At 67.1% G+C, this 442,045-nt stretch carries 436 protein-coding genes, 4 tRNA genes and 1 riboswitch (1 of these 441 cut by a window edge); of the genes, 217 read left to right on the top strand and 223 right to left on the bottom strand.

Translation table 11 applies throughout. The features are described from left to right. The first annotated feature begins 12 nt into the window (after positions 1-12). From pal to folD, 8 genes are all read left to right on the top strand, one after another. Complete coding sequence (pal, locus tag GTH22_RS10505) at positions 13-531, top strand: peptidoglycan-associated lipoprotein Pal (RefSeq protein WP_252945143.1); 519 nt, start codon at positions 13-15, stop codon at positions 529-531. 4 nt (positions 532-535) lie between these two features. Beyond that, positions 536-1,417 carry a tol-pal system protein YbgF gene (ybgF, locus tag GTH22_RS10500; RefSeq protein WP_252945142.1) on the top strand — a complete coding sequence of 294 codons (882 nt, stop codon included), beginning with the start codon at positions 536-538 and terminating at the stop codon, positions 1,415-1,417. Then, a complete protein-coding gene (tilS, locus tag GTH22_RS10495) occupies positions 1,414-2,658 on the top strand; it encodes a tRNA lysidine(34) synthetase TilS (protein ID WP_252945141.1) in 1,245 nt (414 codons plus the stop codon). The genes ybgF and tilS overlap by 4 nt, the downstream gene beginning before the upstream one ends. Positions 2,659-2,736: 78 nt before the next feature. Then, on the top strand, positions 2,737-4,662 hold the full coding sequence (gene ftsH / locus GTH22_RS10490; protein ID WP_252945140.1) for an ATP-dependent zinc metalloprotease FtsH: 1,926 nt from the start codon (positions 2,737-2,739) through the stop codon (positions 4,660-4,662). Between the two features lie 148 nt (positions 4,663-4,810). After that, positions 4,811-5,590 (top strand): methyltransferase domain-containing protein, encoded by a 780-nt coding sequence (locus GTH22_RS10485; protein WP_252945139.1) that lies wholly within the window; start codon positions 4,811-4,813, stop codon positions 5,588-5,590. Positions 5,591-5,601: 11 nt separating this feature from the next. Next, positions 5,602-6,186 (top strand): MOSC domain-containing protein, encoded by a 585-nt coding sequence (locus tag GTH22_RS10480; protein WP_252945138.1) that lies wholly within the window; start codon positions 5,602-5,604, stop codon positions 6,184-6,186. Between the two features lie 189 nt (positions 6,187-6,375). After that, positions 6,376-8,052 carry a formate--tetrahydrofolate ligase gene (locus GTH22_RS10475; protein WP_252945137.1) on the top strand — a complete coding sequence of 559 codons (1,677 nt, stop codon included), beginning with the start codon at positions 6,376-6,378 and terminating at the stop codon, positions 8,050-8,052. Between the two features lie 93 nt (positions 8,053-8,145). Continuing rightward, positions 8,146-9,045 (top strand): bifunctional methylenetetrahydrofolate dehydrogenase/methenyltetrahydrofolate cyclohydrolase FolD, encoded by a 900-nt coding sequence (folD, locus tag GTH22_RS10470; protein ID WP_252945136.1) that lies wholly within the window; start codon positions 8,146-8,148, stop codon positions 9,043-9,045. Here the strand turns inward: folD and GTH22_RS10465 are convergent. Genes GTH22_RS10465 through GTH22_RS10450 form a run of 4 tightly spaced genes read right to left on the bottom strand, consistent with a single transcriptional unit; the run spans position 9,034 to position 13,028 of the window. Then, the gene (locus GTH22_RS10465) at positions 9,034-9,258 is read right to left on the bottom strand and encodes a hypothetical protein (protein WP_252945135.1); all 225 of its coding nucleotides are present in this window, start codon (positions 9,256-9,258) and stop codon (positions 9,034-9,036) included. The two genes, folD and GTH22_RS10465, sit on opposite strands and share 12 nt — an antisense overlap. 53 nt (positions 9,259-9,311) lie before the next feature. Continuing rightward, entirely contained in the window at positions 9,312-9,968 is a 657-nt protein-coding gene (gene pdeM / locus GTH22_RS10460) for a ligase-associated DNA damage response endonuclease PdeM (protein WP_252945134.1), read from the bottom strand. A 39-nt stretch (positions 9,969-10,007) separates the two neighbouring features. Next, positions 10,008-12,407, bottom strand: a complete 2,400-nt coding sequence (locus tag GTH22_RS10455; RefSeq protein WP_252945133.1) for a ligase-associated DNA damage response DEXH box helicase — start codon at positions 12,405-12,407, stop codon at positions 10,008-10,010. A 6-nt stretch (positions 12,408-12,413) separates the two neighbouring features. Next, positions 12,414-13,028: a MarR family winged helix-turn-helix transcriptional regulator gene (locus GTH22_RS10450; protein WP_252945132.1), complete on the bottom strand. Its 615-nt coding sequence runs from the start codon at positions 13,026-13,028 to the stop codon at positions 12,414-12,416. A gap of 102 nt (positions 13,029-13,130) precedes the next feature. Between GTH22_RS10450 and GTH22_RS10445 the strand changes: the two genes are divergently transcribed. Continuing rightward, positions 13,131-14,642 (top strand): MDR family MFS transporter, encoded by a 1,512-nt coding sequence (locus GTH22_RS10445; protein WP_252945131.1) that lies wholly within the window; start codon positions 13,131-13,133, stop codon positions 14,640-14,642. A 42-nt stretch (positions 14,643-14,684) separates the two neighbouring features. Here the strand turns inward: GTH22_RS10445 and GTH22_RS10440 are convergent, their stop codons facing one another. After that, the gene (locus GTH22_RS10440; protein WP_252945130.1) at positions 14,685-15,995 is read right to left on the bottom strand and encodes an ATPase; all 1,311 of its coding nucleotides are present in this window, start codon (positions 15,993-15,995) and stop codon (positions 14,685-14,687) included. Between the two features lie 139 nt (positions 15,996-16,134). On the opposite strand from GTH22_RS10440, the gene GTH22_RS10435 reads away from it, so the two are divergent. Then, positions 16,135-17,754: a hypothetical protein gene (locus tag GTH22_RS10435; RefSeq protein WP_252945129.1), complete on the top strand. Its 1,620-nt coding sequence runs from the start codon at positions 16,135-16,137 to the stop codon at positions 17,752-17,754. Between the two features lie 7 nt (positions 17,755-17,761). Here the strand turns inward: GTH22_RS10435 and GTH22_RS10430 are convergent, their stop codons facing one another. From GTH22_RS10430 to GTH22_RS10355, 16 genes are all read right to left on the bottom strand, one after another. Beyond that, positions 17,762-18,259: a prepilin peptidase gene (locus tag GTH22_RS10430; protein ID WP_252945128.1), complete on the bottom strand. Its 498-nt coding sequence runs from the start codon at positions 18,257-18,259 to the stop codon at positions 17,762-17,764. A gap of 16 nt (positions 18,260-18,275) precedes the next feature. Continuing rightward, positions 18,276-19,133, bottom strand: coding sequence for a lipopolysaccharide assembly protein LapB (locus GTH22_RS10425; RefSeq protein WP_252945127.1), 858 nt, complete (start codon positions 19,131-19,133; stop codon positions 18,276-18,278). A 31-nt stretch (positions 19,134-19,164) separates the two neighbouring features. Next, positions 19,165-19,731 (bottom strand): tetratricopeptide repeat protein, encoded by a 567-nt coding sequence (locus GTH22_RS10420; protein WP_252945126.1) that lies wholly within the window; start codon positions 19,729-19,731, stop codon positions 19,165-19,167. A 360-nt stretch (positions 19,732-20,091) separates the two neighbouring features. Continuing rightward, the gene (locus GTH22_RS10415) at positions 20,092-21,090 is read right to left on the bottom strand and encodes a type II secretion system F family protein (protein WP_252945125.1); all 999 of its coding nucleotides are present in this window, start codon (positions 21,088-21,090) and stop codon (positions 20,092-20,094) included. Positions 21,091-21,100: 10 nt separating this feature from the next. Then, the gene (locus tag GTH22_RS10410; RefSeq protein WP_252945124.1) at positions 21,101-22,069 is read right to left on the bottom strand and encodes a type II secretion system F family protein; all 969 of its coding nucleotides are present in this window, start codon (positions 22,067-22,069) and stop codon (positions 21,101-21,103) included. Positions 22,070-22,084: 15 nt separating this feature from the next. After that, positions 22,085-23,542: a CpaF family protein gene (locus GTH22_RS10405; RefSeq protein ID WP_252945123.1), complete on the bottom strand. Its 1,458-nt coding sequence runs from the start codon at positions 23,540-23,542 to the stop codon at positions 22,085-22,087. A gap of 26 nt (positions 23,543-23,568) precedes the next feature. After that, positions 23,569-24,816 (bottom strand): AAA family ATPase, encoded by a 1,248-nt coding sequence (locus GTH22_RS10400; RefSeq protein ID WP_252945122.1) that lies wholly within the window; start codon positions 24,814-24,816, stop codon positions 23,569-23,571. Between the two features lie 388 nt (positions 24,817-25,204). Beyond that, positions 25,205-25,852, bottom strand: a complete 648-nt coding sequence (locus GTH22_RS10395; RefSeq protein ID WP_252945121.1) for an OmpA family protein — start codon at positions 25,850-25,852, stop codon at positions 25,205-25,207. Positions 25,853-25,857: 5 nt separating this feature from the next. Further along, positions 25,858-27,309 (bottom strand): type II and III secretion system protein family protein, encoded by a 1,452-nt coding sequence (locus GTH22_RS10390; protein ID WP_252945120.1) that lies wholly within the window; start codon positions 27,307-27,309, stop codon positions 25,858-25,860. Between the two features lie 197 nt (positions 27,310-27,506). Beyond that, the gene (locus GTH22_RS10385; RefSeq protein ID WP_252945119.1) at positions 27,507-28,451 is read right to left on the bottom strand and encodes a spore coat U domain-containing protein; all 945 of its coding nucleotides are present in this window, start codon (positions 28,449-28,451) and stop codon (positions 27,507-27,509) included. Further along, the gene (locus tag GTH22_RS10380; RefSeq protein ID WP_252945118.1) at positions 28,442-31,027 is read right to left on the bottom strand and encodes a fimbria/pilus outer membrane usher protein; all 2,586 of its coding nucleotides are present in this window, start codon (positions 31,025-31,027) and stop codon (positions 28,442-28,444) included. Before GTH22_RS10380 ends, GTH22_RS10385 begins: the two co-directional genes overlap by 10 nt. 96 nt (positions 31,028-31,123) lie before the next feature. Next, positions 31,124-31,519: a molecular chaperone gene (locus tag GTH22_RS10375; protein ID WP_252945117.1), complete on the bottom strand. Its 396-nt coding sequence runs from the start codon at positions 31,517-31,519 to the stop codon at positions 31,124-31,126. Between the two features lie 126 nt (positions 31,520-31,645). Further along, positions 31,646-32,134: a spore coat protein U domain-containing protein gene (locus GTH22_RS10370; RefSeq protein WP_252945116.1), complete on the bottom strand. Its 489-nt coding sequence runs from the start codon at positions 32,132-32,134 to the stop codon at positions 31,646-31,648. 340 nt (positions 32,135-32,474) lie between these two features. Next, positions 32,475-33,308, bottom strand: a complete 834-nt coding sequence (gene cpaB / locus GTH22_RS10365; RefSeq protein ID WP_252945115.1) for a Flp pilus assembly protein CpaB — start codon at positions 33,306-33,308, stop codon at positions 32,475-32,477. A gap of 293 nt (positions 33,309-33,601) precedes the next feature. After that, a complete protein-coding gene (locus GTH22_RS10360) occupies positions 33,602-33,787 on the bottom strand; it encodes a Flp family type IVb pilin (protein ID WP_252945114.1) in 186 nt (61 codons plus the stop codon). Between the two features lie 204 nt (positions 33,788-33,991). Beyond that, positions 33,992-34,183, bottom strand: a complete 192-nt coding sequence (locus GTH22_RS10355) for a Flp family type IVb pilin (RefSeq protein WP_252945113.1) — start codon at positions 34,181-34,183, stop codon at positions 33,992-33,994. Positions 34,184-34,556: 373 nt separating this feature from the next. Here GTH22_RS10355 and GTH22_RS10350 point away from each other — a divergent pair, with 373 nt between their 5' ends. Both GTH22_RS10350 and GTH22_RS10345 read left to right on the top strand, forming a co-directional pair. After that, on the top strand, positions 34,557-35,435 hold the full coding sequence (locus GTH22_RS10350) for a lytic transglycosylase domain-containing protein (RefSeq protein WP_252945112.1): 879 nt from the start codon (positions 34,557-34,559) through the stop codon (positions 35,433-35,435). Positions 35,436-35,440: 5 nt separating this feature from the next. After that, positions 35,441-36,877 carry a UbiA family prenyltransferase gene (locus GTH22_RS10345; RefSeq protein ID WP_252945111.1) on the top strand — a complete coding sequence of 479 codons (1,437 nt, stop codon included), beginning with the start codon at positions 35,441-35,443 and terminating at the stop codon, positions 36,875-36,877. A gap of 21 nt (positions 36,878-36,898) precedes the next feature. On the opposite strand, the gene GTH22_RS10340 is transcribed toward GTH22_RS10345, so the two are convergent. The 11 genes from GTH22_RS10340 to tldD all read right to left on the bottom strand — a co-directional run bounded on the left by GTH22_RS10340 (position 36,899) and on the right by tldD (position 48,767). Beyond that, complete coding sequence (locus GTH22_RS10340; RefSeq protein WP_252945110.1) at positions 36,899-37,300, bottom strand: VOC family protein; 402 nt, start codon at positions 37,298-37,300, stop codon at positions 36,899-36,901. Further along, positions 37,300-38,148, bottom strand: a complete 849-nt coding sequence (locus tag GTH22_RS10335) for an SHOCT domain-containing protein (RefSeq protein WP_252945109.1) — start codon at positions 38,146-38,148, stop codon at positions 37,300-37,302. The genes GTH22_RS10340 and GTH22_RS10335 overlap by 1 nt, the downstream gene beginning before the upstream one ends. Positions 38,149-38,228: 80 nt before the next feature. Next, the gene (locus GTH22_RS10330; RefSeq protein ID WP_252945108.1) at positions 38,229-38,972 is read right to left on the bottom strand and encodes an SDR family NAD(P)-dependent oxidoreductase; all 744 of its coding nucleotides are present in this window, start codon (positions 38,970-38,972) and stop codon (positions 38,229-38,231) included. Then, positions 38,969-40,261 carry an FAD-binding oxidoreductase gene (locus tag GTH22_RS10325; protein WP_252945107.1) on the bottom strand — a complete coding sequence of 431 codons (1,293 nt, stop codon included), beginning with the start codon at positions 40,259-40,261 and terminating at the stop codon, positions 38,969-38,971. The genes GTH22_RS10330 and GTH22_RS10325 overlap by 4 nt, the downstream gene beginning before the upstream one ends. Continuing rightward, positions 40,258-41,193 carry a flippase-like domain-containing protein gene (locus GTH22_RS10320; protein ID WP_252945106.1) on the bottom strand — a complete coding sequence of 312 codons (936 nt, stop codon included), beginning with the start codon at positions 41,191-41,193 and terminating at the stop codon, positions 40,258-40,260. The genes GTH22_RS10325 and GTH22_RS10320 overlap by 4 nt, the downstream gene beginning before the upstream one ends. A gap of 224 nt (positions 41,194-41,417) precedes the next feature. Further along, the gene (locus tag GTH22_RS10315; RefSeq protein WP_252945105.1) at positions 41,418-42,041 is read right to left on the bottom strand and encodes a 3-oxoacid CoA-transferase subunit B; all 624 of its coding nucleotides are present in this window, start codon (positions 42,039-42,041) and stop codon (positions 41,418-41,420) included. Beyond that, the gene (locus tag GTH22_RS10310) at positions 42,041-42,745 is read right to left on the bottom strand and encodes a CoA transferase subunit A (RefSeq protein ID WP_252945104.1); all 705 of its coding nucleotides are present in this window, start codon (positions 42,743-42,745) and stop codon (positions 42,041-42,043) included. Before GTH22_RS10310 ends, GTH22_RS10315 begins: the two co-directional genes overlap by 1 nt. Positions 42,746-42,837: 92 nt before the next feature. Continuing rightward, a complete protein-coding gene (locus GTH22_RS10305) occupies positions 42,838-43,107 on the bottom strand; it encodes a hypothetical protein (protein ID WP_252945103.1) in 270 nt (89 codons plus the stop codon). Between the two features lie 86 nt (positions 43,108-43,193). Beyond that, positions 43,194-45,803: a type I DNA topoisomerase gene (gene topA, locus GTH22_RS10300; protein WP_252945102.1), complete on the bottom strand. Its 2,610-nt coding sequence runs from the start codon at positions 45,801-45,803 to the stop codon at positions 43,194-43,196. Between the two features lie 151 nt (positions 45,804-45,954). Then, a complete protein-coding gene (dprA, locus tag GTH22_RS10295) occupies positions 45,955-47,037 on the bottom strand; it encodes a DNA-processing protein DprA (RefSeq protein WP_371928384.1) in 1,083 nt (360 codons plus the stop codon). Positions 47,038-47,348: 311 nt separating this feature from the next. Next, positions 47,349-48,767 (bottom strand): metalloprotease TldD, encoded by a 1,419-nt coding sequence (gene tldD, locus GTH22_RS10290; RefSeq protein ID WP_252945100.1) that lies wholly within the window; start codon positions 48,765-48,767, stop codon positions 47,349-47,351. A gap of 162 nt (positions 48,768-48,929) precedes the next feature. On the opposite strand from tldD, the gene coxB reads away from it, so the two are divergent. The 12 genes from coxB to GTH22_RS10230 all read left to right on the top strand — a co-directional run bounded on the left by coxB (position 48,930) and on the right by GTH22_RS10230 (position 60,201). After that, positions 48,930-49,793 carry a cytochrome c oxidase subunit II gene (gene coxB, locus GTH22_RS10285; protein ID WP_371928339.1) on the top strand — a complete coding sequence of 288 codons (864 nt, stop codon included), beginning with the start codon at positions 48,930-48,932 and terminating at the stop codon, positions 49,791-49,793. An 86-nt stretch (positions 49,794-49,879) separates the two neighbouring features. Continuing rightward, positions 49,880-50,818: a heme o synthase gene (cyoE, locus tag GTH22_RS10280; RefSeq protein WP_252945099.1), complete on the top strand. Its 939-nt coding sequence runs from the start codon at positions 49,880-49,882 to the stop codon at positions 50,816-50,818. Continuing rightward, complete coding sequence (locus GTH22_RS10275; RefSeq protein WP_252945098.1) at positions 50,815-51,009, top strand: hypothetical protein; 195 nt, start codon at positions 50,815-50,817, stop codon at positions 51,007-51,009. The genes cyoE and GTH22_RS10275 overlap by 4 nt, the downstream gene beginning before the upstream one ends. After that, positions 51,009-51,611, top strand: a complete 603-nt coding sequence (locus GTH22_RS10270) for a cytochrome c oxidase assembly protein (RefSeq protein ID WP_252945097.1) — start codon at positions 51,009-51,011, stop codon at positions 51,609-51,611. The genes GTH22_RS10275 and GTH22_RS10270 overlap by 1 nt, the downstream gene beginning before the upstream one ends. Positions 51,612-51,643: 32 nt before the next feature. Then, on the top strand, positions 51,644-52,456 hold the full coding sequence (locus GTH22_RS10265) for a cytochrome c oxidase subunit 3 (protein WP_252945096.1): 813 nt from the start codon (positions 51,644-51,646) through the stop codon (positions 52,454-52,456). Positions 52,457-52,539: 83 nt separating this feature from the next. Next, positions 52,540-53,202, top strand: a complete 663-nt coding sequence (locus GTH22_RS10260; RefSeq protein WP_252945095.1) for an SURF1 family protein — start codon at positions 52,540-52,542, stop codon at positions 53,200-53,202. 10 nt (positions 53,203-53,212) lie between these two features. Next, the gene (thrC, locus tag GTH22_RS10255) at positions 53,213-54,601 is read left to right on the top strand and encodes a threonine synthase (protein WP_252945094.1); all 1,389 of its coding nucleotides are present in this window, start codon (positions 53,213-53,215) and stop codon (positions 54,599-54,601) included. Between the two features lie 29 nt (positions 54,602-54,630). Next, positions 54,631-55,860: a pitrilysin family protein gene (locus GTH22_RS10250; protein ID WP_256471715.1), complete on the top strand. Its 1,230-nt coding sequence runs from the start codon at positions 54,631-54,633 to the stop codon at positions 55,858-55,860. After that, on the top strand, positions 55,860-56,447 hold the full coding sequence (locus tag GTH22_RS10245) for a GNAT family N-acetyltransferase (RefSeq protein ID WP_252945092.1): 588 nt from the start codon (positions 55,860-55,862) through the stop codon (positions 56,445-56,447). The genes GTH22_RS10250 and GTH22_RS10245 overlap by 1 nt, the downstream gene beginning before the upstream one ends. Before the next feature lie 65 nt (positions 56,448-56,512). After that, positions 56,513-57,340: an MBL fold metallo-hydrolase gene (locus GTH22_RS10240; RefSeq protein WP_252945091.1), complete on the top strand. Its 828-nt coding sequence runs from the start codon at positions 56,513-56,515 to the stop codon at positions 57,338-57,340. Positions 57,341-57,370: 30 nt separating this feature from the next. Then, a complete protein-coding gene (locus GTH22_RS10235; protein ID WP_252945090.1) occupies positions 57,371-58,795 on the top strand; it encodes an FAD-binding oxidoreductase in 1,425 nt (474 codons plus the stop codon). Positions 58,796-58,974: 179 nt separating this feature from the next. Then, a complete protein-coding gene (locus GTH22_RS10230) occupies positions 58,975-60,201 on the top strand; it encodes an Hsp70 family protein (protein ID WP_252945089.1) in 1,227 nt (408 codons plus the stop codon). Between the two features lie 445 nt (positions 60,202-60,646). Here the strand turns inward: GTH22_RS10230 and GTH22_RS10225 are convergent, their stop codons facing one another. The 5 genes from GTH22_RS10225 to GTH22_RS10205 form a co-directional block, all read right to left on the bottom strand. Next, on the bottom strand, positions 60,647-61,177 hold the full coding sequence (locus tag GTH22_RS10225) for an adenine phosphoribosyltransferase (RefSeq protein WP_252945088.1): 531 nt from the start codon (positions 61,175-61,177) through the stop codon (positions 60,647-60,649). Between the two features lie 16 nt (positions 61,178-61,193). Next, positions 61,194-61,565, bottom strand: a complete 372-nt coding sequence (locus tag GTH22_RS10220; RefSeq protein WP_252945087.1) for an HdeA/HdeB family chaperone — start codon at positions 61,563-61,565, stop codon at positions 61,194-61,196. Positions 61,566-61,642: 77 nt separating this feature from the next. Further along, positions 61,643-62,116 carry a DUF2269 domain-containing protein gene (locus GTH22_RS10215; RefSeq protein ID WP_252945086.1) on the bottom strand — a complete coding sequence of 158 codons (474 nt, stop codon included), beginning with the start codon at positions 62,114-62,116 and terminating at the stop codon, positions 61,643-61,645. Positions 62,117-62,232: 116 nt separating this feature from the next. Beyond that, entirely contained in the window at positions 62,233-63,507 is a 1,275-nt protein-coding gene (locus GTH22_RS10210) for a DoxX-like family protein (RefSeq protein WP_252945085.1), read from the bottom strand. After that, positions 63,504-64,124 (bottom strand): LysE family translocator, encoded by a 621-nt coding sequence (locus GTH22_RS10205; RefSeq protein ID WP_252945084.1) that lies wholly within the window; start codon positions 64,122-64,124, stop codon positions 63,504-63,506. The genes GTH22_RS10210 and GTH22_RS10205 overlap by 4 nt, the downstream gene beginning before the upstream one ends. Positions 64,125-64,776: 652 nt before the next feature. On the opposite strand from GTH22_RS10205, the gene GTH22_RS10200 reads away from it, so the two are divergent. Next, positions 64,777-65,439, top strand: a complete 663-nt coding sequence (locus GTH22_RS10200) for a trimeric intracellular cation channel family protein (RefSeq protein WP_252945083.1) — start codon at positions 64,777-64,779, stop codon at positions 65,437-65,439. 290 nt (positions 65,440-65,729) lie between these two features. Here GTH22_RS10200 and GTH22_RS10195 read toward each other — a convergent pair whose 3' ends face one another. Continuing rightward, on the bottom strand, positions 65,730-66,824 hold the full coding sequence (locus GTH22_RS10195; RefSeq protein ID WP_252945082.1) for a PAS domain S-box protein: 1,095 nt from the start codon (positions 66,822-66,824) through the stop codon (positions 65,730-65,732). Positions 66,825-66,993: 169 nt separating this feature from the next. Then, a complete protein-coding gene (metG, locus tag GTH22_RS10190) occupies positions 66,994-68,712 on the bottom strand; it encodes a methionine--tRNA ligase (RefSeq protein ID WP_252945081.1) in 1,719 nt (572 codons plus the stop codon). A 174-nt stretch (positions 68,713-68,886) separates the two neighbouring features. Here metG and GTH22_RS10185 point away from each other — a divergent pair, with 174 nt between their 5' ends. After that, positions 68,887-70,242, top strand: a complete 1,356-nt coding sequence (locus GTH22_RS10185) for an MATE family efflux transporter (RefSeq protein WP_252945080.1) — start codon at positions 68,887-68,889, stop codon at positions 70,240-70,242. A gap of 23 nt (positions 70,243-70,265) precedes the next feature. Here GTH22_RS10185 and GTH22_RS10180 read toward each other — a convergent pair whose 3' ends face one another. The 5 genes from GTH22_RS10180 to GTH22_RS10160 form a co-directional block, all read right to left on the bottom strand. Continuing rightward, a complete protein-coding gene (locus tag GTH22_RS10180) occupies positions 70,266-71,483 on the bottom strand; it encodes an MFS transporter (RefSeq protein ID WP_252945079.1) in 1,218 nt (405 codons plus the stop codon). Positions 71,484-71,590: 107 nt separating this feature from the next. Then, positions 71,591-73,627 carry an NADH:flavin oxidoreductase gene (locus GTH22_RS10175; protein ID WP_252945078.1) on the bottom strand — a complete coding sequence of 679 codons (2,037 nt, stop codon included), beginning with the start codon at positions 73,625-73,627 and terminating at the stop codon, positions 71,591-71,593. Between the two features lie 498 nt (positions 73,628-74,125). Next, positions 74,126-74,308, bottom strand: a complete 183-nt coding sequence (locus tag GTH22_RS10170; RefSeq protein WP_252945077.1) for a hypothetical protein — start codon at positions 74,306-74,308, stop codon at positions 74,126-74,128. A gap of 8 nt (positions 74,309-74,316) precedes the next feature. Next, positions 74,317-74,496: a hypothetical protein gene (locus tag GTH22_RS10165; protein ID WP_252945076.1), complete on the bottom strand. Its 180-nt coding sequence runs from the start codon at positions 74,494-74,496 to the stop codon at positions 74,317-74,319. Between the two features lie 8 nt (positions 74,497-74,504). After that, positions 74,505-75,383, bottom strand: coding sequence for a MurR/RpiR family transcriptional regulator (locus tag GTH22_RS10160; RefSeq protein WP_371928338.1), 879 nt, complete (start codon positions 75,381-75,383; stop codon positions 74,505-74,507). 75 nt (positions 75,384-75,458) lie between these two features. Between GTH22_RS10160 and GTH22_RS10155 the strand changes: the two genes are divergently transcribed. From GTH22_RS10155 to GTH22_RS10120, 8 genes are all read left to right on the top strand, one after another. Continuing rightward, the gene (locus GTH22_RS10155) at positions 75,459-76,235 is read left to right on the top strand and encodes an N-formylglutamate amidohydrolase (RefSeq protein WP_252945074.1); all 777 of its coding nucleotides are present in this window, start codon (positions 75,459-75,461) and stop codon (positions 76,233-76,235) included. Next, a complete protein-coding gene (locus tag GTH22_RS10150) occupies positions 76,232-76,783 on the top strand; it encodes a TRAP transporter small permease subunit (protein WP_252945073.1) in 552 nt (183 codons plus the stop codon). Before GTH22_RS10155 ends, GTH22_RS10150 begins: the two co-directional genes overlap by 4 nt. Next, positions 76,773-78,101, top strand: coding sequence for a TRAP transporter large permease subunit (locus GTH22_RS10145; RefSeq protein WP_252945072.1), 1,329 nt, complete (start codon positions 76,773-76,775; stop codon positions 78,099-78,101). Before GTH22_RS10150 ends, GTH22_RS10145 begins: the two co-directional genes overlap by 11 nt. Before the next feature lie 44 nt (positions 78,102-78,145). Next, positions 78,146-79,183, top strand: coding sequence for a TRAP transporter substrate-binding protein (locus GTH22_RS10140; protein ID WP_252945071.1), 1,038 nt, complete (start codon positions 78,146-78,148; stop codon positions 79,181-79,183). A gap of 68 nt (positions 79,184-79,251) precedes the next feature. Then, on the top strand, positions 79,252-80,616 hold the full coding sequence (locus GTH22_RS10135) for a glutamine synthetase family protein (RefSeq protein ID WP_252947621.1): 1,365 nt from the start codon (positions 79,252-79,254) through the stop codon (positions 80,614-80,616). A gap of 3 nt (positions 80,617-80,619) precedes the next feature. Then, on the top strand, positions 80,620-80,988 hold the full coding sequence (locus tag GTH22_RS10130; RefSeq protein WP_252945070.1) for a VOC family protein: 369 nt from the start codon (positions 80,620-80,622) through the stop codon (positions 80,986-80,988). Then, positions 80,981-82,363, top strand: a complete 1,383-nt coding sequence (locus GTH22_RS10125; RefSeq protein WP_252945069.1) for an aldehyde dehydrogenase family protein — start codon at positions 80,981-80,983, stop codon at positions 82,361-82,363. Before GTH22_RS10130 ends, GTH22_RS10125 begins: the two co-directional genes overlap by 8 nt. Beyond that, positions 82,360-83,505: an iron-containing alcohol dehydrogenase gene (locus GTH22_RS10120; protein ID WP_252945068.1), complete on the top strand. Its 1,146-nt coding sequence runs from the start codon at positions 82,360-82,362 to the stop codon at positions 83,503-83,505. The genes GTH22_RS10125 and GTH22_RS10120 overlap by 4 nt, the downstream gene beginning before the upstream one ends. A 76-nt stretch (positions 83,506-83,581) precedes the next feature. On the opposite strand, the gene GTH22_RS10115 is transcribed toward GTH22_RS10120, so the two are convergent. Then, a complete protein-coding gene (locus GTH22_RS10115) occupies positions 83,582-84,415 on the bottom strand; it encodes a DUF3883 domain-containing protein (RefSeq protein ID WP_252945067.1) in 834 nt (277 codons plus the stop codon). Between the two features lie 87 nt (positions 84,416-84,502). On the opposite strand from GTH22_RS10115, the gene GTH22_RS22215 reads away from it, so the two are divergent. Then, entirely contained in the window at positions 84,503-85,312 is an 810-nt protein-coding gene (locus tag GTH22_RS22215) for a DUF6635 family protein (protein WP_305884661.1), read from the top strand. 1 nt (position 85,313) lies between these two features. On the opposite strand, the gene GTH22_RS10105 is transcribed toward GTH22_RS22215, so the two are convergent. From GTH22_RS10105 to GTH22_RS10095, 3 genes are all read right to left on the bottom strand, one after another. Then, a complete protein-coding gene (locus tag GTH22_RS10105; RefSeq protein ID WP_252945066.1) occupies positions 85,314-85,652 on the bottom strand; it encodes a hypothetical protein in 339 nt (112 codons plus the stop codon). A 1-nt stretch (position 85,653) separates the two neighbouring features. Then, on the bottom strand, positions 85,654-86,103 hold the full coding sequence (locus GTH22_RS10100; protein WP_252945065.1) for a hypothetical protein: 450 nt from the start codon (positions 86,101-86,103) through the stop codon (positions 85,654-85,656). A gap of 91 nt (positions 86,104-86,194) precedes the next feature. Further along, positions 86,195-86,851 carry a response regulator transcription factor gene (locus GTH22_RS10095; protein WP_252945064.1) on the bottom strand — a complete coding sequence of 219 codons (657 nt, stop codon included), beginning with the start codon at positions 86,849-86,851 and terminating at the stop codon, positions 86,195-86,197. A 43-nt stretch (positions 86,852-86,894) separates the two neighbouring features. On the opposite strand from GTH22_RS10095, the gene GTH22_RS10090 reads away from it, so the two are divergent. Beyond that, positions 86,895-88,841 (top strand): sensor histidine kinase, encoded by a 1,947-nt coding sequence (locus GTH22_RS10090; RefSeq protein ID WP_252945063.1) that lies wholly within the window; start codon positions 86,895-86,897, stop codon positions 88,839-88,841. Here GTH22_RS10090 and GTH22_RS10085 read toward each other — a convergent pair. Further along, positions 88,838-89,719: a hypothetical protein gene (locus tag GTH22_RS10085; RefSeq protein WP_252945062.1), complete on the bottom strand. Its 882-nt coding sequence runs from the start codon at positions 89,717-89,719 to the stop codon at positions 88,838-88,840. The genes GTH22_RS10090 and GTH22_RS10085 overlap by 4 nt on opposite strands. Positions 89,720-89,781: 62 nt before the next feature. Next, complete coding sequence (locus GTH22_RS10080; RefSeq protein WP_252945061.1) at positions 89,782-90,696, bottom strand: hypothetical protein; 915 nt, start codon at positions 90,694-90,696, stop codon at positions 89,782-89,784. 257 nt (positions 90,697-90,953) lie between these two features. Between GTH22_RS10080 and GTH22_RS10075 the strand changes: the two genes are divergently transcribed. From GTH22_RS10075 to GTH22_RS10060, 4 genes are read left to right on the top strand one after another with little or no spacing between them, the layout of a single operon-like run. Further along, positions 90,954-93,068 (top strand): type VI secretion system Vgr family protein, encoded by a 2,115-nt coding sequence (locus GTH22_RS10075; RefSeq protein ID WP_252945060.1) that lies wholly within the window; start codon positions 90,954-90,956, stop codon positions 93,066-93,068. Positions 93,069-93,094: 26 nt separating this feature from the next. Further along, entirely contained in the window at positions 93,095-94,003 is a 909-nt protein-coding gene (locus tag GTH22_RS10070; RefSeq protein WP_252945059.1) for a hypothetical protein, read from the top strand. 9 nt (positions 94,004-94,012) lie between these two features. Next, positions 94,013-94,681 carry a hypothetical protein gene (locus GTH22_RS10065; protein ID WP_252945058.1) on the top strand — a complete coding sequence of 223 codons (669 nt, stop codon included), beginning with the start codon at positions 94,013-94,015 and terminating at the stop codon, positions 94,679-94,681. Between the two features lie 32 nt (positions 94,682-94,713). Beyond that, positions 94,714-94,929, top strand: a complete 216-nt coding sequence (locus GTH22_RS10060) for a hypothetical protein (protein WP_252945057.1) — start codon at positions 94,714-94,716, stop codon at positions 94,927-94,929. Between the two features lie 9 nt (positions 94,930-94,938). Here GTH22_RS10060 and GTH22_RS10055 read toward each other — a convergent pair whose 3' ends face one another. The 5 genes from GTH22_RS10055 to GTH22_RS10035 all read right to left on the bottom strand — a co-directional run bounded on the left by GTH22_RS10055 (position 94,939) and on the right by GTH22_RS10035 (position 102,116). Continuing rightward, the gene (locus tag GTH22_RS10055) at positions 94,939-96,324 is read right to left on the bottom strand and encodes an MmgE/PrpD family protein (protein WP_252945056.1); all 1,386 of its coding nucleotides are present in this window, start codon (positions 96,322-96,324) and stop codon (positions 94,939-94,941) included. Between the two features lie 228 nt (positions 96,325-96,552). Then, positions 96,553-97,758 carry a CaiB/BaiF CoA-transferase family protein gene (locus tag GTH22_RS10050; RefSeq protein ID WP_252945055.1) on the bottom strand — a complete coding sequence of 402 codons (1,206 nt, stop codon included), beginning with the start codon at positions 97,756-97,758 and terminating at the stop codon, positions 96,553-96,555. 31 nt (positions 97,759-97,789) lie between these two features. Beyond that, positions 97,790-98,836: an AbrB family transcriptional regulator gene (locus GTH22_RS10045; protein ID WP_252945054.1), complete on the bottom strand. Its 1,047-nt coding sequence runs from the start codon at positions 98,834-98,836 to the stop codon at positions 97,790-97,792. Then, positions 98,833-100,953, bottom strand: coding sequence for an acetate--CoA ligase family protein (locus GTH22_RS10040; protein WP_252945053.1), 2,121 nt, complete (start codon positions 100,951-100,953; stop codon positions 98,833-98,835). Before GTH22_RS10040 ends, GTH22_RS10045 begins: the two co-directional genes overlap by 4 nt. Beyond that, positions 100,950-102,116 (bottom strand): acyl-CoA dehydrogenase family protein, encoded by a 1,167-nt coding sequence (locus GTH22_RS10035; RefSeq protein ID WP_252945052.1) that lies wholly within the window; start codon positions 102,114-102,116, stop codon positions 100,950-100,952. Before GTH22_RS10035 ends, GTH22_RS10040 begins: the two co-directional genes overlap by 4 nt. A gap of 97 nt (positions 102,117-102,213) precedes the next feature. Here GTH22_RS10035 and GTH22_RS10030 point away from each other — a divergent pair, with 97 nt between their 5' ends. The 9 genes from GTH22_RS10030 to GTH22_RS09990 all read left to right on the top strand — a co-directional run bounded on the left by GTH22_RS10030 (position 102,214) and on the right by GTH22_RS09990 (position 111,760). Then, complete coding sequence (locus GTH22_RS10030; protein WP_252945051.1) at positions 102,214-103,155, top strand: LysR substrate-binding domain-containing protein; 942 nt, start codon at positions 102,214-102,216, stop codon at positions 103,153-103,155. Between the two features lie 88 nt (positions 103,156-103,243). Continuing rightward, positions 103,244-104,029 carry an alpha/beta fold hydrolase gene (locus tag GTH22_RS10025; protein WP_252945050.1) on the top strand — a complete coding sequence of 262 codons (786 nt, stop codon included), beginning with the start codon at positions 103,244-103,246 and terminating at the stop codon, positions 104,027-104,029. Positions 104,030-104,145: 116 nt separating this feature from the next. After that, positions 104,146-104,529 carry a Zn-ribbon domain-containing OB-fold protein gene (locus GTH22_RS10020; protein ID WP_252945049.1) on the top strand — a complete coding sequence of 128 codons (384 nt, stop codon included), beginning with the start codon at positions 104,146-104,148 and terminating at the stop codon, positions 104,527-104,529. Further along, positions 104,526-105,680 carry an acetyl-CoA acetyltransferase gene (locus tag GTH22_RS10015; RefSeq protein ID WP_252945048.1) on the top strand — a complete coding sequence of 385 codons (1,155 nt, stop codon included), beginning with the start codon at positions 104,526-104,528 and terminating at the stop codon, positions 105,678-105,680. Before GTH22_RS10020 ends, GTH22_RS10015 begins: the two co-directional genes overlap by 4 nt. Positions 105,681-105,693: 13 nt before the next feature. After that, positions 105,694-106,602 (top strand): SDR family oxidoreductase, encoded by a 909-nt coding sequence (locus GTH22_RS10010; protein WP_252945047.1) that lies wholly within the window; start codon positions 105,694-105,696, stop codon positions 106,600-106,602. A gap of 4 nt (positions 106,603-106,606) precedes the next feature. Beyond that, the gene (locus tag GTH22_RS10005; protein ID WP_252945046.1) at positions 106,607-107,494 is read left to right on the top strand and encodes a MaoC family dehydratase; all 888 of its coding nucleotides are present in this window, start codon (positions 106,607-106,609) and stop codon (positions 107,492-107,494) included. Next, a complete protein-coding gene (locus GTH22_RS10000) occupies positions 107,491-108,648 on the top strand; it encodes an acyl-CoA dehydrogenase family protein (protein ID WP_252945045.1) in 1,158 nt (385 codons plus the stop codon). Before GTH22_RS10005 ends, GTH22_RS10000 begins: the two co-directional genes overlap by 4 nt. Beyond that, the gene (locus GTH22_RS09995) at positions 108,645-109,655 is read left to right on the top strand and encodes an acyl-CoA dehydrogenase family protein (protein WP_252945044.1); all 1,011 of its coding nucleotides are present in this window, start codon (positions 108,645-108,647) and stop codon (positions 109,653-109,655) included. The genes GTH22_RS10000 and GTH22_RS09995 overlap by 4 nt, the downstream gene beginning before the upstream one ends. Next, a complete protein-coding gene (locus GTH22_RS09990; RefSeq protein ID WP_252945043.1) occupies positions 109,652-111,760 on the top strand; it encodes an acetate--CoA ligase family protein in 2,109 nt (702 codons plus the stop codon). Before GTH22_RS09995 ends, GTH22_RS09990 begins: the two co-directional genes overlap by 4 nt. 36 nt (positions 111,761-111,796) lie before the next feature. On the opposite strand, the gene GTH22_RS22095 is transcribed toward GTH22_RS09990, so the two are convergent. The 3 genes from GTH22_RS22095 to GTH22_RS09980 form a co-directional block, all read right to left on the bottom strand. Next, positions 111,797-111,922 (bottom strand): hypothetical protein, encoded by a 126-nt coding sequence (locus tag GTH22_RS22095; RefSeq protein WP_256471574.1) that lies wholly within the window; start codon positions 111,920-111,922, stop codon positions 111,797-111,799. A gap of 87 nt (positions 111,923-112,009) precedes the next feature. Next, positions 112,010-112,786, bottom strand: coding sequence for an enoyl-CoA hydratase/isomerase family protein (locus tag GTH22_RS09985; protein ID WP_252945042.1), 777 nt, complete (start codon positions 112,784-112,786; stop codon positions 112,010-112,012). Positions 112,787-112,802: 16 nt separating this feature from the next. Then, on the bottom strand, positions 112,803-113,801 hold the full coding sequence (locus tag GTH22_RS09980) for a nitronate monooxygenase family protein (protein ID WP_252945041.1): 999 nt from the start codon (positions 113,799-113,801) through the stop codon (positions 112,803-112,805). Positions 113,802-114,306: 505 nt separating this feature from the next. Here GTH22_RS09980 and GTH22_RS09975 point away from each other — a divergent pair. From GTH22_RS09975 to GTH22_RS09930, 10 genes are all read left to right on the top strand, one after another. Then, on the top strand, positions 114,307-114,756 hold the full coding sequence (locus GTH22_RS09975) for a tripartite tricarboxylate transporter TctB family protein (RefSeq protein WP_252945040.1): 450 nt from the start codon (positions 114,307-114,309) through the stop codon (positions 114,754-114,756). Continuing rightward, positions 114,756-116,327, top strand: coding sequence for a tripartite tricarboxylate transporter permease (locus GTH22_RS09970; protein ID WP_252945039.1), 1,572 nt, complete (start codon positions 114,756-114,758; stop codon positions 116,325-116,327). The genes GTH22_RS09975 and GTH22_RS09970 overlap by 1 nt, the downstream gene beginning before the upstream one ends. A 107-nt stretch (positions 116,328-116,434) precedes the next feature. Next, positions 116,435-117,385, top strand: coding sequence for a tripartite tricarboxylate transporter substrate binding protein (locus GTH22_RS09965; RefSeq protein WP_252945038.1), 951 nt, complete (start codon positions 116,435-116,437; stop codon positions 117,383-117,385). 71 nt (positions 117,386-117,456) lie between these two features. Further along, positions 117,457-118,419: a D-2-hydroxyacid dehydrogenase family protein gene (locus tag GTH22_RS09960; protein ID WP_252945037.1), complete on the top strand. Its 963-nt coding sequence runs from the start codon at positions 117,457-117,459 to the stop codon at positions 118,417-118,419. Next, positions 118,416-119,165 (top strand): GntR family transcriptional regulator, encoded by a 750-nt coding sequence (locus GTH22_RS09955; protein ID WP_252945036.1) that lies wholly within the window; start codon positions 118,416-118,418, stop codon positions 119,163-119,165. Before GTH22_RS09960 ends, GTH22_RS09955 begins: the two co-directional genes overlap by 4 nt. A 13-nt stretch (positions 119,166-119,178) precedes the next feature. After that, positions 119,179-119,988 (top strand): alpha/beta fold hydrolase, encoded by an 810-nt coding sequence (locus GTH22_RS09950; RefSeq protein ID WP_252945035.1) that lies wholly within the window; start codon positions 119,179-119,181, stop codon positions 119,986-119,988. Positions 119,989-120,079: 91 nt separating this feature from the next. Beyond that, a complete protein-coding gene (locus GTH22_RS09945; RefSeq protein WP_252945034.1) occupies positions 120,080-122,161 on the top strand; it encodes a 3-hydroxyacyl-CoA dehydrogenase NAD-binding domain-containing protein in 2,082 nt (693 codons plus the stop codon). Positions 122,162-122,164: 3 nt separating this feature from the next. After that, entirely contained in the window at positions 122,165-123,367 is a 1,203-nt protein-coding gene (gene pcaF / locus GTH22_RS09940) for a 3-oxoadipyl-CoA thiolase (protein ID WP_252945033.1), read from the top strand. Between the two features lie 11 nt (positions 123,368-123,378). Further along, positions 123,379-124,041, top strand: a complete 663-nt coding sequence (locus GTH22_RS09935) for a glutathione S-transferase (protein ID WP_252945032.1) — start codon at positions 123,379-123,381, stop codon at positions 124,039-124,041. 80 nt (positions 124,042-124,121) lie between these two features. Continuing rightward, complete coding sequence (locus tag GTH22_RS09930) at positions 124,122-124,874, top strand: GntR family transcriptional regulator (RefSeq protein WP_252945031.1); 753 nt, start codon at positions 124,122-124,124, stop codon at positions 124,872-124,874. A 116-nt stretch (positions 124,875-124,990) separates the two neighbouring features. On the opposite strand, the gene GTH22_RS09925 is transcribed toward GTH22_RS09930, so the two are convergent. The 10 genes from GTH22_RS09925 to GTH22_RS09880 form a co-directional block, all read right to left on the bottom strand. After that, positions 124,991-125,758: an enoyl-CoA hydratase/isomerase family protein gene (locus tag GTH22_RS09925; RefSeq protein WP_252945030.1), complete on the bottom strand. Its 768-nt coding sequence runs from the start codon at positions 125,756-125,758 to the stop codon at positions 124,991-124,993. Between the two features lie 19 nt (positions 125,759-125,777). Beyond that, entirely contained in the window at positions 125,778-126,383 is a 606-nt protein-coding gene (locus GTH22_RS09920; protein WP_252945029.1) for a flavin reductase family protein, read from the bottom strand. Continuing rightward, positions 126,383-127,012 carry a carboxymuconolactone decarboxylase family protein gene (locus tag GTH22_RS09915; protein WP_252945028.1) on the bottom strand — a complete coding sequence of 210 codons (630 nt, stop codon included), beginning with the start codon at positions 127,010-127,012 and terminating at the stop codon, positions 126,383-126,385. The genes GTH22_RS09920 and GTH22_RS09915 overlap by 1 nt, the downstream gene beginning before the upstream one ends. Beyond that, positions 127,009-128,202, bottom strand: a complete 1,194-nt coding sequence (locus tag GTH22_RS09910) for a CaiB/BaiF CoA-transferase family protein (protein ID WP_252945027.1) — start codon at positions 128,200-128,202, stop codon at positions 127,009-127,011. The genes GTH22_RS09915 and GTH22_RS09910 overlap by 4 nt, the downstream gene beginning before the upstream one ends. After that, on the bottom strand, positions 128,202-129,023 hold the full coding sequence (locus GTH22_RS09905) for an alpha/beta fold hydrolase (RefSeq protein WP_252945026.1): 822 nt from the start codon (positions 129,021-129,023) through the stop codon (positions 128,202-128,204). Before GTH22_RS09905 ends, GTH22_RS09910 begins: the two co-directional genes overlap by 1 nt. After that, positions 129,020-130,984: a TRAP transporter fused permease subunit gene (locus tag GTH22_RS09900; protein WP_252945025.1), complete on the bottom strand. Its 1,965-nt coding sequence runs from the start codon at positions 130,982-130,984 to the stop codon at positions 129,020-129,022. The genes GTH22_RS09905 and GTH22_RS09900 overlap by 4 nt, the downstream gene beginning before the upstream one ends. Positions 130,985-131,108: 124 nt before the next feature. Next, complete coding sequence (locus GTH22_RS09895) at positions 131,109-132,221, bottom strand: TAXI family TRAP transporter solute-binding subunit (protein ID WP_256471573.1); 1,113 nt, start codon at positions 132,219-132,221, stop codon at positions 131,109-131,111. Positions 132,222-132,388: 167 nt separating this feature from the next. After that, positions 132,389-133,543 carry an acyl-CoA dehydrogenase family protein gene (locus GTH22_RS09890; RefSeq protein WP_252945023.1) on the bottom strand — a complete coding sequence of 385 codons (1,155 nt, stop codon included), beginning with the start codon at positions 133,541-133,543 and terminating at the stop codon, positions 132,389-132,391. Then, positions 133,540-134,583, bottom strand: coding sequence for an acyl-CoA dehydrogenase family protein (locus GTH22_RS09885; RefSeq protein ID WP_252945022.1), 1,044 nt, complete (start codon positions 134,581-134,583; stop codon positions 133,540-133,542). The genes GTH22_RS09890 and GTH22_RS09885 overlap by 4 nt, the downstream gene beginning before the upstream one ends. Positions 134,584-134,605: 22 nt before the next feature. Then, positions 134,606-135,829 (bottom strand): CaiB/BaiF CoA-transferase family protein, encoded by a 1,224-nt coding sequence (locus GTH22_RS09880; RefSeq protein WP_252945021.1) that lies wholly within the window; start codon positions 135,827-135,829, stop codon positions 134,606-134,608. Positions 135,830-135,961: 132 nt separating this feature from the next. Between GTH22_RS09880 and GTH22_RS09875 the strand changes: the two genes are divergently transcribed. Next, the gene (locus GTH22_RS09875) at positions 135,962-136,426 is read left to right on the top strand and encodes a MaoC family dehydratase (RefSeq protein WP_252945020.1); all 465 of its coding nucleotides are present in this window, start codon (positions 135,962-135,964) and stop codon (positions 136,424-136,426) included. Positions 136,427-136,531: 105 nt separating this feature from the next. On the opposite strand, the gene GTH22_RS09870 is transcribed toward GTH22_RS09875, so the two are convergent. Genes GTH22_RS09870 through GTH22_RS09855 form a run of 4 tightly spaced genes read right to left on the bottom strand, consistent with a single transcriptional unit; the run spans position 136,532 to position 140,685 of the window. Further along, positions 136,532-137,524: a glycosyltransferase gene (locus GTH22_RS09870; RefSeq protein ID WP_252945019.1), complete on the bottom strand. Its 993-nt coding sequence runs from the start codon at positions 137,522-137,524 to the stop codon at positions 136,532-136,534. Beyond that, positions 137,521-138,498: a glycosyltransferase family A protein gene (locus GTH22_RS09865; RefSeq protein ID WP_252945018.1), complete on the bottom strand. Its 978-nt coding sequence runs from the start codon at positions 138,496-138,498 to the stop codon at positions 137,521-137,523. The genes GTH22_RS09870 and GTH22_RS09865 overlap by 4 nt, the downstream gene beginning before the upstream one ends. A gap of 24 nt (positions 138,499-138,522) precedes the next feature. Beyond that, complete coding sequence (locus GTH22_RS09860; protein ID WP_252945017.1) at positions 138,523-139,443, bottom strand: glycosyltransferase family 2 protein; 921 nt, start codon at positions 139,441-139,443, stop codon at positions 138,523-138,525. A gap of 3 nt (positions 139,444-139,446) precedes the next feature. After that, positions 139,447-140,685, bottom strand: a complete 1,239-nt coding sequence (locus GTH22_RS09855) for an oligosaccharide flippase family protein (protein WP_252945016.1) — start codon at positions 140,683-140,685, stop codon at positions 139,447-139,449. A 201-nt stretch (positions 140,686-140,886) separates the two neighbouring features. Here GTH22_RS09855 and GTH22_RS09850 point away from each other — a divergent pair, with 201 nt between their 5' ends. After that, on the top strand, positions 140,887-142,086 hold the full coding sequence (locus GTH22_RS09850) for a polysaccharide biosynthesis/export family protein (RefSeq protein ID WP_252945015.1): 1,200 nt from the start codon (positions 140,887-140,889) through the stop codon (positions 142,084-142,086). A 7-nt stretch (positions 142,087-142,093) separates the two neighbouring features. Here the strand turns inward: GTH22_RS09850 and GTH22_RS09845 are convergent, their stop codons facing one another. The 4 genes from GTH22_RS09845 to GTH22_RS09830 form a co-directional block, all read right to left on the bottom strand. After that, a complete protein-coding gene (locus tag GTH22_RS09845) occupies positions 142,094-144,640 on the bottom strand; it encodes a PAS domain-containing hybrid sensor histidine kinase/response regulator (RefSeq protein ID WP_252945014.1) in 2,547 nt (848 codons plus the stop codon). Between the two features lie 51 nt (positions 144,641-144,691). After that, positions 144,692-145,198, bottom strand: coding sequence for a molybdopterin-dependent oxidoreductase (locus tag GTH22_RS09840; protein ID WP_252945013.1), 507 nt, complete (start codon positions 145,196-145,198; stop codon positions 144,692-144,694). A 101-nt stretch (positions 145,199-145,299) separates the two neighbouring features. Further along, complete coding sequence (locus GTH22_RS09835; RefSeq protein WP_252945012.1) at positions 145,300-146,187, bottom strand: UTP--glucose-1-phosphate uridylyltransferase; 888 nt, start codon at positions 146,185-146,187, stop codon at positions 145,300-145,302. A gap of 45 nt (positions 146,188-146,232) precedes the next feature. Continuing rightward, positions 146,233-147,612, bottom strand: a complete 1,380-nt coding sequence (locus tag GTH22_RS09830; protein ID WP_252945011.1) for a WecB/TagA/CpsF family glycosyltransferase — start codon at positions 147,610-147,612, stop codon at positions 146,233-146,235. Between the two features lie 234 nt (positions 147,613-147,846). Between GTH22_RS09830 and GTH22_RS09825 the strand changes: the two genes are divergently transcribed. The 4 genes from GTH22_RS09825 (at position 147,847) to GTH22_RS09810 (ending at position 151,819) form a co-directional block, all read left to right on the top strand. Continuing rightward, on the top strand, positions 147,847-148,464 hold the full coding sequence (locus tag GTH22_RS09825; protein WP_252945010.1) for a response regulator transcription factor: 618 nt from the start codon (positions 147,847-147,849) through the stop codon (positions 148,462-148,464). Positions 148,465-148,590: 126 nt separating this feature from the next. Beyond that, positions 148,591-148,959 (top strand): GFA family protein, encoded by a 369-nt coding sequence (locus tag GTH22_RS09820; protein ID WP_252945009.1) that lies wholly within the window; start codon positions 148,591-148,593, stop codon positions 148,957-148,959. 158 nt (positions 148,960-149,117) lie between these two features. Next, positions 149,118-150,557 (top strand): hypothetical protein, encoded by a 1,440-nt coding sequence (locus GTH22_RS09815; protein ID WP_252945008.1) that lies wholly within the window; start codon positions 149,118-149,120, stop codon positions 150,555-150,557. After that, the gene (locus GTH22_RS09810; protein ID WP_252945007.1) at positions 150,554-151,819 is read left to right on the top strand and encodes an O-antigen ligase; all 1,266 of its coding nucleotides are present in this window, start codon (positions 150,554-150,556) and stop codon (positions 151,817-151,819) included. Before GTH22_RS09815 ends, GTH22_RS09810 begins: the two co-directional genes overlap by 4 nt. Before the next feature lie 89 nt (positions 151,820-151,908). On the opposite strand, the gene GTH22_RS09805 is transcribed toward GTH22_RS09810, so the two are convergent. Further along, a tRNA-Cys gene (locus GTH22_RS09805) sits at positions 151,909-151,982 on the bottom strand. A gap of 282 nt (positions 151,983-152,264) precedes the next feature. Between GTH22_RS09805 and GTH22_RS09800 the strand changes: the two genes are divergently transcribed. The 3 genes from GTH22_RS09800 to GTH22_RS09790 all read left to right on the top strand — a co-directional run bounded on the left by GTH22_RS09800 (position 152,265) and on the right by GTH22_RS09790 (position 155,809). Next, positions 152,265-152,918, top strand: a complete 654-nt coding sequence (locus tag GTH22_RS09800; RefSeq protein ID WP_252945006.1) for a protein-L-isoaspartate O-methyltransferase — start codon at positions 152,265-152,267, stop codon at positions 152,916-152,918. Positions 152,919-153,008: 90 nt separating this feature from the next. Further along, positions 153,009-154,379, top strand: coding sequence for a TolC family outer membrane protein (locus GTH22_RS09795; protein ID WP_252945005.1), 1,371 nt, complete (start codon positions 153,009-153,011; stop codon positions 154,377-154,379). 347 nt (positions 154,380-154,726) lie between these two features. Next, positions 154,727-155,809 carry a hypothetical protein gene (locus GTH22_RS09790; protein ID WP_252945004.1) on the top strand — a complete coding sequence of 361 codons (1,083 nt, stop codon included), beginning with the start codon at positions 154,727-154,729 and terminating at the stop codon, positions 155,807-155,809. 78 nt (positions 155,810-155,887) lie between these two features. Here GTH22_RS09790 and GTH22_RS09785 read toward each other — a convergent pair whose 3' ends face one another. After that, positions 155,888-156,208 carry a DUF6280 family protein gene (locus tag GTH22_RS09785; protein ID WP_140015094.1) on the bottom strand — a complete coding sequence of 107 codons (321 nt, stop codon included), beginning with the start codon at positions 156,206-156,208 and terminating at the stop codon, positions 155,888-155,890. Between the two features lie 218 nt (positions 156,209-156,426). On the opposite strand from GTH22_RS09785, the gene efp reads away from it, so the two are divergent. Continuing rightward, on the top strand, positions 156,427-156,990 hold the full coding sequence (gene efp, locus GTH22_RS09780; protein ID WP_252945003.1) for an elongation factor P: 564 nt from the start codon (positions 156,427-156,429) through the stop codon (positions 156,988-156,990). Between the two features lie 74 nt (positions 156,991-157,064). On the opposite strand, the gene GTH22_RS09775 is transcribed toward efp, so the two are convergent. From GTH22_RS09775 to GTH22_RS09765, 3 genes are read right to left on the bottom strand one after another with little or no spacing between them, the layout of a single operon-like run. Continuing rightward, the gene (locus GTH22_RS09775) at positions 157,065-157,805 is read right to left on the bottom strand and encodes a folate-binding protein YgfZ (RefSeq protein ID WP_252945002.1); all 741 of its coding nucleotides are present in this window, start codon (positions 157,803-157,805) and stop codon (positions 157,065-157,067) included. A gap of 18 nt (positions 157,806-157,823) precedes the next feature. Next, a complete protein-coding gene (locus GTH22_RS09770; protein ID WP_252945001.1) occupies positions 157,824-159,560 on the bottom strand; it encodes an ATP-binding cassette domain-containing protein in 1,737 nt (578 codons plus the stop codon). Then, entirely contained in the window at positions 159,557-160,252 is a 696-nt protein-coding gene (locus GTH22_RS09765; protein ID WP_252945000.1) for a tyrosine-protein phosphatase, read from the bottom strand. Before GTH22_RS09765 ends, GTH22_RS09770 begins: the two co-directional genes overlap by 4 nt. A gap of 127 nt (positions 160,253-160,379) precedes the next feature. Between GTH22_RS09765 and GTH22_RS09760 the strand changes: the two genes are divergently transcribed. Then, positions 160,380-161,570: an alanine--glyoxylate aminotransferase family protein gene (locus GTH22_RS09760; RefSeq protein WP_252944999.1), complete on the top strand. Its 1,191-nt coding sequence runs from the start codon at positions 160,380-160,382 to the stop codon at positions 161,568-161,570. 22 nt (positions 161,571-161,592) lie between these two features. Here the strand turns inward: GTH22_RS09760 and GTH22_RS09755 are convergent, their stop codons facing one another. Together GTH22_RS09755 and GTH22_RS09750 are read right to left on the bottom strand one after the other, a co-directional pair. Then, entirely contained in the window at positions 161,593-161,763 is a 171-nt protein-coding gene (locus tag GTH22_RS09755; protein WP_252944998.1) for a hypothetical protein, read from the bottom strand. Between the two features lie 56 nt (positions 161,764-161,819). After that, the gene (locus GTH22_RS09750) at positions 161,820-162,941 is read right to left on the bottom strand and encodes a pyridoxal phosphate-dependent aminotransferase (protein WP_252944997.1); all 1,122 of its coding nucleotides are present in this window, start codon (positions 162,939-162,941) and stop codon (positions 161,820-161,822) included. Positions 162,942-163,041: 100 nt separating this feature from the next. On the opposite strand from GTH22_RS09750, the gene GTH22_RS09745 reads away from it, so the two are divergent. The 5 genes from GTH22_RS09745 (at position 163,042) to GTH22_RS09725 (ending at position 166,815) form a co-directional block, all read left to right on the top strand. Next, positions 163,042-163,803: a carboxylesterase gene (locus GTH22_RS09745; protein WP_252944996.1), complete on the top strand. Its 762-nt coding sequence runs from the start codon at positions 163,042-163,044 to the stop codon at positions 163,801-163,803. 1 nt (position 163,804) lies between these two features. After that, a complete protein-coding gene (locus GTH22_RS09740; protein ID WP_252944995.1) occupies positions 163,805-164,776 on the top strand; it encodes a carboxylesterase in 972 nt (323 codons plus the stop codon). A gap of 113 nt (positions 164,777-164,889) precedes the next feature. Beyond that, positions 164,890-165,456 (top strand): hypothetical protein, encoded by a 567-nt coding sequence (locus GTH22_RS09735; RefSeq protein ID WP_252944994.1) that lies wholly within the window; start codon positions 164,890-164,892, stop codon positions 165,454-165,456. A gap of 69 nt (positions 165,457-165,525) precedes the next feature. After that, on the top strand, positions 165,526-165,954 hold the full coding sequence (locus GTH22_RS09730) for a VOC family protein (RefSeq protein ID WP_252944993.1): 429 nt from the start codon (positions 165,526-165,528) through the stop codon (positions 165,952-165,954). A 150-nt stretch (positions 165,955-166,104) separates the two neighbouring features. Beyond that, a complete protein-coding gene (locus GTH22_RS09725; RefSeq protein ID WP_252944992.1) occupies positions 166,105-166,815 on the top strand; it encodes an alpha/beta fold hydrolase in 711 nt (236 codons plus the stop codon). Between the two features lie 81 nt (positions 166,816-166,896). Here the strand turns inward: GTH22_RS09725 and phaZ are convergent, their stop codons facing one another. Further along, positions 166,897-168,168, bottom strand: coding sequence for a polyhydroxyalkanoate depolymerase (phaZ, locus tag GTH22_RS09720; protein WP_252944991.1), 1,272 nt, complete (start codon positions 168,166-168,168; stop codon positions 166,897-166,899). Positions 168,169-168,284: 116 nt separating this feature from the next. On the opposite strand from phaZ, the gene phaC reads away from it, so the two are divergent. The 3 genes from phaC (at position 168,285) to phaR (ending at position 171,406) form a co-directional block, all read left to right on the top strand. After that, positions 168,285-170,072: a class I poly(R)-hydroxyalkanoic acid synthase gene (phaC, locus tag GTH22_RS09715; RefSeq protein WP_252944990.1), complete on the top strand. Its 1,788-nt coding sequence runs from the start codon at positions 168,285-168,287 to the stop codon at positions 170,070-170,072. Positions 170,073-170,206: 134 nt separating this feature from the next. Next, positions 170,207-170,656: a phasin family protein gene (locus GTH22_RS09710; protein WP_252944989.1), complete on the top strand. Its 450-nt coding sequence runs from the start codon at positions 170,207-170,209 to the stop codon at positions 170,654-170,656. Between the two features lie 168 nt (positions 170,657-170,824). Then, entirely contained in the window at positions 170,825-171,406 is a 582-nt protein-coding gene (gene phaR / locus GTH22_RS09705; protein WP_252944988.1) for a polyhydroxyalkanoate synthesis repressor PhaR, read from the top strand. A gap of 345 nt (positions 171,407-171,751) precedes the next feature. On the opposite strand, the gene GTH22_RS09700 is transcribed toward phaR, so the two are convergent. Beyond that, the gene (locus GTH22_RS09700; protein ID WP_252944987.1) at positions 171,752-173,113 is read right to left on the bottom strand and encodes an aminotransferase; all 1,362 of its coding nucleotides are present in this window, start codon (positions 173,111-173,113) and stop codon (positions 171,752-171,754) included. Positions 173,114-173,383: 270 nt separating this feature from the next. On the opposite strand from GTH22_RS09700, the gene GTH22_RS09695 reads away from it, so the two are divergent. After that, positions 173,384-174,349, top strand: a complete 966-nt coding sequence (locus GTH22_RS09695; RefSeq protein WP_252944986.1) for a LysR family transcriptional regulator — start codon at positions 173,384-173,386, stop codon at positions 174,347-174,349. A 103-nt stretch (positions 174,350-174,452) separates the two neighbouring features. Here GTH22_RS09695 and GTH22_RS09690 read toward each other — a convergent pair whose 3' ends face one another. From GTH22_RS09690 to secG, 15 genes are all read right to left on the bottom strand, one after another. After that, positions 174,453-175,637, bottom strand: a complete 1,185-nt coding sequence (locus tag GTH22_RS09690; RefSeq protein WP_252944985.1) for a DegT/DnrJ/EryC1/StrS aminotransferase family protein — start codon at positions 175,635-175,637, stop codon at positions 174,453-174,455. Positions 175,638-175,801: 164 nt separating this feature from the next. Continuing rightward, the gene (locus GTH22_RS09685; RefSeq protein ID WP_252944984.1) at positions 175,802-177,109 is read right to left on the bottom strand and encodes an FAD-binding oxidoreductase; all 1,308 of its coding nucleotides are present in this window, start codon (positions 177,107-177,109) and stop codon (positions 175,802-175,804) included. Beyond that, positions 177,106-178,461, bottom strand: a complete 1,356-nt coding sequence (locus tag GTH22_RS09680) for a glutamine synthetase family protein (protein ID WP_252944983.1) — start codon at positions 178,459-178,461, stop codon at positions 177,106-177,108. Before GTH22_RS09680 ends, GTH22_RS09685 begins: the two co-directional genes overlap by 4 nt. After that, entirely contained in the window at positions 178,458-179,153 is a 696-nt protein-coding gene (locus GTH22_RS09675; protein ID WP_252944982.1) for a type 1 glutamine amidotransferase, read from the bottom strand. Before GTH22_RS09675 ends, GTH22_RS09680 begins: the two co-directional genes overlap by 4 nt. A 261-nt stretch (positions 179,154-179,414) precedes the next feature. Then, entirely contained in the window at positions 179,415-180,719 is a 1,305-nt protein-coding gene (locus tag GTH22_RS09670; protein WP_252944981.1) for a glutamine synthetase family protein, read from the bottom strand. Beyond that, positions 180,716-181,522 (bottom strand): ABC transporter permease, encoded by an 807-nt coding sequence (locus GTH22_RS09665; protein WP_252944980.1) that lies wholly within the window; start codon positions 181,520-181,522, stop codon positions 180,716-180,718. The genes GTH22_RS09670 and GTH22_RS09665 overlap by 4 nt, the downstream gene beginning before the upstream one ends. An 88-nt stretch (positions 181,523-181,610) precedes the next feature. Further along, entirely contained in the window at positions 181,611-182,495 is an 885-nt protein-coding gene (locus tag GTH22_RS09660; protein ID WP_252944979.1) for an ABC transporter permease, read from the bottom strand. 51 nt (positions 182,496-182,546) lie between these two features. Then, a complete protein-coding gene (locus GTH22_RS09655; RefSeq protein WP_252947620.1) occupies positions 182,547-183,281 on the bottom strand; it encodes a transporter substrate-binding domain-containing protein in 735 nt (244 codons plus the stop codon). 36 nt (positions 183,282-183,317) lie between these two features. Further along, positions 183,318-184,064, bottom strand: coding sequence for a transporter substrate-binding domain-containing protein (locus tag GTH22_RS09650; protein ID WP_252944978.1), 747 nt, complete (start codon positions 184,062-184,064; stop codon positions 183,318-183,320). Then, the gene (locus tag GTH22_RS09645) at positions 184,064-184,843 is read right to left on the bottom strand and encodes an ATP-binding cassette domain-containing protein (protein ID WP_252944977.1); all 780 of its coding nucleotides are present in this window, start codon (positions 184,841-184,843) and stop codon (positions 184,064-184,066) included. Before GTH22_RS09645 ends, GTH22_RS09650 begins: the two co-directional genes overlap by 1 nt. A gap of 116 nt (positions 184,844-184,959) precedes the next feature. After that, positions 184,960-185,706 (bottom strand): phosphate/phosphite/phosphonate ABC transporter substrate-binding protein, encoded by a 747-nt coding sequence (locus tag GTH22_RS09640; RefSeq protein ID WP_252944976.1) that lies wholly within the window; start codon positions 185,704-185,706, stop codon positions 184,960-184,962. 3 nt (positions 185,707-185,709) lie between these two features. After that, the gene (locus GTH22_RS09635) at positions 185,710-186,150 is read right to left on the bottom strand and encodes a TerB family tellurite resistance protein (RefSeq protein ID WP_252944975.1); all 441 of its coding nucleotides are present in this window, start codon (positions 186,148-186,150) and stop codon (positions 185,710-185,712) included. 73 nt (positions 186,151-186,223) lie between these two features. Then, on the bottom strand, positions 186,224-186,667 hold the full coding sequence (locus GTH22_RS09630; protein ID WP_252944974.1) for a TerB family tellurite resistance protein: 444 nt from the start codon (positions 186,665-186,667) through the stop codon (positions 186,224-186,226). Between the two features lie 14 nt (positions 186,668-186,681). Continuing rightward, the gene (locus tag GTH22_RS09625; RefSeq protein ID WP_252944973.1) at positions 186,682-188,325 is read right to left on the bottom strand and encodes a CTP synthase; all 1,644 of its coding nucleotides are present in this window, start codon (positions 188,323-188,325) and stop codon (positions 186,682-186,684) included. Positions 188,326-188,595: 270 nt separating this feature from the next. Then, positions 188,596-188,970: a preprotein translocase subunit SecG gene (secG, locus tag GTH22_RS09620; protein ID WP_252944972.1), complete on the bottom strand. Its 375-nt coding sequence runs from the start codon at positions 188,968-188,970 to the stop codon at positions 188,596-188,598. A gap of 87 nt (positions 188,971-189,057) precedes the next feature. Between secG and GTH22_RS09615 the strand changes: the two genes are divergently transcribed. The 3 genes from GTH22_RS09615 to GTH22_RS09605 all read left to right on the top strand — a co-directional run bounded on the left by GTH22_RS09615 (position 189,058) and on the right by GTH22_RS09605 (position 191,189). Then, a complete protein-coding gene (locus GTH22_RS09615) occupies positions 189,058-189,600 on the top strand; it encodes a GNAT family N-acetyltransferase (RefSeq protein WP_252944971.1) in 543 nt (180 codons plus the stop codon). A 67-nt stretch (positions 189,601-189,667) separates the two neighbouring features. Next, a complete protein-coding gene (locus tag GTH22_RS09610; protein ID WP_252944970.1) occupies positions 189,668-190,960 on the top strand; it encodes an adenylosuccinate synthase in 1,293 nt (430 codons plus the stop codon). 13 nt (positions 190,961-190,973) lie between these two features. Continuing rightward, the gene (locus GTH22_RS09605) at positions 190,974-191,189 is read left to right on the top strand and encodes a DUF2842 domain-containing protein (protein ID WP_252944969.1); all 216 of its coding nucleotides are present in this window, start codon (positions 190,974-190,976) and stop codon (positions 191,187-191,189) included. Positions 191,190-191,455: 266 nt separating this feature from the next. Here GTH22_RS09605 and GTH22_RS09600 read toward each other — a convergent pair whose 3' ends face one another. Next, a complete protein-coding gene (locus GTH22_RS09600; RefSeq protein WP_252944968.1) occupies positions 191,456-194,917 on the bottom strand; it encodes a hypothetical protein in 3,462 nt (1,153 codons plus the stop codon). A 141-nt stretch (positions 194,918-195,058) separates the two neighbouring features. Between GTH22_RS09600 and GTH22_RS09595 the strand changes: the two genes are divergently transcribed. Further along, the gene (locus GTH22_RS09595) at positions 195,059-195,739 is read left to right on the top strand and encodes a thiamine diphosphokinase (RefSeq protein ID WP_252944967.1); all 681 of its coding nucleotides are present in this window, start codon (positions 195,059-195,061) and stop codon (positions 195,737-195,739) included. On the opposite strand, the gene GTH22_RS09590 is transcribed toward GTH22_RS09595, so the two are convergent. From GTH22_RS09590 to GTH22_RS09570, 5 genes are all read right to left on the bottom strand, one after another. Further along, positions 195,669-196,601, bottom strand: a complete 933-nt coding sequence (locus GTH22_RS09590; RefSeq protein ID WP_252944966.1) for a DMT family transporter — start codon at positions 196,599-196,601, stop codon at positions 195,669-195,671. The two genes, GTH22_RS09595 and GTH22_RS09590, sit on opposite strands and share 71 nt — an antisense overlap. Before the next feature lie 54 nt (positions 196,602-196,655). Further along, positions 196,656-197,606, bottom strand: a complete 951-nt coding sequence (locus GTH22_RS09585; RefSeq protein ID WP_252944965.1) for a murein L,D-transpeptidase catalytic domain-containing protein — start codon at positions 197,604-197,606, stop codon at positions 196,656-196,658. A 74-nt stretch (positions 197,607-197,680) separates the two neighbouring features. Continuing rightward, positions 197,681-198,265 (bottom strand): poly-gamma-glutamate hydrolase family protein, encoded by a 585-nt coding sequence (locus GTH22_RS09580; protein ID WP_252944964.1) that lies wholly within the window; start codon positions 198,263-198,265, stop codon positions 197,681-197,683. A 41-nt stretch (positions 198,266-198,306) separates the two neighbouring features. Beyond that, positions 198,307-199,257: a class II glutamine amidotransferase gene (locus GTH22_RS09575; RefSeq protein WP_252944963.1), complete on the bottom strand. Its 951-nt coding sequence runs from the start codon at positions 199,255-199,257 to the stop codon at positions 198,307-198,309. A 325-nt stretch (positions 199,258-199,582) separates the two neighbouring features. Continuing rightward, positions 199,583-200,800: a M24 family metallopeptidase gene (locus tag GTH22_RS09570; RefSeq protein WP_252947619.1), complete on the bottom strand. Its 1,218-nt coding sequence runs from the start codon at positions 200,798-200,800 to the stop codon at positions 199,583-199,585. A gap of 414 nt (positions 200,801-201,214) precedes the next feature. Here GTH22_RS09570 and GTH22_RS09565 point away from each other — a divergent pair, with 414 nt between their 5' ends. Next, positions 201,215-202,015 carry a hypothetical protein gene (locus GTH22_RS09565; RefSeq protein WP_252944962.1) on the top strand — a complete coding sequence of 267 codons (801 nt, stop codon included), beginning with the start codon at positions 201,215-201,217 and terminating at the stop codon, positions 202,013-202,015. Positions 202,016-202,038: 23 nt separating this feature from the next. On the opposite strand, the gene GTH22_RS09560 is transcribed toward GTH22_RS09565, so the two are convergent. After that, complete coding sequence (locus tag GTH22_RS09560) at positions 202,039-203,412, bottom strand: L-serine ammonia-lyase (RefSeq protein WP_252944961.1); 1,374 nt, start codon at positions 203,410-203,412, stop codon at positions 202,039-202,041. A gap of 106 nt (positions 203,413-203,518) precedes the next feature. Here GTH22_RS09560 and GTH22_RS09555 point away from each other — a divergent pair, with 106 nt between their 5' ends. The 9 genes from GTH22_RS09555 (at position 203,519) to GTH22_RS09515 (ending at position 212,333) form a co-directional block, all read left to right on the top strand. Continuing rightward, positions 203,519-203,899, top strand: coding sequence for a hypothetical protein (locus GTH22_RS09555; protein ID WP_252944960.1), 381 nt, complete (start codon positions 203,519-203,521; stop codon positions 203,897-203,899). A 7-nt stretch (positions 203,900-203,906) separates the two neighbouring features. Next, complete coding sequence (locus tag GTH22_RS09550) at positions 203,907-204,434, top strand: GNAT family N-acetyltransferase (RefSeq protein ID WP_252944959.1); 528 nt, start codon at positions 203,907-203,909, stop codon at positions 204,432-204,434. A 154-nt stretch (positions 204,435-204,588) separates the two neighbouring features. Then, on the top strand, positions 204,589-205,506 hold the full coding sequence (locus GTH22_RS09545; protein ID WP_252944958.1) for a cation diffusion facilitator family transporter: 918 nt from the start codon (positions 204,589-204,591) through the stop codon (positions 205,504-205,506). A gap of 175 nt (positions 205,507-205,681) precedes the next feature. Continuing rightward, on the top strand, positions 205,682-206,461 hold the full coding sequence (gene rpiA / locus GTH22_RS09540) for a ribose-5-phosphate isomerase RpiA (RefSeq protein WP_252944957.1): 780 nt from the start codon (positions 205,682-205,684) through the stop codon (positions 206,459-206,461). Between the two features lie 35 nt (positions 206,462-206,496). Continuing rightward, the gene (gene gorA, locus GTH22_RS09535; RefSeq protein WP_252944956.1) at positions 206,497-207,867 is read left to right on the top strand and encodes a glutathione-disulfide reductase; all 1,371 of its coding nucleotides are present in this window, start codon (positions 206,497-206,499) and stop codon (positions 207,865-207,867) included. A 114-nt stretch (positions 207,868-207,981) separates the two neighbouring features. After that, a complete protein-coding gene (gene hflK / locus GTH22_RS09530) occupies positions 207,982-209,226 on the top strand; it encodes an FtsH protease activity modulator HflK (protein ID WP_252944955.1) in 1,245 nt (414 codons plus the stop codon). Continuing rightward, positions 209,226-210,413: a protease modulator HflC gene (locus GTH22_RS22210; protein ID WP_305884660.1), complete on the top strand. Its 1,188-nt coding sequence runs from the start codon at positions 209,226-209,228 to the stop codon at positions 210,411-210,413. The genes hflK and GTH22_RS22210 overlap by 1 nt, the downstream gene beginning before the upstream one ends. Before the next feature lie 3 nt (positions 210,414-210,416). Next, complete coding sequence (locus GTH22_RS09520) at positions 210,417-210,611, top strand: DUF2065 domain-containing protein (RefSeq protein WP_252944954.1); 195 nt, start codon at positions 210,417-210,419, stop codon at positions 210,609-210,611. Between the two features lie 234 nt (positions 210,612-210,845). Then, on the top strand, positions 210,846-212,333 hold the full coding sequence (locus tag GTH22_RS09515) for a Do family serine endopeptidase (protein ID WP_371928337.1): 1,488 nt from the start codon (positions 210,846-210,848) through the stop codon (positions 212,331-212,333). A gap of 210 nt (positions 212,334-212,543) precedes the next feature. Here GTH22_RS09515 and GTH22_RS09510 read toward each other — a convergent pair whose 3' ends face one another. Both GTH22_RS09510 and GTH22_RS09505 read right to left on the bottom strand, forming a co-directional pair. Continuing rightward, a complete protein-coding gene (locus tag GTH22_RS09510) occupies positions 212,544-213,503 on the bottom strand; it encodes an alpha/beta fold hydrolase (protein WP_252944953.1) in 960 nt (319 codons plus the stop codon). Positions 213,504-213,506: 3 nt separating this feature from the next. After that, on the bottom strand, positions 213,507-213,794 hold the full coding sequence (locus tag GTH22_RS09505; RefSeq protein WP_252944952.1) for an SCP2 sterol-binding domain-containing protein: 288 nt from the start codon (positions 213,792-213,794) through the stop codon (positions 213,507-213,509). Between the two features lie 72 nt (positions 213,795-213,866). On the opposite strand from GTH22_RS09505, the gene GTH22_RS09500 reads away from it, so the two are divergent. The 5 genes from GTH22_RS09500 (at position 213,867) to GTH22_RS09480 (ending at position 218,998) form a co-directional block, all read left to right on the top strand. After that, complete coding sequence (locus GTH22_RS09500; RefSeq protein ID WP_252944951.1) at positions 213,867-214,508, top strand: tetratricopeptide repeat protein; 642 nt, start codon at positions 213,867-213,869, stop codon at positions 214,506-214,508. Between the two features lie 32 nt (positions 214,509-214,540). After that, positions 214,541-217,471, top strand: a complete 2,931-nt coding sequence (locus GTH22_RS09495; protein ID WP_252944950.1) for a helicase-related protein — start codon at positions 214,541-214,543, stop codon at positions 217,469-217,471. Further along, positions 217,468-217,854: a S4 domain-containing protein gene (locus GTH22_RS09490; RefSeq protein WP_252944949.1), complete on the top strand. Its 387-nt coding sequence runs from the start codon at positions 217,468-217,470 to the stop codon at positions 217,852-217,854. Before GTH22_RS09495 ends, GTH22_RS09490 begins: the two co-directional genes overlap by 4 nt. A gap of 46 nt (positions 217,855-217,900) precedes the next feature. Beyond that, a complete protein-coding gene (fdxA, locus tag GTH22_RS09485; protein WP_252944948.1) occupies positions 217,901-218,236 on the top strand; it encodes a ferredoxin FdxA in 336 nt (111 codons plus the stop codon). Between the two features lie 249 nt (positions 218,237-218,485). After that, positions 218,486-218,998, top strand: a complete 513-nt coding sequence (locus tag GTH22_RS09480; protein ID WP_252944947.1) for a CarD family transcriptional regulator — start codon at positions 218,486-218,488, stop codon at positions 218,996-218,998. A gap of 75 nt (positions 218,999-219,073) precedes the next feature. Here GTH22_RS09480 and GTH22_RS09475 read toward each other — a convergent pair whose 3' ends face one another. The 3 genes from GTH22_RS09475 to GTH22_RS09465 all read right to left on the bottom strand — a co-directional run bounded on the left by GTH22_RS09475 (position 219,074) and on the right by GTH22_RS09465 (position 222,449). Continuing rightward, positions 219,074-219,838, bottom strand: a complete 765-nt coding sequence (locus tag GTH22_RS09475; protein WP_252944946.1) for an SDR family NAD(P)-dependent oxidoreductase — start codon at positions 219,836-219,838, stop codon at positions 219,074-219,076. A 143-nt stretch (positions 219,839-219,981) separates the two neighbouring features. Continuing rightward, entirely contained in the window at positions 219,982-221,859 is a 1,878-nt protein-coding gene (locus GTH22_RS09470; protein WP_252944945.1) for a cation:proton antiporter, read from the bottom strand. A gap of 131 nt (positions 221,860-221,990) precedes the next feature. Beyond that, a complete protein-coding gene (locus GTH22_RS09465) occupies positions 221,991-222,449 on the bottom strand; it encodes an Lrp/AsnC family transcriptional regulator (protein ID WP_252944944.1) in 459 nt (152 codons plus the stop codon). 129 nt (positions 222,450-222,578) lie between these two features. Here GTH22_RS09465 and hppD point away from each other — a divergent pair, with 129 nt between their 5' ends. Next, a complete protein-coding gene (gene hppD, locus GTH22_RS09460; RefSeq protein WP_252944943.1) occupies positions 222,579-223,682 on the top strand; it encodes a 4-hydroxyphenylpyruvate dioxygenase in 1,104 nt (367 codons plus the stop codon). 59 nt (positions 223,683-223,741) lie between these two features. On the opposite strand, the gene kdsA is transcribed toward hppD, so the two are convergent. The 3 genes from kdsA to GTH22_RS09445 all read right to left on the bottom strand — a co-directional run bounded on the left by kdsA (position 223,742) and on the right by GTH22_RS09445 (position 229,448). Further along, complete coding sequence (gene kdsA / locus GTH22_RS09455; RefSeq protein WP_252944942.1) at positions 223,742-224,560, bottom strand: 3-deoxy-8-phosphooctulonate synthase; 819 nt, start codon at positions 224,558-224,560, stop codon at positions 223,742-223,744. Between the two features lie 85 nt (positions 224,561-224,645). Further along, on the bottom strand, positions 224,646-227,927 hold the full coding sequence (locus tag GTH22_RS09450) for a hypothetical protein (protein ID WP_252944941.1): 3,282 nt from the start codon (positions 227,925-227,927) through the stop codon (positions 224,646-224,648). Between the two features lie 240 nt (positions 227,928-228,167). Further along, positions 228,168-229,448 (bottom strand): O-acetylhomoserine aminocarboxypropyltransferase/cysteine synthase family protein, encoded by a 1,281-nt coding sequence (locus GTH22_RS09445; protein ID WP_252944940.1) that lies wholly within the window; start codon positions 229,446-229,448, stop codon positions 228,168-228,170. Positions 229,449-229,678: 230 nt separating this feature from the next. Here GTH22_RS09445 and GTH22_RS09440 point away from each other — a divergent pair, with 230 nt between their 5' ends. Beyond that, positions 229,679-229,996, top strand: a complete 318-nt coding sequence (locus GTH22_RS09440) for a hypothetical protein (RefSeq protein ID WP_252944939.1) — start codon at positions 229,679-229,681, stop codon at positions 229,994-229,996. Here the strand turns inward: GTH22_RS09440 and GTH22_RS09435 are convergent. Further along, positions 229,987-230,508, bottom strand: a complete 522-nt coding sequence (locus GTH22_RS09435; protein WP_252944938.1) for a DUF2239 family protein — start codon at positions 230,506-230,508, stop codon at positions 229,987-229,989. The genes GTH22_RS09440 and GTH22_RS09435 overlap by 10 nt on opposite strands. 67 nt (positions 230,509-230,575) lie before the next feature. Between GTH22_RS09435 and GTH22_RS09430 the strand changes: the two genes are divergently transcribed. Beyond that, complete coding sequence (locus GTH22_RS09430) at positions 230,576-230,902, top strand: hypothetical protein (protein ID WP_252944937.1); 327 nt, start codon at positions 230,576-230,578, stop codon at positions 230,900-230,902. Positions 230,903-230,935: 33 nt separating this feature from the next. Here GTH22_RS09430 and GTH22_RS09425 read toward each other — a convergent pair whose 3' ends face one another. Beyond that, complete coding sequence (locus GTH22_RS09425; RefSeq protein ID WP_252944936.1) at positions 230,936-231,943, bottom strand: hypothetical protein; 1,008 nt, start codon at positions 231,941-231,943, stop codon at positions 230,936-230,938. 86 nt (positions 231,944-232,029) lie between these two features. On the opposite strand from GTH22_RS09425, the gene GTH22_RS09420 reads away from it, so the two are divergent. From GTH22_RS09420 to GTH22_RS09405, 4 genes are read left to right on the top strand one after another with little or no spacing between them, the layout of a single operon-like run. Beyond that, positions 232,030-232,461 carry a hypothetical protein gene (locus GTH22_RS09420; protein WP_252944935.1) on the top strand — a complete coding sequence of 144 codons (432 nt, stop codon included), beginning with the start codon at positions 232,030-232,032 and terminating at the stop codon, positions 232,459-232,461. A 54-nt stretch (positions 232,462-232,515) separates the two neighbouring features. Beyond that, the gene (locus GTH22_RS09415) at positions 232,516-232,959 is read left to right on the top strand and encodes a VOC family protein (RefSeq protein ID WP_252944934.1); all 444 of its coding nucleotides are present in this window, start codon (positions 232,516-232,518) and stop codon (positions 232,957-232,959) included. Further along, the gene (locus GTH22_RS09410) at positions 232,956-234,500 is read left to right on the top strand and encodes a cryptochrome/photolyase family protein (protein WP_252944933.1); all 1,545 of its coding nucleotides are present in this window, start codon (positions 232,956-232,958) and stop codon (positions 234,498-234,500) included. The genes GTH22_RS09415 and GTH22_RS09410 overlap by 4 nt, the downstream gene beginning before the upstream one ends. Beyond that, complete coding sequence (locus GTH22_RS09405) at positions 234,497-235,870, top strand: aldehyde dehydrogenase family protein (protein WP_252944932.1); 1,374 nt, start codon at positions 234,497-234,499, stop codon at positions 235,868-235,870. The genes GTH22_RS09410 and GTH22_RS09405 overlap by 4 nt, the downstream gene beginning before the upstream one ends. A gap of 93 nt (positions 235,871-235,963) precedes the next feature. On the opposite strand, the gene GTH22_RS09400 is transcribed toward GTH22_RS09405, so the two are convergent. The 4 genes from GTH22_RS09400 to GTH22_RS09385 all read right to left on the bottom strand — a co-directional run bounded on the left by GTH22_RS09400 (position 235,964) and on the right by GTH22_RS09385 (position 239,468). Continuing rightward, entirely contained in the window at positions 235,964-236,854 is an 891-nt protein-coding gene (locus tag GTH22_RS09400) for an amidohydrolase family protein (RefSeq protein ID WP_252944931.1), read from the bottom strand. After that, on the bottom strand, positions 236,851-237,891 hold the full coding sequence (locus tag GTH22_RS09395; protein WP_252944930.1) for a 4-oxalomesaconate tautomerase: 1,041 nt from the start codon (positions 237,889-237,891) through the stop codon (positions 236,851-236,853). The genes GTH22_RS09400 and GTH22_RS09395 overlap by 4 nt, the downstream gene beginning before the upstream one ends. 150 nt (positions 237,892-238,041) lie before the next feature. Then, a complete protein-coding gene (gene ligK, locus GTH22_RS09390) occupies positions 238,042-238,734 on the bottom strand; it encodes a 4-carboxy-4-hydroxy-2-oxoadipate aldolase/oxaloacetate decarboxylase (RefSeq protein ID WP_252944929.1) in 693 nt (230 codons plus the stop codon). Continuing rightward, positions 238,731-239,468 carry a PIG-L deacetylase family protein gene (locus tag GTH22_RS09385; protein WP_252944928.1) on the bottom strand — a complete coding sequence of 246 codons (738 nt, stop codon included), beginning with the start codon at positions 239,466-239,468 and terminating at the stop codon, positions 238,731-238,733. Before GTH22_RS09385 ends, ligK begins: the two co-directional genes overlap by 4 nt. Positions 239,469-239,623: 155 nt before the next feature. Between GTH22_RS09385 and GTH22_RS09380 the strand changes: the two genes are divergently transcribed. The 5 genes from GTH22_RS09380 (at position 239,624) to GTH22_RS09360 (ending at position 244,103) form a co-directional block, all read left to right on the top strand. Continuing rightward, the gene (locus GTH22_RS09380; RefSeq protein WP_252944927.1) at positions 239,624-240,874 is read left to right on the top strand and encodes a LysR family transcriptional regulator; all 1,251 of its coding nucleotides are present in this window, start codon (positions 239,624-239,626) and stop codon (positions 240,872-240,874) included. A gap of 77 nt (positions 240,875-240,951) precedes the next feature. Further along, the gene (locus GTH22_RS09375) at positions 240,952-241,893 is read left to right on the top strand and encodes an NAD(P)-dependent oxidoreductase (protein WP_252944926.1); all 942 of its coding nucleotides are present in this window, start codon (positions 240,952-240,954) and stop codon (positions 241,891-241,893) included. Then, a complete protein-coding gene (ligA, locus tag GTH22_RS09370) occupies positions 241,890-242,285 on the top strand; it encodes a protocatechuate 4,5-dioxygenase subunit alpha (RefSeq protein WP_252944925.1) in 396 nt (131 codons plus the stop codon). The genes GTH22_RS09375 and ligA overlap by 4 nt, the downstream gene beginning before the upstream one ends. After that, the gene (locus tag GTH22_RS09365) at positions 242,285-243,136 is read left to right on the top strand and encodes a class III extradiol dioxygenase subunit beta (RefSeq protein WP_252944924.1); all 852 of its coding nucleotides are present in this window, start codon (positions 242,285-242,287) and stop codon (positions 243,134-243,136) included. Before ligA ends, GTH22_RS09365 begins: the two co-directional genes overlap by 1 nt. A 19-nt stretch (positions 243,137-243,155) precedes the next feature. After that, a complete protein-coding gene (locus GTH22_RS09360; protein WP_252944923.1) occupies positions 243,156-244,103 on the top strand; it encodes a Gfo/Idh/MocA family oxidoreductase in 948 nt (315 codons plus the stop codon). Between the two features lie 73 nt (positions 244,104-244,176). Here GTH22_RS09360 and GTH22_RS09355 read toward each other — a convergent pair whose 3' ends face one another. After that, positions 244,177-246,291: a polysaccharide biosynthesis tyrosine autokinase gene (locus GTH22_RS09355; RefSeq protein ID WP_252944922.1), complete on the bottom strand. Its 2,115-nt coding sequence runs from the start codon at positions 246,289-246,291 to the stop codon at positions 244,177-244,179. Between the two features lie 292 nt (positions 246,292-246,583). Here GTH22_RS09355 and GTH22_RS09350 point away from each other — a divergent pair, with 292 nt between their 5' ends. From GTH22_RS09350 to GTH22_RS09320, 7 genes are all read left to right on the top strand, one after another. Continuing rightward, positions 246,584-246,871 (top strand): hypothetical protein, encoded by a 288-nt coding sequence (locus tag GTH22_RS09350; protein ID WP_252944921.1) that lies wholly within the window; start codon positions 246,584-246,586, stop codon positions 246,869-246,871. A gap of 200 nt (positions 246,872-247,071) precedes the next feature. Further along, complete coding sequence (locus GTH22_RS09345) at positions 247,072-247,590, top strand: hypothetical protein (RefSeq protein ID WP_252944920.1); 519 nt, start codon at positions 247,072-247,074, stop codon at positions 247,588-247,590. Between the two features lie 379 nt (positions 247,591-247,969). After that, on the top strand, positions 247,970-248,650 hold the full coding sequence (locus tag GTH22_RS09340; protein ID WP_252944919.1) for a sugar transferase: 681 nt from the start codon (positions 247,970-247,972) through the stop codon (positions 248,648-248,650). Positions 248,651-248,699: 49 nt separating this feature from the next. Next, positions 248,700-250,121: a mannose-1-phosphate guanylyltransferase/mannose-6-phosphate isomerase gene (locus GTH22_RS09335; RefSeq protein WP_252944918.1), complete on the top strand. Its 1,422-nt coding sequence runs from the start codon at positions 248,700-248,702 to the stop codon at positions 250,119-250,121. Positions 250,122-250,364: 243 nt separating this feature from the next. Continuing rightward, entirely contained in the window at positions 250,365-252,422 is a 2,058-nt protein-coding gene (locus GTH22_RS09330) for a YjbH domain-containing protein (protein WP_252944917.1), read from the top strand. A gap of 10 nt (positions 252,423-252,432) precedes the next feature. Then, positions 252,433-253,122: a YjbF family lipoprotein gene (locus GTH22_RS09325; RefSeq protein ID WP_252944916.1), complete on the top strand. Its 690-nt coding sequence runs from the start codon at positions 252,433-252,435 to the stop codon at positions 253,120-253,122. 29 nt (positions 253,123-253,151) lie between these two features. Further along, positions 253,152-254,513, top strand: coding sequence for a polysaccharide biosynthesis/export family protein (locus GTH22_RS09320; RefSeq protein WP_252944915.1), 1,362 nt, complete (start codon positions 253,152-253,154; stop codon positions 254,511-254,513). Positions 254,514-254,573: 60 nt separating this feature from the next. Here GTH22_RS09320 and GTH22_RS09315 read toward each other — a convergent pair. Beyond that, a tRNA-Tyr gene (locus tag GTH22_RS09315) sits at positions 254,574-254,657 on the bottom strand. A gap of 106 nt (positions 254,658-254,763) precedes the next feature. Between GTH22_RS09315 and rlmB the strand changes: the two genes are divergently transcribed. From rlmB to GTH22_RS09285, 6 genes are all read left to right on the top strand, one after another. Continuing rightward, positions 254,764-255,558: a 23S rRNA (guanosine(2251)-2'-O)-methyltransferase RlmB gene (gene rlmB / locus GTH22_RS09310; RefSeq protein WP_252947617.1), complete on the top strand. Its 795-nt coding sequence runs from the start codon at positions 254,764-254,766 to the stop codon at positions 255,556-255,558. A gap of 76 nt (positions 255,559-255,634) precedes the next feature. Continuing rightward, positions 255,635-256,078 (top strand): YHS domain-containing (seleno)protein, encoded by a 444-nt coding sequence (locus GTH22_RS09305; RefSeq protein WP_252944914.1) that lies wholly within the window; start codon positions 255,635-255,637, stop codon positions 256,076-256,078. Between the two features lie 228 nt (positions 256,079-256,306). Continuing rightward, positions 256,307-256,774, top strand: a complete 468-nt coding sequence (locus GTH22_RS09300) for a CoA-binding protein (protein ID WP_252944913.1) — start codon at positions 256,307-256,309, stop codon at positions 256,772-256,774. 52 nt (positions 256,775-256,826) lie between these two features. Continuing rightward, positions 256,827-257,210 (top strand): NADH:ubiquinone oxidoreductase subunit NDUFA12, encoded by a 384-nt coding sequence (locus GTH22_RS09295; protein WP_252944912.1) that lies wholly within the window; start codon positions 256,827-256,829, stop codon positions 257,208-257,210. A 19-nt stretch (positions 257,211-257,229) separates the two neighbouring features. Beyond that, positions 257,230-257,679 carry an outer membrane lipid asymmetry maintenance protein MlaD gene (gene mlaD, locus GTH22_RS09290; RefSeq protein ID WP_252944911.1) on the top strand — a complete coding sequence of 150 codons (450 nt, stop codon included), beginning with the start codon at positions 257,230-257,232 and terminating at the stop codon, positions 257,677-257,679. 62 nt (positions 257,680-257,741) lie between these two features. Further along, positions 257,742-258,035, top strand: a complete 294-nt coding sequence (locus GTH22_RS09285; protein ID WP_252944910.1) for a DUF2155 domain-containing protein — start codon at positions 257,742-257,744, stop codon at positions 258,033-258,035. On the opposite strand, the gene aat is transcribed toward GTH22_RS09285, so the two are convergent. From aat to accB, 3 genes are read right to left on the bottom strand one after another with little or no spacing between them, the layout of a single operon-like run. Beyond that, a complete protein-coding gene (gene aat / locus GTH22_RS09280) occupies positions 257,999-258,637 on the bottom strand; it encodes a leucyl/phenylalanyl-tRNA--protein transferase (protein ID WP_371928336.1) in 639 nt (212 codons plus the stop codon). The genes GTH22_RS09285 and aat overlap by 37 nt on opposite strands. A gap of 10 nt (positions 258,638-258,647) precedes the next feature. After that, positions 258,648-259,997, bottom strand: a complete 1,350-nt coding sequence (gene accC / locus GTH22_RS09275; protein ID WP_252944908.1) for an acetyl-CoA carboxylase biotin carboxylase subunit — start codon at positions 259,995-259,997, stop codon at positions 258,648-258,650. A 10-nt stretch (positions 259,998-260,007) separates the two neighbouring features. After that, on the bottom strand, positions 260,008-260,496 hold the full coding sequence (gene accB, locus GTH22_RS09270; protein WP_252944907.1) for an acetyl-CoA carboxylase biotin carboxyl carrier protein: 489 nt from the start codon (positions 260,494-260,496) through the stop codon (positions 260,008-260,010). Between the two features lie 194 nt (positions 260,497-260,690). Between accB and GTH22_RS09265 the strand changes: the two genes are divergently transcribed. From GTH22_RS09265 to GTH22_RS09255, 3 genes are all read left to right on the top strand, one after another. Continuing rightward, positions 260,691-262,028 (top strand): NAD(P)-dependent oxidoreductase, encoded by a 1,338-nt coding sequence (locus tag GTH22_RS09265; RefSeq protein ID WP_252944906.1) that lies wholly within the window; start codon positions 260,691-260,693, stop codon positions 262,026-262,028. 3 nt (positions 262,029-262,031) lie between these two features. After that, complete coding sequence (gene preA, locus GTH22_RS09260) at positions 262,032-263,336, top strand: NAD-dependent dihydropyrimidine dehydrogenase subunit PreA (RefSeq protein WP_252944905.1); 1,305 nt, start codon at positions 262,032-262,034, stop codon at positions 263,334-263,336. Positions 263,337-263,481: 145 nt separating this feature from the next. After that, entirely contained in the window at positions 263,482-264,036 is a 555-nt protein-coding gene (locus GTH22_RS09255) for a hypothetical protein (RefSeq protein WP_252944904.1), read from the top strand. Here GTH22_RS09255 and GTH22_RS09250 read toward each other — a convergent pair whose 3' ends face one another. Further along, positions 264,037-264,666 (bottom strand): TetR family transcriptional regulator C-terminal domain-containing protein, encoded by a 630-nt coding sequence (locus tag GTH22_RS09250; RefSeq protein ID WP_252944903.1) that lies wholly within the window; start codon positions 264,664-264,666, stop codon positions 264,037-264,039. Positions 264,667-264,898: 232 nt separating this feature from the next. Between GTH22_RS09250 and GTH22_RS09245 the strand changes: the two genes are divergently transcribed. From GTH22_RS09245 to GTH22_RS09210, 8 genes are all read left to right on the top strand, one after another. Continuing rightward, positions 264,899-266,149, top strand: coding sequence for a Zn-dependent hydrolase (locus GTH22_RS09245; RefSeq protein WP_252944902.1), 1,251 nt, complete (start codon positions 264,899-264,901; stop codon positions 266,147-266,149). Continuing rightward, entirely contained in the window at positions 266,146-266,403 is a 258-nt protein-coding gene (locus GTH22_RS09240; protein WP_252944901.1) for a hypothetical protein, read from the top strand. Before GTH22_RS09245 ends, GTH22_RS09240 begins: the two co-directional genes overlap by 4 nt. Positions 266,404-266,412: 9 nt before the next feature. Further along, a complete protein-coding gene (locus GTH22_RS09235; RefSeq protein WP_252944900.1) occupies positions 266,413-267,159 on the top strand; it encodes an endo alpha-1,4 polygalactosaminidase in 747 nt (248 codons plus the stop codon). Positions 267,160-267,175: 16 nt separating this feature from the next. After that, positions 267,176-268,630: a dihydropyrimidinase gene (gene hydA / locus GTH22_RS09230; RefSeq protein WP_252944899.1), complete on the top strand. Its 1,455-nt coding sequence runs from the start codon at positions 267,176-267,178 to the stop codon at positions 268,628-268,630. After that, a complete protein-coding gene (locus GTH22_RS09225; protein ID WP_252944898.1) occupies positions 268,630-269,451 on the top strand; it encodes an ABC transporter ATP-binding protein in 822 nt (273 codons plus the stop codon). The genes hydA and GTH22_RS09225 overlap by 1 nt, the downstream gene beginning before the upstream one ends. Positions 269,452-269,535: 84 nt before the next feature. Then, positions 269,536-270,414, top strand: a complete 879-nt coding sequence (locus GTH22_RS09220; protein WP_252944897.1) for an ABC transporter permease — start codon at positions 269,536-269,538, stop codon at positions 270,412-270,414. After that, the gene (locus GTH22_RS09215; RefSeq protein WP_252944896.1) at positions 270,411-271,259 is read left to right on the top strand and encodes an ABC transporter permease; all 849 of its coding nucleotides are present in this window, start codon (positions 270,411-270,413) and stop codon (positions 271,257-271,259) included. Before GTH22_RS09220 ends, GTH22_RS09215 begins: the two co-directional genes overlap by 4 nt. A gap of 56 nt (positions 271,260-271,315) precedes the next feature. Next, positions 271,316-272,305, top strand: coding sequence for an ABC transporter substrate-binding protein (locus GTH22_RS09210; protein WP_252944895.1), 990 nt, complete (start codon positions 271,316-271,318; stop codon positions 272,303-272,305). 74 nt (positions 272,306-272,379) lie between these two features. On the opposite strand, the gene GTH22_RS09205 is transcribed toward GTH22_RS09210, so the two are convergent. The 4 genes from GTH22_RS09205 to GTH22_RS09190 form a co-directional block, all read right to left on the bottom strand. Beyond that, a complete protein-coding gene (locus GTH22_RS09205; protein WP_252944894.1) occupies positions 272,380-272,820 on the bottom strand; it encodes a hypothetical protein in 441 nt (146 codons plus the stop codon). Between the two features lie 228 nt (positions 272,821-273,048). Then, a complete protein-coding gene (locus GTH22_RS09200; protein ID WP_252944893.1) occupies positions 273,049-273,615 on the bottom strand; it encodes a hypothetical protein in 567 nt (188 codons plus the stop codon). 110 nt (positions 273,616-273,725) lie between these two features. Beyond that, complete coding sequence (locus tag GTH22_RS09195; protein ID WP_252944892.1) at positions 273,726-274,514, bottom strand: carbohydrate ABC transporter permease; 789 nt, start codon at positions 274,512-274,514, stop codon at positions 273,726-273,728. Next, positions 274,511-275,365, bottom strand: coding sequence for a carbohydrate ABC transporter permease (locus tag GTH22_RS09190; RefSeq protein WP_252944891.1), 855 nt, complete (start codon positions 275,363-275,365; stop codon positions 274,511-274,513). Before GTH22_RS09190 ends, GTH22_RS09195 begins: the two co-directional genes overlap by 4 nt. 189 nt (positions 275,366-275,554) lie before the next feature. Between GTH22_RS09190 and GTH22_RS09185 the strand changes: the two genes are divergently transcribed. From GTH22_RS09185 to GTH22_RS09175, 3 genes are all read left to right on the top strand, one after another. Next, on the top strand, positions 275,555-275,971 hold the full coding sequence (locus GTH22_RS09185) for an NUDIX hydrolase (protein ID WP_252944890.1): 417 nt from the start codon (positions 275,555-275,557) through the stop codon (positions 275,969-275,971). Positions 275,972-276,079: 108 nt separating this feature from the next. Next, positions 276,080-277,534 (top strand): inorganic phosphate transporter, encoded by a 1,455-nt coding sequence (locus tag GTH22_RS09180; protein WP_256471705.1) that lies wholly within the window; start codon positions 276,080-276,082, stop codon positions 277,532-277,534. A 12-nt stretch (positions 277,535-277,546) separates the two neighbouring features. Further along, a complete protein-coding gene (locus GTH22_RS09175; RefSeq protein ID WP_252944888.1) occupies positions 277,547-277,996 on the top strand; it encodes a YtoQ family protein in 450 nt (149 codons plus the stop codon). Positions 277,997-278,059: 63 nt separating this feature from the next. Here the strand turns inward: GTH22_RS09175 and GTH22_RS09170 are convergent, their stop codons facing one another. Beyond that, positions 278,060-279,574 (bottom strand): catalase, encoded by a 1,515-nt coding sequence (locus GTH22_RS09170; RefSeq protein WP_252944887.1) that lies wholly within the window; start codon positions 279,572-279,574, stop codon positions 278,060-278,062. A 146-nt stretch (positions 279,575-279,720) separates the two neighbouring features. Between GTH22_RS09170 and GTH22_RS09165 the strand changes: the two genes are divergently transcribed. Next, complete coding sequence (locus GTH22_RS09165; protein ID WP_252944886.1) at positions 279,721-280,719, top strand: SRPBCC family protein; 999 nt, start codon at positions 279,721-279,723, stop codon at positions 280,717-280,719. Between the two features lie 111 nt (positions 280,720-280,830). Here the strand turns inward: GTH22_RS09165 and acs are convergent, their stop codons facing one another. The 6 genes from acs to GTH22_RS09135 all read right to left on the bottom strand — a co-directional run bounded on the left by acs (position 280,831) and on the right by GTH22_RS09135 (position 288,265). Then, a complete protein-coding gene (gene acs, locus GTH22_RS09160) occupies positions 280,831-282,777 on the bottom strand; it encodes an acetate--CoA ligase (RefSeq protein WP_252944885.1) in 1,947 nt (648 codons plus the stop codon). A 109-nt stretch (positions 282,778-282,886) separates the two neighbouring features. Continuing rightward, a complete protein-coding gene (locus GTH22_RS09155) occupies positions 282,887-283,642 on the bottom strand; it encodes an ABC transporter ATP-binding protein (RefSeq protein ID WP_252944884.1) in 756 nt (251 codons plus the stop codon). 19 nt (positions 283,643-283,661) lie between these two features. Then, entirely contained in the window at positions 283,662-284,417 is a 756-nt protein-coding gene (locus tag GTH22_RS09150) for an ABC transporter ATP-binding protein (RefSeq protein ID WP_252944883.1), read from the bottom strand. Positions 284,418-284,429: 12 nt separating this feature from the next. Then, positions 284,430-285,641 (bottom strand): branched-chain amino acid ABC transporter permease, encoded by a 1,212-nt coding sequence (locus GTH22_RS09145; RefSeq protein ID WP_252944882.1) that lies wholly within the window; start codon positions 285,639-285,641, stop codon positions 284,430-284,432. 4 nt (positions 285,642-285,645) lie between these two features. Next, the gene (locus GTH22_RS09140; RefSeq protein ID WP_252944881.1) at positions 285,646-286,656 is read right to left on the bottom strand and encodes a branched-chain amino acid ABC transporter permease; all 1,011 of its coding nucleotides are present in this window, start codon (positions 286,654-286,656) and stop codon (positions 285,646-285,648) included. Positions 286,657-286,876: 220 nt separating this feature from the next. Beyond that, positions 286,877-288,265, bottom strand: a complete 1,389-nt coding sequence (locus GTH22_RS09135) for a substrate-binding protein (protein ID WP_252944880.1) — start codon at positions 288,263-288,265, stop codon at positions 286,877-286,879. A gap of 223 nt (positions 288,266-288,488) precedes the next feature. Here GTH22_RS09135 and GTH22_RS09130 point away from each other — a divergent pair, with 223 nt between their 5' ends. After that, positions 288,489-289,856 carry a short-chain fatty acyl-CoA regulator family protein gene (locus GTH22_RS09130; RefSeq protein ID WP_252944879.1) on the top strand — a complete coding sequence of 456 codons (1,368 nt, stop codon included), beginning with the start codon at positions 288,489-288,491 and terminating at the stop codon, positions 289,854-289,856. 118 nt (positions 289,857-289,974) lie between these two features. Here the strand turns inward: GTH22_RS09130 and GTH22_RS09125 are convergent, their stop codons facing one another. After that, complete coding sequence (locus GTH22_RS09125) at positions 289,975-291,864, bottom strand: PhoX family phosphatase (RefSeq protein ID WP_252944878.1); 1,890 nt, start codon at positions 291,862-291,864, stop codon at positions 289,975-289,977. A 478-nt stretch (positions 291,865-292,342) separates the two neighbouring features. On the opposite strand from GTH22_RS09125, the gene GTH22_RS09120 reads away from it, so the two are divergent. Continuing rightward, positions 292,343-293,833 (top strand): autotransporter outer membrane beta-barrel domain-containing protein, encoded by a 1,491-nt coding sequence (locus GTH22_RS09120; RefSeq protein ID WP_252944877.1) that lies wholly within the window; start codon positions 292,343-292,345, stop codon positions 293,831-293,833. 62 nt (positions 293,834-293,895) lie between these two features. Here the strand turns inward: GTH22_RS09120 and lipB are convergent, their stop codons facing one another. Beyond that, positions 293,896-294,588: a lipoyl(octanoyl) transferase LipB gene (lipB, locus tag GTH22_RS09115; RefSeq protein WP_256471569.1), complete on the bottom strand. Its 693-nt coding sequence runs from the start codon at positions 294,586-294,588 to the stop codon at positions 293,896-293,898. Between the two features lie 77 nt (positions 294,589-294,665). On the opposite strand from lipB, the gene GTH22_RS09110 reads away from it, so the two are divergent. Further along, positions 294,666-294,752, top strand: a tRNA-Leu gene (locus GTH22_RS09110). Between the two features lie 158 nt (positions 294,753-294,910). On the opposite strand, the gene GTH22_RS09105 is transcribed toward GTH22_RS09110, so the two are convergent. The 16 genes from GTH22_RS09105 to GTH22_RS09030 form a co-directional block, all read right to left on the bottom strand. Beyond that, a complete protein-coding gene (locus GTH22_RS09105) occupies positions 294,911-295,165 on the bottom strand; it encodes a PAAR domain-containing protein (RefSeq protein WP_252944875.1) in 255 nt (84 codons plus the stop codon). Further along, the gene (locus GTH22_RS09100; protein WP_252944874.1) at positions 295,162-295,911 is read right to left on the bottom strand and encodes a hypothetical protein; all 750 of its coding nucleotides are present in this window, start codon (positions 295,909-295,911) and stop codon (positions 295,162-295,164) included. The genes GTH22_RS09105 and GTH22_RS09100 overlap by 4 nt, the downstream gene beginning before the upstream one ends. Beyond that, positions 295,908-296,858 (bottom strand): hypothetical protein, encoded by a 951-nt coding sequence (locus tag GTH22_RS09095; protein ID WP_252944873.1) that lies wholly within the window; start codon positions 296,856-296,858, stop codon positions 295,908-295,910. Before GTH22_RS09095 ends, GTH22_RS09100 begins: the two co-directional genes overlap by 4 nt. Further along, entirely contained in the window at positions 296,852-297,607 is a 756-nt protein-coding gene (locus tag GTH22_RS09090; protein ID WP_252944872.1) for a hypothetical protein, read from the bottom strand. The genes GTH22_RS09095 and GTH22_RS09090 overlap by 7 nt, the downstream gene beginning before the upstream one ends. Before the next feature lies 1 nt (position 297,608). Next, positions 297,609-298,583, bottom strand: coding sequence for a hypothetical protein (locus GTH22_RS09085; RefSeq protein WP_252944871.1), 975 nt, complete (start codon positions 298,581-298,583; stop codon positions 297,609-297,611). Positions 298,584-298,585: 2 nt separating this feature from the next. Next, the gene (locus GTH22_RS09080; RefSeq protein WP_252944870.1) at positions 298,586-299,314 is read right to left on the bottom strand and encodes a hypothetical protein; all 729 of its coding nucleotides are present in this window, start codon (positions 299,312-299,314) and stop codon (positions 298,586-298,588) included. Further along, a complete protein-coding gene (locus GTH22_RS09075; protein WP_252944869.1) occupies positions 299,314-299,868 on the bottom strand; it encodes a DUF4123 domain-containing protein in 555 nt (184 codons plus the stop codon). Before GTH22_RS09075 ends, GTH22_RS09080 begins: the two co-directional genes overlap by 1 nt. A gap of 54 nt (positions 299,869-299,922) precedes the next feature. Beyond that, positions 299,923-301,989 (bottom strand): type VI secretion system Vgr family protein, encoded by a 2,067-nt coding sequence (locus GTH22_RS09070; RefSeq protein WP_252944868.1) that lies wholly within the window; start codon positions 301,987-301,989, stop codon positions 299,923-299,925. A gap of 344 nt (positions 301,990-302,333) precedes the next feature. Next, positions 302,334-302,882: a fasciclin domain-containing protein gene (locus GTH22_RS09065; RefSeq protein WP_252944867.1), complete on the bottom strand. Its 549-nt coding sequence runs from the start codon at positions 302,880-302,882 to the stop codon at positions 302,334-302,336. Positions 302,883-302,989: 107 nt separating this feature from the next. After that, positions 302,990-304,213, bottom strand: a complete 1,224-nt coding sequence (locus tag GTH22_RS09060; RefSeq protein ID WP_252944866.1) for an FAD-binding oxidoreductase — start codon at positions 304,211-304,213, stop codon at positions 302,990-302,992. Between the two features lie 75 nt (positions 304,214-304,288). After that, positions 304,289-304,471 (bottom strand): hypothetical protein, encoded by a 183-nt coding sequence (locus GTH22_RS09055; protein WP_252944865.1) that lies wholly within the window; start codon positions 304,469-304,471, stop codon positions 304,289-304,291. Between the two features lie 142 nt (positions 304,472-304,613). Continuing rightward, the gene (gene xylA, locus GTH22_RS09050) at positions 304,614-305,918 is read right to left on the bottom strand and encodes a xylose isomerase (RefSeq protein ID WP_252944864.1); all 1,305 of its coding nucleotides are present in this window, start codon (positions 305,916-305,918) and stop codon (positions 304,614-304,616) included. Continuing rightward, positions 305,915-307,354, bottom strand: coding sequence for a xylulokinase (gene xylB, locus GTH22_RS09045; RefSeq protein ID WP_252944863.1), 1,440 nt, complete (start codon positions 307,352-307,354; stop codon positions 305,915-305,917). The genes xylA and xylB overlap by 4 nt, the downstream gene beginning before the upstream one ends. Beyond that, entirely contained in the window at positions 307,354-308,130 is a 777-nt protein-coding gene (locus tag GTH22_RS09040; protein WP_252944862.1) for an ATP-binding cassette domain-containing protein, read from the bottom strand. Before GTH22_RS09040 ends, xylB begins: the two co-directional genes overlap by 1 nt. After that, complete coding sequence (locus GTH22_RS09035) at positions 308,127-309,467, bottom strand: sugar ABC transporter permease (protein ID WP_371928335.1); 1,341 nt, start codon at positions 309,465-309,467, stop codon at positions 308,127-308,129. The genes GTH22_RS09040 and GTH22_RS09035 overlap by 4 nt, the downstream gene beginning before the upstream one ends. Before the next feature lie 89 nt (positions 309,468-309,556). Next, positions 309,557-310,588: a substrate-binding domain-containing protein gene (locus tag GTH22_RS09030; protein ID WP_252944861.1), complete on the bottom strand. Its 1,032-nt coding sequence runs from the start codon at positions 310,586-310,588 to the stop codon at positions 309,557-309,559. Between the two features lie 237 nt (positions 310,589-310,825). Between GTH22_RS09030 and GTH22_RS09025 the strand changes: the two genes are divergently transcribed. Together GTH22_RS09025 and GTH22_RS09020 are read left to right on the top strand one after the other, a co-directional pair. Then, positions 310,826-312,097, top strand: a complete 1,272-nt coding sequence (locus GTH22_RS09025; RefSeq protein ID WP_252944860.1) for an ROK family protein — start codon at positions 310,826-310,828, stop codon at positions 312,095-312,097. Beyond that, entirely contained in the window at positions 312,094-313,608 is a 1,515-nt protein-coding gene (locus GTH22_RS09020; protein WP_371928334.1) for a CRTAC1 family protein, read from the top strand. The genes GTH22_RS09025 and GTH22_RS09020 overlap by 4 nt, the downstream gene beginning before the upstream one ends. Here GTH22_RS09020 and GTH22_RS09015 read toward each other — a convergent pair. The 4 genes from GTH22_RS09015 to paaG are packed head-to-tail and all read right to left on the bottom strand — an operon-like array spanning position 313,601 to position 316,721. After that, entirely contained in the window at positions 313,601-314,200 is a 600-nt protein-coding gene (locus GTH22_RS09015; protein WP_252944859.1) for a TetR/AcrR family transcriptional regulator, read from the bottom strand. The two genes, GTH22_RS09020 and GTH22_RS09015, sit on opposite strands and share 8 nt — an antisense overlap. Positions 314,201-314,203: 3 nt before the next feature. Further along, complete coding sequence (gene paaK, locus GTH22_RS09010; protein ID WP_252944858.1) at positions 314,204-315,508, bottom strand: phenylacetate--CoA ligase PaaK; 1,305 nt, start codon at positions 315,506-315,508, stop codon at positions 314,204-314,206. Further along, complete coding sequence (gene paaI / locus GTH22_RS09005; RefSeq protein WP_252944857.1) at positions 315,505-315,942, bottom strand: hydroxyphenylacetyl-CoA thioesterase PaaI; 438 nt, start codon at positions 315,940-315,942, stop codon at positions 315,505-315,507. The genes paaK and paaI overlap by 4 nt, the downstream gene beginning before the upstream one ends. Then, positions 315,939-316,721: a 2-(1,2-epoxy-1,2-dihydrophenyl)acetyl-CoA isomerase PaaG gene (gene paaG / locus GTH22_RS09000; protein ID WP_252944856.1), complete on the bottom strand. Its 783-nt coding sequence runs from the start codon at positions 316,719-316,721 to the stop codon at positions 315,939-315,941. Before paaG ends, paaI begins: the two co-directional genes overlap by 4 nt. A gap of 79 nt (positions 316,722-316,800) precedes the next feature. Between paaG and paaZ the strand changes: the two genes are divergently transcribed. After that, the gene (gene paaZ, locus GTH22_RS08995; RefSeq protein WP_252944855.1) at positions 316,801-318,822 is read left to right on the top strand and encodes a phenylacetic acid degradation bifunctional protein PaaZ; all 2,022 of its coding nucleotides are present in this window, start codon (positions 316,801-316,803) and stop codon (positions 318,820-318,822) included. 24 nt (positions 318,823-318,846) lie between these two features. Next, positions 318,847-319,599 (top strand): PaaX family transcriptional regulator C-terminal domain-containing protein, encoded by a 753-nt coding sequence (locus tag GTH22_RS08990; protein ID WP_252944854.1) that lies wholly within the window; start codon positions 318,847-318,849, stop codon positions 319,597-319,599. 23 nt (positions 319,600-319,622) lie between these two features. On the opposite strand, the gene GTH22_RS08985 is transcribed toward GTH22_RS08990, so the two are convergent. From GTH22_RS08985 to GTH22_RS08965, 5 genes are all read right to left on the bottom strand, one after another. Then, positions 319,623-320,474, bottom strand: coding sequence for a fumarylacetoacetate hydrolase family protein (locus GTH22_RS08985; RefSeq protein ID WP_252944853.1), 852 nt, complete (start codon positions 320,472-320,474; stop codon positions 319,623-319,625). Between the two features lie 54 nt (positions 320,475-320,528). After that, positions 320,529-321,983, bottom strand: coding sequence for an NAD-dependent succinate-semialdehyde dehydrogenase (locus GTH22_RS08980; RefSeq protein ID WP_305884659.1), 1,455 nt, complete (start codon positions 321,981-321,983; stop codon positions 320,529-320,531). A 70-nt stretch (positions 321,984-322,053) separates the two neighbouring features. After that, positions 322,054-323,034 (bottom strand): 3,4-dihydroxyphenylacetate 2,3-dioxygenase, encoded by a 981-nt coding sequence (hpaD, locus tag GTH22_RS08975; protein ID WP_252944852.1) that lies wholly within the window; start codon positions 323,032-323,034, stop codon positions 322,054-322,056. 78 nt (positions 323,035-323,112) lie between these two features. Beyond that, complete coding sequence (gene hpaE / locus GTH22_RS08970; RefSeq protein WP_252944851.1) at positions 323,113-324,618, bottom strand: 5-carboxymethyl-2-hydroxymuconate semialdehyde dehydrogenase; 1,506 nt, start codon at positions 324,616-324,618, stop codon at positions 323,113-323,115. Then, positions 324,615-325,010, bottom strand: coding sequence for a 5-carboxymethyl-2-hydroxymuconate Delta-isomerase (locus GTH22_RS08965; protein WP_252944850.1), 396 nt, complete (start codon positions 325,008-325,010; stop codon positions 324,615-324,617). Before GTH22_RS08965 ends, hpaE begins: the two co-directional genes overlap by 4 nt. Before the next feature lie 94 nt (positions 325,011-325,104). On the opposite strand from GTH22_RS08965, the gene hpaR reads away from it, so the two are divergent. The 4 genes from hpaR (at position 325,105) to GTH22_RS08945 (ending at position 328,243) form a co-directional block, all read left to right on the top strand. Continuing rightward, positions 325,105-325,581: a homoprotocatechuate degradation operon regulator HpaR gene (gene hpaR, locus GTH22_RS08960; protein WP_256471567.1), complete on the top strand. Its 477-nt coding sequence runs from the start codon at positions 325,105-325,107 to the stop codon at positions 325,579-325,581. A gap of 158 nt (positions 325,582-325,739) precedes the next feature. Continuing rightward, entirely contained in the window at positions 325,740-326,375 is a 636-nt protein-coding gene (locus GTH22_RS08955) for an ATP-dependent Clp protease proteolytic subunit (protein WP_252944848.1), read from the top strand. Between the two features lie 155 nt (positions 326,376-326,530). Further along, positions 326,531-327,796 (top strand): ATP-dependent Clp protease ATP-binding subunit ClpX, encoded by a 1,266-nt coding sequence (gene clpX, locus GTH22_RS08950; protein ID WP_252944847.1) that lies wholly within the window; start codon positions 326,531-326,533, stop codon positions 327,794-327,796. Between the two features lie 66 nt (positions 327,797-327,862). Next, positions 327,863-328,243, top strand: a complete 381-nt coding sequence (locus GTH22_RS08945; protein ID WP_252944846.1) for a RidA family protein — start codon at positions 327,863-327,865, stop codon at positions 328,241-328,243. A 90-nt stretch (positions 328,244-328,333) separates the two neighbouring features. Here the strand turns inward: GTH22_RS08945 and GTH22_RS08940 are convergent, their stop codons facing one another. Both GTH22_RS08940 and hisF read right to left on the bottom strand, forming a co-directional pair. Then, on the bottom strand, positions 328,334-328,639 hold the full coding sequence (locus tag GTH22_RS08940; RefSeq protein WP_252944845.1) for a phosphoribosyl-ATP diphosphatase: 306 nt from the start codon (positions 328,637-328,639) through the stop codon (positions 328,334-328,336). Continuing rightward, a complete protein-coding gene (hisF, locus tag GTH22_RS08935) occupies positions 328,636-329,397 on the bottom strand; it encodes an imidazole glycerol phosphate synthase subunit HisF (RefSeq protein ID WP_252944844.1) in 762 nt (253 codons plus the stop codon). Before hisF ends, GTH22_RS08940 begins: the two co-directional genes overlap by 4 nt. A gap of 58 nt (positions 329,398-329,455) precedes the next feature. On the opposite strand from hisF, the gene GTH22_RS08930 reads away from it, so the two are divergent. Both GTH22_RS08930 and GTH22_RS08925 read left to right on the top strand, forming a co-directional pair. Next, positions 329,456-330,544 carry a class I SAM-dependent RNA methyltransferase gene (locus GTH22_RS08930; protein ID WP_252944843.1) on the top strand — a complete coding sequence of 363 codons (1,089 nt, stop codon included), beginning with the start codon at positions 329,456-329,458 and terminating at the stop codon, positions 330,542-330,544. A gap of 78 nt (positions 330,545-330,622) precedes the next feature. Beyond that, positions 330,623-331,072 carry a DUF302 domain-containing protein gene (locus GTH22_RS08925; RefSeq protein WP_252944842.1) on the top strand — a complete coding sequence of 150 codons (450 nt, stop codon included), beginning with the start codon at positions 330,623-330,625 and terminating at the stop codon, positions 331,070-331,072. 45 nt (positions 331,073-331,117) lie between these two features. Here the strand turns inward: GTH22_RS08925 and GTH22_RS08920 are convergent, their stop codons facing one another. Together GTH22_RS08920 and hisA are read right to left on the bottom strand one after the other, a co-directional pair. After that, positions 331,118-332,848, bottom strand: coding sequence for a GMC family oxidoreductase (locus GTH22_RS08920; RefSeq protein WP_252944841.1), 1,731 nt, complete (start codon positions 332,846-332,848; stop codon positions 331,118-331,120). Positions 332,849-333,017: 169 nt separating this feature from the next. After that, positions 333,018-333,737, bottom strand: a complete 720-nt coding sequence (gene hisA, locus GTH22_RS08915) for a 1-(5-phosphoribosyl)-5-[(5-phosphoribosylamino)methylideneamino]imidazole-4-carboxamide isomerase (RefSeq protein ID WP_252944840.1) — start codon at positions 333,735-333,737, stop codon at positions 333,018-333,020. Positions 333,738-333,930: 193 nt separating this feature from the next. Between hisA and GTH22_RS08910 the strand changes: the two genes are divergently transcribed. Then, positions 333,931-334,320, top strand: coding sequence for a DUF2147 domain-containing protein (locus GTH22_RS08910; RefSeq protein ID WP_252944839.1), 390 nt, complete (start codon positions 333,931-333,933; stop codon positions 334,318-334,320). Positions 334,321-334,466: 146 nt separating this feature from the next. Beyond that, positions 334,467-334,862, top strand: coding sequence for a DUF2147 domain-containing protein (locus GTH22_RS08905; RefSeq protein ID WP_252944838.1), 396 nt, complete (start codon positions 334,467-334,469; stop codon positions 334,860-334,862). A 24-nt stretch (positions 334,863-334,886) separates the two neighbouring features. Here the strand turns inward: GTH22_RS08905 and GTH22_RS08900 are convergent, their stop codons facing one another. The 8 genes from GTH22_RS08900 to GTH22_RS08865 form a co-directional block, all read right to left on the bottom strand. Further along, on the bottom strand, positions 334,887-335,537 hold the full coding sequence (locus GTH22_RS08900) for an adenine nucleotide alpha hydrolase (protein ID WP_252944837.1): 651 nt from the start codon (positions 335,535-335,537) through the stop codon (positions 334,887-334,889). Further along, a complete protein-coding gene (gene hisH / locus GTH22_RS08895) occupies positions 335,534-336,172 on the bottom strand; it encodes an imidazole glycerol phosphate synthase subunit HisH (protein WP_252944836.1) in 639 nt (212 codons plus the stop codon). Before hisH ends, GTH22_RS08900 begins: the two co-directional genes overlap by 4 nt. Positions 336,173-336,279: 107 nt before the next feature. Continuing rightward, entirely contained in the window at positions 336,280-338,271 is a 1,992-nt protein-coding gene (gene rpoD, locus GTH22_RS08890) for an RNA polymerase sigma factor RpoD (RefSeq protein ID WP_252944835.1), read from the bottom strand. Between the two features lie 154 nt (positions 338,272-338,425). Then, on the bottom strand, positions 338,426-340,426 hold the full coding sequence (gene dnaG, locus GTH22_RS08885; protein WP_252944834.1) for a DNA primase: 2,001 nt from the start codon (positions 340,424-340,426) through the stop codon (positions 338,426-338,428). Positions 340,427-340,496: 70 nt separating this feature from the next. Then, positions 340,497-341,024 (bottom strand): periplasmic heavy metal sensor, encoded by a 528-nt coding sequence (locus tag GTH22_RS08880; protein WP_252944833.1) that lies wholly within the window; start codon positions 341,022-341,024, stop codon positions 340,497-340,499. 8 nt (positions 341,025-341,032) lie between these two features. Then, positions 341,033-341,473: a hypothetical protein gene (locus tag GTH22_RS08875; protein WP_252944832.1), complete on the bottom strand. Its 441-nt coding sequence runs from the start codon at positions 341,471-341,473 to the stop codon at positions 341,033-341,035. Then, complete coding sequence (locus GTH22_RS08870; RefSeq protein WP_252944831.1) at positions 341,466-342,050, bottom strand: RNA polymerase sigma factor; 585 nt, start codon at positions 342,048-342,050, stop codon at positions 341,466-341,468. The genes GTH22_RS08875 and GTH22_RS08870 overlap by 8 nt, the downstream gene beginning before the upstream one ends. A 132-nt stretch (positions 342,051-342,182) precedes the next feature. Continuing rightward, entirely contained in the window at positions 342,183-342,794 is a 612-nt protein-coding gene (locus GTH22_RS08865) for an EF-hand domain-containing protein (RefSeq protein ID WP_252944830.1), read from the bottom strand. A 281-nt stretch (positions 342,795-343,075) separates the two neighbouring features. On the opposite strand from GTH22_RS08865, the gene GTH22_RS08860 reads away from it, so the two are divergent. Together GTH22_RS08860 and GTH22_RS08855 are read left to right on the top strand one after the other, a co-directional pair. Then, complete coding sequence (locus GTH22_RS08860) at positions 343,076-343,480, top strand: DUF983 domain-containing protein (RefSeq protein ID WP_252947613.1); 405 nt, start codon at positions 343,076-343,078, stop codon at positions 343,478-343,480. Positions 343,481-343,515: 35 nt separating this feature from the next. Beyond that, positions 343,516-344,217 carry an NUDIX hydrolase gene (locus GTH22_RS08855; RefSeq protein WP_252944829.1) on the top strand — a complete coding sequence of 234 codons (702 nt, stop codon included), beginning with the start codon at positions 343,516-343,518 and terminating at the stop codon, positions 344,215-344,217. Positions 344,218-344,328: 111 nt separating this feature from the next. On the opposite strand, the gene GTH22_RS08850 is transcribed toward GTH22_RS08855, so the two are convergent. Together GTH22_RS08850 and GTH22_RS08845 are read right to left on the bottom strand one after the other, a co-directional pair. After that, positions 344,329-345,222, bottom strand: a complete 894-nt coding sequence (locus GTH22_RS08850; RefSeq protein ID WP_252944828.1) for a DMT family transporter — start codon at positions 345,220-345,222, stop codon at positions 344,329-344,331. Between the two features lie 64 nt (positions 345,223-345,286). Next, a complete protein-coding gene (locus tag GTH22_RS08845; protein WP_252944827.1) occupies positions 345,287-346,195 on the bottom strand; it encodes a fatty acid desaturase in 909 nt (302 codons plus the stop codon). Between the two features lie 126 nt (positions 346,196-346,321). Here GTH22_RS08845 and GTH22_RS08840 point away from each other — a divergent pair, with 126 nt between their 5' ends. Next, positions 346,322-347,182 (top strand): helix-turn-helix domain-containing protein, encoded by an 861-nt coding sequence (locus tag GTH22_RS08840; protein WP_252944826.1) that lies wholly within the window; start codon positions 346,322-346,324, stop codon positions 347,180-347,182. A 61-nt stretch (positions 347,183-347,243) separates the two neighbouring features. Here GTH22_RS08840 and GTH22_RS08835 read toward each other — a convergent pair whose 3' ends face one another. The 6 genes from GTH22_RS08835 to GTH22_RS08810 all read right to left on the bottom strand — a co-directional run bounded on the left by GTH22_RS08835 (position 347,244) and on the right by GTH22_RS08810 (position 353,194). Beyond that, on the bottom strand, positions 347,244-347,585 hold the full coding sequence (locus tag GTH22_RS08835; protein ID WP_252944825.1) for a hypothetical protein: 342 nt from the start codon (positions 347,583-347,585) through the stop codon (positions 347,244-347,246). 87 nt (positions 347,586-347,672) lie between these two features. Beyond that, on the bottom strand, positions 347,673-348,542 hold the full coding sequence (locus tag GTH22_RS08830; RefSeq protein ID WP_252944824.1) for a 50S ribosomal protein L11 methyltransferase: 870 nt from the start codon (positions 348,540-348,542) through the stop codon (positions 347,673-347,675). 53 nt (positions 348,543-348,595) lie between these two features. Continuing rightward, positions 348,596-349,171: a sugar O-acetyltransferase gene (locus GTH22_RS08825; protein WP_252944823.1), complete on the bottom strand. Its 576-nt coding sequence runs from the start codon at positions 349,169-349,171 to the stop codon at positions 348,596-348,598. Continuing rightward, the gene (gene msrA, locus GTH22_RS08820; RefSeq protein WP_252944822.1) at positions 349,168-349,821 is read right to left on the bottom strand and encodes a peptide-methionine (S)-S-oxide reductase MsrA; all 654 of its coding nucleotides are present in this window, start codon (positions 349,819-349,821) and stop codon (positions 349,168-349,170) included. The genes GTH22_RS08825 and msrA overlap by 4 nt, the downstream gene beginning before the upstream one ends. 76 nt (positions 349,822-349,897) lie before the next feature. Next, positions 349,898-351,127, bottom strand: coding sequence for an MFS transporter (locus GTH22_RS08815; protein WP_252944821.1), 1,230 nt, complete (start codon positions 351,125-351,127; stop codon positions 349,898-349,900). A gap of 276 nt (positions 351,128-351,403) precedes the next feature. Next, positions 351,404-353,194, bottom strand: coding sequence for an SLC13 family permease (locus GTH22_RS08810; protein ID WP_252944820.1), 1,791 nt, complete (start codon positions 353,192-353,194; stop codon positions 351,404-351,406). Positions 353,195-353,335: 141 nt separating this feature from the next. Here GTH22_RS08810 and GTH22_RS08805 point away from each other — a divergent pair, with 141 nt between their 5' ends. From GTH22_RS08805 to GTH22_RS08795, 3 genes are all read left to right on the top strand, one after another. Next, a complete protein-coding gene (locus GTH22_RS08805; protein ID WP_252944819.1) occupies positions 353,336-353,827 on the top strand; it encodes a hypothetical protein in 492 nt (163 codons plus the stop codon). A gap of 61 nt (positions 353,828-353,888) precedes the next feature. Beyond that, positions 353,889-354,281, top strand: a complete 393-nt coding sequence (locus GTH22_RS08800) for a hypothetical protein (protein ID WP_252944818.1) — start codon at positions 353,889-353,891, stop codon at positions 354,279-354,281. A 60-nt stretch (positions 354,282-354,341) separates the two neighbouring features. After that, a complete protein-coding gene (locus tag GTH22_RS08795) occupies positions 354,342-354,653 on the top strand; it encodes a hypothetical protein (RefSeq protein WP_252944817.1) in 312 nt (103 codons plus the stop codon). Between the two features lie 22 nt (positions 354,654-354,675). On the opposite strand, the gene GTH22_RS08790 is transcribed toward GTH22_RS08795, so the two are convergent. Next, positions 354,676-355,338, bottom strand: coding sequence for an intradiol ring-cleavage dioxygenase (locus GTH22_RS08790; RefSeq protein ID WP_252944816.1), 663 nt, complete (start codon positions 355,336-355,338; stop codon positions 354,676-354,678). 97 nt (positions 355,339-355,435) lie between these two features. Here GTH22_RS08790 and GTH22_RS08785 point away from each other — a divergent pair, with 97 nt between their 5' ends. The 3 genes from GTH22_RS08785 to ribD all read left to right on the top strand — a co-directional run bounded on the left by GTH22_RS08785 (position 355,436) and on the right by ribD (position 357,648). Then, positions 355,436-355,858 carry a secondary thiamine-phosphate synthase enzyme YjbQ gene (locus GTH22_RS08785; RefSeq protein WP_252944815.1) on the top strand — a complete coding sequence of 141 codons (423 nt, stop codon included), beginning with the start codon at positions 355,436-355,438 and terminating at the stop codon, positions 355,856-355,858. A gap of 207 nt (positions 355,859-356,065) precedes the next feature. Further along, the gene (gene nrdR, locus GTH22_RS08780; RefSeq protein WP_252944814.1) at positions 356,066-356,542 is read left to right on the top strand and encodes a transcriptional regulator NrdR; all 477 of its coding nucleotides are present in this window, start codon (positions 356,066-356,068) and stop codon (positions 356,540-356,542) included. After that, a complete protein-coding gene (ribD, locus tag GTH22_RS08775; protein WP_371928333.1) occupies positions 356,539-357,648 on the top strand; it encodes a bifunctional diaminohydroxyphosphoribosylaminopyrimidine deaminase/5-amino-6-(5-phosphoribosylamino)uracil reductase RibD in 1,110 nt (369 codons plus the stop codon). Before nrdR ends, ribD begins: the two co-directional genes overlap by 4 nt. Here the strand turns inward: ribD and GTH22_RS08770 are convergent. The 3 genes from GTH22_RS08770 to GTH22_RS08760 all read right to left on the bottom strand — a co-directional run bounded on the left by GTH22_RS08770 (position 357,645) and on the right by GTH22_RS08760 (position 362,362). Next, a complete protein-coding gene (locus tag GTH22_RS08770) occupies positions 357,645-359,702 on the bottom strand; it encodes a capsular polysaccharide biosynthesis protein (RefSeq protein WP_371928332.1) in 2,058 nt (685 codons plus the stop codon). The genes ribD and GTH22_RS08770 overlap by 4 nt on opposite strands. Before the next feature lie 10 nt (positions 359,703-359,712). Then, positions 359,713-360,798, bottom strand: a complete 1,086-nt coding sequence (locus tag GTH22_RS08765; protein WP_252947611.1) for a polysaccharide biosynthesis/export family protein — start codon at positions 360,796-360,798, stop codon at positions 359,713-359,715. Between the two features lie 271 nt (positions 360,799-361,069). Then, on the bottom strand, positions 361,070-362,362 hold the full coding sequence (locus tag GTH22_RS08760) for a capsule biosynthesis protein (protein WP_252944812.1): 1,293 nt from the start codon (positions 362,360-362,362) through the stop codon (positions 361,070-361,072). Positions 362,363-362,476: 114 nt separating this feature from the next. Here GTH22_RS08760 and GTH22_RS08755 point away from each other — a divergent pair, with 114 nt between their 5' ends. From GTH22_RS08755 to GTH22_RS08730, 6 genes are all read left to right on the top strand, one after another. After that, complete coding sequence (locus GTH22_RS08755) at positions 362,477-363,070, top strand: riboflavin synthase (RefSeq protein WP_252944811.1); 594 nt, start codon at positions 362,477-362,479, stop codon at positions 363,068-363,070. Then, on the top strand, positions 363,070-363,660 hold the full coding sequence (locus GTH22_RS08750) for a hypothetical protein (RefSeq protein WP_252944810.1): 591 nt from the start codon (positions 363,070-363,072) through the stop codon (positions 363,658-363,660). The genes GTH22_RS08755 and GTH22_RS08750 overlap by 1 nt, the downstream gene beginning before the upstream one ends. A gap of 95 nt (positions 363,661-363,755) precedes the next feature. Next, the gene (ribB, locus tag GTH22_RS08745; protein ID WP_252944809.1) at positions 363,756-364,865 is read left to right on the top strand and encodes a 3,4-dihydroxy-2-butanone-4-phosphate synthase; all 1,110 of its coding nucleotides are present in this window, start codon (positions 363,756-363,758) and stop codon (positions 364,863-364,865) included. Beyond that, the gene (locus GTH22_RS08740) at positions 364,865-365,419 is read left to right on the top strand and encodes a 6,7-dimethyl-8-ribityllumazine synthase (protein ID WP_252944808.1); all 555 of its coding nucleotides are present in this window, start codon (positions 364,865-364,867) and stop codon (positions 365,417-365,419) included. Before ribB ends, GTH22_RS08740 begins: the two co-directional genes overlap by 1 nt. Beyond that, a complete protein-coding gene (nusB, locus tag GTH22_RS08735) occupies positions 365,416-365,874 on the top strand; it encodes a transcription antitermination factor NusB (RefSeq protein WP_252944807.1) in 459 nt (152 codons plus the stop codon). The genes GTH22_RS08740 and nusB overlap by 4 nt, the downstream gene beginning before the upstream one ends. A 105-nt stretch (positions 365,875-365,979) precedes the next feature. Next, positions 365,980-366,309, top strand: a complete 330-nt coding sequence (locus tag GTH22_RS08730; RefSeq protein WP_252944806.1) for a hypothetical protein — start codon at positions 365,980-365,982, stop codon at positions 366,307-366,309. Positions 366,310-366,312: 3 nt separating this feature from the next. Here GTH22_RS08730 and GTH22_RS08725 read toward each other — a convergent pair whose 3' ends face one another. From GTH22_RS08725 to GTH22_RS08715, 3 genes are all read right to left on the bottom strand, one after another. Then, the gene (locus GTH22_RS08725) at positions 366,313-367,065 is read right to left on the bottom strand and encodes a hypothetical protein (protein ID WP_252944805.1); all 753 of its coding nucleotides are present in this window, start codon (positions 367,063-367,065) and stop codon (positions 366,313-366,315) included. 10 nt (positions 367,066-367,075) lie between these two features. Continuing rightward, positions 367,076-368,413, bottom strand: coding sequence for a hypothetical protein (locus tag GTH22_RS08720; RefSeq protein ID WP_252944804.1), 1,338 nt, complete (start codon positions 368,411-368,413; stop codon positions 367,076-367,078). 329 nt (positions 368,414-368,742) lie between these two features. Further along, a complete protein-coding gene (locus GTH22_RS08715) occupies positions 368,743-369,153 on the bottom strand; it encodes a hypothetical protein (RefSeq protein WP_252944803.1) in 411 nt (136 codons plus the stop codon). Positions 369,154-369,357: 204 nt separating this feature from the next. Here GTH22_RS08715 and GTH22_RS08710 point away from each other — a divergent pair, with 204 nt between their 5' ends. Further along, positions 369,358-369,822: an MmcB family DNA repair protein gene (locus GTH22_RS08710; RefSeq protein ID WP_252944802.1), complete on the top strand. Its 465-nt coding sequence runs from the start codon at positions 369,358-369,360 to the stop codon at positions 369,820-369,822. On the opposite strand, the gene GTH22_RS08705 is transcribed toward GTH22_RS08710, so the two are convergent. Then, entirely contained in the window at positions 369,819-370,025 is a 207-nt protein-coding gene (locus GTH22_RS08705; RefSeq protein WP_252944801.1) for a DUF6324 family protein, read from the bottom strand. The genes GTH22_RS08710 and GTH22_RS08705 overlap by 4 nt on opposite strands. A 126-nt stretch (positions 370,026-370,151) precedes the next feature. On the opposite strand from GTH22_RS08705, the gene GTH22_RS22245 reads away from it, so the two are divergent. The 3 genes from GTH22_RS22245 (at position 370,152) to GTH22_RS08685 (ending at position 371,632) form a co-directional block, all read left to right on the top strand. Beyond that, on the top strand, positions 370,152-371,051 hold the full coding sequence (locus GTH22_RS22245) for a GNAT family N-acetyltransferase (RefSeq protein WP_371928331.1): 900 nt from the start codon (positions 370,152-370,154) through the stop codon (positions 371,049-371,051). Between the two features lie 44 nt (positions 371,052-371,095). Further along, positions 371,096-371,172 (top strand) — tRNA-His (locus tag GTH22_RS08690). Positions 371,173-371,332: 160 nt separating this feature from the next. Continuing rightward, positions 371,333-371,632 (top strand): SH3 domain-containing protein, encoded by a 300-nt coding sequence (locus GTH22_RS08685; protein WP_252944800.1) that lies wholly within the window; start codon positions 371,333-371,335, stop codon positions 371,630-371,632. Between the two features lie 19 nt (positions 371,633-371,651). Here the strand turns inward: GTH22_RS08685 and GTH22_RS08680 are convergent, their stop codons facing one another. Beyond that, positions 371,652-371,948: a DUF6476 family protein gene (locus tag GTH22_RS08680; RefSeq protein WP_252944799.1), complete on the bottom strand. Its 297-nt coding sequence runs from the start codon at positions 371,946-371,948 to the stop codon at positions 371,652-371,654. Here GTH22_RS08680 and GTH22_RS08675 point away from each other — a divergent pair. From GTH22_RS08675 to GTH22_RS08645, 7 genes are all read left to right on the top strand, one after another. Next, a complete protein-coding gene (locus tag GTH22_RS08675) occupies positions 371,947-372,975 on the top strand; it encodes an RluA family pseudouridine synthase (protein ID WP_252944798.1) in 1,029 nt (342 codons plus the stop codon). The genes GTH22_RS08680 and GTH22_RS08675 overlap by 2 nt on opposite strands. Positions 372,976-373,154: 179 nt before the next feature. Then, complete coding sequence (gene rpoH / locus GTH22_RS08670; protein WP_252944797.1) at positions 373,155-374,051, top strand: RNA polymerase sigma factor RpoH; 897 nt, start codon at positions 373,155-373,157, stop codon at positions 374,049-374,051. Positions 374,052-374,100: 49 nt separating this feature from the next. Next, entirely contained in the window at positions 374,101-374,790 is a 690-nt protein-coding gene (locus GTH22_RS08665) for a phosphatidylserine decarboxylase (protein ID WP_252944796.1), read from the top strand. A gap of 43 nt (positions 374,791-374,833) precedes the next feature. Beyond that, on the top strand, positions 374,834-375,559 hold the full coding sequence (gene pssA, locus GTH22_RS08660; protein ID WP_252944795.1) for a CDP-diacylglycerol--serine O-phosphatidyltransferase: 726 nt from the start codon (positions 374,834-374,836) through the stop codon (positions 375,557-375,559). Beyond that, positions 375,549-376,166, top strand: a complete 618-nt coding sequence (locus tag GTH22_RS08655; RefSeq protein ID WP_252944794.1) for a class I SAM-dependent methyltransferase — start codon at positions 375,549-375,551, stop codon at positions 376,164-376,166. Before pssA ends, GTH22_RS08655 begins: the two co-directional genes overlap by 11 nt. Before the next feature lie 61 nt (positions 376,167-376,227). Continuing rightward, complete coding sequence (locus GTH22_RS08650; protein ID WP_252944793.1) at positions 376,228-377,205, top strand: Gfo/Idh/MocA family protein; 978 nt, start codon at positions 376,228-376,230, stop codon at positions 377,203-377,205. Between the two features lie 4 nt (positions 377,206-377,209). Beyond that, positions 377,210-378,784, top strand: coding sequence for a sulfatase-like hydrolase/transferase (locus GTH22_RS08645; RefSeq protein ID WP_252944792.1), 1,575 nt, complete (start codon positions 377,210-377,212; stop codon positions 378,782-378,784). On the opposite strand, the gene GTH22_RS08640 is transcribed toward GTH22_RS08645, so the two are convergent. Beyond that, positions 378,781-379,176: a cupin domain-containing protein gene (locus GTH22_RS08640; protein ID WP_252944791.1), complete on the bottom strand. Its 396-nt coding sequence runs from the start codon at positions 379,174-379,176 to the stop codon at positions 378,781-378,783. The two genes, GTH22_RS08645 and GTH22_RS08640, sit on opposite strands and share 4 nt — an antisense overlap. Positions 379,177-379,279: 103 nt before the next feature. On the opposite strand from GTH22_RS08640, the gene GTH22_RS08635 reads away from it, so the two are divergent. Beyond that, positions 379,280-379,810 carry a hypothetical protein gene (locus GTH22_RS08635; protein WP_252944789.1) on the top strand — a complete coding sequence of 177 codons (531 nt, stop codon included), beginning with the start codon at positions 379,280-379,282 and terminating at the stop codon, positions 379,808-379,810. 60 nt (positions 379,811-379,870) lie between these two features. Here GTH22_RS08635 and GTH22_RS08630 read toward each other — a convergent pair whose 3' ends face one another. Genes GTH22_RS08630 through GTH22_RS08615 form a run of 4 tightly spaced genes read right to left on the bottom strand, consistent with a single transcriptional unit; the run spans position 379,871 to position 383,214 of the window. Beyond that, positions 379,871-380,290: a VOC family protein gene (locus GTH22_RS08630; RefSeq protein ID WP_252944788.1), complete on the bottom strand. Its 420-nt coding sequence runs from the start codon at positions 380,288-380,290 to the stop codon at positions 379,871-379,873. Further along, positions 380,290-382,107 (bottom strand): M3 family oligoendopeptidase, encoded by a 1,818-nt coding sequence (locus GTH22_RS08625; protein ID WP_252944786.1) that lies wholly within the window; start codon positions 382,105-382,107, stop codon positions 380,290-380,292. Before GTH22_RS08625 ends, GTH22_RS08630 begins: the two co-directional genes overlap by 1 nt. 53 nt (positions 382,108-382,160) lie before the next feature. Next, positions 382,161-382,739, bottom strand: coding sequence for a peptidoglycan-binding protein (locus GTH22_RS08620; protein ID WP_252944784.1), 579 nt, complete (start codon positions 382,737-382,739; stop codon positions 382,161-382,163). A gap of 58 nt (positions 382,740-382,797) precedes the next feature. Further along, the gene (locus GTH22_RS08615) at positions 382,798-383,214 is read right to left on the bottom strand and encodes an OB-fold nucleic acid binding domain-containing protein (protein WP_252944782.1); all 417 of its coding nucleotides are present in this window, start codon (positions 383,212-383,214) and stop codon (positions 382,798-382,800) included. 96 nt (positions 383,215-383,310) lie between these two features. On the opposite strand from GTH22_RS08615, the gene GTH22_RS08610 reads away from it, so the two are divergent. Both GTH22_RS08610 and GTH22_RS08605 read left to right on the top strand, forming a co-directional pair. Continuing rightward, positions 383,311-383,634 (top strand): 2Fe-2S iron-sulfur cluster-binding protein, encoded by a 324-nt coding sequence (locus GTH22_RS08610; RefSeq protein WP_252944780.1) that lies wholly within the window; start codon positions 383,311-383,313, stop codon positions 383,632-383,634. Between the two features lie 121 nt (positions 383,635-383,755). Beyond that, positions 383,756-384,433 carry an FG-GAP-like repeat-containing protein gene (locus tag GTH22_RS08605; RefSeq protein ID WP_252944778.1) on the top strand — a complete coding sequence of 226 codons (678 nt, stop codon included), beginning with the start codon at positions 383,756-383,758 and terminating at the stop codon, positions 384,431-384,433. A gap of 159 nt (positions 384,434-384,592) precedes the next feature. On the opposite strand, the gene purD is transcribed toward GTH22_RS08605, so the two are convergent. Next, positions 384,593-385,855, bottom strand: a complete 1,263-nt coding sequence (gene purD / locus GTH22_RS08600; protein ID WP_252944776.1) for a phosphoribosylamine--glycine ligase — start codon at positions 385,853-385,855, stop codon at positions 384,593-384,595. Between the two features lie 82 nt (positions 385,856-385,937). Between purD and xseA the strand changes: the two genes are divergently transcribed. The 3 genes from xseA (at position 385,938) to GTH22_RS08585 (ending at position 388,337) form a co-directional block, all read left to right on the top strand. Further along, positions 385,938-387,488: an exodeoxyribonuclease VII large subunit gene (xseA, locus tag GTH22_RS08595; RefSeq protein ID WP_252944775.1), complete on the top strand. Its 1,551-nt coding sequence runs from the start codon at positions 385,938-385,940 to the stop codon at positions 387,486-387,488. 62 nt (positions 387,489-387,550) lie between these two features. Continuing rightward, entirely contained in the window at positions 387,551-387,907 is a 357-nt protein-coding gene (locus tag GTH22_RS08590; RefSeq protein WP_252944773.1) for a helix-turn-helix transcriptional regulator, read from the top strand. Continuing rightward, entirely contained in the window at positions 387,900-388,337 is a 438-nt protein-coding gene (locus tag GTH22_RS08585; protein WP_252944771.1) for an SRPBCC domain-containing protein, read from the top strand. Before GTH22_RS08590 ends, GTH22_RS08585 begins: the two co-directional genes overlap by 8 nt. Before the next feature lie 109 nt (positions 388,338-388,446). Here the strand turns inward: GTH22_RS08585 and GTH22_RS08580 are convergent, their stop codons facing one another. Together GTH22_RS08580 and GTH22_RS08575 are read right to left on the bottom strand one after the other, a co-directional pair. Next, positions 388,447-388,845, bottom strand: coding sequence for a hypothetical protein (locus tag GTH22_RS08580; protein WP_252944769.1), 399 nt, complete (start codon positions 388,843-388,845; stop codon positions 388,447-388,449). Between the two features lie 71 nt (positions 388,846-388,916). Continuing rightward, positions 388,917-390,002 carry an alkane 1-monooxygenase gene (locus GTH22_RS08575; RefSeq protein WP_252944768.1) on the bottom strand — a complete coding sequence of 362 codons (1,086 nt, stop codon included), beginning with the start codon at positions 390,000-390,002 and terminating at the stop codon, positions 388,917-388,919. A 525-nt stretch (positions 390,003-390,527) separates the two neighbouring features. On the opposite strand from GTH22_RS08575, the gene ftsY reads away from it, so the two are divergent. Both ftsY and GTH22_RS08565 read left to right on the top strand, forming a co-directional pair. After that, positions 390,528-391,910 (top strand): signal recognition particle-docking protein FtsY, encoded by a 1,383-nt coding sequence (gene ftsY, locus GTH22_RS08570; RefSeq protein WP_252944766.1) that lies wholly within the window; start codon positions 390,528-390,530, stop codon positions 391,908-391,910. Then, complete coding sequence (locus GTH22_RS08565; protein WP_252944764.1) at positions 391,907-392,851, top strand: hypothetical protein; 945 nt, start codon at positions 391,907-391,909, stop codon at positions 392,849-392,851. The genes ftsY and GTH22_RS08565 overlap by 4 nt, the downstream gene beginning before the upstream one ends. A 15-nt stretch (positions 392,852-392,866) precedes the next feature. Here GTH22_RS08565 and GTH22_RS08560 read toward each other — a convergent pair whose 3' ends face one another. Beyond that, the gene (locus GTH22_RS08560; protein ID WP_371928330.1) at positions 392,867-393,478 is read right to left on the bottom strand and encodes an MgtC/SapB family protein; all 612 of its coding nucleotides are present in this window, start codon (positions 393,476-393,478) and stop codon (positions 392,867-392,869) included. Between GTH22_RS08560 and GTH22_RS08555 the strand changes: the two genes are divergently transcribed. The 6 genes from GTH22_RS08555 to GTH22_RS08530 all read left to right on the top strand — a co-directional run bounded on the left by GTH22_RS08555 (position 393,477) and on the right by GTH22_RS08530 (position 398,428). After that, positions 393,477-394,256: a transporter substrate-binding domain-containing protein gene (locus GTH22_RS08555; RefSeq protein ID WP_252944762.1), complete on the top strand. Its 780-nt coding sequence runs from the start codon at positions 393,477-393,479 to the stop codon at positions 394,254-394,256. The genes GTH22_RS08560 and GTH22_RS08555 overlap by 2 nt on opposite strands. Next, positions 394,253-395,041: an ABC transporter permease subunit gene (locus tag GTH22_RS08550; protein ID WP_252944760.1), complete on the top strand. Its 789-nt coding sequence runs from the start codon at positions 394,253-394,255 to the stop codon at positions 395,039-395,041. The genes GTH22_RS08555 and GTH22_RS08550 overlap by 4 nt, the downstream gene beginning before the upstream one ends. A 234-nt stretch (positions 395,042-395,275) precedes the next feature. Continuing rightward, positions 395,276-396,181 (top strand): DMT family transporter, encoded by a 906-nt coding sequence (locus GTH22_RS08545; RefSeq protein ID WP_252944758.1) that lies wholly within the window; start codon positions 395,276-395,278, stop codon positions 396,179-396,181. 13 nt (positions 396,182-396,194) lie between these two features. Then, on the top strand, positions 396,195-396,794 hold the full coding sequence (locus tag GTH22_RS08540; RefSeq protein ID WP_252944757.1) for an inner membrane-spanning protein YciB: 600 nt from the start codon (positions 396,195-396,197) through the stop codon (positions 396,792-396,794). Positions 396,795-397,129: 335 nt separating this feature from the next. Next, entirely contained in the window at positions 397,130-397,870 is a 741-nt protein-coding gene (locus GTH22_RS08535; RefSeq protein ID WP_252944755.1) for a sulfite exporter TauE/SafE family protein, read from the top strand. Positions 397,871-398,002: 132 nt separating this feature from the next. Then, the gene (locus GTH22_RS08530) at positions 398,003-398,428 is read left to right on the top strand and encodes a nuclear transport factor 2 family protein (protein WP_252944752.1); all 426 of its coding nucleotides are present in this window, start codon (positions 398,003-398,005) and stop codon (positions 398,426-398,428) included. A gap of 49 nt (positions 398,429-398,477) precedes the next feature. Here the strand turns inward: GTH22_RS08530 and GTH22_RS08525 are convergent, their stop codons facing one another. Beyond that, positions 398,478-399,182 (bottom strand): glutathione S-transferase N-terminal domain-containing protein, encoded by a 705-nt coding sequence (locus GTH22_RS08525; RefSeq protein WP_252944751.1) that lies wholly within the window; start codon positions 399,180-399,182, stop codon positions 398,478-398,480. Between the two features lie 26 nt (positions 399,183-399,208). Further along, entirely contained in the window at positions 399,209-400,135 is a 927-nt protein-coding gene (locus GTH22_RS08520; protein WP_252944749.1) for an alpha/beta hydrolase, read from the bottom strand. Positions 400,136-400,330: 195 nt separating this feature from the next. On the opposite strand from GTH22_RS08520, the gene GTH22_RS08515 reads away from it, so the two are divergent. Then, the gene (locus tag GTH22_RS08515) at positions 400,331-401,098 is read left to right on the top strand and encodes a phosphatase PAP2 family protein (protein WP_252944747.1); all 768 of its coding nucleotides are present in this window, start codon (positions 400,331-400,333) and stop codon (positions 401,096-401,098) included. On the opposite strand, the gene GTH22_RS08510 is transcribed toward GTH22_RS08515, so the two are convergent. Then, on the bottom strand, positions 401,095-401,502 hold the full coding sequence (locus tag GTH22_RS08510; protein WP_252944745.1) for an RcnB family protein: 408 nt from the start codon (positions 401,500-401,502) through the stop codon (positions 401,095-401,097). The two genes, GTH22_RS08515 and GTH22_RS08510, sit on opposite strands and share 4 nt — an antisense overlap. Positions 401,503-401,642: 140 nt before the next feature. Beyond that, positions 401,643-401,722, top strand: a riboswitch (SAM riboswitch). A 52-nt stretch (positions 401,723-401,774) separates the two neighbouring features. On the opposite strand from GTH22_RS08510, the gene metZ reads away from it, so the two are divergent. Further along, entirely contained in the window at positions 401,775-402,953 is a 1,179-nt protein-coding gene (metZ, locus tag GTH22_RS08505; protein ID WP_252944743.1) for an O-succinylhomoserine sulfhydrylase, read from the top strand. Between the two features lie 41 nt (positions 402,954-402,994). Continuing rightward, positions 402,995-403,174: a hypothetical protein gene (locus tag GTH22_RS08500; protein WP_252944741.1), complete on the top strand. Its 180-nt coding sequence runs from the start codon at positions 402,995-402,997 to the stop codon at positions 403,172-403,174. A gap of 4 nt (positions 403,175-403,178) precedes the next feature. Here the strand turns inward: GTH22_RS08500 and GTH22_RS08495 are convergent, their stop codons facing one another. Next, positions 403,179-404,063, bottom strand: a complete 885-nt coding sequence (locus tag GTH22_RS08495) for a sulfotransferase domain-containing protein (protein ID WP_252944739.1) — start codon at positions 404,061-404,063, stop codon at positions 403,179-403,181. A 171-nt stretch (positions 404,064-404,234) separates the two neighbouring features. Between GTH22_RS08495 and folE2 the strand changes: the two genes are divergently transcribed. Beyond that, on the top strand, positions 404,235-405,332 hold the full coding sequence (gene folE2 / locus GTH22_RS08490) for a GTP cyclohydrolase FolE2 (RefSeq protein WP_252944737.1): 1,098 nt from the start codon (positions 404,235-404,237) through the stop codon (positions 405,330-405,332). Positions 405,333-405,525: 193 nt separating this feature from the next. Here the strand turns inward: folE2 and GTH22_RS08485 are convergent, their stop codons facing one another. Both GTH22_RS08485 and GTH22_RS08480 read right to left on the bottom strand, forming a co-directional pair. Further along, positions 405,526-406,029, bottom strand: coding sequence for a GNAT family N-acetyltransferase (locus GTH22_RS08485; protein ID WP_252944735.1), 504 nt, complete (start codon positions 406,027-406,029; stop codon positions 405,526-405,528). Then, positions 406,026-406,940 carry a fatty acid desaturase gene (locus GTH22_RS08480; RefSeq protein WP_252944733.1) on the bottom strand — a complete coding sequence of 305 codons (915 nt, stop codon included), beginning with the start codon at positions 406,938-406,940 and terminating at the stop codon, positions 406,026-406,028. The genes GTH22_RS08485 and GTH22_RS08480 overlap by 4 nt, the downstream gene beginning before the upstream one ends. A gap of 158 nt (positions 406,941-407,098) precedes the next feature. On the opposite strand from GTH22_RS08480, the gene purU reads away from it, so the two are divergent. Continuing rightward, positions 407,099-407,983 carry a formyltetrahydrofolate deformylase gene (gene purU / locus GTH22_RS08475; protein ID WP_252944731.1) on the top strand — a complete coding sequence of 295 codons (885 nt, stop codon included), beginning with the start codon at positions 407,099-407,101 and terminating at the stop codon, positions 407,981-407,983. A 760-nt stretch (positions 407,984-408,743) separates the two neighbouring features. Further along, positions 408,744-410,192 carry a TrkH family potassium uptake protein gene (locus tag GTH22_RS08470; protein ID WP_252944729.1) on the top strand — a complete coding sequence of 483 codons (1,449 nt, stop codon included), beginning with the start codon at positions 408,744-408,746 and terminating at the stop codon, positions 410,190-410,192. Between the two features lie 86 nt (positions 410,193-410,278). Here the strand turns inward: GTH22_RS08470 and GTH22_RS08465 are convergent, their stop codons facing one another. Further along, a complete protein-coding gene (locus GTH22_RS08465) occupies positions 410,279-412,081 on the bottom strand; it encodes a trypsin-like peptidase domain-containing protein (RefSeq protein WP_371928329.1) in 1,803 nt (600 codons plus the stop codon). A gap of 254 nt (positions 412,082-412,335) precedes the next feature. Between GTH22_RS08465 and GTH22_RS08460 the strand changes: the two genes are divergently transcribed. From GTH22_RS08460 to GTH22_RS08415, 10 genes are all read left to right on the top strand, one after another. After that, positions 412,336-413,283, top strand: coding sequence for a glycine--tRNA ligase subunit alpha (locus GTH22_RS08460; RefSeq protein WP_252944725.1), 948 nt, complete (start codon positions 412,336-412,338; stop codon positions 413,281-413,283). Continuing rightward, positions 413,280-413,843: a DUF6446 family protein gene (locus GTH22_RS08455; protein ID WP_252944723.1), complete on the top strand. Its 564-nt coding sequence runs from the start codon at positions 413,280-413,282 to the stop codon at positions 413,841-413,843. The genes GTH22_RS08460 and GTH22_RS08455 overlap by 4 nt, the downstream gene beginning before the upstream one ends. Next, entirely contained in the window at positions 413,836-416,055 is a 2,220-nt protein-coding gene (gene glyS / locus GTH22_RS08450; RefSeq protein ID WP_252944721.1) for a glycine--tRNA ligase subunit beta, read from the top strand. Before GTH22_RS08455 ends, glyS begins: the two co-directional genes overlap by 8 nt. A 153-nt stretch (positions 416,056-416,208) precedes the next feature. Then, entirely contained in the window at positions 416,209-418,722 is a 2,514-nt protein-coding gene (locus GTH22_RS08445; RefSeq protein ID WP_252947608.1) for a putative PEP-binding protein, read from the top strand. Positions 418,723-418,894: 172 nt separating this feature from the next. Continuing rightward, positions 418,895-419,617: a cell wall hydrolase gene (locus tag GTH22_RS08440; RefSeq protein WP_252944719.1), complete on the top strand. Its 723-nt coding sequence runs from the start codon at positions 418,895-418,897 to the stop codon at positions 419,615-419,617. Between the two features lie 145 nt (positions 419,618-419,762). Further along, entirely contained in the window at positions 419,763-420,332 is a 570-nt protein-coding gene (locus tag GTH22_RS08435) for a L,D-transpeptidase (RefSeq protein ID WP_252944717.1), read from the top strand. A gap of 52 nt (positions 420,333-420,384) precedes the next feature. Beyond that, entirely contained in the window at positions 420,385-421,128 is a 744-nt protein-coding gene (locus tag GTH22_RS08430) for a dihydroneopterin aldolase (RefSeq protein ID WP_252944715.1), read from the top strand. Next, positions 421,125-422,126, top strand: coding sequence for a dihydropteroate synthase (folP, locus tag GTH22_RS08425; RefSeq protein WP_252944712.1), 1,002 nt, complete (start codon positions 421,125-421,127; stop codon positions 422,124-422,126). The genes GTH22_RS08430 and folP overlap by 4 nt, the downstream gene beginning before the upstream one ends. Positions 422,127-422,136: 10 nt before the next feature. Next, complete coding sequence (glmM, locus tag GTH22_RS08420; RefSeq protein WP_252944710.1) at positions 422,137-423,486, top strand: phosphoglucosamine mutase; 1,350 nt, start codon at positions 422,137-422,139, stop codon at positions 423,484-423,486. A gap of 160 nt (positions 423,487-423,646) precedes the next feature. Next, positions 423,647-423,835 carry a hypothetical protein gene (locus GTH22_RS08415; RefSeq protein ID WP_252944709.1) on the top strand — a complete coding sequence of 63 codons (189 nt, stop codon included), beginning with the start codon at positions 423,647-423,649 and terminating at the stop codon, positions 423,833-423,835. Here GTH22_RS08415 and GTH22_RS08410 read toward each other — a convergent pair. The 4 genes from GTH22_RS08410 to ilvC form a co-directional block, all read right to left on the bottom strand. Then, positions 423,832-424,419: a hypothetical protein gene (locus GTH22_RS08410; RefSeq protein ID WP_252944707.1), complete on the bottom strand. Its 588-nt coding sequence runs from the start codon at positions 424,417-424,419 to the stop codon at positions 423,832-423,834. The two genes, GTH22_RS08415 and GTH22_RS08410, sit on opposite strands and share 4 nt — an antisense overlap. A gap of 101 nt (positions 424,420-424,520) precedes the next feature. Further along, on the bottom strand, positions 424,521-425,087 hold the full coding sequence (locus GTH22_RS08405) for a hemerythrin domain-containing protein (RefSeq protein ID WP_252944706.1): 567 nt from the start codon (positions 425,085-425,087) through the stop codon (positions 424,521-424,523). A gap of 70 nt (positions 425,088-425,157) precedes the next feature. Continuing rightward, entirely contained in the window at positions 425,158-426,075 is a 918-nt protein-coding gene (locus GTH22_RS08400) for a DMT family transporter (protein WP_252944705.1), read from the bottom strand. 77 nt (positions 426,076-426,152) lie between these two features. Beyond that, positions 426,153-427,175: a ketol-acid reductoisomerase gene (ilvC, locus tag GTH22_RS08395; RefSeq protein WP_252944704.1), complete on the bottom strand. Its 1,023-nt coding sequence runs from the start codon at positions 427,173-427,175 to the stop codon at positions 426,153-426,155. A 135-nt stretch (positions 427,176-427,310) separates the two neighbouring features. Between ilvC and GTH22_RS08390 the strand changes: the two genes are divergently transcribed. From GTH22_RS08390 to GTH22_RS08380, 3 genes are all read left to right on the top strand, one after another. Continuing rightward, positions 427,311-427,766: an Lrp/AsnC family transcriptional regulator gene (locus GTH22_RS08390; protein WP_252944703.1), complete on the top strand. Its 456-nt coding sequence runs from the start codon at positions 427,311-427,313 to the stop codon at positions 427,764-427,766. 72 nt (positions 427,767-427,838) lie between these two features. Further along, a complete protein-coding gene (locus GTH22_RS08385) occupies positions 427,839-428,303 on the top strand; it encodes an Lrp/AsnC family transcriptional regulator (protein WP_252944702.1) in 465 nt (154 codons plus the stop codon). Positions 428,304-428,366: 63 nt separating this feature from the next. Continuing rightward, complete coding sequence (locus GTH22_RS08380) at positions 428,367-429,497, top strand: aminotransferase class V-fold PLP-dependent enzyme (RefSeq protein WP_252944701.1); 1,131 nt, start codon at positions 428,367-428,369, stop codon at positions 429,495-429,497. A gap of 14 nt (positions 429,498-429,511) precedes the next feature. On the opposite strand, the gene GTH22_RS08375 is transcribed toward GTH22_RS08380, so the two are convergent. Both GTH22_RS08375 and GTH22_RS08370 read right to left on the bottom strand, forming a co-directional pair. After that, positions 429,512-430,696, bottom strand: a complete 1,185-nt coding sequence (locus tag GTH22_RS08375; protein WP_252944700.1) for an FAD-dependent monooxygenase — start codon at positions 430,694-430,696, stop codon at positions 429,512-429,514. A 215-nt stretch (positions 430,697-430,911) separates the two neighbouring features. After that, on the bottom strand, positions 430,912-431,556 hold the full coding sequence (locus tag GTH22_RS08370; RefSeq protein ID WP_252944699.1) for a pyrimidine 5'-nucleotidase: 645 nt from the start codon (positions 431,554-431,556) through the stop codon (positions 430,912-430,914). Positions 431,557-431,656: 100 nt separating this feature from the next. Here GTH22_RS08370 and GTH22_RS08365 point away from each other — a divergent pair, with 100 nt between their 5' ends. Beyond that, entirely contained in the window at positions 431,657-432,298 is a 642-nt protein-coding gene (locus GTH22_RS08365) for a GntR family transcriptional regulator (protein ID WP_252944698.1), read from the top strand. Here the strand turns inward: GTH22_RS08365 and GTH22_RS08360 are convergent. Further along, on the bottom strand, positions 432,273-434,363 hold the full coding sequence (locus GTH22_RS08360) for a glycosyltransferase family 2 protein (protein ID WP_252944697.1): 2,091 nt from the start codon (positions 434,361-434,363) through the stop codon (positions 432,273-432,275). The two genes, GTH22_RS08365 and GTH22_RS08360, sit on opposite strands and share 26 nt — an antisense overlap. Positions 434,364-434,508: 145 nt before the next feature. Then, positions 434,509-435,672: a glutamine-hydrolyzing carbamoyl-phosphate synthase small subunit gene (gene carA, locus GTH22_RS08355; RefSeq protein ID WP_252944695.1), complete on the bottom strand. Its 1,164-nt coding sequence runs from the start codon at positions 435,670-435,672 to the stop codon at positions 434,509-434,511. A 243-nt stretch (positions 435,673-435,915) separates the two neighbouring features. On the opposite strand from carA, the gene GTH22_RS08350 reads away from it, so the two are divergent. After that, complete coding sequence (locus GTH22_RS08350; RefSeq protein ID WP_252944693.1) at positions 435,916-436,380, top strand: GatB/YqeY domain-containing protein; 465 nt, start codon at positions 435,916-435,918, stop codon at positions 436,378-436,380. Positions 436,381-436,511: 131 nt separating this feature from the next. Here the strand turns inward: GTH22_RS08350 and GTH22_RS08345 are convergent, their stop codons facing one another. The 5 genes from GTH22_RS08345 to GTH22_RS08325 all read right to left on the bottom strand — a co-directional run bounded on the left by GTH22_RS08345 (position 436,512) and on the right by GTH22_RS08325 (position 441,008). Further along, complete coding sequence (locus GTH22_RS08345) at positions 436,512-437,423, bottom strand: hypothetical protein (protein WP_252944691.1); 912 nt, start codon at positions 437,421-437,423, stop codon at positions 436,512-436,514. Positions 437,424-437,431: 8 nt separating this feature from the next. After that, complete coding sequence (locus GTH22_RS08340; RefSeq protein ID WP_252944689.1) at positions 437,432-437,923, bottom strand: DUF2244 domain-containing protein; 492 nt, start codon at positions 437,921-437,923, stop codon at positions 437,432-437,434. Positions 437,924-438,022: 99 nt separating this feature from the next. Next, a complete protein-coding gene (locus GTH22_RS08335; RefSeq protein WP_252944687.1) occupies positions 438,023-438,550 on the bottom strand; it encodes a cbb3-type cytochrome c oxidase subunit I in 528 nt (175 codons plus the stop codon). Positions 438,551-438,638: 88 nt separating this feature from the next. Then, positions 438,639-440,306 (bottom strand): cytochrome c oxidase subunit I, encoded by a 1,668-nt coding sequence (ctaD, locus tag GTH22_RS08330; RefSeq protein ID WP_252944684.1) that lies wholly within the window; start codon positions 440,304-440,306, stop codon positions 438,639-438,641. 309 nt (positions 440,307-440,615) lie between these two features. After that, positions 440,616-441,008, bottom strand: coding sequence for a DUF5071 domain-containing protein (locus tag GTH22_RS08325; protein ID WP_252944682.1), 393 nt, complete (start codon positions 441,006-441,008; stop codon positions 440,616-440,618). 151 nt (positions 441,009-441,159) lie between these two features. Between GTH22_RS08325 and GTH22_RS08320 the strand changes: the two genes are divergently transcribed. The 3 genes in view from GTH22_RS08320 to GTH22_RS08310 are tightly spaced (each overlapping or abutting the next) and all read left to right on the top strand, a layout consistent with a single transcriptional unit that may run on beyond the window. Further along, complete coding sequence (locus tag GTH22_RS08320) at positions 441,160-441,528, top strand: response regulator transcription factor (RefSeq protein WP_252944680.1); 369 nt, start codon at positions 441,160-441,162, stop codon at positions 441,526-441,528. Continuing rightward, positions 441,525-441,896 (top strand): hypothetical protein, encoded by a 372-nt coding sequence (locus GTH22_RS22090; RefSeq protein ID WP_256471565.1) that lies wholly within the window; start codon positions 441,525-441,527, stop codon positions 441,894-441,896. Before GTH22_RS08320 ends, GTH22_RS22090 begins: the two co-directional genes overlap by 4 nt. Continuing rightward, positions 441,886-442,045, top strand: partial view of an ATP-binding protein gene (locus GTH22_RS08310; RefSeq protein WP_252944678.1) — the beginning only. The gene runs 2,546 nt beyond the window's last position; the window shows 160 of its 2,706 coding nt (coding positions 1-160); the start codon lies at positions 441,886-441,888; the stop codon falls past the right edge of the window. Before GTH22_RS22090 ends, GTH22_RS08310 begins: the two co-directional genes overlap by 11 nt.

Genomic DNA, 442,045 nt, shown 5'->3' with positions numbered 1-442,045 from the left:
GAGGCAGTCGAGATGAAGAAGATCCTCGTGAAATCCGGGCTGATCGCCCTGGCCGTGGCCGTCTCGGCCTGTACCGACCCGGGCCGCTTTGGCGCCGGTGGCGCCGGTGGCGACGGCACCGTGGGGGCTGACACCTATGCCGCCGGCGGCGCGTCCAATCCCAATTCGCCCGAGTATTTCTCGCAGCGTGTGGGCGACCGGGTGCTCTTCGCGGTTGACCAGTCCACCCTGTCGCCCGAGGCGCAGCAGACCCTGACGGCGCAGGCCCAGTGGCTGAACACAAACAGTTCCTACTCGGCCATCGTGGAAGGCCACGCCGACGAGCAGGGCACCCGCGAGTACAACCTCGCGCTCGGCGCACGCCGCGCCAACGCGGTGCAGGAATACCTTGTTTCGCAAGGGGTTGCCGGCGCACGTCTGAAAACCGTGAGCTACGGCAAGGAGCGCCCGCTCGAGGTCTGCTCCACCGAGGTCTGCTATTCCAAGAACCGTCGCTCGGTGACGGTTCTTTCCGCGGGCGCGGGGTTCTGATCCGATGATCCGGGGTGCGCTCCTTGCTTCGCTTGTTGCTTTCTCGGGGTCGCTGGCCGGTGGCTCCGCGGTTGCGCAGGATGCCCAGACGCTGGCCGATATCCGACAGGAGCTGGCCACGGTCTTTGTTTCCATGCAGGAACTCAAGCGCGAGCTTTCCACCACGCAGGGCGCATCCACCGGTGCCGTGGCAGGCTCTGTCCTTGACCGGGTGAACGCGATCGAGGCGCAGCTTCAGGCGCTGACTTCCCGCACCGAGGAAATGCAGAACCGGATCGACCGGGTCGTGGCCGATGGCACCAACCGCGTCGGGGATCTCGAGTTCCGGGTCTGCGAAATCGAGCCGGGCTGCGACTTTGGCGAGATTGGCGATACCCTGCCCATCGGCGGCACCGCTCCCGCGACCAGCGGTGGTGGTGGAGGCCAGGCCGTAATCACCCCTGATACTGGAAACGGGGGCAACGGCGGTGGCACCACCGCGCCCTCCAATGGCCCTGCGATGGCCGTGGCCGAGCAGGCCGATTTCGACCGGGCGAAGGCGGCCCTCGACTCCGGTAGCTTTCAAAGCGCCGTTGACCTCTTTGCGGCCTTTACCCAATCCTACCCGGGTGGCCCGCTGACGAGCGCTGCCCATTTCTGGCGTGGCGAAGCGCTCTACGAGCTCTCCAAGGTGCCCGAAGCGGCGCGGGCCTTCCTCGAGAGCTACTCGTCCGACCCGCAGGGGCCGATGGCTGCGGATGCGCTCTACAAGTTGGGCACGTCTCTGGCCGATCTGGGCCAGAACCCCGAGGCCTGCACGACTTTGGGTGAAGTGCAGGTGCGCTTTCCCGACAGCGACGTGGCCTTCGATGCCGGGGCCGCCCGCCGCACCATCGGGTGCAGTTGAGCTGCGCAGCTCAAGCCTCTGAAGCCTACGCCCGCCTCTTCGGAAGCGCCCTTCCCGAGCGCATTGGCGTTGCCCTGTCCGGCGGGGGAGACAGCACGGCCCTGCTGCTGCTGACCCGTGAGGCGCTGCCGGGGGTCAAGCTCTTTGCTGCCACCGTCGACCACCGCTTGCGCGAAGAGTCCGCAACCGAGGCGGCGCAGGCCGGTGCGCTTTGCCAGTCGCTTGATATCCCCCATGAAATCCTTCCGTGGGAAGGCTGGGCCGGCGAGGGAAACCTGCAGGACGCGGCCCGTTCGGCCCGGCGTTCGCTGCTGTCTGACTGGGCCGAGCGCCACCAGATCTCCCATGTCGCCCTTGGCCACACGCGCGAAGACCAGGCCGAGACCGTGTTGCTCCGTCTTGCCCGTGGCTCGGGGGTGGATGGGCTGGCAGCAATGGCACCGGTTCGGATGGGGCAGGGGGTGCATTGGCTGCGACCACTGCTCGATATCGGCCGAGAGGCGCTGCGCGACTACCTGCGCCAAAAGGATGTGGCCTGGGTCGATGATCCCTCGAACGATGATGAGCGATTTGACCGGGTGAAGGCCCGGTCCATGGCCAACGAGCTTGCACACCTCGGGCTGACCCCGGATCGGCTGGTGCGCACGGCAGCGCAGATGGCCATGGCCCGCGATGCGCTCAACGATGGGGCGGCGGCGTATCTGGGGCGGGCTCGGGTCGACAGGGGGGATGTGCTGATGCCCAACCCCCATCAGTTTCCCACCCCCAGAGAGCTGCTGCTGCGCGCCTTTGCCCATGCCCTGTGCTGGGTGTCGTCCGCGGTCTACCGCCCGCGCTATGAATCGCTGACCGGGCTGCTCGACGGAATGGAAGAGGGCAAGGCCGCCACCCTCCATGGCTGCCGGATCACCAGTGAAGGCACCGTCTGGCGGGTGGCGCGGGAATATGCCGCCGTGTCGCAACTGGCGACGCCGCCCGCCGCGCTTTGGGACAAGCGCTGGCAATTCCACGGCCCAACCCCGCCGAGCGGGACTCACTTGGCCGCGCTGGGCGCTGTCGGCCTTGCCGAATGCGAAAACTGGCGGGATAGCGGGCTGCCCCGTGCCTCCCTCATGGCATCGCCTGCGCTGTGGCAGGGGGAGCGTCTGCTGTCTGCGCCGCTGGCAGGGCGGCCCGAGGGCTGGACCGCGCGGCTTTGTCACGGGGCAGAACACCTTGTTTCCTCCCTCCGGCACGATTGAACCCCGGAAGAAAACCCCTATGTTGTGAGCTGAACCGCGCCCGCGCGGGTTTTTTACTTTCCGGGAGGTGTCTGCCTGATGGGCAATGCACGCAATATCGCGTTCTGGGTCGTTCTCTTTGTTCTGATCCTCGCGCTCTTCAACCTCTTCTCAGGTGACAACGCCACCATGGCGTCGCGCAACCTGAGCTACTCCGACTTCATCGAAGCGGTGGAGAAGGGCTCTGTCAGCGAGGTGACGATCGACGGCGAAGAGATGCGCGTTCGCACCAACGACGACACGACCTATACCACCATCATTCCGCCGGCGGTCGACCCGACCGAGGTGCTGATTGCCAATGACGTCGAGGTTTCGGCCAAGGCACAGCAACAGAACGGGCTTCTGGCCTACATCGGCACGCTCCTGCCCTTCATCATCCTCATCGGCATCTGGATCTTCCTGATGAACCGCATGCAGGGCGGTGGCCGTGGCGGCGCGATGGGCTTCGGCAAATCCAAGGCCAAGTTGCTTACGGAAAAGCACGGGCGCGTCACCTTCGATGACGTTGCAGGTATCGACGAGGCCAAGGAAGAACTGGAAGAGATCGTCGAGTTCCTGCGCAACCCGCAGAAATTCTCGCGACTCGGCGGCAAGATCCCCAAGGGCGCGCTGCTCGTCGGCCCTCCGGGCACCGGTAAAACCCTGCTGGCCCGCGCCATCGCGGGTGAGGCGGGTGTACCCTTCTTCACCATTTCGGGCTCCGATTTCGTTGAGATGTTCGTCGGCGTCGGCGCCAGCCGCGTGCGCGACATGTTCGAGCAGGCCAAGAAGAACGCGCCTTGCATCGTCTTCATCGACGAGATCGACGCGGTCGGCCGCTCCCGTGGCGTCGGCTACGGCGGCGGCAACGACGAGCGCGAGCAGACCCTCAACCAGCTTCTGGTCGAGATGGACGGCTTCGAGGCCAACGAAGGCATCATCATCGTCGCCGCCACCAACCGCCCCGACGTGCTCGACCCCGCGCTGCTGCGCCCGGGCCGTTTCGACCGTCAGGTGCAGGTGCCCAACCCCGACATCAAGGGCCGCGAGAAGATTCTTGGCGTGCATGCCCGCAAGGTGCCGCTTGGCCCCGATGTGGACCTGCGCATCATCGCCCGCGGCACGCCCGGCTTTTCGGGTGCGGATCTCGCCAACCTCGTGAACGAGAGCGCCCTGATGGCGGCGCGCGTCGGCCGTCGTTTCGTGACGATGGAAGACTTCGAGAACGCCAAGGACAAGGTGATGATGGGGGCCGAGCGCCGCTCCATGGTCATGTCCGAGGACGAGAAGAAGCTGACCGCCTATCACGAAGCCGGTCACGCCGTTGTGGGCCTGAACGTCCCGCAACACGACCCGATCCACAAGGCCACGATCATTCCCCGTGGCCGGGCGCTGGGCCTTGTTCTGTCGCTGCCGGAGCGCGACCAGCTCTCGGTGAGCTACACCAAGTACAAGAGCCAGATCGCCATGGCGATGGGCGGGCGCGTGGCCGAGGAGCTTATCTTCGGGCCTGAAAACGTGACCTCCGGCGCGGCCTCGGATATCCAGCAGGTGACGCGGATCGCACGCGCCATGGTAACGCGCTTCGGCTTCGATCCTGATCTTGGCTATGTTGACTACGCGAACGAGCAGCAGAGCTACCTCGGCGGCTATCAGGGCCAGACGTCGCATTCGGGCATCACGCAGAAGACCATCGACGACAAGGTTCGGCAGTTGGTGGATGAAGGCTATGCCACGGCCAAGCGGATCCTGACCGAAAAGGCGCAGGATCTCGAGAACCTGGCGCAGGGTCTGCTGGAATACGAAACGCTGACCGGCAACGAGATCACCCGCGTGATCGCCGGTGAGCAGATCAAGCGTGGCGATGACGACGATACCGGGGCTGCCCCGGGTGGCGGGCAGGATGACAAACCGTCGCTGACGGCCATTCCCAAGACCAAACCCCGCAAGGGCAGCGGTGGGATGGAGCCCGAGCCCTCGGCCTGAGCCGAGGCCCGGCTTTTAGGGCCGGTGTGCAATCGGAAGGCGCCGCACAATCTGCGGCGCCTTTTTGCTTTTGCGGACCTTGTCCGACACGTCTTGAGCGCCGGCCCTAAGCTTGGTATGCAATTGTATGCCAAAACGGAGAGGCACCATGACCCGCCCTGACTGGAACCCCGCTCTCTACGCCCGCTTTGCAGGCCTCCGCCTGCGACCGGCACTCGACCTTCTGCTGCAGGTCCGCGATCTGCCGGAGGGCGATATCATCGATCTCGGTTGCGGCAACGGCGCGGTTGGCCCGGTGCTGAAGGCGCGCTTCCCCGACCGTCACCTGCAAGGGATCGACTCCTCTCCCGCAATGCTTGCCGAGGCCCGCGAGACCGGCTGTTACGACAGTCTCAACGAGGCCGACGCGGCGGTTTGGGCGCCAACCCGCCCGCCGGCCCTGATCTTTTCCAACGCGGCGCTGCAATGGCTCCCGGACCACGCCACGCTTTTCCCGCGCCTCCTGGCGCTGCTGGCACCCGGTGGCACCCTGGCAATCCAGATGCCACGCCAGCACAACGGGCCGTCCCACGCGCTCATCCGCACCACGGCCAAAGCGCTGTTTCCCGAGAGATTTGCCGCGCCATGGCGAGAGCCCGTCGATCCGCCGACCACCTATGCCCGGCTCATGGCCCCGCTCGGCGAAACATCGGTCTGGGAAACAGACTACATCCAGCGGCTCGCTCCGGTGGAGACCGGGCACCCGGTGCGCCACTTTACCCAATCCACCTTCATGCGGCCATTCACCGAAGGCCTTACAGCGGAGGAGGAGGCCCGGTTTCTCGAGGCCTACGAGGCCGAGTTGCAAACGGACTATCCGACCGAAGATGACGGCTCGGTGCTCTTCCCCTTTCGCCGGGTCTTCCTTACGGTCCGCCGCGAGAGCTGAAGGAGCGCGCAATGGCCGGGTTGAAGAAACTGGATGTCACCGCAACCGTAACCTGGTTGGGCTGGGTCGAGAGCCGCGAGGCGACCCTGCGCTCGGAGCCGCTGGAAGCGGTGGAGGCCACGCTGGACGGGTTTCCGGGCGAGGATCATGGCGGTGCCACCCGGCCCTCCTGCTCGCGGGTTCTGGCGCTCTACCCCGAGCGCGGCACGACGATCCGCAATACGCGGCAACTGTCGATCGTGTCCGCCGAAGAACTTGCCGAGGTTGCGGATACATTGAAGCTCGAAGAGCTGGCGCCCGAACTCATCGGCGCATCTCTGGTGATTTCCGGCCTTCCGGACTTTTCCCGCATCCCACCGGGCACCCGCCTGCAAGCCCCCTCGGGCGCGACGATCACCGTCGACCTCGAGAACGGGCCCTGCAACTTCCCGGCCAAGGAAATCGAAGACACCCATCCCGGCCATGGCAAGGGCTTCAAGGCGGCAGCGATGGGCAAACGCGGCGTTACCGCCTGGATGGAGCGGGAAGGGCGGATTGCGCTGGGGGACAGCCTGACGGTCTTTGTTCCGGACCAGCCGTCATGGGCAGGCGCCTGAGCCAGCGCAGGTTTTGCCTGACCGGATCGGAGCCTTGGTGCCTCATGCCGCAAGCGCGGGTTTCCAATCCGCCGCCGCGGTTTCCTCTGCCCGGCGTTTCCAAGCCCGAATGTGTCGCAACAGGCCCGCATACGGGCTGGTTCGCCCGCTACCACTTTTGTAGCACCGCGACCTGAGGAGGGAGGCCCCATGAGCGTGAAATCCGACATCGAGATAGCCCGGGATGCGAAGAAGCGCCCGATTGGAGAGATTGGCGCAAAGCTGGGCATTCCGGAGGCCGACCTTGTGCCTTATGGCCATGACAAGGCCAAGGTGAGCCAGGGGTTCATTTCGGGGCTGAAAGACAGGCCGAACGGCAAGCTCATTCTCGTCACCGCGATCAACCCGACCCCGGCAGGGGAGGGCAAGACCACCACCACCGTGGGCCTCGGCGACGGGCTGAATGCCATCGGCAAGAAGGCGGCCATCTGCATCCGCGAGGCCTCGCTTGGCCCCTGCTTCGGCATGAAGGGCGGGGCCGCGGGCGGTGGCTATGCGCAGGTGGTGCCGATGGAGGAGATGAACCTTCATTTCACCGGCGATTTCCACGCCATCACCAGCGCCCACAACCTGCTTTCGGCGATGATCGACAACCACATCTACTGGGGCAACGAGTTGGGCATCGACGAGCGCCGGATCACCTGGCGCCGTGTGCTCGACATGAACGACCGGGCGCTCCGCGATGTGGTCGTGGGCTTGGGCGGTGTGGCCAACGGGTTTTCGCGCCAGACCGGCTTTGACATTACCGTGGCTTCCGAGGTCATGGCGATCCTGTGCCTGTCGACCGATCTGGCCGATCTGGAAGCGCGGCTCGGGAATATCATCGTGGCCTACACCCGCGAGCGCGAGCCGATCACCTGCGCCGATATCGGCGCGAGTGGGGCGATGACCGTGCTGCTGAAAGACGCGATGCAGCCCAACCTCGTGCAGACGCTGGAGCACAACCCGGCCTTCGTTCACGGCGGCCCTTTCGCCAACATCGCCCATGGCTGCAACTCGGTGATCGCCACCACCACGGCGCTGAAGCTGGCGGATTACGTGGTGACGGAAGCCGGCTTCGGGGCCGATCTCGGGGCCGAGAAGTTCATGAACATCAAGTGCCGCAAGGCTGGGCTGGCGCCCGATTGCGTTGTGCTGGTGGCCACGGTGCGCGCGATGAAGATGAACGGCGGCGTGGCCAAGGCCGACCTCGGGGCCGAGAATGTGGCCGCCGTAGAGAAGGGCTGCGCCAACCTTGGGCGGCATATTCAGAACCTGCATGGCTTCGGGGTGCCGGTGATCGTGGCGATCAATCACTTCACCGCCGATACCGAGGCCGAGATTGCCGCCGTGCAGGCCTATGTGGCGCAGCATGGCTCTGAGGCGATTGTCTGCAAGCATTGGGCCGAGGGCTCCAAGGGCACCGAGGCTCTGGCGACCCGCGTGGCCGAGGTGGCCGACAGCGGTGCCTCGCAATTTGCCCCGCTCTATGACGACGACATGCCGCTGTTTCAGAAGATCGAAACCATCGCGACGCGCATTTACCACGCCGACGAAGTGCTGGCCGACAAGAAGGTGCGCGACCAGCTCCATGCCTGGGAGGCGGCGGGCTTCGGTCATCTGCCGGTCTGCATGGCCAAGACGCAGTATAGCTTTTCGACCGACCCGGGCTTGCGCGGCGCGCCCACCGGCCATTCGGTGCCGGTGCGGGAAGTGCGGCTTTCGGCCGGTGCCGGATTTGTCGTGGCGATCTGCGGAGAGATCATGACCATGCCCGGCCTCCCGCGCCATCCGGCGGCGGAAAGCATCGGGATCAACGAGGGTGGAGATATCGAAGGGCTGTTCTGACCGGCGCGGCAGGAGGGCGCGCCACCAGCACGGCTTGCGGATCAACGGCGCATGGGATGTCTATGCGCCAGGCGGAATCAGGAAGGTGCTGACATGAGCGCAAAGATCATCGACGGAAAGGCCTTTGCGGCCGATGTGCGGGGCAGGGTGGCGGAACATGTCGCCCGGCTGAAGGGTGAGCACGGCATTACGCCCGGCCTTGCGGTGGTTCTGGTCGGGGAAGACCCGGCGAGCGAGGTTTACGTGGCCTCCAAGAACCGGCAAGCGGTTGAGATGGGCATGGCCTCTTTCGAGCACAAGCTGCCTGCGGACACGCCGGAAGAGGAGCTGTTTGCGCTCATCGACAAGCTCAACGCCGATCCGGCGGTGCATGGAATTCTCTGCCAGTTCCCGGTGCCCGACCACCTCGATGAGCGCCGCACGGTGGCGCGGATCGACCCGGCCAAGGATGTGGACGGGCTGAGCGTGTTGAACGCGGGCCTGCTGGCCACGGGCGGCAAGGCGCTGGTGAGCTGCACGCCGCTGGGCTGCCTGATGCTGCTGCGCGACCAGCTCGGGGACCTCTCCGGCAAGGAGGCCGTGGTGATCGGCCGCTCGAACCTTTTCGGCAAGCCGATGGGGCAGCTCTTGCTGCGCGACAATTGCACCGTGACCATCGCCCACTCGCGCACCAAGGATCTGGCCGAGGTCTGCCGCCGCGCCGATATCCTGATCGCCGCCGTAGGGCGGGCCGAGATGGTGCAGGGCGATTGGGTGAAGCCGGGAGCGACCGTTATCGACGTGGGCATCACCCGCATCCCGCACCCCGAGAAGCCGGGCAAAACCAAGCTGATCGGCGATGTCGACTTTGCTGGTGCCTCTGAACGTGCCGCGGCGATCACGCCGGTTCCGGGCGGGGTGGGGCCGATGACGATTGCCTGCCTGCTCGCGAACACGGTCACGGCCTGCTGCCGTGCCCACGACCTGCCCGAGCCGGAAGGGCTAACCGCCTGAGCGCAGACGAACCTCGCGGGCGAGCGCTTGTCGCTCGTCTGCCAGTGCGCCTTCAATGGCGAAGGCGGTGTCATTGACGGCGCCGGGGTCTTCCTGACCGTCCCGCATCGCCTCTTCCAGCCAGTGCAGTATCTCGTCCTTGCCGCGTCCGGCCACCAGCATTGCGATGACTTGCCGCTGCGCGATCAGGCGGCCTTCGGTGTTGGGGTCCATGGGTCGTTCCTTTGAAGCTGTGTCGATGAAGGGTAACGCATTTTCGCGTCGGATCACCCCAAAGGCACCGCGAGCGCCCTCGGGCCGGTCAGCACTGCAAACGCACGGGGCGCAAACAGGTTGCGCAGAACGGGCGTGTCGCTGCGCAAACCGCCTGTGTAGGCGCCGAAAGCGGGCAGGATCAGCCGCGTTTCATCATAGAGGAATGCGGGGCGGGAAGTGCCGGAGCGGGGCAGGCGATGCTTGGGGTGATAATGCCCCGAGACTTCCCCCGTGGCAGAGGGCGCGGCCGCGATGTGGCGAAAGACCAGCCCGCCGACAGACAGTTCGGCAAGGTGCGCGCCGCCCAGTTCCATCGGCCCCGGATCGTGGTTGCCCTCGATCCAGACCCAGCGCCGGCCAGCCTGTATGGCCTGAAGCCGCATGCGGACCACCTCTGGCATCGCGAAGGCCGCGCCCGGATCGTCGAAGCTGTCGCCAAGGCACACCACGACCCGGGGCAGCAGCGCAGAAATCTCGGCTTCAAGCCGCGCCAAAGTCTCCTCGGTCTCATAGGGGGGAAGTAGCGCGCCGCCACGCCGCGCCATCCGTTCGGACTTGCCGAGATGCAGGTCGGAGACGCACAGAAGCCGCTCGGAAGGGATCCAGAGCGCCCCGGAACTGCGCGCTTCCAGAGCGCATCCGGCGAGGGTGAAAGCGTGTGCGTTCATGGTCCGTTCTTAGGGCGGAATGTTGGATTTGTGCAAGCCCTAGCTTCTGACCCCGGCCTTTGCCATCAGCGCCGCGGCCTCTTCTTCGGCCAGTCTCTCGCGTCCTTTCCCGGCCACCGGAACCTTGCCCACTTCAAGCAGGAGCGGGGCGGCCATGGGCGTTACCCGGTCCAGCCGCACATGGTCGATGCGGCCGGCCACGCGGGCCAGCATCTCTTCGACGCGTCCGAAATCGACAAGCCCCTTCATCGCCTCCTCACGGGTGATCCGCATCAGCAGATGCTCCGGGTCGTATTTCAGCAAGGTGTCGTAGAGGATGTCGGAAGAGAACGTCGCCTGCCGCCCGGACTTGCGGTTCTGCGGCAGGTTGCGTTCGATCAGCCCGGCGATGGTGGCGGAGGCGCGGAAGGTGCGCTTCATCACGGCGTTCCTTGCCAGCCAGCTTTCGAGAACGTCGCGCAGCACCTCGGGGCCGAGAAGAGGGGACGGGTCGTCAACCGGCTCGAGGCCCCAGATCAGGGTGGCATAATCGGTGGCCACGAAGCCGAGCGGATCAAGCCCCAGCTCTTCCATCCGTCGTGTCACCAGCAGGCCGAGGGTCTGCTGGGCATTGCGGCCTGCAAAGCCGTAGAGGCAGGTATGGCATCGGCTGTCGTGGGGGAAGCTCTCAATCAGCAGGCGATCGCCGCGGGGCAGGTGCGAGACCTCGCGCTGAAGTGCTAGCCAGTCGCGGATATCGGGCGGCAGGCTCTGCCAGTCGCCGTGGATGAGCTGGAGGATGCGTTCGGTGAGGCGGGTGGAGGCCGCGAACTTGGTGCCGCCGAACACCGCGATCCGCGGGGTCTTGGCCGCGGACCGGCTGACCTGAACGGTCATTTCCTTCAGGCCCTCGTAACGCACGATCTCGCCGCCGATCAGGAAGGTATCCCCATCGGTCAGCGTGGCGGCAAAGGCTTCTTCAACCTCACCGAGCGGCTTGCCGCCGCGCCCGCGCATCCGCACCTTCAACAGTTCGCTGTCCTGAATGGTGCCGATGTTCATGCGGATGCGCTGGGCGGCGCGCGGATCCCTCAGGCACCAGAGGCCCTCGCGTTGCATGAGCTTTTGCCAGCGATCATAGGCCCTTAGCGCATAGCCACCGGTGGCGCAGAAATCGAGGCAGTCGTCAAAGGCGGCGCGGCTGAGGCCGCCATAGGCGCCGACGGTCTTCACCTCGCGATACAGCTCCGTGTCGTCGAACGGGCCGGCGCAGGCGCGGATCAGGATGTGCTGGCACAGCACGTCGCGCGGGCCGGGGCCGGTTGGCTCGCCGTCGAGATCGTGCTCGGCGGCAGCTTCCAGCGCGGCGCGGCATTCGAGCACTTCAAAGCGGTTCGCGGGCACGAGGCGTGCCTTGGAGGGGGCATTGTAGCGGTGGTTGGCCCGGCCGATGCGCTGGACAAGGCGCTTGATGTTCTTCGGTCCGCCGATCTGGATGATGAGGTCGACATCGCCCCAATCGATACCGAGGTCGAGCGTGCCGGTGCAGACAATCGCGCGCAACTCGCCCGCCACCATTGCCGCCTCGACCTTGGCGCGCTGTTCGCGCGCAAGCGAGCCGTGATGGATGGCGATGGGAAGGCTTTCGTCATTGGCGAGCCAGAGCGAATGAAAGAATATCTCCGCCTGCGCACGGGTGTTGTGGAAGATTAGCGTGGTGCGATGGCGGCGCACCTCTTCCAGCACTTCGGGAATCGCATGGGTTGTCCCACCACCGGCCCAGGGCGGGGCGGCGGCTGTGGGCAGCATGGCGATGTCGGGCAGGGGGCCGGGGTCGGCCTCGATCACCGCGCAAGGAGCGGGGTGGGGGGCGAGCTTGCGTGCGAGCGCCTGCGGGTCTTCGACGGTGGCAGACAGGCCCACCCGGCGCAGCCCCGGTGCGAGCGCCTGAAGGCGGGAGAGCGCCAGCATCAACTGGTCGCCGCGCTTGCTTTCGTTCAGCGCGTGGATCTCGTCGACGACCACCCGCGACAGACCGGCGAAGATACGCGGCGCATCCTCGTAGGAGGTCAGCAGGGCAAGCGATTCCGGCGTGGTCAGCAGAATATGCGGCGGATCGGCCCTTTGCCGTTTGCGGGCGGCGGCAGGCGTGTCTCCGGTGCGGTCTTCAATGCGGATCGGAAGGCCGATCTCCTCGACCGGGCGGCGCAGGTTGCGGCGAATGTCGGCCGCGAGTGCCTTGAGGGGGGAGATGTAAAGGGTGTGCAGGCCCTTATGCGTGCCTTCCGCGAGCTCGGCCAGCGAGGGCAGAAACCCGGCGAGGGTCTTGCCGCCGCCGGTCGGGGCGATGAGCAGGGTGGCTTCTTCCGCGGCCCTCTCGAGCATCTGCAACTGGTGCGGATGCGGCGCCCAGCCGTTGCTGGCGAACCAGTCAGAGATGCGCGGGGGAAGCGCCGTCATCCGAGCCTAGCTGTCGGCCTTTTCCATGGAGATGTCTGCCACCGCCTCGCGCAGCGCGTTGATCTCGGCGGCGATGGTGCCCGAAGGGTCTTGCGGGGCTTCAGACCACATCGAGAAACGTTCCAGCAGGGGCAGGAAGGTGGCAACTTCCTCCGAGGTCCACGACTGCAGAAAATGACCTAGTGTCAGGAACTTGAAGGTTCGCACCGCTGTCACCAGCCGGTCGCCATCTTCCGAGACCTTGAGGATTGCCCGGCGCGCGTCTTCCTGGCTGACGCCGCGTTCCACGAGGCCCTTGCGGATCAGCTCGCTTGTCAGTCGGGAGGCGCGGGATGGGTCGATGCCAAGCCGGCTGGCGACCGAGCCGACCGTGGTTTCGCCGCTGGGCTCATCGCCGAATTCGTTGGCGGGGCGCCAGATGGCCACCAGCGCATCGAGTTCTGCCAGATCGAGCTTGAGGCCGAGCTCTTGCACCGCGCGGATGCCGAGCTCGCGTTTGACCACAGCCCGCCTGCGCCAGCGTTGCAGCACGCCGTCGAGGTCCAGGGCACTCTGGGTCAGTTCACCCTCGATGCCGAAGGTTTCCAGTCGTTCGATCAGGCTTTGGTCTCTGTCGCCCAAGGCACCCTCCAGCTGTGTTGACATGTATATGCTATGCGCACATATATGCAGCATGATAGCAATGCGCCTGTCAAGACGGCGCTTGGTGAGCAGGATGTACCCTTGAGCCTCGAAAACGACAACCGACTTGTAGAACAAGACCCCCCTGTGCGCGTTGGCCTGGTGCTGGCGGCGGTCGGTGCAACCCTGCTGTTTGCCTCCCTCGGACAGACCATCGTGACCACGGCCATGCCGACCATGGTGGCCGAGCTTGGCGGCGTCGATCACATCACCTGGGTCATCACGGCCTTTCTGCTGGCCTCCACGGTCGGCGCGCCGGTGAGCGGCAAACTGGGTGACCTCTACGGCCGCAAGATCGTGATTCAATGCGGTATTCTGATCTTCGTTCTCGGCGCGGCGATCTGCGGCTTTGCCCAGTCGATGGAAATGCTCATCGCCGGGCGGGCGGTCCAGGGGCTTGGCGGCGGCGGGCTCATCGTGGTGTCGATGGCCGTGGTGGCCGATGTTCTGCCACCGCGCGAGCGGGGCAAGGCGCAGGGCCTTCTGGGCGCGGTATTTGGCGTGTCGACAGTGATCGGCCCGCTCATCGGCGGCTTCCTAGTCGAGGCGCTGAGCTGGCACTGGATCTTCTTCGTCAACTTCCCCGTCGGTCTTCTGGCGTTCGTGGTGCTGGGTTTCGCGCTTGAAACCCCGGTGCGCGAAAGCCGGGCCAAGCTCGATTTTCTCGGAGCCGGCCTGCTGGCCACCATTCTCTCGGTGGCAGTGCTCGGCTCCAACCTTGGCGGGACGGTCCTCCCCTGGGGCAGCGCAGAGTTCCTTGCCCTCGTGGCTCTGGGGCTGGCCGCTGTTGCCGGGTTCGTCATTGCCGAGCGACGTGCGGAAGAGCCCATCCTCCCTCTGGGGCTCTTCCGCAACAACACCTTCCTCGTCGTCAATTCGGTGGGGTTCATGGTGGGGGTCGCCATGTTCGGCACCATCACCTTCATTCCGCTGTACCTGCAGGTGGTGCAGGGGGTCTCCCCGGCTGTCTCCGGCCTGTTCCTGACGCCGATGATGGCGGGGCTCATTGCTTCCTCCACGGCGGCGGGGCAGATCATGGGGCGCACCGGGCGCTACAAGATCATGCCGACTATCTCCACGGCGCTTCTGGCTGTGGCGATGCTGTCGCTCTCGACCCTGACGGAAGGCTCGCCGCTCTGGCTTGTGGCCGTCTCGATGATTTGCGTGGGCCTTGGCCTCGGCCCGGTGTTTTCCATCGGGGTGGCGGCAATCCAGAACGCGGTGCCCCGGCACATGCTCGGGGTCGGCACGGCCTCGGCCAACATGTTCCGCCTCATTGGCGGGTCGGTGGGCACGGCGGCCTTCGGGGCGCTCTTCGGCTCCGGCTTGATGCAGAACCTCGCGGGCACATTGCCCGAAGGCACCAGCGTTCGCTCGATGAGCGCCTCGACGCTGGCTACGCTGTCTCCCGAAACGCAAGCGCAGGTGCAACACGGCTTTTCGCTCGCCCTGCACCCGATCTTCTGGATCGGCGCAGGTGTTGCGGTTGTGGCCTGTCTCGTCTCCTTGCGGCTGCGCGAACTGCCCCTCGACAACGGCGAAGCGCGGGCCTGAGCCCGCGCCTGCTTGAAGTTCTGCCGGGCCTGACGGCCGGGCTCAGTGAACGATGGTCTCTTCCTTGACGAACATGTTCGCCCAGGCGCGGTCGATCAGCTTGGGCGTCATCTGGTAGGGGATGCCCTCGAATTCGCAGATCGCGATCATCTGGTCGATCAGGAAGATCGGCTGATAGTTGGCGTAGACGTTGTCGATTTCCGGGTATTTCACCTTCAGCAAGTGGATCAGCGCATCCTGATCCAGCGGCATGCCGCGCTTCTTGGCGACCATGGCGAAGATCTTCAGGTAATCTTCCTGCTCCGGCCCGTCGATCTTGATCTTGAAGAAGATCCGGCGCAGCGCCGCTTTGTCGAAAATCTCGTTGGGGTGGAAGTTGGTGGAGAAGATCACCAGCGTGTCGAAGGGCACCTCGAATTTCTCGCCCGACTGCAGGGCGAGGATATCCTTGCTCTCTTCCAGCGGAACGATCCAGCGGTTGACCAGCGCCTGCGGCGGCTCGGCCTGGCGGCCAAGGTCGTCGACGATGAAGATGCCGCCCGACGACTTCAGCTGAAGCGGTGCCTGATAGGTGCGCGCAGTGGGGTTGTAGACGAGGTCCAGCATGGAGAGCGAAAGCTCACCGCCGGTGATCACTGTGGGGCGCTCGCAGCGGACATAGCGGGTGTCGAAGCGGCCCGAGGTGCGGCGCAGCGAGTTGGGATCGTCGGCCTCTTCCTCGACGGCGGTGTGCACGATCGGATCGTAGACCGTGATCACCTGACCGGCGTATTCGATGGCGCGGGGAATGAAGATTTTGTCGCCCATCGCGTCGCGGATTCCGTTTGAGATCGACGACTTGCCGTTGCCCGGCGGGCCATACATCAGGATCGAGCGGCCGGCCGAAACCGCCGGGCCGAGGTGGTCGAGCAACTCATTGGGCAGGATCAGGTGACCCATCGCGCCGGTGAGCTGTTCGCGGGAAATCTGGATGTTGCGGATCGACTGTCGCTTCACCTGCTCCTGGTAGACTTCCAGCGGAACCGGCATCGCGCCGTAATACTCGGACTGCGCCAGCGCATCGAGCGCTCGAGCCTTGCCTGCATCGGTGAGCTGATAGCCCATCTCGCCAGAGCCGCCCGCCATCATCGAGCCGGTGGCCTCAATCAGCTTTTGGTTGCGGGCCAAATCGACCAGTTCCTGGGTCACAGGGATCGGCAGGCAGATCGCGGGCGAAATCTCGGCCACGGTCTCTACGTTCTTGCGGAAAATGGTCTTCAGCACGATGTCGCGCATCATCACCAGGGGCAATTGCATGTCTTCCAGCCGCTTGGGGGCGGGGGGCGCAATCACGTTTGCCACTTCCATGTTCATCCGGTTCACCTGCTCGTTTTTGGCGCACGTCTCAATTTTTCCACTGGTTTTGCCCGATAACCGCCCAAGGCGTGGACAATACCCGTGGTGAGCAGGACTGTGCCCGGCTAATGTGGCCAAAAAATGGACAAGAGCAGTGATGAAAAAGACAGATTCCGGAAGGTTGTTTGCATTTCTGCTGGCGGTTCTGGCCGTTGAAGCAGGGCTCGCCATGTGGCGCGGGCAGCTTCTTGTGGGCAAGCACGAAGGCGACATGCTGCACCTGCTCGAAATCGTCTTCCGGATGGCCGATGGGGAGTGGCCGCATGTCGATTTCATGACCCCTATCGGCTTCATGGCCTTTGCGCCCATCGCGCTCTTCGTGAAGCTCGGGGCAGGGGTCGGACATGCGATCCTATACGGGCAGGCGCTTGTCGGCCTTTGCCTTGTGCCGCTAGCGTGGCGGGCGGGGGTATCGCGGCTTACCGGCTATTGGCCCTACCTCTTTGGCGCCGTCATTATCGTGCTGGCCACGGCCCTTGTGCACGGCCAGGCCGAGCGCTCAGTGTCGATCTCGATGCACTACAACCGATGGGCCTGGGCGGCAGCCTTCGTGGCAATCCTCATCGCCACGCTGCCGCCGGTCGAGGACCGCCGGAACCAGACCGCAGACGGCATCGTGGTAGGCCTTGCGCTGGCTTTCATGGCGCTCTGCAAGGTCACCTATTTTGCCGCCTTCATCATCCCCGTTGCCGTAGGGCTGCTGGCGCACCGGCAATATCGGACCTTCCTGCTGGCGCTTGCGACCGGCCTTGCCGTGGCCGCCGTCGTCACCGCCTTTGCGGGCGTGGGGTACTGGGCGGCCTATGTGGGCGACCTGCTGCGGGTCTCTGCCTCTCAGGTGCGCTCCAACCCCGGTGAGCCCTTTGCCGCCGTGGTGGCCGCGCCGGCCTATCTTGGCGGGTCGATCGTGTTGCTTATGGGCGTGATCCTGTTGCGGCAGGCGGGCAAGGCGACGGAGGGCATGGTGCTGCTGTTGCTGACGCCGGGGTTCTTTTACGTCACCTTCCAGAACTTCGGCAATGATCCGCAGTGGCTCCTGCTGCTGGGTATACTGCTCTTTGCGGCCCGCCCCGCGCAGGATCTGAAGAACGGGTTCGGCTGGGACATGAGCATGGCCGTGGGCCTCGCGGGGGCCGCCGCATTTGCCATGATCGTGCCGTCCGCGATGAACCTAGCCTACAGTCCGATCCGCCATCTGGGGCAGGACGCGGCGCAGCACACGCCCTTGCTGCCCGGGGCCACGCTCCACTCTGATCTGCAGACCGGCACCGTGCGGGCGATGCGGGTCGACAAGCGGGTGCCGATGGACGAGCCGGGCAGCGGCCTGGAGGCGCTGGCGGAGAAGGCCGGACGCGAGCCGCCCGTGGTGTTGAACGGAGAGGAACTGCCGCGCTGCGAGATCCTACTGGGCCTGCCGGCGCTGTTCGATGGCATTGCCACCAGCCTCGAAGAGAGCGGGCATGGAGGCGAGGGAATTTTCATCGCCGATCTCTTCTCGTCGATCTGGCTCTTCGGTGACTTTGCTCGGTTGGAGCATGGAGCCCCGTGGTATTACGGCGGGCTGCCGGGCTACGAGATGGCGGATTACGTGCTGGTGCCCAACTGCCCGGTGCATCCCAAGGTGCGCGAGTTGGTTCTGGAGCGGATCTCAGAGCGTGGAGACAGCCTCGTGGAGGTGGACCGCACGCCGCTGTACATCCTGCTCGAGAAGGGCTGACGCGAGCTTACTGCACGCCGTATTTGGCGGCCATGGCAAGGTAGGCAGCCAGCGTTCCGCCAAGGGCCAGTCCCATCGGAAAGTCCTTGCGCACCCAGCTCTCCCAATGGGGCACGAGGTTGCGCACGGGCGGGATGGCTCGGGCGAGGCGGTGTGTGACGAAGGCGGCCAGCATGATGGCGGCAAAGAGCATCATCACGTTGAACAGATCACCGAGCGCGACGAAGGGGGCCATGGCGGCGGCATACTTGGCATCGCCCGCGCCGAGCATGCCCAGCATGTTCATGATGAACCCCACCGCCAGAACCACAACCAGGTGGAGCCAGCGCCAGGCATAGTCGACGAAGGGCAGCAGGATCAGCCCGGCCACGGCGTAGACCAGAACCGTCAGCAGGACGGCATGGTTCGGGATCTTCATCCGCGACATGTCCGAATAGGCCACATAGAGGCAGATCGGTGCCGTCAGGATGAAGAACCACAGGCTGGCCGTGGCGGGGGCGAGCATTGGCGTGACCCCCGGATCAGTTGGTAACGTTGTTTTCCAGCGCCCTGAGCGCCCGAACGGCCTCTTCGAAGTGCTGCGGATGTGCGTCGATCGCCTCCTGCAGCAGGCCCTTTCCGGTTTCGACGTCGCCCTGTTTCACGGCCGTCAGCGCCGCAGTGTGTAGCAGTTGCGCACGCTCGACTTGCGTCATCTTAACCAATGGCAGCTGATAGTTGCGCTGGGCACCGCGGGCCAGGACGAGGTTGTTCTTGGCGGTGAACAGCTCGGAGTCGTACTGGATGGCCTCGACAAAGAGCTTCTCGGCACCCGGGTAGTCGCCGCGCGAGAGCTTGGAGTAACCCCAGTTGTTGAGCACACCGGAGGGCTTGGTGGTGAGGGCAACGGCGGTTTCATAGAAGCTGTCGGCCTTCTTCCACTCCTTGTTGCCGTCGGCGACCATGGCCTCGAGCCGGTAGCGCTTGTAGGTCTCGTGGGTGGGCGGAATGCCGTCGAGCGTGGCCTCGGCTTCCTTCCAGTCGCCGTTGCGCAGAAGGGCGTCGGCAAAGTCGACCTTGTCGTCGAGCGTGCTGTCTTCGTGCTTCACGACCCTGCGCCAGGCGGCGACGGCCTCGGTGTTCTTCTTGGCACGCACGAGGCTCAGGGCGAGGCCGCGCTGCAGGTCGATCCGCTTGGGATTGTCCTTGCTGGCGCGCTTGAAGTAGCTGACCGCCTCGTTGGGGTCGGCCACGGTGAGCATGATGTCGGAGAGGCCGTTCTCGTCGACGGCATTGACCGAGGCCATGGCGCGGGACACCTCGCCATCGGCGGACTTCTGGCAGGCCGAAACGGCCAGGACACCCGTAAGGGCAAGGGAAATAACGGTTGTTTGGCGCATTTTGCTGCGTCCTTTTACTGCTCTTGCTGCCTCATGGCGTGCTGAGAAGGAGGTATTGCCCACTGCCTCTGCGCACCAAGTCGAAATTGCTTTCTTGTTCTTGTTCAGAACCATAGCCGGGGATCTGTACCCGATCCATAGCGAGGTTCAGGTTTTTCTTGATCTGGGCGGAATTACCACTGTCGAGCGCGAAGGCGATCTTGAAGACGCGTTCGGCCTCGCCGTAATTGCCCTGCTCCATGAGAATGACCCCGAGGTTGTTCCAGGCGGGCGGAAACTTCTCATCCTTTTCAATGGCTTTGCGCAGCAGCTCCTCGGCCTGGCCGAGGCGGCCGAGCTTGAGGTTTGCACTGCCGAGCGCGCTGAGGACATCGACCGTCAACCCTTGCTCGGCGCCGGCGCGGTAGTAGGCGGAGAGCGCCAGTTCGTACTCGCCGGCGGACATCAGGCGATGGCCGACGATGAGGCCGTCGGGGTCTTCGTAGCCGCGCGACGCCGGGGCCTTAGTGCCTTGATTCAAACCGGAAAGACGATCGGACCCGCAGGCCGCGAGGGCCAGCAGGAGAAGGGCCGCGAGGGCCTTGGGGAATGTTGCCATTGGTGACAGGAGACTGCTCGCCTGCGTTTGTTGTTGGCGCGGAGGATGCGCCCGGGCGGGCCTTCTGGCAAGGGATCTTCCGGCCGTGGGGCGGCGAAAGGGGCAAAAAGGTGACAGGGGCGTCCGATGGGGCAGGGATTGGGCGGGTGGTATCAGGATACCTTGTCACATCCGGTACACAACCTGTGCACAACCTGTACATACGCGAATTTCGCGTTTGCGGTGGTTAATGGGTTGGGACGGTGGGGGGAGAGTTGGGGGCCGGTTGGTGAGTTTCATCCACCCTGCGGCGGGAGATCCTCGGGTCGAGCCCGAGGATGACGGGAGAGGGGGAGGGGCCGCTCGGGGCGGCCCTCTCCTTCAGAAGAACGTCGCGTTGCTCAGCGTGTCGTAGATCTGGTAGACCGACGGGCCGATGAGGATGATCATCAGCGGGGGCACGGTGAACATCATGGTGCCCAGCGTCAACTTGGTGGGGAGCACGTTGGCCTTTTCCTCGGCCCGCATCACCCGCTTGTCGCGCATCTCCTCGGAGAACACCCGCAGGGCGTCGGCGATGGATGTGCCGAAGCTGGCGGACTGGATCATCACGGTCACGAAGCTGGCGATGTCGGGGACGCCGCAGCGCTCGGACATGTCCTTGAGCACGTTGGTCTTGTCCTTGCCGGCCTTCATCTCGTTGGCGACCATCTCGTATTCTTCGGCCAGCGCGGGGTAGCCCTGCTTGATTTCCTTGGAGACCCGGATGATCGACTGGTCCATCGACTGGCCGGCCTCGACGCAGACGAGCATCATGTCGAGAGAATCCGGGAAGCCGTTGGTGATCTCTTCCTGGCGCTTCTTGAGGCGGTTGTTCACCCAGTAGCGGGGCAGGTAGTAGCCCACGGCGCCGGGGAGCACGACCATCAGCAGGAGCTGCTGGGTTTCGACTTCGCCCGAGGCGGAGCTGACGATGGCCACGACGAGGCCGACCAGCAGGGCGAAGATGCCGAGCGCGAACTGGATGAAGTGATAGATCCGCACCGCGTTCTTGCCGCGATAGCCGGCCTGGGTCATCCGCAGCTTGGCGGCGCTCATTTCCTCGGCGGTCTGGGGCTCGAGGAAGGTGGCGAACTTGTCGAGTTTCTCGGCGTTCTTGTTCTGCTGGGTGCGCAGCTTGGCGCCCTTGTCGGCCCCCTTGGGCGCCCGGCCCGTGCCGCCGGTGCCCTTGAGCTTGTCCATCGGGTCGGCCTTCCGCTTCAGGAAGGTCGGCAGGGTGAGAAGGACCAGCACCAGCCCCAGCGCCCCGATGGCGAAGAGCGGGCCAAGTTCACCGAAGGTGGCGATAAGCCAGTCGTTGGCGTTTTGCAGAAGTTCCATGCGGGGGGCCTCAGACTTTGATGTTCACCATGATCTTCATGAAGATCACGTTGACGGTGAGAAAGGTGCCCACGACGAGACAGGCGGGGATGAAGGCAGCGGTTTCCTTCACCTCGTCGTAATAGTCGGGCTTGATGACGTTGATCATGATGATCGCGAGGATCGGGAACATCGACAGGAACATGCCGGACCACTTGGCTTCGGCGGTGATTGCCTTCACCCGGCGGAACAGCTTGAAGCGGGCGCGGATCACCTTGCCGAGGCCTTCGAGGATCTCGGCGAGGTTGCCGCCCGACTGCTGCTGGATGGTGACGGCGACGGCGAGGAAGCGGAGATCCTGCATGTCCATCCGTTCGGCGAGATCCTTCAGGCTCTCGGACATGTCGCGGCCATAGGCGGCCTCGTCGGCGATGACGCCGAACTCGGAGCCGAGCGGATCGGGCACTTCGCGCGCGACGATGTTGACCGCCGAGGAGAAGGGGTGGCCGACGCGGAGCGAGCGGACCATCAGCTCGACCGCATCGGGGAGCTGCTCCTCGACGAGGCCGAGGCGCTTCTTGGCCTTGCCGTTGACCCAGAAGTAGACGCCGCCGATGCCCATGGCGAGGGAGACCACGATGCGCACGCCGACACCGGCCTGCGAGCCCACGGTGAGCGCCCCGAAGGCGACCACGGAGAGGCCCATCATGATCCCCACCAGCGCGCCGGGGGAGAAGGCGATGTTGGCCTTCTGGGCCTTGTTGGCGAGGATCGAGTAGAGCGGGATGCTCTTGGTCGACATGTGCTGCTTCATCTCCTTGCGGAGCTGTTCGAGCACTTCTTCGCGGTTGCCGCCCTTTTCCATCATGTCGAGGCGGCGGTTGACCTTGCTGTTGAGCGAGATCGACTTGCCGAAGACGACAAGGTAGATGCCTTCGACCATCACGAGGACGGCGACGAAGACCAGGCCGTAGATGATTGGTTCTGCTGAAATCTGCATGAGCTGCGCGCCCCCTTACTGCGCGGCGATGGGTTCGAAGATCGAGGCGGGCAGGTCGTAGCCCCACGACTTGAAACGGTCGGAGTAGGCGGAGCGGACGCCGGTGGCGTTGAAGCGGCCGATGATCTTGCCGTCGGAGGCGAGGCCGAGGCGTTCGTAGCGGAAGATTTCCTGCATCGAGATGACCTCGCCTTCCATGCCGGTGATCTCGGTGATCGAGACCATGCGGCGGGAGCCGTCCTGCAGGCGCGAGGCCTGCACGATGAGGTTCACGGCCGAGGAGATCTGCGAGCGCACGGCCTTCAGCGGCATTTCGATACCGGCCATGGCGATCATGTTCTCGAGACGCGACACGCCATCGCGGGCGGAGTTGGCGTGGATCGTGGTCATCGAGCCGTCGTGGCCGGTGTTCATGGCCTGGAGCATGTCGATCACCTCCTCGCCGCGGGTCTCACCCACGATGATGCGGTCGGGGCGCATCCGCAGGGCGTTTTTCAGACAGTCGCGCTGGGAGACGGCGCCCTTGCCCTCGACGTTGGCGGGGCGGCTTTCCATCCGGCCGACGTGGGTCTGCTGGAGCTGGAGTTCGGCGGTGTCTTCGATCGTCAGGATGCGCTCGGAGTTGTCGATGAAGGACGACAGGGCGTTGAGCGTGGTGGTCTTGCCCGAGCCCGTACCGCCGGAGACGATGACGTTGAGGCGGCAGGCGACGGCGGCCTGGAGATAGGCGGCCATCTCCTCGGTGAAGGCGCCGAACTTCACGAGGTCGTCGATCGCCAGTTTCTCTTTCTTGAACTTACGAATGGAGACCAGCGAGCCGTCCACCGCGATCGGCGGGACCATGGCGTTGAAGCGCGAGCCGTCCTGAAGGCGGGCGTCGACGTAGGGGTTGCTTTCATCGACGCGGCGGCCGACGGCGGAGACGATCTTGTCGATGATCCGCAGCAGGTGCTTTTCGTCCTTGAAGGTGATGTCGGAGAGCGACAGCTTGCCGGCGCGTTCCACGAAGATCTGCTTGGGGCCGTTGACGAGAATATCGTTGACGTCGTCGTCCTTGAGCAGCGGCTCGAGCGGGCCGAGGCCGGTGACCTCGTCGTAGAGGTCCTGGTGCAGCGTGGCGCGCTCGTCCTTGTTGAGCACGACGCCCATGGAATCGAGCGTTTCGGCCGAAATCGCCACGATTTCGGACTTCAGGTCGTTCTCGCTGGCGGTTTCGAGCGCCGAGAGGTTGAGGTTGTCGAGCAGCGCCTTGTGCAGCTCGACCTTGATCTCGGAGAGGCGCTCCTTGCGCTTCTTTTCCTTGTCTTCGGGCGTGGCGATGGCCGCGACCTTGCCCGACTTCTGCGGGGCCATGGCGGCACGTTGCAGCTTGGCCTTGGGCGCGGCGGCGGCGGCGGGCGCCTCGCTCTGCGCGACGGGCGCGGCGGCGGGGGCGGCGTCGTTGGCGGCGGGCTTCTTGTAGCGCGAGAACATTGGATACTTCCTTTACAGCGTTACGGTCAGACCGCTTCTTCCTCGACCTTCACGAGGTCGAGCAGCGATTGGGCCAGTTTCTGAATGTCGCGGCGCAGCTGGTTCTTGGGCGCGAACTCGGCCAGCGGCTGGCCGTGGTCGGCGCTGTCCATCACCTGCTTGGCGCCGTTGGCCAGCATCAGCTCGATGTCGATGTCGAGCCCTTCGGCCATGCGCTTGACGCGGGCCTTGCCGGAGAGGTCGGTGAACTTGGGCGAGCGGTTGAGCGCGAAGCGCATCTTCTCGAAGGGCAGATCCTCGGACTTCAGGGCCCGGATCATCCGCATCACGTTCTGGGCCGAGCGCATGTCGAGCTCGATGGGCGCGAAGTAGACCTGCGCGGCGTCGAGCACGGTTTCGGTCCAGGCGCAGACGGTGGTGGGCATGTCGATGACCACGAAGTCGAAGTTGGCGCGGGCGATGTCGAGGATGGCCTTGATGTCGTCGGGCGTCACGATGTCGAGCGGCAGCATCTCGGTGGGCGCCGTCAGCACGTGGATCTTGTCGTTGTAGCTTTGCAGCGCGGCCATGAAGGCGGCGCTGTCCATCGACGCGGTGTCGCTCAGAAGCTCGAACACGGCTTCCTTGCGGTTGAGGTCGAGGAAGGTGGCGGTGGAGCCGAACTGGAAATCGAAGTCCAGCAGGCAGACCCGCGGATTGTCTTTCTTGTCGAGCGTCGCCAGCTCGTAGGCGAGGTTGACGGCGAAGGTGGTGGCGCCGGTGCCGCCGGCCATGCCGTGCACCGCCAGCACCACGCCGTTGCGGTCGCCGGTGGCGGCCAGCGTCGGGGCAGGGGCCTCGGGGGCGAGCTGCACGGGCGCGGGCTCGGGCTCGCGCAGACGCTCGATGGCCTCGTGCAGCGCATTCTCGGGCAGCGGGTAGGGAACGAAATCGTCGGCGCCGCTGTGCAGAAGCTGGTGCAGCACGATCGGGCTGACGTCTTCGGCGATCAGGATCACCTTGATGCCGCGGTTGCGGGCCTTGGAAATGAGCGCGGTGATATCGGCCAGGGAAGCTTCGTCTTCGCTGTCGAGTGCGATGGCGAAGAACTCGAGCTCGTCGGCCTCATCCTGCTCGAGGAAGGCCGACGCGTCGGCAAAGCCGAGGTCGCCCCAGCTTTCGCCAAGCTCGGTTTCCATGTCTTCGATCAGGAGATCGAAGTTCTGCACATCGCGCGACACGGTGCATGCTGTGATCGGCGCCGGTTCTGGCTGCAACACTGCGCTCATCGTCATTGCCTCACGTCCTTGTTCTGTGGCAACACCCGAAACCGCTGCAGGGAGGAGCAACTGTAGCTTGGCATCCGCCCCCATTGGCTCGGGTGCTTGCGCGACTCGTTATCGCGCACTGCTCCCAATGAATGTTTGATGCCCGGGAATGTGGGCGAGAATACGGCTGAAAAGCCGAAATTGTTGGGTAACTGGGGGGGGATTATCGCCCTGAGCGTGTGTTGTTTCCGGCTCGGGGGGCAATCATGCGACTTCTCCACAGGCTTTGTCGCCCGGGTGGAAACGCCGGCACCAACGAAAAACGCGCGCCAGGCTGTGGCGCGCGTTCTGTTTTCGGGGTCTTGGGCCCCCTGCCGTGAGAGAGGCAGGGCAGGGGGTGTCCCTTGGCCCGGCGTCAGCGCTCTTCGTCGCTGCCGCCTTCGTCGACAATGACCAGCTCATGCGGCTCGGTCGCCGATGTGATGGTTTCGGAGTAGGAGAACAGCGCGTACTTGCCGTCCTGGAAGCGCGGCCGCTTGCCCATGAAGCCCGACACTTCCGTAACCGTGCGGCGGTTGCGGCGCTCGCGGGTCTGGGTGTGGATCAGCGGCTGGGTCTCGCCGAAGGAGGCGACGGCCTCGAGGCGCGAACGGGAGATGCCGCGCGAAACGAGGTAGTTGACCGCGGCCCGGGCCCGACGCAGGCCGAGAGCCTTGTTGTAGCTGGCCGAGCCGACGAGGTCGGTGTGGCCGTAGACCCGGAAGCGCACGGTCGGATACTGGGCGATCCACGAAGCCTGCTTGTCGAGCGCGGCCCGTGCCGAAGCATCCAGACCCGCCGAGTTGAAGGCGAAGTTGATCGTGGTGGGCGCCTCGGCGGCGAACTTCCGGCTCAGCTGCACGGCAAAGTCACGTTGGCCGGTCTGCACGAGGTGGTTGTTCATCGTCGAGTTGCCGAAGCCGCCGATGTCCAGGTCGCTGCCCGCTGCGCGGTCGGCCTGGGGGGAGCATCCGGCCACCGCGATCACGGTGGAGAGGATGCCGAGGGTGAGTGCCTTTTTCATGGTCTTCACTCCATCACGTAGCCGTAGGAACCGGAAAAGTCCTGCCGGGCCACTTCGCCGGCGCCACCCTTGGTGGAGGTCCGGGTGGAGCCTCCGCCTGCGGGTGCCGCGTCGATGCCGCCGAGGAAGAACTCACGCTCGGTAGGGGGGCGCACACGATCGGTGGGAAGCGCGAGGGCTTCGCCGGAGGTGGGCGACACGAGGTGGGCCGAGACGATGATGACAAGCTCGGACTGGTTGCGCTGGTAGTCCGACGAACGGAACAGCGTGCCCAGGATCGGGATGTCACCGAGCCATGGCACCTTGGAGATGCCGTCGGTGAAGTCGTCCTGCAGGAGGCCCGCGATGGCAAAGCTCTCGCCGTCGCGCATTTCCACGGTGGTCGAGGTCGACCGGGTGCGGAAGCCGTTGACGGTGAAGCCCGCATCGGTGAAGCCGATGGTGGTATCGACGCCCGAAACCTCTGCCGTGAGGCGCAGGTTGATGTTCTTGCCGATCACGCGGGGCGTGAAGTTGAGCAGGATGCCGAAGGGCTTGAAGTCCACCGTCACCGAGCCGTTGTCGTTGGCCACCGGCACCGGATACTCGCCACCGGCGAGGAATTCGGCGTTTTGACCGGAGAGCGCGGTGAGGTTGGGCTCGGCCAGCGTGCGGATGAAGCCGCGGGTTTCGAGCGCCTCCAGCAGGATCGCCAGCTCGACGTTGGAGCCGCCGAAGCCGAAGGAGATCGCGCCGGTGCTTTCGCCCGAGCGGGTGACCTGTGTGCTTGGGTCGCCATCAAACAGGTTGCTCAGGTTGTTGCCGTCAATGTACGTGCCCGAGCCGCCGGCGGTTCCGAAGTTGCCGCCGCCGCCGGAGATGCCGTTGACGCCCACGGAGGCCGACAGCGATTTGGACACGGAGCGGTTCATCTCGGCGAAGCGGACTTTCAGCATCACCTGCTGCGAACCACCCACCGACATCAGGTTGGACACCCGCTGCGGCGCGTAGCGCTGGGCCAGGTCGAGCGCCCGGTCGAGCGATGCGGCCGAAGTGACCACGCCCGACAGGATCAACCCGTCGTTGGCGGGGCGCACCTCGATGTTCTCGCCCGGAAGGACCTCGCGCAGACGCTCCTTGAGTTCGGAGATATCTGGCGTGACCTGCACTTCGACGTTGGTGATGAGCGAGCCATCGGGCGCAAGAAGCGTGAGCGTCGTGCGGCCCGGCGCCTTGCCGAGCACGTAGATGGTGCGCTCCGACAGCGTGGAGATATCCGCGATGCCGGGGTTTGCGATGGAAAGCTCCGCGAAGGCCTCGTCACTCTCGACGACGACGGCCCGGTTCATGGGAACCTTCAGACTGGAGGAAGCCGAACCCGACATGACCCGCAGGGTCTGGGCGGCTGCCCCCTCGATATGGGGAATGAAAGCAGCAAGGCCCAACAGGCCCGCCGCCATAAGCGTTCTAAGTTTCATGTGACCCTGCCTCTATAGTCACTACGATTGAATGGGGCCTTAAGACCCACTTGTGGTGGCCACATCCTGCGGGGAGTTGTGTTTTTTTGCAATAATCAAAGCGTTGCGGCGATTCGTTTATGTAGTTTCACAGCAACAGAACCCTATGTGTAGCGGCGGTGCGGCCAAGTTGCCCCTAGGGATAGCGCAACCCCTGTTCAGTAATTGACGGTCACGACCACGCTATCGGAATAGGTGCCGAATTGCGCCATCTGGCCGGCGTGGATCCGGCCGAATATCGTGTAGGTCTGGTCCAGCCCGGCGCCGGTGGCGCTCTTGTCGTTGGCGGCTGTCGTGCCCCAGACGGAGGTGCGGGCGGGGTCGTGATAGAGCCCGTATTCAAGCACATGGGAGCCGTTCTTCATGCGCCGCCGGTTGGGATCGGAGCCCCCGCCCTGGCCCTGGTCGAGGGTGATGGAATAGGCGGCGGCCTGGGAGCAGCGCACGGTGAGGTTGGCGGTCTGGTCGACCGGCCGGGAGACCTGGGAGTCGATGATGCCGAAGCTGAGGCTGCCGACGCTGACCTCGCAGCTCGCCTCGACCTGGGCGCGGACGCTGAAATCGGAGGGCACGTAGTTTTGCCCCAGCAGGCCACAGGCGAGGACGCCGTAGGTCAGCTGGATGTCGGGCGCGCCGGAGAACTGGCTGGAATAGCTGCCGGTGGGCACGCCGGGGGCGGCGGAGGTGATCTGGCCGTAGATCGGAACGTCGATGGTGCCGCCGAGCCCGAGCACGATGGGCACCAGGAAATAGGCCTCGGTGAGGGTGCCGTTGACTGCGCTCGCGCCGCCGAGGCGCAGCTCGTAGGCCAGCCCCTGCCCGGATGGCCCGCGCATGTAGCGGGGCGAGTTCCCGCCGCCCGCTCCGCCGCTGCCCGACCCGACGCGCAGGCAGACGCCGACCGCATCGAGCAGCGGGTTGGTGCAGCTTATCCTGACATTGCCCTGGGTCTGGTTCAGGGCGCCGGTGCGCAGGGAGACGGTGCCGAAGTTGAAATCGGTCACGGTGGCGGTGCAGTTCGCGGCGCTGGCGGCGAGCGGGGCCATGACGAGGCCCGCCACGACCACGGCGGCGCGGAGCAGGGTGCGGGGGATCAGTTGCATGGGAACGGTCCGATCTGCGGTTGCAGTTCGCCGGTTGGGGTGAAGGGGAAGCGCGCGGTGCAGGAGCCGCCGCCTGCGAGGCTCACTTTCAGCGTGTTCTGGCCCTTGAGCCCGTCGACATAGGTGAGCCCCTCGTAGCCGACCGGGAAGCCGACGCCCTTGCCGCCCAGCTTGGCCTCGGACCCCGGGGGCAGGGGATTGCCCGCGGCGCTGACGAGAATGACCAGCGCGGCGGCGTCGGGATCGCCGCTTGCGCCCTCGAGCGCGAAGTCGACCAGCACGCCGCCCCGGCGGCTGGGCACCACGTCGGCGCCGGTGGCCCCGAGCACGGTGTTGCCCGGAAGCGTTGCCGGGTCGACCGACACGTGGCTCAGGCGGAAGGAGCTGAGGCCCGGCACCAGCGCCACCCCGCCCGGCCCGGTGCGGGTGACTTCGCGGTGGTGGGCCTGGACCGGGATGTCGGCGACGCCGGTGCGCACGACGGCGAAGCTGTCGTTGATGGTGTTGCCCATCGCGGGCTGCCCGCCCGCGATCACGATGGAGCCTTCGGCGGCCCCGCGCAGGTAGCTCTGCCCGTCGGAATAGAGCATCTCGCCCGACACCCGGCCGTAGCGCCCGAGGTACTCGACCGAGCCGCCGCCGTAGTGGCGCCCGTTCTGGCGCTCGACGCGGGCGGTGAAGCCGTAGTCTCCCACCCCGTCGGTGATGTTGCGGCTGGCATAGAGGCTGACAAGCTCGTCGCCGGTGGAGGAGGTGGCAACCTGCGCCCGCGCGGTGGTGCGTTTGCCCAGCGGCATGGAGAGCGCCATGGTGAAACGGCTCTCCTCGCTTTCGAAGTTGTGGCTGCCATACATCGAGAAGTTGGTGCCCGCCTTTTCGAAGCTGTGCGAATAGGAGAGCGAGGCGATCAGGTCGCGGCTGTTGTCGCGCTCGGAGCGCACGAGGGTGAGGCCGAGATTGCGGTCTTCATCGGTGATCGGAATGTCGATCGACACCACGTCGGAGATGGTCGGAAATTCCAGCAGGGAGCCGGAATTGGCAATTTCGGTGGCGCCGAGGAAATCGGTGCCGGTCACCAGCGCGAGGTCGGCGAAGCCCGGCTCGGCGCGCAGGCTGGAGAATTGCAGATCGACCCGGCCGACCTTGGTGCGCAGGGTGCCATAGGCGAAGCCGGCGGTGGTGCCGAGGTAATCGCTCTGCCCGGCGGCGAGGGAGAAGTCGCCGATGCGGGTGGCAGCATGGACGCCGAACCCGGCGAGCAGGAGGGCGTCGCTGCCCTCGACATGGGCCTCGAGCGTGAGCCGACGCGTCATCCCGTAGGCGAAGGTGGCGGAGTAGAGGTCGGTTTCGCCATACTGGTTGCTCTCGGTGCCATAGGCCTCGCGGGCGCGCCCGGCCTCGAGCGAAAAGTCGAAACGGCCCTTCTTGAGCAGGTTGGGCGAGGTGAAGAAGGAGACTTCGCGGGTGGCCTCGCGCCCGGTGGCGTCGCGCACCACGACGATGGCATCGCCGGCGCCGGAGGCCACGGGCACGTCTTCCAGGCGGAAGGGGCCGGCGTCGACATTGGTGGAATAGGCGCGGTTGTTCTCGATGAAGACATCGACCGAGGAGGGCACGGCGGCGGCGCCCTCGAAGGAAAAGAGCTGTTCGGTCACGAGATCGGAGCGCAGCGAGAAGTCGCGGCGGATCTGCACGCCGCCCATGCGGATGGGCCGCGACCAGGCGGTGCCGGAGGAGGTGACATCGCCGAGGGTTAAGGTGACGGCGCGGTTGAGGTTGTGCAGCTCGAGCCGGGTTTCCTGACGGGTGAAGCCGCTCGCCCCGGGATTGTCGGGGATGTGGCGCAGGAAGCCGGTGGAGGAGAGCGTGCCGAAAGGGGTAAAGACCCAGCCGTCGAGCGCGGTGGTGAAGCTGTTGAAGGCGAAGTCGCCATCGGGGCCGGCGCCGGCCTGCGCATCGAGCGCGTAGTTCAGCACCGCGCCGTAGCTCTGCTCGGGCCGAATGAACTCGGGCCGGCGGGCGGCGGATTGCACGGCGGGCATGAGCACCGAGTAGGGCGCGAGGATCGAGATGCTCTGGGAGACGGCGTCGTAGGAATAGGTCAGCCCGTCGATCTCGTCGAGATAGACCCGGCCGATGGCGGTGGCGGGCGGGCGGACGCCGACGGCCCGCAGGTCGGACCGGGTGACGGAGATGCGGCCGGTGTTGGCGTGCTGGACGAATTCCGCGAGGAGGAAGGTGTCCTTGCCGTTGAGCACGACTTCGAGGTTCAGCGGGGTATCGACCGCAGGGGCCGATGAGGGGCCGGAGATGCCTGCGATGATGTCGAGCCCGTCGGACACCTGGGTGCGGTCGACGGTGTCGGCGCGGGTTGCGGTATCGGGCGTGCCGACGACGAGGCCGCCGCTGCCTGCGCGCTCGGAAGCGGAGGTGGCGGTTGCGGGCGGCGCCGATAGCGCGGACGGGCCAGAGGCGCTCTGGGCCGGGCCGACGACCCAGCCGCCGGTTGCCTCCTGTGCAGCCGCGGGCGCTCCGCTCAGGAGAGCCGAGACGAGCAGCACCGGGAGGGTGCGCATGTGCGTATTGTGTGCCTTATCGCTCACTGGTGCCCCCACCAATTGCCTCAGGAATGCCTGTGCCGGCGCCCCCGGGGGAGCGCCGGCGATGCATCTTTACGAGAAGCAGAGTGGGACGGAGTGGCGAACCTGAAGCTTGATCGCCTGGTCGTTCTGCTCGATGCCGGGCAGACGGTCGATCAACACTCGGTAGCACTCGCGGCCCCGGACCTTGCGCTTCTTGGTGCGCACGACCCGGGCAGTCAGCTCCTGACGGGGCTTGAGCTTTACCACAGGCGGCGAGATCACCACGTTGCGGGTCGGCTTGACCTTGTTGGGGTCGGTCCCTTCGCGCCAGGCGACGACGCGCAGCTGGACGATGGAGGTTCCGCGCCCATCGGCCTTTACGGTCACGGTGGTCTGTTGGGCCCCCGGGGCTTCCAGCTTTGTGGGAGAAACCGTAAGCGACTGGGCGATTGCACCCGAGCCACCTGCGGACAACATTCCGGCCATTGCGATAAGGGCGGCCAGGGAGGATCTTTTGATCCCGTTACTGATACTGCTCTTCATTTTATTTCCTCATGTCCTCGTTTGCCGAGGTTTGCCTGCTTCAAACCTCATATCACAGAATTGGCAATCTCAATAGGTGAGCGTGACCAATACGGTGTCGGTGTAGACGCCAAAGGCATAGCTGCCGGCCGGGATCTGGCCGAAGACGCTGATGTTCTGGAGCGTGAGCGCGTCGAGATCGCCTTCCCAGATGTCACCGTCGATGGCGACTTCGGTTTCGTGGGCGCTGTCGCGGAAGATCGTGTAGGGCATGGCGTTGGCGCCCGACTTCAGGTTGCGCGAGCCTTCGGCTGCCGCGCCGCCGCCGCCCAGGGACACGGTCGCGCCGGTCTTGGGGGAGGTGCAGACGACGGTGATGTTGCCGGCGGTGCTTTCGGAGGTCGTGGTGTTCGTGTTGAACGAGCCGAAGGTGAGCGGCAGCGGCGCAGCGACGGTGCAGCTGTCGAGCACGGTGGCGGTGACGTTGAGGTTGGTGGTTGCCGTTTCAGCCGATGCGGCGACCACTGACATGCCCAGGCCGACAGTGGTGGCGCAGGCGAGTTTTACGAACTTGCTCATTGCGTTTCCTTCCAGTGTGTCGGGGAGAAATAAAAACCCATCGGACCATCCAACGGCGCTCCACCGATTACGTGTTCAATTCATCCTGAAAACGTGTCCTTTTCTTGGTTAACTCGGGTCAGGCTAGCGGTATTGGGGCGGAATCAATGTGTGTTTCATGCACTGATTTCGATACAACCATAGGATGATGCAGTGGTGGCACAGATCATGTTAACTATATCTAGTGCCAATTTCGGGGCCGATCCGCGCAATATGGAGCGGAAATAAAAAAGGCCCGGCGCCTTATTTCGGGGCCGGGCCTATTGGCAAGTCTTGATGGAAAGTCTTGTTGGACGTCAGCTCAATTGGTGCAGGGAATCGGCTGCTCGATGACTTCGGCGCCCTTGCGGACCTTGGTGGTGCAGACGCGCTGAACCTCGACCTCGCGGACTTCCTTGTCCTGGATGCCGAGCAGACGTTTCTGGTCGACCTCAATGGCGGCGGCCACGGTTTCATCCTCGGCGCCGACGAGCGAGAGCGAGAGCCGCCCGGTGCTTTGGGCCTGGGCCAGCGAGGCCACCTGGTCGGGCGAGATCGCCACGGTGACGGTGCGGGCGATGGAGGGGCTGGAGTGGCCCTCGTCATAGCTCTGGTCGACGGCGATGAGCTTGATGCCCGCCTCGATGAGCTGGGTCACTTCGCGGCCGTTGCTGGTGCCGGTCCAATATACGTCGACCCGGTCGCCGGGGCGCAGGAAGCCCGACACGCCCGAGGTCCGGTCGACCTTGATGGCGAAGGCGCGCTTGCCGGTTTCGAGGCGCGAGGTGATGCCGGCATCTTCGCCGGGCTCCGTCACCTTGGCCTTCAGCACCGGCTCAAACTTGGCCATGGCGGTGATGACGGTGCGCGGGTCTTTCCCGACCGGGAAGAGATCTTCTTCCTTCAGGTAGTGACCCTCGGGGAGGCTGTCTTTCTGCCAGCGGATGGCAATGACATCTTCGGGCATCAGGCGCTCGCCGTAGGCCTTGTTTTTCTTGACCACGAGCACGTTGACCGTGGGCTTGGCCTTTTGCTGCGCCGCGATCAGCGCGTTGCGCTCGGCGGTGGTTTTGGCCAGGTAGCCCTGGGCCATGTAGACGGCGAACCCCGCCAGCGCGACCCCGATAACCAGGACCAGTCCGAAAACCATACGCATGGTCTTTCCTTTCTCACTTGCCACGGGTCGGGGGAAAGGCGGAAAGGCCCCACGCGCCGCCCGAAAGTCATACTTGCTCGTGCCTAGTTCATATTCGTTAAATTTGGCAAAACCGGGGCGCGGCGACGGCGGCAAGATGAAATGTTGTTAAACGGGAAACGCCGGCCAGGGGCCGGCGGATGATTGTTCAGGCGGGGATCGTGCGGGCCATTCTGGCTCCGCGACGCCGGGTCTTGGCGCGGGAGGCCTTGCCCGCCCCACGGGCGAGGCCGAGGCTCAGGCGCGCCGCACCCTCAGTAGCTGGCGATCGAGATGCCGCTGACGAAGTTGCCGAGGCTGGTGGAATGATCCATCGCGCCCTGGCCCACCACGGTGGCAACGGCAATGCCGAGGCCGACGATGGCAGCAGTCAGCACGACCCAGTCGACGGTAACGGCGCCATCTTCGTCGCGCACGAATTTGGAAAGCAGGTTTTCCATTTGGTCTTCTCCGGTTCGGGCCGGCTCCCCAGGCCGACTATACTCTTTTTTCGCAGGATCACATTTGCGGGCAATTGCGGCGGCAAAATGGTGCTTGAAAGGTAAAGTGGTGAAATGACGTAGCGAAAATGCCCCCCTGAACGGGAGGCAAAGAAAAACCGCGCCTCCGAGGAGACGCGGCTCTTTTGGCTAGACTGCCGCGACTTAGTAGGACGCGATGGTCTGACCGGCCAGGTTGCCGGAGATGGTGCCGGCCAGGGTCTTCACGCCGCCCGAGACGGAGGCGAGAACGGCAATGCCGAGACCCACGATGGCGGCGGTCAGCACAACCCAGTCAACGGTCACGGCACCGTCTTCGTCGTTGCGGAAGTTTTTGATCATGTTGAACAGTTTCATAGTATATCCCTCCAAGGATTTTCGCTCGTTTCCAGTGTCTACCCATTCGGATCTTCTCGGACCGGCCTCTGAAATGGCCCAATCCCCGTCTCGGTATGGATGCTAATTAGCCCTTGGATTGGGGCATGAATTTGGCGGGCGAGGTACAATTTTGGAGCGGCGTGAAAAACCGCACTGAAATCGCGTAACGCACTGACTTACAACGATAAAAAAGTTCAGAAAGGGTTAAGTTCGGGGGGTGATCTTGGCCCGACTGCGGCAAAATCACCGCTTCTGGGCGCGATTGTTGCGTGCCCGCTGGCCATGATGCGCAGTTTTTGCGAGGGTCAGGCAAAACGATAACAACGTTTATTGAGCAGGAAAGGCGCGAAACATGCGTCATAGAGTAGTGGCCGCGCTGGCGGCGGCGGGCATCGGCCTGTCCGCACCGGCATTTGCGGAGAGTGCAGGCGCCTATCCGGACTTCACCTTCAAGCGGGTGAAACCGGGCAAGGGGCTTCCGGGCAAACGGATCACCGTTCAGATCGACCCCAAGGCGCAGGCCGAGTTCATCGCCGCGCGCCCGAACGCGCCCGCGAAGGACAGTGCCGAGCCGGCGGTGGCGACGGAAGGCGAGGGCGAGGTGATCACCGCCAGCGTCGATCCGGTGGCGCTGCCCGATGCGCCGACCTACGGCTGGTTCTGGACCGGGATCTCGCCGGCGCTCAGTGCCAAGGCGCCGGGGCGGCTGGATACGGCGGTGCAGATGCTGACCAACGGCCCCGAGGGCCAGACGGTGAAGGCGCCGCGCCTGTCGCACATGAAGAAGATTTCGGACAAGTACGGCTCGGAGATCCTGAAAGCGACGATCGGCACCGATGTGTCGCCCGCGCTGGTGCTGGCGGTGATCGGCATCGAGAGCTCGGGCAAGATCGAAGCGGTCAGCTCGGCCGGGGCGCAGGGGCTGATGCAGCTCATGCCCGACACCGCCGCCCGCTTCGGCGTGGAAGATGCGACCGACCCGGTGCAGAACATCAAGGGCGGCGTGGCCTATCTGGACTTCCTGATGAAGGAGTTCGACCGCGACCCGATGCTGGTGCTGGCCGGTTACAATGCGGGCGAGGGTGCGGTTAAGAAAAACGCAGGCGTTCCGCCTTATGCAGAAACGCGGGACTATGTGCCCAAGGTATTGGCCGCCTGGACGGTGGCGCGGGGTCTTTGCCTGACCCCGCCGCAGCTTGTCACCGATGGGTGTGTCTTCGCGGGGGGCTGAGGGCCGTGGCTGACGCAAAACCGCTGGTGCTGGATGTCGACGGCACCTTTCTGAAGACCGATCTGCTGCTGGAGAACTTCTGGGCCGGGCTCGGGCGCGACCCGCTGGCGACGCTGCGGGCGAGTTTCAGGCATCTGCGGCGGCCGGAACGGCTGAAGGCGGCGCTTGCCGAGATTGTGCCGCTGCGCACCGACCTGATGCCGGTGAACCCCGATATCAAGGCGCTGGCCGAGGGTTCGGTGGCCGCGGGCCGCGAAGTGGTGCTGGCCTCGGCCTCCAACACGGCGCTGGTGGAACGGGTGGCCCGGGAGCACGGGCTTTCGGAGCGGGTCTTTGCCTCGACCGGCGAGATCAACCTGAAAGGCGCGGCCAAGGCGGGGGTGCTGGTGGAGGCCTATGGCGAGCAGGGCTTCGACTATGCGGGCAACGCGCCGGTGGATGCCAAGGTGTGGGACCACGCCGAGAATGTCATCATGGTGGGCAAGCAGCCCTCGCTGGCGGCGCGGCTGGCGGCGAAGGGGCGCAATGTTGTGACCTTCGGCGGCGGCTGGCGCTTTGCCGACCTCGCAAAGGCGCTGCGGCCGCATCAATGGGTGAAGAACGCGCTGCTGCTGTTGCCATTGCTGGCGGCGCACCAGTTCGGGCTGGAGGCGCTGCTGCCGGTTCTGGTGGGGATCGTCGCCTTCTCCTTTGCCGCCTCCTCGATCTACATCGTCAACGACCTGCTCGACCTTGAGGCCGACCGGCTGCACCGGACCAAGCGCCGCCGCCCCTTTGCCGCCGGAACGGTGCCGATCGGGGTGGGGATGGTGATTGGCGTGGCGCTCGGCCTGTCGTCGCTGATTCTGGCGGCGGCGCTGAACTGGGCCTTCTTCGGGATCGTGGTGCTTTATATCCTGACCTCGCTGGCCTACTCGCTGAAGCTCAAGCGGATGCGCTGGGTGGATATCGTGGTGCTGGCCTCGCTCTACACGATCCGGGTGATCGCGGGCGCGGCTGCGGGGGAGGTGGCGATCACCTCCGCGATGCTGGTCTTCGTCTTTCCGGTCTTCATCACGCTTGGCTGCGTGAAGCGGATCACCGAGCTGGCCAAGGCGGAGGACGACGCGCGGCTTCCGGGGCGCGGCTATGGCCGCCCCGACCGGCACGATCTGCTGAACGTGGCCGGGATCGGGGTGTTCGGGGCGCTGCTGATCTTCTTCATCTACACGCTGAGCCCGCAGGCGGAGGCGCTCTATCCAGACCGCTGGCTGCTCTGGGCGGCGATGCCCTTTCTGGCGCATTGGCTCATTCGGATGGTGCGGCTGGGCTGGCAGGGCAAGATGGACTACGACCCGATCGTCTTTGCCGCCCGCGACCGGGTGGGGCTGGGGGTGATGCTGTTCACCATGTCGCTGATGTTCTGGGCCGCCGGGCTGTGGCAGGAGTGGTTCGGCGGCTGAGGGGCCCCGACAGCCGCCCGGTCAGCCGCGCCCGTCGGTGAACTGCACCAGATCCCAGAGCGTGCCGTAGAGGTCGTGGAACACGGCGACGGTGCCGTAGGGGGCCTCTTTGGGGTCGCGCTCGAAGGTGACGCCCTTGGCCTTCAGGTCGTTGTAGTCGCGCCAGAAATCATCGGTTTCAAGGAACAGGAACACCCGGCCCCCGGCCTGATTGCCGATGAAGGCCTCCTGCTCGGGCTTGGAGGCGCGGGCCAGCAGGATCGAGGTGTGCCCGCCCTTGGGGCGCACCACCACCCAGCGTTTGTCTTGCTCGGGCTGGTAGCTGTCTTCGACCAGCTCGAAGCCGAGGGTCTCGCAATAAAAGGCGATGGCCTCGTCGTAATCGCGCACCACGAGGGCGATATGGGCGATGGACTGGGGCATCAGAGGCGGGCGAGGAGTTCGGCCTTCTTGGTCTCGAACTCGGCGTCGGTGAGGATGCCGGAGGCGCGCAGGTCTGCGAGCTTCTGGATCAGGGCGATGATGGCGTCGGTATCGGCTTCGGGTGCGGCTGGGGCGGGGGCCGGGGCAGGGGCCGGTTCGGGCATGGATTGCTCGGACATGGGGGCGGAGGGGGCTGGCGCGGCTTCCGGCTCCGGCGAGGCGGGCAGGGGTTTGCCCTCGGCCACCTCCTTCAGGTCCGCAAGGCGGACGAGCCCATGCTGGCTGGTGAAAGTGAGGGACTGGTCGCCGCTCTGCTGTTGCCCGACGCCCGAAATCGCGTGATCGCCGGTGTCATAGACAGTGATCTTGCCGCCCAGCTCGATTGCCAGCCGCCGGGTGGCGGGGAAGACGGCGTAGCGCATGTTGTTCTGTGCGCCTGCGGAGGAGGGGGCGCCCAGCTCTTCGGGCCAGCCGCTTTGCACAGCGCCGGAACCTGCGACGAAGAGGCTGGTGCCCTGGCCCTGATATTGCCCGGGACTCTGGGACTGGCTCTGGCTTTGCGCGGCGACGGGGCGGAAGGTGCCGGACTGGCGCAGCAGGGCCGACAGATCGTTGCAGAGCGCATCGACCTGCGCCTTCAGCGCGTTGTTGAACATGTCGCCAACCATGGTCATCCCGCCCTGCGACCATTGCCCCATGCCGCCAAGCTCGGGGTGGTTGAACTGGGCCTGCGTGCCCTGTCCCTGCACCAGCGCGAAAAGCAGCGCCTCGGCGGCGCCGGGCGACACGCCATGGCGGGCGGCGATTTCGGCGGTGGCTTTCTTGCCGTCTTCGGTGAGGGCAGACATGGGGGCTCCAGTGCTGGCGGGTTGTGTCCGGCCTAGCAGCTTGCACCCCTGCGGGCCACTGGTTTACGCCAAGGGGCCGCTCAGACCGAGAGCTTCTTGAAGATCGGCTCGGGAACCGAGCGGATAATGGCCATGATGTAGCGCCAGAAGAACGGCGTGTAGAGCACGTTGCGCCCCTTGCGGCCCTTTTTCAGCATATGCGCGGCGACCTGCGCGGGGGAGGCGACGAGGAACATGCCTTCGACATCCCATGTCATCGCGGTGTCCACGAAGCCGGGCTTTACGGTCATCACATGCACGCCGGAGCGCCCCATGCGGTTGCGCAGGCCCGAAAGATAGGTGGCGAAGCCCGATTTGGCCGCGCCGTAGACGTAGTTTCCGATGCGGCCCCTGTCGCCCGCCACCGAGCCGACGCCGATGACGAGGCCCTGGCCGCGGGCTTCCAGCACGGGCGCGAGCATCTGCAGGAAGCGGGCGGGGCCGGTGAAACTGTCAATCACCGTGCCGTCGATCAGCGCCGGGTCGGCGTCGATGGCCTCTTGCGGCGGCATGGAGCCGACGAAGACGGCGCAGTTGATTTGGCCTTCGCCTGCCAGCGCCTCGGCCTGCGCGATGATCGGCGCGAAGGTTTCGCTGTTGCGGGCATCGAAAGCTGCGGGCTTTGCCGCAGCCGCGCCGCGCAGGGCGAGGTCGGTGGCCTGCGCCTCTAGGTCGGCCATGTCGCGGCCTGCGAGCACGAGGTTGGCGCCCTCCTCCGCCAGTTGGCGGGCCATGGCGCGGGCCATGGAGGAGGTGGCGCCGAGAAGGATCCATGTTTCGGTCATTTGGCGCTCCTGAGGGTCAGGCGTTTGGTGAGATCGGTCTCGTAGCGGTGGTCGGGGTCGGCGGCGTTGACCGCCTCGGCCCAGTCCGAGAGCTCGGGATACATGCCGGGAATGTCCTCGGGGCGGGCCACGGCATCCTTGGCGAAATAGATCCGCCCGCCGGCGGATTTGGCCTCGGCGATCAGCTCGGAGATCAGCCCGCGGGTGCCGGTGCGGTTGCGGAAATCGACCGCCAGCGTGTAGCCCTCCATCGGAAAGCTGAGGTGCCCGGCGCGGCCAGCGCCCATGCGCTTGAGCACGGCGAGCGGCGAGGCGAGGCCGGAGGTGGCGATGGCATCGAGCATCGAGCGCAGGGTGCCCCGCGCGGTGAGCGGCACGACGCATTGGAACTGGTAGAAGCCCTTCTTGCCGTAGAGCCTGTTCCAGTCGTGGATGCGGTCGAGCGGAAAGAAAAAATCGTCGATCGGTTTGACGAGGGTGCGGCCCTTGGCGGGCACGCGACCATAGTAGGCCTTGTTGAACAGCCGCACGATGGGCGCGGCGAGCGCCCAGCCCGGCGCGTTGAAGGGCACGCGGCGGCCGCGTTTGGCCGGGGGCACGAGGCCCGCGCCGGTCTCGCCCTCTTCGAGGATGCCGCGCCCGAGGGCCTCGCCCGTGGCGGTGGCGTCGATCCAGCCGACGGTATAGGTGGCTTCGCTTTCGTCGAGCAGATCGAGGAAGGCTTCGAGATTTTCGGCCCGGCGCTCGGTGACCATCATCACATCGACCTTGGCGCGCAGCAGCTTGAGTTTGGCCGAGGCGATGGGCCCGGTCTGGCCGAGGCCGCCGACGGTGGCCTTGAAGAGCGTGTCGCCCGGCTTCAGTACCTTGCCGGAGGCCAGCGTGATCTCGGTGACGTGCTGGCCGAAGCTGCCTGCGCCGTGGTGGTTCTTGCCGTGCACATCCATGGCGATGCAGCCGCCCACGGTGGCAAAGCCGGTGCCGGGCATGACGGCGGGCAGGAAGCCCTTGGGCGCGAGGATGCGGGCGAGGTCGGAAATGGTGGCCCCGGCCTCGACATGGATCACCGCGTCGGCCTCGTCGAAGAACAGGATCTTGTCGAGCCGGGTCATGTCGATGGCGCGGCCCTCGCTGACCAGCGCGGCATCGCCGTAGGAGCGGGCGTTGCCGATGGCGGGGGCCTCTGCCGCCAGAGCGGTGAGGGCGGCGCTGCGCTCGGGGCGGGCCAGCTCGCCGGTTGCCGATTGCACGCGGCCCCAGCCGGTCCAGGTGGTTTTCTTCCAGCTCATGAAATTGCCTTGGCTTTCGCTTTCAGGGAGGCCCGCTCGGCGAAGGGAAAGACCAGAAGGCCGAGTCCGATGGCGAACCAGAGGGTTGTGACGCGGATGATCGCGGTGGCGGGCACCGAGATTTCGAGCGGGATGCCGTGGAGCTTGAGCAGCGCGATCATCGCCGCCTCGGCGCCGCCGACGCCGCCCGGCGCCCCGGTGAGTCCGCCCGCGAGGGTGGAGAAAACGAAGATCGCCACGGCCGAGAAAAAGCCGATGTCGGCGCCCATCCACATCAGCAGCAGGTGGAAGGCATAGCCCTCGGCCACCCATCCGGCGAGGCCGAGGGTGAGCGAGCCTGCGATGACGGGCGCGGTGGAGAACTGCTTGAGCGAGCGCGCGGCGGAGCGGATGCGGGCAAAGAGCCGGGGCAGCCATCCGGTGGCGCGATAGCAGAGCGTGACGAGGGCCGAGAGCAGGGCGGGGCGGGTGACGAGGGCGGCGGCGACAAGTGCCAGCGCGGCCACCGTGACGGCGCCCTTGATGCCCATGGTCGAGAGCGAGAGCGCGACGGCGAGGATCAGGCCCATGGCGGCGAGGTCGGAGGCGCGGTCGACCAGCACCAGCGGGGTGGAGCGGGTGAAGGGCCAGCCTGCCTCGCGGCTGATCCAGCGCATCCGCACCAGCTCGCCCACCCGGCCCGGCGTGGCCGTCATGGCGAAGCCGCCGAGGAAGTGGCGGATGTTGGCGCGGGCGCTGAGGCCAAGGCCGAGGCGGCGGGCGAAGAGATGCCAGCGCAGGCCGCGGAAAAGGTAGTTGACGAGGGAGAGGGCGAGCAGCCCGGCGAGTTGCAGCCCGGAGAGCTGCATGACCTGCTGCCAGCTTTCCTCCCAGCCGCCGGCGAGGGCGAGGCCGAGGAAGCCGAGGGCGAAAAGGGCGAGAAGGAGCAGCACGAAATACAGCTCCCGCCCCACGCGGGGCAGTCCGGGGCGCCTTTTGGGGCCGGGAGTTTCGCTGCTCGTCGCCATTGTCATTACCTGCCCGCGTAGCAACAGATTAGGGCGATAATGTGAAGTTGTTTCCGTTTTCTCAACGGTGAAAAGGAAACGGGCCGCCCGGTGCGGGGCGGCCCGAAGTGCGGCGCGGCAAGTGCGCCATGACGGCGCACCCAACGCGGTTAGACGATGGTGGCCTCGGTGGCGGCGCGCAGCTCGTCTTCTGTGACGCCATCGGCCAGTTCGACGATCTTCAGCCCGCCTTCGACCACGTCGAGCACGCCGAGGTTGGTGATGATGCGGTTGACGACGCCGGTGCCGGTGAGGGGCAGGGTGCAGGATTTCAGCACCTTGGAGTCACCATGCTTGTTGGTGTGGTCCATCACCACGATGACCCGGCCGACACCGGCCACGAGGTCCATCGCGCCGCCCATGCCCTTCACGAGCTTGCCGGGGATCATCCAGTTGGCGAGGTCGCCGTTCTCGGCCACTTCCATCGCGCCGAGGATCGCGGCGGCGATCTTGCCGCCCCGGATCATGCCGAAGCTCGTGGCGCTGTCGAAGTAGGAGGTGCGGCTGAGTTCGGTGATGGTCTGCTTGCCGGCGTTGATCAGGTCAGGGTCTTCATCGCCCTCGAAGGGGAAGGGACCCATGCCGAGCATGCCGTTTTCCGACTGGAGGGTGATGTCCTTGTCGCCCACGTAGTTGGCCACCAGCGTCGGGATGCCGATGCCGAGGTTCACATACCAGCCGTCTTCAAGCTCATCCGCCGCGCGGGCGGCCATTTGATTGCGATCCCAGGGCATTATGCGTCCTCCCTTTTCCGGGTGGTTCGTTGTTCGATGCGTTTTTCATGCTCGCCCTGAATGATCCGGTGCACGTAAATGCCGGGCAGGTGGATGTGATCGGGGTCGATGCTGCCGCGCGGCACGATCTCTTCGACCTCGACGACACAGGTCTTGCCGCACATCGCGGCGGGCGGGTTGAAGTTGCGGGCGGTCTTGCGGAAGACGAGGTTGCCGGTGTCGTCGGCCTTCCAGGCCTTGACGATGGAGAGGTCGGCAAAGATGCCCTCTTCGAGGATGTAATCCTTGCCGTTGAAGGACTTGACCTCCTTGCCCTCGGCAATCTGGGTGCCGACGCCGGTGGCGGTGTAGAAGCCCGGAATGCCGCAGCCGCCGGCCCGCATCCGCTCGGCCAGCGTGCCCTGCGGGTTGAACTCCAGCTCCAGCTCGCCGGAGAGATATTGCCGCATGAATTCAGCGTTTTCACCGACATAGCTCGAAAGCATCTTCTTGATCTGCTTGGTGTCGAGCAGCTTGCCGAGGCCGAAGCCGTCGACGCCGCAGTTGTTCGATGCGATGGTGAGATCCTTGGTGCCCGACTCGACGATGGCGTCGATCAACAGCTCGGGGATGCCGCAGAGGCCGAAGCCTCCCGCCGCAATGAACATTCCGTCGAACAAAAGCCCGTCGAGGGCCTCCGCCGCGGAGTCGTAGACCTTTTTCATGGGAACTCCTCTTCCTGCGCTTGACCTTGTTGTCACGCCGCAGAGGGGAGGAGTCAATGAAATGCTGCGGTGCGGCAGCCTGCGCCGGAGGTTCAGCCCTGCCGTTCGGGCTCGCCCGCGCGCGCCTCTCTGCGGGCACCGCGTTTTTCGAGCCACTGGAAGGCCCAGCCCACTGCAAGCCCGGCCAGACCCCAGACGAAAACCGCGCCGAGCATGTAGCCTGCAATTTGCGGCGGGGTCATCGCGTCACCAGCATTGACGCTGTCGAAATAGGCGCCTGCGCCGCGGATCAGACCGTAGAGCACTCCGCAGATCGGGATGACGACCATGGGATTGATACAGTCGTAGATTTTGCGGAACATCTGGGGCCTCTCCTGTTGACCGAAACAGGGTTAACGCGCGTTTCGGGCAGGAGAGGTGCGAGATTGGGGAAAACCCGTGGCAGGGCCTATTTCTTGGCCGCTGCCTTTTTAGCGGGGGCTTTCTTGGCGGCGGGCTTCTTGGCCGTTGTTTTCTTGGCGGCTGCCTTCTTCGCCGGGCGTTTCTTGCCCTTCTGCGCGGCCTTCTCGGCGATCAGTTCGACGGCGGCCTCCATGGTGAACTGCTCGGGATCCGAGCCCTTGGGCAGGGTGGCGTTGATCTTGTCCCACTTCACGTAGGGGCCGTATTTGCCCTCCATGATCGACACGACGCCCCCGGCTTCGGGGTGCTCGCCCAGCTCGCGCAGTGTCTTGGCCGCGCCGCGCGCACCGCGGGAGGCAACCTTTTCGGCCAGAAGCTGGACGGCGCGGTTCATCCCCACCTCCCAGACCTCGTCGAGCCCTTCGAGGTTGGCATTGGTGCCGCCCCGATCGGAGGTGCTTTCGGCATGCTTGATGTAGGGGCCGTAGCGCCCAATGTTGGCCCAGACGTTCACCCCGTCCTCGGGGTGGGTGCCGATCAGGCGGGGCAGGGCCAGCAGCTTGACGGCGGTGGCCAGGTCAAGCTCCTCGGGCTTCCACTCCTTGGGGATCGACTGGCGCGGGGGCTTCTTGTTGTCTTCGGTCAGCTCGCCACGCTGGGCATAGGGGCCGAACCGGCCCTTCATCACCCAGATCTTGTCACCCGCGTCCTCGCCCAGCAGTTTGCCCTCGGGCGGGATCGCGCTTTTCTCGGCCTCGGGATCGGGCGGGCCGAAGGGGCGGGTGTAGCGGCATTCGGGGTATTCGGAACAGCCGATGAAGGCGCCGCCGGAGCGGGCGGTGCGCATGGAGAGCCGGCCCTTGCCGCAATGGGGGCAGAGGCGCGGATCGCCGCCCTCGGGGAGCGGCGGGAAGAGGTGGGGTTCGAGCACCTCGTTGATCTTTTCGAGCACCTCGGTGATGCGCAGCTCGGAGGTTTCCTCGATCGCGGCCTTGAAGTCGCGCCAGAAGGAGGCGAGCACCGAGGTCCACTGGGCATCGCCAGCCGAGATCTCGTCGAGTTCTTCTTCCAGCTTGGCGGTGAACTCGTAGCCCACGTAGCGGCGGAAGTAGTTGGACAGAAAGGCAATAACCAGCCGGCCCTTGTCTTCGGGGATCAGGCGGTTCTTGTCCTTGCGGACGTATTCGCGGTCTTGAATCGTGGTGACGATGGAGGCGTAGGTGGAGGGGCGGCCGATGCCGAGCTCTTCCATCCGCTTGACCAGCGTGGCCTCGGTGTAGCGGGGCGGGGGCTGGGTGAAATGCTGCTCGGGGGTGACGCTCTTCTTGCCGGCCTTCTCGCCCTCGGCGACCTGCGGCAGGCGGCGGTCGTCATCATCGACCACCTCGTCGTCGCGGCCCTCTTCGTAGACCTTGAGGAAGCCGTCGAACAGCACGACCTGCCCAGTCGCCCGCAGCTCGACCTGCCCATCGGCGGAACCGACGGTGACGGTGGTGCGCTCGAACTTGGCGGAGGCCATCTGGGAGGCGAGGGTGCGCTTCCAGATCAGGTCGTAGAGCTTGCGCTGATCGGCTTCGAGCGAGAGGCTGTCGGCGTCTCTCGTCATGTCCGTGGGGCGGATGCACTCGTGGGCTTCCTGCGCGTTCTTGGCCTTGTTCTTGTAGATGCGGGGCTCGCCGGGGACGTATTCCTTGCCGAAACGATCACCGATGGCGTCGCGCGCGGCGCTCACCGCCTCGGGGGCCATGTCGATGCCGTCGGTCCGCATGTAGGTGATGTGCCCGGCCTCGTAGAGACGCTGGGCGGTGCCCATGCAGGCGCGCGCGCCCATGCCGAACTTGCGCGATGCTTCCTGCTGGAGCGTGGAGGTCATGAAGGGCGGCGAGGGGTTGCGGCTGTTGGGCTTGGCCTCGACCGATTTGACGGTGAGATCGCGCGAGTTGATCGCCTGCACCGCCAGTTCGGCAGCGGTTTCGTTCTCGATGTCGTATTTGTCGAGCTTCTGACCGCCCAGAACGGTGAGCCGGGCTTCGTAGGTCTGGCCGCGGGGCGTGTCGAGCAGGGCCTTGACGCTCCAGTATTCGCGGGCGCGGAAGGCCTCGATCTCCATCTCGCGCTCGACGATGAGGCGCAGGCAGACCGATTGCACACGGCCCGCCGACTTGGCGCCGGGCAGCTTGCGCCAGAGCACCGGCGAGAGGTTGAAGCCGACGAGATAGTCGAGCGCGCGGCGGGCGAGATAGGCCTCGACCAGCTCCATGTCGACCTGGCGCGGGGCGGCCATGGCGGCGAGCACGGCGTCCTTGGTGATGGCGTTGAAGGTGACGCGCGAAACCGGCGTGTCCTTCTTGATCGCCTTGCGGTTGGTCAGCGCCTCCTGAAGGTGCCACGAAATCGCCTCGCCCTCGCGGTCGGGGTCGGTTGCGAGGATGAGGGCGTTGTCGTCCTTCAGGGCGTTGGCGATGGCGGCGACGTGCTTCTTGCTGTCGCTCGCCACCTCCCATTTCATCTCGAAGTCATGGTCGGGGTCGACCGAGCCATCCTTCGGCGGCAGGTCGCGGACGTGCCCGTAGGAGGCAAGAACGGTATAGTCGGACCCCAGATATTTGTTGATTGTCTTGGCCTTGGCGGGAGACTCGACAACGACAACTGGCATGGGGCGCCTTTCGGGGCTGGGGGGTGACTCGGATTGGCGCGCAACATGTGGGGGCTGTCGGTGCGTTGTCAATGGAGCCATTCCGGCCGCGCTCCGCTGCCTCGCGCGGGCGCGCATGATGTGGGCGCGTAGGGGTTGGGGCCGGGAGGGATCACGCAGTTTTTATGACGAGCCCGCCGGGCTGGCGGGTGATCTGCCCGTCGAGTTCGAGCGAGAGCAGGCCTTCGGAGACGCGCCGGGCGGGCAGGGAGAGGTCGCGGGCGAGCTGGTCTTCGGCCACGGGGGCGGGGCCGATGAGGCCGAGGATGCGGGCGTGCAGATCGCGGGTTTCGGCGCGGGGGCGCGGGGCGGGGCGGGGCAGGTCGGCGGGGGCGGGCTGCGGCGGCCGGGCGCGGGGCAAGGCGTGGGGGCCGAGCGCCTCGATCACATCCTCCGCGCTGCGGATCAGGGTGGCCCCGTCGCGGATCAGGAGGTTGCAGCCCGAGGCGCGGGCATCGAAGGGGTGGCCGGGCACGGCCATGACCTCGCGGCCCTGGTCGAGCGCGCCGCGCGCGGTGATCAGGCTGCCCGAGCGCGCCCCGGCCTCCACCACCACCACGGCCCGGGCAAGGCCGGAGATGATGCGGTTGCGCTTGGGAAAATGCCGCGCCTGCGGGTGAAGGCCCGGCGGCTCCTCGGCAAGGATAAGCCCGCCCTCGGCGATCTGCGCCATCAGCGCGGCGTTCTCCTGCGGGTAGGTCACATCGACCCCTCCAGCGACCACGGCGATGGTGCCCGCATCGAGGGTGGCCCTGTGCGCCTCGGTATCGACTCCGCGGGCGAGGCCGGACGCAATGACAAACCCCGCCTCGGAGAGCGCCGCCGCGAGCCGGGCGGCCATGCGGCGACCGAGGGAGGAGGCATTGCGGGCGCCGACCACGGCGAGGGTGGGCCGGTTGGCGAGGGTCAGGTCGCCGCGTGCCCAGAGCAGGGGCGGCGCATCGGCGATGTCGCGCAGGGCGGCGGGATAATGGCGCTCACCGGCCGCGATGAGCCGGGCGCCGGCGCGCTTGCCGGCGGAGAGCTCCCTTGCGGCGAGGTCGCGGGGGAAGGGGGCATAGTTGGAGACGCCGGCCTGGGAGGCGATGGCGGGCAGGGCGGCGAGGGCGGCATCGGCGCCGCCGTGCTCGCGCATCAGCCTGTAGAATGTGGTGGGACCGACCCGGCGGGAGCGCAAGAGACGAAGCCACGCCAGCTTATCTTCTTCCGAGGTGGGTGGTGCGAGGGGGGGTGGGGAAGAAAACAATTCCACGCCAACGTCGCTCCGTCTGCTTGCAGGATCAGTTCTAGGCTTAAGTGGTTAACCGGGCATTAACGCGCCGGAAGAATCTGGGCGGAAATGCGAATTTTCTCGTGTTGCGGGACATGAATTTTTAATTATGTAGCGTTATCAGTGTCTTGCGGCGCGTGCGGCAGCGGGAATTATTTTTTTGCGCCCGTCCCGGCGCAACCAGCCAGAGGCCGATTGCGCCATACCATCGGAGCATTGGGGTTAATGCAAAGGCCTCAGCCGGCAGCACCGCCCACCGTGAGCCCGCCGATGCGCAGAGTCGGGAGGCCGACGCCCACCGGCACCCATTGCCCGGCCTTGCCGCAGGTGCCGATTCCGGGGTCGAGCGACATGTCGTTGCCGATACCGGTGATGTTCTTCAGCGAGGTCGCCCCGTCGCCGATGAGGGTCGCCCCCTTTACCGGGGCGCCGACGCGGCCGTTTTTCACCCGGTAGGCCTCGGTGCAGGAGAACACGAACTTGCCGGAGGTGATATCGACCTGCCCGCCGCCGAAGCCCACGGCGTAGAGCCCGTCTTCGAGCCCGGCGAGAATGCTCTCGGGCGACTCGTTGCCGCCGAGCATGTAGGTGTTGGTCATCCGCGGCATCGGCGGGTGGGCATAGCTCTGGCGGCGGCCGTTGCCGGTAGCGGGCACACCCATCAGGCGGGCGTTCTGACGATCTTGCATGTAGCCGACCAGCACGCCGTCTTCGATGAGGGTGGTCTTCGAGGAGGGCGTGCCCTCGTCATCGACCGAGATCGAGCCGCGCCGGTCGGGGATGGTGCCATCGTCCACCACGGTCACGCCCTTGGCGGCGACCTGCTGGCCCATCAGCCCGGCGAAGGCGGAGCTGCCCTTGCGGTTGAAATCGCCCTCCAGCCCGTGGCCCACGGCCTCGTGCAGCAGGATGCCGGGCCAACCCGGGCCGAGCACGACATCCATGGTGCCTGCGGGCGCGGGCTCGGCGGAGAGGTTGACCAGCGCGATTCGCAGCGCCTCGCGGGCAGCGGGCTGCCACATCTCGGGGGAGATCAGCCCGGTCAGTTCTACCCGGCCCCCGCCGCCATGGCTGCCGCTCTCGCGACGGCCGTTCTCCTCGACGATGAGCGACACGTAGATGCGGGTCATCGGGCGGGTGTCGGACACCTGGGTGCCGTCTGGACGCAGGATCACCACCTCCTGAAGCCCGGCGGAGAGCGAGGCCGAAACCTGCACGACGCGGGGATCTAGGGCGCGGGTGAAGGCATCTATCTCGCCCAGCGTGTCGATCTTCACCGGAAACTCGACGCCTTCGATCGGGTCGGCATCGCCGTAGAGCCGCCGGTTGGTGGCCACCGGGCCGGGCGCGAGCACGCCGCCGCCATCTCCCACGGCGAGGCGGGCGGTCTCGGCGGCGCGCAGAAGGGCCTTTTCGGAAAGCTCGGTGGAGTGGGCATAGCCCGAAGTCTCGCCCTTCACCGCGCGCAGGCCGAATCCCTCGGAGGTGTCGAAGCTGGCGGTCTTCACCCGGCCATCCTCGAACACCAGGCTTTCGGCAGCGCGGCGTTCGAGAAAAAGCTCACCATCTTCTGCGCCATCTGTCGCAAGACGGAGCGCCCGGAGCGCTGCGGCTTCGTCGAGGCTTGTTTCAAAGGGGCGGAAGCTGTTGGCCATGGGGTTTCCTTGCGGTGTTGTCACGGCCCACGCGCCACATTGCCGCGCTGGAACCGCTTGAGCGATCTGGTGTAATATGGTTTGAGACGCGCGAAGGAACAACGGGTGAGCCCAAAGCGGCCACCCCGCAGACGCGCTTCAGACAAGCGAAGGGACGTGCCGATGAAGATTCTCAAGCTCCTTGCTGCCGCAAATACCGCTCTCATGGCGGCATTTTTCGGCTTTGCCGCCTACGCCCAGGACGGGATCGAGGGGCTCGAAACCATCGGCAAGCCGCATCCCAAGGGGATCGACTGGCAGCCCGCCGTGACCGAGCTGGCGCGCGACATCCACTGGCTGGAGGGGATGATCAACGTCATCATCATCGCCATCTCGCTCTTCGTGGTGCTGCTGCTGGCCATCATCATCCTGAAGTTCAACCAGAAATCGAACCCGAAGCCGGCGAACTTCACCCACAACACCCCGCTGGAGATCGGCTGGACGCTGGGGCCCATCGTGATCCTCGTGTTCATCGGCGCCTTCTCGCTGCCGGTGCTGTTCAAGCAGCAGGAGATCCCCGAGCCGGAGCTGACCATCAAGGCGACGGGCTACCAGTGGTACTGGGGCTACGAATATCCCGAAGAGGGCATTGCCTTCGACAGCCTGATGCTGCCGCGCGAAGACCTGGCCGAATACGGCTACGCGGAAGACGAGTACCTGCTGGCCACCGACAATGCGCTGGTGCTTCCGGTCGATACCGTGGTGGTGGTGCGTGTCACCGGCGCCGACGTGATCCACTCCTGGACCGTGCCCGCCTTCGGCGTGAAGCAGGATGCCGTGCCGGGCCGGATTGCCGAGCTGTGGTTCAAGGCCGAGCGCGAAGGCGTCTACTTCGGCCAGTGCTCCGAGCTTTGCGGCAAGGACCATGCCTTCATGCCGATCACCGTGAAGGTGGTGAGCAAGGAGGCCTATGCCGAATGGCTGGAGCGGGCCACCGAGGAATTTGCCGGGGTTTCGCCTTCGGTCAAGGTGGCTTCGGCCGACTGATCCAACTCCGGGCGGCCCCAGGGGCGGCCCGGCCATGTGCTACTGCGCGGGCCGCCTGATGAGCGCCCGCTAGGGAGGCAGACGACTTGAGCGATGTGAATGCATATGAGCAGGCGGAAGAGCCGGGCTTCGGGGACTATGTGGCCCTGCTGAAGCCGCGGGTGATGTCGCTCGTGGTGTTCACGGCGCTGGTTGGCCTGCTGGTGGCGCCGGTGCCGGTGCACCCGTTCATCGCCTTCACCTCGATCCTCTTCATCGCCATCGGGGCAGGGGCCTCGGGCGCGCTGAACATGTGGTGGGACGCCGACATCGACGCGGTGATGAGCCGCACGCAGAAGCGCCCGATCCCCTCCGGCAAGATCCAGCCCGGCGAGGCGCTGGGCCTCGGCGTGGCGCTGTCGGGCCTGTCGGTTATGATGCTCGGCCTTGCCGCCAACATCGCCGCCGCGGCGCTGCTGGCCTTCACCATCTTCTTTTACGCGGTCATCTACACGATGGTGCTCAAGCGCTGGACGCCGCAGAACATCGTGATCGGCGGGGCCGCCGGGGCCTTTCCGCCGATGGTGGGCTGGGTTGCGGCCACGGGCTCGGTGAGCCTCGAGGCGGTGCTGATGTTTGCGCTGATCTTCTTCTGGACGCCGCCGCACTTTTGGGCGCTCTGCCTGTTCATGAAGACCGACTACCAGGACGCCCGCGTGCCCATGCTGCACGTAACCCACGGCCCCGACGCGACCCGTCGGCAGATCTTCATCTATACGCTCGTGCTGGCCGCCTCGGCGCTGGCGCTCGGCTTCACCTCGATCGCCGGGCCGGTCTACATTGCCACGGCACTGGTGCTGAACGCGTTGTTTGCAAAGGGCGCATGGACCATCCTGCGGCGCGGGACCGAGGCCGCACAGGCCGATGGGTTCAAGGCCGAAAAGGGCTTCTTCAAGTTGTCACTGATCTATCTCGCGCTGCACTTCGGGGCGTTGCTGGCCGATGCCGCCTTGCGGGCGCTCGGGCTGATCGGAGGCGCGGCATGATCCGGGCGGAGCATGAAATTCACCAGCGCCGGCTGGGCCGCAACCTCGGGGTTGCCCTGTCGCTGGTCGGGCTCGTGGTGATCGTGCTGGGGCTGACCTTCGTGAAGGTGACCCGTGGTGGCGGTGCGGCGATGGAAGGCTTCGACCACGCGGTGCGCCCTGCCATGACCACGTCGGAAGGGGGCAACTGATGTCTGATCCCGATCGCCAGCAGAACCCGAAGAACGCGCGCGTGGCCCTCTATGCCGCCGGTGTCGTGGTCTTCATGGGCGCGATGGCCTGGGTGGCGGTGCCGTTCTACAACTGGTTCTGCAAGGTCACCGGCTACGGCGGCACCACCTCGGTGGCCGAAGGCAGCAGCGACGTGGTGCTCGACCGCGAGATCACCGTGCGCTTTGATGCCAACACCGACCTCGACATGCCGTGGCAGTTCAAGCCGATGCAGCAGAAGATGGTGCTGAAGATCGGCGAAACGGGCCTGGCCTTCTACGAGGCCTACAACCCGACCGACCGCCCCATTGCCGGGCAGGCCAGCTACAACGTGGCCCCCTTCATCGCGGGCGGCTACTTCGACAAGATCGACTGTTTCTGCTTTACCGAGCAGGTGCTGCAACCCGGCGAGCGGGTGCAGATGCCGGTGAGCTTCTATGTTGACCCGGAGATCGTGAACGACCGCGATGCGAAGTTCACAAACTCCATCACTCTCAGCTATACCTTCTACGAAATCGACCTGCCCGAAGAGCAGGCAGCCCTTTCGCCCGACGCGCCCGACACGGCGCCGAAGGCCAACTGACCCGAATACAGAGACCGTCCGAGGAACCAAAGATGGCCCACGAAAAGAACCACGACTACCACATCCTCAACCCCTCGATCTGGCCCTTTGCGGGGGCCGTCGCGGCCTTCGTCATGCTCTTCGGGGCGGTGCAGTGGATCTCGCCTGCGGTGGAAACCACCCAGCCCTGGATCTTCCTCATCGGCCTCGTCGGTGTGCTCTACGTCATGTTCGCATGGTGGTCGGAGGTGGTGGAAGAGAGCCAGGTGGGCGATCACACCCCGGTGGTGCGGATCGGCCTGCGTTACGGCTTCATCCTGTTCATCATGTCCGAAGTGATGTTCTTCGCGGCCTGGTTCTGGAGCTTCTTCAAGCACGCCATGTATCCGATGGGCCCCGAGAGCCCCGCGGTCGATGGCGTCTGGCCGCCGGCGGGCATCGAGACCTTCGACCCCTGGCACCTGCCGCTGATCAACACGCTGATCCTGCTCTGCTCGGGGATGGCCGCCACCTGGGCGCACCACGCGCTGGTGCATGAGAACAACCGCAAGGCCATGGCCGAGGGGCTGATCCTGGCGGTGGTGCTCGGCGCGATCTTCACCGTGCTCCAGGCCTATGAATACAGCCACGCCGCCTTCGGCTTCGCGGGCAACATCTACGGCGCCAACTTCTTCATGGCGACGGGCTTCCATGGCTTCCACGTGGTGATCGGCACGATCTTCCTGTTCATCTGCTACCTGCGCCTGCGGGCCGGGCACTTTACGCAGGAGAAGCACGTGGGCTTCGAGGCCGCCGCCTGGTACTGGCACTTCGTCGACGTGGTCTGGCTCTTCCTCTTCGCCGCGGTCTACATCTGGGGCGGCTGAGCCAGTGGTGGGTTTCACCCACCCTACGGACTAACGGAACGCGGGCTGGAGACGGCCCGCGTTCGGCTTTGAAGGACACCCCCATGCGCTACCTCTTTCCCGCCATTCTGGGCATCTGCGGCATCGCTGTGCTGGTGAGCCTCGGCACGTGGCAGCTTCGCCGCTTGCAGTGGAAAGAGGGGATGCTGGCGGATATCGACGCGCGCATCGCCGCCGCCCCGGTGGCGGTGCCCGCCACGCCCGACCCGGAGGCCGACCGCTACCTGCCGGTGGAGGCCGAGGGCGAGCTGAGCGGGGAGGGGCTGCGGGTGCTGGCCTCGATCAAGCAGATCGGCGCGGTGCATCGCTTCATCACCACGCTTGAAACCTATGACGGGCGGGTGCTGCTGGTGGATCTGGGCTACCGCGACATGATCTCGGCGGATGCCTCCTTTCCGCAGGGCGCGGTGAAGGTGACGGGCAACCTGCACTGGCCGGACGAGACCGACGGCTTCACCCCGGCGCCCGATGGCGAACTGTGGTTTGCCCGCGACGTGCCTGCGATGGCCGAAGCCCTTGGCGCCGAGCCGCTGCTGATCGTGGCCCGCGAGGTGCGCCCCGGCTCCAGCATCACGCCGTTGCCGGTCAGCTCCGAGGGCATCCCCAACGACCACCTCGGCTATGCGGTCACATGGTTCGGCCTCGCGCTGGTGTGGCTGGGGATGACACTGTTTCTGATGTGGCGTATCAAGCGCCGCACCGCCTGAAGGACTTTCCATGCGCTACATCTCCACGAGGGGCCAGGCCCCGGTTCTGAGCTTTGAAGACGCCATGCTGACGGGCCTCGCCCGCGACGGGGGGCTCTACCTGCCCGAGAGCGTGCCGACCATGAGCGAGGCCGAGATCGCGGCGCTGGCCGGGGTGAGCTACGAGGAGGCGGTGGCGCGGGTTATTGCGCCCTTCATCGGCGATGCGCTGGGCAGCGAGGCCGAGGTGCAGGCGCTGATCGGGCGGGCCTATGCGGGCTTTGGCCACCCGGCGCGGGCGCCGCTCAAGCAACTGGCCGACAACCACTTTCTGCTGGAGCTGTTCCACGGGCCGACGCTGGCCTTCAAGGACTTCGCCATGCAGCTCATCGGCCAGATGTTTCAGACCGTGCTGAAGCGCAATGGGCGCAAGATCACCATTGTCGGCGCGACCTCGGGCGATACCGGCTCGGCTGCGATCGAGGCATTTGCCGGGCTGGACAACGTGGATGTGTTCATTCTCTTCCCTCATGGCCGGGTGTCCGAGGTGCAGCGGCGTCAGATGACCACGCCGGAGGCGGCAAACGTGCATGCGCTGGCCGTCGATGGCGATTTCGACGATTGCCAGGGCATGTTGAAGGAGATGTTTGCCGACTTCAGCTTCCGCGACGAGGTGGGGCTGGCGGGGGTCAACTCGATCAACTTTGCCCGGGTTCTGGCGCAGATCGTCTACTACTTTACCTCCGCCGTGGCGCTCGGCGCGCCGCATCGCAAGGTGAGCTTTTGCGTGCCCACGGGCAACTTTGGCGACATCTTCGCGGGCTTTCTGGCCAAGCAGATGGGCCTGCCGATTGACCGGCTGATCGTGGCCACCAACCAGAACGACATTCTGCACCGCTGCCTTGAAACCGGCGACTATGCCAAGGCGGGTGTGAAGCCCTCGATCTCGCCCTCGATGGACATCGAGGTGAGCTCGAATTTCGAGCGGGCGCTGTGGTTTGCCTATGGCAAGGACGGGGCCGCGGTGGCGGCGCTGATGGACGAGCTGAAGGCGGGCAGGTTCCGGGTGAGCGAGAACGCCATGGGCGCGCTCACGGAGCATTACAGCTCGGGTCGGGTGAGCGAGGACGAGACCCGCGCGGAGATCGACCGCATGTTCAAGGAAACCGGCGAGGTGATCTGCCCGCATACGGCGGTGGGCACGCGGGTGGCCCGCGAGCACCTCGGCGCGACGCCGCTGGTGACACTGGCCACGGCCCATCCGGCCAAGTTTCCGGCCGCCGTGGAGGAGGCCTGCGGCGTACATGCCGCCCTTCCCAAGCGGATGGCAGACCTATATGACAAATCGGAACGGGTGACGCGGGTCGAGAATGACCTGCACGCCATCGAAACTCTCATCAGGGAAAGGCGGTCTGCGTGAGCGTGCAAATCGACAGGCTTGGCAATGGAATGCGCATCGTGACCGAGGCGATGCCGGGGCTGGCGAGTGCGTCGGTGGGCCTGTGGATCAACGCGGGCGGACGGCATGAGCGCGTCGAGCAGAACGGGATTGCCCACTTCCTCGAGCACATGGCCTTCAAGGGCACGGCCCGGCGCAGCGCCCTCCAGATTGCCGAGGAAATCGAGGACGTTGGCGGCTATATCAACGCCTACACGGGGCGCGAGATGACCGCCTATTACGCCCGCGTTCTGGCCGCCGACGTGCCGCTGGCGCTGGACGTGATCGCCGATATCGTGCTGGAACCTGCGTTTGACCTTGCCGAGATCGAGGTGGAGCGCGGGGTGATCCTGCAGGAGATCGGGCAGGCGCTCGACACGCCGGACGATATCATCTTCGACTGGCTTCAGGAGGCCGCCTATCCCGACCAGGCGGTGGGGCGCACCATTCTTGGCCCGCCCGAGCGGATCCAGGCCTTCGGGCGCGGCGACCTTTCCGGCTTTGTGGCCGAGCACTACGGGCCCGAGCACCTTGTGTTGGCGGCGGCGGGCGCTGTGGATCACGACGAGATCCTGCGGCTGGCCGAGCGGGCCTTTGGGCACCTCACCCCGCGGCCCAGCCGCGTGGAGGAGGGCGCGCGCTTTATCGGGGGCGAAACCCGCGAAATCCGCCCGCTGGAGCAGGTGCACTTTGCGATGGGGCTGGAAAGCCCCAACTACCGCGACCCCGACATTTACACCGCGCAGATCTACGCCTCCGCGATGGGCGGCGGCATGTCTTCGCGGCTGTTCCAGGAGCTGCGCGAAAAGCGCGGCCTCTGCTACTCGATCTATGCCCAGGCCGGGGCCTATGGCGACACCGGGCTGATGACGATTTACGCGGGCACCAGCGGCGACGACATTGCCGGGCTCTCGGAAGTGGTCATCGACGAGCTGCGCCGGGCCGGTGACGACCTGAGCACCGCCGAGCTGGAGCGCGCCCGCAACCAGCTGAAGGCCGGGCTGCTGATGGGGCTCGAAGGCCCCTCGAGCCGCGCCGAGCGCAATGCCCGCATGGTCACCATCTGGGACCGTGTCCCCACGCCGGAAGAAACCGTGGAGAAGATCGACGCCGTCACCCTTGCCGACCTGCGCCGCTTTGCCACCGGCCTCGTCTCCGACGCGCCCGCCGCGCTGGCGCTATACGGCCCGGCCGAACGTGCGCCGGGCCTGTCCGGCCTGAAGGAGCGCTTGGCGGCCTGATGCTGCTGGGGCGGCGCAAAACCCGGATCGACACGCCGCGGATGCTGTTGCGCCCGCCTGCCCATGGCGACTACCGGGCCTGGTCGGACCTGCGCCGCGACAGCCGCGACTTTCTGGCGCCGTGGGAGCCGACTTGGGCTGCCGACCATCTTTCGCGCAAAAGCTTTACAAACCGTGTCTACTGGGCGCAGCGGGCGATTGCGGGCGGCTCCGCGGTGCCGCTCTTCCTGTTCGAGCGCAACGAAGAGACCCTGCTGGGCGCGATCACGCTCGACAACATCCGCCGTGGCCCGGCGCAATCGGGCACGCTGGGCTACTGGATCGGCGGGCCGCACAAGCGGCAGGGGTTCATGCGAGAAGCCATTGAAGCGGTTGCACATTACGGCTTTACCACGCTCGATCTCAGCCGCCTCGAAGCCGCCTGCCTGCCGGAAAACACCGCCTCTCGCGGGGCGCTCGAAAAATGCGGCTTCAAATACGAGGGCGTCGCGCAGAGCTACCTTCAGATCAACGGGCGGTGGCGAAATCATGTGCTTTACGCCAATTTGCGCCGCGATCGGCGGGGGCGGACCGAGGCCGGGGCGTAAACTTTTCGTGGGGGCGGTGCGGCGCGGTGATTCTGCGCTAGCCTGAGCGCCAGGAGGCGCCGCCCATGATCAGACCGCTCTTTGCCCTTGCCGGGCTTCTCGCCTGTGTCAGCCCTGCCGCCGCGCAGGACAGGCGGCCCTCGCACTGCATCGCGCTGGCCGAGGCGACGCCGGGGATGGCCTATGTGCAGAAGGCCTCCTGGGGCGATCCGGTGGCGGAAGATTCGGTGCGGATCACCTATGTCGATCACTCGGTCTACGTGATCCAGACCGAGGGCGGCCTGTCGGTGGCGACCGATTACAACGGCTATCTCGGCCCCGAGGATCTGGTGCCCGATGTAGCCACGATGAACCATGCCCACGGCTCGCACTGGACCCCGAACCCCGACCCGCGCATCCCCAATGTGCTGCGCGGCTGGGGCGATGGGGCGGGGCCTGCCGACCACCACCTCGACCTTGGCGAGATGCTGGTGCGCAACGTGCCGACCGACATTCGGCAGGGCTTTGGCGGGGTGGAGGAAGACGGCAATTCGATCTTTGTCTTCGAGGTGGCGGGGCTGTGCATCGGGCACCTCGGGCATCTGCATCACGAGCCGAATGCCGAGCAATATGCGGCCCTTGGGCGGCTCGATATCGTGATGGCGCCGGTGGATGGCGGGATGACGGTGGATATCGGCACCATGCAGCGGATCGTCAGCCGGCTGCGCTCGTCGGTGGTGCTGCCGATGCACTGGTTTTCAGGCTACTCGCTGGAGCGATTCCTGGAGGGGATGGCGGGTGAGTTTGCCATCGAACGGCGGATGGAGAGTTCGTTTACCATGTCGCTCCGCGATCTGCCGTCGCGGCCTACTATCCTCGTGCTGCAACCCCTCGTGCTGACGGGGCGCGATTGATTTTGCCCCGGACCCGTGCTGAATGGGCCCATGTTGAATGATGCGACCCCCGAAATCGTTAACGCCTTTCGCGCGGCCCTGCCTGAGGGCGTGGTGCGGGACGTGGAGCAAAGATACCTCGAAGAACCCAGAGACAGGTTAACGGGCCGGGCCGGGGCGGTCTTGACGCCCGGATCGGTGGAGGAGGTCTCTGCCGTGATGCGGCTGGCCAGCGAACACCGGGTGGGCATCGTGCCCTATGGCGGCGGCACCGGGCTGGTTGGCGGGCAGCTTGCGACGGAGGGGCCGGTGCCGCTGGTGCTGAGCCTCGAGCGGATGAAGGCGGTGCGCGGTGTGTGGCCCGAGGAGGGCGTGATGACCGTGGAGGCGGGGGCAATTCTGCAGGAGGTTCAGGGGGTTGCGGAGTCCCATGGCCGGCTGTTTCCGCTGTCGTTGGGCAGCGAGGGCTCGGCGCGGATCGGCGGGCTTCTGGGCACCAATGCGGGGGGCGTGAACGTGCTGCGCTACGGCAATGCGCGCGAGCTGTGCCTCGGGGTGGAGGCGGTGCTGGCGGACGGGCGGGTGATGCGCGGGCTGAAGCGGCTGCGCAAGGACAACACCGGCTATGACCTGCGCAACCTGCTGATCGGCTCGGAGGGCACGCTGGGGGTGATCACCGCCGCGAGCCTGCGGCTGTTTCCGCGGCCCGAAAACAGGGCCGCCGCGGTGCTGGTGGTGGAGAGCCCGGCGGCGGCGCTGGGGCTGCTGGGCAAGGCGCAAGGCCTCGCGGGGCCTGCCCTTTCCGCCTTCGAGCTGATTGCGGGGCAGGGCCCGAAGTTTCTGGCCGAACATGTGCCGCAGGTGCGCCTGCCCTGGTCGGAGGTGCCCGATTGGTGCGTGCTGATCGAGTTGGGATGCAGCGCCGGGCAGGACGCGGATGCGCTGATGGAGGCCCTGTTTTCAGAGGCTTACGAGGCGGGGCTGGTGCGCGATGGCGTGGTCGCGGCGAGCGAGGGGCAGCGGGCGGAGTTCTGGGCGATGCGGGAGTCTTTGCCGGAGGGGAACCGGCGGGTCGGGTCGGTGATTTCGAACGATATCTCGCTGCCGCTCAGCGCGGTGCCGGAGTTCATCACCCGCGCCGGGGAAGCTATTGGAAAGGCGGGGGATTTCAGGATCAACTGCTTTGGGCACCTTGGCGACGGGAACCTGCATTACAACGTGTTTCCGGCGGCGGGAAAGCGCCGGGAGGACTATCCGGCGGACAGCTACGAGGTGCTGAAAGACGTTATAAATCAGCTGCTTGCAGAGATGGAGGGCTCGTTCAGCGCGGAGCATGGGCTGGGGCGGGCGAAGGTGGACGACCTTGCAAAGTGGGGCGATCCGGTGCGGATCGAGATGATGCGGGCGATCAAGAAGACCCTGGATCCATTGGGTATTTTGAACCCTGGCGCGATTTTCGGACAGAATTTTCCTTGATCGGGCGCACGGCGTTAAGTGCTTTCGAGATCACAGGCACAAGGCGTACACAAGCCGTACACACCCCGTGCAGACATCAAATGACATAGTCGCAAGAGGTTAACCGGCCGGGCGCGGGGGCTTGCCTTGGCGCGGGGCTTGGGGTAGCTGCGCCCTCCTTTCGGCATGGAGTGGCGGCGATGAACAGGCTGGCGATCGACTTTGGCACCTCGAATTCGGCGGCTGCGGTCCATGCGGGCGGCGCGGTGCGGCGGCTGCCGATCGAGGACGGAGCGGAGACGCTTCCGACGGCGGTGTTCTTCCCGGAGGGGGGCGGCGCGATGCGGATCGGCGCGGCGGCGGGCGCGGCGCTGATCGGCGGCGAGGAGGGGCGCTACATGCGGGCGCTGAAGTCGGTTCTGGGCGTGCCCCTGCTGCACGAGAAGCGGCTGATCGAAGGCAAGCGCCGCACCCTTGCCGAAGTGGTGACGGCCTTTCTGGTGCAGGTGCGCGAGCGGTCCGAGAGCTTTACCGGCGCGCGCTTCACCCGGGCGCTGTCGGGGCGTCCGGTGCGGTTTCATGAAGATGTGGAAAAGGATGCGCGGGCCGAGGACGACCTGCGCGGCTGCTACATGGCGGCGGGCTTCGAGGAGGTGGAGTTTCTGCCCGAACCGGAGGCGGCGGCGCGGGCCTGTCAGGGCATGGGCGGCGCGGAGGGGCTGGGGCTGATCGTGGACATCGGTGGCGGCACCAGCGACTTCACGGTGTTCCGCTCGGGCGCGGAGGTGGAGATTCTGGCGAGCTACGGGCTGCGGCTGGGGGGCACCGATTTTGACCGGGTGGTTTCGGTGGCCGAGGTGATGCCGCTTCTGGGGCTTGGCGGTGAGCTGCGCCGGGAATTCGGCCCCGGGCTGCTGCCGGTGCCTGCCGCGCTCTTCGTCGACCTCGCGACATGGCCGAAGATCCCGTTTCTCTACACCGCCGACACCCGCCGCAAGGTGGCGCAGATGCTGAAGCTGGCGGAGGCGCCGGAGGTGCTGGGGCGGCTGGCGAAGGTGCTGGAGGACGAGCTGGGCCACGAGCTGGCCTTCGCGGTGGAGCGCGGGAAGATCGCGGCGAACGATGCCGGGGCGGGCCGGATCGGGATGGGCTTCGTGAGCCCCGGCCTCGCGGCGGAGCTGACGGCGGCGCGGATGGACGGGGTGCTGGACGCGGCGCGCGAGAGCATCGGCGGCGCGGTGCGCGAGGTGCTGGTGCGGGCCGGGGTGGGGCCGGGCGACGTGGCCCGGGTGATTTTGGTCGGCGGGTCGAGCCTGATGGGATTTGTCGGGCGCGAGGCGGCGGCTGTCTGCGGCGGGGCGGAGGTGCTGCGCTCGGAGGCCTTCACGGCGGTGGTGGACGGCCTGGCGCTGGCGGCGGCGGAGTAGGGCCGGCGGGGGGCGCTTTGCCTGGAAGGGTAGCGGCTGGTCGGGGCGGCGGGACAAGTCCCGCCCTACGGGGGGCGGCGGTTTGGGTTGCTTGGTTTGGGGGGTGGTGGGTTTCACCCAGCCTACAGGGCCGTGGCAGGGGGCGGGGCAAGTTCCGCCCTGCGAGGTGTCCGGCGGCGGTGGTGATGTGTTTAGGGTGGCGCGTGGCGGGACAAGTCCCACCCTACGGGGGGCGGCGGTTTGGGTTGCGTGGTTTGGGGGGTGGTGGGTTTCACCCACCCTACAGGGCCGTGGCGGGGCGCGGGACGAGTCCCGCCCTACGAGGTGCCCGGTGGCGGTGGTGACGTGGTTCGGGTGACGGGGGGCGGGACAAGTCCCGCCCTGCGAGGTGTCCGGTGGCGGCGGTGACGTGTTTCGGGGGGCGGGACGGGCCTCGCTCCAGGGGTCATTCGCCGTCGTAGGCGACCAGGGCGTGAACGTCGAAGCCGAGGCCTTCGAGGCGGGCGCGGCCGCCGAGGTCGGGGAGGTCGACGATGAAGGCGCAGCCGGTGATCACCCCGCCGAGGCGTTCGACGAGCTTGATCCCGGCTTCGGCGGTGCCGCCGGTGGCCAGCAGGTCATCGACCAGCAGGATGCGCTCGCCGGGCTGGATCGCGTCGTCATGCACCTCCATCACCGCCTCGCCGTATTCCAGCGTATAGGCCTCTGAGATCACCGTGCCCGGCAGCTTGCCCTTCTTGCGGATCGGCACGAAGCCGAGGCCGAGCTGGTGGGCGATGGCCCCGCCGAGGATGAAGCCGCGGGCCTCGAGCCCGACCACCTTGTCGATCGGCTCGCCCGCGTAGGGGTGGAGCAGTTGGTCGATGCACAGGCGCAGCCCGCGGGGGTCGGCGAAGAGGGTGGTGACATCGCGGAACATGATCCCCTCGTGGGGGAAGTCCGCGATGGTGCGGATGTAATCGGAGACGGATTTCATCGAGTCGGGTCCGGGCTTACTCGGCGGGGGCGTCTGCTTCGGCGTCGCCGGATTCTTCCTTCAGCGAGTTCTGCAGGATCGCCTCTGTCACCTGGAACAGCATGGCGTTGGGGTTCTTCTGGCATTCGGCGAGGGTGATGTCGACGATCTTGCCGGGGCCGACCTCCTGCATCTTGTCCAGGAAGGCCTTGGGGGTGTCGATCGAGGCATGGGACCAGTAGCCGAGGATCCAGCCGGCGACCTGGCCCTGGTCGGTGACGTTCTGGGTGACGAAGGCCGCGCGGGCGCGTTCGCAGGTCCAGCGGCCGGTGCCCATCATGAAGGCCTCCGAGAGGGCGGGGGCGGTGGTGGCCAGGCAGAGGGCGGCGGCGAGGATGGTGCGGTTCATGTCGGGTCTCCCGTTGTCGGTCGTGGGTATTGGTAGCGATGCGGGGGGCGGATGAACAGGGTGGATGCGCGGCAGGGCTACCAGAGTTGGGGTTTGGCGATCATCAGCCAGAAGACGGCGGTGAGGGCGGCGAAGGCGGGCCAGCCGAGGGCGAACCAGAGGCGGTAGGCGCGGAGGGCTTCGGGCGGGAGCGGCTGGCGGGTGGCGGCGGCGGCGCGGGCGAGGGAGCGGATGCGGATTTGCAGGTGCACCACCGGCGCCCAGCAGGCGAAGGCCAGCGCGTAGAGCGCGTAGGTGGCGAGGAGCCATGGCTCGGTGAGGCTGTAGCCGGTGACATGGATCAGCGCGAGGCCGGTGAGCGGCTGGGCGATGCCGGCGGGGGTGGTGAAGATCCAGTCGGCCAGCACCACGTGGTGCGCGGTATGGGCGACGGTTTGCGGGTTGGCGGTGCGCATGGCCATGACCATCTGGAAGGCGGTTCCGATCCCGGTGCCGAAGAGCACCGTGGAGGAGAGGATGTGGAGCCATTTGAGGGTTTCGTAGAGGTCCATGCGGGGGCGCCTGTTGCCGGGGGGAGGAGTGGGGCCAGCCCCCGCCCCGGAGATATTTGCAGCAAGAAAATGGGGTTGGGTGGGCCTTGGGGTGAGGGCGGGGCTTTGGTTTGGGGTTAGCGCTCGGTGTCGAGGGCGCGGGTTGTGAGCAGGAGGGCGAGGATGGGCAGGTTTTTCAGCAGGGCGCCGTAGGGATCGAGCCAGAGGTGGGGGGCGAGGGCGGTGAGGCCGATTGTGTAGCCCAGGACGAGGACGAATTGGGCGGCGAAGGTGAGGCCGGGGCGCCAGTTGCGGAAGAGTGCGGCGGCGAGGGCGAGGTCGAGCAGGCCGAAGGCGCGGGCGGCTGTGATCAGGGTCTGGTCGGGCAGGCCGGTGGCGGCGAGGTCGGGCAGGTAGCTCGCGGGCGCGGCGAAGAGGCCGAGCAGGCCGGAGGCGGCCCAGAGCAGGCAGAGGGTGAGGCGCAGCAGAGGGCGCAGCAGGTAGAGGCGGGCGTGCCAGAGGTCTGCCGGGCTGGGCGGGCGGCGGGCGAGGAAGCTGCGGGCGCCGGGCAGGGCGGGCGAGCTTTGGGCGAGCACGCCGTGTTCGAGCTGTTTCAGCGCCGTGGTGGAGAAGGGGCCGGCGCGCATGGCGTCACCGAGGCGGCCGATCAGGCGGGCGAGGCCCATGGGGACGGGCAGCGCGGGGGCGGGTTTGAGGCCGAGCCGGGCGCGGGTGGCGGCGGTGAGCTCCTTCAGGGTGAGGGTGTCGGCCCCGCCGGTGGGGAGGGGTTGGGGGCCGTTGTCTTCCTCGGTGGCGGCGAGGAGGCGGGTGGCGAGGTCTTCGGCGTGGCAGGGGTTGAAGCGGTGCTTTCCGCCGCCGAGCACCGGCATGACGAGGGGGAAGGCGGCGAGGGCGCGCAGCACCGCCGAGCCGCCGTAGGCGCCATCGGAGAGCACCAGCCCGGCGCGCAGGATGGTGAGGCGGTGGCGGCCGTTTTCGGAGGCGAGCTTGGCCACGAGTTCGCCGGTGCGGCGGGCTTCGGCGAAGGGGGTGTCGGCGTCGATCCCGGTGGCGGAGAGCAGGGTGAGGAAGCTGCCGTGGGGGAGGGCATCGTAGAGGGCGGCGGGGGCGTGCTCGTGCACGGCGGCCATGGCGCGGGGCGTGCCGGTGAGCAGGCCGGCGCAGTTGATCACGCCGTGGGCGGTGCGGGCGAGGTCGCGCCAGGAGGAGGCGGAGTGCCATTTCTCGGCTGTCAGATCGGCCTGGAAGGTGTCGAAGCCGAGCGCCTTCAGGGCCGAGGTGCGCCGGGCGATGCAGGTGACGCGGTGGCCTGCGGCGCGGGCGGCGAAGGCAACGTGGCGGCCGATGAAACCATCGGCGCCGAGCAGCAGGATGTGCCGGGGCTCGCTCACGCGCGGCGCAGGGTGGCGGTGGCGGCGGCCATCGCCAGCAGGGCGGCGCCGCCGGCGCGGGTGAGCCATGTGAGCACGGCGGGGCGGCGGATGGCGGCGCGCAGGCGGTCGGCAGCCAGCGCATAGGCCAGCGCGTTGAGCGCGGCGAGGGCGACGAAGGTTGCCGTGAGGATGGCGAATTGCGGCAGCAGCGGCGCTTCGGGCGTGACGAACTGGGGGACGAAGGCGATGAAGAAGGCGATCGACTTGGGGTTCAGCGCCGTCACGGTGGCGGCGTGGCGGAAGATGGTCGCGGGGCGGGCCTGCGCGGCCTCGGGGCGGTCGAGCGCGGCGGCGGGGCTGCGCAGGAGCTTGAGGCCCATATAGGCGAGGTAGGCGGCCCCGGCCCATTTGAGGATCGTGAAGGCGGTGGCGGAGGCGGCGACCAGCGCGCCGAGGCCGGCGAGGGAGGCGGACATGGCGAGCAGGTCGCCCGCCGCGACGCCGCTGGCACAGGCGAGCGCGGTGCGGCGGCCTTGGGAGAGGGCGTAGGAGAGCACCAGCAGGACGGTGGGTCCGGGGATGAGCAGCAGGGCGGTGGAGGCGGCGGTGAAGGTGAGCCAGAGGTCGAGGGGCATGGGCGGGTTCCTTTTGGGGGGAGGAAGCCATGGGGGGCGGGGGGCGTCAATGGGGGGCGTTGATGGGGCGACGGTCGGGTTGGGGTGAGGGGGCGGTTGGGTTTGGGGGGGCGATTGGGTTGGCGTGGTGTGGGGAGAGAGGAGCGGGACGAGGGGGGTGGCGGGAGCGGGGCAAGGTGGTGGAGGCGGGATGGTGGTGGGTTTCACCCACCCTACGGGGAGGGGACGCCTGTGGCTGTGGGATTGGAGCTGGCGATGCGGATGGGCGGGGTGGCCTTTGTGGAGGTGTGGGTGAGAGGCGCGGGACTGCGGCGGGAGATGGTGGTGGGGGCGGGGGAATGGGAGCGGGGTGTTGTAGTGGAGGATGCCTGTGGCGGCGGGATTGCGGCGGAGGATGCGGAGAGGCGGGGTGGCCTGTGTGGAAGTAAGGGTGAAAGGCGCGGGGCACCGGGTGGAGATGCTGGAGGGGATGAGAGCGGGGTGTTGTGGTGGGGGATGCCTGTGGCGGCGGGATTGGAGTGGAGGATGCGGAGGGGCGGGGTGGTGCGTACAGGGGGAGGACGGGGCGGGGCGGGAAATGCGGGGGCGGAGGAGGGGTGGTGGGTTGCACCCACCCTACGGGCGCGGTCTGGTGGGGGGAGGAGGACGGCGGATGTTTGAGACGGTAACGGCGGTGCTCGACTGGTTCGGGCTGTGCGTCTTTGCGGTGACGGGGGCGCTGGTGGCCTCGCGCAAGGAGATGGACGTGGTGGGCTTCGTGCTGCTTGCGGTCGTGACCGGCGTGGGCGGGGGCACGGTGCGCGATCTGGTGCTGGGGCTGGCGCCGGTGTTCTGGGTCGAGACGCCGGCCTACCTGCTGGTCTGCGCCGGTGTGGGGGCGGCGGTGTTCTTCCTCGCCCATATCCCGAACTCCCGCTACCGCGTGCTGCTGTGGTTCGATGCCGTGGGGCTTGCGCTTTTTGCCGTCACCGGGGCGGAGCGGGCGCTGGACGCGGGGGCGCCGGGCTCGGTGGCGGTGGCGATGGGGGTGGCGACGGCCTCGTTCGGGGGCATCCTGCGGGATCTTCTGGGCGGGGAGGAGCCGGTGATCTTGCGGCGGGAGATCTACGTGACGGCGGCGCTGGCGGGCGCGTTGACGCTGGCGCTGGCCGACAGTGCGGGCGTGGTGCGGGAGGTGGCGCTGATGGCGGGCTTCGCGGTGGCGCTGGCGCTGCGGGCGGCGGGCATCTGGTGGGGGCTGTCCCTGCCGCGCTACCGGGCGCGACCGGGGCGGGAGGTTTCGGAGATCGAGGGGGAGAGTGGCGAGGAGGGGTGATCTCTTGCGCGCGCGTTGAAGGGGGCTTTCCGGGGGAGAGGTTGGTCAGGGCGCGGCGGCGGGGGAATTTAACGGGTGTGACGCTCTGCGCGGGGCGCGGAGGCCTGCCGCTGGGCCGTGTTTGTGGTGCCATCCGGTGACGCCGGGGTGGGGCTTGGCGAGATTGCGGGGGATGCGCGTGGTTGGTCGAGGGCGGGCAGGCGTTGGGCGAAGTCGAGGGGCGGCTCGGGAGGTTTTGCGGTTCGCTCGCGGGCGTCGGACGGCGTGCCTGAATGGCCCTGCGCTGGGGGCTAGGGCGAGCGGCTTTCGAGGACGCGGCGCATTTCGGCTTCGAGCGTGCCGGGGGTGCAGGCGGCGGGGAGGAGGCCGTCCATGCCCTTGCCGCGCAGGGCGGCGAGGGCGGGCGGGTCGTCGGTGCCGGAGCAGGCGATGACCGGGATGTCGCGGAAGCAGCGGCCCGAGTTGCGGATCTGGGCGACGGTGGCGGGGCCGGAGAGGCCGGGCATGTCGAGGTCGATGAAGGCGAGGTCGATGGGCCCGGCGAAGAGCGCCTCGATGGCCTCGTAGCCATTGGCCACAGCGACGACGTGATGGCCGCCGGCGCGCAGGATCTCGCGCAGGCTGTCCTGCCGGCTGGCCTCGCCCACGGCCAGCAGAACCCGCAGCGGCGCGAGGGGCAGCAGGCTGGGCGGCGGCTCGCCCTGACGGGACATGGGGGCGCTGGAGCGGCGTTGGGGCACCAGCCGGGCCTCGGCGTCGGCAAGGGCGGCATCGAGCGCGGTGCGCAGGGTTTCGGCCGCCGTCAGCACCTGGGCGAGACGGCCGCGCTGGGCCTCGTCGAGCTCGCCCTGCTCCATCAGCCCGGCAAAGCCGAGGATGGCGCCGAGGGGCGTGCGGGTATCGTGGCCGAGACGCTCGAGCAGGTCACGCAGCGCCCCCGCGCCGTCGACATCGCGGCGGTTGCGGGCGTTCAGCTCGCGCTCGGCGTAGCGCGCGCGGCGGTCGTCGGTGATGATGGTGAGGCTGCGGGAAAACCGCCCCTGCGCATCGTAGATCGCGCCGGAGGACAGCAGCACGGGAATCGGGCGGCCGTCGGAGCGCAGGAACTCGTAGGAGATGTTGGAGACATGGCCGTTGGTATAGAGCGCCGGCAGGCCGCGGGTGAGGGCGTAGGCGCGGGATTTGGGCGACATGATATCGACCGTCCGCCGCCCGATCAGGTCTTCGCGCTCGTAGCCCAGAAGCCGGGCCCATGCGGTGGAAACATTGAGAAGAGTGGCGTTTTCATCGACCGAATGCATCAGCAGCGGCTCGACCTCGAAGAGACCGTCGAAGCCGGTTCCCGGCACGGTGGATTGGTCGGTCAGCAATGGTCGAGGGTTCATGGCTCCCCTCCCTCATGGCGCATTTTCAACCTGCCCACGATGCCTGCCCCTCAATCAGTCCACGCTTCTTTGTGAGTCAAAGCAAGCCAATCGTTCAATTTTTCACGATTTGCTCCTGCCAATCCCGGGCGGGCCCCGGAAAGACGGCACGAAAGTCGTAGGAAAGGGGTTAGCTCCGGGTGCCGGAGAAGCGGGTTGCCCAATCTTCGCGCTGATCGTCGCTGATCTTGGAGAACAGAACCTCGGGCACGGTGAAGGCGTGGCCGGGCTTGAGCCGGGTCAGCGCGGAGGCGAGATCGCCGGGCCATGCGGTTTCATCCGTGCCCATGTCGGCGAGCATCCGTTCAGCGGCGAAGGGGATGAAGGGCGCGGAGATCACGGCGTAGAAGCGGATCAGGTTGAGCGCGAGGCGGATGTCGGCCGCCGCCGCCTCGGGGTCTTCCTTGAAGGCGGTCCAGGGCGCGGTGGATTGCAGGAACTCGTTGCCCGCGACCCACATGGAGCGCAGGGTGGCGGCCGCGCGGCGGACCTCGATGGCATCCATCTGGGCGGTGTAGTCGTTGAACTTGCCCTGAAGGTCGTCGATCAGCGCGGCACCGCGCTCGGAGAGGTCGCCGCCGGAGGGCACCTCTTCGCCGAACTTGGAGCGGCAGAACTTGGTGACGCGGGAGACGAAGTTGCCAAGCACGTCGGCCAGATCCTTGTTCACGTCCTGCTGGAAGGTCTCCCAGGTGAACTCGGTGTCGTTGCTCTCGGGCGCGTGGGAGAGGAGCCACCAGCGCCAGTAGTCGGCGGGCAGGATCTGGAGCGCCTGGTCCTGGAACACGCCGCGGCCCTGACTGGTGGAGAACTGGCCGCCCTCGTAGTTCAGGTAGTTGAAGCTCTTGATGTAATCGACCAGCTTCCACGGCTCGCCGGAGCCGAGGATGGTGGCGGGGAAGCTCAGGGTGTGGAAGGGGACGTTGTCCTTGCCCATGAACTGCACGTAGCGGACATCATCGGCGCCCTCGTCGGTGCGCCACCATTTCCACCAGGCCTCATCCTCGGTGCCGTTGGCATCGGACCACTCGGCGGCGCAGGCGATGTATTCGATCGGCGCGTCGAACCAGACGTAGAAGACCTTGCCTTCCATGCCCGGCCACGGCTCCTGGCCCTTGCGCACCGGGATGCCCCAGTCGAGGTCTCGGGTGATGCCGCGGTCTTGCAACCCGTCGCCGTCGTTCAGCCATTTCTTGGCGATGGAGGTGGTGAGGATGGGCCAATCGGCCTTGCTGTCGATCCACTTGGAGAGATCGTCGCGCAGGCTCCGCTGGCGCAGGTAGAGGTGCTTGGTTTCGCGCACTTCGAGGTCGGTGGAGCCGGAGATGGCGGAGCGCGGTTCGATCAGGTCGGTCGGGTCGAGCTGCTTGGTGCAGTTCTCGCACTGGTCGCCGCGGGCCTTGTCGTACCCGCAGTTGGGGCAGGTGCCTTCGATGTAGCGGTCGGGCAGGAAGCGGCCATCGGCATTGGAATAGACCTGTTTCTCGGAGACTTCCTCGATCAGCCCGTTGTCGGCGAGGCAACCCGCGAAATGCTGGGTCAGCCGGTGGTTCTGGGGCGAGGAGGAGCGGCCGAAATGGTCGAAGGAGAGGCCGAAGCCCTTGCCGATCTCGGCCTGCACGGCGTGCATCTCGGCGCAGAACTCGGCCACCGGCTTGCCCGCCTTGGCGGCGGCCAGCTCGGCGGGGGTGCCGTGCTCGTCGGTGGCGCAGAGAAACAGCACCTCGTCGCCGCGCGCACGGCAATAGCGGGCGTAGAGGTCGGCAGGAAGCTGCGAGCCGACGAGGTTTCCGAGGTGCTTGATCCCGTTGATATAGGGGATGGCGGAGGTGATGAGCGTGCGGGACATGGGGTGCGGCCTTTGTCGGAGTTGTCGATGGGTTACAGCAGGCGGCGGCGGGGGGCAACGCCTGCGGGTGGCCCGATGGGGCGCCGGGCACAGGGCCCGCGCGGCCACCTGCGGGCTTGACGGGGCGCGGGGCGGGCGCCTAAAGGGGATCTGTATTTATGCCCGGGTAAAAACATGACCGACTCACCCTACCTCTCCGGCCCGCTCGGCCCGCTGCTGCTTCGGACCGCCCTGCCGATTTCGCTGGTGATGATGCTGCACGGGCTGCTGACGGTGGTGGATGCGATCTTTCTGGGCCGCTTCGTGGGGGCGGAGGCGCTGGCGGCGGTGACGCTGGTGTTTCCGGGGGTGATGCTGCTGGCGGCGCTGGGGGCGCTGGTGTCGAACGGGATGGCCTCGGTCGTGGCGCGGGCGCTGGGTGCAAGGGACGTGCAGGGCGCGGCGCGGGCCTTTGGCGGGGCGCATGGGCTGGCGGTGGTGATCTGGCTCGCGGTCTGCGCCCTCGGGGCGATCTTCGGGCCGGGGCTGGTGCGCCAGTTGGCGGGCGGCGACGCGGCGCTGGCGGCGATGGGCTGGCGCTACCTTGCGATCCTTGGTGGCGGCGGGCTGATCGCGCTGGTGCTGACCTTGCAGACCGACGGGCTTCGGGTGGAGGGGCGGGTGCCGTTGATGGCGATGCTCTCGATTGGCGTGACGGCAGGCAACGGGGTGCTGGACTGGCTGTTCATCGTGCAGCTCGGCTGGGGCGTGGCGGGCTCGGCGCTGGCCACGCTGGTGGCGCAGGGAGTGGCGGTGGCGCTGGTGCTGGCGATGCGGGCCCGGGGGCGGCTGGTGTTGCCGCTGCCCCGCCCGGCACGGGCACGCTGGGGCGAGATGCTGGCGCTGGGCGCGCCACAGAGCCTGAGCTTTCTGGGGATCGCGCTGAGCACCGGCGCGGTGGTGGCGATGCTGCGGCTGCTGGAGGGGCCGGACACCGAGGCGCTGATTGCGGCCTACGGGATCTACCTGCGGGTGATGGCCTTCGCCTTTCTCGGGATGCTCGGGCTGGGGCAGGCGCTTCAGGCCATTGCGGGCACCTGCCACGGGGCCGGGCTGCACGCCCGCGCAAACGGGGCGCTGAAGCGGGCGATGGCGGCGGCGTTTGTTTATTGCGCGGCGGTGGAGCTGGCGCTGATCGGGGCGCGGGGCGTGCTGGGGGCGGTGTTTACAGAGGATGCGGGGGTGCAGGCGGCGCTGGCGCGGATCCTGCCGATGATCCTCGCCTTCTACGTGCTGGTGGGGCCGGTGAGCATGGTGTCGAGCTTCTTTCAGGCAATCGGCGATGCGCGGCGGGCGGCGCTGCTGGGATTGTCGCGGGTGTACCTTTTGGTGATTCCGCTCTCGCTGCTGTTGCCGCTGGGCTTGGGCGAGCGCGGCCTGTGGCTGGCGCCGCCGGTCGCCGATGTGGCGATGCTGGGGCTTTGCGCGCTGGTGCTGGCGCGGCTTGGGCGGGGGCGGGGCTTGCTGGCGGTGTTGGGCGCGGGGCGCTGAGGGATGGCGGGACAAGTCCCGCCCTACGGACGCCTTTGGCGGCGGGTCAGCAGGCCGACGAGGAAACTGGTGCGCGGGGCGTAGACGTAGCGCGTGCGCGCGGCGCTGGTGGCGCGGGCGCGCATCCGCAGGGTGCCGATGACGGCGAGCGCCACATGGGCCAGCGCGATCAGCACGAAGAGCGCGGCGGGGCCGGTGGCGGCCATGAGCCAGGACACGGTGAGCGGCGCGGCAATGGCCCCGGCGGCGAAGGCGAACATCAGCGAGGCCGAGAGCTCGACGCGCTCGTCGTCGGTGGCCCAGTCGTGGGCATGGGCGGCGGCGACCGAGTAGATCGGAAAGCTGGTGAGGCCGAAGACCGCCGCCGCCACGAGGATGGCCGCGGTGGAGCCGGAGGTGGCGAGGGTGAGCAGGCAGGCGAGGGTGGAGGCGATGGAGAGGCCGATCAGCACCCACCGCCTGTCATAGCGGTCGGCCAGCCAGCCGACCGGCCATTGCGCCAGCGCGCCGCCGCCGATCCAGATGGCGAGGAACAGGCCGATCTGCTCGGGCGCGAGGCCGACGGCCTGCCCATAGACCGGCCCCACGGTGCGGAAACTGCCCGAGGTCAGCCCGGCCACCAGCACCGCCGCCCCGGCCAGCGGCGAGCGGGCGAAGGCGAGGGCGGGGTGCAGGCGGGGCGCCTCGGGCGTGGCGGGCTGGGGCGCGTTGGTGAGGGTGAGCGGGAGCAGCGCGGCGCAGCAGAGGATGGCCAGCAGGGTGTAGGAGGCATAGGCCGCGGGCGCGAGGATGCCGACGAGGAGCTGGGCCAGAAGCGAGCCGCCCATGTCGACCAGCCGGTAGCCGCCCATGGCGCGGCCGCGGGTTTCGTTGGTGACCTGCGCCTGGAGCCAGGCCTCGATGACGGTGTAGCAGCCCGCGATGCAGAGCCCGGAGGCCACGCGCATCCCGGCCCAGGCCCAGGGCGTGGTGAGCAGCATGTGCCCGAGCAGGCCGATGGCGCCGAGCGCGGTGAAGGCGGCGAAGGCGCGGGCGTGGCCGACGGTGCCCATCAGCCGGGGCGCCCACCAGCAGCCGAGGAAGAAGCCGGTGAAATGGGCCGAGCCGAGCAGGCCGATCTCGCCGGTGGAGAAGCCGAGGGTGAGGCCGGAGAGCGCATCCATCGGCCCGAGGCCGCCGGTCGAGAGCTGCAGCAGGGCGACGGCGACGAGCAGGGGGGCGAAGGTGAGGAGGAGGCGCATGGGGGCGGGGTAGCGTGGTGGGGCGGGGGGCGCTAGTCCGGCTGCGGCGTTGAGTGTCGTTTTTCGCGGGGGGAAGGCGGGACAAGTCCCGCCCTACGGGCTGCCGGTTAGAGGGTCTTGCAGAGGCGCAGCGCGTCGTAGATCGCGGCGTGGGTGTTGCGCGAGGCGACGGCGTCGCCGAGGCGGAACAGGCGGAAGGGGCCGGAGGGGTTGGGGGCGAGGGTTTGCGGGCGGCCTTCGCGCAGGGCGGTATAGTCGACCTCGCCGAGATTGCGGCTCAGGGGCTTGAGGGCGAAGTAGAGGTCATCCAGCGGGCGGGTGCCGTTGGAGATCACCACCTGGTCGACCTCACGGGTGGAGGCGCCGCCGTAGTCGGAGCCGAGGGTGGCGGTGAGGGCGTTGCCGGAGCGGGCCAGCGCGTCGAGCCGCCACATAACGGTGGTGGCCACGCCGAGACGCTGGAGGGCCTGCATGGCGGGGGTCAGGGTCATGCCCATGACCTCGGGGGCGAAGGCGCGGTCGCGGGTGACGATCTCGACCTCGGCCCCGGCTTCGGCCAGAAGTTCGGCGGCTTGCAGGGCGGCGTAGTCGCCGGCCTCGTCGTAGACCAGCACGCGGCGGCCGGGGGCGGCGTCGCCGGAGAGGATGTCCCACGGGGTGACGGCGAGGTCGTTGTTTTCGGGAAGGTAATCCTCGGCGGCGAGGCCTCCGGTGGCGATGAGGGCCACGTCGGGCGGGGCGGTGGTGATGTCTTCGGGCTCGACGTAGCTGTTGAAGTGGAAGGCGACGCCGAGGCTGGCGCATTCGGCCATGCGCCAGTCGATCACCTGCATCATCTCGGCGCGGCGGGGTGAGCGGGCGGTGAGGCGGATCTGGCCGCCGGGGTGGGGTGCGGCCTCGAGCAGGGTGACGGCGTGGCCGCGGGTGGCGCAGACGCGGGCGGCCTCCAGCCCGGCGGGGCCTGCGCCCACGATGGTGATTTTGAGCGGCGTTTGCGCGGGGGCGATGTGGTGGGGCTGCTCCAGCTCGCGCCCGGTGGCGGGGTTGTGGATGCAGAGCGCGGCGCCGCCCATGTAGATGCGGTCGAGGCAGTAGTTGGCGCCGACGCAGGGGCGGATGCGGTCTTCCTCCCCGGCCTCGATCTTGGCGACGATATCGGGGTCGGCCAGGTGGGCGCGGGTCATGCCGACCATGTCGAGCTTGCCGGTGGCCACGGCGTGGCGGGCGGTGGCGACGTCCTGGATCTTGGCGGCGTGGAAGGTGGGGATTTGTGCCTGCGCGCGGATTTCGCCGGCGAAATCGAGGTGTGGGGCGGAGGGTTGGCCCTGCACCGGGATGACGGTGGTGAGGGCGGCATCGGTGTGGATGTGGCCGCGGATGATGTTGAGGAAGTCGATCTGGCCGCTGGCCTTCAGCCGCTTCGTGATCTCGATGCCGTCGGTCGCGGTGATCCCGCCGGGGCGGGCCTCGTCGGCGGCGTAGCGGATGCCGACGATGAACTCGGGGCCGACGCGGGCGCGGATGGCTTCGAGCACGTCGAAGGTGAAGCGCAGGCGGGAGTCGTAGCTTTGGGGGCCGTGGGGGCCTTGGAGCGTGTTCAGGTCGGGGGACCAGAAAGCGTCCATCAGGTGGCCGTAGCTTTCGAGCTCGATGCCGTCGAGGCCTGCCGCCTGCATCCGCTCGGCGGCGTCGGCGTAGTCGGTGATGATGCGGGCGATGTCCCAGTCTTCGAGCTGCTTGGGGTAGTGGCGGTGGGCGGGTTCGCGGGCGTGGGAGGGGGAGAGGGCGGGGAGCCAATCGCCCCGGTCCCAGCGGGTGCGGCGGCCGAGGTGGGTGAGCTGGATCATCACCGCGCAGCCCTCGGCGTGGCAGTCGTCGGCCAGCTTGCGCATCCAGGGCACGCAGTCGTCGCGGTAGGCGAGGATGTTGCCGAAGGCGGGGGGGCTGTCGGGGGAGACCACGGCGGAGCCTGCCGTCATGGTAAGGGCGACGCCGCCCTTGGCGCGGGCGAGGTGGTAGGCGCGGTAGCGATCCTTGGGCAGCCCGTCTTCGGTGTAGGCGGGCTCGTGGGAGGTGATCATCAGCCGGTTCTTCAGCGTCAGGTGCTTGAGCTTGAAGGGCTGGAGGAGGGGATCGTTGGCCATGGGGCGAGGGTGGCTTGGCGGGCGCGGGGTTGCAAGATTTGGCGGCGACCTTCGGGGAAGGGTTTGCGACCCGTTGGCGGGGCGGGCCGTTGCTGAATGGCGGGACAAGTCCCGCCCTACGAGGGGATGATCTTGCTGGTGCCAATCATGTCTTCGAGCGCCGAGATGCGCTCGGCGGAGGAGGCGGCGGGGCGGGTTTGCACTTCGGCCACGAGGGTCTCGATAGTTGGCGGCGATCATCGGGGGAGGGTTTGCGACGCGGCGGCGGGGCGCGCCGTCGTCGGCGGATGGCGGGACAAGTCCCGCCCTACGAGGGGAAGTTCCTGCTGGTGCTGATCCAGTCCTCAAGTGCCGGGATGCGCTCGGCGGAGGCGGCGGCGGGGCGGGTTTGCACTTCGGCAACGAGGGCCTCGATAGTTGGCGGCGATCCTCGGGGGAGGGGTTGCGACCCGGCGGCGGGGCGCGCCGTCGCCGGCGGATGGCGGGACAAGTCCCGCCCTACGAGGGGAAGGTCTTGCTGGGGCCGATCATGTCTTCGAGCGCGGGGATGCGCTCGGCGGGGGAGGCGGCTGCGCGGGTTTGCACCTCGGCCACGAGGGCGTCGATACTTGGCGGGGATTTTCGGGGGAGGGTTTGTGACCCGGCGGCGGGGCGCGCCGCCGTCGTCGGATGGCGGGACAAGTCCCGCCCTACGAGCGGAAGATCTTGCTGGCGCCGATCATGTCTTCGAGCGCGGAGATGCGCTCGGCGGAGGAGGCGGCGGGGCGGGTTTGCACTTCGGCAACGAGGGCGTCGATAGTTGGCGGCGAGCTTCGGGGGAGGGGTTGCGTACGGGCGGCGGGGGGCGCCGCCGTTGGATGGCGGGACAAGTCCCGCCCTACGAGCGGAAGATCTTGCTGGCGCCGATCATGTCTTCGAGCGCCGAGATGCGCTCGGCGGAGGAGACGGCGGCGCGGGTTTGCACCTCGGCCACGAGGGCCTCGATCAGCAGGTTCACGGCGAGGGTGGAATCCCAGGAGGAGGGCACCTCGACCATGGCGCGGAACACGTGGGCGGCGTGGCGCTCGATGGGCGAGCCCCAGGCGTCGGTGAAGAGCACCACCTCGGCCCCGGTCTCGACCGCCAGCCCGGCGAGCTTTTCCAGCTCGCGCTCGTAGCGGCGGATGTCGAAGACCACCAGCACCGCGCCCGGCCCCATGTCGAGCAGGGCCTGGGGCCAGGCGGAGGGTGAGCTGTCGAGCAGGGTGACGCCGGGGCGGATGATTTGCAGGTGGTTGAAGAAGTAATGCGCGTTGGAGCGGGTGATGCGCCCGCCGAGCAGGTGCAGGCGGCGGGCCGGGTCGGAGAGCATGGCGGCGACGGCATCGAAGGTGGCAAGGTCGAGCCGGTCGAGGGTGCGGTTGATATTGGCGGCCACCGCCTCGGTGAAGCGGGCGATGATATGGTCGCCGCCCTGCGGGGCGAGATCGAGCTTGGCGAGCGGGCGCTTGATGCGGGCGGCGATCTCTTCGCGGATGGCGTCTTGCAGGTCGGGGAAGCCATCGAAGCCGAGCTTGCGGGCGAGGCGGATGATCGTGGGGGTCGAGACCTCTGCCGCCTCGGCCAGCCGGGTGATCGACTGGAGGCCGGCGACCATCGACTCGTCGAGCAGCACGGCGGAGAGCTTGCGTTCGGCGGCGGTGAGCTCGGCCTGTCTTTCCTTGAGCAGGTCGCGGATCAGCGGCTTGGCGTCCAAGGTTTGTTCCTTTCGATACATCCGCAGGGCGAATGTAGGAAATGCTACAGGAAAAATCTTGACATGCCACAAAATCCTGTAGTGATGATTACAAAGATGAAACGGGGGATGAGCGTGGCCGAAGGATGGGAACCGGCAGAGGTGACACGCGCCGAGGGGCGCGGGCCGGTGGTGCTGGTGTGCGAACATGCCAGCCGGGAATTTCCGCAGCCCTGGGGCGATCTCGGCCTTGGGCCGGAGGCGGCGGCGAGCCATGCGGCTTGGGACATTGGCGCGCTGGACGTGGCCAAGGCGCTGGCGGCGCTGCTCGACTCGCCGCTGGTGTCGGCCCGCGCCTCGCGGCTGATCTATGATCTGAACCGCCCGCTGGAGGCGCACGATGCGATTCCGGCGAAGAGTGAAGTTTACGAGATTCCGGGCAATATCGGCCTGAGCGCGCCCGAGCGGGCGCTGCGCCACAAGGCGCTGCATGATCCGTTTCATGGCAGGCTGACCGGGGTGCTCGACGGGCGGGAGACCGATGCGCTGGTGACGATTCACAGCTTCACCCCGGTCTATCGCGGGGTCCGGCGCGAGGTGGAGCTGGGCTTTCTCTACCACGAAGACGCCCGCATGGCCGAGGCCGCGCTGGCGGTGGAGCGGGCGCGGGGCAGCTATCGGGCGGCGCTCAACGAGCCCTATGCCGCCTCCGATGGCGTCACCTACACCCTGCGCAAGCATGGCGAGGCGCGGGACCTGCCGAGCCTGATGATCGAAATCCGCAACGACCTGATCGACACCGAGGCCCGCGCCCGCGACATGGCGGTGCACCTGATGCCCGCGCTCGCCGCCGCGATTGCCGCCGTTGCCGAAGATCGGCAGGCGGCGGAATGAGGGCATTGCGCGGCTTCGTTGCGGTGGTGGACCGCTTCAACTACGGGCTTGGCCGGATCATGATGTGGGGCATCTTCGCGCTGATGGGGGTGCTGCTGTGGTCGACATGGACCAAGTTTGCCGGCTCCCCCTCTCTCTGGACGCTGGAAATGGCCCAGTTCGTGATGGTGGGCTACTACATTCTCGGCGGGCCATACGCGATGCAGATGGGCTCCAACGTGCGGATGGACCTGTTTTACGGTGAGTTCAGCCCGCGCCGGAAGGCGGCCTTCGATGCCGTGACCGTGCTGTTCCTGCTCACCTACCTCGGGTTCCTGATGTGGGGCGGGGTGGAGAGCACGATCTATGCCTTTCAATACGGTGGCGAGCGGTCTTCCTCGGTGTGGCGGCCTTATATCTGGCCGATCAAGATCGTCATGTGCATCGGCATCGCGCTGATGATCCTGCAAACCCTGTCGGAGCTGGCCAAGGACATCCTGTTCCTGAAAACCGGCGCGCCCGCGCGCCACGACGACAGCCACAATGCGGAGCCAGGCGATGCCCTATGAGCTGATCGCCATCCTGATGTTCTCGACCATGATGGTCATGCTGTTCACCGGGCAGCGGGTGTTCGGGGCCATCGGCTTTGTCGCCGTGATCGCGGCCTTCCTGCTCTGGGGCGACCGGGGTGGCTATGACCTGGGCTTTGCCGCCGCGATCAAGCTGATGAGGTGGTATCCGCTGCTGACGCTGCCGATGTTCATCTTCATGGGCTACGTGATGAGCGAGTCCAAGATTGCCGATGACCTCTACAAGATGTTCCACGTCTGGTTCGGCGGCATCTCGGGCGGGCTGGCGATTGGCACGATCGTGCTGATGGTGCTGATCTCGGCTATGAACGGGCTTTCCGTCGCCGGCATGGCGATTGGCGCGACCATCGCGCTGCCGGAGCTGCTGAAACGGAACTACGACAAGATCATGGTGACGGGGGTGATTCAGGCCGGGTCATCGCTGGGGATATTGGTGCCGCCCTCGGTGGTGCTGGTGCTCTATTCGATGATCGCGCGTCAGCCGGTGGGGCAGCTCTGGCTCGCGGGCGTGGTGCCGGGGCTGATGATGGCGGCGCTCTTCGTGGTGTATATCTACATCCGCTGCCGGATGAATCCGGCGCTCGGCCCGGTGCTGCCGAAGGAGGAGCGCGACGCGGTGCCGATGGCCGAGAAGCTGCGGCTGCTGACGGCGGGGATTTTGCCGGTGGTGATCTTTGCGGTGATGATGGTGCCCTTCGTGACCGGCTATACCAGCCTCGTGGAAAGTTCGGCCATTGGCGCGCTGGCCGCGCTGGCCGCTGCGGTGCTGAAGCGGCGGATGAGCTGGCCGGTGTTCGAGACCTGCCTGCGCCAGACGCTGGGCGTGACCTGCATGTTCATGTGGATCATCCTTGCCGCACTGGCCTTCGGCGCAGTCTTCGATGGCCTCGGCGCGGTGAAGGCGATCGAGAACCTCTTTACCGAGCAGCTCGGGCTGAACCCCTGGGTGATCCTGATCCTGATGCAGCTGAGCTTCCTCGTGATGGGCACCTTCCTTGACGACACGGCGATGCTGGTGATCGTCGCGCCGCTCTACGTGCCGCTGGTGGGGGAACTCGGCTTCAACCTCATCTGGTATGGTGTGCTCTACACGATCACCTGCCAGATCGCCTACATGACCCCGCCCTTCGGCTATAACCTGTTCCTGATGCGGGCGATGGCGCCGCCGGAGATCGGGTTGAAGGACATCTACCGCTCCATCGTGCCTTTCGTCGGGGTGATGGCGCTGGCGCTCGCAATCGTCATGGCCTTTCCGCAGATCGCGCTCTGGCTGCCCGACCTCGTTTACCAGAACTGAACCAGAGGCCGGAAAACGGCCCTTCACAAACAAGGAGAGAGAGAATGACTTCGAGAAGAACCTTTCTGAAAGGGGCCGCCATTGCTGCCCCCGCCGCGCTGGCCACCCCGGCCATCGTGCGTGCGCAGACCGCGATCAAGTGGCGCTGGCAGACCTATGCGGGGGCCGCGCTGGGCGAGCATGTGACCAAGCCGATGGTCGATTACATCAACAACGCCTCGAACGGCGAGCTGGAGATCGAGCTGTTCTATGCCGACCAGATCGTGCCCACCGGCGAGCTGTTTCAGGCGCTTCAGCGCGGCACCATCGACGCGGTGCACTCGGACGACGACTCGATGGCCTCGCCCACGCCGCTGCGCCAGTTCGGCGGCTACTTTCCCTTTGCCACCAAGCATATCCTCGACGTGCCGGTGCTGTTCAACCAGTACGGGCTGAAGGAGATCTGGGAAGAGGAATACGCCAAGGTCGGCGTGAAGTGGCTGGGGGCTGCCGGGCAGGACCCGTGCAACTTCAACACCAAGAAAGAGATCAAGTCGGTTGCCGACCTTGATGGGCTGAAGCTGTATACCTTCCCCACCGCGGGGCGGTTCCTGGCGCAGTTCGGCGTGGTGCCGATGAACATCCCCTACGAGGATGCGGAAGTTGCGGTGCAGACCGGCGAGCTTGACGGCATGGCATGGTCGGGGATCACGGAAGATTACACCGTGGGCTGGGCCAATGTGACCGACTACTTCCTGACCAACAACATCTCGGGCGCCTGGATCGGCTCCTACTTCGTCAACCAGGAGCGCTGGGCCGAGCTGCCCGAGCACCTGAAGACGCTGGTGATGGCGGGCGTCGAAGCGGGCCACACCTATCGCAACCAGTGGTACTGGGGCGGCGAGGCCAAGCTGCGGGCCACCGGCGACAAGCTGGAGCTGCGCACCGTGCCGGCCGAAGAATGGGCCGAGGTGGAAAATGCCGCGAAGGCATTCTGGGAAGAGATTGCCCAGGAGGGCGAGATCCAGCAGAAGATCGTGGGCATCTTCAAGGAATACAACAGCGTCATCAACCAGGCCGGACCGCCCTACACCAACGGCTGAACTGACGACGGATGAAGAGCAGGGTGGCCCCGTCGCGGGCCGCCCTGAAGCGTGAAAGGATGAAAGACATGCCCGGCAACCTGACCCTCGAGACCCTGACCGAAATGGCCGCCACCGGCGAGATCGACACCGTTCTGGTGGCGCTGGTCGACATGCAGGGGCGGCTGATGGGCAAGCGCTTCCATGTGCAGAACTTCCTCGATCATTCGCTGGAAGAGACCCATTGCTGCAACTACCTGCTCGCCACCGATCTGGTGATGAGCACGCCCGATGGCTACAAGGCCACGAGCTGGGAGGCGGGCTATGGCGACTACGTGATGCGCCCCGATCTGAGCACCCTGCGCTTTGTGCCCTGGCTCGAAGGCACCGCCATGGTGATCTGCGATATTCTCGACCACCACCATCACGCCCCGGTGCCGCATTACCCCCGCGCCATGCTGGCGGCGCAGGAGGCGCGGCTGGCGGAGATGGGCTTTTCGGCGGCGATGGCGACGGAGCTGGAGTTCTTCCTGTTCGAGAAGGATTACCGGACCAACCAGAAGGAGGGCTATCGCGCTCTCGTGCCGTACAACGGGCACAACGAAGATTACAACCTCTTCCAGACCACCAAGGAAGAGAGCATCATGCGGCCCCTGCGCAACCACCTCGTGGGCGCGGGCGTGCCGGTGGAGAACACCAAGGGCGAGGCGGAGCTGGGGCAGCAGGAGCTGAACATCCGTTACGCGGGCGCGATGGATTGCGCCGACAACCACACGATTGCCAAGCACGCGACGAAGGAGATTGCCTGGGCGGCGGGTGTGTCTGCCACCTTCCTGCCGAAGTGGAAGGCGGGGATGGTCGGTTCTGCCAGCCATGTGCACATGTCGCTTTGGGAGGGCGGGGAGGCTTCGTTCTTTGACGCGGACGCGCCCCACGGGCTGAGCGAGCTTGGCCGCCAGTTCAGCGCGGGGCTGCTGAAGTATGCGCCTGATATCATGGTGTTTCTCGCACCCTACGTGAACAGCTACAAGCGCTTCGCGCCGGGCACCTTTGCGCCGACCAAGACGGTGTGGTCGGTCGATAACCGCACCGCTGGCTTCCGCCTTTGCGGCGAGGGCACCAAGGGGGTACGGATGGAGTGCCGGATCGGTGGCTCCGACCTGAACCCCTACCTCGCGCAGGCCGCCCTGCTGGCCGCCGGGATCGCCGGGATTGAGGAGAAGCTGGAGCTTTCGGCACCCGTGAACGGCGATGTCTATGCCGACGATGGCGCGCAGGAGGTGCCCCACACTCTACGCGACGCGATGGAGACGCTTAAGGGCTCGGACATGCTGCGCGCCGCTTTTGGCGACGATGTGGTGGATCACTACTACCGCGCTGCCGAATGGGAGCAGGAAGAGTTCGACCGGGCGGTGACGGATTGGGAAATCGAACGCGGGTTCGAGCGGGCCTGAGCCATGATCGACCGGATCGACCATATCGTGCTGACGGTGCGCGACGTGGAGGCCTCGGTGGCCTTCTACGGGCGGGTGCTGGGCATGGAGGCTGTCACCTTTGCGGGCGGGCGCCGTGCGCTGGCTTTCGGGCAGCAGAAGATAAACCTCCAGACCCTCGGGCAGGAGGTGCGGGACTTTGCGGGCATCGGCTCGGGCGATCTTTGCCTGGTGACAGAGTGGCCCGTGGAAGATGTGCTGGCGAAGCTGGCAGAGGAAAACGTGGAAGTGGTTGAGGGCCCCGTGGCGAAGTCGGGTGCGCTGGGGCCGATCACCTCCGTCTATTTCAACGATCCCGACGGAAATCTGATCGAGGTAAGTCGCTATGACTGACGTGCTGAAATGTATCTCGCCGATCGACGGATCGGTTTTTGCCGAGCGTCCGGCGCTTTCGCTGGAGGCGGCGCGGGAGGCTGTGGGCGAGGCCCGCGCGGCGCAGGCCGAGTGGGCGGCGCGGCCGCTGGCGGAGCGGGTGAAGCTGGTGATGGCGGGCGTGGCCCGCGTGGGCGAGATGACCGACGAGATCGTGCCCGAGCTGGCCCATATGATGGGCCGCCCGGTGCGCTATGGCGGCGAGTTCGGCGGGTTCAACGAGCGCGCCAGCTACATGGCGGAGATCGCGGAAACCTCGCTGGCCGATATCGAGGTGGGCGAGGATGCCACCTTCCGGCGCTATATCCGGCGGGTGCCATGGGGCGTGGTCTATGTGGTGGCGCCGTGGAACTACCCCTACATGACGGCGATCAACACGGTGGCCCCGGCGCTGATTGCGGGCAATACCGTGGTGCTGAAGCACGCGACCCAGACGCTGCTGGTGGGCGAGCGCATGGCGCGGGCCTTCCACGAGGCGGGTGTGCCTGAGGATGTGTTTCAGAATGTGTTCCTGAGCCATGAGGTCAGCGATGCGCTGATCCGTGAACGTGCGTTCAATTTCATCAACTTCACCGGCTCCGTGGGCGGCGGGAAGGCGATGGAGCAGGCGGCGGCGGGCACCTTCACGCCGGTTTCGACCGAGCTTGGCGGGAAAGACCCGGGCTACGTGATGGAGGATGCCGACCTTGATGCCGCCATCGACACGCTGATGGATGGCGCGATGTTCAATGCCGGGCAGTGCTGCTGCGGGATCGAGCGGATCTATGTGCACGAAAGCCTCTATGACGCCTTCGTCGAGAAGGCGGTGGCCTGGGTGAAGACCCTCAAGCTGGGCAATCCGATGGAGGAGGCCACCACGCTGGGGCCGATGGCGAACGTGCGCTTTGCCGAGGTCGTGCGCGCGCAGATTGCCGATGCGGTTGCGGCGGGCGCGGTGGCGCATATCGAGACGCTGCCGGAGGATGACGGCGGGGCCTATCTGACCCCGCAGGTGCTGACCGGCGTGACCCATGACATGGAGGTCATGCGCGAGGAGAGCTTTGGCCCGGTTGTTGGGATCATGAAGGTGAGCGGCGACGACGAGGCCGTGCGCCTGATGAATGACAGCCGCTACGGGCTGACCGCCTCGCTCTGGACGCAGGATGTGGAGCGGGCTGCCCGGATTGGCGATGCGCTGGAAACCGGCACTGTCTTCATGAACCGCGCCGACTATCTCGATCCGGGCCTCTGCTGGACCGGCTGCAAGGACACCGGCAAGGGCGGCGGCCTTTCGGTGATCGGCTATCACAACCTTACCCGCCCCAAATCCTACCACCTCAAGAAGGTCACGAAATGAGCCTCACAGGAAACTGGTCCTACCCCACCGCCATCCGTTTCGGCGCAGGCCGCATAGCCGAACTGCCCGAAGCCTGCATTGCCGCTGGCATCACCAAGCCGCTGTTGGTGACGGACAAGGGGTTGAAATCCATGGAGATCACCACGGCGGCGCTCGACATTCTCGATGCCGCCGGGCTGGGGCGCGGCTTCTTTGCCGAGGTGGACCCGAACCCCTCTGAGGTGAACCTTGAGGCCGGGCTGAAGATATACCGCGAGGGCGGGCATGACGGGGTGATCGCCTTCGGCGGCGGTTCCGGGCTGGACCTTGGCAAGATGGTCGCCTTCATGGCCGGGCAGAGCCGCCCGGTGTGGGATTTCGAGGATATCGGGGATTGGTGGACGCGCGCCGATGCCGATGCGATTGCGCCGATCATCGCGGTGCCGACGACGGCCGGGACGGGGAGCGAGGTGGGGCGGGCCAGCGTCATCACCAATTCGCAGACCCATGTGAAGAAGATCATCTTTCACCCGAAGGTGCTGCCGACGGTCGTGATCTGCGATCCGGAGCTGACGGTGGGGATGCCCAAGCACATCACCGCAGGCACCGGGCTGGACGCCTTTGCCCATTGCGTCGAGGCATTTTCGAGCCCGCATTACCACCCGATGTCTCAGGGGATCGCGCTGGAAGGGATGCGGCTGGTGATCGACAACCTGCCGCGCGCCTATGCCGATGGCGCCGACATCGAGGCGCGGGCCAACATGATGAGCGCGGCGGCGATGGGGGCGACGGCCTTCCAGAAGGGGCTGGGGGCGATCCATGCGCTTTCGCACCCGATCGGCGCGGTTTACGGCACCCATCACGGGACGACGAATGCGGTGTGCATGCCTGCGGTGCTGGACCTGAACGCCCCGAAGATCACCGAGCGGTTCGACGCGGCGGCGGGTTATCTCGGGATCGAGGGCGGCTACACCGGCTTCCGCGCCTTCGTGCAGGAGTTCAACGACTCGCTCGGCATTCCGCGCAAGCTCTCGGAGATGGGCGTGGGCGACGACCGGATCGCGGAGCTGACCGCGATGGCGCTGGAAGACCCCTCCTGCGGCGGCAACCCGGTGACGCTGGACGAGGCGAATGTGACGGCGCTGTTCAAAGCGGTGATCTGAGGCCGGCCAAGGGCGGGACAAGTCCCGCCCTACGATGGCTGGAGGGGGCGCGTGGCGGGACAAGTCCCGCCCTACGTCAGTCGAAACCGGCGCGGAAGCTTGTGGCGGTCAGGGTGACGTGGTGTTCGAGCGGGGGGCGCAGCTCGAAGAGCTCGGGCTCGCGGGCAAAGTTGTAGAGCCGGAAGAGATGCCATTCATACCGCCTCGCATTGGCCACACTGATTTCGTTCTGTGAGATGTAAAATGGGGTGCGGTCGGGGCCGTTGGTGGTTTTGACCTCAAGCAGGCGCGGGCGGCCCTCGGGTGTGAAGCTGGCGATATCATAGCCCGCGCCGTCGCCCTCTTCATGGCTGGTCCAGACAACCTGCTTGGCCAGGTCTGCCCGCCCGGCGCGGCGCAGGTTGCCGCGCTCATGCTCCAGCGCCAGTTCCTCTCCTGCCTTACCGAGCGCGCGGTTGCGCTCGTCGCGGGCGGCCACGTCGAAGTGGCGGGCGATGGCGCGTAGCTGTTCGTCCTCTTCGGAAGGCGGCGCGTTGCGCAGGGTGGGCGGGACGCCGGCGAAGAGGGGGCGAGGCTCTGCCATGCCGGCGGCATGTGGCGTTCGGGGCAGACGCTCGGCCCATTCGGGGTTCTTGATGAGCCAGCGGTCGATGGCTTCTTTCAGCGAGTCCTGGATGTTGTAGCGTGGCAGGTAGCCCCTGATGATCGGCTGTGCGAAGCCGAGCAGCGCGGCGGAGATGTTGCAGTGCTTGAACTCGATGGAGCCGCGTGAGCGCCCGGTTTCTGCCTGAAGTCCACGGTTGTGCGCGGCCTTGTTGTAAGCCCTGCCACAGAGGTCATCTGCGAGCATGTCGAAGTAATCCGCGACGATCGCGTCATTCTCCTGGTCTGTCCACGGGCCTTCTGCCATGGCGGCCAGGCTAGGGGCACCCACGGGGCGGGACAAGTCCCGCCCTACGGTCTTCCCTTCGCGCCGCGGAACGCCCACATATCCCCCATGACGGCAGAGACACGTGACGCCATGCTGCGCCGCTTCGTGCGCGAGACCTTCGGGCTGCGGGGCACGCTTGGGCTGCATCGGGCGGCTTTCGGGCTGGATCTGGTGCGGGCGCCGGTGAACGTGGTGCTGGCGCCGATCTTTCTGCTGGTGAAACTGCTCGGGCTGATTGCCCGGCTCTGCCGCGCGCCGAGGCTGGCGGGCTGGTTGCTGTCGCGCCGGATCGTGTTTGAAACCGCGGTGTCGCGGAAGGTTGCGGCGCGGGTGCGGGGGTTGGTGGCGGAGCTGGACGCGGCGGGCGTAGGGCCGGGGGCGCCGGAGGCCACGGTGGCCCGCGCGGTGGAGGATTACGTCGGGGTGCGCAACGCGGTGGCCGAGATCACCACGGTGCTCTTTGTGCTCATCACCGGCTGGGCGCTGTTCCATTCGGCCACGCTGGGGGTGATCTCGCTGGCGGGGCCGGTGGCGGACATGCGGGCGCAGGCGCTGGCGATCGAGAACTACTGGGCCGGGCAATGGCTGGGGCAGGTGTATTTCGGGTGGTTTCCGCGGGCGCTGGACCCGTGGCAGGTGGTGGCGACGGGGGTGGCGCTGGCGATGCTGGCCTCGCTGGTGACGACATTTGCCGGCGTGGTGGCGGACCCGGTGCAGCGCTGGCTTGGCATTCACCGGCGGCGGTTAACGCGGCTGATGGCGCGGCTCGACCGGCAGGCGGACAGCGCCTCGGGCCTCAGCCGCGAACATGCGGTGGCGCGGCTGGGCGATCTGACCGACATTGCGCTGGCGCTGTGGCGGGCGCTGCGGCCCTGAGCTACTCGCGCTTATAGGCCTCGTCGGCGCCGCGCAGCTCGGCGGGGGAGGCGAGGCCGTCGCGATTGGCATCGACCCGGCGGAAGGCATAGCCATAGGCGCCGAAGCGCACGATGGTTCGGGCGGTGGATTGGCCGGCCTTGGCCATGCGCTGGACGAAACCCTTGAATTCGCTGCGAGAGAGCATTCCGTCCTTGTTGGTATCGGCGGCGATGTAGGCGGCGGCCTCGGCCTTGGTGTGGCTCACCGCCTGCGCATGGCTGCGCGGGGCGGGCAGGAGCAGCAGGAGCAGCAGCAGCGCGAGGGGCAGCACCAGCGGGGAGAGCATGAGGCGGGGCATGTCAGGGCTCCTGGGCAGCGGGCGGCGCGGCCTCGACGGACCACCGCAAGAAGATGATCCGCCCGGCCTTGTCGCGCAAGTCCAGAGGGGCGAGCAGGGCGGGGGCCATCGCGCCGCCCGCATCGCGGTGCCAGAGCACGAGGGTCTGGCGCACGGCGGCGAGGATCTGGCAGGCGCTGGCGCCGGGGGCCACCAGCAGGTCGGGCGGCGGGGGGCGGCGGTTGCTGAGGCCCTTGGGGCCGGTGTTGGTGGCCGGGTTTTCGAGGCAGATGCGGGGCGGGCAGGGGGTGGCGGTGCAATCGGGCCGGGCGGCCTCGTGCAGCTCGACCACATCGCCCGCCGCGCTCTGGAGTTGCAGCGGGGGGCGGGGCAGGGGCTCGGTCTGCGCCGTGTCGGGCAGGAGCAGGGCGACGAGGAGGCGCAGGGCGAGGATGGTTCTGGGCAGGGGCAAGGCTGTCTCCTCGGGCTGCGGCGGGCGGGGGCGCGCCGTGGCCTCAAGGTAGACGGGGGGCGGGGGTGGCCCCATGGGGGGAACACCCCATTCAGAGTTCGGCGGAGGGGTCGACCAGCCCTTCGCGCAGGGCGAAGGCCATGAGTTGGGGCACCGAGTGCACGTCGAGCTTTTGCATCATCGAGGTGCGGTGCTTGTCGACGGTCTTGGCGGAAATGCCGAGGTGGCCGGCGATTTCCTTGTTGGAGTGGCCGGCGATGATCATGTTGAGGATCTGGCGCTCGCGCCCGGTCAGTTGCTCGCCGGCGGGCTTTTGCCCCAGCACATTAACGAAGCGCGTCGCGATGTGGCGCTGGCCGCGCAGGATGCCGGGCAGCCTGGCGTAAAGCTCGGAGTTGTCGTCGCCCTTGGAAAACAGGCCGTGTACGCCGCTCTCGACCAGCGAGGAGATGATGCCAACGGCGCTGACCCCGGTGAGCACGACGATGCGGGTGTCGGGGCTCCAGCGCTGCACCTCGACCACCACCTCGATGCCGCCCGCCATCGGCATCTGCACGTCGAGCAGAAGCAGGTCGGGGCGGTGGGCGCGGCAGGCGGCGATGGCTTCCAGCCCGTTCTCGGCCTCGGCCACCACGACGATGCCGCGCTCTTCGATCTGGCCGGGGGTTTCCAGCGCCGTGCGCAATCCGCTGCGCACTATTGCATGATCGTCCGCGACAATCGCATGGTAGGTGCCACGCTCTTTCATCAATCCGTTTCCCTGAATGTCCTTGCTGCGAACCTGCCATGGCTTGAGAAATTTCCCCAGCGTTTTCGCGCTTCTGGCGGTTCTGCTGCTTGTCTGCGGAGGGGCGCGGGGCGAGGGGGTGGTGCTGGCGCCGGGGGTGCAGAGCGCGGATGTGACGCCCGAGTTGCGCTACTGGCCCTCGCTGGAGCCGGAGGTGAGCGCGGCGCTGGGCGCATGGGAGGGCGGCGCCTTCGGCCCCGATTTGCAGACGGTCTCCTACGGGCCCGGCTACTCGCCTGAGACATGGGCGGGCACCACGATCACCAATGACGCGGCGCTCGACGGCCGCCCGGCCGACACCTTCATCCTCACCCTCCACGCGCCGTTGGTCAGCGGGGTGCGGCTGTTCGTGATCCGCGAAGGCGGGCTGACGGAGAACCTGATGGATTACTCCATCTTCGCGCCTTTCGACCCGCTCGACCATGCCGTGACCCGGCTGCGCGCGCCCGAGTTCGCGCTGGCGCCGGGCGAGACGGTGCTGCTGCTGGCCCATGTGCAGACCGGGCCGTTTCCGAGTTTTTCGATGGCGCTGCACAGCCCCGAGAACCTTGCGCAATCGAGCTTCTACTGGGGCATCGGGCTGACGGCCTTCTATGCCTTCGCGATTGCCTGCCTCGTCTTCTTCTTCGGGTTTCAGGCGGCGATGGGGAGCTGGGTGGGGGCGCTGAACTCGGCGCTGTTTGCCGCCTTTCTCGGGCTGATCGCGGTGATCGACGGGCTGTTCTGGCGGTTTTTCTACCCTGACCACCCGGAGTGGCAATCGCCGGTGGGCTTCGGGATGCTGTTTGCGATTTCGGCGGCGGGGTTCCTGATTGCGGGTGCCGGTATAGGCGCGGGGTCGCGTCGGGCGGGGCGGTGGGTTTCGGCGCTGGCGCTGGTGGCGCTGGCGGGGTTCTGCCTCGCGCTGGTCTCGCCGGGGCAGGGGGCGGCGCTGCTTTCCTACGGGTTGATCGCGGCGATGCTGGGATGCTCGGTTTACGCCGCGCGCGTGGGTCAGGGCCGCGGGCCGGTGCCGCCGGTGGGGGCGGTGCTGCTGGCGCGGCTCTGCATGGGCGGCGCGGTGGGGGTCTTCGTGCTCATCCTCACCGGGCTGGGCGGGGCGTGGCTGGATGCGCCGCTGGCGATCCGGGCGGTGTTCTTCTTTCTGCTGCTGGCGACGATGACCATGCTGACCGCCAATGTCATCGCCCTGCGCCGCCGCCATCTGGCGGAGGTCGAGGCGCGGGTGGCGGCGCTGGAGGCGGAGGCAGAGCGCGGCCGGGAGCTGCTGGAGAGCGAGCGCAACTATATCCGCGCCCGCGACCTTGCCGCCCAGCGACAACGCCAGCTTGCCACCGCGTCGCACGACCTGCGCCAGCCGCTGATGTCGCTGCGGATGACCTTCGACAGCCTTGCCGCCGAGATGCAGCCCGAGGTGAAGACCCGGCTCAACGATGCCTTCGACTACCTCTCGTCGCTGGCCACCGGCTATGTCGACGAAAGCGTTCCCGAGGCGGATGTGGCGGAGGAGGCGGCGGCGGAGGCGGAGGCCTATCCGCTGGCGGTGCCGCTCGGGACGGTGCGGCAGATGTTCGAGGGGGAGGCGGCGAGCAAGGGGGTGGCGCTGCGGGTGCATGGCTGCGCCGAGGAGGTGGTGGTGCCGCCGCTGGTGCTGATGCGGATTGCGACCAACCTCGTGTCGAACGCGATCAAGTACACCCGCGAGGGCCGGGTGGTGGTGGGGGTGCGCCGGGGCGGCGGGCTGCGGCTGATCGTGGCCGACACCGGGGCAGGGATGAGCGAGGCGGAGCTGGCGCGGTTCAGCGAGGCCTATGCCAAGGGCGAGGCCTCCACCGGGCACGGGCTTGGGCTTTCGGTCTGTTTCGAGCTGGCGCGGGAGGCCGGGCTGCGGCTGGAGGCACGCTCGCAGCCCGGCAGGGGCACCTGTTTTGCGCTCTGGTTGGAGGGCTAGGCGCAGAGGCCCGATGTGACCCGCTGGCCGCGCCAGCAGATGTTGAGGCTGCCAAGCCCGGTCACGCGCCAGCCGTCTCCATCTCGCTCCATCAGCACCCGCCAGGCCTTGCCCCGCTGCGAGTCATCGGCCCAGCCGTGATCGAGAAGGGTCATGGCGATGCGCTCGCCCTGCTGCTCCATGGCGATTTCGAGCCGGGGGCGGCCCTCTTCCATGCTGGGAAAGTCGGACGCGAGCAGCGCGGCAACGTCGGCGGGGCGGGCGAAGGTTTGGGTGGGCAGCGGCTCGGGCGTGAAGCCGTCGAGGGTGTGGGCGAGGCCGAGCTCTTCCATCAGGGCGGGTTCGGTGGCGGTGGGGGGCCAGAGGGGAATGTGGTCGCCGCCGTCGAAGCCGATGGCGACGCTGTGCAGGGTCATCCCCCAGTCTTCCAGCGCGTGGGTGTAGGTGAAGTGGCCCTCGCCCAGCCCCGGCGCGAGTCGCTCGGAGATGGTGATCTGGCCGGTGGTGTCGTCGGCGGTGAAGCTCGACACCACGGGGGAGGCGGAGATGCCGCCGTAGCCCGGCGCCTGCCAGTCGAGCGCGCCGTCGGCGGTGTAGTCGAATTGCAGCTCGGGGTTGGCGAAGAACAGCGGTTGCAGGGTGCCGTCGCGCTCGAGGACGAGCACCGAGAGCGTGTCGTGCGCGGTGGTGCGGCAGGGCAGGGCGTGCAGCGTGCCGCCGGAGAAGGGCTGGGTGCGGGCGGGTTCTTCGCCGCTGCACGCGCCGGGGGCGACGGCATTGCGCAGGGCGAGGAGCGCGGCGTCGTCCGCCGCCCAAAGGGGGGCGGCGGTGGCGGTGGCGAGGAGGGCGAAGGCGAAGGGGGCGATACGGGCTGGCATGGCAATGTCCTGGGTTGAAAGCGGGCGATGGGGAATGGGGCGATGATGGGCCGGGGGCGGCTTCAGTTCCAGAGTTTCGTGCTGGCGAAGCTGACCGAGCCGTTTGCCCAGAGGCTGCGGGTGGCGAGGCCGAGGGAGAAGCCGGTGAAGTCGAAGGGGTTTTCGGTGAACCACATCACCATTTCGGTGGTCTGGCCGGCGGAGGTGGGCACGGCTGCGCCGTAGACCTCACCGGTGATGCCGGTGTTGCCGGACTTGTGGAAGGTGAAGACCAGCTCGGCGCTGCCGATCTCGCTGGTGGCGGCACCGACGGAGGCGGTGGTGTAGAGGCGCGGTGTCCAGGCGAGGGCGAGGTCGAAGGAGAAGCCGGTTTCGAGCAGGGTGCCGTTGGTGTTGCGGGTCTGGAGGCCGAGGGTGACGGTGTTGAAGCCCATGGCGCGCAGCTTGTCGAAGCTGGCGCGCAGGGCCGGGTCGGCGGCGAGGATGCGCTTGGCGGTCTCGCCGTCGCGGGCGTCGAGGGCGGTGACGAGATCGGCGGCGGCGCGGCCTGCGGGCAGGGTGGCGGAGGTTTCGGCGGCGAGGTCGGCGATCATGTCGGTGTATTGGGTGGCGGCCCAGCGCAGCTTGTCGGCGCGGTTGCCGCCGAAGATCTGCGACAGGTCGAAGCCGGCGGGGGAGATGGCGTTGCGCTCGACCCGGATGCAGCGGCCGAAGTGGTTGGCGAGCCCGGCGTGGCAGGCCATGTCGGCGCTGCGCCACTGGCAGGCGTTCAGCCCCTCGCCGCCGCAGGGCCGGCAGGTGCCCCCGACCGCGTGGAGCCATGCGGCGCATTGGGTGGCAGTGGCGGCTTCGGCGGCGCAGGCCTGCTGGCCGTTGCCGCCGCAGCTTTTGGCTTCGGCGCGGGAGGCCGGGGCGAGGGCGCAGAAGGCGAGGCCGAGGGCGACGAGGATCAGGGCGGTCTTGACGAGGGTTTTCATGGGGCTGGCCTCCGGTGTTGGTGTCCGTCTTTCGATGGACCCAATCTGCCAGCGCGCCCCGGCGCGCGGCATGGGGCCGATACCCCATTTGGCGCCGCCACCCCGGCTGGTGGGGAAAACGGCACCTGCGGGGAGATTTCATGCATCTGCCCTTGAAGCGCCCCATGCGCGCCATTACCCTCGGTTGTATTTGATAAGAGACGAAATTATTCCAAATTTTCGGCAATTTGGCCGCGGCGCCTCAGGGGAAGCTCATCATGGACGGGGAATTCACCCAGGACAGTAACCTGGGTTGGCTGGAGACCAGTCTTGGCAAGGATCGGCTGTTGCTGGCGCGGTTCGAAGGCACGGACAGGGTCAACGGTCTGTTCGAGTACAAGGTGCGGGCCATTGCCCGCGAGGGGATGAACCCCGATGCGCTGCTGGGCACACATGCCACGGTGCAGATCGAGACGGTGATGCATGGTGCGGCGCCCTTCGACGGGATCGTGACCGAACTCGCCTGGCTCAAGGCCGATGTGGCCGGGGACCACTACGAGCTGACCCTGCGCCCGTGGTTCTGGCTGGCCGGGCGGCGGCGCCAGCAGCGGATCTTTCACGAGATGCACGTCAACGAGATCCTCGAGACGGTGCTGAAGGAATGGGCCGGGGCCGGGCCGGAGACCTTCCGGATGGATCTGTCGCAGACCTACCCCGAGCTGGAATACACGGTGCAATACCGCGAGAGCGACCTGGCCTTTGCCTGCCGGATGATGGAGCGCTTCGGGATCAGCTACCACTTCGAGCACGCGCCCGGGAACCATTGCCTGGTGCTGACCGACAGCCACGAGGCGATGGGCGAGCTGCCCGATATCACCCGCGAGTATCGCCCGGTCGAGGAGAACTTCCGCAAGGAGGAGGAGCACTTCTGGGATTGGCGGCGGGCTCGCGCCATGACCACCGGTAAGATCAAGCTGACCGACTACAACTTCAAGAAGCCCGGTGCCAACCAGGTGGTGGAGCAGGCGGGCGAGGCCGAGTTCAGCTTTGGCGACATCGAGAGCTACGACTACCCGACCGGCATTGAAGACACCGGCACCCCCGGCGCGCCGCGCGAGCCGAGCCGGCTGGCGCCCGACAGCGAGGATGACGTGGCCCGCAAGGCGCTGGCGCAGCTGCGCACGACGCAGGAGCGCAGCGCCGATTATCGCGCCCATGCCGTGGGGGATGTCATCAGCCTGAAGTCGGGGATGCGCTGCACCGCCCATGGCCCCTTTGCCGATTTCATCGCCCGCGAGCAGCATCTTTGCCTCGAAGCGCGCCACAGCTTTACCGCCGAGAGCTACCGCTCGGGCGAGGAAGCCGCCGCGCGGGCCTATGAGGGGCACTATGTGCTGACCCCGGTTTCGGCCCCCTTCGCGCCGGTGCGGGTGACGCCGCAGCCGGTGGTGCAGGGTCCGCAGACCGCGCGCGTGGTGGGCGAGGGCGAGATCGACTGCGACAAGTACGGCCGCATTCTCGTGCGCTTTCACTGGGATCTGACCGGCGCGCATTCGATGCGCTGCCGGGTGAGCCAGAACTGGGCCGGCAAGGGCTGGGGCGGCATGGTCATTCCGCGGATCGGCATGGAAGTGGTGGTGGAGTTCCTCAACGGCGACCCCGACAAGCCGCTGGTGACGGGCTGCGTCTACAACGGCAAGAACGACGTTCCCTACGAGCTGCCCGAGCACAAGACCAAGTCGGTGTTCCGCACCGACACCCATGAAGGGCCGGGCTTCAACGAGCTCTACTTCGAGGATGCGAAGGGCGAGGAGCGCATCTACTGGCACGCGGAGAAGGACCACGAGGTCCATATCCAGAACAACAGCGCCCGGCGGGTCGATGTGAGCGAGGTCGAGTCGATCGGGAACAGCAAGTATTCGGAGGTGGGCAAGGATCTGAACCTTCAGGTTGGCGGTGACGTGATCACCGCGATCGGGGTTGCCGATGTGCAGCTCAACGCCCCGCGCCCGATGCAGCCTTATGACGACGGCCCGCTGCAACTGGCCTATCAGACGACGATCAAGGGCAAGCCCGATGCCTCGAAGGGGCATTACAAGCTGTTCGTCGCGCAATCGCGCACCGAGCGGATCGGCACCCAGTCGGCCACCCGCGTCAGTGACTCCTACAACCTGACCGTGGGCACCGGCTACCTTCTGGAAGTCGGCGCCAAGAAGAACGAGCAGGTCGGATCGGACTCGATGGAGACCGTGGGCGGAGGCCGGTACATGCATGTGCAGGACCAGATCGACCTGCGCTGCGGGGCCTCGCGCTTTCTGATGAAGAGCAACGGCGAAATCGAGCTGACCGGCACGCATATCAAGCTGACGGCCGGCCGGATCGACCTGAACTAGAGGCCTGAAGAAGAGGAATGAGCGCAATGAACAAAGCTATCCTGCTGCTGGGCGCCGTGGTCGTTGTTGCCGGTGTGGCCTATGCGGTGGTGCCCTTCGGAGCCTCGGCCAAGCTGCCCGACTGCGACCGTGCGGCTGCCGGGGTCGATGAGGCGGCGCCGCTCGAGCTGGCCGCGATTCACGACTACGACTGCGCCCGGGTCTTCCTGGCCGAGAACGACGACCGCGCGGCAGCGCTGGCGGCCGATCTGGGCTATCCCTCGCTGGCGGAGGAGTACGCCAGCAGCTCGGACTACGAAACCTTGGTCATCGGCGCGGTCGACGCGGGGGACAGGGGCTTTTTCGCCGCCGATCCAAAGGCGCTGGAAGCCACGGCGGAGGGCGAGGGGGCTGGCTTTGTTCAGGCGATCTTCGATCCGGCCGGGGCACTGGCGGGCGCTTCGGAGCCGGCCGAGGTGCTTCATGGCCTCGACATCTGGAACAACGACGACAACGCCGCCCTGCTGGTGGAAAACTGCGCCGCGGCGGGCTGCGAGAGCGACGCCACGTCCTGCCCCTCGCGCCTTGGGCTGGCCGACAAGGTGAAGATCGCCAGCGGCGCGATGGGCACCGCCGATGCGGTTGCGCTCTGCGAACCCTCCTTCGAGTGGATCCTTGCCCTGCGACGTGCCGGGGTGGTGGACACGCTCTGTTCGGCGAGCCTGCAGGTCAACGCCGGGATGGCGGATCAGGCCTATCTCGCCGGCCCCTGCTACCCGGACGGCATGGCGATTTCGGAGTTTCGCACATGGGCCTCGGCCGATACCGCGCGGTTTCTGCGGGCCCATGCCGGGGAGCCGATCTCTGCGCTGATAGATGCGGATGCGGCGGAGATGATCGAGCCGGGCTACCCGGCGCTGGCGGCCTTTGCGCAACAGTCCGGCGAGAGCGAGTGAGGCGAGGCAATGGTTGAATTTACCCGAGAAGAACTGGACGCCTTCCTGTCCAAGACCGATTTCGACTTTTCCCAGACATCGGATTGGGAGGAGTTTCTGGCCGAGCGCCGTTCGGGCGGGGCGGGGCGGGATGCGGACGGGATCCAGCTGCGCGACATCAAGAATTACGCCGTGGGCACCGCGCCGATCTTTTCGACCGGCAACCCGGTGGAGGCGCGGTTCGACATTCGGGGCCTCGGGGTCAACAACATGGCGACCGGGGTGCTCTACATCTACTACCCCGATGCGGGGTGGAACATGCAGGTGGAGAGCGTGTTTCTGGGCCAGACACGCCATATCCGGCACAGCCTTGACGTGGGCGGCGGCGGCACGCCGACGCGGCCGATCTGGGGCAGTCTCTACTACATCGCGGTGAAATCGGGCGACCTGCCCGGGCAGGGGGCCGCCGAGGCGCTTGGCCGGCGGGCGCTGAAGGAGGCGGTGCGCAGCGGCGGCTGGCTGTTGCGCCGCGGGTTTGGCCTGATCGCCCGGGGCGGCGCGGGGTTTGACGTGACCGTCAGGGTCGGGGCCGGGCCGGAGATGCGCAACACCTACCTCGAGCAGGAGATCCTGTCGGACGAAGGCTGGGACGCGGTGCGCGAGACGGCAGAGGATGCCTGGGATTACCTGCGCGAGTAGGGGCGGGCGGCGCGTGCGGCAGGGAGCCTGCGATGCGACGCCTGCTTGACGGCCTGATCGGCTGGAGCCTGCCGCCGCTGGCGCTTTTGGTCGCCTTTCTACAGGCCAGCCTGCTGACCGGCCTGCTCTCGGGCGGTTTTCTGATCCTCGTGCTGGTGGCGCTGTTCTTCGTGAATGCGGCCCTTCTGGGCTGGCTCTGGCATCGGTTTGCGCGGCCTGCGACGAAGGGCAGGGACCGCACCGGGTAAGGGCGCGGATCAGGGCGCGGTAAGCAATTCCATCAGGGTGGAGAGCGGCTGGGTCTCGATCTGGGCCACGGCCTCGGCCAGTGCCTGCGCCCGGTCGGGGGACACGGCGAGACCGGCGTTTTCCATGAACTTTTGCCTCGCCGCCTCGAGCGAGAGCCTGCGCGGCCCCGCCCCGTTGTTGATCGGCACATGGGCGCTCAGGGTTTCGCCGCTTTCCAGCGTGACCCGAACGCCGCCGGAAAAGTAGGCTGGAAAGCGGCTTTGCGGGTCCGTCACGCAGGTGCAGCGTGCGGCGAGGGCGCGGGTCCGGGGATTGGCGAGGGCCTCGTCGGAGAGATCCTGAAGGCCGAAGCGACCGTTCAGCAGCATCGCGGCGATCACGAAGGGGGCCGAGAACTGGGCCTCGTAGGCATTGGAGACGGCCCGCTTCTGCGCGATGGGATCGGCGACGGTGCCCATGGTTTCCTGCGGCAGGAGGATGTCGACAGAGGCGATGGCGGCCCCGTCGAGGCGGGCGAAGATCTCGCCCGCGGCATCGGCTGCGCCATGGATGTAATGGCAGACGGGGTAGGGCTTGAGCGCGGTCTGCTCCATCATCCACTCGCTGCCGAGGCCGGTGGTGAGGGCGCGCAGGTCGACATTGGCGGCATGGCTGTGGAGGTGGGTTTCGAACAGGCCGAAGCGCCCTTCGAGGGCGCGGCTGGGGCCGATGAAGCCGTGCCGGGCGAGGGTGGCGGCGGTGATCCCGGCGCTGGCGGCCCAGCCCGGGTGGAGCCGCTTGGTGCCTGCGCCTTCCTCGAGGTAGAGCTGCACCCCCGAGGCGGTGCTGGCGGCGATGCCGAGTGCGTTGACGTGATCGGCAGGCGCCGCGCCCATCAGCCGCCCGGCCACGAGGGCGGCGGCGAAATGGCCGAAGACGCCGGTGCCGTGAAAGCCGGTGTGGTGGAACCCGCCCGCGATGGCGGTGCCGAGCCGGACGGTGCTTTCCATGCCGACGCAATAGGCCGCGAGCGCCTCGCGCCCCGACAGCCCGCGCTGCTCGGCCACGGCCAGCACGGCGGGCAGGACGGCGGCGGTGGGGTGGACGATGGCCTGAAGGTGGGTGTCGTCGTAGTCGAGCCCATGGATCAGGACGCCGTTGGCGAGGGCCGCGTCACGCGGGGCGGCGGTTTGCGCCGTGCCGATGATGCGCGCGCCGCCACCGCCGCTGAGCGCCTCGACCGCCGTCAGCGTGGCGCGGGAGAAGGGGAAGGTGGTGGAGGCAAGGCCGATGCCGAGCGCGTCGAGAATGTGGATGCGGGCGCGCTCCAGCACGGGGGCGGGGATATCATCGAAGCGCAGGCCGTGGGCAAAGCCCGCGAGGGCGTGGGAGGGGCCGGGGGAGGTGGGTGACATGGCGCGGTCCTGTGCCTTCTGCTGCGGGCTGGCGCGCGGGCCGCTGTGGGAGGGAGACAGCGGGAGATCCGGCGCGGTGGAGAGGGGGGCACGTTGGGTGCCGTCCCCCGCCTTCTACGCCCCCGCCCGCCCGGTGCCAACGCGGGGCGGGAGAGAAAAGGGGGCATGGATGCAGTTGCCGGGGCGCCGGTTGTGACGGTTGCCGACGCGGAGGGATATCCAGGCTGGTTATCCCACGGTGCGGCGGCTGGCGGCGCCCGAGGCGATCAGGGCTTCGATCTCATCGGCGGTGAATCCTGCGGCTGCCAGAACCTCGTCGGTGTGCTCACCGATGACGGGCGCGGGGCGTTCGATGCTCGGGTTGCCCTCGGACATCAGGAAGGGCGCGACGGGCACCTTGTGGGTGCCTTCGCGGCCGAGGGGGGCGGGCGTGTCCTGGAGGAGGCCGCGGGTGGCGAGCTGGGGGTCTGCCAGCGCCTCTTCCATGGAGCGGATCCGGCCCGCGGGCACCTGATGCCGGCGCAGGAAGTCCTGCCAGTCGTCGGCGGTGCGGGTAAGGAAGACCTCCTTCAGCACGGCTTCCTCGGCGGCGTGGCTTTCGAGACGTTCGGCGTTGGTGGCCTTGATCATGTCGGGCCGCTCCAGCGCTTCCCAGAGGCGTTTCTGCTGGCGCATGTTGGCAGCGCCCAGCATGAGCAGGCCATCGGCGGTTTCATAGGCGCCGATGCCGGCGAGGGCGAAGCGGTTGCCCTCCGGCTTCGGGGGTTTGCCGCCGATGTTGAGGGCCGCGATATGGGTGCTCATGAGCATCAGCGTGGCGTCGAACATGGCGAGATCGACGTGCTGGCCGCGACCGGTCTGGCTGCGCTGGAAGAGCGCGGCGGAGATGGCGAAGGCGGTCATGTAGCCGGTGGCGTAATCAACCACGGGTGCTCCGGTTTTCAGCGGTGCGCTGTCTTCGGTGCCGGTGAGGGCCATGAGGCCGGCGACGGCCTGGAAGACGAAATCGTAGCCGGTTTCCTCGCCGCGCGGGCCCTCGCGGCCGAAGGCGGAGACCGAGCAGTAGACGAGCTTGGGGTTCAGCTTGCTGATCTCGTCGTAGCCGAGGCCAAGCGCCTCCAGCGCGCCGGGGCGGTAGTTTTGCACGAAGACATCGGCGTCTTTCAGCAGGGCCTTCAGCACCTCCTGCCCGCCTTCGGTCTTGAGGTCGAGGCCGATGGAGCGCTTGTTGGCGCCCTGGGCGAGGTAGGTGGTGCCCATGCTGGCGGCGTTCAGCTCCTTGTCGGGGCCTTGCTGGCGGACCTGGTCGGGGTCGTCGGGGCGGTCGATCTTGATGACGTCGGCGCCGAGCACGGCGAGCTGGTAGGCGGCGAAGGGGCCGGCGAGGACGTGGGTGGCGTCGATGACCTTGAGGCCTTCAAAAGCGCGGGGCATGGGGGTGTCTCCTGTTTGGTGTGTCGGCGCCTCAGGGGGCGTCGTTCTTGCGGCCCGCGCGGCTGGTGAGCCGGGTGAGCCATTGCAGGTTGGGCATGATGACGAAGATGCGGGCGAGGTGCATGGCCGTCACGAGGGCGACGTCCTGGCCGAGTATGCCCGCGGTGAGCGCCATTTCGGTGGTGCCGCCGGGCGCGAAGCCGAGGACCATGGTGGGGAAGATGGCGCCGAACACGCGGCTGGCCAGCCAGGCCCCGAACACGCAGAGCACGAGCAGCAGTGCGGAGGTCACGAGCACCGAGCTTACGAGGCTCTTGCGCTCGGTGAAGGTGCGGCGGGTGAAGCAGGAGCCGAGCCAGGTGCCGAGCACGACCTGGGCCAGCGCCAGCACCGGTTGGGGGATGTCGAAGGCGGGCTGACCCAGGGCCGAGAGGGCGGCGGCCATGAAGAGCGGGCCGAGGAAGAAGGGGTTGTTCAGGCGCAGCAGCTTGAACAGGAACGGGCCGGCGATTGCGCCGGCGAGGGTGACGCAGAAGGCGACGAGGCCGTGATCGACCTCGGGCGGGGGCAGCGCGGCGGAGGTGTCGCCCGCGAGGTAGAGCATCAGCGGGAAGATCGTGACGACGAGGGCGATCCGCATGGTCTGGGCAAAGATCACCGGGGCGGGCGCGACACGGTGGTGTTCCGCCAGCACCCCTGCCTCGACGGGGGAGGTGGGGACGACGGAGAGAAAGGCGGTGACGCCGTCGGTGCCGTAGAGCCGCCGCTGGACGATGCTCACCACCACCGAGGCGGCGATGATGAAGAGGCTCACGAAGATCAGCAGCGGGGCGGTTTGCAGCAGCGCGTGGAAGGCGGCCGGGGTGAAATGCGCGCCGACGAAGGTGGCCACGGTGATCTGGCCGAAGGGGCGGGTTTGAATCGGGACGCGCACGACGAGGGTGCCGGTCGCCGTGAGGAGGCCGGTTGCGATCAGGGGGCCGATCATCCAGGGCAGCGGCATCCCGATCAGGCTGAAGACCAGCCCCGCGATCCCGGAAGCCGCGTAGAGGGCGGCGAGCGCGCTTAGAGACTTCAAGTGGCGGCATCCTCTCGGAGGCGGATCAGGGCATCGAGCATCACCACGCCTGCGCCGGGCGCGAGGATTGCGACCGGGTTCACCTCGGCCTCCTCGATGGCGGGTGCGAGGGCGAGGCGGGAGAAGGTGGCCACGGCCCGGGCGAGGGCTTCGAGGTCGCCTTCGGCAGAGCCGCGATAGCCGCGCAGCGGCGCAAAGCCCTTCACGGCGCCGACCATCTCGCGGGCGGTGCCCAAGGTGACGGGTGCGCAGCGGGTGGCGCTGTCGCGGTAGATCTCGGTCAGCACGCCGCCCGCGCCGACGGTCACGACGGGGCCGACCAGCGGGTCGCGGGTGAGGCCGATGATCGCCTCGCCGAGACCGGGGCGCATTTCCTGCACCAGCACGCCGTGCAGACGGTAGCCCGGGGCGTGGGCCTCGGCGGCGGCCTTCATGCGGGTGATGGCGGAGGCGAGCGCTTCGGGGGTGGCGATGTTGAGCGCGACGGCCCCGGCCTCGGATTTGTGGGGCAGGTCGGGGGAGACCAGCTTGGCCACGAGGGGGAAGGTGAGGCCGAGCGGCTCGGGGAGCGGCGCATCGGGGCCGAGCAGGAGGGTTTGGGGGCGGGCGAGGCCGAGGCTCTCGAAAAGGGCGCCGGAAGTGGCCTCGGACTGCAAGCCGCCGGGGAGGGTGGCGAGCTGCTGCGTGAGGGCAGGGGGCAGGGGTTCGGGGCGGGCCTTTGGCGCGGGAGGGGCGCGCAGCAGGAGGGCGGTGGTTTCGGCGCAGGTTTCGAGGTTGCGGAAGTTCGGGATGCCGGCGGCGTCGAGCAGGGCGAGGCTTTCGGGGGCATGGGGCAGGGGGAAGCCCATCACCGGGGCCGCGCCTTCGGGGGCGTCCTTGACCGCATCGACGATGGGGGCCACCGCAAGCTCGGGGTTGAACTGGGCCGAGGAGCCGACGGCCACCACCAGCACGCCGGTTTCGGGGTCGCGGATCAGGCGGTCGACCACGGCGCGCATGGTTTCGTACTTGGTGCCGGCGAGGGTGACATCGACGAGCTTGCCGTGGCCGAGGGGGATGTTGCGGGCGGACAGTTCTGCGCGGGCGGCCTCGCTCAGCCCGCCGATTTCGACCCCGCGGGCGGCGAGCTGGTCGATGACCATGGCGCCGCCGCCGCCGGTGGTGGAAATGACCGTGGCCCGGCGCGGGCGGCCTTCGGGCAGGCGCGCGCGGGAGAGGGCGCGGGGCGCTTCGATGAGCGTGTCGAACTGCTGCGCCTCGTGAATGCCGATCTCGCGCAGGAAGGCGGAGACGGCGGCGCGGCCGCCGGTGAGGGCGCCGGTATGCGAGACGGCGAGCTGGCGGCCCTCGTCGGAGGCGCCGATCATGTAGGCCACCACGGGCTTGCCGCGCCGGGCTGCGGCGCGGGCGAAGACCTCGAGCGCCTCGGCGTCGCGGATGGTTTCGAGGAAGAGCTGGAAGGCGTGGGTGTCGGGGTCGTCGAGCAGGAGTTGGCCGAGGGTGCCGACGCCGGTGCGGGCCTCGTTGCCGAGGGAGACGAGGGTGGAGAAGCCGTGGCCCCGCTCCTGCCCGCGCGACAGCAGGGTGCCGATGACGCTGCCGCTCTGCGACAGCACGGCGGTATGGCCGCGAGTGATGGAGGGCGTGGCGAAGGCGGCGTTGGTGGTGCAGGCAAAGCCGGAGGCGGTCGACACGGTGCCGGTGGAATTGGGGCCGATCAGCAGGATGCCGGCGTCACGCGCGATGGCGGCGGCGCGGTCCTGCCGGGCAAGGCCCTCGGGGCCGGCCTCGGCGAAGCCGTCGGCCAGCATGGAGACGACGGCGACGCCTTTCGTTGCGCAGTGTTCGAGCGCGGTCAGCGCGGGGTCGGCATCGAGCAGGATATAGGCGTGATCGACCGGCTCGTGGATCTCGGTGACGGAGGGCGCGGCGGGCAGGCCCATGACCTCGGCGCTGCCGGGGTTCACCGGGATGATCCGGCCCTGAAACCCGTGCTGGCGCAGGAAGGTCAGCGGGCGGGCGGTGAGCTTTTTGGGGTTGGACGACGCGCCGACGAGCGCCACCGTGCGGGGCGCGGTGAGGGCCTTCAGGAACTCTGCCTCGGGCCGTCCCATCATTCGGCGGCCATGGCCCGGGGCGCGCGCTGCGAGAAGCGGCGGTCGAAGACGCCCTCGGCGATGCGGTTCTTGAGGATCTCGATGGAGCCGCCGGCGATCATCCAGCCGCGGGTGCGGCGCAGGGCATATTGGGCGGTGCTCTCTTCGGAAAAGCCGAGGCCGCCGAGGATCTGCACCGCCTCGTTGGCGGCGAAGAACCCGGCCTCGTTGCAGGCGAGCTTGGCGATGGCGGTATCCTGGGCCGAGGGCAGGCCCTCCTCACCGGCCACGGCGGCGCGCATCAGCAGGAGGCTCGCGGCCTCGAGCTTCACGGTCATCTCGGCGAACTTCCATTGCAGGCCCTGGAACTCGCAGAGCGCCCGGCCGAACTGCTGGCGCTGGGCGGCGTGGTCACGGGCGAGGTTAAAGGCATGGCGGCCGACCGCGAGGGCGCGGGCGGAGTTGCCCAGCCGCTCGACGTTGAAGCCCGCGATCTGCTTCTTGAAGCCACCTGCGCCGAGCAGGACATTTTCGGGGGGGACGTAGACATTGTCGAAGTATAGCTGCGACCATGTTTCGCCGTTCATGAAGGTGGAGGGCTTGCCGATGGTGAAGCCGGGGGTGCCCTTCTCGATCAGGACCGAGCCGATGCCGCCGACGCCGGGGCCGTAGCGGAGGTAAACGAGGAAGACCTCGGCCTCGGACGAATGGGTGCCGAAGATCTTGGTGCCGTTCACCCGAAAGCCCTCGCCGTCGGGGGTGGCGGAGGTGCGCAGGTCGGTGACGGCAGAGCCGGCTTCGGGCTCTGTCATTCCGAGCGAGATCAAGGCCTTGCCGGCGAGGATCTTGCCGAGGTAGCGCTCTTTCTGCTCGGGTGTGGCGAATTCTGCGAAGGTGCGCACCGGGCCGAAGTTGGCGGCCTGGATCACGTCGCCCGAGCGGGGACAGACCTCGGCCACGGCCTGGATCGCGAGGATGGCGTTGACCAGCCCGCCGCCGATGCCGCCGTCGGCCTCGGGGATGGTGATGCCGAGCAGACCCATCTCGGCGAACCTGGCGGCCACGTCCCAGGGGTAGCTCTCGGCATTGGCCCGCGCGGCGGCGCCCTCGGCCAGTTCGGCCTCGGCGAAACGGCGCACGGTGTCGTAGAACATTTGCTGTTCGGCGGTCAGGTTGAAATCCATCGGGCGGGCATCCAATTCACATCATCTCCGAGGCAGTCTAAACATCCGGCACAGGGACAATACCGCCATTCTGGTCGGACAAGGGAAACCTCCGCTTATGGATCGCCGATATCGAGATCTGCCGCTCAATCCGCTCAGGGCCTTCGCGGTTGCCTCGCAGCACAAGACCTTTACCTCCGCCGCAAGATACATGGGTGTGAGCCAGGTTGCCATCAGCCGACAGATCTCGACACTGGAGGATTACCTTGGGGTGAAGCTCTTCGTGCGGGGCGCGCGCTCGGTCAAGCTGACGGATGTGGGGCGGACGTTGGGCGGGGAGGTGAGCGTGCTGTTCGAGGAGCTGGAGCGGGCCACCCATGGCGTGCTGTCGGAGGAGAGTGAGAACACCATCAAGCTCAGGATCTACCCGACCTTCGCGCAGCACTGGTTGCTGCCCCGGCTGGGGGCGTTTCAGGCGCTCTACCCCGAGTATCGCTTTCGGCTGGATACCACGGTGGAGCCGCTGGACTTTCGGGGCACCCATCTGGATGTGGCGATCCAGCTGGGGCATGGCAACTGGCGAGATGCCAAGAGCCGCAAGCTCTTTGACGAGCGGGTCGACGTGGTGTGCAGCCCCGGCTACGCCGAGGCGCGGGGCGGGTTTGCTGCGGCGGAGGACGTGGACGGGGCGGAGCTGCTGCATGCCAAGTACCGGCGCAAGGAGTGGGACATCTGGTCGGCCCAGGCGGAGATGGACCTGAGCCACCTCAGCGGGCAGGAGTTCGACAGCTCGCTGCTGGTCTATCAGGCCGCCGAGCACGGGTTCGGGCTGGCGATGGGGCAGGTGGACCTGCTGGCCAAGGAGCTGGAGGCGGGCAAGCTGATCTGCCCCTTCGGCAAGCCGGTGACGACGGGCGCGGCCTTTCACGTGATCTGGCCGACGATGAAATCGGTCTCCACCAAGACCAAGCATTTCATCGACTGGCTGCTCGACACCTCGGGCGAGCCGCGAGCGTTCTTCAAGAGGAAAAGGGCCGGGACCGGGGCGGCAGGGGGCTGACCGGAGGTTTGCGTTGCATGACTTCGGCCATGGTCAAACCGCCGCGCGCAGGGGGCTAGGGTGCGGCGAGGCTGGAGAGGACGAGCAGATGCCCCGGATGTTTCATGAACTGGTCGGAGACCCGGGCGACGGCGTTCCGCTGGTGCTGCTGCACGGGATGTTTGCCAGCCGCCGGATGTGGGACCTGAACCGCACGGCACTGGCGGCGCGCTTTCCGCTGGTGCTGGTGGACCTGCCCGGCCACGGGGCCTCGCCGCCTCTCGCGGCGTCCGACGAAGCCACGCCCGAGGCGTTGGTCTCCGAGTTGGAGCGGATCCGCGAGGCCCTTGGCGTGGCGCGCTGGTGCCTTTGCGGGCAGAGCTTTGGTGCCGGGGTGACGCTGCACTATGGGCTGGCTCATCCAGAGCGGGTTGCGGCGCAGGCTTTTACCAATTCGCGCACCACCTTCCGCGATGCCTTCGGGGCACAGGAGACCGAGTTGCGGGAGGGGCGGATCGCGCGCATCCGCGCCGGTGGGCGGGAGGCGATGGGGCGCGAGGTGTTTCACCCGCGCCATGCGAAGCGCTTTCCCGAGCCGATCAAGACCGTGCTGTCGCAGGAGGCGGACGGGATCGAGATTGAAACATACCTGCGGCTGATCGGGGAGACGGCGCCGGCGCTGTCCCTCTACGGGCGCGATGCAAGGCCGCAGCGGCCCACGCTGCTGATCAACGGGCGGCACGAGCGGGCGTTTCAGCCCTGCCGGGACGAGCTGGCCGCGGCCTGGCCCGGGATGGAGATTGCCGACATCGACGGCGGGCACGCGGTGAACATCGAGAACCCGGAGGGCTTTGACGCGGCGCTGATCGGGTTTCTCGAGCGGCAGTTAGGCTAACCGCTGATTATGTCACGGTGACGGTTTCCAAGTTGTGACCGGAGGGGCCCGCGGCAATGATCGCGGAAAGGGAATAGCCCGGCGCGGCGCATGCCGTTGCGGCTATCGGAGGACGTATGAACGAGATTGAGCAATCCCCCCGCGCGGCATGGGAAGCCCATGCCCGCGATGGCAAGCTGGCCTACCAGTGGAGCCCCGATGCGGGGCGCGCGGTGTGGCAGCCGCGGCTGCTGTGCCCCTTCGGCGGGCGCGCGCCGCTGGAGTGGCGGGTGAGCGCGGGGCGGGGCGTGATCCATTCGATCACCCTGACGCACCCCGTGAAGGGCGCGCCCTATACCGTCGCGCTGATCGACATGGACGAGGGGTTTCGGATGATGAGCCGGGTCGAGGGCGCCGATGGCGCGCCTTCGGAGATCGGGCGCCGCGTGGTGCTGCGCTTCGAGGCGGGTGAGGGCGAGGCGCCGCCCGTGCCGGTGTTTGACATGGAGCCGGGCCGATGAGCGGGACGACGCGGGGCGGAACGGCCATCGTCGGTGTGGCCGAGAGCGACCTTGGCAAGGTGGCCGAGGGTGTCACGCCGCAGGACCTTATGGCGCAGGGGATCGTGCGGGCGCTCGACGATGCCGGGCTGACGCTGGGCGATGTCGACGGGCTGTTTCTGGCGGCGAGCCAGCTCAGGATGCCCACCATCAGCATGTGCGAATACCTCGGGATCGCGCCGCGCTACATGGACAGCAGCTTTACCGGCGGGTCGAGCTTCGAGGCGCTGGCGGCCCATGCGGCGCTGGCGCTGGAAGCGGGCGCCTGCGACGTGGCGGTGATTGCCTATGGCTCCACCCAGCGCAGCCAGCGCGGCAAGTTCACGCCGCAGCGCGACCTGAACGACTACGACGCGCCTTTTCGCCCGCGCCTGCCGATCACCGGTTACGCGCTGGCGGCGAGCCGGCACATGGCGGAATACGGAACCCGGCGCGAAGACCTTGCGGAGATCGCCGTTGCGGCGCGGGCATGGGCCAAGATGAACCCGGTCGCCTTCGACCAGCGCGACCTGACGGTGGAGGACGTGCTGAACGCGCCGATGATCTCGACCCCGCTCGGGGTGAAGGACTGCTGCCTTGTCACCGATGGCGGCGGGGCGGTGGTGATGGTGCGGGCCGAGCGGGCGAAATCGCTCAAGCAGAAGCCGGTCTACCTGCTCGGCCACGGCGAGGCCCAGCCGCATCATGCGATCACCAACATGCCCGACCTCACCGAAACCGGGGCGAAGGCCTCGGGCGCGCAGGCCTATGCGATGGCCGGGCTGGGGGCGCAGGACATGGACGTGGCCCAGCTCTACGATGCCTTCACCATCACTACGCTGCTGTTTCTGGAAGACCTCGGCTTCTGCGCCAAGGGCGAGGGCGGGGCCTTTGTGCGCGAGGGCGGCATTGCCCCGGGCGGGCGATTGCCGGTGAACACCAGCGGCGGGGGGCTGTCCTACTGCCATCCGGGCATGTTCGGCCTGTTCCTGATGATCGAGGCGACGCGACAACTGCGCGGAACCTGCGGCGCGCGGCAGGTGGAGGGTGCCGAGACGGCGATTGCCCATGGCAACGGCGGCGTTCTGGCGGCCCAGGCGACACTGGTGCTCGGCACCGAAGCGACACTCTGAAATGGAAGAGCACATGAGCAAGCAACTCGAAGGCAAGGTCATCGCGGTCACCGGCGCGGGGCGCGGGGTGGGCAAGGGGATTGCCCTCTGCCTCGCCGCGGAGGGGGCGGCCGTGGTCGTGAACGACATCGGCGCGACGCTGGACGGGGAGGGGCTGGACTCTTCCCCGGCGCAGGAGGTCGTGGCGGAGATCGAAGCGGCCGGGGGCCGTGCGGTGGCCTGCGGCGACAGCGTGGCCGAGCATGAGGGTGCGCAGAAGATCGTGGGCGCGGCGATGGAGAGCTTCGGGCGGATCGACGGGGCGATCCACTCGGCGGGCATCCTGCGGGACTCGATCTTTCACAAGATGCAGCCCGAGGACTTCGAGCGGGTGTTGCGGGTGCATCTCTTCGGGGCCTTCAACATCGCCTCGGCCTGCGCGCCGCAGTTTCGGGCGCAAGAGGGCGGGGCGCTGGTGTTCATGACCTCGACCGCGGCGCTGATCGGCTCGGTCGGGCAGGCAAATTACGCGGCGGCCAAGATGGGGATCGTCGGCCTGAGCCGGTCGATCTCGCTCGACATGGCCCGCTTCGGGGTGCGCTCGAACTGCATCGCGCCCCATGCCTTCAGCCGCATGATCGAGAGCGTGCCGGGCCGCTCGGAGGAGGAGCAGGAGAAGCGGCGGCGCACGACCAGCCCCGATCAGATCGCGCCGCTGGCGGCGTTTCTCTGCTCGGAGGGGGCGAAGGAGGTGACCGGCCAGATCTTCGGGGCGCGGGGCAACGAGGTGTATCTCTACAACCAGCCGCGTCCGGTCCGCACCCTGCACCGGGCCGATGGCTGGACGGTGGAGAAGCTGGCCGACACGCTGCCCGGCGCGTTCAAGGCAAACTTCACGCCCGCCGAGCGCACCAAGGACGTGTTTCCGTGGGAGGCGATCTGAGCCGATGCTGAATGTCGATGCGCTCGAAGGCTGGGAGTTTCCGCTGCTGGAGCAGCGCTACACGGCTGACCAGACCATGCTTTATGCCGCCACGCTCGGCTTCGGGCAGGACCCGCTCAGCGCGGGACAGTTGCGGTTTGTCTACGAGAAGGAGCTGGCGGCGGTGCCCACCTTTGCCGCCATCCTCTGCCACCCGGGCCGCTGGACGGCGGCGCCCGAGCTGGGGGTGACGCTGACGAAGACGGTGCATGGCGAGCAGCGGGTGTTTTTGCACAAACCGTTGCCGCCCGAGGGCGACCTCGTGGCGCGTGCGCGTGTGCATGCGGTGCAGGACAAGGGCGAGAAGGGGGCGCTGATCCACGCCGCGCGCACCCTCTATGACCGCGCCGGCGGCGACCCGGTGGCGAGCATTCTGCACAGCACCTTCTGCCGCGCCGACGGCGGCTTTGGCCGCGAGTTCGGCACCGTGCCGAAGGCCGAGCCGCTGCCGGAGCGCGCGCCCGACGTGGTGGTCGATATCGAGACCCGGCCCGAGGCGGCGGTGCTCTACCGGCTCAACAAGGACCGCAACCCGCTGCACATCGACCCGGACTATGCCGCAAGGGCGGGGTTCGAGCGGCCCATCCTGCATGGGCTCTGCACCTGGGGGCTGGCGGCGCGGGCGATGCTGGAGGGGGTGCTGGAGCATGACGAGACCGGGCTGCGCTCGATCGAGGCACGCTTTTCGCGCCCGGTGTTTCCGGGCGAGACCGTGCGCTTCTTGATCTGGAGGGAGGACGGGCTGTGCCGGTTCCGCGCAAGGGTCGAGGCGCGGGACGTGACGGTGCTGGATGCGGGGCGCTGCCTGATCGGCGCGGGGCATGATGCGCCCGAGTACATGGTGCCGGCATGAGCCGCGACTGGAACGCCATGGCGGAGGCCGGCTTTCGCGCGCATCTGAGGGCCTTCATCGCGCAGAACTGCCCGGAGGCGCTGCGCCACTTGCGGCTGCGCCAGCCGCCCGGCGTGACCATGCCGTGGTACAAGGCGCTGCATGCGGCGGGGATGATCGCGCCGGGCTGGCCCGCAGAGTTGGGCGGCATGGCGCTCACGCCCGAGCGGCACCTCGTGTTCATCGAGGAGATGGAGGCCGCGGGCACGCCTTGGCTGCATGACAGTGGCGTGCGCAACCTCGGCCCGGCGATCATTGCCTTCGGGACCGAGGCACAGAAGGCCGACTACCTGCCGAAGATCGCGGCGGGGGAGCAGATCTGGTGTCAGGGCTATTCGGAGCCGGGGGCGGGGTCGGACCTTGCCAGCCTGCGCTGCGCGGGGCGGATCGAGGGCGGGACGATCACCATCACCGGCCAGAAGATCTGGACCACCTCGGCGCATCACGCGACCCATTGCTTCTGTCTCGTCCGCACCTCCAGCGAGGGGCCCAAGCAGAACGGCATCACCTTCGTGCTGGTCGACATGGCCACGCCGGGGATCACCGTGCGCCCGATCCGCAACCTCGGTGGCGAGGACGACTTTTGCGAGGTCTTCTTTGACGGGGTGAGTGTGGGCACCGAATGCATTCTCGGGGCGGTGGACGACGGCTGGAAGGTGGCGCGCTCGCTGCTCGGGTTCGAGCGGATCTGGGCCGGATCGCCGCGCCGGGCGCGCAAGGCGCTGGGCGAGTTGGAGGCGGTGGTGGAGGCCGCCGGGCTGGGCGATGACGGGCTTTGGCAGGACCGGCTGGTGCAGGCGGAGTTCGACGTGCTCGACGGGCAGGATCTCTATCGCAGCTTCGCCGATCTGGTCAGCACCGAGGGCCGGGTGGGCACCGAGGTGTCGGCGCTGAAGATCACCGCGACCGAGGCGTTCCAGCGGATCAGCGAATGGACGCTGGAGGCCGCGGGGCAGGGCGGGGTGGAGGAGGTGGTGCCGGTGCCGGGCCAGCCCGCCCCGGCCTTCACGTGGTTCGAGAGCCGGGCGCCGGCGATCTTTTCGGGGGCCAACGAAATTCATCGCAACATCCTCGCCCGGCGGGTGCTGGGGCTTGGCAAGGAGGCCGCAAGATGACCGCGCTCGACGACGATACCGCACGGATGATCGCGGACAGCGTGGCCGCCTATGCACGCGGGCCGGCGCTGCCGGGCCATGTGGCGGAGCTCCACGCGCAGGGCTGGCTGCACTGCGCCCTGCCGGAGGAGGCGGGGGGCCTTGGGTTTGGCGTCGATGCCGCCGCACTGATTGCGGGCGGGCTGGCGCGGGCCTGCCGGGCGGAGCCGGTAGCGGCGACGTACATGGCGGCACGGATGCTGGCTCTGGTGGCGCCCGACAGCGCCCCGTCGCAGGCGCTGGCCGAGGAGGGGCGGCTGGTGTCGCTCGCGCTGGGCGAGGTGGGGGGCGAAGGCGGAGGTTTGAGCGGCGTGCTGCGCCACGTGCCCCCTGCGGCGGTGCATCTGGTGGTGGCGGGGGAGGCGCTTTGCGCGGTGCCGGGCACGACCGGGCGGCAGACCCGCGTGGATGGGGTGCAGCTTGAAACGCTCACGTTGGAGGCTGTGGAGGCCGAGCGCCTTGCGCAGGGGCCTGCGGTTTCGGCGGCGCTGCGGCAGGTGCGGGCCGAGGGACGGCTGGTGGTGGCCGCAGAGCTGCTGGCCCATGCCGAGGTGATGCTGGAGATGACGCTGGAGCATTTGCGCACGCGGCAGCAGTTCGGGCAGAGCCTCGGGCAGTTTCAGGCGTTGCAGCACAAGGCTGTGGACCTCTACAGCGCGGGGCTTATGGCACGCGCGGTGCTTGACGGCGCGCTGGCCGGGGCCTCTGGCGGGCTTGCGCCCGATGATCTCGACCGCGCGTCCTGCCGGGCCAAGGCCCGGGTGAACGACTGCGCGATGGCGACCGCTCGGGGCGCGATCCAGATGTTCGGGGCGCTGGGCATCACCGAGGAAAGCCCGCTGGCGCCCCACATCAAACGCGTGCTCGCGCTGGTGCCATGGCTTGGCACCTCGGCCGAGCTTCGCCGTGCCTACGCCCGGACCGGGCGGGTGCTGACAAACGCCGACAGGAAGGACCAGGCCGCATGACCGCCCACGACACGCCCACCCGGGAGGCCGGAGGCCTCGACGCCATGTTCAAGCCCCGCGCCATCGCGTTGGTGGGGGCCTCGGACGACCCCTACAAGATCGGCGGACGGCCGCTGCGCTACATGGCGGAGGCGGGCTCGGCGGTGACGCTCTACCCGGTGAACCCGACGCGGGAGACGGTGCAGGGGGTGAAGGCCTACCCCTCGGTCAGCGCGATCCCCGAGCAGGTGGACCAGGTGATCCTCGCGGTGCCCGCCAGCCGGGTGGAGGCCGCAGTGGAGGACGGGCTGGCTGCCGGGGTGAAGAGCTTCGTGATGTTCTCGGCAGGCTTTGCCGAAGCGGGCGAGGCGGGCGCCGCGGCACAGGCGGCGCTGGTGGCGCGCATCCGCGCGGGCGGGGCGCGGCTGCTCGGCCCCAACGCGATGGGGCTGTTCAACACCAACGACAGGATCTTCGCCACCTTCTCCTCGGCGCTCGACCGGGGCATCCCCGAGGTCGGCCGCGTGGGCGTGGTCAGCCAGAGCGGGGCGGTGGGGAGCTACATCCAGAACCTGATCCTGACCCGTGGCGTGAACATCTCGAAGTTCGTGGCGACCGGAAACGAGGCTGACGTGGAAGCCTCGGAATGCCTTGAGTGGATGGCGGGCGACCCGGAGACGGATGTGCTTGTCGTCTACCTCGAAACCTGCCGCAACGGGCCCGGGCTGATGCGGGCGCTGGAAGTGGCCCGCGCGAATGGCAAGCCGGTGATCGTGCTGAAGGCCGGACGCACCGAGGCGGGCCAGCATGTGGCCGCAAGCCATACCGGTGCGATGGCGGGCTCGGCGGCGGTGTTCGACGCGGCGCTGACGGCGGCGGGCGCGCATCTGTGCCGCTCGCTCGCGGAGCTGGTGGAGCTGACCTACACCTGCGCCAACGGTGTGCTGCCAAAGGGGCGCAACCTTGCCATCATCACAGTTTCGGGCGGCATCGGCGTGATGTCGACCGATGCGGCGATCGAGCAGGGCATGGCCCTGCCGCCGATGAGCGACGCCGCTTTCGACACCATTCGCGAGAGCCTGCCGCTGGCGGTGGGGCTGAACCCGCTGGACACCACGGCCGCGACCATCGGCGACCGGACGATCTTCATGGGCGCGGTGGAGCAGATGCTTGCGAGCCAGTCCTACGGCTCGGTGATGCTTTTCGTCGGCAATGCGGGGCTGAACCCGCGAGATCCGAAGATCATGGCCGAGGGGCTGACGAAGCTGACGCGGCAATATCCCGAAACGCTGTTTGCGATCTGCACCCAATCGACCCCCGAAAACGCCAAGGCCTTCGAGGCGACGGGCTTTCTGGTCTTCGAGAACCCCGAGTCCTGCGTGGCGGCGTTTTCCGGCGCGGCGCGGCTGGGCGAGGTTCTGCGCGCGCCCGTGCCTGCACCCGCGGCGCTGGCTGCGCCGGTGGCCCTGCCCGAGCGGCTCGACGAGGTGTCTTCGGCCGGGCTTCTTGCGGGCGCGGGCCTGCGCTTTGCCCGCTCGGAAACGGCGGGAAGCGCGGAGGAGGCGGCGCGCCTGGCCGGGGAAATCGGCTATCCGGTGGTGCTGAAGGTGCGCTCGCCCGACATTGCGCACAAGTCCGAGGTGGGCGGCGTGAAAGTGGGCCTTGCCGATGCGGAGGCCGTGCGTGAGGGCTTTGACGCGATCATGGCCTCGGCCCGCGCCGCCGCGCCCGAAGCGGAGATCCTCGGGGTCAGCGTGAACCAGATGGTTGCGGGCGGGGTGCAGTGCATTCTGGGCACCCACCGCGATGCCACCTTCGGGCCGATGGTGATGGTGGGGCTGGGGGGCATCTACACCGAGGTGCTGAAGGACACGGTGATGCGCCCGGCCCCCGTGGCGCGCGATGAGGCGCTGGAGATGATCCGCAGCCTGAAGGGGTTTGCCCTGCTGGATGGCGCGCGCGGGGCGGAGAAGGCCGATATCGGCGCACTGGCCGAGAACATCGTGGCGCTTTCGGCCTTTGCCGCCGCACAGGGCGCGGCGCTGGAGGGAGCCGAGATCAACCCGATGATCGTGCTGCCCGAGGGCTGCATCGGGGTCGACGCGCTGGTGATCCCGGCGCGCTGAGGGGGTGGCCGGGCCTCTGGAGGCCCGGCGCGGCGCCTACTCTTCGCAGCCCCAGCTCTGGCTGCCCTCGTTCCATGTGACATAGGTGGGGTAGGCGCAGAGCGGGCGCGCAGGGTCTCGACCCAGCGGGTGGTGTCGATGGCCGTGATGCGGCTGTCGCACGTGCCGTGCACCCCGATCAGCTTGCCGCCCGCGCCCTTGAAAGTATCGGGGACGGCGGGGGAGGCGGCGTCGGTGAACCGGGCTGCGTCACCGCCCGGTGAATTTTGCCTCGCGCTTCTCGCGGAAGGCCGTGACGCCCTCGTTGAAGTCGTGGGTCTGGTGGACGCCGGGCTGGGTCAGGGCTTCGAGTTCGAGGAAGCTGTCGAGGCTCGGGGATTGGGCCATCTGGAACATCTTCTTGGCCATGGCGATCGCATAGGTGGGGGCCTCGGCATATTCCTGCGCGAAGGCGCGGGTGGCCTTGGCCAGCTCGGTGGCGGGCACCACGCGGTTGACCATGCCGAAGTCGGCGGCTTCGGGTGCGGAGAAGAAGCGGGTGGAATAGACCAGCTCCCGCGCCCTTGCCTGGCCCAGAAGGCGCGTGAGGAAGAACACCGCGCCCGTGTCGGGCGCGAGGCCGCGCCGGGCGAAGATGCAGGAGAAGCGCGCGTCCTCGGCGGCGATGATGAAATCGGCGGCCATGGCCATGGAGAGGCCGAGGCCGACGCAGGCGCCCTGCACGGAGGCGATCACCGGTTTCTCGGTGGTGTAGATCGCGCGGATCAGCCGGTGGCCGTTCCATTGCAGATTGTTGCGTGAGCCCTTCGGATCGCGCTTCTGGATCTTGTCGACGTCGGCCCCGGCGCAGAAGGTCTCGCCCATGGCGTCGAGCACCACCACGCGCACCTCGTCATCTTCGTTGGCGCGGTCGAAGGCATGGCGCAGTTCGACCCGCATTTCGCCCGCGAGCGCGTTCTTGCGCTCGGGGCGGTTGAGGGTGATGCGGGCGATGGCGCCTTCGCGGCTGTATTCGATTTCGGCCATGTCTCTCCTCCCGGCCTCAGCGGCCCTGATCCATCCGTGCGCGCCACGCGGCGCGGGCGGTTTCGTATTCTTCCACCATGCGGTCCACCAGTGCGGCGGCGGGCGGCGCATCGGTGATCTGGCCGACGCCCTGGCCGGCGCCCCAGATGTCCTTCCAGCGCAGGTGGCGCTCTCCCGGCGTGCCGGTGGTGCCCTCTGCCGGCTGCCTGATCTCGTCGAGGTCGAGGCCCGCGCGGGTAATCGAGGGGCCAAGGTAGTTGGCGGGGGTGCCGGAGAAGTAGGGGGTGTAGATGATGTCGCCCGCGTCGGCCTCCGTGAGCATCTGCTTGTAGGGATCGACCGCGGCGCTTTCGGCGGTGGCGATGAAGCGGGTGCCGATGTAGCACAGGTCGGCGCCCAGAAGCTCGGCGGCGAGCACCTGCGCGCCGGTGGTGAGCGCGCCGGCGAGGATGACGGGGCCATCCCAGAAGCCGCGCACCTCTGAGAGGAAGGCGAAGGGGTTGAGCAGGCCGCCGTGCCCGCCCGCGCCGGCGCAGACAAGGATCAGCCCGTCCACCCCGGCCCTGATCGCACGTTTGGCATGGCGCACGGTCGTGACATCGTGAAACACCAGCCCGCCGTAGGCGTGGATGCGCGGCGTCACCTCGTCGGGCGCGCTCATCGAGGTGATCAGGATGGGCACCTCATGGGCGATGCAGGTCTGGATGTCGGCCTCCATCCGGGCGTTGGTCTTGCGCAGGATGATGTTGACGGCGTGGGGCGCAAAGGGCCGGCCTTCGGCGCGGGCCGCATCGCGCGCGGCTTCGATCTCCGCGAGCCAGGTGGAAAGCTCTTCTTGCGGGCGGGCATTGAGCGCGGGGAAGGAGCCGACCACGCCGCTGGCGCAGAGGGCCGTGGTCAGCGCGGTGTTGGAGACGAGGAACATCGGGGCCGCGACAACCGGCAGACGCAGCCCGGCACGCAGCGCCTCGACGGCGGCGCGGGCGCTTTGCTTCTGTGGGGTGCTGTCATTCATCGGCATGTCCTCCGGCGCGGTATCGGCTGGCCCTGATGTGCCAGCCGGGGGAGGGCGGGCATAGTGCGGAAATGCTGCCGAGCTTTAACCAGAGGTTAGGCTTGGGTGAGAACGGCCGCATCCTTCCCGGTGCCCGGTTCAGGCTAGTAACAGGGCCAACGACGAGGCGCGGGGCGGGGCGGCGACGGCGGCCTTCGAATCGGCTTCGGCGGGATGCGATGGCGGGCCGAAAGACGGGCGCGCCGGGGAGATCACGTTGCGCCGCGATCCGGTTCGTCATGGGAGGCAGGACAGCAGACAGCTTTTGAAACCCCTTTTTATCTTGGTTCAACGGGATGAAAAACTTTCAATTGACAAAAAGCTACATCATAGACTTTTGTAAGGGAAGGCCGAACTGGGCTGCCGTGATGCCGGAGACCTCCGGGGCAGGGTGGCGCAGGCAAGCCGAGAGCGGTCGGGGGCAGGTCGATGACCTGGGGAGCCGCCGCAAACGGGAGGGAGTTGCATGTACCGGATCGACTACGTGGACATCGTGGGTGGGGCGCTTCTTGTCCTCTTCGGTGTTGCCGTGACCTACACATCGGTCACGTTCTATCCGATGGGCACGCCGAGCCGGATGGGCCCCGGGATGTTTCCGGCGGGCCTTGGCGTGGTGCTGGTGGTGCTCGGGCTGCTGCTGGCGCTTCAGGCGCTGCGACGCCCCGGGCCGCGGCCCGATGTGCGGATCTTTTCGCCGCTGTTCATTCTGGGCGGCATTGCCGCCTTCGCCGCGATCATCGTGCCCTTCGGGCTGATCCCTGCCATCGTCGCGATCCTGGTGATCTCTTCGCTGGCCGATCTGAGGATCCGCCCGGTCAGCCTTGTCATCAGCTGCATCGGGCTCAGCCTGTTTGCGCCCTTCGTCTTCGTGTTCCTGCTCGGATTGCAGATCCCCCTCCTGCGGTGGCCCTTCTGATGGATTTCTTCAGCAACCTTGCGCTTGGTCTCGGCGTCGCCTTCACGCTGCAGAACCTGTTCTACTGCTTTCTCGGCGCCCTGCTGGGCACGCTTGTCGGGGTGATCCCCGGGCTCGGCGTTCTGGCGGCGATCTCGATGCTGTTTCCGCTGACCTTCCACCTCGAACCCACCACGGCGCTGATCATGCTGGCGGGCATCTGGTATGGCACGACCTATGGCGGCTCCACCGCCTCGATCCTGCTCAACCTGCCCGGCACGCCCGCCAATGCGGTGACCTGCCTTGACGGCTACCCCATGGCCAAACAGGGCCGCGGAGGCATTGCCCTGTTCATGACGACCGTGGCGAGCTTTTTCGGGGCATCCTTCGGGATCATCCTGCTGACGCTCTTCACGCCGATCATCGCGGATTATGCGCTGCGGTTCGGCTCGGCCGAATACTTCGCCCTGATGCTGATGGGGCTGGTGGCCTCTTCGACCATCTCGGAGGGCTCCGCGATCAAGGGGTTGGCCTCGGTCACCATCGGCATCGTCATCGGGCTTGTCGGGATGGACACCCAGACCGCGACCGTGCGCTTTGCCTTCGGCAACCTCGGGCTGCTGGAGGGCGTCAGCCTGATCGCGCTGGCCATGGGCGTGTTCGGGGTGGCCGAGATCATCATGTCGGTGCGGCGAGTGAGCGCGGCGGACATCGACCCCGAGAGCGTGAAGCTGAAGGCCATCGTGCCGACGCGGGACGACGTGCGCCGGTCGTGGTTTCCGATGCTGCGGGGCGCCTCGATGGGCTCGTTCTTCGGCACCTTGCCGGGCACCGGGCCGTCGATTGCGGCCTTCCTCTCCTATGCCGTGGAAAAGCGGATCTCGAAGACCCCGGAGCGCTTCGGCAACGGGGCCATCGAGGGGATCATGGGGCCGGAATCGGCAAACAACGCGGCTGACCAGACCGCCTTCATTCCCACGCTTTCGCTCGGGGTGCCGGGCAGCGCAACCATGGCGCTGATGCTGGGCGTGCTGATGATCCACGGTGTTGCGCCGGGGCCGAACCTGATCAGCACCGAGCCGGAGCTGTTCTGGGGGCTGATCATGAGCTTCTGGGTCGGCAACATCATCCTGCTGCTGCTGAACATTCCGCTGATCGGGCTCTGGGTGCGGATGCTGACCATACCCTACCATCTGCTCTACCCGGCGGTGCTCATGTTCATCTGCATCGGGGCCTATACCTCGGGCTTCTCGCCGCTGAACATCTGGATGGTCGCCGCCTTCGGTGCGCTGGGCTACGCGATGCGGATCTTCCGCTTTCCGGGCGCTCCGCTGCTGCTGGGCTTCGTGCTGGGGCCGCTGATGGAAGAGCACTTCCGCCGGGCGATGGTTTTGGCGCGGGGCGATTTCACGGTGTTCTTCGAGCGCCCGATCAGCGCGGTGATCATGGCCATCACCGGGCTGGTGCTGATCTGGGGTGTCTGGAGTTCGGAGGCCCTGCGCAACAAGCGCCGCGCCCGTGCGCAGGCACCGGAGACCGGGCGCGGTGCGCCCGGGCAGGCCGAGGAGGAGGCCCGCGAGGGCACGAATTGATGACCGGGCCGGTGCCCGCCTGCGGAGGCGGGCGGGCCGGCCGGACCCACAAGACCGGCGCGACCTGTCCACGAGGGGTGGGCCGCCACAACAGAGGAGGAGACCTCATGAAGAAGATGATGACTGCCCTGGCAATCGCCGCGGGCCTTGCAAGCCCGCTCGCGGCACAGGACTGGCCGAGCGGAACGGTGTCCATCGTGGTGCCCTATTCGCCCTCGGGCAACACCGACATTCTCGCCCGCCACATGGCCCCCTACCTCGAAGAAAAATGGGGCCAGCCCGTGGTGATCGACAACCGCCCCGGTGGTGGCTCGATGGTGGGCACTGCGCAGGTGAGCCAGGCCAACCCGGACGGGCTGACGCTGCTGGTGACCACATCGGCCTTCGTGACCGCCCCGGCGATCCAGCCCGACCTGCCGTTTGACCCGCGCACCGACCTGACGCCGATCGCGAACGTGGGCTACGTGTCCTACATCCTGGTCACCCAGGGCGACTCGCCGTTCGACACGCTCGAGGAGCTGGTTGCCGACAGCAAGGAGAACCCCAAGTTCGCCGCCACGGCCGGCCTTGGCACCACGACCCACTTTGCCATCGAGCAGTTCATCGCACAGTCGGGCGCCAACTTCGACGTGGTGCACTTCAAGGGCGGCGGCCCTGCCGTTGTCGCGATCCTGAGCGGTGAGGCCGATATCTATGGCTCTTCCGTCAGCTCGGCGGGCGACAACATTGCCAGCGGCAAGGTGAAGGTGCTTGCCGTGCTCGGCAACGACCGGATCGACGCGCTGCCCGATGTGCCCTCGACCGCCGAACTGGGCTACCCGGAGACCGAGATCCACCAGTGGGTTGGCGTCTTTGCGCCCGGTGGCACCGATCCCGAGATCGTGGCCAAGATCAACGCCGACATCAACGAGGTGCTCCGCAACGAGGAGTTCATCGCCAAGGTCACGCCGCTGGACTGGACGCTCGAGCAGAGCACGCCCGAGGGGTTTGCCGCCGAGGTCGACCAGGAGCTGACGAGCTGGAAGAAACTGGCTGAAGACCAGGGCATTTCGAAGTAAGGGTTCTCCCTCTGCCGGTCGCCTGCCTGCTTGCGGGCGGCCGGCTCTTTCATGACCAAGAACGGGTTCTCATGTCTTCTCTTCCTGTCTGCGCCATCCTTGACGACTACCAGAACGCCGCCCTCGCCGTGGCGGATTGGTCCGCTCTGGAGGGGCGGGTGGAGCTGCGCCGGTTTGGCGCGCACCTGGGCGGTGAGGAGGAGGTGGCCGCGGCCCTGCAGGGGGTGGAGGTGGTTGTTGCCATGCGCGAGCGCACGCCCTTTCCCGCGAGCCTCTTCGCGCGGTTGCCCGACCTGAAGCAGCTCATCACCACCGGCGCCCGCAATCGCAGCATCGACCTCGAGGCTGCCCGCGCCCATGGCGTGCTGGTCACCCACACCCGCAGCGCCGGAAACCCCGCCGCCGAACTGGCCTGGGCCGGGATGCTGGCCGCGCTGCGCAACATTCCCGCCGAGGTCCAGAATTTCCGCGATGGCGGGCCGTGGCAGCAGGGGCTTGGCCGCTCCGCCGACGGCAAGCGGCTGGGCATTCTGGGCCTAGGCAAGCTCGGCGCGAAATGCGCCCGCTTCGGCCAGGCCTTCGGGATGAAGGTTGCCGGCTGGACCCGTACCGACCTGCCCGCCCGCGCCGAGGCGCTGGGGATCATGCCGCTGCCGCTGGAGCAGCTCTTTGAAACCAGCGACGTGGTGATGATCCAGATGTCGCTGGTGCCCGAAACGCGTGGCTTCGTGACGCCGGAGCTGCTGGCCCTGATGAAGCCCGATGCGCTGCTGGTGAACACATCGCGCGGCCCGATCGTCGACGAACCGGCCCTGATCGCCGCGCTCGAGGCGGGCCGGATCGGCGGTGCGGTGCTCGACGTCTTCGGCACCGAGCCGCTGCCGCAGGATCACCCGTTCCGGCGGCTGACCAACGTGCTGCCGACGCCCCACATCGGCTATGTGACCGAGGAGAACTATCGCGTTTACTATGCCGATGCGGTCGAGAATATCGTGGCCTGGCTCGACGGCGCGCCCGTCCGGGTGATGGGATGACGGCGGAGACCTCCACCGCGACGGCGCTGAGGAAGAGCGCCGTGTCGCGCTACCTTCAGCTTGCGGGCCACTTCCGGCGGCGGATCGAAACCGGCGAATGGCCGGTGGGGCACCGGATTTCCACCGTGATGGAGCTGGCGGAGGAATGCGGGGTCGCCGGGATGACGGTGCGCCGCGCGCTCGACATTCTCGAGAAGGAAGGGCTGATCGAGCGCTTTCGCGCCAAGGGCACCTTCGTGCGGGAGACGCCCAAGAAGGACCTGTGGTGCGACATTCGCACCGACTGGAGCGCCTTGCTGAACGCCCGCTATTCGAGCCACATCGAGGTGCTCTCCAACGACCTCGGCCCGGCGCCGCATTTTCTGGCCTCGGAAGACTGGCCGGGACGGCCTGCGCGGGAATACCGCCGCTTGCGGCGGCGCTACTGGCGCGAGGGTGCGCCCTTCATGCTGGCGGATGTCTACATCGACGAGACCGCTTACAAGGTTCTGCCGGAGGGCAGCGCCGAGCGACTGACCGCGCTGCGCCTCGTCTCCGACCTGCCGGGGCGGCCGATTGCCAATGCCCAGCAGGAGCTGACCATCCTTTCCGCCGATCTGACCCTGGCCAGCGAGCTTTCGGTGCCGCAGGGCGCGCCGATGGCGCGGATGGTGCGGCTGGCGGTGGACCATGACGACATTCGGGTTCTGGTGGCCGACGGCATCTATCGCGGCGACAGCACAAAGCTGCGCCTCAAGCTGAAATGACAGGAGAGAGCCGATGAGCGCCGTCCCGGGAGAGATGAAGACCGTTCGCAACAGGGAGGCAGAGGTGGCCTATGGCGTGCTGGGGCCGTCGGGCGAGGATGCGCCGACGCTTTGTCTGATCGCCTCCACCGGGCGCGGCCCGGAGGATTTTGCCCATCTGGCCGAGGCGCTGGCGGCGGGCGGTCTGCGTGTGGTGCTGCCATGGCCGCGCGGCGCGGGCGAGAGCCGGGGGCCGCTGGAGGGGATCACCTTTCACGATCTCGCCGCCGATGCCGCTGCCGCGCTGGAGGCTGAGGCGGGTGCGGGCGGGGCGGTGATCGTGGGGCATGCCTATGGCTGCTGGATCGCCCGGACGGTGGCACAGGACCGGCCCGATCTGGTGGACGGGATCATCCTGCTCGCGGCGGGCGGGGGCAAGTGGCCCGACGACCTGTCGAGGGCCATCGAGGTGGCGATGGACCCCGAGATGCCCGAGGCCGACCGGCTTGCGGCCCTGCAACGCGGCTTCTTCGCCGAGGGCCACGACCCGCGCCCCTGGCTCGAGGGCTGGCACGCCGAGCTGGTGGTGGCGCAGCGCGCGGCCCGCGCTGCGACCGAGCGCGACAGCTGGTGGCCGAGCGGCAGGGCCCCGATCCTTGACATCGTAGGTTTGCAGGACCCGTTCCGCGCGCCGGAGGCCCGGGATTTCTACCTGCGGGAATTTGCGCCGCGCGTCGAGCTGATCGCCGTCGACGGGGCGAGCCACGCGATGCCGGACGAGAAGCCGGATGAGGTGGCGGCACATATGCTGCACTGGGTGAAGGGGCTGCTGCCCGGCACTTAAAGCTATACATATAGCTTAATCTGTTTTATGTCCCCGGGCGAGGTGGCGCATGACTCGCGCCCACCCGTGGCTGCATCGGAGGACCGGACCCGTGAACACCCAAGCTGATACCACGTCGACAGGCAAGGTCGCCTTTCGGATGGAGGGCAGGATCGCCGTGCTGGAGATCGACAATCCTCCGGTGAACGCCGGATCGCACGCTGTGCGGGAAGGGCTCGTTGCCGGGATCGAGAAGGCCACGGAAGCGGGCGCCGAAGGGGCGATACTGCTGGGCGCGGGCCGCAGTTTCATTGCCGGGTCCGACCTGCGCGAGTTCAACAAGGCGCTGGCCTGGCCCGAGTTGCCCGACGTGATCAAGGTGATCGAGGCTGCCCCCTTCCCGGTGGTGGCGGCGCTGCATGGCGTGGCGCTGGGCGGCGGGCTGGAGCTGGCGCTGGGCTGCGACTACCGCGTGGCGGCGCCGGGCACGATGGTTGGCCTGCCCGAGGTGTCGCTTGGCATGATCCCCGGCGCGGGGGGCACTCAGCGGCTGCCGCGCCTGATCGGACGCAGCAAGGCGATGGACCTGATCTGTCGCGCCGCACGTATCCCGGCGCGCGAGGCGCTGCCGCTCGGTCTGGTTGACGCGCTCTCCGAGGGCGACCTGCTGGAAGATGCCAGGGCGTTCCTCGCGGCCGAGCCGCGGCCGAAGCGCCTCAGCCGTGATATGACGCCGCCCGAGGAAAGCGACGAGGCGCTGGAGGCGGCTGCCGTATCGGCCCTGAAGCGGGGCAAGGGGCGGCCCAATGTGGTTGAGGCGATCCGGCTGGTGAGGGCCTCTGTCGAAGATGCCGGGGCGGTGCTTCTGGACGAGCGCGAGACATTCCAGCAGCTTCGGCGCAGCCCCGAGGCCCATGCCCTTCGCGCGCTCTTCTTCGCCGAGCGCCGGGCGGGATCGGTGGCCGGGGTCGACCCGAAAACGGCCCGCGCGGTGAAGCGCGTAGGCGTGATCGGGGGCGGCACGATGGGGCAGGGGATTGCCCGCGCCTTCCTCGCGGCCGGCCTGCCGGTGGTGCTGATGGAGCGCGACGCGGCGGCGCTCGAGCGTGCGCTTGCGGCGCTTCGGGCGTCGTTTGAGGCGCAGGTGGCGAAGGGGCGGCTCGGCGCCGATGCGGCCCAAGCCCGGAGCGCGGCGCTTGGCGGCACGGTCGAGGCCGGGGCGCTGGCGGGCTGCGATCTGGTGATCGAGGCCGTGTTCGAGGAGATGGAGGTGAAGAAGGACGTGCTGGCCCGGCTCGAGGCCGTGCTTCCGCCCGATGCCATCATCGCCACCAACACCTCCTACCTCGACATCGACGAGATGGCCGCAGGGCTGGACCACCCCGAGCGCGTGCTCGGTCTGCATTTCTTCAGCCCGGCAGACATCATGCCGCTGCTGGAGGTGGTGCGCGCGCGTAAGACCGCGCCCGAGGTGCTGGCCTCCGGCCTCAAGCTGGCCCGCAAGCTCGGCAAGCAACCGGTGGTGGCGCGGGTGGCCGAGGGCTTCATCGGCAACCGGATCTACGCCGCCTATCGCCGCCGCGCCGAGCTGCTGGTGCTGGATGGTGCCGCGCCGGAGCAGGTCGATGCGGCGGTCACCGGCTTCGGCTTTGCCATGGGGCCCTTTGCCGTGGCCGACATGTCGGGCCTCGATATTGCCTGGGCCATGCGCAAGCGGCAGGCCGCGACGCGCGACGCGAAGGCGCGCTATGTCACCATCCCCGACCGGCTCTGCGAGGCCGGGCGGCTGGGCCGCAAGACGGGGGTGGGCTGGTATGACCATGAGAGCGGCAAGGCGCAGCCCGATCCGGCGGTGGCGGCGGTCATCGCGGAGGAACGGGAGAAGGCCGGGGTGACGCCCCGTGACTTCAGCGCCGAGGAGATCCAGCACCAGCTCATGGCGGCCATCGTCAACGAGGCAGCCTTGCTGCTGGAGGAGGGCGTGGCCGAGCGGGCCTCGGACGTCGACGTGGCGCTGGCCAATGGCTACGGCTTTCCGCGCTGGCGCGGCGGGCCGTTGCATTGGGCGGCACAGCGGGAGCCCGACGCACTGCAGGCCGATCTCGATGCGCTGGCGCGCGCCGTGGGCCATGGCCACAGGGCCGGGCCGGTGGCGCGGGTGCTGGGCGAACTTGAAACCGGAAACGAGGGTTGAGCTTTGGAAAACGTCTACATCTGCGACTATGTCCGCACCCCGATCGGCCGTTACGGCGGGAGCCTTTCCTCGGTGCGGGCCGATGATCTTGGCGCGCTGCCGCTGAAGGCGCTCATGGCGCGGCACGAGGGACTCGACTGGGAGGCCGTGGTTGACGTGATCTACGGCTGCGCCAACCAGGCGGGCGAGGACAACCGCTCGGTCGCCCGCATGGCCTTGCTCCTGGCAGGGCTTCCCGAGACGGTCTCGGGCACCACGATGAACCGGCTCTGCGGCTCGGGCATGGATGCGGTGCTCGCGGCCTGGCGCAGGCTGGCGGTGGGCGAGGGCGACCTTGCCGTTGCAGGTGGCGTCGAGAGCATGAGCCGCGCGCCCTTCGTGATGCCCAAGGCAACCTCGCCCTTCAGCCGGGCAAACAGCGTGGAAGACACCACCATCGGCTGGCGCTTCATCAACAAGAAGATGCAGGCGATGTATGGCACCGACTCCATGCCCGAGACGGCAGAGAACGTGGCGGAGGATTTCGACATTTCCCGGGAGGATCAGGATGCCTTCGCGCTGCGCTCGCAGGAGCGGGCGGCGGCGGCAATTGCTTCCGGCGTGCTGGCGGAAGAGATCATTCCGGTCGAGATTCCGCAGCGCAAGGGCGACGCTCTGGTGTTCGACACCGATGAGCACCCGCGTGCGACCTCGCTGGAGAAACTGGCCGCGCTCAAGGCGCCGTTCCGGGCGGGCGGCTCTGTGACGGCGGGCAATGCCTCGGGGGTGAATGACGGTGCGGCGGCGCTGATCCTGGCCACGGAGGCGGGCATCGCGCGCCACGGGCTGACACCGCTCGCACGCATCACCGGCGGCGCGACGGCGGGCGTTGCCCCGCGCGTGATGGGCCTTGGCCCGGCGCCGGCGACCGAGAAGCTTTGCGCCCGGCTCGGGCTGAAACCGGTCGATTTCGATGTTGCCGAGCTCAACGAGGCCTTCGCCAGCCAAGCCCTCGCGGTGCTGCGCCGCCTCGGCCTTCCCGATGACGCCGATCACATCAACCCCAACGGCGGGGCCATCGCGCTCGGCCACCCGCTTGGCATGTCCGGCGCGCGGATCACCGGCACGGCGGCGCGTGCGCTGGCACGGGGCGCTGGCAGGCGTGCGCTGGCGACCATGTGCATCGGCGTGGGGCAGGGGATTGCCATTTCGCTGGAGGCCGTATGATGGAGAAGCCCATGAAACTGCATTGGTCCCCCCGCTCGCCCTTCGTGCGCAAGGTGATGATCGTTCTGCACGAGACCGGCCTCGTCGATGAGGTCGACCTCAGCCGCAACGTGGTGGCGGTGCAGATGCCCACGCCCGAGGCGGTGCTGGCGGACAATCCGCTGGGCAAGATCCCGGCGCTGGTCACGGAGGATGGCCGCCGGCTCATCGACAGCCGGGTGATCTGCGAATACCTCGACCTGCGGGCGGGCACCGGGCTTTATCCGGTGGAAGCCAGTGCGCGGGTTGCGCATCTCAACTGGCAGGCGCTGGCTGACGGGATGACTGACGTGCTGCTGATCTGGCGCACCGAACTGAACCGCGAGACCGGACCCTGGCAGGCTGTTGTCGACGGCTGGCGCGTGAAGGTCAGGGCCGCCATGGCGCGGCTGGAGGCGGAAGCACCGGAGATGGAGCGGATGCCCTTCGGCATCGGGCACGTGGCCTTGGTGGCCGCGCTGGGGCAGATGGATTTCCGCTGGCCGGATTGCGGCTGGCGCGACCACTTTCCGCAGCTGGCGGCCCTCGCGGCCCGGCTGGCCGAGCGCCCGTCGGTCGCGGCGACGGCGGTGGAAGACGACCAGGGCAGCGATTCCGGCGCGCTGACACGGGGACAGCTCTCGTTTCGAGCATAAGATAAAAGACTAGGTTTTCTGATTGATTGCGCTATCACTCGCCGTTACGCTTTGCGCGTAACGGCAGGCCAGGGTGTGATATGCAAGTGACCAAACCAGAGAACGCGACCGTCAAGGCTCTGCAGAAGAGCAATGTGGCGCGCTACATCCAACTGGCCAGCCTGTTTCGGCAGCGCATCGAGAATGGCGAGTGGGAAGTGGGGGCGAAGATCCCCACGGTGAAGGAACTTGCCGACCTCTGCGGGGTGGCGACGATGACCATTCGCCAGTCGCTCGACATCCTCGAGAAGGAAGGGCTGATCGTGCGCTACCGGGCCAAGGGCACTTTCGTGCTCGAGCGTCCGCGGCGGGATCTGTGGTGCGAGGTGAAGACCGACTGGTCCGGCCTGCTGATCGCCCGCGACAATGCGGTGATCGAAATTCTCGGCGACGAGCGCAAGGTGCCGCTGCCGCGCGGGGAGGATTACATCGGCACGCCGGCCCCGGCCTACCGGCATCTGAAGCGCCGCCACAGCCGGGATGGTTCGCCGTTTCTTCTGGCGGATGTCTACGTGGACGAAAGGATCTGCCCGCTGATCCCGGAAGAGGCCTATACCGCCGTCACCGCGATGCGGCTGGTGAGCGACCTGCCCGGGCAGACGGTGACGGATGCCAACCAGGTGGTCACGATCGGCTCGGCCGACCTCGAGACCTCCACCGAGCTGAACATCTCGATCGGGGATCCGGTGGCCAAGGTGCGCCGGATGGCGGTGAACCAGGAGGGCGATGTCATCCTGATGGCCAACGGCATCTACCGCGGCGACATGATGAAGATCGAGGTCAAGCTGCGCTAGGGCGGGTGGGCGGCAGTCATCCTCGGGCTCGACCCGAGGATCTCTGGCGATCCGTCGCGCCCCTGTCGGGAGATCCTCGGGTCAAGCCCGAGGATGACGACCGCAATTCCCCCGATTCACCCTTTGAACACCGGCGCGCGCTTTTCGCGGAATGCCGCCATGGCTTCGGCGGTGTCTTCGGAGGTGGAGAGCGCCTTGGTCTGGCCCTGCTCGAAGCGGTAGCCCTCGTAGATCGACACGCCTTCGGTCATCTGGAACGACTTCTTGGCGGCGCGCACCGCCGAGGGGCTGGCCTTGGCGATATCGGCAGCCAGGGCCTGTGCGGTGGGCAGCAGCTCTTCGGGCGCAACGCAGCTTGAGGCCACGTTCATCCGCAGGAGCTCGGGGCCATAGACCCGGCGGGCGGTGTAGATCATCATCCGCGCGTCGCTTTCGCCGAAGTGACGGCGCACATGGGCCACCCCGCCGGCGAGGCCGACCATCACCTCGGTCATCTGCAGAAAGCCCTTCTCAGAGGTCACGATGATGTCGCAGCAGAGCGCGGTGACGCAGCCGGCGCCGATGGCCGCGCCGTTCACGGCGGCGATGATCGGCTTGGGGCATTCGAGCAGGCAGTCGAAGCTGGCCCGCACACGGCGGTTGTGGGCGGTGTAGTGGCCGGGGTCCTGCGTCGGGCGCTCCGACAGGTCGGCCCCGGCGGAGAAGGCCTTGCCCTCGCCGGTGAGCACGATGGCGCGCACGTCGCTCCGGTCTCCCAGCGCGTCGATCACCTCGGCGATCTCTTCGCGGAAGCGGTTGTTCTGGGCGTTTACCGGCGGGCGGTTGATGGTGACGGTGGCAACGAAATCGGCCACGTCGAGGGTGAGGGTCTCATGGTCGCTCATCGGCGTGTCTCTCCTGTCGTCAGTCCAGCACCGGGCGCAGCATTTCGAAGCTGCGCGGCGGCACCGTGTATTCGCGGTAGCCCATGCGGCCCAGCGGTTTCAGCTCTTCCACGTCCACCAGCCCGTCCTTCAGCACGCGCTCGTCGATATGGATGCCCACGACCTCGCCGATGGCGATGCGGTTGGTGTTGGGCAGCCCGCTGGAGGGGGTCAGGGTGATGATCTGGGAGAGCTTGCACTCCACCGCCACGGGGCTTTCGGCCACGCGCATCACCGGGATGTTCTCGCAGGGCACCGCCGTGAGGCCGGAGGCGGCGAACTCGTCGGCCTCGGGCGGATAGGTGGCGGAGCTCTGGTTCATCTGCTCGCGCAGTTCGAAGGTGGCGAGGTTGCAGCAGAAATAGCCCGTGGCCTCGGCGTTGGTGCTGCTGTCCTTGGCGTCATCCGAGGAGAACATCACATGGGGCGGGTTCGAGGATATGGCGTTGAAACAGCTGTATGGCGCGAGGTTGGGCGTGCCGTCGGCGGCGGCGGTCGAGATCCAGCCGATCGGGCGAGGCACGATGATGGCAAGCCACGGGTTGTGGGGCAGGCCGTGGCCTTCGGTGCGGGGATCGTAGAACATCAGGCCGTTGCTCCCGAACCGGGCATCTCGGCCAGCTTGCCCTCTTCGCGGGGAAGGTCGGCGCTGACGCCTTCGGGCAGGGGCACACGGTGCACGTTCAACGTCATCGCGACCATGGAATAGTAGCCGATCACGGCGGTCAGCTCGACCGCGCCGACCTCGCCCCAGCGGGCCACGATGGCGGCATAGGTCGGCTCGCTCACGTCGCCACGCTGCACCAGTTCGCAGGCGTAGTCGTAGATCTCGCGGGCCACCTCGTCGGTGCCGAAATCGGGCACGGAGCAGGTGCGGATGGCCTCGGCAATCGCCGGGTCCAACCCGGCGCGGTCGGCGTCGCCGGCGTGGATGGCCCATTCCAGTTCGCTGTTCCAACGCCGTGCGGTCACCAGGATGGCCAGCTCGTTGAGGTGGGTCGGCAGCGAGGTTTCGAACCGCAGCACCTGCCCCAGCCGCTGCCAGCGGTCGGCCAGCACCGGGTTGTGCAGCGCGGCGCGCAGCGGGCCGACGAGGGTGCGGCGCGGGCCGGAAACGATCTGCTCGTAGACCTCGCGCTGGGCCTCGTTCATGGTTTCGGGCACCGGGAAGCTGATGCGGCCCCCGTTGGCGGCGCTCTGGCTCTGCTGGCTCATTGTTGCGTCTCCTTTAGTCCGAGGGCTTGCAGCACCTCTTCGGTATGTTCTCCGAGCAGCGGCGGGGCGCGGTCGAAGGCGAGTGGGGCATTGGCGAAGTTGAGCGGGCTGACGACCTGCTTCACGCTGCCGGAAAGGGGGTGGGGAATGTCGCGCAGCATCTCGCGGTGCTGCACCTGCGGCTCGTCGAAGACCCGGCCCACGGTGTTGATCGGGCCTGAGGGCACGCCGGCGGCGGCAAAGCTCGAGACCCAATGCTCGATGCTGCCGGTGGACAGGGCCTCGATCAGCAGCCCCTCCAGCTCTTCGAGGTTTTCCACCCGCGCCGCGTTGGTGGAGAACTTCGGATCGTCGGCAAGGGCCGGCTGGCCGATCACCTCGGCGAACTTGCGGAACTGCCCGTCGTTGCCCACCGCCAGCACGATGTAGCCATCCTTCACGGGATAGACATTCTGCGGCTGGATGTTGGGATGACGGTTGCCGCGCCGCACAGGCTCGTTGCCCGAGACGAGGTAGTTCATCGCCTGGTTGGCGAGCATCGCCACCGAAACGTCGAGCATGGCGAGGTCGATATGGTCGCCCTTGCCGGTCTGGTCGCGGTTGGTCAGCGCCGACAGAACCCCGATTGCGGCATACATGCCGGTCATGATGTCGACGATGGGCACGCCCACCTTCTGCGGGCCGCCGCCGGGGGTGCCGTCGGGGCCGCCGGTGACGCTCATCAGCCCGCCCATACCCTGGATCATGAAGTCATAGGCCGCGTCGCCGGCCATCGGGCCGGTCAGGCCGAAGCCGGTGATGGAGCAGTAGATGAGCTTGGGGTTCACCGCCTTGAGGTCTTCGTAGCCGAGGCCCATCCGGTCGAGCGTGCCGGTCTTGAAGTTTTCCAGCAGGATGTCGCTCTCGGCGGCGAGCGCCTTCACCACGGCGCGGCCCTCTTCGCTCTTCAGGTCGAGCTCGACCGAGCGCTTGCCACGGTTCACCGAAAGGTAATAGCCGGCCTCCTTGGTTGCCTCGCCGTCGGAATCCTTCAGGAAGGGCGGGCCCCAGCGGCGGGTGTCGTCCCCTTCGCCGAGGCGCTCGACCTTGATCACGTCGGCACCGAGGTCGGCGAGGATCTGGCCGCACCAGGGGCCGGCCATGATCCGGCTGAGGTCGAGCACGCGAACATGCGAAAGTGGGCCGGGCATCAGCGGGTCTCCTTGGTCAGGTCTTGCGCGGTGGCCGCGAGGAAGGCCGAAAGCGCGGTATTGAAGGCATCGGGGTTCTGAAAGTTGGGCAGGTGGCCGGCGCCGGGAATGTCGGTGAACTGTGCGCCCGGCACGGCGCCGAACTGCTTGCGCACGGCCTCGGGCATGGCGCCGTCCTTCTCGCCGGTGATGCCGAGGAAGGGCAGGGCCAGCGAGGGCAGCACGTCGGAATGGTCGTAGCTGGCCAGCGCATGGGTCGCGGCGGCAAAGCCCTCGACCGGGGTTGCAGCGACCATCTCGATCAGCCGGGCCAGCTCGGGTCCGTCTTCAGCGGTGCCGGGCATCCAGCGCGGTGCCGTCGAGATGGCGATTTCCTCCATGCCCGCGTCACGGGCGGTGTCGCGCCGCTCGCCCCAGAAGGCCTCGCGCCCGGGGGCGGAGCGGCTCACGCCGTCGACCACCACGAAGCGCTCGAAGCGATCGGGGGCCGCGGCATGGGCGGCAAGCCCGGTGGGCACGCCCATGGAGAGGCCGATGAAGGTGCAGCGGGCAATGCCGAGCGCGTCGAGCAGCGCGACGAGGTCGGCGCCGTAGCCGGTGAAGTCCATTGCGCCTTCGGTCACGTCGGAGCCGCCATGTCCGCGCTGGTCGTAGCGGATGACCCGGTAGTCCGAGGAAAGGGCCTTGGCCTGTGCATCCCAGATCGAGAGGTCGGTGAGCACCGAGTTGGAGAAGACCAGGCAGGGGGCGCCTTCGGGGCCGTCGAGGCGGGTGTTGAGGCGCAGGCCATCGGGCAGGGTGATGTGGCGGGAGTCGGTCATTCGGCGCCTCCGGGCAGCTCGGGGTTGGTCTGGCGCGGGCGGGTGGCGTAGCCGAGGCCATAGACCAGCGCCAATGCCGCCAGCCCTGCAACATCGCTGAGACGCTCGGGCACGAGCAGGCAGATGCCGCCCGCAAGCATCACCAGGGCCTCCCAGCCCTTGGCGCGGCGGTTCAGCAGGTAGAGCCAGCGCTCGGAGGCCGCTGCCAGCATCAGGATCGACAGGATCGCGGTCGAGACCGAACGGAGGATGTCGGGCCAGTCGCCCTGCAGGATCAGGCTGGGGTTCAGCACGAAGAGGAAGGGCAGCACGAAGAGGATTGCGCCGAGCCGCATGGCGGTGACGCCGGTGCGCATGGCCGGGGCCTTGGCGATGGAGGAGGCGGCGACGGCCGCCATCGCCACGGGGGGCGTGATGTAGGAGAGCATGGCCCAGTAGAGGATGAAGAGGTGGCTTGCCATCTGGCTGAAGCCGCCCTGCACGAGGGCCGGGGCCAGCACCACGGCGAGGAAAATGTAGCAGGCCGAAACGGTCATCCCCATGCCGAGTATGAAGGAGGTCAGCGCGCCGAACAGCAGCAGAAGGTAGGGGTTGCCGCCCGCATATTGCAGCAGCTCGCGGGAGAAGGCGTTGCCCACCCCGGTGATGGCCAGCGCGCCGACGACCATGCCGACGCCCGCCAGCACGCCCACCAGCATGCCGATGGTGGTGCCGGTCTCCATCACGAGCCGCAGCACCGGCTCCATCATGTTGCCCTTGCGGGCGCGGATCAGCGCGGTGATCAGCAGCAGGATGGTGATGTAGAAGGGGGCCTTTGCCTCGGCATTGGTGGCCAGAAGCAGCACCACGAGGGCGACGAGGCTGATGAGAAAGACCCAGCCCGAGCGCATCACGCGCCAGAGCTTGGGCAACTGGTCGCGCGGCAGGCCCTTGAGGCCGTTCTTGGCGGCGTAGCAATCGGTCTGGATCAGTAGCACGAGGTAGAAGAGCAGGGCGGGCACCGCGGCGGCGACCATGATGTCGGCGTAGGGCACGCCCATGAAGGAGGCCATGACGAAGGCAACCGAGCCCATCACGGGCGGCATCAGCGCGCCACCGGTCGAGGCGCAGCTTTCCACCGCGCCGGCGTAGGTGGCCGGGTAGCCGCATTTCTTCATGGTCGGAATGGTCATTGCGCCGGTCGAGATGACGTTGGAGATCACGCTGCCGGAGAGCGAGCCGAAGAAGCCGGAGGACAGGATCGCCACCTTGGCCGGGCCGCCACGGGCATGGCCCATCAGGGCAGAGGCGAGATCCATGAAAAACACGCCGCCGCCCGACACGGTGAGCGCGACGCCGAAGACGATGAAGCCGATCAGCAGGTCTGCGATCACCCGGATCGGGATGCCGATGATGCTCTCGACGCCCAGCGAGTGGCTCAGCACCGTTTCGGGCAGGGAAAGCTGCACGCCCCAGAGAAAGCCGGGCAGGTAGCCGGTGTAGAGCGGGAAGGCGGCGAAGATGGCGCAGATGATGAACAGCGGCATCCCGGCGCAGCGGCGCACCGCCTCGAGCGAGAGCAGCACGAGCCCGCCGGCCATGAAGGTGACGGGGGTTGGCGCCTGATATTCCCAGCCGCGGTTCAGGATCTCGTCGGTATGCGCGGCGAAGTAGAGGCAGATGCCGAGGGCGAGGGCAGAGAGCGCCCAGTCATACCAGCGCACCCGGCTGCCGTCGGCTTCGCGCGCCGGGTTGGCGAGGAAGGCCACCGGCATGAAGAGGCCGACGATGATGTAGTAATAGGACGTGCTGATCGGGCGGAAGCCCAGGGTCTGCAGGTTGAAGATCTGGTTGACGATGATCGCCATGCCGCTGACCGACAGTACGAAGGTGACGAACCAGGCCGCGCCCGACAGGCGCTCTCCCGGCAGGGACCAGAGCTTCGGGGCGGGGGTGTCGAGGGGGGTATCTTCTGTTTGCATGACGGGGTCCGGAGATCAGGGGCGGATGCGCTGTCCGAAAGAGGGACGAGCGGCGCGAAAGCCTCGCCTTCGCGCCGCCGCCGGCATCGGGCACCCCGGTCTGGGGCCGTGGTGCCCGAGTGGCTCAGTTGAGCATTTCGGCCTTGTAGGCTTCCCAGTAGGCGGGCCAGTCGTCGTCGGACACGCCTTCGGAGTCGGCCTTGGCGAGAGCTTCGGGCCATGCGGCCTTGATCTTCTCGAGTTCGGCCAGCCGCGCCTCGTTCCAGGCGTCGTCTTCCTCGGTCCAGACACCCTTTTCACGTAGGTACTTGATGGCACCGGGGTGGAAGGGCGCACCGGCGGGGGAGGTGCCGGCATCTTCGAGGTTCCAGCGGCTCATCACCTGGTTGCCGTCCTTGAAGAGATCGTAGCTTTCGTCGAGCGCCTTGATGAGGGCATAGACCTCGTCTTCGCTGACGTCGGCATAGGTCGAGAGCTGCGGGTAGCGGTAGCCCAGCAGTTCGGCCGGATCATCCTCGGAGATGCTCACGCCCACGGTCATGGTGGTGGGAGAGAAGACGGAGGAGCTCTCGTTCACACGTGCCCAGCCTTCGGCGTCGGAGCCCGGCATGTCGATCCAGCGCACACCGCGCCCGCCTTCGGCCTCGCGCAGGGCGGCGACCGTGGGGGTGACGGTGACAACGTCGATCTCGCCGGCGATGAAGCCCTGCACCATGGCGCCGTATCCGGGGTAGACCACCGGCTCGATGTCATCCTTGGTGAGCCCGCCGAAGGCCAGTTCGGCGGCGATGTTCATGTCGATCGAGGGGTTGGCCTGCACGTAGCCGACCCGCTTGCCGCGCACGTCGGCCATGGTCTCAATGTCGGTGTCGAGACCGGTGATCAGGCCCACGGCGGCAGGCCGGCCAAGCAGAACGCGGGTGTCCTGCGGGCCCCAGTCCTTTGCGGCGAATTCGTAGCTGCCTTCGGCGGCAAAGAGGATCTCGTTGCCCATGAAGCCGAAATTGGCGCGCTTGGTCTTGAGCGGAAGAAGCCGCCCGATGCCGGTGCCCGAGGGGGTGATCCGGATGGTGGTGCCGAACTGCTTGTCGAGCGCGTCGGCCATTGCCGAGGCCTCGACGTAGCCGGTGGACCCAAGGTCGTAGGATGTCCAGACCATGGACTTCGGCAGAGCCGCATCCTGGGCCCACAGGGCCTGGCCGGCAAACAGTGCAACGGACATGGCCGTTGCCTTCATGAAGGTAGAGCGCAGCAAATCGTTTCCTCCCTTTGCTCCCGATAATATGTCGGACGGCGTGTATGCCTTGTTGGCCGCCGTTCAGGTGATCTTAGTCCCGGTTCTCCGTAAAAGTCAATTTTATACTTTTATTGGTTTTGAAGCGATTTCAGTGGCTTGCAGTATTCTCAGCTCGGCAGCTCGAGAATCGCTTTCGCCAGCATGTTGCGCATGATCTCGGTCGAGCCTCCGAAGATCGTGGTGGGGCGGGCCGAAAGCCAGGTGGCGGCGGCATGAAGCTGGCGGTCGCCTTCCGGCGCCTGTGCCAGCCCGGCCTCTTCGCCGGCGACTTCCATCATCAGCTCCGAGATGCGCTGGTAGAGTTCGCTCTGAAAAATCTTCAGCATCGCCACGTCGGCGCCGATGGTCTGGCCGCCGCGCAGCTTGTCGACATAGGTTTCGAAGAGATCACCCAAGTCGGCCACGTCGCATTGCAGGGCGACGTAGCGATCGCGGAACACCGGGTCGTGCCAGACACCCGCCCGCAACGCGATGCGCTTCAGCCGTGTCATGGCCGCGGCCGAGAGGCGCGGCGCACCGATGAAGACCCGCTCGTGGCCGAGCAGTGCCTTGGCCGCCGTCCAGCCCTCGTTGACGCCGCCGACGATATGATCAGCGGGCACGCGCACGTCATCGAAGAACACCTCGCAGAACTCCGCCTCGCGCTCGAGGTTCTCGATGTTGCGCGTTGTCACTCCGGGCGCGTCCATCGGCACCAGAAGAAAGCTGATCCCGGCCTGCTTCTTCACCGTCTTGTCGGTGCGGGCGAGGATGAAGATCCAGTTGGCGTCCATGCCGAGCGTGCACCAGGTCTTCTGACCGTTGATCACCCAGTCGCCCCCCTCGAGCACCGCCTCGCAGCGCACCGCCGCGAGGTCGGAGCCCGCGCCCGGCTCCGAGTAGCCCTGCGCCCAGACATGCTCACCCGAGAGGATCTTCGGCAGGAACTCGGCCTTCTGCGCCTCGGTGCCGTATTTCAGCAGCAGCGGGCCCAGCATGACCGGGCCGATATCGTTGACGCGGGCGGCGCCGTAGCGCTCGAATTCTTCGATAAGGATCAGGTGCTTGCCTGCCGTCAGCCCCATTCCGCCATGCTCGCGGGGCCAGGTCGGGCAGATCCAGCCGTGTTCGGAGAGCACCAGATACCAGGGCTTCACCTCGTCCCAGTGGAGCCGCCCGAGGGTGTAGCGCGGAATGTCGGGGTAGTTGGTTTCCACGAAGTCGCGGGCGAGTGCGCGAAAATCGGCGTCGGTCATCGCGTTGAAGTCGGGCAGGTCGGTCATGCGGCGTCTCCTTCGTCGAGCAGCTCGGCGAGTCGGGCGCGCAGCAGGCGCGGCGAGCCGAAGAGGTTGGCCTCGCTCATCGCCTTGCGCACGAAGAGGCCGATGTCGGCCTCGTCGGTGATGCCCATGGCCCCGTGCATCTGGATCGCCTCGCGGCTGACATGCATGGCCAGCTCCGCGGCCCGCAGCTTGACCCGCGCCGCGCCGCGCGCCCGGGTGAGCGCGTCGGCCCCGGTGTCGAACCGCCGGGCAGTGGCGAAGATCGCAGCCCGCGACAGTTCAAGGCTCACCTTCATCTCGGTCGCCCGGTGCTGGAGCGACTGGAAGCTCCCGATCGGCCGGTCGAACTGCTTGCGGACGCGCAGGTACTCGAGGGTGATTTCCAGCGCACGCTCGGAGAGGCCGAGCAGGTAGGCCGAGTGGGCCAGCGTTGCATCTTCCAGCACCGATTGCGCGGTCGGGCAGGGGAGGATCTCGGCCTCGCTGTCAAAACTGATCGTGCAGAGCTGGCCGCCATCGAGGCTTTCGGCCGTCTGGAGGGTCACTGCGTCGCGCGGCAGCAGCGCGACGCCCTGATCGGTCAGCACGGCGAAAAGGTCGGCACCCGCAGCGCCCTGCACCGCCTGCTTGGTGCCCTTGATCCGGCCCCCATCGGCGCCGCCCTTCCAGCCGAGGCTGCCGAGGGCATCCTGCCAGGCCCAGGTGATCACCTGCGCGCCCGTCATCGCCTCTTCCGGCATCGAGCCCTGAAGCATCGCGCCCGCCATGATCGCGGCAAGCACCGGTTCGGGCAGCAGGCCGCGCCCCAGCACGCGGGCAAGCTCGCAGGTCTCGCGCATGCCAAGGCCGAGGCCCCCGGCCTCCTCTTCGACGCGCATCAGGAAGAGCCCGAGCTCGCCCGCTTCCTGCATGACCGCGCGGTCGTAGCCCGGCCCCTCGAAACGCACCTTGCGCACCCGCTCCAGCGATCCGTCGGCCGGCACGATGGCCCGCGCGCTTTCCACGATCATCCGGGCGTTCTCGACCCATTCCTCGCTCATGGCACCATCCATCCCCGGTCTCCTATTTCACCGCCCCGGCATCGCGCAGGGCGGCCACGGCGGCCTCGTCGAGCCCCATCTCGCGCAGCACCTCGTCGGTGTGCTCGGCGTGCAGCGGCGGGTGGCGCCCGTCGTCTGCCATCGTCTTGGAAAACCGCACCGGGTTGCCCACGTAGCTGACACGGCCGGCCCTTGGGTGATCGAGCGCCTTGAGAAGACCGCGCGCCTGCACCTGCTCCATGGCGAAGACATCCTCGAAGCTGTTCAGCGGCCCGGCCGGAATGCCGATCGCCTCCAGCTCGGCATAACAGGTGTCGGCCTGCTTTTCGGCGAGCTTGCCAGCGATCATCGGCACCAGCTCCTCGGCATGGGTGACGCGGGCGAGGTTGGTGGCGAAGCGCGGGTCTTCGGCCACGCCGTCGAGCCCGAGATAGTCGCAGAAGCGGGCGAATTGCGGATCGTTTCCGATGGCGATCATGATCGGCCGGTCGGCGCAATCGAAGGCCTGCCAGGGGCAGGTGATCTGGGAGGCGGTGCCGTTGCGGCGCGGCAGCCTGCCCGAGGAGAGGTAGTTCATCGCCATGTGCGAGGCGGCGTGGATCTGGGTGTCGAGCAGCGAGATGTCGATGTACTGGCCTTCGCCCGAAACCACGTCGCGGTGGTTGAGCGCCGCGAGAATGGCCGACACGGCGTATTGCCCGGCGGTGATGTCGGAGATCGAGTAGCCCACCAGTGCCGGGCCTGCGCCCGGCAGGCCGTCGGCGGTGCCGGTCATGCTGAGCAGGCCGGACATGGCCTGGAAGATCGGGTCGTAGCCCGGCAGGTGTGCCATCGGCCCGGTCTGGCCGAAGCCGGTGATCGAGCAGTAGACGAGCCGCGGGTTGATCTCTGCCGCGGCAGCATAGTCGAGGCCGAAGCGGGCGAGGTTGCCGGTCTTGAAGTTCTCGATCAGCACATCGGCTTCGGCGATCAGCTTCCTGGCCAGCGCCTGTCCTTCAGGATGCTTCAGGTCGAGCCCGATGGAACGTTTGCCGCGGTTCATGGCGAGGAAAGAGGAGGTCTCGCCGGTGGGGTTTCCTTCCGCGTCCAGGTGCGGCACGCCCATGTGGCGCACGTCGTCGCCGCCTTTCACGTGCTCTACCTTGATGACATCCGCGCCGAAGTCGGCCAGCATCTGCGCGGCCCAAGGACCGGCGAAGACACGGCTGAAATCCAACACCTTGATATGACTCAGAGTCCCGGCCATCCGCAGCCTCCCTTCTGCAACACTTCGCCATACCTGCGACGAGTCGGCCTGCTTGTGCAAGGTAAAAATTGTAATTATGACTTATTCACTCATTGGCCGCCGATGGGCCGTGTGAACAGGAGGAAGAGCGCAATGGTCACAGTCGAAACCGCGATGGATCTGGCGCAGCACAGCGGCACGCCGCTCGGGGCGACGGAATGGATGGAGATCACTCAGGAGCAGATAGATGCCTTCGCCGAGCTGACCGGAGATGACCACTGGATTCACGTCGACGTGGCCCGCGCCGCCCGCGAACAGCCCGGTGGAAAGACCATTGCCCACGGGCTCTTCCTGATTTCGCTGATACCGCGTCTGCAGCGCCAGCTGTTCCGGATCGAGCGTCGGGGCGCCGGGCTGAACTACGGCTACGATCGCGTGCGCTTCACCGCGCCCGTGCCCGTGGGCAGCCTCGTCCGCCTCGTCCAGACAGTCACCTCAGCCACCCGGCGCGGGCAGGGCACGCAGCTGGCAATTTCCTCGACCATCGAGATCAAGGACAGCGAGCGCCCGGCCCTGGTTGCAGAGGGGCTGCTGCTGATTGGAGATGCGCTGCCTTAGGAGATCCGCGGCGGGGTTGGGTGGCGGGTGCGGCCGCTCAACTGTGAGGGCAAGCTGACCCCGTTCGGGAGATAGCGGCTGTGAACGGGCGGTGCTTTTGTCACCTCACGCTGCGAGCGGAGTCTCGGTGACGAGGGCGTTCCAGGCCTTCAGGAAACGTTCCTCCAGACGATGAACCGGCGTGGGCTCGGCCCTGTGGGACGGTGCCACCTCGGTTGCGAGTGTTTCGATCAGCGTCGTCCAGGCACTGGCGGTGCAGTCCCCGGCGGTGTGAACGCCGAGCGGCTGGTGGTCGGTCAGGCCATCGACCTCGTGGATCAGCAGGGCGCGGCTTGCGGCGCGGGCTTCGATCGCGACGAGGCCGTAGGCTTCCCAGCGGGAGGGCATGGCGACGGCGTCGACGGCGGCGAAGGCGTCGCGGGGGTGCGGAGCGAAGCCCTTGAAGGTGATGCGGGGATCGCCTTCGGCCAGCGCGCGCAGGCGGCCTTCCTCGGGGCCTTCACCGTAGATGTGCAGGGCGAGGTCGGGCCGTTCCACCGCCCGGAAGGCGGCGATCAGCGTGTCGAAGCCCTTCTGCGGGTCGAGCCGGCCGATGGCGCCGATGGTGCGGACGGGGCCTGAGGGGGCGGGAAGGCTGCGGAAGTCGGTGAGGTCGACGCAGGAGGGGATGACGGCGAGGCGGGCCGGGGCGACGGCGCGGCTGCGGGTGAGCCATGCGCCCTGTGCCGCGCTGACCGCGACCACCCGGTCGAACAGGCGGTAGGCGGTGCGCAGCAGCAGGGCAAACCGGCGCTTGCGGGGCACGCAATGGGCCACGAACCCCTCGGTATAGCTGTGCTCGACATGGACCAGCCGGGCGCGCGGGTTCAGCAGCCGCAGCAGGGCGAGCATCGGCAGGGTGCGCCAGCTCACCGCGAGGTGCGAGACGATCATGTCGGCAGGCAGGTGGCCCAGGCGGAGGCTGCCCCGGGTGACATGGCGCAGCGCGTGCTCGGCCTGTGCGGCCAGCTCGGGCGCGTTGACGAGGTAGTCGAGCACGCGCATCACGCCGCCGGCGGTGGCGTCATCGACGAGGTGGAGAACGCGAGGGCGGGTCATCGGGCGGGCTCGGCTGCGGGGGTGGCAGACCCGCGGCGCGGGCTCATCAGGCGCAGCGCGAGGGCGGCGGCGAGGGTGATGAGGGTCTTGCCGGGCTCTTCGAGCAACGGCAAGCGGGAGTTGGCGAGGGCGGCGCGGATCAGGCGGTCGGCCCGCTGGCCGTCACGGTCGGAGACCGCCCGGCGCGCGAGGTAGCGCAGCTGATAGGCGCGGGCGGCGGGGGTGTTGACCTCGAAGAAGGCCGGGTTGAGGGGCGCGAGCTTTTGCACCATCCGCTCCCAGGCAGCGAGCTGCCGCTCGGTGTTGGCCGATAGGCCGCCGGCGTTGACGCGATAGCGGGTCAGCAGCCCTTCGATGCCCTCGAAGCGCCAGGTGGTGGAGAGCGCAATGCGCAGCCAGCATTCGATATCCTCCGACTGGCGGAAGGTTTCGTCGAAATACCAGGTGCGGGTGGGCTCCTGGCGGGGCGCGTAGGCGATTTCGTCGAAGACGGCGCGGCGGATCACAGGGGCGGAACCGTTGCCCACCGGGTTGCGCTTGAAGATCAGGCTGGCGTCGACACCGGTGAGGCGCGGGCGCTGGGCGGTGCGCAGCGGGCGGGAGGCCTCGTCGATCAGGGCGGAACCGGAGTAGCTGATGCCGACGCTCGGGTTGGCGGCGAGGTGGGCGGCGTGGCGGGCCAGTTTTTCGGGGTGCCAGAGGTCGTCGGCGTCGCAAAAGCCGATGATCTCGCCCCGGGCGGCCTCGATGCCCGAGTTGCGCGCCCCGGCGAGGCCCCGGTTGGCCTGACGGACGATCCGCACACGGGCATCGCGGGCGAAGCGGCGGGCGATCATCGGGGTGCGGTCGGTCGAGCCGTCATCGACGACGATGATCTCGAAGTCGGGGTGGGTCTGGGCGAGCAGGGCGGTCAGGGTCTCGGCCAGGGTGGCTTCGACGTTGAAGGCGGGGACAATGATGGAAGCGAGGGGCATGGGTGGGGCCTTTCTGGCGGGCGATCAGGAGAAGAGGGCGCGGCGCAGGGGGCGCGGCAGGAGCGGGGCGAAGGCGGCCCCGGCGAGGGTGAGGGCGCCGCGACGGAGGGGCGAGAAGAAGCCGGCGGGGCTGTGGCGCAGTCCGGCGCGGGCGTGGCGCAGGGCCTCGCGGGCGGGGGCGCCGAGGCGCAGCGCGCGGCGGGCGAGGTAACGCTCGTGCCGGGCGTGGCTTTCGGCATCGGGGGCGTAGCCGTAGCGGGCGGCGGTTTCGAGCGCGGTGGCGCGGCCTGCGGCCATGGCGGCGAGGTCGGTCGAGAGTCCGCCGGTGGTGGTGCGGTAGAAGGTATGGAGCGCGGGCAGGCCGATGACGCGGGCGCCGTCACCCACCAGCCGGATCAGCCATTCGAGGTCTTCGTTGTGGACCATCGCGCTGTCGAACCCGCCGGTGGCGGCGAAGGTCTCGCGCCGGACCGAGAGGTTGGACATGGTGCAGACCGGGTTTTCGCCCAGCAGCATCGGGATGGTGAGCGGCCCGGCGGGCACGGTGGAGCGCACGCGGCTGTCGCCCGGCGCGTGGCGGAAAAACTCGATCTGGCCGTAGACGGCCTGCAGGGTCTCATCGGCGAAAGCATCGACGACCTGTGCCAGCTTCTCGGGGTGCCAGATGTCGTCGGCATCCAAGAAGGCCACCAGCGGTGCGGTGGCGTGGCGCAGGGCCCCGGCATTGCGGGCCACGCTGGGGCCCTTGCCGAGGTTGGCGACGAGGCGGATGCGCGGGTTCTGCCAGGCGGCGGAGCGCACAAGGGTCATGGTGGCATCGGTCGAGCCGTCGTCGATGCAGATGGCCTCCCAGTCGGTGAAGCTCTGGCGCAGCAGGCTTTCGAGCGTGGCGAGGATGGTTGCCTCGGCGTTGTAGCAGGGGATGACGATGGAGATGGCGGGCATGGGTCAGACCTTTGCGAAGTGGGGGCGGGCGAAGGCCGCGTGGAGGGCAGGGAGGGAGGCGAGCACCATCACCACGGTGGCGGTGAGCGCGTAGCCGGTGGCGACGGTCAGCAGGCCGAAGGGGGCCAGCGCGGCGGTGTTGAGCATGAGTGCTGCGGTCATCAGCGCGGTCACGCGGAACTCGGCGCCAGCGCGGCCCTGCGCCCGCATCCAGCCGGCGGCGGCGGCCCAGAGGGTGGTGGGGATGGCGACGAGGCAGAGGATCGACACGATCTGCGGCAGCTCCTCCCAGCCCGCGCCCAAGAGCAGCGGCACGTAGACCGGGGCCAGCAGCGCCTGAGCCAGCACGGCGGGGGTGATGAGGCCGAGGCCCAGCATCATCGCCTGGCGCAGCGCCTGCGCCCGGTCGGTACTGGTGCAGAGATGCGGGAAGAGTACGGTGGAGAAGGCGGTGGAGAAGGAGGTGGCGAGGCTGAGGCCCGCGTTGAAGGCCATGAAGTAGAGGCCAAGCGCCTCGGCGCCCATGAGCGTGCCGACGATCAGCTTGTCGGCCTGCATCCTGAGCGCCTTGACCAGTTCCACCCCGAGCACCGCTGCGCCGAAACGAGCGAAAGGCGCGAGTGGTGCCCGGGGGGCGGACGTGTCAGGCGTCCAGGGGTGAAGGCGGCGCATGGCGACGAGCCAGAAGGGCGCTGTGAGCAGACGCGGCAGGATCAGCGCCAAAGCCGAGGGCCAGGCCAGCGCCAGCGCCGCCGACATGAGGTTGGCCGCCACGATCTGGCCGCCGGAGATGGCCGCCGTCTGGCGCAGCTTGCCGGCGCGCATGGCCAGCGCAGTCTGCACCAGCCCGCCGGGCATGAAGAGGTATTCGCCCGCCAGCAGCAGGATCAGCAGCAGGAGGGTAAGGCTGCCGCCCGCGGCATAGAGCGCGAGGCCAACGGTCGATTGCAGCACGAAGAGGCCAAGGCACCAGGCCCAGAAGATCCGGTGGGCGGTGGCGCAGGTCGCCTCCAGCTCATCGTCTGCTGCGGCGATGATGCGCTGGCCGACGCCGTTCTCGGTGAGCGACTTCAGGATGTCGGCCGCCGCGAGAGCCGCCGCCGCCACACCGATCTGCTCGAGATCGAGCGTTCGGGCGACGGCGACGACCACCAACAGCCGCGAGGCCTTGGCAGCAACCTCCGACGCCCCGTAGGCGAGGAGGTTCTGCACGATACGAGATGTTCCGTGAGTGGTAAGCATCTGTCTGGTCCCTTGGCGGTTGGTAACCAAGGTCTACGCCAGCAGGGTGGCGCCGTCTTGTGCGCCCAAGGACAGGCCAAAGGCGCAACAGTTGTGCATCATATCCGGAAGGATAGGGTGGCCGCGCCCGACGCTCTCTCGACCGGGGCGCGGGAAGGCAATAACAATCACTCAACCGCAGGCGACAAGGCGAATGCAGGTATGGTGCAGCTTTACAAGTCTTCCACGGCGCTCGTCGCCGCGCTGGCCCTGACGGCCTGCGCCGCGCTCGATACGCCCGACAATCTCGAACCCGTTGCGCAGGGCGATGCCTATCAGGCGCAGTATCGCGCGCCGGATGTGAGCCGCGACGAGGCGCAGTTTCTGCGCTCGGCCACCCTCAACGCCCAGAAGTGCCGCGCCCCGCGCGGCGGTGCAGGCGGCAAGGGGAGTGGCGTGGCGGCGGCTTCGGCCCTGCGTGGCGAGCGGCTCACCCGCAACGACCTCGTGAACATCCGCGTCGGCGACGACGAGACCTTCAACGGCGATTACGTGGTGTCGCGCGATGGCACGCTGAAGCTGCCCTTCCTTGCGCCGATCCCGGCGCAAGGACGGCTGACCTCGCAGATCGAGGCCGACATTGCCCGCCAGCTCCTCGCCGGAGACTTCTTCTCCGACAGCCCGCGCATCTCGGTGCGCGTCGCCGATTTCGCCTCAGTCACCGTCGGTGTCTCGGGCGCCGTCTTCGAACCCCGCGCCGTGGAAATCGGCGGCGTGCCGGGCGATCAGGTGGACAGTCGTCGCCAGCAGGCGCTGGGCGCCTCCACCGAGGGGCGCAACCTTTCGGCCGCACTGCGGGCGGCAGGGGGCGTGCGGCCCGATGCCGACATTTCCGCCGTCGAGGTGCGCCGGGGCGGCGCGCTCTACACGCTCGACATGCGCGGCGTCTTCGAGGGGCAGAACGCGGTCGATATCATGCTGCTCACCGGCGACGAGGTGAACGTGCCGAGCCGGGGCTGCTTCCAGGAAGACCTGATGCGCCCGAGCCCGATCAGCCCGCCGGGGATTTCGCTGTTCCTCTCCAATCTCACTCAGCCAGCCACGGGCAACGCGCCCTCGGCGATCGGCCGGGAGACCCGCGAGGTGCCCTATGGCACCCGCTACCTGCAAGCGGTGGTGAACACCAACTGCGTGGGCGGGGCGCGGGCGACCAGCGCCAACCGCTCCTCGGTGCTGTTCTCGCGCAACCCGGTGACCAAGGTTTCCGTGGTGATCGAGCGCGACATCGAGAACCTGCTGCGCCGTGCCGACCGCGACGACTACGACCCCTTCCTGCTGCCGGGCGACTCCATCGCCTGCTACGACAGCACGGTCACGAACGTGGGCGAGATCGGGCGGGTGCTGGGGCTGCTGCGGCCCTGAGAGGCCATCAGGGGCGGGGGGCCTTGCGGCGTTCCGCCACCAGGGCGGCGCGGGTCTGCGCCCAGACTTCCGGCAGCGCGTCGATGCCCTTGCACATGCCTTTCGTGTCGCCCGCCTTGGCTGCATCCTCGATGCCCACAAGCGCGGCGCGCAGGGCGACCGCGCCGAGGGTGGCCGCGCTTCCGGCAATCTTGTGGGTGCGCGCGGCGGTGTCGGCAAGGTCGTCGTCGGCCGAGGTTTCGAGGAAGGCGAGATGGGCGTCGACCTCGCTGCCGAAACGGTCCAGCAATCCTCCCATTGCCTCCACCCCGAGCGTGTCGCGCAGCTCGTCGAGGTAGCTGACTGCCACGGCGGGGTTTTCCGCCGCGCGCTCCGGCCTGTCGGCTCCGCTGTGATCGGCCAGCACCCGGTCGAGCGCGGCGCGGGAGAGCGGCTTTGTCACGATGTCGTCCATCCCGTCGGAAAGAAACGCCTCCTGCTCCTCGGCGACCGCGTTGGCGGTGAGGGCGATGATGGGCACGCGGGCGCAGGGGCCATGGCCGGCGCGAATGGCGCGGGTGGCCTCGCGCCCGTCCATCACCGGCATGGAGATGTCCATCAGGATCAGGTCGAAGGGCGCGGTCCCGGCCTTTTCCACCGCCTCGCGCCCGTTGTGGGCGAGGGTCACGGTGTGGCCGGCGGCCTCGAGCATCTCGCGGGCGACCACGCGGTTGATCTCGTTGTCCTCGACCAGAAGCACCTTGCTGGCCATCGCCTTGCTGCGCGGTTTGCGCGCGGCCACCTCCGGCCCCGGCGCGGCAATCGGCTCGACGGGCAGGCGCACCATGAAGCTGCTGCCCACGCCCGCCTCGCTCTCGACCTCGATCGAGCCGCCGAGCGCCTTCACGAAGCGCTGCGCAATGCCGAGGCCAAGGCCGGTGCCGCCGACCTCGCGGTCATAGGAGCTGTCGCCGGTCATGAAGTCGTCGAAGATGTGGGCCTGCAGGCCCGCCTCCATGCCGATGCCGGTGTCGCTGACGGTGATCTGCACTTCGGGATTGTTCGCGCCGCCCAGCTGCTCGGCCTCCACCGTCACGCGACCGCCGCGGGTGAACTTCACCGCGTTGCCGATGATGTTCATCAGCACGTGCTGAAGCCTGTCGCGGTCGGCCCTGATCCAGTCGAGCTGCGGGCCCGACCAGCCCCATTCCAGCGTGGTATCCTGCGCCAGCGCGGCGCCGCTCTGGTTGTCGACGATATCCTGAAGCAGGGTGGAGAGGTTCATCGCCACCGGGCGGAGCTGAAGCTTGCCGGCGTCGTATTTGGTGATGTCGAGCACATCGGAGATGTGGCTCATCAGCAGTTTGCCCGAGGTGTCCATATTCTTGACGTAGCGGGCCTGGCGGGCGCTGAGGCGGGTGTCCTGCATCAACTCCAGATTCCCCAGGAGGCCGTTCAGTGGCGTGCGGATCTCGTGGCTCATGGTGGCGAGGAAATCGGTCTTGGCCTTCTCGCCGGCCAGCGCGCGGTCGCGGGTTTCGACCAGCTCCTGTTCAGCCTGAACCCGGTGCGAGATGTCGCGCAGGAAGGAGATGAAGATGGTGCCGTCGTCGGTTTCGGCGGACTGGATGGCGAACTCGACGGGAAAGACCTCGCCCGACTTGCGCCGCGCCGCCAGCTTGACCCGGCCCTTGCCGACCACGCGCTGCTCGCCGCCATCGCGCATCCGCTGCATCCCGGCATCATGGGCGGCGCGGTACTCCTCGGGCACGATCAACGCGCCGAGGTTGGCCCCCAACGCCTCTTCCGCGGAGTAGCCGAAGATCTGCGTGGCGGCGGCGTTGAAATCGAGCACGGTGCCGGCCTTGTCGATCACGATCACCCCGTCGAGCGCGGTGGAGGTCACGACATTCATCCGCCGCGCGCTTTCGAGCACCTCCCGGCGGCGGCGCACGTTCTGGCGGTTGAGGAAATTCAGGTAAGCGGCGAAGGCGAGCAGGGCCAGCACCAGCACGGTCACGCCTACGGCGAGCTGGGTCAGGGTGACGGCCACGTTGTCGCGCCGCCGGTCGGAATCCACGGCAAAGTAGTTGAGGCCCGAATTCGCCAGCGCACGCACGTTGGGTCGCACCTCTTCCGCACGGGCCTGAAGCTCGGGCACGGAGGCTGCAAGCTCCGCGTCCGGCGCGTCGATGAGCGGGACGGTGCGGTCGAGGAAAGTCTTCACGATCCGCAAGTTGCGCGAGAACTCCGGCTCGGCACGCAGCTCGCTGTAGATCGAGCTCTGCTCCAGCGTGGTGATCCGGCTGTAGAAGATGTCATATTCCCGGCGCAGCGCGCGCAACTCGTCGCCGCCATCCCCCGGCAGCGCGGCGAGGTGGATCTGAAACTCGAGAAACTCCACCTCCGACTGCGACAGGGTCCATTGCACGTTGTCGGAACTGGCCGAATTCAGCAGCCGAAGATCGCGGGCCACATTGATCGAGAGATAGACCAGCGCCGCAAGGCAGAACGCCCCCGCGAGGGCGGAGGCGGTGTAGCGCATGCTTGAGGGGCGGCGGCTGCTTCTGGCCATGCAGGGCTCCTGGGTGTGGCCCGCGCTGGTGGCGCGCGGACCGGTTCAGCCTTAGTCGGTCACGACGATGCGGTCGAGTTGCCAGATGCTGCGGGAATAGATCACCTCGGTGCGATACTCGGCGCTGGCATCATAGGGGTAGATGATCCAGAGCGGGCCCTTGTCGCGCACCGACATCTCGGTGCCGTTCATCCGATAGGCCACGATCGGGCCGCCCTCGACGGCGTCGGTCAGCGGGATCTCGACGGCATAGTCGTTGATCGCCGTGGCGCGCAGCGTGGCACCCTCCATGCCCACCGCCTCTGCCAGCGCCTTCAGCGAGACGCCCTCGAAGGTGTTGGTGCCCTCGGTCCAGATGGTGGTGGTCTCGACGGTTTCGGTGCCGAGTGCCTCGAGCATGGCAAGGTCGAATTGCGCGGTGCCCTCGGCGTTGGTGGTGGCGATCTCGCCCGAGACGGTGAGGATCACTTCGCCTTCCGGGGCGGCCAGCTCCTGCGCGGCAAGCGGCAGGGCGGTGAGCGCGGCGAGGGAGAGCGACTGGATGATTGTGCGCAACATTGGGGTGCTCCTTGGTTTCCTGCGGCAGTCTATGCCACGGATGGCCCGCCCGTCCCAAAGGGTCAGGCGGATAGGGACCTATCCTTTCGGATAGTCGTGGCTCAGGCGACCTGGCGCAGGGTGGCGCTGCGCTCGGCAAGGAAGCCGCGCAGCTCGCCTGCCAGTTCGGCGCGCTCGAGCGCGAAGGCGGCGGTGGCCTGCACGAACCCCTGCACCGAGCCGCAGTCGAACCGCTCGCCCTCGAAGGCGTAGCCGCAGACACCGGCACGGGGAAGGTCGGCGTTGATGGCATCAGTCAGCTGCAACTCGCCGCCAGCGCCGGGCCCGAGGGTTTCGAGCTTGTCGAAGATCGAGGGCTCGAGGATGTAGCGCCCGATCACCGCGCTGGTGGAGGGGGCGACATCGGCGCGCGGCTTCTCGACCATGCCGCGGGCCACGGCGACCCGGCCTTGCCGCTCGGCCACGTCGAGCACGCCATAGGCGGAGACCTTGCTGCGCGGCACGTCCATGGTGGCAACCATGTGCCCGCCGGTGCGGGCGTGGGCCTCGACCATCTGCGCCAGCGCTCCACGGCGGGCGCGGATCACGTCATCGGGCAGAAGCACGGCGAAGGGTGCGTCGCCCACCAGCTTGCGGGCCAGCCGGACGGCGTGGCCGAGGCCGCGCGGGTTGGGCTGGCGCAGGAAGCTTAGGGCGCCTTCGGGCATCCGGGTGCGCTCCAGCGCGGCCAGCGCATCGGCCTTGCCGGCGGCTTCCAGGCGGTGCTCCAGCGCGGCGGCGGTGTCGAAGTAGTCTTCCAGCGCGCCCTTGCCGGCGGCGGTGACGAAGATGAACTCCTCGATCCCGGCCTCGCGGGCCTCATCGATGGCGTATTGGATCAGCGGTCGGTCAACGAGCGGCAGCATCTCCTTCGGGATCGACTTGGTGGCGGGCAGAAAGCGGGTGCCCATTCCGGCGACGGGGAAGACGGCTTTGCGAACGTGGGTCATGGCAGGTGGTCCTTTCGGTGAGCAGGTGAGGTGAGGGGAGGGGGGTCAGTAAGCGCCCCGGCCGCCGAGCACGGCGCCGAAGGTGCGGGCGATGAGGGTGAGGTCGAGCAGCAGGGTGCGCGAGGCGGCGTAGGAAAGGTCCATCTCGACCATCTTGTCGAAGCCGATGGAGGCGCGGCCGGAGACCTGCCACACGCCGGTAAGGCCGGGCTTCACCGCAAGGCGGCCGAGCGCGCGGGCCGGATAGGCCGCCACTTCGGAGGGCAGCGCCGGGCGCGGCCCGACGATGGCCATCTCGCCCTTCAGCACGTTCAGGATCTGCGGCAGCTCGTCGATGGAGAAGCGGCGGATGAAGCGGCCCACGCGGGTCACGCGCGGATCGGCCTTGGACTTGAAGCACACGCCGTCGCGGTCGGAAGTGGCGAGCAGCGCGGCGCGGCGGGCCTCAGCGTCGACGCTCATCGAGCGGAACTTGAACATGGTGAACACGCGGCCATCGCGGCCCACGCGGGTTTGCCTGAAGAACACCGGGCCGCGGCTGTCGGCCTTGATGGCGAGCGCGGTGAGCAGCAGCAGGGGAGAGAGCAGCACGAGGGCCGCGAGCGAAAGGGTCACGTCGAGTGTGCGGCGCTGGAGTGCGGCGAAGCTCTCGGGGCCCCAGGCCTTCAGCGCGGCATGGGCGAGGAAGCTGGCATTGCCTGCGAGGTAGCGCTTGGCAAGGCGGCGCGGCTCCTGCGCCAGCCGCCAGACCCATTCGGCCTTGGCCTTGCGGACCATGGCGGGCGCGCGGGTCACGTTGCCGGCGAGAAAGTCGAAGAGCGCGCCGACGGCCAGCGCGAGCGGCGCGTCGAGCCGCCAGGCATGGCGGTGCAGCCAGAGCTCCTGCATCGGCACGCCGAGAGCGACCAGCACGATGTCGGCGCCGCTGTCGTTGATGGCGTCGACCACGGCATCGGCATCCGCCGCGCCGGCGAAACCATCGCGGGTGCCGGCGATGACAAGCGCGGGAATGCGGGCCTTGAGCGCGGCGGCGGCGGCCTCTGCCGTGCCGGGCGTGCCGCCGAAGAGGTAGACGGACTTGCCCTCAGCCGCCGCTTCTTCCAGCAGCTCGGGCACGAGATCGGTTCCGTTGAGGTTGGCGGTGAGGGCGTGGCCGGTCATCTTGCCAGCCAGCTCCACGCCAATGCCGTCGGGCAGCACCATGTCGGCCCCGGCAACGGCCTCGCGGTAGGCCCGGTTGCGGCGGCGGATGTTGCAGCAATGCGCATTCATGAAGAAGGCGCGGCGGCGGCCCGGGGCGAGCAGGGCGTCGATGGTCTGCGCGGGGGTGGCATCAACAAGGTCGAGGCCGAGCGCGGGCAGCGTGGCGGTGGGCAGGGCCGGGGTGACGGCGGTGTGGGGCGTGTCGAACGTGGCGGCTTTCATCGGGCAAATCCTTCTGGTTCAGGAACTTGCCCTCTTCATGCCCGCCGCCCCCGGCCCGCCTCAACGGAGCGGGAGGAGAGGCGCGCGGCGCTTTGGTTAAGAAACTATTACCAGTGGCGCGACGGCCTATCCGAAGGGGATAGGGACGCTCCGAATGTTCCGCCCCTTTCCGTCCGCCGATGGGTTAGGTATTGGATGAAGCGTTCTACCAGTGCGGAAACCCGGGAGCCTCCGATGCGCGTTCTGATTGCCGATGACCACGACCTACTGCGGGACACGCTGGTGATGTTCCTGCAGAGCCAGGGCGACATCGAAACCGAGACCGCCCCCGACCTGCCCGCCGCACACAAGCTGATCGAAGCCGCCGACGAGCCCTTCGACCTCGTGCTGCTCGACCTCAACATGCCCGGCATGAACGGCCTCGACGGGCTGAAGGCAACGATGGCGCTGGGCGCGGGCCAGCGGGTGGCGCTGCTCTCGGGCGAGGCCACCAAGGAGATCGCCGAAAAGGCGCTGGAGGCCGGCGCGGCAGGCTTCGTGCCCAAGACCCTGCCCGCCAAGTCGATGATCAACGCGGTGAAGTTCATGGCGATGGGCGAGCAATACGCCCCCATCGACTTCATGACCGCCGCCGAGGAGACCCCGACGCACCCGATGGCCGAAAAGCTGACGCCCCGCGAGTTGCAGGTGCTCAAGGGGCTGACCGAGGGCAAATCCAACAAGGAAATCGCCCGCGACCTCGACATCACCGAGCCGACGATCAAGCTGCACATGAAGACCCTCTACCGGAAGGTGGGCGCGTCGAACCGCACCCAGGCGGCACTTATGGCGCGGGAAGCCGGGTTGTTTTGAGAATGGGTGTGGGCGTGGCGCGGCCGCATCGCCCGCTACTCCATGTTTGGCGGGCGGCGTGATGGGTGGGTTCCGATGAGCATTTCGACTAGCGATCCGGCGTCCGGTCAGTGCCTGTGTGGCACAGTGACCTTCGACATATCAGGCGATCTCCAGGGTTTCTTCCTGTGCCATTGCTCGCGCTGCCGCAAGGATACCGGGTCGGCCCATGCGGCAAACCTGTTTTTCGCGTCGGCCCGCCTCAACTGGCCGTCGGGCGAGGAACATATCAGGCATTTCCGGCTTTCCGGGTCGCGCCACGCGAAGTGCTTCTGCACGAAATGCGGTTCCGCGCTGCCATTCGAACAGGCGGAGGATGATGTGGTCGTCGTGCCGGCCGGGTCACTCGACGGTCCGATCGGAATGAAGCCCAGCGCACGCATCTGCTTCTCCAGTCGTGCGGATTGGGACGACGATCTTGCCGCGCTCGAAAAGATCGACGGGCTCCCCGGTTGAGCCGTCATCCCGCGGCGCGCCTGCACGGACGGCCGGCACATAGCCCCTCCTATCCCTACGGATAGCCCAATCGCCCCCGATGCCCCCCGCACCTCCCCGCCCGCGCGGAGGCGGGGCAGGGCCTCTCCCTCTATGGTCCGCCAAGAAGGAGATGCCCGATGACCCTGCAAGATACGTTTCACACCGCCAAACTTGCCCGCAAACGCCGCCTGACCGGCAAGCGCATCCTGCTGGGCGGCCGCATTGGCGATCTGGGCCGCTTCCCCCGCTACCTTGCCTTTGCGCTCATGGGCGGGGCGGCGATTTGGGCGCCGATCACGGGCTACCTGCGCACCGCGCCGCTCACCTTCAAATCTACGGCCTCGCTGATCCTGCCCGGCTCCGGGGCCTCGGCCTCGATGAACCTGAACGGCATCGGGCAGGCCTCCTCCTATGCCAACTCCGCCTTCGCCAGCAACGCGGTGAGCCCGACCGAGACCTACAAGCGCCTTATCGGGGCCGACCGGATCGTGGATGCCGCCGCGGGCGCGATGGGGATGACCCGCCGCGAGTTCGGCGCGCCGCGGATCAACCTCGTCGACCAGACCAGCCTGATCCATGTGGAGATGGCCGGCGGCAGCCCGGAGACGGCTCAGGCACGCGGCGATGCGCTGATCGCGGCCTTCTTCGCCGAGATCGACGCGCTGCGGGCCGACGAGATGGCCACCCGCGAAGACAGCGGGCTGGCCGCGATTTCCGAGTATCGCAGCTCCGTGGCCGCCACCCGGGCCGACATCGCCGCTCTCCAGGGAGAGACCGGCCTTGTCTCGCCCGACCAGTATGATGCGATGGTTGAAGAGACCCGCCAGTTGCAGAGCCGCGTGCGCGACCTCGAGGCGACCCTGAGCGAGAAGAGCCAGAGCGTCGCCGCGCTCGAAGCCACGCTGGGCCTGCCCGCCACGGCCGCCGCCGCAACGCTGAAGCTCTATGCCGACGCCGAGTTCTCCGCCCTCACCGAAGAGGCCGCCAGCCACGCCGCCACGCTGGCGGAGGCCCGCTCCGCCTATGGCGAGGGGCACCCCAAGGTGCAGGTGGCGCGCGGGGCGCAGGCCTCGGCGCAGGCCGCCACCCTGGCCCGCGCCGCTGCGGTGACGGGGCTTGAGCCCACCGCGCTCGCCGCGCTCGATCTCGCCCCCGATGGCGCCCGCGCCGAGCTTCTGGCGCAGCTGGTGCGGATGGAGGCAGAGCGCTCGGGCGCGGCACGTCAGTTGGAAACCCTGTCGGCCCGGCTCGACGCGGAGCTCTCCGCCCAAAAGCGCCTCGCCGCCCCCGCAGCCCGCCTGCAGGACCTGCAACGCGACTTCACCGTGGCCGAGGCCGTCTTTGCCAGCGCCATCGCCCGGACGCAGTCGACCAAGTCCGACGTCTATGCCTCCTACCCGCTGGTGCAGGTGCTCGAAAATCCCTCGCTTCCCGAGAACCCCTCCTCCCCCAACCGCAAGCTGGCGCTGGCCGCAGGCGTTGCGGCGACGTTGATGATGGTCTTCGGCCTCATGCTGGGCTGGATGCGCGGCGCCCTGATCGGCCGCCTCCTCGCGCGCCCGGATGAGCGCACATGACCGGCCTCACCGGCCCCGAGCGGATGGTCTACAAGACCCTCGTGCTCACCTGGCCGTTCTACGCGATAGGCGCGCTCTACGTCGTCGGCCCGGTGCTGGCCTGGCTGCTCGGCGGGCTGGCCGCGCTCTCGCTCTACCTCGGCCCGGCGATGCGCGCCGACCTGCGCCCGACCGGGCCGGTGCCGCCGCTGGTCTGGGCCTGGTTCATCGGCATGGCGGTGATGCTCGTCGCGCTCTGGGTCGGCCACCTCGACTGGGGCCTCGGGCTGAAGCAGACGATCAAGAGCTCCATCGGCTGGGCCAAGGGCTGGGCGCTGCTGGCGCTGTTTCCGCTTGCGGGCGCCGTGCTGCAGATCCGCCGAGAGGTGCTGATCCGGGGCCAATGCGTGGTCGGCGCATGGACGCTGGCCCTCGCGCCCGCGCTGCTCATCGCCCCCTACATCGGCCTGCCCGAGCGCATCTTCACCTCGCCGCTCAAGGCCATCGGCGGGCCGGGTCCGGAGTATTTCAGCGTGTTCCTTTTCACGTGGGACCCGGCAAGCTGGACGCCGCGCTGGCAGTTCTACGCCCCCTGGTCGCCCTTCGCGGCGCTGCTCGGGGTCATCATGGTGCTCTTCGCGCTCGAGGAGAAAGACCGTCGCTGGATGGCGGCGGGCGTGGCGGCGGGGGTGCTGATGATTCTCGCCTCCAAGTCCCGGATGGGTCTGGTCGGGCTGGTCGCCTGCACCGTTGCGCCAAGGATGCTGCCGCTGATCCTGCGCGGCTGGGCCTGGCAGGTGACGGCGGCGCTGACCGCCTCGCTCGCGGTGGTGGGGACCACGCTGGCAACGGTGGCCGGCGATGCGGTGTCCGCCTTCAAGGGCGCCCGTGCCGACAGCACCCGCGTGCGGGAGACCCTGCAGCGGATCGCCCGTGAGAGATGGGAGAACGAGGCCCCATGGTTCGGCCACGGCACCGTCCACCCCGGCTCGCACGCGGTGGAATACATGCCGATCGGCAGCCACCACACCTGGTTCGGCCTGCTCTTCGTGAAAGGCCTGGTCGGGTTCCTCGCCCTGCTGGTGCCCATGGCCTGGCACGTGGCCTTCACCCTGATAGACGCCGCCCGCCACCCGCGCGGAAGACTGCCGCTGGGCATCCTGATGACGATGGTGCTGCTGTCGTTCGGCGAGAACATCGAGATCGAGGCCTACATGCTCTGGCCCGGACTGGTGCTGCTGGGCGTTCACCTGCGCGAAGTAGCGAGGGACCGGGTGGTTTGAGGGGTGGATCAAGTGACATCGCCCCGGTGCCTGCGCCGGCCGCACGATGCGTCGGATACCGCCGGTCAATCTGAAACCTCGGGGGGGTCTGGAGGCGAGTACCGGAATCGAACCGGTGTGCACGGATTTGCAATCCGCTGCGTAACCACTCCGCCAACTCGCCGTCCTTGGGTGGTGCGCCGGGAGGTAGCGGGTTTCGGGAGCTGTTTCAAGAGGTCTCGGAGGGGGTGGCGCGGGGGCAGGGGAGATCCGCAGCCTTCTCGGCTGCACCAGTACCGGCCGGGCAGGGCGGTCGGCGCCTGTTCACCCCGCGCGGCAGGCGGGGGGGGGGCTGTGCACAGAAGCGGCAATACTGTGTGAACCCTGTGCGCATCCGTCGTGTTGCCTCGCCCGGCGTTTCATGGCAATCCTAAGGAAGAGAAGCGAACCGAAGAGTTTACTTTCAATGACCCTATACGACACCCGCCGCACCATGATGGTCGACAACCAGGTCCGTCCCTCGGATGTGACCAAGTTTCCCATCATCGACGCCATGCTGAAAATCAAGCGCGAGGCCTATGTGCCCGACGACAAGCGCGAGGCCGCCTACCTTGGCGAAAACCTCACCATCGCCCCCGGTCGGGTGATGCTGGAGCCGCGCACCTTCGCCAAAATGCTCGACGGGCTCGACGTGAGCCCGACCGACATGGTGCTCGATCTGGGCTGCGGGCTGGGCTACTCCGCCGCGGTCCTGGCCGACCTGGCCGATACCGTGGTTGCGCTCGAAGAGGTCGAGAGCCTCGCCACCGAGGCCGAGGCGATCCTGGCGCGCGAAGAGGTGATGAACGCCGTGGTTCTGACCGGCCCGCTGGCCGAGGGTGCCGCCAAGCACGGGCCCTACGATGTGATCGTGATCGAAGGCGGGGTCGAAACGCTGCCCGAGGCGCTCTCCGAGCAGCTCAAGGAGGGCGGCCGCATTGCCTGCGTGATGATGCAGGGCGGGCTCGGCACGGTGAAGATCGGCACCCGCCAGAACGGGCGCATCGCCTGGCGCTTTGCCTTCAACGCCACCGCACCGGTGCTGTCTGGCTTCGAGACGACACGCGAGTTTGCGCTCTGAGCCGCGCGCAGCCTGCCGGTCCGCGGCCGATGCACGGTCTGCACAGATAAGACGAACGGCGCCAGAGAGCGCGAAGAGGCGAGGGCCGAGATGGGATATGTTCAACATCTGCGCAAAGGGCTGACCGGGGTTGCCCTGGCCGGCACCCTTGCCTTCGCACCGCTGGCCGCCGGGGCCGAAACGCTGACCGACGCCCTGATCACCGCCTACCGCCACAGCCATATCCTCGACCAGCAGCGGGCGCTCCTGCGTGCCGCCGATGAGGATGTCGCCATCGCCCTGGCCGACCTGCGGCCGATCATCGCCTTTTCGGCCGGGGCCTCCGCCTCGGCGACCTCCAACTACGAGCTGGGCGCCACCGTCACCCTCTCCGCCTCGATGACCCTGTTCGACAACGGCGCCACGCGGCTTGGTGTCGAGGTCCAGAAGGAGGCGGTGCTGGCGACCCGCGAGGCGCTGGTGAACTACGAGCAGCAGGTGCTTCTGGCCGCGGTGCAGGCCTACATGGATGTCACCTCCGCCTCCGAAAGCCTTGCGCTGGCCCGCTCCAACGTGCGGCTGACCAACCAGCAGCTCCGTGCCGCCCGCGACCGCTTTGAAGTGGGCGAGGTGACCCGCACCGAGGTGGCACAGGCCGAGGCGCAGCTTGCCGCCGCCCGCAGTTCGGAAGCGGCGGCCCAGGGGTCGCTGGAAATTGCGCGCGAGAGCTACCGCGTGGCCGTGGGCAGCTATCCCAACGGTCTGGCCCCGCCGCCTGCGCCGCCCAAGCTACCCGCCTCGGTCGACGCCGCGCAGGCCGTGGCCGTGCGCACCCATCCGCTGATCCGTCAGGCCCAGCACACGGTGGCCGCCACCGAACTCGGGATCAAGCAGGCGCAGGCAGCGATGAAGTTCACCGTCGATACCTCGGCCAACCTCAGCTTCGACGATCAGGGCAATGACCGCTCCAGCTTCGGGCTGACGATGAACCAGCCGATCTACGCCGGTGGCAAGCTGTCGGCCACGCTGCGCAAGGCGCGCAATCAGCATGAGGCCAACCGGGCCGCGCTGTTGAGCACCACCCACAACGTGCAGCAGCTCGTCGGCAACGCATGGGCCAACCTGCGGGTCGCCGTGGCGCAGCTTCAGGCGACCGACCAGCAGATTCGCGCGGCAACCGTCGCTTTCCGCGGTGTGCAGGAAGAGCAGAACCTCGGCGCCGCCACCACGCTCGACGTGCTCGACGCCCAGCAGGACCTGCTCGATGCGCAATCTGCCCGGATTGATGCGCAATCCCAGCAATACGTAGCGCTTTATTCACTTCTTTCTGCGATGGGTCTGTTGACCGTGGAGCATCTGGGCCTGGGCATCCAGACCTATGATCCGGCGGCGTATTACAACGCGGTTAAGTCCGCGCCGGTGCAGCGCTCCAAGCAGGGGCGCCAGCTCGACAAGGTGCTGGAACGTCTGCAGCGCCAGTGATCGGCTGATCCGGGCCCGGCCATTCGGCTGGGATGTTGTGCGCCGCGCTCCAAAAAGTTAACCTTTGACCGGGGAAAAGCTCGTTCGGCCCGGTTCCGGCCCCGTGCCTGTCTGCGTGGCGGGCAGGTCACGGCCTGCGGAAAAGCACGAGCAAACGGGCGAAAACCCCCGCCACCCACGAGAAATTGCGGGATAGGGTGGGGACGTCGCGGCGAGAGGTAGAGATGTCTGATCCGATGTCGAACGTTGAAATAGAGGATGTGCTGTCCTCAATTCGCCGCCTTGTGTCGGAGAATTCCACACGTCCGCGCCCCGGCAGCGCCGACCCTGAGGAGGGCGATGCACCCATGGCCGGCGATGATGCCCTCGTGCTCACCCCCTCGCTGCGAGTCGGGGAGGCGCCCGAGGTGCCTGCGGAGGATCTTGCCGAAGACGAGCCCGAGATTGCCGGAGACGAGCCGGCGCGCGAGGCGGAAGATGCACCGCAACCCGATGAAGAGACCGCGCTCGATGCCTCCTGGGAGGAGGTCGCAGGCGCGGAGAAGCCCGAGGCGAGCGCGCCCGCCGTGGAAGAGCGCACCCCCGAGGCGCTGGAAGCCCGGGTGGCGGGGCTGGAGGCCGCGTTTGACGAGGGCGAGAGCTTTGAGCCCGACGGGTCGGAAGTGACCGACCTTGCGGAAGATTTCGAATGGGAGGAAGACGCCGACGATGACACGGTGATCGACCTTTCGACCGCCGATGTGCCCGCCGGGCGCCTGCATTTCACCCGGATCGAGCCGGAAGAAACAGCGGAAGAGCCCGCCGAAGCGATCGAGGCCGCCGATGAGGCGGCGCCTGTCGAGGAGAGCGCCGCGCCCCAGGCCGACGACGAGCCCGTTCTGGCGGACGCCGAATGGGATGGCAGCGCCGACGACCTCCCCGAAGAGGCCGAGGCCGAAGAGGAATGGCCCGAGCCCGAGGAAGACTGGTCGGCCCCCGACCTGCCGCGCCCCGATGAGGCGGAGAGCGAGGCCGAGGAAATGCCCGAGAGCGCGCCGCCGCTGATGTTCCGCCGGAACCGTGCCGCGCTGCGGGCCGTGGAAGACGTGCCGGAGGCCGATGACGCGCTGGAGGGCTACGTGATCGGCACGGCCTCCCGCAGCGACGAGATCGCCGCTGAGGGCGAGGATGACCCCTGGGACGACGAGACGCCCGCCGACGAGGCCGACAGCGCCCTGATGGACGCCGATTTTGACGAGGCCGCGCTCTCTGCCGCCGTCAACGACCCGAGGGGCCCCACGCTTCTCGATGAGGCCCGGCTGGCCGACCTGGTGGCCGAGGTCGTGCGCGACGAGCTGCGCGGGCGCATGGGCGAGCGCATCACTCAGAACGTCCGCAAGCTGGTGCGTCGCGAGATCGCCCGCGCGTTGGAAACCCGCGGCATCCGCTGAACCGCACCCCCCAAACGAAAAAGCGCCGGCATGGCAACCGGCGCAATTTCAGGGAATTCAAGAGATATGTGGTCTGGATCAGGCGGCTTCGGCCTGTTCAGCGGCCTGGCGACGCTCGCTCTCTTCGCGCGACAGCGCAACAGAGGTGCGAACACCCTTGCCGACAAATTCCATCAGCCCGCCCACGACCCGCTCGTTGGGGTCGATCCCGGCGCAGCTCAGAACTTCACGGCCATCGCGCGACCGCGCCCAGCGGGCGATCTGCTCAGGGCCGTTGCCGTATTTCTTGTCATCCGCAATGGCATCATCCAGAGCAGCAAGGACAACTGCCGCAAAGAGTTTGCGAGCGCGTTGGCCCTGTTCCTGGTTGAAAGCCGTGCCGTCGACAAAGTCAATCATGCGTTTTCCTTGTTTTTCTTGGTCTTGAGGATGTGGCGTGCCGCCGATATAGGAGTGTTTCTCCCCGATTCGATATGCCGCCTAAGTCATGGCAGCTATGCGCTCCGTGCATAACTCTACGTCACCATCCACTGTATCTAGTCGGCTTGTCAGCCCAACAGCGGCAAGATATAGCTCACGCCAAACCGCTTTCAAGATTTTGCCAAGGTTTCGCCACAATGCCGAAAATTAACGGAAACGAAATTCGCCCGGGCAACGTGCTCGAGCACAACGGGGGCCTCTGGGTCGCCGTCAAGGTCGACCACGTGAAGCCCGGCAAGGGCGGCGCCTTTGCCCAGGTCGAGATGAAGAACCTGCGCAACGGCTCCAAGCTCAACGAGCGCTTCCGCTCCGCCGACAAGGTCGAGCGGGTGCGGCTGGAGCAGAAGGACCAGCAATTTCTCTATGAAAACGATGGGATGCTGGTGTTCATGGACAATGACACCTTCGAGCAGATCGAGCTTCCCGCCGACATCCTCGGCGAGCGTCGCCCCTTCCTTCAGGACGGGATGACCATCCAGATCGAGTACCACGAGATGGAGGCGCTGAGCGCGTCGCTGCCGCAGAAAGTCACCTGCAAGGTTGTCGAAACCGAGCCGGTGGTGAAGGGGCAGACCGCCGCCAACAGCTTCAAACCGGCGGTTCTGGACAATGGCGTCAAAGTCATGGTGCCGCCTTTCGTCGGTCAGGATGAAGACATCATCGTGAACACCGAAACCATGGAGTATGCAGAGCGCGCCTGACCTCGGGCGCGGCAACAGTCTGTTTCGTAGAATTTTCGATAGAAAAGGGGCTCCAGCGGGGCCCCTTTTTTCGTTCAGGGAGCCGAGCCGTCCCAAGTGAGCGTCGCGTCACCCGCCTGCAACGGCCCACTCGCGCGATCAAACCGCAGCCAGGCCAGCGCCTCGCCACCCGCTTGGGTGTAGATCACGCCAGCCACCTTCTCGCCCGCGCGGATCTCTGTGCCAACGGGAGCGGCGCCCTCGATCTGCACCCGAACGAGGCCCTTCTTCAGCTCGGTCTTGTGCTTCATCCGGGCGGTCACTTCCTGCCCGACGTAGCAGCCCTTTCGGAAATCCACGCCGTGGAGCCGCTCGAAGCCCACTTCCAGCGGATAGCTTTCGCCCGGCACCAGCTCCACGCCGGTTTCGGGCACCGCATGGGCCACGCGCAGGGCGTCCCATTCGGTGTCATCGCCCGGCGCCCCATTGTAGGCCCGCCAGCCCATCGCCGGATGGCGCGGGTCGGGCAGGGCGCCTTCAGGGGCAGGGCCGGTGCCACGGCTCACGCGCAGGTCGGTTTCTTCCACCGCCACATCGGCGCGCAGCCGATACATCTTCAGTCGCTTGGCCAGGTCTGCGGCCAGCGGAGTTGCAACATCGAGCAGCAGCGCCTCCTCCTCCGGCACAAGGAAGAAATCGGCCAGGTACTTGCCTTGCGGCGTCAGCAGGGCCGCCCAGACGAGCCCGCGCTCCAACCCCTTGAGGTCATTGGTGACGAGGTTCTGCAAAAAGCCGATCCGCTCGGCGCCGGTGATCCGAAAAACAGTGCGTTCCATGGGGGCAGACATAGCGCGTCAGCTCTCCTTGGCGAATTGCAGGTGATACAGCTCGGCATAGGCGCCGCCCTTGGCCAGAAGCTCCTCGTGGCTGCCCTCTTCCACCACCCGTCCGGCCTGCATCACGAGGATCCGGTCGGCGTCGCGCACGGTCGAGAGACGGTGCGCGATGACGAGCGTTGTGCGCCCCTGCGAAAGCTCGTCGAGCGCGCCCTGCACCACGGTTTCGCTCTTGGTATCCAGCGCCGAGGTGGCCTCGTCGAGCAGCAGCACCGGGGCGTCGCGCAAGAGCGCCCGGGCAATCGCCACCCGCTGGCGCTGCCCGCCCGACAGGCTGGAGCCGCGCGGCCCGGCGGGGCTGTCGAGGCCCTCGGGAAAGTCCTTCAGGAAGTCGGTCACATGGGCACCGGCAAGGGCAGAGGCCAGTTGCGCCTCCGGCACCTCGCGGCCCAGCAGGATGTTCTCGCGCAGCGAGTCGTCAAACAGCAGCGCCTCCTGGCTGACCACCGAGAACTGGCTGCGCAGCTCGGGCAGGCCGATCGCGTCAATCGGGGTGCCGCCAAGGGTGATCCGCCCCGAGCGCGGATCAACGAGCCGGGTCAGAAGGTTGAAAACGGTCGACTTTCCGGCGCCAGACGGGCCGACGAGCGCCGTGGTCTCGCCCGCGCGCGCCACCAGCGAAAGCCCGTTCAGCACCGGCGCGTCGCCATAGCTGAGGCGCACGTCGTCAAACACGATGTCGCCCGCGGCGGCGGGTTTGGGCGTGGCCGGCGAGGTCAGCGTGGGCTGCACGTCAAACATCTCGCGCACCCGGCCAAGGCTCACCTTCGCGGCCTGCCACGCTCCGCTGATCTGCCCAAGGCGGCGCAGCGGCTCGAAGGCCAGCGCCATGGCGGTGAAGAAGCTCATGAACTCGCCCACGGTCTTCTCGCCGCCGATGATCTCGCGGCCGCCGTAGATGAGCACCGCGAAAAAGCCGATGCCGGTCATCACGTCGATCAGGGCGGGCACCATGGCGCGGCCGAACTGGTTGCGTATCTCCGCCCCCACACGTTCCGAGGCCAGCCCGTCGAAGCGGCGCGACTGGTAGTCTTCCAGCCGGTTCAGCTTGATCGGGTTGATGCCGTGAAACACCTCGTCGAGCCGCACCGACATGTGCTGCGCCAACTGCCGGTCCTGCGTGGCGGTGCGGTGGATGTAGGCCTGTGCCAGCAGGGTCGGGGCCACCAGCAGGGGGGTGCCGATCAGCGCCACCAGCGTCCACTGCCAGTCGATCCAGAGCACCACGGCCAGCAGCGACACCAGCGCCACCACATCGCGCCCCAGGCCGGTGATGACCACATTGGCCACCTCGCGCACCGCGTTGGTATCATTGGAAACCCGCTCGATCAGCGCGCCCGGCGGGTTTCGTCCGTGCCAGGTGGTGTCGAGCCGCATCAGGTGGGCAACCATCCGGGTCTTCATCACGTAGATCACCCGGCTCGCCACCCGCGCCAGCAGCAGCTTCTGGCCGACCGAGGTGCCGGCGCGGATCAGGAAGATCGCCAGAATGCCGAAGCCCACCGTCCAGAGCGCCCCGCTTTCGCCGGCAATGAAGACCGAGTCGAACATCGGCTTCATCATGTAGCTCAGGAAGCCCAGCATCGAGCCTTCGACCGCCATCAGCAGCCCGCCCGCCACCAGCGCCGGCCAATGCGGCCGCAGGTAGCCCCGCCAGAGCCAGGCGAAGGCGCCGCGCTTGGCGGGCTCGCTCACGCGGCCTCCTTCCGGCTGCGGGCCTCGAAGCTGCGGGCCACCTCGGCGGGGTCATACCGGGTCAGAAACCATTCTTCGGCCCCGATCCCGGTGGCGATATGGTCCGCCTCCCACATGTCGATGATATGGTCGCAGACGCCGGTCTTGGTCCACTTCAGGTGCAGATAGCGCGGCGAGAGGTGCTTGCGGGCCTCCTCGACCGAGGATTTTTCGACAATCAGCTTGTAGAGCACCGAGGCCAGCCCGGCCCGGTCCGCGCCCGATTTGCAATGCATCACGAAGGGCTTGTCGATCGTCTTCAGCGTATGGATGAGGTTCAACATCTCCTCCCTTGTCGCTGGCCGCCTTGCATAAATCTTGGCCACCACGAGGTTGAGCCCAAGCTCGCGGCAGGCCTCCTCCTCGAACAGCCAGGGCGAGAAGCCGCTTTCCTGTCCACGCAGGTTGAGCACCGTGGTGATCCCCATGGCCTTGTACTTTTTCAACCTTTCGGGCCCGGGATGGTTGGAGCGATAGACCCCCTCCGCGACCTTGTCGAAATTGGTCCAGAAGGTGCGCAGCCAGGCGTGATCGAAGAGGTGAAAGTGCCACTTCGCCTGCCGACGCTTCTCGGGCGTCGAGATGTCATCGCCAAAGGAGGTGCGGATCGCCCGCTCCTTGCTCTTCAGCCACTTCTTCAGCCCGTCCAGCATGGGGCTCCTTTCCGTCACGTTTCGCGGGGCATAGCCTTTGCGGCAGGACCAAACAAGCACACGCAGTGTTGACGCCGCGCCCAACCGGCATAAGGTGCCGCCCGATAAACCTCCCCGGAGCACGCCCATGACCCTCGCCAATGGTCGCGAATACCTCGCCATCCCCGGCCCATCTGTGATGCCGGACCGCGTATTGCAAGCCATGCATCGCGCCGCGCCCAACATCTACGAGGGCGCCCTGGCCGACATGGTCGATGCGATGGTGCCCGATCTGAAGGCCGTGGCGCGCACCCGCCACCACGTGGCGATCTACATCTGCAACGGCCATGGGGCCTGGGAGGCGGCGCTGACCAACGTGCTGTCGCGCGGCGACAAGGTGCTGGCGCTTTGCACAGGGCGCTTCACCCATGGCTGGGCCGATGTGGCCGATAAGCTGGGGGCCGACGTGGCCCGACTCGATTTCGGTACACAGGGCACGGTCGACGCCGAGGCCTTCGCCGAGGCGCTGGCCGCCGACAAGGCGCACCAGATCAAGGCCGTGCTCGTCGCCCATGTCGATACCGCCACCTCGATTCGTAACGATATCAAGGCCCTGCGCGACATTCTCGACAAGGCCGGCCACCCCGCGCTGCTCTGCGTCGATTGCATCGCCTCGCTGGCCTGCGACCCCTTCGAGATGGACGCCTGGGGCGCCGACCTGATGGTTGCCGCCTCGCAGAAGGGCCTGATGACCCCGCCGGGGCTCGGCTTCGTCTTCTTCAACGACCGCGCCGATACCGCCCATGCAACCGCCGGCATGGTTTCGCTCTACTGGGACTGGACGCCGCGTTCGCGGCCCGATTTCTTTTACCAATACTTCGGCGGCACCGCGCCCACGCACCACCTGTTCGGGCTGCGCGAGGCGCTGAACATGATCGGCGAGGAGGGGCTGGAAAACGTCTGGGAACGTCATCGCCGCCTGTCCGGCGCCGTCTGGGCCGCCGTCGCCGCATGGGGGCAGGGCGGGCCGCTGCGCTTCAACGTCGAGGATCCTGCCCTGCGCAGCCAGGCCGTGACCGCGCTGTCGATCGGCCGCGAAAACGGCACCCGCCTGCGCAGGTGGCTGATCGAGAACACTGGCGTCACGCTGGGCATCGGCTTGGGCATGTATGCCCGCGACGACCCCGAGGGGAACGGCTATTTCCGGATCGGCCACATGGGCCACCTCAACACCCACATGGTGCTCGGCGCCCTCGGCAGTATCGAGGCCGGCATGATCGCGCTCGAGATCGACCATGGCCGCGGGGCCTTGGAGGCTGCGGCGCGGGCCTGCGCCTGACGGTGCCGCCCGCGGCGGCGGCCTAGCGCCCCAGCCGCGCAATCCCCCGGTCGATCGCCGCGCTCAACAGCGCCACGCCCAGCCATCCCCAGAGGGCGGCCACAAGCATCAGCACCCCGAACAGGCTGAAGCCTGCGCTGACCAGAAAGGCGTTGGTATAGTCTTCAACCCGGCCGACGGGACGGTTGCGCATGGCGGTGACTCCTTGGCTGTCGCCAAGCCTAACCCCGCCTTGTCGCGCAGAAGAGTCTATTTCTCGTGAACGGGTGTCGAGAGCGCGGCAAGCGCCTCCGGCAGCACCTTTTCTAGCCGCGAAAGCTCGGCCTCGGGCGCCGCCGAGATCCGGATGCAGCGGTCCTGCGGTGCCGCGAAGGGCATCCGGATGAACACGCCCCGCCGCCCCAGCTCGGCCACGAGGGCCTTTGCGCGGGCCGCACCGCCGCCGCAGTCGAGGGTCACGAAATTGGTGCAGGAGGGCAGGGGCGTCAGGCCGTTTGCCGCGGCGATCCGGCCGATCCGCCGGCGCGCCGCCTCCACCTCGCCCTGCACCCGCGCCAGATGCGCGGTGTCGGCCAGTGCCGCCAGCGCCCCGGCCTGCGCCACCCGGCCAAGGCCGAAGTGGTTGCGGATCTTGTCGAAGGCGCGGATCAGCTCGGGATGGCCCACACCGTAGCCCACCCGCAGCCCGGCCAGCCCGTAGGCCTTTGAAAAGGTGCGCAAACGAATGATGCCCTCGTCCGAGGGGTCAAGCTCCAGCAGGTCGTCCTCCGGGGCAAATTCCACGTAGGCCTCGTCGAGCACCAGCAGGCAGCCCTCCGGCAGCGCCTCCCGCATCGCGGCCAGCCGCTCGGCGCCATGAAAGCTGCCCATCGGGTTGTCGGGGTTGGCGAGGTAGATGATCTTGGCGTCAACCTCCGCCGCCTTGGCCACCAGCGCCTCGGGGTCTTCGGTGTCGTCGCGGTAGGGCACCTTGTGCAGCACCCCTCCAAAGCCCGCCACGTGGTAGTTGAACGTGGGATAGGCGCCGTCCGAGGTCACAACCGCATCGCCCGGGCCAACCAGCAGCCGGGCGATATAACCCAGCAGCGCGTCGATCCCTTCGCCCGCGATCACCGCCTCGGGGGCCACGCCAAGGTGGCTGCCGAGCGCCCGGCGTAGGTCGTGCACCTCGGGGTCGCCATACATCCACGCGCCCCGCGCCGCCTCGCCGATGGCACGGATCGCCGAGGGCGAGGGCCCAAAGCCGCTCTCGTTCGCCCCAAGGCGCGCATCGAAGGTGCGTCCCCTTGAGCGTTCCTGGGTTTCAGGCCCGACGAAGGGCACGGTGGACGGCAGGCCCTGGGCCAGATCGGTATAACGCGGGTATGTCATGGGGCCGGATTTGCGCTGAAAAACCGCGCCGAGGCAAGAGGGTTGATGGGGCAGGGGTGGCCCCTTAGGTTGGCCGCGCATTGCATGAAAGAGCCCAACCTTGCCCGAGTATCTGACCAGCCCCGAAGGCCGCCGCATCGCCTATCACCGCACCGAGGGCCGGGGGCCGGGGGTGGTCTTTCTGGGTGGCTTCAAGTCCGACATGGGCGGCACGAAGGCGGTGCATCTCGAGGCCTGGGCGCAGGCCCGGGGCCAGGCCTTCCTGCGCTTCGACTACTCCGGCCATGGCGAAAGTTCCGGCGCCTTCACCGAGGGCGCGATCGGCGACTGGGCCGAGGATGCAGCCGCCGCGATCACCACGCTCACCGAGGGCCCGCAGGTGCTGGTGGGCTCCTCCATGGGCGGCTGGATCTCGCTGCTGATGGCGCGACGGCTCGGGGCAAGGCTCGCCGGCCTCGTGACCATCGCCGCCGCGCCGGATTTTACCGAAGACAGCATGTGGGCCGGGTTCTCGACGGCGCAGCGGGCCGAACTGGCCGAAACCGGGCAGGTCGCGCTGCCCTCCGACTACGGCGAGCCCTACATCATCACCCGCCGGCTGATCGAGGAGGGGCGCAACCAGCTCGTGCTGCGCGATCCCCTTCTGCTACCCTATCCGGTGCGGATGCTGCAGGGCACGGCGGATGAGGACGTGTCGCAGGACGTGGCCCTGCGCCTGCTGGCCCACGCCGAGGGCGATGACATCCGCCTGACCCTCGTGAAGGGCGCCGACCACAGGTTTTCGGCCCCGCCCCAGCTTGCCCTGATCGAGCAGGCGCTGGAGGAGGTGCTGGCCGCGCTGCCCCCGGTCGGAGCCCCCTGAGATGCGGCCCTGGCTCCGCTGGACGCTTGCAGTTTTCGCGCTTCTGGCGGTGATCTGGGTGGTCGCGCCCCGTGCTCCGGTGGACACCGAAATCTCCTTCGACCCCACCACGATCGGGCTCGATGTTGATGCCTATCTGGCCCAAGGCGAGCAGCAGTTTTCCGACATCGTGCCCGGGACCGAGAAGCAGGTGATCTGGGCCGGTGAGCCGGGCACCAAAACCCCGCTCGCGGTGATCTATGTCCACGGCTACTCCGCCGCCGCGCCCGAAATCGCCCCGGTGCCGCAGCAGGTGGCAAGGGCGCTCGGGGCCAATCTCTACTTCACCCGCCTCTCCGGGCATGGGCGCAGCGAGGATGCCATGGCCGAGCCGACGGCGGGCGATTGGCTCGAAGACATGGCCGAGACCATGGCCATCGCCGAGCGGATCGGAGAGCGCAGCCTGATCCTCGCCACCTCCACCGGCGCAACCCTGGCCACCTCCATGGCCGCCGCCCACCCCGAGGTCATGTCGCAGGTGGAGGGCATGGTGTTCGTGGCCCCCAACTTCGCCGTCAACTCCCGCGCCGCCTTCCTGCTGCGCGCCCCCTTCGTGCGCCACTGGCTGCCTCTCGTGCTGGGCGAGCGCCGCGGCTTCACCCCGATCAACGAGGCGCAGGCCCGTTACTGGACAGAGCGCTACCCCGTCACCGCGCTCCTGCCGATGGCCGCGCTGGTCCACCATGCGCGTACACTCGACCATGCCCGCATCCCGATCCCGGTGCTGTTCTACTTTTCCGATGAGGATCAGGTCGTCAGCCCCGTGGCCGCCCGCCGGGTCGCGGCCGATTGGGGCGGGCCGGTCACGATCATCAACCCCGAGCTGACGGCGGCAGACGACCCGTGGTCCCACGTCATCGCGGGTGATATCGTCAGCCCCGGCCAGACCGAGGCCGCCGTGGCCGCAATTCTCGATTGGGCCAAGGGCCTCTAAAATCCCGGCCGCCGGTTGTGCCGCCCCCCGGCAGTGACTACCTTGGCTCCACGGGAGAAATTTCTGCTCCCACACCAGCCACAAAATCCATTTCACATGACGAGTGAGTCCCGATGAATCACGAAGCCAAGAAAATCATGCTGCGCACCCTGACCCTTCAGGTCTTGGAAGAATCCACCAAGCTGCACGCGGGCGCCAGCGTCAAGACAACCTCCAGCAAGCACGGCGAGATCATGGCCAAAGTCGAGCGCTGGCAGAAGCAGCTCGAGATGATCCAGCGCGACCTGCGCTCCTCCGAGGGGTTCCTGACCCTGCGCTTCGGCAACCCGCGCAAGCTCGGCTACTCGGAGCGCCAGTCGATGCGTTCGCACAAGGCCAACATCGAAGGCCTGCGCGAGCAGGCGGTGGCGCTGGCCCAAGCGATCGCCGACCTGATGGGCGCCCTCGTTGGCCCCGATCTGGCCTGGGAGCAATTCGCCAAGGCACTGGAAAAGCTGGTGGAAGGCGGCGACGACCTCGGCCTGTCTTCCTTCGACAGCCAGGAATTCACCGCCACGATCCGCCAGCTCGACCCCGACAGCGGCGGCGCGCCGGGCTACACGCCCGCGCCAACCATGATCACCGACATCATCACGCTCTGCCTCGCGATGTACGTGATCCTGACCCGCAAGAAAGACTGACCGCGCCATCGCGTCTGGACGTTCATTATTTGTTCGCTTATCCTGATCCCGTAGTGGCAGGAGGGCAAAATGGACCAGCGGATAAGCCTCATCACCCTCGGGGTGCGCAACCCCGAGGCGGCAGCAGCCTTCTACGAGGCGCTCGGCTGGGCGCGGGTCGAGGCCCCCGACGGGGTCATCGCCTTCGACCTGATCGGCGCCACCCTCGGGCTCTATCCGATCGAGATGCTCGCGCGAGACATGGGCGTGCCGCTGGAGAGCCTCGGCCACGGGGCTGCGACATATTCCTACAACGTGCGCGAAAAGGAGGAGGTGGCCGCTCTGCTCGAGGCCGCCGAGAAGGCCGGGGCGAGGCTGCTCAAGCCCGCGCATGATATCTTCTGGGGCGGTCACATCGGCTACTTCGCCGACCCCGAAGGGCACATCTGGGAGGTCGCCTGGAACCCGCATTCGCCGCTCGGCCCGAAGGGCGAGTTTCAATGGAACGGGGCCGCCTGAGGGCATCGCCCCGCCAGCGCCACCACCTTGCCCGCAGCGGTTTCCCGCCTGCGCCACACGGTCTTGTGCCCTTGCGGCAGCGGGGCCGCGCTTGTAGCCTCCTGCCAAAGCCGCCCTCGCAGAGCGGCGCGAGGCAAGGACAGGCAGCGAATGGCCGACCCGGTAGTATTTCTTCCCGACTTCATGTGCGACGCGCGGGCCTTCTGGCCGCAGATCATGAGCTTTTCCGCCAGCCGCGCGGTGCAGATCGGCTCGGTCGCCCATGCCGACAGCGTCGGCGCGCTCGCCCAGCGGGTGCTCGACGGCGCGCCCAAACGGTTTGCGCTCTGCGGTGTGGGTCTTGGCGGCATGGTCGCGATGGAGGTGCTCAACCGCGCGCCCGACCGGGTGAGCCGGATCGCCCTGATCTCGACGACCGCGCTGACTGAGCCGCCCCATGTGGCCGCCGACCGCGAACCGGGCATCATCGGCGTGCGCAACGGCCGGCTGATCGAGGTGGCCAAGGCCCAGATCGAAGCCGCCGGGGTAGGGGAGGGGCCGCATCGCGGCGAGATCATCGACCTCGTGCTCGACATGGCCGAAGCCCTCGGCCCCGATGTCTTCGTCCGCCAGTCCCGCGCGCTGCAACGCCGTCCTGACCCGCAGCGCACGCTGCGCAAGGCCAAGCAGCCGGTTCTGGTGATGTGCGGCGAGGAAGATCAGCTCCACGAGCCCAAACGCCACGAGTTTCTGGCCGACCTGATCCCCAACGCCGAGCTGAAGGTGATCGCCGGTGCGGGCCACTACATCACGCTGGAGCAGCCCTCCGCCGTGAACCACGCGCTCAAGGATTTTCTCGACGCGCCCCTCGTCCTGAGGTGAGGCGAAGGTGGGTTGGCACCCACCCTACCGCCCATCCGACCCTTGCCGCATGAGGTGGGGGAGGCGCCACCCCGCCAATCGTTACGAGGCTTTCTTCACCGCAGTCGGCTTGCGTTTGCCATGGCGGCAGTTGGCGTCGATGAATTCCAGCACCAGCGGACGGATGTTGTTGCGCCAGCTCCGGCCCGCAAAGATGCCGTAGTGCCCGGCGCCCGGCTCGAGGTGGCTCGCCTTCATCTCGTCGGGCAGGCCGGTGCAGAGGTCCAGCGCGGCAACGCACTGGCCGGGGGCGGAAATATCGTCGTTCGCGCCCTCCACCGTCTTCACGGCCACATCGGTGATCTTCGAGATATCCACCTTCTTGCCGTCGACCACAAAGACGTTCCGGGCAATCTCGCGCTCCTTGAAGATGCGCTCGACAGTGGAGAGATAGAACTCCGCCGTCATGTCCATCACGGCGAGATACTCGTCGTAGAACTTGTTGTGCCGGTCGTTCTCGCTGGCCTCGCCCTTGGCGGTGGCCACGATCTGGTCGAAGAAGGCGGTCGAGTGGGTGTCGGCGTTCATCGCGATAAAGCTCGAGAGCTGTTGCAGCCCCGGATACACCAGACGCCCGGCACCGCGATACTTGAAGCCGACGCGCTGGATCACGTGGCGCTCGAGCTGGCCCATGGTCACCGAGGCGCCGAAGTCGGTCACTTCGGTCGGGGCGGCGCCCGGGTCGATCGGGCCGCCGATGAGGGTGAGCGAGTTGGGCTGCGCCGCCGGGTCTTCCTCGGCGAGGTAGGCGGTGGCCGCCAGCGCGATCGGCGCCGGCTGGCAGACCGCGATCACATGGGTGTCGGGGCCGAGCTTGCGCAAGAAGTCGACGAGATAGAGCGTGTAGTCCTCCACGTCGAACTTGCCTTCGCTCACCGCGATGTCGCGCGCGTTGTGCCAGTCGGTGATGTAGACCTCGCAATCGGGCAGCAGGCTCACCACCGTCGAGCGCAGCAGCGTGGCATAGTGCCCGCTCATCGGGGCAACGAGCAGAACCTTGCGGTGCTTCTCTTCGCGCCCGAGCACGTTGAAGTGGATCAGGTCGCCGAACGGCTTGCTCACCGTGGTCTCGATGTTCACCAGGTGGTCACGGCCGTCTTCGCCGACCACATGGCTGATGTTCCAGTCGGGCTTCAGCACCATGCGGGCAAAGCTCCGCTCGGTCACTTCGCCCCAGGCGGCGGTCATCGCCACAAGCGGATTGGTCGAAAGCCCGAAGGCCGGATAGGAGTAGAGCGCCTTGGCAGATGCGCCAAGCCACTGGTTCGTGATGCGAAGGGTCTCCATCACATCATAGCTCATCATGCTCTTCATTATTCGCGCCTTTCCATGCCTTCAGGCACTCAGATGCCCTCAGGGCAATATGCCGCTTGCCCCTCCCAAGCTTGCGGCGCTACCTTTTAAGAAGAAGTTAGGGGGGAATGCTTACCATGACAACTGACGATACCGACACGCCTGTTGATCCCTCCAAGCTCGAAGAGAACCTGGCGCAGATTGAGGCACTTTCGCAACGTCTCGTCTCCGCCTTGAGCCACCAGCGTCAGGTTGCCCCTTCCCTGCAAGGCCCTTCGCCCGAACTCTATGCCAAGGCGGCAAGTGCCTACTGGCAGGAAATGATGTCGAATCCCTCCAAGATTTTCGAGCAGCAGGTGAGCTACTGGGGCAAGACGCTCAAGCACTACATCGACAGCCAGCAGCAACTGGCCCACGGCAAGTTACAGCCCCCGGCCGACGAATCCGGCACCGATCCGCGCTTTTCCTCGCCCCTCTGGCAGAGCAATCCCTACTTCAACTACATCAAGCAGCAGTATCTCTTCTCCTCCCAGGCCATCGGCAACGCCGTGCAGGGCCTCGAGGGGATGGAGCCCGACGACAAGAAGCGGCTGGAATACTTCTCCAAGCAGATCGTCGACCTGATGGCGCCAACCAACTTTCTGGCCACCAACCCCGAGGCGCTGGAGCGCGCGGTGGAAACCGACGGGCAGAGCCTTGTCGACGGGCTGGAGAACCTGGTGAAGGATCTCGAGGATCACCAGGGCGATTTCGTGGTGAACCTCGCCGACAAGAAGGCCTTCCAGGTGGGCGGCAACATCGGCACCACCGAGGGCGAGGTGGTCTATCGAAACCGGATGTTCGAACTGATTCAATATGCGCCCGCCACCGACGAGCAGTACAAGACCCCGCTCATCATCTTCCCGCCCTGGATCAACAAGTTCTACATCCTCGACCTGAAGCCGCAGAACTCGCTCATCAAGTGGATCACCGAGCAGGGCTACACGCTCTTCGTGGTCAGCTGGGTCAACCCCGATGCGGGCTATGCCGATGTCGGAATGGAAGACTACATCGAAGAGGGCTACCTGACCGCGCTCGAACAGGTGAAGGAGATCACCGGCGAGAAAAAGGTCAACGTGATCGGCTACTGCATCGCCGGCACCACCCTCGCGCTCACCCTCTCCCTGCTCAAGCAGCGCGGCGACAAGAGCGTGAAGAGCGCCACCTTCTTCACCACCCTCACCGACTTTTCCGATCGCGGCGAGGTCGGCGTGTTCCTGACCGATGACTTCGTCGACGGCATCGAGGCCGAGGTGACCGAGAAGGGCTATCTCGACAGCTTCTACATGTCGCGCACCTTCTCCTTCCTGCGCTCCAACGATCTCATCTACCGCCCGGCGATCCGCAGCTACATGATGGGCGAGTCCCCGCCCGCCTTCGACCTTCTGTTCTGGAACGGCGACAGCACCAACCTGCCCGCGAGGATGTCGGTCGAGTATCTGCGCCACCTGTGCCAGAACGACGAGCTTGCCCGCGGCGAGATCGAGCTCTGCGGCACCCGCCTCGCGCTGGCCGATGTCGAGGTGCCGGTCTGCGCCATCGCCTGCGAGACCGATCACATCGCGGCGTGGAAATCGAGCTATCGCGGCGTGCAGCAGATGGGCTCCGCCGACAAGACCTTCATCCTCTCCGAGAGCGGCCACATCGCCGGCATCGTCAATCCGCCGTCGAAAAAGAAGTATGGCCACTACACCAACGAAGACATGCAGGCCGCGCCCGAGGCCTGGCAGGAGGCGGCCACCTTCAACGAAGGCTCGTGGTGGCCCCGGTGGGAAGAGTGGCTGCGCCCGCGCTCGGGCAAGAAGGTGCCCGCCCGTCAGCCGGGCGATTCCACCCACCCCTCGCTGGCCAAGGCGCCGGGAACCTATGTGGTTGAGATCAAGTAGCTGATTTCCCGTTAAAGTTTATTTTTGCTGCAGTGCAGAAAAACTCTTGAAATTCTGCACTGCAGCATGTATCTATCTCCTCGAAGACGCAAACCCCTCGAACGGTGCCCGCCGCACTAAAGGAGACTAGACCAATGGCCAAAGCCACCAACGACATGACCAAGATGATGCAAGACATGATGTCCGCTTTCCCCGTGGACGCCACTGCCATGCAGGACGCTTTCAAATCTTCCGCTGCCCTGGGCGAAAAGCTTTCGTCCGTTGCGCTCGAAGCCGCTTCCATCTCCACCGAGATCTCCTCGAAGTGGACCAAGGAAACCCTCGCCAAAGCCACCGCGCTGACCAAGGTGAAGGACGAGCCCACCGATTACACCAAAGCCATGACCGAGTTCGCTTCGGCCCAGGCCGAGATGACCGCCGAGAACATGGCCGCCTTCGCCGAAGTTGCGAAGAAGGTGCAGATGGAAACCGTCGAGCTGATGCTGGCCGCCGGCAAGGACTTCTCCGAAGAAGCCACCGCCGCCGTCAAGAAAGCCACCTCCGACGTGACCACGGCTGCCAAGAAAGCCGCTGCCGCCAAGTAAGGCCGGCACAAGCTACGCGTCCTCCTTCCTCCCAAAGGACGCGATCATATGGGCGGACCCCCTGGTCCGCCCATTTTCGTTTCCGGCCCGTGGCTTCTAAACGCTTTCATTTTCAGAAATGCTGCACTACGCTCACCTTCGCTGCACCGCAATATGGGGAGAACTTGCATGTCGGACGATAAGGCGCCGCTTCTGATCAAGCGCTACGCAAGCCGGCGGCTCTACAACACCGAAACCTCCGATTACGTGACGCTGGAAGATATCTCCAACTTCATCCGTGACGGGCGCGAAGTGCAGATCGTCGACCTCAAGTCGGGCGATGACCTGACCCGCCAGTATCTCCTCCAGATCATTGCCGAGCACGAGAGCAAGGGCGACAACGTGCTGCCCACCGGCGTGCTGACCGACCTCGTGCGCAGCTACGCCAGCCAGGCGCAATCCGTGGTGCCCCAGTTCCTCGCCGCCTCCTTCGAGATGCTGCAGAACGGGCAGAGCACGATCATGGAGAACATGACCAAGATCAACCCGATGGCCTCGATGCCCGGGTTCGATGCCATGCGCGCCCAGCAGGAGGCCTTCCTCAAGGCCATGACCGGCGGCATGCCCAGCGGCTTCGGCACCTCCGGCCCGGCCCCCGACGACAGCGCCCCCGCCTCGCAGCCCCAGGCGGCCAAGGGCGGCCAGGATCTCGACGAGATCAAGAGCCAGCTCGCCGCGCTGCAGGAACAGCTCTCCAAGCTGGGCAAGTAACCGCAAGCCCACCGATCGGGCGCACCCGCCCGATCGCCCGGCAAAACGGCCGCTCCGAAACGCGCCATGCCTCCCGCACAGGAGCACTCCGCGCAACCTGCGCCGCGACGATCGCGGCCAAAGTCCACCCGTCCTCCGAACAGCCCGGGCCGCGCCCGCACCGATTAACCAAAAATCAAGGTTAACGCGCCGCCCCCAAGGCACCGACCAACCCGCCCATTTTCTTGCTGCAAGTATCTCCGGGGGGTGTGGGGGGCTGGCCCCCCACTCAACGGTGCGAGCCCCCCCGCACGCCCCCTGACCGGTGAAGCGTAGGAGGCTGCCCCCCCAACGCAACCCGCCGCGTCAGGCCACCTCGGCAAACACCTTGCCAAGCGCGCCTTCCAGCTTCTCGAACATCTCCGCCATCTGCCCCTCGGTCATGATGAACGGCGGGCACAGCACAATGCTCTGCCCCAGCGGCCGGCAGATCAGCCCCTCGTCGGTGCAGGCATTCGCGATCCGCTCGCTCACCGAAAGCGCGCCGTCGAACGGCCGCTTGGTCGCCTTGTCGGCCACCGCCTCCAGCGCCCCCATCAGCCCGCGCCCGCGCACCTCGCCGATGTTCGCGTTCTCTCCGATCCGCGCCATGCCTTCCTCGAACAGCGGCGTCAGCTCGCGCACCCGCTCGATCAGCCCCTCGTTCAGGATCACGTCGATTGCCTTCAGCGCAATCGCGCAGCCCACCGGATGTCCGCTCGCCGTGAACCCGTGCGGAAACTCCTCGATCGCCTCGCTTGCCGCCTGCACCCGGTCCGCCAGGTCGGGGCCGAGGATCACCGCGCCCATCGGAAAGAAGCCCGCCGTCAGGCATTTCGACGAGATGATCGCATCGGGCACGAAGCCGTAGCTGTCGCAGCCCCACACCTCGCCGGTCCGCCCGAACCCGCAGATCACCTCATCCGAGATCAACGGAATGCCGTAGGTCCGCAGCACCCGCTGCACCGCCTGAAAATACCCCTCGGGCGCCGGAATGACCCCGCCCGCGCCCAGCACCGGCTCGGCAAAGAAGCCGGCGATGGTCTCGGCCCCCTCGGCCTGGATCACCTCTTCCAGCTCCTGCGCCAGCCGCTGCGAAAAATCCTCCTCGCTCTCGCCGGGCCGCGCCTCGCGCCAGTAGTGCGGGCAGGTCAGGTGGATGAACCCGGGCAGGGGCAGCCCGAAGACCTCGTTGTAGGGCTTGCCCGTCATCGAGGCGCTCACCGCCGTCACCCCGTGATAGGCGCCCTTGCGGGTCAGGATCTTGCGCTTCTCGGGCTGGCCCTCGGCCCCGGCCAGGAACCAGAGCATCTTGACCATCGTGTCATTCGCCTCGCTCCCCGAGTTGGTGTAGAACACCCGCCCCCGGTCGAACGGCGACACCTCCACCAGCTTCTCCGAGAGCATCACCGTCTGGTCGCTCATCCGGCCGAAAAAGGCGTGATAGCCCGGAAACTTCGCATAGGCCGCCTGCGCCGCCTCGGTCAGCCCGGGGTGGTCGAACCCGGCCACCATGTTCCAGAGCCCGGAGTTCGCATCGAGGTAGCGCCGCCCGTTCACATCCACCACATAGGGGCCTTCGCCATGGGTCAGCACCACGGTGCCGCGCTTGTGGATGGTGGGCAGATCGGTGAAGCCATAGAGGGTGGCGGCCTCGGCGCGGGCCTCCCAGCTTTGCGGTGTGTTCATGGTGCCTCCTCAGGCGGATGACGGGCCGCCATCGGGGGCAGGGCCGCGTCGAAATAGATGACATGATCGGACAGAAAGCTTTCAGCTTCGTCAAGCCGAGCGGCCAGAAAGCGCGCCTCCTCCGGATGTCACGTGCTGGCACGACTCGACCGCTCTGCGCAAGGGCATGGGCGGCGAACCTCGGGCTTTCTCCTCCTCGCCGCAGAGCCTGACTCAGTTGCCCTCGCGCGGCAATGGCCATAGCGTGCGCCCCATTCAAGGAGCCCGCCCATGCCCGACAAGACAGGCCGCATCACCCTCTGGCAGGTCGAGGTCTTTCTCGCCACCGCCGAGGAGGGGGCCGTATCCGCGGCGGCGCGGCGGCTCGGGGCCTCGGCCTCTGCGGTCAGCCAGCAGCTCACCTCGCTGGAGGCCGCGCTGGGCACCCCGATCATGGACCGCTCCACCCGCCCGGTCTCGCTGACCCCGGCAGGGGAGGCGCTCAAGCGGCGGGCACAGAACATCCTCAACGAGGCGGCGGCGGCGCGGGCCGAGATCGCCGGCGGCGACATGGCCGCGCTCACCTCGCTGCGCCTCGGCATGATCGAGGATTTCGACGCCGACGTGACGCCCCGCCTGCTCCGCTCCATGGCCGGCGAGCTGCAGAGCTGCCAGTTCCTGCTCGAAACCGGCGCCTCCCACCGCCTCTTCGACCTGCTCGACATGCGCGCGCTCGACGTGATCGTCGCCGCCGACATCGGTGCCGCGGCAGGCTGGATGGAGGTGCACCCGCTGATGTCCGAGCCCTTCGTCGTGGCCGCCCCGCCCGGCGCGGTCGACCCGGGCGGCGATGTGGCCGCGCAGCTCCAGAAGCTCCCGCTGATCCAATATACCCAGCGCCACCTGATGGGCCGCACCATCGCCGACCATCTGGCCCGGCAGAACCTGCGCCTGTCACACCGCTTCGAGCTGGACAGCTACCACGCCATCATGGCGCTGGTGGCCGAAGGGGCAGGGTGGACGATCCTCACGCCCCTCGCGCTGGCCCGCGCCCACCGCTTCCAGCAGAGCGCCGACATCCTGCCGCTGCCCTTCGCGCCGCTTTCGCGTACCATCTCCCTGAATGCCCGCGCCGGGGTGCTGGGCGAAATGCCCGCCCGCATGGCAGCCAAGCTCCGCCCGCTGATCGGCGAACTGATCGTCACCCCCTCGGTCGAGCGAATGCCCTGGCTCGAGGACGGGCTTAAGCTGATGTAACCCACCGTCATCCTCGGGCTCGACCCGAGGATCTCCCGCATAACAAGAAGCGCGGCCGAAAACCGGAGATCCCCGGGTCAAGCCCGAGGATGGCGGCGCGACCCTACTCGGCCGCGATCGCGCCCTTCACCTGGCTCGCCGCACCCACCAGCGCATCGGAGATGTAGTCCAACTCCGCATCGGTCAGCCGCGCCGGCAGCCGCACGTCGCAGGCCCGCATCAGCATCGCCCGCGTCTGCGGCAGCTCGGGCACCGGCCCGAGGAACTGCCAGTTCCAGAACGCCCGCGCATTGTCTTCGCTCATCCCGAAGACCTGCACCTTCACGCCCCGCGCCGCGCTCGCCTCGGCAAAGGCCTTCACCTCGGCATCGGACAGGCCGACAAGGTTGAACTGGATCGAATCCGGCGCCCGCAGCTCGCCCTCCAGCGGCGGGGGCACGTCGAGCCATGCGCTCAGGTTCAGCGCCGCGGCCACCCGGTCATGCCCGGCGCGGCCATCGCGAACACGGCGGGCCACCTCGGGCAGCTGCGGGCGGATGACGGCGGCCGAAAGGTTCTGCATCCGCATGTTGTAGAGCGGCAGGCGGTTCTGCCAGGTGCGGTAATGCGCCTCCAGCCCCATGTTCTTCTTCCAGGCGTGCTCATAGGCGCCGCTCATGATGACGGCGCGGGCGACCAGCTCGGCATCATCGGTGATCAGGATGCCCCCCTCACCGGCATTCACCAGCTTGTAGCTCTGGAAGCTGAAACAGCCGATCTTGCCGATGGTGCCAATCTTGCGGCCCTTCCAGACCGTGCCCAGCGAATGCGCCGCGTCTTCCAGCACCGGAATGCCGGCGGCATCGGCGAGCGCCATGATCGCATCCATGTCCGAGGTATGGCCGCGCATGTGGCTGATGAGCACGGCATCGACGCCCGGCAGCTTGGCGGCGAAATCTTCCATGTCGACGCGGTAGTTGCTGCCCACCTCGCACAGCACCGCCTCGCAATCGGCGTGAACCACGGCGGAGGGGACGGCGGCGAAGGTGAACGCGGGGATCAGCACCTTGGCGCCCCGCGGCAGGTCGAGTGCCTTCAGCGACAGGAACAGCGCGGCAGAGCAGGAGGAGACGGCCAGCGCATATTTCGAGCCCATCAGCTCGGCAAATTCCTGCTCGAGCAGGGCGACGGGCGCGTTTTCCGGCGCGGTGTAGCGGAACAGGTCGCCGCTGGCGAGCAGCCGGTCAATCTCGGCCCGCGCGGCCTCGGGGATGGGTTCGGCGTCGTAGACGTTGGGAGCCTGTGTCATGGTCTGCTCTCCTCTTTCAGCTTTTCTGAAATGCTCTTTCAGGAATTATGTAGCTGAAAGCGATCCGCCGCCCAAGTGAAATTTCGATAACAGAGTCGTGGGTAGGAAGATGTTCTGCCAGAAGCCGGGCAGGGCGGCGCTGCCGGGCGCGCGCCGGGCAGGCCCTACACCCCGAGCCGGTCGCGCATCGCATACCACATCATCGCCGCCGTGGTGATCGGCGTGCGCAGCAGCGGCCCGCCGGGGAAGGGCGGGGCAGGGAGCCGGGCCATCAGGTCGAAATCCGCCGCATCGCCGCCCACCGCGCGGGCCATGATCTCGCCCGCCTTGCTCGCCAGCGCCACCCCGTGCCCCGAATATCCGCCGGCGGCCATCACCCCGGGCGCAACCCGCATGAACGCCGGCACCCGCTTCACCGTGATCCCCAGCGTGCCGCCCCAACCATGGGTGATCCTCACGCCCTCAAGCTGCGGAAACACCTGCTCCAGCGGCTTTCTCACCTTGGCGGCAATATCGGCCGGAAACTTGTAGCCATAGCTCTCGCCGCCGCCAAAGATCAGCCGCCCGTCCCCCGAAAGCCGGAAGTAGTTGATGACAAACTTGCTGTCGGCCACCGCCACGTTCTTCGGCATCACCTCCGCCGCCCGCGCGCCCAGCGGCTCGGTTGCCACCACGTAGTTGTTGATCGGCATGACCCGCGCCTGAACCTTCGGCGCCAGCCCCTCCATGTAGCCGTTGCAGCCCAAAATCACATGGTCCGCCAACACCCGCCCGCGATCGGTTGCCACCAGCACCTTGCCGCCCTCCGGCGCAACCCGGTGCACTTCGCTCATCTCGTGCAACGCGGCCCCCGCCGCCACCGCGCCGCGCGCGAGGCCGAAGGCATAGGCCAGCGGATGGATGTGCCCGGCCGTCCAGTCCACCACACCGCCCCTGTAGGCCTCGCTGGCCACGAAGCCGCGCACGCCGGGGGTGTCGAGCACCTCCAGCGTGTCATGGCCGTACTCGCGGCGCAGAAACTCGGCATAGCCCGCCGCCTCCCGCGCCTCACCCTCCTGCCAGAAGCTGTGCAGCACGCCGGGCTGCCAATCGGCCTCGGGCGCAAGCTCCTCCACCAGCTTGCGCACCAGCGCCACCGCCTCCAGCCCAATCCGCCAGTAGCCCTCTGCGGCCTGCCGCCCCAGCTTCGATTCCAGCGCGTCCTGATGCATGTTCAGCCCCGGCGCGACCTGCCCGCCGTTGCGCCCCGAGGCGCCCCAGCCAACCCGCTGTGCCTCTACCAGCACCACCTTCGCCCCGGCCCGCGCCAGATGCAGCGCCGCCGACAGCCCGGTAAACCCGCCGCCCACCACGGCCACATCGGCCGTGACCTCGCCCTTCAGCGCGGGGTAGGGGCCGGGGGCCTCGGCGCTGGCGGCGTACCAACTGCCGGTGTGCTCCCCGCGCGTTCCGTTGGCGTAGAGCAGCCTCATACGTTCAGCAGCAGGTGCTCACGCTCCCATGGCGAGATCACCTGCATGAAACCCTTGTATTCCAAGCGCTTGACCGCGAGGTAGACCTTGGCAAACTCCTCGCCCAACACTTCCTTCAGCGCCGTGTCGGCATCAAACAGCTCCAGCGCCTCACCCAGCGTCGTGGGCACCTCCGCCTCTGCCGTGTAGGCCTCCGAGGTCGCTTCGGCCCGGGGCGGGAGCTTTTCCCGCAGGCCGAGCAGCCCGCAGGCCAGCGAGGCGGCGATGCCGAGGTAGGGGTTGCAATCCATCCCCGGCAGGCGGTTCTCGATCCGCCGCGCCTCGGGCCCGGAGACCGGCACGCGCAGGCCCGTGGTGCGGTTGTCGCGGCCCCACTCGAGGTTGATCGGCGCGGAGTAGTCGGGCACGTAGCGGCGGTAGCTGTTGACGTAGGGCGCAATCACGGCAATCGCGCTGGGCATGTAGCGCTGGAGCCCGCTGATGAAGTGGCCAAAGGCCTCGCTCTCGATGCCGTTCGCGTCCGAAAAGATGTTCGCACCCGTCTTCGCATCCACCACCGAATGGTGAATGTGCATCGCGCTGCCCGGCTCGTCCTGAATCGGCTTGGCCATGAAGGTCGCATAGCAGTCGTGCCGGAAGGCGGCCTCGCGGATCATCCGCTTGAAGTAGAAGATCTCGTCGGCCAGCAGCACCGGGTCGCCATGGCGCATGTTCATCTCGATCTGGCCCGCGCCGCCCTCCTGAAGGATGCCGTCGATCTCGAAGCCCATGGCCTCGGCAAAATCATAGATGTCGTCGATCACCGTGCCGTATTCGTCGATCGCGGCCATCGAATAGGCCTGACGGGCAGCGGCGCGGCGGCCGGTCCGGCCCATCGGCGGCTCGATCTCGTGGCCGGGGTCGATGTTGGGGGCAACGAGGTAGAATTCCATCTCCGGCGCCACCACCGGCGTCAGCCCCAGCTCCTCGTAGAGCGCCACCACCTTCTTGAGCACGTTGCGCGGGGCCACCGGCACCGGGTTGCCCTGCTGGTCGTTGATGTCGTGGATCACCTGAAGCGTGATGTCGGCAGTCCAGGGCGCCGCCGTGGCGGTGGCATAATCGGGGGTCAGCACCATGTCGGGCTCGGTGAAGGGCTGATCTTCGAGGTCTGCCCATTCGCCGGTGATGGTCTGCTGAAAGATCGAGTTCGGCAGGTAGAAGTGGCTCTGCCGGGCAAACTTGGAGGCCGGAGCCGCCTTGCCCCGCGCCACGCCGGCCAGATCGCCCACGATGCACTCCACCTCGTCCAGCCTGCGGCCATCGAGGTAGGCACGGGCGGCCTCGGGCAGATGCTCACGGAAATCGTTCATTCAGGGCTCTCCTGCCACTCGCGCTTCGCTTTGAAAAAATCCGCAATGTCATTGCCAAGGCGGGCGTTGTCGACCGGCGCATCCAGCGCCTTCTGCGCATAGGCCAGCCGTGCCTCGGGCACAGCGGCCCCGCGCACGTTGATCAGGCCCTGCATCATCTCGCGGCCAAACTCGGGGTGCGCCTGCACGCTCAGCACCCGGTCGCCATACATCAGCGCCGCATGGTCGCAGAACTTGTTGGCCGAAATGGTCGAGGCCTCCTTCGGTGGCTCGATCACCTGGTCCTGATGCCAGGCGTTCAGCGCCACAACTTCGTTGCCCCAGGTGTATTCCATCCGGCCCACGCCCCAGCCCTTGTCGCTCTTCTCGACCTTGCCACCAAGCGCCTGCGCGATGATCTGATGGCCAAAGCAGATGCCCACCAGCGGCTTGGGCGCAAGGTAGATCGCCCGGATGATCTGCTCCAGCGGCTCGATCCACGGATGATCCTCATAAACACCGTAGCGCGAGCCGGTGATCAGCCAGCCATCGGCGGCGTCGATCGAATTTGGAAACTCCATGTCGCAAACCGCCCAGTTGGCGAAGTCAAAGCCATGGCCCGCCAGCAGCTTCTCGAACATGGCAGGGTAGTCGCCCACATGGGGCTGAAGCTCGGGCGGGCAGTGGCCGCATTGCAGAATGCCGATGAGCATGGGGGCCTCCTATTAGTTGGGAGCGACGGTATTCTTCGGCGCTCAGGGCCGCAAGCGGTGTTGGTGGGCCGTCGTTACAAGCGCGTCCCTGCACGGATTCAAGCCGAAGGCGCCGTGCAGCGCCGTCCCGTCCCCCGGGGCGGCGCTTCGGTGATGCAAGCTCTTCCCTCGAAGGTCAGATGACCACTGCTCCATAAAATGCCCCTGACGTCCGTTGTATGCGCCACCCCACGGGACGGCGCTGCACGGCTCGCGCTCAGCTCACACCGTTTCCAGACAGAGCAGCACCAGATCGTCCCGCGCCAGCCCCTCGCAACGTTTCAGCTCCTGCCGCTTGGTGCGGGTGAAGCAGTCGATCAGCCGGGGGTGGAAGATCTCGGCAATCTCCGGGCTCTCGTCGAAGGCATCTATCGCGCTCTCCCAATCGGTCGGAAGTTGCGGCAGGTCCTGCTCGTAGGCATTGCCCTTGATCGGCTCGGGCGGTACCGCGCCCGCCTCCATCCCGTTCATCGCGGCCCCGAGCACGGCGGCCAGATGCAGGAAGGGGTTCGCATCGCCCCCGGCAACCCGGTGCTCGATCCGCCGCGCCTTGCCCGGCGCCGCCGGAATGCGGATCGCGGCGGTGCGGTTCTCATAGGCCCAGCTTGCCTGAACCGGGGCATGGGCGCCGGGCACCAGCCGCTCGTAGCTGTTGGCGTGGGGCGCGAAGATCAGCATGGAGGAGGGCAGGGCGGCAAGGCACCCGGCCACGGCACTGCGCAGCAGATCGTTGCCCTGCTCCGAGCCATCGTCGAACACGTTGCGCCCCTCTTCGTCGAGCACCGAGAAATGCACATGCAGCCCGTTGCCGGTGTCATCCTCGAAAGGCTTGGCCATGAAGCTCGCAGCCATGTCATGCCGCCGCGCCAGCCCCCGCGCGAGCTGTTTGAAGGCCCATGCGCTCTCGGCGGCGCGGCTGGCCTCCTCATGGGTCAGCGACAGCTCGAACTGCCCCACCCCGGCCTCCGAAATCGCCGCCTCTGCCGGAATGCCCATGGCCTCGCAGCCATCGTAGAGATCGGTGAAGAAATCATCGAAGGCATCAAGCCCCAGCAGCGAATTCACATCCGCCCGCCGCACCCTGCGCCCCGTGCGCGGGCTGATCGGCGCGGCCAGCGTACCGTCGACATCATCGAGCAGATGAAACTCCATCTCGAAGGCCGCCTCCACCCGCCAGCCCTTCGCCGCGTAGCGCTCCAGCACCCGCCCCAGCGCCCGCTGCGGGCAGCCCTCGAAGGGCGCGCCATCCTGCAGGTGCATCCGCATCAGCCACAGCTCGCTCGGCCGGTCGATCCACGGCAGCGCCAGCGGCCCGCGCGGCGAGGGGCGCAGCACGCCGTCCCGATCACCGCTCTTGAAGACCAGCGGGCTGTCGGCAATGTCCTCGCCCCAGAGATCTACGTTGAGCACGCTCAAAGGCAGCCGCGCCACCCCGCTCTCCAGCTTCTCCGCATAGCTCGCAGGCACCCGCTTTCCCCGCGCCTGACCGTTCAGGTCAACCGCGCCAAACCGTATCGTCTCGCTCATCGGATCAACTGCGGCCTCAGCTTGAATTTCACCCGGCGCTCCTGCGGCAGATGCCGGTTCAGCCGCCGCCCGATCACCGTGTAGACCCCGATGATGCAGAGCGTCAGCAGGATGAAATAGAAGGCGAGGATCGGGTAGGGGATGAAGGGGTTGAAGGTCTTGTCGGCAAAGTAGCTGGCATAATAAAGCGCATCTCCCGCCTGCTGGCGTGCCGGAAACCCGCTGAAAAACACCAGCGTCGTTGTGTGAAACAGAAAGATCGCCTCATTGGTATAGGCCGGCCAACCGAGCCGCAGCATGGTGGGAAAGGTGATGCGCCGGAACCGGTGCCAGCCGCTCAGCCCATAGGCATCCGCCGCCTCGATATCGCCCTTGGGGATCGAACGCAGCGCGCCATAGAAGATCTCGCCCGAATAGGCCGAGGTGTTCAGGAACAGCACGATCACCGCCCCCAGCCAGGCCGAGGTGAAGGCATCGAAGAAGGCGTATTGGCTCTTCAGCGACAGGAAGGCGAAATAGGCGAAGAAACATTGGATGAAGAAGGGCGTGCCCCGGAAGATCAGGATGAACCACTCCGCTGGCTTGCGTAGCCAGGGGTTGGCCGAGGCCTTCCCCAGCGCCACCACGATCGCCAGAAAGAACCCCGAGCAGAGCGCCACGAGGCCAAAGTAGACGTTCCAGAACAGCCCCGAGCCGATCAGCACGAAATGCTGGCACAGCGTGAAGTCACTGCGCGGCAAGAGCCGCTCGCCATAGCCCAGCGAGCGGAAGGCGTAATCGGCGATGGTTTCTGCGCAACTCATGCCCGGGGCCTCCTCAGGAGGCACCGCGTGCGCGAAAGCGGTCGCGTAGCGACTGCGTGCGGCACCCGGTTGCATTTTGAGCGCTCCGTCATGCGTTTGCCTTCCTCTGTGCTTCCCCGGCAGCCGTGGCCTGCCCGCGCGAAAGCCGCGCATTCAGCCGCCGCAGCACCACCTCCGAGATCCGGGTGAAGCCGAGATAGAAGACCAGCAGCGCGAGGAAGTACCACATCCGCCAGTCACCATGCGGATAGTCCGAGAAGCGCGCCGTCTTGGTTCCGCCCAGCTCCCGCGCCCAGTAGACGATATCCTCGATCCCGAGCAGGAACAGCAGCGGCGTGGCCTTGATCAGCACCATCCAGGTGTTCGAAAGGCCCGGCAGCGCATAAACCCACATCTGCGGAACCATCACCCGCCAGAAGGCCTGACGCCGACTCATGCCATAGGCTTCGGCGGTTTCCATCTGCGCCCGCGGCACCGCCTTCATCGCCCCGAAAATCACGTTGGCCGCAAAGGCCCCGAAGACGATGGCAAAGGTCAGCACCGCCAGCAGAAAGCCATAGCTCTCATGCTGCCACTCCGGCGCAGTGCCCAGCGGCAGCTTCGCGGCGGGGCAGACCAGAAAATCGCTGCCCTGACGGATCGGCTCGGTCCACTCCGGGCATTTGATCTTGTGACGCGCCCACTCGAAGCCCTGATCGAGCGCGATCACGAAAAACAGGAAGAAGGCCACATCCGGCACGCCCCGGACGACCGAGATATAGCCCTTGCCGATCCAGCGCAGCGGCGCGATCAGCGAGCGGGCGGCCATGGCCCCCAGAAAGCCCATCAGCAGGGCAGAAGGGGCGGCCAGCGCCAGCAGCAGCAGCACCTTTCCGAAGGCGGCATAGAAAGAATAGTGCACCCCGGTCGTGAGGTAGCAACTCAGCCATGTCAGGCCGCTCAGCGCTTCGGGATCGGTGCAATATTCAAACATGGGGACGGGGTGGGGCGGCCCTTGCGGCGGGCCGCCCCCTGTCTTTCAGGCTTATTCGTAAACCTGGGCGTCGTCGCCGAACCACTTCACGATCATCGTGTTCAGCGATCCGTCTTCCTTCATCGAGGAGATGGCGGCATCGAGCTTTTCCTTCAGCTCGCCATCGCTCTCGCGCAGGCCCACGCCCACACCGCCACCCAGCGGCACGTCATCGCCCACGAACATCAACTCGGCGTTCTCTTCCACCAGCGGCACGAGGTAGTCCTTGTCGGCAAAGACGGCATCGGCCTCGCCGTTGCGCACGGCGGCCACGGTCTCTTCGGGGGTGGCGAACTCGAGGAGGGTCGCGCCGCCGTCGGCCACATGGGCGGCCTGGATGGTGGCGGTCTGCGCGGCAATCACGCCGCCCTCAAGATCCACGTCCTCGGAGGCAGCGGCATAGGCGCTGTTGGAGGGCGGGGTGTAGTTCTGGGTGAAGTCGATCACCTCGTCACGCTCAGGCGTGATGCTCATGCCGGCCATGATGATGTCGTAGTTGCCGGACACGAGGTTGGGGATGATGCTGTCCCAGTCGTTCTTGACCCACTCGCAGGTCAGCTCGGCGCGCACGCAGAGCTCGTCGCCCAGCTCCTTCTCGAAGCCGTCGATCTCGCCGGCATCATTGATGAAGTTGAACGGCGCATAGGCGCCCTCGGTGCCGATCCGCACCGTCATCGCGTGGCTTTCGGCAAGTGCCGCGCCCGCGGTCAGGGCCAGGGCGGTGCCCAGCGTAAGGATGGATTTCATCATTGGATTTCTCCCGTTGGTCCTTGTTTTGGTTGTTTATTCCGTGCCGTCCCCGGCCTGGAACCACTTGTCTGTCATCGCCGCGATGCTGCCATCGGCAAGCATCTCGGCAATGGCGGAATCGAATGTTTCGCGCAGCGCCACGTCTTCTTTGCGGAAGGCGGCTGCGGTGTCGCCCGAGGGGATGCCGAAGGTCTCGGCCAGCTCGACCCTGCCGCCGGCGTTGCGAGCCACACCGGCCAGAAAGGCCTCTGGCCCCATCACCTCGTCGACCCGGCCGGCAAAGAGCGCCTCAACGGCGGCCACCAGCGTGGGGTAGGTCGAGACCCGCAACTCCATCGCCCGCGCCCAGTCTTCGTGAATCGTCGCGCCCTGTACGCCGACCCGGGGCAGGTCTGAGGTCGCCTCGCCGCTGCGCACCAGAATGGCCGAGGCCGCGTTGCTGCCGGTCTCGTAGCCGAGCGAAAAGGCCACCCTTCGGGCCCGCTCGGCGGTCACGGCCATCCCGGCCATCACCACGTCGTATTTTCCGTCGAGCAGATTGGGCAGGATGCTCTCCCAATCGTTCACCACCCATTTGCACTCCAGCCCGCTGCGGCGGCAGATCTCGTTGCCGAGTTCTATGTCGAACCCCCGCAGCTCGCCCGCCCGGTCGCGGAAGGTATAGGGCGGAAAGGCGGCTTCGGTGCCGATCCGCACCTCCTGCGCAAGCGCGCCCGCATCGGCGCCGAGGCCCGAGACAACCGCCGCGAGGGCGGCAAGGGCAAGGCGCAGCCCGCGCATCAGGCCATCTCGCCGGAATGCGACAGGAACTGGCGCAGCCGCTCCGATTTCGGGGCGCCGAACAGCTCCGCCGGTGCGCCCTCTTCCTCCACCAGACCCTTGTGCAGAAACAGCACATGGTCGCTCACATCCCGCGCCATCCGCATGTCATGCGTCACCAGCAACATGGTCCGGCCTTCTTCGGCCAGAGCCTTGATAACCTTGACGACTTCCTGCTCCAGCTCGGGGTCGAGCGCCGAGGTCGGCTCGTCGAACAGCAGCGCCTCGGGCTCCATCGCCAGCGCGCGCGCAATTGCGGCCCGCTGCTGCTGCCCGCCCGAAAGCTGGGCCGGGTAAACATCGGCCTTGTCGCCGATGCCGACCTTGTCGAGATAGCCGCGCGCGGCGGCCTCCACCTCTGCCTTGTCGCGCTTGAGCACCGTCACCGGCGCTTCCATCACGTTCTGCAGAATGGTCATGTGGGACCAGAGGTTGAACTGCTGAAACACCATGCTGAGGTTGGTGCGGATCCGCAGAACCTGCTTTGAATCGGCCGGCCGCCGCGCTCCGCCCTCTCCCTTCCACTTCACCGGCTCGCCTGAAAACAGGATCTCGCCCTGCTGGCTGTCTTCCAGAAGGTTGGCGCAGCGCAGAAGGGTCGATTTGCCCGAGCCCGAAGAGCCGATGAGCGAGATCACCTCGCCCTTGCGGGCGCGCATATCAACGCCCTTGAGCACCTCAAGGCTGCCGTAGGCTTTGTGCAAGCCTCTGATTTCGATGACGGGATGCGGGTTGGTCACGTGTGTAGCACAGGGATTGGAGAGGCCTCGTCTTGCCGGTTGCAAGCACGGAGTAGGGCGCAGAATTGCTGCGATTGCAAGTTGGAAGGGCCTCGGTTTCCGCAGCGTTCGCCCGTTCAGGCGGCAGGTGCCTGCGGAATAGGCATGTCGAGATAAACCTCCGGCTCCAACCGCACGGCCCCTTGCAACCCAAGGGTTTCGCGGGTGGCCGCATCGGCGAGTTGCACCGCCTCCTCGACGGCAGCGGCGATTTCCGAGGCATTCTGCCCGGGCGCGCAGATCAGCGGCAGGCCCGGGGTGGGGGCGGTGCGAAACTGCTCCTCCAGCGCCTCGGTCACGGGCTCGGCGCGGCGCAGCATGGCCCATGTCTGCGCGTCGATGCAGGCCCAGTCGGCCCGGCCCTCGGCGACCGCCTCCACCGAGGCAAAATGCGCGCCGGTGGAGATCTGGCCGCGCGCCGTGGCCCGCCCGCCCTCCATCACCTCCCGCGCCGTGGCCCAGCCCGACTGGCTGTTGCGCGAGGTGTAGGCCAGCACGCCCTCGGGGCGGGCGCCGATGCGGGTGACTATCACCGAGTTGTAATGGCCCGGCGGGCAGCCGGGCAGCCCGTAGTCCAGCGTGGTGACGTATTCGACCTTGCCGCGCAGGCGGCCCCGGAAGGGCAGGGAGCAGGACTGGCTCAGGACCAGATCGGGCGAAAGCCAGTGATCCCAAAGCGACTCCGGGGCCGCGAGCGTCTCGGGCAGATCCTCGGACAGCGCGGCGCCCCGGGCAATGATCCCCTCGCGGATGATCCGCCAGAGCGCATCGAGGGCAGGCGCCGTCTCGGGGCGCAGATACATCGGCAGGGCGGCCTCAAGCATGGCTCAGCCCCCGGCCTCCACGGCCTTGCGGGCAATGTTGCTGTCGCGGTCGTTCACTCCGAGCAGGTTGGCCACCAGCCGCATCAGCGCATCTTCCTCGGCATCGCGCCGCCCGTCGGCCAGCACCACGCGCCAGATATCCTCGACCACCTTGCGGCGCTCCTCATAGGCCACCGCATCCTTGATCGCCCGGGTGAAGCGCACCGTGTCCGAGGCGCTAGCCTCCAGCTCCTCGGCCTCGCGCACCACCTCCGCCGCCTCGAAGGGCGACCCGCCGATCCAGCGCTGAGTGATGCCCCGGATCATGTCCTTCTCGCTCTCGGCATAGTCGCCATCGGCGCGGGCCACCCGCACCAGCAGGGCCGGAAAGGCCACCTGCGGGGCAACGTCGCTGGAGGCGGTGTCTTGCTCGCCGGTCAGGCGCCTGATGAGATCTGCAAACATATCAGCAGATATAGCCGTCCGGACGCGGCCTGCAAGCGGCGCGCCCGGCACGGGCGGCGGGACAAGTCCCGCCCTACGGCATGTAGCGGGCCTCGAGTGCAGCAGCATCGGCCTCGGCCACGCCAAGCGCCCCGGCGGCAAAGCCGATCATCTCGGCCTCCTCCGGCTTTTCCTCGCCGTCGGCCATCACCACCTGCCAGAGCGCATCCAGCACCTCGACCCGCTCGTTGTAGCTCACCGCATCGCGGATCAGCCCGGTGAACACCTCCGTCTCCGGCGCCTGATGTTCCAGCTTCTCCGCCGTGGCGCGCAGCTTGGCCGCCTCCACCACGTTCAGCCCGAAGCGCTGCGACAGGAACCTGTCGATCAGCCCGATCTCGCTGGCCTGGTAGCTGTGGTCGCTCTTGGCCATCCGCACCAGCAGGGCCGCCAGCGCGAGGCGCGCATCCAGCGGCGGCAACACCTGATCCTCAGCCTTCGCCGTGCCCGTCAGCCTTGCAAGAAACTCTGCAATCATCCGCCCCTCCTCTCTCAAACCAGCCGCGAGTTCTCCACCGCCGCGCGCACGAAGTCGGCAAACAGCGGGTGGGGCGCAAACGGCTTGCTCTTCAGCTCGGGGTGAAACTGCACCCCGATGAACCACGGATGGTCCTTCACCTCCACGATCTCGGGCAGGCGGCCATCGGGGCTCATCCCGGCAAAGGCCAACCCGCTCTCCTCGAGCTTGTCCTTGTAGGCAATGTCGACCTCGTAGCGGTGGCGGTGGCGCTCGTCGATTGCCGTGCCGCCGTAGATCTCGGCCACCTTGCTGCCGCTCTTCAGCACCGCGTCATAGGCCCCCAGCCGCATGGTGCCGCCCTTGGCATCCGACTTCTTGCGCTTCACCTTCTCGTTGCCCTGAACCCACTCCTTGAGGTGGTAGACAACCGGCTCGAAGCGCTTCTTCCCGGCCTCGTGGTCGAACTCCTCGCTCCCGGCCTTCTCCAGCCCGGCGAGGTTGCGCGCCGCCTCGATCACCGCCATCTGCATCCCAAGGCAGATCCCGAGATAGGGCACCTTGCGCTCGCGGGCGAACTGCGCCGCCTTGATCTTGCCCTCCGTGCCGCGCTCGCCAAAGCCGCCGGGCACCAGGATCGCGTGGAAGCCTTCCAGATGCGGCGCGGCGTCTTCGCGGTCGAACAGCTCGGCATCGACCCACTCGATCTTCACCTTCACCCGGTTTGCCATGCCGCCATGGGTCAGCGCCTCGGCGATGGATTTATAGGCATCCTCGAGCTGGGTGTACTTGCCCACGATCGCCACCTTCACCTCGCCATCGGTGCGGTGGATGCGGTCATAGACGTCTTCCCAGCGGGTCAGGTTGGGGCGCGGGGCCGGGGAGATCTGGAAGGCATCGAGCACCGCCTGATCCAGCCCTTCGCGGTGATAGGCCAGCGGCGCCTCGTAGATGCTGGCAAGGTCGGGCGCGGCAATCACCGCCTCGGGCCGAACGTTGCAGAACAGCGCCAGCTTCTCGCGCTCCTTCTGCGGAATGGCGCCCTCGCCCCGGCACACCAGAATATCCGGCGCAAGGCCGATGGAACGCAGCTCCTTCACGCTATGCTGCGTCGGCTTGGTCTTCAGCTCGCCGCTGGCCTTGATGAAGGGCAGCAGCGTGAGATGCATGAAAATACACTGGCCGCGCGGCTTGTCCTGCGCGAACTGCCGGATCGCCTCGAAGAACGGCAGCCCCTCGATGTCCCCCACCGTGCCGCCGATCTCGCAGAGCATGAAATCCACCTCGTCCTCGCCGATCGAGATGAAATCCTTGATCTCGTTGGTGACGTGCGGAATGACCTGGATGGTCTTGCCCAGGTAATCCCCCCGCCGCTCCTTCTCCAACACGTTGGAATAGATCCGCCCCGAGCTGACAGAATCCGTCTGCCGCGCCGCAACCCCGGTGAACCGCTCGTAATGGCCAAGGTCGAGGTCGGTCTCGGCGCCATCGTCGGTCACGAACACCTCGCCATGCTCGAACGGGCTCATCGTGCCCGGATCGACGTTCAGGTAGGGGTCGAGCTTGCGCAGCCGCACCGAGTAGCCCCGCGCCTGGAGCAGCGCCCCCATGGCCGCCGAGGCAAGACCCTTCCCGAGAGAAGAAACCACGCCGCCGGTGATGAAAATGAAACGTGCCATGTGGTGGTGGGCTCCCCGTGTATGCGCCTTTTTCGCGCTGTAGCAGCGCCTTTAAATGCAGCGCAGCGCGGCCTCGAACCACGCTGCATCACGGGATTTGAGATATAGGAGATTCGCGCGGAAGAGTCCACTCCCTGCGCAACATCATGTTGCCGTTCGTCGCGTCAACGCAACGTGTTGTAGGTAGAGAGAAAAGGGCTGTCGTCAGGCTCCCCGCCGCGCGGGCAGGGAGGTCGTGTCGGTGGTGCGGCTCGGGTGGAGCCGCGTCGCTCAGTCGGCGGCTTGCGGCACCAGCGGGGCGTCGCCGTCCGCGCTCGGCGGAAGCAGGTCTTCGCCGGCGGGCAGGGCACCGTCGCCGGCCGGGGCCGAGGTGTCGCCGCTGTCGATGATGCGATCCACCACCGAGCTCGAGCCGGCATCGGCCGCGGCCAGAACGGTCAGCGCGATCGAGGTGCAGATGAAGCCGATGGCAAGGATCCAGGTCAGCTTGGCCAGCGCCGTCGCCGCCGCACGGCCGCTCATCACGCCGCCACCGCCACCGCCGCCACTCATCGAGCCCATGCCCCCCTCAGAGCGCTGAAGCAGCACCACGCCGATCAGGCCCAGGGCCAGAATCAGGTGGACGATGAGGAGGACGTTTTCCATTGAGCTTTCCCGCGAGGTTTCGGCGGGCTATCTAGTCCTTCCATCCCTCTGCCGCAACCCCTGCCGGTCCCGATCGCCCCCCATCCGATGCCCCGATCCTTCACCATCCGTCCCGCCCGCTTTGGCGATGCCCGCGCGCTGGCCCGGGTGCAGGTGGCCGCGTGGCACGCCACATACACCGGCATGGTGCCCGCCACGATGATCGAGACCACCACGCTGGAACGCAAGCAGGAGCTCTGGTCGCGCCTGCTGACGCAGGAGGAGGCCCCCGCCAACCCCTGCCGCACGCTGCTCTGCGAAAGCACCCGGGTCGAGGGCTTCATCCGCATCGGCCCCCAGCGCACCGAGCGCCACAAGGCCAACTGGCCCGGGGAGATCGAATGCCTCTACATCGCCCCCGGCGCACAGGGGCAGGGCAGGGGCCGCGCGCTCCTCGCGGCAGGGGCGGCGCTGCTGCAAAGGGCCGGACTGGCCCCGGCAACGCTCTGGGTGATGTCCGCCAACACCCGCGCCCGCGCCTTCTACGAAAAGCTTGGCGGCATATATCTCGAAGAGCAGAGAGTGCCCGTTCACGATGAAAGTTTCGACGAAGTCGCCTACAGCTGGCGCGACCTCTCGGCGCTTCTCTGAAATAGCGGTTTCGCCGCGCCGCGCGCCCCGATATACGGGCGCGGGCTTCCCATGCAGGAGATACATCATGGCAAACGTTGTCGTCGTCGGCGCCCAGTGGGGTGACGAGGGAAAAGGCAAGATCGTCGATTGGCTCTCGGAGCGCGCCGACGTGATCTGCCGCTTCCAGGGCGGGCACAACGCGGGCCATACGCTGGTGATCGACGGCGAGGTCTACAAGCTGCACGCGCTGCCCTCGGGCGTGGTGCGTGCGGGCAAGCTCTCGGTCATCGGCAACGGCGTGGTCCTCGACCCCTGGCACCTGCTGAAAGAGATCGCCACGATCCGCGCCCAAGGCGTGGAGATCACCCCCGAAACCCTGATGATCGCCGAGAACACCCCGCTCATCCTGCCCTTCCACGGCGAGCTGGACCGGGCGCGCGAAAGCCAGAACTCGGTCGCCAAGATCGGCACCACCGGCCGCGGCATCGGCCCGGCCTATGAAGATAAAGTCGGCCGCCGGGTGATCCGCGTCGCCGATCTGGCCGATGGCCCCACGCTGGAGCTGCGCGTCGACCGGGCGCTGGTGCACCACAACGCGCTGCGCTCCGGCCTGGGGCTCGAGGCGATCGACCGCGATGCGCTGATCGCCCAGCTCAAGGAGATCGCACCGAAAATCCTCGAGTTCGCCGCCCCCGTCTGGAAGGTGCTGAACGAAAAGCGCAAGGCGGGCAAACGCATCCTCTTCGAAGGGGCACAGGGCGCGTTGCTTGATATCGACTTCGGCACCTACCCCTATGTCACCTCCTCCAACGTGATCGCCGGTCAGGCGGCCACCGGCGTCGGCGTTGGCCCCGGCGCGGTCGAGTTCGTGCTCGGCATCGTCAAGGCCTACACCACCCGCGTCGGCGAAGGCCCGTTCCCGACCGAGCTGCACGATGCCGACGGCGAGCGCCTCGGCACCCGTGGCCACGAGTTTGGCACCACCACGGGGCGCAAGCGCCGCTGCGGCTGGTTCGACGCCTGCCTCGTGCGCCAGACCTGCGCGATTTCGGGCATGAACGGCATCTCCCTCACCAAGCTCGACGTGCTCGACGGCTTCGAGACCCTCAAGATCTGCACCGGCTACGAACTCGACGGCAAGCAGCTCGACTACCTGCCCACCGCCGCCGACGAGCAGGCCCGCTGCACGCCGGTCTACGAGGAAATGCCGGGCTGGTCCGAAAGCACCGAGGGCGCCCGCTCCTGGAACGACCTGCCCGCCAATGCGATCAAATACGTCAAGCGGATCGAGGAGCTGATCGACTGCCCGGTGGCCCTGCTCTCCACCTCGCCCGAGCGCGATGACACCATCCTCGTCACCGACCCCTTCGCGGATTGAGGGGGGCAGGGCGATGGCACTCAGCTACAAGGCACGGCGGCGCTGGTCCCTGGTCATCCTGCTTGTGGGGCTGCCGCTCTACATCGCCTTCGCCTGGTGGCTGACAAGCCTGCTGCCCGACCTGCCCCTGCTGGTCGAACTGCTGGTCTTCGTCATCCTCGGCGTCGCCTGGACGATCCCGGTGCGCAAGGTGTTCTACGGCGTCGGAAAGGACGACCCCGACGCCTGAGCAGGCCGCTCGCCGATGCGGGCCATCGCACCACCGGCGGGGGCGCCACCAAGGCACAAAGAGCGCGGCCGATCCCACCGGCCGCGCCGGGCAGGCCATCCCGAAGCCCACGAGAAGCAGCCGATTCGCCCGCATGTCTGATCCGCCCGGCCCGCCGCAGGGCTAGGCCGAAGTCTCGAAAAAACCAAATCATACCAGCACAATAAACGACGGGGCGCGCCCGAAGGCCCGCCCCGCCAAAACTCGTCACCTGACCAGCGCCGGTATCAGGACGAAGCCCGGCGCTGCTCCTGTGTAAACCGAGAAGATTGAGAAAGGGTAAACTGCCCCCGGCTCAACTTCCGGATCTTGCCCTGCCGCAGAAGCTGACCAAAGCTGCGCAGGCTGTCCTCGCGGGTAAAGCTCTCGACGCTCTCCAGCTCGGCCACCTGGCGCATGATCTGGGGGTGCGAGAAGTGGCCGCGCCCTTCCACATAGGAAGAGTAGGCCGCCGCGCATTCCAGCATTTCCTCCAGCCCCTGCGCGCCCATCTTCTCGGCAAACTCCTCGAAGTTGGCGCAATCGGCAAAGATGCCGGAGGCTTCCGCGTCGGTCTTCACCATTTCGCTGGCCTCCGAAGGCGCGGCCTCGTCGGTCGCGGCATCAAGAGTGCGGTCGGTCACGCGGCGCGGTCGCACCGGGGTCACCGGGCGGCGCGGGGCTGCGGCCTCACCGGTCGCTTCGCCGTCGTCCACGCGCTGCTCGGTCACGAGCACCAGCGGGGTGGTGCTGCGCGGGCGGCGGGTGTCGGTCTTGCGCAGCACGGGGCGGCGCGGGCGGGCAGGCTGCGCCGGGGCAGCGTCCTCGGATGCGGCCTCCTCATCGCGGTGCAGGCCAACAACCTCGGCCTCCTCCGCAACCTCTTCCACAGCCTCTTCAGCCGTTTCCTCGGCCACCTCGAAGCCCACTTCGGCCTCGGCCTCCAGCTCTTCCTCGAACCCGGACACCTCCTCCGGCTCCTCGGCAACAGGCTGGCCCATCTCCTCGCTGTCCACGTCTTCCTGACGGCGGCCCGGGCGCACAACGGAGGCCAGGTCGTCGCGATAGACGCGGGCCTCGTCATCGGCCCCCGAAAGCGATTCTCCCTCGGCCTTGGTCGCAGCCACGGCGGCCTTGAGATGGGCAATCGCCGAGCGGCGGCGCTGCATCTCGGGGCCAGCCAGCTTGCCCTCGGTCTCGTCCATCAGCCGGTCCATGCGGTCGTCGGCCTGCTCGCTCTCCACGATGCGGTCGCGCCGGGTGCGGGCGGCCTCGTAGCGGGCTTCGTTCTGGGCGTCGGCGGCCATCTGGGCAACCAGCCCTTCCACCGCCTGCCCTGCGGGCGCGCCGGCATCCTCTTCGTCGTCGGCGTCGTCCACGGCGGTCGCCGCCTCGGCCTCGTCGACAACCTCGGCGTCTTCCACCTCTTCGGCAACCACCTCGTCAGAAACCGCCTCGTCAGCCCGGTCCCGCGCCTCTTCCTGCGCAAAGAAGGCCGCCAGCGAGTCGTCGGTCGCGCTGGTGTCTTCCTCCGCCTCAAAGGCGGCATCGGCCCGCTCCTCCTCGGTTTCCTCGAGGTCGATCACCTCGGCGGAAAGCGCCTCGAGCGCCTCCGGGCCAAGCTCGTCGCCCTCGTCCTCGTCGTCGTAATCATCGTGCAGCTCGGCGCCCGATGCGATCCCGGCCGCAAGCCCCGGCTCATCGGCCAGCGCCCCGCGCAGATCCTGCGCCGCGTCATCGCGCGCCGCATCATCGGCCTCTGCCACGCCCGCGTCACCGGCAGACAGCTCCAGCTCCACCGCCGCAAGCTCGGCCAGAAGATCGGCCTCCGCTTCCGCCGAAAGGCTGCTCGGGGCTTCTTCCACGCGGGTTTCCGCCTCGCCCGCCTGGGCCTCGTCCTCGGCAAAGGGCGCATCGCCCTCCTCGGCAACTTCCTCCTCGGCGCGGCTCCTGTTCAACCCGATCGCCGCCATCGCGGAGGCCATGGCCGAACGCTTCACCTTGATCACCCGGGTCCGACGCGGCGCCTCGACGGCCAGCACCTCCTCCGGCGCAGCCTCAGCCTCAACCTCGGCCTCGGCCGCATCAAGCCGCGCAAACGCCGCCTCGGCCTCTTCCTCGGCGTCCGCCCCGACCTCCTCAGCGCTCCCAAGAGCCCCGAAGCCATAATCCTCATCCGAAAGCGCCCCGATCACGTCGGCCATATCGACCTCGTCATCCGCACCATCATCCTCGGCCACCTCGACAGCAGCCTCCTCGGCCACGTCGTCCTCAGCTTCGGCCACCTCGACAGCAGCCTCCTCGGCGACGTCTTCCTCAGCCTCGGCCACCTCAACGGCAGCCTCTTCGTCGACGTCATCCTCAGCCTCAGCCACCTCAACAGCGGCGCCCTCGGTGACGTCTTCCGCGGCCTCAGCCACCTCAACAGCAGCCTCCTCGGCGACGTCGCCCTCGACCTCGGCCACCTCAACAGCAGCCTCCTCGGCAAGGTCTTCCTCGACCTCGGCCACCTCAACGGCAGCCTCCTCCGCGACGTCTTCCTCGACCTCGGCCACCTCAACAGCGGCGTCCTCGGCAACGTCGTCCTCAGCCTCGGCCACCTCAACGGCAGCCTCCTCGGCAAAGTCTTCCTCAACCTCAGCCACCTCAACATCGGCCTCCTCGGCGACGTCGTCCTCGACCTCAGCCACCTCAACAGCGGCCTCCTCGGCAGCGTCGTCCTCAGCCTCGGCCACCTCAACGGCAGCCTCCTCGGCGACGTCTTCCTCAGCCTCGGCCACCTCAACAGCGGCCTCTTCGGCAACGTCGTCCTCGACCTCTGCCACCTCAACGGCAGCCTCTTCGGCAAGGTCGTCCTCTACCTCAGCCACCTCAACGGCGGCCTCGTCGGCCACGTAGTCCTCTACCTCAGCCACCTCTACGGTAGCCTCCTCGGCAACCTCATCCTCAACCTCGGCCATCGCGGCCAGCACGCTCTCGGCGGTGGTTTCGTCAGCCTTCTCCTCGGCCTGGGCCGAGATCTCCGCAGCCTCGGTCACGCTGGACTCGGGCAGGGCGAGCGGGGCCTCCTCTTCGGCTTCCTCGTAGGCCGTCATGTCCCGGGGGGCGGGCGTTGCCTCGGGCGCGGGCTCTTCAGGGCGGGCGCGGTTCACCACGGCGCGGATGCGGGCCAGCTTGGCGGCCACGCTGTCGCCCTGAGCGGCGGCGGCAGGGGCCTTGGCCAGATCGGCATAGGCGTCGTCGCCAGCATCCTCGGCCAGCGCAAGCGGGGCCTCCGGCGCGGCCACCTCGGCCACGGGCTGTGCCTCGGGCGCGGGTTGTGCAGCCTCTGCGGTTTCCGGCGCTGCGGCGGGCTCGTCCTGCGCGGGTACCTCAACCTCGGCCTCCGCCTCGGCGGCCCCTCCGGCCTCTTCCGCCACCGGGGCAGCCACCTGCGCCGGCGCTGCCACGCCGGCCCCTTCGGCCGCCCGCAACAGAATGCCACCGTTCGAAACCTTCGCCTCGACCCGGCGCTGAATTTCCTTTTCCGCGATCCGTTGCAGCATGTCTGCATCCGGCGTCGGCGGCTCGGCCCCGAAATAGCGATCGTCCGCCGCAAGATCACGGAAATACTCCGCAATCGCCTTCATCGTGCCGAAAGAGTCATCGAAGCCTTCCAGCGTGCACGAGAAGGTGCCGTAAGACACCGTCAGAATCTTGCTCGATCCCATCATTGATCTGCTCGCTTTCTCATAGCCCAGCGGGGTTTGTTTACCACGTATTGGTTCGACATAAGCAACAGACTGGGGAATTTTACGGGATCATTTCTGGGCTTCATTGTGACCACCGGGCAAAGCGGGCATACCCCTCCCATGGCGGCGCTCCTCATCGATTCCCCTGATATTATTACCCTATTGGGTGGTGGTGAGGTTAACGAGGCCTGCCTTGATGCTGCCTTGATTCATGCCCCAAGGGTGGTTGCGGCCGATGGCGGGGCCGATGCGGCGCTTACCCATGGGCTGAGGCCCGAGGCGGTGATCGGAGATTTCGACAGTCTGAGCCCCGCAGCCCGCGCCGCGCTGGCGCCCGAAACCCTGCATCACGTGGCCGAACAGGACAGCACCGACTTCGAGAAGGTGCTGCAACGGGTGCGCGCGCCGATGCTGCTGGCGGTCGGCTTTCTCGGGCGGCGGCTCGACCATCAGCTCGCGGCGCTGACGGCGCTGGTGCGCCATCCCCACCAGCCCTGTCTGCTGCTCGGGGCCGATGACATCGCCTTTGCCGCCCCGCCCGAAATCGCGCTCGACCTGCCGGCGGGCACGCGCCTGTCGCTCTATCCGCTGGCCGAGGTGACAGGGCGCTCCGAGGGGCTCGAATGGCCGATCGACGGGCTCGCCTTCGCGCCCGCAGGCCGGATCGGCACCTCCAACCGCACCACCGGCCCGCTGCGCCTGAGCTTCGATGCGCCGGGAATGGTGGTGATCACGCCGCCGGAGGCGCTGGACGCGTTACTTGCCGGTTTTGCCGCCCTGTCATCTGCTCGCGCCAGATGATGTAGAGCCCCGCGCCCATCGTCACCCCGATCCCGGCCAGTGCCAGCCCGTTGGGAAACTCCTTGAAGATCATCCAGCCGATGAGGGCCGAAAACGGGATCTCGAGGTATTGCATCGGCGCCAGCGTGGCCGTGGGCGCGTGGCGCAGGCTCCATGTCATCAGCAGGTGCGCCATGGTGCCGATGCAGCCCATCGCCGCGATCAGCACCCAGGTGCGCGGGGCAGGGGAGACCACGTCGAACTCCGCCCAGAGCGTGCCGTCGGCAATCAGCAGCAGCGGTGCCAGAACGGCGGTGCCCATCAGCCCGCTGACCGACTGCATCGCCACCGGGTCTACATCGGCCCGCATCATCCGCGTCACCAGCATGAAGAACGAGAAGTTCACCGCCACCAGCACCGGCAACAGCGCCGCCCAGCCGACCTCCACGAAGGACGGTTGAATCACCATGCAGGTGCCGACAAAGCCCACCGCGCAGGCCGTCAGCCGCCGCACGCCCACCTCCTCGCCCAGAAAGAACCAGCCGAGCAGCAGCATGAAGAAGGGCATCACGAAGGCGATCGCCACCGCATCCGCCAACGGCAGGAAGCGCAGCGACAGAAACATCGACCCGATCCCGACGATATGCAGCAGCGTGCGCAGCGCCGTAAACCCCAGCGCCCGCCGGCTCATCCGCAGCGCGCCCCCCGCCAGCAGCACCACGGGCACGAGGATCGCCGCCTGAATTGCAAAGCGGAAGAACACCAGCTGGCTCAGCGGCACATGCCCGCCCAGCAGCTTGGCCGTGGCATCGCCCAGGGGCGCCAGAAGGCAGAACCCCAGCATGAGCGTGATACCTAGAAGGGGCCTGTCCGCCTGTTGCATGACAAAGTCATATGTCGGCCCGCCGCGCCCGGCAAGTCACCCTCGCGCCGGGGCTCACTGGCAGATCGGCAGCTCGCGCGGCTCCGACTTCGGCAGTGACCTGCGCCACCGGTTGATGACCGGCTGCAACTGGCGCTTGGGCCAGAACCGGGGCGCGCCGATCTCTCTCAGGCAGGCGCTGTTCCAGTAAAGACCCGCCCCCGAAACCGAAGCCCGCGCCTTCACCGCCTTGGCCACCGCGTCGATGTCGCGCCCCTCGGGGTAGATATACAGCGTCGTCGGGCTCTTCTCGACCAGCCGCAGGATCTCCCGCGTGGTCTCCCCCGACCATGTGGTGCAGCCGTTGCTGCGCCCGCCGGTGTAATCCACCAGCGTGCCATAGGGCACATAGCCCTCGTCATCGGCAAACGGGCTGCCCGGCATCTTTACCCGGCACTGCCACTTCACGAACACCGCCTGATGCCCGCCAATCGCCCGCTCGCGCGCGTTGGCGGTCTCGCCCCTGCCGTCGAACAGCAGGAAGGTGCGCTGAAACGGCGTCAGCTTGCCCGACTGGCGGACATAGCCCTTGAACGAGGTCCGCGTCTCCGCCGTCACATACTCGCCCCCCATCGTCAGGTTCGAGCCCTCCGCATTGCTGAAGTTGCGCGAGCACTGCCGCCCGTTGGAAAAATTCGCCTTCTGCAACTTGCGCCCGTTGCCATGCCCTGATGACACCGCCCGAAACACCTGCTGCTGCTCGCAGATGATGTAATACCGCCCCGACCCGCCGGGCTTGGTGGCATCCATCGCCATGTAGCAGGGGTTCCTCACCTCCCGCCGTCTCACCCGCTCCTGATAAAGCCCGCGCGCCCGCTCCAGCACCACGGGCGCAATCTGCCCCTCCCCGGTGCCGACATGGGCGGCCAGCCAGCCGGGTATCCCGGATTGCGCCGTGGATGGGCCGGATGCCGCGCTGCTCAACGTAAGGATCAAGGCGGCGAAAATGCGCATTCTGCGTCTCATGGAAACCTCCTGCTCGGTGGACCTCCACAGGAGCCTAACACGGGTCGCGCGCGGGTCCGCAAGTTGCTTCCGCCTCAGCCAGCAGTCGCGGCCCCGATCGCCTGCCGGATCGCCCCGCAGAATGCTTCCAGCAGGGCCGGCTCATCCGCCAGCCTGCGACGCAGCGACCGGGACAGCTCGAGCTGCACCCCTTCGCCCGAGCGCGTCCGGTTGCAGATGTTGGTCTCATGCACCCCGGGCAGGGTGGTGTTCGGCACCGCCCCGAAGTCGGCGGCCCTCAACGCTCGACCGATGGCATCGCGCAAAGCAGCCGCCCGCCCGCCCAGCCACACGTCGTCATCCGCGCCATCCTTTCGCCCGTGAATCGCAACCGCGAGCTCCGCCCTGCCCACGAGATCCAGCGCAGAGGGCTCATCGAAGAGATGCGAGGTGACGTGAAAATCCCCATGCGCCCCGGCCCCCAACGCCTCGAAGGCATAGAACGAAAGGTCACGCCCCGCGATGGCTTCGGCAATTTCGGCCGTTTCGGGCTCGATGAAACCCCCGTGCGGTGCAAGGATCACCACCGAAGTGCCCCGATCCGCACTGCGGATGCGGTAGTCGACATCCGGCGTGTGATTGGCAGCGAGATCTTCGAATGTCCGGTAGCGATCAACCATGCAGGGTCCTTCCCTTGCTGAAGGCGCAAGCGCCCGCAGGCTCACATCTTCAGCTTGCGCACGGTCTTCGAAATTCGCTCACCCTTGCGCTCGAGCGCCACGATTTCCCCAAACCCGATCTCAAGCCACTCGTCGCTATCCTCGGTCAGAGGCTCGGAGGCGAAAATCGCCGATGTCGCCTCCCCATCCGGGCAGGCATCGACCTTGTAGGATTTCTCGTGGTCGAGAAAATTCTTGCCCATCAGCAGATACATCGGCTCCAGCAGCATGGAGAGCGCCATGTCGTCCTTGCCGGGCGCGGAAGGGCGCAAGGCCTTCCAGTCGCCCTCAACATCCGTCTCCCCCGCGTGCCCGCAGCCGTAGTTGACCCCGATGATCCGGTTGGGCGACACCAGCGCGATCTTCAGCTTGGTCAATGCCGCCAGATCAAGCTTCTTCATCGCCGCGACAATGACCGCCAGCAGCCGCTCGAACCCCTCCTGTACCGCCGCGTCACTGTCGCCCTCCAGCAGCGACAGGAGCAGAACATACAGAAATTCCGTATCTGTCGTGCCCTTCATCTGGCTCAGAAAGCGGTCCTCGCAATGCGCCAGCAATTCCCGCTGCAACAGCCGCCAGTTCGGCAGGGCGCCGTTCTGGGCAATGATCCAATCCGTTCCCTCAAAGCTGAACGGATGGCAATTTTCATCCGCCTGCACAACACCCGCCTGATAGCTGGAGGCCCTGACATGGGAGAGCAAGGTGCTGGCCTGAAGGCTGGGAATGATCCCCTTGGCATTGTCGTCGTAAAACGCCGCCTTGGGGCGATGGTAGAGAAACGGCTCCTCCGGCTTCAGCAGGTGCTCGCTCCACGCGCCAAACCCCCAGCCCGCCAATTGAAGATGCGGATGCAACTCCGGGTCGAGGCTCTGGTTGATCAGGCTGTTCTCCGGCTCGAGAAGCAGGCTTTCAAGCGGGATTTCCGGCCCGATATAGGCAAAGACGCGGCACATGGGTTTCCTGACATCCAAGGTGAAGGCGATCCGGGCGGGGTCGTTGCGCGCTGGGCCCGAATTCTGAAAAGTCACTCTCCGCGCAGGCCGGACCTTGCCCCCTGGCGCGGCGATGAGCAAGGCGCACCCCGAACCCGCGCCGGTTTTCGCCCAGCCCGGGTCGACCGGCCATCGACGGGCCTGCACTACGCAACTGTCGCAAGCCCCGCTGCACGGCTTCCGTTCGATGGCCCCCGAGCGATGGCCGCTGCGGGTGTTCCAAAGAGATCAGATGCCTCCGGCGGGGATATTTCCGGCAAAAAAAAGAACAATTCGACTCAAATTTTCAGGGTTTCACCACCAACCCCGGCGGCGTCATCGCCAGATACTCCGCGCTCACTTCGTTGATCAGCATCGTCTCCGTCAGCTCGATCCCACCATCGTCCAGCCAGAGCCCCGGCATGAAGTGAAACACCATGCCTGCCTGCAACTCCGTCTCGTCACCTTCCCGCAGGCTCATCGTCCGCTCGCCCCAGTCCGGCGGGTAGGAAAGGCCGATCGAGTAGCCGCACCGGCTGTTCTTCTCGAAGCCATAGCGGTTGAGCGTCTGGGTGAAGGACAGCGCCACCTCGGCGCAGGTCGCCCCGGGCCGTGCCGCCCCCATCACCGCCGCCGTGGCCGCCATCAGCGCCTCCTCGGCCTTGCGGTACTTGTTGGGCGGCTCGCCGAAAAACAGCGTGCGGCTCTGCGGGCAGTGATACCGCCGGTGGCACCCCGCGATCTCGAAGAAGGTCGGCTCCCCGCGCGGAATCGGCGCGCCGTCCCAGGTCAGATGCGGCGCCGTCGCGTCCATCCCCGAGGGCGTCATCGGCACGATCGCCGGATAGTCGCCCCAGGCCCCCCGCGTGCCGAGCGCGCCCGCCTTCAGGATCTCCGCCACCAGCGCATTCTTCTGCATGCCCGGCTCCGCGACCTCCGCGATCACCCGGTGCATCTCCGTCACGATCTCGCCCGCGCGGCGCATGTAGCTGATCTCGGCGGGCGATTTTATCGCCCGGCACCAGTTCACGAGGCCCGTTGCATCGGCCACATCCGCCTCCGGCAGCCCCTTCGTCAGCGCCAGATGCGCCGCTGCCGAGTAGTAGTAATTGTCCAGCTCCACCCCGATCCGCGAAGCCCCGTGCCCGCTGTCGCTCATCAGCTGCGCCAGCACCGTCATCGGATGCGCGTCCGGGTTCTGCACCAGCCAGTCCTCGTAGCCGAAGATATGATCCTGGCTCATCCAGACCGTCCGCCGCGCCCCCGCCGCATCCATCCCCCGCCCCCACCAGACCGGATCGTCCCTCAGCGAGACGATCACCGCCTGATGCACGTAGAACGACCAGCCGTCATAGCCGGTCAGCCAGTTCATGTTGGACGGGTCCGAAATGACCAACACCTCCAGCCCCTTCTCCTCCATCGACGCCCGCACGGCCGCAAGCCGCTCATGATACTCGGTCCGCGCAAAGGCCAGCGCCGAGGAGGGCAGGGAGGTGGCCGGGGCAGAACCGCCCTGAAGGGCCATCGGAGCGGAGCGGATATGGGGCTTGGTGGTCATGGGGGGAGGTGAGCAGGGTTTGTGGGAGGAGGCAAGGGGGTTGGGCTGGCACAGGGCTCCTCGCCTGCGCCGGTCGCCCCGCCGACGCTTGCCGGCAGACGTCCCACGATCTCGGGGGCTTAGCCGGCCCCCTTGCTACAAAGCGCGGCTCCAACCAAGCCCTCCGGGCCCAGCCATGCCCGCCCCGTAACACGGCTTCATTGCCGGAATCGCCTAAATAGGCTACCTTCGAGCCTGCAATTTTATGAATTTCCTCGCGCTATCAACCGGAAGTTGTATTCCGCTTTTCGAGCGCCTGTATCTGATTGGAGGCCGTATTTCGGGCACCACTCACTTATCTGGTTTTGAACGTATCCCCTTTTCTATTTGAGGAATAAGATTATGGCTGACTATCTGTTTCCCGACCAGGGCGGGGAGAAGTGGCATATTGAGAGCGAGCTGGTCTGGGGCATCCCGCCATTCGCCGTTATGGAGATCGACTTCACCAACAACCGCGGAACCTGTCGCTGGGGCAAAACCTGCCACGGCAAGATCAGCAATGTCCGTGTCAATGCGGCGCGGACCCAGTTCACCGCTGCGTTCTCGATTTCCCATGCTCACCGCGACCAGAAGTTCGGCGTTCTTGCGGGCACCATGACCGTGGGGATCAAGAGCAACAAGGGCCGGATCTGGATGAAGATCGCCGGAATGTCCGACTGGCGGGACAATACCACATTCGAAGCCCAAAGGGTTGAGGGCGCAAGGCAATACAGCCCGATTGGTGGCAAGAATTTTGATGTCGAGCTGACAGTCGGCAATGCCGCCAAGGCGGCTGCGGTCGCCACTTTCGGCAATCTCTATGCCCGCGACAGAGATCGCCAGACAGAGGTCATGTATCCGCTGATCGTCGCTGGGGTCGGTGGCACAGTTGGCGCAACGCTCTATTCGGCGACAACCTTTGCAAATGTGAAATTGAAGACACCATGCCACGATTGGTCTTATGCCGATGTGTCAATTTTTACTGGATTGGGTGTCAATTTTATTGCGGGCTTCAATTCAACGGGCCTGGAATTGCGGATGAAAGGTGCAAGGCTTTTTCTGGCTGAAACCAGCGGCTTCGGGATAGGTGCAGACATCAGTGCCACCTATATGACCGGCCAAATCGGAAAGCTCGGTCCGAGAAGCGCGGAAAAACCCTACTAGGGTCGAGTCACTTGGCCAAGCCCTCAACAATTCGGCACATTCACCGCCAGCCCCCCCAGCGCCGTCTCCTTGTACTTCTCGCTCATGTCCCGTCCCGTCTCCAGCAGCGTCTTGATGCAGGCATCCAAGGGAACCAAATGCGAGCCATCCCCCCGCATCGCCAAACTCGCCGCCGACACCGCCTTGATCGCCCCCAACCCGTTCCGCTCGATACACGGCACCTGCACCAGCCCGCGCACCGGATCACAGGTCATCCCCAGGTGATGCTCCAACGCAATTTCCGCCGCGTTCTCCACCTGCCCAACCGTCCCGCCCATCACCGCACAGAGCCCCGCAGCCGCCATCGCCGCCGCGCTTCCCACCTCCGCCTGGCACCCCGCCTCGGCCCCGGAAATCGACGCGTTGTGCTTGATCAGCCCACCCACCGCCGCCGCCGTCAGCAGGAACTCCCCAACACGCGAAGGCACAGCCCCCGGCACATGGTCGAGCCAATACCGGATCACCGCAGGCACAACCCCGGCGGCACCGTTGGTCGGCGCGGTCACCACCTGACCGCCCGCCGCGTTCTCCTCGTTCACCGCCATCGCGTAGCAGCTCATCCAGTCGTTGATCGTGTGCGGCGCGGTCAGGTTCATGCCGCGCTCGGCCTGCAACGCGTCCCAGATATCGGCGGCCCGGCGCTTCACCCGCAGCCCGCCCGGCAGCACTCCGCGCCCCTCCAGCCCGCGCGTCAGGCAGCCATTCATCACCTCCCAGATCCGCGCCAACCCGGCCTCGATCTCGCCCGCGCTCCGCCGGGTCCGCTCGTTCGCCATCTTCATCGCGGCAATCGACAGCCCGCTCTCGGCGGCCATGTCCAGCATCTCCTGCGCCGATTTGAACGCAAACGGCACCGGCGCCCCCTGCGCCGTATCCGCCCCCGCCGCCAGCTCCGCCTCGCTCAGCACGAAGCCGCCGCCAACCGAGTAATAAACCGCCCGGTCAATCACATCGCCCTGCGCGTCCAGCGCCTCGAAAGAAAGCCCGTTCGGATGCCCCGGCAAGGGCACGTCATAGTCGAAGATCAGGTCATTGGCGGGCGCAAACCGCAGCACCCCCAGCCCCTTCGGCTCCACCACGCCGCGCGCCTTCACATCCGCCAGCGCCGCCTCTCCGGCCTCCGCCTCGTAACTCTCGGGCACCAGCCCCGCCAGCCCGAGGATCACCGCCCGGTCCGTCGCGTGCCCCACCCCGGTAAAGGCCAGCGACCCATGCAGCCGCGCCCGCACACCCACCACCGCAAAGGGCAACCCCCGCAACCGCTCCAGATAGCGCGCGGCGGCCACCATCGGCCCCATGGTGTGAGACGATGACGGGCCGATGCCCACCTTGAACATTTCGAAGACAGAGACAAACATGGCCGCCACCATGGCACCCCGCCGCCCCTGAGCGCCACCAAAAGCGACACTCCGAAGGACGCAAGCGCAACGCCGGAGCCCTCCGCCGCCCCGAAAGGCCAACCTGATGCCCGACACCAGCTTTACCGTCTACAATCGCTACGCCCTGCTCGCGCCGCCCGAGGCCTGCACCGAAGCCTTCGCCGCCCTCGTGGCGCGGGTCCGGAGCGAGGGGCATCCCGGCGTCCTGCGCTACCGCTTCTTCCTGAACCCGCACAACGCAACCGCGCTCGGGCTGATCGACTACGCCTCCCCGGAGGCCTGGATCGGACACCACGAGCTTGCGATGCCCTGGCCCGAGATGAATGCGCTGCATGGCCTCGCGCGCCTTGAAGAGATCACCTTTCTCGGTGAAGCCCCAGATGAGGTCCGCGCCTGGCTCGAGGGCTCCACCCTCGCCGCGCGCCTGAACACCGGCAACGTCGCCATCGCCGGATTTCACCGCTGAGCGCAGCATGATAACGACCGACCGCCTTCACCTCCGCCCCTTCGAGGCCAGCGACCTCCCCGCCTTCGCCGCGATCAACGCCGACCCGCAGGTGATGCGCTACTTCCCCGCGCCGAAGACGACAGCCGAAACCGAAGCCATGCTCGCCCGCTGCGCCGCCAAGTGGCAGGCCGAAGGCATGGCCTTCTCCGCCGTCACCACGCAGGGCGGCCAGCTCATCGGCATGTGCGGCCTCAACCGGCCCGAGGGCATTCCGCTCGCGCCCTGCGTCGAGATCGGCTGGCGCTTCACACCTGCCGCATGGGGCAGGGGGCTCGCCACAGAGGCCGCCCGCGCCTGGCTCGCCTGGGGCTGGGCGCAGGGACAGTCAGAGATCGTCGCCTTCGCACCCCGGCTCAACCTGCCGTCCTGCGCGCTCATGGCCCGGATCGGGATGAAAGAGGCGCCAAGCCTCGCCTTCGACCACCCCGCCATCCCCGAGGGCAACCCGCTGCGGCCCATGCACGTCGCCCGCATCCGCCGCCCGCAGGGTTAACCGCCCGCCGTCTTGCAAAACTGCATATGCACGGGCTGTGCACGGGATGTGCACGCAGTGTGACATCCGTTTTTCATGGTTAACGCGCCCCCCGCCGCCTCCGCAGGCGCATTGCCGCATTGCCTCCCTCCCGCCCGGCGCTACCCTCCGCCCCATGCCGCACGATCACAGCCATCACCACCACGTCGACCCCGAAGCCGGGGATGCCAAACTCGCCCTCGCCGTGGCGGTCAACCTCGGGCTGACGGTGGCGCAGATCGTCGGCGGCATCCTCTCCGGCTCGCTCGCGCTGATCGCCGACGCGCTGCACAACCTCTCCGATGCGGTCTCGCTCGTCATCGCCGTGGTCGCCCGCCGCATCGCCCGCCGCCCGGCCGACGAGGGGATGACCTTCGGCTATGGCCGGGCCGAGATGGTGGCGGCGCTGATCAACTATACCACGCTGATATTGCTGGCAGTCTACCTCGCCTATGAGGGCATCCTGCGGCTCTTCGCCCCCGAGCCGGTCGAGGGCTGGACGGTGGTGATCATCGCCGCCATCGCGCTGGTGATCGACGCGGTGACAGCCCTGCTCACCTTCGCCATGTCGAAAACCTCCGCCAACATCCGCGCCGCCTTTCTGCACAACCTCGCCGATGCGCTGGGCTCGGTCGCGGTGATTGTCGCCGGCACGCTGATCCTGCTCTACGACTGGCGCCTGGCCGACCCGTTGGTGACCCTGCTGATCTCCGCCTACATCCTCTGGCACGCCATGGCCGAGGTGCCCGGCGTGATCCGCATGCTCATGCTCGGCACCCCGCCCAACCTCGATATTTCCGAGGTATCGCAAGAACTTGCCGCCACCCCCGGCGTCGCCTCCCTGCACCATCTCCACCTCTGGCAGATGCAGGAACACGAGGCCGCGCTCGAGGCCCATGTGGTGATCGAGGCAGGCCGCTGGGACGAGGCCGATGCAATCAAATCGGCCCTCAAGACAACACTCGAAACCCGCTTCCACATCCACCACTCCACCCTCGAACTCGAATGCGCCGCCCACGCCTGCGACCATCCCCGCCTCATCGGCCATGGCTGATCGGCGCCTTGCTCATTTTCTTGCTGCAAATATCTCCGGGGGTGTGGGGGCAGAGCCCCCACCGCGGCCCCCCAACAAAGCGCACCACCGCCGCTTTTGCCCTCGCGCCCTGCGCCCCTTGGCCCTATAACCGGGCGCGACCGACAGCCTGCCTGCCACCACGGGAGACCCGCCGATGACAGACCTTTCGCCGATCGACAAGGCCAAGTTCGTCGCCGCCAAACGGGCGGTGGACTACGTGCAGGACGGCATGCGCATCGGTCTTGGCACCGGCTCCACGGCGGCCTGGATGGTGCGCTGCCTGGCCGAGAAGATGCAGGCCGAAAAGCTTGATATCATGGGCATTCCCACCTCCACCCGCACCGCCGACCTGGCCCGCGAACTGGGCATTCCGGTCACCTCGCTCGACGAGGCCCAGTGGCTCGATCTCACAATCGACGGGGCCGACGAATTCGACGGTGAACTCAACCTCATCAAGGGCGGCGGCGGGGCGCTCCTGCAGGAAAAGATCGTCGCCACCGCGTCGGACCGCATGGTGGTGATCGCCGACGCCGCCAAGGACGTCACCGCGCTCGGGGCCTTCCCCCTGCCCATCGAGGTCATCCCCTTCGGCTGGCAGACCACCAAGGCGCTGGTCGAGGAAACCCTGATCAACATGGACGTTCTGGGCCGCGACACCTCGCTGCGCATGAACGACGACGCGCCCTACGTCACCGACGAGGGCAACTACATCATCGACCTGCACCTGCGCCGCATCGGCAATGCCCGCCAGCTGTCACTTGTGCTCAATCAGGTGCCCGGCGTGGTTGAAAACGGGCTCTTCATAGATATCTGCGATGTGGTGATCATCGGTCACGGCGATGGCCGGGTGCAGGTGCGCGACATCAACGAAGGCACCGAGGAGGAAGAGAAAATCGACCTTCTCGAGGGAGACAACATCTTCGCCGACCTCTGAGGAGGAGAGGGCGGCAAGCTAGGCAAGGCAGACCAATGGAATTTGATTACGACCTCTTCGTCATCGGCGGCGGCTCCGGCGGGGTGCGCGCGGCGCGGCTGGCAAGCTCCGAAGCGGGCGCGAAAGTGGGGCTGGCGGAAGAGTATCGCATGGGCGGCACCTGCGTCATCCGCGGTTGCGTGCCGAAAAAGCTGATGGTCTATGCCTCCCATTTCCCTGAAGAAATCAAGCTGGCGAAGGCCTATGGCTGGGATGTCGAGGCCAAGGGCTTCGACTGGTCGCAGTTCCGCCATCACCTCCACGCCGAGCTTGACCGGCTCGAGCAGATCTACACCCGCAACCTCGAAAAGGCCGGTGTCGAGATCCACGCCCAACGCGCCGTGGTGAAAGACCCGCACACCGTCGCCCTCGCCGACGGCACCGAGTTCACATGCCGCCACATCCTCATCGCCACCGGCGGCACCCCCAGCTTTCCGCCGCTCGAGGGGGCCGAGGAGTTCGGCATCAGCTCCAACGACGTGTTCCTCTTCGACGAGTTGCCAGAGAGCATCCTGATCATCGGCGGTGGCTTCATCGCCTGCGAAATGGCCTGCATTCTCAATGGCCTCGGCGTGAAGACCACGATCTTCCTGCGCGGCGCCCAGATCCTGCGCGGCTTCGATGACGAGGCCCGCGGACACCTCGCCGACCACATGCGCAGCCTCGGCATCGAGATCCACACTGGCACCTCGATCACCGACATGCAGAAACTCGAAAACGGCGTGTCGGTCCGCACCACCACCGGCCACGAAGGGATTTACAACAAGATCCTCTTCGCCACCGGCCGCGACCCCAACACCAAGGGCCTCGGGCTGGAGGAGGCCGGCGTCGAGCTGGGCCGCTCCGGCGAAATCGTCGTCAACGAATACAGCCAGACCGGCGTGCCCTCGATCTACGCCATTGGCGACGTGACCGGCCGCATAGAGCTGACCCCCGTGGCGATCCGCGAGGGGGTGGCCTTCGTCAACACCGTGTTCCACGGCACCCCCACCCCGGTCGACCACGAGCTGGTGCCCTCCGCCGTCTACACCCAGCCCGAGCTCGGCACCGTCGGCATGACCGAGAACGAGGCCGAGCGCGCCATGGAGGCAGGCGGCGAGGCCTTCGAGGTCTATTCCACCGCCTTCCGCCCGATGAAAACCGCCTTCGCCCATACCGAGGACCGGGTGCTGATGAAGCTCATCGTCGGCAAGGACACCCGCAAGGTCCTCGGCTGCCACATCGTGGCGCCCGAGGCAGGCGAGATGATCCAGCTCGCCGGCATCGCCATCAAGATGGGCGCCACCAAGGAAGATTTCGATCGCACCTGCGCGGTGCACCCCACGATGGCCGAGGAGCTGGTGACCATGAAGTCACCCACCCGTTAGGGCCCTAAACACCCCGAAACGGTTGCATTTGGCGCTCCCGTAGCCACTTGTGCTAGACAATCACCAAGTCCCGCCACACAAGGCGGGTCGGCAAGGAAGAGGAAAGAGACACATATGGCTGGCAACAACGGCGGCCCCTGGGGCGGCGGCGGATCGTCCGGCGGCGGAGGCGGCAACGGCGACGACGAGGGCCGTTCCAACCGGCCCGGAGGCGGGCGCAGGCCCGGTGAAGGGTCCGGCATCCCCGAGATCGACCAGATCATGAAGAAGGGTCAGGAGCAGCTGAAGGTGCTCATGGGCGGACGTGGCGGCGGCAGCAATGGCCGCGGTCCCGGCGGGCGTGGTCCCGGCGGCGGCGGTGCCCCATGGCTCACCCGCGGCACCCTGCTCATCGGCGCAGGCGCGGCAGCCCTGCTCTGGGCCTTTGCCAGCTTCTACACCGTCCGGCCCGAACAGCAGTCGGTCGAGCTTTTCCTTGGCGAGTTCTCCGACATCGGCACCGAGGGTCTCAACTTTGCCCCCTGGCCGCTGGTGACGGCAGAGGTGATCGACGTCACCACCAACCGCACCGAAGACATCGGCGTGCGCCGTGGCCAGTCCGGTAATGACGGGCTGATGCTCACCACCGACGAGAACATCGTCGACATCGACTTTCAGGTGGTCTGGAACGTGAAGAACGCGGCCGACTTCCTCTTCGCCCTCGAAGCGCCCGAGATCACGGTGCGCTCGGTGGCCGAAAGCGCCATGCGCGAGGTCATCGCGCAATCCGAGCTGGCGCCGATCCTCAACCGCGACCGTGCCGCGATCGAAGCCGGGGTGGACGAGCTGATCCAGCAGATCCTCGACCAGCAGAAAACCGGCATCAACGTGGTGCGCGTCAACTTCAACAAGGTGGACCCGCCCGCGCAGCAGGTCGCCGTGACCGACATCAACGGCGACACCAAGAACACCTCCGTCATCGACGCCTTCCGCGATGTGCAGGCGGCCGAACAGGAGCGTGATCAGGTGCAGCGCCAGGCCGATGCCTATGCCAACGGGCGTCTTGCCCAGGCCCGCGGCCAATCGGCCCGGATCCTCGAAAACGCCGAGGCCTACCGCTCCGAGCAGGTCAACCAGGCCACCGGCGAAAGCTCGCGCTTCCTTTCGGTGCTCGAAGAGTATCGCGCCGCCCCCGGCGTGACGCGCAAGCGCCTCTACCTCGAAACAATGGAGAAGGTCCTGGGCGACGTCGACAAGATCATCCTCGAAAATCAATCGGATGGCCAAGGTCAGGGCGTCGTGCCCTACCTGCCGCTCAACGAACTGCGTCGTTCCGGCAGCGGCAGCAGCAGCACCGGCAGCACGGGAGGGAGCAACTGATGAACCGTCTCACCTATCTCATCCCCGTCGTCGCCATCGCGCTTGCGGCCCTTCTGTCGTCGATCTTCATCGTCGACGAACGCGAGCAGGTGCTTGTCCTGCGCTTCGGCCAGATCAAGCAGCAGCGCACCGAGCCCGGGCTCTACTTCAAGGTGCCGCTGTTCGATGATGTCGTGGAATACGAAGACCGTATCCTCTCCATCGAAACCCCGCTCATCGAGGTCACGCCCGCCGACGACCGGCGCCTCGTGGTCGACGCCTTCGTGCTCTGGCGCATCACCGACATGGTGCAGTTCCGTCAGGCCATCGGCATCGGAGACGAGCGCGCCGCGCAGATCCAGCTCAACGACATCCTCGATGGTCAGATCCGGGCCGTGCTCGGCGCCGAAGGGGTGACATCGAGCACCATCCTGTCGCCCGAGCGGACCGTGCTGATGGACCAGATCGAAGACCGGGTGAACGACCGGGCCTCCGAGCTGGGCATTGAAGTGGTCGACGTGCGCCTGCGCCAGACCAACCTGCCCGAGCAGAACTTCGACGCCACCCTGAAGCGGATGATCGCGGAGCGGGAACGTGAAGCCATCGACGAGCGGGCCCGAGGCCAGGAAGCCGGCCAGCGGGTGCGTGCGGCGGCAGACCGGACCTATTCGGAGATCATCGCCGAAGCCAACCGGGATGCGCGCATCATCCAGGGTCAGGCCGACGCCGAGCGCAACCGGATCTTCGCCGAAGCCTATGGCCAGGACGAGGAGTTCTTCGAGTTCTACCGTTCGCTCTCTGCCTACGAGGCGGCGATCCACGGCGGCAACACCTCCATGGTGATGAGCCCGGACTCAGAGTTCTTCAACTACCTGCGCTCCGATGGGTCCGAGGCCGGCGCGGCCCCGGCTCCGGTCGACGAGGCCGCCGCCGCCGCCGCCCGCGCGGCCAACGAGGCCGCGATCCGCGCCGCTGAGGAAAGCGCAGCCGAGACCGCCAGCGAAGCCGAAGCGGTGATCGAGGAGCTGCCCGACACCTCCGTCGTGGGCGACGGCGCCACCGGCGACTCGGCGGCTCCCGCCGGGGATGAGGCTCCGGCCACCGACGGGGCTGCCCCCGAGGCCGCGCCGGAAGAAACCGCTCCGGAGGCGCCCGCACCCGCGGAAACCGCGCCCGAGGAGGCTCCGGCCGAAGAAACGGGCAACTGACCCATGGCCATGGCGCTCTACGCGCTGGGAGCCATCTGCATTGTCGAGGGGCTGGTGCTTGCACTGGCCCCTTCGCTTTATGAGGACATCCTCCGCTGGATCGTCTCCCAGCCCCCCGAGGCCCGGCGCACCCTTGGCCTGCTGGCCCTGACCGCCGGTGCCCTCTCGCTCTGGGCGGCGGCATGGATCGCCGGATGACGGCAGATTTCATCTGCTGCGGCAACACGGGCCCTTGCGCCAGAAGGCGCTGGCTGAAACACTTCGCCCAACAGCTGACGCGGGCTTCACGTCCAAGTGACGCGCCGCGATAGCCATTGAGTTGCGCTCCCGCGTGCCTATCTGGAAAAAAGCGGAAGCAGAGAAGAGGCAACTGACCGGCCCGCCGCGAGCGCCCGCCGGCATGTCGCCCCGACGATCAAGGGAGACCATCCAGTGAGATCACAGGCAATCGCAATCCAAACAGAAGCGGACCAGAGGCGCATCTTCGGCCTCCGCGCCGTTTTCGCGCTGCTTCTCGGACTGGCGCTTCTGGCGGCCCAATCCGTGAACGCCCAGTCGCGCACCATCCCCGGCAGCTTCGCTGACCTCGCCGAGCAGATCAGCCCGGCCGTGGTGAACATCACCACCTCCACCACCGTGTCGCGCCGCACCGGCCCCGCGCCGCAGGTGCCCGAAGGCTCGCCCTTCGAGGATTTCTTCCGCGACTTCCTCGACCGTGAGGAAGGCCCCAACCAGCCCCGCCGGTCCTCCGCGCTCGGCTCGGGATTCGTGATTTCCGAAGACGGCTACATCGTGACGAACAACCACGTCATCGAGGGCGCCGACGAGATCACCATCGAGTTCTTCTCCGGCCAGGAGCTGGACGCAGAGGTGGTCGGCACCGATGCCAACACCGACATCGCCCTTCTGAAGGTCGATCCCGAAGAGGCGCTCTCCTTCGTGCCCTTCGGCGACAGCAACACCGCCCGCGTGGGCGACTGGGTCATCGCCATGGGCAACCCGCTCGGGCAGGGCTTCTCGGTCTCCGCCGGCATCGTCTCGGCCCGCAACCGGGCGCTCTCGGGCACCTATGACGACTACATCCAGACCGATGCCGCCATCAACCGCGGCAACTCCGGCGGCCCGCTGTTCAACATGGACGGCGAGGTGATCGGGGTGAACACCGCGATCCTGTCGCCCAACGGCGGCTCCATCGGCATCGGCTTCTCCATGGCCTCCAACGTCGTGACCAAGGTCGTCGACCAGCTCAAGGAATACGGCGAAACCCGCCGCGGCTGGCTCGGCGTCCGCATCCAGGACGTCACCCCCGACGTGGCCGAAGCCATCGGCCTGACCCCCGCCAAGGGCGCGCTGGTCACCGATGTGCCCGAAGGCCCGGCGATGGACGCCGGCATGAAGTCGGGCGATGTCATCACCAGCTTCGACGGCCAGGAGGTCGAAGACGTGCGCGGCCTCGTCCGCCGGGTCGGCAACACCGAGGTCGGCAAGACCGTCCGCATGGTGGTGTTCCGCGACGGCAAGACCGTCACCCTGAAAGTCACCCTTGGCCGCCGTGAAGAGGCCGAGGGCGCCGTGCCCGCCGTGGCCGAGCAGGAAGAGGGCGCAGAGCCCGAGGCCCCGCAGGAGCAGGAGCTCCTCGGCCTCACAGTGACCCTGCTCACCGATGAGCTGCGCGAGCAGATGAGCCTCGAAGGCAACGAGCAGGGGCTTGTCATCAAGGAGGTCGACGAGATGACGGAGGCCTACGAAAAAGGCCTGCGCGCCGGCGACATCATCACCGAAGCGGGCCAGCAGAAGGTGCGTGCGGTGAGCGATCTGGAAGACCGGGTGGAAGAGGCCCGCGATGCCGGACGCAAATCACTCCTCCTGCTGATCCGCCGTGGGGGTGAACCGCGTTTCGTGGCGCTGTCGCTCGAATAACCCGAGTTCTCATTGGCGAGAAAACCTGGCCCGCGCTGCCCGCGCGGGCCTTTTTCATGCGCCCCCCCCCGTGTCCCCTACGCGCACGCCCCCCCACGCGCGTCATCCTCGGGCGTGACCCGAGGATCTCCCGCAGGCCCGCACCCTATAAAACCCCCGGACCAAGCCCGAAGATGACAGGTCGCATCGGCCGGCCGGGCAGGTCAGCCCTCAGCCCGCCACCGCCTTGGCATGTGTGTTGAAAAACTTGATCGTCCGGGCAAAGAAATCGGCCCGCACCTCGGGCGTTTCCATCAGGATCTCGTGCTCGGCCCCCTCGGGCTGCACCAGCTCCGCGCCGGGCCAGCTGGCCATCCGCCGATGCACCGCGCCCGGATCGACAATGCGCTCGTTGCCGCCCAGATAGGTCAGGCAGGGCAGGTCGGGGGCGGGCATCCGCAACAGCGCCCGCATTTCCACCAGCGCCCGGTTCAGCCAGTGCAGGCTCGGCCCGCCGAGCGACAGCTCGGGATGCGCGAGGAGCTGGGCGCGCATGTAGTGCCACATCTCCTCATCCCGGGTCAGCATGTTGTTTTCGAACTCGGCCGCCAGCGCATAGGTCTCCGGCACCGTGCCGGGGGCAAACCGGCCCCCCATGCCCAGCGGGCGCGACAGCGTCGACAGCACCCAGGCCGCCGGCCGCACCACCGGATGAAACCGGATGCCCCACATCGGAGCCGAGAAGGCGGCGGCCTCGAGCTCGATCCGATGCGCCGCCCTCAGGCCGATGCACCCGCCCATCGAATGGCCGATCATCACGTGGGGCAGGGGGGCGGCTTCCAGCTCCCGCACCGCCGCCACCATCGCATCCACGTCGCGCTGGTAGTCGTCGAACTCGCTCACATGGCCCGTGGCCGGGTCGGGCAGGGCGCGGTCGGCAAGGCCCTGGCCGCGCCAGTCCATCGCCGCCATGTTCCAGCCGGCGGCAACATATTCACGCGCCGCGCGGCCATATTTCTCGACGTATTCGGTGCGACCGGGGAAGAAGAGCACAGTGCCCTTCGCGGGGCCCTTCGCCTCCTCCGCCGGCCACCAGGCCATCCGCACCCGCACCCCGTCGGCACAGGTCAGCCAAAAGGCGCGGCCCCCCTCGGGGCCGTCGGCCTCCTCGTATAGCGGGGCCTCCTGCACCGATCAGCTCAGCGCGCCGCCGAGCTTCATCGCCATGCCCATGTCACCATCCACCTTCAGCCGTCCGCCCATGAAGGCGGCGGTGGGGTTGAGATCGCCCGACAGAATCGCCTCGAAGGTCTCGGCATCGGCGCTCATCGTCACCTCGGCCTCCTCGTCGCCGGCGCGGGCGCCGTCGCTGTCGACCATGATCGCGCCTTCGTCCTCGATCACGAACTTCGCCGTGCCGTCAAAACCGCCGCCCAGCTTCGCATTCAGCGCCGCAACGGCGCCCTCCACCACAGAACTCATGCCAATCTCCTTCCAATGTGACCGACCGGGGGCTTGGCTCCCCCGGCGCTTGCGCTAAACTCATGCACAGATATGCGAGTTATAGCCAGACACCTCAACTTTCACGTCACGGCATTTGCCGTGCTGCTGGCATTTGCCGCACCCCTTGCCGCGCAGGAAGAGGATGCACCGGGCGCCCCGCCCGAAATGCCCACGCCCTCCGCCGATGTGGCGGTCGCGCCCGAACCCGAGGGCGGGCGCCCCTCGCTCGATCAGCTCTTCGCAGAACTCTCCCAGCCCGAGCAGATGGGCTGGCAGCGCATCGAGGATGCGATCTGGATCGAGTGGTCGCGCTCCGGCTCCGCCTCCATGGACCTGCTGCTCAAGCAGGGCCGCGAGGCGCTGGAGCGCGAAGACTACCCGCTCGCCATCGAGCACCTCACGGCGCTCACCGACCACGCCCCCGAATTTGCCGAGGGCTTCAACGCTCGCGCCACCGCCTTCTTCCAGCTTGACGAATACGGCCTCGCGCTCGAGGACATCCGCCGCACGCTGGAGCTGAACCCGCGTCACTTCGCGGCCCTCACCGGGCTGGCGGTGATCATGGAGCAGATGGGCGAAGAGAGCCGCGCCCTCACCGCCTACCAGAAAGTGCTGGAAATCCACCCGCATCGCCCCAATGTGAAGGAGGCCGTCGAACGGCTGGAATTCACCGTCATGGGCAAGCGCATCTGACGACCCTCCAAGCCTGACCAGAGAGGCCTCCGATGGGTGGCGAGACCGCGCGTATCACGGCCCTTCTGGGGCCAACAAACACCGGCAAGACCCATTTTGCGATCGAGCGGATGCTGTCGTATCCGACCGGCGTGATCGGCCTGCCGCTGCGGCTGCTGGCCCGCGAGGTCTATGACAAGATCGTCGCGCTGCGCGGCCCCAACGCGGTCGCCCTGCTCACCGGCGAAGAGCGCATCGTGCCACCCCGCGCCCGCTTCTGGGTCTGCACCGTCGAGTCGATGCCCGTCACCGGCGAGCATGATTTTCTCGCGATCGACGAGATCCAGCTCTGCGCCGACCCCGAGCGCGGCCATGTCTTCACCGACCGCCTGCTGAACGCCCGCGGCCGGCTCGAAACCATCTTCATGGGCGCAGAAACCATGCGCTCCACCATCGCCGCGCTGGTGCCGAGGGCGCAGTTCGTCAAACGCGAGCGGTTTTCGCATCTCACCTACGGAGGTTCGAAAAAGATAAGCCGGATGCCCGCGCGCTCCGCCATCGTCGGCTTCTCGGTTGAAAATGTATATGCCATCGCCGAGCTGATCCGCCGCCAGAAGGGCGGCTGCGCGGTGGTCATGGGGGCGCTCAGCCCGCGCACCCGCAATGCCCAGGTCGCGCTCTACCAGAACGGCGATGTCGACTATCTCGTGGCGACCGATGCCATCGGCATGGGCCTCAACCTCGACCTTCACCACGTTGCCTTCTCAGCCACCACCAAGTTCGACGGGCGGCGGATGCGCCCGCTCAGCGCGCAGGAGCTGGGCCAGATCGCAGGCCGCGCCGGGCGCTACCAGCGCGACGGCTCCTTTGGCGTGACCGGCGAGGCCGCGCCGCTCTCCGAGGAGGTGGTCGAGGCCATCACCGAGCACCGCTTCGAGCCGATCCGCAAGCTCGAGTGGCGCAACCCCGAGCTGGATTACCGCACCCCCGCCCACCTCATCGCCACGCTCGAGGCCCGCCCCGACAACCCGCTGCTCGCCCGCGCCCGCGAGGCCGACGACCTCGGCGCGCTCAAGGCCCTTGCCGCCATGCCCGAGCTTGCCGCCCGCACCATCTCGCGGGCCGACACCCGGTTGCTCTGGGATGTCTGCCGCATCCCCGACTTCCGCGGCATCTCCCACGGCGAACACGCCGCGATGCTGGCCAAGATCTTCGCCGACCTGCACGAGCTGGGCCGCATCCCCGACGACTGGTTTGCCCGCCAGATCAAGCGCATCGACCGAACCGATGGCGACATTGATACGTTGTCCAAGCGGTTGGCGTTTATCCGCACATGGACCTACGTCGCCCAGCGCAAGGGCTGGCTCGACGACGAATCCCATTGGCGCGGCGCGACCCGCGCTGTAGAAGACCGCCTGTCGGATGCCCTTCACGGTGCACTGACCCAGAGATTTGTCGACCGGCGCACCAGCGCATTGCTGCGGCGGTTGAAACAGAAGGAGAGCCTCGTGGCCGACGTGAACGACAAGGGTGAAGTGGTAATCGAGGGCCATACGGTCGGGCGGCTGGAAGGCTTCCGTTTCCGTCAGGCCGATACCAGCGACGCAGGCGAGGCAAAAACCCTCCGCGCCGCCGCCGTTGCCGCCCTCGGCCCGCAGTTCTCGCTGCTCTCCGACCGCTTCTACAACGCGCCCGATACCGAACTCGACTACACCGAGCAGGGCGGCCTCATGTGGGGCGAGCATGCCGTCGGCAAGCTGGTGAAGGGCCCCGAGGCGCTCAAGCCGCAGGTTCAGGCCTTCGTCGACGACGAGGCCGGCGCCGATGTGGCCGAGAAAGTCACGCGCCGGTTGCAGCACTTCATCGACCGCAAGATCGCCGCGCTCTTCGAGCCGCTGATGAACGTACAGAACGACGAGGCGCTCACCGGCCTGGCCCGGGGCTTCGGCTTCCAGCTCATCGAGGCGCTCGGCGTCATCCCCCGCGATCAGGTCGCGCAGGACGTGAAGTCGCTCGATCAAGACGCTCGTGGCGCGCTGCGCAAGCATGGCGTACGCTTCGGCCAGTTCACCATCTTCATGCCCCTGCTGCTCAAGCCCGCACCCACCCGCCTGCGGCTGGTGCTCTGGTCGCTGGCGCAGGGCCTCCAGGAATTCCCCGAAAGCCCGCCCCCGGGCCTCGTGACCATTCCCGCGCCGCAGGGCATGCCCGAGGGCTACGCGCCGATGTCGGGCTACCGCGCCGCCGGCAGCCGCGCCATCCGCATCGACATGCTCGAGCGTCTGGCCGACCAGCTGCGCAGCCAGGACAGCCGCAGCGGCTTCGAGGCCAATGCCGACATGCTCTCGATCACCGGCATGACGCTGGAGCAGTTCGCCGACCTGATGGGCGGGCTGGGCTACAAGGCCGAGAAGGGCGAGCGCGCCAAGGTCAAACCTGTCGATGCCGTCGTGCCCGAGGCCGAAGGGGCCGCCGCCCCCGAAGGCGACGTGCCGGTGATGGACGTGGCCGAGGCGCAGCCCGAGGGCGGCATCATCGAGCAGCCCACGCCCGATGAAACCCCCGCCGACGACACGCCCCCGGCGGCCGAGGCCCTCCCCGACGAGGGCGTGGCGCCCGTGGCCGAAACCCCGGCCGAGCCCGCACCCGAAGAGCCGGTGGCCGAAACCCCGGCTGAAGAGATCCTGCCGGGCACCGCGCCCGACGCCGAGATCGCAGGCCCCGAGATGGAGGTCTTCTACACCTTCACATGGGGCGGCAACCGCGGCGCCCGCCGCAACGACCAGCAGGGCAACCGCCCCAAGGGTCAGGGCAAGGGCAAACCCCGCGGCAAGGGCGGGCAGGGCGGCAAGCCCGGAGGCAAGGGCGGTCCGCGTCGCGATGACGGCCCCAAGAACTTCCAGTCGCGTCCGCCCCGCAAGGAAAAGCAGATCGACCCCGACAACCCCTTCGCCCAGGCGCTGATGGGTCTCAAGAAAGAGTGAGCGAAGCCGGGGACAGCCCGCGCCCCACGCTGCGCATCGACAAGTGGCTGTTCCACGCCCGCTTCTTCAAGACCCGCAGCCTCGCGGCAAAGATCGTCGGCGAGGGCAAACTGCGGGTCGACGGCACCCCCATCTCCAAGCCCTCGCGCACCGTCTCCCCCGGTGACACGCTGACCTTTCCCAAGGATACGCACATCCGCGTCATCCGCATCGTTGCCCTCGGCACCCGCCGCGGCCCGGCCCCCGAGGCCCGCGCCCTCTACGAAGATCTCGCCCCGCCGGAACGCCCGTCCCCCGATCCGAGCCAACCCAAGGCCGATGTTCGCCCTTCCGCGCGGGATCGTCGCACAGCGCTCCGAATGCGTGGCAAGTCGCTTGAATGACCCCGAAGTTTGAAATACCTCTGCCTCCAACACTGCCGAGGCCCGAATGACCTATATCGTCAACGACAACTGCATCGCCTGCAAATACACCGACTGCGTCGAGGTGTGCCCCGTGGATTGCTTCTACGAGGGCGAGAACATGCTGGTGATCCACCCCGACGAATGCATCGACTGCGGCGTCTGCGAGCCCGAGTGCCCGGCCGACGCGATCCGCCCCGATACCGAGCCGGACATGGAAAAATGGGTTGAGTTCAACCGCAAGTATTCCGAGATGTGGCCGGTCATCGTGACCAAGAAGGATCCGCTGCCCAATGCCGACGAGATGGACGGCAAACCCGGCAAGCTGGAGCTGCTGTCGGAGGCCCCGGGCGAGGGCGGCTGAGGCCGCTCGAACCGCCCCGGATTGACCGCACGGTCAAAACGCCGCGCCTGCGCGACTGCGTGGTGCTTTGAGAATCGTCATTTTTGTGATACATTCTGGAACGATGGAATATAAGTTCTGAGGTTCCCGAACGCGCGCTGCTCGCTGTTTCGGGAGATGTCCAAGCGCAAACAAGACCCGCTCCCGGAGGCACGCCCGCCGGGAAAGGGTCTTTTCGGCCCCTCAGGATCGGCTCAAGGAAGGCCCTGAATGACCAAGAAGAAATCCGAGTTTCGCCCCAACGATTTTGTCGTCTACCCGGCCCACGGCGTCGGCAAGATCGTCTCGATCGAAAAGCAGGAGGTCGCCGGCTTCGAGCTGGAGCTCTTCGTGATCTCCTTCGAGAAAGACAAGATGACCCTCCGCGTGCCCACGCACAAGGCCACCGAGGTCGGCATGCGCTCGCTCTCCACGCCCGACACCGTGTCGCTGGCGATGAAGACCCTCAAGGGCAAGGCCAAGGTCAAAAAGGCCATGTGGTCGCGCCGGGCGCAGGAGTATGAGCAAAAGATCAACTCCGGCGACCTGATCGCCATTGCCGAGGTGGTCCGCGACCTGCACCGCACCGACGACCAGCGCGAGCAGAGCTACTCCGAGCGTCAGCTCTACGAAGCCGCGCTCGAGCGTCTCACCCGCGAAATCGCCGCCGTTGCAGGCAGCGACGAGGCCGGTGCCCAGAAGCAGATCGACGATGTGCTGGTCAGCCGCGCCGCTGCCGCCTGACCCAGCCACCGTTTCTCGTTACAAGGGGTCGCGCCAGCAAGGCGCGGCCCCTTCGCGTTTCCAGGTCCCCGGCCCTCAGGCCGACAGCGCCGCGCCGCCCCCGTCAATCCGGTAATAGGCCCCGGTGATGAAGCTCGCCCGGTCGCTCGCCAGAAAGGCCATCAGCTCGGCAATCTCCTCGGACTCCGCATAGCGCCCCATCGGCACGGCGGCTTCGAACTTCTTGCGCGCCTCCTCCTCGTGCCCCTTCATCGCGCCGCTCTCGATCGAGCGCATCATCTGGGTATCGACCCCCGAGGGGCAGACCGCATTCACCCGAATGCCCTCACCGGCCACTTCCAGCGCCACCGACTTGTTCAGCCCCAGCACCGCGTGCTTGGAGGCGGTGTAGGCGCTCATCCCCGGCGCCCCCAGCAGCCCGCCGTTGGAGGCGGTGTTCACGATCGCACCGCCGCCCTGCTCCTTCATCTGCGCCACCACATGCTTCAGCCCCAGCGCCACGCCCATCACGTTCACCCCCAGCACGGCCGTGAAGTTCTCGACCGTCTGCTCGGTGATCGGGGCGAACTTGCCGTTGATCCCGGCGTTGTTCACGAACACGTCGATCCGGCCGAATTTCTCGACCGTGGCCTTCACATAGGCCGCCACATCCGCCTCCTTGCTGACATCCGCCGTCAGCAGCAGCGCCCCGTCGAGCCCCGCCGCCGCCGTCTCCAGCGGCTCTCGCTTCAGGTCCACCAGCGCCAGCTTGGCGCCCTGCTCTGAAAACTTCCGCGCCGCCGCAATCCCGATGCCGCCCGCGGCGCCGGTGATGAGCACGATCTTGTCCTGGAAGTCCATGATATTTCTCCTTCTTTCACGAGCAGTCTTGCTTGGCTGCCCTGAAAGAAAGATAGCGCCCGGAGGCCCGCCCGCCCTGTGTGCAAATGCACAGTCGCAAGGCCGCAGGGGAGCGGAACCAAAACGGATGCACAGGTGTCTGCCTAGTCGTCGCCCCGCGGATGCGCCCGCTGCTCCTGGATCTCCCGCACCAGGGCCGCCTCCAGTTCGGAGTTCAGCTCGCGGGTGCGGGTCACGTAGGGCTCGTTCTGGCTCAGCGGAATCTCGGGTTTCCACAGCTCGGCCAGCTCGCGCAGGATGTGCCGGTCGTGCTTGTAGAAACTGCGCTCCACCTCGGCCGCCTCGAACTCCGAGAACTCCATGTTCTCCAGCACGTAGCGCCCGGCCCGCAGGCTGGAGTCGAACAGCTCGCGCACAATGTCGTTCGCCCCGGCCTGGTACAGCTCGTACACATGCAGCCGGTCGCGGGCGCGCGCGATGATATGAATGTCGGGCCGCGCCTCGCGGGCATAGCGCACCAGCTGCACGGCGGTCTTGGCATTGTCGAGCGCCACCACCAGCACCCGCGCATGGTGGATGCCCGCCGCGTGCAGCAGCTCGGGCCGTGTCGGGTCGCCGAAGAACCCCTTGAAGCCGAAGCGGCGCAGCAGGTTGATGGTTTCGAGGTTGTGGTCCAGCACCGTGGTCTGCACCCCGGCCGCGCTCACCATTCGGCTCACCACCTGCCCGAACCGCCCCAACCCGGCGATGATGACGGGCGCGTTCTCGTCCATCTCGTCGGGCTCGGGCATGTCGCTCTCTTCCGCCATCCGCTCCGAGAGCTTCTCGTAGAGGATGAAGAACAGCGGCGTCAGCAGCATGGTCATCGCGACCACCAGCAGCAGCACCTGCGCCATCACCGGCTCCAGCATCTTCTGCCCGGTCATGAAGCCCACCAGCACGAAGCCGAATTCACCCGCCTGCGCCAGCCCCAGCGTGAACAGCCACTGCCCCTTGCCCCGCAGGCCAAAGATCCAGCCAAGCCCGTAGAGGATCAGCCCCTTCACCAGCATCACCCCCAGCGTCAGCCCGACGATGGTGAAGATGTTGTCCCACAGCACCCCGAAGTTGATGCCCGCCCCCACGGTGATGAAGAACAGGCCGAGCAGCAGGCCCTTGAACGGGTTCAGGTCGGCCTCGATCTGGTGCCGGAACTCCGAGTTCGCCAGCATCACCCCGCCAAGAAAGGTGCCAAGCGCCGGCGAGAGGCCCACGAGATTCATCAGGAAGGCGATCATCACCACCATCAGCAGCGCGGTTGCGGTGTAGAGCTCGCGCAGCTTGGCCATGTGGATGAACCGGAACAGCGGCCGCGTCAGGAAGATGCCGGCAAGGATCACCGCCAGCACCGCGCCCACGGTCACCAGCGCCACGCCCCAGCCCGGCAGCCCTTCCACCAGCGACATCGCATGATGCGCCTCCTCGCCGCCGACCTGGATCGTGCCCGACGGGTCGAGCTGCGGCACCAGCACCACCGGCAGCAGCGGCAGGATGGCGAGGATCGGGATCACCGCGATATCCTGCGTCAGCAGCACCGAGATGATCGAGCGCCCGCCCGCCGATTGCATCAGCCCCTTCTCGCTGAGGGTCTGAAGCACGATGGCGGTGGAGGAGAGGGCAAAGGTCATGCCCACGGCCAGCGCAAGGCTCCACGTCAGGCCAAGCGCCACGCCGCAGCCCGCGATCACCAGCGATGTGCCCACCACCTGCGCCCCGCCAAGTCCGATCAGCCGGTGCCGCATCGCCCAAAGCGCCTTCGGCTCCAGCTCCAGCCCGATCAGGAACAGCATCACCACCACGCCGAACTCGGCAAAATGCTGCAGTTCCTGCGTTTCGCTGCCCACCAGCCCGAGGATCGGCCCAATCACGATGCCCGAGAGCAGGTAGCCCAGCACCGAGCCAAGCCCGAGCCGCGCCGAGATCGGCACCGCCACCACCGCCGCGCTGAGGTAGATCACCGCCTGGTAAAGGAATCCTTCCATCGCACCCGCTTTCTTCGACCCATTCAGAAGTATCAGGCGGCGGGCAAAATGGAATGGCCGCCGCCCCGCCAAGGCGTTGAAATCCCCGCGAGCCGGGGCACAAATTGCTTCAACGGGTTACAGGCGCGGGCTCAGAGGGGCAGGGGGCCATCGGGCTTGAGCTGCGCCATCACGATCTGGCTTTGCACGCGGGCGACCGAGGGGTGGGGCAGCAGCACCTCCTGCACCAGCCGGTTGAGCGCCGGTAGGTCGTTGCAGTAGATCCGCAGCAGATAATCGGCATCGCCGGTCATCACCCATGCGCTCACGATTTCGTCGCGCCGCTCCACCAGCCGGGCAAAGCTCTGCGCCGCATCCGGGGCATGGGCGGCCATGTGCACCTGGATCATCGCCTGCACCCCGAGGCCAACCGCCTCGGGCTCCACCCGCGCATGGTAGCCCGCAATCAGCCCGGTCGCCTCCAGCCTCTGCCGCCGCCGACCGGCCTGCGACGGGCTGAGGCCCAGCCGCGCGCCAAGCGCCTCGGCGGTCTGGTTGGCATCCTGCTGAAGCAGCCGCAGCAGGGCGGAGTCGGTGGCGTCCAAGGTCATGCGTGCAAACCGCGTGATTGCGAGAAATGACGCTGATGATACGTATATTTTCGGAGAAATGCGAGGAATAACGCGCACACTCCGCCCATCTCCCGCGCTAAACTCACCCAAAGCGCAAAGGAGACACCCATGGGCCCCTTCCCCCACGACGCCCCCAAGGCGACCATCACCGATGAAAACCCCGCCGGCACCGACGGCTTCGAATTCGTCGAATTCGCCCACCCCGACCCCGAGCACCTGCGCGAAACCTTCCGCGCCATGGGCTACACCCATGTCGCCACCCACAAGACCAAGCGCATCGAACTCTGGCAGCAGGGCGACATCTCCTACCTGCTGAACGATGAGCCGGGCACCCACGGCCGCGATTTTGTTGAAGAGCACGGCCCCTGCGCCCCCTCCATGGGCTGGCGCGTGGTCGACGCGCAGCACGCCTTTGATCACGCCCTGAAGCACGGCGCCGAGCCCTACGAGGGCCCCGGTAAAACCATGGACGTGCCCGCCATCCGCGGCATCGGCGGCTCGCTGATCTACTTCATCGAAGACTACTTCGAAACCAGCGCCTACAACGCCGAGTTCGACTGGCACGACAGCGCCCACCCCATGGGCGTCGGCTTCTACTACCTCGACCACCTGACCCACAACGTCTTCAAGGGCAACATGGACAAGTGGTTCCAGTTCTACGGCAAGCTGTTCAACTTCCGCGAAATCCGCTTTTTCGACATCGAGGGCAAGTTCACCGGCCTGTTCTCCCGCGCCCTGACCTCGCCCTGCGGGCGCATCCGCATTCCGATCAACGAGGACCGCGGCGAGACCGGCCAGATCGTCGCCTACCTGAAAAAGTACAATGGCGAGGGCATCCAGCACATCGCTGTCGGCGCGCGCGACATCTACGAGGCGACCGACCAGATCGCGGAGATGGGCGTCAAGTTCATGCCCGGCCCGCCCGAGACCTACTACAAGCTCAGCAAGGACCGGGTCGTCGGCCACGACGAGCCGATCGAGCGGATGATGAAGCACGGCATCCTGATCGACGGCGAGGGCGTGGTGGACGGCGGCGAAACCCGCATCCTTCTGCAGATCTTCTCGAAAACGGTGATCGGCCCGATCTTCTTCGAGTTCATCCAGCGCAAGGGCGATGATGGCTTCGGCGAGGGCAACTTCAAGGCGCTGTTCGAGAGCATCGAGCAGGAGCAGATCGACAGCGGCGAGCTGAAGCCCGAAGACGCCGCCTGACCAGCGGCGGGACAAGTCCCGCCCTACATGCCGGCCCGTAGGGCGGGACTTGTCCCGCCTTACCCCTTGGTGATCGCATCCAGCGCCGCCAGCCGGTCGAGCACTGCCGGCAGATCGTCCAGCCGCAGCATGTTCGGCCCGTCCGAGGGCGCGTTGTCGGGGTCTTCGTGCACCTCCATGAAGACCGCCGCACAGCCCACCGCCATCGCCGCCGCCGCCAGTACCGGCACGTATTCCCGCTTGCCGCCCGTCGAGCCGCCAAGCCCGCCGGGCTGTTGCACCGAATGGGTGGCGTCGAACACCACCGGATAGCCGGTTTCGGCCATGATCGGCAGGCTGCGGAAGTCGCTCACCAGCGCGTTGTAACCAAAGCTCGTGCCCCGCTCGCAGAGCATGATCCGCTCGTTGCCCGTGCTCGCGATCTTCTCGGCCACGTTGCCCATGTCCCAGGGCGCCAGAAACTGGCCCTTCTTCACGTTGATCACCCGGCCGGTCTGTCCGGCGGCCAGCAGCAGGTCGGTCTGGCGGCACAGGAACGCCGGGATCTGCAGGATATCCACCACCTCACCGGCCCGCTCTGCCTGCGCAATGTCATGCACATCCGTCACCACCGGGCAGCCGAACTCCTCGCGCACCGCCGCCAGCACCTCCAGCCCCTTCTCGATCCCGAGCCCGCGCTTGCCCGAAAGCGAGGTGCGGTTGGCCTTGTCGTAGCTGGCCTTGAAGACAAAGGGGATATTCCGCGCAGAGGCCGCCTCGCCGATCCGTTCGGCCAGCATCCGCGCGTGATCGAGGCTCTCAAGCTGGCAGGGTCCGGCCAGCAGGGCAAAGGGCCTGTCGTTTCCAATGGAAAACCCGCCGAGGTCCACCGATTTCATGGCCTGTCTCCTGCTGCCAGAATGTGCGCCACAGGAACACCGCCCGCGCGAGGATGTCAAACAGGCCCGCCGGGGAGGGGGCCTGTCAGCCGCTGGGCATCGAGAGGGTGATATTCTTGCCCCGCTTGACGTAACGCAGCTGGTTCTGGCCGATCGCGGCCACCTTGCCCCCGTCGAGCCGGTCGCCGGGCTTCACCTTCAGCAGTCGGCCCGAGGGCAGCCGCACGAGGGCGCGGCGCTGGTTGGGCGAGCCGAAGACGCCGATCAGGTTGATGTCGCGCAGCTTCAGCGCGTTGCGGTTGGTGGCCGCCTTGGCCACCGAGGCGCTCGAGGGCACGGCGGGCGCAACCTTCTGGTTGCGCGGCAGCACCACGGCGGCAGAGGCGGTCTGCACCTCTTCCTCGCGGCTTTCCGCCTCGGGTTGCGAGGTGGCGCGGGCGGCGGCGGCCGCGGCGGCGCGGGCCTGCGCCTCGGCCTCTTCCTCGGCCTTCCGGCGAGCGCTGGCGACCTTGTCGTCAAAGCCCCGCGGCCGGCTGGCGGGCTTGCGCGAGGAGGCCACGGCGTATTTCGAGGCGCTCTTCAGCTCGGCTTCGGCGCGGGCCTCGGCTTCGGCATCGGCGCGGGTTTCATCCTCGGCCAGCTCGGCGTTTTCCGCCTCGCTCGAGCGCACCGCCTCCTCGATCGCGGCCTGACGGCTGGCTTCCGCCTCATCCTGCAGCGACTGCGGGCGCTCCTTGGGCCGCAGCCCGGCCAGCTCGGCGCGGGTCCGCCCGCCAAGCTCGGCCTTCTCGTTCTCTTCCACAATGCCTTCGGGCCGCGCCTTGGGCCTCTTTCCGGCCAGCAGGGCATCGGCCTCGGCGGCGGTGTCCTCCGCGGCAGGCACATCGGCCGCGGCAGTCTCGGCCTCTGCCGTCGCGGCGCCACCGGGGCGCACACGGGGCACCACGTGGGGGCGGCCGGCATAGAGCGTCACCCCATCGGCAGTAACAACACCCTCCTCGGTCGGACGGATGCTGCCATCCTCGGCAAACTCCACATCCTGACCGGGCGGCATCGGGCTGGCCTGACGGGGCAGGGCCGCATCGCTGCCGCTCCCGGTCTGGGCCTGGGGCAGGGCAACCGCATCATAGGGCTGCACCTCCGGGTCGATCGAGGCGATGTAGATATCGTCGGTGTTGTCCTCCGCCGGAAGCCGGCCCGGCTCGGGGGCCTGCTGCCAAACGCCGCTCTCGGCATAGGCGGCCTGCGCGGCCTCGGGGGTCAGAGGCTCGCCCGGGGCGGCCTCGGGCTCGGGCTCGCTGTCGGCCAGCTCGTCCGCGCCCGGGTCCGCATCGGCGTCGAACTCGGGCAGGGGCGGGTTCTCGAACATCGGCTCGGCCAGCCGGGGCTCTTCCTCCGGCAGCGACGAAAACGGGTCATCGGCAAGGCTCGCCACAACCGGCGCACCCTCTGTGGCGGGGTCGGGCTGGGCCGGGGCCGAAAGCGCCTCGGCCAGTTCGGCCTCGCCGCCGGGCGCGATGGTCGCCCCGCTGGTGCCGGTTTCGGAGAAGGTGATCGAGCGGGTCAGCGCCCCGTCGGCCCCCAGCAGCGGTGCCGCGCTGGCAAGGCTCTGCTCGGCCACAACCGGGCCGTCCTGCGCCGTGCTCTGGTCGCTCGCCAGGAAGATCTTCGACCACAGGCCGGCCGCCCCGAGCAACAGCAGCAGCGCCACCGTCAGCCCGATCGGAAAGCCCTTGCTCGGCTTGGCCTTTTCCTTGCCCCTCGCGCCGAACAGGGTGAAATCACCGTCCTTCGGCTCCTGCGAAAGGCGCTCGGGCAGGTCGTCCGGGGTCGGGCGGGGCAGGGGGGCGGCGATGATCTCGGGGGTGAGGGTATCGGCACTCTTCTCGGTGCGCCGCAGCCCGCCCACCTTGCTGCGGAAGGCGGCAAAGGCAGCCTTGCTGCGCGGGCTGGCATCCTGCGGGGCCAGTTCGGGGTCGGCGGCAGGCGTGCTCGCGGCGACCTCCCGGGCAATCTGCGCGGCGGCAACCTTGGGCGCCTCATCGGGCGCGGCCTCCACCGAGGCGGCACTCGGCGCGGGCGCTACAGTTTCGGCCTTCGCGGCCTCCTTCGGCGCGGCACCCTTCGCGGCCTCGCCCGAGCTGCGGCCAAGCGATGGCGTCTTCTCCGGCGGAGAGGCAGGCGTATCGTCCCGCGTCGCTCCACCCAGCCGCGGCCGCGGCCCTGCGCCCGGCCCGTCCACCGCCGCGCCAAGGCGGGGGGCACGCCCCTCGCTGGCCTGCGTGCGGATCGAGCTGAACGCGGGCATGGCCACAGCAGCCCCGGCCTCTTCGGAGTCCTCCTCAACGGGCGCATCAGCAGCAGCCACCGCCGCCCCGGATACCGGACCCTCAAGGTCCGCACCCTGCGCCTCGATCTCAGGCGCTTCGCGCGCGGCAACGACCTCGGGCGCGGTCTCTTCCGCATCCGGCGCGGCGGCCTCATCCTCTACAGCGGCATCCACAGTCGCCTCAGCGGCGCCCGCAGCCTCAATCTCGTCCGGCGCGGCCACATCGGGCACACCCTCTTCGGCGGCCTCTACTGGCGCATCAACAGCAGCCTCCTCGGCCTCGCCCGGAGCCACGGCCTCAACCGCCGCCTCTTCCTCCGCACCCTCTTCAGCAGCCACCAAGGGCGCGTAATCCGCCCCCGCATCAGCCTCGTCCGCCACCTCGATCGCGGCAGCTTCCTCACCCGGCACACCGGCATCCGCCTCGTCCAGCGCCGCCTCGAGCGCAACGCTCACCTCGACCGGCGCGGCTTCCACCTCCGGCTCCGGCTCGGCAACCTTCTGCGCCTCCCACGCCCCGACCACCTCGATCGGCTCGGCCTCGGCCAGCATCGCAGGCCCCGCGCCGGGGCCTCGCTCGGCGGGGCCGAAGAACGGCTCGCGCAGGAAGGCCCCGCGCGGCGGCACCGCCACGTAGCCGACCGGGCCAAACCCGTGCTCGGCGGCAAAGGCGCGGGCCTCTTCAAGGGTTTCGCGGGCCACCACGGCTATCTGCAAGGTCTCGCCGTCGGATTCCCAGTCGAACACAAGGTCCGACACCTCGTAGGGCGTCGCCCCCACCAGTGCCGCCCGCACCCGAACCTCGTCGGCCAGCTCGTCCTTGCCGCTGGCAGGGCAGCTCGAATAGAGGATCTGGCTGTTGGGGATCACCAGCTTGGCCGCCACCTCGCCCTCGACCTGCGCCCGCAGCGCCGCGAGATCCTCCACCAGGCTGTCGGCATCGAGCGAAACGGCGCCCACCTGCCGCCAGCCGTCTTCGGCGCGGCGGAGCAGCGAAATGCCATCATGGCTGAGATCAAGCGCGAATTCAGGGGTCATCCAAGAGCTTTCTGGCCAAATCTGGCGGGCGTCAGGGCGCCCGCTTGTAGCTGTCATAGTCTATACAAGCTTAACGTCAGGTTTTCAATTTATCACATCTTGCGGCCAATCACCTTCACCTCGCCCCCAAGCCACTTGTTGCAAAACAAAAAATCCGGCCCGCAGAGGGGCCGGATTGCTGGGGTCTCGGGGCTGACAATGTCGTGAAACTGCAAGCCCGCCGCGGGCGGAAACCCGCCGTCAGCCGTGCGCCTTCTCCAGCGCCTGCTCCAGATCGGCAATCAGATCTTCGGCGTCTTCCAGCCCGACCGAGAGGCGCACCACGTTGGGCGCCGCCCCCGCCGCCGCCTGCTGCTCGGGGCTGAGCTGGCGGTGGGTGGTGGAGGCCGAATGGATCACGAGGCTGCGGGTGTCGCCAAGGTTGGCAACGTGGCTGAACAGCTCAAGGCTGTCCACGAACCGCACGCAGCCCTCGTATCCGCCCTTCAGCGCGATGGTGAACAGCGCGCCCGCGCCCTTGGGGCACACCGACTTGACCCGCCCGGCATAGGGCGACGAGGGCAGACCGGCGTAGGTCACGGCCTCGACATGGGGGTGGGTCTCCAGCCAGGTGGCCAGCTTCACCGCGTTCGCGACGTGGCGCTCCATCCGCAGGCTCAGGGTCTCGATGCCCATCAGCGTGTAATGCGCGCCCTGCGGGTTCATCGTCATGCCCAGATCCCGCAGCCCCACGGCAATGGAATGGAAGGTGAAGGCCAGCGGCCCGAAGGTCTCCGCAAACTTCAGCCCGTGGTAGGCCGGCTCGGGCTCCGACATCGACGGAAACTTGCCCGAAGCCGCCCAGTCGAAGGTGCCCGAGTCCACCACGCAGCCGCCGGTGACGGTGCCGTTGCCGGTCAGGTACTTGGTGGTCGAATGCACCACCAGCGTCGCCCCGTGCTCGATCGGGCGGCAGAGGTAGGGCGTGGCCGAGGTGTTGTCGACGATCAGCGGCAGGCCCACCTTCCTGGCCAGCTTGCCGATGGCCGGCAGGTCGGTGATGTAGCCGCCCGGGTTGGCCACGCTCTCGCAGAAGATCGCGCGGGTGTCGTCATCCACCGCCGCTTCCAGCGCCTCCAGATCGTCGAAATCCACGAACTTGGCCGACCAGCCAAAGCGCTTGATGGTCTGCGACATTTGCGTGACGGTCCCGCCGTAAAGCCTTGTCGACACGATCACATTCCGCCCCGGCGCCATCAGCGGAAACAGCGCCATGATCTGCGCCGCATGGCCCGAAGAGCAGCAGACCGCGCCCGCGCCGCCCTCCAGCGTGGCGATCCGCTCCTGCAGCACCGCCACCGTCGGGTTGGTCAGACGCGAGTAGATGTAGCCGACTTCCTGAAGGTTGAAGAGCGCGGCAGCGTGATCGGCATCGCGGAACACATAGGCGGTGCTCTGGTAGATCGGCGTCTGCCGGGCGCCGGTCGCCGGATCGGGGCGTGCGCCCGCGTGAATTTGCAGCGTGTCGAAGCCGTAGCTCATGGTCTGTCCTCCCGTTGGAAAATTCGTCGCCGCGACCCTAGGCCAGAGCCCCGGATCGGGCAATCGGGGCGGGCGTGAAATCGCTGCATGAAGTTCATGCGCCAAGGAGGGACGGGGCCCGCGATTTGACACAAAGCGCCGATCCGGGTGACCTTGGGTCATTGTTCAATGCTTTTGCGCCGTCATCCACGGCCACGAGATTTCAGGAAAGGTATGTAATGAACACCCTCATGAAACTCCCCATCCTGCTCGGAACGGTCTCCATCCTGGCGGCCTGCGGCACGGGCACCGGCCTCGGCATCGCGCCGAAGTACGGCATCGAGCGCCCCGTGAAGGTTGAGAAGCTGCCCCCCGGCGAGGTCAAGATCGGCGCCCGCACCTTCAAGACCCGCCGCGAACGGGCGATCTATTCTGACGGCAAGAGCGAGGAGATCTGGGAACTCAACGCCACCGGCCAGTGGATCAAGTGTTTCTCCCCCACGCAGGCGGGCTGCGAGAAGGCCTACAACATCTATCTGCGCGGCGGGCAGGGCGGCGGCTACGGCTGAGGCGCGGTGCCGTCGCGCGGACCGGCAAGCCACAGCGCGTGGGCCCGAATATCCTCTGGCCAATGCGCCACCGCGCCCGCAAAGCCCTCTCCCGCGTAAAGCGCCCGCATCGCCTCTTCATAGCCCGGCAGGTCGCCGGCAATCGCGGTGCAAAAGGCATAGGTCGCATCGCGCCGCGCTGCCGGGTCGGGGCGGCGCATGGCCTCTTCCACCAACCGGCGCAGCACGGCCGATGATCCGCCGCGCTGGCGGCCAAGCCAGTCCCAATGGCGCGGCAGCAGCGTCACCTCGCGCGCCTGCACCCCCAGCTTGGGGCGGCCCCTCTTGCGCGGGGCAGGGGCGGGAGGCGCGGCCGACAGGTCAAGGTCGGTCTCCCGGCCCGTCTCGTCGCTGAACACCAGCAGCGCCGCCCCCGGGCCGTAGCCCATGGCAACCAGCGCGGCGGTGAGCGCCTCGCGGGAGGCGCAGGCCAGCTTCGTCGCGCCCTCGAAGGCGGTGAATGTCTCTTCCATCTCCATGACACCCTATTTACACCCGGGTAAAAAGATGTCAATCCACGCTGCCAGAAGGAGCCCCGCCATGCCCGACCGGATCGACAGACGCGCCGCCCGCACCGCCGCCAAGGAGGCCGCCGATGCATGGGTGATCTATGCCGCCCGCACCGGCGGCAAAACATGGGTCGGCGCCACGCCCAATCTTCCAGCCGCCGAAAACCGCCTGCGCTTCCAGCTTCGCATGGGCAGTTGCACGGTGGCAGGGATGCAGGCCGCCCACGACGGCACCCTCACGGTAGACACCCTCGAAGCGCTCGCGGCCGACCTCGGCCCGCTGGCCCGCGCCGACGCCGTCAAAGCCCGGCGCGCCGCATGGGCCACCCGCCTCGACGCCACCCCGATGCTGCGCTGACCCCATGGGGTGGGTGCACCCCACCCTCCGAACTCACCGCATCCAGAGGTTCTCGCGCTTCAGCCGGTTGCGGATCGCCTGCTCCTTGCGCGGCATCTGCGCCCGGTCGAACAGCGCCCGCGCCTTCTCGCCCTTGTTCTGAAAAATCAACCGCTTGAAGGGGTCATACTCCTTCAGAACCTTCTTCACCTTGTTGGGCGCCGTCACCGCGCCCAGGGCCTCCACCACCGCATCGGCCTCGCGGGCATAGAGCAGCGACATCACCCGCCAGTGGCAGGTCACATCGCCGTCCAGCCCGTCCAGCTCGGGGCCGGGCCGTCCGCCGCCGAAGGAATGGATCACCAGCGGCAGGGCAACCTGGTCGAGCCAGGGATCAAGCTCCTGACAGGCCAGCTCGTCGGGGCCGTCATCGCGGATCGCCAGCGCATACTCCTCGAACCGCCGGCCAAAACTCGGGCCGCAGGGGCCAAAGAACCACCCGGCGTTGAAATAGAGATAGCGCCGCCAGTATTCATCCGGCTGGCTGGTATCGAGGGTGCTCTCAAACTCCAGCCCGAACTTGTCGTAAAGGCTCTTCCAGATCCCGCCATAGCCGGGGCCATACAGCGGCACCTCCGGCCACGTGCCCTCGCGCCGCATCGAGGCGGCGGGGCGGTCGAAATCGATCTTCAGCGCCGAAAGCGCGCCCGTCACCAGCGTGTCGCTGTCAAAAAACACGAACGGCTCGCCCTCGGGCAATTCGCGCAGCGCCTCGATCTTGTTGCCATAGGGGTAGGCCTCGCCGAAATGGCGGCTCTCGAAGGGCACGATCTCCGCCCCCAGCTCCTCCTCCAAGAGCTTGCGCACCGCCGGCGAGGTGATGCGCGGGTCCTGCCCCCAGCGCGCGCCGGGCTGCGGCTCGGCCACAATGAGCCGCCCCTTGAAACCTGCATCGAAGTGCCGGAGCGAGGCCGCGAAAAGCGCCGCCTCATACTGCAACCGCCCACCCTGGGCGACGACGACGATGTTGAAGGCCTTTGATTTTTTGCGCTTCGTGGCCATACTGCTCCCGACCAAGATTTTTCCGGGCCCCGCATTTTCGGGGGCCACTATAGCCAAAGTCCATTTGTCGAAAAGGGAAATCCCCGATGCGTTTTCGCTCCATTGCCGCCGTCGCCGCAGCCACCAGCCTTCTGACCACAGGCCCGCTTGCCCTTCAGGCCGAAAACTTCACCACCGCCGAAGAGGTGCGCCCGATCCTCGAGTCGATCAAGGACAAGTGGATCGCCATCCGCGTCGAGGGCAGCGAAGACTATGTCTTCTTCACCCCGATCGTGTCCTGGCGTTGCGGCGTGCAGGCGGTGCAGTTCGGTTTCAACGACGAGCCGCCCACCCGTAAGCTGGAAATGGCCGACTGCCACACCGAGTTTTCCAACCCCAACGTCATGGTCGACACGGACCCGATCCCGCTGGTCAAGGCGCCTGCCAAATCGGTCGAGAGCGTGACCATCCGCATGATGTATGACGACGGCTCCCTGTCGGAATCCATCATCCCGCGCAAACAGGTGCTCATCCCCTAGCCGTTTGCGCCCTGCGCCCTATCATCCAGCCCCAACAGCAAAGGAGGGGCAGCAATGCGCTACGTTCACACCATGGTCCGCATCACCGACATCGACGAAAGCCTCGATTTCTGGTGCACCAAGTTCGGTCTCGAAGAGATCCGCCGGATCGACAACGAGAAGGGCAAGTTCACCCTGATCTTCCTCGCCGCGCCCAAGGATGCCGCCAGCGCCAAGGAAACGCGCGCGCCCGAGCTTGAGTTGACCTACAACTGGGGCAGCGACGAAAAGTACGAAACCGCCCGCGCCTGGGGCCATCTCGCCTACCGGGTCGATGACATCTACGCCACCTGCCAGAAGCTGATGGACGCCGGCGTGGTCATCAACCGACCCCCGCGCGATGGCTACATGGCCTTCGTCAAATCGCCCGACAACATCTCGATCGAGCTGATCCAGGAGGGCGATGCCCTCGCCCCCCAGGAGCCCTGGGCCTCGATGGAAAATACCGGCGACTGGTGAGCGCGCCCAAGTCCACCGCGCGTCTCGTCCTCGTTCTGGGAGACCAGCTGACCCCCTCCGTCGCCGCCCTCGCGGCGGCGGAGAAGGGCAGGGACGTGGTGGTCATGGCCGAGGTCGCGGCCGAAACCGACTATGTTCGCCACCACCCCAAGAAGATCGCGCTGATCTTCGCCGCCATGCGCAAGTTCGCCGCCCGTCTCTCGGAAGATGGCTGGCAGGTCGCCTACACCCGTCTGGATGATGACGAGAACGCCGGCTCCATCCCCGGCGAACTCCTCCGCCGCGCCGAGGAGCACGGCGCAGGCGAGGTGCTCGCCACCCGCCCCGGCGAATGGCGCCTGATCGAGGCGCTGGAAGATTGCCCGCTGGACGTGGAGCTGCTCGAAGACACCCGCTTCATCGCCAGCCACGACACCTTCGAGCGCTGGGCCAAGGACCGCAAGGCGCTGCGGATGGAGTATTTCTACCGCGAGATGCGCCGCAAGACCGGCCTGCTGATGGAGGGCGACAAGCCCGCCGGCGACAAGTGGAATTACGACCACGACAACCGCAAACCCGCCGAAGACGACCTCTTCCTGCCCAAGCCCCTCTGGTTCGAGCCCGACGAGACAACAGAGGAGGTGCTGAAGCTGGTCGAAGACCGCTTCGGGGCGAATTTCGGCAAGCTCCGTCCCTTCGGCTTTGCCACCACCGCCGAGCAGGCCGAAGAGGTGCTCACCCATTTCATCGAAAACGCGCTGGAGAACTTCGGCACCTATCAGGACGCCATGCTGCAAGGTCAGCGCTTCCTCTACCACGCCCTGATCTCCGCCTACCTCAACATCGGCCTGCTCGACCCGCTCGACGTGTGCCAGCGCGTCGAGGCCGCGTGGAAAGACGGCAAGGCCCCGATCAACGCCGCCGAGGGCTTCATCCGCCAGATCCTCGGCTGGCGCGAATACGTCCGCGGCATCTACTTCCACGAGGGGCCGGACTATGTGCGCCGCAACGCCCTGAACCACCAGCGCAGCCTGCCGCCGCTCTACTGGGGCGCAAAAACCCGCATGAACTGCCTCGCCCAGGCCGTCCGCCAGACCGAGGAAGAGGCCTACGCCCACCACATCCAGCGGCTGATGATCACCGGCAACTTCGCCCTGATCGCCCAGATCAATCCGGCGGAGGTGCACGAATGGTATCTCGAGGTCTACATCGACGCCTTCGAATGGGTCGAAGCCCCCAACACCCTCGGCATGAGCCAGTTCGCCGATGGTGGCGTGATCGCCTCCAAGCCCTATGTCTCTTCAGGCAACTACATCAACAAGATGTCCGACTACTGCGGCAGTTGCGACTATGCCGTGACAAAGAAAACCGGCGAGGGGGCCTGCCCCTTCAACCTGCTCTACTGGCATTTCCTGCTGCGACATCGCGACCGGTTTGAAGGCAACCCGCGCACGGCCCAGATGTACAGGACATGGGACAGGATGGAGGAGGCCCGGCGCGAGACCGTGCTGGGCGAGGCCGAAACCTTCCTCGACAAAATGAGCAAAGGCGAAACCGTATGACCGACCTGCACCAGCTCCTCGACACCCAGCGCAGCGCCTTCCTCGCCGCGCCCCCGCCCGAACTGGCCACGCGCCGGGCAGACCTGTCGCGGCTGGCCAAGGCGGTCTCGGCGCGCGCCGATGCGCTGGCGGCCGCGGCCAACGAAGATTTCGGCCGCCGCGCAAGCGACGAGACCAAGCTGATCGACCTCGTCCCCGCGATCAACACCATCACCTACCTCGACCGCCACCTGCGCCGCTTCATGGCGCCCGAGCGGCGGCGGGTGCATCCCGCGCTCTGGCCGGGCAAGGCACGGGTCCACTACCAGCCCAAGGGGGTGGTGGGCATCGTCTCGCCCTGGAACTACCCCTTCCTGCTGGCCCTCGCCCCGCTCGCCACGGCCCTCGCCGCCGGCAACCGGGTGATGCTGAAACCCTCCGAGTTCACCCCCGCCTGCAATGCCGCCCTGCGCGCCCTGCTCGAAGACCTGTTTCGCCCCGACCAGGTGGCCGTGGTCGAAGGCGGGCCCGAGGTGGGGGCCGCCTTCTCGGGCCTGCCCTTCGATCACCTCTTCTTCACCGGCGGCACCGAGGTGGGCCGCAAGGTGATGCAGGCGGCGAGCGCAAATCTCACGCCGGTGACGCTGGAACTGGGCGGCAAGAGCCCGGCGGTGATCGCGCCGGGGGCCGACATGGCCCAGGCCTGCGGCGCCATCGCCTTTGGCAAGCTGGTCAACGGCGGGCAGACCTGCATCGCACCCGACTACGCGCTGGTGCCGCGCGGCGAGGTCGAAGCTTTCTGCGCGGGCATGAGATCGGCCGCGCAGGCGCTCTACCCCGAGGGGCTGAACGACCCCAACTTCACCCTGCCGATCCACAGCCGCCACGCCGACCGCCTCGCCGCGCTGGCCGAGAAGGCAGAAGGGCAGGGCGCCCGCCGCCTGCCGCTCTTCGAGGGCGAGAACGCCCCGGCGCTGCTGCTGGAGGTGACGGAGGAGATGGAGGTGATGCAGGAGGAGATCTTCGGCCCGCTCCTGCCCGTGGTGCCCTATGACGGCATCGAAGAGGCCATCGCCCACATCAACGCCCGCCCCCGCCCGCTGGCGCTCTACCACTTCGGCCCCGACGATGCCGCCCGCGAGGCCGTGCTCACCCGCACCACCTCGGGCGGGGTCACGGTGAACGATACGCTGCTGCACATCGCGGTGGACGACATGCCCTTCGGCGGCATCGGCGCCTCGGGCATCGGTGCCTACCACGGGCCGGAGGGGTTCCGAACGATGAGCCACGCCAAATCGGTCTTCACCCAACGCCGCCCCAACGGCGCCCACCTGATCCGCCCGCCCTATGGCAAGTGGACCCGCCGGATCCTCGGGCACTTCCTGAATTGAACTCGTGTTCAATTGTGCGCCTGCGGCGCAAGTCTTTTATTTTGTGAGTATTTTCAGCAAGAAAATGCTCATGGAGTGGCAGGCAGGCAGGGGTCAGCGCGCCCAGTAGAGCCGCATCGGGTTGTCGATGAGGAGTTTGCGCTGCTGCTCTTCGGTGGGGGCGATGCGGGGGATGTAATCCACCAGTGCCCCGTCGTCGGGCATGTGGGTTTTCATGTTGGGATGGGGCCAGTCGGTGCCCCAGAGCACGCGGTCGGGGAAGCGCTCGACGATGGCCCGGCAGAAGGGCACCACATCGTCATACGGCGGGCCTTGCAGGCTCAGCCGCTCGGGGCAGGTGACCTTGCTCCAGATGTTCTCGTTGCGCTCCATCAGGCTGATGAACCGCTGGAAATCGGGGTGATCGACGCCCTTGGCCACATCGGGCCGCCCCATGTGATCGACCACCAGCACGGTCGGCAGGCTTTCGAGGAAGGGCACCAGCTCCTCGAGGTCGGCGGCCTCGAAGTAGACGACGATATGCCAGCCCAGCTCTTTGATCCGCTCGGCGATGCCGATGAAGACCTCCTTGGGCGTGGCATCCACCAGCCGCTTGACGAAGTTGAACCGCACGCCGCGCACGCCTGCCGCGTCCATCTCGGCCAGCTCCTCATCGCTCACATCGGGGCCGACAGAGGCGATGCCGCGGGCGAGATCTCCGGCGGCGCGGCAGGCATCCACCATCGCCCGGTTGTCCTTGCCGTGGCAGGTGGCCTGCACGATCACGTTGCGCGAGAAGCCGAGAAAGTCGCGCAATTCGAACAGCTTGTCCTTGCCCGCGTTGCAGGGCGTGTACTTGCGCTCGGGCGCAAAGGGGAAGTCGGGGGAGGGGCCGAACACGTGGCAATGGGCATCCACCGCCCCCTCGGGCAGCTTGAAATCGGGCGTCTTGGGATCGGGGTGAAACTCCAGCCAATCCGCGTCCATCACCTGTGCCTCGCTCATGCGAAAACCTCCCCGTCCATCAGTTTGCGCGCCGTCCGAAGGATCGCCGCCTCGGTTACGTCGCCGCCCTCGAGCGTGGCGACCACTGTCATCTCGCCGGTCGGATGCTCGACCGAAAGCGCCCGCTCGCGGCCTTCGCCGCGGTTGGCCAGATCATAGGCGGGCGAGCCCTCCGTCAGGCAGGCCGTGGCCACGCTGACCGCGCCCAGCACGCCGATTGTCTTGTGGCAGCGGTGCGGAATGAAGGTGCGGGTGGAGATCGCGCCCGCCTTGGGGGCGCTCACCATCGTCATCTTCGGCACCGATTTCTCGGCCACGTCGCCAAGGTTCATCAGCGGCCCCGCCTTGAGCCGGATCGCCTCCAGCTTCTTGCGCAGGCCCTCGTTGCCCTCGAGCTCCTCCGGCGTCTCCTCGCCGGTGATCCCCATGTCGGCGGCCCGCATCACCACGCAGGGCATGCCGTTGTCGATCAGGGTGCAGTCGACACCCTCGATCACGTCCATCGCATTGCCGGTGGGCAGCAGCGCGCCGCAGCTCGACCCGGCGGTATCCTTGAAGGCGATCGGCACGGCGGCGGCACTGCCCGGCACCCCGTCGATCCGGGCCTCGCCCCCGTAGTTCACCACGCCCCCCGGCGTGCTGACCCGCGCCACGGCGACCTGCCCGGTGTTCTCCATGTAGATCGCCACCGGCGTTTCGCCCTCCTGCGCCGTGACCAGCCCGCGCTCGATGGCGAAGGGGCCGACCCCGGCGAGGATGTTGCCGCAGTTCTGCGCGTCGGTGACGATGGGCTGGTCGACGAAGACCTGGAGGAAGAGATAGTCGACATCGACCCCCTCGCGCTCCGAGCGCTTCACCACCGCGACCTTGGAGGTCAGCGGATCGGTGCCGCCCATCCCGTCGATCTGGCGCGGATCGGGCGATCCCATGACCCGGAGCAGAAAGGCATCGCGACCCTCGGGCAGATCCTCGGCCAGAAAATATCCGCCCTTCGAGGTGCCGCCCCGCATCCACATGCATCTGATGCCATCAGTCATGGCCTTGCCTTTCTGCGCCTGCATAACGCTCGCACCGGGTCATGGAATATTTTACTTTCTGCACCTGCGGTATGCACAGGTTGTGTACGGGATGTGTACGGGTTGTGCCCGTGGTATCATGTTACCTTTCCGCGCCGCAGAGCGATTTGCTCAAACATATTTCAATCCGGCCTCGGCCAGACGTTCGCGCATCTTGTAGATGTCGAGCCCCAGCTCGCCGGCCTCGAACTTCGCCCGCTTGGCGGCCTCGTTGGCCTCCCGCGCGCGGGCCTTTTCCAGCACCTCGGCGGCCTCTTCGCGGCGCACCACGACCACGCCGTCATCATCGGCCACCAGCACGTCGCCGGGGTTGACCATGGCATCGGCGCAGACCACCGGCACGTTCACCGAACCGAGGGTTTCCTTGATGGTGCCCTGCGCGAAGACCGCCTTGGACCAGACCGGAAAACCCATTTCCGTCAGGTCTTTAACGTCCCTCACGCCCGCGTCGATCACCAGCCCCCGGCAGCCCCGCGCCTGGGCCGAGGTGGCCAGAAGGTCGCCGAAATAGCCCGCGTTGGAGGGGGTGATGGTGCCGAGGCAGAGGATGTCACCGGGCTGGATCTGCTCGATGGCGACATGGATCATCCAGTTGTCGCAGGGCGGGGCGAGGATGGTCACGGCAGAGCCGGCCACCCGCGCGCCGCTGTAGATCGGGCGCATGTGGGCGGCCAGAAGGCCCTTGCGCCCCTGCGCCTCATGCACCGTGGCCACGCCACATTCTGCAAGCCCGTCAATGACTTGAGGGTCAGCCCGCTCGATGTTCTGCACCACCAGCCCGGTGGTTCCCGGCTGGTAGGTCATTCGAGTTCATCCACGGTGCGCGGAAAGATCGACTGGAAGCCCTCGGCATAGCGGCAATCGCGCCCGCCAGACTGGCCGCCAGAGTTGCGGCGGAAGTGGTTGCCGCGGTTTTCGGCCACGTTCTCATAGAAGTGCCAGAGGTGCTCCTGCCCCTGCATGCACTGGATCGCGGCCCATTTCTTGTCCCAGACCTCGGTGATGTCGAGAAACACGTTGGGGCGCCATTCCATCTGCTCGGTCTGATGCGGCTCGAAGAGGTAGAGCTGCGGCGCGCCCAGCACCTTCTGGCCGGGGTTGTGGCCCCAGGCCTGCGCCACCATCCGGGCCTCCAGCGCAAAGTCGGTGGTGCGCATGTGGTCGGTGTTGTAGGGGTCCCATTTCGAGTGCGAAAACATGAACTTGGGCTGAACTTCGCGGATGATGTCGACCATCTGGTCGAGGGTCTCGCGGCCCAGATCCAGCGGGTAGTCGCCGCGATCCAGAAAGCGGATATCGTTGATCCCGAGGGCGGCGGCGGCGTTCTCTGCCTCTTCCTGCCGGGCGGCTTTCACCTTCTCCAGCGTCATGCCTTCCTGCTTCCAGAGCTTGGCGCTTTCGCCGCGCTCGCCGTAGCTGAGGCAGACCACCGTCACCTCGTAGCCCTTGGATTGGTGCAGGGCGATGGCGCCACCGGCCCGCCAGACGAAATCGGCCGAATGGGCGCTGATGACGAGCGCTGTCTTCTTGTCACTCATGGAAAGCATCCTCCTCTTGCCGGCCGGGAGTGGCCGCGCGTTGCCCCGGTTCTAGGCATCCGCCGGGCCTGCCGGAAATTCCAACCTTGGCCCAGCCGATTGATTCTTGCTATAGCTCTTGCACCCGCCCTGGCTGATGATGGTTGCCTGCCGCAATGGATTTTCCCAACATACGCCACCTCCAAGCGGTGGTGGAAACCGCGCGCCTCAGGCGGGTGGCGCTGGCCGCCGACATGGTGCATCTGAGCCAGCCTGCGGTAACCCATGCCATTGCCAAGATAGAGAAAAATCTGGGTGCCAAGCTGTTCGACCGTCGCCCCGACGGGATGTTCTGCACCCGCGCGGGGCAGCTCTTCCGGCGGCGGGCGGAGCGGATGATCGACCTGCTGCAGGAGGGGGCGGCGGAGGCGGCCCGCCGCGCCGGGCGTGATGAGAAATTCGCCGGGGAGGGCGCCGCCCGCAAGGATTTTCACGGCGCGCTGACCCCCGTGCACCTGCGGACCCTGCTCGCTATGGCCACCGCGGGCAACTACTCGCAGGCGGCGCGGGCGCTTGGTGTCTCGCAGCCTTCGGTGCATCGCGCCGCCAAGGATCTGCAGCGCTTGGCAGGCATCCGCTTCTTCGAGTCCAACCGTCGCGGCGTGGCGCTGACCCTCCCCGGGGAGCTTCTGGCGCGTCAGGCCCGCCTGGCGGCGGCCGAGCTTCAGCAGGCGGTCTACGAGATTGCAGAGGCGCAGGGCCGCGAGGCCACCCGCATCACGGTCGGGGCCATGCCGCTCGCCCGCACCGCCATCCTGCCCCAAGCCATCGACGACGTGATCGGCGCCTCGCCCGGCGCCCCCCAGATCCGCACCGTCGAAGGGCCGTATCCCGACCTTCTGAGGGCCCTGCGCTTCGGCGAGATCGACTTCATGATCGGGGCCATGCGCCAACCCTCTCCGGCTGACGACGTGGAGCAGGAGCCGCTGTTCGACGACCCGCTGTCGGTGGTGGTCAGCAAGACCCACCCGCTCGTCGGTCGGTCCAGCGTGAGCCTCGACGACACGCTCCAATACCCCTGGATCGCACCGCCCCTCGCAACGCCCGCGGGCAGCTACCTGTCGGAAACCCTGAAGATCCCGAGCCTGCCCGGCACCCCCGTCAAGATCGTGTCGTCATCGCTGGTGATGGTGCGCGGGCTGATGATGCGGGGTGACTACATCACCATCATGTCGCGGCGTCAGATCGCGCTGGAAGAAGAGTCGGGCGTGCTCACCACGCTTCCGATTCCGCTGGAGAACAACGAGCGCAGCATCGGCCTGACCTTCCGCAAGGGCTGGCACCCCACGCCCGCACAGGGCCGCCTCATCACTCGCCTGCGGGAGATTGGCGCCACGCTTTCAGAGGAGCCCCTATCCAAAATTTGAATTGCCCGCCCGGCTTTCGAATTTTTTGCGTCCCGCTTGTTGGGTTACACCGCAGCACGTCACGAGGAGGTGGCACGATGTCCGCCAATGCGCAGCTTTCAAACAGGATCAAACTCGCCATCCTCGGCTTTGGCGAGGCTGGCCAAGCCTTTGCCACCGGCTGGATCGGCGCCGGGCTGGACGCTGATCTCGCGGGCTTCGATATCAAGACGGATGCGCCTGCAACGGCTGATATAAAGAGAAATGATTACCAAAGAGTAGGGGTAGCGGGCGCTGACAGCCTCGCCGAGGCCGCAGGGCAGGCAACCGCCGTCTTCTCCCTCGTCACCGCCGACCAGGCCGAAGCCGCCGCAGCCGCGGCCGCCGACGTGCTCGCCCCGCAGACCTGGTTCTTCGATTGCAACTCCTGCTCCCCCGGCACCAAGCGCCGCAACGCCGACCTGTTGCAGGGCAGGGGCATTCGCTACGTCGACACCGCCGTCATGGCGCCGGTGCACCCCAAGCTGCACCGCACCCCGCTTCTGGTCTCGGGCCCCTGCGCCGACGAGGCCGCAGAGATGCTGCAAGCACTTGATATGGAGGCCAAAACCGCTGGCCCCGCCATTGGAACGGCCAGCGCCACCAAGATGATCCGCTCGGTCATGGTGAAGGGCATCGAGGCGCTGACACTCGAATGCGTGCTGGCCGGGCGCCGCGCCGGGGTCGATGAGGCGGTGATCGCCTCGCTCGACGCCTCCATGCCCGGCTGGACCTGGCCCGACCGCGCGGCTTACAACATGGAACGTTCCACAACCCACGGCCTGCGCCGGGCCGCCGAAATGCGCGAAGTCGCGCGGACGGTGGAAGAACTCGGATTGCCCTCGCAAATGTCTCGCGCCATCGTTGAATGGCAGCAGCGCGCCGGCGATCTGGCCCTCGACCTTGCCGGCGCCGGCCCAGATTACGCAACCCGCGCCGACCGTATCAACGCGGCGCTCTCGGAGGCCGAAAACGCCGCCGAACAGGGAGGACTCTCATGAGAGACGAAAAGGATTATGACGATATCCCGGGGACTTACGTCTTCGATGCCGACCGCTCGCGGGAGGGATATCACCTCAACCAGTTCTGCATTTCGCTGCGGACCGAGAAGGCCCGCGAAGCCTTCCGCTCCGACCCGGAGGCCTATCTGAAGGGCTTTCCGATGAGCGAAGACCAGAAACAGGCGATCCGTGATCGCGCCTGGAACCGGCTGCTCGAACTGGGCGGCAACATCTACTACACCAGCAAGCTGGCGGCCTTTGACGGGATCACCTTTCAGGACCTGGCCGCGATGATGACGGGCGTCAGCCGCGATGAATATCGCAACATGATGCTCCACGGCGGCCGGCCCATCGAGGGCAACCGCTCGAAATCTGAATGGGAGAAGAAATAATGGCGCGGATCACCGCAGGCGTGGGGTGCAGCCACGTGCCCGCCATCGGCGTGGCAATGGATCAGGGCATCACCCAGGAGCCCTATTGGAAGCCGCTCTTCGAGGGCTTCACCAAGAGCCGGGAATGGATGAAAGAGAACAAGCCCGATGTGATCTTTCTGGTCTACAACGACCATTGCACCGCCTTCGATGCATCCTGCATCCCCACCTTTGCATTGGGCTGTGCCGCCGAGTATCAGCCCGCTGACGAGGGCTGGGGCCCGCGCCCGGTGCCGGTGGTGAAGGGGCATCAAAAGCTCTCCAGCCATATCGCACAGTCGGTCATTCTCGACGAGTTCGACCTGACGATCATGAACGAGATGGAGGTCGATCACGGGCTGACCGTGCCGATGTCGGTCATGTTCGGCGAGCACGGCGTCGATGACGCATGGCCCTGTCCCGTGGTCCCACTCGCGGTGAACGTGGTGCAGTATCCCGCCCCCACCGGGCGGCGCTGCTACAACCTCGGCAAGGCCATCCGCCGCGCGATCGACAGCTACCCCGAAGACCTCAACGTGATGATCTTCGGCACCGGCGGCATGAGCCACCAGCTGCAGGCCGAGCGGGCCGGGCTGATCAACCCCGAGTGGGACAACAGGTTCCTCGACCACATGGCAAACGACCCCGAGGCTGCGGCCAACATCACCCACCTCGAGTACCTGCGCGAAACAGGCTCCGAAGGGATCGAAATGGTGATGTGGCTGGTCATGCGCGGGGCGCTCGACGAGAAGGTGACAGAGGTGCACCGGCATTATCACGTGCCCGCGTCGAACACCGCCGTTGGTCATATCATCTTGGAAAATCACGCTTAATTCAGCGGAAGGAAAGAAAATGCGCGTATGTGTGGCGGGGGCCTACGGGGCCTTCGGGATCAAGCACCTGGATGCCCTGGCGGCAATCGAGGACGTCGAAGTAACCAGCGTCATGGGGCCCACCCAGTCCAAGATCGACGCCCTCGCCGCCGAGCGCGGCATCGGCCATGCCTCGACCTCTCTGGATGAGTGCATCGCCCGCGATGACGTGGACGCGGTGATCCTCGCCACGCCCACGCAGCTCCACGCCGATCAGGGCGTGGCCTGCATGGAGGCCGGCAAGCACGTGCTCATCGAGATCCCGATGGCCGACACGCTCGAAGACAGCCGCCGCCTCGTGGAGAAGCAGAAGGAAACCGGCGTCGTGGCCATGGCCGGGCAGGTCCGCCGCTTCAACCCGTCCCACCAGTGGATTCACAACAAGATCGAGGCTGGGGAGCTGAAGGTCCAGCAGATGGACGTTCAAACCTACTTTTTCCGCCGCTCCAACATGAACGCCAAGGGAGAACCCCGGAGCTGGACTGATCACCTGCTCTGGCACCACGCCTGCCACACGGTCGACCTGTTCCAGTACCAGACCGGCGAGACCTGCTCGGAAGCCTTCGGCCTGCAAGGCCCGCACCACCCGGAGCTCGGCATCGCCATGGACATGTCGATCGGCATGAAGGTGCCCTCGGGCGCGATCTGCACCCTGAGCCTGTCGTTCAACAACGACGGCCCCCTCGGCACCTTCTTCCGCTACATCTGCGACAACGGCACCTACATCGCCCGCTACGACGACCTGTTCGACGGCAAGGAAAACCCGATTGATCTCAGCGACGTAGCCGTGTCGAACAACGGCATCGAGTTGATCGACCGTGAGTTCTTCGCCGCCATCCGCGAGAAGCGCGAGCCCAACGGGTCGGTGGCCTCGGCGCTGGCCGCGATGGAGACGCTGGACAAGATCGAAAAGAGCTTCGCCAGCTGATCCGCCGCAAGGCAGCCTGCACCAAAAAGGCCCGCCCCGGCATCCGGTGGCGGGCCTTTCATTTGGTCACGCGTCAGTTGGTGTAATACTTCGAGCCGTAGCCGCCATAGGCGCCATACTTGCCGCCGTAGCCATAGCGCTTCATCCCCTTCGGGTTGATCTGCGACAGCACCAGCCCCGAGATCTTCTGGTCGCCCTGCCGGAACAGCCGCAACGCCTCGAGCACCTGCGCCCGCGAGGTGCTGTCCCACTTGACGGTGAACAGAACCGCATCGGCTTCCTGCGAGATGATCCGGGCATCGGGCACGATCAGCACGGGCGGCGTGTCGATGATGATGGCATCGAACTCGCTGCGCAGGTCGGTGATGAGATCGTGGAACTTGTTCGACGAGAAGAGGTCGGCGGCGTTCACGCTGGTCTTCTCGCCCATCAGGATATGAAATCCGAAGTCCTCCGACAGGTGCACCGTTTCGTCGCGCGTCGCGTCGCCGCTGATCAGCGAAACGAGGCCCTTGCTCGGGGCCTTGTCGAAATACTCGTTCAGGGTCCGCCGGCGGATATCCCCTTCAATAAGCAGCACTTTCTTGCCCATGCCCACGAGGTTGTGGGCCAGGCCGAGCGAGTTGGTCGTCTTGCCCTCGCCGGGAACGGAGGATGTCGAGACAATCACCTTGGGTGGCGCGTCGACGTTGGAAAGTAGCACGGAAGTGCGCAGGTTTCGCACGGCTTCGGCGGTGGAAGAGGTCGTTTTTGTGCGCAGGTAATCCAGCACCCGGCGACGTGAACGCGCCGGAATGCGGGGGATCTGCCCCATCACGTTGATGCCGGTCGCGGCCTCCAGCTCCATCGAACTGCGGAAGGTGCTGTTGCGCGCCTCTCGCAGCAGAACGGCGCCCGCACCGAGCATGAGGCCAAGCATGGCAGACATCGCAAGGATCAGCGATTTGCGGGGCTCCGAGGGAAACTGCGGAACGACTGCGGCAGAGAGGATCCGGCTGTCGGCCTGCTGAATGCCGGCCTGCGCCGAGGTCTCCTTGAGGCGGCCGAGAAAGTATTCGTAGAGCGCCCGGCTCGCCTCGGCTTCGCGTTGCATCTGTTGCAGCGCAATCAGGTCGTCGCCCTGGCTGTCGATGCGCCGGGCCAGCTCCACCTCGGAAGCCTCCAGCGAGGTCAGCTGCTGCGCGGTGCGGTTCAGGTCGAGGCTGGCGCGCTCGATCAGCTGAGCATAACGGGTGTCGAAGGCTTCGGCGACGGTCGCATCCTCATCGACCCGCGGCAGAAACCGCCGCAACTGCGGGTCGGCCGAAAGTTCGGCCTGCGCGCTGCGGTCCTCGGCGGCCTCCATCGCGGCAATCCGCGCACGCTGGCTGGCCAGCGTCTCGGTCGAAAGCGAGATCCGGTCGCGCAGTTCCTTGAGCTGGCGTTCCATCGCCTGAAGGTTCTCGACCGACACGAGCTCGATGCTGGAGTTGAAGTCCGCCAGCTTGGCCTCGGCCGTTTCCAGCTCCACCCGCAGCTCACCCACCCGCTCCGTCAGCCAGGAGGTTGCCTGCTGCGTCGCCTCGAATTTCACGTCGAGCTGGTTGAGAATGTAGAGCTCCGCGAAGGTATCGGCGATTGCCGTCGCATCGGTGGGCGACTCGGAGGTGGCCGTGATGTGGAAAACGAGGCTGTTGGGCACGTTCGACATCGAGACCCTCGAGAGAAGCGCGTCGATCGTCCGGTTGCGTTGGATGATGGCCTGCATCTCCTCGGGGAGGGCCGTGCTTTCCGGTTCGCCGAACAGGAAGCCCTCCACCCGGCCTTTCAGCACGGCAACCGGGCTCGGGGTCCGCAGGGCGGAGTTGAACTCGGGGTTCGCGCTCAGGTCCAGCCGGTCCGCAACCCGGCCGGCCAAGCTGCGCGATTTCAGAACCTCAATCTCGGAGTTGATGGTCACGGTATCGGCCGACAGGCCGCTCACCACGCTCTCGATATCAACCACAGATTGTTGCTGGGTCTCGAGCATGACGACCGCCGTCGCGCGATAGGTCGGCACTGCAACGACGTAGGCATAGTAGCCGCCGATCAGAATCGCGAGGACCGCGAAGATCGCGACAACCCACTTTCCGCGCCAGAGGGTCGCAACAAGCGCGCCCAGATCAATGACATCGTCTTCACTCGCAGGGATTGATTGGTGCCCGTCCACACTACTGCCGCCTGAAAAACCGACTGCTTTCTGCATTGCCTAAACCATTCCCCAGATCCACGACGACGTGACACTCGCCTCGGCCAACGTTCCATTCACATGTTTGCCGTTCACAGGGTCCATGAAGCGGCGCGCGGTATGTGATTGCGACATGGAAGTCGACTTGTCGAGCTATCATGCCAAGAAACGCACAGGATTTCATCATACCAGCCGAAAATTGCCGTTCAACATGCAGTGTGTGTGGAGGGGTCTTCAGGCAGGTTTGAGAGTATGGTAGAAGGAGAGCAGCCAAATGGAGTCCACGATGAAAACTCGAGTAATGATTGCCGCCTTCGCTCTGACCGCATCCATGAGCCCGGCCCTTTCCCAATCCGTTTCCGTTATCGACTGTGCGGAAGAAGAGAACATCGGCCGGACCGAGTGCACCCAGACGCAGCGCGTGCCGCGGTTTGCCACCAACGGCGGCCTTTTGGCGCTTCCGGCGCTGGCCCTGCTGGCTGGCGGTCTTGGCGGCGGTGGGGGGTCCACCGGCACGACGGGCACCACCGGCACAACCGGAACGACGGGCACCACCAACTAAGCCCGCCCAAAGACCGACCGGCTCGGGCCGCCCTGACGGGGCGGCCTTGTCATTTTTGGATTTGATGAAATTCGTTCAGGTTCGATCTGGAGCCATAAACCCCGCCTTAATCGTCCCATGTTTACCTGTCCGGGCAATGGGTGGCCGTGCGCTTCGCTGTCTTCGTCAGCGGGGTGCCGGCAAGAAAAAGGTGGTGCTTCATGGAATGGAAAGCGTTTTCCGGCCTTCGGTCGGCATGTCGTCATGTGCGGCGTTCTCTCTGTATTCTCCCTCTCGTCGTGGCCATCGCGCCGTCGCTCCAGGGCGCATCGGCGGCGCCGGTCAATGTCGCGCCGACGGTGATCGTCGGCAATGACAGGGGCGGCTTCATTCGGGCGCGGCTGAAGGAGTTGCGCGAGATTCGCGACAGCGGCCAGCGGGTCGAGATCCGTGGCAAGGTCTGCTTTTCGACCTGTACGATGTACCTTGGCGCCGATGACGTCTGTATCTCCCCGAAGACGACCTTCGGGTTTCACGGGCCGGCCATGGCCATTGGCCGCATGACCCAGGCTCAGTTCGATTACACCTCCCGTGTGATTGCCAGCCACTATCCGCCTTCAATTGCCCAGTGGTACATGGCCGAAGGGCGCACGCGGATCACCGGGTTTTATCGAATGAAGGGCGAGCAGTTGATTCGGCTCGGAATTGAGTCCTGCCCGGCCCAGATAAGCCCGCGCTAAAAAACTCCAATACCTCCGCCGAGCGCCTAAGTGCAGGATCTCCTGCGCGCTCGGCGGAGGCGCGCTGTGGTGACGCGAGCGGCCAAATCTCTGAAAACCAAACTCCCTCCGTGCCGCCCCGGCCCATGTTGGCAAGGCCCTGAGTCGAATCTCGCCCCGAGTCGAACTGGCACATACCGCCAGTCCGGCTCCCGGTCGTGCCACCATGGCATGCGGAGTTTTGCCTGCCGATTAAAAGTTAACCAAAATGCGATGGATTTTTGATCTTTCGAAGGCTATTCACGACACCGAGAGTTCGTGGACCCGTATTCCTCGCACCGCTGCCCCGGCGCTCCTAGTGTTGGAAGGTGTAGGAGTTACCTGTTTGGGGGATAATTAGTTGAAACTTGCCAAAATTTCGGATGCTCATCCGGTGGAATTCGCCGAGCATTCTCTGGCCGATCATGACCGTGGATATGCACGTGTCGGCAAGAGGGCATTCGATATCGCGCTTGCCCTCGTGCTGCTTCCGCTTCTTGCCCCGGTCATTTTGACACTCTGTGCCATCGTGCGGCGTGACGGCGGGCCGAGTCTGTTTGCCCACAGCCGGATCGGGCTTGGCGGCCGCAGGTTCAACTGCTGGAAGATTCGCTCCATGGTTGCGGACGCGGAGAAAAAGCTGAAAGCACATCTCGAGGCACACCCGACGGCCGCAGCCGAATGGGCCCGCGACTTCAAGCTCGAGAACGACCCCCGCATCACCCGCTTCGGGCAGTTCATCCGCAAGACCAGCCTCGATGAGTTGCCGCAGGTGTGGAACGTGCTCCGTGGCGACATGAGCTTTGTCGGACCGCGCCCGATCGTCGACGAGGAACTGTCCCGCTACGGAACCATGCGCCAGGCCTACCTGTCGATGCGGCCCGGCATCACCGGACCGTGGCAGGTGCTTGGCCGCAATGACATCTCCTACGCAGAGCGCGTGCAGCTCGATGCCGATTACGCCCGCAGCCTCGGCTTCTGGACCGATGTCCAGCTCATTGCCCGCACCGCTGGCGTTGTCCTGCGCAGAACCGGTCGGTAGTCTCGCCGCAGCGGCTTGCCCGTCGACGTAATGAAAATGGATCGCTGAAATGAAGGTAACACCCGTCATCCTTTGCGGTGGATCGGGCACGCGGCTATGGCCGCTGTCGCGAAAGTCTTACCCCAAGCAGTTCTCGAAAATCGTCGGAGACACCTCGCTGTTCCAACGCTCGGCCGGGCGGCTGGCAGGGGCGGGCTTTGCGGCGCCGGTCGTCGTGACCGGCTCCGATTTCCGGTTCATCGTGACCGAACAGCTCGCCGCACAGGGCATTGATCCGGGTGCAATCCTGATCGAGCCGGAGGGGCGCAACACCGCGCCCGCCGTTCTGGCCGCCGCCCTCTACGCGCTGAACGAAGACCCCGAGGCGGTGCTGCTCGTGGCCCCCTCCGACCACCTGATCCCGGATGAGGCCGCGTTTCATGCCGCCGTCGAGGCGGGAAAGTCGGCGGTGCTGCAGGGCAAGCTCGTGACCTTCGGCATCACCCCGACCCATGCCGAAACCGCCTATGGCTACCTCGAGGTGGCCGAAAAGCCGGGTGACGCAGTTGCCCCGATCCCGCTGAGCCGCTTCGTCGAAAAGCCCGATCTCGCCACCGCCACCCGGATGCTCGAGCAGGGCACCTTCCTTTGGAACGCCGGGATCTTCCTGTTCCGCGCCAAGGACATGCTGGCCGCATTCGAGGCACATGCGCCCGAAATTGTCGCCCCGGTCCGCGACGCGGTGCAACAGGGCAAGCCCGACCTCGGCTTCCTGCGGCTCGCGCCCGAGCCCTGGTGCCAGGCCGAGGACATCTCGATCGACTACGCGGTGATGGAGCGGTCCGACAATCTGGCCGTCGTGCCCTTCACCGGCCATTGGTCCGACCTCGGCGGCTGGGATGCCGTCTGGCGCGAAGCCGCCCCCGACGCCCGCGGTGTCGTTGCCACCGGCGAGGCCACGGCCATCGACTGCGACGACACACTGCTGCGCTCCGACAGCGACCGCCTCGAGGTCGTGGGCATCGGCCTCAAGAACGTCATGGCCATCGCGATGAACGACGCCGTGCTGGTGGTCGACATTTCGCGGGCGCAGGACGTCAAGCTCGCGGTCTCTGCCCTGAAGCAGAAGAAGGCCCCGCAGGCGACCGAGTTCCCCAAGGATCACCGCCCATGGGGATGGTTCGAAAGCCTCGTGGTGGGAGACCGCTTTCAGGTCAAGCGCATCCTCGTGCACCCCGGCGCGGCTCTCTCGCTGCAAAGCCACTTTCACCGTTCCGAACACTGGATCGTTGTGGAGGGCACGGCACGCGTCACCATCAACGACGAGGTGAAGCTGGTGACCGAGAACGAGTCCGTCTACATCCCGGTCGGATCGAAGCATCGCATGGAAAATCCCGGCAAGGTGCCGATGGTCCTGATCGAGGTTCAGACAGGTACTTATGTCGGTGAAGACGACATCGTTCGGTATGAAGACGTCTACGCCCGGCAGTAGCGACAGGGCAAAGGAATGGCGGGCCCCGGGCATTCGGCGGATTTCCCCCACCACGGGGCACGGCTGCCAATCGTATGGCAGAGACCACGGAAATGGGGCAATATCCCCCGAGTTGTTTTACGTGCCAGTCAATCGGCGGTCATCGGCCGCTTTCGCGATGCAGGTGCCAGGGTAAAGACACGGATGATGCGCGAGGCGGGATTGGCCACTGGACTTCAGAAAATCGGTGCTTGCGTCACTGTGATGCTCGGCCTGTCGACGCCAGCCGAGGCGCAGAATCTATCATTTTACGGCACCCCCGGCCTCGTCGATATGCCGACCGCCGACGCGCTCCCCGATGGCAGCCTGGCCTTCACCACCGCCAACTACGGCCCGATCTGGCGCAACACAGTCACCTTCCAGCTCACGCCCCGCATTTCGGGCTCGTTCCGCTACGCGGCGCAGGGCGAACTCTATACGCCGGGCAGTGAGTATTTCGACAGAAGCTTCGATCTGAGCATCCTGCTGGTCAAGGAAGACGATATCTGGCCTGCGGTGTCATTGGGCCTGCGGGATTTTGGCGGCACCGGCATTTACAGCGGCGAGTATATCGTTGCCTCCAAATACGTGACGCCCCGACTGCAAGTCACCGGCGGCATCGGATGGGGCCGCTTTGCCGGGCGCGGGGCATTCGATAATCCGCTTGGCATTCTGGACGACCGTTTCGAAACCCGCCCCGATCTTGATACGCTGACCGGCGAAATCGGCTTCAGCCAATGGTTCCGCGGCGATGCCGCCTTCTTCGGTGGCGTCAAATGGCACGCGACCGACCAGCTGACCCTCGTGGCGGAATACTCCAGCGATACCTACGATCGCGAGAGCAACATCTCGATCGACCCGCAGTCTTCGCCCTACAACTTCGGCCTCAGCTACAAATTCCGCAACGGGCTCGATATGGGGGCCTACTACCTCTACGGCAACAAGGTCGGGGTGCGGTTCTCCTACGTCATCGACCCGGCCAGACCTCCGGTTCCCGGCGGGCAGGAAACAGCGCCCCCCACCTTGCTGCCGCGCGCGACCGTTGCGGGCCAGAGCTGGAACCTCGGCGGCGACGAGCGGCGCGCAGGTGCTGCCCGTGATGCCCTGCGCGGGCGGTTGAGCGAGCAGGGGATCCGGCTGAATGGCTATCGGCTCGACGCGCGGACCGCGCGGGTGCAGATCGAGAACCAGCAGTTCGGCGCGACGGCCCAATCGTTCGGGCGCACCGCCCGCGTGCTGGCCAATACGCTCGACCCCAGCATCGAGACCTTCGACATCACGCTGACAAGGGCAGGGATGCCGCTCACCACGGTCTCGGTCAAACGCGCCGACCTCGAAGAGCAGGAACATGCGCTTGAAGGCGAGTGGCACATGCTGGCGCGGGCCGACATTTCTGATGCCTTCGGGGTGGGCAGGGCGTCGGGCGTGCCGGGCGCTTACCCGCGGTTCTCCTGGGGGCTGTCGCCCTATTCGGCCTTCTCGCTCTTCGATCCGCAGGAACCGCTGCGCTACGAGTTCGGTGTTCAGCTCAATGCGGCATGGGAGCCAAGCCCCGGCCTGATCTTTTCGGGCCAGCTGCGCAAGTCGCTGACCAGCACGATCGAGGAGGCAAAGCGGCGCTCGGACAGCGTGCTGCCCCATGTGCGCTCCGATGCCGTGCTCTATGCGCAGCAGTCCGATATCGAGATCAGCCATCTGACCGCCGAGTATTTCTTCCGCCCCCGTGAGGACGTGTTCGGCCGCGTGACGGCGGGTTACCTCGAGCCGATGTTCGGCGGCATCTCCGCCGAGCTGCTCTGGTATCCGGTGAACAGCCGCCTCGCGCTCGGGGCCGAGCTCAACTATGCCGTCCAGCGCGATTACGATCAGCTCTTCGGCTTTCAGGATTACTCCGTCTGGTCCGGCCATGCCTCCGCCTACTACGATCTCGGGCGCGGCTATCACGGCCAGCTTGATGTGGGCCGCTACCTCGCCGGAGACTGGGGGGCGACCCTCACGCTGGACCGCCGGTTCAAGAACGGGGTCAAGGTCGGCGCCTTTGCCACGCTCACCGACGTGTCCTTCGATGATTTCGGGGAGGGGTCGTTCGACAAGGGGCTCTTCGTCGAGGTGCCCCTGTCGTGGATCATCGGTCAGCCCTCGCAAAACACCATCGGCCAGACGATCCGCCCGATTCAACGCGACGGTGGCGCGCGCCTGAACGTCCGCAACCGGCTCTACGGGGTGGTCGAGCCTTCACGGGGCCGGCAGGTCACAGACAGCTGGGGCAAGTTCCTGAGGTGATGGGCCGCGTATGACATTTGCACTCCCCATATCCCGCAGCGCGCGTCTGGCGCGGACCCTGCGCCGCCTTGCGCTCGTTCCGCTGTGCCTTTCGCTTGCCGCCTGCGGCGGGCTTGGCGTGGGCAGTGACGAGATCCCCAGCCCCCGCAACAACCGGGCCAAGGCCTCCGAACGGTTCACCCAGATGGTGCAGAGCGGGCGACCGCTGATGCAGGTCACGGTCCAGCGCAAGGAGCTGGCGGGCTTCGCCGTTCGCGAAGTTCAGCGCGACGGGGTCGACACCTACATGAGCGCCGACGGGATCGCCCTGAAGCTGCGCGACGGGTTTCTGGTCGGCACAGCCGGGTTTGGCGGCGACATGCTCGGCTCCAATGTCTCCGACAGCATGGCCCTGATCCTGCGCCGAAGAGGCGGAACGGCAGAGCGCTTTCATACATTTCTGAATGGCGAGAACCAGGCCGTGACACGCACCTACCTGTGCGTTGTCAGCCGAAGAGACCCCCGCAACATCGACGTCGCCACGCGGGCCGGAACCTATCGCAGCGTTGCGACAGCGTTGATGAAGGAAGACTGCAAGAGCCTCGATCAGAGCTTCTCCAATCTCTATTGGATCAGCTTTGCGACAGGCCGGGTTGTGCAATCCCGCCAATGGGCCGGGGATTTTACCGGGCCACTGGTGATGCAACAGGTGATCGAGTAAGCGTTGAGACAAGGCAAGGGACGGGTGCAATGAAAACAATCGGAATGATCTGCCTGCTGGCAAGCCTTGCAGCCTGTGGCACGGCCTACTATAGCCCGAAGGTGCGCGATGGGGTGGCCGATGGCACCCGGGTTCGGGTGGTGCCGGTCAATGCCGAAACGACCCTGCTCGCCAATCGCTCCAGCTATCGCCCCAAGACCCTCCCTGCGATCTTTTCGGCGGGCGCCGGAACGGGCGGTGGCCTGCGCACCGGCGGAGCGGTCCCCGAGCCGGTGTTCGACCCCACCTCCCGCCCGGGCACGCTGGAAACCCGCCTCCCGCCACAGGCCAACCCGGGGCCCTATGTGATTGGCGTGGGCGATGTCGTGCTCTTTGCCACCCCGAAAACCGGCGACACTGTAGAGGAGCTTTCGGGCCTTCTCGCGGCGCAGAACTCCCGGCAGGGCTATACGGTTCAGGACGACGGCTCGATCAACATCCCCAGCGTGGGCCGGGTGCGGATTGCGGGCATGACGGTGGAAGTGGCCGAGGACGAGCTGTTTCAACGGCTGGTCGAAGCGCAGATCGACCCCACGTTCTCGCTGGAGATCGCGGAGTTCAATTCGCAGAAGGTCTCTGTCGGCGGCGCGGTAACCAACCCCGGCGTTGCCCCGATCCGGCTGACGCCGCTCTACCTCGATCAGGCGCTCGCCACGGCTGGCGGCATTACCGCCGCCGATCAGGATTATACTTCGATTCGGATCTACCGCGACGGCGCGCTCTACCAAGTTCCGCTGCGCGAATTCTACGCCCGTTCCGGTCTCAAGCGCATTCGGCTGATCGACGGTGACTCGGTCTTCGTCGACACAGAATACGAGCTCGACCAGGCGCAGGCCTATTTCGAACAGCAGATCACGCTTGCGGGCTTCCGGAGCCAACAACGCCGCGATGCGCTCTCCGAACTGTCCACCGAAGTGGCCATCCGGCGCGATGCCCTCAACGAGGCGCGTCAGAACTACCGCTCGCAGGTCGAGTTTGATGCCGTGGATCGGGACTATGTTTACCTGACCGGCGAAGTCCGACAGCAGGCCCGCTTTCCGCTGCCGCTCGGACGGCAGGCAAGCCTTGCCGACGCGCTGTTCGAAGGGGCAGGGGGCATCCCGCTCGACACCGGCAACGTGAAGGAAATCTACGTCCTGCGCGCATCGCCCGATCCGCGCGAGTTTGGCGCGGTCACCGCGTGGCACCTCGATGGACGCAACGCGGCGAACATCACCCTTGCGGCGCGGTTCCAACTGCGGCCCAACGATGTGGTCTTCGTGGCCGAGCAGCCGGTGACACGCTGGAACCGGGTGGTCCGCCAGATCACGCCGTCGCTCATCACCACGGGCGCGCAGGCGGTGGCCAACTAATCCTCTGTGCAGGTTTGCGCTGGGCTCACCGCTTCCGATCCTGAAAAAAAGGAGGGGGAGTGGTGGGCGACCCTGGAATCGAACCAGGCGTGGGTCTCCCCGGCGGAGTTACAGTCCGCTGCCGCACCTTGCAGCACGTCGCCCGACGCCGGAGCGGAATACAAAGCCCACCCCGGGCCGTCAAGGCGAAAAACCTTGCGATTCTGCGCAGGCATGACCATGCAGGGGCGCGGAAACTGGAGGCAGCGTGATCGTGGCGAAAAAACCAACATGGGTGGTGGATAAGGAGCGGGCCAAGCGGGCCAGCGCGGCAGAGACGCTGTGGCTCTTCGGGCTTCATGCCGTGCGCGACGCACTGGCCAACCCGGCCCGCGAAAAGCTGCGCCTCGTGCTCACCCGTAACGCCGCCGACCGCCTCGGTGAAGCCTGCTGGCAGTCGGCCGGGATGGAGCCGGAAATCGCCGATCCGCGCAAGTTCCCGGTGCCGCTGGACCCCGGTTCGGTGCATCAGGGTGCCGCGCTCGAAGTGAAACCGCTCGATTGGGGCGATGTGCAGACACGCTGCATCTCCGGTGATGGCCTGCCCCTCGTGGTGCTGCTCGATCGTGTGACAGACCCGCATAACGTGGGCGCCATCCTGCGCTCGGCAGAGGTGTTCGGCGCACGCGCCGTGATCGGCCCGGCACGCCACTCCGCGCCCGAAACCGGGGCCTTGGCCAAGACCGCCTCCGGTGCGCTCGAGCGCCAACCCTACTTGCGGGTGCGCAACCTCGCCGATGCGATGGAAGACCTGCGGGCCGCGGGATACACCCTGCTCGGCCTCGCGGGGGAGGCAGAGGCGACCCTCGAGAGCACGCTTGCAGACCTGCCCGCCGGCACCGCAATCGCCCTCGTGCTCGGAGCAGAGGGCCCCGGCTTGCGCGAACGCACCCGCAACACCTGCGACCACCTCGTGAAGATCCCCTTCGCCGGGGAGTTCGGCTCGCTCAACGTGTCGAATGCCGCCGCGGTCTCGCTCTACGCCGCAGCGCAAAAGCTTTCATAACTTCACCTTTTTGCGAAGGGGCTGGCCAAGGGGCAAGGGCGCGCTCCATTCTGCGGGCAACTCAAGGAGGATGCCCATGCTCACCCGACGCCTGCTGCTCGCCGCAGCCCTCGCGGCCCTTGCCATGCCCGCCGCCGCCGAGGAGCCGCCGATCTTTGCGGCCTCGGAGCTGGCAATTCGGGGGTATGATCCGGTGGCCTATTTCACCGAAGGCAAGCCGGTTGAAGGCAGCGCCGCGCATCAACTGATGTGGATGGGGGCGACATGGCGGTTTGCCTCGGCCGCCAACCGCGACAGGTTCGAGCGCAACCCCCAGAAGTTTGCGCCGCAATATGGCGGATACTGTGCCTTTGCGGCATCCCAGGGCTATGTTGCCCCCACTGATCCCGCCGCCTTCACAGTGCATGACGGCAAACTCTACCTGAATTATTCACAACGGATCAGGCGTACCTGGGAAAAGGATATTCCGGGCCATGTGTCCGCCGCCAACGCCAACTGGCCGAAACCACTGAAAAAATAGTGTTGAACACGTCGCGGGCGGGCGCAGGAGCTCATTCTTGCAACACTCGCGCGTTAACACTGTGTTCACAGGTTTATTACATGCTCTTGGAAAGTGTCTCCACGTGATTACCTCGAAGTTCATGAGCGTTGGTTCGGAACACCAACGTCTTACTTCACTGTCCCTCGTTCCGCGACTGGCGCTCGGGCCATATGGCCTGAGCGCCTTTTTCTTCTGCGAGATGCGCCCGTGAGCTACCCCGACTCCCTCCTTCGCCAAATCCTGACGGACACCAAGACCATCGCCTGTGTCGGCGTGTCGATGAACGAGGTGCGTCCGAGCTACTACGTGGCCCGCTATCTGTCGCTCAAGGGCTTCCAGGTGATTCCCGTCAATCCCGGCCATGCCGGCAAGGAGCTCTTCGGAGAAACCATCATGCCCGACCTCGCCTCGATTGACGCACAGGTCGATATGGTCGACATCTTCCGGCGTTCCGAACATGTGCCGCCCATCGTCGAAGAGGCCCTGTCAGCCTTCCCTAACCTCAAGACCGTGTGGATGCAGATCGGCGTCGAAAACGCCGAAGCCGCCGCCATGGCCGAAGCGCGGGGCGTTACCGTGATCCAGAATCTCTGCCCCAAGATGGAATACCAGCGCCTCTTCGGTGAGCTGCGCATGGGCGGAATTGCCACTGGGGTGATTTCGTCGAAACTCTAGACCTTTGCGCCGCACTGGGGCATATCAGGCGAGACCAAGAGGAGCCAAGCCGATGGGTATCATGAACACTCTCCTGCGCGCCGTCACGTGGTGGAACGGCTCCACGCTGGGCACCCAGCTTTTCACCTGGCGCAAGGGCACGAAGGTTGGCGAGGACGAGGCCGGCAACGTGTTCTACCGCAACGCCGACGACAGCCGCCGCTGGGTAATCTACAATGGCGAAGTCGAGGCCTCGCGCGTTGGACCTGATTGGCACGGCTGGCTGCACAACACCTTCAAGGAGCCGCCGACCGACCGGCCGCTGACCCACAAGTCTTGGGAAAAGCCCCATATCGAGAACATGACCGGCACCGCGCTGGCCTATGTGCCGACCGGGTCGATCCGCCGGGCAGAGCCTGCCACGCGGCAGGATTACGAGGCCTGGAGCCCCGAATAGGGGCCGTGAGGGGGCAACAATGTCGGAAAACACCACCGAGGCCATCGTCGGCGCCTGTGTTCTGGCCGCTGCTGCCGGGTTCCTCTGGTATGCATCCGGTGTGACCGATGCTGGCGGAGGCGGAGGCAACAATTATCCGCTCATCGCCAGCTTCCGCTCTGCCGAGGGTATTTCGGTGGGCACCGACGTGCGGCTCGCCGGGGTCAAGATCGGCTCCGTGCGTGAGCTGGACCTGAACGCGCAGACATTCCGCGCCGAGGCCACATTCGGCATCGCCGAGGGCATCGAACTGCCGGAAGACAGCTCCGCCGCGATTTCTTCCGAAGGGCTGCTGGGCGGCAATTTTATCGAGATTATCCCGGGCGGTTCGCCGTTCAACCTCGAGGCCGGGGGTGAAATCGTGGATACGCAGGGCGCCATCAGCCTGATCGGCTTGTTGACCAAGTTCGTTTCCGGGTCCGGCGAATGAAGACAGCGGCGCAGGTCATTGCCCTTGCATGCTTTTGTGCAACGAGCGCCCCGGCGCAGACTGTGCTTGAGGGCACGGGTGCCGTGCTGCGCGGGCTCGACAAGCTGTCGAGTCAGACCTCCGATCTGGAGGTCCGGCAGGGCCAGACAATGCGCTACGGGCACTTGCAGATCACCCTGTCAGACTGTCGCTACCCCGAGGGCACGCCCGCACGGGCAACGGCCTATCTGGTGATCGAGGATGACAACGCTGATGCGCCGCTGTTCGCCGGCTGGATGCTTGCCTCGGCTCCGGCGCTGAACGCCATGGACCACCAGCGCTATGACGTCTGGGTGTTGCGCTGCACCACCGAATAACCGCTCGGTATTTCGGCTACACTCCTGAAATCACAGTCGAGTTTTCGCGCTATGGCCAACCGCTTGCGGTATTCGTCACGGCCGATCTCCACCGCGCCCAGGCTGGCGAGGTGGGGGGTAATGAACTGGGTGTCGAACAGCACAAAACCGCAGCGCTGCAGATGATCCACCAAGTAGGCGAGGGCGACCTTCGAGGCATCCCGGCGCCGGGAAAACATGCTCTCGCCGCAAAAGACGCCTCCCAGCGAAACACCGTAGACCCCGCCGACCAGTTCCTCGCCCTCCCAGACCTCCAGCGAGTGCGCATGGCCCTCTTGGTGAAGCTGGCGGTAGAGCTTGTGGATCTCGGTGTTTATCCAAGTGGTGTCGCGGCCCGCACATCCGTCCATCACGCCGCCGAAATCGGCATTGGTCGTAATAGTGAATGGCTCGCGCCGGATCAGCCGGGCAAGCGACCGGGAAATGTGGAAATTGTCCAAGGGGAACACGCCGCGCAGGCGCGGCTCGACCCAATACAGGTCTTCGGCATCGGCATCGTCGGCCATGGGGAACAGGCCCATCCGGTAGGCCCTGAGCAACACCTCGGTCGTGAGCGGCTCCACCCGCCCTGCCTCAGCCCTGCAGGTTGGTTTCGAGCCAGGTTTCGAGCCAGTGGATGTCGTAGTTGCCACTCAGCACGTCCGGCTCCTGCAGCAGCGCATCGAAGAGCGGCACGGTGGTGTCCACCCCGTCCACGATGAGCTCGCCCAACGCCCGGTTCAGCCGCGCCAGCGCCTCGGGGCGGTCACGCCCGTGGACGATGAGCTTGCCGATCAGGCTGTCGTAGTAGGGCGGGATCGAGTAGCCGTCATAGAGGGCGCTGTCCATCCGCACGCCCAAACCGCCCGGAGCATGAAACTGTGTGATCCGGCCGGGGCAGGGGGAGAAGTTGGGCAGCTTCTCGGCGTTGATGCGGACTTCAATAGCATGGCCGTTGATCTTGAGATCGTCCTGCGTGAACGAAAGCGGAAGCCCGGCGGCAACGCGGATCTGCTCGCGCACGAGATCCTGCCCGAAGATCAGCTCCGTCACCGGATGCTCGACTTGCAGGCGGGTGTTCATCTCGATGAAGTAGAACTCACCGTTCTCGTAGAGAAACTCGATGGTCCCGGCACCCGCGTAGTTGATCGACGCCACGGCCTCGGCGCAGGTTTTGCCAATTCTTTCGCGCAGTTCCGGGGTGATGACGGGGCCGGGGGCCTCTTCGAACACTTTCTGGTGCCGCCGCTGCAGGGAGCAGTCGCGCTCGCCCAGATGAACCGCGCCACCCTTGCCGTCGCCAAAGACCTGCACCTCGATGTGACGGGGCGTGCCGAGATACTTCTCGATATAGACCTCGTCATTGCCGAAGGCGCTCTTGCCTTCGGAGCGGGCGGTGCGGAATGCGGTTTCAAGGTCCTTGGCGGACTTGGCCAGCTTCATGCCGCGCCCGCCACCACCGGCGGTGGCCTTGATGATGACCGGGTAGCCGATCTCTTCGGCCACGGTCTGCGCCGTCTCGTAATCGGGCACGCCGCCCTCGGAGCCGGGCACGCAGGGCACGCCGAGCTTTCTCATCGTGTCCTTGGCGGTGATCTTGTCGCCCATGATGCGGATATGCTCCGCGGTCGGACCGATGAAGGTGAGGCCGTGATCTTCGACGATCTGCACGAAGTTGGCGTTTTCCGACAGGAAGCCGTAGCCGGGATGGATTGCATTGGCGCCCGAGATCTCGCAGGCCGAGATGATCGCCGGAAAGCTCAGGTAGCTCTGGGCAGAGGAGGGCGGGCCGATGCAGATTGCCTCATCGGCCATGCGCACATGCATCGCGTCGCTGTCGGCGGTGGAATGCACGGCTACCGAGGGGATGCCCATTTCGCGGCAGGCACGCACCACACGCAGGGCGATTTCGCCGCGGTTCGCGATGAGGATTTTGTCAAACATCGTCAGCGCCTTACTCGACGATCATGAGCGGTGCGCCAAACTCAACCGGCGCGCCGTCTTCTACCAGAATGCGCTTGACCGTCCCGGCGCGGGGGCTCGGAATCTGGTTCATGGTCTTCATCGCCTCGACGATGAGCAGGGTCTGGCCCTCTTCTACCGTGTCGCCGACTTTGACGAAGGCGGGCGATCCGGGCTCGGATTGCAGGTAAGCGGTGCCGACCATCGGAGAGGTCACGGCGCCGGGCGCCTGTGCCGGATCATCAGACTCGCTTGCCACCGGAGCCGCGGCCGCAGCGGCGGGGGCCGGAGCGGCAACAGCGGGAGCCGCGGAGGGGGCGACCTGCACCACCTGCTGCTCCATCTTGCGGCTTACCCGCACGTTCAGGCTGTCGTCCTGCCCGTAATCCCGCTTTACCTGAAGCTCGGTGAGATCGTTGGTTCGCAACAACTCGGCCAGCGCCTGAATAAAGGCGACGTCTGCATCGTGGGTCTTACTCATGCCGTCCTCTTTTTCGCCTGCCCCGGTTCGTGCCGGGCACAAATTATGGGCAGCGTTATACGCCCTCTGCCACGTAAGTGAAAGCGCAAGCGCTTTGAAGACCCGAAATCTTCTGTCAGGAAATTTACCGTTTGATAAAAAAATCGCTCTGTGCAAGCGTTTCCCTGAGGGATCATTGCAGCAGGGAAGCCACGATGACCGATAAAGGACAGGCCGCAGGCGTTCAGCCAGGGCGACTTTCGAGCGAGAAGGTCGCTGCCAACTTCACCGACATGCATCCGCCGTTGAGTGCGCATGAGGCCGCCGTGGCCGCCGATCGGTGCTACTTTTGCCATGACGCGCCCTGTGTCACAGCCTGCCCCACAACCATTGATATTCCGTTATTCATCCGACAGATCCAGGGCGGAAAGCCCGGGGACGCGGGGATGACCATCTTCGATCAGAACATCTTGGGCGGCATGTGCGCCCGGGTCTGCCCCACCGAGACGCTCTGCGAAGAGGCCTGTGTGCGCAACGCCGCCGAAGAGTCTCCGGTCGAGATCGGGCGTCTTCAGCGCTTTGCGACAGACCGGGTCATGGCCGGCAACACCCACCCCTACACCCGCGCCGCGGCGACCGGAAAGCGCGTGGCCGTCATCGGAGCTGGGCCTGCGGGGCTGGCCTGCGCCCATCGGCTTGCCATGCTGGGCCATGAGGTCACGCTCTATGATGCAAAGAAAAAGCCGGGCGGGCTGAACGAATACGGGATCGCAGCCTACAAGACGGTCGACGATTTTGCCGCCCGCGAAGTGGATTGGCTGCTTGGCATCGGCGGTATCAAGCTGGAGACCGGCGTGAAGCTGGGCGAAGCCTTCACGATCCGCGAACTTCAGGAAGACTTCGACGCCGTGTTCCTTGGGGTCGGCCTTGGCGGGGTGAACCGCCCGGGGCTGCCGGGAGAGGCGCTCGACAATGCCGAGGACGCGGTGGATTTCATCTCGCGCCTGCGCCAGTCGGATGACGCAACCGCGCTGCCCGTGGGTCGCAAGGTGGTGGTTGTCGGGGGCGGGATGACGGCCGTGGACGCCGCCGTTCAGGCGCGGATGCTCGGGGCCGAAAGCGTTTCGATGGTTTATCGGCGGGGGCGGGAGGCCATGGGGGCCAGTCCCTATGAGCAGGATCATGCGGCAAAGCATGGGGTGCAGATCGTTACCCATGCCACGCCGGTTGCGATTACCGGCGAGCGCGCGGTTGCCTCGATTACCTTCGAGCGCACCGCGACCGGGGCCGACGGTAAGCTGGCGGGCACGGGCGAGCAGATGACGCTGGAGGCCGACCAGGTGCTTCTGGCCATCGGGCAGCGGCTCGACATTGCCTCGCCCCGGATCGGGATCGAGAACGGCAAGATCGCCGTCACCGGCCCGGGCCGCACCAATCTCGAGCGGGTCTGGGCGGGCGGCGATTGCACCGCCGGCGAAGACCTGACGGTGGTGGCGGTGGCTGAGGGCCGCGATGCCGCCGAAGACATGCACAAGATGCTGATGGAGGGATGACACATGGCTGATCTCACGACAGATTTTCTGGGCATCAAGTCCATCAACCCGTTCTGGCTGGCCTCGGCGCCTCCGACCGACAAGGAATACAACGTTCGCCGCGCCTTCGAGGCCGGCTGGGGCGGTGTGGTCTGGAAGACGCTGGGTGAAGAGGGGCCGCCCGTGGTCAACGTCAACGGGCCCCGCTACGGCGCGATCTACGGCGCCGACCGCAGGCTGCTGGGGCTCAACAACATCGAGCTGATCACCGACCGCGACCTGTACACCAACCTCGAAGAGATCCGCCGGGTGAAGGCCGATTACCCCGACCGTGCCGTGATCGTCTCGATCATGGTGCCCTGCGAGGAGGAAAGCTGGAAGGCGATCCTGCCGCTGGTGGAAGAGACCGGCGCCGACGGGATCGAGCTGAACTTCGGCTGCCCCCATGGCATGAGCGAGCGTGGCATGGGCTCGGCAGTGGGGCAGGTTCCTGAGTATATTCAGATGGTTGCCGAGTGGTGCAAGAAATACTACTCCAAGCCCGTCATCGTGAAGCTGACCCCCAACATCACCGATATCCGCAAGCCCGCCACCGCCGCCAAGATGGGCGGGGCCGATGCGGTGAGCCTGATCAACACGATCAACTCCATCACCTCGGTCGACCTCGACCTGATGGCCCCTCAGCCCACGATCGACGGCAAGGGCAGCCACGGTGGCTATTGCGGCCCGGCGGTAAAGCCGATTGCCCTGTCGATGGTCTCGGAGATTGCACGCAACCCCGAAACCCACGGGTTGCCGATCAGCGGTATCGGCGGCGTCACCACGTGGCGCGATGCGGCGGAGTTCATGGCGCTGGGCTGCGGCACGGTGCAGGTCTGCACCGCGGCGATGACCTATGGCTTCCGCATTGTCGAAGAGCTGTGCTCGGGCCTGTCGAGCTGGATGGACGAGAAGGGCTACACCAGCACCGCCGATTTTGTCGGCATGGCCGTGCCCAACGTGACCGACTGGCAGTATCTCAACCTCAACTACGTGACCAAGGCGCGGATCAGCCAAGACGATTGCATCAAGTGCGGGCGCTGCTTTGCGGCCTGCGAAGACACCTCGCACCAGGCCATTTCGATGAGCGCCGATCGCACCTTCGAGGTGATCGACGCCGAATGCGTGGCCTGCAACCTCTGCGTCAACGTCTGCCCGGTGGAAGATTGCATCACCATGGAGCAGCTTCCCAAGGGCGCGACCGACCCGCGCACGGGCCGCGACGTGGGCGATTATGCCAACTGGACGACCCATCCCAACAACCCCGGAGCGGTGAAAGCGGCCGAGTAGCGTTTTTTCCCGGGTCCGTTGAAATCTGGCGCCCGGGTTCCCACATCAGGCAAGCGTCACCATTGCGTGATGTGCGAGCCTCATTTTAGGCTCAGCCCGACAGGGTGAATTTTATTTCGAACACCAATCGCTTGGAGATCAACTCATGGCTGGAGAAAACTCAGCAACAAACGTAGTCGTCACCGTCACGTCCGAGGGCATTTCACGTGCGCTCGGCGGCGGCATTCGCGGCGGCGCTGCCGGACTGGTGGTGCAGCCCGCGGTATGGATCATCACCGGCACCGGCCCTGATGCGGGCGACGCGTTCATCTATGGCACCGGTGTTGCCGGCGTGGTGGCCGGGGCGATCCTGGCCGTTCCTGCAATCATCACCGGCACCGTCAAGGCCGCGGTGGACGACCACACCGCCTCGCTGGTGGCCGAAGTCCGGGCCAAGGAGCCGGCCGAATATCGCAACAGCATCTATCCCGTCGACGACTACAGCTTCTTTGCCTCGGGCGGCCACATCCAGGCGATGACGATTGCAGCCGCGGGTGGCGTGGCCTGGCAGGATGAAAACGGGGTCTACTGCTTCATCCGCGACGCAAACGGCCGCCTTGTCTGTGACTATCGCCCAAGATCCTACAAAAAGCTTTACTTCCCCGAACTGCCCCTGCGGCAGGTCGGGAACGGCTTTCGGTGGAACTACCTCGACGGCTGATCAGCCCCCCGGCGCAAGGGTCTTGCGGAACAGGGTATCAATTGCGCGGGCGGCCTCGGGAAAGGGGTCGCCCGCTTCATTTTCGGGCAGTACGGCCCGCACCTGAACGTCGAAATCGGCGTAGTGCTGGGTCAGTGCCCAGATCGAAAACAGCAGGTGGTAGGGGTGCACCGGGGCAAGGCGGCCCGCGTCGACCCATCCGGCGATGACGGCGGCCTTTTCATCGACCAGCGGTTTCAGCTCGCCCTTCAGCACCGTCTCGAGGCTTGGCGCGCCCTGCAGCACCTCATTGGCAAAGAGCCGGCTTTCGCGCGGCATCTCGCGGCTCATCTCCAGCTTGCGGCGGGCATAGGCGAGGATCTCCTCGACCGGGTCGCCCGCCGGATCGAGCCGGCGCAGCGGGGCGAGCCATGTGTCGAGCAGGCCGGCCAGCAGGGTCTGGTGGATCGCCTCCTTGGAGGGGAAGTAATAGAGCAGGTTGGGCTTGGAGAGCCCGGCGGCCCTTGCGATCTGGTCGACGGTCGCGCCGCGAAACCCGTTCTGGGAGAACACATCGAGCGCGGCTTCCAGAATGGCGGCGCTGTTTTTCTGCTGAATGCGCGTGCGCGGCCGGGTGCCGTTTGCTGCCAAGGACTTGTCCTCTCTTGCGCGGGTTTTCCCAGCGCCCAAAATGCAGCCGCTTCCTACGTGCCGCGCCTAAAATTCAACGGCCCAGCCGCAGCGCCAAGGCGCTATTTCTTGACCCTTGTTCCAAGAGTGGTAGCGTCTTCCTGACCATTTGGTCAAACAACAAGGTGCCGCAGCCAGGCCGCACCGCACTGGGAGGGCCGGCGCCCTCGCAGGAAAGACCCGAGGAGAGCCCATGGCCGCCCCAGGAGAAAATCTCAGGATCAATGGTGACAGGCTGTGGGACAGCCTGATGGAAATGGCCAAGATCGGCCCCGGCATTGCGGGGGGCAACAACCGCCAGACGCTGACCGATGAGGATGCCGAGGGGCGGGCGCTGTTTCAGAGCTGGTGCGAGGCGGCCGGGATGACCATGGGGGTCGACGAGATCGGCAACATGTTTGCCCGCCGCGAGGGCACCGACCCCGAAGCCCTGCCGGTTTACGTGGGCTCGCACCTCGATACCCAGCCGACGGGTGGCAAATACGATGGTGTGCTGGGCGTGCTCGGTGGGCTGGAGGTGATCCGCTCGCTCAACGACATGGACATCAATACGAAGCACCCGATCGTGGTGGTCAACTGGACCAACGAGGAGGGCACCCGCTTTGCTCCGGCCATGCTCGCTTCGGGCGTCTTTGCGGGCAAGCATACGCTGGAATGGGCCAACGACCGGGTCGACGCCAGGGGCAAGCGCTTTGGCGACGAGCTGGAGCGGATCGGCTGGAAGGGCGATGAAAAGGTGGGCGACCGCAAGATGCATGCGCTCTTCGAGCTGCACATCGAGCAGGGGCCAATCCTTGAAGCCGAGGGCAAGGATATTGGCGTTGTGACCCATGGGCAGGGGCTGCGGTGGGTCGAGATCACCGTGACCGGCAAGGAGAGCCATACCGGCTCGACCCCGATGCACATGCGCAAGAACGCCGGGCGCGGGCTGGCGCTGATCACCGAGCTGGTCCACGAGATCGCGATGAAGAACCAGCCCAACGCGGTGGGCGCGATCGGGCATATCGACGTTTATCCGAACTCGCGCAACATCATCCCGGGCCGCGTGGTCTTTACCGTCGATATGCGGACCCATCTGCTTGATAAGCTGAATGGAATGGTCGACGAGCTAATGGAGAAGGCGCCGAAGCTCTGTGCCGATATCGGGGTGGAGTTTTCTGCCGAGATCGTCGGCCAGTTCGACCCGCCCGCCTTTGACGAGGGCTGCGTTGGCGCGATCCGCGATGCGGCCGAAAGGCTGGGATATAGCCATATGGATATCGTCTCGGGCGCCGGGCATGACGCCTGCTGGATCAACGATCTTTACCCGACGGCGATGGTGATGTGCCCCTGTGTCGATGGCCTCAGCCACAACGAGGCCGAGGAGATCAGCAAGGAGTGGGCCACCGCCGGGACGGATGTGCTGTTTCACGCGGTGGTCGAGACGGCGGGGATCGTTGAATGAGGAAAGCCCTGATCCTGCTGCCGTTTCTCGCCGCCTGCCAGAGCACGACGGGCGGGGCGCCTGCGGGCTATGCGGTGGCCGATCCGCCGATACCGCAGAAGGTGATGAGCGCCATCCCGGCCGATCTGCGGCTTGACCAGATCGTGGTGCGCGATGGCTGCTACTACATGTTCTACGAGGGCGCGATCTATCCGATAACGACCCAGGAGATGCGCGACGCGGGGTTTGACGGGCAGCCCTATTGCATCGGCTAGGAGGAAGCGATGACACTCACGGCGGCACTTACGGCACTTGGGATATTCATCATCGGCGGCAGCGAGACTGCCTATTGGGACTGGCAGCTCACCCACCCCTACGACCTTGACATAGATGTGAAAGTGCTCGCGCTCGACAAGGATGACCACGACCGCGAGACGGTCATGGCACTGCGGTCGCGCGGGGTGAAACCGGTCTGCTACGTCTCGATCGGAAGCTGGGAAGAATACCGCGACGACAAGGACCGCTTTCCCGAGGAGGCGCTGGGCGAGCCGCTCGGGGAGTGGCCGGATGAGCGCTATGTCGACATCCGGAATGCCGGCGTTGTGCAGATCATGAAGGACCGGATCGCGGATTGCGCGGCGCGGGGCTTTCTGGCGGTCGAGATGGACAACATGGATGTGTATGAAAACACCTCCAGCTTCGAGCTGACGCGGGAGGATGCGCTGGGCTACATCCGCGAGCTGGCCATGTTCGCCAAGGCGCAAGGCCTTGAGGTCGCGCAGAAAAACACGCCGGAGCTGGTGCCGGACCTTGTGAACCAGATGGATTTCATCATGGTCGAGGAGTGCTTTGTCTACAACTTCTGTGACGACCTTCAGCCCTATATCGACGCCGGAAAGGACGTGCTCGCCATCGAATATGACGACGCGGGCCTCGATTGGGATGCGGTGTGTGAAGACAGCAAGGCGCGCGGCATCAAGCTGCTGCTGAAGAGCCATGAGATTACGGCAGGCGGGAAGTCCTGCAACTAAAACGGGGAGTTAGACCATGAGCACAGTTATCAAGGGCGGCACGATTGTAACCGCCGATCTGAGCTATCAGGCCGATGTTCTGGTCGAGGGCGGGCAGATCGTGGAGATCGGCAAGGACCTGAAGGGCGACGAGGTGCTGGACGCGGCGGGATGCATGGTGATGCCCGGCGGGATCGACCCGCACACCCACCTGGAGATGCCCTTCATGGGCACCTATTCGAGCGATGACTTCGAGAGCGGCACCCGCGCCGGGCTGGCCGGGGGCACGACGATGGTGGTTGATTTTGCCCTGCCGAACCCGGGCGAGAGCCTGCTGGATGCGCTGAAGCGGTGGGACAACAAGAGCACCCGGGCGAATTGCGATTACTCCTTCCACATGGCGGTGACATGGTGGGGGGAACAGGTCTTCAACGAGATGGAGACGGTCGTAAAAGAGCGTGGAATCAACACCTTCAAGCACTTCATGGCCTATAAGGGCGCGCTGATGGTGAATGATGACGAGATGTATTCGTCGTTCCAGCGGCTGGCCGAACTGGGCGCGACGGCGATGGTGCACGCCGAGAACGGCGATGTGGTGGCCGAGCTGACCGCCAAGCTGCTGGCCGAGGGCAACAACGGGCCGGAGGGCCATGCCTATTCGCGGCCCTCGCAGGTAGAAGGCGAGGCGACCAACCGGGCGATCATGATTGCCGACATGGCGGGCGTGCCGCTCTATGTGGTGCACACCTCCTGCGAGGAGGCGCATGAGGCGATCCGCCGGGCCAAACAGAACGGCAAGCGGGTTTGGGGCGAGCCGCTGATCCAGCATCTGACGCTGGACGAGAGCGAGTATTTCAACGCCGACTGGGACCATGCCGCGCGGCGGGTGATGTCGCCGCCCTTCCGCAACAAGAAGCACCAGGACAGCCTTTGGGCCGGGCTCCAGAGTGGCTCGCTCTCGGTCGTGGCGACCGATCACTGTGCCTTCACCACGGAGCAGAAACGCTACGGGGTGGGCGACTTCTCGAAGATCCCCAACGGGACCGGGGGCCTTGAGGACCGGATGCCGATGCTCTGGACCCATGGTGTGGAAACCGGGCGGCTGACGCCCAACGAGTTTGTTGCGGTCACTTCAACCAACATCGCCAAGATCCTGAATTGCTACCCGAAAAAGGGGGCGATCCTTGTGGGGGCTGATGCCGACATCGTGGTCTGGGACCCCAAGAAGGAAAAGACGATCACTGCGGGCTCTCAACAGTCCTCCATTGATTACAACGTTTTTGAGGGCCAGCACGTGAAGGGCTTGCCCCGGTTTACCCTGACGCGCGGCCATGTGGCGGTGCATGACGGCGAGATCCGCACCAAGGAAGGCCACGGGCAGTTTGTAGCACGAGAGCCTAACGCAACCGTTAACAAGGCGCTTTCGACCTGGAAGGGCCTGACGGCGCCGCGCCCCGTTGCGCGCAGCGGCATTCCGGCGACGGGGGTTTGATGGGCGCCGAAGTTGCTGAAGAAGCGAAAGAAAACGCGGTGAACGACACGGTCATCAACGCCCGGAACCTGGATCTTACCTTTCAGACGAATGACGGGCCGGTGCATGCGCTCAAGGATGTTTCGCTCGATATCGGGCGGGGCGACTTTGTGAGCTTCATCGGGCCCTCGGGCTGCGGGAAAACCACATTTCTGCGCTGTATCGCGGCGCTGGAGCAGCCCACCGGAGGCAGCCTCAGCGTGAACGGGATGACCCCGGAGCAGGCCCGGAAATCAAGGGCTTACGGCTATGTCTTCCAGGCGGCCGGGCTCTATCCGTGGCGCACCATCGCGGGCAATATCCGGCTGCCGTTGGAGATCATGGGATTTTCGAAGGCGGAGCAGGAGGAGCGCATCAACCGGGTGCTGCAACTCGTTGATCTGGAAGGCTTTGGCGGCAAGCACCCCTGGCAGCTTTCGGGCGGTATGCAGCAGCGGGCCTCGATTGCCCGCGCGCTGGCCTTCGATGCCGAAATTCTGCTTATGGATGAACCCTTTGGCGCGCTCGACGAGATCGTGCGCGACCATCTGAACGAGCAATTGCTGGCGCTCTGGGCGCGGACGGGCAAGACGATTGCATTCGTTACCCATTCGATACCCGAAGCGGTCTATCTCTCAACCAAGATTGTGGTGATGTCGCCGCGTCCGGGGCGGATCAGCGATGTGATCGAGAGCCCGCTTCCGAAGGAAAGACCCTTGGAAATCAGGGACTCACGCGAATTTATTGAAGTGGCGCACAGGGTGCGGGAAGGGCTGAGGGCGGGGCATTCCTATGACGATTAACCGCAAATGGGCAACAGGGCACAACCCGTACACAACCCGTACACACCCCGTGCAGACGTCAAATGACATGGAGCGCGTTAATTAATGCGCCGGGCGCTCCCAGTCCTCGCGGTTCTGGCCGTGCTCGTGGCGGTCTGGTACCTGGGCGCCTGGCGGATGAACACGCCCTGGGCGCTGGCACAGGCGGAGCGGGCAGACCAACAACTGAGCGCGGGTGAGCTCTTCACCGCCACCATGAGCCAGGACCGGCCCCGGCTTCCGGCCCCGCATCAGGTGGCGAGCGAGCTGTGGAAGACCACCGGCGACATGGTCCTGCGGGGTCGCGCGCTGAGCAAGCGGTCGCTGATCTACCACGGCATGGTCACGCTCGGCGCCACGCTCACCGGCTTTGCGCTGGGCGTCAGCCTTGGCATTCTGGGCGCGGTGGCCATCACCTACAGCCGGGTGGCGGAGATGAGCCTGATGCCATGGGCAATCGTCAGCCAGACGATCCCGATCGTGGCGCTGGCCCCGATGATTATCGTGCTTTCGAACGCGGTGGGGATCGAGGGGCGGGACGTGCCCAAGGCGATCATCTCGGCCTACCTGTGCTATTTCCCGGTGCTGGTGGGCATGGTGAAGGGGCTGAACTCGCCCAGCTCGCAACAGCTCGACCTGCTGAAGACCTACAACGCCAGCGGCGCGGCGAGCTTCTTCAAGCTGCGGCTTCCGGCGTCGATGCCCTACCTGTTCACCTCGCTGAAGGTGGCGATTGCGGCGGCGCTGGTGGGGACGATCATTGGCGAGTTGCCGACCGGCGCGGTCAACGGGCTTGGCGCGCGCATCCTGATCGGCGACCAGTTCGGCACGCCGCTGGCGATCTGGGCGGCGCTGTTCGCTGCCGCCATTCTTGCGGGCGTGCTGGTGACGGTGATTGGCAGTGTGCAAACCATCCTGCTGAAGCGGATGGGGATGGCCCGATGAGCGCGCTGCTGGCCGCCATTGCCTTCTGGCTTGCCGCATGGGCGTTGAACGCGGCGCTTGCCCGTTCGCGCTGGCGCAAGGCGCGGGTGGTGCGGATCGCGGTGCCGGTGATCTTTGGCCTCGCGGTGCTGGTGCTCTGGCAGGGGCTGGTGCGGGGGCTGAACGTGTCGCCGGTGATCCTGCCCGCCCCGACCGACATTGCGCAGACCTTTGCCGGCTCGACCCATGTGCTGTGGGAAGACTTCGTGCAGACCGTGCTGAAGGGCGCGCTGACCGGCTACGTGATCGGCAGCCTCGCCGCGGTTGCCACGGCGATCGTGATCGACCGCAGCGCCTTTCTGACCGCGGGCCTGCTGCCGATCGGCAATTTCGTGGCCGCCCTGCCGATTGTGGGGATCGCGCCGATCCTGGTGAGCTGGTTCGGCTTCGACTGGCAGAGCAAGGCGGCGGTGGTGGTGGTGATGGTGTTCTTTCCGGTGCTGGTGAACGTGGTGCAGGGCCTGAAGGAGACCGAGCCGATGCAGCGCGACCTGATGCGCACCTATGCGGCGGGCTACGGCCAGACCCTGCTGAAGCTGCGGCTACCCGCCGCCATGCCCTTCGTGTTCAACGGGCTGAAGATTGCCACCACGCTGGCGCTGATCGGGGCCATCGTGGCCGAATATTTCGGCTCGCCGGTGAAGGGCATGGGCTTTCGGATCTCGACCGGCGTGGGGCGGCTGGCGATTGATCTGGTCTGGGCCGAGATCGCCGTGGCGGCCCTTGTGGGCACCGCTTTTTATGGCATCGTGGCCATGATCGAGAAGTTCGTCACCTTCTGGCATCCGAGCCAGAGGGTTGGCTGATCGGGAGGATAACCGCGCCGGGGAGCGCATAACGAAGACCAACAAGGAGAGTGAAAATGAAGAAGTTCGTATTGAGCGCCGGGCTGGCGCTGGCGGCGGGGGCCGCTCAGGCGGCGGATGACGTGACGCTGCAGCTCAAGTGGGTCACCCAGGCGCAGTTTGCCGGCTACTACGTGGCCGCCGACAAGGGGTTTTATGAAGAGGAAGACCTGAACGTCACCATCAAGCCCGGCGGCCCCGACATTGCCCCCGAGCAGGTGATCGCGGGCGGCGGTGCCGACGTGATCGTGACATGGATGGCCGCCGGCCTTGCCGCACGCGAGCGCGGTGTGCCGCTGGTGAACATCGCCCAGCCGTTCAAGAGCGGTGGCTTGCAGCTGACCTGCCTGAAGGAGAGCGGCATTTCCGCGCCCGAGGACTTCAAGGGGCATACGCTGGGCGTCTGGTTCTTCGGCAATGAGTATCCGTTCTATGCGTGGATGGCCAAGCTGGGCCTGCCGACCGAGGGCGGCGAGGATGGCGTGGAAGTGCTGAAGCAGGCCTTCAACGTGGATCCGCTGCTGCAAAAGCAGGCCGATTGCATCTCGGTGATGACCTACAATGAATACGGCCAGGTGCTGGATGCCGGTATTTCCGAAGATGAGCTGGTCACGTTCAACTACCTCGAGCAGGGCGTGGGCATGATGGAAGACGGCCTCTACGTGATGGAGGAGAACCTGAGCGACGATGCCTTCAAGGAGAAGATGGTGCGCTTCGTGCGGGCCTCGATGAAGGGTTGGAAGTACGCCGAGGAGAACCCCGAGGAAGCCGCGCAGATCGTGGTCGACAACGATGAAACCGGCGCGCAGACCATCGAGCATCAGGAATACATGATGAGCGAAGTGGCCAAGCTGACGGCGGGCTCCAACGGCGCGCTCGACCCGGCGGATTACGAGCAGACGGTGGCCACGCTGCTTTCGGCCGTGTCGGAAGACAACCCGGCGATCACCAAGGAGCCGGAAGGCATGGCCTTCACGCTGGAGATCACCGACGAAGCGCTGAAGTAAGGCGTTTGATACGATGGGTGGGGGTCACCCACCCTGCGGGGCGCTCCGGTTGGGGCGCCCCTTTTGGTGCCGGGTCAGTCGGCGCTGTCGATGACCTGGAAGTCGCTGTCGGAGCCCATCTGGCGCTTGTTGTACCAGCACTGGTAATACTGCATGAGCGCGGTTTCGATGGCCTGACGGTCCGACGTGCTGCCCTCCCAGAGCGACCAGCGCAGCCAGAGGGTCTGGTCGGATTTCTCGTAGAGCCGGTGGTTGTGCATCCAGATCGCGCCGGAATGGCGGGTGGTGGATTTTTCGGGGTTCCGGTGGAGGTAGACGCCGACCCGCTCGCGGATGCCGCCCTTGCGGCCGGTTTCACCGATGTAGAGCACCTGGCCGACCTGAAGCGGGCCGGGGGTTTCGGTGAAGGCATAGAAGCCGGGGTGGTGGGTGATGAGCTGGCGGTCTGCGTTGAGCTCGGAGAGCCGGTGCGGCTTGAGCCATTCGATCTGGTCGAGCCAATCGGGGCGTGGCATGGCGATGTCCTTCGAGTTGAATGATTTGGTCCGAAATCTAATGCGGCGAGTGTAACAGAGGCGCGAAGACGGGCAATGGTCGGCTGCGGGGTGGCCTCGAAATGGAGGCCACGCGCCGATGGGGCCCCCGGGCAATGCCGGGGCGCCGGGGGCGGCATAGCTGCGCCGACCGGGCCGGGGGCCCGGGGCAGGGGGATGCGAGGGGGCTGCGCCGCCGGTGGGGCGGCGTCAGGCCTGGTGGTTCAGCGTGTTGGGCGCGGAGGTGGCGCCGTTCACGACGGTGAGGCCGGAGGCAAAGCTGGGCGCGGATCTTGCTGCCTTGGCCGTGCCTTGAGCGGAGGCGGGCGCGGCGCTTTGTGCAGGCTCGGGCGCTTCGGCGCGCGCATTTTCTGCGGCCTCCGCACTGGCCTCGGCGGCGCGCGCGGCCGTTTCGGCCTGCTTGGCCTCTGCGGCGGCGGCACGGGCGGAGTCTGCCTCGCTGGCGGCCTCGGTCGCCTCTTGCGATTTTTCGCGCGATTCCTCCTGTAGCCGCATGATCTCGGCGGTCATGGCGGTGGGAATGCGGGCATATTCCTTGAGCGGCGGGGGCGGGCGCCGTTCGCCATCGCTGCGCAGCGCCTCGTCGCGCTTGGTGTCGAGCGCGGGCTTGGCGGCGGCCTCTGCCTTTTCGGGCGGGCGGACATCGGTGGATTGCGGGGCCACCGAATTTTGCCGATGGCGTGCGGCAAGAAGTTGTGCCGGAAGGCTGGCGGCCTCGGACGCGTGGCCGGGTGAGTCAAGTCGGGCAATACTCATCGCATCATGCTCCTTTAGTTAACGGACCCCATGGCTTGCACGTTATCTTTATAGGAGTGCCCAGGGCGTTAACGCGGCCTGCAAAAATGCCTTGATGGTTAACGTCCTGCTCAGGTTCGGATCACGAATCCCCGCGCGATGTGGCGGCGCACGAAGACGATCATCAGCACGCCCGGCAGGAGGGAAAACACCGTCATCGCCATGACGAGGCCGATGTCGGTGCGGAAGGAGAACAGCGCGTTGATCGCCATGGTGATCGGCTTGCCCCCCGTGACGGTGAGGATGCGGGCAAAGACCACCTCGACCCATGAGAAGATGAAGCAGAAGAACATCGTCACCCCGATGCCCGGCGCGATGGCGGGGATCAGGCGGGTGACGAAGAAGCCCGGCAGCGACTGGCCGTCGAGAAAGGCGGTTTCGTCGAACTCGCGGGGGACGGCGGAGATGAAGCTTTCGAGAATCCAGATCGCGATGGGCAGGTTGAAGACGCAATGCACCAGCGCGATGCCCACCGGAGAGTTCACCAGCCCGAGCTGGGCGAAGAGGATGAAGATCGGCAGCGAGAGCACGACCGGGGGCGTGACGCGGAAGGCGAGGATGAAGAACAGCATGTGCCGGTCGCCGGTGAAGCGGTAGCGCGAGAAGGCATAGGCTGCGGGCAGGCCGGCGGCGAGGCAGAGGGCGACGTTGAGCGAGACGTAGAGAAAGCTGTTGCCGATGGAGGCGACGAGCGCCGGGGTCTCGAAGATGTGGCGGTAGTTGAGCAGGGTGAAGCTGCCGGGCTCCACCCCGTCGTGGGGCAGGGTGGCGGTGAAGGAGAGCACCACGCTCTGGACCAGCGGCAGGGCGATGAAGAGCAGCAGCGCGCCGAGCGCGAGGGTACGGGCGGCGCGGCTCATGCGGGGCGCCGCCGTGTGGTTTGCACGAAGGCCCAGACCACGGTGATGACGATGAGGAAGTAGGTCATCGCCCGCGCCGCCGCGGAGCCGTAGGAATAGGCGTTGATGTCTTCGCCGAGGTCGAGCGAGAGGAAGGTGGTGGCCCCCTGCGGCCCGCCTGCGTTGATGCGGAAGGCCTCGGTGTAGATCATGAAGCTGTCCACGAAGCGCAGCAGCAGCACGATGGCCAGCGCGCCCGCGATCTTGGGCAGCTCGATGTGGCGGAAGATGGCGGCGCGCGACGCCCCGTCGATCTCGGCGGCCTGATAGTAGGGCGCGGGGATGGCGGAGAGCCCGGCGTAGGACAGGATCACCACGAGGCCGAGCCAGTGCCATGTGTCCATGGTGAGGAGCAACGCCCATGTGTGGACCGTGGTGAACTTGTAGTCGAACCCGGCGGCGATGAGCGAGGGCCCGATCAGACCCTGAGGGCCGACAAGGGAGAGCCACATGCCGGGGATCATGTTCCACGGCACCACGAGGGGCAGGGCGAGGGCCATGAGGTAGAGCGTGGGGTGGCGGGTGGAGCGCAGCAGCAGCGCCACGGCGATGCCGAGCGGCACCTGTATGGAGAGCACGAGGGCCGAAAACAGGGTGGAGCGGGCGAGGGAGGCCCAGAAGCGCCCGGAGGTGATGATCTCTTCATACCATTCCAGCCCGATCCAGTAGCGGCTTTCGAGGGTGAAGATATCGTGGAAGGAATAATTGAGCACCGTGAGCAGCGGCAGCACCGCGACGAGGCCCATGATGGTGACGGCGGGCAGCAGGAGCAGCCAGGCGCGGTTGTTCAACGGGGTCATCGCGATTTGCATGCTCTCGACATGGGTTTACTTGGCCGGGCTTGGAAACGGGTGTCAAGCGGCCAAAGCGCCGAAAACACTGCAATTCTTTGCAAATTGTTAACCAATGCCCTATCTAACAGACCAAAGGTAAAGAAAAAAATTGGCAGGTTCCCGATGATCAGACACTTCCGCCTTGCATGGGACGGATTTCTGCGCCCGATGCTGCAGCGCCCCCGGCGTTTGCAGGTGGCGGCGCTTTGCTATCGTCGGGCGGGCGCGGAAAAGCAGGTTCTGCTGGTGACAAGCCGGGGCACCGGGCGCTGGATCATCCCCAAGGGCTGGCCGATGCGGGGCAAGGATTCTGCCGGGGCGGCGTTGCAGGAGGCCTGGGAAGAGGCCGGGGTGCGCAGCCGCAATGTGCCGAAGGCCGCCATTGGCAGCTATACCTATGAAAAGATGCAGGATGCCGGCGGCTGGGGCGTGCCGGTGGAAACGCTGGTCTACCCGGTGAAGGTGGAGGAGCTGGCCGAGGATTTTCCGGAGGCCAGCGAGCGACGCCGCAAGTGGGTGAGCCCGACCGAGGCGGCCAGCATGGTGCAGGAGCCGGAGTTGCAGGAGATCCTCCGCGGGCTCTGAGCGGGCTGCGCCCGGTTGACAAGGCTCGGATCGGCGGGGCAGGTGGACCGGCGCCAGTTGAAGGGGAGGGAGCCTGCCGTGGCAGAGACAGATTATGACGCGAGCCACATGGAAACGCTGGATCGCGACCTAGGACGCATCTCCAACCTCGAACATGCCACCGGTTACGTGGCGCGGCCGATGGTGGGCTATGGCGTGGCGCTCGTCTTCGTGGTGCTGGCCGGGCTCGGGGCCGCGCTTGTCTTCGGACAGACCACCAACAGCTTCATCGTCATAGTCGCCGCCGTCTTCGGGGCCTACATGGCGCTGAACATCGGCGCCAACGACGTGGCCAACAACATGGGCCCCGCGGTGGGCGCCAACGCGCTGACCATGAGCGGGGCCATCGCGATTGCCGCCGTCTTCGAGAGCGCGGGCGCGCTGATTGCGGGCGGCGACGTTGTGGGCACCATCGCAAAGGGGATCATTGCGCCCGAGAGCCTCGGGTCGGCCAATATCTTTGTCTGGGCGATGATGGCGGCGCTGCTGGCTTCGGCGCTCTGGGTGAACCTCGCCACGTGGATCGGCGCGCCGGTGTCGACCACCCACAGCGTTGTGGGCGGGGTGATGGGCGCGGGCATTGCCGCTGCCGGGTTTGCCGCCGTGAGCTGGGGCACCATGGGCGCGATTGCGGCGAGCTGGGTGATTTCGCCCGTGCTCGGGGGCGTGGTGGCTGCCGGGTTCCTGTGGTTCATCAAGTCCAACATCGTCTACGTCGACGACAAGATCGCCGCCGCCCGGCGCTGGGTGCCGGTGCTGGTGGGGATCATGGGCGGGGCCTTTGCCGTTTACCTCGCGCTGAAGGGGATCAAGAAACTCATCAAGATCGACCTTTTCACCGCGCTCGGCATCGGGCTGGCCGTGGGGGTGCTGATCTGGGTGGTGATGATCCCGGTGATCCGCCGCCAGTCGGAGGGGCTGGAAAACCGCAACCGCTCGCTGAAGGTGCTGTTCGGCATTCCGCTCATCGTCTCGGCGGCGCTGCTGAGTTTTGCCCATGGCGCGAACGACGTGGCCAATGCGGTTGGCCCGCTGGCCGCCATCGTGCAGGCGCTGGGCACCGGGGATTTCACCCATGAGGTGGCCATTCCCTACTGGGTCATGGTGATCGGGGCGCTGGGCATCAGCTTTGGCCTGTTTCTCTTCGGCCCCAAGCTGATCCGGATGGTGGGCAGCCAGATTACCAAGCTGAACCCGATGCGGGCCTATTGCGTGGCGCTCTCGGCGGCGATCACCGTGATCGTGGCAAGCTGGCTGGGGCTGCCGGTGTCGTCGACCCATATCGCAGTGGGCGGGGTCTTTGGCGTGGGGTTCTTCCGCGAGTGGGACTATGAGAGGCGGCTGAGAAAGGCGCGGGGCTCGCTGCCCGATCGCCCGGTGCATGGCGCGGAGGAGCGCCGCCGCCGCAAGCTGGTGCGGCGCTCGCATTTCATGACGATCGTGGCCGCGTGGATCATCACCGTCCCCGCCGCGGCCCTGCTTTCGGCGCTGCTGTTCTGGGGCATGGTGACGGTGGCGGGATAAGGAGAGAGAGACATGACGTTGCAGGTTTACCTTTCGGGTGAGATCCACACGGACTGGCGCGAAGAGATCATCGCGGGCTGCGAGGGGCTGGACGTGGCCTTCAGCGCGCCGGTCACCGACCATGATGCGAGCGACGATTGCGGCGTGGCGATCATGGGGGCGGAGGACAGCAAGTTCTGGCACGACCACAAGGGCGCCAAGCTGAACGCGATCCGCACGCGGCGCGGGATCGGGCAGGCCGATGTGGTGGTGGTGCGCTTCGGCGAGAAATACAAGCAGTGGAACGCGGCCTTCGACGCCGGGATGGCCGCCGCGCTGGGCAAGTCGCTGATCGTGCTGCACGGGCCCGAGCATCAGCATGCACTGAAGGAGGTGGATGCGGCGGCGCTGGCGGTGGCCGAGCGGCCCGCGCAGGTGGCGCAGATGCTGCGCTACGTGCTCGAAGGCAAGCTGCCGGGGTAGGGAGAGGCGAAAAGGGCGGCGCCTTCCGGCCCCGCCCCTGGTTTTCATCCGTCCGGTTGCGCCTTAGCCGCTGATGCTCTTGGCGGAGGCGAGGCCGGGTGCCTTGGAGGCCCCGCCCAGCTTTTCGCGCACGGCGGCTTCGATCTTTTCGCCGGTGTCGGCGTCGATGTTGCGCCAGTACTCGAAGGCGCGCTGGAGCACCTTTTCGCTGACCCCATCGCAGAGGTGGCCGGTGACGTTCTCGACCAGACGGCTGCGGGCCGCATCGTCCATCACCTCGCGCACGAGGGTGCCGGCCTGGCTCCAGTCGTCATCGTCCTCGCGCAGGGTATAGGCCTGGCGGACCATGTCGCCGTCGGAGTGCCAGAGCCCGGCCTCGTGCTCATGCGGCTGCGCTTCGGGGCCGCCGTAGGAGTTGGGGGCATAGACCGGGTCGGAGACGTTCTGGGTGCGGCCTGCGCCATCCTTGGAGTAGCTGTGGGCCGGGGATTGCGGCGCGTTCACCGGGATCTGCTTGTAGTTCACCCCGAGGCGGGCGCGGTGGGCGTCGGCGTAGGAAAAGCCGCGCGCCAGCAGCATCTTGTCGGGCGAGAGGCCGATGCCGGGCACCATGTTGTTGGGCTCGAAGGCGGCCTGCTCGATTTCGGTGTGAAAGTCGGTCGGGTTGCGGTCGAGCACCAGTTTGCCGACCTCGATCAGCGGGTAGTCGGCGTGCGGCCAGACCTTGGTGAGATCGAAGGGGTTGATCCGGTAGGTCTTGGCCTCCTCGTAGGGCATGATCTGCCACTTCAGGGTCCAGCTCGGGTGGTTGCCCTCGGCGATGGCGTCGAAGAGGTCGCGGCGGTGATAGTCGCCGTCCATGCCGGCCATCTTGTCGGCCTCGGCCTGGGTGAAATGCGCGTTGCCGTCGCCCTGATCGGTGTGCCAGTGGAACTTGACCCAGAACTTCTCGCCGTTGGCGTTCACCAGCGAGTAGGTGTGGGAGGAATAGCCGTTCATCTCGCGCCAGGTCTTGGGGATGCCGCGGTCGCCCATGAGATAGGTGACCTGGTGGGCGCTTTCGGGGGAGAGGGTCCAGAAGTCCCACTGCATGTCATGGTCGCGCAGCCCGTTGTCGGCGCGGCGTTTTTGCGAGCGGATGAAGTGCTGGAACTTCATCGGGTCGCGGATGAAGAAGATCGGGGTGTTGTTGCCGACCATGTCGAAGTTGCCTTCGTCGGTGTACATCTTGACCGAGAAGCCGCGCGGGTCGCGCCATGTGTCGGGGCTGCCGCGCTCGCCTGCCACGGTGGAGAAGCGCATCAGCACGTCGGTCTTGGTGGCGGGCTGGAAGACGCTGGCCTTGGTGTACTGCGTGACATCCTCGGTGACCTTGAAGTGGCCGAAGGCGCCCGAGCCCTTGGCGTGGGGCTGGCGCTCGGGGATGCGCTCGCGGTTGAAGTTGGCCATCTGTTCGAGGAGGTAATGGTCGTTCAGAAGGATCGGGCCGTCGGGCCCGACGGTGAGCGAGTGCTCGTCGCTCTGAACGCGAATTCCTGAATCGGTGGTTGTGTGGGGGACGTCTTTCTTGTCGGCCATGATCTGTCACTCCTGCATGTTCGCAGGATCAACCGATGGTGTCGCGGGAAGTTCCACCCTGTGGCCGGGGCGGGGCGGTGTTTGCAAGGGCGGGCGCGGCGGGTAGGCTTGAGCCGACGTGCTGGTTATTTGCAGGAGCGCCCGGTTTGGCCCGACTTCCTTCCGCCCTTTGCCACGTGGCGGCCGCGCTCGCCGCGCTGGCCTTTGCCTGGCAGGTCTCGCAGACGGCGCTTGTGACGACATCGGTGCAGTTCGTGGCGCCGCTGCTGCTGATCATCGCCGTGCACACACTCTGGCTGGCGCTCGGCGGCGGGCTGAGGCCGGGGTTTGCGCTGCGGGTGCTGGGGCGCAGCGCGGGCACGGCGGCGGGGATGGTGGCGGTGTTCGCGCTGGCCAGCCTTGTTGCCCCGATGCCTGCGGCGGCGGATGAGGGCGAAGTGGTGTTTGTGCTCAGCATTCTGGCCTGCCTCGTGGTGCTGCTGATGGTCGTCGCGGTGGCGGGCTTCGTGATCTACTTCGTCTTCCGCCTCATGCGGGGGCTGGTGCGGATGCTGGGGAAGGGGCCGGAGGACGGGCCGGGGAGCCGGTTGCACGACTTTGCCAGCCTCGGGGCGGCGGTGGCGGTGCTGGGGGCACTGAGCCTTGAAGGGTTGCCGGAGCTTTACGCCTTTCCAGAGGGCAACGAGGTGGTTGCCAGCCGGGTGATCGAGGCGGAGGCGGCGCAGGTTTGGGCGGCGATGGAAACCGCGACCTCGCCGGAGTTTCCGCTGCCCGCCGTGCTCGACATCTTCCCCCGCCCGGTGGCGGTGACGGTGGATGAGGGCACGGCGTTGGGGGCCAACCGGCAGGTGCGCTTCACCGGGCGGGAGGGCAGCGGGGTGCTTTCGCTGCGGGTGGTGGAGCGCACGCCGGAGCTGGCCCGCTTCGAGGTGCTGGGTGACACCAGCCCCTATGCCGGGTGGATGCGCTTTGAGGGCCTGCGCTACAGGGTGACGCCGATGGGAGATGCAACGCGGCTGGAGGTGGCGCTCAGGTTCGAGCGCAAGCTGGCGCCGCATTGGTTTTTTACCCCGGCGATGCGGGGCGCGGGGGCGCTGGCGATGGATGTGTTGGCGCGGGATGTGAAGCGGCGGGCGGAGTTTTAGGAAGGGCGCGTGGTGGGTTTCACCCACCCTACGGGGCTGGGGGCGAAATGGAAAAGGCCGGGCGTTTGGCCCGGCCTTTGATCTTGGCGCGACGGGTGGGGGGCGCCCAGCCTACTTGGCGCGGTTCTCGATGAGGTCGTCGACCACGGAGGGGTCGGCGAGGGTGGAGGTGTCACCCAGCGCGCCGGTGTCGTTCTCGGCGATTTTGCGCAGGATGCGGCGCATGATCTTGCCGGAGCGGGTTTTGGGCAGGCCGGGGGCCCATTGGATCACGTCGGGGGAGGCGATGGGGCCGATCTCGTTGCGGACCCAGGTGCGCAGCTCCTTCTTCAGATCTTCGGAGGGTTCTTCGCCGTTCATCAGGGTGACGTAGCAGTAGATGCCCTGGCCCTTGATCTCGTGGGGGTAGCCCACAACGGCGGCCTCGGCGACCTTGGCGTGGGCGACCAGCGCAGACTCGACCTCGGCGGTGCCCATGCGGTGGCCGGAGACGTTGATGACGTCATCGACCCGGCCGGTGATCCAGTAGTCGCCATCGGCGTCGCGGCGGCAGCCGTCGCCGGAGAAGTAGTAGCCCTTGTAGTCGGAGAAATAGGTTTTCTCGAAGCGGTCGTGATCGCCCCAGACGGTGCGCATCTGGCCGGGCCAGCTGTCTTTGATCGCTAGCACGCCCTCGGTGGCGGTCTCTTCGATCACCTCGCCGGTGGTGGGTTCGAGCACAACGGGCTGGACGCCGAAGAAGGGCTTCATCGCGGCGCCGGGCTTGGTGGCATGGGCGCCGGGCAGGGGGGTCATCATGTGGCCGCCGGTTTCGGTCTGCCACCATGTGTCGACGATCGGGGTTTTGCCGCCGCCGACGACCTCGTGATACCAGTTCCAGGCCTCGGGGTTGATCGGCTCGCCGACGGTGCCGAGCACCTTGAGCGAGGACAGATCGGAGCCTTCGACGTAGCTGTTGCCCTGGCCCATGAGCGCGCGCAGGGCGGTGGGGGCGGTGTAGAACTGGTTGACCTTCCACTTCTCGATCACCTCCCAGAACCGGGCCGGGGAGGGGTAGGTGGGCACGCCTTCGAACATCAGCGTGGTCGCGCCGTTCGCAAGCGGGCCGTAGACGATGTAGGTGTGGCCGGTGACCCAGCCGACATCGGCACCGCACCAGTAAATATCGCCCTCGTGGTAATCGAAGCTGACCTCATGGGTGAGGGAGGCGTAGGTGAGGTAGCCGCCGGAGGTGTGCACCACGCCCTTGGGTTTACCGGTGGAGCCGGAGGTGTAGAGGATGAACAGCGGGTCTTCGGCGTTCATCGGGCGCGGCGGGCAATCGGGGGCGACCTCTTCCATCATCGCCAGCACGTCGACATCGCGGTCCTGCACCCATGTGGTCTGGTCGCCGGTGTGCTTGACCACGAGGCAGCGCACCTTGTCGGAGCAGTGCAGCAGGGCGGCATCGGTGTTGGACTTCAGCGGCGTCCGGCGGCCGCCGCGCGGCGCGCTGTCGGAGGTGATGACGAGCTTGGCGTCGCAGTCGTTGATCCGGTTGGCCAGCGCGTCGGGCGAGAAGCCTGCGAACACGATGGAGTGGATCGCGCCAATGCGGGCACAGGCGAGCATGGCATAGGCCGCCTCGGGGATCATCGGGAGGTAGATCACCACGCGGTCGCCGCGCATCACGCCCTGGGAGAGCATGACGTTGGCCATGCGGCAGACCTTCTCGTGCAGCTCGCGGTAGGTGATTTCGCGCGCGGGGGTCTCGGGATCATCCGGCTCCCAGATGATCGCCACCTGGTCGGCGCGCTTTTCGAGGTGGCGGTCGATGCAGTTGGCGGAGACGTTGAGCACGCCGTCTTCATACCACTTGATCGACACGTCATCGGACTTGAAGGAGGTGTTCTTGATGGTTTCGGGGAAGGTGATCCAGTCGAGGCGCTTGGCCTGCTCGCGCCAGAAGCCCTCCGGGTCGTTCACCGAAGCCGCGTACATCTCGTCGTACTTGGCGGCATCGACATTGGCATTGGCCGCAAAGTCGGCGCTGGGCGGATAGGTCTTGGCTTCGGTCATAATGTCCTCCTCTGGGCCGGGGCATCTGATGCGCCGCGCGGTCCGGTCTTTCTCTGTGCAAAGTGGTAGGGGCGGCCCCGGAGAAGGGCCAGCCCCCGAAAGGTCGCACTCAGATGGCGAGATACTCGGCCCTGAGCTCGGCATTTTCCAGCACTTCTGCGGCGGTGCCGTCAAACACGATCTTGCCGGTGTCGAGGATCACGGCACGGTCGGCCAGTTCCAGCGCGCGCACGGCGTTCTGCTCGACGATGATCGTGGTGATGCCCTGCTCCTTGATGATGCGCAGGGTCTTCTCGATCTCGTCGACGATCACCGGGGCGAGGCCCTCGTAGGGCTCGTCGAGCAGGAGCACCTTGATGTCACGCGCCAGCGCACGGGCGATGGCGAGCATCTGCTGCTCGCCGCCCGAGAGCGTGACGCCCTCCTGCAGGCGGCGCTCGCCGAGGCGGGGGAACAGCTCGTAGAGCCGTTCGAGCGACCAGCCGATGGGCGGGGCGATCTGGGCCAGCTTGAGGTTTTCCTCGACGGTGAGGCCGGGGATGATGCGGCGGTCCTCGGGCACGAGGCCCATGCCGAGCTGGCTGGCCTCATGGGCCCGCTTGAGGTGCAGCGGCTCGTGGTCGAGCCAGATTTCGCCGCGTGTCACCTGCGGATCGTCGAGCCGGGCGATGGCGCGCAGGGTCGAGGTTTTGCCGGCGCCGTTGCGGCCCAGCAGCGCGAGGATCTCGCCCTCGTGCACGTTGAAGCTGATGCCCTGCACGATGTAGCTCTCGCCGTAATAGGCCTCGAGATCCCAGACCGAGAAGTAGGCGGGCGCGGTGGCGGCGTGGTTGGCGTTTTTGGAAAAGTCGGGTTTGACGTTCATGTCTGTCTCTCCTCCGGCCTCAGCCGTGGCCTCCGAGATAGGCTTCCTGCACCTTGGGGTGGCCCTTGATGTTTTCGGGCGTGTCCTCGACCAGCGGGGTGCCCTGGGCCAGCACGGTGATGCGCTCGGCGAGCGAGAACACCACGTGCATGTCGTGCTCGATGATGGCGATGGTGATATCGCGCTTTTCCTTGATCTCGCGCAGCAGGTCGATGGTGTTGTTGGTGTCGGCCCGCGCCATGCCCGCTGTCGGCTCGTCGAGCAGCAGCATCTTGGGTTCCTGCGCCAGACACATGGCCATTTCGAGCCGCCGCTTGTCGCCTCGCGAGAGGGAGGCGGCGCTCATGCCGGCCTTTTCGGCCATGTTCACGTCTTCCAGCATGGCCATGGCCTGATCGCGGATATCGCCCTGCGAGCCGACCGAGCCGATGGCGTTGAGCTTGAACACCCCGTCGCGCTTGGCGAAGCAGGGGATCATGGTGTTTTCGAAGACCGTGAGGTCGCCGAAGATCTCGGGGGTCTGGAACACCCGGGATATGCCCATCTGGTTGATCTCGTGGGGGCTGCGGCCCAGCACCGACTGGCCGTCGAAGCTGACCGAGCCAGAGTCGGGGATCAGCTTGCCGACGAGGCAGTTGAGCAGGGTGGACTTGCCCGCCCCGTTGGGGCCGATGATGGCGTGCACGGTGTTTTCCTGCACCGAGAGGTTCACGTCTCCCAGCGCCTGGAGCCCGCCGAAGCGCTTGTTGACGCCTTTGACTTCAAGAATTCCCATCTGTCGCGCTCCTTATTCGCCGGGTTGCTGCTTGGCGGCTTCGGCCTCTGCGCCCGAAGCCTTGGTGCCGCGACGGCGGAACAGCGCGCCGATCCGCTGGCCGCCTTCGACGAGGCCGCCGGGGAGGAAGATGACCACCAGCATGAAGAGGATGCCGAGGGTCAGGTGCCAGCCCTTGCCGACGAAGGGGTAGACGATGGCGACGAAGAAATCCTCGAGCCCGTCGGGCATGAAGGCGAACCAGCTGTGCAGGACGCTTTCGTTGATCTTGGAGAGGATGTTCTCGAAGTACTTGATCATGCCTGCGCCCAGCACCGGCCCGATCAGGGTGCCCGCGCCGCCGAGGATGGTCATCAGCACCACTTCGCCCGAGGCAGTCCACTGCATCCGCTCGGCGCCTGCCAGCGGGTCCATCGCCGCCATGAGGCCGCCTGCGAGCCCGGCATACATGCCCGAGATCACGAAGGCCGCGAGGGTGTAGGGCTTGGGGTTGAGGCCGGTGTAGTTCATCCGGGTCTGGTTGGACTTGATCGCCCGCAGCATCATGCCGAAGGGCGAGCGGAAGATGCGGATGGCGAGGTAGAAGGCCACCAGCATGACCACGGCGCAGAAGTAGTAGCCCGCAGAGAAGGTGAAGGACCACGGCCCGATCACGAGGTCATAGGCCGAGCGCATTTCGAGGCCGAACAGGTTTGTGACCGGGATCGAGCCATCGGCGGCCGAGGAGCTGCCGAGGATGCGCGGATCGCTCAGGGTGAGCTGGAGGCCGGTTTCGCCGTTGGTGATGGGCGTGAGCACCGAGTAGGCCAGCGCGAAGGACATCTGCGCGAAGGCCAGCGTGAGGATCGAGAAGTAGATCCCCGAGCGGCGCAGCGAGACATAGCCGATGACCAGCGCGAAGAGGCCCGCGACCAGCACCGAGAGGATGATCGCCGGGAGGATGTTCATCGACAGCAGCTTGAACATCCAGACCGCCGAATAGCTGCCCACCCCGAGGAAGGCCGCGTGGCCGAAGGAGAGGTAGCCGGTGAGGCCGAAGAGGATGTTGAAGCCGATGGCGAAGATCCCGAAGATCACGAAGCGCTGCATCAGGTCCGGGTAGCCCGCGTTGAACTGCGCCATGGCGCTGTCGGTGGGGAAGGGGTTGAGGATGAAGGGGGCCAGCATGGTGAGTGCGAGCACCACCAGCAGCAGGTTGACGTCTTTTTTGTTCAGTCCGAGCATTGTCTTAGTCCTCCATCACGCCTTTGCGCCCCATCAGACCGCGCGGACGGGTCAGAAGGATGATGATGGCGACGAGGTAGATGATGATCTGGTTGATCCCGGGCAGGGTGGTGGTGGCCCAGGTGGTGGAGGCGAAACTTTCGAGGATGCCGAGCAGGAAGCCTGCGAGCACGGCGCCGGGCAGAGAGCCCATGCCGCCGACGACGACCACCACGAAGGAGAGCACGAGGAAGTCCATGCCCATGTGGTAGTTCGGCGCGTTGATCGGCCCGTACATCACCCCCGCGAGGCCCGCCACGGCGGCGGCGAGGCCGAACATGAAGGTGAAGCGCTTGTCGATGTCGATGCCCAAGAGCCCCACGGTTTCGCGGTCGGCCATGCCGGCGCGCACCACCATGCCGAAGGTGGTGAATTGCAGGAAGGCAAAGACCCCGGCGATAATGAGGGCAGCAAAGCAGAAGTACACGATCCGCCAGACCGGGTAGACCACGCCCGGCAGCACCTGGGCCACGCCCGAGAGCGCCTCGGGGGCCGGGGTCTGGATCGGGTTGGCGCCGTAGTAGTACTTGATGATCTCCTGAAGCACGATGGCGAGGCCGAAGGTCACGAGGATCTGGTCGGCGTGGGGGCGCTTGTAGAAGTGCTTGATGAGGCCGCGTTCCATGACGTAGCCGACCATCAGCATGACCGGGATCGTCAGCAGAATGGCCAGCGGCACTGACCAGTCCTGTATCGCCGACCCCGCGCTTTCGCCGAACCAGTCCTGCAGGTAGGGCATCTTGACCTTCAGCGGGTTGCCGAGAAAGTCTTTCTGGGTGTCGTCCACGACCTCATGGGAGAGGTTGAGCAGGCGCTGCAGCGTGACGGCGCAGAAGGCCCCGATCATGAACAGCGCCCCGTGGGCGAAGTTGACCACGCCGAGCGTGCCGAAAATGAGCGTCAGGCCAAGGGCGATGAGCGCATAGGCGCTGCCCTTGTCGAGACCGTTCAGGATTTGAAGTAGGATAGCGTCCATCGTCCCCACCTTGAGAGTGGCCCCATCGCGCCCGTTGCGGATGTGGCCTGAGTTCTAGTGTTGCCGGTCGCGCGACAGCATCTGCTCCGCGCGTTTGGCCTCGACAGGTCCCTTTTGGGAGTTTTTGCGGTTGTTGCCGGGCTTTTGCCCCGGGCCCCGCAGCGCTGCGGGGGAGGGGTGGGGGGCGACGCGCGCCGCCCCCCGCTTGGTGCCTGAGCGATCAGGCGCCGTTGTTGCAGGTCCCGAGGTCGCCACCGGCGAACATGGGGTGGTCGGGCTCGTACCAGACCTGGTCCACGGGGGTGACTTCGACCACTTCGAGCAGGTCGAACTCGGAGGTCGGGTTCTCCTTGCCCTTGGTGACCAGCACGTCCTTGAAGCACTGGTGGTCGGCGGCGCGGTACAGCGTTTTGCCGTTGCCCAGGCCGTCGAACACGAGGCCCGAGTTGCTCTCGCTGTCGATCCCGTCGAGCGAGGAGCCATCGCCCTCGAGCGCGGCCACGACGGCGCAGGGCTCGAAGGTGCCGGCGCGTTCGACGGCGTCGGCATAGAGCAGGGTCTGCACGTAGCAGGTGTGCGCAGCCTGGCTCGGCGGGAAGCCGTATTTGGTGCCGAAGGACTTCACGAAGGCCTTGGTGCCCTCGTCCTGCAGCGACCACTGCCAGTTGCACGAGCCGAGGATGCCCTTGATGTTCTCGCCCGCACCCTTGGCCATCAGCTCGGAGTAGAGCGGCACGACGATCTCGAATTGCTTGCCGTTGACCATCTTGTCACGCAGGCCGAACTGCACGGCGTTGGTGAGCGAGTTCACCATGTTCCCGCCGTAGTGGTTGAGCACCAGCACATCGGCGCCGGAGTTCAGCACGGGCGCGATGTAGGACGAGAAGTCGGTCGCTGCCAGCGGGGTCAGCACGTTCTCGACGGTTTCCCAGCCGAGGGCTTCGGTGGAGGCCTGGATCGACTCCTGCTGGGTCCAGCCCCAGGTGTAGTCGGCGGTCAGGTGGTAGGCGCGGCGCTCCTTGCCATACTCGTTGGCCAGCACCGGAGCCAGGGCGGCGCCGGACATGTAGGCGTCGAAGAAGTGACGGAAGCCGTTGGCCTTCTTGTCCTTGCCGGTGGTGTCGTTGGAGTGGGTCAGGCCGGCCATGAAGATGACGCCTGCTTCCTGGCAGAGGCCCTGGACGGCCACGGCCACACCGGAGGACGAGCCGCCGGAGATCATCACCGCGCCGTCCTTCTCGATCATCGACTTGGCGGAGGCACGGGCGGCGTCGGACTTGGTCTGGGTGTCGCCGGTGACGTAGGCGACCTTCTTGCCGAGGATGCCGTTGCCCTTGAGGTTCTTGTTGGAGAAGGTGTTGATCATGCCACCGTCGCCTTCACCGTTCAGGTGCTCGACGGCCAGCTCGAAGGCGCGCAGCTCGTCGGCACCCTCGTCGGCGTAGGGGCCGGACTGGGGCACGTTGAAGCCCAGCGTCACGGTGTCGCCGGTCGGCTCGTTGACATAGGCGTTGGCGCGGCTGGTGAAGATCGTGGGCAGTGCGAGGCCCGCACCGGCAACGGCGCCGGTTTTCAGCACGCCACGGCGTGTGAACTTGGATGTCGACATGGATGTCCTCCCGTTTGTGTCTGCGGCACCTCTGGGCTCCTCCCGTGACGCGCCGCTGCCCCTTTTCAGGGCTGCGTCATTATCGGGTGCGCGGGGCAAATCTGGCAACAAGCTCTTTCGGCACAACGTTTTTTCTGTAAATAATTTGTCAAACACTGGGGCGATGTTGTAAAAATCTTGTCGCGCGGGTGCAGAAGCGCGTTGAAAAGACGGGAGAAAAGCGGTGGCGAAGAACGTTCTCACAGGCAGCCGAATCCGCGCCCGGCGGGCTGACCTCGGTGTGAAGCAGAGCGCCCTGGCCGGGCGAGTCGGGATCTCGCCCTCCTACCTCAACCTCATCGAGCACAACCGGCGCAGAATCGGCGGGAAATTGCTGGTCGCGCTGGCCCGCGCGCTGGAGACGGAGCCGATGGCGCTTTCGGAAGGGGCGGAGGCGGCGCTGGTCGACGCGCTGCGCGAAGCGGCGCTGGAGCGCCCGCGCGAAGGCAGCGCGGAGAACGCGGCGATGAGCGAGGCGGAGCTGGAGCGGGTGGAGGAATTTGCCGGGCGCTTTCCGGGCTGGGCCGCCCTGCTGGCCGAGACCCGCGCCCGGGTGCTGGAGGCCGAGCGCAGCGTCGAGGCGCTGTCGGACCGGCTCAGCCACGACCCGCAGCTGAGCGCCAGCCTGCACGAGATGCTCTCGTCGGTGACGGCGATCCGCTCGACCGCCGCGATCCTCGCGGAGACGCCCGACCTCGAGGGCGACTGGCTGGCCCGCTTCCACCGCAACATCAACGACGACAGCGCCCGGCTGGCCGAGAGCGCCGAGGGGCTGGTGCGCTATCTCGACGATGGCGGCGGCGAGGAGGCGGGGGCGGGCACGCCGCAGGAGGAGGTGGAGGCCTGGCTGGGGCGGCGGGGCTTCCACCTTGCGGAGCTGGAGGCGGGGGAGGCTGGGGAGGCAGGGGAGACGGCGGCGAGCGCGCGCCTGCTGGAGGAGGCCCGCACCTCGGGCGCGCTGAAGGGCGGCGCGGCGCAGAGCATGGCGGCGGCGCGGCTCGCGCTCTACCGCAACGACGCCGCGGCCCTGCCGCTGGTGGCGTTCGCCGAAGCGGCCGCGGCGGCGGGCTATGATCCGAGCCTGCTGGCGGCGCAGTTCGACGTGCCGTTGGAGGCCGTGCTGCGCCGGCTGGCCAGCCTGCCGCGCGAGGGCCTGCCCGGCGAGATCGGGCTGGTGAGCTGCGATGGCTCGGGCACGCTGACCTTCCGCAAGCCGGTCTCGGGCTTTCCGATGCCCCGGTTCGGCGCGGCCTGCGCGCTCTGGCCGCTCTACACCGCGCTCACCCGGCCCACGCTGGGGGTGCGGGCGGTGGTGGAGATGGCGGGCCGCAGCCCGCGCCGCTTTACCGCCTTTGCCATGTGCCGCCCGGTCGCCGACATGGGCTTTGGCCGCCCGCAGGTCTTCGAGGCGAACATGCTGCTGCTCGATGAAGGCTTCGGCGCGGCGCGGGAGGCGGGGGAGGTGCTGGAGCTTGGCTCGTCCTGTCGGATCTGCCCGCGGGAGGCCTGCCCGGCGCGGCGGGAGCCGTCGATCATCGGGCGGCAGGAGTAGGGGCTGGCGGGGTGGCGGGACAAGTCCCGCCCTACGGATGTGGAAACGGGCCGCGCAGTGGCGGCCCGTTCTCTTGTGGGCTGGCGGGGGATGGCGGGACAAGCCCCGCCCTACGGCCTCAGCCGATCAGGGCGCCGTCGTCACGGGTGACCTGGATCACCGCCGAGCGGGGCAGGCCCTCGCCATCGGGCCAGGAGCCGCCGGGGTGCTGGATGCCGACGAACATGGTGCGCCGATCCGCCGACCAGCAGAGGCCGGTGACCTCGGAGCCCTTGGGGCCGGTGAGGAAGCGGGCGATCTCGCCGGTCACCGGGTCACCCACCAGCATCTGGTTGTTGCCCATGCCGGCGAAGTCCTCTTCGTTGCTGTCGTCGCCATCGGTCTGGATCCAGAGCAGGCCGTTGCTGTCGAACGCCATGCCGTCGGGGGAGTTGAACATGTTGCCCGCGGTCACGTTGTCGGACCCGCCGTAATTGTTGTCGGGGTAGACATCGGGGTTGCCGGCCATGACGTAGAGATCCCAGTCGAAGGTCTCGGAGGCGTGGTCGTCATCGTGCGGGCGCCAGCGCACGATCTGGCCGTAGTTGTTGCTCTCGCGCGGGTTGGGGCCGTTGACCTCGCCCGCCGAAGCGCCGCGCCGGGAGTTGTTGGTGAGGCAGCAGTAGGCCTCGATGGCGTGGGGGTTGGCGGAGATCCACTCGGGGCGGTCCATGGTGGTGGCGCCCACGGCGGAGGCGGCCATGCGGGCGAAGATCACCACCTCGGCCAGATCGGCCATGCCGGTGCTTTCGGGCGTCAGCGGCAGCCATGCGCCGGTGCCGTCGTCGTTGAACTGCGCGGCAAAGAGGGTGCCCTCGTCGAGCAGTCCCTCGGTGGAGGCGCCGGGCGCCCAGGTGCCGTTGGAGACGAACTTGTACATGAACTCGCCGCGCTCGTCGTCGCCCATGTAGACCACCACGCGCCCGTCGGCGGCCAGCACCACCTCGGCATTCTCATGCTTGAAGCGGCCAAGGCCGGTGTGCTTGACGGGGGTGCTTTCGGGGTCTGTCGGGTCGATCTCGACAACCCAGCCGGCGCGGTGCGGCTCGTTGGGGTTGGCCGTCACGTCGAAGCGGGCGTCGTGCTTGTGGTAGTCGTAGCCGAAGCCGTCGGCGCCGATGCCGTAGCGCTCGTAGCCTGCCATCACCTTCTCGTCGAAGCCCTCGAAGGCGCCGGTGGCGCCGAAGTAGCCGTTGAAGTTTTCTTCGCAGGTCAGGTAGGTGCCCCAGGGCGTCTTGCCGGAGCCGCAGTTGTTGAAGGTGCCGAGCGAGGCGGTGCCGGTGGCATCGGCCTCGGTTTGCAGCAGGGCGTGGCCTGCGGCGGGGCCTGCGATGGTCATCGGGGTGTTGTGGTGCAGGCGGCGGTTGAACGGGCTGTCGAGCACGACCGAATAGCCGTCGGCGCCGGGGGCGACTTCCATCACCGTGACGCCCTGAAGGTTTTGCAGCTTGAGCACATCATCGGCCCCGGCGGGCACGCCTTCCTGCGCGGCGGGGAGGTTGATGTCGTTGTTGGTGTATTCGGAGTTCACCGCGATGATCTCGTGGCCGTCGAAGGAGAACAGCTCCATGCCATCGGTGTTTTCACCGAAGACCGCATCGGAGCCTTCCAGCGCGCCGCCCTCGGCCAGGTCATAGCCCTCGGCGGAGGACATCAGCGGGTCGCCCCAGCGGGTGAGCACCTTCCACGAATAGCCCTCGGGCACGTGTACGGTCTCGTCGGTCTGGGCGGCGATGGGGGTGAAGGGGAAGCGGGAGGCCATGGCGTGGCTCTCGGCCAGCGCGGTGGAACCTTTCAGCAGGCCGGTGCCCATGACGGCGGCGCCGGAGCCGAAGGCGAGGACCGAGCCGAGGAAGCCGCGGCGGGAGAGGGCGCGCTCGACCACGCGGTCGAAGTCGTTCTCGGCGGGGCGGGGGAAGTTGACCTCGTCCCAGTCGTCGAAGGAGAGGTTGTGCTTGTGGTCGGTCATGATGGGGGCTCCCTGGCGTATGGCTTGGATGCAAGCGGTCCGGCCCTCCCTAGGCAGCGCCGGAGACGGTTTTGTGACCTGAGAGTAACGGCTGGATGACACTCTGGCTTACGCTAGGGAAGGGAGGGGCCGGGAAAGGCGGAATGTCGCCGTGTCGGGGGCTGGTTTGGGGGATGGCAGGGTGGTGCCGGGCTTGGCGGCGTTCGATCTTGCGGCGGTTCGACTGGGGTGCGGCGAGGGCGGCGCAACCGGGTGACTGCTCGCGGAGGCGCGGCAGGCGGGCGACGTTGGCGGTTGGCGGCGCGAAAGGCGGCAGAGTTGGGGAGCGTGCGGCGGTAGTGGGCGGCGGTAGTGGGCATGCTGTGTCTTTACTGCCGCAGGGGAAACCCGGGCCGCTCTGGGCGCGTAATTAACATTTGAAGGAGGCCGGGAGATAGGCGATTTCTTGCCGACGAGGGAATTCGAGCAAGGACGTCACATGACCCAAAGAAATTTTGCCGCCGCGCTGCTCATGAGCACGGCGCTCCCGGGACTGCTTTCGGCAGCGCCAGTGCCGGCGCCGATCATCGACACCGACACCCAGCTGTCGACGATGGACCTGAGAGGCGGCTATATTCATACTTGGGGTGGTTCAGCGACCCATGCGTACGGCCAGACCTTCACCTTCGACAAGGACGTCAGCCTGCGGAGTGTCGCATTCGAGATCGACTCCGATGCGACAGAAATAGATTACGACTTGCGTGTGTTCGCTTGGGACGCGGCAAGCCGGTACGCGCTGGGCGAAGCATTGGCGGCCGGTAGTGGAACGACGTCGTCGCTGGATGAGCCTGCGATTGTCCTGACCGAGGTTGGGCCTGTGACGCTTGGCGCCGGACAGTATATTATCTTTCTCCATGCGCGGTCTCCAGGGCGTGCAAACTGGACCGCTACTGCCGGGGACGTGTACGAGGGCGGCGAGTTCTTTTATCAACACTATGGCGACGACGAAGAGGCGTGGACCACTCGAACTTGGACCTGGTACACCCATGCAGACCTCGCTTTCGACCTGCTCTTCGGCCCGGCCGTCAAGCCGCTCGACGAACTCGCGGCGGCGAGCGTCGGGGCGAGCCAGATCATCGTGGCCGATGGCCGGTCGCTGATTTCGTCCCGCGCGAGCGACTCGTTTGCGGCACGCGCCAACAGTCTGCCCTACACGCTGGGCACCAAGACCGCGCCGGGCGGTGACGACTGGCTGAAGGGCAATGTCTACACCTGGGTCGATTTCAACGGGTTCTACGCCGATGACGACTCGGCGGACCGCAGCTTTCGCGGGGCCGGGGTGCAGGTTGGTGCGGATATGGAGCTGTCGCCGGGGCTGATTGCCGGTCTGTCGCTCGGGGCCGACACCATCGCCACCGCGACAGGCACCTTCAGCCACGAGGGCGACATGATCTACCTCCAGCCCTACCTCGCCTATCGCAGCGGCGCCTGGGCAGGCGAGGCCTCGGTGATCCTCGGCAAGGGCAGCTTCGACCAGTCGAATGCCGGAACCACCGGCGAGGGCGAAAGCCGCCTGCGGGCGCTGACCCTGCGCGGGAGCTACGACATTGCCTATGCGGGCGCCACGATCACCCCGTCGCTGGGGCTGACCTACGGCACCCAGACGGTGGAAGGCACCGGCGGCGCGCTGGCGGGCACTGGCGAGCAGTCGGTTGATTTCAGCCAGTTTTCCCTGGGTGCGCGCTATGCCCGCCCGTTCGGTGACGGCGCCTACTTCGTGGGTGTCTATGCCGATCACAGCGACACCGATGCCCCGACCGAGACCGTGTCGGAACTGCTGGTGGACGAGGGCTGGACCGGCCGCGTGGAAGTGGGCGGCAGCTTTGCCACCCGGGGCGGCTACGGAATTGACACCTCGGTGCAGCTCGGCGGCCTCGGCGGCGACCTGAAGCAGGTTTCGGGCGGGCTGAAGGTGAGCTTCCGGTTCTGAGCCGAAACGGACGAGAGATGCAGGGGGCCGTCCTTCGGGGCGGCCCTTTTCGTGTGCGGCTCTCAGCCGAAGGTGGCGATGAAGGCGCGGTGGAGGGCGAGGTCGAGATCGTCCATCGTGACCGGCAGGCCGAGGTCCACCAGCGAGGTGACGCCGTGGCCGGAGATGCCGCAGGGGGTGATGCCCGAGAAGTGCTCGAGGTCGGGCTCGAGGTTGATCGAGATGCCGTGGAACGACACCCAGCGGCGCAGGCGGATGCCGATGGCGGCGATCTTGTCTTCGCGGGGCGAGCCGTCGGGGAGGGGGGGCTTGTCGGGGCGGGGAATCCAGATGCCCACGCGCCCCGCGCGGCGCTCGCCGGTCAGGCCGAACTCGGCGAGGGTGGCGATGATCCAGGCTTCGAGCCGGTGCACGAAGGCGCGCACGTCGCGGCCCCGCTCGGCAAGGTCGAGCATGGTATAGGCCACGCGCTGGCCCGGCCCGTGGTAGGTGTACTGCCCGCCCCGGCCCGAGGCATGGACCGGAAAGCGGTTTGGCGCGAGCAGATCGCTCTCCTGCGCCGAGGTGCCGGCGGTGTAGAGCGGCGGGTGTTCGACGAGCCAGACCGCCTCGGAGGCGGTGCCGGCACGGATCGCGGCGGCGCGGGCTTCCATCTCGGAAACCGCCGCGTCGTAGCCCGTGAGCCCATGGGATGTGATCCACTCCACCATGGGCTCAGATATGCGCTTTGCGCCGGGAGAATCCAGCCCCGACATTGAGGGCGAAAAGGGTGAAAAAACCGCTTTTCATCGGGCCGGGCTTTCGCTAGAAGCCCTGCACCAAGTCAAGACGTGCGGTCGTGGCGGAATTGGTAGACGCGCAGCGTTGAGGTCGCTGTGGGGTAACACCCGTGGAAGTTCGAGTCTTCTCGACCGCACCATTCTCACAAGGTCCAGTGGCGCTGCCACGTGCGACGGTGAGAGCGAACCGGCCCCCTTTTCATGTTGATCGACACGAGCTTCGGCACGGCGTTTCCGTGCCTTGCTGCGAAGCCTGATTGGCTTGCGAAACCCTTTTGAAATCAGATGCTTGCTGCGGTCAAACCCGCAGCTGCGACGAGCCGGAGGTGATGGTGCCGCCATGGCTGGTCTTGGAGCCGACCATGGCGACGGGCCTGCCGTTCACCCGGCAGGCGGCGCTGCCGGTGAGGATGGTGGCGCCGCAGGCGGTGGTGTCGCCGACGAGGGCAACGGGCGTGCCTTCGCGCAGCGGGCCGCCCGAGGCGGTGACGATGGTGTTGGGGCCGCATTTGGGGCAGGCGTGGGAATCTCCGAGGCGGGCGGCGGGCTTCATCGGGTGGCCTCCTGCGCGCGGTCGCGGGCTTCGGAGATGCAGGAGATGTCGGTGGCCAGCGGGTAGAGTTCGCGCATCCCCCGCCCACGCGGGCCGAAGGCGGCGGCGGTGGCGATGCGCAGGCCGAGATGGTCGACTGCGAGGTCGCCATCGGGGTGGGTGATGGTCAGGCGGTCGGGCGCGGTCAGGGTGGTTTGCACCGCGATGGTCTTTGCGGGCTCCAGCTCGACGGGATCACCATCGGAGGTCTGGCCCGTCTGTGCGGGCAGGGTCATTTCGGTGTCGGAGAGGGTGAAGGCGTGCTGCTGGAGCAGCAGGCCGATGTAGTCGCCATGAAAGGCGGCGGCCTCGGTGATGGGGGCGAGGCAGCGGGCGTCCAGCCCGGCGACGGGGCGGAGCCGGTCGTCGGGGCGCAGGCCGAGGTAGTCGTGGGGCACGGCCGCGAGGGTGAAGCCGCCATCGGCGTTGCGCGAGAGTTCGAGCAGGCCGCGCACGGGTGCATCGGCGCCGCTTTCATGGACCTCGATGGAGACCGTCTCGCCGGTGGCGCTCTGGCGGATGCGGGCGGCGGCCAGCTTGGGCTCGTGGAGGCCGATGGAAACCAGCCCGTGGGCGGTGAGGGTGAGCGCGGTTTCACCGCTGGCCTCGACGAAGAGGCCGGTGACCGGCTGGGCTTCAACCTGGGTCTGAGCCTGGGCCTGCGCCGGGGCGGCAAGGAGCAGGAGGGCGAGACACAGCCGCTTCATCGGATGACCTTCAGCCGGGGGGCAAGCTCGGGCGCGGCCGCGGCGGTCTTGTCGAGGATCTCGCTGTACCAGGGCGCGCCGGGCCAGCTGCCGGGGGGGACGACCCAGCTTTGCAGGCCGCGGAAGGAGGTTTCCATCAGCGGATGCTCGACCGGCGCGGTTTCGAGGCCGAGGCTGTCGCGCAGGCGCAGGAAGGAGATGGCCGCGATCGGCCAGAGGAAATGCGCCTCCTGGCTGATCTCGTGGCCCGAGGAGACATCGGTGGAAAAGTTCTCCTGATCGGTCTGCAGGGTTTGCAGCTGGGCGTCGCAGAGCTCGCGGGCCCATTCGGCGGCGCGGGCCGGGTCGGTCTCTGTCAGGCCGATGCGGGCGGCGTCGAGCCAGAAGCGGTCGGGGGGGACGTGGAAGCTTTCCCAGTCGATGGCCTCGCCCCGGGCGGCGGCGAGGGCCTCGAGCGCGAAGACGCCGATCCTGGAGGGGCGGGTGAAGTAGCCGGTGCTGCCCTCGGGCGGCTCGTAGCGGCCCGATTGCAGCACGGCGAGGGCGATCTCTTCGGTCGGGGCGCGCAGGTCGTCGCGCCCGGTGGCGATGAGTTGCAGCAGGGTTTCGCCGTAGCCGGCGAGCGGCGGGGTGAGCTGGCGCGGGTTGCTCTCGAACAGGAAGTGCTCGCCGACGTGCAGCAGGAACTGGATGCGTTGCGAGAGATCGAGGCTCGCGGCCCGCGCCTCCTGCCGCTCGATGACCCAGTAGCCGAAGTGCGACAGCGGGGCGGTCACAAGGGCGCGGCCGGAGCTGAGCCCTGCGACCGGGTGATAATCGCCGTTGCCGTCGAGATAATACTCCATGTCCTCGATCCCGTCCTGGACCGAGGGGTAGGTGAGCACGTCGCCATCGTAGAGCGAGAGCGACTCCTTCACCGGGGTTTCTGAGAGATCCATCTTTACCATGCCTCTGTTATCAGTTCGCCCACCGGGTTGCCTTGCAGGTCGAGCTCCACCTTGGTCAAGATGGATGTGACATCTCCGGCGGCGGCGGCTTGCTGAAACTCCTGTATTTCGCGACGATTGCCGATCAGGTCTTCCCAGCTTCGGCCCGTGGTTCTGTCTCTGGCGACGGCATCGCGGGCGCGCTGGATGCCGGTGAGGGCGCGGTTTGCGGCGCCCTGGATATAGCCGCTTTCCTGCTGTGCGGCGCTCAGGCGCGGAAAGGGCACCTCGTTGCCCATGCGGGATTTGACCTCGATCGCCACCCAGCGCGGGGCAGGGGGCCGGGGGGCGGTGATCTTGGTGATGACGTCGAGGCCGTGGCCGGACTTGTTCTGGAGCTGGATGGTGCTGCCCAGCGTCATGTTGCGCATGTTGAAGGTGCCGTCGGCGGTGCGGAAGCTGTGGTTGAGCTGGCCGCCGCGCAGGGCGCGCAGCACCGCGGTCTCGCCGAAGCGGCCCACGGCCTGGCTGAGATTGAACAGGAAGGTCTTGCCGCCCATCCGCAGCGCGTCGGCCACCTTCACCATCTCCTCGTTGCTGCCGATGACAGTGGCGAAGTTTGCCTTGGCCCCGGCGGGGCAGGTGATGACGATCTTCCACTTGTTGCGCATGTTCGGGTATTTCTGGAACTCGAACCGGAACCCGGCGCGGGCCAGTTCGCCCACGAGGTTGACCACGGTGCCGCCGCGCAGCTTGTCGAACCGCCCCATCTCAGCCTCCCGTGAAGTCTTCGACGACCGTGGCGTCGGCGGGGCCGAGCAGCGCATTGGGGTCGCCGTAGTTGAGGCCGACGGGGATGACGGCCAGCGCCCGCCACTTGCCCTTGAGGCCGACGGCGATGTTGATCATCGAATAGGCGGTGCGGGCGGCCTTCTCGCCGTCTTCATCGCCGATGGCGCCGCCGAGGAAGGCGGCGGCCTCTTCCAGCGGGTTCACGCCGCGGCCTTCGTTCACGCCGAGATAGCCGGTGCCGAGCGCAACGGCATCGGACAGCTCGATGGCAAGCACGAGGATCGCGGCGGCCCGCAGCGCAATGGTGCCCGCCGCCACCACCGCGCCGACGCCCGAGACCAGCGCCAGCACCGTCACCGCGGCCATGGCGGCGTTGAAGGCGTAGCCGGCCCAGCGGGCAAAATCCTGCTCGATCTGGATCGCTTCCTTCAGGCGGCGGGCAAGCTGTTGCAGCTCGCCGTCGCTGAGGGAGTTCGGGTCGACGCTGGCGGAAAAGTGGATCCGGTCGACCGAGCGGAAGATGTTGCCGGGCGTGGTGTAGAAGATCGCGGGTTCGTAGCTTTCGAAGAACCACGGGTTGCTCGAGACGTGATCTGTCCAGCCGTAGGAGGCGGCGTAGGGGGTGCCGATGGGGTTGAAGACCGTTTCGTAGTGCCCGTCGCGCCCCTCGCCGGGGTAGAACAGCGCGGCGGTCTTGATCCGCTCTTCGCGGCCGTGGACATCTTCATAGGCGTCCATGAACCTCATCCAGAACTTGGTGAAGCTGTTGCCGTTCATCGCCACGATCCGGTCGACCGAGAGCGCCGTGGCCGGGTTGGGCAGGCCGAGGGCGCGGTCCATGTCGCCCATGCCGCTGGTGGGGTCGTAGGCGGCGTAGGTGTCGGTGCCGCAGGTGCCAGTAGGGCAATCCTGCGGGTCGCTGTCGGCGACGTTCTGCGGCTCCATCGGCTCCATGCTCAGGCCTCCTTTGCAACCAGCGCGCTGCGCAGCGCGTGAACGACTTTTTGCTCGCGATCGGAGCGGTAGAGCGCGCCCCAGTGGGGCAGCAGCGGGTCATCCCAGAAGTGGATGCCGAAGAGGTCGGCGGCGAGCACATGAAGCTGCACGCCCTCGACGGTGGAAAAGCCGAGTGTCATCGCATCGCTGTAGGCCTGCTGGACGAAGCTGCGCAGGGTCTCGCCATCGACCCCGGTGCCCGCGCCGTCATGGGCGGCCTGGAGGTGCGCGAAGAGATCATCCCAGTCGAGGCCGGCGGCGTTGAGCCTTGCACAGAGCGCGATGCGCCCGGCGCGGCCGCGCGCCAGCGGGTCGGCCTCCCAGCGATCGCGGCTCTCGCTGAGGAAGGTGCCGATTGCGGTCATGTCCTTGATCGCGGGGGCCATGACTTGGGCGTTGACCATCTGGCGGGCGGGTTCGTGGCGCGGGTCGTCGAGCACGCCGATGCCCCATGCGGTGCGCAGGAAGGCGATCCGCATGGCCAGCAGCCCGCTGCGCCGCCCCAGCTCGCTGGCGCGTTCGTAGCTGAGGCCGACGATATTGCGCCCGGCGTCATGCGCCTCGTCGGGGTCGGAAAAGGGCGCGAACCGCTTGGGAAACCGGCTCTGGAGCTGGGCAGAGCCGTCATCGAGGAACTCTTCGAACCGCCCGGTCCTGAACCGGTCGAGGATGTCGGAGGTGAGCTGCATCAGATCACGATGGCCGCGCTGCCGTCGCCGTTGGCGGCGATCACCGCGCCGATATCCTGGGTGAAGGCGCTGAACTCGGAAGGGGGCAGCACCGGCACCACCCGGCGGAGGGTTTCGGGGGCATAGAAGCGGAACACGTACCAGCGGTCTTCATCGGGGTTGTAGAGCTGGGTGAACTTGCGGAAGTGGGCGCGGAGCTGGGTCATGCTGCGGGTCGTGCGCAGCCAGACGCCCCAGCCCTTGCCCCAGGACTCCTCGATCAGCCAGTCAGCCGCCCGCGAGCCGGGCTCGACCTCGGCGATGTAGGGCGCGTGACGGGCAAAATCATCGGCGGACTGGCCCTGGTAGAGGCAGAGGCTGGGGCAGTCGATCCCTTCGAGCACCACGCCGAAGTCGGGCCGCTTGGCGGCTTCGATCAGGATGAAGGTGCCGGGCTTCGACTTCTTGGCGGGGCCCTGCATCAGCGTGCGGGCGCCGGTGCGCGGCTCGACCGCGCCGAAGAGGAGCGCATCCAGCGCCTCGCGGGGGCTGTCACCGAGCGGGATGCGCCGCATCTGCCCGCGCTCCCTCACCGCCTGTTCTGCCTGCTCCTGTCGCGACATTGCGGCCTACTCGTCCGTCAGTTTCTGGATGCAGACCTGCGCAAGATCGAGGCCCTCGTTGATCGCGCTCTCGAGGCTGCGGATCTGGTCGGGCGCGCCGGAGGTGACGTTGACCGGCCCCTTCAGCTCGATCTTGGGCGCGCGGATGACGACGCCGCTGTTGTTGATCTCGATGGTGCCACCGGGCCCGCCGATGATGAACTTGTCCTTGGCGTGGAGCACCTGCACGCTGGAGCGCTGAAACAGCTTCTGCCCCACGGCGACCTCGGAGTTGCCCTCGATCTTCTGGTAGTGATGGCCGCCGACCTCTTCCTGGTGGTTGGCGTAGGTGGCCTCGATGCGGTGGTTGTTGACGTAGTCGAAGCTGTCCTTGTCAACCTGCCGCTCGGAGTTGCGCAGCACGGTCTTGCGCTCGTCGCGGGCGATGGTCTCGACATGATCGCGCCCGACATCGATCTGCTTGTCCTGCCCGACGCGCTCCTTCTGGTCGACGCCCACGACCTTGGTGCGGTTGTTGCCGATCTGGTGAGATTCGTTGTTCTTGATGAAGGTGTTGTGGTCTTTCTCGGCGTGAAGAAAGATCTCCTCCTCGTCCTTCTCGTCCTCGAAGCGCAGCTCGTTGTAACCGTCGCCTTCGTGGGTGTCGGTCTTGAAGGTGGAGCGGGTCTTGTGCTTGGGCAGCTCGTAGGGAACGTCGTTGCGGCCGTTGTAGACGCAGCCCGTGACCAGCGGCTTGTCGGGGTCGCCCTCGAGGAATTCGACCACAACCTCCATGCCGATCCGGGGGATGACCATGCCGCCCCAGCCCTTGCCGGCCCAGTTCTGGCTGACCCGGCAGCGCATGGAATAGGCATCTTCGAGATCCCAGTGAAAGCGCACCAGAATACGGCCGTACTCGTCGCAGTCGATCTCGCCATCGCCCACCACGCGGGCGGTTTGCGGCCCGTGCACCACGGGCTGGGCGGTCTTGCGGACCGGGGCAAAGGGGGCCGAAACCGGAGTGAGCAGGTAGGCGCCGTTGTAGGCGCGCTCTTCGCCCTCGGCGGGGGTGCTGCCCGAGCGGTAGCTCTCGGCGGTAAAATCGTGATGCGCCTCGAGGCAGAGGTGCTGCTCGCCCATGGTCAGCTCGCTGTGATCGCCCGCCGCGACGCAGCGCATCCCGGACTTGAGGCTGATGACATCGCCGAGCGCGTGGGTGCGCCGATCGGCACTGCGTTCCTGCGCCGAGCGCAGCACCGCCACCTCGGTGCCCTCGCCGGTGTCGGGGTATCCGCCGGGGTAGTCGTAGCTTTCGATTTCGCCGTGATCGTGCACCGCATCGCCGAGCTGCTCGGTGATCATCTGGGAGCCGGGGATCTTGAAGTTGTAGTCGGTCAGCTTGATCTTGCCGGTGGTGATCTCGCGGGCACGGCGCCAGGCCCAGAAGTGCTCTTCGTCCTTGCGGAAGAACTCCTCGACCGCGCGAAACTCGCGCACGCCGCCCGGCAGCTCGCCCATGGCCTCGTGATCGTCGGTCAGCACGAGGCAATGGTTTCCGCCCTCATGCTCGAAGTGGTAGCTGATCCCGAAACGCTCCATCAGGCGGCAGGCAAAGGCGAGGTCGCTCTCGCGGTACTGAACGGTGTATTCGAGCTTGGGGTAGTTGGCGCTCAGGGCCTGCCGGTGGGTGGAGGGGCCGGCGTGGGACCATTGCTGGAGCACCTCCTCCAGAATTTCATCGACCGACATGTCGTGAAAGATGCGCTGCTGGCGGCGCTTGCCGGCGAGCCAGAACCATGGCCGCAGCACCAGCTCGAACTCTTCGCCCGTGATGTCCTCGCGGATGTACTGGATCTGGGTGACGATGCCATCGAAGGGGGCGGCGCCATGGGACACGGTGTGGAGGAAGACCGTCGCGTGGTTGCCCAGCAGCGCATCGAAGTCGAGCCCGCGACGGGCAGTCACGCGCAGCCGATACTCGAACAGATCGTTGACCTTGTCGGTGCCCGAGAACTTCACCAGCAGCAGGTGATCCTTGCCCAGTGCCGTTTCCAGCCAGCCCAGGTTGTGGTCCTGCGTGAAAACACCATGCATGAACGTCGTTCCCGAAAATATCTGCCCGGTGAACGGCGCGGACAGACCACTTTGTTAATCCAACCCGTCAAACGTGGCGACATTTTGGGGGGGATACAACCCATGGCGGTATGCCCTCAGCCGAAATTCGCCGCTTTAACGCCGAGTTTGGGCTCAGAATATCAAAGCCTTATGACAAGCGGACGACTGCTTGAGGGCGGGCGCGGCAGGGGCGTGGGGCGTGGGAAGCGGGAGGGGCGCGGCAACCTGTGGGGTGCGGGGCCGGATGGCGGCGCGAATGGGGCCTGCCAAAAAGGATTGCCCGCCGCGGGGGCGGCGGGCAACTGGGGTCGTGCGTGGTGGCGTTACTGCTTGGGCAGCAGAACGCGGTCGATCACGTGGATCACGCCGTTGGACTGCTCGACATCGGCGGTGGTCACGGTGGCGGTGCGGCCGTTTTCATCCGTGAGGGTGATCTTGCCGTTGGTCATCTTGGCTTGCAGCGTGCAGCCGCCCAGCGTCGGAACGGGGTGGTTGCCGCCGTCATCGGCGATCATCCCGGCGATGGCGGTCGACATCGCCTTGGCGCCGACAACGTGGCAGGTGAGGATCTCGGTGAGCTGTTTCTTTGCACCCGGCTGCATCAGGGCGTTCAGCGACTCTGGCTTGACCATGGCGAAGGCGTCATCGGTCGGGGCGAAGACGGTGAAGGGGCCTTCGGAGGCCAGCGTGTCGACGAGGCCGGCCTGCTTGACGGCGGCGACCAGCGTGGTGTGGATCGGCGAGTTCACGGCGTTCTCGACGATGTTGCGCTCGACCAGCATCGGCGCGCCGCCGACGGTGGGGTTGGCGGCCATGGCGGCGCCTGTGGTGAGGGCGGCGGCGGTGGCTGCGAGTGTGAGAGTGCGAAGCATGTGAGGTCCTTCCTGTTGGTGTCATGGGGCGGGATGCCCTTGAGAAGAGACACGGGGGAAGAACGGGCAAAGTTTCAGCAAGCTGCCGAAAAGTTTTGCCGGGGGCCTCAGATCACCTCGGTTTCCAGCGCCGGGCGGGCGGCGGCGATGCGGGCGTATCCCATCGCCGAGAGGTCCAGCGTGGCGTAGCGCCCGAGCGCGATCAGCTCCGCCAGCCCGCGCCCCACGGCGGGGGCCTGTTGCAGCCCGTGGCCGGAGAAGCCGTTGGCGAAGAAGAAGTTTTCCACCTCGGGGGAGGGGCCGACCACGAGGTTGTGGTCGAGCGTGTTCATCGCGTAATGCCCGGCCCATGCATTGACGACCTTCAGCGCCTCGAAGGCCGGGGAGCGGGCGGCGAGCACCGGCCAGATGATGTTTTCAAAATCTTCATGGCGCGGCTCGAAATCGTCAAAATCAACCGCCGTATCGAGGGGCGGGGCGCAGCCGGTGAGAAAATAGCGGCCCTCGGGGCGCACGTAGATGCCCGAGGGGTCGATCATCAGCGGCAGGCGTCCGGCGTTCACGGTGGCGCTGCCCTCGGGGCTGGCGGCGCAGTCGAAGACGAAGCTGGTGCGCTTGCGCGGCTCGACCGGAACATGCAGCCCGGCCATCTGCGCCGTGAGGGCGGCGCGCGGGCCGGAGGCGTTGACGACGGCCCCGGCGGCGATGGTCTCGCCCGAGGCGAGGGTGACATGGGTGATCCGGCTGCCCGCGCGGGTGAGGGCGGTGACTTCGCCCGTCAGCAGTTCGGCCCCCGCATCGCGGGCTCGGGCGCGGTAGCCCTGCATCATCATCGCGCTGTCAAACCAGCCCTCGCCGGAATTGCCGTAGGAGGCGAGGCGGATGTCGTCGGTATTGAGGTGCGGAAAGGCGGCGGCCAGGTCGTCGCGGCTCCAGAGCGACACATCGGCCCCGGCGGCGCGCTGGACGGCGTGATTGGCCCGCAGCGTGGCCTCCTGCTGCGCCGTGGCGGCCAGAAAGAGGTAGCCGCCGGGGTGGTAGCCGAGGGCGGGCCTGTCGGATGGCGTGCCCATGGTGTCGGGCCAGTCGGCAATGACCTGCCCGGCGTGGAGCGACATGGCGACATTGGTGGGATGCGAGAACTGCACCCGGATCGAGGAGGAGGAGAGGGCGGTGGAGGCGCGGGCAAAGCTCGGGTCGCGCTCGATCACGAGGATGCTGCCGCTGTAGTGCGGCGAGGTGGCGAGGTGCCAGGCCACCGAGGCGCCAATGACTGCGCCGCCGATGATCACGGTGTCATAGGAGGTGCGGGCGGGGCGGTGGTGCGGCATGGGTCATCCGGGCAGGTGGCTGCCCGGATGGTTTGGCCAAAATCGTCCCGTTTGCAAGGGACGTCGGGTTGGGCGTCAGGCGGTGATGCCGCGCTCGATGCGGGCGTATTGCGCCTTGCGGGCGGCATCGCTGGTCGTGGGCTGGCGCAATGCGGCCTTGGTTGCCGGGTGCGCGCCTTCGGCGGGCTGGCGCTTGGCGGCCTCGGTCATGTGCTTGAGGGCGGTGTTGGGGGTGCTTTCGGGGGTCTTGTCTGTCATCGGACTGGTCCTCCTTGGAGTCACAAGGTAGGGCCGGTTCGGACCTTTATCAAGGGTTCGCTCACTCGCAGGTTGAGGAGCTTTCGCCCCGAAGCGGATCCGGGGCGAAAAGATGCGAAGCAGTGGTGGGGCCGGTCCCGGCTCAGGCCACGAAGCGGCTCACGAGGTTTTCCAGCTTTTCCTGCTTGCCGGAGCGCGGCTCGGGGTTGATGCCGTCTTTCGCCACGCGTTCGGCGATGCTGGCGAGGTCGGAGGTGAGCATGGCCTTGTTGGCGGGCGCGTTCCAGCCGGCGTAGCGGGCGTCGAGCGCGGCTTGCAGGGAGCCTTCCTCGATCATCGCATGGGCTTTCTTGAGGCCGAGGGCGCAGATGTCCATCGCGCCGACATGGCCGGCCACGAGGTCTTCGGGGTCGAGCGACTGGCGGCGCAGTTTGGCGTCGAAGTTGGTGCCGCCACTGGTGAAGCCGCCTGCCTTGAGGATCTCGTAATAGGCGAGGGTGGTTTCGCGCAGGGAGACCGGGAACTGGTCGGTATCCCAGCCGGATTGATAGTCGTTCCGATTCATGTCGACCGAGCCGAGGATGCCGAGGGAGGCGGCGAGCGCCAGCTCGTGCTCGAAGCTATGGCCGGCGAGGATGGCGTGGCCCTGCTCGATGTTGACCTTCACTTCGCCCTCAAGGCCGAAGTCCTTGAGGAAGCCATAAACGGTGGCGACATCGTAATCATACTGGTGCTTGGTCGGCTCCTGCGGCTTGGGTTCGATTAGGATCGCGCCTTTGAAGCCTTGCTTGCGGGCGTAGTCGACCACCATGCAGAGCATCCGGCCCGCCTGTTCGCGCTCGCGGGCGAGGTCGGTGTTCAGCAGGGTCTCGTAGCCCTCACGCCCGCCCCAGAGCACGTAGTTTTCGCCGCCGAGCTTGATGGTGGCATCGAGGCAGGTCTTGATCGTGGCGGCGGAGAAGGCGAACACATCCGGGTCGGGGTTGGTGGCCGCGCCCGACATGAAGCGGCGGTGGGAGAAGAGGTTGGCGGTGCCCCAGAGCAGCTTGGTTTTCGCGCTCTCCATCTTGGTACCGATGTAATCGACCATCTCTTCGAGGTTGGCGGTGTTCTCGGCAAAGCCCGCGCCCTCGGGGCGGATGTCGACATCGTGGAAGCAGAAGTAGGGCTGGCCGAGGATGGCGAAGAGATCAAACGCCGCGTCGGCCTTGGCCTTCGCCTTCTCCATTTCATTGCCGAACCATGGGCGCTCGAAGGTGCGCCCGCCGAAGGGGTCGCCGCCCTCCCAGGCGAAGCTGTGCCACCAGGCGACGGCGAAGCGCAGGTGCTCCTCAAGCGTCTTGCCGCCCAGCATTTCGGAAGGGTTGTAATGGCGGAAGGCCAGCGGGTTAAGGCTTTCGGGGCCTTCGTAGCGGGTGGCTTCGATACCGGCGAAGTAGGACATCAAGAGAGGCCTTTCAGGGCTTTGTAGGTGGCTTGGTAACGGGCGTGGGCCTGCGCGAAGGCGTCAGTCAGCGCGGCTTGCGGCTCGATCACGCGGGCGATTGCGGGGCGCTTGGCCACCTCCGGCCCGGCGCCGGTGGCGGCCATGAGGGCGAGGCGGGCGGCGCCGTAGGCTCCCCCGAAGTCGCCCGCCACCGGGATTTCGACCGGCACGTTCAGCGAGGTGGCGATGGCGGAAAGCCAGTAGTCGGAGCGCGAGCCGCCGCCGACGGCGAGGATGCTGTCGTAGGTGGTGCCGGTGGCGGCCAGCGCATCGTGGCAGTCGCGGATCGCGTGGGTGACGCCTTCGAGCACGGCGCGGGTGCCGGCGTCGAGGTCGGTCACATGCTCGATGCCGGTGAGGGAGCCGCGGATGGCCGCATCGTTGTGGGGCGTGCGCTCGCCGCCGAGGTAAGGCAGGAACATCGCCCGGCCCGGCGCCTTCAGCGGGCCGAGCTCGGAGGTGAGCTGGGCGGCGGGCGAGCCGGTGAGGCGGGCATACCATTCGAGCGCATCGGTGGCGGCGAGGATCACCCCCATCTGGTGCCAGATGCCGGGCAGCGAGTGGCAGAAGGTGTGCACCGAGGTTTCGGGGGCGGGGGCGTAGGCCTCGGTTGCGGCCAGAAGCACGCCGGAGGTGCCGAGCGAGACGAAAGCCTGCCCCTTGCCGACCACGCCGACGCCCACGGCGGAGCAGGCGTTGTCACCGCCGCCGCCTGCGACCACCACGTTCGGCCCCATGCCCCAGCGCGTGGCCAGCTCGGGGCGCAGGGTGCCGGAGGCTTCGGAGCCTTCGACGAGGCTCGGCATCTGCTCGCGGGTCAGGCCGGAGGCGGCAAGCAGCGTGTCGGACCAGTCGCGCGCGCCGGTGTCGAGCCATGAGGTGCCGGAGGCGTCGGACATTTCCGAAACGGCCTCGCCGGTCAGCCAGTAGCGCAGGTAGTCCTTGGGCAGGAAGACGCGGGCGATGCGCTCGCGCAGGGCGGGTTCGTGGCTGGCCATCCAGTGCAGCTTGGGGGCGGTGAAGCCGGGGAAGACGATATTGCCGGAGATCGCGCGCCAGGGGGCGTCGGCGTCGAGCGCGGCGGCCTCGTCGGCGGCGCGGGTGTCGTTCCACAGGATCGCGGGGCGCAGCACCTCGTCGGCGGCATCGACGCAGACCGCGCCGTGCATCTGCCCCGAAAGGCCGATGCCCTGCACGCGGGCCAGCGGGTGGCGGGCGGCGAGCGCATCGAGCGCGGCTTCGGTGGCCGAGAGCCAGTCGGCGGGCGATTGCTCGGACCAGCCGGGGTGGGGGCGCTGCACGGTGAGCGGGGCATGGGCCTCGCCCACCACGTTTTGGGCATCGTCGATGAGCACGGCCTTGAGGCCGGAGGTGCCGAGATCCAGGCCGAGAAACATCAGGCGGGTTCCTGTGTGCTTTCGCGCAAGGGGTTCTTGCCGAGAATGATCATCGAGAGGATGTCGTCTTCGGTCACATCCTCCACCCGCTCGGTGCCGACAAGCTGGCCGTTCTTCATCACCGAAACCCGGTCGCAGAGGTCGAGCATTTCGCGGGTGTCGTGGGAGATCAGGAAGATGCCGAGGCCCTGCGCCTTCAGCTCCTGAATCAGATCCGCGACCATCTGGGTTTCATGCACGCCAAGGGCGGCGGTCGGCTCGTCCATGATCAGGATGCGGGCGTTGAAATAGACCGCGCGGGCAATGGCGACCGACTGGCGCTGACCGCCGGAAAGCGCCGAGACCGGCTCCTTGTGCTTTTTGAAGTTGGGGTTGAGGCGCGCCATGATCTTGCGCGTCTCGGCCTCCTGCTTGGCATCATCGACAAAGCCGAGCGGGGTGGTCAGCTCGCGCCCGAGAAACAGGTTGGCGGCGGCATCGAGATTGTCGGCCAGAGCGAGGGTCTGGTAGATGGTTTCGATGTTGTAGCGCCGCGCGTCGCGGGGCGACTCGATGGTGGCTTTCTCGCCCTGGATGCGGATTTCGCCGCTGTCCATGTGATAGGCGCCGGAGAGGATCTTGATGAGGGTCGATTTGCCCGCGCCGTTGTGGCCGAGCAGGCCGACGACCTCGCCGGGGTAAAGATCAATGCTCACGTGATCGACGGCGTGGATGCCGCCGAAGGAGATGCAGATGTCCTTCATCTCCACGAGGGGGGTCTGGCTCATGTCGGTCATTTGGCTCTCCCGCGGTAGAGAATGTCGAGGAACACGGCCAGCACCAGCACCGAGCCGACGACGACCTGCTGGATCGCGGCGTCGAAGCCGATCAGGACCATGCCGGTTTGCAGGCTCTGCATCACCAGCGCGCCGAGGATGGCGCCGTAGATGGTGCCGACGCCGCCCGCGAGCGAGGTGCCGCCGATGACGGCGGAGGCGATGACGTAAAGTTCGTCGAGCGTGCCGAGCGAGTTGGTCGCCGAGTTGAGGCGGGCCGAAGCGACAACCGCCGACAGGCCCGCAAGGCCGCCCATGATGGCGAAGATCTTCACCGTCATCAGGCGCGAGTTGATACCGGCCAGCTCTGCCGCCTCGGGGTTGCCGCCGATAGCATACACGTAGCGCCCGAAGCGGGTCATGTTCATCAGGATGGTCATGACGATGGCGACGGCGAGCAGGATCAGCACCGGGATGGCGAAGCCGTGCGAGATGAAGAGGCCGCCTTCGGGCACGGTGAGGCCCTCGGCCTCGGCGTAGCGGCGCACGATGCCGCGCGGCCAGGGGTAGGCGTTGACCAGCAGCACCGCGCCGATGACGAGGCCGCAGCCGAGCGCGCCGAGCACGCATTCGGCCCAGACCGGGCGCAGCGGCGAGTGGAACTTGCGGCGCTGGCGGCGGCCCCAGAGCAGCAGCCCGACGATGGCGGCGCAGGCGAGTGCGCCGACGATCCAGCTTCCGACCGCGCCGACAGAGCCATAGGGGCCGCCGCCGAGCAGGGTGAAGGTGGCATCCACCGGCGAGATGGTTTCGCCCCGCGCCACGAGGAAGGCGGCGCCGCGCCACACCAGCAGCCCGCCGAGGGTGACGATGAAGGCGGGGATCTTGCCGTAGGCGATGAGCACGCCATGGAGGCTGCCGATGCCCGCGCCAAGCGCGATGCCGCAGAGCGCGGCGATGACCCAGATCATCGGGTGCCCGAGGCCGAGCCACGCGGGCAGCACATCGACCTGGATCACGCCCATGGTGATGGCGCAGAAGCCGAGGATCGAGCCGACCGAGAGGTCGATGTGGCGGGTGATGATGACCAGCACCATGCCGCAGGCCATGATCCCGATGGAAGAGGTCTGGACCGAGAGGTTCCAGAGGTTGCGGGGGGTGAGGAAGGCGCCGAAGCCGTTGACCAGCGCGCCGTAGAGGTGAAAGCCGACCCAGATCAGAGCCAGGGCGCCGACCATGCCCAGAAGGCGGGTGTCGAGCTCGGTGGCGTCGAGAAAGCCGCGCAGGCCGGTGCTGGTGTGATGTGGCTGGTTGGCCGGATCGTTCTCGGCCGGAATGTCGGTGGTCTGGCTGCTCATGCCTTCCTCCCCAAAAAGGCGGTGCCCGTTGCCGGGCGGGGTGCCCCGGCGCCGCAATGGGTGCCGGGGCGATTGTTATCGCGTGGGCCTCAGCAGCCGTTCACGCCGTCCATCGCGCCTTCGCAGGCCTGCTCCTTGGAGATGTGGCCGGCCTCGATGGCGTCACCGATGTTGTCCTTGGTGATCGGGGTCGGCGCGAGGAAGATTGCGCTCATTTCGACACCCTTCTCACCGCCGGACCACATTTCGGCACCCTCGACGTCGCCCATGGCGGAGCCACCGGCCAGAGCCACGGCGATATCGGCCGCGGCCTTGCCGAGCTGGCGGCTGTCTTTCCAGACCGACACGGTCTGGGTGCCGCGTGCGACGCGGTTGATGGCGGCAAGATCGCCGTCCTGCCCGCCGACCGGGATACCGTCGAGGCCCTGAGCGGCCAGAGCGGCGATCACGCCACCGGCCATGCCGTCATTCTCGGCCAGCACGGCGTCGATGTCGTTGCCGGTGGAGGTGAGGCACTGCTCCATGTTCTTCTGGGCGTTGTCGGGCTTCCAGCCGTCGGTGAAGCTCTCGCAGGCGATCGTGATCTTGCCGGATTCGACGTCGGCGCCGATCACTTCCATCATGCCTTCGAGCAGGAAGAGCGCGTTGGGGTCGCCCTTGTCGCCCTTGATGATGGCGATGTTGCCCTCGGGCTGCGCGGCGGTGACTTCCTGCGCGATGATCGAGCCCACACCCTTGTTGTCGAAGGTGATGTAGAAGGTGCGGTCATCTTCGATCAGGCGGTCGTAGCCGACCACCGGGATGCCTTCGGCGTCCGCGGCGTCGATCGCCGGGCCGATGGCGTCCTTGTCCATCGCCAGGATGATCAGCGCATCGGCGCCTTGGGTGATGAGCGACTCGACGTCGGTGAGCTGCTTGGCGGCAGAGGCCTGCGCATCAGCCGAAATATAGGTGGCGCCAGCGGCTTCGAGCGCGGCCTTGATGGCGGCTTCGTCGGTTTTCCAGCGCTCTTCCTGGAAGTTCGACCAGCTTACGCCAACGGTAACACCGTGGCTTTCGGCAAGTGCAGATGTGGTGAAGGCCGCCGATGCCATCGCGGCGGCGAGAAAGGTCTTTTTCATGATGTCCTCCCAAAGGTCCAGCCCGGCCTGCCCGGAGGCGCAGCTGGGCACCCGACTCTTTCGTTCGGGCAGGGTCGAGAGTGGCAACCTTTCATTTGGTTGTCAAAATAAATGTTGGGACATTCGTGGTCGCTCGGGGGGTAACCAGTTGATAACGGATTAAATCCTTGCGCAACGGCCCGGTCATGTGGCTAGATCATTGGCAGGGAGTGAACATTAACTTGATAAGTTGAAGCAATGCAGCTCGATCTTTCGGATAGGGAGGCTGAGGAGACGGTGCAGCTTGCGGGCTGCGGCCCGATCCGCATGGCCGGAGGTGGCGAGCTTGCCGGCCCGCTGCGCCAGCTGGCCTATGAGCGCATCCGCAGTGCCGGGCAGATCGCCCGGGTCGACCTGGCCCGCGTGCTCGATGTCAGCCCGGCCACGGTGACGGCGGTGGTGTCGGAGCTGCTCGCCGCCGCGCTGGTCGAAGAGGTCGAGGGCACGGCCCGCCCCGGCGCACGCGGCCGCCCCCCGGTGGCGCTGAGGGTGCGGGGAGGCGCGGGCTATGTCATCGGCATCAAGCTGGCCGAGTTCAAGCACACCGCCGTTCTGACCGACATGACCGGCACCACGCTGGCCTCTTCCACCCTGCCGCGCAGTGCCCATGCCCGCTCGCTGAAGGCGGTGCTCGAAGAGGCCGCGCGCCTCGTCGATGACGTGACCGCGCGCGCCGGGGTCACGCGGGATCAGGTGATCGCCCTCGGCGCGGGCCTGCCCGGGCTGGTCGACCACCCCGAGGGCCGCGTGCTGTGGTCGTCGGTGCTGGAGGGCGAGGACGTGGCCCTCGCACACCGCCTCACCGAGCGGCTCGGCATCCCGGCCTGGATCGACAATGACACCAACCTGCTCACCCTCGCCGAACTGTGGTTCGGCCGCGGCCGGATGGCGCGTGACTTTGCGGTGGTTTCCATCGAGCAGGGGGTGGGCATGGGGCTGGTGCTGGGCCAGAGCCTCTATCGCGGGGCGCATTCGCTGGCGCTGGAACTGGGCCACACCAAGGTGCAGCTCGACGGGGCGCTCTGTCGCTGTGGCCAGCGCGGCTGCCTTGAGGCCTATACCTCTGACTATGCGCTGGTGCGCGAGGCCCATACCGCGCTGGAACTGGGAAGCCACCTGCAACTCTCGCCCCAGATGGTGCTCGAAAGCCTGCACGACCGCGCCAAGGCGGGCAACGAGGGCGCGCGCAACATCTTCCGCCGGGCGGGTCGCTACATGGCGGCGGGGCTTGCCAATGTGATCAACCTGTTCGACCCCTCGCTGGTGATCCTCTCGGGCGAGCGGATGCAGTACCAATACCTCTACGCCGAGGAGGTGATGCGCGAGATGGGAGAGCTGATCGTGGGCCGGGGCCGCCGGCCGCCGGATGTGGCGGTGAACACATGGGGCGATCTGGTCTGGGCAAGGGGCGCGGCGGCGCTGGCGCTGGACATTGCCGCGCAAAAGCTTGCGGGGCGGGACGCGGCGTGACGGTGCGCGCGTTCACGGCCGGGCTGCTCGCCCTCCTTGCCGTGCCGGCCCTGGCCGAGCCGCGCTTTGTGCCGGTGGAGCTGCCGGTGGAGCACATCTATGCCGGTGGCTGGGAGCATTTTGTCGGCGGTGGCGTGGCGGTGTTCGACTGCTCGGGCGACGGCTTGCCCGAGATCGTCGCGGCAGGCGGCGAGGCCCCGGCCACGCTGCTGCTGAACGGCGGCGCCATGGCGTTCCGCCCCGGCGCCTTCCCCGAATACACCCATGTCTCCGGCGCCTTCCCGGTGGATATCGACAGCGACGGGCAGAGCGACCTCGTGCTCACCCGCGTGGGCGAAAACATCCTGCTTCGCGGCACCGGCAACTGTGGCTTCGAGCCCGCCGATTGGGGCTTTGACGGCGGGACGCGCTGGAGCACCGCCTTCTCGGCCACATGGGAGGCGGGGCAAAGCTGGCCCACGCTCGCCTTCGGCAATTATGTCGACCGCGACAACCCCGACGGCCCCTTCGAGGCCTGCGACGTGAACCACCTCTACCGCCCCGGCCCCGAGGGCTATGGCCCCGTCACCACGCTGGAGCCGGGCTTCTGCGCCCTCTCCATCCTGTTCTCCGACTGGGCCCGGCGCGGGCAGCAGGACCTGCGCATCTCCAACGACCGGCACTACTACGTGAGCGGGGGCACCGAGCAGATGTGGCGGCTCGACCCCGCCCCGCGCCTGCTGGCCGAGGCAGAGGGCTTCGAGCCGGTCTCGATCTGGGGCATGGGCATCGCCAGCCGCGACCTCACCGGCGATGGCCGCCCAGAGGTGATGCTGACCTCGATGGGCGACCAGGTGCTGATGGAATGGGACGGGAGCGGCTACGTGCGGGCGCCCTGGGAGCGTGGTGCCACGGCGACCAAGCCGCATACCGGTGAGGATGGCCGACCGAGCACGGGATGGCACGCGGAGTTTGGCGATGTCGACAACGATGGCCTGGCCGATCTGTTCATCGCCAAGGGCAATGTCGATCAGATGCCGGGCATGGCGATGGATGATCCCAACAACCTGCTGATGCAGGATGCCGAGGGCGTGTTTCACGAGGCGGCGGCGCAGGCCGGGGTGGCCTCGGGGGCGCGGTCCCGTGGCGCGGCGCTGGCCGATCTCGACGGCGACGGGCGGCTCGATCTGGTGGTGGTCAACCGCCGCGCGCCGATGGAGGTTTACCGGAATGTTACCGAAGGCACCGGCCACTGGCTGGCCGTGCAGCCGTTGCAGGACGGGGCCAACCGCGATGCCGTGGGCGCCTGGGTCGAGGTGCGGGCCGGTGGCCGGACCGAGGCGCAGGAGCGCACCATCGGCGGTGGTCATGCCGGGGCGCAGCTGATGCCGCTGCATTTCGGGTTGGGCGAGGCGGAAGAGGCTGAGGCGCGGGTGATCTGGCCGGACGGGACGGTTGGTCCCTGGGTGCAGGTGCAGGCGGGCCAGAGCTACCGGGTGGCCTATCCGGGCGTTCTCTTCTGGGTCAACTGACCCCGGCCAGCCCGTCGAGCGCCAGCCCGGCGACCAGCGCCGCGTAATCATCGCGCTCTGTGGGCGTCGCCCTCGGCTGCCACATGTGAAACCAGTTGAGCATCCCGAATACCGACATGGTGACATCGCGCATCCGCGCCTTGCTTGCCGCCAGCTCCGGCGGGGCCAGCGCCGCCAGCGCCGCCGAGACCCGGCGCACCATGTCGCGCTGGTAGTCCTTCAGCACTGCCTGGCTCTCTTCGGGCAGGGTGGAAAGCGCGCTCATCTGGAGCTGGTGCTTGTGGTCGGCGCCCTCGTAATCGCGCAGGATGACACGCAGCATCGCCACCAGCCGGGGCCGGGCCTCGGCCTCTTCGGCCTCCACCGCGCGGATGCGGTCGCGCAGGCGCTTCAGGTGCACGTCGAGAATATCGAAAAGCAGCGCCTCCTTGCTGGAATAATAGTGATAGATCAGCGCCTTGGACACGCCGCAGGCCCGCGCCACCTCGGCCATGGAGGCCCGGTCATAGCCGCTTGTCGCAAAGACCCGCGCCGCCGTGAGCAGGATGTCGCGGCGCTTTTCCTCGTGATCTGCGGCAATCGGGCGGGCCATGGCCTATTCCTTCGGGCGGTTGTCGACCACCCTTTGCGCCTTGCCCTGCGAGCGGGCAACCCCCTCGGGGTCATGCACCTCGATCCGCGCGGTGATGCCGACGACCGACTTGATGTGATGCGCCAGCTCCTTGGCGGAGGTCTCCCGCGCCGCGCTGCCCTCGGCGGTGCATTCGCAATGCACGGTCAGCGCATCCATCCGCCCCGCGCGGGTCAGCTCGATCTGGAAATGCGGCGCGAGGCCCCGGCATTTCAGCAATTGCTCCTCGATCTGGGTGGGAAACACGTTGACCCCGCGCAGGATGATCATGTCATCGCTGCGCCCGGTCACCTTCTCCATCCGCCGCATCGAGCGGGCGGTGCCGGGCAGCAGGCGGGTGAGGTCGCGGGTGCGGTAGCGGATGATCGGCATCCCCTCCTTGGTCAGCGTGGTGAACACCAGCTCTCCCAGCTGGCCATCTTCCACCGGCGCGCCGGTTTCGGGGTTGATGATCTCGGGGAAGAAGTGATCTTCCCAGATGTGCAGCCCGTCCTTGGTTTCTACACACTCGTTCGCCACGCCGGGGCCCATCACCTCCGATAGCCCATAGATATCAACCGCATGCATGTTGAACGCCTGTTCAATTTCCTGCCGCATCGCGTTGGTCCATGGCTCTGCCCCGAAGATCCCCACCTTCAGCGGGCTTTGCGCCGGGTCCAGCCCGGCGGCGCGATACTGGTCGAGGATCGAGAGCATGTAGGAGGGGGTGACCATGATGATCGACGCGCCGAAATCCTCGATCAGCGTCACCTGCCGCTCGGTCATCCCGCCCGAGACGGGCACCACGGTGCAGCCCAGCTTCTCGGCGCCGTAATGCGCCCCCAGCCCGCCGGTAAACAGCCCGTAGCCATAGGCGACATGGATCACATCGCCCGGCTTGCCGCCCGAGGCGCGGATCGAGCGGGCGACGAGGCCGGCCCATGTGTCGATGTCCTTCGCGGTATAGCCGACGACCGTGGGCTTGCCGGTGGTGCCCGAGGAGGCATGCAGGCGGTTGATGCGCTCCCGCGGCACGGCGAAGAGGCCGAAGGGGTAGTTGTCACGCAGGTCGGATTTGACCGTGAAGGGGAACTTGGCGAGGTCTTTCAGGCTCTTGAGATCATCGGGGTGAACGCCCGCCGCCTCGAACTTCGCGCGGTAGAACGGCACGTTTTCATAGGCATGGGCGAGCGACCACTTCAGGCGCTCGAGTTGCAGTGCCTCGATCTCGTCGCGCGAGGCGATCTCGATCGGCTCCAGCGTGTCGCGGGGTGGGGTGAGGTCGATCATTGCTCTGTCCCTTCGTCGAAGAGGCTGCCGGGGATGGCGCGGGAGAGGCCGCGGAACTGGGCGATCACGCGGCCATCGTCGCCCGTTACGGTCACATCGGTCAGCCCGGTGCGGCCTTGCAGGGAGGTCTCATTCGCCTGCGCCGTGAGGGTTTCGCCAAGGCGACCCGGCGCGAGATAGGTGATCTGGTTCTGCTGGGCCACGGTGGACTGGTTGCGGCTGTTGCAGGCGAAGGCGAAGGCAGAATCGGCCAGCGCGAAGATCACCCCGCCGTGGCAGATGCCGTGCCCGTTGCAATGGTGCGGCTCCACGGTGAGGCTCAGGCGCGCGGAGCCTTCGCCCACCTCGCCCAGCTCCATGCCGAGCCATTTGGAGGCGGCATCCTGCGCCCACATCGCCTTGGCAGAGCGGGCGGCGCGCTCCTGCGGGGTCATCCCTTGGCCCCGAAGTTGGGCGCGCGTTTGCCGAGGAAGGCGGCGACGCCCTCGGCATAATCCGGGTGGGCGCCGCAGAGCTTCTGGGTTTGCGCCTCAAGGTCGAGCTGCTCGTCCATCGTGTTGGAAGTGGCGGCGTGGAGCGCCTGCTTGATCTGCCCCAGCCCGTGGGTGGGCCCCCGGCTGAGCTTTTCGGCAAGGGCGCGGGCCTCGGACATGAGGGCGTCATCGGGCAGGGCTTTCCAGATCAAGCCCCAGTCAGCCGCTGTTTCGGCGGGCAGCGGCTCGGCGGTGAGGGCGAGGGCCTTGGCGCGGGCCATGCCGACGAGATGGGGCAGGGACCACGTGCCGCCGGAATCGGGCACGAGGCCGATCTTGCCGAAGCTCTGGATGAACTTGGCGGAGTGGGCGGCCAGCACGATGTCGCAGGCCAGCGCCACATTGGCCCCGGCTCCGGCGGCCACGCCGTTGACGGCGCAGATGACCGGGCAGGGCAGGGCGCGGATCTGGCGGACCAGCGGGTTGTAGAAGTTGGTGAGGGTTTGCGAGAGGTCGGGCGTGCCCTCCATCTTGGCAGGGTCGCGGTCTCCCAGGTCCTGCCCGGCGCAAAATCCGCGGCCTGCGCCGGTGAGCAGCACCGCGCGGGCGCTTGCAGCGCCGTCCAGCGCCGCCCGCAGCGCCAGATGCATCTCCTCGTTGAAACTGTTGAGTTTTTCCGGCCGGTTCAGGGTGATCTCCACCCAGCCGCCATGCGACTCGACGCCTATCGTTTCGCTCATTTCGTGGTCCTCCCTGCGGAATCGTTTGCATAAACCGTCCGGTTGGTCAATTAATTCTCGCAACAGGGAGGATCTCAGCATGATCGAAGTTGGCAGCTATGTGGGCGGCGTGTGGATGGCACCGGGCGAGGGGGCGCGGGACATTCATGATGCAATTACCGGCGCGCGGATCGGCCGCGCCGGGAATGCGGCGCTGGATGCGGGCGCGATGCTGGAGCATGGCCGCAGGGTCGGCGGGCCGGTGCTGCGGGCGATGGGCTTCAAGGCGCGGGCGAAGATGCTGAAGGCGCTGGCGCTGCATCTCTCCGGCCAGAAGGAGGCGCTCTACGAGTTGAGCTACACCACCGGCGGCACGGCAGTGGACCATATGATCGACGTCGATGGCGGCATCGGCACGCTCTTCGTTTACGCCTCCAAGGGGGTGAAGGAGCTGCCCGAGGACGGGCCGCTGCTGGATGGCGATGTGGAGTTTTTCGGCAAGGCAGGCAGCTTCGGCGGGCGGCATATTTGCGTTCCGCTTCAGGGGGTTGCGGTGCATATCAACGCCTTCAACTTCCCGGTCTGGGGGATGCTGGAAAAGATCGCGCCCTGCCTGCTGGCGGGGGTTCCGGCCATCGTGAAACCGGCCACGGCAACCGCCCATGTGACCGAAGCCTGCGTGCGCATGATGCTGGAGGCCGGCGTGCTGCCCGAGGGCGCCTTGCAGCTTGTCACCGGGGGGCTGGGCGACACGCTGGAGCGGCTCGGCCCGCAGGATGTGGTGACCTTCACCGGCTCTGCCGAGACGGCGCTGAAGCTGCGCGGCACCCCGGCGCTGCTGCGCAATTCGGTGCGGTTCACGGCGGAGCAGGATTCGCTGAACGCCTCGATCCTCGGGCCGGATGCGGGGCCGGACAGCCCGGAATTTGATTTGTTTGTCAAAGAGGTGCACCGCGAAATGACCGCCAAGGCCGGGCAGAAGTGCACCGCGATCCGGCGCATTCTGGTGCCCGAGGCGCAGGTTGACGCGGTGATCGAGGCGGTCTCGGCGCGGCTGGCGAAAACCACGGTGGGCGATCCGCGCGAGGAGGGCGTGCGGATGGGCGCGCTGGTGAGCGCGGCGCAGGCGGCGGATGTGCTTGAGAAGGCGGCGATCATTGGCTGGGAGGCGGAGCTGGTGTTCGGCGGGATGGACGGCTTCGCGCCTCTGGGAGAGCGGGCCACGGGCGGGGCCTTCGTGGCGCCGCATCTCTTCCGCGCCGACCCGGACGCCGCGCAGCGCGTGCATGACACCGAGGCCTTCGGGCCGGTCAGCACGGTGATGGGCTACCGCGACATGGCCCATGCCTGCGAGATCGCGGCACGGGGGCAGGGCTCGCTGGTGGCGAGCGTGATCACCCATGATCCGGCGGTGGCGCGGGAGGCGGTGATGGGACTCGCCGCCTGGCATGGGCGGGTTTACCTCAACGACAGGGTGTCGATGAAGGAGAGCACCGGCCACGGCGCGCCGATGCCGCATATGGTTCATGGCGGGCCGGGCCGCGCGGGCGGCGGTGAGGAGCTGGGCGGCATCCGGGCGGTGACGCATTACATGCAGCGCACGGCGGTGCAGGGCTCGCCCGAGATGCTGCGGGCCGTCAGCGGCGTGCAGGTGAAGGGGGCGCCGGAGGTGGTGAGTGCGGGCCATCCGTTCCGCCGAAAGTTCGGTGAGCTGGAGGTGGGGCAGGTGTTGCAGACCGCTTCGCGTGAGATCACCCTTGAAGATATCGAACATTTTGCCGAGTTCACCGGCGATACCTTCTATGCCCATATGAACGAGGAGGCCGCCGCGCGTAATCCGTTCTTTCCGGGGCGCGTGGCCCATGGTTACCTGCTTCTGAGCTTTGCCGCCGGGCTGTTTGTGGACCCCGAGGAGGGGCCGGTTCTTGCCAATACCGGGCTGGAGGGGCTTGCCTTTATGCAACCTGTGGTGCCGGGAGACAGCATTTCGGTGCGGCTGACCGTGGCAAGCAAGAAGCGGCGCACGGCGGAGCACGGCGAGGTGCGCTGGGCGGTGGAGATCGCCAATCAGGAGGGCGCCACGGTGGCCGAATACGAGTTGCTGACCATGGTGGCGGGCTGATCGGAGCGGCGCTATGCTGCGTGCATGAGCGCCGCCCCGGAACCATCTGACCTTTCGCCCGAATTTCTGGCCGCCGCCGCGCCGCTCAGGCCGGGGGCACATCGCGTGTGGTCGCTCATCGTGACCGTGTTCGGAGACCTTGCCCGCGCCGAGGGCGAGGAGATCGACGGCGCGGCACTGGGGCGGATCATGGCGGCGGTGGCGGTGAAGCCCGAGGCGATGCGGGTGGCGCTGCACCGGCTGCGCAAGGAGGGCTGGCTGGAGAGCCGCAAGGCCGGGCGGGGCGCGGTCCACGCGCTGAGTGCGCAGGGCCGGGCAAGCTCGCAGGCCGCAGCGCCCCGCATTTATGCCACCCTCGCCGAGGGGCCGGAGGCGTGGTTTCTGGCGCTGGGTGAGGGGGGCCTGGAAGCCGGGGCGGGCGAGGTGCAACTAGCGCCGACCCTGCTGCTTTCGCCCGCGCCTGCGCCGGCTCTCGCCGCCGGGCGGATCGAGGCGCTGCCCGACTGGCTGCGCGCAAGGCTTTGTTCTGACGAACTTTTCGAAGAGGCCGCTGCGCTGGAGCGGGCGCTGGCCTCGGTGCGGGTGCCCGCTGGGCTGGCCCCGGTGGAGGTGGCCGCGCTGCGGGCGCTGGTGGTGCATTCATGGCGCCGCGTGGTGCTGCGCGCGCCGCAGGTTCCCCCGCGCTTCATGCCCGAGGGCTGGGCCGGGGAGCGCTGCCGCAGCCTCGTGGTGAGCCTGCTGGCGGCGCTGCCTAGGCCGGAGGTGGGCGAGATCTAGCGGGTGGCGGGACAAGTCCCGCCCTACGCGTCTTCCACGGTGTTGCGCAGGATGCCGAGACCGGGAGAGGTGACCTCGACCACGTCGCCGGGCTTCAGGAACTTCGGCGGATCGAAGCGCGCGCCTGCGCCGGTGGGGGTGCCGGAGACGATGATGTCGCCGGGGACCAGCGTGGTGAAGGTGGAGATATAGGCGATCTGGAACGCGACCGGAAAGAGCATCCGGGCGGTGTTGTCTTGCTGGCGCAGCTCGCCGTTCACGCGGGTTTCGATATCGGCCTCGGTGATCTGCGCCTCATCGGTGAAGGGCACGAGCCAGGGGCCCATGGCACCGGAAGAATCCCAGTTTTTACCTTGGGTTACGTTGAACTTGGCGTGGCGGACCCAGTCGCGCAGGGTGCCCTCGTTGCACAGCGTCAGCGCGCCGATGTGGCTCAGCGCCTCGGCCTCGGGGATGCGGCGGCCACCCTTGCCGATGACCACAGCGATCTCGCCCTCGTAGTCGAGCTGGGGCGTTTCCGGCGGGCGGATCAGCGGGCGGTTGTGGCCGGTGAAGCTGCGCGGAAAACGGATGAAGAGGGACGGCTTTGGCGGGGCCTCCTTGCCGTCTTTGTATTCGGCATTCCGGTCGGGAAAGTTGACCCCGACGCAGATGATCTTTTCGGGCGAGGGGATCGGGATTTCGTAGGTGAAATCACTCTGCGCGGGCTGCTCATCGCCCGCTTTCGCGACCTCTTCGCAGGCACCGGCGGCCACCACTTCACGCAGGGTCGGATACTGCGGGAAGAGGGGTGAGAGGGCGTGAAAACCCGCCTCGGTGACGGTGCCCCAGGCGGTTTCGCCCGAGGGCAGGGTGACAGTGGCGAGGCGGGTCATAGGGGCTCCGGTATCAGGTTGGGGTGGGTGGCGAGGTGCACCCACCCTGCAGTTTCAGACGTTCATGCAGAGGTATTTCAGCTCCATGAATTCCTCCATGCCGTGGGTCGAGCCTTCGCGCCCGAGGCCCGACTGCTTGACCCCTCCGAAGGGGGCGACGGCGGTGGAGATGAGGCCGGTGTTGATGCCGACCATGCCGTAATCGAGCGCCTCGGACACGCGCCAGACGCGGGAGAGGTCACGGGCGTAGAAGTAGCTGGCGAGGCCGAATTCGGTGGCATTGGCGGCCTCGATGGCCTCTTCCTCGGTCTCGAACTTGAAGAGGGGGGCGACGGGGCCGAAGGTTTCTTCGGTGGTGACCTTCATCGAGGTGTCGACGCCGGTGAGCACGGTGGGTTGCCAGAAGGTGCCGCCCTTCTCGTGGGCTTCGCCGCCGAGGATGACCTTGGCGCCCTTGGACTTGGCGTCTTCCACGTGGTCGCGGACCTTTTCCAGCCCGGCCTCGTCGATCAACGGGCCGAAGTTGACGCCCTCGTCGAAGCCGTCGCCGGTTTTCATGGTGGAAACCTTCTTGGCCAGCTTTTCGGCGAACTCGTCATAGACGCCGGATTGCACGTAGATCCGGTTGGCGCAGACGCAGGTTTGCCCGTTGTTGCGGAACTTGGCGATCACCGCGCCCTCCACGGCGGCATCCACATCGGCATCGTCGAAGACGAGGAAGGGGGCGTTGCCGCCGAGTTCGAGCCCGAGTTTCTTGATCGTCGGTGCGCATTGCTCGTAGAGCTTGGCACCCACCTCGGTGGAGCCGGTGAAGGTGAGGGCGCGGACGGTTTCGCTTGCCGTCATCGCGCCGCCGATGGCGGAGGCCGAGCCGGTGAGGATGGAAAACAGCTCCAGCGGCAGGCCGGCGCGCTCGGCCAGGACGCCGAGGGCGATGGCGGAGAAGGGGGTTTGCGAGGCGGGTTTGAGCACCATGGCGCAGCCCGCGCCGAGGGCGGGGCCGGCCTTGCGGGTGATCATCGCGTTGGGAAAGTTCCAGGGCGTGATCGCGGCCACAACGCCGACGGGCTGCTTGATGACGACGATACGCTTGTCGGGCTGGTGGCCGGGTATCACCTCGCCATTGGTGCGGCGGGCCTCTTCGGCGAACCACTTGATGAAGCTCGCGCCGTAGGCCACCTCGCCCTTGGCTTCGGCCAGCGGTTTGCCCTGTTCGGCGGTCATGATGGCGCCAAGGTCATCCTGCGCGGCCATCATCAGGTCGTGCCACTTCATCAGCACGTTGGCGCGCTCTTCCGCGGTGCGCTTGGCCCAGTCCTTCTGGGCGATGCGGGCGGCCTCGATGGCCTCGTCGGTTTCCTTCGCGCCGAGCTTGGGCACCCGGCCGATCACCTCGCCGGTGGAGGGGTTGGTGACCTCGATGGCATCCGCGCCCGCAGGCACCCATTTGCCCGCGACGAGGCAGGCCTCTTTCAGCAGGGCGGGGTCGTTCAGTTTGGGCATCGGCATGGATGGTCCTCCTCGGAATTGCGTTCGGCTGGACTGTAGCGCCAAGTCGGCGGGCGGCAATCCCCGGCTCCTAGGGGGCGACGATAGGAGTGGCGGCGAGGGTGGACTCCATGGGCTCCGCCCCCTCGAAGAGCGAGCCTTCCTCGAACCACGAGCGCGGTGCCGGGGCGCCCCAGAGGGTTTGGCGCTGCGGGTCCTTGAGATTCCATCGGATCGGCTCGAGGTCGGGATCGACCGTCTGGTAATCGGAGCAGTAGATCTCGGTGCGGTGGCCGTCGGGGTCGCGGATATAGAGGAAGAAGGCGTTGGAGATGCCGTGGCGGCCTGGGCCGCGCTCGATGTTCTTGACCCAGCCGGTGGTGGCCATCAGGTCGAGCAGGTCGATGATGTTCAGCGGAGTGGGCACCCAGAAGGCGGTGTGGTGCAGGCGGGGGCCGGTGCCGTTGGTGAAGGCCATATCGTGCACGCCGCCCTTGCGGTGCATCCACGCGGCCCAGAGGCGCTTGCTCTCTTCGTCCTCGGTGTATTCGGTCACCCGGAAGCCGAGCTGGTTATAGAAGGCCACCGAGGCGTCGACATCGGGCGTGAAGCAGTTGAAATGGTCGATCCGCAGCGGCTTGACGCCATTGTAGAGCTTGTACTGCTGGTGGATCGGCGGGAGCCGGTCCATCCGGGCGTAGAACTCCAGCGGAATGCCGTGCGGGTCGCGGGTGCGGAAGGTGCGCGACTGGTAGGGGCGCTCGACCCATTCGGTCGGGTGGCCCTTTTCGCGGAAGAAGTGCTCGGCGCGCTCGAGGTGCTCTTCGTCGAAGAGCTTGAACGACAGGTCGCGGGCCTGGGGCGTGTCGCCCTTTTTCAGCACGAGGCAATGGTGGCCGCGTTCTTCCATGGCGCGCAGGTAGATGGTTTCGCTGTCCTCATCGGTGACCTGCAGGCCGAGGGTGTCGACGTAGAAGGCACGGCTCTTGGCGAGGTCGGTGACGATCAGCTCCACGTGCGAGAGGCGCAGGATGTTGAAGGCAGGGGTCAGGTTGGGGGCGGGAATGGGCATGTTTTCCTCCTCGGGGTGGCGGGACAAGTCCCGCCCTACAGGCTTGGTGGGCGGCGGGATGGCGGGACAAGTCCCGCCCTACGATACCCCCAGGCGCGGGATCTTGTGGGTGCCGGTCGCGAAGCCGATGTGCTTCTGCTCCATGTAGAACTCGAAGGACCAGTCGCCGCCATCGCGCCCGATACCCGAGGCCTTCAGCCCGCCGAAGGGGGTTGGCAGGTGGCGGACGTTCTCGGAATTCACCCAGATCATCCCGGCTTCGAGCCCGTCGGTGACGCGCATGGCGCGGGTGATGTCCTGCGTCCAGACATAGGCGGTGAGGCCATAGGGGACGTCGTTGGCGATCTGCAGCGCCTCCTCCTCGTCCTTGAAGCGGATGGCGGTGAGCACGGGGCCGAAGATCTCTTCCTGCGCGATGGCCATGTCGTTGCGCGCGCCGGTGAAGAGGGTGGGCGCGACGTAATGGCCGGGGCCTTCGGGCACGGTGCCGCCGGTGGCGATGGTGGCGCCTTCCTCGGTGGCCTTGGCGAAGTAGCTCGTGACCTTGGCGTGGTGGGTGGCGTGGATCAGCGGGCCGAGTTCGGTTTGCGGGTCGAGCGGGTTGCCGGTGCGGATTTTGGCAACGCGTTCCGCGAGCTGCGCCTCGAAGGTCTCGGCAATGCTCTCCTGCACCAGCAGGCGCGAGGAGGAAGTGCAGCGCTCGCCGTTCAGCGAATAGATCATGAAGATGGCGGCATCGAGCGCGCGGGGCAGGTCGGCGTCGTCGAAGACCACCACCGGGTTCTTGCCGCCAAGCTCGAAGTGGCAGCGCTTGAGGGTGGGCGCGCCCTGGGCCTGGATCATCGCGCCGGTCTTGCTTTCGCCCACGAAGGCGATGGCCTTGATCGCCGGGTGCTCGGTGAGCGCCTTTCCGGCGTCTTCGCCAAACCCGTTGACCATGTTCCAGACCCCCGGCGGCAACCCGGCTTCCTCGGCGATTTCGATGAGAAGACGGGCGGTTACGGGCGAAAATTCAGCCGGTTTGTGAACCACGGTGCAGCCTGCGGCGAGCGCAGGCGCGATCTTCCACGTCGACAGCATGAAGGGGGTGTTCCACGGGGTGATCACCCCCACCGGGCCGATCGGCACGCGGGTGGTGACATTCATCAGCGTGGAAGACGGCAGGTGCTGGCCATCGCGGGCCGAGGGCGCGCGGTCGGCGAAGAAGCGGAAGTTCTCGGCCCCGCGCAGCGCGGCCTTGGCCATGAAGCGGATCGGCTGGCCGGTGTCCCAGCTTTCGCAGAGCGCGATCTTCTCGGCATTGGCCTCGATCGCGTCGGCGACGGCATGGAGCAGCTTCTTGCGGGCGGTGCCGGGCATGTCGCGCCATGCGGGGAAGGCCTCCTTCGCGGCCTGCGCGGCGGCGTCGATATCGGCCTCGGTGCCGCGGGCGACGTCGCAGATCACGCTGCCATCGACCGGGGAGTGGTTGGCGAAACTCGCACCGGTCACATCCTGCCCGGCAATCCGATGGGCGATGCCTTTGGATTTCAGCCGGTCGAGATGGGGGGCGAGCTTTTCGAGGTTGCTGGCAAGATCGGTCATTTGGCGTCCTTTGCTGCGATATGGTCGCGCACGGTGTTGAGCTTGGGCGAGAGGGCCGGGTCGATGTCGCGCATCTCCAGCGAGAGCATGATCGGCTGGGTTTCGATCACCGGCGCCAGAAAGGCGCGGGCGGCTTCGAAGACATGGGCGGTCGCGGCCTCCTTGGCCTCCTGCGGTCGCCCGCCGCGCAGGCGGATCGAGATGTCGACGAAGATGTTGGCGGGATCACCGTCGGCAATGGCGTAATCCGTGCAGCGCGCGGCCCGCACACGGATGCCGGCAAGCGGGAAAACTCCCGTTTCCAGGCCCGCGACCCGCAGGGCTTCGCACAGCCGAGCCACATCGCAATGCGACTCGAGGTTGGCCGAATATTCGACTCGGATATGTGGCACTGGTCTCCTCCCGAACTTATTAACGAGTTAAATAAAAAATCTCCACGCGTCAAGTATACTTGCTGCAACGTCGTGCTTAAGTCATACATATCCTATGTCAGATGATAGCCCGAAGTCTCTTGGCGGGGCTCGGGAGGGTACTGGTTCTTTGCGCCATACATCGCGATCCCTGCCTATTGCGTTGCTGCGTGCCCGCGAAGCGGTGATGGCGCCGGTGCGCGGCATGCTTGCGGCAACCGGGGTGACGGAGCAGCAGTGGCGAGTGCTGCGGGTGCTCGACGAGAACCGCACGATGGAACCCAAGGAGCTTGCCAACCAGGCCTGCCTGCTCCTGCCCAGCCTGACCCGGATCATGCAGTCGCTGGAAGAGCGGGCACTGATCACCCGCGAAAAAGACCCCTACGACGGGCGCAAGCTGCAGCTTGCGATCACCGAAGAGGGGCGGACGCTGATTGCCCGTCACATTGGCGAGAGCAACCGCATCTTCGCCGAACTCGAGGCCGCCTTCGGGCAGGAACGGGTGGACGCGCTGCTCGATCTGCTCAACGATCTGGCCGATCAGAAGACCTGAACGGGTTTTCGCAAAGGTCGGCGCCGCCTCAATCAATTGTTCACGCTTATCGGGTCTTTGAGGCTGGTGCCCTTGCAGCCCCCCTATGCCAGCACTAAGACATGGGGATGAGATCCACGGCCCCGCCGACCGGGGCCCAAAATGTCGAGGCCCGAGCTATGAACGACCCCGTTGAGACCTACATGAACCTCGTTCCCATGGTGGTCGAGCAGACCAGCCGCGGTGAGCGGGCCTATGACATCTTCTCGCGCCTCCTGAAGGAGCGGATCGTCTTCGTGAACGGCCCGGTGCATGACGGCATGAGCCAGCTCGTGGTGGCCCAGCTTCTGCACCTCGAAGCGGACAATCCGAAAAAAGAGATTTCGATGTATATCAACAGCCCCGGCGGCGTGGTGACATCGGGCCTCTCGATCTACGACACGATGCAGTACATCCGCCCGAAGGTGAGCACGCTGGTCATCGGCCAGGCCGCCTCGATGGGCTCGCTGCTGCTGACGGCGGGCGAGGCGGGCATGCGCTTTTCGCTGCCCAACAGCCGCATCATGGTGCACCAGCCCTCCGGCGGCTACCAGGGCCAGGCGACGGACATAATGATCCACGCTCAGGAAACGCAGAAGCTGAAAGACCGGCTTAACCAGATCTATGTTAAACACACCGGCCAGACCCTGAAAAAGGTCGAGGCCGCGCTCGAGCGCGACAACTTCATGAGCCCCGAAGAAGCCAAGGATTGGGGACTGATCGACGAGATCGTGGAGAACCGCGACAAGGGTGGCGACGAAAGCGGCAGCAAGTAGCCGCCGCAACAGCAGCAAGTAGCCGCCGCAACACATGCGTCGTTCACTTTAATTTGGCGTTGTGTCCCGTTGGGTGCTGCCCTAGGATTTTCGAAATCCGGGGAGCAAACGGGGCAGAACGCAAGAAACGGGCAGAGCAGCCCGAGGGGTTTTTAATGGCGACGAATTCAGGTGGTGACAGCAAGAACACGCTCTACTGCTCTTTCTGCGGAAAGAGCCAGCACGAGGTTCGAAAGCTGATCGCCGGACCGACGGTGTTCATCTGTGATGAATGCGTCGAGCTGTGCATGGATATCATCCGGGAAGAGACCAAGACGTCCGGCCTCAAGTCTTCCGACGGGGTGCCCACACCCAAGGAAATCTGCGAAGTTCTCGATGATTACGTGATCGGGCAGTACCACGCCAAGCGGGTGCTCTCGGTGGCCGTGCACAACCACTACAAGCGGCTGAACCACGCTGGCAAGACCGGCGATATCGAGCTGGCCAAGTCCAACATCCTGCTGATCGGTCCGACCGGCTGCGGCAAGACCCTGCTGGCCCAGACCCTGGCCCGCATTCTCGATGTGCCCTTCACCATGGCCGACGCCACCACGCTGACCGAAGCCGGTTACGTGGGCGAGGACGTGGAGAACATCATTCTCAAGCTGCTCCAGGCGTCGGAATACAACGTGGAGCGGGCGCAGCGCGGCATCGTCTACATCGACGAGGTCGACAAGATCACCCGCAAGTCCGACAACCCCTCGATCACCCGCGACGTGAGCGGCGAGGGCGTGCAGCAGGCGCTGCTGAAGATCATGGAAGGCACCGTCGCCTCCGTGCCGCCGCAGGGCGGGCGCAAGCATCCGCAGCAGGAGTTCCTGCAGGTCGACACCACGAACATCCTGTTCATCTGCGGTGGCGCCTTTGCGGGCCTCGACAAGATCATCAGCCAGCGCGGCAAGGGTTCGGCCATCGGCTTCGGCGCCGATGTGAAGGACTCCGAGAGCCGCGGCATCGGCGAGATATTCACCGAGCTGGAGCCGGAAGACCTGCTGAAGTTCGGCCTGATCCCCGAGTTCGTCGGCCGCCTGCCGGTGCTGGCAACGCTGGAAGACCTCGACGAGGACGCGCTTGTCACCATTCTGACCCAGCCCAAGAACGCGCTGGTCAAGCAGTACCAGCGCCTGTTCGAACTGGAAGACACCGAGCTGACCTTCACCGAAGACGCACTGCGCGCCATCGCCAAACGCGCCATCGAGCGCAAGACCGGCGCGCGTGGCCTGCGTTCGATCATGGAGGACATCCTGCTCGACACCATGTTCGACCTGCCCGGCATGACCGAGGTCGACGAGGTGGTGGTGAACGAAGAGGCCGTGGGCGCAGATGCCCAGCCGCTGTTCATCTACTCCGAGGACAGCAAGGCAGAGAACGCTTCGGCTTAATCATAGGTGGGTCGCACCCACCCTATGGCCTCGCGGGAGCGGGGCCTTTTTTTGTTGGAGAACGGAATGGAACGACGGTTGATATCTTCGGGTGGGCCCTACGAGGAAAAGATCGGCTACAGCCGCGCGGTGGTCTGCGACGGCTGGGTCTTCGTGGCCGGCAGCACCGGGGCGGACCCGGAGACGGGCGAGCTGCCCGAGGACGTGGTGGCCCAATGCCGCAACACGCTGGAAACCATCCGCCGGGCGCTGGAGCAGGCCGGGGCGAGCCTCGATGACGTGGTGCGGGTGAACTACGTGCTGCCGGTCGCCGCAGACTTCGAGCCCTGCTGGCCGGTGCTGGCGGAGGCCTTCGGCAAGGCGCGGCCCGCAGCGATGATGATCGAAGCGGGGCTGATCAGCCCGGCGATGAAGATCGAGATCGAGGTGACGGCGCGGGTGCCTTGAGGCGAGGTGCTGCTTTGAGGGGTCTTGCAGTGGGGGCCAGCCCCCACACCCCCGGAGATATTTTCAGCAAGAAAATGAGCAGGGTGGGGGTTACCGGGCGGCTTTTTCGTCTATGCCCGACTGGTGCTCGCGCTTGGCGAGTTCGGCTTCGATGTCGGCGAGGGTCACGTCGCGGGCGGCGCACATGACCAGCAGGTGGTAGAGCGCGTCGGCGGCCTCTGAGGTGAGGCGGGCGCGGTCGCCCTTCACCGCTTCGATGATGGCTTCCACCGCCTCTTCCCCGAATTTCTCGGCGCATTTTTCCGGGCCCTTGGAGAGCAGCTTGGCTGTCCAGCTTGTCTCAGGGTCGGCGGATTTGCGGGCTGCTATGGTGGCGGCGAGGGCGGAAAGGCTCATGTCATCCTCACGGGGATTCCGGCGGCGGCCATATGGGTTTTGGCCTCGCCGATGGTGTAGGTTCCGAAATGGAAGATCGAGGCGGCGAGCACGGCGGAGGCATGGCCCTCGGTGACGCCTTCGACGAGGTGATCGAGGGTGCCGACCCCGCCCGAGGCGATCACCGGCACCGGCACCGCATCGGCGATGGCGCGGGTGAGGGGCAGGTTGAAGCCGGATTTGGTGCCGTCACGGTCCATCGAGGTGAGGAGGATTTCGCCCGCGCCCTTCTCGGCGATCATCACGGCGAATTCGACCGCGTCGATCCCCGTGGGGCGGCGGCCGCCGTGGGTGAAAATTTCCCACCGGCCGGGAGCGACGGTCTTGGCGTCGATCGCGCAGACGATGCATTGCGAGCCGAAGCGCAGGGCGGCCTCGGTGATCACGTTCGGGTCGGCCACGGCGGCGGAGTTGAACGAGACCTTGTCGGCCCCCGAGAGCAGCAGCTTGCGCACGTCGTCATGGGTGCGCACCCCGCCGCCGATGGTGAGCGGCATGAAGCATTGCTCGGCCGTCCGCGTGGCGAGGTCATACATGGTGCCGCGGTTTTCATGGGTGGCATGGATGTCGAGGAAACAAAGCTCGTCGGCCCCGGCGGCATCATAGGCGCGGGCGGATTCCACAGGGTCTCCGGCGTCCACGAGGTCGACGAAGTTGACGCCTTTCACCACGCGGCCATCGGCCACGTCGAGGCAGGGGATGATGCGGGTCTTCAGCATGAGGCTCACGTAGCCGGTTTTGCTGGCGGAGGGAAGCGCGGGCGGCTAGGGCAGGGGCATGGAAAAGATGGAGATCTTCCTGGTGGTCGCACCGGGGCTGGAGGAGGTGGCCGCCGCAGAGGCCCGCGAGCAGGGCTTTGCCAAGGCCCGCGTGGTGCCGGGCGGCGTGGTCTGCCGGGGCGGCTGGCCCGAGGTCTGGCGGGCCAACCTTGTGCTGCGGGTGCCGGGGCGGGTGCTGGTGCGTCTGGCGGCCTTCAGGGCGATGAGCTTTCGGGCGCTGGAGACCGGGCTGGACGCGGTGGATTGGGCGGCGGTGCTGGCACCGGGCCAGGCGGTGCGGGCGGAGGCGGCGACGAAGCACTCCAAGCTCTACCACGCGGGCGCGGTGAAGGGGCGGCTGGAGGAGGCCCTTGGCCGTGCGGGCGCGGTGGTGGACCCGGAGGGGCTGCGGGTGCTGGTGCGCATCGAGGAGAACCGCTGCGTGGTGAGCGTGGACAGCTCGGGCGAGGCGCTGCACCGGCGGGGCTTCAAGACCGCGGTGAACGCCGCGCCGCTGCGCGAGACCATGGCCGCCGGGCTGCTGAGGGCGGCGGGCTATGCCGGGCGCGAGGCGGTGATGGATCCGATGTGCGGCTCGGGGACCTTCTGCATCGAGGCGGCGGAGATCGCGGCGGGCCTTGCGCCCGGGCGGGAGCGCAGCTTTGCCTTCGAGAGCTTCGGTGCCTTCGAGGCAGAGGCCTATGCCGCGTTGAAGGCGAGGCCGCCGGTGGCGCGGGGCGCGGGGCCGGTGATCGGCTCGGATCGCGACGCGGGCGCGGTGGCGATGAGCCGCGAGAACGCCGCGCGGGCCGGGGTCGACTGCCAGTTTTCCGAGGCCAGCGTGAGCGCGCTGGAGCGGCCCGAGTGCGATCCGGGGCTGGTGATCTGCAACCCGCCCTATGGCAGCCGGATCGGCAACAAGGCCCCGCTTTTCGGGCTTTACGGCGCCTTCGGCAAGGTGATGAAAGAGCGCTTCGCGGGCTGGCGGTTGGCCATGGTCACGAGCGACGAAAAGCTCGCCCGCGCCACCGGCCTGCCCTGGGAGCCGCCGGGGCCGCATGTGGCCCATGGCGGGCTGAAGGTGCGGCTTTGGCTGGCGCAGATGTGAGCGCCGCGCGGTAGACAGGCGGAACGAGGCTGCGATGCTCCGGGTTGAGCTTGCGCAATCCAAACCGGAGACACCGCCATGAAACACGCCCTCGCCGCCCTCGCCCTGACCCTCGCCGCCAGCCCCGCGCTGGCCGATGACGATATCATCAACGTGCCCGCCACCGGCTCCGTGGCCGAAGTGGCCGACCGGCTGGTGGCCGCAATCGAAGGCGCGGGCGCAACCGTCTTTGCGCGGGTCGATCATGCGGGCGGGGGCGAGACGGCGGAGCTGGAGCTGGCCCCGATGGAGCTGGTGATCTTTGGCAACCCGAAGCTCGGAACGCCCGCGATTCAGGACAACCCGATGGCCGGGCTGGCGCTGCCGATGAAGGTGCTGATCTGGGAGGATGACGCGGGCGCGGTGCAGCTTTCCTATCAGGACCCCGAGGAGATGCTGGACGAGGTTGGCGTCGATGATGACCTGCCGGTCATCGCCCAGATGGAGGGCGCCCTGAAAAAGCTCACCGGGGCAGCCACCGGGGAGTGAGGCATTGCGGGCGCGGGAGGGGAGGAGCCCCCGCGCCCGCGCCGCCTAGCCGATGAGGAGATCGGCCATGCGCTCGCCGATCACAACGGTCGAGGCCATGGTATTGCCGGTGGAGACGCGGGGCATGGCGGAAGCATCTGCAATCGAGAGCCCTTCGATGCCGTGCACGGCGAGCGCGCCCGAAACCACCGACATGTCATCCTTGCCCATCTTGCAGGTACAGCTTTCATGAAAGTAGGTGCCTGCCGCATTGCGGGCGAAGTCTTCCAGCGCCGTGCCGGTGATCGGTCCGGGCATGACCTCGCGTTTCACGAACTCCGCCAGCGGGCCGGAATTGCCGATTTCGCGACACAGCTCGATGCAGGTGGTGAGCGCCTTCAGGTCTGCCGGCTCTTTCAGGAAGCCGCCGTCGATCCGCACCGGGTCGTCCGGGTTTGCCCCGGTCAGCAGCACCTCGCCGCGGGACTGGGGGCGCACGATGCCGGGCGCGATCGTCCAGCTTCCGGGCGGGGGCGCAAAGGCCGAGCCGTGGACCTCGGACGCATAGGGTACCTCGATCTGGAAGGGCTGGAGATCGGGGGTGTCGAGCGCAGAGTCCGACTTCCAGAAGAAGGTCGCCTCGGCGGCGGAATTGCCCGGCGGGAGCGGCGTGTTGTATTCCCACACGCAGCCCGCCGCCAGGATATGGTCCTGAAAGTTCTGGCCGACGCCGGGCAGGTCATGCACCACCCCGATGCCGTGGTCAGCGAGGTGATCTGCCGGGCCGATGCCCGATTGCATGAGGATCTTGGGCGTGTTGATCGCCCCGGCGCTGAGGATGGTGCGCGTGTTGGCGGCAACCTCGTGCAGCGCGCCGTCTTTCTCGAAGGTCAGCCCGGTGACGGTGGTGCCGTTGAGGGTGAGCCGGTGCACGGTGGCCCCGGTCAGCAGGGTAATGTTAGGGCGCTTCAGGGCCTCCCAGAGATAGTCGGAGGGGATGTTGCGGCGCATCCCGTCCTTGATGCGCACATTGGCGAGGGCCGCGCCGCCCGCGCCCTCCATCATCTCGCCGTTCATGTCGTCGAAGGCGGGGATGCCCGCGGTGCCGCAGGCCTCGACGAAGGCGGGGGCGATGGGGTTCACATTGCGCACATCGGTCACCCAGAGGCGGCCGCCGGTGCCGCGGCGGGTGTCATCGGGCGCTCCCTGCCAGTCTTCGATGCGCCTGTAGATCTCGAGGACGCTGTCGTAGGACCAGCCGTCATCGCCCGTTTCCTCGGCCCAGAAGTCGAAGTCGTTCTTGTGGCCGCGCGCCCAGATCATGACGTTGATCGAGCTGCCCCCGCCCACAACCTTGCCCATCGGCAGGATCAGCGAGCGGTTGTTCACATGCTCGGAAGGCTCGGCGCTATAGCCCCAGTCGCGCTCGGAGCGGATGTTGGTGGGCCACATCAGCGGGTTTAGCACCGCGTCGATCTGGTCGGTGCCCCCGGCCTCCAGCACCAGCACCGAGGCATCGGTTTCCGCCGCGAGGCGGCCCGCCACCACGGCCCCGCCGGAGCCGGAGCCGACGACGATGTAATCGTAACGCGCGGCGATGTTCTTCGCGTTGTAGCTCTGGGTGATCGCCGCATCGCCCAGCTCCTGCGCCCAGGCCTCGGCTGAGGCAAGCGAAGCCCCTGCGGCCAGTGCAAGCTGGATGAAGCGACGGCGCCCGAGCCGCCCGTGAACGAGGCCGGATTGCAGCGCCATGAGGCGGTCGCCCTTGGCCATTGCCTGAGTAAAGATCGGTTTCATCGGAGTCCTCCCTTGGTCGGTCGCGCAGCGAGGGCCGGGCCTCCTCTCCCGACGGTTCGTGCGGATGTTGCAATTTAATGCATGAATCGGGTAGATTCCCTAGGGGAAATTTCAAGAATCGCGACTAAAGTCGCGGGATCATCGACGCATGTGCAATATAATGCGGCGTTCAGGCGCGGAGTGCGGCGAGGGCTTCCTTGAGGTCGATCGCACCGTCATAGAGCGCGCGCCCCGAGATCGCCCCCGCAATGCTGCCCTTGGCCTTCAGTGCCTGCAGGTCGGCCAGCGAAGAGACCCCGCCCGAAGCGATGACCGGGATCGAAACCGCGCGACCCAGCGCATCGGTCGCCTCCACGTTCGGCCCCTGCATGGCACCGTCGCGCAGGATGTCGGTGTAGATGATCGCCGCCACGCCTGCGTCTTCGAAGGAGCGGGCGAGTTCGGTGGCGTCCACGTCGGTTTCTTCCGCCCAGCCCTTGGTGGCCACCTTGCCGTGGCGCGCGTCGATCCCCACGGCGACCTGGCCGGGGAAGGCGCGGGCGGCTTCGCGCACCAAGGCGGGGTTTTCCACCGCGACGGTGCCGAGGATCACCCGGGCGAGGCCCTTGGAGAGCCAGGCCTCGATGGTGGCCATGTCGCGGATGCCGCCGCCGAGCTGGGCCGGGGTCTTGGTGGCCTTCAGGATCGCCTCGACCGGCGCGGCGTTGACAGGCGCACCGGCGAAGGCGCCGTTGAGATCGACGAGGTGGAGCCATTCGCACCCGGCCGCGACGAACTCCATGGCCTGCGCCGCCGGGTCTTCGTTGAAGGTGGTGGATTTTTCCATGTCGCCGCGCAGGAGCCGCACGGCATGGCCGTCTTTCAGGTCGATGGCGGGGTAGAGGATCATGGCGCGGGCTCCTTTTGCGGCGCGGTTTGCCATGGGGGGCGGGGGAAGGGAAGGGGGCTGGCCCTTCGGGATGGGGAGAGCCTGAAATGAGCAGGGCGGCGGCGATGTGATCGGGTCCGACCCAACGTTATGGTTGCGTGAACCGGGGCGGGGGCCACAGGATGCGGGCAGCGTTTTGAATGGGAGGAGAACCATGCGCAAGATTGCAATGACCCTGGCGGCCCTGCTGGTGGCGGCCCCGGCCTGGGCGGCGGACCCGCTGGAAGGGCTGTGGCGCACCGCCAAGGATGACAACGGCAACTCCGGGCTGGTGCAGGTGAAACCCTGCGGCGGCGGCCTCTGCGGCACGCTGATCAAGGCCTACGGGGCGAACGGCAAGGAGATCCAGTCGGAGAACGTGGGCCGGCAGATCATCTCGCAGACCAAGCCGTCGGGCGGTGGCCAGTACAAGGGCAAGGTCTACTCGCCCGACCGTGGCAAGACCTACAACTCCAAGCTAGTGCTCTCCGGCTCCACCTTGAAGGTCTCCGGCTGCGTGCTGGGCATCTGCCGCGATGGCGGCACCTGGAAGAAGGTCAACTGAGGCCGCGCCTGCGGGCGTCTGCCGATCCGGCCCACGCCCGCAGGAACTTCTTGCAACGACTCATCGTTACCCTCATAGGGCGAACATGCTTTGCATCTGCTGTCTTTCAGCGAAGCGAGCCAGTGTCGCCAGAAGGAGTGATACCGGTGACGAAGTTCAGAACCATGATTTTCACGGCCGCCGCGATGGCGCTGACCTCGGTGGCTGCCCATGCGGGCACGCCCGAGGGCCTGTGGCTGACCGGGCCCGACAAGAAGGGCAACGTGGCCCATGTGCAGGCGGTCAAATGCGGCGCAGCGGTCTGTGGCACCATCGTCAAGGCGTTCAACAGCGCGGGCCAGCCCATCCAGTCGCCCAACGTCGGCAAGCGCGTGTTCTGGGACATGACCCCAGCGGGCGCCGATACCTACCAGGGCCGGGCCTACGTGCCGGTGATGAACCGGGATTACGGCGCGCAGATGGTTCTGCGCGGCAACAAGATGCTGGTGAAGGGCTGCGCCGGGCCGATCTGCATGGACCAGACCTGGACGCGGCTGAAGTAGGGCGGGACTTGTCCCGCCTTCGGTTCAGAGCGTCAGATCCGCGTAGACAAAGCCGTCTCGCGTGACAGTCTCGCCCTGTCGCGCCGGGATCGGCGCGCTGAAGCAGGGTGCGTTCAGCACGCAGGTATGAAACTCGCCATTCTCGCCGCAGGGGTCGACGCCCTCGGGCAGCTCGGCCAGCAGCGCGGCGTTAAGCCTCCGGCCAGCAAAATGCTCCGGCAGTTTCGACGGGTCGAGCGTGACGATGCGGGTGTCGAAGGTGTCTGCAATCTCGGCGGCGAGGGCGGTGGTGTCGCTGCCCCAGAGCGGGAAAACGGGAGAAATGCCGGTGCCCTCGAGCTGGGCAATCCGATAGTCACGCACGTCCTCAAGGAAGAGGTCGCCGAAGATCATCTCGCTCACGCCCCGCGCCCGAAGCGCCTTGATCGCCTCGCCCATCCGCGCCTCGTAAACCTCGTTCGTGCAGGGCCAGGGCAGGGGCACCTCCAGCAGCTCCAGCCCGGCAGCGCTCGCCTGAGCCCGCAGGATCGCCGTGCGGGTGCCGTGCATGGCGACCCTGTCGAACGCCTCGTTGGTGGTCGTCAGCGCCACGCTTACCTCGTGGCCCTCTGCGCGCGCCCGGATCAGGGCCATGCAGGCGTCCTTGCCCGACGACCAGCCGATGGCCGCGCTCACGGGGCCCAGCCGAGAAAGTTGGCGATGATCCGAAGGCCGGTCTGCTGGCTCTTCTCGGGGTGGAACTGGGTGCCGAAGCGGGTGCCTTCGCCTACGATGGCCGTGACCTCGCCCGCGTAGTCGGCATAGGCCAGCCGGTGGGCGGGCTGCTCGGGCGTCAGGTGGTAGCTGTGCACGAAATAGGCGTGATCGCCGGTGGCGATGCCTTCGAGGCAGGGGTGGCTGCCCGAGACCACCAGATCGTTCCAGCCCATGTGCGGGATCTTCAGCGTTGGGTCGGCGGGGGTGATGGGCACGACCTCTCCGGGGATCCAGCCGAAGCCGGGGGTGTCCGCATGTTCGCGCCCCAGCGTGCTCATCATTTGCATCCCGATGCAGATGCCCATGAACGGCTTGCCCTTGGCCTCCACATGCTCGGTGATCGCCTCGATCATGCCGGGCCGCGCGGCCAGCGCGGCGCGACAGGAGGGGTAGGCCCCATCGCCCGGCAGAACGATCCGGTCGGCCCGGGCGACCTCCTCGGCATGAGACGACACGATGACCTCGCCCGCACCCGTCTCGGACGCCATGCGCTGAAACGCCTTCTCGGCGGAGTGCAGGTTGCCGCTGTCGTAATCAATGAGGACGGTGCGCATGGAAGCTCCTTTCGCGCCTTTGGGTGGCGGGACATGGAGAGGGGGTCAAGGGGGCATGGTCAGCCTGCCCGGGGTAGGGTGCGCATTCATGGCGCACCCTCCTCAGATCACTGATCCAGGAACGACCGCAGCTTCCGGCTCCGGCTCGGGTGCTTCAGCTTCCTGAGCGCCTTCGCCTCGATCTGGCGGATTCGCTCGCGCGTCACCGAGAACTGCTGGCCGACCTCTTCGAGCGTGTGGTCGGTGTTCATGCCGATGCCGAAGCGCATCCGCAGCACCCGCTCCTCGCGGGGCGTCAGCGAAGCCAGCACCCGCGTGGTGGTTTCCTTCAGGTTCTCCTGAATGGCGGAATCCAGCGGCAGGACGGCGTTCTTGTCCTCGATGAAATCGCCAAGCTGGCTGTCTTCCTCGTCGCCAATCGGCGTCTCCAGAGAAATCGGCTCCTTGGCGATCTTCATCACCTTGCGAACCTTCTCCAGCGGCATCTGGAGCTTCTCGGCCAGTTCCTCCGGCGTCGGCTCGCGGCCGATCTCGTGGAGCATCTGGCGGCCCGTGCGGACCAGCTTGTTGATCGTCTCGATCATGTGCACCGGAATACGGATGGTGCGGGCCTGATCGGCAATCGACCGGGTGATCGCCTGACGGATCCACCACGTCGCATAGGTCGAGAACTTGTAACCGCGGCGATACTCGAACTTGTCGACGGCCTTCATCAGGCCGATGTTGCCTTCCTGAATGAGATCAAGGAATTGCAGCCCGCGGTTGGTGTATTTCTTGGCAATCGAGATCACCAGGCGGAGGTTGGCTTCCACCATTTCCTTCTTGGCCTGGCGGGCCTCCTTCTCGCCCTTCTGCACCTGCTGCACGATGCGGCGGAACTCGGGGATGTCGACGCCGACGTATTGGCCGACCTGGGCCATGTCCATGCGCAGCTCGGCCACCTTTTCCGACGAGCGCTCGAACAGCGCCTGCCAGCCCCGCCCGGCCTTTTCGGCCATGCGGTCCATCCAGGTCGGGTCCAGCTCGTAGCCACGGTATTCGTCGATGAACTCGCGGCGATTGAGGCGGGCCACATCGGCCAGTTTCACCATCGCGCTGTCGATCGACATGATCCGGCGGTTGATGCCGTAGAGCTGGTCGATCAGCGCCTCGATCCGATTGTTGTGCAGGTGCAGCTCGTTCACCAGCAGCACGATCTCGCCGCGCAGCTTCTGGTATTTCTTCTCGGCCTTTTCCGAGAACGAGCCGTCCTCGTTCAGCGTGGCCGACATCCGCTGGTCCTGCATCTCGGCCAGCTCGGTGTAGTCATGGGCGATGACGTCGAGCATTTCGAGCACGCGCGGCTTGAGCGCGGCCTCCATCGCGGCGAGCGACATGTTGGCCTGCTCGTCGTCATCGTCGTCATCGTCGTCGACGGCGATCGGGTTTCCGTCGGCGTCGAGCTCCTGCTTCTGTTCCTTCTCGCCGTCCTCGCCGGAGGGCGTCGACGAAACCTCCTCGGTATCGTCTTCGTCCTCGTCGCCATCCACGCCACGGCCGAAGGTGGTCTCAAGGTCGATCACATCGCGCAGCAGGATGTCTTCGTTCAGAAGTTCCTCGCGCCAGATGGTGATCGCCTGGAAGGTCAGCGGGCTCTCGCAGAGGCCCGCGATCATGGTGTTGCGGCCGGCCTCGATGCGCTTGGCAATCGCGATCTCGCCCTCGCGGGAGAGCAGCTCGACCGAGCCCATCTCGCGCAGGTACATCCGCACCGGGTCATCGGTACGGTCGAGCTTTTCGGTCTCGGACTGCGACACGGCGACTTCGCGCGAGGAGGAGGTTTCCACCACGGCGGTCGAGCCCTTCGGCTCGTCCTCATCCTCGTTCTCGTCGTCTTCGGTCACCTGGATGCCCATCTCCGAGAGCATCGACATGACGTCCTCGATCTGGTCCGAAGACACCTGATCGGGCGGCAGAACCTGGTTGAGCTGGTCGTAGGTGATGTAGCCGCGCTCACGAGCCTCGGCGATCATCTTCTTGACCGCCGCCTGGCTCACGTCGAGCATCGGTTCGGCTTCGTTGTCGTCAGGCTTGTTGTCGTCGTTGTCCTTGGCGGCCATCTAGCTCTCCTGAAGGGCGTTCCGGGCGGTCCGGGTGAACGCGCGATTCGGGCTTTCCGAATCAATAGCGCGAATCACCGGAGATTCCAGCAGAAGCCCATAAAAATTGATGTGAAAGGCGCTCGCCCTGTGGCGGGAATGTCGACAATTAAAATCAACTCCGCCCCCCACGAGGCTTTTGCTGCCCGATCTGGTCGAGCAGCGCATCGAGGCTGGCGCGTTCGGATCGGTCGAGACGGGCGCCGTTTGGGGCGATATCATAGTCGGCCTTGTCGGTTTCATGGTTGGTCGTTGCGCGGTGGCGGGCTTCCGAAGCCTGCCCAAGCCGCCAGGTCAGCCCCTCATCGGCCAACCCGTCGATCTGATGCATCGCCTCCGCGATTTCCCGCGCGGCCCCACGATCGGCAGAAAGGATTGCGAAATCCTGGGCGAGACACATGCGAGCCAGCTCGATGTCTCCGGGATTGCGGATGCAGGGCGCAATGCGGACATGTGCCGGAGTGAAGATCTTTTCAAGGGCGGCAGGGCCGAATTCTTCCTCCAATGCGCGGCGCGGGTCGGCGTCGTCGGCATGGGTGAGCAGCGCCATGGCGAGCGGTGAATGCCCGTTGCCCTTCCAGTCGAGCTCTTCGATGGCATGGGCAAATTCATCGGCCAGCTCGGGGTGGGTGAGCAGGGTGGCGAGGATCACCGCCTCGCGCAGGTGCTCCTCGATGTCGGCCCCGGCCGCCGCCAGCACCGAGCCGCGGGTTGCGGGCGTAGGCAGGGCAGGGGCGGGCATGCCGCGCGGGCGCCACGGGCGCTGGGGCGCACCGTTGCCGCGCGACTGGCCCTCGCCGCCGCCCTGCTGGGCGTTGCCCGCGGCGCGGCGCGGGTTGAACAGCTCCCATTTGCGCTCCTTGAAGGCCTCGTCGTAGTGCCGCCGCACGTCCGGGTCCTGGATCAGCTGGGTCGCGGCGCGCAGCGAGGCATCCAGCGCGGCGCGGCGCTCGGGGCTGTCGAGCTCGCGGTCCTCGGTTTCGCGCCGCCAGAGCAGCGACACCAGCGGTTCGGCCCGCTCGATCACCGCCTGCATCGCGGGCGGCCCCTCGGCGCGCAGCAGGTCGTCGGGGTCCTTGCCCTCGGGCAGCAGGGCAAAGCGCAGGCTGCGGCCCGGCCCGATCTGGGGCAGCGCCATGTCGATCAGCCGCATCGCCGCGCGCAGGCCCGCCTTGTCGCCATCCAGCGCCACCACCGGCTCGGGGGCGAGGCGCCAGAGCATCTGAAGCTGGGTCTCGGTAATCGCCGTGCCCAGCGGCGCAACCGCCCCGCCAAACCCGGCCTCGGACAGCGCGATCACGTCCATGTAGCCCTCGGCCACCAGCAGGGCCTGCCCCTTTCCCACCGCGCTGCGGGCGTTCTGGAGGTTGAACAGCACGCGCCCCTTGTCGAACAGCGGGCCCTCGGAGCTGTTGAGATACTTGGCATTGTCGGCCGGGTCCATCGCGCGGCCGCCAAAGGCAATGGCGCGGCCCCGCGCATCGCGTATCGGGAACATGATGCGGTTGCGGAAGGCATCATAGGGCGCGCGGCCCTTGTCGCTCTCGCGCAGCAGGCGGCAGGCGAGCATGTCCTCCACGCTCACCCCCTTCTGGGCGAGCGCCTCGCGCAGCCCTTCCCAGCCGGGCGGCGCAAAGCCGAGGCCCCAGCGCTCCTGCGCCTCCTCACCCAGCCCCCGGCCCGCAAGGTAGCTGCGTGCCTCGGCCCCGGCGGCGGTCTTGAGCTGCAGGCGAAACCACTTCACCGCCTGCTCCATCACCTCGGTCAGCCGGGTGGTGGCATCGGCCTTTTCCTGCGCCTGCGGGTCGCGGGCGGGCATCTGCATGCCGGCCTCGCCGGCGAGAATCTCGATCGCCTCCATGAAGCCGACGTTCTCGGTCTCGCGCACGAAGGAGATCGCATCGCCCTTCGCGTGGCAGCCGAAGCAGTAGTAGAATCCCTGCTTGTCATCGACATGAAAGCTGGCGGTCTTCTCGTGGTGAAACGGGCAGGGCGCCCACATGTCGCCCTTGCCCTGGTTGGATTTCTTGCGATCCCACATGACCTTGCGGCCCACCACGTCGGAAAGCGACAGGCGGGTGCGTAGCTCGTCAAGGAATCCGGGTGGCAGCGACATTTTCCATATATCGGGCCGCGGGCGGGATGAGTCCAGTAGGGCGGGACCGGTCCCGCCACGCCAGGCGCGGCTAGTCGCCTTTTTTCTTGCCCGGCTCGCGGCCCAGCCCGCGCTCGAGACGGTCGGCGAATGCGGCGCGCTCCTCGGGGCTCATCGAGGCCAGCCGGTCCAGCAGGATCTCGTGGCCGATACGCTGTCCCTTGGTGATGGCGCTGCGCTGCGCCTCCATCTGCGCGGCCATGGCGGCGCGGTCGAAGGGCTCGGCCCGCAGCGTGGCGAGGGTGGCCTCGAAGGCGCTGCGCAGGCCGCTACGGCTGGCGCGCAGCTCATCGCGGCGGGCCTCGATGGCCGCCCTGAAGTCTTCGCGGTTCTCGCGGGGAATGGCGCGGGCGTAGGGGCCAAAGCCCAGCTCACGAACGATTTTATCCTTGTCGCCACGGCGCCCGTCGGGGCCGCGCTTGCCGTCATGGGTGATCCAGGCGCCCAGCACCAGCCCGGCCACGGCGAGGTTGGCGGCGAGCGAGAGCACCAGCACCACGCGCAGCCAGCGGCGCGGGCGGTTGGCGGGGTCGGGCAGAGGGGGTTGCAGGTCGGTCATCTTGGTCCTCAGCCGTCGGTCAGCAGGTCGGCATAGGCAACGTCGTAGCCCAGCAGGTCATCGTCGGAGGCGGTGGTGTCGGCGGTGGCGGTGGCGCTGCCCAGCAGGCTGGCGGTCACGCTCGACACGGCCTCGGGCGGGCGCAGCCCGATCCAGATGCCCGCGAGGGCGGCGGCGGTCAGCCCGGCAAGGCCCGGCGCGCCGCCAATCGAGGCCCAGAGCGCGGCCAGAAAGCCGCGGCGCGGCGCGGCGGCGGCACCACCAGCGGACGCGATGACGGGCGCGGCTTCGGCAAAGCCCTCCTGCACCCCGTAGCCATCCTCCAGCACCCGCGCCAGAAGCTCGGGCGAAGGCTCGGCCGCCATCGGCTCTTCCACGCGCGCGGCGGAAAAGAAGCTCTCCAGCAGGGCCTCCTCCGAGGCGGTCAGCTTGTCGTCATGGTCAGCCATCGCTCAACCCCAGTTCTGCGCGGGCGCCCCTGAGACGGGCCGCAAGTGCGCGTTTGCCGCGGGCGATCAGACTTTCGACCGCCTCTACGGAAATGTCCATCTGCCGGGCAATCACGGGGTTGCCCAGGCCTTCGATGTGTCTCAGCCGCACCGCCTCGCTCTGGCGGTCCGGCAGCTCGGCCAGCGCGGCATAGAGAGCCGCCGCGCGTTCTTCGGCCTGCATCCGCTCCACCACGCCGGCCCGCTCGTCTTCGGGCTCGGGGATGGAGTCGAGCGCCTGCCCGCGGCGTTTGCGCAGCCGGTCGGTGCAGAGGTTGCGGGCCACCTGATAGAGCCATGTGCTCACCTTGGCCTCGCCGCTGCGCCAGTCGGGCGCGATCTTCCACAGACGCATCATCGCATCCTGCGCCACGTCCTCGGCCTCGGCGCGGTCGGTCAGCATCCGCGTGGCGAGGCCCAGCACCATCGGGGTCAGCCGCAGCGTCAGGCTGCGGGCCGCCATCCGGTCGCCCCCGGCAAACCGGGCCAGGAGCGTCTCGTCATCCGGCTCTTGGGGCGCGTCGAGGGGCATGGGCATTGCCTGCGTCTAGCTTGTCTTTCCGGTCTTCTCAATGGCCCTGAAACGCCGGTTTCAAGGCCCCCTCCCCACGCGGTTTCAGGGGGATGACACTTTGCGCGGGGAGGGAAGCGTTCGAAACGGTGTTACGGGTCAGTTCCGGCGGTAGTGGCCATGTCCGTCGCCACCCCGCTCGTCGCCGCCACGACGCTCGCCGCGCTTGTGCTCGCGATCGCCGTCCCGCATGCCACGCCCTTCGCCACGATCTGCGAGGAAGGCCATGGCCGTCTCGAATTCCTGCTCTGACACGTTGCCGTCACCATCGGTGTCCATCCGCTCGAAGAGCTTGCCCAGCATCTCCTCGCGCCGTTCCTGCGCCTTTTCCGGGCGGCCTGCGGCCATTTCCTCGGCGGAGACGGTGCCGTTGCCATCGGTGTCGAGCCGCTCGATCATGCGCTCGGCACGCTGGGCGCGGCGGGCCTCCTCGCGGGCGGCCTGCGCGGCCACCAGCTCGTCGGCGCTGATCTCGCCGTCGCCATTGGCATCGGCGCGGGCAAAGCGCACGGCGTCACCGGCGGCCAGTTCTTCGGCCGAGAGGGTGCCGTTGGCATCGGCGTCCAACTCGGTGAAGCTGGGGGGCGTCGGATCGGCGCCCGGGCCCATGCCCATGCCGCCCATGCCGCCGCCGGGGCCACGGGCCTCGGCCATCGGGGCCACGGCCAGGCCGGTGGCGATCAGGGTGGTGAGAAGCAGAATGCGTTTCATCTTGGTTGTCCTCCTCAGGAGTGCTCAATTCAGGTTTGCCTCGGGGCCCTTCGTTGGCCCGTTGATGCTTCTCAAACGCCCCCCGGCGCGGCTTCCGTCGCTCTGGGGCAAAGATTCTTTTTCGCCCCGGTTTGCGACATCCCGACGCAAGGACAATCTGTGCCCTCTCAATCCCGGGCCCGGAGGCCTAGATTGACCCCAGAAGGTAACGCCGCCCCGCAAAGGATCGTCCGGGCGGCAAGGTGGGTGCAGGAATGAAACATGTGGACATGCCCGGCACGATGTCGGCGCAAGACCTGAGGGAATGCGACGCGGACGGCGAGCGTCCGGCCAAGCCCGCGATGTTGCGCGGTTGGCGGCGGCGCTGCCCGTGCTGCGGCAACGGGCCGATGATGGCGGGCTACCTCAAGGTGCGCGACACCTGCCCGGTCTGCGAGGAAGAACTGCACCACCACCGCGCCGATGACGGCCCGGCCTACCTGACCATCCTGATCGTCGGCCACCTGCTCGCGCCGCTTATCCTGATCGTCTACACCAACTTCCGCCCCGACCCGCTGGTGCTGGCCACCGGCTTTACGGTTGGCTGTGTGGCGCTTTCGCTCTACCTTCTGCCCCGGCTCAAGGGGCTGATGGTGGGCCTGCAATGGGCCAAGCGGATGCACGGGTTCGGCGGCGAAGCAGGCTGACGCGCCTGCCGCATCATGACGGCGGGAGGCACTTCATGGACAAGGTTTCGACAGCTGGAACGCCGGTCGACAAGACGGCGATCCGCAATGCGGCCACGATCATCCTCTATCGCCGGGGCGCCGAAGGCACCGAGGTGCTGATGGGCCAGCGCGGGGCGAGCGCCGCCTTCATGCCCAACAAGTTCGTCTTTCCCGGCGGGGCGGTGGATGCGGTGGATGCCACGGTGCCCTTCGCCTGCGGCCCCGACCCGGTCTGCGCCGCACGTCTCGCGGCCGAAGCCGAGCAGCCGCTGGTCCCGGCGCTGCTCGCGGCGGCGGTGCGCGAACTCTGGGAAGAGACCGGGCTGATCCTCGGCGTGCCCGGTGCGTGGCCCACGCCCGCCCCCCGGGGCTGGCGCGGCTTTGCCGCCAGCGGCCACCTGCCCTCGGCCGAGGGCCTGCGCTTCGTCTACCGCGCCATCACCCCGCCGGGCCGCCCGCGCCGCTTCGACGCCCGCTTCTTCCTCGCCCCCGCCACCCGGGTTGCCGGCGACGTGGACGATTTCTCGCGCGCCGAGGACGAGCTGTCGCTGCTGCAATGGATTCCGCTGACCCGGGCCCGCAGCTTCGATCTGCCCTTCATCACCGAGGTCGTGCTCGGAGAGGTCGCCGCGCTCACCGCCCATGACGCGCCCCCCGACGGGGTGCCCTTCGTGCGCAATGACGACCTGGTGGCAGGGATCCGGCGGCTGCGCTGAGGGCGGCGGCAGGAGCGGGGGGCCAGCTCCCCACACCGGGACGTACAGTGGGGGGCCAGCCCCCCACACCCCCCGGAGATATTTGCAGCAAGAAAATGAACAGGGTGGCGCTCAGGCCGTGGCGGCGACGAGGGCAATGACCGAGGCGATGAGCAGGGCTATGCCTGCGAGTTCGCGCCGGGCGAGCCGCTCCGAGAAGACCCGGGCGCCGATGAAGAGCGAGAACAGCACCTCGACCTGGCCCACCGCGAAGACCACGGCGGCCGATTGCAGGGCGAAGGCGGCGAACCAGCAGAAGCTGCCGCCGAAGGAGGTGATGCCGACCGCGAGGCCGGGCCGCCAGGCCGCGAAGACCCGAGTGATCTCGCCGCGATCGCGCGCCAGCAGCCAGGCCAGCATCATCAGGTTCTGCAGGATCACCACGCAGCCCAGGGCCAGGGCCGGGCGCAGCAGGATGTCGTCGCTGGCAACCTGCAGCGTGGCGGCCCGGTAGCCCACGCCGGAAAAGGCGAAGAACAGCCCCGCGCCGAGGCCGAGGCTGGCCGAGGGGGCATCGAGGCGCAGCTTTCCGCCCGTCCCCGAGAGCATCAGGATCGCAACCATCCCCACCACCATCGCCGCGAACCCGCCCCAGCCCGGGGTTTCGCCCAACAGCGCCCAGCCCACGGCGGCAGTCAGCAGCACTTCGGATTTGCGCAGGGTCACGCCCACGGCGAAGTTTCGGCGGGCAAAGAGCATGACCGTGAATACGGTGGCGAGGATCTGGCTGGCCCCGCCGAGCAGCGCCCAGGGCCAGAACAGGCTGTGCAGCACCGGCAGTTCCATGCCGCGCAGCGAGACCATCGCCCAGAGCGCCAGCCAGATCATCGGCAGCGAATAGAGAAACCGCGCCCATGTGGCGCCCGTGGCCGTGAGCCCGGCCTGCGCCATCTGCTTTTGCACCATGAAGCGCATCGCCTGAATGAGCGCGGCCGAGAGGGCGAAGATGATCCAGAGCCAGTCCATTTGCGTGCTATGTGCACATAAATGCGGACTTGGGAAGTGGCAGGCTTGCGAAACCCGCGCGGCCTCAGGGCGCGGGCGGCCCCTGCCGTTGCCAGAGCGGGTGGGCCACCGGGTCTTTCGCGGTGAGGAAGTGGCGCCGGAAGACCTCGGCGTAGGAGCGGTAGCGGTAGCCCTCGTTGCGCGTCAGGTAGCGGGCCGGGTTGGCAAAGTAGAGCCGGGGCAGGCGATACCACGGCGTGCGCGGATGCATGTGGTGGACCACATGCAGGTTGTTGTTGAGAAACAGGAAGGCGAGCGGCCCGCGATCCTCGATCACCACGGTGCGGCCCCGGGCGCGCGCATGGGCCTGATGCTCGAGGAAGGTCCGGATCTTGAGGATCGACAGGGCGGCATAGGCGCAGGCGAGATAGGCGGGCAGGGGCATCGGCGTGGCGGCAAGCCAGAGCGCCACCGGAACCAGCCCGGCGAGGTGCAGGGCCCAGCCGAGGGCCACCCGCCGATCGCCCGCCCGGATCGCCCGCCAGTCGGCCCGCATGAAGGCGATCTGCCCGATCAGCGGCCCCAGCACGATGCGCCCGGCCAGGGTGTTGTTGATCCGCAGCAGGGCGCGGCGCCAGCGCGGCAGGCGGGCCCAGTCCCCGGCATCGAGGTAGTTGCTCTCGGGGTCGTCGTAGGGATCCGTCAGCAGGCTGTCCTGATGGTGGGCGAGGTGGGTGTCGCGGAACCGCAGGTAGGGGATGAAGAGGCCGAGCGCGGGAAAGACCAGCGCGGCATTGGCCCGGCGCGAGCGGAACGGGTGGCCGTGGATCATCTCGTGGCTGAGGGAGGAGTGGAGCACCAGCGCGAGGGTGGTCAGCCCCATGGCCAGCGGCAGCGACAGGGCGGCAAGCCCCGCGGTGGCGAGGGCAAAGCCGGCGTAGCAGAGCACGAGCAGGGCGAGGGTGGGCCATTCGGGGCTGCGGGGCTCGCGCAAACTGTTCTCCTGCCGGGGGTGGGGGCGGGCCGGTGGCCCTGTCCGGCAAGTGGTAGGGGGCGGGGTGGCCCGGGGTAAGGTCATCTCTTGTTAACATTCTTCAGCAATGTTGATAAAAGTGAACATATGATCGAAAGACTCGACAAGCGCGCCCGTGCCGGGCTGTTCCGCGCCCGCACCGCCCGCGCCATCACCGAGGCCGGGCTGAGCCAGGCCGCCGTGGCGCGCGCCGTCGGGGTCAGCCGCTCGACCCTGTCACAACTCCTGCGCTCGGAGGCGGCGCGGCTGCCGGGGGCGCAGCTTCTGGGCGATCTGGCCGGGGCGCTTGGGGTAAGCGCCGACTGGCTCCTCGGCCTCACGGACCGGCCCGAGCGCGCGGCGCAGCTTGCGCAGGCGGCCATGTCGATCACCCAGGCCGAGCGCGCGCTGATCGACGACCAGATCTTTGCCTGGCACCAGGAAGCGGCGGGCTACAAGATCCGCCACGTGCCGGCGACCCTGCCCGATATGCTGAAAACCCCCGAGATGCTGCACTGGGAATATGCCCCCCACCTCGGCAAGACCACGGCCCAGGCCATCGGCGCGGCGCAGGACCGGCTCGACTGGATGCGCGGCTCGGGCAGCGATTACGAAATCGCCCTCCCGCTCGATGAACTCGCCGCCTTTGCCGGCGGCACCGGCTACTACGCCGGGCTGCCCGAGGCGCTGCGGCGCGAGCAGCTGGGCTGGATGGGCGAGCTGCACCGGCAGTTCTACCCGCAACTGCGGATCTTTCTTTTCGACCAGCGCCGCATGTTCTCGGCCCCCGTCACCGTGTTCGGCCCGCTGCTGGCCGTGCTCTACATGGGCTCATCGCACCTCGCCTTCCGCGACAAGGAGCGGGTGCAGGCAATCACCAGTCATTTCGACGGGCTTGTGCGGGCGGCCCGGGTTGATGCGCGCGAATGGCCCGAGCACGTGGCGGAGCTGCTGCGCGGCCTCGGCTGAACGCAAAACGGACGCGCCTTGTTCAGGGCGCGTCCGCTTTCCGGAAACTGAGCAGGAGGCCTTAGCGCAGGAGCGGCTTGATCCCGGCGGCGGCGGCCTGGGTGATCGGGTCGATCGCCATCAGATGCGCGCCCACCTTCTGCACCGTGTTGCCCACCCGCAGGCCTTCGAGCCGCGCGGTGTAGTCGGCCGTGCCGAGATGGGCCAGCGTCATGGCCTTGAAGCAGAGGAACACGGCCAGCACCGTCAGCGCCGGTCGCAGAACCGGACGGCGGGTGCGCTTGGCGCGGGTGTAATAGCTCTGGCCCAGGGTGCCTGTGGCCTCGAACCCGCCGCCCTTGCGGTGGGTCTTTTCGATCCGGCGGATACGTCCGGCGAAGTTTTGCATGATAGGGTCGGCCAAGGTGCTCTCCGTCACAAATCTAGTCTGCGTAAGCCCCCGCTCGAGGCAGAAGATGCGCCATGATTTGGGCGGAATTTGGGCGAGACCTCAGGGTTTGCGCAGACAAAGGGTCGTCCAGTCGCCGATCGTTTCGGTGCTGGCGACAGTCAGGCCGTTTTCGGTGTAGGCGGCCGTCACATCAGGGGCTTGATCGTTGAGCAGGCCGGAGAGAATCGCATGGCCGCCCGGGGCCAGCGCCCCGGAAATATCGGGCGCGAGGCCGATCAGCGGGCCTTTGAGAATATTGGCGAAAATCAGGCCGAAAGGGGCGGCGGCGGCAAGGGTGGGGTGGTCCATGCCGGTGGCCTCAATGCAGCGCACCCGGCCGGTCAGCCCGTTGGCGGCAAGGTTGGCCTCGGCCACCTCGACGGCGACAGGGTCGATATCGGAGGCGATGATCTCCACCTCCCAGACCCGCGCCGCAGCCATCGCCAGCACGGCGGTGCCGCAGCCCACGTCGGCTACGGGGCAGGGGGCAAGGCCCTCCTCCAGCAGCCGGTCGAAGGCACGCAGGCAGCCCAGGGTGGTGCCGTGGTGGCCGGTGCCGAAGGCCATGGCGGCCTCGATCAGCAGCGGCTCGGCACCGGCGGGCACGGTCTCGGCATCATGGCTGCCGTAGACATAGAAGCGCCCGGCCTCCACCGGGGCCAGCTCGCGGCGCACATGGGCAACCCAATCGGTCTCCGGCAGCTCCGACACGGTGAAGGGCCGTGCCTCGAAGGCGGCGGCCAGAAGCGCCAGCCCGGCCTCGTCGGGGGTCTCCACGAAGTAGCCACCCACTTCCCAGAGCCCGCTGTCATCTTCCACCTCGAACACGCCAACCCCGGTGGGCTCGGGGGTGAGCCGCTCCAGTGCTTCGCCAAGGGCCTCGGCGGCGTCTTTGCCTTGAAGGGTGGTGAGGGCGGTGAAGGTGGGCATGGGCGCGGCTCCTGATGGGTCGGGAAGCCGGGTAGGAGGATTGCGCCGGGCGGTCAAGCCCGCGCATCCCCCTGTGCATGGGCGGGCGGCAGGGCGCGGGCGGGCACGCCTGCCACCTTGGCGCCGGGCGGCACATCCCGTGTCACCACCGCGCCCGCCGCCACGATCGCGCCGTCGCCCACCGTCACCCCGGGCAGAATGGTGGCCTTGCCGCCAATCCAGACCTCCGCCCCGATGCGCACTGGCAGGGCCCGCTCCAGCCCCTTCCGGCGGCCCGAGATGTCGTGGTGATGATCGGCGCAGTAAATGTGCACCCCCGGCCCGAGCATCGAGCGCACGCCGATCTCGACGCGGGCAGTGTCGAGCACGGTGCAAAAGGCATTGATGTAGACGCCATCGGCGAGATGCAGGTTCACGCCATAGGCGGCGTGAAACGGGGCCTCCAGAAAGCAGCCATCGCCAATGCCGCCCAGCAGGGCGCGCAGCCCCGGCCCGCAGGCGCCTCTCGCGCCCGGGTCCATGGTTGCGTGCTCATGGCAGGCCAGACGCGCCGCATGGCGCAGCGCATCGAGGTCCTCGGTCATGCAGGAATACCAGACGCCGTCCTCGACGCCCGGAAGGGCGTTCATCTGGCGCCGAGGCCCACCGGACAGCTGACGCCGGTGCCGCCGAGGCCACAATAGCCTGCCGGGTTCTTGGCGAGGTACTGCTGGTGGTATTCCTCGGCAAAGTAGAAGTCGGGGGCCATCAGGATCTCGGTGGTGATCTGGCCCAGCCCGCGGGCGCCGAGCGCCTCCTGGTAGGCCTCCTTCGAGGCCTTGGCGGCGGCCATCTGCGCATCGCTGAACACGTAGATGCCCGAGCGATACTGCGTGCCCCTGTCGTTGCCCTGCCGCATCCCCTGCGTCGGGTTGTGACCCTCCCAGAAGGCGGCAAGCAAGGCGTCGTAGCTCAGGCGCGTGGGGTCGAAGTGCAGCCGCACCACCTCGTTGTGCCCGGTCATGCCGGTGCAGACCTCGTCATAGGTGGCATTGGGGGTGTAGCCGCCCGCATAGCCCACCATGGTCAGCTCGACGCCGGGGATCTGCCAGAACAGGCGCTCCACGCCCCAGAAGCAGCCCATGCCGAACATCGCCGCTTCCTGACCTTCGGGCACCTTGTCCGTCAGGGGCGCGCCGGTGATGAAATGGGTCTTGGCGGTCGGGATCGCTGCGATCCGGCCCGGAAGTGCCTCGGGCTCACCCACCATCTGTGTCTTGTCTCGACCGAATCCGAACATGCTCGTCTCCCTCAGAGATGCTTTGACCGAGTATATAGCGAACGGTTCCCGTGAATCACGTCATTTGCCGCAATTGTTACTCCGCCGGCGCCGGCAGAACGGCGGAAAACCGCGTCTCGTTGCCCGGGGCCGGGTGGCGCGGGATCATCGTGGCCAGCACCAGCGAGCCGCAGGCGATGGCCGAGGCGAGCGCGAAGACAGCCCCCGGAGAGACCACCCAGAGGTAACCCAGCAAGGCCGGAAGGAAGACCGCGGCGATGTGGTTGATGGTGAAGGCCACCGCCGCCGTGGGCGCGATGTCGGCCGGATCGGCGATTTTCTGGAAGTATGTCTTCAGTGCAAGCGCGAGCGCGAAGAAAAGATGGTCGATGACATAGAGCGTCGCCGCCAGCACCACGCCCCAGCCGAACCAGTAGATGCCGCCATAGAGGGTAAAGACGATCACCAGCCCGGTGTATTCGAAGATCAGCGCATTGCGCTCGCCCCATGTGCCCACGAGCCGGCCCATCAGGGGGGCAAAGATCATGTTGGCCACGAGGTTGAGCAGGAACAGCGCCGTCACCTCATGCACCTCGAAGCCGAAGCGCTCGACCATCATGAAGCCCGCGAAGACCACGAAGATCTGCCGCCGGGCGCCGGCGAAGAACTGCAGCGTGTAGTAGAGCCAGTAGCGGCGGCGCAGCACCATGCGCGTGTTCTGCCGGTGCTCGCCCTCGAAGCGCGGATAGGCGACGAGGCAGAACAGGGCGATGGCGGTGCAGAGCCCGCCCGAGATCCAGTAGACGAAAGAGTAGGAGAGATCGAAGGTCTCCCATGTCAGCACGATCAGCCCGTAGGCCACCAGCGTCGCCGCCGAACCGACCGCCAGCAGCCATCCGAGCATCTGCGGGGCGCGCTCGATCTTGAGGAATTGGAGCTGCAACGACTGGTTCACCGTCTCGTAGTAGTGGAACCCCAGCGAGGAAAGCATGGTGATGGTCAGGATGCCGCCGAGCGAGGGGAACTGCGCGGTGATCGCCGTCGCCACGCCGAGCAGGACCAGCGAGATCAGCCCGAGCACCTGTTCGCGGATGAAGATCAGCAGGGCGATGACCCCGATGGCCAGAAACCCCGGAATTTCGCGCACCGTATGCAGCAGCCCGATGTCGCGCCCGTCGAAATCGGCCACTTCGATGACGAAGTTGTTCAGCAGCGCCGACCAGGTGGCAAAGGCCAGCGGCATGGCGACCGCCATCAGGAAGAGGAGGGTGATGGGCTGGCGCCAGCGGGGCAGGCGATGGGCCTCACGGAGGGGAATCGTATGCATAAGTCATCCATTACGCCCGCTTTCGGGCCGTGGGAAGTGCCGAGAGGGCAGGAACGGGGGGCCAGCCCCCCGCACCCCCCGGAGATATTTGCAGCAAGAAAATGGGCAGAAGGGGTTATCTGCCGGTCTGGCGCGCCCAAGGCGGGCGGGGCAGGGCGATGCTGTCGAACTGGCTGGAGAGCGGCTGGGGCGGGGTGAAGGGGTGCTGGGCGGGCATGGGAGCCTCCGATTCGGGACGGTATGGCACCCTTCGTAGGAGCTAAAGCTAACTTGAGGTCAAGGCACCAGGGGCCAGATCAGCGGGATCAGCGCCGAGGCCAGCAGGCCGACGGTGAGGTTGAGCGGGATGCCGACGCGCATGAAGTCGGTGAAGCGGTAGCCGCCGGGGCCGTAGACCAGCATGTTGGTCTGGTAGCCGATCGGCGTGGCGAAGCTGGCGGAGGCGGCGACCATCACCGCGATCACCAGCGGGCGCGGATCGTAGCCGAGCGCCGTGGCCAGCCCGATGGCGATTGGCGTGACTACCACGGCCACCGCGTTGTTGGAGACCAGCTCGGTGAGCACCGAGGTCAGCAGGTAGATCGCCCAGACGATGAAGAAGGGCGGCAGCCCTTCGAGCGCCGGGGCGATGGCGCTGACGATCAAGGTCACGGCGCCCGAAGCCTCCAGCGCCGCGCCCACCGCGAGCATCGAGAAGATCAACGCCAGCAGCCGCCCGTCGACGAAGGAGAACGCCTCGTCGGCGTCGATGCAGCGGGTGCCGAAGACCAGCGCCACCGCGAAGATCGACAGCGCCAGGATCGGCGCCACCCCGAAGGCGGCCAGCCCGACGATGCCGAGCAGCGCGATCACCGCCACCGGGGCCTTGGCGCGGCGGAAGGCGCGGCCCGCGGGGGCAGCCACATCGACAAGGTCCATGTCGGCCGCGAGGCGCTGGATGTCTTCGGGCGCCCCCTCCAGCAGCAGCGTGTCGCCCACCCGCACGACGAGGTCGTCGAGCTGGCGGCCGATGTTCTGGTTTCGCCGGTGCACCGCCAGCGGATAGACACCGTAGCGCCGCCGCAGGCGCAGCGTGCCCAGCGAGCGGCCCACCATGCGCGCACCCGGCGTGATCAGCACCTCGACGGTGGTGGTTTCGACCGAGGAGAGCTTGTCGACCATGCGCACCTCCTTGCTCTCCTGCAACGCCAGCAGCTCCGTCATCTGCGAGCGCAGCACCACCCGGTCGCCCGCCTCCAGCACCACCTCTCCCATGTTCCGCCGCAGCGAGGCATCGCCGCGCAGCACGTCGACCAGCCGCACGCCCTCGCGCTTGAAGGCATCGACCTCGCCCGGTTTCTGCCCGATCAGCGGGCTCTCTTCGGGCAAGGCGACCTCGGTGAAGAACTTGCGCCGCGCCGTGTCGCCGCCCGAGAGCAGGTTGGCCATCGACGGCCGGTCGGGCAGGATGCGTGGCGCGATGAAGCGCAGGTAGATCATGCCCCAGACCACGAGGATCACTGCCAGCGGCGTGACCTCGAAGATCCCGAAAGGGTCGAGCCCGTTGGCACGGGCCACACCATCGACCAGCAGGTTGGTGGAGGTGCCGATGAGGGTGAGCGTGCCCCCGAGGATTGCCGCATAACTCAGCGGAATCAACAGCTTGGAGGCAGAGATGTTCATCGTTCGGGCCAACTGCACGAAGACCGGGATCATCACCACCACCACCGGCGTGTTCGACACGAAGGCCGAGGCGATGACCACGAAGGCCACCATCGCCCCGACCGCCAGCGCCGGGCGGGTGGCGGCGTTGCGGTCGGCCACCTGGGTGAACCAGTCGAGCGCCCCGGTCCGCACCAGCGCCCCCATCACGAGGAACATCGCCGCGATGGTCCATGGCGCGGGGTTGGCCAGAACGGCGCGGGCATCGGTGTAGGGCAGCACGCCGGAGAACATCAGCACCGAAACGCCGAGGATGGCGACCACTTCGGGCGGGTAGGCCTCGCGGATGAACAGGACAAACATCGCGCCCACGACGGCCAGCGCGAAAATGGCATCCCAGGGCGGGGCAAAAAGTGTCAGGTCCATGTGGGTGCCGTGTTGCCCATGTCGAAGTGCGATACTAGCGGGCAGGTCGGGCGAGGCAAGCGGCGAGTGATGGTTGACCTCGGGGCGGGGGCGGGCAAGGCTTGCTGCACTGGCCTAAACCCCCGTGAGAAAGTTCTGCCGATGCAGCGCCTTGCCCCATTTGCCGCCCTTGCCCTGCTCGCCGGCCCGGCCGGGGCCGATTGCATCACCCGCGCCGAGAGCTTCCTGATGTGCACGGTGAAGGGCGGGGCAAAGGAGCTGCGCGGCTGCTGGGGGCCGGGGGATGCGGGCTACCAGTTCGGCCCCGAGGGCGGTGCGCCCGAGCTGGTGATCTCGGTGCCGCTCGCGCAGCTCGATTTCATCCCCTGGGCCGGGGTCGGCAGCTCGATCTGGGAAGAGGTGAACTTCGCCAACGCCGACTTACAATACAGCATCTGGCACCGGGTGGACCGCGCCCCCGAGGGCGATCCGCCCTCTGCCGGCGTCACCGTCACCCGCGGCGACGAAACCCTGGCCGAGCTCACCTGCGACCCGGGCACGATCTCGGCCAACTTCGAGGGGCTGTATCAGGCCAAGGCGGCCATCGGGCAATGCTGGCGCGACTTTTTATGGCAGACCTGCAAATCACCGTGATCCCCCTGTGCGTCGCCCCGCTGGCAAGGTATCCTGTGGCGAAGCATCGAAAGGACAGCCCATGCGCCGCGCCGCACTCACCGCCTCCCTCATCGCACCGCTCCTTGCCGGCCCCGCGCTTGCGGCGGGCTGGCTCGCGCCCAACGGCTTTCTCGTCGAGGGCGGCCCGCAGGCCATCGTGGTGCAGCCCATCGGCGCGGCGGGCAGCGCGGCCCTGTTCTGCGCGGCGGCAAGCTACGCCGCCGAGCGCCTCGGCGCCTCGGGCTCCGACTCCGTCGTCATCTCCTCTCCGCGCAGCGGCAGGGTCGGTGGCCCGGGGGGCGAAACAGTGGGCTTTCGCCTCGATCCAAATGCCGAACCCGACCACGGGCTTTTCCTGAAGGCATCGCGTCAGGGCGAGGCGGTTTCTGTCGCCCATGCCCGCACGCTCTGCCGCGACATTCCCGACGAGTAGCGCCTGCGCGTTTTCATTTGCAGGGAACTCTCGCCGGACGGGCGGCGTTTAGCCTGCAACATGAAACAGATAGCTCCCCTCCTGCTGCTCCTGAGCAGCGCGCTCGCAAGCCCCCTCGCGGCCAGCCCCTTCATCGACTATCCCGATGATCCCGGCATGCCGACGGACGAGGTGGTTGAAATTCACGTCGCGCCCAAGGATCTGGCGCGTTGCCAGGCGACGCTCGCCATGGTCACCGGCGCCCCCGTCACGGTTGGCGATGTCGCGATCGGCGAGGCCGAGCCGCGCCAGGTGGCCTACGACGCCCCTGATGCGCCGCCGCTTCCGGTCGCCGTCTGCGTGGCCGACCCGCGCCCGCGCCCCGGCTCCTGAGCCGCGCCGCACGTCCCGAAACTCAGGCCGCAATCCCCGCAACAAGGCTCGCCTGAAGGCCGCGCTCGGCATTGGCCAGCGCGGCCACTGCGCCTTTTCCCGCGCCTTGGGCGATCCGGTCGTTCTCGTTGCGCCGATCCCGCGCGCCGCGCCCGCCATAGGCGCCGACCTTCTCGTACACCTGGTCCGAAACCGCCTCGGGAAAGAACAGTTGCGAGGTCAGCACCTCGCGGCTGTTCAGCCACACCTTGTAATGCACATGCACCGCCCGACCGCGATACCAGCCCGGGTAGATCGTGGAAAACCGCGCCACACCGCCCGCGCCGGTGATCTGGGTGCCCCGCAGAAAGGTCTCGCCATTGGTGTTTTCGCGCGCGTAGCCCGAGTAGCGCCCGACTGCGTCGCAATGCCAGATATCCACCCGCGCGCCCTCGATCGGGCGGCAGTCGGCGTTCACCACCTGCAGGGCCAGCGCCAGCGGCAGGCCGGGGAGGCCCTCCGTCACATCGGCGCGGATCAGGCCGGGGTCGATGTAATAGGGCCCCTCGGTGGTTTCGCGCTGGATCAGGCAGACGTTCCCTGTAATCAGCCCGCCCTCCTGTGCCAGCGCGCTTCGGGCCGCCAGTGCCGAAAGCGGCAGGGCGGCGAGGGTGGTGAGCAGGCGGCGGCGGCTGAGGGCGGTCATGGTGTCTCCTTCTGGCTTGGTCCTGTATATAACGCGGCGCGCCCCGATTTCCGCCGCCCGCTTGCGCCGCGCCGCCGTGCCGCGCATCTTCCCGCCCATGCAGACCACCTTCACCATCGCCACCACCGGCCCCGGCCTCACCATGTTCACCGCCGATGTGGCCCGCTGGCTCGCCGCGAGCGGCGCGGGCGACGGGCTGCTGACGCTGCTGGTGCGCCACACCTCCTGCTCGCTGCTGATCCAGGAAAACGCCGACCCCGACGTGCGGGTGGATCTGGCGGAATTCTTCCACCGCCTCGTGCCGCCCACCACCGACCCCTCGATGCGCTACCTCACCCACACCTACGAAGGCCCCGATGACATGCCCGCCCACATCAAGGCGGCGCTGCTGCCGGTGTCGCTGCAAATTCCGGTGGCCGGCGGGCGGATGCGACTGGGCACGTGGCAGGGGCTCTACCTCTTCGAGCACCGCAGCGCGCCACACCGCCGCGAGGTGGCGGCACATTTCATTCATGATTAACGCGGCCGCGATGCTGCACCGCGGCGCATACCGGGTGTGTACGGGATGTGCACGGGTTGTGACTCAGTTAACACGGTTCCATGCTGCGTTCGCTCGGCAGCATGTGGGGGCAGCAGTTTAATGCTACCCAAACCCTAGGGGCTCCCCTATAGTGCCTGTGGACAAATGGGGAGCATAACCCCAGAGGCAGAGAAGAAGGGGACAGGAATGCGCTGCCCGTTTTGTGGAAATGTAGATACGCAGGTCAAGGACAGCCGGCCGGCGGAAGACCATGTCGCCATCCGGCGGCGTCGGTTCTGCCCCGCTTGCGGTGGTCGCTTCACCACCTATGAAAGGGTGCAACTGCGTGATCTTGTTGTCATAAAGTCCAGCGGACGCCGCGAAGACTTTGACCGTGACAAGCTCGAGCGTTCGATCCGGATCGCCTTGCAGAAACGCCCGATCGACCCCGAGCGCGTGGATCAGATGATCTCCGGTATAGTGCGCCGGCTCGAAAGCATGGGCGAGACCGATATCGACAGCAAGGTCATCGGCGAGATCGTCATGGAAAGCCTGGCCCGGATCGACACTGTCGCCTACGTGCGGTTTGCCAGTGTTTACAAGAACTTCCAGGCCGCAGATGATTTCGATCGCTTCGTCTCCGAACTGCGCCCGCCGGTCATGCCCGGTGACGCCGAGGAGTGACCCGCGAGGCTGATGTCAAGTGGATGTCACGCGCCCTGAGCCTCGGGGCGCGTGGGCTCGGCCAGGTTTGGCCCAATCCGGCAGTCGGCTGTATCCTCGTGAAGGATCAAAGGGTTGTGGGCCGCGGCTGGACGCAACCCGGCGGCCGCCCTCACGCCGAAGCCATGGCGCTCGCGCAGGCCGGCGAGGCCGCCCGCGGTGCCACCGCCTACGTCACGCTTGAGCCCTGCGCCCATCACGGCAAGACCCCACCCTGCGCCGAAGCCCTCGTGGCCGCCGGTGTCGCCCGGGTGGTGACGGCCCTGCAAGACCCGGATCCCCGCACCGCCGGCGAAGGCCACGCAAGGCTGCGCGCGGCCGGAATTTCCTGCGATACCAACATTCTGGCAGAGGCCGCCCAGCGTGCCCACGCGGGCTTTCTGAGCCGCGTCCAGCGCGGCAGGCCCCTGCTCACCCTCAAGCTCGCCAGCTCCTTCGATGGCCGCATCGCCACCGCATCGGGCGAAAGCAAGTGGATCACCGGCCCCGCCGCGCGCCATGCGGTGCAGGGGCTGCGCGCCAGCCATGACGCGGTGCTCGTCGGCGCCGGCACGGCGCGCGCTGATGATCCGGCGTTAACTCTTCGCGGCTATGGTGGCCGTCAAAGCCCGGTGCGGGTCGTGGTGTCACGCCGGCTGGAGCTGCCGCTGGAGAGCCAGCTCGCCCGGACCGCGCGCGATGTGCCGCTCTGGCTCTGTCATGGCCCCGACGCGCCCGAAGAACGCCGGAGCGCGTGGCTCAAGGCCGGTGCGGCGCTGCTGGAGGTGCCGCTGGGTGTCGATCGTCACCCCGATCCGGCCGCAATGCTGCAGCTGCTCGGTACGCGGGGCCTGACGCGGGTGCTCTGCGAGGGCGGCGGCATGCTCGCCGCCTCGCTCATCGGCGCCGGTCTTGCCGACCGGCTCGTCGGCTTTGTCGCCGGCGTCGTGCTGGGGGCCGAGGGTCAGCCCGCCATCGGCCCGCTCGGCCTGTCCGCGCTTTCCGAGGCACCGCGTTATGTGCTTGAAGAAACGTTGAAAATCGGGCCGGAACTGATGGCAACTTGGGGCGCGAGGCCGCCTGTCTAACGCCAGAGATGCGCGTATCCGGCAAAGATCCCCTGCGCCTTGGCCAGCAACCGATTGCCCAACCCCGGGCTTGGCAGGTTGCCGGTTTCCAGCCTGTCCAGCACCACTTCCACGGGGCAGGCCGTGCCCGTCAACGGGTCAAAATATCGTGGATAATCAATAAGAACCGCTTGAACCAGCGCCTCCAGCGTCGGCCGGGCCTCGCGCCGCTCGGGCAGGGCGCCCCGGTCGTCCGTCAGCCCCCAGCCGGCATAGAACGGCGCGCCCAACGTGGTCACGGGCACCTCCCGGATCAGCGCCTCGAACCCGAGGCCTGAGGTCATGGTCCACACCGCATCCACCCGCGCAATCAGCGCCGCAGGGTCGGTCCCGCCCAGCACCATATCGGCAAACTCGCCCGGGGTCTCGACCGCTCCCACCCGCAGGCCCGCCTCCACATCGGGATGCGGTTTGTACAGGATTACCGCCTCCGGATTCGCTTCACGAACAGCCTGTAGAAGGCTGCGATTGCTCGAAATTTCTCCGGTGCCCAGCCTGATCGACGCATCATCCTCAACCTGTCCCGGCACCAGAATGCGCCGCCCCGAGGGCAGGTCGGGCAGATCGGCGCTGCCGAGGTTGTACTTGCTCACCCCCTTGGCCTTGAGCCGGGAAATGAGCGCCGCCGCACGCGGATGCTCCGACTTCTGCGCCGCCTGCGCAATCAGGCGTTCCAGCCGCGACGGTGCGCCCGGATCGTAGTAGATCCCCAGATCGTCCCGCACGAGGCTCAAGGGCGGCACCAGTTCGGCCCCCAACCCCTTGGAGCGCAGAAACCCGTCTTCGATCCGCAGCAAGGGCACATGGGCGCGGGCCGTTTCGGCCTCCAGCGCCTCGTCCACCTTGCCGGCCCATGCCAGGACGGGGGCGGAGAGCGCCTTGGCACGTTCGCTCGCCTGCGCCGGATTGTCGTTGAACGTCAGGGGTTTCTCGCTGCCGAAGAAGCGTTGCAGCGGTCGGCGCTTCCAAAGCCGCATCCCGTAGGCGACCCCGCCCATCCGGTCTTCACGCCAGACACGGGCGCGGGCCGAAAGCCCGTCCATCACTTCCTCCAGCGTGGCCAGCCGGTCGCGCCACGGGTCATACCATGTGGGATAGAGGATCATCGCAGCGGCAAAGAGCTGCGCGCGCGTCAGGCGGCGCTCGCGGCGAGGGCAGGGGGCTTCATCCTCGGTCAGCCCCCAGCCGCCGTAGAACGGCTGACCGAACACCCGCGGCCTGTGCCCCGCGATGACGGCCTCGAAACCCATGCCGGAACTCACGGTGTAAACCGCAATGGCCCCCTCCAGCAGCGCCCAGGGTGACACCGCCTCCGTGAAGAGCCTGGTGCGTTCATCCTCATGCTCCGGCCCGAAGTGGCCTTCCCGCGCACCCTGCATGGTTTCGGGGTGGGTCTTGATGAGGATGCGCGCGCCGGGATGTTCGATTTGTGCAAAGGCCAGCATCTCGCGAAACGTCGCTTCGGAGGCGTTTCCGTAGCGGATGGAGGCATCTCCCCGGGTCTGGTCTATGACCAGCACATAGCCCGGCTCGGGCACTTCGATATCCGGATCGAAGGCGTTGTATTTGCTCAGGTGTTCCCGCTGCAGCCGCACCATCGCCGCCCGCGCGCGGGACATCATCGCGCCGTCGTCGAGCGGGTGGGTAGCGAGCAGGGTTTCGAGGTCGGAAGGGATGCGGCTATCAAAATGCACGCCATGTCGATCAATCAATAGCCCGACAGGTGGCTCGCCCCCTGCACGGCCAGGGTGGATGGAGCGCAAGAGCGTGTCTTCCACCCGCACCAGCGCCGCCCCGGTCCTGGCCGACATGGCCTCGCCCCGGGTCGCGTAGGGCGAATGGCCCCACACGCCGATGCAGTCCTCCGCGCCGGCCACGCCAAGCCGCACGTCCCAGCCTGCCAGTTCGAGGATGCGGCGCACCCGTTTCTGAAAGACGAACCCGCCGGAATAAACGAAAAGCCGCCGGGGCGCTGAGGCTCCGGCGGCTTGTTTTTCATCTGGCGCGGGGGCCACGGTGGCCCCGTCAGTTGCCGGCGGCGGAGGCCAGCGTGTTGGCCGTACCCGCGGCGCCGGTGAGGGCCGAGAGGGTCTTTTGCCATTGCACGTAGGGCGCCTCTGTCACGTAGACGGTGTCGCCATCGCGGATCACGAAGTCCCGCGCCTCGAACATCCCGTTGGGCTCGGTGAGATCGAGCACATAGGCCATGCGCTGGGTGCCGGTGATGTCGGTCCGGCCCAGAACCTGCTTGGCGATTTCCTCAGGCTCGTTGCGGAACACGAACACGCCGGTCGGGTCTGCGAGGTTGGAGCTGAGGCCGCCGACCTGGGCAATCGCCTCGATGGCCGAAAGCGTCTGGGTGGTGAAGGGAACCCGGTTCTGGGTGCCGGTCGCTCCCAGCGCGGTGAAGGCGCGGGTGTCTTCCTCCACAAGGATCCGGTCGCCGTCACGCAGGGCGATGTCGAACTTGGGATTGGAGAAGAGATCGTCCCACCAGATCGTGCATTTGTGCTTGCCGCGGATCACCGTGATCTGGGCCACTTCCTGCTCGATGGCGATGCCCCCGGCAGCGGCCAGCATGGCCGAAAGCGTGCGCGTCGGGCGCTCGATCGGGTAGACGCCCTGAGCGGCAACACCACCAACGACCGAAACCGTCGCACCGTCACCGGCGAGGCGGCGCACCAGCACTTGCGGGTCGGGGGTTTGGGTATCGAGCTTCTCGGTGATCAGCTGGCGGATGCGTTCGGGCGTGTTGCCCGCCGCCTTGATCCGGCCCGCGTAGGGCACGAAGATGAAGCCGGCGCTATCGACCTGTACCTCTTCCAGCACCGTGGCGCTCTGGCCCTGGCTGGCGAGGAGGCCGTCATCGACGTTCTCCCAGATCGTCAGCCCCAGCGTGTCGCCCGGGCGGATCGTGTCGGAGCCGATGCGGCCCGCGTTGAGGAAGGCCTTGGAAAAGCCCAGCACCGGGGTCACGGAGGTTGCGGCGGTCACCCGGCTGTTGACGGCCACGATGAAGGCATCGCCGTCTTTCAGGACGGATCCTGCATAGATTTCGCGCTTGTTGGGGCCACTGCGGGGGAGCCCGCAAGAGGATATCAGGGCGACCATGGCCAATGCGGCCGCGACTCGCGTCAGCGGAGAGGTTTTCAGCTTCACTGCTCGGGCTCCTTTACGGAATTTTGCCTCAAGTTTTGACGCCAACCTACGGAGGGGGCGTGCAAAAAGGAAGCGCGCTGGCGGCGGGGCTTTGCCGATGTGGGCAAGTGTGTTGCCCTTGTGCCGCGTTTTTACAGGCCGTGGGGCAACCGGGATTCTTCAAGGAATCCCGGTTGGTTGGCAGATGTAGTGGAAGTGCGCCCCGAGGGCCCCAAGGGCTGCGTCAGGTGACGAGTCTCAGCTGCAGGCGCGGCCCGGCCTTGCCCTGGGCGAGTGCATCATAGGGGTCTTCGGGGGCCAGCATCATGTCGACCACCTGCCGCAGGAGTTGCCTGCGCCCACGGGCCGAGTAGAAGCCGCCGGCGATCTGCGAGGTCTCCAGAAGAAAGCTGCGATAGTCGCGGTAGGCCTTGCTATCGGGGCGTGTGGGGGTGGCGAAGAACTCGGCGAGGGGCTGGGTCGAGACGAACTCTGGCTTGGCATAGACCGCATCGCCGAAGACCTTCAGCGGCAGCCCGCGCCACAGCACCTGCTGGGCGGCCGTGGAGTTGACCGTCACCGCGCTGCGGGCATGGTTGAGCAGTTGCGCCAGCTTGCCGCCACGCACGTAGTGCACCCGGTCCGCCACGCCATGCTCGCGCGCCAGGCGACGTATCTCGCGGCGCATGGGCACCCGACCGTCTTCCAGCGGGTGCGCCTTGAAAACAAGGTGGTGGTGGCGCGGCGCCCCTTCGGCAAAGCCCTCCATGGTGAGGGCCAGAAACTCGGTCATCGTGGTGAAGGGCGAGTGCTTCTGGAAGCTGGCGTCATGCTCCAGTTGCAGGATCGCGAGGTGATAGGGAAAGCCACCATGCTTGATGCGGAAGGTCGCCTGCACCCGGTCGGCCCAGAACACCGGCATGAGGAGCAAGCGCTTGAGGTAAAGCCCGAACTCCTGCGCCACCGTCAGCGACCGGTGCGGGCGGAAGTTGCGGTAGGGCCGGTTCCAGAGCAGGACGAAGTAGTGGTAGAGGAAGCCGTAGAAGATGTGGTGGCGCATGTCGCCCCACTTGGCCGGCGCATCGGGCAGGTCGATGTCTGACATCGCCAGCGCGGCCCGCATGTCCTCGATGGAAAACTCCACCAGCCGCGAATGCCCGTTGGAGCCGCCGCGCTCGTAGCTCACCCAATAGGGCCGCAGATAGCCCTCTTCGAACACATGCACCGTGATCCCGCGTTCCTTGGCGATGCGTACCGCTTCGGCATGGATGCTCCGGGTGTCGCCATAAAGCGCAATGTCGGTAATCGCCTTCTCGGCGCAGAGCTCGGCAAAGCGGGCCGGCCATTCCTCGGGCGTGCCGCGATAGGGGATGAAACTGCGGGTATGAAACCAGAAGGCCTCGTCGCCCTTGTTGAACCCGACGCGCCAAACCTCGCATCCCGCAGCTCGCAGCATCTTGCCGAGCCGATGAAAGAACGGCCCGTGCGGCCCCTGCAGGAACAGGAAGCGTCGGTTATCGGCGGCTAGGGCGCTCATCTTCGGCGCGGTCTCCTCAGGTCTTGCTTGTGGCCTAACCCATTCCTGCGGCAGAATTAAGGCTCCATGAACAGGGGCGCGGCTCCTGAGGCAATAACGGCAAGGGATTGAGGCATGTTTACCGGCATCGTCACCGACATCGGGCGGGTGGAGAAAGTGGAGATGCGCGGCGACATGCGGGCGCGCATCGGCACCGCCTATGACACCGGCGGCATAGATATTGGTGCGAGCATCGCCTGCGATGGCGTCTGCCTTACGGTGGTGGCGCTGGGCGAGAGCTGGTTCGAGGTCGATGTGTCGGCCGAGACGGTCTCGAAAACCTCCATCCCCGCCAATGGCTGGCCCGTGGGCAAGCGGCTCAACCTCGAGCGCGCGCTGAAGGTGGGCGACGAGCTGGGCGGGCATATCGTTTCGGGCCATGTGGACGGTGTGGCCGAGGTGGTGGGGATGAAGGATGAGGGCGACAGCCTGCGCCTGACTTTCAGGGCCCCAGAGGCGTTGGCCCGCTTCATCGCGCCCAAGGGCTCGGTTGCGCTCAATGGCACCTCGCTGACGGTCAACGAGGTGGAAGGGGCGGAGTTTGGCATCAACCTCATCCCGCACACCCGCGAAGTGACCACATGGGGCGAGGTGGCCAAGGGCGATGCGGTGAACCTCGAGGTCGACACCATGGCCCGCTACGTGGCGCGGCTTCAGGAGGCCGGGTGATGGCGGGCGTGCCGGTGCACGGCCCGGGTCACAACGGGGGCCCCACGCTGGAGCCCGGCGGCGCATGGCGCAGATACGCATGGAAGCAGGCCCGGGCCGAGCTGCTGCCGAGCCTGCCGCTTCCGGTGATCCAGCGCCGGCTGAAGCGGGCAGGCGAACTGGGCCTCGATTTCAAGACCTATGCCCGGGTGCGCCATTCGGCCGGGCGCGATATCGTGGCGATCCTGTTTTCGAACAACGCCCTGCGGCTGGTGCGTGAAGGGCAGGGCCTGCCCGAGGCGCGCGCCGCCAAGCTGCGCGGGTTGTCGGGCTGCGGCACCGGGCTGCTGGCCCATGCCCCGCAAGACCCAGTGAAGCTGGCCGCGCGCATCGAGGCGGCGCATGACATTCGCCTTGCTCCAGCCACGCAAGCTCCACGCCTCAGCGACACATGGGGCCAGACCCGCGCCCGGATCCGTGACCTGCTGAATGCCGCAGGATACCTGCCCGGCGCCGTCGTGCTTGTGGGCGATACCGCGCTGGAGGCCGATTGGGCACCTACCGCCGCGCTCGCGGGCCATGTCGCTGCCGAGCAATACTTCGGCCCCTGACCCCCCGCGACCTCGCGTCTCGCCCCGGCCTTCCGCCCTTTCCAACCCGGACCATCCAAGCTAGATGAAGCCGCAAACCAGAGCGGGTGGCCCCGATGAACGATCTTTCGACCAACTACCATGATGCGATCTCTTCCGTGGATGAGATCATCGAGGATGCGCGCAACGGGCGCATGTTTATCCTCGTCGACCATGAGGACCGCGAGAACGAGGGCGATCTGGTGATCCCCGCGCAGATGGCCACGCCCGATGCGATCAACTTCATGGCGACGCACGGGCGCGGGCTGATCTGCCTGTGCCTGACCGGCGAGCGGATCGACGCGCTGGGGCTGCCGCTGATGTCGACCCAGAACTCTTCGCGCCATGAAACCGCCTTTACCGTCAGCATCGAGGCCCGCGAGGGTGTGACCACCGGCATTTCTGCTGGCGATCGCGCCCGCACCGTGGCCGTGGCGATCGACGCCGGCAAATCGGCTCAGGACATCGCGACGCCGGGGCATGTCTTTCCGCTGCGCGCCCGCGAGGGCGGGGTGCTGGTGCGGGCCGGGCATACCGAGGCCGCTGTGGATGTGAGCCGCCTTGCCGGGCTGAACCCCTCGGGCGTGATCTGCGAGATCATGAACGAAGACGGCACCATGTCGCGCCTGCCCGATCTGGTGGCCTTTGCACAGCGCCACAACATCAAGATCGGCACGATTTCCGACCTCATCGCCTACCGCCGCCGCCACGACAACCTCGTGTCGGTGAAGAAGGAAGAAACCGTGACCTCCGCTTTTGGCGGCGAGTGGCAGATGAAAATCTACTCCGATCAGGTGCAGGGCGCCGAGCATATCGTGCTGGTGAAGGGCGATATTTCGGGCGATGCCCCGGTGCTGACCCGGATGCACGCGCTCGACCCGATGCTCGACGTGGTCGGCGTGGCCGGGGCGGGCCGGGCCCATGAGTTTGGCGCGGCGATGGAAGCCGTGGCCGCCGAGGGCCGGGGCGTGGTGGTGCTGCTGCGCGATCTGACCATGAAGATTGCCGCCGCCGAAGAAGCCTCGCCGCAGACGCTCCGTCAGTACGGCCTTGGTGCGCAGATCCTGTCGTCGCTCGGGCTGCACAAGCTGGAGCTGCTCACCAATTCGCCCACCCCCAAGATCGTCGGCCTCGACGCCTACGGCCTCGAGATCGTCGGCACCCGCCGGATCGAGGAGGCGGGCTGATGGCCGGGAGCGAGAACCACTACATCCTGCCGCGCCCGGAGTTCGACGTGGCGCCCAAGGTGCTGATCGTCGTTGCGCCCTATTACAAGGACATCGCCGATGCGATGCTGGCCGGGGCGCAGGCCGAGCTTGAGGCTGCCGGGGCCTTTCACGAGACCGTTGAAGTGCCCGGCGCACTCGAGGTGCCCACCGCCATCCGCATCGCCCATCGTCAGAGCAACTTCGATGGCTTCGTGGCGCTGGGCTGCGTCATCCGGGGCGAAACCACCCATTACGAGACCGTCTGCAACGACAGCTCCCGCGCCCTGACCCTGCTGGGGCTGGAAGGGGCCTGCATCGGCAATGGCATCCTGACGGTGGAAAACCGCAAACAGGCCGAGGTCCGTGCCGAAGTGGACGGGCAGAACAAGGGCGGCGGCGCGGCCGCGGCGGCCCTGCATCTGATCGCGCTGACCCGGCGTTTCGGCAAGCCCGCACGCGGGGTCGGCTTCCGCTCCCCGATAGAGAACGAAATCCTGATGGCCGGCAACGGCAAAGGGCCCAAGACCGCATGAGCGACAAACGCACCAAGAAATCCGCCGCACGTCTCTACGCCGTGCAGGCGCTGTTCCAGATGGAAGCCTCAGGCCAGACGGCAGAGGCGGTTGAAACCGAATTCGAAGATCATCGCTTCGGCACCGAGTATTTCGAGGGCGAGGAAATGGCCGAGGGAGATTCGTCGCTGTTTCGCAAGCTCGTCGGCGATGCGGTGAACCACCAGGCGAAGATCGACCAGATGACCGACCGGGCGCTGGTGGCCAAATGGCCGATCAACCGGATTGACCCCACGCTGCGGGCGCTCTTCCGCGCGGCCGGGGCCGAGCTGGTGGAGGCCAAGACGCCGCCCAAAGTCGTGATCGTCGAGTTTGTCGACATCGCCAAGGCGTTCTTCCCGGAAGGGCGCGAGCCGAAGTTCGTGAACGCCGTGCTCGATCACATGGCGCGTGAGGCCCGGCCAGAGGCGTTCTGAGCGGGCTACGCGCTGCTGCGGCAAACAAATCCAACGGGGTTAACTGGTTGTTAGGCGACGGCGCCTTATCTCTTGTGAGACGCATGCCGCGCCGGAGGCCTTTCAATGCCCAAGCTCGTATCGCTCTATCTCCGCAATGTCCTGATCGGATTTGCCCTCGCCGCGCTCTTCGTGGCCGGGCTCTTGTGGTTTGACGTCGCCAACCTTTGGCACCTCATGACCCACAGCCCCGACGGGGCGCTGGCCGTGTTCATGCTCTTCATGTTCAACGGTATCGTGTTTTCGGGGGTGCAGTTCGGCATTGCCGTCATGTCGATGGCAGTGCCGAAGGACCCGGGCATTGGGGGCATGACCGCGCTGATGCAGCCGCTTCTCGTGTCGAGAGAGCCAGACCCCGCCCACCATCAGCGCAAACGCGGGTTCGGCGACTTCTGAGGCCTACTCGCCGACGATCTCTGTCGCCACGGCAAACTCGGTCAGCTCTTCGGGCACCAGGATGTAGATTTCATCCGGCGGGGTCGACAGGGCATGTGCCATAAGGCCCAGCCCGATGCCCATTTCGCCCAGGTAGCGGATCACCTCGGCCTGACTGTGCTGAATATCTTCGACGGCCAGAAAGGCGGGCAGCACGGTGCTTTGGCCGTAGTAGCTTTGATGCACCCCAACCTTGGCCTCCGCACTCACCCGCCGCTCGGTGCCCGCCATCAGCATGTAGGGGCAGGCCGACAGGCAGAAGGCGCCGGGGTCCATCTCGGTGTTGATTGCCTTTTCCCGGATCAGCCGACCGATCTGAAGCGCGTCGCCCACCGAACCGCCGGGCGAGTGGAGCCAGAGCGTTTCGGGAACTTCTGGCTGGCGCTCGAGCCACTCTGCAAAGCGGTCGCCATCGCCATCGGAAATGGCGCCGACGATGCGGGTGCCGCCCTCAGGCCGATCTTCGAAATAGAGGCGCTTGGGCATGTTCGCCGCGCCTTCCATCGGGATGCCGGGCATCGGCGGACGACGCACCTCGTCGGGGTCGAACCGGCGTGTCTGATCGCCCGGCGCAACCGGGTTGGTGACCGCCGGCGCAGAGGTGGGCCAGCGGATCTCGGGGGCGACGAGCGAAAAATCCTGCGCCAGCAGGACGGCGGCGATGCCGATCTGGAGCCCGAAAATGGCCTTAAGCCCGGTTTTTGCAGTCAGTGCCATGGCTCCCACCTCAGACCGAACGCGGCCCGGCGCCTTCGACCGGGCTCGGTTTTTCCAGCGGCTCCACGTTCTCGGGGCGGTCCTCATCGGGCATCTCGGCAGGGGGGGCTGCCTGTTTCGCCTCACGCGGGTCCATCGCATCTTCAACGTCGCGGGCCGCGGCCAGTGCGGCGCGCAGCTCGGCCATGGTCATGCGGTCCTCGATCGCCACCGGCTCCCGCCCGGACCGGATGGCGGCCTGCACCACCATCAGGATCAGCACCAGAACCGCGGGCAGCAGGTCGATCGCAATCGCCCCGGCCCAGCTCGGCACGAAGTTCTCGGCATAGAGGATCACCGCATCGGCGGCGGAAATCGGGGTGTAGGCCGTTTCGGCGGGCGGGGTCATCGACATCACCCCTTCGGCCGCCACGCGCAGGGTGTCGGCGCGCTGGCCCAGCACCCCGAGCACGGACTCGAGGGTCGAGGCCTGGCCGATCCTGTCTTCTTCCGTCCGGCCATCAAGTTGGGGCAGAACCACGGACTGGCTCAGATCCTGCGCCGCCCGCACCACCAGCGGGGCCACCGAAAGCTGGCGCAACTCGGTGATGATCCCGGCCAGCCGCACCGCCTCTTCCGAGAACTCCACCGAGCGGGACTCGACAGGCCCGGTCTCGACCGTGAGCGCCCGCATCCGCGAGAGGATCACGTTGCCTTGGGCAAACCGTTCTTCAACCAGCGGCGTCTGGCTGGCGATCTGGGCCTCCAGCGCGGCCAGTTCGTCGGCCTTCTGGTTCAGGACCCGAAACACCGCGCCGCGCCCGGCAAGGCCCGACAGATTGCCCGTGGCCTCCTGCTCGGACAGATCGGTGAAGCTCTGGCGCACCCGGGCCACGTCGCGCTCCAGCCCCTGACCGGCAGTGGCGATCTGGTAGCTGCGCTCCAGCGCCCCCTGATAGTCCTGCACTGTCTTGGCAAGGTGCTGCTCCACCGCCGCCGCGCCTGCCAGCGCCGCCGCGTTCAGCCAAGACGACATCGCGACGATCGCCAGGGAGCCGAGCGCCATGGAAAGCAGCAGCCCGATCCGCGCCGAGGCGGTGCGGACGGCGGGCAGGAGCCGCATCAGGAATGACCAGAACACGAAGATCCCGACCGAAACCGCGATGGAATAGGCCACGGCGGCGAAGAAGGTCATCGCGCCGTTGTTGTCGAGCAGGGAGGAGACGCCGAGGTATGTGTAAATGCCCGAAGCGGTGGCCAGCACGCCGAGCGCGGTGGGAGTGAAGCTGTCGAGCACCCCGAGATGGCCTTCAAGCTCCTTCGCATGTTCGAGGCCGCGCGCCTCGCTCTGGCTCATCTTCCGGCTCATTGCACCCTCCACCTCAGACCCGCTGAGTATAGGGATGCGCCGCCCGCTGGAAAGCGGGGGGCCTTCACTTGGGCGTTATGACCTCGAGCAGAGAGGCGGGTGGCGGGGACCGCAGCGACCGGCAAGGCGATCGAATTCCCGGGGACCTGTATATACAGGTGGGCGTCGGGTAACCGGACCAGGGCCCGGACAGAGCCAACTCCCATGGAATTGCTTAAGGCCACTGGAATTGTGCCTCGACACGAGAAGAGCAGATCCGCCAGTGCCGGAGATAGGCTTGTGACAGGGCGCTGACAAGGGGGCGTGTCAAATGAGGCGGGCGCCCGCTCTCAGCGGAAGGCGCGGCGCACCTTGCTCTTGACCGACGAGCGCTTGATCCCGCGAGACAGTGAAGGCCGCCCCTGCCGGATGATCGCGCCATTTGGCGTGGTGGTGCCGATGGAAAGCCCACGCGAGGGACCGCCGCCGTAAACCACGTAGTCCTTCTGGAACGGGAAGTAGCGGTGCCCCTTCCACTGCGAGCCGCGGAAGCGCTCCTCGGGGTGGCGCTTGCGATCCGAGGGGTGGAGCGTCCAGACCTTGGGGCGGCCCGACGCGGTCTGCTCGACCTCCGCCGGTGCTTCCTCGGCAAAGACCCATCGCCAGAACTTGTCGGCAAGACCCTCATCGGCAGCGCGCGCCGGAATCGCGATAGCGGCGGCGAGGGCGATGAACATGGTTATGATCGAAATGCGACCCATGTGACAAAACTAGGGCAGGGGCAGGGGGGTGTCATCCCGCCTTCGGCGCGCGCGTTTCCCGCACATGAACAATGCCCGTCCATCCACCGTCATCATCGCCGGAACGGGTGGCATTTGCGGCAAGACCTAGGCAAATTTTTGTTTTAATTTCCGCGGCTCACCCGCGGGGTTGATAGGTGTTTTCGTTTTGTTCATGTTTCAGGCATGGATGCCCCGCAAGAATCACCCACTCCACAGTTGCAGCCCGGCCAGTTGCTCGCCCGAGGCGTGTGCCGGCACATGCGGTCATTCGGATTCGTCACGGTAGAAGAGCTGGTGCCCACCCCGGGGCTGCGGGTGGATGTGATGGCGCTGGGGCCGAAGGGCGAGATCTGGGTGATTGAGTGCAAGTCGAGCCGAGCAGACTACATGGCCGATCACAAGTGGCAGGGCTACCTGGAATGGTGCGACCGGTTTTTCTGGGCTGTCGACGAGGCTTTCCCGACAGAGCTGCTCCCGGCCGAAACCGGCCTGATCATTGCCGACCCCTATGATGCAGAGGTCATCCGCATGGGGCCCGAAAGCAAGCTGGCGGCGGCGCGGCGCAAGGCGATGGTGGGAAAATTCGCCCGCCATGCCGCGTTGCGCCTGCAGGCGCTGCGCGATCCACGCCCGTCGGGCCTGCTTTAGCGCTTCTTGCGCCCGCCTGCGATGGTGGCTGCCGCCCGCTGGGCCGCGCTCTTCAGCTCTTCTGCGATTTCGAGCGCCTCTTCGGGGTCGAAGTCCATCGGCAGGTCCACGCCATCGCCTTGGATATAGAGCCGCACCATGCCCTGATCGGTCGGGCCGATCTGAAGGTTTGCGGCGGTTTCGCTTTCGCTGTTGATGCCCATGGTCGGCCTCCGGATGCAGGGGTCTGCGGTGGGCCGTGAGCTAGCCCGCCAGCCCTTCTGTGGCAAGGGTGGATAATGCTTGACGGGGGCAAGTGAGTGACGGAGCCTTGGCACAGGAGGCCCCGCATGGACGATATCGAGGCGCTGCGCGACTTTTCACGATTCTACACCCAGCGGCTCGGGTTGCTGGGGCAGAGCTACCTCGATTCCGGCTTGGGCATGACCGAGGTGCGTGTGCTCTGGGAGCTCGCCAATGGCGGGCTCGGCACCGCGCGGGCCATCGCCGAGCGACTCGGGCTGGACGAGGGCTACCTGTCGCGCCTGCTGGCCGGGTTCGAGAGGAAGGGCTGGATCGAGCGCAAGCCGGACCCGGAGGATGCCCGGCGCAGGCGCCTCGCGCTCACTGCCGAGGGCCGGAAACAGGCGGCGAGCCATGATGCGGCCTCGCGCAAGGCGGTGGGGGTCTTTCTGGGCGAGATGTCACCTGATGCGCGCGCGCTGCTGGGCGACGGTCTGGCCCGGGTGAAACAGGCCTTCAACCCGCCCCGGACGGCGGAGCTGAGAGATCTTGCGCCGGGTGATTCGGGCTGGATCGTGGAACGCCACGGCCTGCTCTATGCCCGTGACGAGGGCTATGACGCCAGTTTCGAGGCACTGGTGGCCGAGATCATGGCCGAGTTCATCCGCAACCATGATCCGGCCCGGGAGCGCGGCTGGATCGCCTGGGGCGGCGGGCGGCGGCTTGGCTCGGTCTTCTGCGTTTCTCGCGGGGACAAAACAGCGCAGCTTCGCCTGTTTTTCCTTGAACCGGAGGCACGTGGCCTTGGGTTGGGGCGCATGATGCTGGAGGCCTGCCTCGGATTTGCCCGCGAGAAGGGCTACCGCGAGCTGGTGCTCTGGACCCATGAAAGCCACCGCGCCGCCTGCCGTCTCTACGAGCGGGCGGGCTTCGAAAAACTGGGCAGCCGTGCCGAGCATGAATTTGGTCAGGACACCGTGGTGGTCGATTACCGGATCGGCCTCTGAGGCTCTTGCAATCATGGGGGACGGGCGCTAAACGGCCCCACAGTGCCGCCTTAGCTCAGTAGGTTAGAGCGCTTGATTGTGGATCAAGAGGTCACCCGTTCGAACCGGGTAGGCGGTACCATCTTCACCAAAAGCCTGAAGAATTGTTGTTGGCACGGGGCGTGCCGGCAAGTGCGGCTGGCTGCTGGTCGCCTATTTCACCCAAGCCTTAGCGCCGGACAACTGGCTCTTTGTGCGCCACCGCCCTAAGCTGGCAGGCGAGGCAGAAGCAGGAGAAAAACATGTTCAGATTCATCGTCTGCGCCATGGCGGCGGGCACGCTAACGGCATGTGTTGCGGCCGGGCCGGTGACGGTCGGGGCGCCGCGATACGAGGTTTCCGGGGTCGAAGAGGGCGATATGCTGAAGCTCCGGGCCGGGCCGGGCACGGGCTACACCATTCAGGCGGGCCTGCCCAATGGCACGGTGGTGCGGGTCAGGGAGTGTTCGCGGATCGGGGGCACGCGCTGGTGCGAAGTGGCGCTTGACGACTCGCCGGGCATGACCGGCTACGTATCGCAAACCTATCTTACCAAGCTCTGAGGGCCGCCAGCGGCGGGCCTCAGGGCGTTATCGTGATTTCCTGCAGCAGGGTTCCGTTGTGGCGGTAGATCAGGATGCGGTCATCCCCCGTCACCACCGCGTACCACGCGGAGGTGGCGGTGAAGGCCTGCGCTGTGGTGCCTTCGGGCAGGGTGATGCTTTCTGGCAGGGTTGGGCTTTGCGGGCCGGAAAGGCGGATGATAAGCAGGACCGCGATCACGCCGATACCTGCGATCATGGTGAGCGTGAGCACCGTCACCAGCCGTTTGAGCCACTTCAGGTCCACCGGCATTTCGCCATTTTCCGGAGCTGCCATGGCCACCTCTCTTGTGACTTTCACTTTCGGCCCCACGCCGCCGCCGCGCCTTGATAAGGCGCTTTCGCGGGATGTGCCAGCCGAGGCCAACCTGAGCCGGTCGCGGCTGGTGCGCCTGTTGGCGGAGGGCGCGGTGAAGGTGAACGGTGCGGTGGTGACGGATGCGCGGGCCAAGGTGGCGGAGGGCGACAGCGTGGACATCACGGTGCCCGAGGCGACCGAGGTGGAAACCCTGGCCGAGCCCATCCCGCTCGACATTGCCTATGAGGACGACGACCTCGTGGTGGTCAACAAGCCCGCAGGCATGGTGGTGCACCCGGCGCCCGGCAGCCCCGGGGGCACGCTGGTGAATGCGCTGCTGCACCACTTCGGCGGCGAGCTGTCGGGCATCGGTGGCGAGAAGCGGCCCGGGATCGTGCACCGAATTGACAAGGATACCAGCGGGTTGCTGGTTGTGGCCAAGTCTGACGGGGCGCATCACGGGCTGGCGGCGCAATTCGAGGCCCACACCGCACGGCGGCATTACCGAGCGATCTGCTACGGTGTGCCCGAGGCGGCGGACCCGCGCCTGCGGGGTATCAAGGGCACCCATTTCGAGCCCGACGGCACGCTGCGCATCACCACCCAGCTGGCGCGCCACAAGACCGACCGGCAGCGCCAGGCGGTGTGCTTCACCGGCGGACGCCACGCCATTACACGGGTGCGCGTTATCGAGCGGTTTCAGGAGGTTGCGGCGCTGGTGGAATGCCGGCTGGAAACCGGGCGCACGCATCAGATCCGTGCCCATATGTCCCACATCGGGCATGGGCTGATCGGCGATCCGGTCTATGGCGGGCGGCGCAAACTGTCGGAAAAGCTGGTGGGCGTGGCCGGGGCCGAGGCGGCGCGGGGGTTTGCGCGCCAAGCGCTCCACGCGGCCTCGCTGGGCTTTGCCCATCCGGTGACGGGCGAGGAGATGGATTTTGAGGCGCCGCTGCCGGACGATATGGCCGGTCTGTTGGAGGCGTTGAAGACCGGCGGAAGGTGACGGGGTTTTTACCTTTTGTTTACCCGACGTCGGCTTAAGGTGGCTTTAACACACCCGGAAACGCCGGATTAACCGCCTCGCAATACTTGAACCGATCGGTTCAGTGCTTATATCGGCTTCAACATCCGAAGCGCCTGGCTTCGGCAAGGCACTGAAAACAAACGCAACAAGGGACCAGCATGAGCAATTACACCCGGCTTCCGGCCCCCTCTCCCGAGCAGGGGCTCAATCGTTACCTTCAGGAAATCCGCACCTTTCCGATGCTGGAGCCTGAAGAGGAGTACATGCTGGCCAAGCGCTGGGTCGAAGACGAAGACAGCTCTTCGGCGCACCAGCTCGTGACCTCCCACCTGCGCCTCGCCGCCAAGATCGCCATGGGCTACCGCGGCTACGGGCTGCCCCAGGCCGAAGTGATCTCGGAGGCCAACGTGGGCCTGATGCAGGCGGTCAAACGCTTCGACCCCGAAAAGGGCTTCCGCCTCGCCACCTACGCCATGTGGTGGATCCGCGCCTCGATCCAGGAATACATTCTTAGATCATGGTCGCTTGTGAAAATGGGAACGACGAGCGCCCAGAAGAAACTTTTCTTCAACCTTCGCAAGGCCAAGAACAAGATCGGCGCCCTCGAAGAGGGGGATCTGCGCCCCGAGAACGTGGAAAAGATCGCCACCCAGCTCAACGTGACCGAGGAGGAGGTGATCTCGATGAACCGCCGCCTCTCGGGCGGGGATGCCTCCCTGAACGCCACGATCGGCTCGGAAGACGGCAGCTCGGCCCAATGGCAGGACTGGCTGGAAGACGAAACCGCAGACCAGGCCGGCAGCTACGCCGAGGAAAACGAACTTGAGGTGCGCCGCGAGCTGATGGCCGAGGCCATGGACGTGCTCAACGACCGCGAGCGCGAGATCCTGATGCAGCGCCGCCTGCAGGAGCAGCCGCTGACCCTCGAGGAGCTTTCGGGGCAGTATGACGTCAGCCGGGAGCGCATTCGCCAGATCGAAGTGCGGGCCTTCGAGAAGCTGCAGAAACGCATGCAGGACCTTGCCAAGGAGCGGGGGTTGCTGAGCCGCGCTTGAACCCCGTGGCCGCTGCCGGTAGACCCTTCATCAGCCGAGGGGGAAACGCGTGAAACTGCACGAAACGTTCATCAAGCCCATGCACCGTGAGGGCTGGCGCTTTGTCGGTGTCTTCGCGGTGCTGACGCTGCTTCTGTTCTTCATCTGGGCGCCGCTGGGCTGGATCGGGCTGGGCCTGACCGTCTGGTGCTACTATTTCTTCCGAGACCCGGTGCGCCACGTGCCGCTCGGCGAGGGGCTCATCGTGAGCCCGGCCGACGGGATCGTGAGCCTGATCGAAATGGCCGCCCCGCCGCCCGAACTGGGCTTGGGCGAGGAAAAGCGTTTGCGCGTAAGCGTTTTCATGTCGGTCTTCAACTGTCACGTGAACCGGGCGCCGGTGCCCGGACGGGTGGCGAAGATGGCCTACAAGCCGGGCAAGTTCCTTTCGGCCGAGCTCGACAAGGCCAGCGAGGACAACGAGCGCAACTCCCTGCTGATCGAGATGGACGATGGCCGCGACCTCGTGGTCACCCAGATCGCCGGCCTGGTGGCGCGCCGCATCGTGCCGCTGACCGAAGAGGGCTCGGTGCTGCAACGGGGCGAGCGCTTCGGCCTGATCCGCTTCGGCTCGCGGCTCGATACCTACCTGCCCGAAGGCGTGGCCCCGCTTGTGGCCGTGGGGCAGACGATGATTGCGGGCGAGAGCGTTCTGGCCGACCTCGGACAGGCCAACCCGCGACCGGCGAGGGCCGACTGAGCCAATGGCCCGTCCCCCCAGAATTCGTCGCCGTGCCAGCCGATTGCCGGTTTTGCACCTGCTGCCGAATATCGTCACCATCGGGGCCATCTGCGCCGGGCTGACCGGGCTGCGGCTTGCGTTGCATGACCGCTTCGAGGCGGCGGTGCTGATGATCCTGCTGGCCGCCCTTCTGGACGGGCTCGATGGCCCGCTGGCCCGGCTGCTGAAGTCGGAATCCAAGATCGGCGCCGAGCTCGACAGCCTTGCCGATTTCGTAAACTTCGGCGTGGTTCCGGGCTTTCTGCTCTACCTCTGGAGCCTCGACAACACCTCGCGCCTGAGCTGGATCGCGGTGCTGATCTACGCGGTCTGCGCCGTGCTGCGCCTTGCGCGGTTCAACGTGACGGCGCGGGAAGAGGCCGATGATGACCGCCCGAAACCGGGCACCTTCACCGGCGTTCCGGCCCCGGGCGGGGCGCTGCTGGCGCTGGCGCCCTTTGCGCTGGTGCAGAACTTTCCGGGCCTGCCCATGCCGGCAGGGGCGGTGGCGATCTGGCTGGTGATCGTGGGCCTTCTGATGATCTCGCGCCTGCCCACGCCGTCGCTCAAATCGGTGCGTGTGCCGCGCGACAGCGCGCGGTTCCTGATCGTCGGGCTGGTGGCCTTTGCCGCCGTCGCCTCGACCTGGCCCTGGATTGTCATGTCGATTGCACAGTTCGGCTATATCGTTCTGGTCGCATGGGGTGCGCGCCATCACGCCAAGGGGGGCGTTAACAATGAAGATTGAAGCCGTTTCAAACTCTTACAAACGCTGGGCACCGGTCTATGACAGCACCTTCGGGGCCGTCACCAACGCCGGCCGCAAGCGGGCGACGAGCCATGTGACAGAGCGCGGCGGCGAGGTTCTGGAGGTGGGCGTGGGCACCGGGCTGGCGCTGCCGCTCTACGGGCCGGGGGTGCAGGTGACGGGCATCGACTTTTCGCCCGAAATGCTGGCCAAGGCGCGCAAGCGGGTGGCCGAGGACGGCCTGGCGCAGGTGGCCGAATTGCGCCAGATGGATGCCCGCGAGCTGGATTTTCCCGAAGCGCGGTTCGACTTTGTCGCCGCGATGCATGTGCTCTCGGTGGTGCCCGAGCCCGAGCGGGTGATGCGCGAGATATCGCGGGTGCTCAAGCCGGGCGGGCAGGCGCTGATCGTCAACCATTTTGCCGCCGACAGGGGCGTGCGGGGCTTTATCGAGCGGGCTGCGGCGCCGCTGGAAAGCCTGCTGGGCTGGCACTCGGACTTCCCGATTTCGCGGGTGCTGGGTGCGGCCGGGCTTGTCGAGGTGGAGCGCGACAGCCTGCCTCCGATGAGCATGATGACCTGGCTGGTGCTGGAAAAGCAGGGCTAGGTTGCGGGCACCCCGGCGGGCCGTTAGCGTTGGCGCTAACAGGGACACCGGGAGACAGACCATGACAGTTGAACCAATCCGCTGGGGCATTCTCGGCGCGGCAAACTTCGCCTTGCAGCACATGGGCCGCGCGATCCATGCCGCCGAGGGCGCGGAGCTGGTGGCGCTGGCCACGTCGAGCGCCGAAAAGGCGCTTCCGTTCAAGGCCTTCTGCCCCGGGCTGAAAGTGCATGACAGCTACGAAGCGCTGCTGGCGGACCCCGGGATCGACGCGGTCTATGTGCCGCTGCCGAACCATCTGCACGTTGAGTGGACGCTGAAGGCGATGGAGGCGGGCAAGCATGTGCTGACCGAGAAGCCCATTGCCATGCGTGCGGGCGAGATCGACGCGCTGATCGCCAAGCGCGACGAGACCGGGCTGCACGCCACCGAGGCCTACATGATCGTGCACCACCCGCAATGGCAGCGCGCCAAGGCGATGCTGGCGGATGGCGCGATTGGCGAGCTGGTGCATGTGGATGGTGTGTTTACCTACTACAACCCGGACATGGGCAACATCCGCAATGACGCCTCCAAGGGCGGCGGGGGCATCCCGGATATCGGGGTTTACACATACGGTTCAACACGTTGGATGCTGGGCGAGGAGCCCGAGGAGATCACACATGCCGACCTCGATTTCGAGGCCGGGGTGGACGTGGTGGCCCGCGTCGCGGCGCGGTTTCCCTCCTGCACGGCGCATTGGATCAACTCGATGCGGATGCACCCCTGGCAGCATATGAGCTTTCACGGCACCGAGGGGGTGATCCGGCTGACCGCGCCGTTCAATGCCAACGTGTTCGATCAGGCCGAGGTGGAACTGCACCAGCAGGACATGGGGCGGCGGGTCGAGCGGTTTCCGGGGGTCAACCAATACGTGCTGCAGGTGGAGAACTTCGGGCGGACGGTGCGCGAGGGGGCGGCCTATCCGTGGAGCCTCGAGGATGCGAAGGGCACGCAGGCGCTGATTGATGCGGTCTATGCCAAGGGCGGGCGGGGCTGACGGATTGCGCCTGCGCGCAGACCAGGTTTTCGCCGGTCTCGCGCTGCTGATCTGCGCCGTGGGGATCGCCAGGGGCGCCGCGACGGTGCGGGCCGATCTGCTGTGGGGCACCGCCGTTGCCAGCCTGCTCTACGGCCTGTCTCTGTGGCAGGGGCCGGCTGCGCCCAAGGGCGCGGGGCGCCTCGCAACCACGCTCTACTGGCTCGCCTTTGCCGCCCTGGCACCTGCGCTTGCGATGCGGCAAGTCTTTGGAGAGGCAAACATTTCCGCCGCGCTGACCCATATGCAGCTTGGCCTTGGCACCGGATCGTTCGGCGGCGAGATGCTGATGGCGGGCGCGGGTGTGCTGCTCTGGGCGATCCCGGCCCATGCACTCTTGCGGTGCATCGCGGCGCGGCGGTGGGGCGGATCGGTGAGCCTGGCGGCGGCGGTGGGGCTGGTGCTGGTGAACCCGATCGCGGCCTATGCGGTGTACCGGACATCCGCGCAGTTCGGCGCGGAGGAGATCGTTGCGGAGTACCGGGCGCCGCAGGTCACGGGCGTGCCTGCGCGGCGGATGAACCTCGTGATCGTCTATCTCGAGAGCCTCGAGCAGACCTATGGCGATGCCCAGTTCGGTGTGGCCTATGCGCCCTTGGCGGCGCTGGGGGCGCGCGGGCTGGTCTTTGACAACATCGACCAGATCGCCATGACCGATTACAGCGCGGGCGGGCTGGCGGCGTCGCTCTGCGGGGTGCCGCTGTTTCCGCAGGGATTGATGCGGCGCAACCGGCCGCCGACGGGCGGCGCGTTTCTGCCCGGAGCCACCTGCCTTGGCGACCTGCTGGCGGCGCAGGGCTATCGACAGAGCTACGTGGTGAATTCGGACCCGGGCTTTGCCGGGATCGACCTGCTGTTTCTCACTCACGGGTTTGACGAGGTGATCGGGCTCGATGACCTCGCGCCACGGGCGGGGGGCGAGCTGACCGATTGGGGGGTGCAGGACGATGTGGTGTTCGATGCCGCGCGGGAGCGGATCGCGGCACTCCACGAAGCGGGCACGCCTTTTGCGGTGGTGGTGGAGACCATGGGGCCGCATGGGCCGAAGGGCTACCTGGCGCCGGAATGCCGGGAGCCGGGGCAGGGGGCGGAGGCCGAGGACATGCTGCTCGCGGTCGCCTGCACGGCCGGGTTGGCGCGGGATTTCGTGAATTCTCTCAATGACTTGATCGCGGCGGGCGACACGCTGGTGGTGCTGCTTTCCGATCATCTCGCCCACCCGACCGTAAACACCTATGCGGCGCTGGAGGCACTGGAGCGGCGCAATACGATGATCGTGCTGGGCGGCGATCTGTCGCCGGGCCGGGTCAGCGCGCCGGGGGCGATGATCGACGTGTTTCCGACCGTGCTGGAGCTGATGGGCTTTCAGCTTGCGGAGAGCCGCGCCGGGTTGGGGCGCTCTCTGAGGAGCGCGGAGCCGACGCTTGCCGCCCGCCTCGGGGTGGCGGAGCTGAACCGGCGGCTGCTGCGCGAAAACGCGCTGCGGGCGCGGCTCTGGCGCGCGCCGGTAGACCCGCCGCTGGAGCTTGCGCGCCCTTAACCGAGGTAGTCGGCGTCGCTCACATGCTCCATCCAGTCGACGTTGGAGCCGTTGACCACCTCGTGGACCGCCACATGGGTCAGGGCGTGACTGTCGCGGGCGCCGTGCCAGTGCTTTTCGCCGGGCGCGAACCAGACCTTGTCGCCCGCTGCGATCTCTTCTTTCGGGCCGCCCTCGCGCTGGACCCAGCCGAGGCCGGCGGTGACGATCAGCAGTTGGCCGCGCGGGTGGGTGTGCCAGGCGGTGCGGGCGCCGGGCTCGAAGGTGACGATCACGGCACCTGCCGAGGTGCCGTCTTCGGGGCTGTGGCGATTGTCCTGGCGGACGGCGCCGGTGAAGTGCTCTGCCGGGCCGGTGCCCGAGGGTTGTTCTGCTGCGCGCGTGATCTTCATGTTAGGCTCCAAACCTTCTCAAATTGTAAATAGGGCGGCGGTGGCGGGTTTCACCCACCTCCTGTGTTTGACCTGTTGCCGGGGGAGCGGGCAAGCTGGAGGGATGAAGTGCTTTATGCCTTTCGCGCTGGCGGTGCTACTGGCGGCGCTGCCCATGCCTGCCGCTGCCGAGGGGTTGGGGCGGATCACGGCCTATGTCGATGGGGTGGCGCGGGGCTGGCACACGATCTCCATGGAGCAGGGCGGGGCGCGGGTGGCGACGGCGAGCCTTCTGCGCGGGCCGCGGCTGACGGAGTTGCGGGTGCAGGGGCACCCGGAGCCGCGGTTCAGCGTGCGCGACGTGTTCAGCCTCGAGGTGCGCTGGGTCGGGGCCTATGCGCCGGGCGCGGTGCCGCTGTCGGTGGATGTGATCCATGTGCCGGAGGGCATGGGCGGCCCGTTCTGGACCAGCCGGGGGGCGCGGCGGGCGGCGGTGGTGGACGTGGTGGAGCTGGAGGTCTGGGGCGGCTACGGGCGGCTGGTGGCGACCTTCGAGGCGGAGCTGTGCCGCAAGCCGATCATCTCCTCGGCGGTCGATCCGGAGACCTGCCGGATGGTGACGGGGGTGGTGGAAACGGAGATTTCGGTAGAGTAGGCGCGGCGGGTGACGCTCGCGCTGGCGCGCATCGCCCCACCCGCCGTCCCGCAGGGCGCGTCAGGGTGTGATGTCGATGTGGCTGGCGGATCGGGTCCCGGCCCGTTCGTCGCATTTGATCTCGATGTTGTTGCCATCCGGGTCGAGCAGGAAGGCGGCGTAGTAGCCGGGGTGATAGGCACGCAGGCCGGGGGCGCCGTTGTCGCGCCCGCCTGCGGCGAGGGCGGCGGCGTGGGCGCGCTGGACGGTCTCGCGGTCTGGCGCCTGGAGGCAGATGTGAAGGTCGCGGGTGACCGGGCCGCCGGGGCGGGCGGGGCCGATGTAGAGCTCGTCGAGGTTGAGGCCGTTGTCGGGGTCTTCCTCCACCTCGGCAGCCAGGCCGAGGGCGTCGAAGAGCGCGAGCCAGAGGCTCCGGGCGGCGGGGTAGTCGCTCACCCGGAGGCCGATGTGGTCGATCAGGCGGCCTAGGCGGTAGGGCATCAGCCCTCCATCGCCTCCAGCTCGTCGATGAAGCCTTCGATCATCGACAGGCCCTTGTCCCAGAAGGCCGGGTCGGAGGCGTCGAGGCCGAAGGGGGCGAGGAGTTCCTTGTGGTGCTTGGAGCCGCCGGCCTTGAGCATGTCGAAATACTTGGCCTGGAAGTCGGCGTCGCCTTCCTCGTAGGCGGCATAGAGGGCGTTCACGAGCCCGTCGCCGAAGGCGTAGGCGTAGACGTAGAAGGGCGAGTGGACGAAGTGGGGGATGTAGGCCCAGAAGGTCTCGTAGCCGTCCATGAACTCGAAGGCCGGGCCGAGGCTTTCGCCCTGCACCGACATCCAGATCTCGTTGATCTGGTCGGGGGTCAGCTCGCCTTCGGCGCGGGCGGCGTGGAGTTTGCATTCGAAGTCGTAGAAGGCGATCTGGCGGACGACGGTGTTGATCATGTCTTCCACCTTGCCGGCGAGCATGACCTTTCGCTCGGCGTCATCCTTGGCCGCCGCGAGGAGTTTGCGGAAGGTGAGCATTTCGCCGAAGACGCTGGCGGTTTCGGCGAGGGTCAGGGGGGTGCTGGAGAGCAGTTCGCCCTGTTCGGCGGCGAGCACCTGATGGACGCCGTGGCCGAGCTCGTGGGCCAGTGTCATCACGTCGCGCGGTTTGCCGAGGTAGTTCAGCATCACGTAGGGGTGCACGTCGGTGACGGTGGGGTGGGCGAAGGCGCCGGGGGCCTTGCCGGGCTTCACCTCGGCGTCGATCCAGCCTTTCTCGAAGAAGGGCTTGGCGATCTCGGCCATTTCGGGGGCGAAACCGGCGTAGGCGTCGAGCACGGTGGATTTGGCCTCGTCCCAGTTGACGACCTTTTCGCTTTCCATCGGCAGGGGCGCGTTGCGGTCCCAGACCTGCATCTTGTCGAGGCCGAGCCAGCCGCGCTTCAGCTCGTAGTAGCGGTGCGAGAGGCGGGGGTAGGCTGCGACGACGGCGTTGCGCAGGGCCTCCACCACCTCGGGTTCGACGTGGTTGGAGAGGTGCCGGCCGGTCTGGGGCGTGGGCATCTTGCGCCACTTGTCCTCGATGGCCTTTTCCTTGGCCAGCGTGTTGTGGACGCGGGAGAAGATGGAGAGGTTGTCGGTCAGGACGGAGGCGATTTCGCGGGCGGCGGCCTCGCGGGTGTCGCGGTTCTGGTCGGAGAGCAGGTTGGCGATGCCTTCCATGCCGAGAACATCGCCGTTGACCTCGAACTCGAGGCCCGCGACGGTTTCATCGAACAGGCGGTTCCATGCGGCGGCGCCGACAGTGCTTTGATCGTGCAGGAATTTCTCCAGCTCGTCGGAGAGCTGGTAGGGCTTGAGGGCGCGCATCCGGTCGAAGACGGGCTTGTAGCGGGCGAGCTCTTCGGAGCCGGAGAACCATGCCTCGTAGGTGGCGTCGGGGACGCGGTTCAGCTCGAGGGTGAAGAAGACCAGCGAGGACATGATGTCGGTGATCTGCTGCTGCATGTTGCCCATGAACTGGGCGCGGCCCGGATCGACGGTGAGCTGGTAGTAGCGCAGGCCGGCAAACGACATGATGCGCCCGGCGATGCGGTCGATCGCCTCGTAGCGGTGGACGACTTCGAGCATCTGGGCGGGGGTGAGCGTGTCGAGCTTGCCCTCGTAAGCCTCTGCGAAGGCGGGGCATTCGCCGGCGAGCCACTCGAGGTCGCGGGTCAGCTCGGGGGCGTCTTCGGCGGTGTAGAGATCGGAGAGATCCCACTCGGGGAGGTCGCCGAGGTTCTTGCCGCCGGAGGGGGCGGCGGCGGCGTCGAAGGCGGGGGATTTCATCGGGCTGCTCCTGCGTTGTTCTCCTTGGAGATATGCAGGAAGGGGCGGCGGCTTCAACCCTCGGGCGCGGTTTCGGCCTGCGGCAGAAGGGCCGGGGCGAGGCCGAGGGTGCGGGCGGCGGCGAGCGAGAGGGTGTCGCTGTCGAGCCCCTGGGGCTGCTGAAAGCGGCGGATGGCGCGGCGGGTGCGGGTGTCCAGCTGGCCGGTGACGGGGCCCTGGTAGTGGCCGCGGGCGGCGAGCGCGCGCTGGACGGAGGAGATGTAGTCGGGCGTCAGCTCGGCGGGGCAGGGGATTTCGAACCAGCGATGGACGGCGGGTTTGACCACGTATTCCTGCGGCTTGCGGCGGTAGATCGGCGGCGAGATGACCTCGCCCGTGGCGGTGAGCTGGGCGGGTTGCACCAGCACCGGCTCGATCACGGTCTTTGTCTCGGGGGGCGTTGTCTGCTTGTCCCAGCAGGAGCCGGGGGTGGCGCTGGGCGGGGCTTCGAGGGTGGTGACGATGGTGGGCGGGGCGGAGCGCTTCTGCACCTCGGGGGGCTGCACGCAGGCCGACAGGCCAAGCGCCCCGCAGGCGAGGATGGCCCCGAGAAAGCCACGGTGGGGGCGGCGTTTGGCGTTGGGTCGTGTCACTGCTCTGGGCTCTCTTGCGGGCCGCGTTGGGCTCAGAATAGCGCGGGAGCGGGGTGGCTCATAGCCCGGGAGCGGGGAGGGCGGGGCGAGGGGCGGGCTCTTGCGCCCCTTTTGCAACAGGGGGTTGCGGGGCGGGCGGCGTGAGCAGGGTGTCGAGCAGGGCGGAGATATCCTCGATCTGCTCGGCCACGATATGCACCACCTCCTGCTCGCGCTGGATGCGCCCCGTCACCCGCAGCAGCCGCCCGGCGATCACGGCGCGGCGGAAGCGCTCGTAGGTCTTGGCCCAGACCACCACGTTGCAGGTGCCGGTTTCATCCTCCAACGTCACGAAGATCACCCCCTTGGCGGTGCCCGGCCTCTGGCGCACCAGCACCAGCCCGGCCACGGTGACCCGCGCCCCGGTGGGCGGGCGGTTCAGCAGGGCGGCGGGGATGGCGCGGGGCGGGAGGGGCCAGTCGGGGGAATGGGGCATGAGAACAAATATAGAACATCGCGGGTGGTTCGGCAATGCTGGAATCTCCCTGCATGATCCGCTACATGGGCAAAAGCAGGCAAATCGGAGCGGCACATGGCCAAGATCACCTATATCGAGCACAACGGCACCAAGCATGAAGTCGAGGTCGCCACCGGCATGACCGTCATGGAAGGCGCGCGCGACAACGGCATTCCGGGCATTGATGCCGATTGCGGCGGGGCCTGCGCCTGTTCGACCTGCCATGTCTATGTTGCGCCCGAATGGGTCGAGAAGCTTCCGGGCCGCGAGGCGATGGAAGAGGACATGCTCGATTTCGCCTTCGAGCCCGATGCGGAGCGCTCGCGCCTGACCTGCCAGATCAAGGTGACGGACGAGCTGGACGGCCTGGTTGTGCAGATGCCCGAAAAGCAGATCTGAGGCGATGCGCCGGTTTCTGCGAGATTGGCGCAAATTCCTGACGATTGGTAAAATGCTGCGGGCGGTCGCGCTGTGGCTTGTCGCGGCGCCCGCCTTTGCGGCCGGGCCCGGGCCGATATGCGTGGACCAGATCAGCGGTGCAAACTACGCCCTGCCGACCACCCGCTACCCGCATGGCGCGCTCGGCGACGACGAGGAGTGGGGGGCGCTGGTGGTGGGGGTGCAGCTGAAGATGCCGTGCCGTGCCGGGTCTTCGAACTACCAGGCGACCCTGCCGCAAGAGCTTGTTTTTGAGGATCTTTCGCCCCGCCTCTGGGACATCACGGGCGACGGCAAGCCGGAGGTGGTGGTGGTGGAGAGCCATGCCGCGCAGGGCGCGCGGCTGGCCGTCTGGGGCATTGGCGAGACCGGGTTGGAGCGGTTGGGGGCGACGCCCTTCATCGGCACGCGCAACCGTTGGCTGGCCCCGGTGGGGGCGGGCGATCTGGATGGGGACGGGGCTGTTGAAATCGCCTATGTCGACCGCCCGCACCTGGCCCGCGTGCTGCGGGTCTGGCGCTGGGATGGCGGGCAACTGGTTGAAGTTGCGGAGCTTTCAGGCGTGACCAATCACCGGTTCGGCGAGCCGGTCATTCACGGCGGGTTGCGGGACTGCCGGGGCGGGCCGGAGCTGGTGGTGGCCGATCCGGGCTGGCAGCGGTTGGTCGGGGTGCGGCTGGTGGAGGGCACTCTGGTGGCCCGCGATCTGGGCGCGATCGAGGGGCCGGAGAGCTTTGCCGAGGCGCGCACCTGCCGTTAGGATTTGGCCCGAAACGGGCCTTGCGGCAAATGATACCCCAGTCACATTGCGTGCACATCCTGTACACATCCCGTGCATACGCTGTTTTTGCACAGAAACGCCGGGTTTGGCGTTAAATGTGCGGCGCGGTGGCGTAACGGGTTGGAAAGGGGCGGCGCCTCAGAGGGCGCGCCAGCCGATGTCTGTCCGGTAGAAGCCTTCGGGCCAGTCGACGGCCTCGGTGAGGGCATAGGCGCGGTCGCGGGCCTCTTGCAGGGTGGCGCCGCGGGCGGTGGCATTCAGCACCCGCCCGCCGGTGGCAGTGATCGCGCCGCCTGCCGCGGTGGTGCCGGCGTGGAAGACCATCTGGGTGGAGCTTTCGGGCAGGGCGTCGAGCCCGGAGATCACCGAGCCTTTCTCGTAGCTGCCGGGATAGCCCTTGGTGGCGAGCACCACGGTCATGGCGTGATCGTCGGCCCAGTTCACCTGCGCTTCGTCCAGCCGCTCTTCGGCGCAGGCGAGCAGCAGGTCGAGCACCTGCGCGCCGAGGCGCATCATCAGCACCTGGCACTCTGGATCGCCGAAGCGGGCGTTGTACTCGACCAGCGCGGGCTCGCCGTCTTCGATCATTAGACCGGCGTAGAGGACGCCCTGATAGGGGGTGCCGCGGCGGGCCATTTCGGTGACGGTGGGTTTGACGATTTGCTCAAGCGCCTTGGCCGTGACCTCATCGGTCATGATCGGGGCGGGGGAGTAGGCGCCCATGCCGCCGGTGTTGGGGCCGGTGTCGCCCTCGCCGACGCGCTTGTGGTCCTGCGCGGTGCCGATGGGCAGCACGGTCTTGCCGTCGCAGAGGATGAAGTAGCTGGCCTCCTCGCCGGTCATGAAATCTTCGATCACCACCTCGGCCCCGGCCTCGCCGAAGGCGCCGGAGAACACGTCGTCGATGGCGGCGAGCGCGGTGGCCTCGTCCATCGCCACGACCACGCCCTTGCCGGCGGCCAGACCGTCGGCCTTGATGACCTTGGGGGCGCCCACGGAGGTGATGTAGTCGCGTGCGGGCGCGGCGGAGGTGAAGGAGCACCAGCCGGCGGTGGGGATCTGCGCGGCGTCGCAGACCTGCTTGGTGAATTTCTTTGAGGCTTCCAGCCGCGCCGCCTCGGCGGACGGGCCGAAGGTGAGGATGCCGGCCTCGCGCAGGGTGTCGGCCACGCCTGCGGCCAGCGGGGCCTCGGGGCCGATGACCACGAAATCGACGGTGTTCTCGTGGCAGAACTCGGCCACGGCCAGCCCGTCCTCGATGTCGAGCGTGGCGACCTCGCACATCGCCTCGATGCCGGCGTTGCCGGGCGCGACGATGAGCCGGTCGCATTTGGGGTTCTGCTGGATCGCCCAGGCGAGGGAATGTTCGCGCCCGCCGCTGCCGAGAATGAGGATGTTCATGGGCGCCGCTCCCTTGGCCTTGGTTCCGGGGCGTTCTAAGGTTGTGCGCAGAGCAGCACAAGAGCAGCAAGGGCGGCGCGACATGGACCTGATCGACGACCCGACGCCGGGAGGCAATGCCCCGGAGTTCACCGTTTCCGAGCTTTCGGGGGCGGTGAAGCGCGTGGTGGAGGGCGAGTTCGGCTATGTGCGGGTGAAGGGCGAGGTCGGGCGCGTGGTGCGGGCGCGCTCGGGGCATTTGTATTTCGACCTCAAGGATGACCGCTCGGTGCTGGCTTGCACCAGCTGGAAGGGGCAGGTGGCGGGCCTCAGCGTGATCCCCGAGGAGGGGATGGAGGTGGTGGCCTATGGCAAGCTGACCACCTTTCCGAGCCAGTCCAAGTACCAGATGAACGCGACCGAGGTTGCCGTGGCGGGCGTGGGCGCGCTGATGGCGATGCTGGAGAAGCGGCGCAAGGCGCTGGCCGCCGAGGGGCTATTTGATGCCGGGCGAAAGCGGGCGCTGCCGTTTCTGCCCGAGGTGATCGGGGTGGTGACGAGCGCGCAGGGGGCGGTGATCCGCGATATCCTGCATCGGCTGCGGGAGCGGTTTCCGCGCAAGGTGCTGGTCTGGCCGGTGGCGGTGCAGGGCAAGGCCTGCGCGCCGCAGGTGGCGGCGGCGATCGAGGGGTTCAACGCGATGACGCCGGGGGGGGCGCTGCCGCGGCCCGACCTGATCATCGTGGCGCGGGGCGGGGGCTCGATCGAGGATCTCTGGGGGTTCAACGAGGAGGAGGTGGTGCGCGCCGCTGCGGCCTCGGACATACCGCTGATTTCGGCGGTCGGGCATGAGACCGACACCACGCTCATCGACCATGCCGCCGACCGGCGCGCGCCGACGCCGACCGCGGCCGCCGAGATCGCGGTGCCGGTGCGGCTGGAGCTGATGGCAGCGGTGGACGGCTTTGGCGGGCGGCTGCGCCGGGGGGCCTCGGAGGCGGTGCGCGGGCGGCGGCAGCGGCTGACCGACCTCGCCCGCGCCCTGCCGCGCCCCGAGGTTCTGCTGGGCAGCGCCCAGCAGCGGCTCGACGGCTGGGCCGAGCGGCTTCCGGCGGCGCTGCGCACGGCGGTGGTGAAGAAGCGCGCCACCCAGGCCGGGGCCGCGGCGGGCCTGCGCCCGGGTGCGGTGCGGGCCGGGATTGCCCAGCGGCGGGAGCGGGCGGCGCGGCTTGGCGGGCGGCTCGGGCCGGAGCTGACGCGGATGGCGGCCCGCGCGCGGGAGCGTCTTGCGGCCCGCGCCGAGCGGCTGCGCCCGGCGCTGGTGACCGAGCGCACCGCGCGGGCCGGCGAGCGGGTGGCGGCACTGGGCGCCCGGCTGGAGGCGGCGCAGCGGGGGCAGGGCGAGGCGCGGGCGCGCCGGCTGGAGAGCCTGTCGCGGCTGCTCGGCTCGCTGGGCTACGAGGAGACGCTGAAGCGCGGCTTTGCTGTGGTGCGCGAGGGCGAGGCGCTGGTGACGAGCGCGGCGCGGGCGAAGGCGGCGGTGGGCCCGCTGGAGATTCAGTTTGCCGACGGGCGGGTTGTGGCCGGGGCCGCCGGGCCGAAGCGGAAGGCCGCGCCGAAGGAGGCCCCGCCCGAGCAGGGCGATCTGTTCTAAGCGAGAAATTTTGGATCAACTTAACGGTTGAATGATGCGTCGACTGGCGCTAATTCTACCACATGGTTGAACGAATCAATTCCACGCTTTCCGAAACCCTGAAAGCCCTCTCCGACCCGACCCGTCGGCAGATCCTCACGCTTCTGACCCGTGAGGGCACGATGCGGGTGGGCGACCTGGCGGGCTATTTCGAGATGAGCCTCAACGCGGTGTCCAAGCACATCAAGGTGCTGGAGGCGGTGGGGCTCGTGTCTCGGACGACGCAGTGGCGGGAGCATTTCCTGACCGCCGACCTGAAGCCCATCGCCGCGCTCGACGGCTGGCTGAAGGAGCTGCGCTGGGTCTGGGACGAAAGGCTGGAAGCGCTGGATCGGCTCGTGACGCAGAACCCTGAACCCGAGGAAACGCAAGATGACTGACATTTCCCTGACCACCACCCGCACCATCGCCGCCCCGGCCGAGCAGCTCTACACGGCCTGGATCACGCCCGAGAGCATGGCGCGCTTCTTCTGCAACTGCGACGGTGCTGCCGCCGCCGGTGTCACCTCCGATGCGCGGGTGGGTGGCACGTTCTTCATCCCGATGCCCACGCCGGGCGGGATCGTGGATCACGCGGGCGAATACCTGGAGCTGAAGCCGCATGAGAAGATCGTCTTTACCTGGAACTCCCGCCACGTGAACGAGGGCACCACCGTCACCCTCACCTTCAAACCCGTCGAGGGCGGCACCGAGATCACCCTGACCCATGTGAAGTTCTCCGACGAAGGCACCCGCGACGGGCACGTCAAGGGCTGGACGGCGATCCTCGATGCCTTCGAGGCCAGCCAGGTGGCACAACCTGCGGCCTGACGGCCAACCTGTTCATTTTCTTGCTGAAAATATCTCCACGGGGGTGCGGGGGTGTGAAACCCCCGCTCCTCGCTCTCCGCCCGCGCCGCCGCCCGAATTGAACGGGCGTTCACACCCCGACGTCGGGGCCGAGGCAGAGCATCGGTTCGTCGGCATCGGTGACCTCGTAGAGTTCGGTGGCCGAGGGGTCATCTTCGAACAGGGCGCGCATCCCGCCCGGCTCCTTCCAGAAGGTCCAGCACTGCGGCGCGCCGGGCTGGTCTTCGTAGACGAAGCAGATGAACCGCTCCTGTTGATACCAGGTGCCTTCCTTGCATTGGCCATCGAGAAACGACCAGCGGACGCGGTTGCCGGGGAGGTATTCTTCCACCCCGTAGGCGGTGCCGTGGTTGTTGTAATAGAGCGTGCGGCCCTGGGTATAGGCATCGAACTCGGGGGCCGACATCGGCTCGGCGGCGAGCGCAGGGGTGGCGGCACAGAGGGCGGCGGCGAGGAGGGTGGGGCGCATGGGGTCTCCGGGTGGCCTCGGGATTGGGGGGAGCATGGCAGATGGGGCCGCGCGCGGGAAGGCCGGGGCTGTCACGCCCTCGCGATCTTGCCCGGGCCGGGGGCGGGGGATGCCTGATCCTTGGGCGCGCCGGCGTGAAGGCGGGCAACGCGGGGGTTCATCACCCGCCGCCAGCTGCGCGGCAGCAGTGCCAGCGTGGCCATGGCCGGGAGCGGCGCGGGCAGGAGCGGTGCGCCCGAGGGCAGGATGAGGGAGGGGTAGGGGGTGGCGGGGTGCGCGTGATGGTCGGAGTGGCGCGGGGCGTGGAGCATCATCAGCGAGGAGAAGACGTGGGGGGCGTTCCAGGAGTGGGCGTCCGATACCGGCTCGTATCGGCCGTTCGCCAGCCGGCTGCGGGTGAGGCCGTAGTGCTGGACGTAATCCGACATCAGCAGTTGCGCCGTGGCATAGGCGGCCAGCCCGACATGGGCCGCCAGCCCGGCGGCGCCGAAGGCGAGGGTGGAGAGGGCGAGCAGGGCTGCGGCGCCGGCGGTGTACTCGAGGTAGGGGTTCTGCCAGCGGGGCTTGGTGCCGCGCGCCATCATCTCGCGCTCGGCGGTGAGCCCGGCGCGAAAGCTGCCGAGCCAGGCGCGGGCGGCGAAGCGGTAGTAGCTTTCGTTCAGGCGTGCGGAGTTCGGGTCTTCGGGGGTGGCGACGAAGCGGTGGTGCACCTTGGGGTGGGCCGAGGCGTGGTGGCCGAAGAGCAGCGAGATGTAGACCCAGCGGCCGAGCGCCCGGAGCGGGCGGGCGGCGCGGTGGATCAGCTCGTGGGCGTTGGAGTTGGAGACCTGGCCGAAGAACAGGCCGAAGGCGAGGAAGGCGATGGCGCGCTCCCAGGGGGCGAGGCCAGTGGCGCCGGAGACGGCGGCGACGGCAAGGGCCAGCAGGGCGAAATGGGCCAGCGCGAGGGCGGCGCAGAGCGCATCGGCCCAGCTGCCGGGCGCGGCGGTGGCGGTGGGCCGGGCGCCCGCGCGGCGCAGGATCTGGTCGAGCAGGGCGGAGAAGAGGGTGAGGTATAGGGCGGCGGCGATGAGCCACGCCCCGCCCAGCGTGCCGCCTGCCGCGAGCAGGGCGACGGGGGCGAGGGTGATGGCGCAGAAGAGGGCGGCGGGGGGCATCTGGGGTCTCCGGTTCGCGGCGAGGATAGGGGGGCGATGTGGCGGAAGGAAGGGGGCGGATTGGCGCGTTTCGGGCGGGCGGCAGCGCGTGGCGGCGCTCCCACCCGCCCACCCCGCGCCGCCACGCGCTGCCTGTGGCTTGGGTTTCGGGCCTGAATGGGGGGGGTGGATGTGGGGTGTGGGGGCGGGGCGCCTGAACGGCTTGTGCGGGATGGTGTGGGGTTCGGGATGAGTATTTGGGGCAAGAAAATGGACTGGGGGTGGGGATGGGTTGGGGCGGGTGCGCTTGGGGGGCGAGCGGAAGGGAGTGGGGTGGTGTGGTTGTCGTGTGGGGGCTTGGGGGCTGGCTGGTGGAGCTTGAAAGGGGGTGGAGGGGTGGCTGAGGTGGATAATGGGGGCAGGTATGTGGGCTGGGGGAAGGGGGAGGGCCGGGTTCGGGGCGCATGGAGGGGGGCGGATGCGGTGGGCTCTTCCATCCGGGGCGGTGAGGGATTAGGTCGGTAGGGGTTGGAAAGAGGGGCGTTGATGGCGTTTTTCAAGAAGCTGAAGGACAAGTTGTTCAAGTCCAGTTCGAAGCTGGACGAAGGGCTCGAGGCGATCGTGGCCGATGGCGGCGAGGTCGAGGCTGTCGAGGAGGTGGCGGCGGTGGAGGCCGGGGCGCTGGTGACGGAAGGGGTCGGCGCGGAGCCGGGCTCGTCTTCTGAGCCGGGGCCGGGGCCGGGGCCCGAGCCGGAGGTGCCGCCTGCGCCGGAGCCGGATCTGCCGCCGGTGCCCGAACCCGAGGTGCCGCCGGTGCCCGATCCGGGGCCGGAGATTCCGCCTTCGCCCACGCCTGAGCCCGAGATACCGCCGGCGCCGCAGCCCGGGCCGGAAATTCCCGAGCCCGACCTGCCTGAACCGGATGCGCCGGGGCCGGAAATTCCGGAGCCGGACCTGCCCGAGCCGGAGGTGCCGCAGCCCGAGCCCGACCTGCCGCCGATCCCGGTGCCGCCGGTGCCGCGTGCCGGGGAGGCAGCGGCGAAGCGGCCGGGGTTCATCGGCCGGATGCTCGGGCGGAGCGATGCGGCGGTGGTGCGCCGGGTGCTCGACGACGACATGCTGGAGAGCCTCGAGGAGCTGCTTATTGCCTCCGACATGGGCGTGGACACGGCGATGCGGGTGACGGCGAACATGGCCGAGGGGCGCTATGGGCGGAAGGTGTCGACCGCCGAGATCAAGCAGTTCCTCGCGGACGAGATCACCCGGATCATGGAGCCGGTGGCGCGCCCGATGCCACTCTACCCCACGCGCCCGCAGGTGGTGCTGGTGGTGGGGGTGAACGGCTCGGGCAAGACCACGACGATCGGCAAGCTGGCGAGCCAGTTTCGCGGGGCGGGCAAGTCGGTGGTGATCGCCGCGGGCGACACCTTCCGCGCGGCGGCGGTGGAGCAGTTGCAGGTTTGGGGCGAGCGCGCGGGCGTGCCGGTGATGACGGCGCCCGAGGGGAGCGACCCGGCCTCGCTGGCGTTTGACGCGATGACGAAGGCCGAGGCCGACGGGGCCGATCTGCTGATGATCGACACCGCCGGGCGGTTGCAGAACCGGGCCGACCTGATGGAAGAGCTGTCGAAGATTGTTCGTGTTATCAAGAAGAAAGACCCCGACGCGCCGCACAACACGCTGCTGGTGCTCGATGCGACCACGGGGCAGAACGCGCTGAGCCAGGTTGAGACGTTTCAGAAGATGGCGGATGTGTCGGGGTTGGTGATGACCAAGCTGGATGGCACCGCCAAGGGCGGGGTGCTGGTGGCACTGGCGGACAAGTTTGGCCTGCCGATCCATGCGATTGGCGTGGGCGAGCAGATCGACGACCTCGATGCCTTCGAGCCGCGCGAGTTTGCCGAGGCGCTGACGGGCGCTGGCGCGTGATCCGGGCGCTGGCGCTGGCCTGCCTGCTGCTGCCGGGGGCGGCGGCGGGGGCGCAGAGCTACGACACCATGGACAGGGCGCAATGCGAGAGCCTGCTGACGCGGGTGGACATGCTCGGGCTGGGCGCGCCGATCGAGGCGGGCACGGCCCGTGTGGAGGAGGGGGCCTGCCTGTTCGAGCAGGTCGTGATCTCGGGGCCGGACGCCTACGTGGACTACGGGCTGGACCGGGCGCGGGTGCGGATCGGTGGGGCGGCGCGGCTGGAGCACGGGCTGCCGCCTGAGGCGCTGGAGATCGAGGTGGCGGGCGCGCACTTGGTCTACCGCACCGGCGTGGACCCGGCGGTGGACTGGCTGATGGGCGAGCAGATGCGGGCGGATGGCGGCATTGCGCTGGTGCTGCGGGCGCATTGGGAGCGCGACAGCAAGCGGCTGGTGATCGAGGACGCCTCTGCGGATTTTCCCTGGGACAACAGCCTGCGGATGTCGGCCGTGGTGGAGGGGCTGGACCTGACCGATGCCATGGCGATGCAGCTTTCGGCGATGCAGACGGGGCTGGCGCGGGCCGAGGTGGAGATGGTCAGCCACGGGCTGTTCGAGCAGATTTTCATGCTGCCCCTTGGCACGGCGCTGCTGAGTGGCGGGGGCGATGTGCCGACCGAGCAGCGGGTCGAGGCGATGCGGGCGCAGGCGCTGGAGGCGCTCGCGACGGTGCCGGAGATGGTGATGAACGCCGAGGCGCGGCAGGCGGCGGCGGCGCTGCTGGCGGACCTGCCCCATCCTGTCGGGCGGGTGCGGGTCGAGCTGCGGGCGGAGCCGGTGCTGGGAGCACTGCGGATGGCCCCTGCGGTGATGACGGGGCGGGTGCCTGAAACCGTGGAAGATATATGGCCGATGCTGGAGGGCGTGACGCTCGGGGTGGTCTACGCGCCGGACGAATGAGGCCTTCTGCGGGGTCTAGTCATCCACGGCGCGCACGAGGTAGCGCAGCACCGAGAGCACCACGACCGTGATGGCGGTGGCCATGGCGGCCAGCGGCATCTGGCCCGCGCCGCAGGCGAGGCCGACGCCACCTGCAAGCCACATGGAGGCGCCCGTGGTGGTGTTTTTCACCGTGTCGCCCTTGGTGAAGATGATCCCTGCCGCGAGGAAGGCGACGCCCGCCGTGACTGCCTCGACAAGGCGTAGCGGGTCGACCCGCATCCCCTCATCGACGCCGAAGGACAGCCGCGCGAGCTGCTGGCTGACGATGATGAAGAGCGCGGCGGCCAGCGACACCAGCATATGGGTGCGCAGCCCTGCGGGCTTTTCGCGCCATTCGCGCTCCAGCCCGATGATGCCGCCGAGCAGGGCGGCGGCGAGCAGGCGGAGGAAGGCGGTGAGGGGCGGGACGCCGGCGAAGGTGCCTGTCAGTTCGGATGCGATGGTGTCGATGATGGCCCCCTCCCGATGTGTCTGCTGACATAACTCGCCCCCCGGCCCGGCGGTTCCGGGCAGGTGCGGGGGCGCGTTGCGCGTGGTGGTGTATCGGCTAAGGTTTCGGGAAACCTCACTGGGAGTCGCCACCATGAAATATGCCGCCGCCGCCGTCTTTGCCTCGCTCTTCGTGACCCCTGTGGTTGCGCAGGATCTGCCCGATCTTCAGGGCCGGGAGATCACCGTTGTGACCGAAAACGCCTATCCGCCGCTGCAATACATGGACGGGGGCGAGGCCGTGGGCTGGGAGTATGATGCGCTGGCGGAGATCGCCAGCCGGATCAACATGAGCGTGGCCTATGAGAACATCAGCTGGGATGCGATGATTCCGGCGGTCTCGGAAGGGCAATACGACATGGGGATGACGGGCATCACCATTCGGGACGACCGCAAGGAGATGGTGGATTTCTCCGATGCCTACATGCGCTCTGAAATGGTGATGCTGGTGCGCGGCGACGAGGAGCGGTTCAACGATGCGGCGAGCTTTGCGGGGGATGACGACCTGCTGGTGGCCGCCCAGCCCGGCACCACGCCGTTTTACGTAGCGGTCTACGATGTGCTGGATGGCGATGAGGCGAACCCGCGGGTGAAGCTGTTCGAGACCTTCGGCGCGGGCGTTCAGGCGCTGCGGGCGGGCGATGTGGACCTTGTGCTGACCGATGGCACGGCGGGCGAGGGTTATGTGGCGGCCTCGGAGGGCGCGCTGAAGATCGTGGGCGAGAAGCTGGGGACCGAGGATTTCGGCTTCATCTTCCCCAAGGGCTCCGACCTTGTGGCGCCGATCAATGCCGCGATTGCCTCGATGGCGGCGGATGGCACGCTGGAGGCGCTGAACAAGAAATGGTTTCTTGATACCAAGCTCGGCGAGTGAGGGAGCGGCCCGGCGAGAAGGACTTTCCGTGGTGGCTGGTGATCCTGGCCGTCACGGGGGCGGTGCTGTTTGGGCGGGTGATCGCGGACGAGCTTTATTCCGATGTGCTGGCGACCCTGATGAAGGGTGTCGGCATCACGGTTTTCGTGACCTTGGTGGGGTTTTCTCTAGCCACGCTGCTTGGGCTGCTGGTGGCCATGGCCTCGCTGTCGCGCTGGATCGTGGCGCGGCAGGTGGCGCGGCTTTACGTGGAGATCGTGCGGGGCGTGCCGATATTGGTGCTGCTGCTCTACGTCGCCTTCGTGGTCGCCCCGGCGCTGGTTTGGGCGGTGAACTGGGCGCTGACCGCGCTCGGGGGCGAGGGGATCAGGACGCGGGATTTTTCGTTGCTCTGGCGGGCGATCATTGCGCTGACCATCGGATATTCGGCCTTCATCGCCGAGGTGTTTCGGGCCGGGTTGCTGGCGGTGGACGAGGGGCAGATCGAGGCGGCGGAGGCGCTGGGGCTTTCGCCATGGCAGCGGTTCCGGCTGGTGCGGTTGCCGCAGGCGCTGCGGACCATCCTGCCGCCGCTGGGCAATGACTTCATCGCGATGATCAAGGATTCGAGCCTCGTGTCGGTGCTGGGGGTGACGGATATCACCCAGCTCGGGAAGGTCACATCGGCGGGGAATTTCCGGTATTTCGAGACCTACAATGTGGTGGCGCTGCTCTATCTCGTGATGACGGTGACGCTCTCGCTGGCGCTTCGGCGGCTGGAGAAGCGGCTGGGGGCGGGGCGGTAGGGTTTTGCACCTGCACGGAGTCAAGGCCGCAGGCCGCCGTGCAGCGCCGACCCGCCCCCCGGGGCGGCGCTTCGGTGAGGTTGGGGGGCACCTCGAAGGAAAGGATGACGGCTTCACCATAAAGTGCCATGCACGGCCGTTGCGGGCGCCCCCCCGCGTGTCGGCGCTGCACGGCTTGCGTGGCGCTGGCGGCGGGCTCTGGACCATCCCGCCAAGCAAATATATGCCCTCAGCATGAGTTCCTGGATCACATCTCTCGAAGGCACCGAGGCGGGCCATACGGCGGCGCTGGCTCTGGCCTTGCTGGCGGCCTTGTTGCATGCGGTGTTCGGGGCGCTTCAGAAGGGGCGGCATGATCCGTGGATGAGCCGGGGGGCGATCGACTTTTGCTATGGCGCGATGGCCGCGCCCTTTGCGCTGTTCGTGGTGCCATGGCCCGAGCCGCATATGTGGGCGATCTTTGCCGGGGCCTTCGTGATCCATGTTGGCTACAAGATCGCGCAGGCGATGACCTACACGCGCGGGGCCTATACGGTGGTTTACCCGGTGGTGCGGGGGACCGGGCCGCTCTTTGCCGTGATCGGGGCGGGGATCATCTTTGGCGAGCACTTCACGCTCGGGCAATGGGCCGGGGTGGGGGTGCTGCTGGCGGGGATCTACGGGCTGGCGGCCTACAACCTGCGCACCATCACGCTGCAACGCGACACCATGGTGGCCGCCCTCGGCCTTGCGGTGCTGACCGGCCTCTTCGTGGCGCTCTACACCACCTATGACGCCTATGGCATTCGGGCCACCGCCGACCCGTTCACCTTTCTGGCGTGGTTCTTCATGATCGACGGGCTGGGCTTTGCGCCCTGGGTCGCGCTGATCCGCTACCGGCGGATGGAGAGCCCGCCCACGCTGGGGCCGCTGATGGCGCGGGGGATGATCGGGGGCGTGGTGGCGTTTTTCTCCTTCGGGGCGGTGATGCTGGCCACCCGGCTCGACAAGGTGGGGGAGGCGGCGGTGCTGCGCGAGACCTCGACGGTCTTTGCCGCGCTCATCGGGTGGCTTCTGCTCGGCGAGCGGGTGGGGCCGCGACGTTTGGCCCTTATGGCCTTGATCGCTGCCGGTGCGGTGATAGTTGAGATGGCAGGTTAGAGTGGAGAGCGACATGGCAGAGAAACAGGTGCCCGGCTGGGTGAAGACGGCGCTGGAGTTTGGCCCGGTGCTGGGGTTCTTCCTGGGCTTCTTCCTGCTGAAGGGGGAGAGCTACATGCTCTTCGGCCATGAGGTGAAGACCTTCACCTACCTCACCTTCTGGTTCGTCCTCGCCATGGTGATCTGCATGGGGGCGCTCTGGGCGCTGACGGGCGCGCTCAGCCGGATGCAGGTGATGACGCTGGTGCTGGTGGTCTTCATGGGCGGGCTGACGGTGGTGCTGGACAACGACCTGTTTTTGAAGCTGAAGCCGACGATCCTTTACGCGATGTTTGCCGGTATCCTCGCGATCGGGCTGATGCGGGGGCAGAGCTACCTTGCGCGGCTCATGGAGGGGCTCTTGCCGATGAGCGATGCGGGTTGGCTGATCCTGACCAAGCGGTTTGCCTGGTTCTTCCTTGCGCTGGCGGTGGCCAATGCGGTGATTGCCTTCGCGCTCTCCAGCGGGGTCTGGGTGACGGTGAAGACCTTCGGGCTGCCTGCTGCGCTCTTTGTTTTCATGATGGCGCAATATCCGCTGATCGAGAAATACGGGACCGAAAAGAGCGAGTGAACGCGGCGCCCCGGTGGGGTGAGGCCGGGCCGGGGGTGTTGCCTTGGTTGGTGGCGGGTTGCTGGCGGGGTGGATTGGTAGCGCGGGGGCGCCAGAAGAGATTTGAGGCCTCCGGCGGGAGATATTTGCAGCAAGAAAATGGGCAATTTGATTCAAACTGTTCGGGTCTGGGGCGGGTCGGGGGAGGCGCTTGCGGCCTGCCGAGCGGTCGCGGTGGTGGAGGACGGGCGCGGGGGCGCGTGGCGTTGAATGTGGTCGGGCGGCAGGGTATGCGCTGGGCCTGAGCGGCGGGGTCGCGGCGGCGTTGGAGGTCTTCTGGCCTCGCGGGGAGAGGCATGGAATTCTGGATCGTGGCTGCGCTGGCGGCCTACATGATGGGGCTCTCCAAGGGCGGGGTGCCGATGCTGGCGATGCTTTCGGTGCCGCTGATGTCGCTGTTCATGGACCCGGCGATGGCGGCGGGGCTGTTGCTGCCGCTCTACATCATTGCCGACTGGTATGCGGTCTACCTGTTCCGCAAGGCGTTTTCGGTGCGCAACCTGAAGATCATGCTGCCGGGCGCGGTGGCGGGGATCATCGCGGCCTATTTCGCGGTGACGGTGGTGCCCGGCGATGCGATCAAGCTGCTGGTGGCGGGGATCGGGATTTACTACCTCGTCGGCTCGGTTCGGGGGCGATTTGCCCGCACTGAGCCCGCGCCGCGGGAGGCCGATGTGCCGCGCGGGCTGGTCTGGGGCACGCTGGCGGGGTTCACCAGCTATATTTCCCACGCCGGGGGGCCGCCGTTTCAGGCCTATGTGCTGCCCCAGCGGCTCGACAAGATGGTGTATCTCGGGACGGTCACGATCTTTTTCTCGGTGGTCAACCTGCTGAAGATGCCGCCCTACGTGCTGGCCGGGCAGATCACCTGGGAGAGCCTGATGGAGGCGGCCCGGCTGGCGCCCTTTGCGCTGGCGGGGGCGTGGAGCGGGGCGCGGGTGGCGCGGTGGCTGCCGGAGAAGCTGTTTTACCTGTTGGTGGAGGTGGCGCTGGCGGTGGTGTCGGCGAAGCTCATTTGGGAAGTGGTTGTGGGGTGAGGGCCGTCTGCGCGGGCCTGTTTCAACGGAAAAATTGATGCGCGGGCCGATCAGGGATCTTGCATGGAATCACTTTCGTCGCCATTTGCGCGAAATCGTTATGGTTAACTGGTTTCGGGAGGCAGGTGTGTGATGCGCGATCGGGTGGAAGCGTTTTTGGTGAGGCTGTCGGAAAGGTTCACCGAGGGCGATGTGGACGAGATCATGGAGTGCCTGGCGATGCCGACGGCGGTCTACTTCGGGGCCGACATGATCATGCTGTCGACCCGCGAGGAGGTGTCGCAGCTGACGGCGGCCTACATGGGCGAGCTGGAAGCGAACGGCATGTCGAAGGGGCCGCTGAGCCTGCGCGAGCTGACGGTTTCGGAGGGCGGCAAGATCACCGCGGTTGCCACCGCACGGATGGCGGACGCGGAGGGCACGGCGGTTGTGCTGTCGCGGACCAAGTACTTTCTGCGAGAGGTGGACGGCTGCCTGAAGGTGGAGCTGACCGAGCATTCGCAGGTGGCGCTGGAGGAAGACCTGATCCACGCGCCGCTGGCGAACCTCGCGTTCTAGCCCGGGCTCGCCCCGGCGGCGGCCCTCCTTGGCGGAGCGGGCGAGTTTGCTAGTCCCGCTTGCCGAAGAGCACCTTCTGGGCGTCCTTGTTGTCCTGCAAATTCGCCCGTTTCTCTGCTGCCAGCGCCTTCCCCTTCACCACCGCCTCACGCGCTCCAACGAGGTCGAGCCAGCGGGAGAAGTGGGGCTTGTCGGAGATGTCCTGCTGCTGGCCTTCCCAGAGGATCGCCCAGGGCCAGATGGCCATGTCGGCGATGGAGTAGTCGGGGCCGGCGACGTATTCGGTCTTGGCGAGTTGGCGGTCGAGGACGCCGTGGAGGCGGTTCACCTCGTTTCGGTAGCGGTCCTTGGCGTAGGGCAGGTCGTTGGGTGGCTCCATCGAGGGGGCGTATTTGAGGAAGTGGTGGGCCTGGCCGGCCATGGGGCCGAGGCCGCCCATCTGCCACATCAGCCATTCCTCCACGGCGATACGCCCGCGCTCGCCGGAGCCGTAGAAGCGCCCCGTCTTGCGGGCGAGATACATCAGGATGGCGGCGCTTTCGAAGACCGAGACGGGCTGGCCGTCGGGGCCTTCGGGGTCGACGATGGCGGGCATCCGGTTGTTGGGGGAGATCGCGAGGAACTCGGGTTTGAACTGGTCGCCCGCGCCGATGTTCACGAGGTGGGTCTCGTAGGGCAGGCCCATCTCCTCGAGCGCGATGGAAACTTTCCAGCCGTTGGGGGTGGGCCAGTAGTACAGGTCGATCGGGGCCATGGTGATATTCCTCCTCAAGTCGAGGATCAGGATGGCGTTCGATTTCCCGGAGGCAAGGCGAAAGATGCGAGGCGGGCGAGATTGGCGGTGAGGCGGCGGTGTGCGGGCGCGGGGAGGGCGGCGCGCAGGCGGGGCAGGAGCGAGGCATCGTGGAGCGCGGCGCGGTAGAGGGAGAAGACGCCGGGGGCGGAGTAGGTGGAGCCGTGGCAGACCCGGCGGGTGGGTGCGGCGATGGGGTGGCCGAGGCGGGCGAGGGCGGCGCGGGTGTGGGGGCAGGTGAGGGGCAGGTCTGTCCAGCGGGCGGCCTGCGCGGCGCCGTGACCGGCCATGCCGCGGCCCATGGCAGCGCGGCCCGGGCGGCCGGGCGCGAAGGCATATTCGAGCAGCAGGTCGAACGGGAGGTTTTGCGCCGAGGTCACGTTGAGGAAATCGGCGGCATGGCCTGCGGGGCAGTCGGCGGCTTCGGCGGCGCGGTGGCGGTATTCGGCGGCGGCGAGCAGGATGGCGCGGCGCATCGCCCCGGCGGGCAGATGGGGCAGCGCCTGCAAGGCCACGCGGGCGCCGAGCGAATGGGCCAGCAGGGTGATGCGGCGGGAGGGGGCGAGGGCGGCGGCGAGGTCGACCAGCTCGGCCAGCGCCCGCCCGGCGCGGGGTGCGCGGTGGTAGGCCGACCAGATCGAGCCGCGGCTCTCCCAGCCGAAGCCGAGGCAGACCGGCGCATCGGCAGCGCCATGGCCCAGAAGCTCGGGCCAGCTCGATTCCTGCTGCCCGGTCCCGAAGAGCGAGCCATGGGGGCTGCGGGCCGGATCCTGCGGCGAGTACTGGAAGCCGTGCACCAGCACGGCGATGGGCGCATCGGGCGAGGCCTCGGCCAGCGCGGAGCGCAGGCGGGAGACGGTTTCTGCCGGGTCGGCGAGACGGTCGCCATCGGCATTGGCATGTGTCAGGGGCATCGGGGCACTCCCCATGGCTGAGCGCCATGACCCTGAGGCAAGCCATCGGGCCACAACATCTGGGGGATCAGTGCCCTTGTTTTACTACGCCTGCATTAAGCTTGGGTTACAGCGGTGTGACAGCGCGGAAGGAGGCGCGCAGGCCACAGGGAACGGGAGGGGCAGGGACCGCGTTGCAAGCCTATGGCATATGACATGACGACCCGCCGCCGCGCCCTCCGATGGATCCGATCGAACGTGGAGCTGCGCACGCTTCTGGTGCTGGCGATGGTGGTGGGCGGCGTCTGGGCCTTTGCCGGGCTGGCAGAGGAGGTGATCGAGGGCGACACCACCACGCTCGACGAGGCCCTGCTGCTCATGTTCCGCACCCCCGGCGACTTGAGCGACCCGATCGGGCCGGGCTGGGTGGAGGTGATGGGGCGCGACGTGACGGCGCTGGGCGGGGTGCTGGTGCTGTCGATCTTCACATTCGCGGTGGCGGGGTTCTTTGCCATTCGCCGGAGCTGGGGGACGGTGGTGTATCTGTTGGGCTCGGTGGGCGGCGGCATTCTGATTTCGCACAGCGCCAAGCTGCTCTTTGCCCGCCCGCGCCCCGAGCTGGTGCCCCATGGCGTGGAGGTCATCACCTCGTCCTTCCCCTCGGGCCATTCGATGATGGCGGCCGTGACCTACCTGACGCTGGGCGTGCTGGTGGCGCGGGTCATGCCGAGCCGGGCGCTGAAGGTCTATATCCTCGCGCTGGCGGTGCTGATGACGGTGCTGGTGGGGGTGAGCCGGGTTTACCTTGGCGTGCACTGGCCAACCGACGTGCTGGCCGGGTGGCTGGCGGGCGCGGCCTGGGCGATGGCCTGTTTCCTTGGCGCAAGGTGGCTGTCGCGGCGCGGTGCGGTGGAGCCGGAGGCGGCGGCGGCGGAGGAGCCGGCGGTCCCGACCGGAGAGACGGGACCGCCGGGGCGGCGCTAGCGGAGCAGCGCCGAGAGCAGGCCGAGCACGGCGACGACCTGGGCGGTGTCGCTGTTGATGCGCACGACGCGGTTGTCGATCACCCGGTATTCCTGCCCGCGCGGGGCCCGGGGCAGGTGGCGGAGTTGGGCTTGGGTGGGGGCGTGGCCGCGCTTCTTGAGCTGGCGGCGCTGCTGTTGGCGCTCCTGCTCCTGCAGGCGGGCCTTGAGCTGGCGGGCCTGCTGCTTGCGGGCCTCGTTCTCGTAGTCCTGCGGGCGGATGCTTTCGGAGCGCAGCGGCTGGGCGCAGGCGCCGCGATGGCCGTTGGCGTTGCAGTTGGCCTTGCTCCCGCCCGGGGCCGCGAAGGCGGCGGGGGCGAGTAGGGTGGTGGTGGCGATGAGGACGGTGGCGAGGATCGGTTTCATGGGGAGCCTCCTGTTTGCTGCTCGAAGGTGAAACGGGCGCGCGCCCGGTTTCTGTCGGCAGTTTTGTGGCAGGCGGGCCGGGGGCGGGGGATTTCAGCCGCCCAACGGGATTGACGTGGCGCGCGGCTGGGCGTAATTCAGCCCTCACAAGTGGCGATTTGTTCACCGGATTGCGGGCCACTCTAAACACTTCCGCTAAAGAGGTCAGGCAGAGGGAGCCCCTCGTCGCTTGGCAGCGGTGAGGGCTTTTTTATTGGCGAAGGAGGCCAATCATGTCTGAACGCAAAACACGCACCAAGCTGGTTCATGGCGGCACGCGGCGCTCGCAGTATGGCGAGGTCAGCGAGGCGATTTTTCTGACCCAGGGGTTTGTCTACGACACCGCGCAGCAGGCGCAGGACCGGTTCGAGGCGTTGGGTGATGACGAGTTCATCTATGCCCGCTACGGCAACCCGACGGTGCGGATGTTCGAAGAGCGCATCGCCATGCTGGAGGGCGCGGAGGATGCCTTTGCCACCGCCAGCGGCATGGCGGCGGTGAGCGCGGCGCTGACCGCGCCGCTGAAGGCGGGCGACCATGTGGTGAGCAGCCGGGCGCTGTTCGGCTCCTGCGAATACATCCTGTCGGAAGTTCTGGCGCGCTTCGGCGTGGAGGTGGAGTTTGTCGACGGCACCGACCTCGGCGCCTGGAAGGCGGCGATCCGGCCCGATACCAAGCTGGTGTTCTTCGAGGCGCTCTCGAACCCGACGCTGGAGGTGATCGACATCGCCGGGGTCAGTGAGCTGGCCCATGCGGTGGGCGCGCTGGTGGTGGTGGACAATGTCTTTGCCACGCCGGTCTTTCAGCGCAGCCTCGAGCTGGGCGCGGATGTGATCGTGTATTCCGCCACCAAGCATATCGACGGGCAGGGCCGGGTGCTGGGCGGCGTGGTGCTGGGCACCAAGGAGTTCATTCGCGGCACGCTGGAGCCTTACCTCAAGCACACCGGGGGCGCGATGAGCCCGTTCAACGCCTGGGTGCTGCTGAAGGGTCTGGAGACCCTCGATCTGCGCTGCCGGGCGCAGGCGGAAAATGCCGAGACCGTCGCACGGGCGCTGGTCGGGCACGAGAAGATCAACGCGGTGCTCTATCCGGGCCTGCCGGACCATCCGCAGCACAACCTTGCGCTGGCGCAGATGGAAAAGCCCGGCACGGTGGTGAGCTTCGAGATCAAGGGCGGCAAGGAGGCGGCGTTCCGTTTTCTGGATGCGCTCGAGATCGCGGTGATTTCGAACAATCTGGGCGATGCCAAGAGCATCATCACCCATCCGGCGACCACCACCCACCAGCGGCTTTCGGACGAGAAGAAGGCGGTGCTGGGGATCAGCCCCGGCCTGGTGCGGCTCTCGCTCGGGATCGAAGACAGTGCGGACCTTGTGGCCGACGTGATGCAGGCGCTGGAGATGGCCTGAGGGCCCTTTTCACGCAAACTGCATTCGTTGGGAGACAAGAGATGAAGGCGACTGTTCCGAGCCCTGATTTCAGGCATCTGGAAGTATGGCCTGCCCGTGGCGCACGCTTTGGCGATGGCGGGTTCAGCTATGGCGGGTTCAGCTATGGGGCGCGCGAGCCGCAGCCGGCCGAGGAGCCGCGTGGCGAGGGCGAGGCCACAGAGCGGGCGGCCGAGGGGTGAGCGGCTAGGCCGGGGGCTGGCCCCGGTCGCCCCATTCCAGCCAGGCGCGCGCGTCCGGCGGCAGCAAAGCTGAGAGCGCCGCGTCATAGGCGGCCAGTTCGGCCTCGCCCAGCTTGCCCTGCCAGGTGTTGCAGCCGCCGCTGTTGAAGAACCCCGCATCGCTGTGCCAGAGCCCGAGGCCCGCTGCCGGGGTGAACCGGGCGGCGTTGGCCTTCATGGCGGAGAAGGTGGCGGCCTCGGCGATGGCTGCCATCAGCGCGGGCGGGGCGGTGATGCCGACATGGGCGGCGATCCGGGCCAGCGCGGCGGGCAGATCGCGGATCATGTCGGCATAATGCAGCAGCAGCAGGTTCTCGCGCCCGTGCCGCGCCCGGGCCTGCAGGTAGTGCAGCGCGATGCCGTGCAGCGAGGCATCCTCGACCTCGCGGCTTTCGAGAAACATGGCGAAGCTGGCGGCGGGATCGAGCGCGTAGCGGCGGGTGAAGATCTCGGGGCGCATGTTGCGCACGTGGTTGCGGAAGGAAAGATGCACGTCGAGCGGGTGGCGAAAGACGGCGATGTAGCGCAGTTCGTTCCACCACGGCAGCCCGTCGAAGGGGGTGTGGGATTTGACCTGACGGCGGTGATCCTGCGCGTCGAGGCGGGCGGCGACCTCGGAGAAGGGGCGGGAGGTGCTGTCGATCCAGGGGCTCTTGAGGGCGGTCTGGGCATCGACCTCGGGATCGCCTGCGATGAGCATGGCGAGCAGGGCCTGCGCCCAGGTGGTGCCGGACTTGGGCGGGGTGACGACGACGATATCGCCGGGGCGCGGCACGAACTCCGCCCAGCGGGTGGAGTCGCTGACGGCGCTCTTGTAGCTCTTTTCGGGCGGCTCATGGGCGGGGATCACGGCGGGCTCCTTTTGGGCAGCGAGCCTAGCGGGGCGGGCGCGAAATCCCTAGCGGAATGGCGCTCGTGGACGCCGGGCGTCGGTGGCGGGGGCGACGAAAGCCTTGCCAGCCCCGCCAGTTGCCCCATATGAGGGCGATGGCCCGCACCCGGATGGAAGGGGGAAATTGCCATGAATTATCACGCTGCCTCACAGGGTGAGACAAGCGACGAGGAGGCCCGCGAGGCGCTGGAGAAGCTCCGGCGCTGGGCGGAAAGGGCGACACCTGAAGAGGTGGCTGCGCTGGACCCCGCGATTTCCCGATTGCTGCCCGATGCCCCGCTGCCGAACTACCCGGCCCTCGCCCGGGCCTACCCCGAGGAATTCAAGGCCGATGAGGCCTACAAGGCCGGTCTGCCCGACCTGCAGAACGGGCCTGCCAGCCTGATCCGGGGCGCGCGCCAGCATATCGAACATGTCGGCATCTCCAACTTCCGCCTGCCGATCCGGTTTCACACACGCGACGGCGGGGGGATCACGCTGGAGACCTCCGTCACCGGCACGGTGAGCCTTGAGGCGGAGAAGAAGGGCATCAACATGAGCCGCATCATGCGGACCTTCTATGCCCAGGCGGAGAAGGAATTTTCGCTCGATGTGATCGAAGAGACGCTGGAGGCCTACAAGGGGGATCTGGAGTCTTTCGATGCGCGGATCCAGATGCGGTTTTCGTTTCCGATGAAGGTGGAGAGCCTGCGCAGCGGGCTGATGGGCTACCAGTATTATGACATCGCCATGGAGGTGGTGGACGCGGGCGGGCGGCGCAAGAAGCTGATGCATCTCGACTACGTCTATTCGAGCACCTGCCCGTGCTCGCTGGAGCTTTCGGAGCACGCACGACATGCGCGCGGACAGCTGGCGACGCCCCATTCGCAGCGCTCGGTGGCGCGGGTGAGCGTGGAGTGCCTGCCGGGCGCGCGGCTGTGGTTTGAAGATCTCGTGGAGCTGTGCCGCAAGGCGGTGCCGACGGAGACGCAGGTGATGGTGAAGCGCGAGGACGAGCAGGCCTTTGCCGAGCTGAACGCGGCCAATCCGATTTTCGTGGAGGATGCGGCGCGGAGCTTCTGCGAGGCGTTGCAGGGTGAGCCGCGGGTCGGGGATTTTCGGGTGGTGGCGAGCCATCAGGAGAGCCTGCATTCGCATGATGCGGTGGCGGTGCTGACCGAGGGTGAGACCTTTGCGGCGCAGAGCCTCGACCCGAAGCTGTTCACGACGCTGGTGCAGGGCGGGTAGCGGGCGGTTTGCCTTTGGGGGCGTGGGCCGTGGGGACTGCGCCGGATATCGCGCCGATTGGTGGGGGGGGAGCGCCCCACACCGCGACGTACAGTGGGGGGCCAGCCCCCCACACCGCACCGTCTAGTGGGGGGCCAGCCCCCCACACCCCCCGGAGATATTTGGACCAAGATGAAGGGCAGGGCGGGCGCTTTCAGAGCGGTTTTGCCATGCGGTTCAGGTGGTGGGTCACGCCGGTGGTGGTGGTGTAGCTGCCGCTCGTTCCGGTGTCTCGGAAGCCTTCGCGCTGCCAGAAGGCGCGGGCGCGGGGGTTGGCTTGCAGGACCGCAAGGAGGAGGCGGGGGCTCTTGGCGGCGCGGGCGAGGGTTTCGACATGGGCCAGCAGGGTGCGGCCGTGGCCGGCGTTGCGCGCCCAGGGGCCGAGCATGAGGAAGCCGAGGTAGGCGTCGGCGGGGTCGGGGAAGCCGAAGGAGAGTTCGGCGAGGCCCGAGAGGCGGGGGCCGAGGAAGAGGCCGAGGCGGTGGGAGGCGGTCGGGTCGCAGCCCGGCGGGCCGTCGGTGAAGAAGGCGGCGTCCTTGGCGGCATCGGGTGCGGTGCCATCGGCCATCAGCCAGTAGTCGGGGGCGGCCCGGTAGAAGGCGGTGATGGCGGCAAGGTCCGATTGCGCATCGAGCGGGCGGATGGTGGGGGCACTCATTCGGCGGGGGTTCCCGGAAGGCGGGTGAGCCCCGGGCGCGGGGGCTGGCTGGCGGGGAGGTGGATGTTGGTGGCGAGGCCGAGGGCGGCGAGGCAGCGGATGAGCCAGTAGCCGGGGTCGAGCTGGCCGGTCTCGAGGCCGAGGCGGGCGGAGTGGGGGAAGGCGTGGTGGTTGCCGTGCCAGTTTTCACCGAAGGTGAGGAGCGACCAGCCCGGCAGGTTGTAGCCCTGTACCGGGAGGCCCGCGATGTGCCAGCCCTGGTGCCCGCTCCGGTGGCAGAAGTGGCCGACCAGCCAGTGCATGGTGAGCGACACCCAGACCCGCAGGCAGATGCCCCAGAGCACGAGGCCCCAGCCGCCGAGCAGCCAGAGGGCGGCGGCAAGGGGCAGCTGCTGGGCCATCCATGTGCGTTCGATGAGGCGGTAGAAGCGGTCGCGGGCGACCTGCGGCTCGATCTCGAGCCGGGGCGGGTGGGTGAGCTGGTAGCGGCACATCAGCTGCCAGTAGCCATCGCGGAAGAAGCCCGCCTCGTGCGCGGGATGGGGCGGGCAGGTGGACTGGCGCTGGTGCCAGTCGCGCATGTCGTGGGCGCGGATCATGCCGAAGGGGCCGGCCATGCCGACGAGGGTGCCGAGCCAGACCAGCAGGCGCTCGAGCCAGAGCGGGGTGGTGAAGGCGCGGTGGATCAGCAGGCGGTGCATGCCGACGGAGTGGCCGGCGCAGATGGTGAGCGCGGTGAGGGCGAGGAAGGCCGCGAGGCCGGCGAGCGAGGGGAAGAGGGTGAGGGCGGCGAGGCCGCCGAGCCCGTGGCCGACCCACCAGAGGGCGCGACGCGGCTCGAAAACCACCCGGCCCGCCATGCAGTTGCAGCCCGGTCCCGCCTTGATGCGCGCGCTGTCGACCAGTTCCACCCCATGCTCCCCGTCACATGTGACCTATCGGAACATAAAGCGTCGCATTGGAGCAATCGGAATGTTGCGCAGGCCATAACGTCGCCCTGAACCCGGATTGACGCAGGCCCCGCCGCTGCTACTCCGAAGCACCAGAGATTGACCCGCAAGGACGCCAAATGAGCACCTACACCCTGACTGTCACCTGCCCTTCGACCCGGGGGATCGTGGCCGCGATTTCCGGTTTTCTGGCCGAGAAGGGCTGCAACATCACCGATTCCGCGCAGTTCGACGACCCCGGCACCGGCAACTTCTTCATGCGGACGAGTTTTGTGAGCGAGGATGGCGAAAGCCTCGCGGCGCTGCGCGAGGGTTTCGAGGCGGTGGGGGCGCCCTTTGCGATGGATTGGGCGATTCATGACGATGCGCAGAAGATGAAGGTGATCATCATGGTGAGCCGCTTCGGGCATTGCCTGAACGATCTGCTCTATCGCTGGCGGATCGGGGCGCTGCCGATCGAGATCGTGGCGGTGGTGTCGAACCATCTGGATTATCAGAAGGTCGTGGTGAACCACGATATTCCGTTTCACCACATCAAGGTGACGAAGGAGAACAAGCTGCAGGCCGAGCAGCGGATCATGGATGTGGTGGAGGAGACCGGGGCCGAGCTGGTGGTGCTGGCGCGCTACATGCAGGTGCTGAGCGACCAGATGTGCCAGAAGATGGCGGGGCGGATCATCAATATTCACCACTCGTTTCTGCCGAGCTTCAAGGGGGCGAACCCCTACAAGCAGGCCTTCGAGCGCGGGGTGAAGCTGATTGGCGCGACGGCGCATTTTGTCACCGCCGATCTGGATGAGGGGCCGATCATCGAGCAGGACACGGTGCGGGTGACCCATGCGCAGAGCGGGGAGGATTATGTGAGCCTTGGCCGCGATGTGGAGGCGCAGGTGTTTGCTCGGGCGATCCATGCCTTCATTCATCACCGGGTGCTGATGAACGGGACCAAGACGGTGGTGTTTCCGGCCTCGCCGGGGGGGTATCGCTCCGAGCGGATGGGGTAGGGGCCGGGCTGGCGGGACAAGTCCCGCCCTACGGCGGATGGCCAGTGGTGGATTTGGGGGCGGGGGTTGGAGTGGGGCGCTGCCCCCACGCCCCCGGAGATATTTGCAGCAAGAAAATGGGCGGGGCGGGGCTGGTTCGGGTGGCGGTGTTCAGCATGATATCGGGTAATTGCTGGCTGGGGCGGTTTGGGTCTGGAGGGCGGGGGCCTTTCTGACGCCGGTGGCCTTCTTGCCGGGGCGGGCGGAGCGGCACTTCATCGGGTTTGGCAAGGTTGTTTGCGGCGAGACCGACATGTGTGTGGCCCATGCGGTTGAATGGCTTGGGGATGGCTCGTGGGGGTGTGCGACATTTGGTTGGCCTGGCTGCGATGGGGCTTTGGGGCAGGGCGTTGCTTGATATCCTCGGGGCCCGGGTGATGATGGACCTTCGTGGGCCGGAGGAGGTGATGGGCTGGCTGCGCGGCGGGAGAATGTCTTGCGCCGCTGGACGCCGCCGGCTTGCGATGAGGTGGTGCGGCGGTTTCGAGCTTTGCAAGTTGGCGTCGGGGTTTGGGCCCTGTGTTGGTGACAGGCGCGGCGTTGGCCGGGGCCGTTCGGGTCTGTGCGGGAATGGGGCGTCAGAGCCTGCGCGGGTGATGGGGGTGAGGCTGGGGCCGGTGCTGTCGCAGGCGCACAATCTGCCACGGGGTCCGGCTTCATGCGGGGCGCCCTGATCGGCGTGGCTTGACACTTTCGCCGGGCCACGCCAACGCTCTGCCCCATGTTCGACGTTCGCCCGGTCGGTTATGTCATCGGCCTTCTTACCGCTTTTCTCGGGGTCATGATGCTGCTGCCCATGGCGGTCGACCTCTATGAGGGCAACAGCCATTGGCCGGTGTTCCTGGAGAGCGGGATCATCACCATGCTTTGTGGCGGGCTCATTGCGCTGGCCTGCGCCAACGGGGTGAGCGAGGGGCTGACGCTGCGCCAGACCTTTCTGCTGACCACGCTGGTCTGGGTGGCGCTGCCGCTGTTCGGGTCGATCCCCTTCATCTTCGGGGCGACGGATGCGCGGGTGGTGGATGCCTTCTTCGAGGCGATGTCGGGGCTGACGACGACCGGCTCCACCGTGTTTACCGGGCTTGACGACCTGCCCCATGGCATCCTGCTCTGGCGGGGCATCCTGCAATGGCTCGGCGGCATCGGCATCATCGTTGTCGCCATGGTGTTCCTGCCCGAGCTGAAGGTGGGGGGCATGCAGATCTTCCGGTCGGAAGCCTTTGAGACCATGGGAAAGATCCTGCCGCGGGCGACGCAGATCGCGGCGCAGATCTCGGTGATCTACATCGTCATCACGGTGTCCTGCATGCTGACCTACCTGTTTCTCGGGATGAACGGGTTCGATGCGCTGGTGCATGCGCTCACGACGGTGAGCACCGGGGGATTTTCGAACTACGACGCGAGTTTCGGCACCTTCCAGGGCGCGCCGGAATACGCGGCCTCGGTTTTCATGATCCTCGCGGCGCTGCCCTTTGTGCGCTACGTGCAGCTGGTCAACGGCAATGCGACGCCGCTCTGGCGCGACAGCCAGGTGCGGGTGTTTCTGGCGATCATCGCGATCCTCGTGCTGGTCACCACGCTGATCCTGACCTCGATCTTTCCGCATCACTGGGAGCAGGCGATGCGGGAGGGGCTGTTCAACATCACCTCGATCATGTCGGGCACCGGCTATGCCTCTGTGGATTACATGCAGTGGGGCGGGTTTCTGGTGATCATGTTCTTCTTCATCGGGCTGATCGGGGGCTGCGCCGGCTCGACCGCCTGCTCGGTGAAGATCTTCCGCTACCAGCTGCTGTTCGCCTCGATCAAGAGCCAGATCCGCACGATCCACTCGCCCTCGGGGGTCTTCACGCCGCGCTATGACGGGCGGCCGATCGGCGAGGATGTGTTGTCGTCGGTGATGAGCTTCTTCGTGCTGTTCACGGTGTCGCTGGGGGCGCTGTCGGTGCTGCTGAGCTTTACCGGGCTGGATTTCACAACCTCGGTGTCGGGCGCGGCGACGGCGATTGCCAATATCGGCCCCGGTCTGGGGGACATCATCGGGCCGGCGGGGAATTTCAGCACGCTGAACGACACGGCGAAATGGCTGCTGGCCGGCGGGATGCTGGTGGGGCGGCTCGAGGTGCTGGCGGTCTATGCGCTGTTCACGGTGAATTTCTGGCGGGCCTGAGGTTTGGCCCGTGGGTGGTGGGTTTCACCCACCCTACAGTCTGTCGCGCCGGTCGGTGCGGGCTGTAGGGTGGGTGCTACCCCACTTCATTCCCAGCAGCTCACCAGAACCGTCATGCCCTCGGCCAGCGTAGTGATGTCTTCCGGGGCCAGCGCGGTGCCGCCTTCGGAGGCGGCGGGCGACAGGCCGGCGGTGGAGAGGAACTCGGCGATTGCGGGCACGGAGGCGGCGAATTGCACGTTTTCGGGAAGCTGGCGGCTGCCGTCCTCGCCACGGGCGAGGAGCATTCCCATGACCGCGCCGGACTGGTCGATGACCGGGCCGCCGGCATCGCCGGGCAGGGTCGCGAGATCGAGGCGCTGCATGTCGCTTTCGCCGTTCAGCCCGCGCAGGTCGGCGAGGGTGCCGAAGGTGACGGTGGGCAGGCTGAGGACATCCTCGTAGCTGTAGCCGGCCACCGCGACCTCGGACTTGAGGCGGGGCGTGGTGGAGGCGAAGCGGGCGTGGCCCAGCGGCACCAGCGGCTGGCGCGGCTTCAGCAGGGCGAGGCCGAGGGTGTCGTTGCGCGCGGCGATATCGGCCTCGTAGGTGTCGTCGATGGTGACGCGGCCGCATTGGCCGAGCACCTCGGTCGTGGTCAGCACGGCGCCGGCCTCGTCGATGTAGAAGCCCGAGCGCGAGACCTCGGGGGTGCGGATTTCGAGCCCGGCCATGAGATCGACCCGCTGCTCCTCGCCGCTGGCACCGGCGGTGTCGGAGAGGATGGCGGCGGTGGGGGTGAAGCTCTCGCGCATCTGCTTGACCACGGCAGCCATGATCTTGGCGTCGCCGGGCTTCCAGACGAGGGTGAAGCCCTTCACCGCGCCGCCATCGAGGCGGGCGTAGGTGTAGCTGTGCAGCTCGGCGCTTTGCCCGGTCAGCTCGAAGCTGCGCTCGGAGCGGCTGCGCTCGCCCTCTTCGGGCACGATGGTGAGGGTCTGGAGGATGTCGTAGAGGCCGTAGAGCGTGCGCTGGTCGCCGGATTGGGAGATCAGCAGCAGGCGCACGCCACGGTCGTTGCTGGGCGTGTAATGGACGAAGGGCGGTTCGATGTGGTCGAACTGCACGAGGCCCATGGGGGCGATCAGGTCGATGCCGGCGCGCTCGTCGGTGAGCTGGGCGAGGCCGAGGGCGGCGAATTCGGCGCGGTAGCCTTCCATCAGCTCGTTGCGCTGGGCGGTGGTGAGGATGCCGGTGGGCTCGTAGCCGCGCGAGGCCTGGTAGTCGGCCATGGAGCCACGGGTGCCGCGGCCGAAGGAGGCGTCGATGGCGCCGTCGTAGAAGCCCTCCCACTTGAGCGCCTCCTGCAGCGCGGCGCGTTCGTCGCGGCTGAGCTGGGCCTCGGAGCGGCGGGCCTCGGCCGGAGTTTCCTCGGGGATGGCGGGCTGCACCGGCTCGGGTTCGGCCACGACGACGGCGTCGGGCTCGGCCTCGGGGCTGGTGGGCTCGGCTTGAGGCTCGGGCTCGGCTTCGGAGGTCGTTTCTGGGGCGGGGGCGTTCAGCGTGTCGGCGCCGACCGGCCAGAACTGCTGGCGGAACTGCTGGGGAAAGGCGATGAAGCTGTCGGCGGGCACGAGGCGCTCGCGCTTCAGCGCGGCCAGCTCGCGGTTGGCGTCGAGCGGGGCGTAGGGGCCGAGCGCGATGGCATACCAGCCCGAGCGCATCCGGAAGCCGACCGTGTTGGGGAAGGCTGCGGAATAGGCGCGCGCCCGTGCCTCGGCCTCGGCGAGGGTGGGCTGGGCCTCGATCTGGAGAAAGACAGTGCTCTGGGCCGAGGCCCCGCCACCTGCCGCAATCACCGCAAACATCATCCAGATCGCCGCAAAAATCCGCTTCGTCACAATCGCCATTACCCGTGGTGTCCCATGTCGTGTCATTGTCTGGCCGGGGCCCTCAAATGCCGCCCCTGCTCGAATTCGGGGCAATCTACCAGCCCATACGGCGGGTGCACCCCAAATATGCGTGTGTTGGGCCTGCCGGGCGGGGGAGTCGCCCGCGGGACACAGGCGGTGCGGCGCGTCCGGGCGGGGGCAAACGGTTTGACCGTCTGGCGCCCCGGCTCTATTGAGGCCGGGCACGCCGAAACCCAAGGATCACCTGCGCCATGGCCGAGCAGACCAGCCCCGAGAAACCGCGTTCGTTCCAGGAGATCATCCTGCGGCTCCAGGCCTATTGGGGCGGCAAGGGCTGCGCGGTGTTGCAGCCCTATGACATGGAGGTTGGCGCGGGGACGTTCCATCCTGCCACCACCTTGCGGGCGCTGGGCAGCAAGCCCTGGGCGGCGGCCTATGTGCAGCCCTCGCGGCGGCCCACCGACGGGCGCTATGGCGACAACCCCAACCGGTTGCAGCATTATTACCAATACCAGGTGCTGATAAAGCCCTCGCCGCCGGACCTTCAGGAGCTCTATCTCGGCTCGCTCGCGGCGATCGGGATTGACGCCTCGCTGCACGACATCCGCTTTGTCGAGGACGACTGGGAGAGCCCGACGCTGGGTGCCTGGGGGCTTGGCTGGGAGGTGTGGTGCGACGGGATGGAGGTGAGCCAGTTCACCTATTTCCAGCAGGTCGGCGGGCATGATTGCGCGCCGGTCAGCGGCGAGCTGACCTATGGGCTGGAGCGACTGGCGATGTATGTGCTGGGCGTGAACCACGTGATGGACATGCCCTACAACGACCCGCAGACGCCCATTCCGCTGACCTATGGCGACGTGTTCCGCCAGACCGAGGGCGAATATTCGCGCTGGAACTTCGACGTGGCCGATACCGAGACGCTGCTGCAGCACTTCAAGGATGCCGAAGCCGAGTGCGAGCGTATCCTCGCCGCCCCGGCCGAAGACCCTAAGACCGGCCGCCGGACCGTGATGGCGCACCCGGCCTATGACCAGTGCATCAAGGCGAGCCACCTGTTCAACCTGCTGGACGCGCGCGGGGTGATCTCGGTGACCGAGCGGCAGGCCTACATCGGGCGGGTGCGGGCGCTGGCGAAGGCCTGTGCCGATGCCTTCGTGACGACCGAGGCCGGGGGCTGGGTTTCGGACGCCGCCAAATGAACGGCAAGATCGTAGGAGGGGTGATCGTGGGCGCAGCGGCTTTGGTTGGGGCGGCGATCTGGTATCTGCAGGTCTATGGATTTTACGACCGGGTCGAGCTGGCGGCGGGCGAGACGCCGGTGGAGCTGACCTCGCTGGCCAGCGGGTTGCCCGAGGCGATCATTGCCGATGACTTCCAGGCCATCGACGCGGACTCCAGCCCGATCCGCTATCGGGCCTGCTTCACCACGCCGATGAGCCAGGCGATGCTGAGCGAGACCTACACCCCCTACCTCGAGGCGGTGCCGCTGACCGGGCCGGGGTGGTTTGACTGCTACGACGCCGAGGAGGTGGGCGTGGCGCTTGAGGAGGGGCGGGCGATCGCCTTTACCGGGGAGCAGAACATCTACTACGGGATCGACCGGGTGGTGGCGATCATGGACGATGGGCGCGGCTTTGTCTGGCACCAGATAAACCATTGCGGCGAAGAGGTTTTTGACGGCAACCCGCCGCCGCAGGGCTGCCCCGACCCCGAGGGATACAAGGCGGAAACGCCACAGGAAAGCGAGAGCAATGGCTGATCTTCTGATCGAACTTTTCAGCGAGGAAATCCCGGCGCGGATGCAGCGCAAGGCGGCGGAAGACCTCAAGAAGCTGGTGACCGACGGGCTGGTGGAGGCCGGGCTGACCTATGCCGGAGCGCGGGCGTTCTCGACGCCGCGCCGGCTGGCGCTGGCGGTCGACGGGCTGCCCGACAAGAGCCCGGCGGTGCGCGAGGAGCGCAAGGGGCCGCGGGTGGATGCGCCGGAAAAGGCCATCGAGGGCTTCCTGCGCGGCGCGGGCGTGGCCCGCGAGGCGCTGGAGGAGCGCGACACGCCCAAGGGCGCGGTGTTCTTTGCGGTGATCGAGAAGCCGGGCCGCGCGGCGCCGGAGATCGTGGCCGAGGTGCTGGAGGCGGCGGTGCGCGGCTTCCCCTGGCCGAAGTCGATGCGCTGGGGCGCGGGCAGCCTGCGCTGGGTGCGGCCGCTGCATTCGATCCTGTGCATCCTGAGCGATGAGAGCGGCGCCGAGGTGGTGCCGCTGGAGATTGACGGGATCGCCTCGGGCGATGTGACCCGGGGCCATCGCTTTTTGTCGTCGGGCGCGTTTTCGGTTGCGAATTTCGAGGATTACGAGACGAAGCTCAAGCGCGCCAAGGTGGTTCTGAGCGCCGAGGAGCGGGCCGAGACCATTGCCCATGACGCCGCCCAGCTGGCCTTTGCCAAGGGGCTGGAGGTGGTCGAGGACAAGGGGCTTCTGGCCGAGGTGTCGGGGCTGGTGGAATGGCCGGTGGTGCTGCTGGGCGAGATCGAAGAGCAGTTTCGCGCCCTGCCGCCGGAGGTGTTGCAGACCTCGATGAAGGAGCATCAGAAGTTCTTTTCGGTGAAGAACGGGCAGGGCCAGATCGTGAGCTTTGTCACGGTCGCCAACATGGAGACGCGCGACAACGGCGCGACCATTCTGGCGGGCAACCAGAAGGTGCTGGCGGCGCGGCTGTCGGATGCCAAGTTCTTCTGGGAGAACGACCTCCGGCTGGCGAAGTCCGAGGGCATGGAGGCCTGGACCGCGCGGCTGGAGAACGTGACCTTCCACAACAAGCTCGGCAGCCAGGCCGACCGGATCGCCCGGATCGCCGCGCTGGCGGAGAGCCTTGCGCCGATGGTGGGGGCCGAGCCTGCGCTGGCGGGTCAGGCGGCGAAGGTTGCCAAGGCTGATCTCAGCTCGGAGATGGTCTTTGAATTCCCGGAACTTCAAGGGCTTATGGGGCGATATTACAGTGATGCTTCAGGTCTGCCCGCCGAGGTGGCGGCGGCCTGTCAGGAGCACTACTCGCCGCTCGGGCCGTCGGATGATGTGCCGAGTGCGCCGGTTTCCGTTGCCGTGGCGCTGGCGGACAAGCTGGATACGCTGACGGGGTTCTGGGCGATTGACGAGAAGCCGACCGGGAGCAAGGACCCGTTTGCGCTGCGGCGGGCGGCGCTTGGGGTGATCCGGTTGGTGCTGGGGAATGGGCTCAGGCTGCATCTCGACCGGCTGATCGACGCGCAGCTTCTGCGCCACCAGATTGCGCCCGACGACACCAAGGCCGCTGCCCTGCGTGACGCCCTGCTGGCGGAGATCGCGCAGCATGGCGTGTTCGGCGCGGCTGCGCGCGCCGTGATCGACGGGATCGAAGGCGATGCGCCGGCGTGGATCGAGAAGGTGACGGCCCATAGCCCCGACACCTCCGACGACCTCCTCGCCTTCCTCCACGACCGCCTCAAGGTGCACCTGCGCGATCAGGGCATTCGGCATGACGTGATCGACGCCTGCCTTGCCATGCCCGGCAAGGACGACCTGACCCTGCTGGTGAAGCGGGCGGAGGCGGTGCAGGCCTTTCTGTCGACCGACGACGGCGAGAACCTCGTGCAGGGGTTCAAGCGGGCCAACAACATTCTGACCCAGGCGGAAGCGGCGGATGGGGTGGAATATTCGTTCGGGCCCGACATCAAGCTGGCGGAAGCGGCGGAGGAGAAGGCGCTGTTTGAGGCGCTGGATGCGGCGGAACCGGCGATTGCCTCGGCGCTGGAGGCGGAGGACTTTGCCGCGGCCATGGCCCGGATGGCGGCGCTGCGCGCGCCGATCGACGGCTTTTTCGACGGGGTGCAGGTGAATGCGGAGAACGAGATATTGCGGCGCAACCGGCTGAACCTGCTGCATCGCATCCGCGAGACCTGTGGCAAGGTGGCGGATATGTCGCGGCTGGAAGGGTAGAACCTTCGTCGCAATGGCGGCACTGTTAACCCCAGCTTAACCTTTCCTTTGCTCGACTCGCATTGCGGGTTATTCTGCACCACAGAAAGGATTGCTGCGTTGCAGAAATCGACCCAAATCGCCGGTTTCACCGAGATCACTGCCACCGCCACGATGGCGGCCTCCACCCATGGGGGGCGGGCGAAGTGCCTGCAAAGGCTGATCCGGCTGGGGCTGCCCGTGCCCAACACGGTGGCACTTTCGTTTCAGGCGGTTCATGCGCTTGCGGCGGGGCAGGGGTTTGACGTGTCGCAGCTTCGGGGCGTGTTCCGGGACCGGTCGCTGCTTTGCGTGCGCCCGTCGAGCCAGGACCCGGACTGGGGCGGGCCGGGGGCGATCCTGAACATCGGGATGAACGACCTGCGCCACCTCGAACTGAGCCAGACCCACGGCGAAAGCGCGGCCTCGGTGCTCTACCTGCGGTTCATCCAGAGCTATGCGGTGCATGTGGCGCGCCTTGACGCCGATGCCTTCGACCTGTCCGATGCAGACCCGACCGAGCGGCTGAAGATGGCGCTGGCGATCTACGAGGAAGAGGCCGACGAGCCGTTTCCGCAGGATGCGGAGGTGCAGCTTCTGGAAGTGCTCCGCTCGATGGCGCGGGCCTGGGAGGGCACCACGGCGCGGCTGCTGCGGCAGGCGCGGGGTGCGCCGCAGGATGCCGGGCTGGGCCTTGTGGTGCAGGAGATGGCGCTGGGGGTCGGCCCTGGCGAGAGCGGCTCGGGGGTGATCCGCTTTGTCGATCAGGTCACCGGGCAACGGCGGGTTTCGGGGCGCTACCTGCGCCAGAGCTTCCTGCGCGACGCGCTGGAGGCCAATGGCGGCGCGCTCTACCTGCTGGAAGACCCGCGCGGCCCCTCGCTGGAAGGCGAGCAGCCCGAAATCTTCGACCGGCTGACCGAAATGGCCGAGATCTGCCGCGCAAGGCTGCGCGAGGAGATGGAGATTGAGTTCACGTTGGAGCGCGGCAAGCTGAGGGTGCTCGACGCCGTGCGCGTCAGCCGCAGCCCCCGCGCCGCGCTGAAGATTGCGGTGTCGCTGGCGGAAGAGGGGATCATCAGCCGCGAGGAAGCGGTGATGCGGGTGGAGCCGCGGGCGCTGCCCGAGCTGTTGCACCCGCAGGTGGACCCGAAGGCGAAGCGCGATGCGGTGGTGCGCGGCATTGCCGCCAGCCCCGGTGGCGCGATCGGCAAGCTCGTGTTCTCGGCGCAGGCGGCGCAGGCCCATGCGGCCAAGGGCGAGCCCTGCGTGCTGGTGCGCCGCGAGACCACGCCCGAAGACATTCGCGGGATGCATGTGGCCAACGGCATCCTGACCGAGCGCGGCGGCATGACCTCCCACGCGGCGGTGATCGCGCGCGGCCTCGGGCTGCCCTGCATCGTGGGCGCCAGCGGCATCCGGATTTCGACTTCCAAGAAAACCCTGCGCACGGTCGATGGCCGGATGCTGAAGGAGGGCGAGCTTGTGACCATCGACGGCAGCACCGGCGAGGTGCTGCTGGGCGAGGTCGAGATGCTGGAGCCGGCGCTGGACGACAGCTTTCAGTCGCTGCTGGACTGGGCCGATGCGGCCCGCGACATCGGTGTGCGGGCCAATGCCGACACCCCGGCGGACGCGCAGACGGCGCGGATGTTCAAGGCCGAGGGCATTGGCCTGTGCCGGACCGAGCACATGTTCTTCGAAGAAGGGCGCATGATGGTCATGCGCGAGATGATCTTTGCCAACTCCGAGGGCGACCGGCGGGCCGCGCTCGACCAGCTTCTGCCGATGCAGCGCGAGGATTTCACCCAGCTCTTCGGCATCATGGTGGGGCAGCCGGTGTGCATCCGGCTGTTCGACCCGCCGCTGCACGAGTTTCTGCCCTCCGACCGCGAGGGTGCGCGGGCGCTGGCCGAGGCGCTGGGGCTGCCGGTGAGCGACGTGATCCAGCGGATCGAGGCGATGGCCGAGTTCAACCCGATGCTGGGGATGCGCGGGGTGCGCCTTGGCGTGACCGTGCCCGAAATCTACGACATGCAGGCCCGCGCGATCTTCGAGGCGGTGGTGGCGGCCGGGCGCAAGGGCGCCCATGTGGTGCCCGAGATCATGCTCCCGCTGGTGTCGGCGCGCCGCGAGGTGGAGCTGCTGAAGACCCGGATCGACGGGGTGGCCGCCGCCGTGCGCAACGAGACCGGCGCGAGCTTTGATTACCGCCTCGGCGTGATGGTGGAGACCCCGCGTGCCGCGCTCAGGGCGGGCGACATTGCCAACCACGCGACCTTTCTGAGCTTCGGCACCAACGACCTTACGCAGATGACCTATGGCCTCAGCCGCGACGATGCGGGCAAGTTCATGGGGGCCTATGTGCAGCAGCAGGTGTTTCCGGAAGACCCGTTCCACACGCTCGACCAGGAGGGTGTGGGCGAGCTTCTGATGCTGGGCGCCGAGCGGGCACGGGCGGCGCGGCCGGGTGTGACCCTGTCGGTCTGCGGCGAACATGGCGGCGATCCCGACACCATTGCCTTTTGCCGCGAAGCGGGGTTTGACTACGTTTCCTGCTCGCCCTTCCGCGTGCCCGTGGCCCGGCTGGCCGCCGCGCACCTGGCGATTCGCGACGAAATGGGCGAGGCCGAGAAAGGTCGGCGCTAGGGCATTTTCGTGATTTTCAGGGCTGATTGGCCACGGGTTGGAAACAATCTGCGCCATGAAGCGCCTATTGGTCGCGGTTGGTGGACCGGGGGTGGACAGGCCCCCACGTCATCCGCTAATCGCCGCCTCGGCTTGGCACGAGCCTGGGACGTGCTGCGATTACGAGAAGACAATGCTGAAACTGCGCCGGAACCTGCCTGCGCTGGTCATGTCCGTTGTTGGCATGACCGCCGCGTTCGCCCCCGCCCACGCTGAAACCGTGATGTCGACCTCCACCGCTCCGACGGCGGTGATCGAGAACACGCCCGCCGCCGACCCGGCGCTCGACCGGCAGCTCGATGCGCTGCTCGGACAGGAGCGCAAGGCGTTCGAGGCGGTGGGTGGCAAGCGGATCAAGCGGCTGGCAACGGCACCGCGCAGCACGTTCGGCACGCCCGGCAGCCGCAAGGTGAGCTACAGCGCGGGCTGGATCGACCAGCAGCCGCGGGTGGCCAATGGCGGGGCCGAATGGGCCTGCCTGGCCGAGGCGCTCTACCACGAGGCCCGCGGCGAGACCGTGAAGGGGCAGTTTGCCGTGGCCGAGGTGATCCTGAACCGGGCGTCCTCCAAGGCGTTTCCGAGCACGGTTTGCGGGGTGATCCACCAGGGCACCGGCAAGCGCTACCAGTGCCAGTTCACCTACACCTGCGATGGCTACTCCGATGCGATCCGCGAGCGCGGCGCCTATGAGCGGGTGGCCAAGATCGCCTGGCTGATGCTGAACGGCGCGCCGCGCACGCTCACCGGCGGGGCGACCTACTACCACACCACCGCCGTGCGCCCGAGCTGGTCGCGCCGCTTTACCCGCACCGCCCAGATCGGCGTGCACCGGTTCTACCGCAACCCGCGCTCGTGAGCCCCTGCGCTGCCGTGCCACGGGTGCGGCGGCGTTGCAAACGTGGCGCAGGGCCGCCGCTTTCACTAACATTTGAGTAGAAGACCCTGCGCCGACATGGCAGGTGCAGGGGCAATTGCTGATCCGTGACAGAGGCAGAATTCAGATGATTTCCAGACGACGCCTACTTGCCGGCACCGCCGCACTGGCCGCCGCCCCCGCCGTGAGCTGGGCCGAAGAGATTGACCCGACCTCGGTGAGCCGCCAGGAGCAGGTGCGCCGCAACGCCTCCAGCTTCTCCTCGCAGAACTGGCGCGACCACTTCAGCGATCTGGGCAAGGCCTCGATCGTCTGCGACACCATCAGCCGCGCGCTGCACTTCTGGTCGGGCGATGGCTCTGTCTACAAGGTCTACCCGACCTCGGTGCCGCTGACCGACGACCTCAAGCGCACCGGCTATACCGAAGTGGTGCGCAAGAAGGTCGGCCCGGACTGGACGCCGACCCCCTCGATGATGAAGCGCGACCCCTCGCTGCACTACATGCCGCCGGGCCCCGACAACCCGCTGGGCACCCATGCGATGTATCTCGGCTGGCCCGCCTACCTGATCCACGGCACCCACGACACCCGCAAGATCGGGCGCCGCTCGTCTTCGGGCTGCATCGGCACCTACAACGAGCTGATCGCGGAGCTCTTCGAGCTGACGCCGGTGGGCACGCAGGTGCGGGTCATCTGATCGGGCCGCGCGGCCATTGAACTTGGTCGCAGGTCATGGAATGAGGCGAGGCATGGATGAAACCGGCCTCGCCTTTTCGCATCATGCGCCCCGCGATGTGATCGCTCTCAGAGAGCTTTACCGTGACGTCGAGATCGGCGCCTTTGCCGACGAGCGCGGCGTGGTGCAGCGGCTGTGCTTCGAGGTGCATGCCGAGGTGACGGGCGAGCCTGCGGGCGATGATGTCGACAAGGTGGTGAGCTACGACACGCTGATCGGCGCGGTCGATGCCTCGCTGGCCGAGGGCCGGGTGGACCTGCTGGAAACACTGGTGGACCGGATCGCGGCGCGGGTGTTCTCGGAGCCGCGGGTGGCGCGCATGGCGGTGCGGATCGACAAGCTGGAACGGGGCGAGTTTGTGCTGGGCGTCGAGGCGCTCAGGGTGCGCGGCGAGGTGGAGCCGGTGGCGCTGCCCGCAGCCGTGCCCGAGGTGTGCCTGATGGTGCTTGGCTCGCGGGTGCCGGAAGCCGATGGCCCGGTGCTTTATGTGGTGACGCCGGGCTACGTGCCCAAGGCGCAGGGCGACGAGGCGCGGGCGCGGGTGATGCTGCTGGCGATGGAGCAGGCGGCCTGGATCGCCGCGGAGGGCGTGGAGGGCGCGCGGGTGGTCTCTTCGCGCACCGAGATCGGGTTTTGCGCGGCGCAGGGCATTCCGGCCTTCTGGGCGCCCTCGCGGCTGGTGCTGGCCGCCGTCGAACCGCCCGAGCCGCGCCCGGAGGCGCTGGCGGGCTGGATCGCGGGAGAGCTGGCCAGATGAGATACATCCGCCCGCTGGTGCAGACCGACGCGGCCCGCCCCGAGGGCGCGCTGGTGCTGGCGGGGGGCTGGTGCTGGTTTGACCGGGTCGAGGTGCTTGGACGCGGCGTGGGCCCCGAGGTTCTGCCGGTGGCAGAGCTTTCGGCAGAAGAGCTCGCGCCCCTGACCGCCCCGCGCGCGCCGGTGGCAGGGCTGGCGATGGATGCGCCGAGGATCATGGCGATCCTCAACATCACACCCGACAGCTTCTCGGACGGCGGGCGGTTTGACGGCGCCGGGGCGGCTGTGGCGGAGGGCGTGGCGCTGGACGGCGTGGCCGACCTGCTCGACATCGGCGGCGAGAGCACCCGGCCCGGCGCGGTGGAAGTGCCTGTGGCAGAAGAGATTTCCCGTGTGGTGCCGGTCGTCGAGGGGCTGCGGGCGGCGGGGGTTCGCGCGGCGATCTCGCTCGATACGCGCAAGGCGGCGGTGGCCTATGCGGGGCTGAAGGCCGGGGGCGCGATGATCAACGATGTCTCGGCCATGCTGTTCGACCCGAAGATGGCCGAGGTGGCGGGGCGGACAGATGCCGCGATCTGCCTGATGCATGCGCAGGGCGCGCCGGAAACCATGCAGGACGATCCGCGCTACACCGATGTGCTGCTCGATGTGTACGACCATCTGGCCGAGCGGATCGAGGCGGCAACGCGCTATGGCATCCGGCGCGAGCGGATCGTGATCGACCCCGGCATCGGCTTTGGCAAGACCATGGAGCACAACCTCGCGCTGCTCGGGCGGCTTTCGCTGTTTCACAGCCTCGGTTGCCCGGTGCTGCTTGGCGTCTCGCGCAAGGGCTTCATCGGCAAGATCGGCGGGGCCGAGGTGGCGGCAGAACGCATGCCCGGCTCCCTCGCGCTGGCCGTGCTTGCCGCCGGGCAGGGGGTGCAGCTATTACGGGTGCATGATGCGCGGGAAACGCGGCAGGGCCTGAGGCTCGCCAGCGCGCAATGGGGCATGTGAGGGGGCCACAATGGGCAGAACGCTGTTTGGAACCGACGGGGTGCGCGGCAAGGCCAATTCGGCCCCGATGACCGCCGAAGTGGCGCTGAAGCTGGGCGCGGCAGCGGGCCGCTACTTTCGCCGCGACGGGTTGAGCGGACACCGGGTGGTGATTGGCAAGGACACCCGGCTCTCGGGCTACATGTTCGAGAACGCGCTGACGGCGGGGCTGACGAGCACGGGGATGAACGTGCTGCTGCTCGGCCCGGTGCCGACACCGGCGGTGGGCTACCTCACCAGCTCGATGCGCGCCGATCTGGGCATCATGATTTCGGCCTCCCACAACCCGGCCCATGACAACGGGATCAAGTTCTTCGGGCCCGATGGCTTCAAACTGTCGGACGAGGCGGAGGAGGAGATCGAGGCGCTGGTGGCTTCGGGCGTGGAGCCTGCGGCGGCGGAGAACATCGGGCGGGCCAAGCGGATCGACGATGGCCGGTTTCGCTATGTCGAGCGGGCCAAGGCGAGCTTTCCGGTCGGGGCCTCGCTGGCCGGGCTGAAGGTGGTGGTGGATTGCGCCAATGGAGCCGCCTACAAGACCGCGCCCGAGGTGCTCTGGGAGCTGGGCGCCGAGGTGGTGCCTTTGGGCGTGTCGCCCAACGGCTTCAACATCAACGACAAATGCGGCTCGACCTCGCCGCAGGCGGCCGCCGAGGCGGTGGTGGCCCATGGTGCCGATGTGGGGATCTGCCTTGATGGCGATGCCGACCGGGTGATGATCATCGACGAGACCGGGGCGATTGCCGATGGCGACCAGGTGATGGCGCTGCTGGCGGCCCGTTGGGGCGACCTTGGCATCCTGAAAGGCGGCGCGCTGGTGGCCACGGTGATGAGCAACCTCGGGCTGGAGCGCTTTCTGGAGGGGCGTGGCCTTCGGCTCGAGCGCACCGGGGTGGGCGACCGCTACGTGGTGGAGCGGATGCGGGCCGGGGGCTTCAACCTTGGTGGCGAGCAGTCGGGGCATATCGTGATGACCGATTACGCCACCACCGGCGACGGGCTGCTGGCGGGCATCCAGTTTCTGGCGGCGATGGTGGGCACCGGGCAGAAGGCGAGCGCGCTGGCGCGGTCTTTCGAGCCGGTGCCGCAGATGCTGAAGAATGTGCGTTACGCGGCGGGCGAGGCCCCGCTGGAGGCGGCGCAGGTGAAGGCCCGGCTGGCCGAGGCGGAGGCCGAGCTGGCCGGCAAGGGGCGTTTGCTGATCCGCAAGAGCGGCACCGAGCCGCTGATCCGGGTGATGGCGGAATGCGAGGACGAGGGGCTTCTGGCCCGGGTCGTCGATGGCATCGTGGCCGAGGTGGAGGCCGCCAGCGCCGCCTGACTGCCCGGTTTGCGGGCGCCCTGATCAGCTTTTAATCAGAAATCTCGGTCAGCCTGACCGCCGGGCCGCGCCGCTGCGTGGCGCGATTTGCTGCGCCGCAGAAAGAGCGCAGGATTTCCCCATGGGAGGACCAATCGAGCAGCCCGCAAGGAGCCACGCCATGTGTCTGACCACCCAAGCCCTCTACCTGTTTCTCAGCATGATGCCCGCCGACCGACTCGATCTGACCGAGGGTCGCGTGATCCTGCGGGCCGATACCCGCCCCGCGCATTGGGTCTACAACGGCGAGAAATGGTGCACGATGGCGCCCCAGATCGACGCGAATTATCGCCTGAAGCCAGCGGCTTAGGAGTTGTGTGCCATGTAGTGCTGTGCCTTCACCATATAGGCGGCATGGGAAATGACCCAGAGCGCCGAGCCGTGGTTACCGAAGCTGCCGCCGGGCCAGTACTTTTCCTTGGTGATGTTGTGGGACACGGGATCGTATTGCAGCACCTCGCCGGTGCCGATGGTGCCGAAGTTGTTGAAGCCACGGATGGTGACGTGGTCGTTGCTCTTGCTCTGGCGGACGACCATGGAATGGGAGGGGTAGCTCGGGGCGCCGGTGATGAGTACGTCGCCGGCGCTGGCCATGGCAAAGAGCTGGTCGCGCCCCGGGATGCGGCGGGCGGCAGAGCAGAACATGGTGCCGTAGAGCGAGTTGGGCAGGGTGGCATGGCGCGCGCCCTTGCCGTTGCAGGCGTCGCAGTTGTTGACCGCAAGCTGCGCGACCCGCGCATTGGCCTGCCCATGGCTCTTGCCCAGGGCCATGAAGGCCCAGTGCATCACCGCCATGTGGCAATTGTAGCTGACCGGCTCCACGCCGAGGTGGGGCACGGTGGCCGGGGTGGGCGGTTCGTACTTGGATAGTTGCGAAAGCTGATGGGCGGTCATGGCAGGATCTCCGCAGGGGGGCAGGTTTCGCCCGAGGGTAGAGTGAACTTGACCTTGCGTCACCAAATTTCGGGCCCGCCCCGGAGGGCAGGCCCGATCGGCTATCCGCGCAGCTTGTGGTGCAGGAGGATCGGCACCACGAGGTCTTCCTCATCGGTCAGGTGACGGGCGAGGAAGGCCTCTGCCGCCACGGCCTCATCATGGAAGCCGCGGGCCTCTTCCGCCATTTGCGGCGGGTCGAGATGGGCCAGCTGGATGATGCGGTTGCCCTTGCGGGTGAACCGCTCCAGCAGCGCATCCATCTCGACGTGGTCGCTTTCCAGCATCTCCAGCCCGGCCTCGAAACGGTCGTCCGCCGCGTTCAGCTCGGGAAAGAACCGCCGGTCCTCCCAGGCGTGGTGGCCGTGGAGGTTGCGCACCAGCCGGTCGCCGTAGCGGGCGAGGGAGCGGGTGAAGGCGCTGTCTTCGAGGTCGCGGTCGAGGAAGGCCTCGGTATCCTCCCGCGTGACGCGGGCGAGGTCGCGAAACATCTGGTGAGCCCCCATCCAGTTGGCGATGGAGGCGGCGAAGTTCGGGTGCCCCGGCCAGGAATCGCGCGGGGTGTCCCGAAGGAGGGTCTGCATCTCTGTCGGCAGGCCCTCTCTGGTGCTCACATGAAGGTTGGTCATGAGGGGCAGATGGGGGCGGTGTTACATTATATCAATGCGCGGCCCGGCCCCGCCATCTGTGCGCATCCGCTCACTGGCGGCGGAACAGGCGGTTGAGGGCGCCCCATTGGCTGAGGAACACACCCGAGAGGATCAGCGCCATGCCGAGGAAGAGCGAGCCGGGCAGGTCTTCGGACAGGATCAGCCAGCCGAACAGGATTGCGCAGAGCGGGACGAGGTAGTTGGTGAGGCTCATGAACACCGGACCTGCAGAGCGGATCACGAGGATGCGCAACAGGTTGGCCCCGGCGGTGGGCACAAGGCCGAGCAGGGCGAGCATCAGCAGGCCCTGCGTGCCCGGGTTGGACGGCGCGCCGTGGACGAGAGTGGCCACGGGGATGACAAAGAGCGCGCCGATGGCCACGGTGGCGAAGGTGAGGCCGATGGGGTCGATCGGGGGCAGGCGGCGCATCATGATCGAGGAGACGGCATAGCAGCAGGCCGCCGCGAGGCAGGCCGCGCGGCCCCAGCCTTCGTTTGTTGCGCCGGTGGCCGAAAGTGCCTCCGGCCCGATCAGTGCAGCGACACCGGCGAAGCCCAGCAGAAAGCCCGCCGTGCGGCGCAGGGTCATCCGTTCGCCGGGCAGGAACAGGTGGGCGAGCGGCAGGATGAAGAGCGTGACGCTGGCCATGGAAACCCCGGCGAAGGCTGAGGGCACGTATTGCTGGCCCCAGCTCAGGCACATGAAGGGGATGGCCGAGGAGAGCAGGGCAACGACGGTGAGGCGGGGCCAGTCGGTGACGGTGGTGGTGAACATGCGGCCGCCCCTCATGGCCCAGACCAGCGCCGTGAGAAGCGCCGCGAAACTGACCCGCGCGGCGGCAACCCAGAAGGGCGCCGTGGTTTGCAAGGCAAGGCTCTGCACCATGAAGGTGCCGCCCCAGATCACACCGAGGGCCGCAATCATCGCCCAGCTTCGGGCCGTGATTTCAGGGGCTTGCACGTTCATGGGGCCTTCCGGAAAACACAACCCCGGCGCGATGGCCGGGGTTGCTCGATTTTGGGTATGCCAGTGAGGGCACCGTTTTAGTTGCGCTCTTTGTCCACCATCTTGCCGGCGGAGATCCAGGGCATCATGCCGCGCAGCTTCTCGCCCACTTCTTCGATCTGGTGCTCGTCGTTGATGCGGCGGGTAGCCTTGAAGTTGGGCTGGCCAACGGCGTTTTCCTGCATGAAGTCGCGCACGAACACACCCTTCTGGATGTCGGTCAGCACCTCTTTCATGCGCTTCTTGGTCTCCTCGTAGGGCAGGATGCGCGGGCCGCTGACATACTCGCCATACTCGGCGGTGTTGGAGATCGAGTAGTTCATGTTGGCAATGCCGCCCTCGTAGATGAGGTCGACGATCAGCTTCACCTCGTGGAGGCACTCGAAGTAGGCCATCTCGGGGGCGTAACCGGCTTCGACGAGGGTTTCGAAGCCCATGCGGATCAGCTCGACCAGGCCGCCGCAGAGCACGACCTGCTCACCGAAGAGGTCGGTTTCGCACTCTTCGCGGAAGTTGGTCTCGATGATGCCCGAGCGGCCGCCGCCGATGGCGGAGCAATAGGAAAGGCCGATTTCCAGCGCCTTGCCGGAGGCGTCGTTGTGCACCGCCACGAGGCAGGGCACGCCGCCGCCCTTGGTGTACTCGCCGCGCACGGTGTGGCCGGGGCCCTTGGGGGCCATCATGATGACGTCGACGCCAGCGGGGGCTTCGATCAGGCCGAAGTGCACGTTGAGGCCGTGGGCAAAGGCGATGGCGGAGCCGGGCTTGATGTTGTCCTTGACGTATTTGTTCCAGGTCTCGGCCTGAAGCTCGTCGGGCATGGTGAACATCAGCAGGTCGCACCATGCGGCGGCTTCGGCGATGCCCATGACCTTGAGGCCCTCGCCTTCGGCCTTCTTGGCGGAGGGGGAGCCTTCGCGCAGGGCGACGACAAGGTTCTTGGCGCCCGAGTCGCGCAGGTTGAGCGCATGGGCGTGGCCCTGCGAACCATAGCCGAGAATGGCCACTTTCTTGTCTTTGATCAGGTTGATGTCGCAATCGCGGTCATAATAAACGCGCATGTCGGTCCCTCCGGGAGTGGTTTCGTTGAGGCGGGTTGTAGCGAGGGATGCCCGGGTGGGGGAGAGTTGGAGTTGACGTTTTTTGCGCGTTGGGTGAAATAATCATTCTTGATACTCCGGAAGATTGAGAAAATCATGCTCGACGATCACGACCGCCGCATCCTGCGCCACCTTCAGGCCGAGCCGAGCCTCAAGGCGGCCGAACTGGCCGAACGTGTCGGCCTCTCCGCCCAGCAGGCCTGGCGGCGGGTGGAGCGGATGGAGCGCGAGGGGGTGATAGGCGGGCAGGTGGCGGTGATCGACTGGGAGGCGCTGGGGTTTGCGCTGCGCGTCTCGCTCCGGGTCACGCTGGACAAGACTTTGCCACGCGCCTTTGACGATTTTCTTAATGCCGCGCGCGAGGTGCGGGAAGTGACTGAAATCCAGACCTTTCTCGGCAGGGTCGACGTGCGCCTCGAGGTCATCGCGCGGGACATGGGGCATTGGACGGCGGTGTATCGGGAGAAGATCATGGCGCTGCCTCATATCGCCGACATCGAGGCGCTGATGCATGTGAGCCGGATCAAGGTGCAGGAGGCGCTGCCGGTATGAGGCTTGCGCAGAACCCATTCAAATTGACGCGAAGTTCCCCCCAAGCGTGGTCGGTGCATGCAGGAGGTGGAAATGAGTTTCGCGCTGGATGAGCTGGACTGGGAAATTCTTGCGTCCTTGCAGGCGGATGGCCGCCAGTCGGCCGGCGCGGTGGGGCGGCGGCTGGGGCTGTCGCAACCGGCGGCCTGGCGACGGATCAAGCGGCTGACCGAGGCGGGGGCGATCTCGGGGCGGCGGTTGCAGCTCGATGCCGAGAAGTTGGGCTTCGGGGTGACGGTGTTTCTGGGCGTGAAGCTGGCGACCAAGGGGCGGATATCGTTGGATGATTTCGAGCGCGCGGTGGCGGCGATCCCCGAGGTGCAGACGGTGGAGCACGTGCTTGGCCTCTATGATTACCGCCTGCGGGTGACGGCGCGCGACCTAGCCGACTTTGAGCGTGTGCTGCGCCGCCGGATCATGGCGCTGCCCGGCGTGGGCAACGTGGAGGCCAATGTGCTGCTCACCGAAGAGCGCCGTCCGGGGCCGATCGGCGGCTAGCCGGGCTTTGCTTTGCCGCCCGGCGGGGCTAGCTATGTGCCGACCAACACGGAGGATCGCCCCATGACGGCGCTGCGCGGAGATATCGACCCGGACGGGCTGCTAGAGTTTTCGGTGGTGTTCACCGACCGCTCACTGAACCATATGAGCAAGGCTTTTCAGGGCGTTATGCGCGACATCTCATCCGGCCTGAAAGCCTGCTACAAGGCGCAGGCGGTGGCCGTGGTGCCCGGCGGGGGCACCTATGCGATGGAGGCCGTGGCGCGGCAGCTGGCGCGGGACGAGACGGTGCTTGTGGTGCGCAACGGGTTCTTTTCCTACCGCTGGAGCCAGATTTTTTCTGCCGGAGAGATCCCCTCGGAAGAGATCGTGATGAAGGCCCGGCGGGCGGGGAACGATGCCACCGCGCCGTTTGCCCCCGCGCCGGTGGAGGAGGTGGTGGCCCGGATCAAGGCCGAGGCCCCGGCGCTGGTCTTCGCGCCGCATGTAGAAACCGCGAGCGGGATGATCCTGCCGGACGCCTACATTGCAGAAATTTCCAAGGCAGTTCATGAGGTTGGCGGGCTGATGGTGCTCGACTGCATCGCCTCGGGCTGCATTTGGGTCGATATGGAAGCGACGGGCGTGGATGTGCTGATCTCGGCGCCGCAGAAGGGCTGGTCGGCGCCGCCCTCGGCCGGACTGGTGATGCTTTCGGCGCGGGCCGAGGAGAAGGTGGCGGAGAGCAAGAGCGACAGTTTTGCCTGCGACCTCGGCAAGTGGCTGGCGATCATGCAGAGCTACGACGCTGGCGGTCATGCCTACCATGCGACCATGCCGACCGATGCGCTGCGGGTCTTCCGCGACGCGCTGAAGGAGACCGAGGCGAAGGGTTTCGACACGGTGAAGGCCGCCCAGCAGGCGCTGGGAGACGGGGCGCGGGCCATGCTTGCCGCCAAGGGGCTGAAAAGCGTGGCCGCAGAAGGATTTGGCGCGCCGGGTGTGGTGGTGGTTTATACCGACGACCCGGAGTTGCAGACCGGTCGCGCCTTTGCCGCCGAGGGCGTGCAGATTGCCGCCGGGGTGCCGCTGATGGTGGACGAGGGCGCAGATTACAAGAGTTTCCGCATCGGGCTCTTCGGGCTCGACAAGCTGGCGGATGTTGAGGCAACGCTCGGACGGCTCGAGCGGGTACTCGACAAGGTTATCGCCTAGATCCTAAGGCCCGGTTAACCGCCCATGCCCGCGCGCATCACCGCACGGCGCAGGGGCGGCAGATCGGCCACCACCTTGAGGCCGGAGAGCCGCAGCGATTGCAGCGGCGGCAGCCCGGAGCGGGTGAGGCGGTTGTAGAACCCGATCGCCGCCACCCGCGCCGCCACGTCGCGGGCACGGGATTTTTCATAAGCATCAAGATGTTGCCGAGACCCGAGGGTGTCCGGCGTGGCGCTGCCGAGGAGAGCGGCGAGATCGTTCAGCGAGGTGTTGAGCCCCTGCGCGCCGATGGGCGGAATCACATGGGCGGCCTCGGCGATGAGGGCGGTGCGCTGGGCGGTGAGAGCCTTGGCGCGCAGGGTGATGATCGGGAAGAGGGCGCGGCGGCTGGCAAGGGTGAGCGGGCCGAGCAGACCGGCGGAACGGGTGCTGGCCTTGGCGGAAAATGCGGCGTCGTCAAGGGCTTGCAGGCGAAGGGTCTCGGGCCCCGGGGTCATCCAGACGACGGCGGATTGGGCCTGGCCGGCGCTGTCGGGCAGGGGGATGAGGGTGAAGGGGCCGCCCTGGTTGTAGACCTCGGTGGAGATGTTGCTGTGCGGCTCCGGGTGGGTGACGGTGAAGGCGAGGGCCTTTTGCCCAAAGCGGGAGATTTCTGCTTCGATTCCAGCGGCTTCGCGCACCGTCGAGCTGCGCCCGTCGGCTCCGATCACGAGGCGGGCGCGCAGCGAGGTGCCATCAGTCAGGCGCAGCAGGGCCTCGCGCTCGCGGGTGACCATGGAGGCGAAGCCGGCGCCCCAGTGGAGCGTAACATTCGGCAATGATTCCAGTGCGTTGAGCAGCACGTCCGCGATGCGCCAGTTCATCAGGTTCTGCGCCAGCGGGGGCGTGCCGGGGGCCTCGGAGCGGAAGGCGCGGGTGTCGCGGATCTTGGGGGGCCAGCCGGTGGTATCGGTGATGTGCAGCTCTTGCAGGGGCTGGGCGTGGGGGGCGAGGGCATCCCAGAGGCCGGCTTGCGAAAACAGCGCGGTGGCCGGGTCGAGGAAGGCGGTAGAGCGTTGATCCCCCTCGGTTTTATCGCGGCTGGGCGGCCGCGGCGCGGCGAGGGTGACGCTGTATCCGGCCTGCCCGAAACAGGCGGCGGCGGTGAGGCCGGCGATGCCGGCGCCCGCGATGAGGATATCGGTGGTTTCCCGTGTCATGACGGGGATTTAGGGCGCTGCGGGGCCAATTGCCAAGAGGGCGGATCGGCGCAGGCGGGGCTTTGCGAAAATGCCGGTACGGGGCGGCGAAATCGGCGTTAACCGCAGAAATGTCACAGGCACAAGCTGTACACATCCCGTACACACCCTGTGCATACGGCATTTTTGCAAGACGACGAGAGGTTAACCCATCGGGCGCGGGCAAAGCTGCAAGATCAGAGGCCGGAGAGGAAGGCGGCGAGATTGCTGGTGTGGTGATGGATGTGCGGCGCGGGCTGGGGCTCGGGCGCGACATGCACGGTGCGCATGCCCATGGCATGGGGCGCGGCGAGGTTGCGGGGGTCGTCCTCGAACATGGCGGCGCGGGTCGGGTCGAGCCCGGCGCGGGCAAAGACGGTTTCGAAGGCGGCGCGCTCGGGCTTGGGGCGGAAGCCGGCATGCTCGACGCCGAAGACATCATCGAACAGACCCGAAAGGCCGCGGGCCGCGATCACCCGCTCGGCATAGGGGCGCGAGCCGTTGGTATAGACGAAGCGGGTGCCGGGCAGCGCCTTGATGGCGGCGGCGAGGGCGTCGTCGGCCTCGAGATGGTCGAGCGAAATGTCGTGGACATGGGTGAGATAGGGCGCCGGATCGAGCCCGTGCACCTCCATCAGCCCGGCGAGGGTGGTGCCGTAATCGGCCCAATACCGGGAGCGCAGCGCGTCGGCGGCCTCGCGCTCGATGCCGAGGGCCTCCATGACCCAGGCGGTCATCCGAACCTCGATCTGGTCGAAGAGCCGGGCCTCGGGCGGGTAGAGCGTGTTGTCGAGATCGAAGACCCAGGCGGTGACGTGGGCAAAATCGGGAGCATGGTTCATGGCGCGGAAGCTAGAAGCGGCGCGGGTGCGGCGCAAGGGCGGGTTGCCTTGGGGCAGGCGGGGCGCATAGGCTCGCCGGACGAAGCCAGGAGGAGCACCAATGCCAACAGCGCGGCCCCCGCAGCGGGATGCCTACGGGCTGATCCTCGAAGCGATCGACCTCGGGGTCTACAAACCCGGCGACCGGCTGGTGGAGAGCGAGCTGGCCGAGCGCTTCGGCGTGTCGCGCACGCCGATCCGCGAGGCGCTGCAACGGCTTGAAACGCAAGGGCTTCTGGTGCGCGACGGGCGCAGCCTGATCGTGGCGTCGCTGGACCACAACGAGCTGGCGGAGCTGTATATCGTGCGCTCGGAGCTGGAGGGGCTGGCGGCCCGGCTGGCGGCGCGCCATGCCACGGCGGAAGAGGTGAAGGTGCTGGGCCAGATGGTGCAGGACGACCGCGCGCGGGTGGACGACCCGAGCGCGCTCAGCCGGTCGAACCGGCGGTTTCATCGGCAGATCCACCTGGCCAGCCACAACCGCTTTCTGATCCAGCAGCTGGACCTCGTGCATCGCTCGATGGCGCTTTTGGCGACCACCTCGCTGGCGGCGGAGGGCCGGGGCGCGGAGGCGCTGGCGGAGCATCAGGCGATTGTCGATGCGCTGGCCGCGCGCGACGAGGCCGGTGCGGGCGAGGCGCTGCGGCGGCATATCTCGGCCGCCTTCGAGCAGCGGCTCAAGCTGGATGCGGCCCGGGACTGACGGGCGCGGGGGGCTTTGCCCTTGGGGGCCGGGGCTCGACCACGATGATGGGGGCCAGATCGTCGGACTCGTCGTGGAAGCCGTGGGTGGTCTTGTCCCAGTAGAACGGCTTGGTGACGATTTCCCAGAGCGCCTTGTAGGAGGCCAGCGCTCCGAGCGGGAAGTAGAGATGCAGGCTGGGCACCCATTTGAGGAGCCGCCGGTGCCCCGCCAGCCAGGTGCCGGTGAGGCCGGTGGCGATGTTGACCAGCTCGGAGGCGAAGAAGGTGGCCGCGACCATCCAGATGGCCCAGACCGGCAGCCAGGGGGTGAGCGGGTGCCAGAGGCCGAAGGCCACCAGCCAGAAGCTCCAGAGCAGGGGCGCGAGGATGAACTGGCTGAGGGCGCCGAGAAACAGCAGCTGGAAGCCGGCAAAGCGCCAGGCCCCGAGGTCGCGCCAGAGCCGGACGGGGCGGCGCATGTGCACCGCCCATGTGAGCGCATAGCCCTTGAGCCAGCGCGAGCGTTGCTTGACCCAGGGCAGGGCGCGGCAGTTGGCCTCCTCGTAGGTGGTGCTTTCGACCAGCTCGGTGCGATAGCCGAGCCGCACCAGCCGCATGCCGAGGTCGGCGTCTTCGGTGACGTTGTGGGCATCCCAACCGCCGATCCGCTCCAGCGCGTCGCGGCGGAAGAACAGCGTGGTGCCGCCGAGCGGAATGGCCCAGCCGAGCCGGGCGAGGCCGGGCAGAACGACCCGGAACCAGCTTGCATATTCGATGGCAAAACAACGCGATAGCCAGTTGGTCCCGGCATTGTAGAAGTCGAGCGCGCCCTGCAGACAGGCGACCTCGGGGGGGCGCTCGTGAAAGCGGGCGACGACCTTGTGGATCTGCTCGGGCTCGGGCGCATCCTCGGCGTCCCAGACCCCGATGATCGAGCCGCGGCAGAATTCGAGCGCATAGTTCAGCGCCCGCGGCTTGGTCTGCACCGCCCCGCGCGGCACGGTGATGACCCGGACCCAAGGCGGCAGCGGGGTGCGCGAGAGGGTGAGGCGGGTGGTGTCGTCGGCGGCCTCCATCACCAGGCAGACATCGAGCAGCTCCTTGGGATAGGTCAGCCGCGAAAGCCGCTCGATGAGGTGGCTGGCGATATGCTCCTCGTGGAACAGCGGCACCATGACCGAAACGACCGGGAGCCGGGCGATGGCGGTTTCGCCCGGGCGGCTCTGGAAGGCGGGGAGGGTGGAGGCGGGGGTGATGAGCGGGGCGGCGGGGCGGAGGGCGAGGGCCTTGCGGGTGACGGCCTCGGCCTCGGCGCGGCGGGTGCGGGCCTCGGCCCGCAGCGCGCGCCAGGCATGAACGGTGGCGCTGGCCTTCAGCGCCATTTGCAGCACCAGCGTCAGCATCGCCCAGCCGGTGAGCAGGGCGAGCGCGGCGCGGGGGGCGGCGAGCACGGCGAGGGCGAGCAGGAGGCAGGTGGCCAGCATCACACGCTGCCGGCGCCTCGTGATGAGGTCACGGCAGCTCAGTGGCGCATCGACGCGGGTTTCTGCCAGCTTTACCAAGGCCTTGGCCCGGATCTGCTGCACCGCCATGTTGATCTCGCTCTCCTGCGCCAGCGCCATGACCACCGGCCCGAAGATCTCTGTCAGCGCCTCCTGGTGGCGGGCAAAGAGCTGCGGGCGGGAGGTGACGACCACGGTGAAGGAGCCGAGCCGCCGCCAGGGCAGGATGGCCTCGCGCAGGCAGCGTTCGGGGCTGTAGAGATCGACGAGCCGCGGGTCGGGCGGCTCGAAGGCGGTGTCGATCACGCGGGCGCGCCATTGTTTGGCGAGGGCGGCCATGAGCTGGTCGGGGGTGATCTGGCCGTGGGCGAGGAGGATATCGCCCAGCCGCGCATCCTCGCGGGCCTGCATCGCCAGCGCCCGGAGCAGCGCGGGCGGGTCGATTGCCCCCATCTCGACGAGGATGGTGCCCAGCCTCGGGCGGTCCTCCTCGACGGAGCGTTTGGGTGTGACAAGCTGCAGGACACCGTCGGCAGACGACGGCGCCTCTCCAGCCGCGCGGCGCTTGGGCTGCGGGCTCATGGTGAGCGATTCCTTCCCCGGTGGCATGGGGACGGCATGGCAGACCACCCCCACGGCAGGCGTGAAGGCCCAGCAGCCTCCACGTTGCCACAATTGCGCCCGTTTGGTTAAGGAAGGGTTAAGACCGCCGCCGAAAAAGCGCCCCTCAGCCCGCCACCTTCTCCTTGGCTGCCGCCATGGCCGCCGCGAAGCGCTCGAAGAGGTAGAAGCTGTCTTGCGGGCCGGGGCTGGCTTCGGGGTGGTATTGCACCGAGAACACCGGCCTGTCGGCCACCGAGATGCCGCAGTTGGAACCGTCGAAGAGCGAGACGTGGGTTTCTTCCACGCCGGCGGGGAGGGTCTGGCTGTCGACCGTGAAGCCGTGGTTCATCGAGGTGATCTCGACCTTGCCGGTGGTCAGATCCTTCACCGGGTGGTTGGCGCCGTGGTGGCCGTGGTTCATCTTGATGGTCTTGGCGCCGAGCGCCAGCGCCAGCATCTGGTGGCCGAGGCAGATGCCGAAGACCGGGATGTCGGCCTCGAGCACGCCCTTGATCATCGGCACCGCATACTCACCGGTCGCCGCCGGATCGCCGGGGCCGTTGGACAGGAACACGCCGTCCGGCCCGTGGGCCATGACCTCTTCGGCGGTGGCGGAGGCCGGCAGAACCGTCACGTCGCAGCCCGCAGACGCAAGGCAGCGCAGGATGTTGCGCTTGGCGCCGTAGTCGATGGCCACCACCTTGTGCCCCGGCCCCTCGCGCTTGGCGAAGCCATCGGGCCAGGCCCAGCGCATCTCGTCCCAGCGGTAGCTCTGGGCGCAGGTGACGCCCTTGGCCAGATCCAGCCCTTCAAGGCCGGAAAAGCTGCGGGCGGAGGCGACGAGGGCCTCGATGTCGAAGTTCCCGTCGGGGTCGTGGGCGAGGGCCACATGGGGCGCGCCCTGCTGGCGGATGGCGCGGGTGAGCCGCCGGGTGTCGAGCCCGCCGATGCCGATGCGGCCGCGCTTTTCGAGCCAGTCCTGCAACTGCTCGACGGCGCGCCAGTTGGAGGGCTCGGTCGGGTCCCACTTGACCACCATGCCCTCGGCCACCGGATCGGCGGTTTCGTCATCGTCCGGGTTCACGCCGACGTTGCCGACATGGGGGAAGGTGAAGGTGACGATCTGGCCCGCGTAGGAGGGGTCTGTCATGATCTCCTGGTAGCCGGTCATCGCGGTGTTGAAGCAGAGCTCGGCGGTGCGCACGCCGCTGGCCCCGAAGCCTTGTCCGTAGAACAATGTGCCATCGGCAAGAGCGAGGCAGGCGGTGGGCTTGGGCTGGCTGGGCATCGGCGCGACTCCTTTGGGCGGACGGCAAATCCGCCTGTTCCTAGGGCGGCTGGGGCAGGGCGTCAACCCGCAGTCGGGGCGGTTTCGGGCCATGGGTGGCGGCGGGTGAAACGTGCTGTTTCCGTCACGTCGCCGCTTGCCGTGCTTGCCCCATGCGGCAGCGCGGCGTAGGGTGCGCCCTTGTCTGGCCCGCAGCCTGTGCAAAACTGCATAGCGACGGGCGCAACCAGGGACTTCGACCGCATGGATATCCGCACCCGCGTCGCGACGGCGCTGAAAGAGGCCATGAAAGCCAAGGAGGCCGCGCGCCTCTCGACGCTGCGTCTCATCAACGCCGCGATCAAGGACAAGGACATTGCCGCAAGGGGCCAGGACGGGGCCGGGGAGGCCGGTGTCACCGATGCCGAGGTGCTCGGCATTCTGGGCAAGATGGTGAAGCAGCGCCAGGAAAGCGCCCGCGCCTACGAGGAGGGCGGCCGCCTCGACCTCGCCGAGCGCGAGCTGACCGAGGTGAAGGTGATCGAGGAATTCCTGCCCCAGCAGCTCTCGGAAGACGAGGCCGAGGCCGCCGTTTCCGAAGCGATCGCGCAGGCGGGGGCCGAGAGCATCCGCGACATGGGCCGGGTGATGGGCCTGCTGAAAGAGCGCTACACCGGCCAGATGGACTTTGGCGCCGTCGGCCCGATGGTGAAGGCGCGGCTGGGCTGATTGGCGGCTGCGCGCCACCGGGAGGCGGTGCGCAGCGAGCCGGCCCGATTATTTTCGACAGATCTTAACGGCGGGGAACGGGTGTGGCGTGACAGGCGCGTGCCCGAGGGCGGTGGGGCTGTTGCCTTGCCTCAGGCGCCGAGCGTCGGGAACACGGCCCTGATCCGCGCCTCTGCCTCTTCATCCACCGCGAAGCGCTCCACGAAGCGTGCCTTGAACGAGACGCGCCCGCGGCGCGCCCCGAAATTCTCGCCGTGGTTCAGGATATAGAGCGCGGCGGGCTGGTGCAGCGGCGCGAGCGGGCGCCCGGCGAGGGCGGCGAGGTAGGGAAACATCCGGTGTTCATGCGCGGTGGCGGCGGCGATGAAGGCCGCATCGCCGGGATCGCGGGTGCAGCGGAAGGCGGCGCAGGAGCCGCAGAGCTTCCAGAACGGCTTTTGCCCCGGTTCCGCGAGGCTGCGGCGGGTGGCGCGGGCAAAGCGGCCCGAGCCTGCATCGAGCAGCCAGCCGCTCTCGACGAGATAGCCGCCGGGGCTGCGGCGGCGGCGCATTTCCTCCACCGCGCCTGCGGCCAGCAGGTCATCGGCATCGAAGGGCATGGCATAGCCGTCCTGCGGCCCCTGCGTGGGCAGGGCGTGGCACAGCGCGGCGAGCTTGTGCCATTTGTCGTTGCCTTCGACCGTATCGGTGAAGGGCAGGAAGGTGATGCGCGTGTCTTGCTTCAGCGCGGCGGGCAGCTCGGGGGCATCCTGCCCGCAGATCAGAGCCCGCCAGCCCGGATCGCTCTGGGCTGCGAAGCTGGCGAGGGTTTCGTGCAGGCGCGCCTCGACGGCCTGCCAGTCGCCCACGTGATGCCGGCCCACCAGCGGAATCAGGAACACCACCTCCGGTGAGAGCGGCGCCTGCGACAGGCTCCCCCGGCGCGAGAGCGCGGCCGCCTCGGAGGGTGCGGGGCCGAGTGCGGTGGCCAGCGCCGGCGAGAGCGCGGCGGCGGCACGCAGCGCGGCGCGCTTCCATTTCGGAGCTGCGGGGGCTTGGGCCATCGGTGCCGTCAGTCGCGCAGCGGCAGGAGGGCGGTGAGGTCTTGGTGCAGTGCCATGCGTTCGTCTTCGCTGAGAAACGCGCCGATTTCAACCTCCCGGCCCTTGCCGGAGAGGGTGATGTAGTTGGGCACCGGCCCGCCGGTGCGGTGCAGGGTGACGCGGACCCAGTGGGGGTTTTCCTCCCAGCTCTGGGCGGGGCCGCGGGGGTTGTGGCGGGTGAGGGTGAGGCGGGTGTCGGTGAGGGTGAGTTCTTCGAGGATCTCGCCGTCGCGATAGCTGCGTTGCAGGAGCGCGTAGAGCAGCCAGAGCGCGCCGAGCAGGAAGGGCAGAAGGCCCCAGAGCACCGGGGTGCCGAGCGCCGGGAGCAGGGGCAGGAGCAGCAGGGCGGCGGTGGCGGCGATGAACCAGACGAAGCCCACCTTGGGCAGCGAGCGGAACGGCCAGGCGGTGAGCCTGCTGCGGGTGCCCGGAGGGGGCGGGGTTTGCCATTGGTAGGGCATGGGGGCGAGTTTATCCCTGCGGCGCTGCGGGGGCGAGGGGGCTGCACCCGGGGCGCGTGCCGCGCGGCGCGGCGGCTCGTCGCAGTGGTGCGGGCGGCATCATCCCCTGCGCCGCGCGCGGAGCCGGAGGGCGATGCCGGCGAGGAGCAGCGCGGCGCGGCACAGGAGGCCGGTGAAGGTGAGCAGCCCGCCCAGCTTGGAGAGCCAGTTCACCATGGCGATGCTGTCCGGGGTGTCGATGTAGCGGCGGGGCGCCCCGGCGGCGTGCAGGGAAAAGGTGGGCAGGATCGTCAGGCAGGCGCCGGTCTGGGCGAGGCCGAGGGCAGCGGCGCTCCAGCGCGGCAGGGTCAGCGCTCCGGCGGCCCGCACCAGCAGCAAGGCGAGGGCGGTGCCGCCGAGGATCAGGGCCGAGGTGAGCAGGTAGTGGCTGTGGGCCACGACGTAATAGGTGTCGTGATAGGCGCGGTCGGTGCCGGTCACCGAAACGGGCCAGGGTGGGGACAAGGCCGCGATCAGGGCGATCAGCGCCCAGCCCGCCGCCAGTGCCAGCGGCAGGGCGAGCGGGCGGCGGCGCAGCAGGAGCAGCGCGGCGAGCGGTGCGATCATCAGAATGGTCAGCAGGGTCATCTGGGCGCGGGCATCCTGGCAGGGCCGGAATGGAAAAGGGGCGCGTCGGTGAAGACGCGCCCCTTGATCTGGTCTCTGGTGGCGGGCCTCAGTGGTGAGGCACCTTGTCCCACTCCTCCTGCTTGGGGAGGATCTCGAAGGTGTGCTCCGGGGGCGGGGAGGGGAGGGTCCACTCCAGCGTGTCGGCGTGCTCGTTCCACGGGTTGGCCGCGGGCGAGGGCTTGCCGTACTTCATGGCCCAGAAGATCACCACGATGAAGAACAGGAAGCTGGCAAAGGACAGGAACGCGCCCATCGAGGAGATGTGGTTATAGTAGGCAAAGGCCTCGGGGTAGTCGATGTAGCGGCGCGGCATGCCCTGACGGCCCAGGAAGTGCTGGGGGAAGAAGGTCAGGTTGGCGCCGATGAACATCGCCCAGAAGTGCAGCTTGCCGGCCCATTCGGGATACATCTTGCCGGTGAACTTGGGGAAGTAGAAGTAGATCCCCGCGAAGATGCAGAAGATCGCGCCAAGGCTCATCACGTAGTGGAAGTGCGCCACGACGTAGTAGGTGTCATGATACGCCCGGTCGATGCCGGCCTGCGAGAGCACAACGCCGGTGACGCCGCCCACGGTGAAGAGGAACAGGAAGCCGAAGGCCCAGAGCATCGGCGTCTTGAACTCGATCGAGCCGCCCCACATCGTCGCGATCCAGGAGAAGATCTTGATGCCTGTGGGCACCGCGATCACCATGGTTGCCAGCATGAAGTAGCTCTGCTGCGACAGGCTCATCCCCACGGTGTACATGTGGTGCGCCCAGACGACGAAGCCGAGCACCCCGATGCCGATCAGCGCCCAGACCATCGGCAGGTAGCCGAAGACCGGCTTGCGCGAGAAGGTGGCGATGACGTGGGAGATGATGCCGAAGCCCGGCAGGATGATGATGTAGACCTCGGGGTGTCCGAAGAACCACAGGATGTGCTGGTAGAGGATCGGATCGCCGCCGCCTGCGGGGTCGAAGAAGGTGGTTCCGAAGTTCCGGTCGGTCAGCAGCATGGTGATGGCGCCGGCCAGCACGGGCAGGGCCAGAAGGATCAGCCATGCGGTGACGAAGATCGACCAGCTGAACAGCGGCACCTTGAACAGGGTCATGCCGGGGGCACGCATGTTCAGGAAGGTGGTGATCATGTTGATCGCGCCGAGGATCGAGCTGGCGCCCGAGACGTGCACGGCGAAGATCGCGAGATCCATCGAGTAGCCGCCCTCACGCACCGAGAGCGGCGGGTAGAGCACCCAGCCCACACCCGAGCCGGTCTCGCCGTTGCCGCCGGGCGAGAGCACCGAGGCAATCGCGAGGCCGGTGCCTGCGACGTAGAGCCAGTAGGAGAGGTTGTTCATCCGCGGGAACGCCATGTCGGGCGCGCCGATCTGGAGCGGCATCAGGTAGTTGCCGAAGCCGCCGAAGAGCGCCGGGATCACCACGAAGAACATCATCAGGATGCCGTGGGCGGTGACCAGCACGTTCCAGAGGTGGCCGTTGGGGGTGCAATCCTCGCCCCCGAACATCCGGGTGCCTTCCATGCACATGAACTGGACGCCCGGCTCCATCAGCTCCATCCGCATGAAGACGGTGAAGGCGACGGAAACGAAGCCTACCGCCGCTGCGGTGAAGAGGTAGAGGATGCCGATATCCTTGTGGTTCGTCGACATGAACCAGCGGGTGAAAAAGGACCGGTTGTCCTCGTGGTCGTGACCGTGAACGGTGGCGTCCGCCATAGGTGCTGCCTCCCGGCTTGCGTAGGTTGTCCGAGCGGTCGAGACATGGGCCAGCACTGCGCACAGCACGGCCCGGCTCTCCCTTCTTTTCCCGCTTTTAGGGAAGGTGTTCGGGATCGGCAATGTGCAAGTGGTCGCAGTTGGCGGAAATTTGGCCGGGTGCGACATGGGTTGCGGCGGGCCTGTGGCGGGGGAGGGCGCGGTGGCGCTGGGCTCAGGCCGGGAAGGCCCGGGCGTGTCTGTGGGCCATGGTTTGGCGCGGTTGCGGGCGGCGGGATCGCCGCGCTGGGGGGCGGAGTTTCAGCAGCATCAGGGGCGGGCGGCGGTGTCGAGCGCCTGCCGGGCGACGAGGTGGACCTCTTCGGCGCGATCGCCGGGGGCGGGTGAGTCGGCCAGTTGGGTGAGGCGGCTATGGAGCGGGGCACGCACCTCGGGGGAGAGGGCGGGAACCACCAGGTCGATGATCCAGTATTTCCAGACGGAATCTTCACCTGCAAACACGGTTTCGAGGTGGGGCAGGAGGGGCTCGCCGGTGCTGGCGAGCAGGGCGGCGACCGGTCGGGCCACGGGCCAGTTGGCATCCTGCACCCATTCGAGCAGCGCGGGCAGGAGCGGGACAAGCTCCTGCGCGGGGAGGGCCGCGGCGCGCCGGACGGCGGGGAGATCGTGCTTGTCGGCGGGGATGCAGGGGTGCGGGGCCATGGGGAGCAGGTGGGCATGCGGGGCACGGGGTGCAAGGGGGCGGGTCCGCGGCGCTGGGCGCGCCGTCGTTTTGACAGGCTCGGTGCAAGGGTGTCATATGGCGCCCACAGCTGCGGAGAGGGGCAGCGGGGGGCAAAGGGAGGGGCTTCGGTTGAGCAAGCGGGTGCTTCTGGTGGAAGACGAGCCGAACATCATCGAGGCGATCCGGTTCATCCTGAGCCGGGACGGCTGGCGGGTGGACACGCATTCGGACGGGGCCACGGCGCTGGAGGCGGTGGCGCGGGCGCGCCCCGACGTGATGGTGCTGGACGTGATGCTGCCGGGCAAATCGGGCTTCGACATTCTGCGCGAGCTGCGGGCCGACGAGGCCACCGCCGCCCTGCCGGTGCTGATGCTCACCGCCAAGGGGCAGGGCAAGGACCGGGAGCTGGCCATGCAGTTTGGGGCCAACCGATTCATGACAAAGCCTTTTTCCAACGATGAGGTGCTCGACTGCCTGCGCGAGCTGGCGGGCGGATGAGCGCGGGGGAGCGCGGCCCCGACGCGGGGAAACCCGGGAGCGCGGGCGCGCCGCCGGTGCAGGGGCGGCGGCTGATCGACATTGCCGACACGGTGGACGCGGAGGATATTCCGCTGTTCCTCGCCCGCCAGACCTATCGCCGCCGCCGCCTGATGGATGCCGCCCGGCTGCTGCCCGCCGTGGGGCTCGGGCTGGTGCTGTTTCCGCTCCTGTGGATCGGGCAGGGCGAGGGGCCGCAGACGCGGGCGGGCGTGATCTACCTCTTTGCGGTCTGGGCGCTGCTGACGGCGGTGGCCGCGCTGGTGGCCGCAAGGCTCTCGGCGCCGCTTCCGCCGGGCACCGGCGACGAGAGGGACGATGTCGTTTAACCTGCTCGTCGCGGTCTCGCTGCTTTATGTCGGCTTTCTCTTCCTCGTCGCCTTTCTGGCCGAACGGCGGGCCGAAAGGGGGATGCCGCGCTGGCTGCGTTCGCCGATGGTCTACACGCTCTCGCTCAGTGTCTATTGCACCGCCTGGA

This window comes from Oceanicola sp. 502str15 (genome assembly GCF_024105635.1).
Taxonomy (GTDB): Bacteria; Pseudomonadota; Alphaproteobacteria; order Rhodobacterales; family Rhodobacteraceae; genus Vannielia.
This window is presented reverse-complemented; position numbering and strand designations above follow the sequence as displayed.

What these genes read in the sequence shown, in the direction of transcription:
- pal (WP_252945143.1), top strand. Translation starts at nt 13, where the DNA reads ATGAAGAAGATCCTCGTGAAATCCGGGCTGATCGCCCTGGCCGTGGCC.
- ybgF (WP_252945142.1), top strand. Translation starts at nt 536, where the DNA reads ATGATCCGGGGTGCGCTCCTTGCTTCGCTTGTTGCTTTCTCGGGGTCG.
- ftsH (WP_252945140.1), top strand. Translation starts at nt 2,737, where the DNA reads ATGGGCAATGCACGCAATATCGCGTTCTGGGTCGTTCTCTTTGTTCTG.
- GTH22_RS10485 (WP_252945139.1), top strand. Translation starts at nt 4,811, where the DNA reads ATGACCCGCCCTGACTGGAACCCCGCTCTCTACGCCCGCTTTGCAGGC.
- GTH22_RS10480 (WP_252945138.1), top strand. Translation starts at nt 5,602, where the DNA reads ATGGCCGGGTTGAAGAAACTGGATGTCACCGCAACCGTAACCTGGTTG.
- GTH22_RS10475 (WP_252945137.1), top strand. Translation starts at nt 6,376, where the DNA reads ATGAGCGTGAAATCCGACATCGAGATAGCCCGGGATGCGAAGAAGCGC.
- folD (WP_252945136.1), top strand. Translation starts at nt 8,146, where the DNA reads ATGAGCGCAAAGATCATCGACGGAAAGGCCTTTGCGGCCGATGTGCGG.
- GTH22_RS10465 (WP_252945135.1), bottom strand. Translation starts at nt 9,258, where the DNA reads ATGGACCCCAACACCGAAGGCCGCCTGATCGCGCAGCGGCAAGTCATC.
- pdeM (WP_252945134.1), bottom strand. Translation starts at nt 9,968, where the DNA reads ATGAACGCACACGCTTTCACCCTCGCCGGATGCGCTCTGGAAGCGCGC.
- GTH22_RS10455 (WP_252945133.1), bottom strand. Translation starts at nt 12,407, where the DNA reads ATGACGGCGCTTCCCCCGCGCATCTCTGACTGGTTCGCCAGCAACGGC.
- GTH22_RS10440 (WP_252945130.1), bottom strand. Translation starts at nt 15,995, where the DNA reads ATGAACATGGAAGTGGCAAACGTGATTGCGCCCCCCGCCCCCAAGCGG.
- GTH22_RS10435 (WP_252945129.1), top strand. Translation starts at nt 16,135, where the DNA reads ATGAAAAAGACAGATTCCGGAAGGTTGTTTGCATTTCTGCTGGCGGTT.
- GTH22_RS10430 (WP_252945128.1), bottom strand. Translation starts at nt 18,259, where the DNA reads ATGCTCGCCCCCGCCACGGCCAGCCTGTGGTTCTTCATCCTGACGGCA.
- GTH22_RS10425 (WP_252945127.1), bottom strand. Translation starts at nt 19,133, where the DNA reads ATGCGCCAAACAACCGTTATTTCCCTTGCCCTTACGGGTGTCCTGGCC.
- GTH22_RS10420 (WP_252945126.1), bottom strand. Translation starts at nt 19,731, where the DNA reads ATGGCAACATTCCCCAAGGCCCTCGCGGCCCTTCTCCTGCTGGCCCTC.
- GTH22_RS10415 (WP_252945125.1), bottom strand. Translation starts at nt 21,090, where the DNA reads ATGGAACTTCTGCAAAACGCCAACGACTGGCTTATCGCCACCTTCGGT.
- GTH22_RS10410 (WP_252945124.1), bottom strand. Translation starts at nt 22,069, where the DNA reads ATGCAGATTTCAGCAGAACCAATCATCTACGGCCTGGTCTTCGTCGCC.
- GTH22_RS10405 (WP_252945123.1), bottom strand. Translation starts at nt 23,542, where the DNA reads ATGTTCTCGCGCTACAAGAAGCCCGCCGCCAACGACGCCGCCCCCGCC.
- GTH22_RS10400 (WP_252945122.1), bottom strand. Translation starts at nt 24,816, where the DNA reads ATGACGATGAGCGCAGTGTTGCAGCCAGAACCGGCGCCGATCACAGCA.
- GTH22_RS10395 (WP_252945121.1), bottom strand. Translation starts at nt 25,852, where the DNA reads ATGAAAAAGGCACTCACCCTCGGCATCCTCTCCACCGTGATCGCGGTG.
- GTH22_RS10390 (WP_252945120.1), bottom strand. Translation starts at nt 27,309, where the DNA reads ATGAAACTTAGAACGCTTATGGCGGCGGGCCTGTTGGGCCTTGCTGCT.
- GTH22_RS10385 (WP_252945119.1), bottom strand. Translation starts at nt 28,451, where the DNA reads ATGCAACTGATCCCCCGCACCCTGCTCCGCGCCGCCGTGGTCGTGGCG.
- GTH22_RS10380 (WP_252945118.1), bottom strand. Translation starts at nt 31,027, where the DNA reads ATGCGCACCCTCCCGGTGCTGCTCGTCTCGGCTCTCCTGAGCGGAGCG.
- GTH22_RS10375 (WP_252945117.1), bottom strand. Translation starts at nt 31,519, where the DNA reads ATGGCCGGAATGTTGTCCGCAGGTGGCTCGGGTGCAATCGCCCAGTCG.
- GTH22_RS10370 (WP_252945116.1), bottom strand. Translation starts at nt 32,134, where the DNA reads ATGAGCAAGTTCGTAAAACTCGCCTGCGCCACCACTGTCGGCCTGGGC.
- cpaB (WP_252945115.1), bottom strand. Translation starts at nt 33,308, where the DNA reads ATGCGTATGGTTTTCGGACTGGTCCTGGTTATCGGGGTCGCGCTGGCG.
- GTH22_RS10360 (WP_252945114.1), bottom strand. Translation starts at nt 33,787, where the DNA reads ATGGAAAACCTGCTTTCCAAATTCGTGCGCGACGAAGATGGCGCCGTT.
- GTH22_RS10355 (WP_252945113.1), bottom strand. Translation starts at nt 34,183, where the DNA reads ATGAAACTGTTCAACATGATCAAAAACTTCCGCAACGACGAAGACGGT.
- GTH22_RS10350 (WP_252945112.1), top strand. Translation starts at nt 34,557, where the DNA reads ATGCGTCATAGAGTAGTGGCCGCGCTGGCGGCGGCGGGCATCGGCCTG.
- GTH22_RS10340 (WP_252945110.1), bottom strand. Translation starts at nt 37,300, where the DNA reads ATGCCCCAGTCCATCGCCCATATCGCCCTCGTGGTGCGCGATTACGAC.
- GTH22_RS10335 (WP_252945109.1), bottom strand. Translation starts at nt 38,148, where the DNA reads ATGTCTGCCCTCACCGAAGACGGCAAGAAAGCCACCGCCGAAATCGCC.
- GTH22_RS10330 (WP_252945108.1), bottom strand. Translation starts at nt 38,972, where the DNA reads ATGACCGAAACATGGATCCTTCTCGGCGCCACCTCCTCCATGGCCCGC.
- GTH22_RS10325 (WP_252945107.1), bottom strand. Translation starts at nt 40,261, where the DNA reads ATGAGCTGGAAGAAAACCACCTGGACCGGCTGGGGCCGCGTGCAATCG.
- GTH22_RS10315 (WP_252945105.1), bottom strand. Translation starts at nt 42,041, where the DNA reads ATGCCCTGGGATCGCAATCAAATGGCCGCCCGCGCGGCGGATGAGCTT.
- GTH22_RS10310 (WP_252945104.1), bottom strand. Translation starts at nt 42,745, where the DNA reads ATGAAAAAGGTCTACGACTCCGCGGCGGAGGCCCTCGACGGGCTTTTG.
- GTH22_RS10305 (WP_252945103.1), bottom strand. Translation starts at nt 43,107, where the DNA reads ATGTTCCGCAAAATCTACGACTGTATCAATCCCATGGTCGTCATCCCG.
- topA (WP_252945102.1), bottom strand. Translation starts at nt 45,803, where the DNA reads ATGCCAGTTGTCGTTGTCGAGTCTCCCGCCAAGGCCAAGACAATCAAC.
- tldD (WP_252945100.1), bottom strand. Translation starts at nt 48,767, where the DNA reads ATGGCCAACAGCTTCCGCCCCTTTGAAACAAGCCTCGACGAAGCCGCA.
- coxB (WP_371928339.1), top strand. Translation starts at nt 48,930, where the DNA reads ATGAAGATTCTCAAGCTCCTTGCTGCCGCAAATACCGCTCTCATGGCG.
- GTH22_RS10275 (WP_252945098.1), top strand. Translation starts at nt 50,815, where the DNA reads ATGATCCGGGCGGAGCATGAAATTCACCAGCGCCGGCTGGGCCGCAAC.
- GTH22_RS10270 (WP_252945097.1), top strand. Translation starts at nt 51,009, where the DNA reads ATGTCTGATCCCGATCGCCAGCAGAACCCGAAGAACGCGCGCGTGGCC.
- GTH22_RS10265 (WP_252945096.1), top strand. Translation starts at nt 51,644, where the DNA reads ATGGCCCACGAAAAGAACCACGACTACCACATCCTCAACCCCTCGATC.
- GTH22_RS10260 (WP_252945095.1), top strand. Translation starts at nt 52,540, where the DNA reads ATGCGCTACCTCTTTCCCGCCATTCTGGGCATCTGCGGCATCGCTGTG.
- thrC (WP_252945094.1), top strand. Translation starts at nt 53,213, where the DNA reads ATGCGCTACATCTCCACGAGGGGCCAGGCCCCGGTTCTGAGCTTTGAA.
- GTH22_RS10250 (WP_256471715.1), top strand. Translation starts at nt 54,631, where the DNA reads ATGCGCATCGTGACCGAGGCGATGCCGGGGCTGGCGAGTGCGTCGGTG.
- GTH22_RS10245 (WP_252945092.1), top strand. Translation starts at nt 55,860, where the DNA reads ATGCTGCTGGGGCGGCGCAAAACCCGGATCGACACGCCGCGGATGCTG.
- GTH22_RS10240 (WP_252945091.1), top strand. Translation starts at nt 56,513, where the DNA reads ATGATCAGACCGCTCTTTGCCCTTGCCGGGCTTCTCGCCTGTGTCAGC.
- GTH22_RS10235 (WP_252945090.1), top strand. Translation starts at nt 57,371, where the DNA reads ATGTTGAATGATGCGACCCCCGAAATCGTTAACGCCTTTCGCGCGGCC.
- GTH22_RS10230 (WP_252945089.1), top strand. Translation starts at nt 58,975, where the DNA reads ATGAACAGGCTGGCGATCGACTTTGGCACCTCGAATTCGGCGGCTGCG.
- GTH22_RS10225 (WP_252945088.1), bottom strand. Translation starts at nt 61,177, where the DNA reads ATGAAATCCGTCTCCGATTACATCCGCACCATCGCGGACTTCCCCCAC.
- GTH22_RS10220 (WP_252945087.1), bottom strand. Translation starts at nt 61,565, where the DNA reads ATGAACCGCACCATCCTCGCCGCCGCCCTCTGCCTGGCCACCACCGCC.
- GTH22_RS10215 (WP_252945086.1), bottom strand. Translation starts at nt 62,116, where the DNA reads ATGGACCTCTACGAAACCCTCAAATGGCTCCACATCCTCTCCTCCACG.
- GTH22_RS10205 (WP_252945084.1), bottom strand. Translation starts at nt 64,124, where the DNA reads ATGCCCCTCGACCTCTGGCTCACCTTCACCGCCGCCTCCACCGCCCTG.
- GTH22_RS10200 (WP_252945083.1), top strand. Translation starts at nt 64,777, where the DNA reads ATGTTTGAGACGGTAACGGCGGTGCTCGACTGGTTCGGGCTGTGCGTC.
- GTH22_RS10195 (WP_252945082.1), bottom strand. Translation starts at nt 66,824, where the DNA reads ATGAACCCTCGACCATTGCTGACCGACCAATCCACCGTGCCGGGAACC.
- metG (WP_252945081.1), bottom strand. Translation starts at nt 68,712, where the DNA reads ATGTCCCGCACGCTCATCACCTCCGCCATCCCCTATATCAACGGGATC.
- GTH22_RS10185 (WP_252945080.1), top strand. Translation starts at nt 68,887, where the DNA reads ATGACCGACTCACCCTACCTCTCCGGCCCGCTCGGCCCGCTGCTGCTT.
- GTH22_RS10180 (WP_252945079.1), bottom strand. Translation starts at nt 71,483, where the DNA reads ATGCGCCTCCTCCTCACCTTCGCCCCCCTGCTCGTCGCCGTCGCCCTG.
- GTH22_RS10175 (WP_252945078.1), bottom strand. Translation starts at nt 73,627, where the DNA reads ATGGCCAACGATCCCCTCCTCCAGCCCTTCAAGCTCAAGCACCTGACG.
- GTH22_RS10160 (WP_371928338.1), bottom strand. Translation starts at nt 75,383, where the DNA reads ATGTATCGAAAGGAACAAACCTTGGACGCCAAGCCGCTGATCCGCGAC.
- GTH22_RS10155 (WP_252945074.1), top strand. Translation starts at nt 75,459, where the DNA reads ATGAAACGGGGGATGAGCGTGGCCGAAGGATGGGAACCGGCAGAGGTG.
- GTH22_RS10150 (WP_252945073.1), top strand. Translation starts at nt 76,232, where the DNA reads ATGAGGGCATTGCGCGGCTTCGTTGCGGTGGTGGACCGCTTCAACTAC.
- GTH22_RS10145 (WP_252945072.1), top strand. Translation starts at nt 76,773, where the DNA reads ATGCCCTATGAGCTGATCGCCATCCTGATGTTCTCGACCATGATGGTC.
- GTH22_RS10140 (WP_252945071.1), top strand. Translation starts at nt 78,146, where the DNA reads ATGACTTCGAGAAGAACCTTTCTGAAAGGGGCCGCCATTGCTGCCCCC.
- GTH22_RS10135 (WP_252947621.1), top strand. Translation starts at nt 79,252, where the DNA reads ATGCCCGGCAACCTGACCCTCGAGACCCTGACCGAAATGGCCGCCACC.
- GTH22_RS10130 (WP_252945070.1), top strand. Translation starts at nt 80,620, where the DNA reads ATGATCGACCGGATCGACCATATCGTGCTGACGGTGCGCGACGTGGAG.
- GTH22_RS10125 (WP_252945069.1), top strand. Translation starts at nt 80,981, where the DNA reads ATGACTGACGTGCTGAAATGTATCTCGCCGATCGACGGATCGGTTTTT.
- GTH22_RS10120 (WP_252945068.1), top strand. Translation starts at nt 82,360, where the DNA reads ATGAGCCTCACAGGAAACTGGTCCTACCCCACCGCCATCCGTTTCGGC.
- GTH22_RS10115 (WP_252945067.1), bottom strand. Translation starts at nt 84,415, where the DNA reads ATGGCAGAAGGCCCGTGGACAGACCAGGAGAATGACGCGATCGTCGCG.
- GTH22_RS22215 (WP_305884661.1), top strand. Translation starts at nt 84,503, where the DNA reads ATGACGGCAGAGACACGTGACGCCATGCTGCGCCGCTTCGTGCGCGAG.
- GTH22_RS10105 (WP_252945066.1), bottom strand. Translation starts at nt 85,652, where the DNA reads ATGCCCCGCCTCATGCTCTCCCCGCTGGTGCTGCCCCTCGCGCTGCTG.
- GTH22_RS10095 (WP_252945064.1), bottom strand. Translation starts at nt 86,851, where the DNA reads ATGAAAGAGCGTGGCACCTACCATGCGATTGTCGCGGACGATCATGCA.
- GTH22_RS10085 (WP_252945062.1), bottom strand. Translation starts at nt 89,719, where the DNA reads ATGCCAGCCCGTATCGCCCCCTTCGCCTTCGCCCTCCTCGCCACCGCC.
- GTH22_RS10080 (WP_252945061.1), bottom strand. Translation starts at nt 90,696, where the DNA reads ATGAAAACCCTCGTCAAGACCGCCCTGATCCTCGTCGCCCTCGGCCTC.
- GTH22_RS10075 (WP_252945060.1), top strand. Translation starts at nt 90,954, where the DNA reads ATGGACGGGGAATTCACCCAGGACAGTAACCTGGGTTGGCTGGAGACC.
- GTH22_RS10070 (WP_252945059.1), top strand. Translation starts at nt 93,095, where the DNA reads ATGAACAAAGCTATCCTGCTGCTGGGCGCCGTGGTCGTTGTTGCCGGT.
- GTH22_RS10065 (WP_252945058.1), top strand. Translation starts at nt 94,013, where the DNA reads ATGGTTGAATTTACCCGAGAAGAACTGGACGCCTTCCTGTCCAAGACC.
- GTH22_RS10060 (WP_252945057.1), top strand. Translation starts at nt 94,714, where the DNA reads ATGCGACGCCTGCTTGACGGCCTGATCGGCTGGAGCCTGCCGCCGCTG.
- GTH22_RS10055 (WP_252945056.1), bottom strand. Translation starts at nt 96,324, where the DNA reads ATGTCACCCACCTCCCCCGGCCCCTCCCACGCCCTCGCGGGCTTTGCC.
- GTH22_RS10050 (WP_252945055.1), bottom strand. Translation starts at nt 97,758, where the DNA reads ATGCCCCGCGCTTTTGAAGGCCTCAAGGTCATCGACGCCACCCACGTC.
- GTH22_RS10040 (WP_252945053.1), bottom strand. Translation starts at nt 100,953, where the DNA reads ATGATGGGACGGCCCGAGGCAGAGTTCCTGAAGGCCCTCACCGCGCCC.
- GTH22_RS10035 (WP_252945052.1), bottom strand. Translation starts at nt 102,116, where the DNA reads ATGGATTTCAACCTGACCGCCGAACAGCAAATGTTCTACGACACCGTG.
- GTH22_RS10030 (WP_252945051.1), top strand. Translation starts at nt 102,214, where the DNA reads ATGGATCGCCGATATCGAGATCTGCCGCTCAATCCGCTCAGGGCCTTC.
- GTH22_RS10025 (WP_252945050.1), top strand. Translation starts at nt 103,244, where the DNA reads ATGCCCCGGATGTTTCATGAACTGGTCGGAGACCCGGGCGACGGCGTT.
- GTH22_RS10020 (WP_252945049.1), top strand. Translation starts at nt 104,146, where the DNA reads ATGAACGAGATTGAGCAATCCCCCCGCGCGGCATGGGAAGCCCATGCC.
- GTH22_RS10015 (WP_252945048.1), top strand. Translation starts at nt 104,526, where the DNA reads ATGAGCGGGACGACGCGGGGCGGAACGGCCATCGTCGGTGTGGCCGAG.
- GTH22_RS10010 (WP_252945047.1), top strand. Translation starts at nt 105,694, where the DNA reads ATGAGCAAGCAACTCGAAGGCAAGGTCATCGCGGTCACCGGCGCGGGG.
- GTH22_RS10005 (WP_252945046.1), top strand. Translation starts at nt 106,607, where the DNA reads ATGCTGAATGTCGATGCGCTCGAAGGCTGGGAGTTTCCGCTGCTGGAG.
- GTH22_RS10000 (WP_252945045.1), top strand. Translation starts at nt 107,491, where the DNA reads ATGAGCCGCGACTGGAACGCCATGGCGGAGGCCGGCTTTCGCGCGCAT.
- GTH22_RS09995 (WP_252945044.1), top strand. Translation starts at nt 108,645, where the DNA reads ATGACCGCGCTCGACGACGATACCGCACGGATGATCGCGGACAGCGTG.
- GTH22_RS09990 (WP_252945043.1), top strand. Translation starts at nt 109,652, where the DNA reads ATGACCGCCCACGACACGCCCACCCGGGAGGCCGGAGGCCTCGACGCC.
- GTH22_RS09985 (WP_252945042.1), bottom strand. Translation starts at nt 112,786, where the DNA reads ATGGCCGAAATCGAATACAGCCGCGAAGGCGCCATCGCCCGCATCACC.
- GTH22_RS09980 (WP_252945041.1), bottom strand. Translation starts at nt 113,801, where the DNA reads ATGAATGACAGCACCCCACAGAAGCAAAGCGCCCGCGCCGCCGTCGAG.
- GTH22_RS09975 (WP_252945040.1), top strand. Translation starts at nt 114,307, where the DNA reads ATGTACCGGATCGACTACGTGGACATCGTGGGTGGGGCGCTTCTTGTC.
- GTH22_RS09970 (WP_252945039.1), top strand. Translation starts at nt 114,756, where the DNA reads ATGGATTTCTTCAGCAACCTTGCGCTTGGTCTCGGCGTCGCCTTCACG.
- GTH22_RS09965 (WP_252945038.1), top strand. Translation starts at nt 116,435, where the DNA reads ATGAAGAAGATGATGACTGCCCTGGCAATCGCCGCGGGCCTTGCAAGC.
- GTH22_RS09960 (WP_252945037.1), top strand. Translation starts at nt 117,457, where the DNA reads ATGTCTTCTCTTCCTGTCTGCGCCATCCTTGACGACTACCAGAACGCC.
- GTH22_RS09955 (WP_252945036.1), top strand. Translation starts at nt 118,416, where the DNA reads ATGACGGCGGAGACCTCCACCGCGACGGCGCTGAGGAAGAGCGCCGTG.
- GTH22_RS09950 (WP_252945035.1), top strand. Translation starts at nt 119,179, where the DNA reads ATGAGCGCCGTCCCGGGAGAGATGAAGACCGTTCGCAACAGGGAGGCA.
- GTH22_RS09935 (WP_252945032.1), top strand. Translation starts at nt 123,379, where the DNA reads ATGAAACTGCATTGGTCCCCCCGCTCGCCCTTCGTGCGCAAGGTGATG.
- GTH22_RS09930 (WP_252945031.1), top strand. Translation starts at nt 124,122, where the DNA reads ATGCAAGTGACCAAACCAGAGAACGCGACCGTCAAGGCTCTGCAGAAG.
- GTH22_RS09925 (WP_252945030.1), bottom strand. Translation starts at nt 125,758, where the DNA reads ATGAGCGACCATGAGACCCTCACCCTCGACGTGGCCGATTTCGTTGCC.
- GTH22_RS09920 (WP_252945029.1), bottom strand. Translation starts at nt 126,383, where the DNA reads ATGTTCTACGATCCCCGCACCGAAGGCCACGGCCTGCCCCACAACCCG.
- GTH22_RS09915 (WP_252945028.1), bottom strand. Translation starts at nt 127,012, where the DNA reads ATGAGCCAGCAGAGCCAGAGCGCCGCCAACGGGGGCCGCATCAGCTTC.
- GTH22_RS09910 (WP_252945027.1), bottom strand. Translation starts at nt 128,202, where the DNA reads ATGCCCGGCCCACTTTCGCATGTTCGCGTGCTCGACCTCAGCCGGATC.
- GTH22_RS09905 (WP_252945026.1), bottom strand. Translation starts at nt 129,023, where the DNA reads ATGACCGACTCCCGCCACATCACCCTGCCCGATGGCCTGCGCCTCAAC.
- GTH22_RS09900 (WP_252945025.1), bottom strand. Translation starts at nt 130,984, where the DNA reads ATGCAAACAGAAGATACCCCCCTCGACACCCCCGCCCCGAAGCTCTGG.
- GTH22_RS09895 (WP_256471573.1), bottom strand. Translation starts at nt 132,221, where the DNA reads ATGAAGGCAACGGCCATGTCCGTTGCACTGTTTGCCGGCCAGGCCCTG.
- GTH22_RS09890 (WP_252945023.1), bottom strand. Translation starts at nt 133,543, where the DNA reads ATGACCGACCTGCCCGACTTCAACGCGATGACCGACGCCGATTTTCGC.
- GTH22_RS09885 (WP_252945022.1), bottom strand. Translation starts at nt 134,583, where the DNA reads ATGAGCGAGGAATGGGTCGAGAACGCCCGGATGATCGTGGAAAGCGCG.
- GTH22_RS09880 (WP_252945021.1), bottom strand. Translation starts at nt 135,829, where the DNA reads ATGGCCGGGACTCTGAGTCATATCAAGGTGTTGGATTTCAGCCGTGTC.
- GTH22_RS09875 (WP_252945020.1), top strand. Translation starts at nt 135,962, where the DNA reads ATGGTCACAGTCGAAACCGCGATGGATCTGGCGCAGCACAGCGGCACG.
- GTH22_RS09870 (WP_252945019.1), bottom strand. Translation starts at nt 137,524, where the DNA reads ATGACCCGCCCTCGCGTTCTCCACCTCGTCGATGACGCCACCGCCGGC.
- GTH22_RS09865 (WP_252945018.1), bottom strand. Translation starts at nt 138,498, where the DNA reads ATGCCCCTCGCTTCCATCATTGTCCCCGCCTTCAACGTCGAAGCCACC.
- GTH22_RS09860 (WP_252945017.1), bottom strand. Translation starts at nt 139,443, where the DNA reads ATGCCCGCCATCTCCATCGTCATCCCCTGCTACAACGCCGAGGCAACC.
- GTH22_RS09855 (WP_252945016.1), bottom strand. Translation starts at nt 140,685, where the DNA reads ATGCTTACCACTCACGGAACATCTCGTATCGTGCAGAACCTCCTCGCC.
- GTH22_RS09850 (WP_252945015.1), top strand. Translation starts at nt 140,887, where the DNA reads ATGGTGCAGCTTTACAAGTCTTCCACGGCGCTCGTCGCCGCGCTGGCC.
- GTH22_RS09845 (WP_252945014.1), bottom strand. Translation starts at nt 144,640, where the DNA reads ATGGCCAGAAGCAGCCGCCGCCCCTCAAGCATGCGCTACACCGCCTCC.
- GTH22_RS09840 (WP_252945013.1), bottom strand. Translation starts at nt 145,198, where the DNA reads ATGTTGCGCACAATCATCCAGTCGCTCTCCCTCGCCGCGCTCACCGCC.
- GTH22_RS09835 (WP_252945012.1), bottom strand. Translation starts at nt 146,187, where the DNA reads ATGACCCACGTTCGCAAAGCCGTCTTCCCCGTCGCCGGAATGGGCACC.
- GTH22_RS09830 (WP_252945011.1), bottom strand. Translation starts at nt 147,612, where the DNA reads ATGAAAGCCGCCACGTTCGACACGCCCCACACCGCCGTCACCCCGGCC.
- GTH22_RS09825 (WP_252945010.1), top strand. Translation starts at nt 147,847, where the DNA reads ATGCGCGTTCTGATTGCCGATGACCACGACCTACTGCGGGACACGCTG.
- GTH22_RS09815 (WP_252945008.1), top strand. Translation starts at nt 149,118, where the DNA reads ATGACCCTGCAAGATACGTTTCACACCGCCAAACTTGCCCGCAAACGC.
- GTH22_RS09810 (WP_252945007.1), top strand. Translation starts at nt 150,554, where the DNA reads ATGACCGGCCTCACCGGCCCCGAGCGGATGGTCTACAAGACCCTCGTG.
- GTH22_RS09800 (WP_252945006.1), top strand. Translation starts at nt 152,265, where the DNA reads ATGACCCTATACGACACCCGCCGCACCATGATGGTCGACAACCAGGTC.
- GTH22_RS09795 (WP_252945005.1), top strand. Translation starts at nt 153,009, where the DNA reads ATGGGATATGTTCAACATCTGCGCAAAGGGCTGACCGGGGTTGCCCTG.
- GTH22_RS09790 (WP_252945004.1), top strand. Translation starts at nt 154,727, where the DNA reads ATGGCCGGCGATGATGCCCTCGTGCTCACCCCCTCGCTGCGAGTCGGG.
- GTH22_RS09785 (WP_140015094.1), bottom strand. Translation starts at nt 156,208, where the DNA reads ATGATTGACTTTGTCGACGGCACGGCTTTCAACCAGGAACAGGGCCAA.
- efp (WP_252945003.1), top strand. Translation starts at nt 156,427, where the DNA reads ATGCCGAAAATTAACGGAAACGAAATTCGCCCGGGCAACGTGCTCGAG.
- GTH22_RS09775 (WP_252945002.1), bottom strand. Translation starts at nt 157,805, where the DNA reads ATGGAACGCACTGTTTTTCGGATCACCGGCGCCGAGCGGATCGGCTTT.
- GTH22_RS09765 (WP_252945000.1), bottom strand. Translation starts at nt 160,252, where the DNA reads ATGCTGGACGGGCTGAAGAAGTGGCTGAAGAGCAAGGAGCGGGCGATC.
- GTH22_RS09760 (WP_252944999.1), top strand. Translation starts at nt 160,380, where the DNA reads ATGACCCTCGCCAATGGTCGCGAATACCTCGCCATCCCCGGCCCATCT.
- GTH22_RS09755 (WP_252944998.1), bottom strand. Translation starts at nt 161,763, where the DNA reads ATGCGCAACCGTCCCGTCGGCCGGGTTGAAGACTATACCAACGCCTTT.
- GTH22_RS09750 (WP_252944997.1), bottom strand. Translation starts at nt 162,941, where the DNA reads ATGACATACCCGCGTTATACCGATCTGGCCCAGGGCCTGCCGTCCACC.
- GTH22_RS09740 (WP_252944995.1), top strand. Translation starts at nt 163,805, where the DNA reads ATGCGGCCCTGGCTCCGCTGGACGCTTGCAGTTTTCGCGCTTCTGGCG.
- GTH22_RS09735 (WP_252944994.1), top strand. Translation starts at nt 164,890, where the DNA reads ATGAATCACGAAGCCAAGAAAATCATGCTGCGCACCCTGACCCTTCAG.
- GTH22_RS09730 (WP_252944993.1), top strand. Translation starts at nt 165,526, where the DNA reads ATGGACCAGCGGATAAGCCTCATCACCCTCGGGGTGCGCAACCCCGAG.
- GTH22_RS09725 (WP_252944992.1), top strand. Translation starts at nt 166,105, where the DNA reads ATGGCCGACCCGGTAGTATTTCTTCCCGACTTCATGTGCGACGCGCGG.
- phaZ (WP_252944991.1), bottom strand. Translation starts at nt 168,168, where the DNA reads ATGAAGAGCATGATGAGCTATGATGTGATGGAGACCCTTCGCATCACG.
- phaC (WP_252944990.1), top strand. Translation starts at nt 168,285, where the DNA reads ATGACAACTGACGATACCGACACGCCTGTTGATCCCTCCAAGCTCGAA.
- GTH22_RS09710 (WP_252944989.1), top strand. Translation starts at nt 170,207, where the DNA reads ATGGCCAAAGCCACCAACGACATGACCAAGATGATGCAAGACATGATG.
- phaR (WP_252944988.1), top strand. Translation starts at nt 170,825, where the DNA reads ATGTCGGACGATAAGGCGCCGCTTCTGATCAAGCGCTACGCAAGCCGG.
- GTH22_RS09700 (WP_252944987.1), bottom strand. Translation starts at nt 173,113, where the DNA reads ATGAACACACCGCAAAGCTGGGAGGCCCGCGCCGAGGCCGCCACCCTC.
- GTH22_RS09695 (WP_252944986.1), top strand. Translation starts at nt 173,384, where the DNA reads ATGCCCGACAAGACAGGCCGCATCACCCTCTGGCAGGTCGAGGTCTTT.
- GTH22_RS09690 (WP_252944985.1), bottom strand. Translation starts at nt 175,637, where the DNA reads ATGACACAGGCTCCCAACGTCTACGACGCCGAACCCATCCCCGAGGCC.
- GTH22_RS09685 (WP_252944984.1), bottom strand. Translation starts at nt 177,109, where the DNA reads ATGAGGCTGCTCTACGCCAACGGAACGCGCGGGGAGCACACCGGCAGT.
- GTH22_RS09680 (WP_252944983.1), bottom strand. Translation starts at nt 178,461, where the DNA reads ATGAACGATTTCCGTGAGCATCTGCCCGAGGCCGCCCGTGCCTACCTC.
- GTH22_RS09675 (WP_252944982.1), bottom strand. Translation starts at nt 179,153, where the DNA reads ATGCTCATCGGCATTCTGCAATGCGGCCACTGCCCGCCCGAGCTTCAG.
- GTH22_RS09670 (WP_252944981.1), bottom strand. Translation starts at nt 180,719, where the DNA reads ATGAGCGAGACGATACGGTTTGGCGCGGTTGACCTGAACGGTCAGGCG.
- GTH22_RS09665 (WP_252944980.1), bottom strand. Translation starts at nt 181,522, where the DNA reads ATGAGTTGCGCAGAAACCATCGCCGATTACGCCTTCCGCTCGCTGGGC.
- GTH22_RS09660 (WP_252944979.1), bottom strand. Translation starts at nt 182,495, where the DNA reads ATGTTTGAATATTGCACCGATCCCGAAGCGCTGAGCGGCCTGACATGG.
- GTH22_RS09655 (WP_252947620.1), bottom strand. Translation starts at nt 183,281, where the DNA reads ATGAAATCCATCCTTACGCTGGGCACCGCCCTGGCCCTGACCGCGGGC.
- GTH22_RS09650 (WP_252944978.1), bottom strand. Translation starts at nt 184,064, where the DNA reads ATGCGCGGGCTGCGCCTTGCCCTTGCCGCCCTCGCGGCGGTTGTCTCG.
- GTH22_RS09640 (WP_252944976.1), bottom strand. Translation starts at nt 185,706, where the DNA reads ATGCTTGAGGCCGCCCTGCCGATGTATCTGCGCCCCGAGACGGCGCCT.
- GTH22_RS09635 (WP_252944975.1), bottom strand. Translation starts at nt 186,150, where the DNA reads ATGTTTGCAGATCTCATCAGGCGCCTGACCGGCGAGCAAGACACCGCC.
- GTH22_RS09630 (WP_252944974.1), bottom strand. Translation starts at nt 186,667, where the DNA reads ATGATTGCAGAGTTTCTTGCAAGGCTGACGGGCACGGCGAAGGCTGAG.
- GTH22_RS09625 (WP_252944973.1), bottom strand. Translation starts at nt 188,325, where the DNA reads ATGGCACGTTTCATTTTCATCACCGGCGGCGTGGTTTCTTCTCTCGGG.
- secG (WP_252944972.1), bottom strand. Translation starts at nt 188,970, where the DNA reads ATGGAAAACGTCCTCCTCATCGTCCACCTGATTCTGGCCCTGGGCCTG.
- GTH22_RS09615 (WP_252944971.1), top strand. Translation starts at nt 189,058, where the DNA reads ATGCCCCGATCCTTCACCATCCGTCCCGCCCGCTTTGGCGATGCCCGC.
- GTH22_RS09610 (WP_252944970.1), top strand. Translation starts at nt 189,668, where the DNA reads ATGGCAAACGTTGTCGTCGTCGGCGCCCAGTGGGGTGACGAGGGAAAA.
- GTH22_RS09605 (WP_252944969.1), top strand. Translation starts at nt 190,974, where the DNA reads ATGGCACTCAGCTACAAGGCACGGCGGCGCTGGTCCCTGGTCATCCTG.
- GTH22_RS09600 (WP_252944968.1), bottom strand. Translation starts at nt 194,917, where the DNA reads ATGGGATCGAGCAAGATTCTGACGGTGTCTTACGGCACCTTCTCGTGC.
- GTH22_RS09595 (WP_252944967.1), top strand. Translation starts at nt 195,059, where the DNA reads ATGGCGGCGCTCCTCATCGATTCCCCTGATATTATTACCCTATTGGGT.
- GTH22_RS09590 (WP_252944966.1), bottom strand. Translation starts at nt 196,601, where the DNA reads ATGCAACAGGCGGACAGGCCCCTTCTAGGTATCACGCTCATGCTGGGG.
- GTH22_RS09585 (WP_252944965.1), bottom strand. Translation starts at nt 197,606, where the DNA reads ATGAGACGCAGAATGCGCATTTTCGCCGCCTTGATCCTTACGTTGAGC.
- GTH22_RS09580 (WP_252944964.1), bottom strand. Translation starts at nt 198,265, where the DNA reads ATGGTTGATCGCTACCGGACATTCGAAGATCTCGCTGCCAATCACACG.
- GTH22_RS09575 (WP_252944963.1), bottom strand. Translation starts at nt 199,257, where the DNA reads ATGTGCCGCGTCTTTGCCTATATCGGGCCGGAAATCCCGCTTGAAAGC.
- GTH22_RS09570 (WP_252947619.1), bottom strand. Translation starts at nt 200,800, where the DNA reads ATGGCCCTTCAGGGCGGTTCTGCCCCGGCCACCTCCCTGCCCTCCTCG.
- GTH22_RS09565 (WP_252944962.1), top strand. Translation starts at nt 201,215, where the DNA reads ATGGCTGACTATCTGTTTCCCGACCAGGGCGGGGAGAAGTGGCATATT.
- GTH22_RS09560 (WP_252944961.1), bottom strand. Translation starts at nt 203,412, where the DNA reads ATGTTTGTCTCTGTCTTCGAAATGTTCAAGGTGGGCATCGGCCCGTCA.
- GTH22_RS09555 (WP_252944960.1), top strand. Translation starts at nt 203,519, where the DNA reads ATGCCCGACACCAGCTTTACCGTCTACAATCGCTACGCCCTGCTCGCG.
- GTH22_RS09550 (WP_252944959.1), top strand. Translation starts at nt 203,907, where the DNA reads ATGATAACGACCGACCGCCTTCACCTCCGCCCCTTCGAGGCCAGCGAC.
- GTH22_RS09545 (WP_252944958.1), top strand. Translation starts at nt 204,589, where the DNA reads ATGCCGCACGATCACAGCCATCACCACCACGTCGACCCCGAAGCCGGG.
- rpiA (WP_252944957.1), top strand. Translation starts at nt 205,682, where the DNA reads ATGACAGACCTTTCGCCGATCGACAAGGCCAAGTTCGTCGCCGCCAAA.
- gorA (WP_252944956.1), top strand. Translation starts at nt 206,497, where the DNA reads ATGGAATTTGATTACGACCTCTTCGTCATCGGCGGCGGCTCCGGCGGG.
- hflK (WP_252944955.1), top strand. Translation starts at nt 207,982, where the DNA reads ATGGCTGGCAACAACGGCGGCCCCTGGGGCGGCGGCGGATCGTCCGGC.
- GTH22_RS22210 (WP_305884660.1), top strand. Translation starts at nt 209,226, where the DNA reads ATGAACCGTCTCACCTATCTCATCCCCGTCGTCGCCATCGCGCTTGCG.
- GTH22_RS09520 (WP_252944954.1), top strand. Translation starts at nt 210,417, where the DNA reads ATGGCCATGGCGCTCTACGCGCTGGGAGCCATCTGCATTGTCGAGGGG.
- GTH22_RS09505 (WP_252944952.1), bottom strand. Translation starts at nt 213,794, where the DNA reads ATGAGTTCTGTGGTGGAGGGCGCCGTTGCGGCGCTGAATGCGAAGCTG.
- GTH22_RS09500 (WP_252944951.1), top strand. Translation starts at nt 213,867, where the DNA reads ATGCGAGTTATAGCCAGACACCTCAACTTTCACGTCACGGCATTTGCC.
- GTH22_RS09495 (WP_252944950.1), top strand. Translation starts at nt 214,541, where the DNA reads ATGGGTGGCGAGACCGCGCGTATCACGGCCCTTCTGGGGCCAACAAAC.
- fdxA (WP_252944948.1), top strand. Translation starts at nt 217,901, where the DNA reads ATGACCTATATCGTCAACGACAACTGCATCGCCTGCAAATACACCGAC.
- GTH22_RS09480 (WP_252944947.1), top strand. Translation starts at nt 218,486, where the DNA reads ATGACCAAGAAGAAATCCGAGTTTCGCCCCAACGATTTTGTCGTCTAC.
- GTH22_RS09475 (WP_252944946.1), bottom strand. Translation starts at nt 219,838, where the DNA reads ATGGACTTCCAGGACAAGATCGTGCTCATCACCGGCGCCGCGGGCGGC.
- GTH22_RS09470 (WP_252944945.1), bottom strand. Translation starts at nt 221,859, where the DNA reads ATGGAAGGATTCCTTTACCAGGCGGTGATCTACCTCAGCGCGGCGGTG.
- GTH22_RS09465 (WP_252944944.1), bottom strand. Translation starts at nt 222,449, where the DNA reads ATGACCTTGGACGCCACCGACTCCGCCCTGCTGCGGCTGCTTCAGCAG.
- hppD (WP_252944943.1), top strand. Translation starts at nt 222,579, where the DNA reads ATGGGCCCCTTCCCCCACGACGCCCCCAAGGCGACCATCACCGATGAA.
- kdsA (WP_252944942.1), bottom strand. Translation starts at nt 224,560, where the DNA reads ATGAAATCGGTGGACCTCGGCGGGTTTTCCATTGGAAACGACAGGCCC.
- GTH22_RS09450 (WP_252944941.1), bottom strand. Translation starts at nt 227,927, where the DNA reads ATGACCCCTGAATTCGCGCTTGATCTCAGCCATGATGGCATTTCGCTG.
- GTH22_RS09445 (WP_252944940.1), bottom strand. Translation starts at nt 229,448, where the DNA reads ATGAGCTACGGCTTCGACACGCTGCAAATTCACGCGGGCGCACGCCCC.
- GTH22_RS09440 (WP_252944939.1), top strand. Translation starts at nt 229,679, where the DNA reads ATGAAACTCCCCATCCTGCTCGGAACGGTCTCCATCCTGGCGGCCTGC.
- GTH22_RS09435 (WP_252944938.1), bottom strand. Translation starts at nt 230,508, where the DNA reads ATGGAAGAGACATTCACCGCCTTCGAGGGCGCGACGAAGCTGGCCTGC.
- GTH22_RS09430 (WP_252944937.1), top strand. Translation starts at nt 230,576, where the DNA reads ATGCCCGACCGGATCGACAGACGCGCCGCCCGCACCGCCGCCAAGGAG.
- GTH22_RS09425 (WP_252944936.1), bottom strand. Translation starts at nt 231,943, where the DNA reads ATGGCCACGAAGCGCAAAAAATCAAAGGCCTTCAACATCGTCGTCGTC.
- GTH22_RS09420 (WP_252944935.1), top strand. Translation starts at nt 232,030, where the DNA reads ATGCGTTTTCGCTCCATTGCCGCCGTCGCCGCAGCCACCAGCCTTCTG.
- GTH22_RS09415 (WP_252944934.1), top strand. Translation starts at nt 232,516, where the DNA reads ATGCGCTACGTTCACACCATGGTCCGCATCACCGACATCGACGAAAGC.
- GTH22_RS09405 (WP_252944932.1), top strand. Translation starts at nt 234,497, where the DNA reads ATGACCGACCTGCACCAGCTCCTCGACACCCAGCGCAGCGCCTTCCTC.
- GTH22_RS09400 (WP_252944931.1), bottom strand. Translation starts at nt 236,854, where the DNA reads ATGAGCGAGGCACAGGTGATGGACGCGGATTGGCTGGAGTTTCACCCC.
- GTH22_RS09395 (WP_252944930.1), bottom strand. Translation starts at nt 237,891, where the DNA reads ATGACTGATGGCATCAGATGCATGTGGATGCGGGGCGGCACCTCGAAG.
- ligK (WP_252944929.1), bottom strand. Translation starts at nt 238,734, where the DNA reads ATGACCTACCAGCCGGGAACCACCGGGCTGGTGGTGCAGAACATCGAG.
- GTH22_RS09385 (WP_252944928.1), bottom strand. Translation starts at nt 239,468, where the DNA reads ATGAGTGACAAGAAGACAGCGCTCGTCATCAGCGCCCATTCGGCCGAT.
- GTH22_RS09380 (WP_252944927.1), top strand. Translation starts at nt 239,624, where the DNA reads ATGGATTTTCCCAACATACGCCACCTCCAAGCGGTGGTGGAAACCGCG.
- GTH22_RS09375 (WP_252944926.1), top strand. Translation starts at nt 240,952, where the DNA reads ATGTCCGCCAATGCGCAGCTTTCAAACAGGATCAAACTCGCCATCCTC.
- ligA (WP_252944925.1), top strand. Translation starts at nt 241,890, where the DNA reads ATGAGAGACGAAAAGGATTATGACGATATCCCGGGGACTTACGTCTTC.
- GTH22_RS09365 (WP_252944924.1), top strand. Translation starts at nt 242,285, where the DNA reads ATGGCGCGGATCACCGCAGGCGTGGGGTGCAGCCACGTGCCCGCCATC.
- GTH22_RS09360 (WP_252944923.1), top strand. Translation starts at nt 243,156, where the DNA reads ATGCGCGTATGTGTGGCGGGGGCCTACGGGGCCTTCGGGATCAAGCAC.
- GTH22_RS09350 (WP_252944921.1), top strand. Translation starts at nt 246,584, where the DNA reads ATGGAGTCCACGATGAAAACTCGAGTAATGATTGCCGCCTTCGCTCTG.
- GTH22_RS09345 (WP_252944920.1), top strand. Translation starts at nt 247,072, where the DNA reads ATGGAATGGAAAGCGTTTTCCGGCCTTCGGTCGGCATGTCGTCATGTG.
- GTH22_RS09335 (WP_252944918.1), top strand. Translation starts at nt 248,700, where the DNA reads ATGAAGGTAACACCCGTCATCCTTTGCGGTGGATCGGGCACGCGGCTA.
- GTH22_RS09330 (WP_252944917.1), top strand. Translation starts at nt 250,365, where the DNA reads ATGCTCGGCCTGTCGACGCCAGCCGAGGCGCAGAATCTATCATTTTAC.
- GTH22_RS09325 (WP_252944916.1), top strand. Translation starts at nt 252,433, where the DNA reads ATGACATTTGCACTCCCCATATCCCGCAGCGCGCGTCTGGCGCGGACC.
- GTH22_RS09320 (WP_252944915.1), top strand. Translation starts at nt 253,152, where the DNA reads ATGAAAACAATCGGAATGATCTGCCTGCTGGCAAGCCTTGCAGCCTGT.
- GTH22_RS09305 (WP_252944914.1), top strand. Translation starts at nt 255,635, where the DNA reads ATGCTCACCCGACGCCTGCTGCTCGCCGCAGCCCTCGCGGCCCTTGCC.
- GTH22_RS09295 (WP_252944912.1), top strand. Translation starts at nt 256,827, where the DNA reads ATGGGTATCATGAACACTCTCCTGCGCGCCGTCACGTGGTGGAACGGC.
- mlaD (WP_252944911.1), top strand. Translation starts at nt 257,230, where the DNA reads ATGTCGGAAAACACCACCGAGGCCATCGTCGGCGCCTGTGTTCTGGCC.
- accC (WP_252944908.1), bottom strand. Translation starts at nt 259,997, where the DNA reads ATGTTTGACAAAATCCTCATCGCGAACCGCGGCGAAATCGCCCTGCGT.
- accB (WP_252944907.1), bottom strand. Translation starts at nt 260,496, where the DNA reads ATGAGTAAGACCCACGATGCAGACGTCGCCTTTATTCAGGCGCTGGCC.
- GTH22_RS09265 (WP_252944906.1), top strand. Translation starts at nt 260,691, where the DNA reads ATGACCGATAAAGGACAGGCCGCAGGCGTTCAGCCAGGGCGACTTTCG.
- preA (WP_252944905.1), top strand. Translation starts at nt 262,032, where the DNA reads ATGGCTGATCTCACGACAGATTTTCTGGGCATCAAGTCCATCAACCCG.
- GTH22_RS09255 (WP_252944904.1), top strand. Translation starts at nt 263,482, where the DNA reads ATGGCTGGAGAAAACTCAGCAACAAACGTAGTCGTCACCGTCACGTCC.
- GTH22_RS09245 (WP_252944902.1), top strand. Translation starts at nt 264,899, where the DNA reads ATGGCCGCCCCAGGAGAAAATCTCAGGATCAATGGTGACAGGCTGTGG.
- GTH22_RS09240 (WP_252944901.1), top strand. Translation starts at nt 266,146, where the DNA reads ATGAGGAAAGCCCTGATCCTGCTGCCGTTTCTCGCCGCCTGCCAGAGC.
- GTH22_RS09235 (WP_252944900.1), top strand. Translation starts at nt 266,413, where the DNA reads ATGACACTCACGGCGGCACTTACGGCACTTGGGATATTCATCATCGGC.
- hydA (WP_252944899.1), top strand. Translation starts at nt 267,176, where the DNA reads ATGAGCACAGTTATCAAGGGCGGCACGATTGTAACCGCCGATCTGAGC.
- GTH22_RS09225 (WP_252944898.1), top strand. Translation starts at nt 268,630, where the DNA reads ATGGGCGCCGAAGTTGCTGAAGAAGCGAAAGAAAACGCGGTGAACGAC.
- GTH22_RS09220 (WP_252944897.1), top strand. Translation starts at nt 269,536, where the DNA reads ATGCGCCGGGCGCTCCCAGTCCTCGCGGTTCTGGCCGTGCTCGTGGCG.
- GTH22_RS09215 (WP_252944896.1), top strand. Translation starts at nt 270,411, where the DNA reads ATGAGCGCGCTGCTGGCCGCCATTGCCTTCTGGCTTGCCGCATGGGCG.
- GTH22_RS09210 (WP_252944895.1), top strand. Translation starts at nt 271,316, where the DNA reads ATGAAGAAGTTCGTATTGAGCGCCGGGCTGGCGCTGGCGGCGGGGGCC.
- GTH22_RS09205 (WP_252944894.1), bottom strand. Translation starts at nt 272,820, where the DNA reads ATGCCACGCCCCGATTGGCTCGACCAGATCGAATGGCTCAAGCCGCAC.
- GTH22_RS09200 (WP_252944893.1), bottom strand. Translation starts at nt 273,615, where the DNA reads ATGAGTATTGCCCGACTTGACTCACCCGGCCACGCGTCCGAGGCCGCC.
- GTH22_RS09195 (WP_252944892.1), bottom strand. Translation starts at nt 274,514, where the DNA reads ATGAGCCGCGCCGCCCGTACCCTCGCGCTCGGCGCGCTGCTGCTCTTC.
- GTH22_RS09190 (WP_252944891.1), bottom strand. Translation starts at nt 275,365, where the DNA reads ATGCAAATCGCGATGACCCCGTTGAACAACCGCGCCTGGCTGCTCCTG.
- GTH22_RS09185 (WP_252944890.1), top strand. Translation starts at nt 275,555, where the DNA reads ATGCTGCAGCGCCCCCGGCGTTTGCAGGTGGCGGCGCTTTGCTATCGT.
- GTH22_RS09180 (WP_256471705.1), top strand. Translation starts at nt 276,080, where the DNA reads ATGGAAACGCTGGATCGCGACCTAGGACGCATCTCCAACCTCGAACAT.
- GTH22_RS09175 (WP_252944888.1), top strand. Translation starts at nt 277,547, where the DNA reads ATGACGTTGCAGGTTTACCTTTCGGGTGAGATCCACACGGACTGGCGC.
- GTH22_RS09170 (WP_252944887.1), bottom strand. Translation starts at nt 279,574, where the DNA reads ATGGCCGACAAGAAAGACGTCCCCCACACAACCACCGATTCAGGAATT.
- acs (WP_252944885.1), bottom strand. Translation starts at nt 282,777, where the DNA reads ATGACCGAAGCCAAGACCTATCCGCCCAGCGCCGACTTTGCGGCCAAT.
- GTH22_RS09155 (WP_252944884.1), bottom strand. Translation starts at nt 283,642, where the DNA reads ATGAACGTCAAACCCGACTTTTCCAAAAACGCCAACCACGCCGCCACC.
- GTH22_RS09150 (WP_252944883.1), bottom strand. Translation starts at nt 284,417, where the DNA reads ATGGGAATTCTTGAAGTCAAAGGCGTCAACAAGCGCTTCGGCGGGCTC.
- GTH22_RS09145 (WP_252944882.1), bottom strand. Translation starts at nt 285,641, where the DNA reads ATGCTCGGACTGAACAAAAAAGACGTCAACCTGCTGCTGGTGGTGCTC.
- GTH22_RS09140 (WP_252944881.1), bottom strand. Translation starts at nt 286,656, where the DNA reads ATGGACGCTATCCTACTTCAAATCCTGAACGGTCTCGACAAGGGCAGC.
- GTH22_RS09135 (WP_252944880.1), bottom strand. Translation starts at nt 288,265, where the DNA reads ATGTCGACATCCAAGTTCACACGCCGTGGCGTGCTGAAAACCGGCGCC.
- GTH22_RS09125 (WP_252944878.1), bottom strand. Translation starts at nt 291,864, where the DNA reads ATGACCGACCACAAGCACAACCTCTCCTTCGACGACTGGGACGAGGTC.
- GTH22_RS09120 (WP_252944877.1), top strand. Translation starts at nt 292,343, where the DNA reads ATGACCCAAAGAAATTTTGCCGCCGCGCTGCTCATGAGCACGGCGCTC.
- lipB (WP_256471569.1), bottom strand. Translation starts at nt 294,588, where the DNA reads ATGTCGGGGCTGGATTCTCCCGGCGCAAAGCGCATATCTGAGCCCATG.
- GTH22_RS09105 (WP_252944875.1), bottom strand. Translation starts at nt 295,165, where the DNA reads ATGAAGCCCGCCGCCCGCCTCGGAGATTCCCACGCCTGCCCCAAATGC.
- GTH22_RS09100 (WP_252944874.1), bottom strand. Translation starts at nt 295,911, where the DNA reads ATGAAGCGGCTGTGTCTCGCCCTCCTGCTCCTTGCCGCCCCGGCGCAG.
- GTH22_RS09095 (WP_252944873.1), bottom strand. Translation starts at nt 296,858, where the DNA reads ATGGTAAAGATGGATCTCTCAGAAACCCCGGTGAAGGAGTCGCTCTCG.
- GTH22_RS09090 (WP_252944872.1), bottom strand. Translation starts at nt 297,607, where the DNA reads ATGGGGCGGTTCGACAAGCTGCGCGGCGGCACCGTGGTCAACCTCGTG.
- GTH22_RS09085 (WP_252944871.1), bottom strand. Translation starts at nt 298,583, where the DNA reads ATGGAGCCGATGGAGCCGCAGAACGTCGCCGACAGCGACCCGCAGGAT.
- GTH22_RS09080 (WP_252944870.1), bottom strand. Translation starts at nt 299,314, where the DNA reads ATGCAGCTCACCTCCGACATCCTCGACCGGTTCAGGACCGGGCGGTTC.
- GTH22_RS09075 (WP_252944869.1), bottom strand. Translation starts at nt 299,868, where the DNA reads ATGCGGCGCATCCCGCTCGGTGACAGCCCCCGCGAGGCGCTGGATGCG.
- GTH22_RS09070 (WP_252944868.1), bottom strand. Translation starts at nt 301,989, where the DNA reads ATGCATGGTGTTTTCACGCAGGACCACAACCTGGGCTGGCTGGAAACG.
- GTH22_RS09065 (WP_252944867.1), bottom strand. Translation starts at nt 302,882, where the DNA reads ATGCTTCGCACTCTCACACTCGCAGCCACCGCCGCCGCCCTCACCACA.
- GTH22_RS09060 (WP_252944866.1), bottom strand. Translation starts at nt 304,213, where the DNA reads ATGCCGCACCACCGCCCCGCCCGCACCTCCTATGACACCGTGATCATC.
- GTH22_RS09055 (WP_252944865.1), bottom strand. Translation starts at nt 304,471, where the DNA reads ATGACAGACAAGACCCCCGAAAGCACCCCCAACACCGCCCTCAAGCAC.
- xylB (WP_252944863.1), bottom strand. Translation starts at nt 307,354, where the DNA reads ATGTTTCTCGGCCTGGATCTCGGCACCTCCGGCCTCAAGGCCGTGCTC.
- GTH22_RS09040 (WP_252944862.1), bottom strand. Translation starts at nt 308,130, where the DNA reads ATGACCGACATGAGCCAGACCCCCCTCGTGGAGATGAAGGACATCTGC.
- GTH22_RS09035 (WP_371928335.1), bottom strand. Translation starts at nt 309,467, where the DNA reads ATGAGCAGCCAGACCACCGACATTCCGGCCGAGAACGATCCGGCCAAC.
- GTH22_RS09030 (WP_252944861.1), bottom strand. Translation starts at nt 310,588, where the DNA reads ATGAAAAAGACCTTTCTCGCCGCCGCGATGGCATCGGCGGCCTTCACC.
- GTH22_RS09025 (WP_252944860.1), top strand. Translation starts at nt 310,826, where the DNA reads ATGCAGCTCGATCTTTCGGATAGGGAGGCTGAGGAGACGGTGCAGCTT.
- GTH22_RS09015 (WP_252944859.1), bottom strand. Translation starts at nt 314,200, where the DNA reads ATGGCCCGCCCGATTGCCGCAGATCACGAGGAAAAGCGCCGCGACATC.
- paaK (WP_252944858.1), bottom strand. Translation starts at nt 315,508, where the DNA reads ATGATCGACCTCACCCCACCCCGCGACACGCTGGAGCCGATCGAGATC.
- paaI (WP_252944857.1), bottom strand. Translation starts at nt 315,942, where the DNA reads ATGACCCCGCAGGAGCGCGCCGCCCGCTCTGCCAAGGCGATGTGGGCG.
- paaG (WP_252944856.1), bottom strand. Translation starts at nt 316,721, where the DNA reads ATGAGCGAAACGATAGGCGTCGAGTCGCATGGCGGCTGGGTGGAGATC.
- paaZ (WP_252944855.1), top strand. Translation starts at nt 316,801, where the DNA reads ATGATCGAAGTTGGCAGCTATGTGGGCGGCGTGTGGATGGCACCGGGC.
- GTH22_RS08990 (WP_252944854.1), top strand. Translation starts at nt 318,847, where the DNA reads ATGAGCGCCGCCCCGGAACCATCTGACCTTTCGCCCGAATTTCTGGCC.
- GTH22_RS08985 (WP_252944853.1), bottom strand. Translation starts at nt 320,474, where the DNA reads ATGACCCGCCTCGCCACTGTCACCCTGCCCTCGGGCGAAACCGCCTGG.
- GTH22_RS08980 (WP_305884659.1), bottom strand. Translation starts at nt 321,983, where the DNA reads ATGCCGATGCCCAAACTGAACGACCCCGCCCTGCTGAAAGAGGCCTGC.
- hpaD (WP_252944852.1), bottom strand. Translation starts at nt 323,034, where the DNA reads ATGCCCATTCCCGCCCCCAACCTGACCCCTGCCTTCAACATCCTGCGC.
- hpaE (WP_252944851.1), bottom strand. Translation starts at nt 324,618, where the DNA reads ATGACCGATCTTGCCAGCAACCTCGAAAAGCTCGCCCCCCATCTCGAC.
- hpaR (WP_256471567.1), top strand. Translation starts at nt 325,105, where the DNA reads ATGTCAGATGATAGCCCGAAGTCTCTTGGCGGGGCTCGGGAGGGTACT.
- GTH22_RS08955 (WP_252944848.1), top strand. Translation starts at nt 325,740, where the DNA reads ATGAACGACCCCGTTGAGACCTACATGAACCTCGTTCCCATGGTGGTC.
- clpX (WP_252944847.1), top strand. Translation starts at nt 326,531, where the DNA reads ATGGCGACGAATTCAGGTGGTGACAGCAAGAACACGCTCTACTGCTCT.
- GTH22_RS08945 (WP_252944846.1), top strand. Translation starts at nt 327,863, where the DNA reads ATGGAACGACGGTTGATATCTTCGGGTGGGCCCTACGAGGAAAAGATC.
- GTH22_RS08940 (WP_252944845.1), bottom strand. Translation starts at nt 328,639, where the DNA reads ATGAGCCTTTCCGCCCTCGCCGCCACCATAGCAGCCCGCAAATCCGCC.
- hisF (WP_252944844.1), bottom strand. Translation starts at nt 329,397, where the DNA reads ATGCTGAAGACCCGCATCATCCCCTGCCTCGACGTGGCCGATGGCCGC.
- GTH22_RS08930 (WP_252944843.1), top strand. Translation starts at nt 329,456, where the DNA reads ATGGAAAAGATGGAGATCTTCCTGGTGGTCGCACCGGGGCTGGAGGAG.
- GTH22_RS08925 (WP_252944842.1), top strand. Translation starts at nt 330,623, where the DNA reads ATGAAACACGCCCTCGCCGCCCTCGCCCTGACCCTCGCCGCCAGCCCC.
- GTH22_RS08920 (WP_252944841.1), bottom strand. Translation starts at nt 332,848, where the DNA reads ATGAAACCGATCTTTACTCAGGCAATGGCCAAGGGCGACCGCCTCATG.
- hisA (WP_252944840.1), bottom strand. Translation starts at nt 333,737, where the DNA reads ATGATCCTCTACCCCGCCATCGACCTGAAAGACGGCCATGCCGTGCGG.
- GTH22_RS08910 (WP_252944839.1), top strand. Translation starts at nt 333,931, where the DNA reads ATGCGCAAGATTGCAATGACCCTGGCGGCCCTGCTGGTGGCGGCCCCG.
- hisH (WP_252944836.1), bottom strand. Translation starts at nt 336,172, where the DNA reads ATGCGCACCGTCCTCATTGATTACGACAGCGGCAACCTGCACTCCGCC.
- rpoD (WP_252944835.1), bottom strand. Translation starts at nt 338,271, where the DNA reads ATGGCCGCCAAGGACAACGACGACAACAAGCCTGACGACAACGAAGCC.
- dnaG (WP_252944834.1), bottom strand. Translation starts at nt 340,426, where the DNA reads ATGTCGCTGCCACCCGGATTCCTTGACGAGCTACGCACCCGCCTGTCG.
- GTH22_RS08880 (WP_252944833.1), bottom strand. Translation starts at nt 341,024, where the DNA reads ATGACCGACCTGCAACCCCCTCTGCCCGACCCCGCCAACCGCCCGCGC.
- GTH22_RS08875 (WP_252944832.1), bottom strand. Translation starts at nt 341,473, where the DNA reads ATGGCTGACCATGACGACAAGCTGACCGCCTCGGAGGAGGCCCTGCTG.
- GTH22_RS08870 (WP_252944831.1), bottom strand. Translation starts at nt 342,050, where the DNA reads ATGCCCATGCCCCTCGACGCGCCCCAAGAGCCGGATGACGAGACGCTC.
- GTH22_RS08865 (WP_252944830.1), bottom strand. Translation starts at nt 342,794, where the DNA reads ATGAAACGCATTCTGCTTCTCACCACCCTGATCGCCACCGGCCTGGCC.
- GTH22_RS08860 (WP_252947613.1), top strand. Translation starts at nt 343,076, where the DNA reads ATGTCGGCGCAAGACCTGAGGGAATGCGACGCGGACGGCGAGCGTCCG.
- GTH22_RS08855 (WP_252944829.1), top strand. Translation starts at nt 343,516, where the DNA reads ATGGACAAGGTTTCGACAGCTGGAACGCCGGTCGACAAGACGGCGATC.
- GTH22_RS08850 (WP_252944828.1), bottom strand. Translation starts at nt 345,222, where the DNA reads ATGGACTGGCTCTGGATCATCTTCGCCCTCTCGGCCGCGCTCATTCAG.
- GTH22_RS08840 (WP_252944826.1), top strand. Translation starts at nt 346,322, where the DNA reads ATGATCGAAAGACTCGACAAGCGCGCCCGTGCCGGGCTGTTCCGCGCC.
- GTH22_RS08830 (WP_252944824.1), bottom strand. Translation starts at nt 348,542, where the DNA reads ATGCCCACCTTCACCGCCCTCACCACCCTTCAAGGCAAAGACGCCGCC.
- GTH22_RS08825 (WP_252944823.1), bottom strand. Translation starts at nt 349,171, where the DNA reads ATGAACGCCCTTCCGGGCGTCGAGGACGGCGTCTGGTATTCCTGCATG.
- msrA (WP_252944822.1), bottom strand. Translation starts at nt 349,821, where the DNA reads ATGTTCGGATTCGGTCGAGACAAGACACAGATGGTGGGTGAGCCCGAG.
- GTH22_RS08815 (WP_252944821.1), bottom strand. Translation starts at nt 351,127, where the DNA reads ATGCATACGATTCCCCTCCGTGAGGCCCATCGCCTGCCCCGCTGGCGC.
- GTH22_RS08810 (WP_252944820.1), bottom strand. Translation starts at nt 353,194, where the DNA reads ATGGACCTGACACTTTTTGCCCCGCCCTGGGATGCCATTTTCGCGCTG.
- GTH22_RS08805 (WP_252944819.1), top strand. Translation starts at nt 353,336, where the DNA reads ATGCAGCGCCTTGCCCCATTTGCCGCCCTTGCCCTGCTCGCCGGCCCG.
- GTH22_RS08800 (WP_252944818.1), top strand. Translation starts at nt 353,889, where the DNA reads ATGCGCCGCGCCGCACTCACCGCCTCCCTCATCGCACCGCTCCTTGCC.
- GTH22_RS08795 (WP_252944817.1), top strand. Translation starts at nt 354,342, where the DNA reads ATGAAACAGATAGCTCCCCTCCTGCTGCTCCTGAGCAGCGCGCTCGCA.
- GTH22_RS08790 (WP_252944816.1), bottom strand. Translation starts at nt 355,338, where the DNA reads ATGACCGCCCTCAGCCGCCGCCGCCTGCTCACCACCCTCGCCGCCCTG.
- GTH22_RS08785 (WP_252944815.1), top strand. Translation starts at nt 355,436, where the DNA reads ATGCAGACCACCTTCACCATCGCCACCACCGGCCCCGGCCTCACCATG.
- nrdR (WP_252944814.1), top strand. Translation starts at nt 356,066, where the DNA reads ATGCGCTGCCCGTTTTGTGGAAATGTAGATACGCAGGTCAAGGACAGC.
- GTH22_RS08765 (WP_252947611.1), bottom strand. Translation starts at nt 360,798, where the DNA reads ATGGTCGCCCTGATATCCTCTTGCGGGCTCCCCCGCAGTGGCCCCAAC.
- GTH22_RS08760 (WP_252944812.1), bottom strand. Translation starts at nt 362,362, where the DNA reads ATGAGCGCCCTAGCCGCCGATAACCGACGCTTCCTGTTCCTGCAGGGG.
- GTH22_RS08755 (WP_252944811.1), top strand. Translation starts at nt 362,477, where the DNA reads ATGTTTACCGGCATCGTCACCGACATCGGGCGGGTGGAGAAAGTGGAG.
- GTH22_RS08750 (WP_252944810.1), top strand. Translation starts at nt 363,070, where the DNA reads ATGGCGGGCGTGCCGGTGCACGGCCCGGGTCACAACGGGGGCCCCACG.
- ribB (WP_252944809.1), top strand. Translation starts at nt 363,756, where the DNA reads ATGAACGATCTTTCGACCAACTACCATGATGCGATCTCTTCCGTGGAT.
- GTH22_RS08740 (WP_252944808.1), top strand. Translation starts at nt 364,865, where the DNA reads ATGGCCGGGAGCGAGAACCACTACATCCTGCCGCGCCCGGAGTTCGAC.
- nusB (WP_252944807.1), top strand. Translation starts at nt 365,416, where the DNA reads ATGAGCGACAAACGCACCAAGAAATCCGCCGCACGTCTCTACGCCGTG.
- GTH22_RS08730 (WP_252944806.1), top strand. Translation starts at nt 365,980, where the DNA reads ATGCCCAAGCTCGTATCGCTCTATCTCCGCAATGTCCTGATCGGATTT.
- GTH22_RS08725 (WP_252944805.1), bottom strand. Translation starts at nt 367,065, where the DNA reads ATGGCACTGACTGCAAAAACCGGGCTTAAGGCCATTTTCGGGCTCCAG.
- GTH22_RS08720 (WP_252944804.1), bottom strand. Translation starts at nt 368,413, where the DNA reads ATGAGCCGGAAGATGAGCCAGAGCGAGGCGCGCGGCCTCGAACATGCG.
- GTH22_RS08715 (WP_252944803.1), bottom strand. Translation starts at nt 369,153, where the DNA reads ATGGGTCGCATTTCGATCATAACCATGTTCATCGCCCTCGCCGCCGCT.
- GTH22_RS08710 (WP_252944802.1), top strand. Translation starts at nt 369,358, where the DNA reads ATGGATGCCCCGCAAGAATCACCCACTCCACAGTTGCAGCCCGGCCAG.
- GTH22_RS08705 (WP_252944801.1), bottom strand. Translation starts at nt 370,025, where the DNA reads ATGGGCATCAACAGCGAAAGCGAAACCGCCGCAAACCTTCAGATCGGC.
- GTH22_RS22245 (WP_371928331.1), top strand. Translation starts at nt 370,152, where the DNA reads ATGGACGATATCGAGGCGCTGCGCGACTTTTCACGATTCTACACCCAG.
- GTH22_RS08685 (WP_252944800.1), top strand. Translation starts at nt 371,333, where the DNA reads ATGTTCAGATTCATCGTCTGCGCCATGGCGGCGGGCACGCTAACGGCA.
- GTH22_RS08675 (WP_252944798.1), top strand. Translation starts at nt 371,947, where the DNA reads ATGGCCACCTCTCTTGTGACTTTCACTTTCGGCCCCACGCCGCCGCCG.
- GTH22_RS08680 (WP_252944799.1), bottom strand. Translation starts at nt 371,948, where the DNA reads ATGGCAGCTCCGGAAAATGGCGAAATGCCGGTGGACCTGAAGTGGCTC.
- rpoH (WP_252944797.1), top strand. Translation starts at nt 373,155, where the DNA reads ATGAGCAATTACACCCGGCTTCCGGCCCCCTCTCCCGAGCAGGGGCTC.
- GTH22_RS08655 (WP_252944794.1), top strand. Translation starts at nt 375,549, where the DNA reads ATGAAGATTGAAGCCGTTTCAAACTCTTACAAACGCTGGGCACCGGTC.
- GTH22_RS08650 (WP_252944793.1), top strand. Translation starts at nt 376,228, where the DNA reads ATGACAGTTGAACCAATCCGCTGGGGCATTCTCGGCGCGGCAAACTTC.
- GTH22_RS08640 (WP_252944791.1), bottom strand. Translation starts at nt 379,176, where the DNA reads ATGAAGATCACGCGCGCAGCAGAACAACCCTCGGGCACCGGCCCGGCA.
- GTH22_RS08635 (WP_252944789.1), top strand. Translation starts at nt 379,280, where the DNA reads ATGAAGTGCTTTATGCCTTTCGCGCTGGCGGTGCTACTGGCGGCGCTG.
- GTH22_RS08630 (WP_252944788.1), bottom strand. Translation starts at nt 380,290, where the DNA reads ATGCCCTACCGCCTAGGCCGCCTGATCGACCACATCGGCCTCCGGGTG.
- GTH22_RS08625 (WP_252944786.1), bottom strand. Translation starts at nt 382,107, where the DNA reads ATGAAATCCCCCGCCTTCGACGCCGCCGCCGCCCCCTCCGGCGGCAAG.
- GTH22_RS08615 (WP_252944782.1), bottom strand. Translation starts at nt 383,214, where the DNA reads ATGCCCCATTCCCCCGACTGGCCCCTCCCGCCCCGCGCCATCCCCGCC.
- GTH22_RS08610 (WP_252944780.1), top strand. Translation starts at nt 383,311, where the DNA reads ATGGCCAAGATCACCTATATCGAGCACAACGGCACCAAGCATGAAGTC.
- purD (WP_252944776.1), bottom strand. Translation starts at nt 385,855, where the DNA reads ATGAACATCCTCATTCTCGGCAGCGGCGGGCGCGAACATTCCCTCGCC.
- xseA (WP_252944775.1), top strand. Translation starts at nt 385,938, where the DNA reads ATGGACCTGATCGACGACCCGACGCCGGGAGGCAATGCCCCGGAGTTC.
- GTH22_RS08590 (WP_252944773.1), top strand. Translation starts at nt 387,551, where the DNA reads ATGGTTGAACGAATCAATTCCACGCTTTCCGAAACCCTGAAAGCCCTC.
- GTH22_RS08585 (WP_252944771.1), top strand. Translation starts at nt 387,900, where the DNA reads ATGACTGACATTTCCCTGACCACCACCCGCACCATCGCCGCCCCGGCC.
- GTH22_RS08580 (WP_252944769.1), bottom strand. Translation starts at nt 388,845, where the DNA reads ATGCGCCCCACCCTCCTCGCCGCCGCCCTCTGTGCCGCCACCCCTGCG.
- GTH22_RS08575 (WP_252944768.1), bottom strand. Translation starts at nt 390,002, where the DNA reads ATGCCCCCCGCCGCCCTCTTCTGCGCCATCACCCTCGCCCCCGTCGCC.
- ftsY (WP_252944766.1), top strand. Translation starts at nt 390,528, where the DNA reads ATGGCGTTTTTCAAGAAGCTGAAGGACAAGTTGTTCAAGTCCAGTTCG.
- GTH22_RS08555 (WP_252944762.1), top strand. Translation starts at nt 393,477, where the DNA reads ATGAAATATGCCGCCGCCGCCGTCTTTGCCTCGCTCTTCGTGACCCCT.
- GTH22_RS08560 (WP_371928330.1), bottom strand. Translation starts at nt 393,478, where the DNA reads ATGGTGGCGACTCCCAGTGAGGTTTCCCGAAACCTTAGCCGATACACC.
- GTH22_RS08545 (WP_252944758.1), top strand. Translation starts at nt 395,276, where the DNA reads ATGAGTTCCTGGATCACATCTCTCGAAGGCACCGAGGCGGGCCATACG.
- GTH22_RS08540 (WP_252944757.1), top strand. Translation starts at nt 396,195, where the DNA reads ATGGCAGAGAAACAGGTGCCCGGCTGGGTGAAGACGGCGCTGGAGTTT.
- GTH22_RS08535 (WP_252944755.1), top strand. Translation starts at nt 397,130, where the DNA reads ATGGAATTCTGGATCGTGGCTGCGCTGGCGGCCTACATGATGGGGCTC.
- GTH22_RS08530 (WP_252944752.1), top strand. Translation starts at nt 398,003, where the DNA reads ATGCGCGATCGGGTGGAAGCGTTTTTGGTGAGGCTGTCGGAAAGGTTC.
- GTH22_RS08525 (WP_252944751.1), bottom strand. Translation starts at nt 399,182, where the DNA reads ATGGCCCCGATCGACCTGTACTACTGGCCCACCCCCAACGGCTGGAAA.
- GTH22_RS08520 (WP_252944749.1), bottom strand. Translation starts at nt 400,135, where the DNA reads ATGCCCCTGACACATGCCAATGCCGATGGCGACCGTCTCGCCGACCCG.
- GTH22_RS08515 (WP_252944747.1), top strand. Translation starts at nt 400,331, where the DNA reads ATGACGACCCGCCGCCGCGCCCTCCGATGGATCCGATCGAACGTGGAG.
- GTH22_RS08510 (WP_252944745.1), bottom strand. Translation starts at nt 401,502, where the DNA reads ATGAAACCGATCCTCGCCACCGTCCTCATCGCCACCACCACCCTACTC.
- metZ (WP_252944743.1), top strand. Translation starts at nt 401,775, where the DNA reads ATGTCTGAACGCAAAACACGCACCAAGCTGGTTCATGGCGGCACGCGG.
- GTH22_RS08500 (WP_252944741.1), top strand. Translation starts at nt 402,995, where the DNA reads ATGAAGGCGACTGTTCCGAGCCCTGATTTCAGGCATCTGGAAGTATGG.
- folE2 (WP_252944737.1), top strand. Translation starts at nt 404,235, where the DNA reads ATGAATTATCACGCTGCCTCACAGGGTGAGACAAGCGACGAGGAGGCC.
- GTH22_RS08485 (WP_252944735.1), bottom strand. Translation starts at nt 406,029, where the DNA reads ATGAGTGCCCCCACCATCCGCCCGCTCGATGCGCAATCGGACCTTGCC.
- purU (WP_252944731.1), top strand. Translation starts at nt 407,099, where the DNA reads ATGAGCACCTACACCCTGACTGTCACCTGCCCTTCGACCCGGGGGATC.
- GTH22_RS08470 (WP_252944729.1), top strand. Translation starts at nt 408,744, where the DNA reads ATGTTCGACGTTCGCCCGGTCGGTTATGTCATCGGCCTTCTTACCGCT.
- GTH22_RS08465 (WP_371928329.1), bottom strand. Translation starts at nt 412,081, where the DNA reads ATGGCGATTGTGACGAAGCGGATTTTTGCGGCGATCTGGATGATGTTT.
- GTH22_RS08460 (WP_252944725.1), top strand. Translation starts at nt 412,336, where the DNA reads ATGGCCGAGCAGACCAGCCCCGAGAAACCGCGTTCGTTCCAGGAGATC.
- GTH22_RS08455 (WP_252944723.1), top strand. Translation starts at nt 413,280, where the DNA reads ATGAACGGCAAGATCGTAGGAGGGGTGATCGTGGGCGCAGCGGCTTTG.
- glyS (WP_252944721.1), top strand. Translation starts at nt 413,836, where the DNA reads ATGGCTGATCTTCTGATCGAACTTTTCAGCGAGGAAATCCCGGCGCGG.
- GTH22_RS08445 (WP_252947608.1), top strand. Translation starts at nt 416,209, where the DNA reads ATGGCGGCCTCCACCCATGGGGGGCGGGCGAAGTGCCTGCAAAGGCTG.
- GTH22_RS08440 (WP_252944719.1), top strand. Translation starts at nt 418,895, where the DNA reads ATGCTGAAACTGCGCCGGAACCTGCCTGCGCTGGTCATGTCCGTTGTT.
- GTH22_RS08435 (WP_252944717.1), top strand. Translation starts at nt 419,763, where the DNA reads ATGATTTCCAGACGACGCCTACTTGCCGGCACCGCCGCACTGGCCGCC.
- GTH22_RS08430 (WP_252944715.1), top strand. Translation starts at nt 420,385, where the DNA reads ATGGATGAAACCGGCCTCGCCTTTTCGCATCATGCGCCCCGCGATGTG.
- folP (WP_252944712.1), top strand. Translation starts at nt 421,125, where the DNA reads ATGAGATACATCCGCCCGCTGGTGCAGACCGACGCGGCCCGCCCCGAG.
- glmM (WP_252944710.1), top strand. Translation starts at nt 422,137, where the DNA reads ATGGGCAGAACGCTGTTTGGAACCGACGGGGTGCGCGGCAAGGCCAAT.
- GTH22_RS08415 (WP_252944709.1), top strand. Translation starts at nt 423,647, where the DNA reads ATGTGTCTGACCACCCAAGCCCTCTACCTGTTTCTCAGCATGATGCCC.
- GTH22_RS08410 (WP_252944707.1), bottom strand. Translation starts at nt 424,419, where the DNA reads ATGACCGCCCATCAGCTTTCGCAACTATCCAAGTACGAACCGCCCACC.
- GTH22_RS08405 (WP_252944706.1), bottom strand. Translation starts at nt 425,087, where the DNA reads ATGACCAACCTTCATGTGAGCACCAGAGAGGGCCTGCCGACAGAGATG.
- GTH22_RS08400 (WP_252944705.1), bottom strand. Translation starts at nt 426,075, where the DNA reads ATGAACGTGCAAGCCCCTGAAATCACGGCCCGAAGCTGGGCGATGATT.
- ilvC (WP_252944704.1), bottom strand. Translation starts at nt 427,175, where the DNA reads ATGCGCGTTTATTATGACCGCGATTGCGACATCAACCTGATCAAAGAC.
- GTH22_RS08390 (WP_252944703.1), top strand. Translation starts at nt 427,311, where the DNA reads ATGCTCGACGATCACGACCGCCGCATCCTGCGCCACCTTCAGGCCGAG.
- GTH22_RS08385 (WP_252944702.1), top strand. Translation starts at nt 427,839, where the DNA reads ATGAGTTTCGCGCTGGATGAGCTGGACTGGGAAATTCTTGCGTCCTTG.
- GTH22_RS08380 (WP_252944701.1), top strand. Translation starts at nt 428,367, where the DNA reads ATGACGGCGCTGCGCGGAGATATCGACCCGGACGGGCTGCTAGAGTTT.
- GTH22_RS08375 (WP_252944700.1), bottom strand. Translation starts at nt 430,696, where the DNA reads ATGACACGGGAAACCACCGATATCCTCATCGCGGGCGCCGGCATCGCC.
- GTH22_RS08370 (WP_252944699.1), bottom strand. Translation starts at nt 431,556, where the DNA reads ATGAACCATGCTCCCGATTTTGCCCACGTCACCGCCTGGGTCTTCGAT.
- GTH22_RS08365 (WP_252944698.1), top strand. Translation starts at nt 431,657, where the DNA reads ATGCCAACAGCGCGGCCCCCGCAGCGGGATGCCTACGGGCTGATCCTC.
- GTH22_RS08360 (WP_252944697.1), bottom strand. Translation starts at nt 434,363, where the DNA reads ATGAGCCCGCAGCCCAAGCGCCGCGCGGCTGGAGAGGCGCCGTCGTCT.
- carA (WP_252944695.1), bottom strand. Translation starts at nt 435,672, where the DNA reads ATGCCCAGCCAGCCCAAGCCCACCGCCTGCCTCGCTCTTGCCGATGGC.
- GTH22_RS08350 (WP_252944693.1), top strand. Translation starts at nt 435,916, where the DNA reads ATGGATATCCGCACCCGCGTCGCGACGGCGCTGAAAGAGGCCATGAAA.
- GTH22_RS08345 (WP_252944691.1), bottom strand. Translation starts at nt 437,423, where the DNA reads ATGGCCCAAGCCCCCGCAGCTCCGAAATGGAAGCGCGCCGCGCTGCGT.
- GTH22_RS08340 (WP_252944689.1), bottom strand. Translation starts at nt 437,923, where the DNA reads ATGCCCTACCAATGGCAAACCCCGCCCCCTCCGGGCACCCGCAGCAGG.
- GTH22_RS08335 (WP_252944687.1), bottom strand. Translation starts at nt 438,550, where the DNA reads ATGACCCTGCTGACCATTCTGATGATCGCACCGCTCGCCGCGCTGCTC.
- ctaD (WP_252944684.1), bottom strand. Translation starts at nt 440,306, where the DNA reads ATGGCGGACGCCACCGTTCACGGTCACGACCACGAGGACAACCGGTCC.
- GTH22_RS08325 (WP_252944682.1), bottom strand. Translation starts at nt 441,008, where the DNA reads ATGGCCCCGCACCCCTGCATCCCCGCCGACAAGCACGATCTCCCCGCC.
- GTH22_RS22090 (WP_256471565.1), top strand. Translation starts at nt 441,525, where the DNA reads ATGAGCGCGGGGGAGCGCGGCCCCGACGCGGGGAAACCCGGGAGCGCG.